General features: G+C 66.2%; 407 protein-coding genes, 4 pseudogenes and 2 riboswitches (1 of these 413 running past the window's edge). Of the genes and pseudogenes, 250 read left to right on the forward strand and 161 right to left on the reverse strand.

Annotated elements, in window-relative coordinates; all coding sequences use genetic code 11:
• The coding region (locus ACTZWT_RS08440) for a calcium-binding protein (protein ID WP_444769238.1) at positions 1 to 925 on the forward strand (925 nt) is incomplete at its 5' end.
• A 512-nt stretch (positions 926 to 1,437) separates the two neighbouring features.
• Here the strand turns inward: ACTZWT_RS08440 and ACTZWT_RS08445 are convergent.
• Entirely contained in the window at positions 1,438 to 7,530 is a 6,093-nt protein-coding gene (locus tag ACTZWT_RS08445) for an apolipoprotein A-IV repeat region-like domain-containing protein (protein ID WP_444769239.1), read from the reverse strand.
• A gap of 422 nt (positions 7,531 to 7,952) precedes the next feature.
• On the opposite strand from ACTZWT_RS08445, the gene ACTZWT_RS08450 reads away from it, so the two are divergent.
• Both ACTZWT_RS08450 and ACTZWT_RS08455 read left to right on the forward strand, forming a co-directional pair.
• The gene (locus ACTZWT_RS08450; RefSeq protein WP_444769878.1) at positions 7,953 to 8,297 is read left to right on the forward strand and encodes an Hpt domain-containing protein; all 345 of its coding nucleotides are present in this window, start codon (positions 7,953 to 7,955) and stop codon (positions 8,295 to 8,297) included.
• Positions 8,298 to 8,453: 156 nt separating this feature from the next.
• On the forward strand, positions 8,454 to 8,774 hold the full coding sequence (locus tag ACTZWT_RS08455) for a 2Fe-2S iron-sulfur cluster-binding protein (protein ID WP_444769240.1): 321 nt from the start codon (positions 8,454 to 8,456) through the stop codon (positions 8,772 to 8,774).
• Between the two features lie 7 nt (positions 8,775 to 8,781).
• Here ACTZWT_RS08455 and ACTZWT_RS08460 read toward each other — a convergent pair whose 3' ends face one another.
• A complete protein-coding gene (locus tag ACTZWT_RS08460) occupies positions 8,782 to 9,237 on the reverse strand; it encodes an acyl-CoA thioesterase (RefSeq protein WP_444769241.1) in 456 nt (151 codons plus the stop codon).
• A gap of 160 nt (positions 9,238 to 9,397) precedes the next feature.
• Between ACTZWT_RS08460 and ACTZWT_RS08465 the strand changes: the two genes are divergently transcribed.
• Together ACTZWT_RS08465 and ACTZWT_RS08470 are read left to right on the forward strand one after the other, a co-directional pair.
• Entirely contained in the window at positions 9,398 to 10,426 is a 1,029-nt protein-coding gene (locus ACTZWT_RS08465) for an NAD(P)/FAD-dependent oxidoreductase (protein ID WP_444769242.1), read from the forward strand.
• A gap of 397 nt (positions 10,427 to 10,823) precedes the next feature.
• Entirely contained in the window at positions 10,824 to 12,089 is a 1,266-nt protein-coding gene (locus ACTZWT_RS08470) for a chloride channel protein (RefSeq protein WP_444769243.1), read from the forward strand.
• Positions 12,090 to 12,151: 62 nt separating this feature from the next.
• Here ACTZWT_RS08470 and ACTZWT_RS08475 read toward each other — a convergent pair whose 3' ends face one another.
• Complete coding sequence (locus ACTZWT_RS08475) at positions 12,152 to 13,195, reverse strand: glycosyltransferase (RefSeq protein ID WP_444769244.1); 1,044 nt, start codon at positions 13,193 to 13,195, stop codon at positions 12,152 to 12,154.
• Between the two features lie 303 nt (positions 13,196 to 13,498).
• Here ACTZWT_RS08475 and ACTZWT_RS08480 point away from each other — a divergent pair, with 303 nt between their 5' ends.
• The 3 genes from ACTZWT_RS08480 (at position 13,499) to ACTZWT_RS08490 (ending at position 16,873) form a co-directional block, all read left to right on the forward strand.
• Positions 13,499 to 14,839: a glycosyltransferase family 4 protein gene (locus tag ACTZWT_RS08480; RefSeq protein ID WP_444769245.1), complete on the forward strand. Its 1,341-nt coding sequence runs from the start codon at positions 13,499 to 13,501 to the stop codon at positions 14,837 to 14,839.
• Between the two features lie 7 nt (positions 14,840 to 14,846).
• Positions 14,847 to 16,154 (forward strand): O-antigen ligase family protein, encoded by a 1,308-nt coding sequence (locus tag ACTZWT_RS08485; protein ID WP_444769246.1) that lies wholly within the window; start codon positions 14,847 to 14,849, stop codon positions 16,152 to 16,154.
• Between the two features lie 68 nt (positions 16,155 to 16,222).
• Entirely contained in the window at positions 16,223 to 16,873 is a 651-nt protein-coding gene (locus tag ACTZWT_RS08490; RefSeq protein WP_444769247.1) for a DUF2147 domain-containing protein, read from the forward strand.
• Between the two features lie 461 nt (positions 16,874 to 17,334).
• Here the strand turns inward: ACTZWT_RS08490 and ACTZWT_RS08495 are convergent, their stop codons facing one another.
• Positions 17,335 to 19,383 (reverse strand): hypothetical protein, encoded by a 2,049-nt coding sequence (locus ACTZWT_RS08495; protein WP_444769248.1) that lies wholly within the window; start codon positions 19,381 to 19,383, stop codon positions 17,335 to 17,337.
• A 136-nt stretch (positions 19,384 to 19,519) separates the two neighbouring features.
• Between ACTZWT_RS08495 and ACTZWT_RS08500 the strand changes: the two genes are divergently transcribed.
• Positions 19,520 to 19,789 (forward strand): ribbon-helix-helix domain-containing protein, encoded by a 270-nt coding sequence (locus ACTZWT_RS08500; RefSeq protein WP_322518117.1) that lies wholly within the window; start codon positions 19,520 to 19,522, stop codon positions 19,787 to 19,789.
• A 9-nt stretch (positions 19,790 to 19,798) separates the two neighbouring features.
• The gene (locus ACTZWT_RS08505) at positions 19,799 to 20,110 is read left to right on the forward strand and encodes a type II toxin-antitoxin system RelE/ParE family toxin (RefSeq protein ID WP_444769249.1); all 312 of its coding nucleotides are present in this window, start codon (positions 19,799 to 19,801) and stop codon (positions 20,108 to 20,110) included.
• A 9-nt stretch (positions 20,111 to 20,119) separates the two neighbouring features.
• Here ACTZWT_RS08505 and ACTZWT_RS08510 read toward each other — a convergent pair whose 3' ends face one another.
• The gene (locus ACTZWT_RS08510) at positions 20,120 to 21,193 is read right to left on the reverse strand and encodes a UPF0104 family protein (RefSeq protein WP_444769250.1); all 1,074 of its coding nucleotides are present in this window, start codon (positions 21,191 to 21,193) and stop codon (positions 20,120 to 20,122) included.
• A gap of 398 nt (positions 21,194 to 21,591) precedes the next feature.
• On the opposite strand from ACTZWT_RS08510, the gene ACTZWT_RS08515 reads away from it, so the two are divergent.
• Complete coding sequence (locus tag ACTZWT_RS08515) at positions 21,592 to 22,098, forward strand: YciE/YciF ferroxidase family protein (protein ID WP_444769251.1); 507 nt, start codon at positions 21,592 to 21,594, stop codon at positions 22,096 to 22,098.
• 256 nt (positions 22,099 to 22,354) lie between these two features.
• Here ACTZWT_RS08515 and ACTZWT_RS08520 read toward each other — a convergent pair whose 3' ends face one another.
• The 3 genes and pseudogenes from ACTZWT_RS08520 to ACTZWT_RS08530 all read right to left on the reverse strand — a co-directional run bounded on the left by ACTZWT_RS08520 (position 22,355) and on the right by ACTZWT_RS08530 (position 23,466).
• A complete protein-coding gene (locus tag ACTZWT_RS08520) occupies positions 22,355 to 22,795 on the reverse strand; it encodes a hypothetical protein (RefSeq protein WP_444769252.1) in 441 nt (146 codons plus the stop codon).
• 83 nt (positions 22,796 to 22,878) lie between these two features.
• Complete coding sequence (locus ACTZWT_RS08525; protein ID WP_444769253.1) at positions 22,879 to 23,274, reverse strand: type II toxin-antitoxin system HicB family antitoxin; 396 nt, start codon at positions 23,272 to 23,274, stop codon at positions 22,879 to 22,881.
• Positions 23,275 to 23,278: 4 nt separating this feature from the next.
• Positions 23,279 to 23,466 (reverse strand): annotated as a pseudogene (locus tag ACTZWT_RS08530) (type II toxin-antitoxin system HicA family toxin).
• Between the two features lie 93 nt (positions 23,467 to 23,559).
• Here ACTZWT_RS08530 and ACTZWT_RS08535 point away from each other — a divergent pair.
• Entirely contained in the window at positions 23,560 to 24,177 is a 618-nt protein-coding gene (locus ACTZWT_RS08535; RefSeq protein ID WP_444769254.1) for a hypothetical protein, read from the forward strand.
• A 149-nt stretch (positions 24,178 to 24,326) separates the two neighbouring features.
• Here the strand turns inward: ACTZWT_RS08535 and ACTZWT_RS08540 are convergent, their stop codons facing one another.
• Both ACTZWT_RS08540 and ACTZWT_RS08545 read right to left on the reverse strand, forming a co-directional pair.
• On the reverse strand, positions 24,327 to 24,758 hold the full coding sequence (locus ACTZWT_RS08540) for a universal stress protein (RefSeq protein ID WP_444769255.1): 432 nt from the start codon (positions 24,756 to 24,758) through the stop codon (positions 24,327 to 24,329).
• Between the two features lie 94 nt (positions 24,759 to 24,852).
• Positions 24,853 to 25,383, reverse strand: a complete 531-nt coding sequence (locus ACTZWT_RS08545; protein WP_444769256.1) for a SixA phosphatase family protein — start codon at positions 25,381 to 25,383, stop codon at positions 24,853 to 24,855.
• Between the two features lie 93 nt (positions 25,384 to 25,476).
• On the opposite strand from ACTZWT_RS08545, the gene ACTZWT_RS08550 reads away from it, so the two are divergent.
• From ACTZWT_RS08550 to ACTZWT_RS08560, 3 genes are all read left to right on the forward strand, one after another.
• Complete coding sequence (locus ACTZWT_RS08550) at positions 25,477 to 26,940, forward strand: NAD(P)/FAD-dependent oxidoreductase (protein ID WP_444769257.1); 1,464 nt, start codon at positions 25,477 to 25,479, stop codon at positions 26,938 to 26,940.
• Between the two features lie 168 nt (positions 26,941 to 27,108).
• Positions 27,109 to 27,606 carry a peptide-methionine (R)-S-oxide reductase MsrB gene (msrB, locus tag ACTZWT_RS08555; RefSeq protein WP_011442699.1) on the forward strand — a complete coding sequence of 166 codons (498 nt, stop codon included), beginning with the start codon at positions 27,109 to 27,111 and terminating at the stop codon, positions 27,604 to 27,606.
• 189 nt (positions 27,607 to 27,795) lie between these two features.
• The gene (locus ACTZWT_RS08560) at positions 27,796 to 29,277 is read left to right on the forward strand and encodes a glycosyltransferase family 39 protein (RefSeq protein WP_444769258.1); all 1,482 of its coding nucleotides are present in this window, start codon (positions 27,796 to 27,798) and stop codon (positions 29,275 to 29,277) included.
• 18 nt (positions 29,278 to 29,295) lie between these two features.
• On the opposite strand, the gene ACTZWT_RS08565 is transcribed toward ACTZWT_RS08560, so the two are convergent.
• Together ACTZWT_RS08565 and ACTZWT_RS08570 are read right to left on the reverse strand one after the other, a co-directional pair.
• Positions 29,296 to 29,568, reverse strand: coding sequence for a hypothetical protein (locus tag ACTZWT_RS08565; protein WP_444769259.1), 273 nt, complete (start codon positions 29,566 to 29,568; stop codon positions 29,296 to 29,298).
• Positions 29,569 to 29,678: 110 nt separating this feature from the next.
• On the reverse strand, positions 29,679 to 33,962 hold the full coding sequence (locus tag ACTZWT_RS08570; protein WP_444769260.1) for an ATP-binding protein: 4,284 nt from the start codon (positions 33,960 to 33,962) through the stop codon (positions 29,679 to 29,681).
• 267 nt (positions 33,963 to 34,229) lie between these two features.
• Between ACTZWT_RS08570 and ACTZWT_RS08575 the strand changes: the two genes are divergently transcribed.
• Genes ACTZWT_RS08575 through ACTZWT_RS08585 form a run of 3 tightly spaced genes read left to right on the forward strand, consistent with a single transcriptional unit; the run spans position 34,230 to position 39,556 of the window.
• Positions 34,230 to 36,026, forward strand: a complete 1,797-nt coding sequence (locus ACTZWT_RS08575; protein WP_444769261.1) for a flagellar hook-basal body complex protein — start codon at positions 34,230 to 34,232, stop codon at positions 36,024 to 36,026.
• Between the two features lie 43 nt (positions 36,027 to 36,069).
• Positions 36,070 to 37,941: a flagellar hook-associated protein FlgK gene (flgK, locus tag ACTZWT_RS08580; protein ID WP_444769262.1), complete on the forward strand. Its 1,872-nt coding sequence runs from the start codon at positions 36,070 to 36,072 to the stop codon at positions 37,939 to 37,941.
• 7 nt (positions 37,942 to 37,948) lie between these two features.
• Positions 37,949 to 39,556: a flagellar biosynthesis protein FlgL gene (locus ACTZWT_RS08585; RefSeq protein ID WP_444769263.1), complete on the forward strand. Its 1,608-nt coding sequence runs from the start codon at positions 37,949 to 37,951 to the stop codon at positions 39,554 to 39,556.
• Positions 39,557 to 40,007: 451 nt separating this feature from the next.
• Here ACTZWT_RS08585 and ACTZWT_RS08590 read toward each other — a convergent pair whose 3' ends face one another.
• Complete coding sequence (locus ACTZWT_RS08590) at positions 40,008 to 40,184, reverse strand: hypothetical protein (protein WP_444769264.1); 177 nt, start codon at positions 40,182 to 40,184, stop codon at positions 40,008 to 40,010.
• A gap of 93 nt (positions 40,185 to 40,277) precedes the next feature.
• On the opposite strand from ACTZWT_RS08590, the gene ACTZWT_RS08595 reads away from it, so the two are divergent.
• The 4 genes from ACTZWT_RS08595 (at position 40,278) to flaF (ending at position 46,973) form a co-directional block, all read left to right on the forward strand.
• On the forward strand, positions 40,278 to 42,947 hold the full coding sequence (locus tag ACTZWT_RS08595; protein ID WP_444769265.1) for a DUF1522 domain-containing protein: 2,670 nt from the start codon (positions 40,278 to 40,280) through the stop codon (positions 42,945 to 42,947).
• 412 nt (positions 42,948 to 43,359) lie between these two features.
• Entirely contained in the window at positions 43,360 to 46,023 is a 2,664-nt protein-coding gene (locus ACTZWT_RS08600; protein ID WP_444769266.1) for a DUF1522 domain-containing protein, read from the forward strand.
• A gap of 198 nt (positions 46,024 to 46,221) precedes the next feature.
• Entirely contained in the window at positions 46,222 to 46,602 is a 381-nt protein-coding gene (gene flbT, locus ACTZWT_RS08605; RefSeq protein ID WP_322518086.1) for a flagellar biosynthesis repressor FlbT, read from the forward strand.
• Positions 46,603 to 46,604: 2 nt separating this feature from the next.
• Entirely contained in the window at positions 46,605 to 46,973 is a 369-nt protein-coding gene (gene flaF, locus ACTZWT_RS08610; protein WP_444769267.1) for a flagellar biosynthesis regulator FlaF, read from the forward strand.
• A gap of 95 nt (positions 46,974 to 47,068) precedes the next feature.
• Here flaF and ACTZWT_RS08615 read toward each other — a convergent pair whose 3' ends face one another.
• The 4 genes from ACTZWT_RS08615 to ACTZWT_RS08630 form a co-directional block, all read right to left on the reverse strand.
• Positions 47,069 to 47,449, reverse strand: coding sequence for a hypothetical protein (locus ACTZWT_RS08615; RefSeq protein ID WP_444769268.1), 381 nt, complete (start codon positions 47,447 to 47,449; stop codon positions 47,069 to 47,071).
• 179 nt (positions 47,450 to 47,628) lie between these two features.
• Positions 47,629 to 48,117: a hypothetical protein gene (locus ACTZWT_RS08620; protein ID WP_444769269.1), complete on the reverse strand. Its 489-nt coding sequence runs from the start codon at positions 48,115 to 48,117 to the stop codon at positions 47,629 to 47,631.
• 17 nt (positions 48,118 to 48,134) lie between these two features.
• Positions 48,135 to 48,473: a flagellar assembly peptidoglycan hydrolase FlgJ gene (gene flgJ, locus ACTZWT_RS08625; RefSeq protein WP_444769270.1), complete on the reverse strand. Its 339-nt coding sequence runs from the start codon at positions 48,471 to 48,473 to the stop codon at positions 48,135 to 48,137.
• Complete coding sequence (locus tag ACTZWT_RS08630) at positions 48,473 to 49,594, reverse strand: flagellar basal body P-ring protein FlgI (protein ID WP_444769271.1); 1,122 nt, start codon at positions 49,592 to 49,594, stop codon at positions 48,473 to 48,475. The genes flgJ and ACTZWT_RS08630 overlap by 1 nt, the downstream gene beginning before the upstream one ends.
• Positions 49,595 to 49,905: 311 nt before the next feature.
• Here ACTZWT_RS08630 and ACTZWT_RS08635 point away from each other — a divergent pair, with 311 nt between their 5' ends.
• A complete protein-coding gene (locus ACTZWT_RS08635) occupies positions 49,906 to 50,322 on the forward strand; it encodes a flagellar assembly protein FliX (RefSeq protein WP_444769272.1) in 417 nt (138 codons plus the stop codon).
• A 206-nt stretch (positions 50,323 to 50,528) separates the two neighbouring features.
• On the forward strand, positions 50,529 to 50,894 hold the full coding sequence (dksA, locus tag ACTZWT_RS08640; RefSeq protein WP_198135187.1) for an RNA polymerase-binding protein DksA: 366 nt from the start codon (positions 50,529 to 50,531) through the stop codon (positions 50,892 to 50,894).
• 107 nt (positions 50,895 to 51,001) lie between these two features.
• On the opposite strand, the gene ACTZWT_RS08645 is transcribed toward dksA, so the two are convergent.
• The 5 genes from ACTZWT_RS08645 to flgF form a co-directional block, all read right to left on the reverse strand.
• The gene (locus ACTZWT_RS08645; RefSeq protein WP_444769273.1) at positions 51,002 to 51,268 is read right to left on the reverse strand and encodes a DUF3551 domain-containing protein; all 267 of its coding nucleotides are present in this window, start codon (positions 51,266 to 51,268) and stop codon (positions 51,002 to 51,004) included.
• A 283-nt stretch (positions 51,269 to 51,551) separates the two neighbouring features.
• Positions 51,552 to 52,310: a flagellar basal body L-ring protein FlgH gene (flgH, locus tag ACTZWT_RS08650; RefSeq protein WP_444769274.1), complete on the reverse strand. Its 759-nt coding sequence runs from the start codon at positions 52,308 to 52,310 to the stop codon at positions 51,552 to 51,554.
• 5 nt (positions 52,311 to 52,315) lie between these two features.
• Positions 52,316 to 53,395 (reverse strand): flagellar basal body P-ring formation chaperone FlgA, encoded by a 1,080-nt coding sequence (gene flgA / locus ACTZWT_RS08655; protein WP_444769275.1) that lies wholly within the window; start codon positions 53,393 to 53,395, stop codon positions 52,316 to 52,318.
• Between the two features lie 12 nt (positions 53,396 to 53,407).
• On the reverse strand, positions 53,408 to 54,196 hold the full coding sequence (gene flgG / locus ACTZWT_RS08660) for a flagellar basal-body rod protein FlgG (RefSeq protein ID WP_444769276.1): 789 nt from the start codon (positions 54,194 to 54,196) through the stop codon (positions 53,408 to 53,410).
• An 11-nt stretch (positions 54,197 to 54,207) separates the two neighbouring features.
• Positions 54,208 to 54,969: a flagellar basal-body rod protein FlgF gene (gene flgF, locus ACTZWT_RS08665; RefSeq protein WP_444769277.1), complete on the reverse strand. Its 762-nt coding sequence runs from the start codon at positions 54,967 to 54,969 to the stop codon at positions 54,208 to 54,210.
• 361 nt (positions 54,970 to 55,330) lie between these two features.
• On the opposite strand from flgF, the gene fliL reads away from it, so the two are divergent.
• Genes fliL through ACTZWT_RS08685 form a run of 4 tightly spaced genes read left to right on the forward strand, consistent with a single transcriptional unit; the run spans position 55,331 to position 58,256 of the window.
• Positions 55,331 to 55,834 carry a flagellar basal body-associated protein FliL gene (fliL, locus tag ACTZWT_RS08670; RefSeq protein ID WP_444769278.1) on the forward strand — a complete coding sequence of 168 codons (504 nt, stop codon included), beginning with the start codon at positions 55,331 to 55,333 and terminating at the stop codon, positions 55,832 to 55,834.
• 6 nt (positions 55,835 to 55,840) lie between these two features.
• Positions 55,841 to 57,046 (forward strand): flagellar motor switch protein FliM, encoded by a 1,206-nt coding sequence (gene fliM / locus ACTZWT_RS08675; protein ID WP_444769279.1) that lies wholly within the window; start codon positions 55,841 to 55,843, stop codon positions 57,044 to 57,046.
• The gene (locus ACTZWT_RS08680) at positions 57,043 to 57,477 is read left to right on the forward strand and encodes a DUF6468 domain-containing protein (protein ID WP_444769280.1); all 435 of its coding nucleotides are present in this window, start codon (positions 57,043 to 57,045) and stop codon (positions 57,475 to 57,477) included. The genes fliM and ACTZWT_RS08680 overlap by 4 nt, the downstream gene beginning before the upstream one ends.
• Positions 57,474 to 58,256, forward strand: coding sequence for a MotE family protein (locus ACTZWT_RS08685; RefSeq protein ID WP_444769281.1), 783 nt, complete (start codon positions 57,474 to 57,476; stop codon positions 58,254 to 58,256). The genes ACTZWT_RS08680 and ACTZWT_RS08685 overlap by 4 nt, the downstream gene beginning before the upstream one ends.
• 29 nt (positions 58,257 to 58,285) lie before the next feature.
• On the opposite strand, the gene ACTZWT_RS08690 is transcribed toward ACTZWT_RS08685, so the two are convergent.
• Positions 58,286 to 58,615: a GrlR family regulatory protein gene (locus tag ACTZWT_RS08690; protein WP_444769282.1), complete on the reverse strand. Its 330-nt coding sequence runs from the start codon at positions 58,613 to 58,615 to the stop codon at positions 58,286 to 58,288.
• Positions 58,616 to 58,965: 350 nt separating this feature from the next.
• On the opposite strand from ACTZWT_RS08690, the gene ACTZWT_RS08695 reads away from it, so the two are divergent.
• Positions 58,966 to 62,712, forward strand: a complete 3,747-nt coding sequence (locus tag ACTZWT_RS08695) for a tetratricopeptide repeat protein (protein WP_444769283.1) — start codon at positions 58,966 to 58,968, stop codon at positions 62,710 to 62,712.
• Between the two features lie 214 nt (positions 62,713 to 62,926).
• On the opposite strand, the gene fliP is transcribed toward ACTZWT_RS08695, so the two are convergent.
• On the reverse strand, positions 62,927 to 63,691 hold the full coding sequence (gene fliP / locus ACTZWT_RS08700; RefSeq protein WP_444769284.1) for a flagellar type III secretion system pore protein FliP: 765 nt from the start codon (positions 63,689 to 63,691) through the stop codon (positions 62,927 to 62,929).
• Positions 63,688 to 64,692, reverse strand: coding sequence for a flagellar biosynthetic protein FliO (locus ACTZWT_RS08705; RefSeq protein ID WP_444769285.1), 1,005 nt, complete (start codon positions 64,690 to 64,692; stop codon positions 63,688 to 63,690). Before ACTZWT_RS08705 ends, fliP begins: the two co-directional genes overlap by 4 nt.
• Positions 64,693 to 65,020: 328 nt before the next feature.
• Between ACTZWT_RS08705 and flgB the strand changes: the two genes are divergently transcribed.
• The 7 genes from flgB to cckA all read left to right on the forward strand — a co-directional run bounded on the left by flgB (position 65,021) and on the right by cckA (position 71,335).
• Entirely contained in the window at positions 65,021 to 65,431 is a 411-nt protein-coding gene (gene flgB / locus ACTZWT_RS08710) for a flagellar basal body rod protein FlgB (RefSeq protein ID WP_444769286.1), read from the forward strand.
• Positions 65,432 to 65,456: 25 nt separating this feature from the next.
• Positions 65,457 to 65,882 carry a flagellar basal body rod protein FlgC gene (gene flgC, locus ACTZWT_RS08715; protein ID WP_444769287.1) on the forward strand — a complete coding sequence of 142 codons (426 nt, stop codon included), beginning with the start codon at positions 65,457 to 65,459 and terminating at the stop codon, positions 65,880 to 65,882.
• A 26-nt stretch (positions 65,883 to 65,908) separates the two neighbouring features.
• Positions 65,909 to 66,214: a flagellar hook-basal body complex protein FliE gene (fliE, locus tag ACTZWT_RS08720; RefSeq protein ID WP_444769288.1), complete on the forward strand. Its 306-nt coding sequence runs from the start codon at positions 65,909 to 65,911 to the stop codon at positions 66,212 to 66,214.
• A 141-nt stretch (positions 66,215 to 66,355) separates the two neighbouring features.
• Positions 66,356 to 66,619: a flagellar biosynthesis protein FliQ gene (gene fliQ, locus ACTZWT_RS08725; RefSeq protein WP_011442652.1), complete on the forward strand. Its 264-nt coding sequence runs from the start codon at positions 66,356 to 66,358 to the stop codon at positions 66,617 to 66,619.
• 112 nt (positions 66,620 to 66,731) lie between these two features.
• Positions 66,732 to 67,499 (forward strand): flagellar biosynthetic protein FliR, encoded by a 768-nt coding sequence (gene fliR / locus ACTZWT_RS08730; protein ID WP_444769289.1) that lies wholly within the window; start codon positions 66,732 to 66,734, stop codon positions 67,497 to 67,499.
• 26 nt (positions 67,500 to 67,525) lie between these two features.
• On the forward strand, positions 67,526 to 68,602 hold the full coding sequence (gene flhB / locus ACTZWT_RS08735; protein ID WP_444769290.1) for a flagellar biosynthesis protein FlhB: 1,077 nt from the start codon (positions 67,526 to 67,528) through the stop codon (positions 68,600 to 68,602).
• Positions 68,603 to 68,791: 189 nt separating this feature from the next.
• Entirely contained in the window at positions 68,792 to 71,335 is a 2,544-nt protein-coding gene (gene cckA / locus ACTZWT_RS08740) for a cell cycle histidine kinase CckA (protein ID WP_444769879.1), read from the forward strand.
• 61 nt (positions 71,336 to 71,396) lie between these two features.
• Here cckA and ACTZWT_RS08745 read toward each other — a convergent pair whose 3' ends face one another.
• Positions 71,397 to 74,552, reverse strand: a complete 3,156-nt coding sequence (locus ACTZWT_RS08745; protein ID WP_444769291.1) for an efflux RND transporter permease subunit — start codon at positions 74,550 to 74,552, stop codon at positions 71,397 to 71,399.
• Positions 74,552 to 75,670, reverse strand: coding sequence for an efflux RND transporter periplasmic adaptor subunit (locus ACTZWT_RS08750; RefSeq protein ID WP_444769880.1), 1,119 nt, complete (start codon positions 75,668 to 75,670; stop codon positions 74,552 to 74,554). Before ACTZWT_RS08750 ends, ACTZWT_RS08745 begins: the two co-directional genes overlap by 1 nt.
• 173 nt (positions 75,671 to 75,843) lie before the next feature.
• Here ACTZWT_RS08750 and ACTZWT_RS08755 point away from each other — a divergent pair, with 173 nt between their 5' ends.
• The 3 genes from ACTZWT_RS08755 (at position 75,844) to ACTZWT_RS08765 (ending at position 78,619) form a co-directional block, all read left to right on the forward strand.
• The gene (locus ACTZWT_RS08755) at positions 75,844 to 76,536 is read left to right on the forward strand and encodes a TetR/AcrR family transcriptional regulator (RefSeq protein WP_444769292.1); all 693 of its coding nucleotides are present in this window, start codon (positions 75,844 to 75,846) and stop codon (positions 76,534 to 76,536) included.
• 221 nt (positions 76,537 to 76,757) lie between these two features.
• Complete coding sequence (locus ACTZWT_RS08760) at positions 76,758 to 77,765, forward strand: Tim44 domain-containing protein (protein WP_444769293.1); 1,008 nt, start codon at positions 76,758 to 76,760, stop codon at positions 77,763 to 77,765.
• A gap of 143 nt (positions 77,766 to 77,908) precedes the next feature.
• Positions 77,909 to 78,619, forward strand: coding sequence for a glutathione S-transferase (locus ACTZWT_RS08765; protein ID WP_444769294.1), 711 nt, complete (start codon positions 77,909 to 77,911; stop codon positions 78,617 to 78,619).
• Between the two features lie 143 nt (positions 78,620 to 78,762).
• Here ACTZWT_RS08765 and ACTZWT_RS08770 read toward each other — a convergent pair whose 3' ends face one another.
• Entirely contained in the window at positions 78,763 to 79,122 is a 360-nt protein-coding gene (locus ACTZWT_RS08770) for a GFA family protein (protein ID WP_444769295.1), read from the reverse strand.
• A gap of 682 nt (positions 79,123 to 79,804) precedes the next feature.
• Here ACTZWT_RS08770 and ACTZWT_RS08775 point away from each other — a divergent pair.
• Complete coding sequence (locus ACTZWT_RS08775) at positions 79,805 to 81,046, forward strand: serine hydrolase domain-containing protein (RefSeq protein ID WP_444769296.1); 1,242 nt, start codon at positions 79,805 to 79,807, stop codon at positions 81,044 to 81,046.
• A 71-nt stretch (positions 81,047 to 81,117) separates the two neighbouring features.
• On the opposite strand, the gene ACTZWT_RS08780 is transcribed toward ACTZWT_RS08775, so the two are convergent.
• Positions 81,118 to 81,606, reverse strand: a complete 489-nt coding sequence (locus ACTZWT_RS08780; RefSeq protein WP_444769881.1) for a hypothetical protein — start codon at positions 81,604 to 81,606, stop codon at positions 81,118 to 81,120.
• Between the two features lie 165 nt (positions 81,607 to 81,771).
• Here ACTZWT_RS08780 and ACTZWT_RS08785 point away from each other — a divergent pair, with 165 nt between their 5' ends.
• From ACTZWT_RS08785 to ACTZWT_RS08795, 3 genes are all read left to right on the forward strand, one after another.
• Positions 81,772 to 81,987: a hypothetical protein gene (locus ACTZWT_RS08785; protein WP_444769297.1), complete on the forward strand. Its 216-nt coding sequence runs from the start codon at positions 81,772 to 81,774 to the stop codon at positions 81,985 to 81,987.
• Entirely contained in the window at positions 81,984 to 82,268 is a 285-nt protein-coding gene (locus ACTZWT_RS08790) for a type II toxin-antitoxin system RelE/ParE family toxin (RefSeq protein WP_444769298.1), read from the forward strand. The genes ACTZWT_RS08785 and ACTZWT_RS08790 overlap by 4 nt, the downstream gene beginning before the upstream one ends.
• Before the next feature lie 229 nt (positions 82,269 to 82,497).
• Positions 82,498 to 84,153, forward strand: a complete 1,656-nt coding sequence (locus tag ACTZWT_RS08795; protein WP_444769299.1) for a fumarate hydratase — start codon at positions 82,498 to 82,500, stop codon at positions 84,151 to 84,153.
• A 153-nt stretch (positions 84,154 to 84,306) separates the two neighbouring features.
• Here ACTZWT_RS08795 and ACTZWT_RS08800 read toward each other — a convergent pair whose 3' ends face one another.
• Complete coding sequence (locus ACTZWT_RS08800) at positions 84,307 to 84,603, reverse strand: hypothetical protein (protein WP_444769300.1); 297 nt, start codon at positions 84,601 to 84,603, stop codon at positions 84,307 to 84,309.
• A 253-nt stretch (positions 84,604 to 84,856) separates the two neighbouring features.
• Between ACTZWT_RS08800 and ACTZWT_RS08805 the strand changes: the two genes are divergently transcribed.
• Complete coding sequence (locus tag ACTZWT_RS08805; protein ID WP_444769301.1) at positions 84,857 to 85,564, forward strand: Ig-like domain-containing protein; 708 nt, start codon at positions 84,857 to 84,859, stop codon at positions 85,562 to 85,564.
• A gap of 20 nt (positions 85,565 to 85,584) precedes the next feature.
• Here the strand turns inward: ACTZWT_RS08805 and ACTZWT_RS08810 are convergent, their stop codons facing one another.
• Positions 85,585 to 86,157, reverse strand: coding sequence for an inner membrane-spanning protein YciB (locus ACTZWT_RS08810; RefSeq protein ID WP_444769302.1), 573 nt, complete (start codon positions 86,155 to 86,157; stop codon positions 85,585 to 85,587).
• Between the two features lie 327 nt (positions 86,158 to 86,484).
• On the opposite strand from ACTZWT_RS08810, the gene ACTZWT_RS08815 reads away from it, so the two are divergent.
• On the forward strand, positions 86,485 to 87,132 hold the full coding sequence (locus ACTZWT_RS08815; RefSeq protein WP_444769303.1) for an SET domain-containing protein: 648 nt from the start codon (positions 86,485 to 86,487) through the stop codon (positions 87,130 to 87,132).
• A gap of 243 nt (positions 87,133 to 87,375) precedes the next feature.
• Here the strand turns inward: ACTZWT_RS08815 and ACTZWT_RS08820 are convergent, their stop codons facing one another.
• On the reverse strand, positions 87,376 to 87,774 hold the full coding sequence (locus ACTZWT_RS08820) for a hypothetical protein (protein WP_444769304.1): 399 nt from the start codon (positions 87,772 to 87,774) through the stop codon (positions 87,376 to 87,378).
• Between the two features lie 113 nt (positions 87,775 to 87,887).
• On the opposite strand from ACTZWT_RS08820, the gene ACTZWT_RS08825 reads away from it, so the two are divergent.
• Both ACTZWT_RS08825 and ACTZWT_RS08830 read left to right on the forward strand, forming a co-directional pair.
• Positions 87,888 to 88,709 (forward strand): helix-turn-helix domain-containing protein, encoded by an 822-nt coding sequence (locus ACTZWT_RS08825; protein ID WP_444769305.1) that lies wholly within the window; start codon positions 87,888 to 87,890, stop codon positions 88,707 to 88,709.
• Between the two features lie 73 nt (positions 88,710 to 88,782).
• Complete coding sequence (locus ACTZWT_RS08830) at positions 88,783 to 89,448, forward strand: DsbA family oxidoreductase (protein WP_444769306.1); 666 nt, start codon at positions 88,783 to 88,785, stop codon at positions 89,446 to 89,448.
• Between the two features lie 82 nt (positions 89,449 to 89,530).
• Here ACTZWT_RS08830 and ACTZWT_RS08835 read toward each other — a convergent pair whose 3' ends face one another.
• Positions 89,531 to 90,691, reverse strand: a complete 1,161-nt coding sequence (locus ACTZWT_RS08835; RefSeq protein WP_444769307.1) for a GNAT family N-acetyltransferase — start codon at positions 90,689 to 90,691, stop codon at positions 89,531 to 89,533.
• A gap of 268 nt (positions 90,692 to 90,959) precedes the next feature.
• On the opposite strand from ACTZWT_RS08835, the gene ACTZWT_RS08840 reads away from it, so the two are divergent.
• A complete protein-coding gene (locus ACTZWT_RS08840; protein WP_444769308.1) occupies positions 90,960 to 92,420 on the forward strand; it encodes a caspase family protein in 1,461 nt (486 codons plus the stop codon).
• Between the two features lie 115 nt (positions 92,421 to 92,535).
• Here ACTZWT_RS08840 and ACTZWT_RS08845 read toward each other — a convergent pair whose 3' ends face one another.
• Both ACTZWT_RS08845 and ACTZWT_RS08850 read right to left on the reverse strand, forming a co-directional pair.
• Positions 92,536 to 92,775 carry a PilZ domain-containing protein gene (locus ACTZWT_RS08845; protein ID WP_444769309.1) on the reverse strand — a complete coding sequence of 80 codons (240 nt, stop codon included), beginning with the start codon at positions 92,773 to 92,775 and terminating at the stop codon, positions 92,536 to 92,538.
• A 193-nt stretch (positions 92,776 to 92,968) separates the two neighbouring features.
• Complete coding sequence (locus ACTZWT_RS08850) at positions 92,969 to 93,433, reverse strand: PaaI family thioesterase (RefSeq protein WP_444769310.1); 465 nt, start codon at positions 93,431 to 93,433, stop codon at positions 92,969 to 92,971.
• 330 nt (positions 93,434 to 93,763) lie between these two features.
• Between ACTZWT_RS08850 and ACTZWT_RS08855 the strand changes: the two genes are divergently transcribed.
• Together ACTZWT_RS08855 and ACTZWT_RS08860 are read left to right on the forward strand one after the other, a co-directional pair.
• Positions 93,764 to 94,045, forward strand: a complete 282-nt coding sequence (locus tag ACTZWT_RS08855) for a hypothetical protein (RefSeq protein WP_444769311.1) — start codon at positions 93,764 to 93,766, stop codon at positions 94,043 to 94,045.
• A 155-nt stretch (positions 94,046 to 94,200) separates the two neighbouring features.
• On the forward strand, positions 94,201 to 94,887 hold the full coding sequence (locus tag ACTZWT_RS08860; RefSeq protein WP_444769312.1) for a Crp/Fnr family transcriptional regulator: 687 nt from the start codon (positions 94,201 to 94,203) through the stop codon (positions 94,885 to 94,887).
• Between the two features lie 60 nt (positions 94,888 to 94,947).
• On the opposite strand, the gene ACTZWT_RS08865 is transcribed toward ACTZWT_RS08860, so the two are convergent.
• The 4 genes from ACTZWT_RS08865 to ACTZWT_RS08880 all read right to left on the reverse strand — a co-directional run bounded on the left by ACTZWT_RS08865 (position 94,948) and on the right by ACTZWT_RS08880 (position 97,013).
• The gene (locus ACTZWT_RS08865) at positions 94,948 to 95,085 is read right to left on the reverse strand and encodes a hypothetical protein (protein WP_444769313.1); all 138 of its coding nucleotides are present in this window, start codon (positions 95,083 to 95,085) and stop codon (positions 94,948 to 94,950) included.
• A 281-nt stretch (positions 95,086 to 95,366) separates the two neighbouring features.
• On the reverse strand, positions 95,367 to 95,726 hold the full coding sequence (locus tag ACTZWT_RS08870) for a hypothetical protein (protein ID WP_444769314.1): 360 nt from the start codon (positions 95,724 to 95,726) through the stop codon (positions 95,367 to 95,369).
• A gap of 499 nt (positions 95,727 to 96,225) precedes the next feature.
• Complete coding sequence (locus ACTZWT_RS08875; RefSeq protein WP_444769315.1) at positions 96,226 to 96,375, reverse strand: hypothetical protein; 150 nt, start codon at positions 96,373 to 96,375, stop codon at positions 96,226 to 96,228.
• 239 nt (positions 96,376 to 96,614) lie between these two features.
• Positions 96,615 to 97,013, reverse strand: a complete 399-nt coding sequence (locus ACTZWT_RS08880; protein ID WP_444769316.1) for a response regulator — start codon at positions 97,011 to 97,013, stop codon at positions 96,615 to 96,617.
• A 196-nt stretch (positions 97,014 to 97,209) separates the two neighbouring features.
• Here ACTZWT_RS08880 and ACTZWT_RS08885 point away from each other — a divergent pair, with 196 nt between their 5' ends.
• Positions 97,210 to 97,395, forward strand: a complete 186-nt coding sequence (locus ACTZWT_RS08885; protein WP_444769317.1) for a hypothetical protein — start codon at positions 97,210 to 97,212, stop codon at positions 97,393 to 97,395.
• Positions 97,396 to 97,479: 84 nt separating this feature from the next.
• Here ACTZWT_RS08885 and ACTZWT_RS08890 read toward each other — a convergent pair whose 3' ends face one another.
• The gene (locus ACTZWT_RS08890) at positions 97,480 to 97,743 is read right to left on the reverse strand and encodes a hypothetical protein (protein WP_444769318.1); all 264 of its coding nucleotides are present in this window, start codon (positions 97,741 to 97,743) and stop codon (positions 97,480 to 97,482) included.
• A gap of 199 nt (positions 97,744 to 97,942) precedes the next feature.
• Between ACTZWT_RS08890 and ACTZWT_RS08895 the strand changes: the two genes are divergently transcribed.
• On the forward strand, positions 97,943 to 98,821 hold the full coding sequence (locus ACTZWT_RS08895; protein ID WP_444769319.1) for an IS1595 family transposase: 879 nt from the start codon (positions 97,943 to 97,945) through the stop codon (positions 98,819 to 98,821).
• 51 nt (positions 98,822 to 98,872) lie between these two features.
• Here the strand turns inward: ACTZWT_RS08895 and ACTZWT_RS08900 are convergent, their stop codons facing one another.
• Positions 98,873 to 100,000 carry a hypothetical protein gene (locus ACTZWT_RS08900; protein ID WP_444769320.1) on the reverse strand — a complete coding sequence of 376 codons (1,128 nt, stop codon included), beginning with the start codon at positions 99,998 to 100,000 and terminating at the stop codon, positions 98,873 to 98,875.
• Positions 100,001 to 100,217: 217 nt separating this feature from the next.
• On the opposite strand from ACTZWT_RS08900, the gene recA reads away from it, so the two are divergent.
• Positions 100,218 to 101,312 carry a recombinase RecA gene (gene recA, locus ACTZWT_RS08905; protein ID WP_011442619.1) on the forward strand — a complete coding sequence of 365 codons (1,095 nt, stop codon included), beginning with the start codon at positions 100,218 to 100,220 and terminating at the stop codon, positions 101,310 to 101,312.
• A 473-nt stretch (positions 101,313 to 101,785) separates the two neighbouring features.
• Here the strand turns inward: recA and gcvP are convergent, their stop codons facing one another.
• The 3 genes from gcvP to gcvT form a co-directional block, all read right to left on the reverse strand.
• Positions 101,786 to 104,680, reverse strand: a complete 2,895-nt coding sequence (gene gcvP / locus ACTZWT_RS08910) for an aminomethyl-transferring glycine dehydrogenase (protein WP_444769321.1) — start codon at positions 104,678 to 104,680, stop codon at positions 101,786 to 101,788.
• A gap of 139 nt (positions 104,681 to 104,819) precedes the next feature.
• A complete protein-coding gene (gene gcvH / locus ACTZWT_RS08915; protein ID WP_444769322.1) occupies positions 104,820 to 105,185 on the reverse strand; it encodes a glycine cleavage system protein GcvH in 366 nt (121 codons plus the stop codon).
• An 8-nt stretch (positions 105,186 to 105,193) separates the two neighbouring features.
• On the reverse strand, positions 105,194 to 106,342 hold the full coding sequence (gcvT, locus tag ACTZWT_RS08920; protein WP_444769323.1) for a glycine cleavage system aminomethyltransferase GcvT: 1,149 nt from the start codon (positions 106,340 to 106,342) through the stop codon (positions 105,194 to 105,196).
• A 44-nt stretch (positions 106,343 to 106,386) separates the two neighbouring features.
• Positions 106,387 to 106,478: riboswitch (glycine riboswitch) on the reverse strand.
• A riboswitch (glycine riboswitch) is annotated at positions 106,479 to 106,584 on the reverse strand.
• A 241-nt stretch (positions 106,585 to 106,825) separates the two neighbouring features.
• Here gcvT and alaS point away from each other — a divergent pair.
• Together alaS and ACTZWT_RS08930 are read left to right on the forward strand one after the other, a co-directional pair.
• A complete protein-coding gene (gene alaS / locus ACTZWT_RS08925) occupies positions 106,826 to 109,501 on the forward strand; it encodes an alanine--tRNA ligase (protein WP_444769324.1) in 2,676 nt (891 codons plus the stop codon).
• A 9-nt stretch (positions 109,502 to 109,510) separates the two neighbouring features.
• Positions 109,511 to 110,266, forward strand: a complete 756-nt coding sequence (locus tag ACTZWT_RS08930) for a GNAT family N-acetyltransferase (RefSeq protein WP_444769325.1) — start codon at positions 109,511 to 109,513, stop codon at positions 110,264 to 110,266.
• Positions 110,267 to 110,424: 158 nt separating this feature from the next.
• On the opposite strand, the gene ACTZWT_RS08935 is transcribed toward ACTZWT_RS08930, so the two are convergent.
• From ACTZWT_RS08935 to ACTZWT_RS08945, 3 genes are all read right to left on the reverse strand, one after another.
• Positions 110,425 to 112,386, reverse strand: a complete 1,962-nt coding sequence (locus tag ACTZWT_RS08935) for an AI-2E family transporter (protein WP_444769326.1) — start codon at positions 112,384 to 112,386, stop codon at positions 110,425 to 110,427.
• Between the two features lie 55 nt (positions 112,387 to 112,441).
• Positions 112,442 to 112,717 carry a GlsB/YeaQ/YmgE family stress response membrane protein gene (locus tag ACTZWT_RS08940; protein ID WP_444769327.1) on the reverse strand — a complete coding sequence of 92 codons (276 nt, stop codon included), beginning with the start codon at positions 112,715 to 112,717 and terminating at the stop codon, positions 112,442 to 112,444.
• A 275-nt stretch (positions 112,718 to 112,992) separates the two neighbouring features.
• Entirely contained in the window at positions 112,993 to 114,768 is a 1,776-nt protein-coding gene (locus ACTZWT_RS08945) for a cation:proton antiporter domain-containing protein (protein WP_444769328.1), read from the reverse strand.
• Positions 114,769 to 114,960: 192 nt separating this feature from the next.
• On the opposite strand from ACTZWT_RS08945, the gene ybaL reads away from it, so the two are divergent.
• A complete protein-coding gene (gene ybaL, locus ACTZWT_RS08950; RefSeq protein WP_444769329.1) occupies positions 114,961 to 116,643 on the forward strand; it encodes a YbaL family putative K(+) efflux transporter in 1,683 nt (560 codons plus the stop codon).
• A 48-nt stretch (positions 116,644 to 116,691) separates the two neighbouring features.
• Here ybaL and ACTZWT_RS08955 read toward each other — a convergent pair whose 3' ends face one another.
• On the reverse strand, positions 116,692 to 118,761 hold the full coding sequence (locus tag ACTZWT_RS08955) for a prolyl oligopeptidase family serine peptidase (RefSeq protein WP_444769330.1): 2,070 nt from the start codon (positions 118,759 to 118,761) through the stop codon (positions 116,692 to 116,694).
• A gap of 92 nt (positions 118,762 to 118,853) precedes the next feature.
• Complete coding sequence (locus ACTZWT_RS08960; protein WP_444769331.1) at positions 118,854 to 120,080, reverse strand: NADP-dependent isocitrate dehydrogenase; 1,227 nt, start codon at positions 120,078 to 120,080, stop codon at positions 118,854 to 118,856.
• A 411-nt stretch (positions 120,081 to 120,491) separates the two neighbouring features.
• On the opposite strand from ACTZWT_RS08960, the gene ACTZWT_RS08965 reads away from it, so the two are divergent.
• Entirely contained in the window at positions 120,492 to 121,688 is a 1,197-nt protein-coding gene (locus ACTZWT_RS08965; protein ID WP_444769332.1) for a TrmJ/YjtD family RNA methyltransferase, read from the forward strand.
• A gap of 48 nt (positions 121,689 to 121,736) precedes the next feature.
• Here the strand turns inward: ACTZWT_RS08965 and ACTZWT_RS08970 are convergent, their stop codons facing one another.
• Positions 121,737 to 122,081, reverse strand: a complete 345-nt coding sequence (locus ACTZWT_RS08970; protein WP_444769333.1) for a type II toxin-antitoxin system RelE/ParE family toxin — start codon at positions 122,079 to 122,081, stop codon at positions 121,737 to 121,739.
• 7 nt (positions 122,082 to 122,088) lie between these two features.
• On the reverse strand, positions 122,089 to 122,376 hold the full coding sequence (locus ACTZWT_RS08975; protein WP_444769334.1) for a type II toxin-antitoxin system ParD family antitoxin: 288 nt from the start codon (positions 122,374 to 122,376) through the stop codon (positions 122,089 to 122,091).
• Between the two features lie 231 nt (positions 122,377 to 122,607).
• Here ACTZWT_RS08975 and ACTZWT_RS08980 point away from each other — a divergent pair, with 231 nt between their 5' ends.
• The 5 genes from ACTZWT_RS08980 (at position 122,608) to ACTZWT_RS09000 (ending at position 126,508) form a co-directional block, all read left to right on the forward strand.
• Positions 122,608 to 122,988 carry a DUF2147 domain-containing protein gene (locus ACTZWT_RS08980; RefSeq protein ID WP_444769882.1) on the forward strand — a complete coding sequence of 127 codons (381 nt, stop codon included), beginning with the start codon at positions 122,608 to 122,610 and terminating at the stop codon, positions 122,986 to 122,988.
• Positions 122,989 to 123,603: 615 nt separating this feature from the next.
• The gene (locus ACTZWT_RS08985; protein ID WP_444769335.1) at positions 123,604 to 123,765 is read left to right on the forward strand and encodes a hypothetical protein; all 162 of its coding nucleotides are present in this window, start codon (positions 123,604 to 123,606) and stop codon (positions 123,763 to 123,765) included.
• A gap of 142 nt (positions 123,766 to 123,907) precedes the next feature.
• Positions 123,908 to 124,390 (forward strand): transcription elongation factor GreA, encoded by a 483-nt coding sequence (gene greA / locus ACTZWT_RS08990; RefSeq protein WP_444769336.1) that lies wholly within the window; start codon positions 123,908 to 123,910, stop codon positions 124,388 to 124,390.
• A gap of 617 nt (positions 124,391 to 125,007) precedes the next feature.
• Positions 125,008 to 125,391 (forward strand): hypothetical protein, encoded by a 384-nt coding sequence (locus tag ACTZWT_RS08995; RefSeq protein WP_444769337.1) that lies wholly within the window; start codon positions 125,008 to 125,010, stop codon positions 125,389 to 125,391.
• Between the two features lie 295 nt (positions 125,392 to 125,686).
• A complete protein-coding gene (locus ACTZWT_RS09000; RefSeq protein WP_444769338.1) occupies positions 125,687 to 126,508 on the forward strand; it encodes an isocitrate lyase/PEP mutase family protein in 822 nt (273 codons plus the stop codon).
• A gap of 122 nt (positions 126,509 to 126,630) precedes the next feature.
• Here the strand turns inward: ACTZWT_RS09000 and ACTZWT_RS09005 are convergent, their stop codons facing one another.
• Positions 126,631 to 126,954 (reverse strand): DUF1476 domain-containing protein, encoded by a 324-nt coding sequence (locus ACTZWT_RS09005; RefSeq protein WP_444769339.1) that lies wholly within the window; start codon positions 126,952 to 126,954, stop codon positions 126,631 to 126,633.
• 301 nt (positions 126,955 to 127,255) lie between these two features.
• Between ACTZWT_RS09005 and purC the strand changes: the two genes are divergently transcribed.
• The 4 genes from purC to purQ all read left to right on the forward strand — a co-directional run bounded on the left by purC (position 127,256) and on the right by purQ (position 129,502).
• On the forward strand, positions 127,256 to 128,023 hold the full coding sequence (gene purC, locus ACTZWT_RS09010) for a phosphoribosylaminoimidazolesuccinocarboxamide synthase (protein WP_011442598.1): 768 nt from the start codon (positions 127,256 to 127,258) through the stop codon (positions 128,021 to 128,023).
• Between the two features lie 215 nt (positions 128,024 to 128,238).
• Positions 128,239 to 128,481 carry a phosphoribosylformylglycinamidine synthase subunit PurS gene (gene purS, locus ACTZWT_RS09015; RefSeq protein ID WP_444769340.1) on the forward strand — a complete coding sequence of 81 codons (243 nt, stop codon included), beginning with the start codon at positions 128,239 to 128,241 and terminating at the stop codon, positions 128,479 to 128,481.
• 23 nt (positions 128,482 to 128,504) lie between these two features.
• Positions 128,505 to 128,744, forward strand: a complete 240-nt coding sequence (locus tag ACTZWT_RS09020; protein ID WP_444769341.1) for a hypothetical protein — start codon at positions 128,505 to 128,507, stop codon at positions 128,742 to 128,744.
• Positions 128,745 to 128,800: 56 nt separating this feature from the next.
• Positions 128,801 to 129,502: a phosphoribosylformylglycinamidine synthase subunit PurQ gene (gene purQ, locus ACTZWT_RS09025; protein ID WP_444769342.1), complete on the forward strand. Its 702-nt coding sequence runs from the start codon at positions 128,801 to 128,803 to the stop codon at positions 129,500 to 129,502.
• A 279-nt stretch (positions 129,503 to 129,781) separates the two neighbouring features.
• Here the strand turns inward: purQ and ACTZWT_RS09030 are convergent, their stop codons facing one another.
• Entirely contained in the window at positions 129,782 to 130,303 is a 522-nt protein-coding gene (locus ACTZWT_RS09030) for a PaaI family thioesterase (RefSeq protein WP_444769883.1), read from the reverse strand.
• A 138-nt stretch (positions 130,304 to 130,441) separates the two neighbouring features.
• Here ACTZWT_RS09030 and ACTZWT_RS09035 point away from each other — a divergent pair, with 138 nt between their 5' ends.
• Positions 130,442 to 131,806, forward strand: coding sequence for a TrpB-like pyridoxal phosphate-dependent enzyme (locus tag ACTZWT_RS09035; RefSeq protein ID WP_444769343.1), 1,365 nt, complete (start codon positions 130,442 to 130,444; stop codon positions 131,804 to 131,806).
• Between the two features lie 359 nt (positions 131,807 to 132,165).
• Complete coding sequence (gene purL, locus ACTZWT_RS09040) at positions 132,166 to 134,376, forward strand: phosphoribosylformylglycinamidine synthase subunit PurL (protein WP_444769344.1); 2,211 nt, start codon at positions 132,166 to 132,168, stop codon at positions 134,374 to 134,376.
• A gap of 548 nt (positions 134,377 to 134,924) precedes the next feature.
• On the opposite strand, the gene ACTZWT_RS09045 is transcribed toward purL, so the two are convergent.
• Positions 134,925 to 135,545: a TetR/AcrR family transcriptional regulator gene (locus ACTZWT_RS09045; protein WP_444769345.1), complete on the reverse strand. Its 621-nt coding sequence runs from the start codon at positions 135,543 to 135,545 to the stop codon at positions 134,925 to 134,927.
• Positions 135,546 to 135,854: 309 nt separating this feature from the next.
• Between ACTZWT_RS09045 and ACTZWT_RS09050 the strand changes: the two genes are divergently transcribed.
• Together ACTZWT_RS09050 and ACTZWT_RS09055 are read left to right on the forward strand one after the other, a co-directional pair.
• Positions 135,855 to 137,084 carry an ABC transporter substrate-binding protein gene (locus ACTZWT_RS09050; protein WP_444769346.1) on the forward strand — a complete coding sequence of 410 codons (1,230 nt, stop codon included), beginning with the start codon at positions 135,855 to 135,857 and terminating at the stop codon, positions 137,082 to 137,084.
• Positions 137,085 to 137,198: 114 nt separating this feature from the next.
• Complete coding sequence (locus ACTZWT_RS09055) at positions 137,199 to 138,437, forward strand: cytochrome P450 (protein ID WP_444769347.1); 1,239 nt, start codon at positions 137,199 to 137,201, stop codon at positions 138,435 to 138,437.
• Between the two features lie 335 nt (positions 138,438 to 138,772).
• Here the strand turns inward: ACTZWT_RS09055 and ACTZWT_RS09060 are convergent, their stop codons facing one another.
• Entirely contained in the window at positions 138,773 to 139,963 is a 1,191-nt protein-coding gene (locus tag ACTZWT_RS09060; protein ID WP_444769348.1) for an acyltransferase family protein, read from the reverse strand.
• A gap of 83 nt (positions 139,964 to 140,046) precedes the next feature.
• Positions 140,047 to 140,409 (reverse strand): DUF427 domain-containing protein, encoded by a 363-nt coding sequence (locus tag ACTZWT_RS09065; protein ID WP_444769349.1) that lies wholly within the window; start codon positions 140,407 to 140,409, stop codon positions 140,047 to 140,049.
• 186 nt (positions 140,410 to 140,595) lie between these two features.
• Here ACTZWT_RS09065 and ACTZWT_RS09070 point away from each other — a divergent pair, with 186 nt between their 5' ends.
• The 3 genes from ACTZWT_RS09070 (at position 140,596) to ACTZWT_RS09080 (ending at position 142,867) form a co-directional block, all read left to right on the forward strand.
• Positions 140,596 to 140,832 (forward strand): BolA family protein, encoded by a 237-nt coding sequence (locus ACTZWT_RS09070; protein WP_444769350.1) that lies wholly within the window; start codon positions 140,596 to 140,598, stop codon positions 140,830 to 140,832.
• Positions 140,833 to 140,887: 55 nt separating this feature from the next.
• A complete protein-coding gene (locus tag ACTZWT_RS09075; protein WP_444769351.1) occupies positions 140,888 to 142,045 on the forward strand; it encodes a low temperature requirement protein A in 1,158 nt (385 codons plus the stop codon).
• A gap of 90 nt (positions 142,046 to 142,135) precedes the next feature.
• Positions 142,136 to 142,867: a hypothetical protein gene (locus ACTZWT_RS09080; RefSeq protein ID WP_444769352.1), complete on the forward strand. Its 732-nt coding sequence runs from the start codon at positions 142,136 to 142,138 to the stop codon at positions 142,865 to 142,867.
• Between the two features lie 54 nt (positions 142,868 to 142,921).
• Here ACTZWT_RS09080 and ACTZWT_RS09085 read toward each other — a convergent pair whose 3' ends face one another.
• The 3 genes from ACTZWT_RS09085 to egtB form a co-directional block, all read right to left on the reverse strand.
• Positions 142,922 to 143,953: a fatty acid desaturase gene (locus ACTZWT_RS09085; RefSeq protein WP_444769353.1), complete on the reverse strand. Its 1,032-nt coding sequence runs from the start codon at positions 143,951 to 143,953 to the stop codon at positions 142,922 to 142,924.
• Positions 143,954 to 144,348: 395 nt separating this feature from the next.
• The gene (egtD, locus tag ACTZWT_RS09090; RefSeq protein WP_444769354.1) at positions 144,349 to 145,329 is read right to left on the reverse strand and encodes an L-histidine N(alpha)-methyltransferase; all 981 of its coding nucleotides are present in this window, start codon (positions 145,327 to 145,329) and stop codon (positions 144,349 to 144,351) included.
• 43 nt (positions 145,330 to 145,372) lie between these two features.
• On the reverse strand, positions 145,373 to 146,572 hold the full coding sequence (gene egtB, locus ACTZWT_RS09095; RefSeq protein WP_444769355.1) for an ergothioneine biosynthesis protein EgtB: 1,200 nt from the start codon (positions 146,570 to 146,572) through the stop codon (positions 145,373 to 145,375).
• A gap of 349 nt (positions 146,573 to 146,921) precedes the next feature.
• Here egtB and grxD point away from each other — a divergent pair, with 349 nt between their 5' ends.
• From grxD to ACTZWT_RS09110, 3 genes are read left to right on the forward strand one after another with little or no spacing between them, the layout of a single operon-like run.
• Positions 146,922 to 147,248, forward strand: coding sequence for a Grx4 family monothiol glutaredoxin (gene grxD, locus ACTZWT_RS09100; RefSeq protein WP_444769356.1), 327 nt, complete (start codon positions 146,922 to 146,924; stop codon positions 147,246 to 147,248).
• Positions 147,245 to 147,787, forward strand: coding sequence for an O-acetyl-ADP-ribose deacetylase (locus ACTZWT_RS09105; protein WP_444769884.1), 543 nt, complete (start codon positions 147,245 to 147,247; stop codon positions 147,785 to 147,787). Before grxD ends, ACTZWT_RS09105 begins: the two co-directional genes overlap by 4 nt.
• A 52-nt stretch (positions 147,788 to 147,839) precedes the next feature.
• Entirely contained in the window at positions 147,840 to 149,135 is a 1,296-nt protein-coding gene (locus ACTZWT_RS09110) for a serine hydrolase domain-containing protein (RefSeq protein WP_444769357.1), read from the forward strand.
• Between the two features lie 642 nt (positions 149,136 to 149,777).
• Here the strand turns inward: ACTZWT_RS09110 and ACTZWT_RS09115 are convergent.
• Positions 149,778 to 150,845 (reverse strand): threonine aldolase family protein, encoded by a 1,068-nt coding sequence (locus ACTZWT_RS09115; protein ID WP_444769358.1) that lies wholly within the window; start codon positions 150,843 to 150,845, stop codon positions 149,778 to 149,780.
• A gap of 62 nt (positions 150,846 to 150,907) precedes the next feature.
• On the reverse strand, positions 150,908 to 151,531 hold the full coding sequence (locus ACTZWT_RS09120; protein ID WP_444769359.1) for a TetR/AcrR family transcriptional regulator: 624 nt from the start codon (positions 151,529 to 151,531) through the stop codon (positions 150,908 to 150,910).
• Between the two features lie 67 nt (positions 151,532 to 151,598).
• Here ACTZWT_RS09120 and ACTZWT_RS09125 point away from each other — a divergent pair, with 67 nt between their 5' ends.
• Entirely contained in the window at positions 151,599 to 152,633 is a 1,035-nt protein-coding gene (locus tag ACTZWT_RS09125; RefSeq protein WP_444769360.1) for an NAD(P)-dependent oxidoreductase, read from the forward strand.
• Between the two features lie 104 nt (positions 152,634 to 152,737).
• Here ACTZWT_RS09125 and rpsD read toward each other — a convergent pair whose 3' ends face one another.
• From rpsD to ACTZWT_RS09155, 6 genes are all read right to left on the reverse strand, one after another.
• Positions 152,738 to 153,355, reverse strand: a complete 618-nt coding sequence (rpsD, locus tag ACTZWT_RS09130; RefSeq protein ID WP_444769361.1) for a 30S ribosomal protein S4 — start codon at positions 153,353 to 153,355, stop codon at positions 152,738 to 152,740.
• A gap of 213 nt (positions 153,356 to 153,568) precedes the next feature.
• Complete coding sequence (locus ACTZWT_RS09135; protein WP_444769362.1) at positions 153,569 to 154,351, reverse strand: acyltransferase; 783 nt, start codon at positions 154,349 to 154,351, stop codon at positions 153,569 to 153,571.
• A 3-nt stretch (positions 154,352 to 154,354) separates the two neighbouring features.
• The gene (locus ACTZWT_RS09140) at positions 154,355 to 154,741 is read right to left on the reverse strand and encodes a cupin domain-containing protein (protein ID WP_444769363.1); all 387 of its coding nucleotides are present in this window, start codon (positions 154,739 to 154,741) and stop codon (positions 154,355 to 154,357) included.
• 54 nt (positions 154,742 to 154,795) lie between these two features.
• Positions 154,796 to 155,590, reverse strand: a complete 795-nt coding sequence (murI, locus tag ACTZWT_RS09145; protein WP_444769364.1) for a glutamate racemase — start codon at positions 155,588 to 155,590, stop codon at positions 154,796 to 154,798.
• Positions 155,591 to 155,840: 250 nt separating this feature from the next.
• Complete coding sequence (gene purB, locus ACTZWT_RS09150) at positions 155,841 to 157,148, reverse strand: adenylosuccinate lyase (RefSeq protein ID WP_444769365.1); 1,308 nt, start codon at positions 157,146 to 157,148, stop codon at positions 155,841 to 155,843.
• A gap of 77 nt (positions 157,149 to 157,225) precedes the next feature.
• Entirely contained in the window at positions 157,226 to 157,801 is a 576-nt protein-coding gene (locus tag ACTZWT_RS09155) for a hypothetical protein (protein WP_444769366.1), read from the reverse strand.
• A 153-nt stretch (positions 157,802 to 157,954) separates the two neighbouring features.
• Between ACTZWT_RS09155 and ACTZWT_RS09160 the strand changes: the two genes are divergently transcribed.
• Positions 157,955 to 158,104: a hypothetical protein gene (locus ACTZWT_RS09160; protein ID WP_322517984.1), complete on the forward strand. Its 150-nt coding sequence runs from the start codon at positions 157,955 to 157,957 to the stop codon at positions 158,102 to 158,104.
• 912 nt (positions 158,105 to 159,016) lie between these two features.
• On the opposite strand, the gene rpe is transcribed toward ACTZWT_RS09160, so the two are convergent.
• Positions 159,017 to 159,715 carry a ribulose-phosphate 3-epimerase gene (gene rpe, locus ACTZWT_RS09165; RefSeq protein ID WP_444769367.1) on the reverse strand — a complete coding sequence of 233 codons (699 nt, stop codon included), beginning with the start codon at positions 159,713 to 159,715 and terminating at the stop codon, positions 159,017 to 159,019.
• A 267-nt stretch (positions 159,716 to 159,982) separates the two neighbouring features.
• On the opposite strand from rpe, the gene ACTZWT_RS09170 reads away from it, so the two are divergent.
• Positions 159,983 to 160,711 (forward strand): EF-hand domain-containing protein, encoded by a 729-nt coding sequence (locus tag ACTZWT_RS09170; RefSeq protein ID WP_444769368.1) that lies wholly within the window; start codon positions 159,983 to 159,985, stop codon positions 160,709 to 160,711.
• On the opposite strand, the gene ACTZWT_RS09175 is transcribed toward ACTZWT_RS09170, so the two are convergent.
• On the reverse strand, positions 160,701 to 161,696 hold the full coding sequence (locus tag ACTZWT_RS09175) for a P1 family peptidase (protein WP_444769369.1): 996 nt from the start codon (positions 161,694 to 161,696) through the stop codon (positions 160,701 to 160,703). The genes ACTZWT_RS09170 and ACTZWT_RS09175 overlap by 11 nt on opposite strands.
• Before the next feature lie 148 nt (positions 161,697 to 161,844).
• On the opposite strand from ACTZWT_RS09175, the gene ACTZWT_RS09180 reads away from it, so the two are divergent.
• Positions 161,845 to 162,579 (forward strand): cytochrome c biogenesis CcdA family protein, encoded by a 735-nt coding sequence (locus ACTZWT_RS09180; RefSeq protein WP_444769370.1) that lies wholly within the window; start codon positions 161,845 to 161,847, stop codon positions 162,577 to 162,579.
• A 265-nt stretch (positions 162,580 to 162,844) separates the two neighbouring features.
• On the opposite strand, the gene ACTZWT_RS09185 is transcribed toward ACTZWT_RS09180, so the two are convergent.
• The 5 genes from ACTZWT_RS09185 to ACTZWT_RS09205 all read right to left on the reverse strand — a co-directional run bounded on the left by ACTZWT_RS09185 (position 162,845) and on the right by ACTZWT_RS09205 (position 168,188).
• On the reverse strand, positions 162,845 to 163,963 hold the full coding sequence (locus ACTZWT_RS09185) for a branched-chain amino acid ABC transporter substrate-binding protein (protein WP_444769371.1): 1,119 nt from the start codon (positions 163,961 to 163,963) through the stop codon (positions 162,845 to 162,847).
• Positions 163,964 to 164,126: 163 nt separating this feature from the next.
• Positions 164,127 to 164,867, reverse strand: a complete 741-nt coding sequence (locus tag ACTZWT_RS09190; RefSeq protein ID WP_444769372.1) for an ABC transporter ATP-binding protein — start codon at positions 164,865 to 164,867, stop codon at positions 164,127 to 164,129.
• A gap of 223 nt (positions 164,868 to 165,090) precedes the next feature.
• Complete coding sequence (locus ACTZWT_RS09195; RefSeq protein WP_444769373.1) at positions 165,091 to 165,930, reverse strand: ABC transporter ATP-binding protein; 840 nt, start codon at positions 165,928 to 165,930, stop codon at positions 165,091 to 165,093.
• Entirely contained in the window at positions 165,927 to 167,261 is a 1,335-nt protein-coding gene (gene livM, locus ACTZWT_RS09200; RefSeq protein WP_444769374.1) for a high-affinity branched-chain amino acid ABC transporter permease LivM, read from the reverse strand. Before livM ends, ACTZWT_RS09195 begins: the two co-directional genes overlap by 4 nt.
• A 9-nt stretch (positions 167,262 to 167,270) precedes the next feature.
• Positions 167,271 to 168,188, reverse strand: coding sequence for an ABC transporter permease subunit (locus ACTZWT_RS09205; RefSeq protein ID WP_444769375.1), 918 nt, complete (start codon positions 168,186 to 168,188; stop codon positions 167,271 to 167,273).
• Between the two features lie 439 nt (positions 168,189 to 168,627).
• Here ACTZWT_RS09205 and ACTZWT_RS09210 point away from each other — a divergent pair, with 439 nt between their 5' ends.
• From ACTZWT_RS09210 to ACTZWT_RS09260, 11 genes are all read left to right on the forward strand, one after another.
• The gene (locus tag ACTZWT_RS09210) at positions 168,628 to 169,152 is read left to right on the forward strand and encodes a hypothetical protein (protein WP_444769376.1); all 525 of its coding nucleotides are present in this window, start codon (positions 168,628 to 168,630) and stop codon (positions 169,150 to 169,152) included.
• Between the two features lie 172 nt (positions 169,153 to 169,324).
• Complete coding sequence (locus ACTZWT_RS09215) at positions 169,325 to 169,786, forward strand: CoxG family protein (protein WP_322517973.1); 462 nt, start codon at positions 169,325 to 169,327, stop codon at positions 169,784 to 169,786.
• Between the two features lie 186 nt (positions 169,787 to 169,972).
• Complete coding sequence (locus ACTZWT_RS09220; RefSeq protein WP_444769377.1) at positions 169,973 to 170,458, forward strand: (2Fe-2S)-binding protein; 486 nt, start codon at positions 169,973 to 169,975, stop codon at positions 170,456 to 170,458.
• A 51-nt stretch (positions 170,459 to 170,509) separates the two neighbouring features.
• Positions 170,510 to 171,316: an FAD binding domain-containing protein gene (locus ACTZWT_RS09225; protein ID WP_444769378.1), complete on the forward strand. Its 807-nt coding sequence runs from the start codon at positions 170,510 to 170,512 to the stop codon at positions 171,314 to 171,316.
• Positions 171,317 to 171,349: 33 nt separating this feature from the next.
• Complete coding sequence (locus ACTZWT_RS09230) at positions 171,350 to 172,258, forward strand: AAA family ATPase (RefSeq protein WP_444769379.1); 909 nt, start codon at positions 171,350 to 171,352, stop codon at positions 172,256 to 172,258.
• A gap of 167 nt (positions 172,259 to 172,425) precedes the next feature.
• Positions 172,426 to 173,643 carry a vWA domain-containing protein gene (locus ACTZWT_RS09235; protein ID WP_444769380.1) on the forward strand — a complete coding sequence of 406 codons (1,218 nt, stop codon included), beginning with the start codon at positions 172,426 to 172,428 and terminating at the stop codon, positions 173,641 to 173,643.
• Between the two features lie 26 nt (positions 173,644 to 173,669).
• Positions 173,670 to 173,993, forward strand: a complete 324-nt coding sequence (locus ACTZWT_RS09240; RefSeq protein WP_322517968.1) for an XdhC family protein — start codon at positions 173,670 to 173,672, stop codon at positions 173,991 to 173,993.
• A gap of 31 nt (positions 173,994 to 174,024) precedes the next feature.
• Positions 174,025 to 174,717 (forward strand): XdhC family protein, encoded by a 693-nt coding sequence (locus tag ACTZWT_RS09245; RefSeq protein WP_444769381.1) that lies wholly within the window; start codon positions 174,025 to 174,027, stop codon positions 174,715 to 174,717.
• Complete coding sequence (locus ACTZWT_RS09250) at positions 174,714 to 176,315, forward strand: NTP transferase domain-containing protein (RefSeq protein ID WP_444769382.1); 1,602 nt, start codon at positions 174,714 to 174,716, stop codon at positions 176,313 to 176,315. Before ACTZWT_RS09245 ends, ACTZWT_RS09250 begins: the two co-directional genes overlap by 4 nt.
• 80 nt (positions 176,316 to 176,395) lie before the next feature.
• Positions 176,396 to 176,779, forward strand: a complete 384-nt coding sequence (locus tag ACTZWT_RS09255) for a DUF4189 domain-containing protein (protein ID WP_444769383.1) — start codon at positions 176,396 to 176,398, stop codon at positions 176,777 to 176,779.
• 42 nt (positions 176,780 to 176,821) lie between these two features.
• Positions 176,822 to 177,232, forward strand: coding sequence for a DUF2000 family protein (locus tag ACTZWT_RS09260; protein ID WP_444769384.1), 411 nt, complete (start codon positions 176,822 to 176,824; stop codon positions 177,230 to 177,232).
• 22 nt (positions 177,233 to 177,254) lie between these two features.
• On the opposite strand, the gene ACTZWT_RS09265 is transcribed toward ACTZWT_RS09260, so the two are convergent.
• Positions 177,255 to 177,458, reverse strand: coding sequence for a hypothetical protein (locus tag ACTZWT_RS09265; protein WP_444769385.1), 204 nt, complete (start codon positions 177,456 to 177,458; stop codon positions 177,255 to 177,257).
• A gap of 147 nt (positions 177,459 to 177,605) precedes the next feature.
• Between ACTZWT_RS09265 and ACTZWT_RS09270 the strand changes: the two genes are divergently transcribed.
• The 6 genes from ACTZWT_RS09270 to ACTZWT_RS09295 all read left to right on the forward strand — a co-directional run bounded on the left by ACTZWT_RS09270 (position 177,606) and on the right by ACTZWT_RS09295 (position 183,417).
• The gene (locus ACTZWT_RS09270) at positions 177,606 to 178,340 is read left to right on the forward strand and encodes a TetR family transcriptional regulator (protein WP_444769386.1); all 735 of its coding nucleotides are present in this window, start codon (positions 177,606 to 177,608) and stop codon (positions 178,338 to 178,340) included.
• A complete protein-coding gene (locus ACTZWT_RS09275; protein WP_444769387.1) occupies positions 178,337 to 179,149 on the forward strand; it encodes an HlyD family secretion protein in 813 nt (270 codons plus the stop codon). The genes ACTZWT_RS09270 and ACTZWT_RS09275 overlap by 4 nt, the downstream gene beginning before the upstream one ends.
• Positions 179,146 to 180,084 carry an ABC transporter ATP-binding protein gene (locus ACTZWT_RS09280; RefSeq protein ID WP_444769388.1) on the forward strand — a complete coding sequence of 313 codons (939 nt, stop codon included), beginning with the start codon at positions 179,146 to 179,148 and terminating at the stop codon, positions 180,082 to 180,084. The genes ACTZWT_RS09275 and ACTZWT_RS09280 overlap by 4 nt, the downstream gene beginning before the upstream one ends.
• Entirely contained in the window at positions 180,081 to 181,253 is a 1,173-nt protein-coding gene (locus ACTZWT_RS09285; protein WP_444769389.1) for an ABC transporter permease, read from the forward strand. Before ACTZWT_RS09280 ends, ACTZWT_RS09285 begins: the two co-directional genes overlap by 4 nt.
• 28 nt (positions 181,254 to 181,281) lie before the next feature.
• On the forward strand, positions 181,282 to 182,604 hold the full coding sequence (locus tag ACTZWT_RS09290; RefSeq protein ID WP_444769390.1) for an adenylate/guanylate cyclase domain-containing protein: 1,323 nt from the start codon (positions 181,282 to 181,284) through the stop codon (positions 182,602 to 182,604).
• Positions 182,605 to 182,808: 204 nt separating this feature from the next.
• The gene (locus ACTZWT_RS09295) at positions 182,809 to 183,417 is read left to right on the forward strand and encodes a hypothetical protein (protein ID WP_444769391.1); all 609 of its coding nucleotides are present in this window, start codon (positions 182,809 to 182,811) and stop codon (positions 183,415 to 183,417) included.
• 14 nt (positions 183,418 to 183,431) lie between these two features.
• On the opposite strand, the gene bcsS is transcribed toward ACTZWT_RS09295, so the two are convergent.
• The 3 genes from bcsS to ACTZWT_RS09310 all read right to left on the reverse strand — a co-directional run bounded on the left by bcsS (position 183,432) and on the right by ACTZWT_RS09310 (position 185,732).
• Positions 183,432 to 184,043 carry a cellulose biosynthesis protein BcsS gene (gene bcsS, locus ACTZWT_RS09300; RefSeq protein WP_444769392.1) on the reverse strand — a complete coding sequence of 204 codons (612 nt, stop codon included), beginning with the start codon at positions 184,041 to 184,043 and terminating at the stop codon, positions 183,432 to 183,434.
• Between the two features lie 473 nt (positions 184,044 to 184,516).
• Positions 184,517 to 184,756, reverse strand: a complete 240-nt coding sequence (locus ACTZWT_RS09305) for a hypothetical protein (protein ID WP_444769393.1) — start codon at positions 184,754 to 184,756, stop codon at positions 184,517 to 184,519.
• Between the two features lie 172 nt (positions 184,757 to 184,928).
• The gene (locus ACTZWT_RS09310; RefSeq protein ID WP_444769394.1) at positions 184,929 to 185,732 is read right to left on the reverse strand and encodes a DUF72 domain-containing protein; all 804 of its coding nucleotides are present in this window, start codon (positions 185,730 to 185,732) and stop codon (positions 184,929 to 184,931) included.
• Positions 185,733 to 186,012: 280 nt separating this feature from the next.
• Between ACTZWT_RS09310 and ACTZWT_RS09315 the strand changes: the two genes are divergently transcribed.
• The 4 genes from ACTZWT_RS09315 to ACTZWT_RS09330 all read left to right on the forward strand — a co-directional run bounded on the left by ACTZWT_RS09315 (position 186,013) and on the right by ACTZWT_RS09330 (position 192,549).
• Positions 186,013 to 187,146: a glycosyltransferase gene (locus ACTZWT_RS09315; RefSeq protein WP_444769395.1), complete on the forward strand. Its 1,134-nt coding sequence runs from the start codon at positions 186,013 to 186,015 to the stop codon at positions 187,144 to 187,146.
• Between the two features lie 7 nt (positions 187,147 to 187,153).
• Entirely contained in the window at positions 187,154 to 188,644 is a 1,491-nt protein-coding gene (locus ACTZWT_RS09320) for a glycosyltransferase family 39 protein (RefSeq protein ID WP_444769396.1), read from the forward strand.
• Positions 188,645 to 188,782: 138 nt separating this feature from the next.
• Complete coding sequence (locus tag ACTZWT_RS09325) at positions 188,783 to 190,000, forward strand: NAD(P)/FAD-dependent oxidoreductase (RefSeq protein ID WP_444769397.1); 1,218 nt, start codon at positions 188,783 to 188,785, stop codon at positions 189,998 to 190,000.
• A 230-nt stretch (positions 190,001 to 190,230) separates the two neighbouring features.
• Positions 190,231 to 192,549 (forward strand): TonB-dependent receptor, encoded by a 2,319-nt coding sequence (locus ACTZWT_RS09330; protein WP_444769398.1) that lies wholly within the window; start codon positions 190,231 to 190,233, stop codon positions 192,547 to 192,549.
• A gap of 432 nt (positions 192,550 to 192,981) precedes the next feature.
• On the opposite strand, the gene ACTZWT_RS09335 is transcribed toward ACTZWT_RS09330, so the two are convergent.
• Positions 192,982 to 193,875, reverse strand: coding sequence for a sugar kinase (locus tag ACTZWT_RS09335; protein WP_444769399.1), 894 nt, complete (start codon positions 193,873 to 193,875; stop codon positions 192,982 to 192,984).
• 349 nt (positions 193,876 to 194,224) lie between these two features.
• On the opposite strand from ACTZWT_RS09335, the gene ACTZWT_RS09340 reads away from it, so the two are divergent.
• Genes ACTZWT_RS09340 through ACTZWT_RS09350 form a run of 3 tightly spaced genes read left to right on the forward strand, consistent with a single transcriptional unit; the run spans position 194,225 to position 196,764 of the window.
• Entirely contained in the window at positions 194,225 to 195,091 is an 867-nt protein-coding gene (locus ACTZWT_RS09340; RefSeq protein WP_444769885.1) for a VOC family protein, read from the forward strand.
• Positions 195,092 to 195,118: 27 nt separating this feature from the next.
• Positions 195,119 to 195,337 (forward strand): hypothetical protein, encoded by a 219-nt coding sequence (locus tag ACTZWT_RS09345; RefSeq protein ID WP_444769400.1) that lies wholly within the window; start codon positions 195,119 to 195,121, stop codon positions 195,335 to 195,337.
• Positions 195,334 to 196,764, forward strand: coding sequence for a DUF1254 domain-containing protein (locus ACTZWT_RS09350; RefSeq protein WP_444769401.1), 1,431 nt, complete (start codon positions 195,334 to 195,336; stop codon positions 196,762 to 196,764). The genes ACTZWT_RS09345 and ACTZWT_RS09350 overlap by 4 nt, the downstream gene beginning before the upstream one ends.
• 107 nt (positions 196,765 to 196,871) lie before the next feature.
• Here the strand turns inward: ACTZWT_RS09350 and ACTZWT_RS09355 are convergent, their stop codons facing one another.
• Positions 196,872 to 198,098: a cytochrome P450 gene (locus ACTZWT_RS09355; protein WP_444769402.1), complete on the reverse strand. Its 1,227-nt coding sequence runs from the start codon at positions 198,096 to 198,098 to the stop codon at positions 196,872 to 196,874.
• Between the two features lie 229 nt (positions 198,099 to 198,327).
• Between ACTZWT_RS09355 and ACTZWT_RS09360 the strand changes: the two genes are divergently transcribed.
• From ACTZWT_RS09360 to ACTZWT_RS09395, 8 genes are all read left to right on the forward strand, one after another.
• The gene (locus ACTZWT_RS09360; protein WP_444769403.1) at positions 198,328 to 199,029 is read left to right on the forward strand and encodes a TetR/AcrR family transcriptional regulator; all 702 of its coding nucleotides are present in this window, start codon (positions 198,328 to 198,330) and stop codon (positions 199,027 to 199,029) included.
• The gene (locus ACTZWT_RS09365; protein WP_444769404.1) at positions 199,030 to 200,223 is read left to right on the forward strand and encodes an efflux RND transporter periplasmic adaptor subunit; all 1,194 of its coding nucleotides are present in this window, start codon (positions 199,030 to 199,032) and stop codon (positions 200,221 to 200,223) included.
• Between the two features lie 144 nt (positions 200,224 to 200,367).
• The gene (locus ACTZWT_RS09370; protein WP_444769405.1) at positions 200,368 to 203,475 is read left to right on the forward strand and encodes a MexW/MexI family multidrug efflux RND transporter permease subunit; all 3,108 of its coding nucleotides are present in this window, start codon (positions 200,368 to 200,370) and stop codon (positions 203,473 to 203,475) included.
• A 138-nt stretch (positions 203,476 to 203,613) separates the two neighbouring features.
• Positions 203,614 to 204,867, forward strand: a complete 1,254-nt coding sequence (locus ACTZWT_RS09375) for an NAD(P)/FAD-dependent oxidoreductase (RefSeq protein WP_444769406.1) — start codon at positions 203,614 to 203,616, stop codon at positions 204,865 to 204,867.
• Positions 204,868 to 205,042: 175 nt separating this feature from the next.
• Entirely contained in the window at positions 205,043 to 205,285 is a 243-nt protein-coding gene (locus tag ACTZWT_RS09380) for a DUF6489 family protein (protein WP_011442526.1), read from the forward strand.
• Between the two features lie 21 nt (positions 205,286 to 205,306).
• A complete protein-coding gene (locus tag ACTZWT_RS09385; RefSeq protein ID WP_444769407.1) occupies positions 205,307 to 206,101 on the forward strand; it encodes an alpha/beta hydrolase in 795 nt (264 codons plus the stop codon).
• Positions 206,102 to 206,290: 189 nt separating this feature from the next.
• Complete coding sequence (locus tag ACTZWT_RS09390; protein WP_444769408.1) at positions 206,291 to 206,623, forward strand: hypothetical protein; 333 nt, start codon at positions 206,291 to 206,293, stop codon at positions 206,621 to 206,623.
• A 236-nt stretch (positions 206,624 to 206,859) separates the two neighbouring features.
• A complete protein-coding gene (locus ACTZWT_RS09395; RefSeq protein ID WP_444769409.1) occupies positions 206,860 to 207,351 on the forward strand; it encodes a phasin in 492 nt (163 codons plus the stop codon).
• 244 nt (positions 207,352 to 207,595) lie between these two features.
• Here ACTZWT_RS09395 and ACTZWT_RS09400 read toward each other — a convergent pair whose 3' ends face one another.
• Complete coding sequence (locus ACTZWT_RS09400) at positions 207,596 to 208,276, reverse strand: TetR/AcrR family transcriptional regulator (RefSeq protein WP_444769410.1); 681 nt, start codon at positions 208,274 to 208,276, stop codon at positions 207,596 to 207,598.
• A gap of 147 nt (positions 208,277 to 208,423) precedes the next feature.
• Between ACTZWT_RS09400 and paaA the strand changes: the two genes are divergently transcribed.
• The 5 genes from paaA to paaE all read left to right on the forward strand — a co-directional run bounded on the left by paaA (position 208,424) and on the right by paaE (position 212,443).
• Positions 208,424 to 209,407: a 1,2-phenylacetyl-CoA epoxidase subunit PaaA gene (paaA, locus tag ACTZWT_RS09405; protein WP_444769411.1), complete on the forward strand. Its 984-nt coding sequence runs from the start codon at positions 208,424 to 208,426 to the stop codon at positions 209,405 to 209,407.
• Between the two features lie 172 nt (positions 209,408 to 209,579).
• A complete protein-coding gene (paaB, locus tag ACTZWT_RS09410) occupies positions 209,580 to 209,867 on the forward strand; it encodes a 1,2-phenylacetyl-CoA epoxidase subunit PaaB (protein ID WP_444769412.1) in 288 nt (95 codons plus the stop codon).
• A 211-nt stretch (positions 209,868 to 210,078) separates the two neighbouring features.
• The gene (gene paaC / locus ACTZWT_RS09415) at positions 210,079 to 210,846 is read left to right on the forward strand and encodes a 1,2-phenylacetyl-CoA epoxidase subunit PaaC (RefSeq protein WP_444769413.1); all 768 of its coding nucleotides are present in this window, start codon (positions 210,079 to 210,081) and stop codon (positions 210,844 to 210,846) included.
• The gene (gene paaD / locus ACTZWT_RS09420; RefSeq protein ID WP_444769414.1) at positions 210,840 to 211,346 is read left to right on the forward strand and encodes a 1,2-phenylacetyl-CoA epoxidase subunit PaaD; all 507 of its coding nucleotides are present in this window, start codon (positions 210,840 to 210,842) and stop codon (positions 211,344 to 211,346) included. Before paaC ends, paaD begins: the two co-directional genes overlap by 7 nt.
• 8 nt (positions 211,347 to 211,354) lie before the next feature.
• The gene (gene paaE, locus ACTZWT_RS09425) at positions 211,355 to 212,443 is read left to right on the forward strand and encodes a 1,2-phenylacetyl-CoA epoxidase subunit PaaE (RefSeq protein WP_444769415.1); all 1,089 of its coding nucleotides are present in this window, start codon (positions 211,355 to 211,357) and stop codon (positions 212,441 to 212,443) included.
• 120 nt (positions 212,444 to 212,563) lie between these two features.
• Here paaE and paaK read toward each other — a convergent pair whose 3' ends face one another.
• Entirely contained in the window at positions 212,564 to 213,898 is a 1,335-nt protein-coding gene (gene paaK / locus ACTZWT_RS09430; RefSeq protein ID WP_444769416.1) for a phenylacetate--CoA ligase PaaK, read from the reverse strand.
• Positions 213,899 to 213,912: 14 nt separating this feature from the next.
• Entirely contained in the window at positions 213,913 to 214,314 is a 402-nt protein-coding gene (gene paaI, locus ACTZWT_RS09435; protein ID WP_444769886.1) for a hydroxyphenylacetyl-CoA thioesterase PaaI, read from the reverse strand.
• Positions 214,315 to 214,625: 311 nt separating this feature from the next.
• On the opposite strand from paaI, the gene paaZ reads away from it, so the two are divergent.
• Complete coding sequence (gene paaZ / locus ACTZWT_RS09440) at positions 214,626 to 216,665, forward strand: phenylacetic acid degradation bifunctional protein PaaZ (protein WP_444769417.1); 2,040 nt, start codon at positions 214,626 to 214,628, stop codon at positions 216,663 to 216,665.
• 1,110 nt (positions 216,666 to 217,775) lie between these two features.
• Here the strand turns inward: paaZ and ACTZWT_RS09445 are convergent.
• The 4 genes from ACTZWT_RS09445 to ACTZWT_RS09460 form a co-directional block, all read right to left on the reverse strand.
• A complete protein-coding gene (locus tag ACTZWT_RS09445; protein ID WP_444769418.1) occupies positions 217,776 to 218,999 on the reverse strand; it encodes a bifunctional alpha/beta hydrolase/OsmC family protein in 1,224 nt (407 codons plus the stop codon).
• A gap of 57 nt (positions 219,000 to 219,056) precedes the next feature.
• A complete protein-coding gene (locus tag ACTZWT_RS09450; RefSeq protein WP_444769419.1) occupies positions 219,057 to 220,265 on the reverse strand; it encodes a cytochrome P450 in 1,209 nt (402 codons plus the stop codon).
• A 63-nt stretch (positions 220,266 to 220,328) separates the two neighbouring features.
• Positions 220,329 to 220,538, reverse strand: a complete 210-nt coding sequence (locus ACTZWT_RS09455; protein WP_011442509.1) for a ferredoxin — start codon at positions 220,536 to 220,538, stop codon at positions 220,329 to 220,331.
• A gap of 101 nt (positions 220,539 to 220,639) precedes the next feature.
• Entirely contained in the window at positions 220,640 to 222,073 is a 1,434-nt protein-coding gene (locus tag ACTZWT_RS09460; protein ID WP_444769420.1) for an amidase, read from the reverse strand.
• Between the two features lie 135 nt (positions 222,074 to 222,208).
• Here ACTZWT_RS09460 and ACTZWT_RS09465 point away from each other — a divergent pair, with 135 nt between their 5' ends.
• Entirely contained in the window at positions 222,209 to 223,315 is a 1,107-nt protein-coding gene (locus ACTZWT_RS09465; RefSeq protein WP_444769421.1) for an SbmA/BacA-like family transporter, read from the forward strand.
• A gap of 10 nt (positions 223,316 to 223,325) precedes the next feature.
• On the opposite strand, the gene ACTZWT_RS09470 is transcribed toward ACTZWT_RS09465, so the two are convergent.
• A complete protein-coding gene (locus tag ACTZWT_RS09470; RefSeq protein ID WP_444769422.1) occupies positions 223,326 to 224,702 on the reverse strand; it encodes a GH1 family beta-glucosidase in 1,377 nt (458 codons plus the stop codon).
• 301 nt (positions 224,703 to 225,003) lie between these two features.
• Here ACTZWT_RS09470 and ACTZWT_RS09475 point away from each other — a divergent pair, with 301 nt between their 5' ends.
• A complete protein-coding gene (locus tag ACTZWT_RS09475) occupies positions 225,004 to 226,080 on the forward strand; it encodes a tartrate dehydrogenase (RefSeq protein WP_444769423.1) in 1,077 nt (358 codons plus the stop codon).
• A gap of 12 nt (positions 226,081 to 226,092) precedes the next feature.
• Here the strand turns inward: ACTZWT_RS09475 and ACTZWT_RS09480 are convergent, their stop codons facing one another.
• The 4 genes from ACTZWT_RS09480 to ACTZWT_RS09495 all read right to left on the reverse strand — a co-directional run bounded on the left by ACTZWT_RS09480 (position 226,093) and on the right by ACTZWT_RS09495 (position 230,248).
• On the reverse strand, positions 226,093 to 226,902 hold the full coding sequence (locus ACTZWT_RS09480; RefSeq protein WP_444769424.1) for a hypothetical protein: 810 nt from the start codon (positions 226,900 to 226,902) through the stop codon (positions 226,093 to 226,095).
• Positions 226,903 to 227,039: 137 nt separating this feature from the next.
• A complete protein-coding gene (locus tag ACTZWT_RS09485) occupies positions 227,040 to 227,954 on the reverse strand; it encodes an NAD(P)-dependent oxidoreductase (protein WP_444769425.1) in 915 nt (304 codons plus the stop codon).
• A gap of 25 nt (positions 227,955 to 227,979) precedes the next feature.
• The gene (locus ACTZWT_RS09490) at positions 227,980 to 229,227 is read right to left on the reverse strand and encodes a Zn-dependent hydrolase (protein ID WP_444769426.1); all 1,248 of its coding nucleotides are present in this window, start codon (positions 229,225 to 229,227) and stop codon (positions 227,980 to 227,982) included.
• Positions 229,228 to 229,297: 70 nt separating this feature from the next.
• Positions 229,298 to 230,248, reverse strand: coding sequence for a LysR family transcriptional regulator (locus tag ACTZWT_RS09495; protein ID WP_444769427.1), 951 nt, complete (start codon positions 230,246 to 230,248; stop codon positions 229,298 to 229,300).
• Between the two features lie 117 nt (positions 230,249 to 230,365).
• On the opposite strand from ACTZWT_RS09495, the gene ACTZWT_RS09500 reads away from it, so the two are divergent.
• The 9 genes from ACTZWT_RS09500 (at position 230,366) to ACTZWT_RS09540 (ending at position 241,616) form a co-directional block, all read left to right on the forward strand.
• A complete protein-coding gene (locus ACTZWT_RS09500) occupies positions 230,366 to 231,184 on the forward strand; it encodes a putative hydro-lyase (RefSeq protein WP_444769428.1) in 819 nt (272 codons plus the stop codon).
• Between the two features lie 54 nt (positions 231,185 to 231,238).
• Positions 231,239 to 232,489 (forward strand): ABC transporter substrate-binding protein, encoded by a 1,251-nt coding sequence (locus ACTZWT_RS09505; protein WP_444769429.1) that lies wholly within the window; start codon positions 231,239 to 231,241, stop codon positions 232,487 to 232,489.
• Between the two features lie 141 nt (positions 232,490 to 232,630).
• Positions 232,631 to 233,509, forward strand: a complete 879-nt coding sequence (locus tag ACTZWT_RS09510) for a branched-chain amino acid ABC transporter permease (RefSeq protein ID WP_444769430.1) — start codon at positions 232,631 to 232,633, stop codon at positions 233,507 to 233,509.
• Positions 233,509 to 234,495 (forward strand): branched-chain amino acid ABC transporter permease, encoded by a 987-nt coding sequence (locus ACTZWT_RS09515; protein WP_444769431.1) that lies wholly within the window; start codon positions 233,509 to 233,511, stop codon positions 234,493 to 234,495. The genes ACTZWT_RS09510 and ACTZWT_RS09515 overlap by 1 nt, the downstream gene beginning before the upstream one ends.
• Positions 234,492 to 235,226 (forward strand): ABC transporter ATP-binding protein, encoded by a 735-nt coding sequence (locus ACTZWT_RS09520; RefSeq protein WP_444769432.1) that lies wholly within the window; start codon positions 234,492 to 234,494, stop codon positions 235,224 to 235,226. The genes ACTZWT_RS09515 and ACTZWT_RS09520 overlap by 4 nt, the downstream gene beginning before the upstream one ends.
• Positions 235,210 to 235,914, forward strand: coding sequence for an ABC transporter ATP-binding protein (locus ACTZWT_RS09525; RefSeq protein WP_444769433.1), 705 nt, complete (start codon positions 235,210 to 235,212; stop codon positions 235,912 to 235,914). Before ACTZWT_RS09520 ends, ACTZWT_RS09525 begins: the two co-directional genes overlap by 17 nt.
• 187 nt (positions 235,915 to 236,101) lie before the next feature.
• Positions 236,102 to 236,875, forward strand: a complete 774-nt coding sequence (otnI, locus tag ACTZWT_RS09530; RefSeq protein WP_444769434.1) for a 2-oxo-tetronate isomerase — start codon at positions 236,102 to 236,104, stop codon at positions 236,873 to 236,875.
• Between the two features lie 351 nt (positions 236,876 to 237,226).
• Complete coding sequence (locus ACTZWT_RS09535) at positions 237,227 to 240,421, forward strand: efflux RND transporter permease subunit (protein ID WP_444769435.1); 3,195 nt, start codon at positions 237,227 to 237,229, stop codon at positions 240,419 to 240,421.
• Positions 240,411 to 241,616: an efflux RND transporter periplasmic adaptor subunit gene (locus tag ACTZWT_RS09540; RefSeq protein ID WP_444769436.1), complete on the forward strand. Its 1,206-nt coding sequence runs from the start codon at positions 240,411 to 240,413 to the stop codon at positions 241,614 to 241,616. Before ACTZWT_RS09535 ends, ACTZWT_RS09540 begins: the two co-directional genes overlap by 11 nt.
• Positions 241,617 to 242,009: 393 nt before the next feature.
• Here ACTZWT_RS09540 and ACTZWT_RS09545 read toward each other — a convergent pair whose 3' ends face one another.
• Both ACTZWT_RS09545 and ACTZWT_RS09550 read right to left on the reverse strand, forming a co-directional pair.
• Positions 242,010 to 243,521: an acetyl-CoA acetyltransferase gene (locus ACTZWT_RS09545; protein WP_444769437.1), complete on the reverse strand. Its 1,512-nt coding sequence runs from the start codon at positions 243,519 to 243,521 to the stop codon at positions 242,010 to 242,012.
• A 35-nt stretch (positions 243,522 to 243,556) separates the two neighbouring features.
• Complete coding sequence (locus tag ACTZWT_RS09550; protein WP_444769438.1) at positions 243,557 to 244,336, reverse strand: SDR family NAD(P)-dependent oxidoreductase; 780 nt, start codon at positions 244,334 to 244,336, stop codon at positions 243,557 to 243,559.
• Positions 244,337 to 244,500: 164 nt separating this feature from the next.
• On the opposite strand from ACTZWT_RS09550, the gene ACTZWT_RS09555 reads away from it, so the two are divergent.
• From ACTZWT_RS09555 to ACTZWT_RS09565, 3 genes are read left to right on the forward strand one after another with little or no spacing between them, the layout of a single operon-like run.
• A complete protein-coding gene (locus ACTZWT_RS09555; RefSeq protein WP_444769439.1) occupies positions 244,501 to 245,301 on the forward strand; it encodes an enoyl-CoA hydratase/isomerase in 801 nt (266 codons plus the stop codon).
• A 7-nt stretch (positions 245,302 to 245,308) separates the two neighbouring features.
• Positions 245,309 to 246,304, forward strand: coding sequence for a phosphotransferase family protein (locus tag ACTZWT_RS09560; RefSeq protein WP_444769440.1), 996 nt, complete (start codon positions 245,309 to 245,311; stop codon positions 246,302 to 246,304).
• An 18-nt stretch (positions 246,305 to 246,322) separates the two neighbouring features.
• Positions 246,323 to 246,730 (forward strand): DUF6285 domain-containing protein, encoded by a 408-nt coding sequence (locus tag ACTZWT_RS09565; RefSeq protein WP_444769441.1) that lies wholly within the window; start codon positions 246,323 to 246,325, stop codon positions 246,728 to 246,730.
• Positions 246,731 to 247,120: 390 nt separating this feature from the next.
• Here ACTZWT_RS09565 and ACTZWT_RS09570 read toward each other — a convergent pair whose 3' ends face one another.
• A complete protein-coding gene (locus tag ACTZWT_RS09570) occupies positions 247,121 to 247,900 on the reverse strand; it encodes an enoyl-CoA hydratase-related protein (RefSeq protein WP_444769442.1) in 780 nt (259 codons plus the stop codon).
• A 126-nt stretch (positions 247,901 to 248,026) separates the two neighbouring features.
• On the opposite strand from ACTZWT_RS09570, the gene ACTZWT_RS09575 reads away from it, so the two are divergent.
• Positions 248,027 to 249,301 carry an acyl-CoA dehydrogenase family protein gene (locus ACTZWT_RS09575; RefSeq protein ID WP_444769443.1) on the forward strand — a complete coding sequence of 425 codons (1,275 nt, stop codon included), beginning with the start codon at positions 248,027 to 248,029 and terminating at the stop codon, positions 249,299 to 249,301.
• Between the two features lie 988 nt (positions 249,302 to 250,289).
• On the opposite strand, the gene ACTZWT_RS09580 is transcribed toward ACTZWT_RS09575, so the two are convergent.
• Both ACTZWT_RS09580 and ACTZWT_RS09585 read right to left on the reverse strand, forming a co-directional pair.
• Entirely contained in the window at positions 250,290 to 251,903 is a 1,614-nt protein-coding gene (locus tag ACTZWT_RS09580; RefSeq protein ID WP_444769444.1) for a fatty acid--CoA ligase, read from the reverse strand.
• Between the two features lie 390 nt (positions 251,904 to 252,293).
• Complete coding sequence (locus tag ACTZWT_RS09585; protein ID WP_444769445.1) at positions 252,294 to 253,166, reverse strand: SDR family oxidoreductase; 873 nt, start codon at positions 253,164 to 253,166, stop codon at positions 252,294 to 252,296.
• 116 nt (positions 253,167 to 253,282) lie between these two features.
• Here ACTZWT_RS09585 and ACTZWT_RS09590 point away from each other — a divergent pair, with 116 nt between their 5' ends.
• Complete coding sequence (locus tag ACTZWT_RS09590) at positions 253,283 to 254,095, forward strand: crotonase/enoyl-CoA hydratase family protein (RefSeq protein ID WP_444769446.1); 813 nt, start codon at positions 253,283 to 253,285, stop codon at positions 254,093 to 254,095.
• Between the two features lie 145 nt (positions 254,096 to 254,240).
• Positions 254,241 to 255,782, forward strand: coding sequence for an acyl-CoA synthetase (locus ACTZWT_RS09595; RefSeq protein WP_444769447.1), 1,542 nt, complete (start codon positions 254,241 to 254,243; stop codon positions 255,780 to 255,782).
• 86 nt (positions 255,783 to 255,868) lie between these two features.
• Here ACTZWT_RS09595 and ACTZWT_RS09600 read toward each other — a convergent pair whose 3' ends face one another.
• Both ACTZWT_RS09600 and ACTZWT_RS09605 read right to left on the reverse strand, forming a co-directional pair.
• Positions 255,869 to 256,750 (reverse strand): LysR family transcriptional regulator, encoded by an 882-nt coding sequence (locus ACTZWT_RS09600; RefSeq protein ID WP_444769448.1) that lies wholly within the window; start codon positions 256,748 to 256,750, stop codon positions 255,869 to 255,871.
• Positions 256,747 to 257,823: a YeiH family protein gene (locus ACTZWT_RS09605; protein ID WP_444769449.1), complete on the reverse strand. Its 1,077-nt coding sequence runs from the start codon at positions 257,821 to 257,823 to the stop codon at positions 256,747 to 256,749. Before ACTZWT_RS09605 ends, ACTZWT_RS09600 begins: the two co-directional genes overlap by 4 nt.
• 227 nt (positions 257,824 to 258,050) lie before the next feature.
• Here ACTZWT_RS09605 and ACTZWT_RS09610 point away from each other — a divergent pair, with 227 nt between their 5' ends.
• The 4 genes from ACTZWT_RS09610 (at position 258,051) to ACTZWT_RS09625 (ending at position 264,680) form a co-directional block, all read left to right on the forward strand.
• On the forward strand, positions 258,051 to 258,911 hold the full coding sequence (locus tag ACTZWT_RS09610; RefSeq protein WP_444769450.1) for a hypothetical protein: 861 nt from the start codon (positions 258,051 to 258,053) through the stop codon (positions 258,909 to 258,911).
• A gap of 110 nt (positions 258,912 to 259,021) precedes the next feature.
• Positions 259,022 to 261,823, forward strand: a complete 2,802-nt coding sequence (ppc, locus tag ACTZWT_RS09615; protein ID WP_444769451.1) for a phosphoenolpyruvate carboxylase — start codon at positions 259,022 to 259,024, stop codon at positions 261,821 to 261,823.
• Between the two features lie 108 nt (positions 261,824 to 261,931).
• Positions 261,932 to 262,798 carry a hypothetical protein gene (locus tag ACTZWT_RS09620; RefSeq protein WP_444769452.1) on the forward strand — a complete coding sequence of 289 codons (867 nt, stop codon included), beginning with the start codon at positions 261,932 to 261,934 and terminating at the stop codon, positions 262,796 to 262,798.
• Positions 262,799 to 263,315: 517 nt separating this feature from the next.
• Positions 263,316 to 264,680 (forward strand): OmpA family protein, encoded by a 1,365-nt coding sequence (locus ACTZWT_RS09625; RefSeq protein WP_444769453.1) that lies wholly within the window; start codon positions 263,316 to 263,318, stop codon positions 264,678 to 264,680.
• Between the two features lie 272 nt (positions 264,681 to 264,952).
• Here the strand turns inward: ACTZWT_RS09625 and ACTZWT_RS09630 are convergent, their stop codons facing one another.
• The 3 genes from ACTZWT_RS09630 to ACTZWT_RS09640 all read right to left on the reverse strand — a co-directional run bounded on the left by ACTZWT_RS09630 (position 264,953) and on the right by ACTZWT_RS09640 (position 267,677).
• On the reverse strand, positions 264,953 to 265,867 hold the full coding sequence (locus ACTZWT_RS09630) for an SDR family NAD(P)-dependent oxidoreductase (protein ID WP_322516337.1): 915 nt from the start codon (positions 265,865 to 265,867) through the stop codon (positions 264,953 to 264,955).
• 251 nt (positions 265,868 to 266,118) lie between these two features.
• Positions 266,119 to 267,258 carry a thiolase C-terminal domain-containing protein gene (locus ACTZWT_RS09635; protein ID WP_444769454.1) on the reverse strand — a complete coding sequence of 380 codons (1,140 nt, stop codon included), beginning with the start codon at positions 267,256 to 267,258 and terminating at the stop codon, positions 266,119 to 266,121.
• A 5-nt stretch (positions 267,259 to 267,263) separates the two neighbouring features.
• Positions 267,264 to 267,677: a Zn-ribbon domain-containing OB-fold protein gene (locus tag ACTZWT_RS09640; protein WP_444769455.1), complete on the reverse strand. Its 414-nt coding sequence runs from the start codon at positions 267,675 to 267,677 to the stop codon at positions 267,264 to 267,266.
• A 263-nt stretch (positions 267,678 to 267,940) separates the two neighbouring features.
• Between ACTZWT_RS09640 and ACTZWT_RS09645 the strand changes: the two genes are divergently transcribed.
• Both ACTZWT_RS09645 and ACTZWT_RS09650 read left to right on the forward strand, forming a co-directional pair.
• Entirely contained in the window at positions 267,941 to 269,290 is a 1,350-nt protein-coding gene (locus tag ACTZWT_RS09645) for an amidase (protein WP_444769456.1), read from the forward strand.
• Positions 269,283 to 269,969: a DUF2848 domain-containing protein gene (locus ACTZWT_RS09650; protein WP_444769457.1), complete on the forward strand. Its 687-nt coding sequence runs from the start codon at positions 269,283 to 269,285 to the stop codon at positions 269,967 to 269,969. Before ACTZWT_RS09645 ends, ACTZWT_RS09650 begins: the two co-directional genes overlap by 8 nt.
• A 184-nt stretch (positions 269,970 to 270,153) precedes the next feature.
• Here the strand turns inward: ACTZWT_RS09650 and ACTZWT_RS09655 are convergent, their stop codons facing one another.
• Positions 270,154 to 270,591: a PaaI family thioesterase gene (locus ACTZWT_RS09655; protein ID WP_444769458.1), complete on the reverse strand. Its 438-nt coding sequence runs from the start codon at positions 270,589 to 270,591 to the stop codon at positions 270,154 to 270,156.
• Positions 270,592 to 270,851: 260 nt separating this feature from the next.
• Complete coding sequence (gene pobA / locus ACTZWT_RS09660) at positions 270,852 to 272,021, reverse strand: 4-hydroxybenzoate 3-monooxygenase (RefSeq protein WP_444769459.1); 1,170 nt, start codon at positions 272,019 to 272,021, stop codon at positions 270,852 to 270,854.
• A 169-nt stretch (positions 272,022 to 272,190) separates the two neighbouring features.
• Between pobA and ACTZWT_RS09665 the strand changes: the two genes are divergently transcribed.
• From ACTZWT_RS09665 to ACTZWT_RS09705, 9 genes are all read left to right on the forward strand, one after another.
• Positions 272,191 to 273,216 carry a TRAP transporter substrate-binding protein gene (locus tag ACTZWT_RS09665; protein ID WP_444769460.1) on the forward strand — a complete coding sequence of 342 codons (1,026 nt, stop codon included), beginning with the start codon at positions 272,191 to 272,193 and terminating at the stop codon, positions 273,214 to 273,216.
• Between the two features lie 227 nt (positions 273,217 to 273,443).
• Positions 273,444 to 273,938, forward strand: a complete 495-nt coding sequence (locus ACTZWT_RS09670) for a TRAP transporter small permease (RefSeq protein WP_444769887.1) — start codon at positions 273,444 to 273,446, stop codon at positions 273,936 to 273,938.
• A gap of 2 nt (positions 273,939 to 273,940) precedes the next feature.
• A complete protein-coding gene (locus tag ACTZWT_RS09675) occupies positions 273,941 to 275,245 on the forward strand; it encodes a TRAP transporter large permease (RefSeq protein ID WP_444769461.1) in 1,305 nt (434 codons plus the stop codon).
• A gap of 4 nt (positions 275,246 to 275,249) precedes the next feature.
• Positions 275,250 to 275,711 (forward strand): DUF3237 domain-containing protein, encoded by a 462-nt coding sequence (locus ACTZWT_RS09680; protein ID WP_444769462.1) that lies wholly within the window; start codon positions 275,250 to 275,252, stop codon positions 275,709 to 275,711.
• Between the two features lie 382 nt (positions 275,712 to 276,093).
• Positions 276,094 to 276,900 (forward strand): crotonase/enoyl-CoA hydratase family protein, encoded by an 807-nt coding sequence (locus tag ACTZWT_RS09685; protein ID WP_444769463.1) that lies wholly within the window; start codon positions 276,094 to 276,096, stop codon positions 276,898 to 276,900.
• 10 nt (positions 276,901 to 276,910) lie between these two features.
• A complete protein-coding gene (locus ACTZWT_RS09690; RefSeq protein ID WP_444769464.1) occupies positions 276,911 to 278,809 on the forward strand; it encodes a feruloyl-CoA synthase in 1,899 nt (632 codons plus the stop codon).
• A 167-nt stretch (positions 278,810 to 278,976) separates the two neighbouring features.
• Positions 278,977 to 279,396, forward strand: a complete 420-nt coding sequence (locus tag ACTZWT_RS09695) for an acyl-CoA thioesterase (protein WP_444769888.1) — start codon at positions 278,977 to 278,979, stop codon at positions 279,394 to 279,396.
• An 82-nt stretch (positions 279,397 to 279,478) separates the two neighbouring features.
• Complete coding sequence (locus tag ACTZWT_RS09700) at positions 279,479 to 280,636, forward strand: ABC transporter substrate-binding protein (RefSeq protein ID WP_444769465.1); 1,158 nt, start codon at positions 279,479 to 279,481, stop codon at positions 280,634 to 280,636.
• Positions 280,637 to 280,987: 351 nt separating this feature from the next.
• Positions 280,988 to 281,773, forward strand: a complete 786-nt coding sequence (locus ACTZWT_RS09705; RefSeq protein ID WP_444769466.1) for a GGDEF domain-containing protein — start codon at positions 280,988 to 280,990, stop codon at positions 281,771 to 281,773.
• 221 nt (positions 281,774 to 281,994) lie between these two features.
• On the opposite strand, the gene ACTZWT_RS09710 is transcribed toward ACTZWT_RS09705, so the two are convergent.
• From ACTZWT_RS09710 to ACTZWT_RS09720, 3 genes are read right to left on the reverse strand one after another with little or no spacing between them, the layout of a single operon-like run.
• Positions 281,995 to 282,714: an ABC transporter ATP-binding protein gene (locus ACTZWT_RS09710; RefSeq protein WP_444769467.1), complete on the reverse strand. Its 720-nt coding sequence runs from the start codon at positions 282,712 to 282,714 to the stop codon at positions 281,995 to 281,997.
• A complete protein-coding gene (locus ACTZWT_RS09715) occupies positions 282,711 to 284,480 on the reverse strand; it encodes a branched-chain amino acid ABC transporter ATP-binding protein/permease (RefSeq protein ID WP_444769468.1) in 1,770 nt (589 codons plus the stop codon). The genes ACTZWT_RS09710 and ACTZWT_RS09715 overlap by 4 nt, the downstream gene beginning before the upstream one ends.
• A 5-nt stretch (positions 284,481 to 284,485) precedes the next feature.
• Positions 284,486 to 285,526 (reverse strand): branched-chain amino acid ABC transporter permease, encoded by a 1,041-nt coding sequence (locus tag ACTZWT_RS09720; protein ID WP_444769469.1) that lies wholly within the window; start codon positions 285,524 to 285,526, stop codon positions 284,486 to 284,488.
• A 165-nt stretch (positions 285,527 to 285,691) separates the two neighbouring features.
• Here ACTZWT_RS09720 and ACTZWT_RS09725 point away from each other — a divergent pair, with 165 nt between their 5' ends.
• Positions 285,692 to 286,207 (forward strand): MarR family winged helix-turn-helix transcriptional regulator, encoded by a 516-nt coding sequence (locus ACTZWT_RS09725; RefSeq protein ID WP_444769470.1) that lies wholly within the window; start codon positions 285,692 to 285,694, stop codon positions 286,205 to 286,207.
• A 120-nt stretch (positions 286,208 to 286,327) separates the two neighbouring features.
• Here the strand turns inward: ACTZWT_RS09725 and ACTZWT_RS09730 are convergent, their stop codons facing one another.
• Positions 286,328 to 286,891 carry a hypothetical protein gene (locus tag ACTZWT_RS09730; RefSeq protein WP_444769471.1) on the reverse strand — a complete coding sequence of 188 codons (564 nt, stop codon included), beginning with the start codon at positions 286,889 to 286,891 and terminating at the stop codon, positions 286,328 to 286,330.
• 143 nt (positions 286,892 to 287,034) lie between these two features.
• Positions 287,035 to 288,759, reverse strand: a complete 1,725-nt coding sequence (locus ACTZWT_RS09735; protein ID WP_444769472.1) for a cation:proton antiporter — start codon at positions 288,757 to 288,759, stop codon at positions 287,035 to 287,037.
• A gap of 144 nt (positions 288,760 to 288,903) precedes the next feature.
• Here ACTZWT_RS09735 and ACTZWT_RS09740 point away from each other — a divergent pair, with 144 nt between their 5' ends.
• Both ACTZWT_RS09740 and ACTZWT_RS09745 read left to right on the forward strand, forming a co-directional pair.
• Complete coding sequence (locus ACTZWT_RS09740) at positions 288,904 to 289,422, forward strand: DUF3124 domain-containing protein (protein WP_444769473.1); 519 nt, start codon at positions 288,904 to 288,906, stop codon at positions 289,420 to 289,422.
• A 137-nt stretch (positions 289,423 to 289,559) separates the two neighbouring features.
• Positions 289,560 to 291,140 carry an adenylate/guanylate cyclase domain-containing protein gene (locus ACTZWT_RS09745; protein WP_444769474.1) on the forward strand — a complete coding sequence of 527 codons (1,581 nt, stop codon included), beginning with the start codon at positions 289,560 to 289,562 and terminating at the stop codon, positions 291,138 to 291,140.
• Between the two features lie 221 nt (positions 291,141 to 291,361).
• Here ACTZWT_RS09745 and ACTZWT_RS09750 read toward each other — a convergent pair whose 3' ends face one another.
• The 4 genes from ACTZWT_RS09750 to ACTZWT_RS09765 all read right to left on the reverse strand — a co-directional run bounded on the left by ACTZWT_RS09750 (position 291,362) and on the right by ACTZWT_RS09765 (position 297,260).
• The gene (locus ACTZWT_RS09750) at positions 291,362 to 292,642 is read right to left on the reverse strand and encodes a glycerate kinase type-2 family protein (RefSeq protein ID WP_444769475.1); all 1,281 of its coding nucleotides are present in this window, start codon (positions 292,640 to 292,642) and stop codon (positions 291,362 to 291,364) included.
• Positions 292,643 to 292,815: 173 nt separating this feature from the next.
• Complete coding sequence (locus tag ACTZWT_RS09755) at positions 292,816 to 294,051, reverse strand: ABC transporter substrate-binding protein (protein WP_444769476.1); 1,236 nt, start codon at positions 294,049 to 294,051, stop codon at positions 292,816 to 292,818.
• A gap of 270 nt (positions 294,052 to 294,321) precedes the next feature.
• The gene (locus tag ACTZWT_RS09760) at positions 294,322 to 295,812 is read right to left on the reverse strand and encodes a UdgX family uracil-DNA binding protein (protein ID WP_444769477.1); all 1,491 of its coding nucleotides are present in this window, start codon (positions 295,810 to 295,812) and stop codon (positions 294,322 to 294,324) included.
• 197 nt (positions 295,813 to 296,009) lie between these two features.
• Complete coding sequence (locus tag ACTZWT_RS09765; RefSeq protein ID WP_444769478.1) at positions 296,010 to 297,260, reverse strand: putative DNA modification/repair radical SAM protein; 1,251 nt, start codon at positions 297,258 to 297,260, stop codon at positions 296,010 to 296,012.
• A gap of 168 nt (positions 297,261 to 297,428) precedes the next feature.
• Between ACTZWT_RS09765 and ACTZWT_RS09770 the strand changes: the two genes are divergently transcribed.
• The 7 genes from ACTZWT_RS09770 to ACTZWT_RS09800 all read left to right on the forward strand — a co-directional run bounded on the left by ACTZWT_RS09770 (position 297,429) and on the right by ACTZWT_RS09800 (position 310,433).
• Positions 297,429 to 298,211 (forward strand): ImuA family protein, encoded by a 783-nt coding sequence (locus tag ACTZWT_RS09770; RefSeq protein WP_444769479.1) that lies wholly within the window; start codon positions 297,429 to 297,431, stop codon positions 298,209 to 298,211.
• On the forward strand, positions 298,102 to 299,697 hold the full coding sequence (locus ACTZWT_RS09775) for a Y-family DNA polymerase (RefSeq protein WP_444769480.1): 1,596 nt from the start codon (positions 298,102 to 298,104) through the stop codon (positions 299,695 to 299,697). Before ACTZWT_RS09770 ends, ACTZWT_RS09775 begins: the two co-directional genes overlap by 110 nt.
• 154 nt (positions 299,698 to 299,851) lie before the next feature.
• Positions 299,852 to 303,370 carry an error-prone DNA polymerase gene (locus tag ACTZWT_RS09780; RefSeq protein ID WP_444769481.1) on the forward strand — a complete coding sequence of 1,173 codons (3,519 nt, stop codon included), beginning with the start codon at positions 299,852 to 299,854 and terminating at the stop codon, positions 303,368 to 303,370.
• A 296-nt stretch (positions 303,371 to 303,666) separates the two neighbouring features.
• A complete protein-coding gene (locus tag ACTZWT_RS09785) occupies positions 303,667 to 305,064 on the forward strand; it encodes a CoA transferase (RefSeq protein ID WP_444769482.1) in 1,398 nt (465 codons plus the stop codon).
• A 295-nt stretch (positions 305,065 to 305,359) separates the two neighbouring features.
• Positions 305,360 to 306,601, forward strand: a complete 1,242-nt coding sequence (locus ACTZWT_RS09790; RefSeq protein ID WP_444769483.1) for an efflux RND transporter periplasmic adaptor subunit — start codon at positions 305,360 to 305,362, stop codon at positions 306,599 to 306,601.
• 209 nt (positions 306,602 to 306,810) lie between these two features.
• Positions 306,811 to 309,933: an efflux RND transporter permease subunit gene (locus tag ACTZWT_RS09795; protein ID WP_444769484.1), complete on the forward strand. Its 3,123-nt coding sequence runs from the start codon at positions 306,811 to 306,813 to the stop codon at positions 309,931 to 309,933.
• Positions 309,934 to 310,160: 227 nt separating this feature from the next.
• On the forward strand, positions 310,161 to 310,433 hold the full coding sequence (locus tag ACTZWT_RS09800; protein ID WP_444769485.1) for a hypothetical protein: 273 nt from the start codon (positions 310,161 to 310,163) through the stop codon (positions 310,431 to 310,433).
• A gap of 193 nt (positions 310,434 to 310,626) precedes the next feature.
• Here the strand turns inward: ACTZWT_RS09800 and ACTZWT_RS09805 are convergent, their stop codons facing one another.
• From ACTZWT_RS09805 to ACTZWT_RS09815, 3 genes are all read right to left on the reverse strand, one after another.
• The gene (locus tag ACTZWT_RS09805; RefSeq protein ID WP_444769486.1) at positions 310,627 to 312,045 is read right to left on the reverse strand and encodes a TolC family outer membrane protein; all 1,419 of its coding nucleotides are present in this window, start codon (positions 312,043 to 312,045) and stop codon (positions 310,627 to 310,629) included.
• A 201-nt stretch (positions 312,046 to 312,246) separates the two neighbouring features.
• On the reverse strand, positions 312,247 to 313,026 hold the full coding sequence (locus ACTZWT_RS09810; protein WP_444769487.1) for an enoyl-CoA hydratase: 780 nt from the start codon (positions 313,024 to 313,026) through the stop codon (positions 312,247 to 312,249).
• Between the two features lie 95 nt (positions 313,027 to 313,121).
• Positions 313,122 to 313,850 carry a hypothetical protein gene (locus ACTZWT_RS09815; RefSeq protein ID WP_444769488.1) on the reverse strand — a complete coding sequence of 243 codons (729 nt, stop codon included), beginning with the start codon at positions 313,848 to 313,850 and terminating at the stop codon, positions 313,122 to 313,124.
• A 279-nt stretch (positions 313,851 to 314,129) separates the two neighbouring features.
• Here ACTZWT_RS09815 and ACTZWT_RS09820 point away from each other — a divergent pair, with 279 nt between their 5' ends.
• The 6 genes from ACTZWT_RS09820 (at position 314,130) to ACTZWT_RS09845 (ending at position 320,516) form a co-directional block, all read left to right on the forward strand.
• Positions 314,130 to 314,675 (forward strand): sigma-70 family RNA polymerase sigma factor, encoded by a 546-nt coding sequence (locus tag ACTZWT_RS09820; protein WP_444769489.1) that lies wholly within the window; start codon positions 314,130 to 314,132, stop codon positions 314,673 to 314,675.
• A gap of 2 nt (positions 314,676 to 314,677) precedes the next feature.
• Positions 314,678 to 315,316: an NrsF family protein gene (locus ACTZWT_RS09825; RefSeq protein ID WP_444769490.1), complete on the forward strand. Its 639-nt coding sequence runs from the start codon at positions 314,678 to 314,680 to the stop codon at positions 315,314 to 315,316.
• Positions 315,317 to 315,439: 123 nt separating this feature from the next.
• Entirely contained in the window at positions 315,440 to 315,787 is a 348-nt protein-coding gene (locus ACTZWT_RS09830; RefSeq protein ID WP_444769491.1) for a DUF2946 family protein, read from the forward strand.
• Between the two features lie 57 nt (positions 315,788 to 315,844).
• Positions 315,845 to 318,067: a TonB-dependent receptor family protein gene (locus ACTZWT_RS09835; protein ID WP_444769492.1), complete on the forward strand. Its 2,223-nt coding sequence runs from the start codon at positions 315,845 to 315,847 to the stop codon at positions 318,065 to 318,067.
• 38 nt (positions 318,068 to 318,105) lie between these two features.
• Positions 318,106 to 320,319 carry a TonB-dependent receptor family protein gene (locus ACTZWT_RS09840; RefSeq protein WP_444769493.1) on the forward strand — a complete coding sequence of 738 codons (2,214 nt, stop codon included), beginning with the start codon at positions 318,106 to 318,108 and terminating at the stop codon, positions 320,317 to 320,319.
• On the forward strand, positions 320,319 to 320,516 hold the full coding sequence (locus ACTZWT_RS09845) for a hypothetical protein (RefSeq protein ID WP_444769494.1): 198 nt from the start codon (positions 320,319 to 320,321) through the stop codon (positions 320,514 to 320,516). The genes ACTZWT_RS09840 and ACTZWT_RS09845 overlap by 1 nt, the downstream gene beginning before the upstream one ends.
• A 7-nt stretch (positions 320,517 to 320,523) precedes the next feature.
• On the opposite strand, the gene ACTZWT_RS09850 is transcribed toward ACTZWT_RS09845, so the two are convergent.
• Both ACTZWT_RS09850 and ACTZWT_RS09855 read right to left on the reverse strand, forming a co-directional pair.
• A complete protein-coding gene (locus tag ACTZWT_RS09850; protein WP_444769495.1) occupies positions 320,524 to 321,639 on the reverse strand; it encodes a DUF2336 domain-containing protein in 1,116 nt (371 codons plus the stop codon).
• Between the two features lie 37 nt (positions 321,640 to 321,676).
• Positions 321,677 to 322,822: a GGDEF domain-containing protein gene (locus tag ACTZWT_RS09855; RefSeq protein ID WP_444769496.1), complete on the reverse strand. Its 1,146-nt coding sequence runs from the start codon at positions 322,820 to 322,822 to the stop codon at positions 321,677 to 321,679.
• Between the two features lie 394 nt (positions 322,823 to 323,216).
• Between ACTZWT_RS09855 and ACTZWT_RS09860 the strand changes: the two genes are divergently transcribed.
• From ACTZWT_RS09860 to ACTZWT_RS09880, 5 genes and pseudogenes are all read left to right on the forward strand, one after another.
• Positions 323,217 to 323,786 (forward strand): sigma-70 family RNA polymerase sigma factor, encoded by a 570-nt coding sequence (locus ACTZWT_RS09860; RefSeq protein WP_444769497.1) that lies wholly within the window; start codon positions 323,217 to 323,219, stop codon positions 323,784 to 323,786.
• Positions 323,783 to 324,583: a hypothetical protein gene (locus ACTZWT_RS09865; protein WP_444769498.1), complete on the forward strand. Its 801-nt coding sequence runs from the start codon at positions 323,783 to 323,785 to the stop codon at positions 324,581 to 324,583. The genes ACTZWT_RS09860 and ACTZWT_RS09865 overlap by 4 nt, the downstream gene beginning before the upstream one ends.
• 22 nt (positions 324,584 to 324,605) lie before the next feature.
• Positions 324,606 to 325,235, forward strand: a pseudogene (locus ACTZWT_RS09870) (peptidase S8); the annotation flags it as partial.
• A gap of 124 nt (positions 325,236 to 325,359) precedes the next feature.
• Complete coding sequence (locus tag ACTZWT_RS09875; protein WP_444769499.1) at positions 325,360 to 326,319, forward strand: S8 family serine peptidase; 960 nt, start codon at positions 325,360 to 325,362, stop codon at positions 326,317 to 326,319.
• A 419-nt stretch (positions 326,320 to 326,738) separates the two neighbouring features.
• Positions 326,739 to 327,284, forward strand: a complete 546-nt coding sequence (locus ACTZWT_RS09880) for a TIGR03809 family protein (protein ID WP_444769500.1) — start codon at positions 326,739 to 326,741, stop codon at positions 327,282 to 327,284.
• A 12-nt stretch (positions 327,285 to 327,296) separates the two neighbouring features.
• Here the strand turns inward: ACTZWT_RS09880 and ACTZWT_RS09885 are convergent, their stop codons facing one another.
• Positions 327,297 to 328,259, reverse strand: a complete 963-nt coding sequence (locus ACTZWT_RS09885) for an alpha/beta fold hydrolase (RefSeq protein WP_444769889.1) — start codon at positions 328,257 to 328,259, stop codon at positions 327,297 to 327,299.
• A 530-nt stretch (positions 328,260 to 328,789) separates the two neighbouring features.
• Between ACTZWT_RS09885 and ACTZWT_RS09890 the strand changes: the two genes are divergently transcribed.
• The 4 genes from ACTZWT_RS09890 to ACTZWT_RS09905 all read left to right on the forward strand — a co-directional run bounded on the left by ACTZWT_RS09890 (position 328,790) and on the right by ACTZWT_RS09905 (position 336,045).
• Positions 328,790 to 330,856 (forward strand): HAMP domain-containing methyl-accepting chemotaxis protein, encoded by a 2,067-nt coding sequence (locus ACTZWT_RS09890; RefSeq protein ID WP_444769501.1) that lies wholly within the window; start codon positions 328,790 to 328,792, stop codon positions 330,854 to 330,856.
• Positions 330,857 to 331,208: 352 nt separating this feature from the next.
• The gene (locus ACTZWT_RS09895) at positions 331,209 to 332,153 is read left to right on the forward strand and encodes an endonuclease domain-containing protein (protein ID WP_444769502.1); all 945 of its coding nucleotides are present in this window, start codon (positions 331,209 to 331,211) and stop codon (positions 332,151 to 332,153) included.
• A 5-nt stretch (positions 332,154 to 332,158) separates the two neighbouring features.
• Positions 332,159 to 332,863 carry a hypothetical protein gene (locus ACTZWT_RS09900; RefSeq protein ID WP_444769503.1) on the forward strand — a complete coding sequence of 235 codons (705 nt, stop codon included), beginning with the start codon at positions 332,159 to 332,161 and terminating at the stop codon, positions 332,861 to 332,863.
• Between the two features lie 50 nt (positions 332,864 to 332,913).
• Positions 332,914 to 336,045 carry a helicase HerA domain-containing protein gene (locus ACTZWT_RS09905; RefSeq protein ID WP_444769504.1) on the forward strand — a complete coding sequence of 1,044 codons (3,132 nt, stop codon included), beginning with the start codon at positions 332,914 to 332,916 and terminating at the stop codon, positions 336,043 to 336,045.
• Between the two features lies 1 nt (position 336,046).
• Here ACTZWT_RS09905 and ACTZWT_RS09910 read toward each other — a convergent pair whose 3' ends face one another.
• The 13 genes from ACTZWT_RS09910 to ACTZWT_RS09970 all read right to left on the reverse strand — a co-directional run bounded on the left by ACTZWT_RS09910 (position 336,047) and on the right by ACTZWT_RS09970 (position 348,542).
• Positions 336,047 to 337,402, reverse strand: a complete 1,356-nt coding sequence (locus ACTZWT_RS09910) for a TIGR03808 family TAT-translocated repetitive protein (RefSeq protein ID WP_444769505.1) — start codon at positions 337,400 to 337,402, stop codon at positions 336,047 to 336,049.
• 113 nt (positions 337,403 to 337,515) lie between these two features.
• Positions 337,516 to 338,163 carry a pyroglutamyl-peptidase I family protein gene (locus tag ACTZWT_RS09915; RefSeq protein WP_444769506.1) on the reverse strand — a complete coding sequence of 216 codons (648 nt, stop codon included), beginning with the start codon at positions 338,161 to 338,163 and terminating at the stop codon, positions 337,516 to 337,518.
• A complete protein-coding gene (gene meaB, locus ACTZWT_RS09920) occupies positions 338,160 to 339,152 on the reverse strand; it encodes a methylmalonyl Co-A mutase-associated GTPase MeaB (protein ID WP_444769507.1) in 993 nt (330 codons plus the stop codon). Before meaB ends, ACTZWT_RS09915 begins: the two co-directional genes overlap by 4 nt.
• Positions 339,136 to 339,921 (reverse strand): PdaC/SigV domain-containing protein, encoded by a 786-nt coding sequence (locus ACTZWT_RS09925; protein WP_444769890.1) that lies wholly within the window; start codon positions 339,919 to 339,921, stop codon positions 339,136 to 339,138. The genes meaB and ACTZWT_RS09925 overlap by 17 nt, the downstream gene beginning before the upstream one ends.
• Before the next feature lie 2 nt (positions 339,922 to 339,923).
• Entirely contained in the window at positions 339,924 to 340,202 is a 279-nt protein-coding gene (locus tag ACTZWT_RS09930; protein ID WP_444769508.1) for a HepT-like ribonuclease domain-containing protein, read from the reverse strand.
• A gap of 67 nt (positions 340,203 to 340,269) precedes the next feature.
• Entirely contained in the window at positions 340,270 to 340,584 is a 315-nt protein-coding gene (locus tag ACTZWT_RS09935; protein WP_444769509.1) for a nucleotidyltransferase family protein, read from the reverse strand.
• A 35-nt stretch (positions 340,585 to 340,619) separates the two neighbouring features.
• Positions 340,620 to 342,779: a methylmalonyl-CoA mutase gene (gene scpA, locus ACTZWT_RS09940; protein ID WP_444769510.1), complete on the reverse strand. Its 2,160-nt coding sequence runs from the start codon at positions 342,777 to 342,779 to the stop codon at positions 340,620 to 340,622.
• Positions 342,780 to 343,014: 235 nt separating this feature from the next.
• Entirely contained in the window at positions 343,015 to 343,479 is a 465-nt protein-coding gene (locus ACTZWT_RS09945; RefSeq protein ID WP_444769511.1) for a GFA family protein, read from the reverse strand.
• The gene (locus ACTZWT_RS09950) at positions 343,476 to 345,344 is read right to left on the reverse strand and encodes a methylmalonyl-CoA mutase family protein (protein ID WP_444769512.1); all 1,869 of its coding nucleotides are present in this window, start codon (positions 345,342 to 345,344) and stop codon (positions 343,476 to 343,478) included. The genes ACTZWT_RS09945 and ACTZWT_RS09950 overlap by 4 nt, the downstream gene beginning before the upstream one ends.
• A 145-nt stretch (positions 345,345 to 345,489) precedes the next feature.
• Entirely contained in the window at positions 345,490 to 345,981 is a 492-nt protein-coding gene (folK, locus tag ACTZWT_RS09955; protein WP_444769513.1) for a 2-amino-4-hydroxy-6-hydroxymethyldihydropteridine diphosphokinase, read from the reverse strand.
• Positions 345,974 to 346,351, reverse strand: coding sequence for a dihydroneopterin aldolase (folB, locus tag ACTZWT_RS09960; protein WP_444769514.1), 378 nt, complete (start codon positions 346,349 to 346,351; stop codon positions 345,974 to 345,976). The genes folK and folB overlap by 8 nt, the downstream gene beginning before the upstream one ends.
• Complete coding sequence (folP, locus tag ACTZWT_RS09965) at positions 346,348 to 347,217, reverse strand: dihydropteroate synthase (protein ID WP_444769515.1); 870 nt, start codon at positions 347,215 to 347,217, stop codon at positions 346,348 to 346,350. Before folP ends, folB begins: the two co-directional genes overlap by 4 nt.
• 251 nt (positions 347,218 to 347,468) lie before the next feature.
• Positions 347,469 to 348,542: a hypothetical protein gene (locus ACTZWT_RS09970; protein ID WP_444769516.1), complete on the reverse strand. Its 1,074-nt coding sequence runs from the start codon at positions 348,540 to 348,542 to the stop codon at positions 347,469 to 347,471.
• Positions 348,543 to 348,764: 222 nt separating this feature from the next.
• Here ACTZWT_RS09970 and ACTZWT_RS09975 point away from each other — a divergent pair.
• A pseudogene (locus ACTZWT_RS09975) lies at positions 348,765 to 349,011 on the forward strand (hypothetical protein).
• Positions 349,012 to 349,038: 27 nt separating this feature from the next.
• Positions 349,039 to 349,635, forward strand: coding sequence for a hypothetical protein (locus ACTZWT_RS09980; RefSeq protein ID WP_444769517.1), 597 nt, complete (start codon positions 349,039 to 349,041; stop codon positions 349,633 to 349,635).
• Between the two features lie 38 nt (positions 349,636 to 349,673).
• Here the strand turns inward: ACTZWT_RS09980 and ACTZWT_RS09985 are convergent, their stop codons facing one another.
• Together ACTZWT_RS09985 and ACTZWT_RS09990 are read right to left on the reverse strand one after the other, a co-directional pair.
• A complete protein-coding gene (locus ACTZWT_RS09985; RefSeq protein ID WP_444769518.1) occupies positions 349,674 to 350,081 on the reverse strand; it encodes a DUF4332 domain-containing protein in 408 nt (135 codons plus the stop codon).
• Between the two features lie 33 nt (positions 350,082 to 350,114).
• Positions 350,115 to 350,498: a DUF2267 domain-containing protein gene (locus ACTZWT_RS09990; RefSeq protein WP_444769891.1), complete on the reverse strand. Its 384-nt coding sequence runs from the start codon at positions 350,496 to 350,498 to the stop codon at positions 350,115 to 350,117.
• A gap of 328 nt (positions 350,499 to 350,826) precedes the next feature.
• Here ACTZWT_RS09990 and ACTZWT_RS09995 point away from each other — a divergent pair, with 328 nt between their 5' ends.
• The 7 genes from ACTZWT_RS09995 to ACTZWT_RS10025 all read left to right on the forward strand — a co-directional run bounded on the left by ACTZWT_RS09995 (position 350,827) and on the right by ACTZWT_RS10025 (position 359,846).
• Positions 350,827 to 352,437 (forward strand): helicase HerA-like domain-containing protein, encoded by a 1,611-nt coding sequence (locus ACTZWT_RS09995; protein WP_444769519.1) that lies wholly within the window; start codon positions 350,827 to 350,829, stop codon positions 352,435 to 352,437.
• A 164-nt stretch (positions 352,438 to 352,601) separates the two neighbouring features.
• On the forward strand, positions 352,602 to 354,008 hold the full coding sequence (locus tag ACTZWT_RS10000) for a M20/M25/M40 family metallo-hydrolase (RefSeq protein ID WP_444769520.1): 1,407 nt from the start codon (positions 352,602 to 352,604) through the stop codon (positions 354,006 to 354,008).
• Between the two features lie 356 nt (positions 354,009 to 354,364).
• Positions 354,365 to 356,650 (forward strand): TonB-dependent siderophore receptor, encoded by a 2,286-nt coding sequence (locus ACTZWT_RS10005; protein WP_444769892.1) that lies wholly within the window; start codon positions 354,365 to 354,367, stop codon positions 356,648 to 356,650.
• 257 nt (positions 356,651 to 356,907) lie between these two features.
• Positions 356,908 to 357,630: a DUF4198 domain-containing protein gene (locus ACTZWT_RS10010; RefSeq protein WP_444769521.1), complete on the forward strand. Its 723-nt coding sequence runs from the start codon at positions 356,908 to 356,910 to the stop codon at positions 357,628 to 357,630.
• Entirely contained in the window at positions 357,627 to 357,908 is a 282-nt protein-coding gene (locus tag ACTZWT_RS10015; RefSeq protein ID WP_444769522.1) for a DUF3649 domain-containing protein, read from the forward strand. Before ACTZWT_RS10010 ends, ACTZWT_RS10015 begins: the two co-directional genes overlap by 4 nt.
• 67 nt (positions 357,909 to 357,975) lie before the next feature.
• Positions 357,976 to 359,553 (forward strand): PepSY-associated TM helix domain-containing protein, encoded by a 1,578-nt coding sequence (locus tag ACTZWT_RS10020; protein ID WP_444769893.1) that lies wholly within the window; start codon positions 357,976 to 357,978, stop codon positions 359,551 to 359,553.
• Positions 359,550 to 359,846: a DUF3325 domain-containing protein gene (locus ACTZWT_RS10025; RefSeq protein WP_444769523.1), complete on the forward strand. Its 297-nt coding sequence runs from the start codon at positions 359,550 to 359,552 to the stop codon at positions 359,844 to 359,846. The genes ACTZWT_RS10020 and ACTZWT_RS10025 overlap by 4 nt, the downstream gene beginning before the upstream one ends.
• A 49-nt stretch (positions 359,847 to 359,895) precedes the next feature.
• Here ACTZWT_RS10025 and ACTZWT_RS10030 read toward each other — a convergent pair whose 3' ends face one another.
• Both ACTZWT_RS10030 and ACTZWT_RS10035 read right to left on the reverse strand, forming a co-directional pair.
• On the reverse strand, positions 359,896 to 361,860 hold the full coding sequence (locus ACTZWT_RS10030) for a methyl-accepting chemotaxis protein (protein WP_444769524.1): 1,965 nt from the start codon (positions 361,858 to 361,860) through the stop codon (positions 359,896 to 359,898).
• Between the two features lie 390 nt (positions 361,861 to 362,250).
• Positions 362,251 to 363,030 (reverse strand): class II aldolase/adducin family protein, encoded by a 780-nt coding sequence (locus ACTZWT_RS10035; protein ID WP_444769525.1) that lies wholly within the window; start codon positions 363,028 to 363,030, stop codon positions 362,251 to 362,253.
• 285 nt (positions 363,031 to 363,315) lie between these two features.
• On the opposite strand from ACTZWT_RS10035, the gene ACTZWT_RS10040 reads away from it, so the two are divergent.
• The 4 genes from ACTZWT_RS10040 to ACTZWT_RS10055 all read left to right on the forward strand — a co-directional run bounded on the left by ACTZWT_RS10040 (position 363,316) and on the right by ACTZWT_RS10055 (position 368,475).
• A complete protein-coding gene (locus tag ACTZWT_RS10040; RefSeq protein ID WP_444769526.1) occupies positions 363,316 to 364,242 on the forward strand; it encodes a hypothetical protein in 927 nt (308 codons plus the stop codon).
• 228 nt (positions 364,243 to 364,470) lie between these two features.
• Positions 364,471 to 364,890: a MucR family transcriptional regulator gene (locus ACTZWT_RS10045; protein WP_444769527.1), complete on the forward strand. Its 420-nt coding sequence runs from the start codon at positions 364,471 to 364,473 to the stop codon at positions 364,888 to 364,890.
• 929 nt (positions 364,891 to 365,819) lie between these two features.
• On the forward strand, positions 365,820 to 367,544 hold the full coding sequence (locus ACTZWT_RS10050) for a hypothetical protein (RefSeq protein WP_444769528.1): 1,725 nt from the start codon (positions 365,820 to 365,822) through the stop codon (positions 367,542 to 367,544).
• Between the two features lie 334 nt (positions 367,545 to 367,878).
• The gene (locus ACTZWT_RS10055) at positions 367,879 to 368,475 is read left to right on the forward strand and encodes a DUF6456 domain-containing protein (protein ID WP_444769529.1); all 597 of its coding nucleotides are present in this window, start codon (positions 367,879 to 367,881) and stop codon (positions 368,473 to 368,475) included.
• Between the two features lie 318 nt (positions 368,476 to 368,793).
• Here ACTZWT_RS10055 and ACTZWT_RS10060 read toward each other — a convergent pair whose 3' ends face one another.
• Both ACTZWT_RS10060 and ACTZWT_RS10065 read right to left on the reverse strand, forming a co-directional pair.
• On the reverse strand, positions 368,794 to 369,222 hold the full coding sequence (locus ACTZWT_RS10060) for a SufE family protein (RefSeq protein ID WP_444769894.1): 429 nt from the start codon (positions 369,220 to 369,222) through the stop codon (positions 368,794 to 368,796).
• A 130-nt stretch (positions 369,223 to 369,352) separates the two neighbouring features.
• A complete protein-coding gene (locus ACTZWT_RS10065) occupies positions 369,353 to 369,757 on the reverse strand; it encodes a DUF5330 domain-containing protein (protein ID WP_444769530.1) in 405 nt (134 codons plus the stop codon).
• 401 nt (positions 369,758 to 370,158) lie between these two features.
• On the opposite strand from ACTZWT_RS10065, the gene ACTZWT_RS10070 reads away from it, so the two are divergent.
• From ACTZWT_RS10070 to ACTZWT_RS10080, 3 genes are read left to right on the forward strand one after another with little or no spacing between them, the layout of a single operon-like run.
• Positions 370,159 to 371,979: a PAS domain-containing sensor histidine kinase gene (locus ACTZWT_RS10070; RefSeq protein ID WP_444769531.1), complete on the forward strand. Its 1,821-nt coding sequence runs from the start codon at positions 370,159 to 370,161 to the stop codon at positions 371,977 to 371,979.
• Positions 371,972 to 372,838 (forward strand): peptidoglycan-binding domain-containing protein, encoded by an 867-nt coding sequence (locus tag ACTZWT_RS10075; protein ID WP_444769532.1) that lies wholly within the window; start codon positions 371,972 to 371,974, stop codon positions 372,836 to 372,838. The genes ACTZWT_RS10070 and ACTZWT_RS10075 overlap by 8 nt, the downstream gene beginning before the upstream one ends.
• 43 nt (positions 372,839 to 372,881) lie before the next feature.
• Positions 372,882 to 373,229, forward strand: coding sequence for a DUF1491 family protein (locus ACTZWT_RS10080; RefSeq protein ID WP_444769533.1), 348 nt, complete (start codon positions 372,882 to 372,884; stop codon positions 373,227 to 373,229).
• 166 nt (positions 373,230 to 373,395) lie between these two features.
• On the opposite strand, the gene ACTZWT_RS10085 is transcribed toward ACTZWT_RS10080, so the two are convergent.
• The 3 genes from ACTZWT_RS10085 to ACTZWT_RS10095 form a co-directional block, all read right to left on the reverse strand.
• On the reverse strand, positions 373,396 to 374,370 hold the full coding sequence (locus tag ACTZWT_RS10085; RefSeq protein WP_444769534.1) for a DUF2336 domain-containing protein: 975 nt from the start codon (positions 374,368 to 374,370) through the stop codon (positions 373,396 to 373,398).
• Between the two features lie 151 nt (positions 374,371 to 374,521).
• Positions 374,522 to 375,565 (reverse strand): polysaccharide deacetylase family protein, encoded by a 1,044-nt coding sequence (locus ACTZWT_RS10090; protein ID WP_444769535.1) that lies wholly within the window; start codon positions 375,563 to 375,565, stop codon positions 374,522 to 374,524.
• A 79-nt stretch (positions 375,566 to 375,644) separates the two neighbouring features.
• Entirely contained in the window at positions 375,645 to 376,169 is a 525-nt protein-coding gene (locus ACTZWT_RS10095; protein WP_444769536.1) for a hypothetical protein, read from the reverse strand.
• A 173-nt stretch (positions 376,170 to 376,342) separates the two neighbouring features.
• Between ACTZWT_RS10095 and ACTZWT_RS10100 the strand changes: the two genes are divergently transcribed.
• Together ACTZWT_RS10100 and ACTZWT_RS10105 are read left to right on the forward strand one after the other, a co-directional pair.
• Positions 376,343 to 376,543, forward strand: a complete 201-nt coding sequence (locus ACTZWT_RS10100) for a hypothetical protein (protein WP_444769537.1) — start codon at positions 376,343 to 376,345, stop codon at positions 376,541 to 376,543.
• Positions 376,544 to 376,557: 14 nt separating this feature from the next.
• A complete protein-coding gene (locus tag ACTZWT_RS10105) occupies positions 376,558 to 377,334 on the forward strand; it encodes a hypothetical protein (RefSeq protein WP_444769538.1) in 777 nt (258 codons plus the stop codon).
• Between the two features lie 239 nt (positions 377,335 to 377,573).
• On the opposite strand, the gene ACTZWT_RS10110 is transcribed toward ACTZWT_RS10105, so the two are convergent.
• Genes ACTZWT_RS10110 through ACTZWT_RS10120 form a run of 3 tightly spaced genes read right to left on the reverse strand, consistent with a single transcriptional unit; the run spans position 377,574 to position 381,008 of the window.
• A complete protein-coding gene (locus ACTZWT_RS10110) occupies positions 377,574 to 378,137 on the reverse strand; it encodes a DUF1254 domain-containing protein (protein ID WP_444769539.1) in 564 nt (187 codons plus the stop codon).
• Positions 378,134 to 378,712, reverse strand: a complete 579-nt coding sequence (locus tag ACTZWT_RS10115) for a DUF1214 domain-containing protein (RefSeq protein ID WP_444769540.1) — start codon at positions 378,710 to 378,712, stop codon at positions 378,134 to 378,136. Before ACTZWT_RS10115 ends, ACTZWT_RS10110 begins: the two co-directional genes overlap by 4 nt.
• A gap of 31 nt (positions 378,713 to 378,743) precedes the next feature.
• A complete protein-coding gene (locus ACTZWT_RS10120) occupies positions 378,744 to 381,008 on the reverse strand; it encodes a transglycosylase domain-containing protein (protein ID WP_444769541.1) in 2,265 nt (754 codons plus the stop codon).
• Positions 381,009 to 381,415: 407 nt separating this feature from the next.
• Between ACTZWT_RS10120 and ACTZWT_RS10125 the strand changes: the two genes are divergently transcribed.
• The 3 genes from ACTZWT_RS10125 to ACTZWT_RS10135 all read left to right on the forward strand — a co-directional run bounded on the left by ACTZWT_RS10125 (position 381,416) and on the right by ACTZWT_RS10135 (position 384,180).
• Positions 381,416 to 381,928 (forward strand): YcgN family cysteine cluster protein, encoded by a 513-nt coding sequence (locus ACTZWT_RS10125; protein WP_444769542.1) that lies wholly within the window; start codon positions 381,416 to 381,418, stop codon positions 381,926 to 381,928.
• Between the two features lie 61 nt (positions 381,929 to 381,989).
• Entirely contained in the window at positions 381,990 to 382,733 is a 744-nt protein-coding gene (locus ACTZWT_RS10130; protein WP_444769543.1) for a sulfite exporter TauE/SafE family protein, read from the forward strand.
• A 91-nt stretch (positions 382,734 to 382,824) separates the two neighbouring features.
• A complete protein-coding gene (locus ACTZWT_RS10135) occupies positions 382,825 to 384,180 on the forward strand; it encodes a caspase family protein (protein WP_444769544.1) in 1,356 nt (451 codons plus the stop codon).
• A gap of 21 nt (positions 384,181 to 384,201) precedes the next feature.
• Here the strand turns inward: ACTZWT_RS10135 and ACTZWT_RS10140 are convergent, their stop codons facing one another.
• The gene (locus tag ACTZWT_RS10140; RefSeq protein WP_444769545.1) at positions 384,202 to 384,729 is read right to left on the reverse strand and encodes a hypothetical protein; all 528 of its coding nucleotides are present in this window, start codon (positions 384,727 to 384,729) and stop codon (positions 384,202 to 384,204) included.
• Between the two features lie 309 nt (positions 384,730 to 385,038).
• Here ACTZWT_RS10140 and ACTZWT_RS10145 point away from each other — a divergent pair, with 309 nt between their 5' ends.
• Positions 385,039 to 386,238, forward strand: a complete 1,200-nt coding sequence (locus tag ACTZWT_RS10145; protein ID WP_444769546.1) for a patatin-like phospholipase family protein — start codon at positions 385,039 to 385,041, stop codon at positions 386,236 to 386,238.
• A 248-nt stretch (positions 386,239 to 386,486) separates the two neighbouring features.
• Here ACTZWT_RS10145 and ACTZWT_RS10150 read toward each other — a convergent pair whose 3' ends face one another.
• Positions 386,487 to 386,708 carry a hypothetical protein gene (locus ACTZWT_RS10150; RefSeq protein WP_444769547.1) on the reverse strand — a complete coding sequence of 74 codons (222 nt, stop codon included), beginning with the start codon at positions 386,706 to 386,708 and terminating at the stop codon, positions 386,487 to 386,489.
• 35 nt (positions 386,709 to 386,743) lie between these two features.
• Here ACTZWT_RS10150 and ACTZWT_RS10155 point away from each other — a divergent pair, with 35 nt between their 5' ends.
• Both ACTZWT_RS10155 and ACTZWT_RS10160 read left to right on the forward strand, forming a co-directional pair.
• Positions 386,744 to 387,043 carry a BrnA antitoxin family protein gene (locus ACTZWT_RS10155; protein ID WP_444769548.1) on the forward strand — a complete coding sequence of 100 codons (300 nt, stop codon included), beginning with the start codon at positions 386,744 to 386,746 and terminating at the stop codon, positions 387,041 to 387,043.
• 40 nt (positions 387,044 to 387,083) lie between these two features.
• Positions 387,084 to 387,377 (forward strand): addiction module antidote protein, encoded by a 294-nt coding sequence (locus ACTZWT_RS10160; RefSeq protein WP_444769549.1) that lies wholly within the window; start codon positions 387,084 to 387,086, stop codon positions 387,375 to 387,377.
• Positions 387,378 to 387,438: 61 nt separating this feature from the next.
• On the opposite strand, the gene ACTZWT_RS10165 is transcribed toward ACTZWT_RS10160, so the two are convergent.
• Positions 387,439 to 388,443 carry a linear amide C-N hydrolase gene (locus ACTZWT_RS10165; protein WP_444769550.1) on the reverse strand — a complete coding sequence of 335 codons (1,005 nt, stop codon included), beginning with the start codon at positions 388,441 to 388,443 and terminating at the stop codon, positions 387,439 to 387,441.
• Between the two features lie 487 nt (positions 388,444 to 388,930).
• On the opposite strand from ACTZWT_RS10165, the gene ACTZWT_RS10170 reads away from it, so the two are divergent.
• The 4 genes from ACTZWT_RS10170 (at position 388,931) to ACTZWT_RS10185 (ending at position 392,710) form a co-directional block, all read left to right on the forward strand.
• Complete coding sequence (locus tag ACTZWT_RS10170) at positions 388,931 to 390,523, forward strand: MDR family MFS transporter (RefSeq protein ID WP_444769551.1); 1,593 nt, start codon at positions 388,931 to 388,933, stop codon at positions 390,521 to 390,523.
• A 182-nt stretch (positions 390,524 to 390,705) separates the two neighbouring features.
• Positions 390,706 to 392,103: a TAXI family TRAP transporter solute-binding subunit gene (locus tag ACTZWT_RS10175; protein WP_444769552.1), complete on the forward strand. Its 1,398-nt coding sequence runs from the start codon at positions 390,706 to 390,708 to the stop codon at positions 392,101 to 392,103.
• 139 nt (positions 392,104 to 392,242) lie between these two features.
• The gene (locus tag ACTZWT_RS10180; protein ID WP_444769553.1) at positions 392,243 to 392,407 is read left to right on the forward strand and encodes a Flp family type IVb pilin; all 165 of its coding nucleotides are present in this window, start codon (positions 392,243 to 392,245) and stop codon (positions 392,405 to 392,407) included.
• 168 nt (positions 392,408 to 392,575) lie between these two features.
• Entirely contained in the window at positions 392,576 to 392,710 is a 135-nt protein-coding gene (locus tag ACTZWT_RS10185) for a twin-arginine translocation pathway signal protein (RefSeq protein WP_444769554.1), read from the forward strand.
• 268 nt (positions 392,711 to 392,978) lie between these two features.
• On the opposite strand, the gene ACTZWT_RS10190 is transcribed toward ACTZWT_RS10185, so the two are convergent.
• Positions 392,979 to 393,926 (reverse strand): hypothetical protein, encoded by a 948-nt coding sequence (locus tag ACTZWT_RS10190; protein WP_444769908.1) that lies wholly within the window; start codon positions 393,924 to 393,926, stop codon positions 392,979 to 392,981.
• A 22-nt stretch (positions 393,927 to 393,948) separates the two neighbouring features.
• Here ACTZWT_RS10190 and ACTZWT_RS10195 point away from each other — a divergent pair, with 22 nt between their 5' ends.
• The 21 genes and pseudogenes from ACTZWT_RS10195 to ACTZWT_RS10295 all read left to right on the forward strand — a co-directional run bounded on the left by ACTZWT_RS10195 (position 393,949) and on the right by ACTZWT_RS10295 (position 410,055).
• Positions 393,949 to 394,254, forward strand: a complete 306-nt coding sequence (locus ACTZWT_RS10195; RefSeq protein WP_444769909.1) for a hypothetical protein — start codon at positions 393,949 to 393,951, stop codon at positions 394,252 to 394,254.
• On the forward strand, positions 394,247 to 395,518 hold the full coding sequence (locus tag ACTZWT_RS10200; RefSeq protein ID WP_444769895.1) for a DNA-packaging protein: 1,272 nt from the start codon (positions 394,247 to 394,249) through the stop codon (positions 395,516 to 395,518). Before ACTZWT_RS10195 ends, ACTZWT_RS10200 begins: the two co-directional genes overlap by 8 nt.
• 65 nt (positions 395,519 to 395,583) lie before the next feature.
• The gene (locus ACTZWT_RS10205) at positions 395,584 to 396,759 is read left to right on the forward strand and encodes a phage portal protein (RefSeq protein WP_444769555.1); all 1,176 of its coding nucleotides are present in this window, start codon (positions 395,584 to 395,586) and stop codon (positions 396,757 to 396,759) included.
• A gap of 1,363 nt (positions 396,760 to 398,122) precedes the next feature.
• On the forward strand, positions 398,123 to 398,767 hold the full coding sequence (locus tag ACTZWT_RS10210; RefSeq protein WP_444769556.1) for a hypothetical protein: 645 nt from the start codon (positions 398,123 to 398,125) through the stop codon (positions 398,765 to 398,767).
• 22 nt (positions 398,768 to 398,789) lie between these two features.
• Positions 398,790 to 398,918: pseudogene (locus tag ACTZWT_RS10215) on the forward strand (phage portal protein); the annotation flags it as partial.
• 25 nt (positions 398,919 to 398,943) lie between these two features.
• On the forward strand, positions 398,944 to 399,165 hold the full coding sequence (locus ACTZWT_RS10220; protein WP_444769557.1) for a hypothetical protein: 222 nt from the start codon (positions 398,944 to 398,946) through the stop codon (positions 399,163 to 399,165).
• A 9-nt stretch (positions 399,166 to 399,174) separates the two neighbouring features.
• The gene (locus ACTZWT_RS10225) at positions 399,175 to 399,357 is read left to right on the forward strand and encodes a hypothetical protein (protein WP_444769558.1); all 183 of its coding nucleotides are present in this window, start codon (positions 399,175 to 399,177) and stop codon (positions 399,355 to 399,357) included.
• A 217-nt stretch (positions 399,358 to 399,574) separates the two neighbouring features.
• Positions 399,575 to 400,231, forward strand: coding sequence for an HK97 family phage prohead protease (locus ACTZWT_RS10230; RefSeq protein WP_444769559.1), 657 nt, complete (start codon positions 399,575 to 399,577; stop codon positions 400,229 to 400,231).
• Positions 400,232 to 400,329: 98 nt separating this feature from the next.
• A complete protein-coding gene (locus ACTZWT_RS10235) occupies positions 400,330 to 400,815 on the forward strand; it encodes a hypothetical protein (protein WP_444769560.1) in 486 nt (161 codons plus the stop codon).
• A 260-nt stretch (positions 400,816 to 401,075) separates the two neighbouring features.
• Positions 401,076 to 401,477 (forward strand): hypothetical protein, encoded by a 402-nt coding sequence (locus ACTZWT_RS10240; RefSeq protein WP_444769561.1) that lies wholly within the window; start codon positions 401,076 to 401,078, stop codon positions 401,475 to 401,477.
• Positions 401,478 to 401,693: 216 nt separating this feature from the next.
• Entirely contained in the window at positions 401,694 to 402,098 is a 405-nt protein-coding gene (locus ACTZWT_RS10245) for a hypothetical protein (RefSeq protein WP_444769562.1), read from the forward strand.
• A gap of 279 nt (positions 402,099 to 402,377) precedes the next feature.
• Positions 402,378 to 403,241: a hypothetical protein gene (locus ACTZWT_RS10250; protein ID WP_444769563.1), complete on the forward strand. Its 864-nt coding sequence runs from the start codon at positions 402,378 to 402,380 to the stop codon at positions 403,239 to 403,241.
• Positions 403,242 to 403,247: 6 nt separating this feature from the next.
• Complete coding sequence (locus ACTZWT_RS10255) at positions 403,248 to 403,616, forward strand: hypothetical protein (protein ID WP_444769564.1); 369 nt, start codon at positions 403,248 to 403,250, stop codon at positions 403,614 to 403,616.
• A 324-nt stretch (positions 403,617 to 403,940) separates the two neighbouring features.
• Positions 403,941 to 404,549, forward strand: a complete 609-nt coding sequence (locus ACTZWT_RS10260) for a hypothetical protein (RefSeq protein WP_444769565.1) — start codon at positions 403,941 to 403,943, stop codon at positions 404,547 to 404,549.
• 166 nt (positions 404,550 to 404,715) lie between these two features.
• Positions 404,716 to 405,096, forward strand: coding sequence for a hypothetical protein (locus ACTZWT_RS10265; RefSeq protein WP_444769566.1), 381 nt, complete (start codon positions 404,716 to 404,718; stop codon positions 405,094 to 405,096).
• Positions 405,097 to 405,260: 164 nt separating this feature from the next.
• Positions 405,261 to 406,517 carry a phage major capsid protein gene (locus ACTZWT_RS10270; protein ID WP_444769567.1) on the forward strand — a complete coding sequence of 419 codons (1,257 nt, stop codon included), beginning with the start codon at positions 405,261 to 405,263 and terminating at the stop codon, positions 406,515 to 406,517.
• Between the two features lie 110 nt (positions 406,518 to 406,627).
• Positions 406,628 to 407,455 carry a hypothetical protein gene (locus ACTZWT_RS10275; protein WP_444769568.1) on the forward strand — a complete coding sequence of 276 codons (828 nt, stop codon included), beginning with the start codon at positions 406,628 to 406,630 and terminating at the stop codon, positions 407,453 to 407,455.
• 74 nt (positions 407,456 to 407,529) lie between these two features.
• The gene (locus ACTZWT_RS10280) at positions 407,530 to 407,901 is read left to right on the forward strand and encodes a DUF2019 domain-containing protein (protein ID WP_444769569.1); all 372 of its coding nucleotides are present in this window, start codon (positions 407,530 to 407,532) and stop codon (positions 407,899 to 407,901) included.
• Positions 407,902 to 408,369: 468 nt separating this feature from the next.
• Positions 408,370 to 408,999 carry a hypothetical protein gene (locus ACTZWT_RS10285; protein ID WP_444769570.1) on the forward strand — a complete coding sequence of 210 codons (630 nt, stop codon included), beginning with the start codon at positions 408,370 to 408,372 and terminating at the stop codon, positions 408,997 to 408,999.
• Positions 408,996 to 409,367 carry a DUF2019 domain-containing protein gene (locus ACTZWT_RS10290; protein WP_444769571.1) on the forward strand — a complete coding sequence of 124 codons (372 nt, stop codon included), beginning with the start codon at positions 408,996 to 408,998 and terminating at the stop codon, positions 409,365 to 409,367. Before ACTZWT_RS10285 ends, ACTZWT_RS10290 begins: the two co-directional genes overlap by 4 nt.
• A 439-nt stretch (positions 409,368 to 409,806) precedes the next feature.
• The gene (locus tag ACTZWT_RS10295; RefSeq protein WP_444769572.1) at positions 409,807 to 410,055 is read left to right on the forward strand and encodes a hypothetical protein; all 249 of its coding nucleotides are present in this window, start codon (positions 409,807 to 409,809) and stop codon (positions 410,053 to 410,055) included.
• A gap of 28 nt (positions 410,056 to 410,083) precedes the next feature.
• On the opposite strand, the gene ACTZWT_RS10300 is transcribed toward ACTZWT_RS10295, so the two are convergent.
• Positions 410,084 to 410,398: a hypothetical protein gene (locus ACTZWT_RS10300; protein WP_444769573.1), complete on the reverse strand. Its 315-nt coding sequence runs from the start codon at positions 410,396 to 410,398 to the stop codon at positions 410,084 to 410,086.
• A gap of 231 nt (positions 410,399 to 410,629) precedes the next feature.
• On the reverse strand, positions 410,630 to 411,400 hold the full coding sequence (locus ACTZWT_RS10305) for a S1 family peptidase (protein ID WP_444769574.1): 771 nt from the start codon (positions 411,398 to 411,400) through the stop codon (positions 410,630 to 410,632).
• Between the two features lie 62 nt (positions 411,401 to 411,462).
• Between ACTZWT_RS10305 and ACTZWT_RS10310 the strand changes: the two genes are divergently transcribed.
• The 10 genes from ACTZWT_RS10310 to ACTZWT_RS10355 all read left to right on the forward strand — a co-directional run bounded on the left by ACTZWT_RS10310 (position 411,463) and on the right by ACTZWT_RS10355 (position 416,886).
• Positions 411,463 to 412,032: a head-tail connector protein gene (locus ACTZWT_RS10310; RefSeq protein WP_444769575.1), complete on the forward strand. Its 570-nt coding sequence runs from the start codon at positions 411,463 to 411,465 to the stop codon at positions 412,030 to 412,032.
• Positions 412,029 to 412,346, forward strand: a complete 318-nt coding sequence (locus ACTZWT_RS10315) for a head-tail adaptor protein (RefSeq protein WP_444769576.1) — start codon at positions 412,029 to 412,031, stop codon at positions 412,344 to 412,346. Before ACTZWT_RS10310 ends, ACTZWT_RS10315 begins: the two co-directional genes overlap by 4 nt.
• A 128-nt stretch (positions 412,347 to 412,474) precedes the next feature.
• Positions 412,475 to 412,885: a DUF3168 domain-containing protein gene (locus ACTZWT_RS10320; RefSeq protein WP_444769577.1), complete on the forward strand. Its 411-nt coding sequence runs from the start codon at positions 412,475 to 412,477 to the stop codon at positions 412,883 to 412,885.
• A gap of 10 nt (positions 412,886 to 412,895) precedes the next feature.
• Positions 412,896 to 413,303, forward strand: coding sequence for a phage major tail protein, TP901-1 family (locus ACTZWT_RS10325; RefSeq protein ID WP_444769578.1), 408 nt, complete (start codon positions 412,896 to 412,898; stop codon positions 413,301 to 413,303).
• A gap of 7 nt (positions 413,304 to 413,310) precedes the next feature.
• Positions 413,311 to 413,625, forward strand: coding sequence for a gene transfer agent family protein (locus ACTZWT_RS10330; protein ID WP_444769579.1), 315 nt, complete (start codon positions 413,311 to 413,313; stop codon positions 413,623 to 413,625).
• Complete coding sequence (locus tag ACTZWT_RS10335; protein ID WP_444769580.1) at positions 413,622 to 413,825, forward strand: rcc01693 family protein; 204 nt, start codon at positions 413,622 to 413,624, stop codon at positions 413,823 to 413,825. The genes ACTZWT_RS10330 and ACTZWT_RS10335 overlap by 4 nt, the downstream gene beginning before the upstream one ends.
• Positions 413,822 to 414,415: a phage tail tape measure protein gene (locus ACTZWT_RS10340; protein WP_444769581.1), complete on the forward strand. Its 594-nt coding sequence runs from the start codon at positions 413,822 to 413,824 to the stop codon at positions 414,413 to 414,415. Before ACTZWT_RS10335 ends, ACTZWT_RS10340 begins: the two co-directional genes overlap by 4 nt.
• Positions 414,416 to 414,688: 273 nt before the next feature.
• Positions 414,689 to 415,324, forward strand: a complete 636-nt coding sequence (locus tag ACTZWT_RS10345; protein ID WP_444769582.1) for a phage distal tail protein, Rcc01695 family — start codon at positions 414,689 to 414,691, stop codon at positions 415,322 to 415,324.
• Between the two features lie 149 nt (positions 415,325 to 415,473).
• Positions 415,474 to 416,403 (forward strand): DUF2163 domain-containing protein, encoded by a 930-nt coding sequence (locus ACTZWT_RS10350; protein ID WP_444769583.1) that lies wholly within the window; start codon positions 415,474 to 415,476, stop codon positions 416,401 to 416,403.
• A gap of 39 nt (positions 416,404 to 416,442) precedes the next feature.
• Positions 416,443 to 416,886, forward strand: coding sequence for a peptidase P60 (locus tag ACTZWT_RS10355; protein ID WP_444769584.1), 444 nt, complete (start codon positions 416,443 to 416,445; stop codon positions 416,884 to 416,886).
• Positions 416,887 to 417,127: 241 nt separating this feature from the next.
• Here the strand turns inward: ACTZWT_RS10355 and ACTZWT_RS10360 are convergent, their stop codons facing one another.
• Positions 417,128 to 417,619 (reverse strand): hypothetical protein, encoded by a 492-nt coding sequence (locus tag ACTZWT_RS10360; protein ID WP_444769585.1) that lies wholly within the window; start codon positions 417,617 to 417,619, stop codon positions 417,128 to 417,130.
• A 333-nt stretch (positions 417,620 to 417,952) separates the two neighbouring features.
• On the opposite strand from ACTZWT_RS10360, the gene ACTZWT_RS10365 reads away from it, so the two are divergent.
• A complete protein-coding gene (locus ACTZWT_RS10365) occupies positions 417,953 to 421,810 on the forward strand; it encodes a baseplate multidomain protein megatron (RefSeq protein WP_444769586.1) in 3,858 nt (1,285 codons plus the stop codon).
• Positions 421,811 to 421,825: 15 nt separating this feature from the next.
• Positions 421,826 to 423,157 carry a DUF2793 domain-containing protein gene (locus ACTZWT_RS10370; protein ID WP_444769587.1) on the forward strand — a complete coding sequence of 444 codons (1,332 nt, stop codon included), beginning with the start codon at positions 421,826 to 421,828 and terminating at the stop codon, positions 423,155 to 423,157.
• A gap of 135 nt (positions 423,158 to 423,292) precedes the next feature.
• Here the strand turns inward: ACTZWT_RS10370 and ACTZWT_RS10375 are convergent, their stop codons facing one another.
• The 7 genes from ACTZWT_RS10375 to ACTZWT_RS10405 all read right to left on the reverse strand — a co-directional run bounded on the left by ACTZWT_RS10375 (position 423,293) and on the right by ACTZWT_RS10405 (position 430,964).
• Positions 423,293 to 424,147, reverse strand: a complete 855-nt coding sequence (locus ACTZWT_RS10375; protein ID WP_444769588.1) for a class I SAM-dependent methyltransferase — start codon at positions 424,145 to 424,147, stop codon at positions 423,293 to 423,295.
• Positions 424,148 to 424,440: 293 nt separating this feature from the next.
• Entirely contained in the window at positions 424,441 to 425,736 is a 1,296-nt protein-coding gene (locus ACTZWT_RS10380; protein WP_444769589.1) for a radical SAM protein, read from the reverse strand.
• The gene (locus tag ACTZWT_RS10385) at positions 425,733 to 426,530 is read right to left on the reverse strand and encodes a hypothetical protein (protein WP_444769590.1); all 798 of its coding nucleotides are present in this window, start codon (positions 426,528 to 426,530) and stop codon (positions 425,733 to 425,735) included. The genes ACTZWT_RS10380 and ACTZWT_RS10385 overlap by 4 nt, the downstream gene beginning before the upstream one ends.
• Before the next feature lie 398 nt (positions 426,531 to 426,928).
• The gene (locus ACTZWT_RS10390) at positions 426,929 to 427,366 is read right to left on the reverse strand and encodes a class I SAM-dependent methyltransferase (protein ID WP_444769591.1); all 438 of its coding nucleotides are present in this window, start codon (positions 427,364 to 427,366) and stop codon (positions 426,929 to 426,931) included.
• 355 nt (positions 427,367 to 427,721) lie between these two features.
• Complete coding sequence (locus ACTZWT_RS10395) at positions 427,722 to 429,287, reverse strand: hypothetical protein (RefSeq protein ID WP_444769592.1); 1,566 nt, start codon at positions 429,285 to 429,287, stop codon at positions 427,722 to 427,724.
• A 7-nt stretch (positions 429,288 to 429,294) separates the two neighbouring features.
• Positions 429,295 to 429,999, reverse strand: coding sequence for a methyltransferase domain-containing protein (locus ACTZWT_RS10400; protein WP_444769593.1), 705 nt, complete (start codon positions 429,997 to 429,999; stop codon positions 429,295 to 429,297).
• Positions 429,999 to 430,964 carry a glycosyltransferase family 2 protein gene (locus ACTZWT_RS10405; RefSeq protein WP_444769594.1) on the reverse strand — a complete coding sequence of 322 codons (966 nt, stop codon included), beginning with the start codon at positions 430,962 to 430,964 and terminating at the stop codon, positions 429,999 to 430,001. The genes ACTZWT_RS10400 and ACTZWT_RS10405 overlap by 1 nt, the downstream gene beginning before the upstream one ends.
• Before the next feature lie 532 nt (positions 430,965 to 431,496).
• On the opposite strand from ACTZWT_RS10405, the gene ACTZWT_RS10410 reads away from it, so the two are divergent.
• The 11 genes from ACTZWT_RS10410 to ACTZWT_RS10460 all read left to right on the forward strand — a co-directional run bounded on the left by ACTZWT_RS10410 (position 431,497) and on the right by ACTZWT_RS10460 (position 443,096).
• Positions 431,497 to 432,609 (forward strand): class I SAM-dependent methyltransferase, encoded by a 1,113-nt coding sequence (locus ACTZWT_RS10410; protein WP_444769595.1) that lies wholly within the window; start codon positions 431,497 to 431,499, stop codon positions 432,607 to 432,609.
• Positions 432,610 to 432,816: 207 nt separating this feature from the next.
• Positions 432,817 to 433,587 (forward strand): glycoside hydrolase family 19 protein, encoded by a 771-nt coding sequence (locus ACTZWT_RS10415; protein ID WP_444769596.1) that lies wholly within the window; start codon positions 432,817 to 432,819, stop codon positions 433,585 to 433,587.
• Positions 433,588 to 433,589: 2 nt separating this feature from the next.
• Positions 433,590 to 434,162 carry a 3TM-type holin gene (locus ACTZWT_RS10420; protein WP_444769597.1) on the forward strand — a complete coding sequence of 191 codons (573 nt, stop codon included), beginning with the start codon at positions 433,590 to 433,592 and terminating at the stop codon, positions 434,160 to 434,162.
• Between the two features lie 106 nt (positions 434,163 to 434,268).
• Complete coding sequence (locus ACTZWT_RS10425; RefSeq protein ID WP_444769598.1) at positions 434,269 to 434,958, forward strand: response regulator transcription factor; 690 nt, start codon at positions 434,269 to 434,271, stop codon at positions 434,956 to 434,958.
• 37 nt (positions 434,959 to 434,995) lie between these two features.
• Positions 434,996 to 436,393 (forward strand): sensor histidine kinase, encoded by a 1,398-nt coding sequence (locus ACTZWT_RS10430; RefSeq protein ID WP_444769599.1) that lies wholly within the window; start codon positions 434,996 to 434,998, stop codon positions 436,391 to 436,393.
• A gap of 104 nt (positions 436,394 to 436,497) precedes the next feature.
• Positions 436,498 to 437,001, forward strand: coding sequence for an RT0821/Lpp0805 family surface protein (locus tag ACTZWT_RS10435; RefSeq protein WP_444769600.1), 504 nt, complete (start codon positions 436,498 to 436,500; stop codon positions 436,999 to 437,001).
• A 213-nt stretch (positions 437,002 to 437,214) separates the two neighbouring features.
• Entirely contained in the window at positions 437,215 to 438,615 is a 1,401-nt protein-coding gene (locus tag ACTZWT_RS10440) for a hypothetical protein (protein WP_444769601.1), read from the forward strand.
• Positions 438,616 to 438,776: 161 nt separating this feature from the next.
• The gene (gene ccmI / locus ACTZWT_RS10445; protein WP_444769602.1) at positions 438,777 to 439,880 is read left to right on the forward strand and encodes a c-type cytochrome biogenesis protein CcmI; all 1,104 of its coding nucleotides are present in this window, start codon (positions 438,777 to 438,779) and stop codon (positions 439,878 to 439,880) included.
• A 129-nt stretch (positions 439,881 to 440,009) separates the two neighbouring features.
• Positions 440,010 to 440,507, forward strand: a complete 498-nt coding sequence (gene ccmE / locus ACTZWT_RS10450; RefSeq protein ID WP_444769603.1) for a cytochrome c maturation protein CcmE — start codon at positions 440,010 to 440,012, stop codon at positions 440,505 to 440,507.
• Entirely contained in the window at positions 440,504 to 442,486 is a 1,983-nt protein-coding gene (locus ACTZWT_RS10455) for a heme lyase CcmF/NrfE family subunit (protein WP_444769604.1), read from the forward strand. The genes ccmE and ACTZWT_RS10455 overlap by 4 nt, the downstream gene beginning before the upstream one ends.
• A 109-nt stretch (positions 442,487 to 442,595) precedes the next feature.
• Positions 442,596 to 443,096: a cytochrome c-type biogenesis protein gene (locus tag ACTZWT_RS10460; protein WP_444769605.1), complete on the forward strand. Its 501-nt coding sequence runs from the start codon at positions 442,596 to 442,598 to the stop codon at positions 443,094 to 443,096.
• 55 nt (positions 443,097 to 443,151) lie between these two features.
• Here the strand turns inward: ACTZWT_RS10460 and ACTZWT_RS10465 are convergent, their stop codons facing one another.
• The 3 genes from ACTZWT_RS10465 to ACTZWT_RS10475 all read right to left on the reverse strand — a co-directional run bounded on the left by ACTZWT_RS10465 (position 443,152) and on the right by ACTZWT_RS10475 (position 446,238).
• Positions 443,152 to 444,378 carry a GTP-binding protein gene (locus tag ACTZWT_RS10465; protein WP_444769896.1) on the reverse strand — a complete coding sequence of 409 codons (1,227 nt, stop codon included), beginning with the start codon at positions 444,376 to 444,378 and terminating at the stop codon, positions 443,152 to 443,154.
• A 397-nt stretch (positions 444,379 to 444,775) separates the two neighbouring features.
• Positions 444,776 to 445,264 carry a ferritin-like domain-containing protein gene (locus tag ACTZWT_RS10470; RefSeq protein ID WP_444769606.1) on the reverse strand — a complete coding sequence of 163 codons (489 nt, stop codon included), beginning with the start codon at positions 445,262 to 445,264 and terminating at the stop codon, positions 444,776 to 444,778.
• Positions 445,265 to 445,332: 68 nt separating this feature from the next.
• On the reverse strand, positions 445,333 to 446,238 hold the full coding sequence (locus ACTZWT_RS10475) for a ferritin family protein (protein ID WP_444769607.1): 906 nt from the start codon (positions 446,236 to 446,238) through the stop codon (positions 445,333 to 445,335).
• A 347-nt stretch (positions 446,239 to 446,585) separates the two neighbouring features.
• On the opposite strand from ACTZWT_RS10475, the gene ACTZWT_RS10480 reads away from it, so the two are divergent.
• From ACTZWT_RS10480 to ACTZWT_RS10490, 3 genes are all read left to right on the forward strand, one after another.
• Entirely contained in the window at positions 446,586 to 448,166 is a 1,581-nt protein-coding gene (locus tag ACTZWT_RS10480) for a Do family serine endopeptidase (RefSeq protein ID WP_444769608.1), read from the forward strand.
• A 274-nt stretch (positions 448,167 to 448,440) separates the two neighbouring features.
• Positions 448,441 to 449,121 carry a winged helix-turn-helix domain-containing protein gene (locus tag ACTZWT_RS10485; RefSeq protein WP_444769609.1) on the forward strand — a complete coding sequence of 227 codons (681 nt, stop codon included), beginning with the start codon at positions 448,441 to 448,443 and terminating at the stop codon, positions 449,119 to 449,121.
• Positions 449,105 to 449,744, forward strand: the start of a protein-coding gene (locus tag ACTZWT_RS10490) for a sensor histidine kinase (RefSeq protein WP_444769610.1). Its footprint extends 830 nt past the window's final position; only the first 640 of its 1,470 coding nucleotides appear in the window; it begins with the start codon at positions 449,105 to 449,107; its stop codon lies beyond the right edge, outside the window. Before ACTZWT_RS10485 ends, ACTZWT_RS10490 begins: the two co-directional genes overlap by 17 nt.

Raw genomic sequence — 449,744 nt, forward strand, 5'->3', positions numbered from 1 at the left:
CGCCAATAACGGCAACGACACGATCGACGGCGGCGCCGGCGACGACGAGATCTACGGCCAGGCCGGCGACGACGTCATCGACGGTGGCGACGGCAACGACACGATCAATGGCGGCGACGGCGACGACGTCCTCAACGGCGGCGCCGGCGACGACATGCTGCGCGGTGGCGCCGGCAACGACACCATCGCGGGCGGAGCGGGCTTCGATACGCTCGATCTGTCCGACGCCACCGGCGCGATCAGTCTCGACGTCGCCGGCGGCACGGTCTCGGGCGCCGGCATCGGCACCGACAGCTTCACCTCGATCGAAGCCTTCATCCTCGGTGCCGGCGACGACGTGCTGACCGGCGGCAACGGTGACGAGATCTTCGACGGCGGCGCCGGCAACGACACGCTGAAGGGCGGCGCCGGCGACGACCGGCTCTCCGGCGGCGACGGCAACGACAATGTCGACGGCGGCTCGGGTGACGACGTGGTCGCCGGCGGCGCCGGTGACGACGTGCTGAAGGGCGGGTCCGGCGACGATCTGGTCGACGGCGGCGACGGCGACGACACCGTCGACGCCGGCTCCGGCGACGACATCGTGGCCGGCGGCGCCGGCAACGACACGCTGAAGGGCGGGTCGGGTGCCGACATCATCACCGGCGGTGCAGGCAACGACATCCTGACCGGCGGCTCCGGCTCGGACGTGTTCGTGTTCGCCGCCGGGTTCGGCAAGGACATCGTCACCGACTTCACCACGACGGGGTCGTCGGCCGACGTGCTGCAGTTCTCCAGCGACGTCTTCGCCGACTTTGCCGACGTGATGTCGCACGCCACCCAGGTCGGCAACGACGTCGTCGTGACGTTCGATGCCGACGCCACCGTGACGCTCGCCAATCTGCAGATCAGCGCGCTCGCGGCAGACGACTTCCGCTTCGTCTGATCCATCGCGACCTGACAGGGCCACGGAGCGCTACGGCGTTCCGTGGCTTTGTTTTGCGTCGACCCCGAGGCCGATGGGCGTGAGTGGTCGATGGTGAGAAGGCGCCCCGGACGTGAAGAGCGTCGACGGTGCAAACCCCTGATTTAGACGAGAGCGCTTCATCGATTGATTGAAGCAATCCGGCCTTTCCAGAGGCACTGAGTCCTCATCCTGAGGAGCCCGGCGAAGCCGGGCGTCTCGAAGGATGGGGGGACGCAGTGCCGGCGGCTCATGGTTCGAGACGGCGCTGCGCGCCTCCTCACCATGAGGAGGTACTTGTGGCTGCGCATCATCAATCCTGATTCCACCTAAAGCAGAACGGCTCTAGCAAGGCCCACCGGGCGACGCACCTCGATGCGCATCCGTCGGTCGCAGTGACTTCGCCTGAACTGGCCCGAAAAAAAGCGGAGGCCGAGGCCCCCGCCATTTTCGTCGTCACGACTGACGTCGGCTACCAGCCGGGTGGGGCGCCGTTACCCCAGCCGCCCCGCCGCGTGGGCCAGCAGCGTGTAGACCAGTCCGGTCTCCGAGCTCAGATGCGTGCGCAGCGCCTGCGGTCCGCGGTCGTCGCGGGCGACCTCGTCGAGCAGGCGCTCGAACTCGGTGATGTAGCGGTCCACCGTCTGCTTGAAGGCGCGGTCGCTGCGATATTTGCGGGCGACCTCGTCGAACGCCTTCTGGCCGGCGGGGGTATACAGCCGCTTGGTGAACGCCTTGGCTTCGCCGCGCTGGTAGCGGTCCCACATCTCCAGCACCAGGTTGCGGTCCATCAGCCGGCCGATGTCGAGCGACAGCGATTCCAGCGGATTGCCGCTCATCGCCTGCTGCGGCGTCCGGGCTCGCGGGGCGGCCTCGCGCTCGGCGCCGGTGTCGGCGCGGTTCAGGAGATCCGACAGCCAGCCGTCGCGGCCCTGATCGGAGCCGGTCGGCGCAACCGGCGGGGCCTCGGTGCGGCGCGGAGCGGGAGCCGGAGCCGGAGCCGGACCAGGCATGCCGAGGTCCGGCGGCGGCAGGGTCGATGCGCTGGCGTCGCGGCGCGGAGCCGGCCGGGACACCGGCTCGACCGGCCGGGACATGGCGGCCTCGCTGCGGCCGCCACCGGCGGTCGCCAGCATCGGCTCTTCCTCACGGACCACGCTGGCGCGGGTCGTGCCGACCACGTCCATGCCGCGGCCATGACGGGCGACGATGCGGTTGAGTTCGGCCAGCGCCTCGATCTGGTCGACGATCACCTTGCGCATCTGCGCGGTGCTCTCGGCGGCCTCCTGCGGGATTTCGAGGACGCCGCGGCGCAACTCCTCGCGGGTGGCTTCGAGTTCGCCGTGCATTTCCGAGGCCATCTGCTTGATGCCCTGGACGATCGACGCGAAGCGGTCGGCCGATTGCTTGAACAGCATATCGGCTTCCTGGGTGCCCTGCTGATAGACCTGGTGCATCGCCTCGGTGGTGAGGCGGCGCTCCTGTTCGGCGGCGGAGCGGACCGCCTCGAACTGCTCGGTGATGCTGGCGGAGCCGGCGCCCGCGGTTTCGGCGACGATCCGGGCGATGTCGCGCGCCCGCTCCTCGGCCGCGGCCAGCGATTCATCGAGCAGGCCGGTGAAGCGGGTGAGCCGCTGGTCGAGATCGGCGGTGCGCAGATCGATGGTGGTGACCAGCGATTCGAGCGACTCCTTGCGCTCGATCACCGAAGTCGACGCGCTGCGGTTGCTCTGCTGCACCAGCTCGGCGGCTTCGGCCAGCGCCCGGCCGTGAACCTCGAACTGCTCCGACAGCGCGCTGAGGTCGGCGAGCGCCTTCGCGGTCTTGCCGTGGAAGCCGGTGAGCTGATCTTCCAGCCCCTGCGTGGCGGCGCCGCTGCGGGCGTTGACGTCGTTCATGGTGGCGACGAAGTCCGCCACGCGGGTGACCAGCGCGCGCTCCAGCGAGTTGAGATTCTCGTGCGCACCGGTGAGCACTTCCTGCAGCAGGATGTTGCCTTCGCGCAGCCGCTCGAACAGAGCGACCGTGTCGGTGCGCAGGATCTTGCTGGTCTCCTGCATCTCGGTGACGGCCGTGACCGAGACCTGGCGCGACTGATCGATCGCGGAACGCGACGCCAGTTCGAGGTCCTTGAGCGACTTGTTGATCGCGCCGGTGGCCAGATCGCCGGCGCCGGTGATCGAGCGCGCGACGTCGTTGCCGTTGGTGAGGATCGAGTTGGAGAACGCCTTGCCGCGCGTCTCGATCGCGTTCAGCGCATCGGTGGTGACGCGGTCGATATCGACGGTGAGCTGATTGGTCTTGCCGGAGAGGGCCTCGACCAGCACGCCGCGTTTGCCGTCGATGATCTGCGACAGGCGGTCGGCCTGCTGCTGCACGTAGCTGACGATTTCGTCGGTCTTGGCGGTGATGGTCGAGCCGAAGCTGCCGCTGGCGGCGAACACCGACCGCTCGATTTCCGCGGAGGTCGACTTGATCTTCGAACTCACCTCGTTCGACACCGCGACCAGCGTGCTCTGGGCCGCGGCCGCACTGACCTGGATGTTGTCGGTGGTGTTGAGGGTGACGCCGGCGAGCGTCCGCTCGATGTCGGCGGAGATCGCCTTGATCTGGCTGGCGGCTTCCGCCGTGCCAACGGTCAGGGTGGACTGAACCTCGCGGGCGCTGCCGAGAATGGTCGTCGCCGCCGCGGCGCTGACCGAGGTCAGCGTGCGCTCGACGTCGATCGCCAGCGACTTGACGTGGTTGGCGGCCTCCTCGGAAGAGGTCATCAGCGAGGTCTGCGCTTCGCGCGCCCCGGCGACGATCGATTCGGCGGAGGTCTTGCCGGCGGTGATCAGGCTGCGTTCGACCTCGGCAGCGAGCGACCGGGCCTGATCGGAGGCCGCGGTCGAGGCGTTGGCGAGCGTGCTCTGGACGTCCCGGGCGCTGGCGATGATCGCGCCGGCGGTGGCGCTGCCCGCCGCGGTCAGGGTGCGCTCGACGTCGCCGGTCAGCGCCTTGACCTGGTTCGACGTCTCGGTGGAGGTCGCGACGAGCGTGTGCTGGGCTTCGCGGGCGCCGGACAGGAGGGTCTCCACGGTGGCGCTGCCTGCCGCCGTCAGCTTGCGCTCGACATCGCTGGCGAGCGAGATCACCTGGTTCGACGCCTCGGCGGAGGCGGCGACCAGCGTGTTCTGGGCTTCGCGCGCGCCGGCGACCATCGCGCTGGCCGTCGAGGACCCGGCTTCGGACAGCGTGCGCTGAACGTCCGCGGTCAGCGACTTGACGCGCTCCGCGGCTTCCTCGGACGCCGCCACCAGCGTGGTCTGTGCCGCGCGGGCGCCGCCGAGCACCGATTCAGCGGTGGCATTGCCGGCCGCATAGAGCGTGCGTTCGATATCCGACGACAGCGACCTGATCTGGCCGGTGACCTCGGTCGAGGCCGAGACCAGGGTCGACTGCGCCTCGCGGGCGCCGGCCAGCACCGAGGCCGAGGTGGCGTCGCCGGCACCGGTCAGGGTGCGCTCGATATCGGCCGACAGCGAGCGGATCTGATTGGCGACGTCGGAGGACGACGACACCAGCGTCGCCTGCGCCTCCCGGGCGCTGTTCAGCACCGAGGTCGAAGCCGTGCCGCCGACGTCGGTCAGCGTGCGCTGAATCTCGGCGGACAGCGTCCTGATCTCGTTGGTGACGTCGGTCGAGGTGGCGACCAGCGTGGTCTGCGCCTCACGCGCGCCGGCCAGCACCGACGCAGCGGTGGAGGTGCCGGTGATCGCGAGGGTGCGTTCGACGTCGGCCGACAACGACTTGATCTGGGCGACGGTGTCGCTCGACGCCGCGATCAGCTTGGCCTGGGCTTCGCTCGCGCTGACCACCACCGAATTCGCGGCGTTGGCGCCGACCGCAGTGAGCGCGCGCTCGATCTCGGACGAGGTGAGCTGCAGTTGTGCGCCGACCTCGGTCGACACCGACAGCATCGCTTCCTTGGCCGAGCGGGTGCCGGTCTGGATCGAGTCGCTGGTGCTGATGACGAGGTTGGTGAGCGAGCGTTCGGCGTCGGAGACGTGCGACTTGATGCCGAGCGAGAGTTCCTCGGCGCGCGCCATCAACAGGTCGCTCGCCTCGCGGCCGGTGTTCTCGAACCGGCCGGCCACAGCATCGATGCGCGATCCGAGCAGGTCTTCGAACTGCGACACGCGCAGGTCGATGTCGGTCAGCACCGTGCCGACGCGGCCTTCGAGACCTTCGTGGATGTCCTGGAAGCGGGCGCTGATGGTCGCCGCCAGACCGGCGCTGCGGCTGTCGATCGTCTCGGTGACGTTGCCGATGCGGTGATCGATCGCGTGGATCGCCTGCGCGGTGCCGTCGGTGAGGGAGGTCGTCAGGTGCGACAGCCGCGAGTCGATCGCCTCGATCGCCTGCACGGCACCTGCGGTCAGCGTGCCGGAGAGCTGGTCGATCCGGGTATCGATCAGTTCGACTGCCTGGCTGGTGCCGGCCGACATCGTGGTCGAAAGCTCGGCGATCCGGCTGTCGATGGCGCCGATCGCCTGGGTCGAGCCGGTGGACAGGGTGTCCGAGAGTTGGGTGATGCGCAGGTCGATCAGATCGACGGCCTTCGTGGTTCCGGTCGACATCGTGGTCGAGAGCTCGGCGATCCGGCTGTCGATGGCATCGATCGCCAGGGTCGACCCCGCCGTCAGGGTGTCGGAAAGCTGTCCGATGCGGGTGTCGATGGACTCGGTCACCGTCTGGGTGCGCGATGCGAAGCCCTCGTCGAGCGATCGCAGGTGTCCGCTCACGGTTTCGTCGAGCGACTTGATCTTGCTGTCGAACGAGCCGTCCAGGCTGCCGAGGCGGGTATCGAACACGTTCTCGAAATGCGACAGGCGCTGATCGAGCGTGGCGCTGATCTCGCCGCCGCGCGCCGTGACGCGCTGATCGAAATTGTCGACGTAGTCTTTCAGCGTGGTCGAAATATCCTGGGTGCGCTGGCCCATGCGCTCGACGATGTCGCCGCCATAGGTCTTCACGGTGCGGTCGAATTCGGAGATGTGGCGGGTGATCAGGGCGCCGAGCGTGCCGCTGTCGCGCGCGAATTTCTCGGCGAGCTCGGAGCCCTGCTGCTTCACCAGATCGTCGAACGCGCTCATCTGCATGCTGAGGGCGTCGTGGGCGTTCTCGGTCTGGCTGACGACCTTGGCGACCAGGGTGTTGACGGTGACGTCGAGCGCTTCGCTGGCCTTGTCGCCGCTGGTGAGGATCTGGTCGGCAAGCCGGTTGCCGGCGTCGTCGATCTTGCTCACCAGGTCGCCGCTGCGCAGCTCGAGTTCGAGCAGCAGCGAATCGCTGGAATTCTTCAGCGAGTCGTGGACCTGCTCGGTGCGCTCGGAGATGCCGTCGACGATGCTGGACGAACGCTGTTCGAATTCGCCGGTGATGCGGTCGAGGCGCTCGTTCAGCATCTCGTGGACGCGGTCGGCGAGTTCGACGAATTCGTCGTGAACGTGCCCGGTCTTGAAATTCAGGCTGGCGGTCAGCCGCTCGCTCGCCTCGAGCACCGCGCGGGTGGTTTCGCCGCTGGCTTCCTCGAGACGGTCGAGCAGATCGCCGCCGCGCTCGCCGAGGGCGAGGATCATGTTGTCGCCGGCATTGCTCAGCGCGCCGGTGATGTGCGCGCCGCGCTCCTCGAGCGCGCTGGTGATGCTCTTCGCCACTTCGTCGACCCGCGAGGCGATCGCGTCCGAGATCAGCGCGATGTCGTGGCGCAGATCGATCTGCACGCCGGAGATGGCGCTGCGAACCTGCTCGGCCTGGCCGACCAGATTGTCGCGCTGATGCGCGATGTCCTGCAGCAGCGCGCGGATCCGGACTTCGTTGTCGGAATAGGCGCGCTCCAGCGCCGAGACTTCGTTGGCGACCAGGGTCTCGAGTTCGCCGGCGCGCGCGATCGCACGCTCGACGCCGTCGCCCATCGCCGCGACTTCGCGACGGATCGCCTGACCGACGGTCACGACGGAATCGCTCGCCGCGATCTCGGGCTCGGAAAACCGCATCGCGACCTGCGCCATCGACTGGGCGATCATCCGCAGTTCCTGGCCGCGCCAGGTCAGGCTCGCGAGGAAATAGAACAGCATCACGGGCGCAAGGAACAGCGCGATCAGGCCGACCAGCGCCATCGTTCCGCCGGCGCCCTGGCCGACCATCGCCTGCAGCGAGGGCAGGAAGCTGATGGTGAGCACGATGCCGCCGAACACCCAGACGCCGGCGAAGATCGAGGCGAGGGTGTAGACGTTGCGGGCCGGGCGGCCCTTCTGCAGCGCCTGCAGCAACTGGCCGATGGTCTCGCGGTCGTCATTGGCCGGGCGCTGGGCAAAGCGCCCGTCGTCGGGCTGTTCGAAACTGGGACGGTCGGCGGCTATCCGTGGCTCCGGTGCGCCGTCGTTGAAAGCGGGCGGCGGCAAGATCGCCGGCGAATTGTCGCTCCGCACCGAGGTCGGATCGTCGGTCGCCGCAGGCGCATCGCTGATGTTCAGGGCTTCCTGAATCGCGGACAGCGCCACTTCGGTCGGATCTTTGATCTTCTTGGGATTGTTCGCCATGTGACCTACGCCCTCGTTCTACGCATCCGGGACACTGCATGAATTTTGATCGCAGTTCGCCAGCTCCGGTCTGGTGCCCAAAGCCGGCGCAGTCGACCCCCTCGACGCCGGACTTTTGTCCACCACTTCCGCAAACATCCTATTGGCTCGGTGCTTCGAATGAAATGCCCGACGTTAAGACAATCTTAATCATCGTTAACGGGAGTTGCCGCTAACTCTTTTCGCTAGCGCGAAAATCCCCTTGAACGCCGGAAAGCGGCGGGAAATTGCGGACGAAATGGCCTCAAACTTGCGGCGCTGTCCCGAAATGATCCGTTAACCAATCCCGTGCTTGGATCGGCAATTCGCCGGCCGATACGTGGAAAACGGCGAATCTGCCGGGAGAGGGGCTGTTGTCGCTGCAACTGGATTGGGTCGAGTGGATGGTTTCGCCGCCGTTGGTTCCGGATTCCGAGCCGATCGACGCGGCGCATCTGGAGCGGATGACGCTTGGGGACAAGTCGCTCGAGCGTGAGGTCCTGACGATCTTCTCGGCGCAGGCGGCGAGCCTGGTGGCGGTGCTGTCGTCATGGCCGGCGGACGCCGCTGCGCTGGCGCATACGTTGAAAGGCTCGGCGCGGGCGATCGGGGCATTCGCCGTGGCGGACGCGGCCGACGAATTCGAGGATGCGCTGCGCCGCGGCAAGGATGCCTCCGACCGGCTGGCCGCGCTGGATGCCGCGGTCGATCACGCAAGGGCCGCGATCGGCGAGCGGCTGGAGCGCTGATCCGCTGCGTCGCGCGGCTTCGAAGGTCGCTGCGGCGACGGCCGTTGCGGTTCCCGATTTTGCCCGCCGCGGCGCTGGCGGAAAGCCGACCGACCCGCTATAGGACAGCCCGTCATCCTTCCCAGTCCGAACGAGCAGAGCGTCCGACGAGCAATCATGGCCAAGATTAACTTTGTTGACCACTCCGGCGAGACCCGCACCGTCGACGTCGAGAACGGCGCGACCGTGATGGAAGCGGCGATCCGCAACGCCATCCCCGGCATCGAGGCCGAATGCGGCGGCGCCTGCGCCTGCGCCACCTGCCACGTCTATGTCGACGAGGCCTGGCGCGAGAAGGTCGGCGGCCCGTCGCCGATGGAAGAGGACATGCTCGACTTCGGCTACGACGTGCGGCCGAACTCGCGGCTGTCGTGCCAGATCAAGGTCTCGGACGAACTCGACGGCCTCGTGGTCTCGACGCCGGATCGCCAGGCGTAATTACGCGCTATGCGTGCTCGACGCCGTGCAGCCACCACGGCGCGAGGTTGGCGATCAGCTGATCGGTGAGCGGCGTCGGCTTGCGGCTCTGCGCATCGACCAGCACGGTGACCGCACGCGCCGAGGCGACGCAGACGCCGTCCGAAAACACCACCTGATCGAAATGCGTCGAGGTGCGGCCGAGCTTGACCAGGCCGATGCCGAGCTCGATGGTTCCCGGCCAGTGCAACTCGCTGCGGAAGTGGATGTCGAGCCGCACCAGCACCCAGGACAGCCCCGCCGGGATCAGCCCGTGCGACGGATGCTTCATCAGCGTCACCCGGCCGGTCTCGAAATAGCTGGCATAGACCGCGTTGTTGACGTGGTTGTTCGGGTCGAGATCGGCAAACCGGACGTTGTCCGAGAGGCGATAGGGGAAGTCCTCGAGCCGAGGCACAGCGTGGTCGCGGGATCGTGCAGACAAGGGCCATTCTCCGGGCTTTTGCCCTCCATTGAGCGCAGTTCTTGAGATAGAACAAGATGCCAGCGCCGTTTTATGGCTTTTCTCCCCCGCCGGGCTTGGCTAGACAAGCCGCGGTCGGACCGCCCGCGTCCGAAAATCATCAACCCGAAAAGAAACACCGATGACCGAAACGATCAAAACCGATGTGCTGATTGTCGGCGCGGGTCCGTGCGGACTGTTCGCCGTGTTCGAACTGGGCCTGCTCGATATCAAGGTTCACCTCGTCGACATCCTCGACAAGGTCGGCGGCCAGTGCGCCGAGCTGTATCCGGAAAAGCCGATCTACGACATTCCCGGCATTCCGATGATCACCGGCCACGGCCTGACTGAATCCCTGATGGAGCAGATCAAGCCGTTCAACCCGACCATCCATCTCAACGAGATGATCGAAAGCGTCGAGAAGATCGGCGATCCGGAATTCCGCGTCACCACCAATGCGGGCACGGTGTTCGAATGCAAGGTGCTGGTCGTCGCCGCGGGCGGCGGTTCGTTCCAGCCGAAGCGGCCGCCGGTGCCGGGCGTCGAAGCCTACGAAGGCAAGTCGGTGCACTACGCGGTGCGCAAGATGGACGAGTTCCGCGGCAAGGACATCGTCATCGTCGGCGGCGGCGATAGCGCGCTGGACTGGACGCTGAACCTCAACCCGATCTGCAAGAGCATGACGCTGGTGCATCGCCGCGACGATTTCCGCGGCGCGCCGCACTCGGTCGAGCAGATGCGCCAGTTGGTGGCCAGCGGCAAGCTCGATCTCAAGATCGGTCAGATCACCGAACTGCAGGGCGAGAACGGCCAGCTTTCGGGCGCGACCATCAAGCTCAACGACAACTCGACGGCGCAGATCAAGTGCGATGCGATGCTGCCGTTCTTCGGGCTGACGATGAAGCTCGGCCCGGTGGCGAACTGGGGTATCAACCTCGAGAACAATCTGATCCCGGTCGACACCGGCACGTTCGAGACCAACGTCCCCGGCATCTTCGCGATCGGTGATATCAACACCTATCCGGGCAAGCTGAAGCTGATCCTGTCGGGCTTCCACGAGGCCGCGCTGATGTCGCAGAAGGCGGTGAAATACGTCTATCCCGACAAGCGCGTCGTGTTCCAGTACACCACCTCGTCGACCAATCTGCAGAAGAAGCTCGGCGTCAACTGAGCGCGCGCGGCGGCGCGATGCCGCCGGGCGACGAGCCATCGAGTTGCCGACAAAGGGCGCGCCGCGAGGTGCGCCCTTTGTGTTTTGGCCGGGACTCGCCGAACCCGTCATTGCGAGGAGCGCAGCGACGAAGCAATCCAGAAGCGCAGTGCTCTGGGCTGCTGGATTGCTTCGCTGCGGTCGCAATGACGCTGAACACGCCGAGGCGTTCCATTTTGCTCGGCGATAGCTACGGCATCGCGATTGCGCGAGTTGGGCGCGTGCAACGCCCGGGCGGCGGCGAGCGCTGCCGCGTTTCACGTCAAGTTGACGCGATCACTTGCTGGACTCGGAGCGACCAGGCGCGGCATGAAGGGGCTCACGCCTTTTCAAGCCTGCGCGAGGGCCGATCCCGCCGATGAAGTTCGCCCTGTCTCGCCGTCACAAGCGGCTCCTGGTCGTGGTGTCGACGCGGTCGCGGCGGCGGGCGATCTTTCTGCTGGGCGGGGTGGCGATCGGGGCGGCGGCGGCGGCGCTGGCGCAGCTCGCCGATCTGGCGCAGTCGGCCTTCGCCGCGATGCTCGGGCATTCGCGCTATCTGCCCTTCGTCGTCACGCCGCTCGGCTTTCTGATCTCGGTGTATCTGACCACGCGGTTCTTCCAGAACGCGCAGGGCAGCGGCATCCCGCAGGCGATCGCGGCGCGGCGGCTGACCGACCAGACCGCGCGCGGCCGGCTGGTATCGCTGCGGGTCGCGGTCGGCAAGTTCGTGCTGACGCTGTTCGGCCTGCTGGTGGGCGCCTCGGTCGGGCGCGAGGGGCCGACGGTGCAGATCGGCGCCTCGATCATGTTCGCGCTCGGGCGGCTGTCGCCGCGGCGGCAGCCGGCGCTGATTCTGGCCGGCGCCTCGGCCGGGGTGGCGGCGGCGTTCAACACGCCGCTCGCCGGCATCATCTTCGGCATCGAGGAAATGAGCCGCTCGTTCGAAACGCGGTCGAGCACGCTGATCATCGCCGCGGTGGTGGCGGCCGGCCTGACCTCGATCGCGTTGCTCGGCAACTACACGTATTTCGGCACCAGCGCGATGGCGCTCCGCGGCGGCGTCGACTGGCTGGCGATCCCGGCCTGCGGCGTCGTCGGCGGGCTCGCCGGCGGCGTGTTCAGCCGCATCGTGGTGGCGGCGGGCGGACTCCCGGCGATCACCCGGCATCCGCTGCTGCTGGCGCTCGGCTGCGGATTGGCGGTGGCGATCTGCGGTTTCGTCTCGGGCGATACGATCTACGGCACCGGCTATGCGGAGGTGAAATCGGCGCTGGAAGGCGGCACGCCGCTGCCGACGGAGTTCGGCGTGCTGAAATGGCTGGCGACGACGCTGTCGTCGGTCAGCGGCCTGCCGGGCGGGATCTTCTCGCCGTCGCTCGCGGTCGGCGCCGGGCTCGGCAGCAACATCGCGGCGCTGTTCGCCGAGACGCCGATCGCCGCGATCATGCTGCTCGGCATGGTGGCCTATTTCTCGGGCGTGGTGCAGGCGCCGATCACCGCCTTCGTCATCGTGATCGAAATGACCGACAACCACGCCATGGTGATTCCGCTGATGGCGACCTCGCTGATCGCCTATGCGTCGTCGCGGCTGGTGTCGAACGAGGGCATCTACCACGCGCTGGCGCGGCGCTTCGTGCCGTAGGCGTTGCGGCGTGGCCCGGAAAGGTGCGCGCGGCGCGCGGCACCGCCACGACGGGGGCGTTGTTAGTTGCGGCGCGTGAGCAATTTGACGGCTCTTGCGGGGCCCAGCCGCAGCAGCAGGGCGACGAGCGATACGCGGGAGACGGGGAGGTCGCGTCGCTCGCGCAGCAGGTTCAGCGCGGCGGCCTGGGCGAATTTGCGCTCGCCGGCGGTCAGCGTCGAGAGTTGCGAACTGATCGTCGCAAGGTCGATCGCCGATGCCGGCACGGTCCGGGCGAGAGCGGGGTCGGCGAGTTCGAGCATCCGGAACAGACGCGAACTGTCGCGTTCGAAATCGCCGGGGGTGTCGTCGTGCCAGTCGGGCGGCGCAGTCAGCGCGTCCGACGGATCGGGACGGCCGCCTCTGCGCGCGGCGCCGGCGAGCTTGGCGAGGCGGGCGGAATAGATCTGGCGCAGTTCGCGCGTCCGCGTCACGCTGCCGCCGTGCTCGCGATAGCGGATCAGCACCTCGGGCAGGATCGCGATCTCGCCGATGTCGGCGAGGCGCAGCCAGAAATCATAATCCTCGCCGGCCTCGAAGGCGGCGCGATAGCCGCCGACGCGACGCGCGGCCTCGGTCCGGAACATCACCGTCGGGTGAATGAACGGGCTCTTCTTCGCCAGCGTTTCGCGCAAGCCAACCGGGCTCGGCCGCATCTGCTTGTTGCGCGATGCGCCGTGCTCGTCGATGATCTCGGCCCAGCCTCCGAGCAGCACCACGTCCGGATGCGCCTGCAGATAATCGCATTGTCGCGCCAGCCGATCCGGCAGCGCGATGTCGTCGGCGTCGAGCCGCGCGATCAGCGGCGCGCGGGCTTGCGCGAGGCCGCGATTGAGCGCCGCGACCAGCCCCTCGCGCTGCTGCCGCAGCACCACGACGCGCGGATCGCGACCACGCGCCTCGTCGAGAATCGCCGGCGTGGCGTCGGTCGAGCCGTCGTCGATCACCAGCAGTTCGAGATCGGTCAATGTCTGCGCCAGCACGCTGTCGACCGCCTCGCGCAGCCAGCGCTGGCCGTCGCGAACCGGCAGGATCACCGACACTTGTGGCGGCCGTTCCGGTGACACTGTCGTCCTCGCTCGATTTGTGCCCGCGGCAGGTGGCCAGAGGCGCTCGGCCCGAAGCACTTGAAGATAGCCGCAGCCCGAAGATAGACCGCGCCGGCCGCCGCTTTGCAAGCGCGGCGCGGCGGAGAGATGTTTGCCGTCGCAGCGGATTTGCGGCCGTCAACACGTCCTTGCCATTGACGCTGCGAAGCCCGAACCGCTAGACCCGAGTCGACCTATTTCCGATGATTGCAGGGCGGGCCTCGTCCCGCATGAATGTTATTCAGCCGGTCACCGATGCCGGCACCACGCGACGGACAGCCCTTGGCGCAGATACCCGACAGGCCGACCCCGCCGCAGCCGCGCTGGCTGTGGATGGACGTGTCGACCAGCGTTCGTGCGCGCTCCGGCCAGATGAACGGCACGCTGCGGGTCGAGCACAGCATCGCCACCGCGCTGTCCGGACAGATCGGATCACAGCTCGGCTTCTGCCGCTTCGATCCGTTGCGGCGGGACTACGTGCCGGTCGCCGCCGCGCCGGATCTCGGCGCCCGGCCGGTTGCCGCCGCGGCGAAGTCGAAGCCTGCGCGTGCGACGATGCTGTCCTCGATCAAGCCGCTCGGCAAGAAACTGGAGCGCGCGATTCGCACCTCGGTCCGCGGCGCCGCGGCGCCGCTGCTGCAGAAGATCGCCGGCGGCGAGGGGCTGCCGCCGGTCGTCTCCGCCGGCCGCGAAGTGCTGCTGCTCGCCGGCGAGAACTGGTCGCGGGTCGACTACGAAGCGGTGGCGCGGATGCGCAGCGAACGGGGAACCAGGGTCGCCGCGGTGTGCCAGGACTTCATCCCGGTGGTGGCGCCACAGTTTTTCGCCGATGGCGAGTTCGTCACGAAATTCGAGTCTTATGCGCAGTTCCTGATTCGCGAATGTGATCTCGTGGTTTCGATCTCCGAATCGACCCGCAACGACGTGCGGGCCTATGCGCAGCGCCATGGCGGCGTCGATGGCGGGCTGCGCGGCGCGATCGAGGTGGTGCATCTCGGCGCCGATCTGGCGACGCCGGCCGCCGCCCGCCGGCCCGCCGCGCTGACCGACGCGCAGGCGCAGCGCTTCGTGCTCAGCGTCTCGACGATCCAGTCGCGCAAGAATTTCGACCTGCTCTATCATCTGTGGCGGCGGCTGACCGAGCAGGGCACGCCGAACCTGCCGACGCTGGTGATCGTCGGCCAACCCGGCTTCGGAAGTTCCGATCTGTTGTGGCAGATCGCGCACGATCCGGTCACCGCGTCATCGATCGTTCATCTGCCGCGCGCCGGCGACGACGAACTGGCGTGGTTGTACCAGCACTGCGCGTTCACGCTGTATCCGTCGTTCTACGAGGGCTGGGGATTGCCGGTATCGGAAAGCCTTGCGTTCGGCAAATACTGTCTCGCATCGAACACCTCGTCACTACCTGAGGCGGGCGCGGGGCTTGCGGGGCACCTCGATCCGCTGGATTTCGCCGCCTGGCGCGACGCGGTGCTTGACCTGATCGGGTCGCCTGAGCAACTTGCCAAGTACGAAGCGGCGATCCGGGCGAACTATCGCCCGGTGACCTGGGCGCAATCCGCCCGCCGCCTGGCGGAAGTGCTGCGCAGCCTGTCGGCCGCGCCCCACTCCAAGGTCTAGGAGTCCAATGGTTTCCGTCGTCGCCCGACCGTCGCGTACCCGGCAGAGGCTGGAGCAGACCCGCGACTGGCTGCTACGCGTTCGGGCCGGCGAGAAGCTGTTCATTCTGTCGATGTGCCTGGTCTATGTGATGCACAGCATCTGGCTGGCGCGCACCGTGCTGTGGTTCCTGGTGCTGCCGGTGATGCTGATCGCGACGGCGCCGTACCGGAACCTGCTGCCGATCGTGAAATCTGGCGTGTTCGTCGCCGCCGCCGCGTTCCTGTTGGTGATCATCGGTACCTCGGCGCTCGGCGGCGAGACGCCGACGCCGATGCTGTTGAAAAACCTGCGCTACTTCGCGGCGGTGCTGGTGTTCGTGGCGATCGTCGCGCATCTGGTGCGCAGCGACGGCGATTTCCTGCGGCTGCTGTTCCTGGTGCTGGCGCCGGTGGCGGCGCTTGCGGCGATCCGCGACGTGGTGTCGTTCAGCGGGCTGTCGCTGGAGACGCTGCTCACCGTCCGGCTGCAGGGCGTCAAGGGCCTGACCGTGTACTACAATTCCAACGTCATCGGCATGATGTTCGCGATGCCCTGCGTCGGCGCGGCGGCGGTGATGGCGTCGCGGACGCTGCGGCGCTGGCAGTTCGCGATGCTGGCGGTCTCGGTGCTGATCCTGCTGTTCGCGATCGTGCTGACCGGCAGCCGCGGCTCGCTGATCGCGGCGACGGTCGGCATCGGCGTGTCGATCCTGTCGGCGAACTGGCGGCTGGCCGCGGCGATCGTGGCGCTGGTGGTGATCGCCGCCGCGCTCACGCTGCTGACGCCGCTGGCCGCCGAGTTGCTGCAGCGGCGCGACAGCCTGCGGCTGACACTGTGGCCGGTCTATCTGGAGATGGTGATGCTGAAGCCCTGGCTCGGCTATGGTCTCGCCTTCGACACCCAGCGCACGCTGCCCGACGGCAGCGTGGTGATGAATGGCCACAACATCCTGCTGTGCGCGGCGGTGCGCGGCGGCGTGGTCGGCGCGCTGGCGCTGGCCGGCATCGTGCTGGCGTCGCTGGTCAGCGCGCTGCGGGCGTGGCTGCGCTGCCGCGAGATTCTGGCGCTGGCGCTGCTCGCGACCTGCCTCACCGCCACCAGCGTCGACTACGAAATCATCCCGAGCGATCTCGGTTATCTGTATATACTGTTCTGGCTGCCGGTCGGGATCTGCCTCGGTGCGGCGCTGAAGACGGCGCAGCGCGAGGTCCCGGGCCATCGCGCAGCCGCGACTGGAACCCCGGCTGCCGGCTCCGCCGCCACGTCACACAATTGCCAGCCGGCCGGTACTTAGCTTTGCCGGCTGGATTGTCATACCGATCCGCCATATTCTCGTCTCATCGCGATGTTTCAGGTGTTGCCATGAATACACATCGACCGATCCGTATCGTCGCGCTGGCGGCCGTCGCCGCCTTCACGTACTTGTTCTCCGCGGCCGCCCCCGTGGCCGCGGCGGAGCCGACCGCCGCCGGACTCTGGCAGCGGACCGAAAACGGCAAGCCCACCGGCAAGCCGGTGGTCTGGGTGCTGATGCTCGACCGTGGCAACAACATGTACGAAGGCGTCGTCGCCAAGACCTTCAGCCAGCCCGGCCAGACCGAGCTGGCGGTCTGCGACGAGTGCGAGGACGACCGCAAGGACCAGCCTGTCCTCGGCATCTCGCTGATCCGCGACATGAAGCGGAAGGGCCGGGTCTACGAGAACGGCAACATCCTCGACCCGCGCAACGGCGACGTCTGGAAGGCGATGCTGACGGTCAGCCCCGACGGCCAGATCCTGACGCTGCGGGGCTATCTGATGACGCCAGCGCTCGGCAAGGACGAGGACTGGTTCCGGCTGCCCGACACCGCGATCGCCCAGCTCGATCCTGCGATCATCGCCAAATTCATGCCCGAGCAGGCGGCGGCGGCCGCCCCGGTCGGCACCAAGCCCGGCACCACCGCCGGCAAGGCGAAAGCCGCCCCGGCCCCGATGCAGAAGGGCGGCATGATGGCGCCGGCGCCTGCGAAGTAAGCGGGCGGCGCAGGAACGCCTCGAACGACGCGCTGCGTCTTTCCAAAGAGCATCCCTCGGCCCGAGGGGTGCTTTTTTGATTCTTGCCTTTGATTGTTGCCTTCCTGATTCTTGCCGCACGTGAAGGCTCGAGCGCTTCATCGTTCGATTGAGCGATGTGGCTTCACCAAATGCACCGACTCCTCATCCTGAGTGTCTGACTCAGAATGAGGGCCGCCAAATCAACGCCCTATCTCCGTCATTGTGAGCGAAGCGAAGCAATCCAGTGCGCCGAGCACAGGAGTCTGGATTGCTTCGTCGCGGAGCCTGTGCTTGGACGGCGCGGAGCGCCGATCCGAGTGCTCCTCGCAAAGACGAACTTAAGCGTCTGATATGGTTGCTCCCATTTTGAGCCGGACTCTGAGGAGCCCGGCGAAGCCGGGCATCCCCGAACGCAGCTCCCGCTGTGCTTCAGCGCAGCCTCACTGTGCCGCCGGCGGCGGCAGTGGCGCGCTGATGACGTCGGGGGCGGATTCCAGTTGCAGCACCGCTTCGGCGGCGGGCACCGCGGCGTCGGCCATGGCGGCGTGGCCTTCGGCGGAGGGGTGGACGGCGCCGCCATAGACGGCGGAGACCACGCCCCAGGTGGCGTCGTGGATGTCGGCCGGCTGGATCGCGGCGGGCAGTCCCTGCGGGAAGGTCATCGCCGCGAAGTAACTGTCATTGGCGTCGCGGATCCAGCGCGCGCGCGGCAGATAGGCGCGGAACTTGCTGGCGCCGGCGCCGCAGGCCATCGGCGAATTCGCCGCCTCGACGATGTCGCTGGTGAAGCTGTCGCCGCGCGGCGAAAAGCAGGCGCGGTCGAATTCCGGATCGGTCTCGGCGCGGGCGCAGAAGCCGTGATTGGCGAAGGTGCGCTGATGCGCGTCGACGAAGGTCATGGCGTCGGCGGAGGGATTGCGGCACAGCACGCCGCCGGTGCATCGCGCCAGATCCTTCAGCCGCGGCAGGAACTCGTTGTCGACGAAGGAGGCGACCGCCGCCAGCCGGTTCGGGTCGGCGTTGAACGACGGGTGGATGTCGAAGCCGCCGCGACCGCCGGGGCAGGGCACGCCGCGGCTCGCCAGCGCCGGATTGGCGTAGGTGACGTAGACCACGCGCGACATGTCGCCGTCGACCAGCCCCTTCAGCGTCTCGCGCATCTTCGAAAAGCTCTGCGGCAGCGTCCGTGCCAGCGCGGTGCGCGACTCCTCGATCGAGCCGATCACCCCAGAGCGGCGGAAGATGCCGCGTTCGGTCGGGCTGTCGACGATGACGTCGGCGACCAGGCCGGAGAAGTTGATGTCGTTGGCGCCGACCGACAGCAGCACCAGATCGAGCGTGCGCTGCGGCTGGCGCTTGCGCGCGGCGGCGAGCGCTTCGCGTAGCTCGGCGATCTGGCCGTTGACGCTGCCGGGGCAGTTGGTGCCGGTTTTGGTGCGATAGCATTCGCGCGGCCGCTGCGAGCCGAACAGCCCGTCGGCGATGGTCGCGCCGGTGCAGGCCAGCGGCAGATAGGTCACCGCGATGTGCGGATGGCGCGCCGCCAGCGCCAGCGCACTACGTGTCTGGTAGCTGTACAGCGAGCGATGGCAGGCGGCGTTGAACCAGGTCGCCGAATAGCGCTGCCAGTTCGCCAGCGTGTCCGGCGCCTCGCAGGCGCGGCCGCCTTTGTAGCCGGCGCGGCTCGGCCGATAGAACTGGCCCGGACCGGCGCCGATGCCGGTCCCGATGCCGAGATAGGAGCGATAGCAGAAGCCCTCGTCCGACAGCCCGATCGGCCGGTCCGGATTGCCTTCGCCGGAGGCGATCGAGTCGCCGAGGCCGGCGATGAAGAAATCGCGCACCATGATCTCGGTCGCCACGCGCAGCGGCGCGTCGGCGCCGCTGGTGACGTCGACCGTTGCCACGGTGGGCTTGCCGTAGCGGGCGCGGAAATTGATCGGCTCTGCGCAGTCCTGCGTGGCGTTGCGCGGGCCGTCGCCGTCGTCGAAGGTCCAGGCGCAGATCGCGCCGACCGGGATCGCGCCGGTCAGCCGCACCGTGACCGGATGCTCGGTCGGCGTCAGATAGCTCTCCTTGACGCCGTCGCGGGTGCAGGGCTCGCTGACCCGGCCGGTGAGGTCGATGCACAGCCGGCCGACGACGTTGCGGGCCCAGCCGCGGCCCTCGCTCTGCAGCCCCAGCGTCTGCTCGGAGGCGAGCACGGTCAGCCCGCGCAGCGCCTCGGCCTGCTCGCGGAAGTCACGTTCCTCGCGAAAAAGCCTGAACCGGTTGCGGACCTCCCAGACGATCTGCATCGAGCCGTCGGTGACCGGGATCGCGGCGACGGGAGGGGCGATCGGCTGCTGCGCGGCGTCCGGCGGGATGGCGTCGGGCTGGACGGCGGATGGCGGCGCGAGCTGCGCCCGGGCTGCGGTGGATGGCAGCACGCCGAGGACGGCGAGCGCGACGAGCAGGGCCGGACGACGGAGAAGGGGGACTGTGATCATGCCGCGTTTGACGCCTTGGTTTGGGCGAAAATATGGGAAAGCCGAGCGGATCCTCGTGACCCCTGACCCGGATGTCTCCTGTGATTGCGCACGGTGTCAAGAAGTAGTAAAATTTCGTACCTCTGAGGATGCTTGCATGGCCAACATCGAGAAGGTCAGCGTCGCGCTGACGGGTGAACAGGTCTCGCAGCTCAAGGCGGCGGTGGAGTCCGGCGAATACGCGACCACCAGCGAGATCGTCCGCGAAGCGCTGCGCGACTGGCAGCTCAAGCGCGAACTGCGCCACGTCGATATCAAGCTGATGCGACAGCTCTGGGACGAAGGCGTCGCCAGCGGTTCGGCCGGCGAGATCGACCTGCCCGCGCTGCGCAAGGAAGCCCGGGCTCGGCTGAAGGCGAAAGGGTGAGTTGCGGCGATGCCGGTCCGGTTGACCTGGACGAAGGCGGCGCGTGACGATCTGCTCGACATTTATGAAGCGATTGCGCGCGACCAACCGGCGATCGCCGAACGCACTTTCGATCGGATCGAGGCGAAGGTCGATCTGCTCGGAACACAACCGCGAATGGGTGTGCGGCGGCGGGATATCCGACCGGCTCTGCGAATGCTGGTGGAGGCGCCGTATCTGATCCTGTATCGCACCGAGCCGGACACCGACGAGGGGCCGCTTCGAGGCGTGGAGATCGTCCGCGTCGTCGATGGGCGACGAAATCTCGCGGCTTTGTTCTGACGCCCTAGCTCAGCCTTGGTTCGAGGAGCGGCGCTGTGCGACCTGCCGGACCGGGGCGGTGGCGGCGATCCGATGGCCGTTGCCGTTGCCGGCGCGTTTCTCCTGCCACGGCTTGACCACGCTCAGCCACAGCTCGCGCATGCCCAGGATCGAGATTGCGACGCCGAACGGCAGCAGGAAGTACAGCACGCGGTAGATCAGCAAGGTGGCGATGATGTCCTCGCGGGCGAACATCGGCAGCGCCACCAGCATCGCCGCGTCGAACACGCCGAGCGAGCCGGGGGCATGGCTGGCGAAGCCGAGCAGCGTGGCGAGAATGAAAACCACCGCCAGCGACACGAAGTCGATATACGGCTCGGACGGCATCAGCATGTACATCGCCATCGCGCAGAAGCCGAGATCGACGACGCCGATCAGCACCTGCACCAGCGTCAGTTTCGCCGACGGCAGCACCACTTTCCAGCCGTTCTGGCCGAGCTGGCGGCGTTTCTTGCCGGTCGCGATCCAGACGAAATAGGCCGCAATGCCGGCGAGGCAGGCGACGCCGATCAACTGATTGATGCTGTCCGGCAAGAGATCCATCGCGCTGGCTGCGGCGGGGTGCCAGATCATGCCGATGCCGAGCACGAACAGATTGCCGAGCCAGAAGGTCAGGCCGGAGATGAAGCAGATCTTGGCGACGTCGATCGCGGTGAGTCCATAGTCGGAATAGATCCGGAACCGGATCGCGCCGCCGGTGAACACCGTGGCGCCGAGATTGTGCCCGATCACATAGGAGGTGAAGCTCGACAGCGCCGCGATCCGGTACGGCACGTGCAGCTTGCCGATGGTCCGCAGGGCGAAGAAATCGTAGAATGTCAGCGTGCAGAACGCGCCGAGTACGAACAGCGCGGCGAGCCCGATCTGGCCGGGGGTCTTCTCCGTCAGTGCGGTCAGGATGACGGCGCTGTCGACCCCCTTCAGGGTGCGGACCAGCGACGTGATCGCAAAGCCGATGATCAGGACGCTCGCCACGATGCCGAGCCGTTTCCAGCCGACATAGGTCTTGAAGCCACGCCCCAGCGCGCTCAGCAGTCGATGCATTCGTCCTCCCGGCGGGGCGGCAACGCGACGGGGGCCGCATGCAAAACGGCCTGGCACCTGGCACCCGACAAACTCATCCGCGCAATTCCTTAGGGCATAATCGGCCCGTCGCGCAATCCGGCCGGCGGCACGAACGACGCATCCATGGGACGGCCGGCGCGGTTGGCCCTTGACGTGGCGCAAACCAGCCGTCCGGCCGCAGCATGGCGGCCCCCTGACCTGGACAGCTCTCACCTTCGGCCTGTTGCATATAGGGCGCTCCGCGTCCGTCCGCCATCGGATAGCGGCGTTTCGCGCCGCGCGCGGAACGGGCATCCCGCGGGCTGGTTAACACCCGACACAAGACGAGCGGAAGCGCGGTTGCGAACCGTCCGTTGCTAACCCCGAGAGGAACCGCGATGGGACTTTTTACCAAAGACATCAAGACTCTGGATGACCTGTTCGTGCACCAGTTGCAGGACATCTATTACGCCGAGAAACAACTCGTGAAGGCGCTGCCGAAGATGGCCGACAAGGCCACCGATCCGATGCTGAAGCAGGGCTTCATGACTCATCTCGAAGAAACCAAAGGCCACGTGAAGCGGCTCGAGCAGGTGTTCGAAATGCACGGCGCGCCGGTCAAGGCGGTCGACTGCCCGGCGATCGACGGCATCATCGAAGAGGCCGACGAGACCGCCGGCGAGGTCGCCGACAAGACCGTGCTGGACGCCGCGCTGATCAACGCCGCGCAGGCCGCGGAGCACTATGAAATCGTGCGCTACGGCAGCCTGGTGGCATGGGCGAAGCGGCTGGGCCGCAACGACTGCGCCGCCGTGCTGCAGAAGACGCTCGACGAGGAAAAGGCCACCGACAAAAAGCTCACCACGCTCGCCGAGAGTTCGATCAACATCCGCGCCGCGGGCTGATCGAATTCCGCTTGCTACAAAGTAAGCTGAGGCTAAACGCCGCGCAGGAAACTGCGCGGCGTTTCAGTTTCGCGCCGCGGGAAACCTGCGCGAACGACTCTGCGGAAGTTGTATCGAGCGCCAAATACGACAATCACATGACGACTGATAGTCGAGACGACCAAAGTCGACGCGGCCGCTGCTAAGCGAAGCGCAGGATCCACTCAGTCGGGTGACCGCCGTGCGGAGCAGTCCTAACGGCCTCCGCGAAATCCCGTCAGCCTTTCCGCAGCGCAAAATGCGCGCCGCAGAACGCCATCACGGCGCCGAGCAGCAGCGTCGCTAGCCCTGAGACCACGCCCGCGGTGGTCGGCCCAGCGGACGGCGCCGAGGCCGCTTGCCCCGCGGCGGCAAGCACCAGCACGCCGATCGCGATCAGGAACTGCCGCATCCGCGGCGGGATCTGGCCGGCGACGGCGTGATCCATCAGCGTCGCGGTGAAGTAGCCGCCGGCGAAGCCCGCGGTGGCCACCAGCCACCACGCCAGCGCCGCGCGCGCCGGCATGAATTCGGCGAGATCGGTCCGCCACAGCCCGCCGAGATCGAGCCCGAACCGCATCCCGAGCATATGCAGCGCCAGCGCCAGCAGCACGCCGCTGACCAGCGCGCCGGCGAAGATCAGATGGCGGGGAAAATAGGCGGACTCGGATTTCGGCATTGGGACTCGGGCGATGGATCGGCCGCGACGTTGTAGAAAACCGGGAGGACGCGGGCAAGCGCGGGGCGGCGCGCCGCTATTAGTCACGCTGCAGTCATCGTCTTCTTCGCCGCCTGGGCCAGGAAGCCGGAGCGGGTGAAGCCCTCGCGCTCGGCATGTTCGTCGATCTGCGCGAGCAGATCGGAGGGCAGCGTGATGTTGATTCGCACCGAACGCACCGCCTGCGGCGTCACCGGGATCAGCACCGCGACGCCGTCGCGATTTTGCGGGGCCTGCATGATCTGCTCCAGCGTCGATGGTTCCGGGATCGCCTCGCCGTCCTCCGCCATGCCTTCGAGATGCAGCGCCAGCGCTTCCGCCGCCATGTCGCGCGCCTCGTCGAGGGTGCGGCCGGCGCTGATCGCGCCCGGCAGATCCGGAAACGACACGCCGTAGTCGCTGTCGGGGTCTTTTTGGATCAGCGCGATGTAATGAACCATGGCGTCACCTCAGTTTCAGGCCGGACTGCTGTTCGATGCTGCGCAGCGTACCGATCGGGACGTCGCGCTTGGGATGCGGCACAGTGGTGGGCCGGGCTTGGTCGGATGCTTAAACTGCAGGTGGCTGCCCTTCTGGGCCACCTCGTACCAGCCATCGGCCTTCAAGGCCGCAATCACGGTCCGCGAGTCCATGGTGTATTTATACACATTCGCGCGGATCGCGAAAGGGCGGCCGCGCTGCCGAGGGCCGCGACGCCGCATTGCATCGCGACCGCCACTGCGGCAATGACGGCCGAGCAGGAGGCGGCGGCAGTGACAGGACCGGATCGGAACGCGGGCGCGGAAGAGCCGGCTTATGCCTTCAGGGCATCGCTGATCGGCGCGGCGTCGCAGTTCGAACTGACCGACGACGGTCTTGTGTGGCGGATCGGCCCGAAATCCGGGCTGTGGCCTTATGCGACCATCGCGAAGGTGAGGCTGAGCTACCGGCCGGTATCGATGCAGTCGCAGCGCTATTGCGCCGACCTCGAGGACGCCGGCGGCGCGCGGCTGCGGATCCTGTCGACGAGCTGGCAGACCGTGGCGCTGATGGCGCCGCAGAGCGATGCCTATCGCGGCTTCATCCTCGACCTGCACCGGCGGATGCGCGACGCCGGCAGCCAGGCCGAACTGATCGGCGGGTTGCGGCCCGGCATCCACACCGCCGCGCTGGTGCTGATCGCGGTGCTGGCCGCGGCGATGACCGGCCTGCTGGCGCGCGCAGTCGCGACCGGCTCGTGGTCGGGGGCGCTGTTCCTGGTCGGCTTCGCCGCGTTGTTCGGCTGGCAGGTCGGCGGCTTCATCCGCCGCAACCGGCCGCGGCGCTACGGCTTCGACGAGGTGCCGAAGGATCTGCTGCCTTAGGAAGGTTGCACACGTCATTCCGGGGCGCGCCGTCAGGCGCGAACCCGGAATCGCGAGGTTGCTGCATTCCGCGCAGAACAGCCCGAGATTCCGGGTTCGCTCGCTGACGCGAGCGCCCCGGAATGACGACAGCTCGGCATGGCGCCTGATTACTTGCTGTCCCGCACCACCAGCACCGAGCACGGCGCGTAGCGGACGACGTGGCCGGCGTTGGAGCCGAGGAAGTAGCTGCGCATCGCCGGGCGGTGCGAGCTCATCACGATCAGGTCGGCCTTGATCGCGGCGACCTCCTCGATGATCTCGTGATAGATGCCGCCCTGGCGCACCGCGGTCGACAGCCGCGCCGGTTCGATGCCGGACTCGCGCGCGACCTCGGCGAGCGCCCCCTCGGCGTCGCTGCGCTGCTGGTCGTCGAAATCCGCCGGCACGTATTCGGCCAGCACCACCGGGGTGATCGAGATGACGTGCAGCAGCCGCACCGTGCCGTCATAGGTGCGCGCCAGCGTCGCCGCGGTCTCGATCGCCGGCCGCGCCAGCGCGGTATCGGCGAGATCGATCGGCACCAGAATCGATTTGAACATCAAAGGCCTCCCGTGACCGGACGGCGACGCACGCAGTCTAGCGCGAAGGCCGGCCAGTTCCAATTGCCGAGAGGGCGTCGGGCGGAGCTGCTTGCTAGCTCGCCTCGCGCAAAATCTTCGGGCTGACGAAGTGCTGCAGCTTGCCGGCGCCGAAACGGGCGTCGGCCCAGTCGGCGATCGGGAAGTCGATCACCGCGACCGCGCTGGTCGGCATGCTGCCGGACAGCAGCTTGCGGTCGCTCTCGCCGGCGCCGCAGGTGAGGCCGAGCGCCAGTTCCTGCAGGCCGGGATTATGACCGACCAGCATCAGCTGGTTGATGCCCGCGGAGACCTCGTGGATCGCCTGCAGCAATTGCGCGGGGCTGGCGCTGTACAGTTCCGGCAGGTGCTCGACCTGCGGTTCGGCGCCGGGCGGGAACAGGTCGGCGAGGATGTCCCAGGTCTGGCGGGTGCGCGTCGCGGATGAGACCAGCACCTGGTCCGGCACCAGCCGGTGCAGGGCGAGCCATTCGGCGATGGTCGCGGCGTCGGTCCGGCCGCGATCGTCGAGCCGGCGGTCGTGATCCTTGCCGCTCGGCGCATCCGTTTCGGTCTTGGCGTGACGCAGCAATATCAGACGGCGCATGGATCCCTTCCGGCGGGCGCGAGCTTGCGGAATAATCGAGAAGTCCGGACAGGACAAGGTGACAAGCGCCCAGGCTGTCCGTAAGGAAACGTCATGACCCCGCCGGCGACAAGTGCGACCAATGGACCGGACCCGCTGCTGCCCGATACGGCGGCGAATCCGCACGCGCGGCTGACCTTCGACCTCGACGTCGACCTTTGTGTGATCGGCGCCGGCCTCGCCGGATTGTCGGTGGCGCTGGAAGCGGCGCAGCATGGACTCAGCGTCGCGGTGCTGGAAGCGGGGCGGGTCGGCTGGGGTGCGTCGGGCGCGACGCTCGGCAGCGTGATTCCGGGATACGGCGTGCAGATCGGCGACCTGATCGACCGGATCGGGCTTGCGCATACTCGCGATCTTTGGGCGCTGTCGCGCGAGGGGATGGCGATCGTCGCCGAGCGCGCGTCCGGCGAGGCGATGCCCGGCATCGCCTTGACAGCCGGCGCGCTCGAAGTCTCCAACGTCGATCTCGGCGACCGGTTGATCGAGCGGCTGCAGACACTCGGCGTCGATTTCGCCACCGGGGTCGAGGGCTGGCAGATCGATCGCGTTCGCGACATGCTGCGGACCAACCGTTACTTCCACGCGATCCATTTTCCCGACGCGTTCCAGCTCGACGGCCGCCGTTACCTCAGTGGCCTCGAGGCGATGGCGCGGCGCGCCGGCGTCCGGATCTTCGAGGATACGCCGGCGCTCGGCATCGACTTCTCCGGCATCCGCAAGCGTATCGCCACGCCGCATGCGCGGCTGCGCGCCTCCGACATCGTGCTGGCCGGCAATGTTCATCTCGGCGCGCCGTCGCCGCGGCTGACCGCAACGCTGCTGCCGATGTGGCGCGCCGCCGCGCTGACTGCGCCGCTCGGCGAGCGGCTGGCCGAGGCGATCGCTTTCGCCGGCTCGATCACCGATACCGACGGCGTCGATCACTACCGCATCGTCGGCGGCGACCGGCTGCTGTGGACCGGCCCGGAGACGACCTTCGCGATCGCGCCGCAGCGGCTCGAGGGCCTGATCCGGCGGCGGATCGCGGCGCTGTATCCGCAGCTCGGCGCCGTGGCGATCGCGCGGAGCTGGAGCGGGGCGATCGGCCAGACCGTGCACGGCATGCCGCAGATCGGCGAACTGCGCCGCGGGCTGTGGGTGGCGAGCGGCTTCGGCCGTCAGGGGCTGGCGACCACCGCGATCGCCGGCCGGCTGATCGCGCAGGGCATCGTCCATGGCGACCAGCGCTGGCGGCTGTTCGATCCGTTCGAACTGGTCTGGGCCGGCGGCCGGATCGGCCGCGTCGTCGGCCAGGGCGTCAGCATCGTCGAACGCCGCGCCGCGATGACCGCGGGCCTGCTGGCGCGCTACCGCGAACGTGCCGCCGCGCGCAGCCGGCTCCGCGAGGAGCGGCTGGAGGCTGCCAACCGTCGCGTGCGGATCAATCGCGGGCAGCGGCCGGCTGACGCAGCGCCGCGGGATCGCGTCGAGCCGGGCGCGCCCGCCGCCCGCCGCAGCGAGCCCGGCACGATCGAGTGAGTTTCGCCCGAGCGAATTGCGCCCGAGTGAGTTCGCCGCAGCGCAAACCCGGCGGCTCGCGACAATGTGAGCGCGCGGGGGCAGGGCTGATGTAACTTCACGCGGTGCGGCTGCGTATCTCGTTCGACAGCAATGGGCCGCTCGCGCCCCGCATCGCAGGGAGACACCATGATCGACCGCCGCATCCTGCTCGCTTCCGCCGCACTCGCCGCGGTGTTCGGCTTCCGCTGGCTGCGGCCCGACGACGCCCGCGCCGCGGAAAAATTCGAGATCGAGAAGACGCCGGAGGAGTGGCGCAAGCAGCTCACACCGATGCAGTACCACATTCTGCGCGAGGAAGGCACCGAGCGGCCGTTCTCCAGCCCGCTGCTGAAGGAACACCGCAAGGGCACCTTCGCCTGCGCCGGCTGCGACCTGCCGCTGTTTTCGTCCGAGACCAAATACGACAGCGGCACCGGCTGGCCGAGTTTCTGGCAGCCGCTGCCGAACGCGGTCGGCGAGCGCAAGGACTCGACGCTCGGCATGGTGCGCACCGAGATTCACTGCCGCCGCTGCGGCGGCCATCTCGGCCACGTGTTCGACGACGGACCGAAGCCGACCGGCCTGCGCTACTGCATGGACGGCTTCGCGCTGACCTTCAAGCCGGAGACGTCGAAGCCGAGCTGACAAGACGATCATCGCGAGACGCTTTGTCGCGGAGCGCGCGGCGATGCGTATTTCCTTGTCGATGCGTCTCACGCGGTCGATTTTTCGGGACGCTTGTCGGACCTCCAATTGACAAGGCTGCAGCACCTCCGCATCTAGCCGCCACGATTTAACATTTGGAAATGTTGCGGCTCGCGGATGAATCGAACGTTGTCCCGGTGGGGTTTCTCCGCCGGTCTGTTGGCGCTGGTCGCGGCCGCGCTCGTGTTGCCCGTGGTGCTCGCTGCGCTGGTGTTCCCGACACCGCTTTACGACACCCGCGAACTCGTCGCCTGGGGTCGGCATTTCCCGATGCTGACGCCGGTGCATCCGCCGATGATGGTGTGGGTCGGCGGCGCTGTCGATCGCGTGTTCGGGCCGTCCGGCACCGCGATCGTGTTCGTCAACCAGATCTGCCTTGCGATCGGATTGGCGTATCTCTACGCCACGCTGCGCCTGCTGGTCGACCGCGCGATGGCCGCCTATGTCGTCGCGCTCGCCGCGGCGTCGTTCTACGTGGTGTTCGCGCCGCTGTCCTGGGCGCTCAACGCCGACATCCTGCAGCTCACCTCGTGGCCGGCGGTGCTGTATCACTTGCTGCGCGGCCGCAGCACCGATCGCTGGCTGCACTGGATCCTGCTCGGCGTCTGGGCGGCGATCGCGGCGCTGACCAAATACAACGCCGCGGTGCTGTTCGCCGCAATGGCGGCCGGCATCGTCGCGGTGCCGTCGTTCCGCGCCTGCCTGCGCCGGCCGGGGCCGTATGGCGCGGTGCTGGTCGGTGCGCTGCTGTTCCTGCCGCATGCGGTGGCTGCGCTGCGCTACGGCACGACGATCGCCTATGGCGAACGGCACTTCACGGGCTTCGGTTCGGTGGCCGACACCGCGCGGCGGCTCGGCCTGCTCGTCGCCGGTTATCTGCCGCTGCTGCTGCCCGGCGCGATCGTGCTGGCGATCGCGGTGGCGCGGCGGATGATCGCGTGGCGCGTGCCACGCTACGGCGAGGCCAGTGACGAACTCAAGTTCATCGTCGTCGTCAATGTCGCGATGTTCGTGCTGCTGGTGGTGCTGATCGCCGGCTGCGGTCTGGAATACATCGCCCGCTACGGCGCGCCGTTCGCCGAACTCGCGGTGCTGGCGCTGGCGCCGCTGTTCACCTGGAACGAGTCGCGGCGCGCCGTGGCGGTGCGCCAGACCGTGCAGTCGCTCGGCGTGCTGTATGCTGTGCTCGCCGCCGGGGCTTCGGTCATCTATCTGTTCTTCGCATCGCATAGCGGGCTGCAGGAGCCGATCGCGCAGGCGGCCCGCGTCATCCTCGCAGACTGGAACAGCAAGTACAAATGCGGTCCCGGTTATTACCTCGGCGACCGGCAGACCGTGTACGGCATCGGCATCGCCGCCGGCCCCGGCGGCGATTCGATGACCATCAACTTCATTCCGAAGGCGCGCTGGTTCGACACGGCCGAGCTCGCGGCGAACGGCGCGGTGCTGGTCTACACGCTGCCGCAGGTCCCCGGCGATTTCGCCAAGGCGTTTCCCGATCTGGCGATGTCCGAGGAAATGCGCATCAGCGTGCCGGTGCTACGCACCCACACCGGCAAGACCAAGGAATACTTCTATCGCTTCGTCGCGCCGAAGGGTTGCGGGGGCTGAGACTGGCGAGCCTTGCGTTCACCGCGCCAGCGCGGACCACTTCGCGGCGGCTGCGATCGCGGCCGGCCGCAATTCGTCGGCGGGCAGGCCGCGGTGCAGGGCCTTGGCGTATTCGCACACGGCCATGAAGGTCGAGGCGCGGGCCTCGTCGACCTCGAAGGAGTGCGGCGTGCCGTCGCCGGTGACCAGCCCGACCAGCCCGTTGAGGATTTCCAGCGCCGCTTTCGAATCCGCGAGTTCGGTCTGCTGCAAACTCTGCAGCACGCGCTGCGCCATCTCACCTTCGCTCATACTGTCCCGCTCCGACGTCGTGTTCGGTCGCCTGATACAAGACGGAATGCCGGATGTCGTGATCTGGCGCAAGCCGGAACCGGGCGGTGGGCATCGTGGCGCGCCTCAGCTCAGCTCACAGCGCGGCCGCTGTCCCTCAGCGCCCGGCGCAGCACCTTGGACAGGTCCTCGACCGAATACGGCTTGTGCAGCAGATCGAAGCCGTGGTGGCCGTCGTCGGCCAGCACGTGGGCATAGCCGGAATTGAGCACGACCGGGAGGTTCGGCAGCCGCTTTTTGATTTCGCGGCCCATGGCGACGCCGTCCATGCCGGGCATCACCACGTCGCTGAGCACGAGGTGGAAGCGGGCGGCATCGCTGTCGAGCAGTTGCAGCGCCTGCTCGGCGCTGGACGCAAGCACGGTCTCGTAGCCGAGGTCGTGCAGCAGCTGCGTCGAGAATTCGCCGACTTCGGCATTGTCTTCCACCACCAGCACGCAACGACGCTCCTGCGATTTGCCGGTGTCGCCGTCGGGCGTGCGATCGCGGGTCTCGATCGGCTTGGCGCTGAGAGGGAGCCGCAGCGTGATGGTGGTGCCACTGCCGACCGCGCTCTCGACGGTGACATTGCCGCCGGATTGCTTGGCGAAGCCGTAGACCTGCGACAGCCCGAGACCGGTGCCGCGGCCGACGTCCTTGGTGGTGTAGAACGGCTCGAAGATGCGGTCGATCTGGTCCTGCGGAATCCCCGCGCCGGTGTCGGCGATCGACACGGCGACGATGTCTGAGACGCCCGCGGCGGTTTCCTGGGCGGTCGGTGCCGCCCGGGCGAGGCGGATTTCGAGCGCGCCCTGGCCGTCCATCGCGTCGCGGGCATTGGCGACGAGATTGACCAGCGCTGCTTCGAACTGATTGGCGTCGGCTTCGACCGCGAGCGGCCGCTCGTCGAGCGTCAGCGTGAAGCTCGCGCGCGAACCGAGCGCGGTCCTCAGCATCTCGGCGATCTGCTCGATCTGATGCGCCGCGTCGAACACCTGACGGTTCTGGGCGTGTCGGCGCGCGAAGGTGAGTAACTGGCCGGTCAGCCTGGCGGCGCGATCGGCGGTGTCGGAGATCGCGTCGACATAGCGGCGCATCCGCTCCGGCGGCAGTTCGCGCCGGCGCAGCAGATCGGCGGAGGAGCGGATCACGGTCAAAAGATTGTTGAAGTCGTGGGCGACGCCGCCGGTGAGCTGGCCGATCGCCTCCATCTTCTGCGCCTGGCGGAAGGCGTCCTCCGCCTTGCGCCGCTCGGTGATCTCGACCGCTTCCGGGACGATCGCGATGATCTGCCCCTGCGCGTCGTGCACCGGGCGCATCTGGAAGTCGAACCAGCGCCCGGCGCCGATCGGCAGGTCGAGCTGGATCTCGCGCCGCACGGTCTGGCCTGCGGCGACCGCGGCGACGTCGTCACGGATCATCTCCCGCATCCCGGGCGTGCCGGCGAACCACGGCGTATCCCACACCGGTCTGCCGACGATGTCATCCAGCGTCGCGCCGATGCCGGACAGCGAGGTGAGGTTGGCGTCGATCACCGCGCCGTCGACGTCGAGCAGCGCCTGGTAGGTGTAGCTCGCGGCGAAGATGGTGCGCAGCCGCGCCTCCTTCTGCCGCAGTTCGGCGGTGCGCTCGGCGACCTGCTCCTCGAGCTGGTCGTTGAGGTCGCGCAATGCGGTCTCGGCCTGCTTGCGTTCGGTGATGTCGCGGAAATACACCGAGACGCTCTCGCCGTTGGTCGGCGCGACGCGCAGGTGAAACCAGCGACCGCTCGGCGGATGTTCGATCTCGAATTCGGAGCCGATCCGCTGGGTCATGGCGCGCTGCAGGCTCGCCTCGATCCGGCTCCCGATCACCGCCGGATAGGCTTCGCGTGCGACCTTTCCGATCAGCTCCAACGCCGGGCGCCGCATCATCCGTTCGGCGGCGGCGTTGACGTAGGTGAAGCGATAGGCGCCGTCGAGCGCGACGAAGCCGTCGCTGATGCTGGCGAGGATGCCCTCGGCGCGGTCGCGCGCCGCCTGCGCCTCCTGCCGCAACGCATGCTCGGTGCGTAGCGCCTCCCGCCGCACCTCGGCGATGTCGAGATTGGAGCGCACCCGCGCAAGCAATTCGCGCGCGCTGAACGGCTTGCTGAGATAGTCGTCGGCGCCCGCCTCGAGGCCTTCGACCCGCGCCTCCTCGCCGGCGCGCGCCGAGAGGAAGATCACCGGCACGTCGGCGAGCGTGGAATCGTTGCGCAGCGCCTTCAGCAGGTTCAGCCCGTCGAGCCGCGGCATCATGATGTCGGAGATCACCAGATCCGGCCGTCGCTTCCACGCCGCCTCCAGCGCGGCGACGCCGTCGCCGACCGTCTCGACGGCGTAGATCTCGCCGAGCAGGCGGGCGACGTAGTCGCGCATGTCGGGATTGTCGTCGGCGAGCAGGATGCGCGGCCGCGCCGCGTCGCTGCGGACCGTGTCGCGGCCGAGATCCTCGGCGGTGGAGGCGTATGGCCGGTCGGTGTCGGCCTCCTGATCACGGTCGCCCTGCAGCCAGCCCATGGCTTCGTCGAGATAGGCCTGGGCGCGGACATTGGTGGAGACCTGCAGCGCATTGTGCTGCGGCCGCTCGGCGGGAAGATGTGCTGAGCCGAACGGCAGCGTGACGCGGAAGGCGCTGCCGCGGCCGAGTTCGCTGTCGACGCCGATGCTGCCGCTGTGCAGCTTGACCAGTTCCTGCACCAGCGCGAGCCCGATGCCGCTGCCCTCGATCGAGCGGCCGCGCGCGCCGTCGATGCGGCGGAAGCGTTCGAACAGATGCGGGATATCGCCGGGCGGAATGCCGGTGCCGGTGTCGCGCACGACGATCTCGGCGGAGCGGCCGTCCGGCGTCGGCCGCACCGCGACCGCGATCTCGCCCTCGAAGGTGAACTTGAACGCGTTGGACAGCAGGTTGAGGACCACCTTCTCCCACATGTCGCGATCGACATAGACCGGCTGCGGCAGCGGCGGCGCATCGATCACCAGACGCAGTCCCGCCTTGTCGATCGCCGAGCGGAAATTGGAGGCCAGTTCCGCCGTGAACGACGACAGATCGACCGGGGTGAAATGCGCGGTGACGCGGCCGGCCTCGATCCGCGCGAAGTCGAGCAGGGTGTTGACGAGCTTCAGTAGCCGCAGGCCGTTGCGATGCGCGATGCCGAGCAGCGACTGCTGATCGTTCGGCAGCGCCGCCTGATTCATGACTTCCTCGAGCGGGCTCAGCATCAGCGTCAGCGGCGTGCGGAATTCATGGCTGACATTGGAGAAGAACGCGGTCTTGGCGCGGTCGATCTCGGCCAGCGCCTCGGCGCGGCGGCGCTCTTCCTGATAGGAATCGCCGTTGGTGATCGCCGCGGCGATCTGCGCCGCCACCAGAGCGAGAAAATCCCGATAGGCGGTGTCGTACAGCCGGAACGGATTGAGGCCGGCGATCAGAAAGCCGGAAGGGCCGGTGTCGCCGCTCGACTGGATCGGCAGGACGATCGCCTGGCTCGGCGGCTGACGCCAGCCGCCGGCCGGGAAGTCGAAGCCGAAACGCCCCGACAGATTCCGGATCAGTTGCGGCTCGTTGAACTGCAAAGCTTCGGCGAGCGGCCAGAGTTCCGCGCCCGCGTCCAGCGACAGCACCGGCTTGACGCCGGGGTGATTGGCATCGATGCCGGCCGAGGCGGCGAGCCGGACGCTCGCGACACCGGGCTCGACCAGATAGATCAGCGCGAACGGCAGGTCGCGGGGGTCGGTCGACAGCGCCCCGGCGGTGATCTCGCAGGCTTGCGCGACGGCGCGGGATTGCGCGGCGCTGTTGGCGAGATCGCGCAGCAGCGACAACTGGCGCTCGCTGATGACGCGCTTTGTATCGTCGGTGTTGGCGCAGAAAATGCCGCCGGGGGAGCCGTCCTCGGTCGGGATCGGGCTGTAGGAAAAGGTGTAGTAGGTTTCCTCGGGAAACCCGTTGCGCTCCATGATCAGGAGCTGGGCCTCGACATAGGTGCCTTCGTGGCCGCTCGTCGCCTTGGCCAGCAGCGGCGCGATGTCGTCCCAGATTTCGTGCCACACCTCCCGGGTCGGTCGGCCCAGCGCCCAGGGATGCTTGCCGCCGATGATCGCCTTGTAGGGATCGTTATAGAGATAAGTGAGTTCGCGTCCCCAGCCGATCCAGATCGGCTGCTGCGAGGTCAGCATGATGCGGACGGCGGTCTTGAGTGCCTGCGGCCATTGCTCTGGAGGACCGAGCGACGTCGCCGCCCAATCGAATTGCCGCAGCAGGGTCGTGAGTTCGCCGCGCCCGAGAAAAAGGTTCTCGTGACCGGCGGATCCCCGCCCGGGCGACGACTCCGCCGATTCGACGTCTGCCAACACTTCCCCCGCACTTTGAACGGGCCAAACGCGCAAAATTGCACAAAGTTCCATTGGAAAAGCCGGCGGGCGTTGTTCCCCGCGACCGGCAAATATTGCCGCGCCCGGCAATTCCGCCACGCCGGAAAAGCCTCTTGTATCGACTCAAGTCTCTGAAAAACAACAGATTTGCTTGTTGGCACGGAGCTTGCGGAGAGAGCGCAGGATCGTGTCGTGAAGACTGACAACAAGCGGCCGCGCGTCGGCTCGAATTGGGAGAAGTGAGTAATGGGTATTTTCGGCGCTCTCACCACCTCGGTCGCGGGCCTGCGCGCGAACTCCTATGCGCTCGAAAACATCTCGGGCAACATCGCCAACTCGCAGACCACCGCCTTCAAGCGCGTCGACACCTCGTTTCTCGATCTGATCCCCCAGACCGGCACCAACCAGCAGCTCGCGGGCTCCGTGACCGCGGAATCGCGGCTGACCAACACGCTGTCCGGCTCGGTGCAGTCGGCGTCGGTGTCGACCTACATGGCGATCAACGGCGAGGGCTTCTTCGCCGTCCAGAAGCCGGGCTCCTTCTCGGACAACAGCCCGGTGTTCACCGGCGTCAACAACTACACCCGCCGCGGCGACTTCTCGCTCGACAAGAACGGCTATCTGGTCAACGGCGCCGGCTACTATCTGCAGGGCGTGGCGATCGATCCGACCACCGGCAACCCGGTCGGCAGCACGCCGACGGTGCTGAAATTCCAGAACGACTTCCTGCCGTCGCAGGAGACGACCAAGATCAACTACCGCGCCAATCTGGCGCGCTATCCGCTCACCACCAAGCACGACAATTCGATCCCGGGCTCGGAGCTGCTGCGCGCCGCCGACTTCTCCAACAACCCGCAGGTCAGCGGCACCACGCCGCCGCCGTTCGGCGACAACTCCAGGACCGGCCTGCAGATCAACAGCAAGGCCGGCACCGCGATCACCGGCGCCACCACGCTGAGCGGCGCCGCCAGCACCGATTCGATCGGCGTCAATTTCGCGGTCGGCGACACCATCGTCGTCAACGGCACCACCATCACCTTCACCGCGTCCGGCGGCACCGACGACGCCACCAATATTCCGGTCGATTCCACGATCGCCAATCTGCTGAGCAAGATCGACGCGATTTCGGGCGGCGGCGCGTCGTCGACGGTGGCGTCGGGCGCGCTGGAACTGCACACCGGCACCGCCAGCGACCTGACCATCACCTCGACCAGCGCCGCCTTCGCCTCGCTCGGCCTGACCAGCCCGTTCAGCGCGATCCGCACCGGCGGCGGCACGGTCGGCACCGGCCAGGTTCTCGGCCTGGACAACCAGACCTTCCTCGACGAGTCGATCTCGGGTGGCGCCACCACCGCCTATGACGGCTCCGGCGCTCCGGTGAACGTGCAGTTCCGCTGGGCCAAGACGGACTCCGCGACGCTCGGCACCGGCCATTCCGATGTCTGGAACCTGTTCTACCAGGTCAATCCCGATGCCACCGGCACCCAGGTCGCGTGGCAGAACGTCAATACCAACTTCACCTTCAATTCCAGCGGCCAGATGAACCCGGTGATCGGCCAGCTCACGCTGGCGAACCTGACGATCTCCGGCGTGTCGCTCGGCGACGTCACGATGTCGTTCGGCACCGGCGGCCTGACGCAATTCTCCGACACCAACGGCAACGTCCAGGTCAACCAGTTGCAACAGGACGGCTACGCCGCCGGTCAATTGACCAGCGTCTCGGTGAGCAACGAGGGCCGCGTCGTCGGCTCCTATTCCAACGGCCGCAACATCGATCTCGCCGAGGTTTCGGTCGCGACCTTCAACGGCGCCAACTTCCTCAAGCGCATCGACGGCGGCGCGTTCGAGGTGACCAACGAATCCGGCGAGGCGCTGTTCGGCAAGGGCGGCAGCATCTCGGGCTCGTCGCTGGAATCGTCGAACACAGACATCGCCGATGAGTTCACCAAGCTGATCGTCACCCAGCAGGCCTATTCGGCCAACACCAAGGTGATCACCACGGCGAACACCATGGTGCAGGACCTGCTCAACGTGATGCGCTGATCGGCGCGTCGCACTTCTTCGTTCGTCCAACCGGTAGTCGGTCATGAGTCTCGGAGACGCACTTTCGATCGCAATGGCAGGCCTGCGCGCCAACCAGGCCTCGATGTCGCTGGTGTCGTCCAACGTCGCCAACGCCGAGACGCCGGGTTACGTCCGCAAGACCGTCAATCAGGTCACGACGCTGTCCGGCCCGTCGGGCAGCGGCGTCCAGATCAACGGCGTCAACCGCGAACTCGACGCCTATCTGCAGGCGCAGCTGCGCACCGAGACCTCGGGCGCGTCCTACGCCTCGCTGCGGTCCGACTTCCTGCAGCAATTGCAGGGACTGTTCGGTGATCCGAACTCGAACGGCACGCTGGAAGACGCCTTCAACTGCCTCACCGCGGCGGCGCAGGCGCTCGCCACCAGCCCCGACAGCACCTCGGCGCGGATCGGCGTGCTCAACGCCGCGCAGGTGGTGTCCGGCGTGCTGAATTCGATGTCGAACGGCATCCAGACGCTGCGCACCGGCGCCGAGACCGGCCTGACCGACGCCGTCAACACGGCGAACAATCTGCTGCAGCAGATCGCCTCGATCAACAACAACATCCGCACCAACCCGGCCGGCGGCACCTCGACCGATGCGGCGACCGCGTCGCTGCTCGACCAGCGCGACGCCGCGATCAACCAGCTCGCGCAGCTGATGGACATCCGCGTCGTCACCGACAGCTCCAACCAGGTCACGGTGTTCACCGGCTCCGGCATGCAGCTCGTCGGCATGCAGGCGGCGCAGCTCAGCTTCGACGCCCAGGGCACCGTCACGCCGAACACCACCTGGAATCCCAACACCTCGGCGAGCGAGCTCGGCTCGGTCCGTATCGTCTATCCCGACGGCAGCTCGACTGACCTGACCAGTTCGCTGAAGTCCGGCAAGATGGCGGCCTATGTCGAGCTGCGCGACAACACGCTGGTGCAGGCCCAGACCCAGCTCGACCAGTTCGCCGCGGCGATGGCCAGCGCGCTGTCGGACAAGACCACCGCCGGCACGCCGGTGACGTCGGGCACGCAGACCGGCTTCGACCTCGACCTGTCGAATATGAAGGCCGGCAACACTATCAACATCAGCTACACCGACACCACCACCGGCGCGAAGCGCACCGTGTCGGTGATGCGCGTCGACGATCCGGCGGCGCTGCCGCTGCCGCAGACGGCGACGCTCAATCCGAACGACTACGTGGTCGGCATCGATTTTTCCGGCGCGTCGGGGTCGGTCACCGCGCAGCTGAATGCCGCGCTGAATGCCAGAAATCTGCAGTTCAGCGGCACCGCGCCGAACATCACCGTTCTCAACAATGCCGGCTTCTCCACGGTGAATTCGGCGTCGGTGACCAGCACGGTGACGTCGCTGACGGGCGGCGGCGCCGAGGTCGCGCTGTTCACGGATGCGGGCTCGCCCTACACCGGCGCGATCGGCGCCAACGGCACGCAGATGACCGGCCTCGCGCAGCGCATCTCGGTCAATCCCGGGCTGATCACCGATCCGTCGCGGCTGGTGGTGTATTCGACCACGCCGCAGACCGCGGCCGGCGACACCACGCGGCCGGATTTCATCACCAAGCAGCTCACCAACAGCAAGTATCTGTATTCGGCGACGACCGGGATCGGATCCAACGCTGCGCCTTTCAGCGGCACGCTGGAGAGCTTCCTGCAGCAATTCGTCAGCCAGCAGGGCTCCAACGCCCAGGCGGCGTCGCAGCTCGCCGACGGACAAAGCGTCGTGCTGAACACGCTGCAGCAGAAATATGCGACCAATTCCGGCGTCAACATGGACGAGGAAATGGCGCATCTGCTTTCGCTGCAGAATGCCTATTCGGCGAACGCGCGGGTGATGTCGACGGTCAACCAGATGTATCAGACGCTGATGCAGGCGATATGAGGCGGCGATGGCGATCGATGGCGTAAGCGGGCGTACGTCCTATATCGGCTCCGGAATTCTCAATCTCCGCAGCCAGATCGAGAATCTGACCGGGCAACTCGCCAACGGGCGGGTCTCGACCAACTATGCGGGCATGGGCACCGGGCGCGGCCTCGCGATCGGACTGCGCGCGCAGGTGGCGAACATCGCCAGCTATTCCGACACCATGACCAACATCAACACCCGCATCAGCGTCGCCAACCTGGCGCTGCAGCGGCTCAACGAAATCGGCAGCGAGGTCAAGGGCGCCGCCGCGAGCGCCGGCTCGACGCTCGACAACACCGGCCAGACGCCGGGGCAGAAGACCGCGTCGCTCGACTTCTTCGATTCCGTCGACATGCTGAACGCGCAGTCCAGCGACCGCTACCTGTTCTCCGGCCGCGCCACCGACACTGCGCCGGTGACCGCCGCCGACCAGATCATGGACGGCAACGGCGCGGCGATCGCCGGGCTGAAGCAGGTCATCAGCGAGCGCCACGATGCCGATGTCGGCACCGACGGCATGGGACGCACCATCGTCTCAGCGGGTGCGACGCCGACCTCGGTGCAGATCGGCGAGGATTTCGCCGCCAATCCGTATGCATTGCCGACGCCGGTCGGCGCTTCGCCGTTCGGGCTGAAGATCGCATCGATCGCCACCACGATCCCCGGCGTTACGGTGACCCAGCCGACCGAGACCCCGCCGACGATCGCGCCGGCCGCACCCAATCCGGTCGCGATGGGCATCGATCTCGGCGGCGTCGTGCCCACCGAGGGCCAGACCGTTTCGTTCACCTTCGACCTGCCGGACGGCACCCAGGAGACCATCAAGCTGACGGCGTCGTCGCAGACGCCGCTGCCGGCCAACAGCTTCGCGATCGATCCGGGCGATCCGCTCGCGGTGCCGCCGGTGCCGGCGTCGCCGCAGGTCACGGCCGCGAATCTGCAGAGCGCGCTCACCGATGCGGTCAAGAAGCTGTCGGGCAGCGCGCTCGCCGCCGCCTCGGCGATCAAGGCCGGCGACGACTTTTTCAGCCAGACGCCGCCGCTGCGCGTCGCCGGCACCGCGCCGTTCGGCAACGCCACCGCGCAGGTCGAAGGCACCAGGGCCGACACCGTGTTCTGGTACAATGGCGAACCGGACTCCACCTCGGACCCGGCGCGCGGCACCGCGGTCGGGCGGGTCGACGACGCCATCACCGTGCAATACGGCATCCGCGCCGACGAGCAGGCGCTGCGCAAGCAATTGCAGACCGTGGCGGTGTTCGCGGCGGTCAGTACCTCGGCCACCGATCCGAACGGCTCGAACAAGATGGCCGCGCTCAACCAGCGGGTGGCGGCGAACCTCGCCACCGAGCCGGGGCAGCAGACGATCCAGAACATCCAGGCCGATCTCGCCGGCGCGCAGGCGGCGATGAAGTCCACCGCCGACCGGCAGACCCAGACCAAGGCGCTGGCGCAGACGATGCTGGACTCGATCGAAGGCATCAACAACGACGAGGTCGCCACCAAGATCCTGGCGCTGCAGACCAGCCTGCAGGCGTCGTATCAGCTGACCTCGCAGCTCTATCAGATGAGCCTGGTCAAGTTTCTGTAGAGCGCTTCATCGATCGATCGAAGCGACATGGCCTTGCCAGATGCACTGACTCCTCATCTGAGAGTCTGACTCAAAATACGATCAAGAAGATCAGCCGCTTGCGTTCGTCATTGCGAGGAGCACTCGGATCGGCGCTCCGCGCCGTCCGAGCACAGGCTCCGCGACGACGCAATCCAGACTCCTGTGCTCGGCGCACTGGATTGCTTCGCTTCGCTCGCAATGACGAACGCAAGCGTTGATTTCTCGGTCAGCCCTGAGGAGCCCGGCCCCAGCCGGGCGTCTCGAAGCATGGGGCGACGCATCGCCGGCGGTTCATGGTTCGCGACGGCGCTTCACGCTTCTTCACCATGAGGCTGTGCCTGGGGTGAGCGTCCCGGAACGCCACTGCTGATTCCATCGGCGACAGAGCTGAGTAGTTAACGATCTCTCAACAGACCGGCGGCCGTTGCAACTATTGCACGGCGGCCTGATTGTTCGATCGCGACCGGGCGCGCCGGCGCAACTCGTCGGATTCCACCACCTTTCGACGAATATTCGCCGCGCCGGGCGGCCCCGCCAGATCCCCGGCGCGTGTAGCAAGTGCAGCAAGGCCCGTGGTTTTGCGCGGATTCCGGTCGGTCAAAGCCACTGCCGCTCCTTTACGCATTCTTAGAACCTGCCGGTCATGGTTCCGCGGTCGATCTAGAAGATCGCGTTTAGTGCACCAGGAAGGTAGCAAAAAATGTCAGGTATCGTTCTCTCGAATGCCGTCCGCCAGAATCTCTCGTCGCTTCAGGCCACGGCAGACTTGCTCGCCACCACCCAGAGCCGCCTCTCGTCCGGCAAGAAGGTGAACTCGGCGCTCGACAATCCGACCAACTTCTTCACCGCCGCCTCGCTCGATTCCCGCGCCAGCGACATCAACAACCTGCTCGACGGCATCGGCAACGGCGTGCAGATCCTGCAGGCCGCCAACACCGGCATCACCTCGCTGACCAAGCTGGTCGACAGCGCCAAGTCGATCGCCAACCAGGCCCTGCAGACCGTCTCGGGCTACGCCACCAAGTCGAACGTCTCGACCACGATCGCCGGCGCCACCGCCGATGACCTGCGCGGCACCCAGAGCTTCACCAGCTCCACCGCGCTCGGCTCGGTGCTGTTCGACGGCAGCCCCGGCGGCACGACTGCTGCGGCGGAAACCGACTCGCTCGGCGCCGCGGCGAATTCGATCGCCAACACCGTTGCCAAGACGACGACCAACTCGGCGACCGACGGTACGGTCAACGGCACCGCTCTGAAGATCGGTACCGGCGGCGCGGACGCCGTGGGTGGTACGCTGATCAGCGAGCTCACCAACGGTGCGACCGCGACGGCCACCGGCCCGGCATCGGGCGATTCGATCACGGTGAACGGCAAGACCATCACATTCACGACCGCCGGCGCGTCGAGCAAGGACAGCTACGGCAACTACACGATCGGCATCGACCAGACGGTCGACGCGCTGCTCGACACCATCGACACCATCAACGGCAACACCGCCAAGACGTCGGCGGTCGCTGCCGGCCTGATCGAACTGCACACCGGCACCAACAGCCCGCTGACGCTCGGAGACAATTCGAACGGCGCCGTGCTGAGCAAGCTCGGTCTGTCGCCCGGAACGGTTGCGTTCGGCGCCGCCGGCGCCGCCGCCAACGTCACCGATGCGACCAAGCTGTTCAATACGCAGGGTGCGCTCAGCACCGCCGCGATCGCCGATGGCACCACCCTGAGCGTCAATGGCAAAACCATTACGTTCAAGGCCGCCGACGCGCCGCTGGCCGACGCCTCGAGCGGGACCGGCGTGCTCGGTCGGATCTCGACCGACGGCAACGGCAACTCGACGATCTATCTGGGCAACCAGACCAACTTCACCAACGCTACCGTCGGTGACGTGCTGACCGCAATCGATCTGGCCAGCGGCGTGAAGTCGGCGAGCATCTCCAACGGTGTTGCCACCATCAGCACCAATGCCGGCCAGACCGCTTCGACCTCCGCCGCCGGTATCACCACGATCAAGGGCTCGAGCGGTGCCGACCTCAGCGTCACCGGCTGGTCCGACCTGTTCAACAACATGGGTCTGACCACCTCGGCCGGTTCCGGTCCGGTGACCCTGACGTCGACGCGCACCACCAGCGCGACGACCATGGGCACGCTGATCGAGGACGGCTCGACCCTGAACGTCAACGGCAAGACCATCACCTTCAAGAACGCCGCCGTTCCGACCGCGTCGTCGACCCACCAGGGCATCACCGGCAACGTCGAAACCGACGGCAACGGCAATTCGACCGTCTACCTGCAGAAGGGTGAGATCAAAGACGTCCTGAAGGCGATCGACCTGGCCACCGGCGTGCAGAAGGCGACGCTGGGCGTCTCCGGCGCCACCGTGGCGACCGCCAGCGGCACCGCCAACTCGTCGATCCTGGCGAGCGGCACGCTGAAGATCTCGACCGGCCTCAACTCCGATCTGAGCATCAACGGCACCGGCAACGCGCTGGCGGCCCTCGGCCTGACCGGCCCGAGCGGCACCTCGACCACCTTCACCGCGGCTCGCGGCACCGGCGAAGGCAACCTCAACGGCAAGAGCCTGACCTTCAGCTCCTTCAAGGGCGGTTCGGCGGTCAACGTCACGCTCGGCGATGGCACCAACGGCACGGTCAAGACTCTGGCCCAGCTCAACGTCGCGCTCGCCGCCAACAACATGACGGCGTCGATCGACAACTCGACCGGCAAGCTGACCATCGCTGCGTCGAACGACTACGCCTCCTACACCCTCGGCGGTGCGGACGGCGGCGCGATCGGTGGCACCCTCGCTTCGACGGCGGTGTTCTCGGTGCCGGCGGCGCCGGTGGCCGATCCCAACGCGCAGACCACCCGCGCGGGCCTGGTCAAGCAGTTCAACGACATCATGGACCAGATCACCACCACGGCCCAGGATGCCTCGTTCAACGGCGTCAACCTGCTGAACGGCGACACCCTCAAGCTGGTGTTCAACGAAACCGGCAAGTCGACGATCTCGATCCAGGGCGTCACCAACAATCCGACCGGCCTCGGCCTGTCGAGCCTGGCGACCGGGACCGACTTCATCGACAACTCGCACACCAATGCGGTGCTGGCGAAGCTGAACACCGCTTCGACCACGCTGCGGTCGCAGGCCTCGGCGTTCGGTTCGAACCTGTCGATCGTGCAGGCCCGTCAGGAGTTCTCGAAGAACCTGATCAACGTGCTGCAGACCGGCTCGGCGAACCTGACGCTGGCCGACACCAACGAGGAAGCGGCCAACAGCCAGGCGCTGTCGACCCGCCAGTCGATCGCGGTGTCCGCGCTGTCGCTGGCCAACCAGTCGCAGCAGGGCGTGCTCCAGCTGCTGCGCTGATCCGAAGCGAACGTCGAACTCACGATCTGGAGACGGCGGGGGAAACCCCGCCGTCTTTTTTTTGATTCGCGTCGGCGATTTGGACTGGCGAGGATGCCGGCGGCGGGGGCGCCCGAGGCGGGTCCGTGTTCTGAGGTGTTGATTTTACTCGCATTTTTTCTGTCCGCGAGGCCTTAAGGGGCTGTTAACCATATTTTAAAGCCCGGTCTCCATAGTCCCGATGCTCAGGAAGAAGGTTGGCCGAGAATCGGCCGCGTTGATCCGGACCGCATTCGCGTATGTGCGTGCCCGAGGTCCCTCTCCAGAACAGGCGTCTAAACACAACCGGCAAGCGTCGCGGCAATGGCCCTCGACGCAAGCAGCAGCGCGCGACTGAAGTCGCCGCCCAGCGCGGATCAGGAAGGTTTGCACCATGTCTGATGTGGTTCTCTCGGCAGCGGTTCGTCAGAACCTGCTTTCGCTGCAATCGACGGCGGATTTGCTCTCGACCACCCAGAACCGGCTTGCCAGCGGCAAGAAGGTCAACACCGCGCTGGACAATCCGACCAACTTCTTCACCGCCGCCGGGCTCGACAGCCGCGCCAGCGACATCAACAACCTGCTCGACGGCATCAGCAACGGCGTCCAGATCCTGCAGGCGGCCAACACCGGCATCACCTCGCTGAACAAGCTGATCGACACCGCCAAGTCGATCGCCAACCAGGCGCTGCAATCCAACGTCGGCTACTCGACGAAATCCAACGTTTCGGCGACCATCGCGGGCGCCACCCCGGACGATCTGCGCGGCACCCAGACCTTCGCCAGCGCCACCGCCACCAGCAACGTGGTCTATGACGGCACTGCCGGCGGCACCAACGGCGTGTCGCTGACCGATACGCTCGGTGGCGGCGTCGGCAGCATCGGCGGCACCAACATCACCAAGGCGATCGCCGCCGACGCCACGTCCACCGGCGGCGTGCTCTACACCGGCACCGCGTCCACTCCGGCGACCGGCGCGGACCTGATCAGTTCGCTGACCAACGGCTCGACCGTGACGCCGACCGGCCCGCAGGCCGGCGACACCATCGTGGTCAACGGCAAGAACATCACCTTCACCACCACGGGCTCGTCGACCGCCGACCCCAACGGCAACTACACGATCGGCATCAACCAGCCGATCAGCGCGCTGCTGGCGACCGTCGACACCATCAACGGCAACACCAGCAACCCGTCGGTGGTCGACGGCACCGGCCACATCGAGCTTCACACCGGCACCAACCGTGCGCTGGCGATCAGCGACACGTCCGGCGGCACGGTGCTGGCCAAGCTCGGCTTCGGCGTCAGCGTCTCGGTGCCGCTCGGCACCGGCGCCGCCACGCCGATCACCGCGACCACCAAGCTGTTCAACACGGTCGGCGGCCTCGGCCCGGCGATCGCCGACGGCACCACGCTGAGCGTGAACGGCAAGTCGGTCACCTTCAAGGCGAGCGACCCGCCGAGCGCCGCGGGGCTGCTCGCCGGCTCTGGCGTGCTCGGCAACATCGTCACCGATACGTCGGGCAATTCGACGATCTATATGGGGACGAGCAACACCTACACCTCGGCCACCGTCGGCGACGTGCTGACCGCGATCGACCTCGCCAGCGGCGTCAAGTCGGCGACGATCGCCAACGGCGTCGCGACTTTCGCCGCCAACGGTACGCCCTCGCAGATCTCCGCCGGCGGCGCGGTGACGCTGCAGACCTCGACCGGCGCCGATCTCAGCATCACCGGTCCGGCCGACTTCCTGAGCTCGCTGAACCTGACCGCTTCGACCGGGCCGGGCCCGGCTACGCTCACCGCCACCCGGTCGACCGGCCCCGGCACCATCGGCAGGCTGATCGAGGACGGCTCGACGCTCAACGTCAACGGCAAGCTCATCACCTTCAAGAATGCGCCGGTCCCGCTGCCCTCGGCCAGCCACACCGGCGTCACCGGCAATATCGAGACCGACGGTCTCGGCAATTCGACCGTGTATCTTCAGGGCGGCACCATGGCCGACGTGCTGAAGGCGATCGACCTCGCCACCGGCGTGCAGTCCGCGACGCTGTCGCAGGCCGGCGCCACGCTGACGACGCAGACCGGCTCCGCCAACTCGTCGCTCTCCAGCGGCTCGCTGAAGGTCTCGACCGGCAGCGCGTCCGACCTCACCATCAGCGGCACCGGCAACGCGATGCTGGCGCTGGGCCTCGCCGGCAACACCGGCACCTCGACCGAGTTCAAGGCGTCGCGCTCGTCCGGCACCGGCGGCGTCAGCGGCAAGACGCTGAGCTTCACCTCGTTCAAGGGCGGCACGCCGGTCAACGTCACTTTCGGCGACGGCACCGGCGGCACCGTCAAGACGCTGTCGCAGCTCAACGTCAAGCTCGCGACCAACAACATGATCGCGCAGATCGACGCCAACGGAAAGCTGACGATTTCGTCGAACAACGACTACGCCTCGGCGACGCTCGGCTCGACCGCGGACGGCGGCACGCTCGGCGGCACCATCACCGCGACGCTGAGCTTCACCACGCCGAACCCGCCGGAGCCGGACGTCACCGCCCAGGTCGCCCGCGCCAAGCTGGTCGAGCAGTACAACAACGTCATCCAGCAGATCACGACGACGTCGCAGGACGCGTCGTTCAACGGCGTCAACCTGCTCAACGGCGACACGCTGAAGCTGGTGTTCAACGAAACCGGCAAGTCGACGCTCAACATCGTCGGCACCGCGCTGAGCCCGGCGGCGCTCGGGCTGCCGACGCTGGTGTCCGGCGTCGACTTCATCGACAACGCCTCGACCAACAAGACGCTCGCCTCGCTCAACACCGCAGCGACCACGCTGCGATCGCAGGCGTCGTCCTACGGCTCGAACCTCTCGATCGTGCAGATCCGGCAGGACTTCGCCAAGAACCTGATCAACGTGCTGCAGACGGGCTCGTCGAACCTGACGCTGGCCGATACCAACGAGGAAGCCGCGAACAGCCAGGCGCTGTCGACACGCCAGTCGATCGCGGTCTCGGCGCTGGCGCTGGCCAACCAGTCGCAGCAGAGCGTGCTGCAGCTGCTGCGACAATAGAGGCATCGAGACGCGGCGAGGGCGCGGAGGTCGTCGCCCTCGCGCCGCGCGGCGATTCGCTCGTCCGCAACGGCGCGCTCGACTTATCCCCTGAAACACGGCATTGGATCGCGGTGCGAAGCCTGCGCATAACAAGCGCATGGGCTGGCGGAACGAGTCGTCCTTGGTCGCAAATGACCGCAATCAAAGGAAAACACGATGCCATTGCGAGTCGAATTGAAACCGTTCGAGCGAATCGTGATCGGGCAGAGCGTGATCACCAACTCGGATTCGCGCACTACGTTTCTGATCGACGGCGACGCGCCGATCCTGCGCGAGAAGGATATCCTCACCGCGGAGACCGCCAACACGCCGGTGAAGCGCGTCTATCTCTGCGTGCAGATGATGTATCTGCAGAACGACATTCCAGCCTATCAGGATCTCTATCTCGGCTTCATCAAGGAATTGCTCGAGGCCGTACCGAGTTTTCGGGAGACGATCGAGGCCACGAGTAATCTAATTTTAAGTGGCCAACTCTATAAGGCGTTGAGGGAAATCCGGCCGCTGATCAAGCGTGAAGAAGAACTCTTACAGAGGTAACGATGTCGAGTGCTGCTCAGGCTTACGCCCGCACCGCGCAAAGAACGGCTTCTCCGAGGGAGATCGAAGCGCAAGCATTGCTGAAGGCGGCCAGGCAGCTTCAGGACGTCGTCACAGCCTGGTCCGAGCGCGGCGCCATCGGCCTTAACGAAGCGCTGATGTTCAATCGCAAGCTGTGGTCGATCTTTGTCAGCGAAGCGATGCGCGACGACAATCCGCAGACTCTCGAGATCAGGCAGAACATCGCCAATATCGGCGTGTTCGTGCTGAGCCAGTCGACCGCATTGCAGATGTCGCCGCAGGTCGAGCCGCTCAACGCGCTGATCGAGATCAACCGCAACATCGCCGCCGGGCTCAGCGGTCGCGCCTGACGCGGACCGTGCTGATCACGACATCGCGGCGGACAAGCGTCATCGCCCGCGCCTGCATCGACAAGCCGGGACGGGGCAACAATATCTGTCTGCGCTCAGACGATGCGATTGGTCGGGATCGGGCCGGTGTGCTGGTGCAGCTTCGACTGATCCTGTTCGCGGAAGTAGGCGCGAGCCCGGAGCTGCCACGATTCCGGATATTGGTTGACCACTTCCGCCGTGCTCTCATCGACCAGTACGTAGACCATCGCGGCCGACGCCTGATCGAAGATCACCTGACGCGAGATGGTGTCGGCGCCGACCTTTGCGGCATTGCTGGCCACGGCATTGCTAGCGGCGCCATTCGCCATCGCGGCGACGCTCTGCGGCGCGGGCAGCTGCGTCGAGACCGCGGTCTGCACTGCCTCAGGCTCCGGCCTGACGACGGGCGGTATCACCAGTTGCCCGACGGGCTTGATGGTGAAGTCGAAACTCATGGCAGCCTCCTGGCTCCATCAAGGTCAATCCACCTCTCCCCACTAATTAGGGTGCACAGAACCCCTAAAGCTCCTCCTGCAAATTCTCCGACGATTTGTTTCAAATTGCCACACGCGCGAAAACCGCCGCCGGCGGGGGCGGCAGCGCGAAGCCGTGATCAGTCGGGCTTCCGGACGGACTACAGCGAGCGGCTGACGGCGATCGGCGTCAGGTTGCGCGGGCCGGGCGCGGCGCGCCTGCCGGCCGCGGTGTAGGTCTGCGGAATGTTACGGCGTTGGATCTCGGCGTTGACGCCGCGCACGATCCCTTCCGACACCGCATGCGCGGTGGCGAGCACGGTGAGGTTGACCTGCAGCATCGCGCGGAACACCTCGTGGTGGCGATGCAGCGCGCCGAGCAGGTCGGGCGTCGCTTTGGACATATAGGGCTGGCTCGCCTTCACCAGCGTGATCGCGGTGATGTAGTTTTTCGTCAATTCGTTCTTCTGGCCCTCGAGCCGCAGCGCATCGGGAATCTTGCCGGCGCGGACCAATTCGGTCTCGCGCTCGATCACCGCCAGCAGCGTGTTCATCACTTCCGTCAGCCCGTTGGCGAGCTTGCGCGCGTCGGCCGGCGAATCGATCGGCTGCACCGGGGCGGGGGCCTGCGGGCGTTGCATCTGCGTCATGGCATCGTCCTTTGCGATCAGGTCGCGCTGGCCTGCTGAAGAATGAGAGTCCTGAACACGTCATTGGCGATGCCGACGCCGCCGGACTTTGCGACGGTCTGCGAATATTGTTCGGTCAGCATCGAACGCCACACCCCGGTTCCGACGGTGTCGCCGAACGGGCCGTCGCCCTTCAGGCCGCTCGTCATCTGCGAGAACATCGAATTCAGGAACATCGCCTCGAACTGCTCGGCGGAGTCGCGCGCCTTGGCCTGCGCCTTCGGCGAGACCTTGGCCAGCGCAGCGTTCAGGTCGATGTCGGGCCGGCCGTCGTGCCTGAGGGCGGTCTTCGCGTAGGTGGTGGGGACGATCGACATCACATCACCTCGATATCGGCTTCGATGGCGCCGGCGGCCTTGATCGCCTGCAGGATGCCGATCAGGTCGCGCGGGCCGATGCCCAGGCCGTTGAGGCCATCGACCAACTGCTGCAGCGACACGCCGTCCTTGACCAGCGCCAGCTTCTTGCCGTCCTCGGTGACGCCGATCCGCGAATTCGGCGTGACCACGGTGCGGCCATTCGACAGCGGATTGGGCTGACTGACCTGCGGGCTTTCGGAAATCGACACGGTGAGATTGCCCTGCGCGACCGCGACGGTGGCGACTCGGACGTCGCGGCCCATCACGATGATGCCGCTGCGCTCGTCGATGATGATCTTGGCGGCCTGGTCCGGCTCGACCTGCAATTGCTCGATCTCGGTGACGAAGGCGACGGCATTGCCCTTGAATTCAGCCGGAATAGAAAGCTGGACGGTCGAAGGGTCGATCGGTTCGGCGCTCTTGGTGCCGAGGAAGTCGTTGACCGCCGCCGCGATCCGCTTGGCGGTGGTGAAATCCGCGTTGCGCAGCGCCAGCCGGACGCTCGGCAGGCGATTCAGCGCGAATTCGATCTCGCGCTCGACGATGGCGCCATTGGCGATGCGGCCGACGGTCGGCACGCCGCGGGTGATCTTGGCGGCTTCGCCCTCGGCCTGGAAGCCGCCGATCGCCAGCGATCCCTGCGCCACCGCGTAGACATTGCCGTCCGCGCCGAGCAGCGGCGTGACCAGCAGGGTTCCGCCCTGCAGATTCTTGGCGTCGCCGAGCGCGGAGACGGTGACGTCCATCCTTGTGCCCTGGGTGGCGAAGGCGGGCAGATTGCCGGTGACCATCACGGCGGCGACGTTACCGGTGCGGATGGTGGCGCCGCGGATGTTGACGCCCATCCGCTCCAGCATCGCCTGCAGCGACTGCTTGGTGAAGGGGATGTTGTTGAGGGTATCGCCGGTGCCGTTGAGGCCGACCACCAGGCCGTAGCCGATCAGCTGGTTCTGCCGCACGCCCTCGATATTCGCGAGGTCCTTGATCCGCGAGGTGGCGCTGGCGGCCACGCCCGACAGCAGCAGCGCAGACAGGGCGGCTGCGGCCAGCTTCAGGATCACGGCGGAAACGCTCGGCATTTTAGTCTCCTCGGCGGCTGACACGGCGGCACGCAGCGCAGTCACGCCAGCTTCCCTTGCGAGCGCCGTGCCAAGCCGTTGCTTCTGTGTAAGTTATTGAAAGTGTGATAAAGTCCGGCCGAAAGCGGCACTCCCGCGGCGATCTCCGTCGCGGCAAAACTGGCGCCGGCGGCAAAATTTGCCGATCGTTTACCGACTGTTAACCATAAACGGCGACGCTGGGTACCAAGGGCCTCAGCGCGGTTCCCGGCTCGGGTGTAAGCTGTTCCCGCGCGCGGCGCCCAGCCAGGACCTGTCCGGCGAGAGAGACCATGCGAATCTACGGCCCAAACGGCACCACCACGTCGACCCCCTCCGGCAACGCCCGGCGAACGGGCTCGAGCACGTTTTCGCTGCCGACCAGCTCCGCCCAGCCAGGGCAGGAGACGCGAACCGCCAGCGCGCCGCTGGCGCCGACCGGGCTCGACGCGCTGCTGGCGATGCAGGGGGTCGAGGACGCCACCGAGCGGCGCAAGCGCTCCGTAGCGCGCGGCCGTACCGCGCTCGACGTGCTCGACGACCTCAAGATCAGCCTGCTGGCCGGCTCGTTCGACACCGCCACGGTGACGCGGCTGCGCGCTGCGGCCGCGGAACTGAAGGCATCTTCGGGCGACCCCGGCCTCGATGCGGTATTGTCGGAGATCGAGCTTCGCGTCGAGGTCGAGCTGGCCAAGGCCGGACAATACTGACCGGCGCTGCGCCTGACCAAAGACGCGGCAGTTGGTGCCGCTCAAACGATGTGCAGCAGATGCGAGACCGGTGGCGGACGATATTGTCTGTCATCTGCGCGCGCTATATAAGCTGCCGCGCAGGCGGGGTTTTTGCCGCCCAACAAGATCATGGATTGCCCTTGGATAAGTTGAAAAGCTATCGACCCTCCGAGAAAGAGCCGTTCATGAATGAACGGCAGCGCGAGTATTTTCGTGCGAAGCTATTGGCCTGGAAGGACGAAATTTTGCGTGAAGCAAAGCTCACGCTCCAGACCCTCCAGGAAGAGAACGTCAATCATCCCGATCTGGCCGACCGCGCCTCGTCGGAAACCGACCGCGCCATCGAACTGCGTGCGCGCGATCGGCAGCGCAAGCTGATCTCCAAGATCGACGCTGCACTGCAGCGCATCGACGACAACACCTACGGTTACTGCGAAGAAACCGGCGAGCCGATTTCGCTGAAACGGCTCGAAGCCCGCCCGATCGCGACGCTGTCGGTCGAAGCGCAGGAGCGCCACGAGAAGCGCGAGAAGGTCTATCGCGACGAGTAGTTCGCGACGAGGCGCAGTCGGCGTTCGCGCGGCTGACCGATGAATTTCGGCGCCGCTCCTGACCGGGAGCGGCGCTATTTCTTTGTCGGCTTCTCAGGCGCGCCGGCTCAGTGGCGGCGATGCCGCACGCGCGGTTGCGGCTGGACGTCTTGCTGCTGCTGCGCCCGGAACGCGAAGACCGGGTTGATGTCGCAACCGGCCCGGGTCCCCGATGCGGTGGTCATGCATTGCTGGTAGCTGTCGAACTGGCAATTGCCGGGATAGCCCCACTCGCCGCCCTGCAGGCAATACGCATAGTCGCGGGCCGAGGCCGGCGCCGCGGCAAGCGTGACGATGGCGGCGGCCGCAAGCAGGACGGCGCTGGTTCGGATCATCTCGATTCTCCAATGGGCCGGCCCGACGGATGCGGGCGCAGGCGTGTCGCCGCGGAACTTAATGTCACCGGCGCGCGATACAACCGGCGCAAGGTGATGCGGCCCATGCGCCGCATCAAATGATCGCGCTGCGAGATCGAGCGGCAAGATGCGGCCGGCGCTGCGCGGGCCGCTCGTCGCCGAAAAGGCCGCGGCCTCCGTCCGGGGGAGAGCCGGAGGAGGCCGCGCTGGTACACCTGACCGCGCCTAGGTTCGCGGCCGGGTGTGGGAGCTCGAATGAAACTCAGAACGGCAGCAGCACGTCCATCACCTGCTGGCCGTAGCGCGGCTGCTGCACGTCGGTGATCTGGCCGCGGCCGCCATAGGCGATGCGGGCCTGCGCGATCTTGCTCGAGTCGATGGTGTTGTCGCTCTGAATGTCTTCCGGCCGGACGATGCCGGCGACGATCAGTTCGCGGACTTCGAAATTGACGCGGATTTCCTGTTTGCCCTCGACCACCAGATTGCCGTTCGGCAGCACCTGCGTCACCACCGCGGCGACGCTGGTCTGCAACGCTTCCTGGCGCTGCACCGAACCCTTGCCGTCGGCGGACGAGGTCGAGTCCGTGGTCAGGATCCGGCCCGGCAGCACCGAGGTCGCGGTGTTGGTGATGGTCTTGCTGCCGATGAAGTCGGTGACGCCGGAATCCTCCGAGCTGGAACGGCTGCGCTGGGTCTGGTTGGCGATGTTGGCCTTGTCGGTGAAGTTCACCGTCACCGTCATGATGTCGCCGACCTTGGCGGCGCGCTGATCGCGGAAGAACGCGCGCGAGCCGTTGCGCCACAGAGAGTTGGCGTTGTACGACGCGACTTCCGGCTTCGGCATCGGCATCTGCACCGGCTTGTAGCCGGGCTGCGTCGTCGGGTTCTCGATCGCGCTCAGCGCCGGCCGTTCGCCGATCGCGGCGAGGCGGTCGATCGAGGAGCAGCCGCCGGCGAGACCTCCCGTCGCAATCAGCGCGGCGATCAGAACGATGCGGTTGGTCGGTACTGGCTTGAACATGAAACTCACTCGGTCCTGGCGGCGGCGGGGGCAAGCGCGGCGGTGGGGACAGCGCCCGGCGCTGCGGCGGGATTGGCGCTGGCGAGGATGCGCGGCACGGCGACGGTCACCATCACCTGTCCGCGTCCGATCACGGTCGCGGCCACGGTGCGCTTCGATTGCAGATTGAGCACGTTGACGACGTCGCCCTCGGTGCCGGTTTCGAGCGCCTTGCCGCGCGACGTCAGGTAGATGCCGGCGGCCTGATAGATCAGCGTGACGCCCTGATCGCGCGTCACCAGATCGGGCTTGGCGAGGTCTGTTGCGCGCACCAGCTGGCCGCTGCGCAAGGTGCGCCGCGCCTGCATGCCGATCGCGGCGTCGCGCGCGATGGCGTCGGACTTGGCCTCGGCCTTGGGGCGGCGTTCGATGGCGACGTCGGAGGCTTTGATGACTTCGTTGCGCTCGATCGAGCGGGTCAGCACCGTGGCCGGAACGGTCTCGACCGCGGCGCCGGTCAGGCGCAGCCGCACCGGCGCGCTGTCGGAGCCCGCGATCTCGAAACTGATGTCGAACCGCCCGCTGCGCCGGTCGAACCGTTCGGAGACGAGTTGCAGCGCGCCGGTGTAGCTGGCCGGCAGCGTCTGGGATTCGATCTCGCGGTCCCAGCTCAGCGCCAGATCCTCGGCCTCGCCGAAGCCGTGGCGGCGCTGCAGCGTCTCGATCACCTGCTGCTCGATCTCCTTCGCCGGCAGAATGCGGGCGAGGCGGGTGACGGTGACTTCGCGAATGTCGCGGGTGTCGACGCCGATCACCTGATGCGCACGCAAGGCGGCGAGCACCGAGGCGGTCGGCAGCGCGCCGGTGGTGCCGAGGTCGGGCGCGCGATAGATCGCGATCTTCGCGGCGACGCCGGCATTGTCGATGACGTCGCCGATCCGCACCAGTTCGTCGGCGACCTCGACATGCGCGCGCAGCACCGGCGAGCGCAGCACCTCGTCGGTGCGTTGGTCGAGAGCCGGCACCGCGGCCGGCGGCATCTTCTCCGCTGCGGTCGCGGCGAGCGGCGCGGCGAGCAGCGCGGTGATCAGGAGCGAGCGGATCATTGGTCAGCTCCCTCAGCGGAACATGTTGGAGGTGGATTGCAGCATCTGGTCGGCGGCGCTGACGACCTTGGCGTTCATCTCGTAAGCGCGCTGTGCGGAGATCAGGTCGGAGATTTCCGTCACCACTTCGACGTTGGCCTGCTCCAGCGTCTTCTGCATCATGTCGCCGAGACCGTCGGCGGTGGCGATGCCGTCCTGCGGCGGGCCGGACGCCTGCGTCTCGATGAACAGATTGTCGCCCTGCGGCTGCAGCCCGGTCTTGTTGATGAAGCGCGTCAGGCCAATCTGGCCGAGCACGGTCGGGTTGGTCTGGCCGCTCAGCGTCACCGAAACCTGACCGTTGGTGGCAACCGTGATGCTGGTGGCGCCGTTCGGAATGGTGATGGTCGGCTGCAGCGGGTTGCCGTTCGCCGTGACGATGCGGCCGGTGTTGTCGGTGGTGAACGAGCCGTCGCGGGTGTAGCTGAAGGTGCCGTCCGGCATCTGGATCTTGAAGAAGCCCTCGCCGCGGACGGCGAGGTCGAGATCGTTGCCGGTGGTCGACAGCGTGCCCTGCGTCATCAGCCGCGGCGTGCCGACGGTCTTGACGCCGCCGCCGATGTCGACGCCGACGGGCAGGATCGTGCCCTGGTCCGACGCCTGCGCGCCGACCCGCCGGACGTGATCGTAGATCAGGTCCTGGAATTGTGCGGTCTGCTTCTTGAAGCCCGTCGTCCGCATGTTGGCGATGTTGTTGGAGATCACCTGGACGTTGAGTTCCTGGGCGGCCATGCCGGTCGCCGCGGTGTAGAGTGCGCGCATCGTCGATCTCCTTACGCCGGGACTTCGGCGAGCCGCTCGATGGCGGTCTTCTGCAGGTCGCCTTCCTGCTGCAGTAACGACGAGACTTTCTGGTAGGAGCGGGTGACGTCGATCATCCGCGTCATTTCGAGCACCGAATTCACGTTCGATTTCTCGACGTAGCCCTGGCGCACGACCGCCTTGGTGTCGGGCGCGCCGGGGTCGGAGGTCGCCGCAAACAGGTTGTCGCCCTGCTTCTCCAGGCTCTGTGGCCGGGCGAACGACACCAGCCGCAACTTGCCGCGCAGCGAGTCGATGGTGGCGGTGCCTTCCAGCACGCTGATGTTGCCGTCCTGTGCGACGTTGATCGCCTTGTCGGTGGGCTGGAACACGATCGGACCGGAGGTGCCGAGCACCGGATAGCCGGAGGCGTTGACGAGCTGGCCGCGCGGATTGATCGACAGCTTGCCGTCGCGGGTGAAGCGCTCGCCGGCCGGGGTCTGCACGACGAGGAACGCCGAGCCGTCGATCGCGACGTCGAGCGGGTTCTTGGTCTCGTCCAACGGGCCGGCGGAGAAATCGTGATACGCGGCGCGGTCCTGCACGAAGCTGACGCGGCGGTCCCGGCCCTGGAAATTGTCCTCATGCGCGCCGGTGTTCAGGAATTCCTGAAACACGGAACGCTCGGCCTTGAAGCCGTTGGTGTTCATGTTGGCCAGATTGTTCGCGACGACATCCATCTGCCGTTCGAGCACGACCTGCCGCGACAAGCCGACCAGAAGCGTATTCTGCATCGGTGGTTCTCCCTTCCAGGATCCGCCTCCGGTCCTCCCAGACCTTCCGCGGATCGCCTCGAACCGACGCTCTCCCAAGCAGCGGCTCGCGATCGTTCTTGCGAGCCCCGTGCCAAGTCGAAAAGATTATTCAGTTCAATGCGTTGCGGTTTTTCAGCGGTCGGGGAGGGCGGCAATTAGGGACTTGTTGACCATGTCACCCGGCAGAATTTTCCCAGTTGGCGGCGTCTGGAAAGGTTCCGTTAACCATTGCGCCATAGCGTCGTCACATCAGGGCCTTGGGCGCTGGCGGCCTTAATCTCGCGTTAACGGTTCGCCAGGGCGGCACAGCGGTTCTTCCTGCAACGCGGAATAGCGCTCGATGGCGGACCCAGACAAACCGGATGATGGCGCAGAGGCCGCCGAAGGCGCCGCGCCGAAGAGCAAGAAGAAGCTCATCATCATTGCCGCTGCGGCCGCGCTGGTGCTGATCGGCGGCGGTGGCGGCGCGTGGTTCTTCATGTCCAAGGGCCACGACGCCGGCAAGGAACACGCCGAAGCGGCCGAGAAGGTGAAGCCCCCGAACTTCATCGAGGTGCCCGAGATCATGGTCAATCTCGCCGGCTCGCCGGGCGAGCGGGTGCAGTATCTCAAGGCCAAGATCGTGCTCGAGGTGAAGGACGAAAAGCTGATCGAACAGATCAAGCCGACACTGCCGCGCATCACCGACCTGTTTCAGACGTATTTGCGCGAACTGCGCTCCGGCGACCTCAACGGCTCGGTCGGGATGTTCCGGATGAAGGAAGAACTGACCCGGCGCGTCAACGTGGCGATCGCGCCGGCGCAGGTGACCGCGGTGCTGTTCAAGGAAGTACTGGTGCAGTGAGCTGACATGGCGGGCCAGGAACAACTCGATCAGGACGCCATCGCCGCCCAATGGGAAGCGTCGATGGCCTCGGAGGACCCCGAGGCCGCAGCGAAGGCGGCTGAGGAGAACGAACTCACCGGGACGATGGCGGAGCAATGGGCCGCCATGGTCGAGGACGGCGGCCGCGATCTCGCCGGCACCGGCAAGAACAGCGGCGAGCGCGTGCTGTCGCAGGAGGAGATCGACAATCTCCTCGGCTTCAGCGTCGGCGAGGTGCATCTCGACGAGAACTCCGGCATCCGCGCGATCATCGACTCGGCGATGGTCTCCTACGAGCGTCTGCCGATGCTCGAAATCGTGTTCGACCGCCTGGTGCGGTTGATGACGACGAGCCTGCGCAATTTCACCTCCGACAACGTCGAGGTCTCGCTCGACCGCATCACTTCGGTGCGGTTCAGCGACTACATGAACTCGATCCCGCTGCCGGCTGTACTATGCGTGTTCAAGGCCGAGGAGTGGCAGAATTTCGGGCTCGCCACGGTCGATTCCAGCCTGATCTATTCGATGATCGACGTTCTGCTCGGCGGCCGTCGCGGTCAGGCCGCGATCCGGATCGAAGGCCGGCCCTACACCACGATCGAGACCAATCTGGTGAAGCGGCTGCTGGAGGTCGTGCTCGCCGATGCCGAGCAGGCGTTCCGGCCGCTGTCGCCGGTGGCGTTCACGATCGACCGACTCGAAACCAATCCGCGCTTCGCCGCGATCAGCCGTCCGGCCAACGCGGCGATCCTGGTCCGTCTGCACATCGACATGGAAGACCGCGGCGGCAACATCGAGCTGCTGCTGCCCTACGCCACGATCGAACCGATCCGCGGCGTGCTGATGCAGATGTTCATGGGCGAGAAATTCGGCCGTGATCAGGTCTGGGAAGGCCACCTCGCCACCGAGATCGGCCAGGCCGACATTTCCGTCGATGCCGTGTTGTACGAGGCGGAGGTGCCGCTGAAGCAGTTGATGGCGCTGCAGGTCGGCGACACCCTGCCGCTGGATCTGCGCGCCGACGCGCTGGTCGCGGTGCGCTGCGGCAGCGTCACGCTGACGGAGGGCCGGATGGGCCGGGTCGGCGATCGCGTCGCCATCCGCGTCACCAAACCATTGCGCAAGCCGGTCACCACCTACGCGATGTTCGAGCGGACCGATGAGCAGAGCAAAATGATGGAGGCACAATGAGCCATACTCTCGGACTGGTCATCGAAAGCCTGGTCGCTGTGCTGCTGATCCTGACGATCGGCTATTGCTGGCTGCTCAACAAGCGCCTGCTGCGGCTCAGGGCCGACGAGCAATCGTTGAAGGCGACGATCGGCGAACTGATCACCGTCACCGAAATCGCCGAACGCGCGATCGGCGGGCTCAAGCTCACGGTGCGCGAGGTCAACGACAATCTCGGCCGCGACATCGCCTCGGCCACCGCGCTGTCCGAACATCTCAAGAAACAGCTCGCCGAAGGCGACAATGTGCTGCGCCGGCTGTCCAAGATCGTCGCCGCGGCGCGGCCGTCGTCGGAGCAGAGCGATGAGCCGGTGATGTCGCCGGCGCGCGCCAATGCGGCGGCGGCGGAAGCCTTCGCCGAGCGACGACGACACAGCGGCCTGGCTGCATGAACGCGTTTCGGGACGTCCGCATCCTTCCGGTGGTGCTGGTCGCGATCCTCGGCCTCGCCGTGCTGAAGATCGCCGGTCTGCTGCTCGATGGCGGCTACGTGTTCGATTACGATCCGAACGCGACCAGGCCGTCATGGGCGCAGTCGAACTTCAACTTCCCGGGCGGCAACGTCAAACCAGCGGATCCCGAGCTCGCGTCCGATATCACCGGCTCGGTGCCGGCGCCGAAGAAAGAAGAGGCCAAGCCGGAGGTGGCCGCCCCGGAGGACATCAAGCTGGTCGATCCGCCGGCGGAACAGCAGCCGGGTATTTCGCCGTCCGAACGTGCGATCCTCGAGCGGCTGCAGGCGCGGCGGCAGGAGCTCGATGCGCGGGCGCGCGAAGTCGAAATCCGCGAGAGCCTGCTCAAGGCCGCTGAGAAGCGGATCGAGGCCCGTGTCGAGGAGATGAAGGCGACCGAGGGCCAGATCGACAAGGCGACCGAGCAGAAGTCCGAGGCCGACGCCGCGCGCTTCAAGGGCATCATCACGATGTACGAGGCGATGAAGCCGAAGGACGCCGCCAAGATCTTCGACCGGCTGGAAATGCCGGTGCTGATCGAAATCGCGTCGCAGATCGCGCCGCGCAAGATGTCCGACATTATGGGGCTGATGACGCCGGAGGCGGCCGAGAAGCTGACGGTCGAGCTGGCGCGCCGCGCCACCGGCAAGAGCGCGGCCACTGCGTCAGCGGCGGCCCTGCCGAAGATCGAAGGCCGGCCCGTTCCGGCCCGGCAGTAGTAGGTCGGCCCGTCCTTTCGACGCACCGATCAATCGCAGATTCGCGTCAACACGGCCTTGAAGCCCAGCGTCGGTGCCTCCGCAGCGACGCCTTCGACTTGCGCGAAATCGCCGATCGACGAGCCGTAGAAATCGAGATGGACCTCGTCGACGCCGAACACGGAGGGAAAGCTCGGATCGCTGGTGTGGCGGCGACTCATGACCTCGCCGCGGATGGAGCCGCCGTCCTGCTCGTAGGATCCGAAAAAGGCGAAAGCCGAACTACCTCCGCGCAGTTTGCCGCCCTCTGCAAACAACACGCCCACCGCCTTCCGGCGTGGTGTTTCGAACTCGACTTTATACAATCCCTTCAATAGCATGATGCAAGCGATCCCTGATGAAGCCGCTGGGACAACGTTTCGAGCAGCACTTAGATACCGCGTCACGATTGGGGCTGCGGCCGCGAACGCTCCTTACTACATAAAGCGTGTTTAGCCGACCGATTTAAATCACAGATTGCAGAATTGATGAGAGATACGGCCGTGCTTCTTTTTCCGGGCGAACCGCGGCCTGCCGCGTGACGGGATGGTTAAGCCAGCGTTAACGGCTTCCATGGTGGAGTGGCGTGCGAATGCCCGCGCCGCGTCGGCGCGCGGCGATACGTCGAGCAATGCGAGAAGGCGGGGTGCGGCCCGCCCGGCAGAACAGGGTCGTTGACCGGAAGATTCGAATGGCGCGGATGGCTGCCGCTGCAGTTTGGTCGCAGGCGCTCTGCTGGCGCCTCGCACGAGTCTGCCTGGCGTTAGGGCTCGTCCTCGGCGTGGCGCTGTCGCCGCGGCCGGCGTCCGCACAGGCGGTGCGCGGCGAAGTCAGTTTCGAGTCGGCCGGCGGCTACGGACGGCTGCTGTTCAAGCTCGCCGAGGATGTCGAATCCGACGTCGTGATGGCCGGCCTGATCGTGGTGATCCGGTTCAAGCGGCCGGTGGATATTCCGATCGACAAGCTCGCGGATTCCGCGCCGAACTATATCGGCTCGGCGCGGCTCGATCCCGACGGCTACGCGGTTCGGCTGGCGCTGCTGCGCAAGTTCGGCGTTAATCCGATGTCCGCGGGCGAGCGGCTGTACATCGATTTCCTGCCCGAAAATTGGGCCGGCGCACCGCCGGGTCTGCCACAGGACGTGGTGAAGGCGCTGGCCGAGCGCGCCCGCGCCGCCGAGCGCGCGCTGCGGGCGCAGCAGGCGAGGGCCGACGTCAAGAAGCGGCCGCCGATCCGCGTCCGCGCGTCGATGCAGCCGACCTTCGTGCGCTACGTGTTCGAGGTGCCGCCCGGGGTGCAGGTGTCGTCGACGCTGACCGACAAGAAGCTGACGGTGCTGTTCAATGCCGGGCTGAATTTCGATCTCGCCGATGCGCAACTCGCCGGCGCGCCGAATGTCGGGTCGATCGGCCAGAAGATCGATGGCGACGGCTCGAGCGTGGACTTCGCCCTGATCGGCGGCGCCGACGTGCGCTCGTTTCGCGAGGACAAGAACTTCATCGTCGACGTCAGTTTTCAGCCGCAGGACGCCGAGCCGTCGAAGACGAATTCGTCGGCGCTGACGTTGCCCGAAATCGCCAGGCTCGAACGCGAAGGCGCGGCCGCGGCGTCGCGCGGCCCGGAGACCGCCAAACCCGAAGCCAGATCCGAAGCCAAGCCGGACGCGATGCCTGCCCCGAAGCCGGTGGTGGACGCAGCGCCGTCGCCGCCGGTCGCGCCGCCGAAAGCCGTGGTGATATCGCCGACGCCCGCCGGCCCGTCGGCGCGGAACGACGAAGCGCCAGCGCCGCCTACTGCACCGGCTGTCGCTGCGCCTGCCGTCGCAGCTCCGGCGACTGCCGCGCCCGCTGCGGCCGCGTCTGGCGTGGTGAGCGAGACGCCCGCTGCGGCCGCGACGACCGTCCGAGCCAGCGTCGCGCCGGCGGTTGCCGAGGCTCCGAAGCCGCCCTCGCTGCCTGCGCCCGAGACGCCTGCGGTTGCCATCAATCCTGCCGCAGCCAATGCAGCCCGTCCGGTCGAGGCGCGCCGCAGCACCGACGGGCTGCATCTCGGATTCGCTTTCGCGGCGCCGACGCCCGCGGCGCTGTTCCGGCGCGGCGATATGATGTGGCTGGTGCTCGACAACACCACCTCGTTCGATCTCGCCGCGATCCGCCGCGAAGGCGGCGGCATCGTCGGCGACGTCAGCCGCGTGGCGCTGCCGAACGGGCAGGCGATCCGGCTGCGTCTCGATCGTCCGCAACTCGCGACGCTGAGCGACGACGACGGATCCGGCAAGAACTGGTCGATCACGCTCGCCGATTCCGGCCGCGGCGCGGCGCGGCCGCTGACCGCGGTGCGCAACATCGCCGATCCCGCGCGCGCCAATGTGTCGGTAGCGCTCGCCGGCCTCGGCCAGATCCATCGCCTGACCGATCCGGAAGCCGGCGACGCGCTCACCGTGATCACCGCGCTGCCGCCGCCACGCGGCTTCATCAAGCGGCAGAATTTCGTCGAGTTCAGTCTGCTGGAGACGCTGCACGGCGTGGTGATCGAACTGAAGTCCGACGATGTCACCGTCGAGACCGCCGCGGATGCGGTGGTGCTGTCGCGGCCCGGCGGGCTGACGCTGTCGTCGGCCGAGCCGGCAGGGCAGGCGGGCTCGTCGGCCGAGCGGCCGTTCTTCGACGTCACGCAATGGGCGAAGGATCAGGAGGGGCGTTTCGCCGATGCGCTCGACGCACGGATCCGAACCGCGTCGGCCGCCACCGGCGACGACCGCCTGCCGGCGCGGCTCGATCTGGCGCGATTCTACATGGCGCGCGGCCTGTATCACGAAGCCAAGGGCGCGCTCGATCTGGCGCTGCTCGGCGTCAAGGCCGGGCAGGAGGACGCCGCGACGATGATCGGCCACGCCGCGGCCAGTGCACTGATGGCGCGGCCGGAGCAGACGCTGAAGGACGTCGCCAATCCGGCGATCGCATCGACCTACGACGCGCAATTGTGGAAGGGCGTCGCACTGGCGCGGCAGGGCAAATGGCCCGAGGCGCGCGAGAAGCTCAAATCGGTGCAGTTCGCCATCACCGCGCTGCCGCTCGACATCCAGCGTGAGGTGCTCGCCACCGCGATGCGTGCCTCGCTGGAAGTACGCGACTATGCCGGCGCCGCCAAGATCAGCAGCGATTTCGATCTGGTCGGGATTCCGCCGGAGATGAAGCCGCAGCTCGCGGTGATGCGCGGCTGGCTCGACGAGGCGCTCGGCCGCGATCAGGAATCGCTGAAGAGATACAAGGAAGCGATGGCGTCGACCGACCGCCAGGCTGCCAGCGAAGCCAAATTCCGCGACGTCGTGCTGCGCAGCAAGCGCGGCGAGATGACGCCGGAGGAAGTACTGCCGGAGCTCGAGCGGTTGTCGATGACCTGGCGCGGCGACGATCTCGAGGTCCGCACCCAGCAATTGCTGTCGAAGATGTACGCCAATGCCGGGCGCTATCGCGACTCGCTGGCGGCGGCGCGAACCGCGACGCAGCTCGCGCCGAATTCCGAACATTCCCGCCAGGCGCAGGACGACAGCCGCGCGCTTTTCTCCCAGCTCTTCAACGGCAACAAGGGCGACGACATTCCGCCGATCGAGGCGCTGGCGACGTTCTACGAATTTCGCGAGCTGACGCCGATCGGCCGCCGCGGCGACGAGATGATCCGCCGGCTCGCCGACCGCCTGGTCGCGGTCGATCTGCTGGATCAAGCCAGCGAGCTGTTGCAGTACCAGGTCGACAAGCGGCTGGAGGGCGCAGCGCGCGCCCAGGTCGCGGCACGGCTGGCGATGGTCTATCTGATGAACCGCAAGCCGGACCGCGCGATCGCCGCACTGCATTCGTCGCGGATCGCCGACCTCGCCGGCGAACTACGTCAGCAGCGGCTGCTGCTCGAAGCGCGCGCGCAGAGCGACATCGGCCGCCACGATCTCGCGCTCGATATCATCACCCATGTCGGCGGCCGCGAGGCGATCCGGCTGCGCTCCGACATCTACTGGGCGTCGCGGCGCTGGCGCGAATCCTCCGAGCAGATCGAACTGTATCTCGGCGACCGCTGGCGCGATTTCACGCCGCTGTCACAGGCCGAAAAGAGCGACGTGATCCGCGCCGTGGTCGGCTACGCGCTGGCCGAGGATGCGCTCGGCCTCGGCCGCTTCCGCGAAAAATTCGCGCCGCTGATGAACGACCCGGCCGACCGCGCCGCCTTCGACATAGCCAGCAGGCCGGCCGCCGGCGACACGGCGGCGTTCGCTGCGATCGCCAAGATGGCGGCGAGCGTCGACACGCTCGAAGGCTTCCTGCGCGAAATGAAGCAGCGCTTCCCCGACGCCAGCGCCCGCGCCACGCCGCCGGGCGCCGACATGACCTCGACCGGCTCGCTGCCGGAGATCCCGCCGATCCGCGTCATCAAGATGACGCGGTAGCAACTCGCTCCATTCGACAATCCTCTCGTTCGTCATTCCGGGGCGCGCGCAGCGCGAACCCGGAATCCATAACCCCCGCGCTCGCGTTCAAGCCCGTCTCACGCCAGCCTGAAATCGTATCGACAGGGATTATGGATTCCGGGTTCGCGAACTGCGTTCGCGCCCCGGAATGACGAACGACGGGATGGTGTACGTCGCCTCGCGCTGCGCCGACCTACCCGCTGCCTGAATAGCTCTGCACCAGCGAGCCTGCGACCAGCGACCAGCCGTCGACCAGCACGAAGAAAATCAGCTTGAACGGCAGCGAGACGACGACCGGCGGCAGCATCATCATGCCCATCGACATCAGCACCGAGGCGACGACGAGGTCGATGATCAGGAACGGCAGGAACAGCAGGAAGCCGATCTCGAAGGCGCGCTTCAGTTCGGAGATCATGAAGGCCGGCATCAGGATGCGCAGCGACAGATCCTCCGGCGTCGCCGGCGGCGGCTCGCCGGACAGGTCGAGGAACAGCTTGAGGTCCTTCTCGCGCACGTTCTTCTGCATGAAGATCCGCAGCGGCCCGGAGGCGCGCACCAGCGCGTCCTCGACGCTCATCTCGTTGGCGATCAGCGGCTTGATGCCGTCGTCGTAGGATTTCTGCAGCGTCGGCCCCATCACGAACGCGGTGAGGAACAGCGCCAGCGCGATGATCACCATGTTGGGCGGCGCGGTGGCGGTGCCGAGCGCGGTGCGCAGCAGCGACAGCACCACCACGATCCGGGTGAACGACGTCATCATGATCAGGATCGACGGCGCGATCGACAGCACCGTCAGCAGCGCGATCAGCTGGATCGCGCGCTCGGTGACGCCGGTACCGCCGCCGCCGAGATTGATGCTGACATCCTGCGCATATGCCGGCGCCGCCAGCGCGGCTGCGGCGGCGATCAGGACGGTGAGAAAAAGAACAACTCTACGCGGTGTGGCCGGGCGGCTCACGAAGGAGACTTCGGACGCCCCAGCAGTGACGCCATCTCGTCTTCGAGGCTCTCGAAGCCGGATTTCGGCGAAGCGGGTGCGGGTGCGGGCGCCGGCGGCTCGGCTCGCGGCGGTTCGGACGCGCGGGGCGCCGGGCGGGCCGGCGGTTCGGGCGCGACAGGCGGTGCGGCTTCCGGCTTGCCGTCGGCGGGACGGCGCAGCGCGGCTTCCAGCCGGTTGGCCATGTCGGCGAGATTCTGGTCGGCCGACGACAGCGCGGCCGGTGACGGCTGCGGGGGGGCGAGCGGAGCCTGGGAAACAGGCGACGGCGCCGGGCGCTCGGCGCGAATCGGCGGCGGCGCCTTCGGCGGCTCGGGCCGTGGCGGGCGCGGCATCGCCGGGTCCGCGCGCGGGCGCGGCGCGGGATCCATCCGCGGCTCGGGCCGCGCTTCGGCGCGCGGCTCGGGTCGAGGTTCCGGGCGCGGCTCCGGCCGGGCGATCGGCGGCAACTCGGGCCGGATCATCGGCTCGGGGACCAGGCCGGCGAACGGGTCGCTGCCGGGAAACTCGCTGGGGCGGCGCGTCGGCATCGTCGGCGGGGCAGGCCGGCGCGCCTCATCGGCGAATGAGGGGCGCGACGGGCGCGGCGGCAGCTCCGGCTCGGGCGCTTCGGCTGCGCCGTCGGCTTCCCAGTCGACCGGGTTCAGCCGCGGCTCCACACCGAGCCCCGCCGGGCGTGACGCGTCGCGCACCGGACTGGCGCGGACGATGTTGGGTTCGACCACGATGTCGCTCGGGCCACCGATCATCAGCAGATGCTCGACATTGTCGCGGCGCACCAGCACCAGCCGCCGCCGGCCGTCGACCGCGGCAGCGTCGATCACCGCCAGCCTCGGCATCCGGCCGCTCTTGGTGTGCGCGCCGAGGCGGTTGCCGGCAAAGCGGCGCACCAGCCAGGCGGCAGCGCCGATCATCGCCAGGACGGCCAGAAACGCAAAAAAGAACAACATTGGCTGCGACATGCTCGATCCCCGGAGAGAAGCGGGTCGGTTTCGGCGTCCCCCGCCGTCCCTGACCCGAATGAAGGTAGATGTCCGGCGACGCTCGGCGCCCCTCGTTCATCCTTCTTAATAAGCAGCGGCAAGAACTGCCATCCGATTTTTCTCATACGCCACGAATCATGGGGACCAAAACGCCTTCCGCACGCGGCAAACGCGATTTCGCGCAGCGTGCCGAAAGAAATCGCAAGCCTTTCGTAACCAATCTTAACCGGCCGTTAACCATAACCCCGGCAAATTCTGCCTACTCCCGCAGTGTCGCAAAGCAGTGGCGGCCGGGACGGAGGCGGCGATGGCGATCAATGATCTTCCGATGCTGGCGGCGCTGCGCACCAAGATGCAATGGCATCAGGAGCGCCAGAAAGTGCTGGCCGAAAACGTCTCGAATTCGGACACGCCGGGGTTCCGGCCGCGCGATCTGGTCGCGCCGAAATTCGACTCGGCCGGCCAGCTGACCGCCAGTTCCGCCGGCGGCGCGCTGCCGATGATGATGACGAGCGCGTCGCATCTGAAGGCGCCCGGCGGCACGGTTTCGTTTGCGGAGGATGGTCGGACCGGGTTCCAGACCCGCCCGGCCGGCAACGCCGTCAATCTCGAGGATCAGATGATGAAGGTCTCGGCCAACCAGATGGACTACGCCGCCGCGACCTCGCTCTACAGCCGCAGTCTCGGCCTGCTGAAAACCGCAATCGGCAAGCGCTGACCCACGCCACCCGGGAGTTTGAACCATGGCAGACGACGCAGGCGATTTTGCAAGGTCGATGGGCATCGCCACCTCCGGGCTGCGGGCGCAGGCCGGGCGGATGCGGGTGATCTCCGAGAACATCGCCAATGCGGATTCCACCGCGCAGAAGCCGGGTGGCGACCCGTACCGGCGCAAGGTGCCGACCTTCACCTCGGCGCTCGATCGCTCGCTCGACGCCCGAACCGTGGCGCTCGGCCGGGTCAAGCCGGACACTTCGGCGTTCCGGCTGAAATACGAGCCGACCAATCCGGCCGCCGACCCCGCCGGCAACGTCAAGTACCCGAACGTCAATTCGATGATCGAGATGACCGACATGCGCGCCGCGCAGCGATCCTACGAAGCCAACCTCAACGTCATCAGCGCGACGCGCCGGATGATCCAGCGCACCCTCGATATCCTCAAGGCCTGAACCGGGCCCGAGCCGGGAGACCACCAATGGCGTCACCGATTTCCGCAGCCAATGCCTATGCGAGCCTCGCCCGGCTCGCCAATCCCGGCGGTGCCGGCAAGCCGACCGACACCGGCCCGTCGTTCGGCGCGCTGGTCAAGGATGCGATGGGCAGCGTGCTCGACGCCGGCCGCAAGTCCGACGCCCAGACCGTGGCGATGGCCAACGGCAAGTCGAACGTCATGGACGTTGTCACCGCGGTCGCCGAGACCGACGTCGCGGTGTCTACGCTGGTGTCGGTGCGCGACCGGGTGATCCAGTCCTACGAGGAAATCCTCCGGATGCAGATCTGATTGCAGTCCTCGTCCTGAGGAGCGGCCGTCAGGCCGCGTCTCGAAGGACGAGCCCCACCATCCTCATGGTTCGAGATGCGCGCGTTGCGCGCTCCTCACCATGAGGCGCTTCGTTTCCAGCCAATGGCAAGGATCTCCGACATGACCGGTGCTGAAACCCTCGATATCGCCCGCGAAGCGGTCTGGACGATCGTGATCGTCTCGGCGCCGCTGATGGTGGTCGGCCTGGTCGTCGGCGTGGCGGTGTCGCTGGTCCAGGCGCTGACCCAGATCCAGGAACAGACGCTGGTGTTCGTGCCGAAGATTCTCGCGATGTTCCTCACGCTGGTGCTGACGTTGCCGTTCATGGCCGACCGGCTGCACGCCGAAATGTTACGGATCTCATCGCGAATCGTCGGCGGTTGACGCATGATCGGGATCCGCGCCACCGGCCGGTGTGTGGCGTTCGCGGCTGGTCTGGCGGCGGACCGCCGCGCTGCCGCCGCGGTTGCCTTTGATCCAGACGCAGATTGCCGCCATGCGCATCGACGTTTCGTTCCTGCCCGCGCTCGGCGCCGCCTTCATGCTGGTGTTTGCCCGCGTCGGCGCGATGGTGATGCTGTTGCCGACGCTCGGCGAAACCAACATCCCGACGCGGATCAAGCTGTCGATCGCGCTCGGCCTGACGCTGATCATCCTGCCGCTGCACCGCAACGCCTACCAGGTCGACATGTCGTCGCTGACGCCGCTGCTGGTGCTGATGATTCAGGAAATCATCATCGGCATCGTGCTCGGCGCGACCGCGCGGGTGACGCTGTCGGCGCTGCAGGTCGCGGGCTCGGTGATCGCGCAGCAGCTCGGGCTCGGCTTCGTCACCGCGGTCGACCCGACCCAGGGGCAGCAGGGGCTGCTGATCGGCAATTTTCTCACGCTTCTCGGCGTGACAATGCTGTTCGCCACGGACTCGCATCATCTGGTGATCGAGGCGCTGAGCGTCAGCTACAAGATCTTCGCGCCCGGCGAATTGCTGAACAGCGGCGACGTCGCCGCGCTGGCGACCAAGGCGTTCGCCGCGGCGTTCAAGATCGGGATGCAGCTCGCGGCGCCGTTCCTGGTGTTCGGCCTGGTATTCAATATCGGCCTCGGCATCCTGGCACGGCTGATGCCGCAGATGCAGGTGTATTTCGTCGGCGTGCCGCTCTCCATCATGATCGGCTTCGTCATCCTCGCGGCCGTGCTCACCACCATGATGGGCACTTTCCTCAACTATTTCGGCGGCGTCATGCAGGAATTGACGCCACGCTGAGCCCGACCGCGCGGGACGCCTGAGCGATGTCGGACGACAGCGACCAGGAGAAGCAACAAGAGCCGACACAGAAGCGCCTCGACGACGCGCTCGAGAAAGGCGACGTCGCCAAGAGCCAGGAGGTCAACACCTGGTTCGTGATCGCCGGCGCGACGCTGCTGCTGTCGTCGTTCTCGGGATCGATCGGCACCGGCATCACCGGGCCGATGCGAACGCTGATCGAGAAGTCGTGGATGCTGCCGGTCGACGGCGCGGGCCTGCTGGCCCTGACCAAGAGCCTGCTGCTGACACTGATCTCGGTGCTCGGCGTGCCGCTGCTGCTGCTGGCGCTGGTCGCGATCGGCAGCAATCTGATCCAGCATCGGCTGGTGTTCTCCACCGAGGGGCTGAAGCCGAAATTCAGCAAGCTGTCGCCGCTCGAGGGCGCCAAGCGGCTGTTCGGCAAGCAGGCGCTGGCGAATTTCCTGAAGGGCCTGTTCAAGGTGATCGCGCTCGGCGTGGTGATGGTCGCGGTATTGTATCCGGAGCGCGACCGGCTCGACGCGCTGCTGCAGATGGACGTCGCGGCCCTGCTCGGCGTCACGGTTTCGCTGACGCTGAAACTGATGGGAACGGTGGCGGCGGTGCTCGCCTTCGTCGCGGCCGGCGACTATTTCTTCCAGTACCACACCTGGCGCGAGCGGCAGAAGATGTCGTTGCAGGAGGTCAAGGAGGAATACAAGCAGTCCGAAGGCGACCCCCACATCAAGGGCCGGATCCGGCAGATCCGCTATCAGCGGATGAAGAAGCGGATGATGGCGGCGGTGCCCGGCGCCTCGGTCGTCATCACCAACCCGACCCACTTCTCGGTGGCGCTGAAATACGAGCGTGGCATGCAGGCGCCGATCTGCGTCGCCAAGGGCGCCGACGCGATCGCGTTCAAGATCCGGGAAGTGGCGAAGGCGAACGACGTGCCGATCGTCGAGAACGTGCCCCTGGCGCGCGCGCTGTTCGCCACCGTCGACGTCGACGAGGAAATCCCGGTCGAGCATTACCACGCCGTCGCCGAGGTGATCGGCTACGTCATGAACCTGCGGCGCAACCTCTCCGGACGGCGGACCTGAAGCAATGGCGATGCGGGGGACGGGCGACCGCAGTGAGCGGATTTTCGGGGATTGCCGCTCCGATCGGACCGTTCGGACCCATCGGGGGAGCGGCCGGGACCGACGATGTACTTGCGCGGGCGGCTCCGATTCAGGCAGGTGGAGCCGTGCCGCTGCTGCGCTGGCGGCCAAGGGATCGGTTCGGTGACCATGACCATCAACGACCATCAGGCTCCGCCGCCTGCCGCGGAGCCGGCGCGCCGCCGCGGCAGCATCGTCCTGGTATTGCTGGTGGCGGGCGCCATCGTCGCCGCCGCCGTCGCGTTCATGACGCTCGGCCGCGCCGAGGCGCAGCCCTATATTCTCGGCCTGCTGGCGCTGCTGGCGATGGTCGGGCTGTTCATGCTGTTCGCCTTCGCCGCCGGCATCGTCGGCTTCGCCGACCGGGCCGCCGACGATCCGGTGCTGCGGGCGATCTCCGAGGGGGCGTTCGACGGCATCGCCGTCACCGATTCGCGCGGCCATGTGGTCTATGCCAACCCGGCCTATCTGGCGCTGACCGGCGCTGCGACGATGCTGGACGTCCGGCCGGTGGAGCGGGTGTTCATCGGCAATCCCGACGTCTCCGAAGCGGTGTTCCGGCTGCTGAAGGCGGCGCGGGAGGGCAAGCGGCTGCAGGAAGAAGTCCGCGTCGCCGGCGCCGACGGCGCGCAGGGCCGCTGGATGCGGATGCGGGTGCGGCCGCTGGGCCCCGGCAAGCGCGAGGCAAAGCAAACGGTGTGGTCGCTGGCCGACATCACCCGCGACCGCGAGCACCAGGAGGATGTGTTCCAGGAGCTGCAGCACGCCATCGAATATCTCGACCACGCGCCCTGCGGTTTCTTCTCGGTCGATGCCGCGGGGAATCTGGTCTACGTCAACGCCACGCTGGCGAACTGGCTCGACCACGACCTCGCCGAGATCGGTTCCGGCGGCCTGAAGCTCGGCGACATCGTCTCCGGCGACGGCGCGGCACTCTTGACCTCGATCGTGCCCGAGCCGGGCGAGGTCAAGACCGAAGTGTTCGACATCGACCTGAAGATGCGCAGCGGCAAGACCATGCCGGTGCGGCTGTATCACAAGCTCGCCTTCGGCGCCGACGGCGCGCCGGGCGCTTCGCGCACGCTGGTGATCAGCCGCGCCCGCGACGAGCGGCTCGACCCGCAACGCGCCGCCGAGATCCGCTTCATGCGGTTCTTCGACCACACCCCGATGGCGATCGCCACGGTGGACAAGTCCGGCGCGGTGGTGCGCGCCAATGCCCGCTTCGCCAAGCTGGCGCAGAGCCTCGATCCGTCGGGTGGCGCGGCGAGATCGATCCTCGCCGCGGTCAGCACCCGCGACCGCGCCACGCTCGGCGCCGCGATCGATCAGGCCGCGCAGGGCCAGGCCGACATCGCGCCGGTCGAGGTGATGCTCGACGGCGCCCGCGAGCGGTGGGGCCAGTTCTTCGTCACCGCGGTCGCCGACGACGGCGATGCCGAGGCGGCGATCGTCTATCTGCTGGAGACCACCGAGCGGCGCGCGCTGGAAAACCAGGTCAACCAGGCGCAGAAGATGGACACGATCGGCCAGCTCGCCGGCGGCATCGCGCACGATTTCAACAACGTGCTCTCGGCCATCATGATGGCCAACGACTTCCTGCTGAACGCGCACAAGCCGACCGACCCGTCGTTCCAGGACATCATGCAGATCAAGCAGAACGCCACCCGCGCCGCGACGCTGGTGCGGCAGTTGCTGGCGTTCTCGCGCAAGCAGACGCTGCGCCCGCAGGTGCTCGATCTCGGCGAGGCGCTGACCGACATCGACCGGCTGCTGAAGCGGCTGATCGGCGAGAAAGTCTCGCTCGAGATGCAGCACGGCCGCGACCTTTGGCGGGTCAAGGCCGACGTCTCGCAGTTCGAGCAGGTGATCGTCAACCTCGCGGTCAATGCCCGTGACGCGATGCCCGACGGCGGCAAGCTCGCCATCCGCACCTGCAACGTCGCCGCCGCCGACGCAGTCCAGCTCGCGCACAAGGGCATGCCGGCGGCGGACTACGTGCGGATCGACGTCAGCGATACCGGCACCGGCATTCCGGCTGATATCGTCGACAAGATCTTCGAGCCGTTCTTCTCGACCAAGGAAGTCGGCAAGGGCACCGGCCTCGGGCTCTCCACCGTTTACGGCATCATCAAGCAGACCGGCGGCTTCGTCTACGTCGACTCCGAGCCCGGCCGCGGCACCACCTTCCACATCTTCCTGCCGCGCCACGATGCGGTGCCCGAGGCGCAGCCGGACACGGCGGCGGTGACCGGCAGCGCGGCGGCGGCGGCCTCCGCCAAGCCGCGGGCCGACATGACCGGGCAGGGCACCATCCTGCTGGTCGAGGACGAGGAGGGGCTGCGCTCGCTCAACGCACGCGGCCTGCGCTCGCGCGGCTACAACGTGATCGAAGCCGGCAACGGCGTCGAGGCGCTGGAGGAGTTCGACGCGCATGGCGGCGAGGTCGATCTCGTGGTGTCCGACGTGGTGATGCCGGAGATGGACGGGCCGACGCTGCTGAAGGCGATGCGCGCGCGCAACTCCCAACTGAAGATCATCTTCGTCTCCGGCTATGCCGAAGACGCGTTCGAGAAGAGCCTGCCGGAGAACGAGCAGTTCGCGTTCCTGGCGAAGCCGTTCGCGCTCAGCGCGCTGGTCGCGAAGGTGAAGGAGACGATGGCTCCGAACTGAGCGGTCGCCGGCCTGCCGGCGGCCCAGCCATCTGGATCGACCTCGATGGCGGCCATGACGATCAACTCTTGGTATCGGATCGTCGCACCGTGACGCCCAACAACAAGTTCCAGAACGATCCGGCGAGGTTCGCGATGTCGCCGACGCGTTGCCGCATCGTGACTGCAGGAGTCGGGGACCGGCAGAACCAAAGCGCGTAGAGCGCCGGCAGGAACAGCAGCGTCAGCACCGTTGCAACCAACAGTCCTCCCATGATCGCGACGGCCATCGGTCCCCAGAAGCTCGATCGCGTCAACGGGATCATGGCGAGCACCGCGCTGAGCGCGGTCAGGATCACCGGCCGCGCGCGGCGGACGGTGGCACCGATGATCGCCTCGTCGCGCGGATGACCGGCGGCGACGTCCTGTTCGATCTGATCGACCAGGATCACGGCGTTGCGGATGATCATGCCGGCCAGCGCGATCAGCCCGAGCAGCGCGACGAAACCGAAAGGCTTGCCGAACAGCAGGAGCGCCGCGCTCGCTCCGATCAAGCCGAGCGGAGCTGTCAGCAGAACCAACGCGAGCTTGGCGAAGCTCTGGAGCTGAACCATCAAAACGGTGAGCATGACGACGAGCATGGCCGGCACCACGGCGAACAGCGCGCCGTTGGCCTTCGCGGAATCTTCGATCGCGCCGCCCAGTTCGATCCTGTAACCGATCGGCAGATGCCGACGCAGATCCGTCAATGCGGTCCACACCGCCGACGACACGAAAGGCGCCTGCACGCCGTCCCGAACGTCGCTGCGAACGGTGATCGCCATGTCGCGATCGCGCCGCCATTGGATCGCTTCCTCGTGACCTTGCTGGATCTCCGCGACCTGGGACAACGGGATCGGGACGCCATTGCGCGACAATACGGTGAGATCGTCGATCGCGCCGAGGTCGGTGCGTTGCGTTGCGATCGCCCGCGCCACCACCGCGACCTTCTCCGTCCGGTCGCGGATGGTGGTGACCGTGGCCCCCGTGGTGAGCATCTGAAGCGTCTGCGAGATCGACTGCGGATCGAGCCCGAGCGCCCGCGCCCGATCCTGATCGACCACCAGTCGAATCGAGGGCATCTGCTCGTTCCAGTCGAACTGCGGCTCGATCACGTTCGGATTGTCGCGCATGATGTCGCGGACCTGATAGGCTATCGAGCGCACCGTGTTCGGATCTTCACCGATCACCCGGAACTGAACCGGGAATTTGATCGGCGGCCCGTAGGCCAGCCGTCTGACCCGGACCCGCGCGCCTGCGATCGCGCCTTCCGCGATGGCTTGCTCGATCTTGCGCTTGACCCGCTCGCGGGCAGCGCTGTCCTTGGTGACAATGACGAGCTCGCCGTAGGAATCGTTCGGTAGTTCCGGGTTGACGTTCAGAATGAAGCGCGGTGGCCCTTTGCCGACATAGGTACTCCAGGTGACGATGTCGTCGTCTCCGGCCACCAGCGCTTCCGCCTGCTTGGCTTTGGCGAGCGTCGCTTCGATCCCGCTTCCCCCCGGCAGCCGTAGTTCGACGAACAATTCGGTTCGGTCGGAGGTCGGGAAGAACTGGCGCTGGATCTTGCCGAAGCCGACGATCGAGATCACGAAGGCGGCGCTCGTCACGCTGATCACGATGATGCGGTGACGGATGCACCAGGACACGATCGTTCGGAGCCGGCGATACAATCCGCTGTCGTAGATCGCATGATCCGCATGGCCGTCGTTCAAACGGCTCGGCAACAGGGCGAAGCCGAGATAGGGCGTGAGGATCACGGCGACGGCCCAGGACGCCAGCAATGCAATTCCAACCACCCAGAAGATGCTGCCGGCGTACTCGCCCGTGCCGCTCGCCGCCATGCCGACGGGCAGAAAACCGGCGGCCGTGACCAAGGTCCCGGTGAGCATCGGAAAGGCCGTCGATTCCCAGGCGAACGAAGCCGCCCGGGCCCGATCAAAACCCTGCTCCATCTTCACCACCATCATCTCGACGGCGATGATGGCGTCGTCCACCAACAGACCGAGCGCGATGATCAGCGCTCCGAGGGAAATCCGATGCAGATCGATGCCGATGATCAGCATCACGGTGAAGACGATCCCGAGTACCAGCGGGACCGAGGTCGCGACCACGATGCCGACACGCCATCCCAACGAGACAAAGCTCACCAGCAGAACGATCGTCAACGCCTCGACGAACGACCGCATGAAGTCGCCGACGGCCTCGCGGACGACAGCGGGCTGATTGGCAATGCGCTCGAAGGTGAGACCGACCGGCGTCGCCCGCTCGACATCGCCCATCGCCGCCTCGACGTTCTCGCCGAGGTCCAGGATGTTGGCGCCCTTCCGCATCACGATTCCGATCGCCAGCGCCGGAACGCCGCGTTGCCGCACGAGAAACTGCGGCGGATCGACATAGCCGCGCGACACCGAGGCGATGTCGCCGAGCCTGATCACCGTGCCGTTGGACGCGATCGGCGTTTCCTCGACCGCCCGGACGCCGTCGAATGCGCCGGAGACGCGCAGCGGAATACGGGTCGACTGAGTCTGCACCATGCCGACCGGTGCGAGGTCGTTCTGCCGGGCCAGGCTGTCGAAGATCGTCCGCGGCGCGATCCCGAGATTGGCGAGTTTGACGTGGTCGAAGTCGACGAAGATGCGCTCGTCCTGCGTGCCGTAGATCGTCACCTTCGAAACGTTCGGCACTTTGAGCAGTCGCTGCCGGACCTGCTCGGCGAGCCGCTTGAGGTCGGCGTAATCGACTCTCTCCGATTTCAGCGTATAGACGATCGAATCGACGTCGCCGTATTCGTCGTTCACCTCCGGTCCTGCCACGCCCTCTGGCAGATCCGGCTTCACGTCCGCCAGCTTCTTGCGGATCAGATAGAACAGCCAGGGGATTTGCGCCGGCGGCGTGGTATCGCGAAATTCCATCTGGGCCGCGGTGAAACCCGGCTTCGAATAGGTCGTGACCTTGTCGAACCACGGCAATTCCTGCAGCTTCTTCTCGATCCGGTCCGCGACCTGGAACTGCATCTCTTCGGCCGTCGCGCCGGCCCACGTCGCCGTCACCACTGCGACCTTGATGGTATAGGACGGGTCCTCGGCACGGCCGAGGCGCTGATAGGACATGATGCCGGCGGCGCCGATCACGATGATCAGGAAGATCATCAATGGCCGGTGAGCCACCGCCCATGCGGAAAGGTTGAACTGCCGCATCACTTGTCCGCCGAACTGAGCGAGAGAGACGAGACCGGACGCACGGTCAGGCGCGGATCGAGATTCTCGACGCCGAGTGCGACCACCGACTCGCCATCCATCACACCGGAGGTGACCAGGGCGCTGCGATCCTCGTAGCGTTCGATCGTCACGAGGCGCTCGCTCAGCCTGCCGCCGTCGCCGACGATCAAAACCGACGCGCCACGTCCATGGTTGAACACCGCTGTCAGCGGGAGACGCGCAAAATGTCGTCCAGCCTGCTCGCGCAGTGTGAGCGTGGCGCTCATCCCGATCCGGATCTTGTCATCCGCACTCGGAATCACGAAGCGGGCCGCGAAGGTGCGCGTCGCCGGATCGGCCGCGAACGACAATTCGCGCAGCCGCGCGTCGTAGGTCTTGCCTGGAAGCGACCACAGCGACAGCGAGGCGGTGGCGCGCTGTACAGGCTCGACGTAGCTCTCCGGCAGCGCGACCACCGCCTCCAGTTCCGATCGACGCGCCAGACGAACCGCGGCTTGCCCCGCGCTGATCACCTGTCCCGGTTCGACCGGGGTCGCGGTGATCACGCCGTCCGCGTCGGCCTCGAGGGTGGCGTAGTCGAGGGAGTGGGTGGCGAGATCGAGCGCGCGCTGCGCGCGAACCAGCCGGCTGCGCGCTTCCTCGGCGGTCGCGCCTGCTTTCTGCAGTGTGGCCTTCGTCGTCCAGCCTTTGCTCTGGAGCGCGGTGGCGCGTGCTTCGTCGGCCTCGGCCTGGACCAGGCTGGACTGCGCCGCCTTCACCTCCGCTTCCGCCTGCTCGCGCTGCAGTCGCAGATCGTTGGTGTCGAGCGTCAAAAGCGCTTGGCCGCTGTGCACGAAGTCGCCGGTCCGCACCAGCCGCCGCGCGACCTTGCCGCTGATGCGGAATCCGAGGTCGCTTTCGATGCTCGGCCGAATGGTGGCCGCGAAGGTCCGAATTCTGCCGCTGTCCTCGAAACGAGCCGTCACGACCATCACCGGTTGCGGCGTCCGGCTGGGATCCTTGCCGCCACGGTCCGGCTTCGGCGCGGCGGAATCACAGGCGGCGGCAAACAGGGCCAGGACGACGATGCTGGATCGGATACAGGCAATCACACTCATCGCCGTCGTCTCTTCTGTTACGTCGCTCCCGCTCGGCCATCGCGTCACGGAAGCCTAAAATATACCGTACGTACGGTTATATTTGTCTTGGTCGTATGTCAATATGACCGTACGTTCAGTATGATTGTTGCGTTGCGAGGCTCGTGGGATGGCTCGCGCCACAGGACGGGATGATGGCCAGGGTCAGAACAGAGGCGAAGAAAGACGCGATACTCAGGATCGCTGCCGAAGTGTTCCAGGAGCGGGGACTCGATGGAGCCTCGATGTCGGAGATCGCGAAGCGGCTCGGCGGCTCGAAGGCGACGCTTTACGGCTATTTCCCCTCGAAGGAGGAGTTGTTCGTCCACGTCGCGTTGAACGTCGCGGGCCAGCAGATTCTGGTGATGCTCGAAGGGCTCTTGCATCGTGCCGCGGAAGACCCGCGAACCGTGCTGTCGGATGTCGGCAAAAAACTCGTCGTGCGGGTATTGTCCGAAGATGCCACGACCGCCTACCGGCTTGCGATCGCGCATGGACGGATCGGAAATCTCGGCCGAATTTTCTACCAGGCCGGCCCGGGACGTGCGATCGAGGCGTTCACGGACTACATCAAAGCCGCGACGCAAGCGGGGCATCTGTCGACCGGAGATGCAACAGCCGCAGCACATCAATTGCTGGCGCTGCTCCAGTCAGAGATCATTTTCCGCCGAAATTTGCAGTTCGGCGATGAGATCACCGCCGAACTCATCGATCAGTCGGTCGGACGGGCGGTGGACGTTTTCCTCGCCGCTTACGGCACCGCTCGGCAATCGACCGATCCGCGGCAGTCATGCCCGCCGAAGCCCGGCGCCGAGCAGCTCGTCGCGAGCAGATCCGGCTCTGATTGAATTAAAATTGTTGCTACCGATTCTCGTTCTCGGCCTTTGTCTCGCCCTCGTCTCGGCGGAGCGAAACCGATCGTTAGGTCTGTGGAGCCGTTTCGATCACGCACTCCCGCGACCGAGGGCCGCAGCCTTGCGACGCCCCTGCGACGTTGAGAAGGCTTCCAATTCGGGCCGCCCTGACCATTTTTAGGGAGCTTCCCCCTGACGGGGATTGAGGGAAACCAATGAACTTTTTGCATCGCACGCGTGGCGTTGTTGCTGCACTGGCCGTGACCCTGTCGCTGGCCATGCCGCTGGCGCTTGCGCTCTCGTCCGCGGCCGACGCGCGCGTTGGCGGCGGCGGCAGCTCTGGCTCGCGCGGCTCGCGCAGCTTTATGGCGCCGAAAGCGACGCCGACGGCGCCGAACGCTGCCCAGCCGTTTAATCGCTCCATGAGCCAGCCGGGCAGCCCGGGAATGGCCGCGCCCGCAGCCGGCGCAGCCGCCAAGGGCGGCTTCTTCAACCGGCCCGGCATGGGTATGCTCGGCGGCCTCGCCGCCGGCTTCCTTGGCGCTGGCCTGCTCGGCATGCTGTTCGGCGGCGGCTTCCTGTCCGGCCTCGGCGGCTTCGCGTCGATCCTCGGCTTGATCATCCAGGTCGTCCTGGTCGTCGTGGTGGCGCGACTGGCGTGGTCTTGGTGGCAGCGGCGCAAGAACCCGCAGCCGGTGCCGGCCTATGCCAATAGCAATGCCAACGCCGGTCCGACCGTCGGCCCTGGTCCCGAGCCCGCGCCCGCCTATCGCACCGGTTTCGGCTTCGGCAGCGGTGGCAGCGCCCCGAACCTGCCGCCTCTCGAGATCAAGCCGGAGGACTACGAGGCGTTCGAGCAGCTGCTCGGCGATATCCAGTCGGCTTGGTCGAACGAGGACACGGAGAAGCTGAACCAGCTCACGACCCCCGAGATGGCGTCGTACTTCGCCAAGGATCTGGCGGAGAACAAGGCGAACAACGACATCAACAAGGTGTCGGACGTCAAGCTGCTGCAGGGCGACCTCGCCGAGGCCTGGCGCGAAGGCGAAACCGATTACGCCACCGTGGCGATGCGGTTCTCGCTGGTCGACAAGACCCTGGAGCGCGGCACCGACCGGCTCGTCGCCGGCAGCGAGACGCCGATCGAGGTCACCGAAGTGTGGACCTTCGCGCGGCGGCCGGGCGCCAGCTGGGAACTGTCGGCGATCCAGCAGACCAACTAACCCTCACGCAGGTGAGGCCGAAGCGCCGCGGAGGTTTCCGCGGCGCTTTTTTGTGTTCGCGGGGCGCCAGCATTGCGCTGGTGAACCGGCGCGACGCTACCGCATTGGGCTATCCTGGACCGGATAACGGAGGAAGGATCGCAATGCGATACGAGCTGTATTACTGGCCGACCATCCAGGGCCGCGGCGAATTCGTCCGCCTCGCGCTGGAAGAGGCCGGCGCCGACTATGTAGACGTCGCCCGCCGCAACAAGGCCGGCGTCGGCGCCATGATGAAGCTGATGCAGGGCAAGCGCGGCACGCCGTCCTTTGCGCCGCCGTTCCTCAGGGCCGGATCGCTGACGATCGGCCAGACCGCCAATATCCTGCTGTATCTCGGCGCGCGGCACGGCCTCGCGCCGAAGACCGAGGCCGGCCGGCTGTGGGTGCATCAGCTCCAGCTCACCATCGCCGACTTCGTCCAGGAGGTGCACGACACCCACCACCCGATCGGCACCTCGCTGTACTACGAGGACCAGCGCGCCGCGGCGAAGAAGCGCAGCGCCGAATTCCGCAAACAGCGCGCGCCGAAATATCTCGGCTATTTCGAGCGGCTGATCGCGGGCAGCGGCGGGCCGTTCGTCGCCGGGCGCAAGCCGACCTACGCGGATCTGTCGCTGTTCCAGATCGTCGCGGGGATGCGCTACGCGTTTCCGCGCGGCATGAAGAAGCTGGAGCGCGAGCTGCCGGGCCTGATCGGCCTGCACGATCGCGTCGCCGCGCGGCCGAACATCGAGGCCTATCTCGCCAGCGCCCGCCGCATCCCGTTCAACGAGGACGGCATCTTCCGCCACTACAAGGCGCTGGACAAGTAATCGCGTCGGTCGTCGCGCATGCCTCTCCGCGAGTCATTCCGGGGCGCGCCATCGGCGCGAACCCGGAATCTCATGCGCCTCAGTTCCGGATTCCAGGTTCGCTCGCTGGCGCGAGCGCCCAGGAATGACAGAGAGAGGGACGACTACCTGCTCCGCCCATCCACCGGCGTCATCTTCAGCGCGGCGAGGTCGATGCCGTCGATGCACGAGACGTTCAGTGCGATCACTTCGCTGCCGTCCGGCTTGGTGCCGCGCGCGAACACGTCGACGCCGCATTCGACGCAGAGCTGGTGGCGGATGGCGCGCTGGTTGAACAGATACTCCTTCAGGCTGTCTTCACCGGCCCGAAGCTGAAAGCTCTGCGGCGGCAGAAACGTGAAGTGCAATCCCTTCTTGGTGCAGATCGAGCAATTGCACGCCGTCACCATCGCAAAATCGGTGGTGCATTCGAACCGCACCTGGCCGCAATGGCACCCGCCGGTGCAGACTTTCCGTCCGGTCATCAATTCGCTCCCGGGTACGCCGCCTGGATCGATCGACGGCCTCGCCCGTTCTATCAGAGCGCAGGCTGCCGGCGATAGCCGCGCACGGTCGCGGTGCGACGAATCCGGCGCCATGCAACCATCCGGCGCCGCCGATTGTTGTCGAGACGGTGCGTTTTCGCGGTGCCGGCAGGCCCTCATCAGCAGAGATCGAACATGGTCGAAAGCCGGGAGGCGGATGTGAAAAGCCCCGCGCGAGGCGGGGCCGGTCACCGGGACGGTTCGCCGGTCAGGCGAGTTGATCGACCCGCGTTCCCTGTCCGGGCGGCAGCGCCGCCTTCGCCGGTGGGGTCTTCGTCGAATCGTCCGTTTCCTTGGCCGGAGGCGGTGGGGGCGGAGGGCTCGCCTGCGTCGGCTTCGAGACCGTCGTCGACGATACGCTCGAAATGCTACTACTCATCATCGATCCTCGTAAACTCGCGAGTGTCACCGACGATCACACGGCGCGACCTGAGCCAAAGAAGCCTCGTTGGACATCGCGCCCGTCGTCGGATCGCAACATCATCCCCCCGGCAGGTGAACTTTGCACGCAACCGCCCGATCGCATTTGGCTAAAATACATCGATCACGACCGACCATGGCGAGGATGCGCGGGGATCGTCGCGGCCTGGCTGCGGCGTGGCGAGCCGTTGCACTGGTTTGCATGCTTGCGGCCTGCGCCGTCACGGCTCCCGCGCCCGCCGCGGGCGAACGCATCGGCCCGCCGCCGCAGGCCGAATTGTCGCGCGACCTGCTGGCGTCGCGGATCGACGGTTTCTTCAACGCCGAAGTCGCAGCCGGCAAGATCCCCGGCGCAATCGTGGAGATCCGCCACCGCGGCGAGACCGTCTACGCGAAGTCTTTCGGCCTGCAGGACGTCGACCACGGCAAGCCGATGCGGGACGATGCGATCTTCGAGCTGCATTCGGTGACCAAGACCATCACCAGCGTCGCCGTGATGATGCTGGTCGACGACGGCAAGCTGAAGCTGATCGACCCCGTCGGCAAATACATCCCGGCTTTCGACCGGATGTTCGTCGGTGTCGAGAGCAAAGCCGACAACGGCAACCGGCAGCTCAATCTGGTCCCGGCGAAGCGGCCGATCACGATCGAGGACCTGCTGCTGCACACCTCCGGCATCACCTATGGCTTCTACGGCGGCGACAGCATGGTGAAGTGGCTGTATTCCGCGATGTATTTCGGCGACTACGACAACGAAGAGTTCGCCGACCGGATCGCCCACGCCGTGCTCGCCGATCAGCCCGGCACGCTGTGGAACTATGGTCACTCCTACGACGTGCTCGGCCGCGTCATCGAGGTCGTGTCTGGCCAGTCGCTCTACGCCTTCGAGAAGCAGCGGCTGCTCGATCCGCTCGGCATGACCGACACCAAATTCTTCCTCACCGATCCGGCCGAGCGCGCGCGCTATGCGCAGCGGCTGCCGAAGGATCGTCGCGAGGAGCGCAACGCGCTGGAGCCGACGCGCTGGCAATCCGGCGGCGGCGGCATGGTCTCGACCCGCCGGGATCTGTCGCGCTTCGTGCAGATGCTGGAAAACGGCGGCGAATTCGAGGGCCGGCGCTATCTCAGCCCGTCGGCGTTCAAGGCCATGACCAGCGATCATATCGGCCCGGAGACCGGCATCAAACGCAACGAGCACTATTATCCGGGCGATGGGTTCGGTTACGGCTACGGCTACGCGGTCCGCACCTCGGCCGGCGACAAGCGGCCGCCGGACCCCGGCTCGCTGGGCGAGATCAAATGGGACGGCGCGAGCGGGGTGTATTTCGTCATCGACCGCGCGCAGCAATTGACCATCCTGCTGATGGAAAACCTCGGACCCGACCACGTCCGCATCCAGCAGGCATTGAAGCGGATCGTCTACGACGCGTTCGAGCAGAAGTAGGCCTCTCGTTCGTCATCTCCGGAATGACGAAATCGAGTGCTGGTGTCCGCAGCGCAAGCCCGGCGCGCCGCTTACTCTGCATTGCTCCGCGACACCGAGATCGAAGATTCGGCCTTGCCGCGGATGCAGCGCATGTCGAGGCGGCGGAAGCGCGTCTTGATATCGTTGCCGCGCAGCAGCCCGACGCGGCTGAAGCAGCGCTTGACGCCGCGTAGCGTGTCCGATTTGGGGATCGTGAACACGATCGCCGCAGCACTCGCGACGACCTCCTGAAACGCCGCCGACGGTTTTCGCGAAGGCGCGATGCCGAACACCTCGTTCTTTATCGTGCGGCTCGGGCAGCCCAGCCGCAGCGACTTCGCCGCCGGATGCGACAGGTAGATCACATTGGCGACGGTCTTGCCGACGGACACGCCGTCGATCTGCGACGTGAGGGCGGCGGCGAGATCGTCACAGCGATCGGCGCGGGCGGGGGAGGCGGCGAAGGTTAACGCGGCCAGCGCCAGGGCGGCGATCGACGCGGCGCGCGGGAGCGACAGGGCGGCTGTAACGACGATCATCATGCAATGCTCCACCAACAATCCGGCCAAGCTTCATAGCGAAGCCGGCGCGGAATGCAAAATGGGGCGGGAGGTAGATATTCGGTAAGGGATCGCCCGGGCGGGATTGAGACGGCTGCACAGGCTGTTGGAAAGTGTTAGGCTCCGACCATGAGCAGAGAACAGGTGAAGGCCATCCTGGATCGCGTGCTGACCTGGTCGCCCGAGCGCCAGGAAGAGGCCGCGGATATCCTGACGGCGATGGAGGCGTCGGATTCGAGCGGATACCTGCTGTCCGATGAACAGGCCGATGACGTTCGGCGGCGACTCGCGGACAGTGATGCCGCAACGATGACGCTCGAACAATTCAACGCTCACTTCAAGCGGCGTCTCGATCCGTGAAAGTCGTGGTCCGGCAGGCCGCGCGTCGCGACCTCGACGACATTCTCGATTGGATTTCCAAGGACAAACCGCGTGCGGCCAGAGCGATTGTCGGGCGGATCTTGTTGCGTGTGAACCGTCTGGCGACGCCGGGCCTTGCCAGCATGGGACGTCCGGGCTTCGTAGACGGCACGCGCGAATTGCTCGAGCCTCCATATATCATCGTCTATCGCGTAGATGCTTCGGCGAATGAAATCGTGGTGCTCAACATCGTCCACGGCGCGAGGAGGCGGGAGGAATGATGGAGTGGGTACCGGGGCGAAGCAGCCTGCCGCTACCCGCAACCAGAATGAGCGAGGCCTCATTCGGGAGCCGTTGTGAACGGCGCTCATGGCAAGCATGGCAGTTGCGGCCCGGTTGAACATGGCTACAAAGGAGCACCAAGCCGGCCCGGAGCACCGATTTTGAACCCTTCAAAACTCCGCCGAAACCGACTAGACAGGGCCGCAAATCCATCCTGAGGCCCCGCCCATGAACGCACCCACGCCCATCCCTTCCGCCGCCACGCCGGTTCCGCCCTACACGCACACGCCGCTGTTTCCGCTCGGCGCCGACACCGCGCCGTATCGCAAGATCACGTCGGAGGGCGTGCGGGTGGAGACGGTGCTGGGCCGGCCGATGCTGGTGGTCGAGCGCGAGGCGCTGCGGGCGTTGAGCGAGGCGGCGTTCGGGGACATCAACCATTATCTGCGGCCGGGCCATCTCGCCCAGCTGCGCAAGATCCTCGACGATCCGGAAGCCAGCCCGAACGACAAGTTCGTGGCGCTGGACTTTCTGAAGAACGCCAACATCTCGGCCGGCGGCGTGCTGCCGATGTGCCAGGACACCGGCACCGCGATCATCATGGGCAAGAAGGGCTGCAACGTCATCACCGCGGGCGACGACGAGGCGGCGCTCTCCGAAGGCGCGCGCGACGCCTATCTGCGCCGCAATCTGCGCTACTCGCAGGTGGCGCCGCTGACGATGTACGAGGAGAAGAACACCGCCAACAACATGCCGGCGCAGTGCGAGATCTACGCCGAGGGCGATGATGCCTACAAGTTCATGTTCATGGCCAAGGGCGGCGGCTCGGCCAACAAGAGCTTTCTGTTCCAGGCGACGCCGTCGGTGCTGACCCGCGACCGGCTGCTGGCGTTCCTGAAAGAGAAGATCATGACGCTCGGCACCGCGGCGTGCCCGCCCTATCATCTGGCGATCGTGATCGGCGGCACCTCGGTGGAGTCGACGATGAAGACGGTCAAGCTCGCCTCGGCGCGCTATCTCGACGCGCTGCCGACGCAGGGCTCGGAATTCGGCAACGCCTTCCGCGACCTCGAGATGGAGCAGGAAATCCTGAAGATGACGCAGAGCCTCGGCGTCGGCGCGCAGTTCGGCGGCAAGTATTTCTGCCACGACGTCCGCGTCATCCGGCTGCCGCGCCACGGCGCCTCGTTGCCGATCGGGCTCGGCGTGTCGTGCTCGGCCGATCGCCAGGTGCTCGGCAAGATCACCCGCGACGGCGTCTTTCTGGAGGAGCTGGAGCACAACCCGGCGCAATATCTGCCGGAGGTCGAGCAGGCGCTCGGCGGCGAGGTCGTGCAGATCGATCTGAACCAGCCGATGCCGCAGATCCTGGCCAAGCTGTCGAACTACCCGATCAAGACCCGGCTGTCGCTGACCGGCACCATGATCGTGGCGCGCGACGCCGCCCACGCCAAGCTCCGCGACCGGCTGGAGAAGGGCGAGAAGCTGCCGGACTACTTCAAGAACCATCCGGTGTACTACGCGGGCCCGGCCAAGACGCCCGACGGCTACGCCTCCGGCGCGTTCGGCCCGACCACCGCGGGGCGGATGGACTCGTTCGTCGATCAGTTCCAGGCGGCCGGCGGCTCGATGGTGATGGTCGCCAAGGGCAACCGCGCGCCGGCGGTGCGCGAGGCGTGCAAGAAGTATGGTGGCTTCTATCTCGGCTCGATCGGCGGCGCCGCGGCGAACCTCGCCGAGCACTGCATCAAGAAGGTCGAAGTGCTGGAATATCCCGAGCTCGGCATGGAGGCGATCTGGAAGATCGACGTCGTCGACTTCCCGGCCTTCATCATCGTCGACGACAAGGGCAACGACTTCTTCAAGGAACTGAATCTGGGCTGAGGCGGCGCTAACAACCTCGCACCGTCATTCCGGGGCGCCGCGCAGCGGCGAACCCGGAATCCAGAGGTTGTTGCAGTCAGGTGCTCAACAACTTCGAGATTCCGGGTTCGCGCGTTTCACGCGCGCCCCGGAATGACTCCCTGGGGCAATCTGTTACGCCCGCGCGCCGGTGAACGGGAACGAGCCCATCGGGCCGATGCCCATTTCGCCGGAAATGCTGTCGCCCGAGACCTTGCCGGTGTAGCTCAGCGTCAGCGGCATCGGGTTGGTGATCGACAGCTTCCAGGCGACGTCGTCGCCGTTCACCGTGCCGTCGAAGATCTCGCCCGCATCGCCGTCGGCGGATTGTGTGCCGGTGAGCGTGGTTCCGTCGGCCTTCAGCGTCAGGTCGGCCTGCCGCTCGCCCATCGGCGTGCTCATGGTGATCTTCCAGTTTCCGTCGACTGCCATCTGTCTCTCCCTTGGGGCCGGCCTCGAAAGATGCCGGGCGGCCCGTCTTAATATGCCGCGGGGCGCGCAAACAAGCCCGATCAGGGACGCCGGCTGCGGCGAGGGGACGCGAGCGCCGACGCGGTGCGGGGGGAGCGGTGTTCTGCTCTACTAGTTGCGCATGCGAGTACCTATGGTACGCCGCAGCAACCGTGATATGGTCCGCCCCGGAGGACGCCTCGAGGTTCGACCGCTCGCCCGGTGGAGGCTCGACATGCGTTGGTTATATTTGCGCGGCCTGGCGCTGGCCGCCTCGCTTCTTCCGGTTGTCGCGACCGGGGCTGCGTTTGCGCAATATGAGATCATCTCCGAGCCGACCACGATCACCGTGTCGGCCTCGGCGGATCCGGCGGCGCTCGGCCGCGCGACATTGAGCGCGGAGCTCAGGACCGAACTCGGGGCCGGCGTCGCCGACGGCCGGATCACCTTCCTCGACTTGACGACGATGCGGGTGCTGGGCTGGACCAGCGTCGCGCAGCCGCGGCTGACGGTCGAGGGCCTCGCGCCGGGCCGGCACGCCCTGCGCGCCGACTACAGCGGCAGCGCCAGCCTTCTGCCGGTGATCGCGCTGCCGAGCCAGTCGGCGGAGGTGGTGCTCGATGTGCCGGCGATCCCGGGCGTCAGTTTGTCGTCGTCGGACGACATCACCGCGCCGGGCGACATCGTGACATTCACCGCGACGGTGACCGGCAGCGGCGGCGCGCCGGGCGGCACTGTCACATTCCGCGACGGCGACAGCGTGATGGCGGCGGATGTGCCGCTCGATCGTGCCGGAACGGCGGCTTTCACCACCTCGGCGCTGCCCGACGGGGCGCGCCGCATCATCGTGGAGTATCAGGGCGACGCCCGTTATGCGAAGGCGACGGCGCAGATCGAGCAACGCGTCACCGCGGCGGTCGCCGCCGCCGAACCGCGAATGTAGGCGAGACCTCCGCAGGCGCGCTATTCTGCCATCGCCGCGGACGCCGCGGCGGCCGAGCGGCGCCGGTTGCGGATCGCCAGGCGGAAGACGAGATACTGCACCACCATGGCCAGGACCTTGGCGGCCGGCGCCACCACCATCACGTAGAAGGTCCAGACCCTGATGTCGCCCGCCATCGCCGCCACAATCACGCCGGCGCCCAGCACGATCATCAGCACCGCCCACAGATAGCCCGCGACCCGGACGTATGCGGGGATCGTGGTCGCCACGATCGGCGGCACGTAGCGCAGCATCCAGTCCCGCCGCAGCATGATCGCGCCGACCGCGATGTGCCCGACGCTGGGCTTGATCAGCACGAAGCGCGGATCGTTGGTGATCAGCGTCGCGCCGCCCAGCACCACCACCAGCGCGACGCTGGCATAGGCCATCACGTCGAGCCGCAGGCCCCTGATCCGTGCGTAGATAAACTGGCCGACCGCGCCCACCACCGCGACGAGCGTCGCGAGCGCGACATTGCCGGTCGAAAAATACAGCACCACGAAGATGATGGTGGAGAAAAAGTCGCTGCCGAGTTTGGCGAACACGGCCTTCATTGCGGTTTCCTCGGGCCATGGGATGCTCGCGGGACGCCGCCGATCGAGGCCGGCGGCTACCCGTCACAGGCGGATATTGTGGGTTGCGCTGCGGGATGTAAACCGGGGCCGATGCACATGGTTGCGCCAGCCGGGCTGTTTCGATCAGGCCGCGAGCGGCAGGGCGTTCGCGGTCCGGTACAGTCGCCGCCCCGGCTGCGGCATCGGCAGGGCTGCAGGCTGGGGACGGCTCGATCGGAGGTCATGAAAGTCCTGCCAATTGCCGCGGAATCGATCTAGAAGACCCGCTCGCGATCCCGTCACCGCACACGATACGATTCAGACATCATGCCCGCTTTGTCGAACAAGCCCTATCGCGTTGGCCGCTCCAAAACCGGACTCGGCCTGTTCGCCACCCAGCCGATCAAGAAGGGCACCAAGATCATCCGCTATTTCGGGCCGATGCTCGACTGCAACAAGAAGAAGGACGACGCGGTCGAGAACAAGTATCTGTTCCAGATCAGCAAGCGCTGGACGGTCGACGGCTCGGTGCGCAAGAACATCGCGCGCTACATCAATCACGCCTGCAAGCCGAATGCGGAGTCGGACGTCAACGTCAAGAAGCGCAAGATCATCATCCGCGCAATCAAGAACATCGAGCCCGGCGAAGAGATCAACTACGACTACGGCACCGATTACTTCAAGGAATATCTGAAGCCGATCGGCTGCAAATGCGAATCCTGCGAGAAGAAGCGCAAGAAGAAGGCCGCCGAGGCGCGTGCCGAAAAGGCCCTGCTGAAACAGAAGGCCGCGCGCAAGGCGCAGAAGCAGGCCGAGAAGGGCGCTGGCAAGAAGGCTGAGAAGGCTGAGAAGGCGAGGGCAGCGAAGCCGAGCAAAGCCGGCGGCAAGACGGCGAAAGCCACGAAGTCCAAGGCGAAGACGACGGGCATGAAGGCCAAGAAGCCCGAGGCCAGGAAGCCCAAGGCCGCCGCGTAGGACACGCTGGAGGCCGCACAAATCGTCTAACATTCGTCATGCCCGGGCTCGTCCCGGGCATCCACGAACTTGCCGCGAAACAGCAAGTAAGGCGTGGATGGCCGGGACGAGCCCGGCCAAGACGTGGTGTGGGATCTCGATCGTTCAGAAGCTCCTCCACGTCATTGCGAGGAGCGAAGCGACGAAGCAATCCAGCGCCGCGCTCGGTGCCTGGATTGCTTCGCTGCGCTCGCAATGACGGTGTCACGCCATCGCGGCCCGCTCGCTGCGCCTGAGCCCCATGAACTGCAACTCGGCGAACACGCCGACGGCGATCGCCTGCATCGCCACGAAGCCGAGGCCGAGCGCGTTCGGCGTCACCGCGCCGCTGATCAGAAGCGCGATGCTGCCGAGCGTCCACAGCGCGTTGCCGACGATCACAAGCAGCACCAGCGGCTTGTTCATTGCAGCGCGGGTGCCGAGCCACCCGACGAACGCCGCATAGGCAATCAGGAACAGTCCGGTCTCGAGCAGCAGCGGCTGCGGCAGCGCGAGCAGCGGCGACAGCGCGCCGGCGCCGAATGCCAGCAGCAGCGCCATCGCGCCGCTGACCAGCGCGTCGGCCTGCAGCGCACGGCGGAGCAGCATGGATGGGCGGATCATGGTGGTCTCCTTCGGTTCGGTTGCGATGCGCCGACCATGACCGCCTCCGCTGTCGAATTCGATTACCTCGCAGGTCATGGAAGCCGCGACAGCTGCGTGCTAGTTTTGCGGCCATGAACACGAGCATCTCATCGGCCGCAGCGGCGGCCGGCGCACAGCCGGTGCGCATCGGCGATTACTTGCGGCAATGGCGGCAGCGCCGTCATCTCAGCCAGCTCGATCTCGCGCTCGACGCTGAGATCTCCGCGCGGCATCTGTCGTTCGTCGAGACCGGGCGATCGGCGCCGTCGCGCGACATGGTGTTGCGCCTCGCCGAGCGGCTCGACGTGCCGCTGCGCGAGCGCAACGTGCTGCTGGTGGCGGCCGGCTTCGCGCCGGCGTTCCCGCAGCGGACGCTCGACGATCCGGCGCTGCATGCAGCGCGCGCCGCGGTCGTTCAGGTGCTGCGCGCGCACGAGCCAAATCCCGCGCTCGCGGTCGACCGGCACTGGAACCTGGTGTCGGCCAATCGCATGGTGACGCCGCTGCTCGAGGGCATCGCGCCGCATCTGCTGGTGCCTCCGCTCAACGTGCTGCGGCTGTCGTTCCATCCCGATGGGCTGGCTTCGCGCACCGCCAATCTCGGCGAATGGTGCGCGCATCTGTTGGAACGGCTGCACCGGCAATGCGAGGCGACCGCCGACCCGAAGCTGATCGAGCTGTATCAGGAACTGAAGACCTATCCGGTGCCGGCCCGCGCCGCGCCGATCGCACCCGATGCGGTGGCGGTGCCGTTCAGGCTGACGCTCGGCGACGCGGTGCTGAGTTTCATCTCGACCACCATGGTGTTCGGCACGCCGGTCGACGTCACGCTGTCGGAGATCGCGATCGAGACGTTTTTTGCCGCGGACGAGGCGACCTCGGCGCGGCTGCGCAGCATGGCATCCGCGTTGTAACGTCTTGCACGGCATTGCCGCAGGCCCATCTGTATGGGACTGTCCGTCGAGGAAACGACGAAAGGAGGCGCCGATGAGCGCGATCAGGCCGTTGAAGATCGATGTCGTGTCCGACGTCGTCTGTCCGTGGTGCTACATCGGCAAGCGCCGCATCGAGCAGGCGCTGGCGCTCGCGCCCGATGTGCCGGTCGAGCTGAATTATCGGCCGTTCTTCCTCAACCCCTGGGTGCCGCGCGAAGGCATTGCGCGCGACGACTACCTCACCAAGAAGTTCGGCTCGCCGGAGCGCTACAAGGAGATCGCCGCCCGCGTCGTCGACGCCGCCGCGCAGGAGGGGCTAGACTATCATCCGGACCGCGTGCAGCGGCAACCCAACACGATCGACTGCCACCGGCTGATCCATTGGGCCGAGGCGACCGGACAGGGGCCGGCGATGAAGCAGCGGCTGATGGAATTGTATTTTCGCGACGGCGGTGATCTCACCGATCCCGAGGTGCTGGTGCAGGCCGCGGCCGATATCGGCCTCGACGCCGGCGAGGTACGCGCCAAGCTCGCCACCGACGAAGACGTCGCGCTGATTTCGGGGCAAGCGGAGGAGGCGGCCGAGAAGGGCATCTCCGGCGTGCCGACATTCGTGTTCGCGCAGAAATACGCGGTGTCCGGCGCGCAGGATCCGGCGCAACTCGCCAAAGCCATCCGCCACCTCTCGGCGGAGATCAACGCCGAGGCGGCGGAGTAATCATAGTCGCAGTGCCTCATCGAGGTTTTGAAGCGAACCGACCTTACCACTCCTCACCATGAGGTCGTGCTCGTTGTGAGTTCTAGCGTTTCAGCAGCCGCTTCGCGGTCTGGCGCAACGCCTCGCGCGCGCGTAGCGCCAGCGTGATCGGTCCGAACAGCGGATCGCGCGGCTGCAGCGGAATCAACAAATCGCCGACGGCGAAGCGTCCGCGCCAGATCGGATCGATCATCGGATGATCCGGGCCGGCGGTGGAATCCGCCATGGTGATCGCCGGATCGGCGCAGAAATGCCGCGTCAGTTCCAGCGTCAGCAGCACGCCGGGCGAATGTCGCGCGAAGCTCTCGGCGATGCCGAGTTTGAAGAAATAGGCGCGCTCCTGATGCCGCAGCACGATGCCCGCGGCGATCGGCTCTTCGCCCGCGTGCAGCAGCGCGATCTCGCAGGCGCCGCGCCCGGCGAGCGTGATCGCGGCCAGGCGCAGCCGCGCCGCCAATTCCGGCAGGTGCAGCAGCGCGGTGCCGCGGCGGCCCTTCCAGCCGCTGGCCTCCAGCGCGAGGAATACGTCATACGCCGCCGCCACCGCGTCCGGCGTCTGCGCCACGCTGAATCGCGCCTCGCCGTGGTCGCCGAGCCGGCGCAGCAGCCGGCGATATTCCTTGAGACGCTTGCCGCCGAGCGCGCCGCGCAGCAACTCGTCGGCATCGCGCGTGGCGTCGAGGCAGGCGCGCGACCAGCCGCGCAGCAGCACCGGCGCGAGGCCATTCCCGGCGGCCGCGCGTGAGAACGTTCGCGCTGCGTCGCCATCGCGGGCGACGTCCCGCAGCAGCAATGCCCGGGCCCCGGTGGCGCGGGCCCGCGCGAGCATCGCCGTGGCCGCATGTTCGGCGGCGTCGCGGTCGAGCAGAGGAGTGTCGAGAGAGCGGAACGGATCGGCGGAGACCAGCACCGGCAGCGGCAGCCGGAATGCGCGCCACGCCGACACCACCGGCAGCAGCCCGGTCAGGGCGCCGGCATCGTCCTGCGCGATCAGCAGGCGCGTCGCTGCGCGAGCCCGCGGATCGCCGTTTGCGGCCATCGCCCATTCCGGCAGGTAGTAGGCATTCGGCTCGAGCACCCGGCCTGCCAGATCGCGCCAGGCGCCGGCATCGATCGCCGCCATCAGCGGCAGCGCGGCACGCGTCGTGGCCGCGTCGGCTTGCGTGGCGCGTGCGATCGGCGATGAATTTGCGATGTCGACCAACGTCAGCTTCCTGCGCGCAGCGGCGCGGCCGCGATCGATCGCGGCGCCCTGCGAGAATGAAAGTAACGGACGGGGCTTGGAAATCAGTGAGTTCCAGCGATCATTTTAGGGAGTAGTGTTAACCGACGCTTGCCCGCGCGAGCACTCGGTTGCGTGGGGCGGAATGAGGGTTCCGGTGGCGGCGTCCAATTGCCACGGGCCCGGCGTGAACCCGGTCGCTGCCGCGGCCGACCAACTGCGGGAAATTGCTTTGGAAGAGGAGAGGCCGATGTTGCGTGCGATGCTGTGGAACGCGGCGGTAGCTGCAACGATGCTGCTGGGGACGGAGGCTGGGCTGGCGGAAAGCCGCGTCGCTCTGGTGGTCGGCCAATCGGCCTATCGCGCCGTGCCGGCGCTGCCGAATCCGGTCAACGACGCCAAGGCGATCGAGAAGATGCTCGGCGATGCCGGCTTCGAGGTCACGGCGGCCAACGATCTCACCCAGACCGAGTTGCGCCAGATGGTCGGCGATTTCGCCGCCAAGGTCGCGGCCAAGGGGCCGGACACCGTGGCGCTGATGTTCTATGCCGGTCACGGCATTCAGGTCGACGGCGAGAACTATCTGGTTCCGGTCGACGTCGATCCCAAGCGCGAGGCCGATATTCCGCTGCAGGCGGTGCGGCTCAACGACGTGCTCAACACCCTGACCTCGGTGCCGACGCGGACCCGCATCATCATGCTCGATGCCTGCCGCAACAATCCGTTCCCCGAGATCAGGAAGACCACCGGACAGGGGCTGGCGCTGGTCGACGCCAAGACCGGCGCGCCCGGCACCTTCCTGTCGTTCTCGACCTCGCCGGGCGCCGAGGCCGAAGATGGCGGCGGCACCAACAGCCCTTACACTGCGGCGCTGCTGAAGGCCGGCCGCGAGAGCGGACTGCAGATTGAGGACACCTTCAAGCGTGTGCGTCTGGCGGTCAATCAGGCCACTTCGGGCCGGCAGACGCCGTGGGAAAGCTCGTCGCTGGTCGACGATTTCCGCTTCTTCGGCTCGGCCGAGGACGGCATCAAGCCGGAGAAGAAGCGCACCGTCGACGAATGGAAGGCCTTCCTGAAGGGCAAGCCGATCGAGCAGGCCAACGAACTGATCGTCTCGGACGGTTCCGGCGACGCCTATGAGGCGTTCGTATCGCTGTATGCCGAGCCGCCGCTCGGCCCCGAGGCGAAGCGCTGGCTCGACCGCTTTCGCCAGATGCAGGCCTGGAACCGGGCGGTGCTCGCCAACAGCGGGCCGGCCTACCGGGCGTTTCTGGATCGATATCCCGACAGCGACCTGACCCCGACCGCGAAGAAGCTCGAGGAGCGTCAGCGCAACAAGCCGGTGCCCGCGGTGGCGATTCCGGCTGCGACGCAAGCCAGCTTGACCCCGCCGGCCGCCGCGGTGGCGCCCGCGTCCGCGGCAGCTTGCCAGTGCAGCACTCCGCCGGCGATCCAGAAGAAGGTCGACAAGTCCAAGCCGAAACGCGTCGAGCGGACGGAGCCGCCGAAACGGACCGCCCAGCCGCCGCGCGGCCGGGTCTACTACGAGGATGATGACGACGTCGTCGTGGTTCGGCGACCGCCGCCGGTCTATTACGGTCCGCCGCGCGGCCCGAGCATTTCGATCGGCGGCGGCATCCGGGGCGGTGGTTACGGCGGCGGCCCGAACAGAGGCGGCGATGGCGGCCGCGTCGGCGGCAGCCGCTACTGACGGGCCGGACCATAGCGTGCGCGCTGAGGCAGTCATCCGTGGCCCCGCCGGCTTCGGCGGGCCACAAGGATGCGAGGGGATGCAGAACGTTGGATGCTGTTGCGCGAAGTCCGCGCTAACGGAACGCGACGCCGATGCGCTGGGCCGCACTCCATACGGGGCGGCAGCGATGCTTCACCTTGTCGGTCTCGATCACCAGCACGAATTCCTCGGGCAGGGCGACAGGCCCTTCGACGTCGATCCGCGCCCCGGTCGCCGACAGATTGCGGACGGTGCAGTCGAATCCCGCTCCGCCGATCGCGATCGTGCCGCGCTTGAAGACGCGATGGCGCGGCGTACCTCGTCTATCCATCATCGCTGTTGTCCGAGTTCACACGACTGCCACCAATATCGCGCGAGCAGCTTGCAAACCCATGAATCCGGTCGCCGCTCCGGGCCGGCTTCGGTTGAGGTTTTGTTCACCAAGGGGGCGGGCCTCGCGGCGCCGACCCAGTGTCGGCCTCGTCACCGCGGCGAAACAAATCCTCGGCGAGTGACCGCCGCAGCGGTCAGAGCATCGCGAAGGCGCTCGACACCATCGCCACCGGCTTGCCGTCGGCGGCGCTGAGCAGTGTGACGCGGCCGAAACTCATGGTGCGGCCGAGCCGCACCACCCGCGCATCCGCCAGCACGTCGGACGAGGCGACCGCCTTGAGAAAATGCGTGGTCTGATCGACCGTGGTCATCGGACGGAAGCCGCGATTGGCGGCGAGGATCGCGAGAACCATTGCGGTGTCGGCCAGCGCCATCAGGGCCTGCCCGCAGACGATGCCGCCGCTGCGGCACAGCCGTTCGGAGAACGCCATCCGCAGCGTCGCGCCGGGCTGCCAGTCGCGACTGGCGCCGGGGGGCGGCGCCGTCTCGATCGCGTCCACCGACAGGTCGAGGTCCTGCACCCAGGGGGCGAACACCTCGACGAGCGTGCGCCGCGCATCCGCGAGGCCGAATTCCGCCATCTGGCCGCTCTCCGTCATTTCGTCTCCCATGCTCTGGCTTGTTTTGGTTTCTGTACGTGTCCGTACCGGATTCTGCGGCCCGGAAGTCCTTGAATTGCCTATATCGGACCCGATTCTTGCCGGCTTGAAAACGCCACGGTCGTTCCCTTATGGTCCCCCGCAGGGCGGTGGGTGGCGTATGGCGAAGCGTTCGGTTCTGATATTCGGCGTGGTTGCCGCGGCAATTCTCCTCAACGGCTGCACCAAGTGCGGCCCGATCTGGGAGGATTGGATGCAGTCGCCGAAATCCTGTCGGTCCGATCGTCTGTAGCGCGGCCGAAGCCGTCAAGCGCGCGAAGGGAGTCTCCAATGAAGTTGTTGCGCGGCGTCGCAGTGAGCGTCCTGCTGGCCGGGCCTGCCTATGCGCAGATGCCGAATGTCAATCTGGTCCCCGAGATTCAGCACAAATCGCCGGAAGAGAAAGCGCAGGACGCGATCAGGGAGAAGGCCTATCGCGAATCGCTGCGCAAGATTCCCGATGCCAAGGGGCCGAGCGATCCGTGGGGCGACGTACGTAGCAACGAGCCTGTATCGGCGAAGCCGAAGACCGCGACGACGAGGTCGAAGAAGACCGGGCAAACCGCGAACTGATTTCGGCCGGGACACGCGTAGTGCGTGTTCAAAACGGCACAGATTTTTTCCGGAAATTGATGTTGATGGACCGACGCGGCGAATGTTTCGCCGCGCGGCTCTTGGGCGCCTGCGATCGATGGCGGAGAGCTTGCTTCGCGATTGCAGGATGAGACGTGAATTCTTACGAAGCGGCGTTCGATCCCACCGCGTTTCTCGGCAGCGCTGGACCCGGCCGGATCGTGCAGCAATTCCGCAAGAACCAGAGCATTTTCGCGCAAGGTGAAAAGGCCGACAGCGTGCTGTTTCTGCAGCACGGGCGCGTCAAGCTGGTGGTGATGTCGGAGCAGGGCAAGGAGGGCGTCGTCGCGATTCTGGACTCGGGCCAGTTTTTCGGCGAGAGCGGGTTGATCGGCCGGCGCCGCCTGTCGACCGCGGTGGCGCTCGAAGATTGCCTCATCACCACGCTGGCGAATGCCATGCTGATCACTACGCTGCAGCGCGAGCCCGGCATGTGCGAGTTCTTCATGACTCACCTGCTCAGGCGCAACTGCCGGGTCGAGGAAGACCTGATCGATCAGTTGTTCAATTCCAGCGAGAAGCGTCTGGCGCGGCTGTTACTTCTCCTCGCTGATATCAACCCGGGCGACACCGCCAAGTCGCTGCCCGTCGATATCAGCCAGCAGACTCTCGCGGAAATGATCGGTACGACGCGGTCGCGCGTCAGCCATTTCATGAACAAATTTCGCAAGCTCGGCTTCATCGACTACAACGGTCACATCGAAGTGTATCCGTCGCTGCGCAGCGCGGTATCGCCCGACAAGGCGCGACTGCCGGAAGGCGACGCGCGGTCTATCGATTGAACGATCGCTGATTGCTGAGCGGAATGAAAGCGGCGGCCGGCGGGCGGCGCGAACAGGCTTTCAGCCCTTTTCGCCGAGCAGCCTGCCCGACGAGCGATTGACGAAATGCACGTGGGTGCAGGCGGGGCAGCGCACCTGTTCGAAGGTCGTCGGGTCGGACGAGGCCACTTCCTCCGCGATCCAGGTCTGAACCTTCATGGCCGTCCGTGGACATTTGTAGATGAGATGCGCCATCAGGTCGGAGCCGGATCTTCCACGAATTTTTCCGACCATTGCCGGTCCCCGCCCGGGCCGTTTGATCTGAATCAATAGTAGTAATATTCTACCATAAATTAACGGCAATGGCCGCTGGCGAGGCGTTCGGGCTCCTTCGCATGGTAGCCGGGTGTAGCGTTCCCCGCAGATCAACCCGTTGACCCGGTTCGCAAAAAAGCCGCCCCACCCGGGGCGGCTTTCGGTCGGTCGAGGCGTGGTCGGCGTTATTGGCGCGCGCAGCTCAGCACGATACTGGTCGAACTCGGTCCGCAGCGGGCGGTCATTACGCCGTTCTCCACGACGATCGTGTCGCTGAATTTGGCAGAGGCGTTGCCGATGCAGAGCGCCGACACCAGCGTCTCGCCGCTTTCGCAGGTCATCGGGCAGCCGTTCGACGAGCAGGTGGTCGAACTGGCGGTGCGGATGCTGCTGGCGGACGCGCCGTCCTTGCCGGGAGGTCCGGGGGGGCCCGCCGGTCCCTGGGCGCCCTGTTCGCCCTTCGGCCCGGGCGTGCCCTGGCCCACCTCACAGCCGGCCAGCGCAATGGCCGCCGTCATCATCACGATCAAAGTCCCGAGACGCATTCCTACACTCCCTGTGACAGACGGCCCGTGCATTGCGCGGCGGGCCTGATGCGAGCGATTGTCGACACCCGTCGATCTTGCTGCATCGCGCGCTCGAGCGCGAGCCCGCAATGCGGCCGCGACCGATCTACTTCAGCACCGATCAGAGAATATTGCGATGGCGGAAGCGACACGAGACGGCTCACGGCAGTCGTCGAGATCGCGCCGCGATGCAGAGCGACCCGTCCGGCGACAACGCGGCGGATACGACCGCGGCGGGACATTCGCGTAGCAGGTGGCGGCATTCTGAATCTAAAGAGCCCCGAACGAGGCCATGTTCGGGGCTCTCCGTCAGCGTCGGAACTCCCCACCTCTAGAAAGTTCGGCATTGACGGAGGCAAGCTATCCGCGAGTGCCTCCGCCGCATTGCGTGAAATCAAATACCGACGCGTCCGCGCGGCGATGCAGCCAGCGCCCATAGGTCGCACCTGCCGCGGCAGTATCGGCGAAGCGCTGACCATCACGTCGCGGTGCGATCGGATCGTTCGCGTTGGGCGAGGGAGAGGCTGGCGATCAGCTGCAACAGGACGCGGCGGCGCTCTTCGTCGTCGGTCTCCGACAGCAGCCGCCGATACAGCTTCAGGTTCTCCTCGCGAACAAAATCGTCCAAGGATCTCCCCGTTGGTTTCGGGCGGACTCAGCCGGCCTCGGGACAGGTACGAACGTGTACGACGACGCGAATGCTGAATGTATATCTCGCTGCTAATCGCTGTCGATCCGAAGTCGCACCGAGCGATGCGGGAAAACGACGGACGCTGTCAGGAGACGGCTGGCAGAATGCTACGTCAGTGCAGGGAACTGGCATCCACAGTGGGATTGGCGCCGGCGGGCAGTGTCACGCGGTCAGAGTCACGCGGTCGGCGGCGCGGCGGGATTGGCGCTGTTGAGAAGTTGCGTCACGGCGGCGACCACCTGCGACGGCGCGAACGGCTTGGTGAGCAGCAGGCTGCCTGGAACGCCGCGGGAGGCCCATTCGGCGGCGCTGTCGCCGGTCATGTAGATCACCGGAAACGCGGGATCAGCCTCGCGGGCGAAGCGGCCGACGTCCCAGCCGTCCATTCGGTCGCGGCCGAGATTGACGTCGGTCAGCAACGCGCGAAAGTGCCGCTGCTCGCCGAGCAGTTTCACGGCTTCCTCACCAGATGAAGTGATCACCACGTCGAAACCGCCTTCTTCGAGGGCCTCCTGCACGACGCTCTGGATCATCGGGTCGTCTTCGACGACCATGACGACGATAGGATTATCCAACACGTTTCCCTGCCTCAGGCGAAATCAGTGATGCGCATCGACAAGTCGCACCGGCTCCCGAAGTTCCGCGGCGCGGAAGACCGCCGGGAAAGCCTCCCGAGAAAGGCGGCCGTAAAGCCACCCATGATTCCAATTGTGGATGGCCGTCCTATGCCGACACGCTAAAGCAATCGTGAACAGCGGAGATCGTTGCAAGATGAGTTGGTACGTCGACGCCATTCTGATCGGAATTGTTCTGCCCTGGATCATCGTCACCTATCGGCTGATCGCGGCGTTTCGTCAAAGCGTGGCGAAGGGTGTGACGACATGGGCGATGTGGGCGGCGCCGTGCGTGCCGGCGATGCTGCTGCTGATGTGGGGCGTCACCAGTCTGCGCCAGTGAACGGGCGTACGATGCCGCACGCAGCGGCGGCGGGACACGACACAACGCGCATCACCACGTGATGCGGCCGCGCAGGGCGCGTCCTCAGCCGGGGTAGCCGTCGTCGTCGCTGCTGCGATGAATCGACAGCATCGTGCCGTTCTTGATCCGGCGGACCTCGGTGAACGCGCGCTGCACGCCGAGATCGGCGGAGTCGGTCGAGAAGGTGATCAGCTTGTTGCAGTTCGGGCACTGCACCTGAACGCCCTCGCGAACGTTCCTGATCTTCTCACGAAACGGCACCCGGCACTTGGTGCACAGCACCCGGATCTTGTCCGGTGATTTGGGCGGGGCGAGCGGCATCGTCATGCTGCCGTTCTGCGCCGGGAGCATTGAGAAACGATGAACGTCGCGCTGGCGCTATCGTGGGAGTCCACCTAGTTCAGCGCGATATCCGATCCCGGCCGAGATGATTAAGGGCAAAGCGTCCCTCAAGGGCATATATACCCTCTAGACATGTAGAACAAACCCCGATAGAGTACATATATTCTCAGGGGAGGCGATCCACATGGCCCAGAAGCCGAACAAAATTCGCGAGTTTCAGAAGCGGTTCCCCACCGAAGATGCCTGCCTTTTGCACCTGATGCGCAACCGGTTCGGCGAGCGGTTCACCTGCTTCAAGTGCCAGAAAGAGGCGACCTATTACCGGGTCAAAAAGCGCCGCTCGTTCGAGTGCGAGCATTGCGGCTATCAGGTCTATCCGACCGCCGGGACACCCTTTGAAAAAACCCGCACCAGCCTGCGGGACTGGTTCTATGTCATGTTCCTGTTTTGCGAGACGCGGAACGGCGTGGCCGCCAAAGAGGTCCAGCGCCAGCTAGGCGTGACCTACAAAACCGCTTGGCGCATGTGCCACCTGATCCGCCTTTATATGGGCTACGTTGACGGCGATGCGCCGGTTGGCGGACCCGGCAAGACGGTAGAAGCGGACGAGACGTTTATCGGCGGCGTCGATAAGCAGGGCGAGGATGACAAGGCAATCGTGCTTGGCATTGTCGAGCGCGGCGGCGACGTTGTTACCCGCGTCGTGCAGGCTCGCACCAAGACCCATATCGTTCCGCATATCGTGCGGTTCGTGAAAGAGGGGTCGCGGGTCCACACGGGCGAAGCGTCAAACTTCAAGCTGCTCAAAGAGCGCTACGGCTACGACCACGAAATGGTTGACCACTCCGCCAAGGAATACGTTCGCGGCGACGTTCACACCAATTCAATCGACTCGTTCTGGTCGCAAGTGAAGCGCGGGATCACCGGGACTTACGTTTGGGTTTCGAAGAAGCACTTGCAGCTTTACCTGCGCGAGTTCGAGTATCGCCATAACCTCCGCCGCCAGCCTGCTTTGATGTTCGAGCTTCTTTTGCAGGCTTTTCCGAAGGTACGGGTTGAGTGACCATTGCTTGCAAAAGCTGGTCGAAACGTCGCGTCGAAGATTTTGGTTTGCTCATGGTGAGGCCTGTCTCCTGATTTCTAACAGATCCCCCTGCGCCCGATTCCTCCATGCGATAAAGTCCTGAAGGCCTTTTTCAAATCCAAGTTCAGGCTCGTTCATCACAAACAACAAAGCTTCCCGCGACGCGTCGGATTTCATCGATGTGCTAGCGTATTGATAGGCCACCAAAAACCTTTCGACTAGCGGAGTTAACTTATTCCAGTAGGTAGGCTGAACAGCAATGGTGATGTCTTGATATTGCGGAAATTTGGCACGCAGTTTTTCTATGCGATCAATGCATGTCTTTATGTTGTCCCGGTAAGCCAACAACTCGTCCCAATATTTAGGGTTGTTGGCTGGGTCCTTTATCGCATTCCACCAGTTGGTTCGAAATCGGGGGCCATCGTCGATGGTCCTCTGCATGTCGTTCTGAAGAACGTCCAGAAAGCTATCGATTACTGGAAGTTTCTTTCCAGCCTCATAATCATTCAGGGGCCGCTGGGAATAGCCCTTCAGCGGCGTTGGCGAATTTCGAAGCTGAGAAATTGTAAACCCGTCCAGCACGGTGGGCCACGGCCCCAAATCACTACCCCAATGCGTGATGTATGGCCCGTTCCCGTCCGATGCATCTCCCATTGTGAAATTACTCGCGGATGGGTCGCCAATTCCCGGATTCGTCTTTTTGCCACTCTTTGCTAGGTAAACATTGATCGAATCTAAAAGAGGATTCCCTGTGGTTGATTGTACGGCAGTGACGGCGGTATCCGGCAGGCCACTCTCGATTTTGGTAATCGCCGTTTGGTTTTGGATCAGATACCAAATCGCGAATCCGGCGAACGTTACCACGCTCAGAAGCATTCCAATCACTGGATAGGACATTCGGACTGACCTCGGCCTAGTCTGCCAATAGATCAGCGCCAGCCCCGCTATGGCAACTAGAAGGGCCGTCCCTGGCGGAGGGTTCAGCGCCATTTGAAGCGCCCCGCCGACCCATGTGGGGTCTCTATTCCTCTCGTAGAAGAAGTCGAAGGTAGTAAGCGCAGCCAAGACTTTGAGAGCGAGCCTCCCGAGTGCCGGCAGTTCCCATAGGATAACAGCAGTAGAGCCGAGGCCAATAATGACTTTGATTGCCCTACGCATCCAGTCGTCTCCCGCCGCCCTAAGCCGACTCTAGGGCTAGTTGTGGCAGACGGACAAATACCGCTACTCATGGGTACATGTCCAGAGGGTATATATCTGCCCTCAAGCTGAAAAGAACATATTGCGAACGGAGAACAAAAAGTGTACATTGCATTCTGTCGGCCATGGGCCGGCGCGGTTTGTCCCACCGGCGAATCCCGTTCATAAGGAGCTTCATATGGCTGCTGCCCCCACCGCTTTGCGTATCGTCGAAGGATCCTCCATGGACAAAACCAAGGCCCTGGCCGCTGCGCTGTCCCAGATCGAGCGCCAGTTCGGTAAGGGCTCGGTGATGAAGCTCGGCAAGAACGACCGGTCGATGGATATCGAAACGATTTCCTCCGGGTCGCTCGGGCTGGACATCGCGCTCGGCGTCGGCGGCCTGCCGAAAGGGCGGGTGGTCGAGATCTACGGGCCGGAATCCTCGGGCAAGACCACGCTGGCGCTGCATTGCGCCGCCGAAGCCCAGAAGAAGGGCGGCATCTGCGCCTTCATCGACGCCGAACACGCGCTCGACCCGGTCTATGCCCGCAAGCTCGGGGTCAATGTCGACGAGCTCCTGATCTCGCAGCCCGACCATGGCGAGCAGGCGCTGGAGATCGCCGACACGCTGGTGCGCTCCGGCGCGATCGACGTCCTGATCGTCGATTCGGTCGCCGCTTTGGTGCCGCGCGCCGAGCTCGAAGGCGATATGGGCGACGCGTTGCCCGGCCTGCAGGCGCGGCTGATGAGCCAGGCGCTGCGCAAGCTCACCGCCTCGATCAACAAGTCCCACACCATGGTGATCTTCATCAACCAGATCCGGATGAAGATCGGCGTGATGTACGGCTCGCCGGAAACCACCACCGGCGGCAACGCGCTGAAGTTCTACGCCTCGGTCCGGCTCGACATCCGCCGCATCGGCCAGATCAAGGAGCGCGACGAAGTCGTCGGCAACCAGACCCGCGTCAAGGTCGTGAAGAACAAGCTGGCGCCGCCGTTCAAGCAGGTCGAGTTCGACATCATGTACGGTGAGGGCGTCTCCAAGATGGGCGAGATCCTCGATCTCGGCGTCAAGGCCGGCATCGTCGAGAAGTCCGGCGCCTGGTTCTCCTACGACAGCCAGCGGCTCGGTCAGGGCCGCGAGAACTCCAAGGCGTTCCTGCGCGCCAATCCGGACATGACCGCCAAGATCGAAGCCTCGATCCGGCAGAATTCCGGCCTGATCGCCGAACAGATTCTCGCGGGCTCGCCGGAGAGCGACGCCGACGGCGAGGAGCCCGGCGACGAGTGAGCGCGACTTCGGAAGTCGCCGTCCCGGCGGCTTCCGACCAATGAGTTCAAGCCGGCGGGCGCCGCGGACCCCTGTTGCCGGGGCCCCCATAGCGCTCGCCGCACGTTTTTTGAGATGTCTTGTTTGCGTCTCGATGAGGCGACGCTGAGCAGCAAACTCAGCCGTCATGCGCGGGCTTGACCCGCGCATCCATCGCGTGCGCAGCGCGCTGAAAGCAAGGCATCTTGTGAAGAGGATGGATTGCCGGGTCGAGCCCGGCAATGACGTGTCTTGTTGAAGCGATGACCCGCAGCGCTCTCAGCCGTCATTGCCCGCGAAAGCGGGGGACCCAGTATTCCAGGGCGCGTGTTGAGCAGTCGTGCGTCGCCCAGATGTTCCGCGATACTGAATCACCCGCTTTCGCGGGTGACGACGACCGGTTACATGGCGTCGCGCGGTGCGGTCTCTTCCGCCGTGCTGATTTCGTCGTCGGGCTACTCCGCCGCGCGCGCGTAGTCGGCGGCGAGCGCGTAGTCCTCGATCGGCGGGCACGCGCACACCAGATTGCGGTCGCCATAGACGTTGTCGACGCGGCCGACCGGGCACCAGTATTTATCGGTGCGCGAATGCGGCGCCGGGAAGCAGCCCTCGGTGCGCGGATAGGGCCGGGTCCATTCAGCGCTGGTGACGTCGTGCACGGTATGCGGCGCAAACCGAAGCGGCGACGCCTCGACCTTGAAGCGGCCGTCCTCGATCTGCGCGATCTCCTGCCGGATCGCGATCATGGCGTCGCAGAACCGGTCGATCTCGGCCTTGGATTCGGATTCAGTCGGTTCGATCATCAGCGTGCCGGGCACCGGGAAGCTCATCGTCGGCGCGTGGAAGCCGTAGTCGATCAGCCGCTTGGCGATGTCGTCCACCGTCACCCCGGTGGTGGTCTTCAGCGGTCGCGGATCGACGATGCATTCATGCGCGACGCGGCCGCGCAAATTGCGGTACAGCACCGGGAAATGCGGTTGCAGCCGGGCCGCGATGTAGTTGGCGTTGAGGATCGCGATCTCGGTGGCGCGCTTGAGCCCGGCGCCGCCCATCATCAGGATGTAGATGTAGGAGATCGTCAGGATCGACGCCGAGCCATAGGGTGCCGCCGACACCGTGCCGCCGCCGTGCAGCACACCATTCACAGGTTCGCCCTCGGCCGGATGGCCGGGCAGGAACGGCGCCAGATGCGCCTTGACGCCGATCGGCCCCATGCCCGGGCCGCCGCCGCCATGCGGGATGCAGAACGTCTTGTGCAGATTGAGGTGGCTGACGTCGGCGCCGTAATCGCCGGGCCGGGCGAGCCCAACCTGGGCATTCAGATTGGCGCCGTCGAGATAGACCTGCCCGCCATGGGCATGGACGATGTCGCAGATGTCGCGGATGTGCTCCTCGAACACGCCGTGGGTCGACGGGTAGGTGATCATCACCGCGGCGAGCTCGGCCGAATGCCTCTCCGCCTTGGCGCGCAGATCGTCGACGTCGACGTCGCCATGGCTGTTGCAGGCGACGACGACGACGTCCATCCCAGTCATCGCCGCCGAGGCCGGATTGGTGCCGTGCGCCGAGGAGGGGATCAGGCAGATCTTGCGATGCGGCTCGCCGCGCGCCTGGTGATAGCCGCGGATCGCCAGCAGGCCGGCATATTCGCCCTGCGCGCCGGAATTCGGCTGCAGCGACACCGCGTCGTAGCCGGTGATCTCGGCGAGCCAGGCCTCCAGCCGGGCGAACATCTCGTGATAGCCTTCCGCCTGCGCGCGCGGCACGAACGGATGCAGGCTGCCGAAGGCCGGCCAGGTCAGCGGCATCATCTCGGTGGTGGCATTGAGCTTCATGGTGCAGGAGCCGAGCGGAATCATCGCGCGGTCGAGCGCCAGATCGCGGTCGCTCAGTTTTCGCATGTAGCGCAGCAGTTCGGTTTCCGAGCGATAGTCCTTGAACACCGCCTGCGTCAAATAATCGCTGCTACGCGTCAGCGCTGCGGGCAGCGTGTCGGCCGCATCGCGCTCCACGCTCGCATAGTCGAGCGATCCGCCGAACGCACGCCACAGCGCCTCGATGGTCGCCTGCGTGGTGGTTTCGTCGAGTGCGATGCCGAGCGAGTTCGCGCCGATGCGTAGATTGATCTTGTCGGCCTCGGCGCGCGCGACGATGGCGTCGCGCTCCTCGCCGACCTCGATCGTCAGCGTATCGAAGTAAGTGTCGTTGAGCGGCGCGAAGCCGAGCTGCTTCAGCCCGGCCGCCAGCGTCGCGGTGCGGCGATGCACCCGGCGCGCGATCGCCTTGAGCCCATCGGGGCCGTGATACACCGCATACATCGAGGCGATCACCGCCAGCAGCACCTGCGCGGTGCAGATGTTGGAGGTCGCCTTCTCGCGGCGGATGTGCTGCTCGCGGGTCTGCAGCGCCAGCCGATACGCCGGCTGGCCGTGCGAATCGATCGACAGGCCGACGATGCGGCCGGGCAGCGAGCGCTTCAGGCTGTCGCGCGCCGCCATGTAGCCGGCATGCGGTCCGCCGTAGCCCATCGGCACGCCGAAGCGCTGCGCCGAGCCGATCGCGATGTCGGCGCCGAGTTCGCCCGGCGAGGCGATCAGCGTCAGCGCCAAGAGATCGGCGGCGACCACCGCCAGCGCGCCCTTGCCGTGCAGCGTCGCGATCGCCGCGCGCGGATCGCTTAAGCGCCCCGACGAGCCGGGATATTGCAGCAGCGCGCCGAACACGTCGGCGGCTTCGAGCTCGGTCTCCGGATCGCCGACGATGATCGACCAGCCGAGCGGCTCGGCGCGGGTGCGCAGCACCGCCAGCGTCTGCGGATGGGTGTCGCGGTCGACGAAGAACGCCTTGGTCTTCTTGGCGGCTGCGCGCTCGACCAGCGCCATCGCTTCGGCCGCCGCGGTCGCTTCGTCGAGCAGCGAGGCGTTGGCGACGTCGAGCCCGGTGAGGTCGCAGATCATGGTCTGGAAATTGAACAGCGCTTCCAGCCGGCCCTGGCTGATCTCCGGCTGATACGGCGTGTAGGCCGTGTACCAGGCGGGATTCTCCAGAATGTTGCGCTGGATCACGGTCGGCAGCACCGTGCCGGAGTAGCCTTGGCCGATCAGCGAGGTGAACACTTGGTTCTTCGCCGCCAGCTCGGTCATATGCGCCAGCGCGTCGGTTTCCGACAGCGGCGTGCCGAGCGACAGCGGCTCCTTGATGCGGATCGCGTAAGGCAGCGTCTCGGCCATCAGCTGGTCGAGGCTGCCGGCGCCGACCGTCGTCAGCATCGCCGCGATGTCCTGCGGCGACGGGCCGATATGGCGTCGCACGAAGTCGTTTGCAGCGTCGATCGGGCGGCGATTCGGCATGTTGTGGTCCTCGTTTCGAGAAATGCTCAACCGCGTCATTGCGAGGAGCGAAGCGACGAAGCAATCCAGAGGCGCAGGGCCTCGGCGCTGGATTGCTTCGCTTCGCTCGCAATGACGAATCATGCGAACGGCCGCGCGACTACGCCGTGTGGGCCTTGTAGGCGGCCTCGTCCATCAGGCCGTCGAGTTCGCTTTTGTCGGCGATCTTCAGCTTGAAGAACCACGCTGCGCCGCCGGCGTCGGAATTGACCAATGCAGGTTCGGTGCCGAGCGTCTCGTTGACTTCCAGCACTTCGCCGGTGATCGGCGCGTAGACGTCGGAGGCGGCCTTGACCGATTCGACGACGGCTGCGGCCTCGGCCTTCTTCACGCTGCGGCCGACCTTCGGCAGCTCGACGAAGACCACGTCGCCGAGCTGTTCCTGCGCGTAGTTGGTGATGCCGATCGTGGCGACGTCGCCCTCGATCTTCAGCCATTCGTGATCGGTCGTGTAGAGCGTGGTCATGAGGGTCCTCAGCGCTTGTAGGTGTTCGGAACGAAGGGCATGGAAGCGACGCGCAGCGGCAATCGCTGGCCGCGCACCTCGGCAAAAATCTGCGTGCCCAGCGTAGCGTGCGATTGCGTCAGATAGCCCATCGCCACCGGCGCGTTCAGGCTCGGGCCGAAGCCGCCGGAGGTGACGGCGCCGATCGCCTCGGTCGCATCCGCGCTGGCATAAAGCGGCGCGCCCTCGCGTACCGGCGCCCGGCCTTCCGGCCGCAGCCCGACGCGCTTGCGCGCCGTGCCGGCGTCGAGTTGCGCCAAAATCCTGTCCGCGCCGCGGAAGCCGCCCGGCCGTGCGCCGCCGGACCGGCGGCTCTTCTGGATCGACCAGCTCAGCCCGCCCTCGACCGGCGTGGTGGTGGTGTCGATGTCATGGCCGTAGAGGCAGAGCCCGGCTTCGAGCCGCAGGCTGTCGCGGGCGCCGAGCCCGATCGGCAGCACGTCGGGATTGCCCAGCAGCGCCTCCGCGAACGCCTCCGCGCCATCGGCCGGCACCGAAATCTCGAAACCGTCCTCGCCGGTGTAGCCGGAGCGCGAGACATTGCAGGGCAGGCCGTTCAGGCTGAGTTCGGCGACGTCCATGAATTTCAGCCCGGCGACGTCTGCACAGAATTGCGCCAGCGCGGCTTCCGCCTTCGGCCCCTGCAGCGCCAGCAGCGCGCGCCCGGTCAGCGCCGTGATCTCGCAGGTTTCCGACAGATGCGCGCGCAGATGCGCCTCGTCCTCGGCCTTGCAGGCGGCGTTGACCACCAGGAACAGCCGGTCGCCGAGATTGGTGACCATCAGATCGTCGAGGATGCCGCCGGCTTCATTGGTGAATTGCGCGTAGCGCTGGCGGCCGGGGGCGAGCGCGGCGATGTCCTGCGGAATCAGGGATTCCAGCGCCCGGGCGGCGTCGTCGAGCCGGCCGGATTTGGCGCGCAGCTCGATCTGGCCCATATGCGAGACGTCGAACAGGCCGACCTTGGCGCGGGTGTGGAGGTGTTCCTTCAGCACGCCCTGCGCGTATTGCACCGGCATGTCGTAGCCCGCGAACGGCACCATCTTTCCGCCGCGCGCCAGATGCAGCGCGTGGAGCGGCGTTCGTTTCAGGGCAGCAGTATCGTCACGGGCAAGCATGTCCAGGCTCCCACGGTTCCCGAGACCTATCTCTCGTCACCATTCGAGCCCCATCTGTCGCTGCGCCTGAGAGCATTATCCCGTCGGCGGACCCCGCATTGGGCTTGCGCCCGACCGGGTCTCTTTCCAGATGTCATTGCGTCGCGCGGTCCGTTTGCCTGAGAGTTTCCGGGGCGGTTGCTCCTTCGGCGCCGGCCCCCCTTCACTGAAGAATTGGGCCGATCTCTCCCGACGCGACTTAGTCCTAACAGCTAAGACACAAACACGGCTTCAACAAGGCTGTCAACGCGGCTCGGGGAGCTATCAACGGTCCTGCAAAGGGGCCTGGTGACCGCCCGGCCGAGAACCGGGGCCGGGTGGCAAACAACTGAATTTGTGCCCACTTTCTGGACAGCGCGCGGCCTCGCGTCTAAAAGGCAGGGCACCCGGACAGAGGTGGACCCCAGCGGGCGTTTCGCGGGCATCCCGGACGATTGGACGAACATGAGCGGCGTTAACGATATCAGGTCTGCGTTTCTGAACTACTTCGCGAAAAACGGTCACGACATCGTGCCGTCGTCGCCGCTGGTGCCGCGCAACGATCCGACATTGATGTTCACCAATGCGGGCATGGTGCAGTTCAAGAACGTCTTCACCGGGCTGGAGAAGCGGCCGTATCAGCGCGCCACCACCTCGCAGAAATGCGTGCGCGCCGGCGGCAAGCACAACGACCTCGACAATGTCGGCTACACCGCGCGGCATCTGACCTTCTTCGAAATGCTCGGCAACTTCTCGTTCGCCGACTACTTCAAGGAGGAGGCGATCGAGCTTGCCTGGAACCTGATCACCCGCGACTTCGGCCTCAACAAGAACCAGTTGCTGGTCACGGTGTATCACACCGACGACGAGGCGGCGTCGTACTGGAAGAAGATCGCCGGCTTCTCCGACGACCGCATCATCCGGATTCCGACCTCGGACAATTTCTGGGCGATGGGCGACACCGGCCCGTGCGGCCCGTGTTCGGAGATCTTCATCGATCGCGGCGAGCACATTTTCGGCGGCCCCCCCGGCTCGCCGGAAGAGGATGGCGACCGCTTCCTCGAATTCTGGAATCTCGTCTTCATGCAGTACGAGCAGGTGACGAAGGACGAGCGCGTGCCGCTGCCGCGTCCGTCGATCGACACCGGCATGGGCCTGGAGCGGATGGCGAGCATCCTGCAGGGCGTCGAGAGCGTGTTCGAGACCGATCTGTTCCGCAGCCTGATCGACGCCACTGCGTCGGCGCTCGGCCGCGGCCCGACCGAGCAGGACGCGGCATCGTTCCGCGTCATCGCCGATCATCTGCGCTCGTCCTCGTTCCTGATCGCCGACGGCGTGCTGCCCTCGAACGAAGGCCGCGGCTACGTGCTGCGCCGGATCATGCGCCGCGCGATGCGCCACGCCCAGCTGCTCGGCGCCAGCGAGCCGCTGATGTGGCGGCTGGTGTGGGCGCTGGTGCGCGAGATGGGCCAGGCCTATCCGGAGCTGGTGCGCGCCGAGGCGATGATCGAGGAAACCATGCGTCTGGAAGAAACCCGCTTCCGCAAGACGCTGGACCGCGGCCTCGCGATTCTCGACGAGAAGAGTGCGTCGCTGAAGAAGGGCGACATGTTCGACGGCGACACCGCGTTCACGCTGTACGACACTTATGGTTTTCCGCTCGATCTGACCCAGGATGCGCTGCGCAACCGCGGCATCGGCGTCGACATCGCCTCGTTCACCGACGCGATGGATCGCCAGCGCGCCAAGGCGCGCGCCTCGTGGACGGGCAGCGGCGAGGCGGCGACGGAAGCGGTGTGGTTCTCGTTGCGCGACAGGCTCGGCGCCACCGAATTCCTCGGCTACGACACCGAGACCGCCGAGGGCGTGGTCACCGCCCTGGTCAGGGACGGCGCCGAAGTCGATGAGCTGAAGGCCGGCGACAGCGGCGCGATCGTGATGAACCAGACGCCGTTCTATGCGGAGTCGGGCGGTCAGGTCGGCGACACCGGCGTGCTGAGCGGCGAGGGCGTGCGCTTCCGCGTCACCGATACGCTGAAGAAGGCCGGCGATCTGTTCGTGCATCTCGGCACGGTCGAACAGGGCACGATCCAGCGCGACATCGCGCTGGCGCTCGACGTCGACCACGCCCGCCGATCGTCGATCCGCGCCAATCACTCGGCGACGCATCTGCTGCACGAGGCGCTTCGGCAAGTGCTCGGCGATCACATCGCGCAGAAGGGCTCGATGGTCGCGCCGGACCGGCTGCGCTTCGACTTCGTGCACCAGAAGCCGATCTCGCCGGATGAACTGCGCCGCGTCGAGGACATCGCCAACGACATCGTGCTCGAGAATGACGAAGTCACCACGCGGCTGATGGCGGTCGACGACGCCCGCGAGGCCGGGGCGCGCGCGCTGTTCGGCGAGAAATACGGCGACGAGGTCCGCGTCGTGTCGATGGGCAAGGCCGCCCGCGATCACGGCTCCAACGCGCTCGGCTGGTCGGTCGAACTGTGCGGCGGCACCCATGTGAAGCGCACCGGCGACATCGGCCTGGTGTCGATCACCGGCGAGAGCGCGGTCGCCTCGGGCGTGCGCCGGATCGAGGCGCTGACCGGGCGCTACGCGCGGCAGAGCGCCAATGCGGCGATCAATACCGCCAAGCAGGCCGCCGCCGAACTGCGTACCACGGTCGACGACATGCCGGCGCGGATCGCGGCGCTGATGGACGAGCGCAAGAAGCTCGAGCGCGAACTCTCCGACGCGCGCAAGAAGCTGGCGATGGGTGGCGGCGGCGGCGGCGGCGCGGCCGATGGCGGCGCGGATGTGCGCGACGTCGGCGGCGTCAAGCTGATGGCGCGCGCGGTCGAAGGCATCGAGATCAAGGATCTCAAGAGTCTGGTCGATCAGGGCAAGAAGCAGCTCGGCTCCGGCGTCATCGCGCTGATCGCCAAGAGCGAGGACGGCAAGGGCTCGATCGTGGTCGGCGTCACGCCGGATCTGGTGGCGCGGTTCTCCGCGGTGGACCTTGTGCGCAAGGCGTCCGAAGTGCTGGGCGGCAAGGGCGGCGGCGGCAAGCCCGACATGGCGCAGGCCGGCGGCCCCGACGGCTCCAAGGCGCAGGCCGCGCTCGACGCCATCGCCGCGGCAATCGGCGGCTGAGCCGGTCCGATGTCGCAGGCGCTGGCGTGGCGGGTCGAGCAGGCCTGCCTCGACGCCTGGCCGGCGCTGCGCAGCGCGATGCATGGCGACTGGTTGCTGCGGTTCGGCGAGGGCGTGTCGCGCCGCGCCAATTCGGTCAACCCGCTGCACGACCGCGTCGACACCATCGCGGACGATCTCGCTTACTTCGCGCGGACCTTTCGCGCGCACGGCCTGCCGCTGATCGTGCGGGTGCCGTCGCTGCTCGCCGGCGCGGGCCGGATCGATCGCGAACTCGATGACCACGGCTTCGGCCGCGAGGGCGAGACCTGCACGCTGTTTCGCGCTTTCGGCGACGATCGCTTCGCGGCCGATCCCGACGTGACGATCGCTGCGGCCGCCGATGCCGGATGGCTCGCCGCGATCGCCCGGCTGCAGCAGCAGACCCCGGCCCATGCGGCGATCTACGCCCGCGTGATCGATGCGATCGCGCTGCCGGCCGGCTTCATGGCGCTCCGCCGCGACGGCGTGATCGTCGCCTCCGCTTACGGCGTGCTGCACGACGATCTGCTGGTCTGCGAATCGGTCGTCGTCGACGCGGCGCTGCGCGGGCAGGGACTGGCGCGGCGGATGATGATGGCCCTGTTCGCCTGGGCGCGTGATCACGGCGCGAAAGGCGTGTGCCTGCAGGTCGTCGCCGACAATGTCGCCGGCCGCGCGCTGTATGCGAGCCTGGGGCTCGAAACCGAGCTGTACCGCTACTGCTATCGGCGGGCGGCGAAGTAGTTAGCTTTCTCCGTCATTCCGGGGCGCTCGCGCAGCGAGCGAACCCGAAATCCCGAGCTTGTCACGAAAAACGTCAAACAACGCGAGATTCCGGATCGCCGCTCCGCGGCGTCCGGAATGACGGTGCCTGGCGTGAATGACGGCGTCGGAGTGATCGCTCAGACGACCGCGCTCGCTGGCATTTCGATCGTCTGCGGCGGCAGTGCGGCGTGCGCTTCATCGACGCAGAACTTCACGGCGTCCCGCAGCGTCAGAACGGTCGCATCGGCCTGCGCCGACTCGTTGGTGTCGGCAACCTTCGGGTCTTCCGCTGACCAAAGTGCGACGATGATCTTCGCATGCGGCGCCTTGCGGCGCAGGCGGCGCACGGCGTAGCGGATATGGGCGGTGTTCGACGCCTCCAGATACGACAGGCAGATCAGCGCGACGTTCGACACGTCGAGGCCGAAAATGTTCTTGGTCGACAGCGCGCTGGACGGCTCGACCCGGGCGCCGATGCCGTGGACGCGGCAGAGGTGGGCCAGCATCAGCGCCGCGGCCTCGTCCAGCTGGCTGCGCCCGCCGATGCACAGCACGGGCGCTTCGCCCTGCCATTCCCGCTTCAGATCGCTCGGCTTCAGCATCGGGATGTCGTCGCCGGCGCTGTCGCCCGACGTCTCCTCCACCGCGGCTGCCGCCTCGGCGTCGGTGGTGGTCTGGTCGCCGTCCGGCTCCTGATCGACCTCGTCGGTGAGGTCGTCAGTAAACTCCTGCACCGTCTCCTTGATCCGGGTCAGCCGCACCAGGTCGAGGGCGTCGCGGTCGAGGTCGGCCTGGGCAAGTTGCAGGCCCTTCAGGGCGACGTCGTCGTAGTAGGACGACAGCGAGCGTTCCTTCAGGAACTGCTCGGCCTTCTCGGCCGCTTCGGTGGGATCTCCCGCCAGCATCCGCTGGTAGAAGATCTCCGGCGGCGACAGCGCAGGCCGATCCCCGAACATCACGTCGAGAAACGCGAGGCGCTCGACGTGCCGCCCCAGCACCACAAGACAGACCGTCAGCGGCGTCGCGAGCACAAGTCCGATCGGTCCCCACAGCGCCGTCCAGAAAGTCGCCGAAATCACCACGGCGACCGGCGACAGCCCGGTGCTGCGGCCATACACCATCGGTTCGATCACATGGGCGATCGCAGGCTCGATCACGAAGAACAGCAGCGCCGTCCACACCAGCATCGACCAGCCGGGATCGACCGCGACCGCCAGGGTCAGCGGGAAGGCCGCGGCGATGATCGATCCGATATACGGCACGAAGCGAAGCACCGCGGCCAGAATGCCCCACAGCGTAGGGCTCGGAACGCCGATGATCCAAAGCCCGATGCCGATCAGGACGCCGAACCCGGAATTGATCAGCAACTGATTGAGAAACAGCCGACTGAGCCGGCTGGCCGCATCGTCGAGCGCCGCGGTGGTGCGCTGCAGATCATGCGCGCCGGCGAGACGGATCAGCCGGTTGCGCAGATCCTCCCGCTGCAGAAGAATGAAGATGACGAAGATCACGATGATGCCGGTGGTGGCGAGTGGCGACACCAGCGGGGCGATCAGGGAGCGCAGATTGGCCAGGGTCCCTGGATCGGGCTGCAGCACTTCGACCGGGACGGGCGTGACGGGCCGCGACGCCAAGGTGTTCGACGGCGGATTGGTCAGCGACGGCGGGGGAGCATTGGTCGGCTTGTTGAGCTCCTTGCTGAGATCCTGCAGCATGCCGCCGGCCCGCTCCAGCGTCGTGGAGCCGCCGGTGACGCCGCGCAGCGAGGTGATCTTGGACTGGATCGTCGACTGATATTGCGGCAGATCGCCGGCCAGCCGCGACAGCTGCGTCGCGATCAGGCTTCCGAGCGCGAAGATCACCGCGAATGCGAGCAGCACGGTGACGATGGCGGCGATCGCGCGCGGCACATGCCACGACTGCAACAGGTTGACCGGGCGGGCCAGCACAAAGCTGAGCAGGATCGCGAGCGCGACCGGGACGAACACCTCGCGGCCGACATACAGCGCCGAAATGATGATGACGGCCAGGATCGTGACGGCGCAGGCGCCGACCAGACCGGCGACGTCTCTGAGGGATTGGGTTTTGCCCAGCTTCATCGGTTCGACGCTTTGGTGAGTTGATGATCGGACCGGCGATGCCGTCGAGGATGACTTAGTACCTGCGGAATCCGCCTCCGCGGACCAGCCGGAGGATGAGCAGCAGAAGGACCGCGCCGATGGTCGCGTTGATGATCGCGCGAACGATGCCGGCTCCGAGCTGGATGCCGAGCTGCGGCAACAGCCAGCTGCCGATCAGGGCGCCGACGACGCCGATCAGGAGGTCGCCGATCAGCCCGAAGCCGGCCCCGCGGACGATCTGGCCGGCCAGCCAACCGGCAATGATGCCGACGAGGAGAATGACGACCAGGCTTTCGCCGGACATGTTCATTAAAGGAAACTCCGTACGGCGGGGCGCCGATCATCGATAAGTGCCGCCGAGGTTGTGAGTTCCGTGCGCCCGGCAAGTCTTGCGTCCGGTCGGACGGCGGCAGATCAAAAGGAAACAGCCATGGCGGCGGGGTCGCGGTCGGCGCGCTTCCGGCGATGCGCCGCGGCGGCGATCAATCGAGGGATTTCCTCCCGATTGAGTTCTTGATCCTGACGCGTGCGCAGGCCCATCCAGATTGCGGGTTCGCGCTGCGCCCCCGCCACGGGGCACACGGATTATTCCGCCGTCACACCCTGTCTCACCTGCTTCTTCCGGGCGTCGCGTTCGTCGTGGATGATGGCGATCACCTTGCCGGCAGGCATGCCGACGGTCTGCAGTACGGTGCTCGCGATTTCGAAGCTCGCCTCCAGCACTTCTCGGACGACGTCGGTGGCGCCGAGCTTGAACAGCCGCACGGCGTGTTCGGCGTCGCGGGCGCGGACGATCACCGGGAGGTCGGGGCGTTCGGCCCGTGCCGCAGCGACGACGTGCTCGGCGGCGCTCGCGTCGTGCATCGTCACCACCAGCGCCGTCGCTTCGTCGAGCCCGCATTTGCGCAGGAAGGCGCGCTGCGTCGCGTCGCCGTAGATGAGATTATGTCCGGCCTTGCGCGCCTTTCGCACCGCCTCGGGGTCGATCTCGATGCCGATGAACGGCTTGTCCTGCTTCTTGAGAATGTCGCCGAGGATGCGGCCGACGCGGCCGTAGCCGACCACGATGATGCGGCCCGCCTCGGTGGGGCCGGGATCGCCGTCGCCATCGGCCAATGCCGTGGCCTTGTGGACGCGTTTGCTGGCTTTGCGGCTCAGCCGCGCCAGATATGGCGTCAGCAGCATGGTGCCGGACGACACCAGCAGCATGAACTGCTCGACCTCACGGGTGACGAGCCCCGATGAACTGGCCAGCCCGAGCACGAGGAAGGCGAATTCGCCGCCGCCGGCGAGCAGCAGGCTCGCTTCCGCCACCACCGGCCACGACAGCCCGAAGCCCCGCGTCAGCGCCGCGATCAGCACCGCCTTCAGCGCCAACATGCCGAACACCGAGGCTGCGACCATCCCCGGATAGCTCGCCACCTCGGCGAGGTCGATCCGCATCCCGACCGAGATGAAGAACAGCCCGAGCAGCATGCCCTTGAACGGCTCGATGTCGACCTCGACCTGGCGGCGGAATTCGGTCTCGGCCAGCACCAGCCCGGCGAGGAAGGCGCCGAGCGCCATCGACAGCCCGGCGACGTGGGTCAGCAGCGAGGTGCCGACCACCACGAACAGGATCGTCGCCATGAACAGTTCGCGGTTGTTGGTGTGCGCCACCAGCCGGAACAGGCGGCGCAAGACCAGCCGCCCGAAACCGATGATCAGCAGGATCGCGGCGGCGGCCTGCAGCATCGCCAGGCCCAGGCCGTACCAGATCGATCCGGCCGCGGCTGCGCCGGCGCCCGCGCCGCCGGCCGACTTGCCCAGCACCACGATCAGGAACAGAATCGGCACCACCGCGAGATCCTGCGCCAGCAGCACCGAGAAGATGCTGCGCCCGGCGACGGTCGCCAGCCGCTTCTGCTCGGCGAGGAGCTGCAGCACGATCGCGGTCGACGACAGCGCCAGACAGGCGCCGATCACCAGGCTGGCTTCGACGGTGTTGCCGAATCCCAGCGCGATGCCGCTGATCGCCGCCGTGGTCAGAATGACCTGCGACATGCCCAGCCCGAACACCAGACGGCGCATCGTCCACAGCCGGTCGAACGACAGCTCCAGCCCGATGGTGAACAGCAGGAAGGCGACGCCGAGCTCGGCCAATCGGTCGACCGCGTCTTGCGAGGTGATGGTAATCGCCTGCAGCCAAGGGATACCTTCGCCGATCCGGCCGAGGCTGTAGGGGCCGAGCACCAGCCCGGCAACCAGGAAACCGAGCACCGGGCTGATGCGCAGCCGCGCCATCAGCGGAATGAGCACACCGGCGGTCCCGAGAAACACCAGGGCCTCCCGGTAGACGCCGATATCGCTTGCTGCTGCCATGATGGTCCATCAATCACGGCGTTGCCGCGTCGGCGAGGGGTTCGATCAAATTGCGTCGAGCTGTGGCAAAAAATCGCAAATTCGTCCTCAATGCCAGCGCAATTTGCGGCCTTCGATCGATTGCGATCGCTGCGGCGATGGGTAGCCGGATCGAAGGTGGCATCTCGCGTCGTCATGCCACACAACGGGTTTATGGAACACAACACCCCTCTCATTTCCACCATCGTGGCCGGCCTGGTGCTGGCTTTCATGTTCGGTGTCGCGGCGCAGCGGCTGCGCGTGTCGCCGCTGGTGGGCTATCTGCTCGCCGGCGTCGTGATCGGTCCGTTCACGCCCGGCTACGTCGCCGACCAGCGCCTTGCCAACGAACTCGCCGAGATCGGCATCATCCTGCTGATGTTCGGCGTCGGCCTGCATTTCTCGCTGAAGGATCTGCTGTCGGTGAGGAGGATCGCGATCCCCGGCGCGGTGGTGCAGATCGGCGTCGCGACGGCGCTCGGCGTCGGCCTCGGTCATACGCTCGGCTGGACGTTCGGGGGTGGGCTGGTGTTCGGCCTGGCGCTGTCGGTGGCGAGCACCGTGGTGCTGCTGCGCGCGTTGCAGGAGCGCCGTCTGATCGACAGCAATCGCGGCCGGATCGCGGTCGGCTGGCTGATCGTCGAGGATCTGGCGATGGTGCTGACGCTGGTGCTGCTGCCGGCGGTGGCGGGCCTGCTCAAGGGCGAGGCCAATGGCGCGAGGTGGGACAGCGTGGCGCTGCCGATCGCGCTGACGCTCGGCAAGGTCGCCGCCTTCGTGGCGTTCATGCTGGTGGTCGGCCGCCGCGTGATCCCGTGGATGCTGCACTATGTGGCGCATACCGGCTCGCGCGAGCTGTTTCGCCTCGCGGTACTGGCGATCTCGCTCGGCGTGGCGTTCGGCGCGGCGATGCTGTTCGACGTGTCGTTCGCGCTCGGCGCGTTCTTCGCCGGCATGATCCTGTCGGAATCCGAGCTCAGCCAGCGCGCCGCCAACGAGACACTGCCGCTGCGCGACGCCTTCGCGGTGCTGTTCTTCGTCTCGGTCGGCATGCTGGTCGATCCCGGCATCCTGATCCGCGAGCCGCTGCCGGTGCTCGCCACCGTGCTGATCATCATTTTCGGCAAATCGCTGGCGGCGTTCCTGATCGTGCGGCTGTTCGGCCACCCGACGATGACGGCGCTGACGATCTCAGCCAGCCTGGCGCAGATCGGCGAATTCTCCTTCATCCTCGCCAGCCTCGGCGTCAGCCTTGCCTTGTTGCCGGAGCGTGGCCGCGATCTGGTGCTGGCCGGTGCGATCATTTCGATCCTGCTCAATCCGCTGATGTTCGCGCTGCTCGATCGCTTCGGCATGCGCGAGTCGCTGTCGAAGGCGAAGGTGAAAGCGCCCGATCCGGACGCCCAGGCGAAGACCGCGCCGGGCGCGGGGGCCCCGCCGGCGCATCACGACGGCCACGTCGTGCTGATCGGCTACGGCCGGGTCGGCTCCACCGTCAGCGCGGCGCTGCGCCAGGACGGCGCGGTCTTCGTGGTGATCGAGAATGACGCCGAACGCGTGGCGCAGCTGCTGCGCGAGGGGATCGCCGCGATCGGCGGCAACGCCGCCGCGCCGGAGATGCTGGAAGCCGCCGGGATCGCCAGCGCGCGCGGCCTGCTGGTGGCGATCCCCGACGCCTTCGAGGGCGGCCAGATCGTCGCCAAGGCGCGTGCGCTGAATGCCGAGCTTCCGATCATCGCCCGCGCGCATTCGGCCGAGGAGGTCGCGCACCTGAAGTCCAACGGCGCCGACGTGGTGATCATGGGCGAGGACGAGATCGCCAAGGCGATGGTGACGAGACTGGGCCACCCGGCCTAGCGGCGAAGTGGTCGATGTTGCAGCCGGTCATGCCGGCGCGCGCAGCGCTCAAGCCGCGCAGATCGTGCTGCGCAAAAACGCAAAGCCGAGCGCCTGACTCTGCGCCTGCTTGGTGTTGTCGACCGCGCCGGAATGGCCGCCCGCGACGGTTTCGTCGAACCACACCGGCTGCCCCAAGGCCTGCAGCCGGGCCGCCATTTTGCGGGCGTGGCCGGGGTGCACTCGATCGTCGGTGCGGTTGGTGGTGATGAAGATCGGCGGGTAGGGTTTCTCGCCACCCGCCAGATGATAAGGCGAGAAGCGGCGGATGAACTGCCACTCCTCGGGATTTTCCGGGTCGCCATATTCGGCGATCCAGCTCTGCCCGGCGAGTAGTTTGGTGTAGCGCGCCATGTCGAGCAGCGGCACGCTGCACCAGATCGCGCCGAACAACTCCGGATAACGCGTCAGCATGTTGCCGACCAGCAATCCGCCATTGCTGCCGCCGTGGCAGGCGAGTTTGGCTGCGGTGGTGACGCCGCTCGCCGCGAGATCGCGTGCGACCGCTGCGAAGTCGTCATGCGCGACGTGCTTCGTCGCCTTGCGGGACGCCAGATGCCAGGACGGGCCGAACTCGCCGCCACCGCGGATATTGGCGAGCGCATAGACATGACCTCGCTCGAGCCACAGCTTGCCGACCACGCTCATGTAAGACGGCGTCAGCGACACCTCGAAGCCGCCATAGCCATAGAGAATCGTCGGCCGCGGCGGGCCGCCGGCGGACAAGTGCCTGCCGATCAGGAAATACGGAATCCGGGTCCCGTCGGCCGCGAGTGCGTGGCGCTGTTCGACCTCGATCCCGGTTGCGTCGAACGAGGCCGGAGCGCGCTTCAGCAATTCCGGGGCGCCTTCGCCGGTCCACAGCGCCGTCGTGGTCGGCTGGTCGAAGCCGGTTGCCGTCAGCACCAGTTCGCGGCCCAGTTCGGGCTCGTCCTCGCCGCCGAAATTCTCCGCATAGATCGAGGCGTTGTCCGGCAGGTCGGGCAGGGCGCGGCTGCTCCAGCCGCCTTCTCCGCGGCTGGCGAGCTCGATGCGGCCGCGGACGTCGTCGAGGATCTGCAACACCACGCCGTGGCGTGTTTCCAGCCAGGACTGCAGCGACCGGGTCGGGGTCGGCGCGAAGACGATCTCGAAATCGCGCGCGCCCGCAAGGAAACGATCGAGCCCGATCACCGCCAACGCTCCGGCGGCGATGGTCCGGTCGCCGACGCGCCAGTCCTCTTTCGGACTGAACAACAGGTCGGCGGCATTGAGCGAGATCGATACCTGCTCCGGCAGGTCGAGCCGAAGCCGCTGGCCGGCGAAAGCGCCATGTTGCGGCTCGACGAAGATCTGCGCGCGGGTGAAATCCAGCGCCCGCCAATAGGCGACCGCCTCGTGGGTCGGCCGGCGATTGACGCTGAACCAGGCAGCGACGTCCTCCTTCTCGACCTCGAACACGATCTCGGCGGCGTCGAGCGGGGTGCCGCGGCGCCATTTGCGCACCAGCCGGCCGTAGCCGGCCGCCGTGCTGTCTTCGGCTCCGAGCGCACTGCCGAACAGGATGGTGTCCTGATCGAGCCAGTCGGCGCGGGTCTTGGCCTGCGGGATTGCAAATCCGCCATCGACGAAGCGCTTGGTTGCGAGATCGAATTCGCGGAGTTCGACTGCGTCGGTGCCGTTGAACGAAAGGCTGACCAGCGCCCGCGTTTTGTCCGGCGAGCGCACCGCGCCGGCGAACGCCCAGGACACGCCCTCGGCGGCATTCAGCGCATCGATGTCGAGCAGCAGTTCCCAATCCGGCGTGACGCTGCGATAGCTCGCGAGGGTGGTGCGGCGCCAGAGCCCGCGCGGATGCGCCTTGTCCTTCCAGAAATTATAGAGGTGGTCGCCGGATTTGTGTACGAACGGGATGCGGTCATCGGCATTCAGGATGTCGAGCACGGCGTCGAAATCGGCGATGTAGGCGGCATCGCAGAATTGCGCTCTGGTAAGCGCATTCTGCGCCTCGACCCAGCCCACGGCCCGGTCGCCTTCGATCTCCTCCAGCCACAGCAGATCGTCGTCGGCGCCGTCGGCCGGATTGCCCGATGAGGTCATTGCACACCTGTCCCAAACAAAAGCCCGGGCGCGGGTCCCGGGCTTTCAGATCATGGAGTTCGATCGCCCACGCCTGTCGCGCGAGCCTGCGCTCAGGCGGCCTTCGGCTCGCTCATCGCCTTGTGGAGGTTCTGCGCGACCTTGTCGAGGAAGCCCTCGGTCGACAGCCAGCGCTGGTCGGCGCCGACCAGCAGCGCGAGGTCCTTGGTCATGGCGCCGGCTTCGACGGTCTCGACGCAGACCTTCTCCAGCGTGTCGGCGAACTTCGCCAGTTCCTCGTTGCTGTCGAGCTTGGCGCGATGGGCGAGGCCGCGGGTCCAGGCGAAGATCGAGGCGATCGAATTGGTCGAGGTCGCCTTGCCCTTCTGGTGCTCGCGATAGTGCCGGGTGACGGTGCCGTGGGCGGCTTCGGCTTCCACCGTCTTGCCGTCCGGGGTCATCAGCACCGAGGTCATCAGGCCGAGCGAACCGTAGCCCTGCGCCACGGTGTCGGACTGCACGTCGCCGTCGTAGTTCTTGCAGGCCCAGACGTAGCCGCCCGACCATTTCAGCGCCGAGGCGACCATGTCGTCGATCAGCCGGTGCTCGTAGGTCAGGCCCTTGGCGTCGTAGTCCTTCTTGAACTCGGCGTCGAAGATCTCCTGGAAGATGTCCTTGAAGCGCCCATCATAGACTTTCATGATGGTGTTCTTGGTCGACAGATACACCGGATAGTTCCGGATCAGGCCGAAATTCAGCGAGGCGCGGGCGAAGTCCCTGATCGACTCGTCGAGGTTGTACATCGACATCGCGACGCCGGCGCCGGGCGCCTTGAACACTTCGCGCTCGATCACCTGGCCGTCGTCGCCGACGAACTTCATCGTCAGCGTGCCGGGGCCGGGGAACTTGATGTCGGTCGCGCGGTACTGGTCGCCATAGGCGTGGCGGCCGATCACGATCGGCTTGGTCCAGCCCGGCACCAGCCGGGGCACGTTCTTGCAGATGATCGGCTCGCGGAAGATCACGCCGCCGAGAATGTTGCGGATGGTGCCGTTCGGCGACTTCCACATGTTCTTGAGGCCGAATTCCTCCACCCGCGCTTCGTCCGGGGTGATGGTGGCGCATTTGACGCCGACGCCGACCTGCTTGATGGCGTTCGCCGCATCGATGGTGACCTGATCGTCGGTCTTGTCGCGGTGCTCCATGCCCAGATCGAAATACATCAGCTCGACATCAAGGAACGGCGTGATCAGCTTGTCCTTGATCATCTGCCAGATGATCCGGGTCATCTCGTCGCCGTCGAGTTCGACGACGGGGTTGGTCACCTTGATTTTCGCCATGCGGGATCGGGCCTTCTTTGAGACAGCGCTTCGTTCTGGGCGGGATTGGGCGTGAGCCGCGCCCGCTATAGCACCGGCCTGCGCACGCCGAAAGGTGAATGGACGGGCAAAATGGCAGGAATTGCAGCGCTCCGGGGTGACGGCCGGACGGCTTACGGGCGCGGGCGCCGGCGGCCGCGCGAAACTCGCCGCTCATGCATCGGATGAACCCGCGCTTCAGGTTCTTAGCGAATCGTCAAAATTCACGGTAAACGCATTATTTCGCTTGAGAAATTCCGCCGGAATTGGCACCCCGGAGATCGCGGAACGGGGCCGCGGCGGCCGCCTTGTTCAAGCTCCGCTATAATCTCAACACGCATGCGCTGCGCGCCCTCGGTCGACCCCGAGGGCTGTTCTCGGAAAGCTCGTTTCATGGCCGGTTCCGGCACCGATAAATCCAAGCCTGCGGCAGACCTGGCCGGCCCCGTTGTGATTCTCGTTGAACCTCAACTGGGCGAGAATATCGGGATGTGCGCCCGCGCCATGGGTAATTTCGGCCTGAAACGTTTACGTCTGGTGAAGCCGCGCGACGGCTGGCCGAATGTCCATGCCCGCCGCTCGGCCTCCGGCGCCGATCACATCCTCGACGCGGTCGAGCTGTTCGACACGGTGCAGGACGCGGTGGCCGACTGCACGCTGCTGTTCGCCACCACCGCGCGCGCACACGATCAGGCCAAGCCGGTGCGCGGGCCGGAGGCGGCGGCGCAGGAGATGATCACCGCGGCCGCGAGCGGCGGCACCGCCGGCATCCTGTTCGGCCGCGAGCGCTACGGCCTGCAGAACGAGGAGGTGGCGCTCGCCAACCGCATCGTCACCTTCCCGGTCAATCCCGCCTTCGCCTCGCTCAACCTCGCCCAGGCCGTGCTGCTGATGGGCTACGAATGGTTCAAGCACGCCACCGGCGGCGCGCTGCCCTATGCGATGCCGGAGCGCTCCGAGCCCGCGTCGCAGCACCAGATGACCGCGTTCTTCGACAACCTCGTCGCCGAGCTCGACCGCGTGGAGTTTCTGCGCCCGCCGGAGAAGCGCGACACCATGCTGGTGAACCTGCGCAACATCTTCACCCGGATGGATCCGACCAGGCAGGACATCCACACGCTGCACGGCGCGGTGATGGCGATCGCGGAAGGGCGCAAGGGCCCCGCCAAGGGCGGCGTGCTCGACGGCGCGCAGGCGACCAAGCTGCGCGCGCTCTTGGCCGAACGCGCCGCCGCGGGCCATGGCGACGACGCCGGCTCGATGCGCGGTCTCGCCCGCATGCTCCGCCGCAATCCGACCGACGCCGAGCGGCTGCTGTGGGAGCATCTGCGCAAGGACCGCCGCTTCGCAGGGACCTTCAAGCGCCAGACCCCGGTCGGCCGCCACATCCCGGATTTCGTCTCGTTCCCCCACCGCATCGCGATCGAACTGGTCAACCCCGACGAGAGCGACGCGATCGCGACCGACCGCGCCGCGCGCAAGGAGTGGCTGGAGGCGCGGGACTACCGTGTGGTGCTGATCGAGGCCGCGGCGGTGGAGCGAGATATCGCCGAAGTGCTGGGCGGGCTGGAGGCGGTGCTGAAGGGGTAGGCGAGCGGATCGCCGGCGGGAGACGCCGTGCTGGGCCGACAGCGCAGGTCAGTCGGGGTCAGATGGAATGTGGCGTTCGAGGTCCATGCGATCATGCAGAATACGCACGATGTCGATCATGCCGTCAGGCGCGGTGCGGTACATCAGAAAATGACGTCCATGCCGGCCCCGTCGCGCAACATGGAGCGTGCGAAGGCCTGACATGATGTCGTCCCGCGCCTTCGAGCCTGCGAGGTGGGGGCCTTCGGCGAGTTCGCCGATCGCCTGAATGAGCGTGTCCCGATAAACGCGCGCTTGTTTTGTGCCGAACGTCTCGGTGGTCCATTTGACGATGTTGGCAAAGTCGACTTCCGCTGGAGCGCCAAGGCGAACGCGCCATCTGCGGCCGGCCATGACAGATCTATTCGGCGGTGCGGGAGATGATCGTCTCGGAGAGATCGTTCAAAAAGCTTTGCAGCTCTTCGATCGTCCTGAACTCTTTGGACTCACCTCGATCCAGTGCGCCGATGCCGGCGCTGGCCGCTTCGCGCAGCGCCTGCAGCTTGCCGGCGTCTTCCACCTCGCGTTGCTCCACCAGCCGCAAGCCATCGCGCAGCACTTCGCTGGCGTTCTGGTAGCGGCCCGACTTGACGAGCGTTTCGACGAGCCTCTCTTGGCGCTCGGTCAGCACGACATTTCTGGTGGGCATCGGACACTCATGTGAAGACGACCGTATGGCATAATATGCCATATTTTCCGGGGTGCCTCAACCAGAGTGGCCACACCTTGTCGATCGGCGCGCGCTGGTCCGTTCCCGATCCGATTGACTTGCGCCCCACCGCGCGATTGGCTGATCGCAAGCGGCGATGCGCCGCGCGAACGACGATCGGGAGGGGACATGCGGACAACATCGACATCATCGCGTCGCGTCGGCTCGGGGATGGTCGCCGGGCTGGCGCTGTTGGCAGTCGCCGCGACGACGGCCGCGACCGCCGGCGCGGCCCGCGCCGACGACGTCGCCGGCACCTGGCTGCGCGACACCGGGCTGTCCAAGGTCAAGTTCGCGCCCTGCGGCGGTGCGGTCTGCGGCACGCTGGTCTGGCTCAAGCCGGGCATCGAGACGCCGGCCAAGGTCGGCCAAAAGGTGTTCTTCGACATGAAGCCGTCCGGACCGAACGCCTGGGCCGGCAGCGCCTTCAATCCGGAGGACGGCAAGACCTATTCGGGCAAGATGACGCTGGCCGGCGGCACGCTGACCACCCAGGGCTGCGCCATGGGCGGCCTGATCTGCAAATCCTCGACCTGGACGCGGTCGAACTGAGCGCAGACCGCGGCCGGCGGCGGGACCGCAGGCCGGCTCGCGACGCCGCGATCCTCGCCCCGGGCGCTCCGGCCCTGGTGGCGCGGCTGTTCGGACAGGGCGGCGCTCAGTTGTCCTCCTCGGATGATCTGCCGCCAGCCGGGCGAAAATAATCCGTCGGCAGCGGTCAAATCTGACCAGCGGGGTTTCCTCATCGGCGACACGCTTGGTGCTACGACGCACTTCATGAAAACCAGCCGTTGAGAGGACGACCGCCGTTCGCGTGCCCGCGATCATTGCCGGACTTCTCGCTGCCCGGGGAGTCGAGGTGGTGACCAGGAGCCTTGGGCAGTCATGCCCGAGACTCCTGACCCGGCGGCCGCGGTGCCGGCCAAGATCCGGCGTGCCGTCCCGATCTCGGCAGCGTGAGGACGAGGAGTTCGATGAATCATTGCAGATGGCCGAGGTCGCCTTCGCGTGGCCCGATGTCGTCCTGGTCGATCGTCCCGGACCGCGTCGTGATCGCGATCGTGTGGCGGCACCCGGGACGCCGTGACATCACCTCGTGCGGGCCGCCGGCTCGTCCGGCGGCTGTCGCTTTCGTCGACCGGGCGGGATCCTCGTCGGTCTCCGTCCATGATTGAGCGCCTGGCCTATCTCCAGTCCGTCGCCGATCGCTGCCGCGTGGTCGCCGCCGCTGCGGCGCCGAATCCGGCCGAAAGACTGATCCTGCTGGCGATCAAGCTCGAAGCGATGAAGCGCGAGCAGAGCGGGCCGCAGCCGCCACCGGGCAAATAATCCCACTTCCATCGCTCCAAGCCGGATCCGCGCGGGATCGTCGACCCGCCGCGGGCGTTCGAACCAACGCGCCAGCGCGGCGTTGCCCGCACTGGCCGAGCCGCGATAGGTTCGGCCGCAATCCCTCGTACGGAGATATCGATTGAGCGTCGCCTTCACCAAGGAAGAGAGTGCCGAAACCGCGTCGGAGACGATGCTGCCGGATCGGCCGATTTCGGAGCACCCGAACCTCGTCACCGCCGCCGGGCTGCAGGCGCTGGAAGCGCAGCTCGCGCAGGCGCGCGCCGGCGTCGAGGCCGCCGCGAAAATCGAGGACGTCAACGAGCGCCGCCGCGCCGAGGCGATCCCGGCGCGCGACCTGCGCTATTTCGACATCCGCGTCCGCAGCGCGCAACTAATGCCCGAGCCGGAGACCAACGACGTCGTCGCGTTCGGCTCCACCGTCACCTTCCGCCGCCCCGACGGCCGCGTCCAGACCTACCGCATCGTCGGCGAAGACGAAGCCGACCCGAAGCAGGGCACGATCTCGTTCGTGGCGCCGGTAGCAAGGCTGATGATGGGCAAGAGCGTCGGCGACGTGGTGGGGAAGGATGCGCAGGAGCTGGAGGTGGTGGGGGTTGGGTAGTTGGGGCCGCCTGGTCTAGTGCGCCCTTACGACCCTCTGTATGGCTGTCTCTGGCATCATACCAATTTCGAGTGCTGATTGATCGAGCTATATAGTTCTCAGTGCCGAATTCACAACAAGTGATCTTTTGCGGCATTTCGCGACGAGTGGTGACGGATAGGCGTTGCGAAAACCGAGCGTCGGGGTTGGGGGCGCAGAATGCGCGAAGTAGTCACTAGTCAGATGCGCCATAGATCGTGGTGCGTTAGGCAAGTCGATTTTGTCTATCGCCTCTGTCCAAAGGCGCTGGTTCTTCCCACGTATAGTAGTCTTCCATCTTGCGGCCCCCTCAGTCGTTCGCCTCTTGGATCAAGAAACCGTGACCATCAATGTTCGTGCTGTTACCCTGCAGCAAGCGTAGCCCGGGTGAGCGCAGCGATACCCGGGGATAGTTGATATTCTTCCTGTATGTCGCCGCGCTGATGCCGGGCGGCCCTGAGAGAGACCCTGTTGTTCTTCGTCCGGCCCATCCGTGGTGAACCCATCCTTCCATGACATCCGCGTCCTTCGCCGAGCCATTTCATCGTGCCTCAATCCGGCGATGATAACCTCGCGCCATTCTTGTCGGAGGATGTGTCATGTTACCATTGAAGTATTGTTTGCTCGCCGCGACCGCTGCTGTGTTGCTGGTCGGTCCTGTCGCCGCGCAGACGGCGCCGGCTGGGGCCGACGGGCAAAGCACGCCGGTCCGGATCCAGACCAATCTCACCTTCTTCCTGCCCGGCGCCGTGTCCGGGGACGAGCTGCCGCAGAAGATCGATCAGGCGCGCAAGATCGTCTATCAGCTGGCGATGCGGGAGTGCGAGACGCTGCGCAGCACGATCGCCAGGGACTGCAAGCTGGAATCCGTCAACAGCAATATCCGGCAGTCCGAATCCCGGCCGCAGCAGTTGCAGCAGCCCCAAGGCTATCACGTCAGCGGATCAATCCAGTCGCTGATCAGTCTGAAGCCGCAGCCTTAGCCATTCCGCCAGCCGGCGCACTCCGGCGTTAATGTTTCGCCGTGAGCCGCAGCTGGCCGGGCGAACATCCGCTCCCAGAGCTTGTGTGCATCGGCGCAGCCGCGCGCCAGATCCGGGCGGTCCGCTCCGGACGTCACGATTCGCGGTGATTCGTCGCCGCTTTGTTCCGCTGGCGTTCCGAACGTTAAGACGGGCGGGACGGGCTGTCGCAAGGTGGGACAGGTCGGCGCGCCGGATCGCTCGACCGACGCGGGCGTCGTGCTAGCCTGGCGCAAAACCAACAGGGAGCCCGCCGATGCCCGTCCCCACCGCCGCCAAGCGCGCCGCGTTCCGCAAGCTGCACGCCTCCGGCTGCTTCGTGCTGCCGAATCCGTGGGATGTCGGCTCGGCGCGGCTGTTGCAGCATCTCGGGTTTCAGGCGCTGGCCTCGACCAGTTCGGGCTATGCGTGGTCGACCGGGCGCGCCGACAATCGCGTCAGCTGCGACGACGTGCTGGCGCATCTGACGACGCTGAGCGCCGCGGTCGATCTGCCGGTCAACGCCGATTTCGAAGGCGGATTCGCCGACGCGCCCGAAGGCGTCGCCGCTAATGTCACCCGCGCGGTGGCGACCGGGATCGCCGGCCTGTCGATCGAGAATTCCACCGGCGACTCATCGCGGCCGCTGTACGACGACGCGCTCGGCGTCGAACGGATCGCGGCTGCGCGCGCCGCGATCGATGCCACTGGCGAGGACGTACTGCTGGTGGCGCGCTGCGAGGGTTTTCTGTGGGGCGAGCGCGATCTCGGCAAGACCACGGCGCGGCTGGTCGCCTTCGCCGAGGCCGGCGCCGATTGCCTGTATGCGCCGGGCGTGTCGACCGAAGCGGAGATCACCGCGCTGGTGAAGGCGATCGCGCCGAAGCCGCTCAACGTGCTGATCGTGCAGCCGACCATGACGGTCGCCGCACTCGCCGACCTCGGCGTCCGCCGCATCAGCGTGGGCGGCGCACTGGCGCGGTCGGCCTGGGCCGGGTTTCTGAACGCGGCGCGCGAGATCGCCGAGGAGGGGACGTTCACGGCATTCGCCGGGGCGGCGAAGGGGGCGGAGTTGAACGGGGTGTTCGGGGGGAAGTAGAATTTTGTCATTCCGGGGCGGCCGAAGCGCAACAAAATGCCCGGGACCAGCCCGGGCATTTCAGCATCGATTCTCCGACAAAGGGATCAGGCGCACGCCGCGGCGCGCCCGCCCGACGCGGCTTATTTGCCGGCCTTGATCTCGATCGCCGCCTGGGCGAGGAATTCGCCCATCTTCAGCCGCAGTTCCTGCTCGGACACCGTGATGCCCTTGTCGGTGAGGTCCTTGGTGACCTTGCGGATCACGTCGGCGTCGCCGGCCTCTTCGAGGTCCGAGATCACCACATCCTTGGCGTAAGCCGCGGCGGCGTCGCCGGACAGGCCGAGCTTTTCGGCCACCCACAGGCCGAGCAGCTTGGAGCGGCGCGCCTCGGCCTTGAATTTCTGCTCTTCGTCGAGCGCGAACTTCCTCTCGAAGCCTTCTTCGCGCTTGTCGAAACTGGTCATGTGCGAATTCCGATCTCTCTGCGGGGGGACGGGGCCCCGCCGGTTTGCGGTGGGCGGTTCGGATGCCTAGATATCCAGCAGGAACCACAATGACAACCGCCCACAACAGCGCAGGCGGCGGGTAAAACTTCGGTGCGACCGGCCGGATCGATTGTGCCGGGGCCCCCAATCAGCTAGGTTGCGGCAAGGCTAGGTTCTTGTTCTGTTTCCTGTTCCGGCCTTCACGGCAGCTCCGCCGTGGGTCCCAATCGTCAGACGGAGCCACCCATCCATGGATTTCAACAAAACACGGTACATCCCCATGAGCCGGCGACGTCGCATTTATGAAGGCAAGGCCAAGGTGCTGTATGAAGGCCCCGAACCTGGAACCCTGATTCAGCACTTCAAGGACGACGCTACCGCGTTCAACGCCAAGAAGCATCAGGTGATCGAGGGCAAGGGCGTCCTCAACAACCGGATCTCGGAGTACCTGTTTCAGCACCTCAACGACATCGGGGTGCCGACGCATTTCATCCGCCGGCTGAACATGCGCGAGCAACTGATCCGCGAAGTCGAGATCGTGCCGCTCGAGGTGGTGGTGCGCAACGTCGCCGCCGGCTCGCTGTCGCAGCGGCTCGGGATCGAGGAAGGCACCCAATTGCCGCGCTCGATCATCGAGTTCTATTACAAGAACGACCAGCTCAACGACCCGATGGTCTCGGAAGAGCACATCACCGCGTTCGGCTGGGCGACCCCGCAGGAGATCGACGACATCATGGCGCTGGCGATCCGCGTCAATGATTTCCTCACCGGGCTGTTTTTGGGCATCGGCATCCGCCTGGTCGACTTCAAGATGGAATGCGGCCGATTGTTCGAAAACGACATGATGCGGATCATCGTCGCCGACGAGATCTCGCCGGATTCGTGCCGGCTGTGGGACATCAAGTCGAACGAGAAGCTCGACAAGGACCGCTTCCGCCGCGACCTCGGCGGCCTCCTGGAGGCCTATACCGAAGTCGCCAAGCGCCTCGGCATCCTGATGGAAAACGAGCGCCCGGCCGGCTCCGGCCCGGTGCTGGTGAAGGGCTGACGCGCGCCGCATCCGCCGCCGTCATCCTGAGGTGCGAGCCGGCTTCGGCTCGCCTCGAAGGATGACAGCCGCTAGCGACGTCATTCCGGGGCGCGCGTAGCGCGAACCCGGAATCCAGAAGTTATTGAACGATCGAGATTCCGGGTTCGCTCGCTGCGCGAGCGCCCCGGAATGACGGATAGGGCAGAGGCTCTATCCGACACGACGAGGGGACCATGAAGGCACGCGTTACAGTCACATTGAAGAACGGGATCCTCGATCCCCAGGGCAAGGCGATCGAGGGCGCGCTGAAGTCGCTCGGCGTCGCCGGCATCGCCAGCGTGCGGCAGGGCAAGGTGTTCGACATCGAACTCGCCGGCGCCGATCCGGCCAAGGCCGAAGCCGCGCTGAAAGACGCCGCCGACAAGCTGCTCGCCAACACCGTGATCGAGAATTATCGCGTCGAGGTGCTGGGCTAAGTTCAAGTTCAGAGGATCAGGTCATGGCTGAAGTGAGCAATGAGTTGATTCTTGAAGTGCTGAAGCAGGTTCAGCAGCGATTGGACAAGGTCGACCATAAGGTCGACGAACTAAAGTCCGAAATGAACGCCATGCGTGGCTATTTGATTTCCATGCAACAGGACGTCCAGAATGTATACGCAATCCTCGGTCGCTTCGATGGTCGGCTCGAACATATTGAGCGCCGTCTCGACCTGAATGACGCGCCGACGATGTCGACCTAACTAATCGCAGTGGACGAGATCATCCCAGGCCCGCTTTACGCGAAATCGGAAATTGCATGAAATCCGCTGTCCTCGTCTTCCCCGGCATCAATCGCGAGCGCGACATGGCGCGCGCGCTCAAGCTCGTCTCCGGCCATGACGCCGCGATGGTGTGGCATGCCGACACCGAACTGCCGAACGGCACCGACCTCGTGGTGGTGCCGGGCGGCTTCTCCTACGGCGATTATCTGCGCTGCGGCGCGATCGCGGCGCGGGCGCCGGTGATGGACGCGGTCCGCAAATTCGCGAGTGGCGGCGGCCTGGTGCTCGGCGTCTGCAACGGCTTCCAGATCCTGTGCGAGTCGGGGCTGCTGCCCGGTGTGTTGATGCGCAACGCGCGGCTGAAATTCATCTGCCGCGACGTGCATCTGCGGGTCGAGCGCAACGACAGCCCGTTCACCCGCGGCTATACGGCCGGTCAGGTGATCAAGGTCCCGGTCGCGCACGGCGAAGGCAATTACGAGGCCGACGAAGACACCGTGAAGCGGCTCGAGAGCGACGGCCGGGTGCTGTATCGCTATTGCTCGCCCGAGGGCGAGATCGGCGAGAGCTCGAACATCAACGGCGCCGCCGCCTCGATCGCCGGCATCGTCAACGAGCGCGGCAATGTGCTGGGCATGATGCCGCATCCGGAAAACCACGTCGAAGACATCATGGGCTGCACCGACGGCCGCGGCCTGTTCGCCGGGCTGGCGGCGCATCTGAAGCGGGCGGCGTAGTTATTAGCTGTCATTGCCGGGCTCGCCCCGGCAATCCATCTTCTTCGTCAGAACGACCTTGTCGTGCTCACCGCGGATGACAAGCCCCTCGTTCGTCATTCCGGGGCGCTCACGCAGTGAGCGAACCCGGAATCCATAACCACTGCATTCTCGATGATGCGCGGCCTCGATGACACGCGGCGTTGCAGCGCTCTTTGATCAGCCATTCGTCCAGGGGCTATGGATTCCGGGTTCGCGCTATGCGCGCCCCGGAATGACGGGGAAAGGCCGTGCTCGCCCTCAGTGACTATCCGCCACTTCGGTCGCCGGCACCTTCCGCCTTACCCGCTTGATCGTCCCTGAAAACGTGAACAGCGGCCGCTCGCCGCTTTTCAGCATGCCGCGGACGAAGATCAGCGACTTGCCGGCGCGGGTCACTTCGCCGGTGGCTTCGATCAGTTCGCCTTCGAATGCCGCGTCGAGGAATTCGGCGCCGAACGCGACCGTCACGCCCGGTCCGTCGAGCTCCCTGGTGGCGATCGCGAACAGGCAGTAGTCGGCGAAGGTCATGAAGCAGCCGCCGTGCACGGCCTTCATGCCGTTGAGATGCTTCTTCTCGACCCGGAAGGCGCAGCGCACGCGGCCGTCGTCGTCGAGGCGGTGCCAGAACGGGCCGTTGTGGGATTCGAAGGTGTCGCGCGTCCAGGTGCGCCAGCCGGCGAATTCGCCCTCGGTCGCGATCGTGAGGTCGGGGCGGTGGGAGTGGGTGGTGTCGGCTGTCTGCTGCACGGCGGAATTATCCTTTGGTCGAGTCCCTTCCATAAAACCGATGATGCGCTGCAATGCAAATCGCAGCCTTGTGCGGCCGGCGTGATTCAATTGACACGGCGCAATTGGCAGGCCGCCGCGCGCTGTATTACCCTCCCGGCCGCACCAAGGGGCCGCCTGAGGGAGAACAGAATGAGCGACCAGATCAAGTACGTCCTGGACGAGGAGAACATCCCGAAGTCCTGGTACAATCTCAATGCCGACTTTCCCAAGCCGGTGCCCGACGTGCTGCATCCGGGCACGCACCAGCCGGTCGGCCCGAGCGATCTGGAGCCGCTGTTTCCGATGGAGTTGATCCTCCAGGAGGTCGCGACCGATCGCTACATCGATATTCCCGCGCCGGTGCGCGACGTGTTCCGGATGTGGCGTCCGTCGCCGCTGGTGCGTGCGCGCCGCCTCGAGCAGGCGCTCGGCACCCCGGCGAAGATCTACTACAAATACGAAGGCGTCTCGCCGGCCGGCTCGCACAAGCCGAACACCGCCGTGCCGCAGGCCTGGTACAACAAAGAGGCCGGCATCAGGAAGCTGTCGACCGAGACCGGCGCCGGGCAGTGGGGCTCGTCGCTGGCGTTCGCGGGTTCGCTGTTCGGGCTCGACGTGCTGGTGTTCCAGGTCCGGATCTCGTTCGACCAGAAACCGTATCGCCGCGCGCTGATGGAAACCTACGGCGCGCGCTGCATCGCCTCGCCCTCGACCGAAACCGAGTCCGGCCGCGCCATCCTGGCACAGAACCCCGACAGCCCCGGCTCGCTCGGCATCGCGATCTCCGAAGCGGTCGAAGTCGCCGCGAAGAATCCGGACATCAAATACGCGCTCGGCTCGGTGCTCAATCACGTCATGCTGCACCAGACCATCATCGGCCAGGAGGCGATCAAGCAGTGTGAGATGGCGGGTGACGATCCCGACGTGATCATCGGCTGCGCCGGCGGCGGCTCGAATTTCGCCGGCCTGGCGTTCCCGTTCCTCGGCCTGCAACTGCGCGGCGGCCGCACGCGGCGGATCATCGCGGTCGAGCCGGCGGCGTGCCCGACGCTGACGCGCGGCACCTACGCCTACGACTTCGGCGACACCGCGCATCTCACGCCCTTGGTGAAGATGCACACGCTCGGCTCGACCTTCATTCCGCCGGGCTTTCACGCCGGCGGCCTGCGCTATCACGGCATGAGCGGGATGGTGTCGCACGCCTATGAGCTCGGCCTGATCGAGGCGCGCGCCTACAAGCAGGTCGGCTGTTTCGAAGCCGGCGTGCAGTTCGCCCGCACCGAGGGCATCGTGCCGGCGCCGGAATCGACCCATGCGGTGCGCTGCGCGATCGACGAGGCGCTGCGCTGCAAGGCAGAAGGCAAGGCGGAGACCATCCTGTTCAACCTTTCCGGCCACGGCCATTTCGACATGCAGGCCTACATCAACTACTTCGAGGGCAAGCTGGTCGACGTCGACTACAACGAAGCCGATCTGGAAACCGCGCTGGCGGCACTGCCGGCGGTGGCGGCCTGAGGCGCTCTTAACCTCTCCCCGCCCTTTTGCGGGGAGAGGTCGGCACGCATCGCAGATGCGTGACGGGTGAGGGGCCGGGCACTGCCGTCAATCCGAACTCGGCCTCTCAGGCCGGCATGGCGCCGGCCGCTCGCGGCATCCCTGCGAGACCCGCTACTGTGGCCGACTCAATGCCACGCCCCTCATCCCACCCTTCTCCCCGCGCAGAGCGGGGAGAAGGAGCCCGCTGCGACCGCGGCCCGGCTGAGGGCCGAACTCGGCTGCCGAATCCACCCAAAAAACCCTTTCCCCATCCACCCGATCTTTCTAAACAACAGCCCACCCCGCCGGCTCGCCGGCGAACGAGGATTTGCGCCGAAATGTCCGCTCCCGAGCCGAAGATCACCCCGGAACTGATCGCCAGCCATGGCCTCAAGCCGGACGAATATCAGCGGATTCTCGACCTGATCGGGCGCGAGCCGACGTTCACCGAGCTCGGCATTTTCTCGGCGATGTGGAACGAGCATTGCTCGTACAAATCGTCGCGGATTCACCTGCGCTCGTTGCCGACCAAGGCGCCGTGGGTGCTGCAGGGGCCGGGCGAGAACGCCGGCGTGATCGACATCGGCGACAATCAGGCGGTGGTCTTCAAGATGGAGAGCCACAACCACCCGAGCTATATCGAGCCGTATCAGGGCGCCACCACCGGCGTCGGCGGCATCCTGCGCGACGTCTTCACCATGGGGGCACGGCCGATCGCCTGCCTCAATGCGCTCTCCTTCGGCGATCCGAGCCATCCCAAGACCCGCCACCTCGTCTCGGGCGTGGTCGCCGGCATCGGCGGCTATGGCAATTCGTTCGGGGTGCCCACAGTCGGCGGTCAGACCCGGTTCCACACCCGCTACGACGGCAACATCCTGGTCAACGCGATGGCGGTCGGCCTCGCGGATTCGGACAAGATCTTCCTCGCCGCGGCGTCGGGCGTCGGCATGCCGATCGTCTATCTCGGCTCGAAGACCGGCCGCGACGGCATGGGCGGCGCCACCATGGCGTCGGCCGAGTTCGACGAGGGCTCCGAGGAAAAGCGCCCGACCGTGCAGGTCGGCGACCCCTTCGCCGAGAAACTGCTGCTGGAGGCCTGTCTGGAGATCATGGCCAAGGATTGCGTGATCGCGATCCAGGACATGGGCGCGGCCGGGCTGACCTGCTCGGCGGTGGAGATGGGCGCCAAGGGCGACCTCGGCGTCGATCTCGATCTCGACGCGGTGCCGACCCGCGAGACCGGCATGACCGCCTATGAGATGATGCTCTCCGAAAGCCAGGAGCGCATGCTCATGGTGCTGAAGCCGGAGAAGGAAAAGGAAGCCGAAGAGATCTTCAAGAAGTGGGGCCTCGACTTCGCGATCGTCGGCTACACCACGCCGACCAAGCGCTTCGTCGTCAAGCATGGCGGCGCGGTGAAGGCCGATCTGCCGATCAAGGAACTCGGCGACGAGGCGCCGCTGTACGACCGCCCGCACGTGCCGTCGCCGAAACTGCCGGTGATCCACGCCCGCGAGGTGAACGCGCCGATGCCGGTGCCCGACGCGCTGGAGAAGCTGCTGGCGACGCCGGATCTGTGCAGCAAGCGCTGGGTCTGGGAGCAATACGACCACGTCATCGGCGGCAATACGCTGCAGCGCCCGGGTGGCGACGCCGCGGTGGTGCGCGTCGAGGACGGCCCGAAGGGGCTGGCGCTCACCGTCGACGTCACGCCGCGTTATTGCGAGGCCGATCCTTACGAAGGCGGCAAGCAGGCCGTGGCCGAAGCCTGGCGCAACATCACCGCGGTCGGCGGCAAGCCGCTGGCGATCACCGACAACCTCAATTTCGGCAATCCGGAGCGGCCCGAGATCATGGGCCAGCTGGTCGGCTGCCTGAAGGGCATCGCCGAGGCCTGCATCGCGCTCGACTCCCCGATCGTGTCCGGCAACGTCTCGCTCTACAATGAGACTTCGGGCCGCGGCATCCTGCCGACGCCCTCGATCGGCGGCGTCGGCCTGCTCGACGACTTCACCAAATCGGCGACGCTCGCCTTCAAGGCCGAGGGCGAGGCGATCCTCTTGATCGGCGAGACCCATGGCTGGCTCGGTCAATCCGTGTACTTGCGCGACGTCTGCGGCCGCGAAGAGGGCGCGCCGCCCCCGGTCGATCTCGCCTGCGAGAAGCGCCACGGCGACGTCGTCCGCGGCATGATCCACGCCGGCACCGCGACCGCGGTGCACGACCTGTCCGACGGCGGGTTGCTGGTGGCGCTCGCCGAAATGGCGATCGCAGGCGCCATCGGCGCTTCGCTCGATGCGGCGCCGGATTCGACCGTCGCGCATGCCTGGTGGTTCGGCGAGGATCAGGCCCGCTATCTCGTCACGGTGAAGGAAGACGATCTGCTGACGGTGCTGTCGAAGCTGAAATCGGTCGGCGTCCCCTGCACCCAGATCGGCACGACCGGCGGCCATCTGCTGAAGATCGAAGGCGAACGCGCCGTCGACCTCAAGGCGCTGCGCCATGCGCACGAGCACTGGCTGCCGGACTATATGGCAGGGAAGCCGTAAGTCGGTTCAGGTCTCCACTTCGTCATTGCGAGGAGCGCAGCGACGAAGCAATCCAGAAGCCGACTGCTCGGCGCTTCTGGATTGCTTCGCTGCGCTCGCAATGACGAATTTTGCTATGGACGCCATTCCGGTGCGCTCGCGCAGCGAGCCTCGCAGCCTGCTCCAACGTCGTCATCCTGAGGTGCGAGCGTAGCGAGCCTCGAAGGATGCGGAGACGGAGCGCCGGCCATCGCGGCCCATCCTTCGAGGCGCGCAACAGCGCGCACCTCAGGATGACGCAGAGTGCGCGGTCGCTCCGCCGCCCCACCTCTCGTTCGTCATTCCGGGACGCTCGCGGAGCGAGCGAACCCGGAATCCCGGCCAATTGTCCCAACCTCTCCATCGTCATTCCGGGATGCGCGCTCTTGCCTGGACCCGCGGCAGGGCACACCGCGGCCAATGCCGTACGCAAGTAACAAGCCTCGGGGGATATGGATTCCGGGTTCGCGCCAAGAGGCGCGCCCCGGAATGACGAAAGAGAGGTCGCGCGGCTGAGGGGGGACGCGCGATTACTCCCGACGCCCCCCGCGCTTCCAGCTCGTCAGGACCGCGTCGATCACCATGCCGATCATCGGCTCGGGCGGGGTCCAGTCCATCGTCCGCGTTGCGTGCGGAAACCAGATCATGCCGTGGACCGCGGCGATCAGGCAGTCCACCGCGGCCTTGGGGTCGATGTCAGAATTCGCCTGCTGCCGAAGAAACGCGCCGACAGCGCGCTCGAACACCGCATAAGCGCGCTCGACCACGGCCGAACGGCCGAATGCGACGCCGTCGCCGCCGCGGACGATCTGCATCGACGGCGCCAGCGCGAACAGGGTCTCGAAATGGTCGAAGTGATCGAGCCAGTAGCGCATCGCGCCGAGCAGCAGTTTTCGCACGCGCCTTTCGGTGTCGGGCTCGGCCTCGGCGATCCGCTCGAGCTCGATCGTCGCTTCCAGCATGTCCTGCTCGCGAATCGCGAACAGCAGATCGCGCTGATCCGAGAAGTACTGATAGATCGTGCCCGGCGAGTAGCCGGCCGCCGCCGCGACGGCGCGCAGCGAGTAGCCTTCCGAATCCTTGTTTGCGAGCAGCCTTCGGCCGGCCGCGACGAACGCCGCGCGGACCTGGGCCTTGGCCTCGGGGGACATGGCCCGGCTGCGAACAGATTTGCGGCCGGCGGGCGAGGGCGTCTTTCTGAGCATGCGCGATCCTAGCGTTTCGGCGCGACGAAATCGCCTTCAAGTGAAACGCACTTGCATAATTGAACGCGTTTAATTATCGTTTGCCCAAGTCCGAAAACGGACAGATGCGATCAGCATCGACATCAGGGAGGCTCGTTCGATGGTGTTCACCTTCGATTTTGCCCGGCGACATTGCGGTCGTCGGGACGCGCGACCGCGCGCGCAATCAGCCGCTGCATCTGCTCACACGGGCGCCTTCATGGGAGGGCGCCAGCGATGAGCCGCAAGCCGACACGCCGCGAATTCAGCGTCACCGCGCTCGCCACCGCACTGACCGCGACCCTGCCGGCGCCGTCCGTATGGGCCGCCACCAAGACCTACGATCCGGGTGCGAGCGACACCGAGATCAAGCTCGGCCAGACCGTGCCGCATTCCGGCCCCGGCTCGCTCTACGGCGTGCTCGGCCGCGTCGGCGAAGCGTATTTCCAGATGCTCAACGAGAAGGGCGGCATCAACGGCCGCAAGATCAAGTTCCTGAGCGTCGACGATTCCTACAGCGCGCCGAAATGCGTCGAGGCGACGCGGCGGCTGGTGGAGCAGGAGGAGGTGCTGGCGCTGTTCGGTTCGCTCGGCACCGCGCCGCAGACCGCCGTGCACAAATATCTGAACTCGAAAGGCGTGCCGCAACTTCTGCTCAACAGCGGCGCGTCGAAATGGAACGACCCGAAGAATTTCAAATGGACCATGGCGGGGCTGCCGCTGTATCCGACCGAAGCGCGGATTCTCGCCAGGCACGTCCTGAAGACCAGGCCGAATGCGAAGATCGGAATCCTCTATCAGAACGACGATTTCGGCCGCGATTTCCTCGGCCCGTTCAAGAAGGTGCTGCAGGAGGCGGGCGGCACCGCGCAGGTGATCATGGAGCAGAGCTACGACCTCACCGAGCCGACGGTGGATTCGCAGCTGATCAATCTGTCCAAATCCGGCGCGGATGTGTTCTTCAACGTCTCGACCGGCAAGGCGGCGTCGCAGTCGATCCGCAAGGTCGCCGAGCTCGGCTGGAAGCCGCTGCATCTGCTGTTCTCGAGTTCGACCGGACGCTCGATCCTGAGCGCCGCGGGCCTCGAAAACGCCACCGGCATCGTCGCCGTACGCTACGCCAAGGAGGTCGGCGGACCGCTGTGGGCGAACGACCCGGACGTGCTGGCGTTCGAGGATCTGCGCAAGACATATCTGCCCAACGTCGATCCCGGCAACACCATCGCCTTTGCCGGCTACGGCCAGGCCGTGACGATGGCGGAAGTGCTGCGCCGCTGCGGCGACGACCTCCGCCGCGCCAATGTGTTGAAGCAGGCGATCGGACTCGCCGGCTTCCGGCCGCCCTATCTGCTCGAAGGCATCAGTCACAGCTTCACGGCGGACGACTACACGCCGATGAAGACGCTGTTCATCTCGCAGTTCGACGGCAAGGACTGGGACGTCTCCGACAAGCCGGTCTCCGAGTAGCGGGCCCTCGCGTTTGTCTTTGCGCGGAACAGCGATCGCTACCGGCTGCGCGCGCGCCGGCCGGCCGTGCCGACTGTTGCACGTGTTTCCAATGAACCGTCTTGGGAGTTTGGGATGACTAGTCCAGCGATCACGATGACCGAGCTGCCGGCGGCATCGGCCGGCATCCTGCCCGGCGACGGTCCGTTCTGGGAGCGCCTGCCGCCGCGCGACGCGCGTGCGATGCGGCTGCCGGACGGCCTGTTGCTGCAGGATCAGGAGGATGTTCGCACCGCCTTCCGCGACAAGCGCCTCGTCAATCTGGCCTTGGCGATGTTGCGATCCGACCCGACGGTCGATCCGGCCTTCATCGAGCGCCGCACCAAACAGTTGCTCAGCATGGAGGGGCCCGATCATCTGCGGCTGCGGCAGTTGACCATGACGGCGATGTCGCCCCGCGCCGTGGAAGGCTACCGCGCGCGGATGCGCGCGATCATGGAAAACCTCGTCGCCCCGGTGCTGCAGCAAGGCCGATGCGAAGCGGTCGAGGCGTTGCTGCGGCCGTATCCGATTCCGGTGGTCTGTGCGCTGATGGGCATCCCGGATCAGGATATCGATTTCTTCTCGCGCGTCTCGGCCGACTGGGTGGCGTTCATGCATATGGGAACGGGCGCCGCGGCCGTGTCCTATGCGGCGCATCTCGACATGGACGCCTATCTTCTGCCGGTGATCGACAAACGCGAGACGCGGCTCGGCGACGATATGCTCAGCCATCTGCTGCGCGCCGAAGAGGACGGCGACCGGCTGTCGCGACACGAAATCGTCAACATGATCGGCGGCTTCCTCGCCGCCGGCACCGACACGACACGCTATGTGCTGGGCAGCGGGCTATATCTGTTCGCGCAAAACCCCGACCAATGGGCGAAGCTGCGCGCGCGACCGGACCTCGTGGGGCGCGCCGTCGACGAGGTGCTGCGCTGCGCGCCGGCCGGCGGCTTCATTTCGCGCTACGCGTCGACCGATGTCGACGTCAACGGCCTCGCCATCCCGAAGGGAACTGCGCTGGCGCTGTCGCTGCTGGCGTTGAATTACGATCCCGACATCTTCGAAGAGCCGCAGCGCTTCGATATCGAACGCCCAATAGTGCGGGCGCCGCATCTGACCTTCGGCTTCGGGCCGCACACCTGCCTCGGCCTGCATCTGGCGAAGGCCGAGCTCGAGGAGGCGCTGCTGGTGCTGTCGCGCGCTTTCGTCACGCTCGACCTCGACGGCCCGTGCGAATGGCGGCCGCCGCACGGCCTGCAGGGCCCGACCTCGCTGCCGATCGCGTTTACGGCTGCGGCCGATGTCGCCGGGGCGCGTGACGTCGCCTGAGAGGAGGACTCAGAAGGCGATCAACAAGATTTGGGTTCGGAGTTCGTCATTGCGAGGAGCACCCGGATCGGCGCTTCGCGCCGTCCGAGTACAGGCTCCGCGACGAAGCAATCCAGCTCGGTGCCCGGCGCCCCTGGATTGCTTCGCTTCGCTCGCAATGACGAGGGCTCGCAGCTTGCTCCAACGCCGTCATCCTGAGGCGCGAGCGCAGCGAGCCTCGAAGGATGCGGAAACGCGTAGCAGCGCCGGCGATCGCGGCCCATCCTTCGAGGCGCACGCCATGGGCGCGCGCACCTTAGGATGACGCGGCGTGCGTCCGGGCGAGCCGTCAGTGCTCACAGCACCCGATACGCCCCCGGAATTTTCCGCAGGCCCGCGGTGGTCGCCCAACTCAGCATCAGCCCCAGCGTGAACACGATCGCCGCCTTGGCGATCGCCGGGAGGTCGACGTTGAACAGCGCGTATTGCAGCCACAGCATCCAGGCGTAGTGCACCAGGAAGATGCCGTAGGCGTCGTGCTGCAGCGGATCGAGGATGCTCCAGCCGGCGCGCTTGAAGCGCAGGAAGAAGGCCAGGATCGCGAAGATCACGGTGACGCTGAAGGCGGTGAAGGCGAGGCCGTAGCCGGCCTCGTACCACGCCGGCAGATCCGGCGGATTGTCGAGGATGCCGCGCTTGATGCCGATGAAGCCCCACATCGCCGCATAGGGAACGAGCGCGAGCAGCGCCCAGACATGCCATTGCTGCGGCAGCTTGCCGCCGGCGCTGAGCACGCCGCGCTCCGGATGACACGCGCCGATTCCCGCGCCGATGAAGAAATATCCGGCATAGAGCAGCACGCGGCTGGCCTGCACCGAGAACGGTCCGAATTCGAACCACAGGTTCGGTCCGAAGTACACCCGCGCCGGCACGTAGAGCACGGCGGTGATCGCGAACACCGCGACGATGTAGAGCCCCGGCCGCGCGAAGCCGAGCGCGGCGAGCCGGTTGAGCGGATCGAGCGTGCGCCGCGAGATCCGGTAGGCGGTGCCGCCGACCACGCTGAAGATCAGCAGCACCCACAGAAACCACAGCGGTCCGCTCGGCCACGGCCCGACCGTGATCATGTTCCACCAGAATTCGGTGAAGCGCGTGTCGGGGTTCTGCTGCAGCGCCAGCGCGTAGTAGGCGATCGGAATCACCGTGACGGCGGCGATCGCGAATGGAATCCCGAGCCGGATCAGCCGGTCACGCGCGAAGGTCCCCATCTTCGGCCGGTGGTCGAGGCTCGGCCACAGGAACAGCCCCGACAGCATGAAGAACATCGCCATGAAGAAGCTGTCGGTGGCGAGCACGACGCAGTCGAAGCCGATCCATGACTTTTCGTCGGTGTGGCCGAAATGGGTGTAGGGGATCACCGAATGGTGAATCAGCACCAGAATGGTGAGGAAGGTGCGCGCGCGGTCGAGCGACAGGTCGCGCACATGCGCGGTGCTCGCGGCTGCGGGCGCGGCGAGGCCGCCTTGCGTCGGATAGGTTGTCGTCACATGGTCTCTCCGTCCATCCGCGGGGACAATGTCCGCGACATGCCGGTCCGGCAAGATTGAAGACGCCGGCGCGAGCCCTCTTGTTACGCCGGTAATTCCTCAATCTTGACCTTGTCCGGATAGAACGCGAGGTAGCCGGCGATCTCGGCCATCGCCGGAAACGGCGCCTCGTAGCTCCAGATCGCATTCGCCAGCGTCCGGCCGTCGGCTTCGATGCTGAAATAGCTGGCGTCGCCCTTGTAGGGGCAGTGGGTGCTGCGGTCGGTCGCGGCCAGCAGCCTCATCTCGGCGTCGGCGCGCGGTATATAGTGCACCGGCGGATAGTTCGCTTCCTGCAGGGTCAGCGCGCGGGTGGTGTCGGCGATCACCGCGTCGCCGGCGGTGACGCGCACCCGCTTCGGATTCGGCGTGATCGTGATCGGATGGTCGGGGCCGGGGATCTTCATGGATGGTCCTCGCGATAGGCGGTCGGCCGCGGCCCTGGAACACACGCGGAGCCGAGCGGCGCTGGGCTAGATGTGCGCAGACTGCGGGCTTTGAAAGGGGCGCACGGCAATATAGTATTGCACAAATCGACGACGGTATGCGGCCGCGACCGGCCGGACCCCGTTCAAAATTCTGGAGGATTCGGAATGCCGATGGATGCCCGCGACATCGAGGCCATGATCAAGGCCGCGATTCCCGACGCGGAGGTGACGATTCGCGACCTCGCCGGCGACGGCGACCATTACGCGGCGACGGTGGTGTCCGAATCGTTCCGCGGCAAGTCGCGCGTGCAGCAGCATCAGATCGTCTATCAGTCGCTGCAGGGGCAGATGGGCGGCGTGCTGCACGCGCTCGCGCTGCAGACCGGGGTGCCGGAAGCCTGACGATGCGGCGAGGCGTCGCGCTGTGACGACGGAGCAGGCGGCTGCCCGAAACCTGTTGCGCGTGCGAAGGCCGCACGAACACAGCCGCGTCACCTATGTCGAACTGTTCTTCGACCTGGTGTTCGTGTTCGCCGTCACCCAGGTGTCGCATTTCCTGCTGGGGCATTTCACGCCGGTCGGCGCGCTGCAGGCGCTGATCCTGATGTCGGCGATCTGGTGGGTGTGGGTCTACACCTCCTGGATCACCAACTGGCTCGATCCCGAACTCACCCGCGTCCGATTGATGCTGTTCGCGCTGATGAGCGCCGGGCTGCTGCTGTCGACCTCGATCCCGCGCGCCTTCGAGAGCCGCGGCCTCGCCTTCGCGCTGGCCTTTGTGGCGATGCAGGTCGGCCGCACCGCGTTCGCCACCTTCACCACGCCACGGTGCGAGCCGCTGCGGCCCAGTTTCGTCCGCATCCTGAGCTGGCTGTGCGTCAGCGGCGTATTCTGGATCGCCGGCGGCCTGCTCGACGGCCCCGCGCGGATCGCGCTGTGGCTGATCGCGCTGGCGATCGAATACACCGGGCCGGTCGCGGGGTTCTACGTGCCGCGGCTCGGCGCCTCGACGACGCGGGACTGGAGCGTCGAGGGCGGCCACATGGCGGAGCGCTGCGCGCTGTTCATCATCATCGCGCTCGGCGAATCGATCGTGGTGACGGGCGCGACCTTCGCCGGCCTCGAATGGACCGCGACCGCGTTCGCCGCCTTCGCCTCGGCGCTGATCGGGGCGATCGCGATGTGGTGGATCTATTTCCACATCGGCGTGCATCTCGGCGCGGACCGGATCTCGCACGCGAACGATCCGGGCCGGCTGGCGCGGCTGGCCTACACCTACATCCATCTGCCGATCGTCGCCGGCATCGTCGTCACCGCGGTCAGCGACGAACTGGTGCTGGCGCATCCCAGCGGCCACGCCGACACCAAGGTGATTCTCGCCACGATCGGCGGCCCGCTGCTGTTTCTGATCGGCGTCCTGCTGTTCAAGCGCGCGGTGCGCGGCCATCTGCAGCCGTCGCACATGTTCGGCATCGCCGCGTTGCTGGCGCTGATCCCGGTGGCACCGCTGATCCCGCCGCTAGTGTTGTCGATGGCGACGACCAGTGCGCTGCTCGCGGTCGGCTATTGGGAAGCCGTCTCGCTCGGCGCCGCCGCGCGCTCGCCGGTGGAGTAGGCCATCGTGCAGCCCTCCTGCGCGGGCCTTCAGCCTTAACCGAAGCTTTACGGCGGCGCTGCACCGTTCGGGCAGGACGGGGGACGACGCGTGTCGAACTGGCGGGACGAGAAGGCGAAGGCCAACGCGCAGGCGCTTGCGCGGCTGACGAAGCGCTTGCCGGAGGCTTTTCCCCCGGCCGTGCTGGTGCGTGCGAAAAGCTGCGCCTACGCGCCGGCGACTCTGCGCGTCGCGATCGACGGCTATTGGCGCGCGCATCCGCTGCGCGCCGATCGGCTGGCGCGGGCGCTGGCGGCTCGCAGCGGTGCGCCCGATGGATGGTCCTGGCGGGTCGGTGATCCGGAGGCCGGGCGGCCGGCGACGTTCCGCACGCCGCCTGCGCCGTACCGTGAACAGGCCTACGCGAAGGGACCGGGTTTCTGCTGCGTCTGCGGCCAGCCGGTCTATCGCTTCGGCTGGCATGCCGATCTGTGGAACGCAGGCGCGAACAGGAATGCGACGTGGCACAGCGCCTGCGTCACGGCGTGGCAATTCTGGAACGCGCCGAGCGGACAGACCAAGCTGCTGCGGCGGCTGCAGGGCCGGCGCTGCCGCGAGACCAACCGGCGCCTGTTCAAGGCCGCCGAGGTCGATCACCGCGTGCCGCTGTTTCAGGTCTGGCGGCAGCATCGCGATGCGCCGTGGCCGGAGCTGCTCGGCTATTGGGGCCTGCCGAACCTGCAGGTGATCAACCGCGAGGTCCACGTCGAAAAATGCGCCAGCGAGGCGCGCGGCCGGCGCGTCGTGCGCGACGTCGCCGCCGAGCCCGCGACATCGACGTAGCCGGCGCACGGGTGCGCCCGCGCTTCGCGCAGACATCGCAGCACGAGCCCTCGCTCAGCGGCTCTTGATCGCGGCGAACGGCACCAGCCGGCGCCTGGTCTCGTCCCACAGCACCAGCGGCACGCAGCGAAAGCTCTGCCACAGCGTGATGCGGCCGATGCCGGCGAGTTCGGGATGGTTGCGCAGCACGCGCGGCAGCCGATAATAGGGAATGCGGCTGCTGAGGTGATGGACGTGGTGAATGCCGATATTGGCGGTCAGCCAGCGCAGCGGCTCCGGCAGGTCGTAATAGGAGCTGCCGTGCAGCGCCGCCTGTTGCAGATTCCAGCGCTCGCTGTGCTCCCAGTTCGTGGTCTCGAACTGATGCTGGACGTAGAACAGCCAGACGCCGGCGGTGGCGGCGAGCAGCATGATCGGCAGATGCACCAGCAGGAACGCCTTGATGCCGATGAACCAGGTCAGCGTCACGATGATCAGGGCGATCGCCAGATTGGTCGCCATCGCGCTGACCCAGGGCCGCCAGCCGTCGCGCATCAGGCCCACCGGCAGCCGCTGTTGCAATAGGAACACGTAGGCCGGGCCGAGCCCGAACATCACCAGCGGGTGGCGATAGAGGCGATATTTCAGGCGACCCCACCACGGCAGGCCGGTGTATTCCTGCACTGTCAGCGTATCGAGATCGCCGGTGCCGCGGCGGTCGAGATTGCCGGTGGTGGCGTGATGGGTGGCGTGCTGGCGACGCCAGCAATCGTACGGCGTCAGCGTGAACACGCCGATGATTCGGCCGACCCAGTCGTTGGCCTGCCGCTGGCGAAAGAACGCGCCGTGGCCGCAATCGTGCTGGATCATGAACAGCCGGAGCAGAAAGCCGGACGCCGGAACGGCGATCAGCAGCGACGCCCAGGCATGGCCGAGCGAATAGGCGAACCACGCCGCGGTCCACAGCGCGATCAGCGGCAAGGCGGTGATCACCAGCTCGGCGATGCTGCGGGCGCGATTGGGGGTGCCGTATTCGGCGAGGATGCGGGTCCACAGCCGAATGTCGGCGGTCGGCGGATCGGCGGCGGGATTGGTGCTCGGGGGCATGGCGGAAGTCCTGCGAACGCACTTTGATGAAAGGCACAGGGTGCGCGTGCGTGCGCCACCCGGACTGAGGTGATTGGAGGCGAAGAGGCGATGACCATCGTGGCGGGGGCGAACGCCGCCCCGGCTTCCCGACCCTGCATCGCGCATCGCGGCGCGGAGGGTCTCATCGCGAATGATGTCGTTTCGCGAATGATGTCGTTGTTATCAGATCACCGACGCCGCCGATGTGCTGATTTGATCGTCTAATCCGGGTCGAGTCTGCGGGCCGGCCGCGGCTGGGCCTCGCATCGCGGCCCTGCGGGCAGGACTACCAACTCGCAGGATATGGGGGTGGCACGCGCCGGCTGCAAGCATCGCCCTGCACAATCGCCCGTCGACGAGACGCCGCGCACGCGTCAGACGGCCGCGCCGTCGGCTTCCAGCGCATGCACCGAGAACAATCCATCTGCATCGGTCCAGCTTCTCTTCAGCGTCCAGCCCGAGTCCTGCGCCAGCGCGCGGAAACGCGCGAGGCTGTATTTGTAGCTGTTCTCGGTGTGGATGGTTTCGCCGGCGCGGAACGCGATCGGCTGGCCGAGAATGCGCACGGTCTGGTCGCGCAGGCTGACCAGATGCATCTCGATCCGGTGCAGATCGCGGTTGTAGATCGCCCGATGCGCGAACGCCGGCACCTCGACGTCGCCGTCGAGCTCGCGGTTGATCCGCTCCAGCACGTTGAGATTGAACTTCGCGGTGACGCCGGCGGCATCGTCATAGGCCGGCACCATGAGCCGCTCGTCCTTCTCCAGATCGACGCCGATGATCAGCCGCGCCCCGTCGCCGAGGATGTCGCGGGCACTATTCAGAAAGCGCGCGGCGTCCTGCGGCTCGAAATTGCCGAGCGTCGAGCCGGGGAAGAAGCCGACCTTCGGCAGATCGCGCACCGCCTCGGGCAGCGCGAACGGCTCGGTGAAGTCGGCCGCGACCGGATACACCGCGAGTTCGGGGAAGTCGCGGCGCAGCTCCGCGGCCTGCGCGGTGATGAAGTCGCCGGAAATGTCGACCGGCACGTAGGCGGCGACCTCGTGGGCCGCGAGCAGCAGGCGGATCTTGGTGGTGGCGCCGGCGCCGAATTCGACGATCGCGGCGTTCGGCGGGATCAGCGCGGCGATCTCGCCGGCGCGGTCGCGCAGGATGCCGAGCTCGGTGCGGGTCGGGTAATATTCCGGCAGCTTGGTGATCTCGACGAACAGCTCGGAGCCGGCGTCGTCGTAGAAGTACTTCGGCGACAGCGATTTCTGCGGCTGCGACAGGCCGTCCAGCACGTCGGCCGCGAAAGTCTGCGTCTGCGGATCGAGCTGGTGCGCTCGCGCGTGCACGGCGACGTGCATATTCATGGGCGGTCTCCCGGATGCGCGCGCGGCGCAGTTATTTGGATAGTCAGACGTCGTAATCGGCGAGCCGGAGTCCGGTGAACTGCCAGCGGTGGTGCGGATAGAAGAAGTTGCGATAGGTGATACGGCTGTGACCGGCCGGTGTTACGCAGGACGAACCGCGCAGCACCAGCTGATTGACCATGAACTTGCCGTTGTACTCGCCGAGCGCGCCTTCGATGGCGCGATAGCCCGGGTAGGGCGCGTAGGCGCTGCGGGTCCACTGCCAGACCAGCCCGAAGGCGTCGTTGAGCTGCCCGGCGCGGGCCGCGACTTCCCATTCCATCTCGGTCGGCAGATGCTTGCCGGCCCAGCGCGCATAGGCGTCGGCCTCGTAATAGCTGATGTGGCAGACCGGCGCGTCGGGATCGATGCGCTGCAGGCCGCCGAGCGTCATGATCTTCCACTCGCCGTCGATCTGCCGCCAGTGGCCCGGCGCTTCCCAGCCCTCGCGTTCGGCGGCGGCGAAGCCGTCCATCAGCCACAGCGTCGGCGTGCGATAGCCGCCGTCGGCCATGAATTCCAGCCATTCGGCATTGGTGACGAGATGGCGCGACAGCCTCACCGGCCCGACCAGCGCGCGATGGACCGGCTTCTCGTTGTCGAAATGGAAGCTGTCGCCGGCATGGCCGATCGCATGGATGCCCTCGGGCAGATCCACCCACGCCGCGCCGCTGCGGTCGGCGGCGCGGAGCTTCCAGGCCGGATCGTAGGCCGGCGGAATCGGGTTCTGCGCGAAGGCGTGCAGGATGTCGGTCAGCAGCAATTCCTGATGCTGCTGTTCGTGGTTCAGCCCGACCTCGACCAGCGGCGCCAGCGCCTGCAGCTTCGCTTCGTCGGCTTCGGCGAACAGCGCCAGCATCGAATCGTCGACCGCGCGCCGATAGGCGGTGACGTCGTCGGCGCCCGGCCTCGTCAGCAGCCCGCGCGCCGCGCGGGTGTGCCGCGGGCCGGCGGAGACGTAATAGGAATTGAACAGATAGGCGTAGTCGGGGTGGAAGACCTGGTAGCCCGGCTTGTGCGGCCCGAGCAGGAACTGCTCGAAAAACCATGTCGTATGCGCGCGGTGCCATTTCGCCGGGCTGGCGTCCGGCATCGACTGCACCACCTGATCCTCGGGGCCGAGCGGCGCCGCGCGGCGCTCGGTCTCGTCGCGCACGGCGCGATAGGCCTCGGCGAGGCGGCCGGCCGGAGCAGGGGCCGTCATGTCGGAAGAAGGGGAAGAAACGACCACAGAGGCTGCGGCAGAGGACATGTTCGGCACGAGCGACTCCGGTTTAAAAGCAAAACGCCGCTGTCCGGCAGCGGTTCCACAGTCTCGGACATAGGCGTTCGTTTCACGGATGTAAGGCCGCAACCGTACGGTCCGCGCCGGGGTGCCGCCGCGGCAGCAGGGCGGATTGCCGCGCCCAAGGCGCTGATTCCTTGAGCCAAATCAGAACCTCAGTCGGCCTGTCGGGCATTTTACTTGGGCTGCAAAGCGTTTTCGGGATACATATATCCCCACTCGACCCGGCCGCTGGTGGTCAGCCGGCCGCGCCGCAAAAGGATCCGTCATGAGCATCGAGCAATTCATCGACAACGAAGTGAAGACCAACGACGTCGTGCTGTTCATGAAGGGCACGCCGCAGTTCCCGCAGTGCGGCTTCTCGGGTCAGGTTGTGCAGATCCTCGATCACGTCGGCGTCGCCTATAAGGGCCACAACGTGCTGGAAAACGCCGAGCTGCGCGACGGCATCAAGCAGTTCTCGAACTGGCCGACGATTCCGCAGCTTTACGTGAAGGGCGAATTCGTCGGCGGCTGCGACATCATCCGCGAAATGTTCCAGGCCGGCGAACTGCAGAAGCTGTTCACCGACAAGGGCATCAAGGCCGCGGCCTGAGCACCTTCGCACGCCGGACCGGCGCGGCGACCTGTGAGGTCGTCGTCGCCGACATCACCACGCTTTCGCTCGACGCGATCGTCAACGCCGCCAACGGCGCGCTGCTCGGTGGCGGCGGCGTCGACGGGGCGATTCATCGCGCCGCGGGGCCGCAATTGCTGGCCGCCTGCCGCACGCTGGGCGGCTGCGCCACCGGCGACGCCAAGATCACCCGCGGCTACGACCTCCCGGCGCGGCATGTGATCCATGCGGTCGGCCCGATCTGGCGCGATGGCGATTCCGGCGAGGACGAAGCGCTCGCGTCCTGCTATCGCCGCGCGCTGGAGTTGTGCCAGCAGCACGGCCTCGCCTCGGTGGCGTTTCCGGCGATCTCCACCGGCATCTACGGCTTTCCTCCCGAACGCGCCGCGCCGATCGCGGTCGCCGCCTGCATCGACGCGCTGCGCAGCGCGCCGTCGGTGACGAGGGTGCTGTTCTGCTGTTTCTCCGCGCCGGGCGCAGATTTGCATCGCGCCGCGCTGGCCGTCCTGGCCTCTTGATTAGCTCGGCGCGACCGCTACCATCCATCGCCGCACCAATCGGGAGAGTCTGATGACGTTACGTCGCGCCGCGCGAGCTTTGTTGGCGACAGCTCTGGTCGCATTCGCTGCGTGCCGGATGTCAGGTTCCGCTTTTGCCGAAGGAACGTTCGACCCGCCGCCCGGCGCGCAGTTCTCGCAGGCCAAACTCGAGCGCATCGACGCGTTCTTCAACCAGATCATCGCCGAGGGCAAGATCCCGGGCGCGGTGGTGTATATCGAGCAGCGCGGCAAGCCGGTGTATCAGAAGTATTTCGGCGTGCGCGACGTCGCCACCAAGGCGCCGATGACCGACGACACCATCTTCCGGCTGGCCTCGCTGACCAAGCCGTTCACCGCCGTCGCGGTGATGATGCTGGTCGACGACGGCAAGCTGAAGCTCGACGATCCGGTGGCGAAGTACATTCCGGCCTTCGCCGAGACCAAGGTCGGCGTCGAGAAGAAGCGCGAGGACGGCGAGAAGTATCTCGATTTCGAGACGCTGAAGCGGCCGATCAAAATCAGCGACCTGCTGCTGCACACCTCGGGCATCACCTACGGCTTCTACGGCGACAATCTGGTGCGCAAGGCGATCGCCGCTGCGAAGATCTACGACGGCGACCCCAGCAACGCCGAATTCGCCGACCGGATCGCGAAAGTGCCGCTGCAGGAGCAGCCCGGCACGCTGTGGGACTACGGCAATTCCTACGAGGTGCTGGGCCGCGTCATCGAGGTGGCGTCGGGCAAGCCGTTCTACGAGTATCAGAAAGAGAAGCTGTTCGACCCGCTCGGCATGAAGGACACGCGCTACTACCTTGCCGAAGACGGGCAGAAAGCGCGGATGGCGCAGCCGATGCCGAACGACGCCGATTTTCGCGTCGGGCGGCCGAGCCGGCCGGATATCGTCAAGAAATGGGAGTCGGGCGGCGGCGGCCTGACCTCGACGCCGTCGGACGTGATCCGCTTCGTGCGGATGCTGCTGCACAAGGGCGAACTCGATGGCAAGCGCTATCTCAGCGAAGCGGCTTTCAAGGAAATGACCACCGATCAGATCGGCCCTGCCTCCGGCATCGCGCGCGATCACTTCTATTTCCCCGGCGACGGCTTCGGCTACGGCTACGGCCTCGCCGTCCGCACCGATCCCGGCAACGCCAAGCCGCCGCCGCCCGGCTCGTTGGGCGAGCTGAAATGGGACGGCGCCAGCGGCTGCTATTTTGTGGTCGATCCGAAGCAGGAGATGTTCTTCGTGCTGATGGAACAGACCCCGTCGCAGCGCCAGCCGGTTCAGCGCGAACTCAAGAAACTGGTCTACGAGGCGCTGGACAACTGAACGCGGGTTCGGCGCCCGGGCGTATCAATTGCTCGATCTCCGCACCGAACTAACCGGGAAATCCCAGGCCGCTTCATTATGACGCAGCCGCGAGGCTCGTGCGATTCACTGCATTTCCGCCGCTGCGACGCTGAATTTGCTCCGCACGCGGCGCGCAGTGTGGCTCCACGCCCGCGCAAACAGCGCTGAACCGAAAGTCCCTTCGGGAATTGACCCTGCGACAATTTGGGCCCACCGTCCCGTCGCCCAAATGGAAAGGATTCTCATGACTTACACCCAACCCGGTCGCAAGAGCCTCGTGTCGCGCGTTCTCGCGGCTGCAATTCTGACCAGTATCTATTGCTTCAGCCTCGTCGGCGCGACGGCGCTGATCACTGGTGCAACCACGACTGAGGCGTCCGCGCAGCGCGGTGATCGTGGTCGGGGCCGTGGTCGCGGTCGCGGTTATAACCGTGGCCGTGGTCGCGGTCGTGGCGATCGTGGTCGCGTTCGCGGCGGCGGCCGATCGGGCGCCTGCGTCGTCAACGCTGCCGGCGTTCGCATCTGCCTGTAAACATCACTGCCGTCTGAACGCGCCGCTTTTCGGGCGCGTTCGCCGACACCCCACCGACGCGCGTCGCTCACCAGCGGCGCGCGTTGCGTTTATGCGCCGCGCAAAATCTCCCGAACCAGCGTCACCGTTTCGTCGATCATCGCGCGGCTGACGTCGAGATGGGTGCAGGCGCGGATCCGGCCGTCCATCATCGCCAGCAGCACGCCGCGCCGGCGTAGTGCCGCAACCATGGCATCACCGGCCACGCCCGCTCCGTCGGGCCGGAAGAACACCAGGTTGGTCTGCGGTTCCTGCACCTCGACGCCGGCGATCTGCGCCAGCGCCGCGGCCAGCGCCCGCGCATTGGCGTGATCCTCGGCCAGCCGATCGACGTGATGATCGAGCGCGTAGTTACAGGCCGCAGCGATGATTCCGGCCTGCCGCATCGAGCCGCCGAGCCGCTGCTTCCAGCGCCACACCTCGTCGATGAAGGCGCGCGAGCCCGCCAGCGATGCGCCGACCGGCGCGCCGAGGCCCTTGCTGAAATCGATCCACGCCGAATCCCAGCCGGCGGTCATGTCCTTCGCCGCGATGCCGGTTGCGACGACTGCATTCATCAGCCGCGCGCCGTCCATATGGGTGGCGAGGCCGGCCGCCTTGCCAGCCGCGGCGACGGCGTCGAGCGTCGCCTGCGGCCAGATCGTGCCGCCGCCGATATTGGCGGTCTGCTCGACGCTGACCATGGTCTGCGGCGGCTCGTAGCGCGAGCGCGGATGCAAGGCCGCGCGGAACGCGGCCAGCGAGAACTGCCCGCCGTCGCCGTCGAGCGGCGTGATCTGGAAGCCGCCGAGCGCCGCATGGGCGCCGCCCTCGCGCGACAGGATATGCGCGGTGCGATGCGCGATGATCTCGTCGCCGGGCCGGCAGGTGGCGAGCGTCGCGGTGACGTTGCACATTGTGCCGGACGGCAGGAACACCGCGGCCTCCTTGCCGAGCAGAGCGGCGACCCGCTCGTTCAGCGCATTGACGGTCGGGTCGTCGCCGGTCTGCTCGTCGCCGACCTCGGCGCGCGCCATCGCATCGCGCATCGCCGGCGTCGGCCGGGTCTGGGTGTCGGACAGCAGGTTGATGTGCACCGGAGGTGCCTGCGGATCGGGGCGGGGAGGGATGTAGGACATGGCGGCAAGCTAGACCAATTCCCGCGCCGACAGAATAGAGCCTCTTCGGCGGGCTGCAGCCGTCACGCCGGCCGTTGCAGCCCGCCGAGGATCAACGCGGCGAAGGCTGCGGCGGCGTCCGCCTCGCGGCATTGGCCACGGATCATCGCGGCCGACAGCGCTTCCCCGGCGCCGATCATGCCGACGCAGCGGCGCATGAGCTCGGCGCGCGGCAAGGTCGTGTGCGGCTTCAGCGCGGTGGCGAACAGCTGAACATAGTTGTCGAGCAGTTGCTGATACACGGCGTCCTTTTCCTGGCTGCCCGCCAGTGCCGCGCCGATCGCCTGCCATTCGCCGCTGGTGTTCGCCGAACAATGCACATAGGCAGACGCCAGCAGCTGTGCGGTGTCCTTCAGGCTGCGGTGCCCGCTCGCCAGCGCCGCGCGTAGCGCGTCGGCGTGTTCGGCATCGATCGATTTGTAGAGCTCGATCAACAGCCCCGATCGCGTGCCGAAGTGATCATAGGCGATCGGCTTGGACACGCCCGCGCGCTCGGCGAGATGCCCGAGCGTCAGCCGGTCGGCGCCTTCGTCGCGGACGATCTGGAGCGCCGTGTCGAGCAACTGCCGCCGCCGTTCCGCCTTCGGCAGCCGGCCGGCGGGTTCCGCAATAGTTGCGCTGCCACGCGATGTTTTCGATTTTGCCATGAAACCTACCATTGGTAAGTTCGTTAACTTACGATTGGTAAGTTAGACACAGCCAGTGAGGTGATCAATGACAAACTCTCCGATTCTCCTGATCGGTGGCGCCGGCCATGTCGGCCGCTGGACCGCGCGATCGTTGCGCTCCGTTCATCCCGCCGTGCCGCTGCTGATCGGCGGCCGGGATAGGGCGCGGGCCGAACAGGCGGCCGCCGAACTTCACGCAGAGAGCGTGGCGATCGACGACACCGCCGCCGATCTCGGCCTCGGCGATCGTCCCGTGAGCGCCATCGCGACGCTGTTCACCGACCAGCGCCTGACCGCGCTGCGCCTTGCTCAGGCGCGCGGTGTGCCGCATCTGTCGATCTCGCCGGGGATCATCGAGCTCGGGCCGGAAGTTGCCGCTTACATGCACCGGCCGCAGGCCGCGCCGGTGGTGCTGGGCACGGAGTGGATGGTCGGCGGCACGACGGTGTCGACGCTCGCCTTCGCCAGAGCATTCAGCCGCATCGACGACATCGCAATCGGCGCACTGCTCGACGAGCAGGATGCGTACGGCCCGGCCGCGGAGGCCGATCTCGAACGACAGACCCGGACCATGCCGGTTGCCCTGGTCCGGCAGGGCGGTGCTTATGTGTGGCGGAGCGGCGACGATCTGACGACCAGTTTCCGCGCCGTCGACGGCACGGAAATGGCGGCCTCGGCGTTTTCCCCGAACGATGTGCTGGGCCTTGCCACCGCAACCGGGGCGCCGAACGTTCGCTTCAGCCTTGCCGTCGGCGTCAGCTCCAGCCGCCGGCGCGGCGAGCCGCTGTCGACCGAGATCATCATCGAACTGACGGGTACGGATCACGCAGGTCGCCCACTGCGCCGCCGTCACGCCATCATCCATCCCGCCGGCCAGATGCCGCTGACCGGCCTCGGCACCGCGCTGCTGCTCGAACGCCTGCTCGGCCTCGACGGCCAGGCCCCGACGCCGCCCGGCCTATACTTTCCGTACCAACTGATCGAGCCGGACACGTACTTCAAGCGGCTAACTCAAGTGGGTGGTCAGGTGATGGAGTTGGATGCGTCTTCACCCTCCCCTGGAGGGGAGGGTGGTCGCTGACAGCGCCCACCATGCAACACAAACAAAAAGGCCCCGGCGAACCGGGGCCTCGATGCATCGGACTGAGCAGCAATCAGTACGAAGAAAGCAGTCTCGCGCAGCGATCAGCGCGAATAGAATTCGACGATCAGATGCGGCTCCATCTGAACCGCGAAGGGCACGTCGGACAGAGCCGGGATGCGCCCGAACTTGGCGGTCATCTTGTTATGATCGACCTCGATGTAGTCCGGCACGTCGCGCTCGGCGAGCTGGCTCGCTTCGAGCACGAAGGCGAGCTGCTTCGAGGATTCCTTGACCTCGATCAGGTCGCCGACCCGAACCTTGTAGCTCGAGATGTTGACGCGCTTGCCGTTGACCTTGATGTGGCCGTGATTGATGAACTGGCGCGCCGCGAACATCGTCGAGACGAATTTCGAGCGGTACACCACTGTGTCGAGCCGGCGCTCGAGCAGGCCGATCAGGTTCTCGCCCGAATCGCCCTTGAGGCGGGTCGCCTCGACATAGATCGAATGGAACTGGCGCTCGGAAATATTGGCGTAGTAGCCCTTGAGCTTCTGCTTGGCGCGCAACTGCACGCCGAAGTCGGAAAGCTTGCCCTTGCGGCGCTGGCCGTGCTGGCCGGGGCCGTATTCGCGGCGGTTGACCGGGCTCTTCGGGCGGCCCCAGATATTCTGGCCCATCCGGCGGTCGATTTTATACTTGGCTTCACTGCGCTTTGTCATCGCGTCCTCGGTTGATCATGGATGAGGAGACGCGCCCTCCTGTGCGGCCGGAAAATTCCCGCCGCCGACAGGTCCGGCCCCAAAGCATAAGAGGGGTGGACCACGGGTCGCGAAACGCAACGCGGGCCGAAAGGCCCGCGTTGTTGGCCGCTTTCTAGGGAGAAACCGGGGGGATGTCAATTCGGCCGGGGGAGCAAGGGCCGCCTTCGGAGCCTACACCCGCACCACCCGGACCGGCGGCTTGGCCGCCTGGGTGCCGTGCATTGCCTGCAATTCGCCGGCGATGGTGGTGTTCAGCACCTGTTCGAGCCGGGTCATGATCCGGGCGATCGGTGCGGCGTCGATCAGGCGGTGGTCGAATCGGATCACCATGTCGAGGCCGCCGTCGTCGTCGAGCCGGCCGAAGCTCAGCATGTAGGGGCCGGGGCTGATCGGGTAGAGGTCGCCGGCGGCGATCGCCGACACCGAGGACAGCCCGAAGCTGCCGAAATAATTCGCCCGCTGCCGGGCCAGCGACAGCCCGCCCCACCAGATGAACCGCCGCAGCGGCAACGGCAGCGCGCAGATCCGCATCAGCTTGCGGAACATCGGCACCTGCTCGACCGGCGCGGACTGCGCCTCGCGGATCAGGCCATCGACGCAGGCCAGCGACAATTCGTCGGGCGCGACCAGCTTTTGCGCCAGAACGCTGTCCTCGCCGTCGATCTGCCGCGCGATCGCGATCACCCCGACGCTGCGCGGCAGCTCGTAGAAATGCGGCCACGGGAAATCCATCACCAGCGTGCGCAGCACCGGCTGCTCCCGCGCCACCAGCGCGAACGCCTTGGCGATGATCGCGGCGAAGCCCGGCGGCGAGGTCAGCCGCGCGCGCGCCTGTGCCATCGGCCGCAGATCGAGCCTGCGCTGATAGGTGATCAGCGGTACGCCCTCGGAGGCCCACATCAGGTCGGCAACCAGCCGCCGACCCAGCGGTATGCGTCGAATGGTTCCGCGCACGGGCTATGGCGCCGGCGTGGCGAGCGGCTTGGTCTTGTCGACCACCCAGACCGCCATCACCTTGGCGCCCTTGTCGCCGTGGACCCTGGCGTCGTGCACGACGCCCGCGGGGATCGAATAGGAATCGCCGGCCTTGAGGTGCTTGTCGGCCTGGCCGTCGATGATCATTACAGCTTCACCTTCCAGCAGATATCCGGTCTCGATTCCCGGATGGGTGTGGCGGCCAATGCTGCCGCCGGGCGGAAGTTCCGCAAGACCGCTGATCGTCACGTAGCCGTCCGGGAACTCGACCTTCTGCAGCGGCGTCCGCTTGATGCCACCTTGCTGCTGGGCGAAGGCGGCGCCCGCGAGCGCGACAAAAGCGAGAGCGATCAGGGTTCTCGTGGTCATTGCGGCTCCTTCCTGCCTTCGAAACTAGCAGCATGGGAGCACGGCGGGAAGCATTCAGGCCGAAATGTGGCCGCCAAAATACGGCGAAATGGTCGCGGCGATGCGGTACGGTCGTCCGGACGTGAATACCATCTGGACTCGGGGATCGTCGCCATGGCCGGAACCCGCGCCGAGCAGCGTGACGACCCGCCGCGCGATCGCCGGCGCAGGATCGATCCAGTCCACCGGCCACGGTGCCAGCCGCACCAGCCGGTCGAGCAGCAGCGGATAATGCGTGCAGGCGAGCACGATGCTGTCGGTGCGGCCGCCTTTGCCGTCGCCGTCGACGAAGCAGGGCGCGATCTCGGCGCGGATCGCCTCGTCCGGGACATCGGCGCCGCCGAGCGCGGCTTCGGCCAGTGAGGCCAGATGCACCGAGCCGACCAGCGTCACGTCGCAGCCGCCGGCGAAATCGCGGATCAGTGCCCGGGTATATTCCAGCCGCACCGTGCCGCTGGTGCCGAGCACCGACACCCGCTTGGTCCTGGACGCCGCGCAGGCCGGCTTGATCGCCGGCACGGTGCCGACGAACGGCACGCGGTAGCGCGCCCGCAGCGGCGCCAGCGCCATGGTCGAGGCCGTGTTGCAGGCGATCACCACGAGATCCGGCGCGTGCGCGGCGATCAGTTCGCCCATCAGCGGCACGACGCGGCCGATCACCGCCTCCTCGCTGCGCTGGCCGTAAGGAAAGAACGCGTCGTCCCCGACATAGACGTAGCGCGCATCCGGCCGCACCTTCACGACCTCGCGCAGCACCGTCAGCCCGCCGAGGCCGGAATCGAAAACCAGAATGTTCGGATGCCCAGACACGGCGCGAGCCTATCGCAGCTTGGTTAGTTTTCGGTTGTTTTTTGCGCGAGGCTGCGTTGCGGCAAGGGAAGGCGTTCCAGCGCGGCGAGGCGCGCTCCCTCGCCCCGCTCTTGCGGGGAGAGGGTTGGGGTGAGGGGCGAGGCGAGTCGCAGCCGCTCGGCCTCGTCGAAACGCCCCCTCACCCGGTGCGCATCTGACGATGCGCGCCGACCTCTCCCCGCGTGCGGGGAGAGGTGAACGCGCGCGTAGCTCAATTCTCCCCGAACACCCGCCGGAAGATCGTGTCGACGTGCTTGAGGTGATAGCCGAGGTCGAACTGCTCCTCGATTTCGGCATCCGACATGTACTTCTTCATGTCCGGGTCGGCTTTCAGCAGCGTCAGGAAGTCGCCTTCGCCGCGCCACACCGGCATCGCGTTGCGCTGCACGAGCTTGTAGCTCTCCTCGCGCGAGCAGCCCTTCTGGGTCAGCGCGGTGAGCAGCCGCTGCGAATGGATCAGGCCGCCGAGGCGGTCGAGATTCTTCGCCATGTTGTCGGGATACACCACCAGCTTCTCGATCACGCCCGCCAGTCGATTCAGCGCGAAGTCGAGCGTCACGGTGGAATCCGGCGCGATCATGCGTTCGGCCGAGGAGTGCGAGATGTCGCGCTCGTGCCACAGCACGACGTTCTCCATCGCCGGCATCGCATAGGCGCGCACCATCCGGGCGAGGCCGGTGAGGTTCTCGGTCAGCACCGGGTTGCGCTTGTGCGGCATCGAGGACGAGCCCTTCTGGCCCTCGGAGAAATACTCCTCGGCCTCGAGCACTTCGGTCCGCTGCAGATGCCGCAGCTCGGTGGCGAGCCGCTCCACCGACGAGGCGATCACGCCCAGCGTGGCGAAGTACATCGCGTGGCGGTCGCGCGGAATCACCTGCGTCGACACCGGCTCGACCGCGAGGCCCATCGCCTTGGCGACGTGTTCTTCGACCCGCGGATCGATATGCGCGAAGGTGCCGACCGAGCCGGAGATCGCGCAGGTCGCGACTTCTTTTCGCGCGGCAACGAGGCGGTCGCGGGCGCGGGAAAATTCCGCGTAGGCATAGGCCATCTTCAGGCCGAACGTCACGGGCTCGGCGTGGATGCCGTGCGAGCGGCCGATCGACGGCGTCATCTTGTGCTCGAACGCGCGGGTCTTCAGCGCCGCGAGAACCTTGTCGAGATCGGCCAGCAGGATGTCGGAGGCGCGCACCAGCTGCACGTTGAAGCAGGTGTCGAGCACGTCCGACGAGGTCATGCCCTGATGCACGAAGCGCGACAAGGGACCTACGAATTCGGCCAGATGCGTCAGGAACGCGATGACATCATGCTTGACCTCGCGCTCGATCTCGTCGATCCGCGCCACGTCGAACGCCGCGTCCTTGCCCTTGGCCCAGATCGTCTCCGCGGCTTCTTTCGGGATCACGCCGAGCGCGGCCTGCGCGTCCGAGGCGTGGGCCTCGATCTCGAACCAGATCTTGAAGCGGGTGAGCGGCTCCCAGATGGCAGCCATTTCCGGACGGGTGTAGCGCGGGATCATCACAGACTCTTCGTGTTGGGGATTACGCCGCGCTTTAGCAGACGGGGGGCGGGGAGGCCACCGAATTGCCGCGGCGTTCAGCGGCGCCTGCGCGCGCCGGCGGCGCCGCGGGCCGCTTCCAGGGCGCCGCGCGCCGCCGCGACGTCGGGCAGGAAGCGGAAGCCGTAGCGCCCGGTGAAGTCGGTGTCGGGCGAGGCCGTGGAGGCGCGGGAGGCGAAGCTGAGATGGCCGCGGCGGCCACGGATGTCGAGCACTTCGAGCTGGTTCATCGCGCCGAAATCGGTGGCCACCGCGCCGTCCCGGCCGAGCCCGGCGCGCAGGATCAGCGCGCGCCGATCGGTGACGACATAGAGCGTGTGCAGGTGGTGCAGCAGGACGACGAACGGCCCCAGCACCAGCGCAACGCCGAGCAGCAGCGGCAAGCCGATCCAGTCGCCGAGCCAGCCGCGCGACAGCGCCATCAGGGTGAGCGCCAGCCAAGGCACGCCGATCCACCACAGCGCCCGCACCATCATCATCGCCGCACAGGCATCGGGCTGCGCCTGCCACAGCACGCGCTCGCCGGGTTGCAGCGCGGCATCGAGCGCGCGCCGCAACGGCGCTTCGAACAGCGTGGAGCGGAACGCGCCGGGGATCGTCGTTTCAGAAGCCATGCCGTTAGGTCATGCGGGCGCGACGGCCGGTTCACCACGTCGCCATTGGCCGCAGCCGGCAACGGGACCTTTTCGGCCGCCGGCGGGTTGGTCACCTCAACCGACGCAAAGGAGATCGTCATGCCGGCAGGACAACGCAGCGGAACGGGCGCCATGTCCGAACTCGAAGACGAGAAGGTGCGCAAGAACGATATCCTCAGCAATCGCGACAAGGCCCAGCGCCCACCCGGCCGCGGCCTCGACGGCAAGGGCACCGAGATCGACGAATACAAGGACATCCCGAGCAATCAGCGGGAGAAGTAATCCGCGGCGCGGGCGGATGCGACAGATCACCCCCTTGACAATAATCCTATTATGATTATAGTCCGCCCTGTCCTGTCCGTAAGGGGCGCTTCGCGAGGCGTCGTAAAAGCGGGACAGATCGACGGGCCGGGTCACCGGTCCGAAACGATGGTTCGATGACGCCGGCATGTTGCCGGTGGGGTCGGACGGACGCGGCGTCCTGCGCGTGTGCCTCGCAAGCACACGTCCGGGAGGCAGAGGTCACCGTCCGCCGCTACTACGAGCGGCTGCCGCTTTCGTGGCTGGACGGGCGCAGCAAGGCCGGGGAGATCCCGCACCGCTGTGTTCCCGGAAGAACGGTCCCGATGCCCAAAACCGCCGCGGTGGGCGCGCCGACGAGGCGTTGCGCGATGGTCCGCAAAGCCATCGCGACACTCACCACCTTTGCGCCTTTCGGCGCGCCCCCACCCCTCGCTGCGAAGCGACGGGTGCAAACCTCGGGCTCAGCAGAGCCGCGAGAAGGAATTCGCGTGGCTGTTTGACAGGTGGCTGTTTGACAGGTCGATCAACATGGACAACCTCATCCTGAGGTGCGAGCGCAGCGAGCCTCGAAGGATGGGCCGCACACCCGTGTCCGCATCCTTCGAGGCTCGCCCTGCGGGCGAGCACCTCAGGATGACGGCGCTCAGGATGACGGCTGCTGAGATGGTAGCAGCGCTCGCTACCCTCACTCACGTCATGCGCGGGCTTGACCCGCGCATCCATCGCGCGCGTGAGCGCGACATGAGGAGACTTTGCGAAGAGGATGGATTGCCGGGTCGAGCCCGGCAATGACGGTGTTATCTACTACGAGTGTTGTCGTAGGGTGGGCAAAGCGAAGCGTGCCCACTGATGTCATCAGTTGCGGAGCTATCTGGTGCCCCTACGGCAGGATTAAACCACTTCCCCCCTCGCCATCGCCGCCGCGTTCCTGATCGCGTCGATATTCGCCTTGTAGCTCTCCACAGTCCCGCCCTTGAACACCGCGCTGCCCGCCACGAACGCATTTGCGCCGGCAGCGGCTAATTGCCCCGACACTTTGTCGCTCACCCCGCCATCGACCTCGATGTCGATCGGCCGGCCCGCGGTCATCGCGCGGATGTCCTGGATCTTGTTGATGGCGCTCGGGATGAAGGCCTGGCCGCCGAAGCCGGGGTTGACCGACATCACCAGCACCAGGTCGATCATGTCGATGACGTATTCCAGCGCGGAGGCCGGCGTCGACGGGTTGAGCGAGACGCCGGCCTTCTTGCCGAGCGCGCGGATCGCCTGCAGCGAGCGGTGCAGATGCGGACCGGCTTCGGCGTGGATGGTGATGTGGTCGCAGCCGGCTTTGGCGAAGGCTTCGAGATAGGGATCGCACGGCGCGATCATCAGATGCGCGTCGAAGATCTTCTTGGTGTGCGGCCGCATCGCCTTGATGACGTCGGGGCCGTAGGAAATGTTCGGCACGAAATGCCCGTCCATCACGTCGAGATGGATCCAGTCGGCGCCCGCCTGATCGACCGCGCGGACCTCTTCGCCGAGCCTGGAGAAATCCGACGCCAGGATCGACGGCGCGATGACGAGGGGGCGAGGCGCGAGCTGGGTCATGGGAGCTTCCGGCGTGAGAGGGGGTCAGCCTCGCTATCACGCGAGCCGGCCCCTCGCAATGCGGCCCGGCAAGCCGCCGCAACGCGGGCGGCGGGCCGGCAGGTTCTGCCGGAGCGGCAGGAATTTCCGCCCGGGCGGCGCCGCGCCGCGACGAAAACCCCTGCAATTCCAAGCCCCGGCGCCCTGGCACGGCGATTGCTGAACGAGGCCACAGGATGCGCGTGCGTAGTTGCGGCCGCCGTCCGCGGCGTTGAACGGAGTCTCGTCATGTTGCCAGCCCTCGGCGCGCTCGGTGCGCTGTCCGGATTGCTCAATTCGCTGAGCTCCACGTCGTCGTCGAGCTCGTCGACGAAGACCACCAGTTTCAGCAACCCGTTCGAAACCTCGAACTCGAAGAGCAGCAGCTCGTCGCTGTCCGAGTCGTCGAGCAGCGGTGCGTCGCCGTCGAGCAGCCTGTCGCCGGAGATGATGCAGGCGCTGCTCGCGGCGCAGCAGCAGAGCCAGACGTCGACCACCGACGCGTCGACCACCGCCACGAAAAGCCGCGACTCCGCGCTGAAGGATCTGTTCTCGCAACTCGACGGCGATGGCGACGGCGCCATCAGCCAGTCCGAATTCCAGGACAAGCTCGGCGCCGGCGGCACCAATGTCGAGAATGCCGACAAGGTGTTCGCCAAGCTCGACGCCGACAACGACGGCTCGGTCAGCCTCGACGAATTGTCCTCGGCGCTGAAGGGCAGGGGCCAGCAGGCTCAGGCGGGCGGCGGCGGGTCGCAGGAGAGCTCGGGCGCGTCGACCACCAGCGTGACCAATGCGGACGGCTCGGTGACGACCTCGATCACTTATGCGGACGGCTCCAAGGTGTCGACGACCTCGGCCGCAAGCGCCAGCAGCGCGCGGGCGTCGTCGTCCTACAATTTCATCGAGCAGATGATCCAGCGCCAGGCAGCGCAATTGCAGTCGGCTGCGACCTCGTCGGTGTCGCTCAGCGCCTGAACCGGTCGCGCCATGCCGGCTGCGCGTCCTTGAACGGCAGCGCGGTCGCTTCATAAACGCCGCGCGCGATCGCCCGCGCCACGGTGTTGGCGGCGATCGCGCCGAGTTCGGTCAGCCCCGCGAGCGGATCGACCGGCTTCTTGCCGGTCGCGGCCGCGAACACCACGTCGCCGTCGAGCGGCGCGTGTACCGGATAGATAGCGCGCGCGAAACCGGTCTGCGCCATCATTGCCAGCCGCTTCACCTGCGTCTTGGTCAGCAGCGCGTCGGTGACGATGGTTACCAGCGTGGTATTCTCCGCGGTCGCGGCGGCGGCGCCCTTGATCTTCACTGCCAGCATCTCTTCGGTGAAATGCTGCGGCATGCCGCAGCCGCCGAACTCGTCGCCGACTTCGTAAGGCGCCGACCAGAACCACGGGCCGTCGCCGATGGTCACGCTGCCGATCGCATTCACCGCCGCGATCGCGCCGACCATGATTCCGGCGGGCGTCGTCGCGGAGGCCGAGCCGAGGCCGCCTTTGTAGTTCGCCGTGGTGGCGCCGAGTCCCGCGCCGACGCTGCCGAGCGCGAAGGTGTCGCTCGCGGCGGCTGCCGCCTGATAGCCGAGCTCGCGATAGGGCGAGAACCGGCCCCACGCCTTGTCGCCGCCATTGAGCATGTCGAAGATCACGCCGCCGGGCACGATCGGGATCGTCGCGGTGCCGATCGGAAAGCCGCGGCCCTGTTCGGCGAGCCAGGCCTGGACGCCGCCGCCGGAATCCAGCCCGAACGCCGAGCCGCCCGACAGCGTGAAGCCGTCGACCTGCTCGACGGTATTGACCGGCTCCAGCAGCACGCCGTCGCGAATGCCCGGCCCGCCGCCGCGGACGTCGATCGAGGCGGTCGCAGGTGTGTCGAACAGAATCGCCGTGACGCCGGAGGCCAGGCGTTCGTCATGGGCGTGGCCGACGCGGACGCCGGCGATGTCGGTGATGAGGTTCTTCAAGGCAGTTCCAGGGGCGAAAATCACGAGGGGAGCGACATTGTCGGCCTAAACACTTCGTCGAAGCAACCCCTCACGCCGCGATCACAAGCTGCGGAAGCTCGCCGCGGCGGGCCTTGCGCGGCTGCGCGGCGCAGGTGCATGTAGCCGCATGATCCACGACGTCTCGATCCCCGCGGCGCTGATCGCCGGCCTGGTCAGCTTCCTGTCGCCCTGCGTGCTGCCGCTGGTGCCGCCATACCTGATCTATCTGACCGGCGCGACCATCGAACACGTCGCGGCAGACGAATCCCAGCGCACCTCGAAGCGCGCGGTGATGATCTCCGCACTGATGTTCGTGCTCGGCTTCTCGACCGTGTTCATCGCGCTCGGCGCCAGCGCCAGCCTGGTCGGCGGCCTGATCCGCGCCTGGTCGGCCGAACTCGCGATCGTCGCCGGCATCGTCATCATTCTGATGGGACTGCATTTCCTCGGCCTGACGCGGCTCAACATCCTGATGCGCGAGGGCCGGTTGCCGATTCCAAAGCCGATGGGCCTGTGGGGCGCCTATGTGATGGGGCTGGCTTTCGCGTTCGGCTGGACGCCCTGCATCGGCCCGATCCTCGCCGCGATCCTGTCGGTCGCCGCCGCCGAAGCCACGGTGGCGAAGGGCGCGGGCCTGCTGGCGATCTACTCGCTCGGCCTCGGCGTGCCGTTCCTGCTCGCGGCGCTGATGGTCGAGCAGTTCTCCGGCCTGTTCGCGCGGATGAAGAAGCATCTGGCGACCGTCGAGCGCGTGATGGGCGGGCTGATGGTGCTGACCGGCATCGCCTTCCTCACCGGCGCCATCACCGATGTCAGCATCTGGCTGCTGAACACGTTCCCGGTGCTGGGGACGATCGGGTGAGGTAGTCGCCGTGGACCAACCGCGGCGCATCGAATTCGCAATGCCCTCATCCTCCGCGAAAGCGGAGGACCCAGTATTCCAGAGCCTTGAGGTGATGAATGCGTGCTCTGGAATACTGGGCCGCCCGGTCGAAGCCGGGCGGTGACGGCTTTGCACCGTTGTTTCAGCGTCATTGCGAGCGTAGCGAAGCAATCCAGAGCAGCAAACACTGTTTGGATTGCTTCGTCGCTTCGCTCCTCGCAATGACGATCGAAAGCTCAGGGCCTCACATCGCCTTGCCGGGATTGATCTCGGCGTAGTTGCCCTTGGCGTCCCATTTGTAGACGACGTAGTCGATCGCCTTGATGTCGCCCTTGGCGTCGAACGCCATCTTGCCGAGCACGGTGTCCCATTCGCCGGCCTTGATGGTGTCGATCACCTTCTTCGGATCGGTGGTCTTGGCCTTGGCGACGGCCTGCGACCAGACCTGGAACGCGGCGTAGGTGTAGAGCGTGTAGCCTTCCGGATCGATGCCCTTGGCCTTGAACTTCTCGACGATCGCCTTCGCGGTCGGCTTGTTGCGCGGGTCGGGGCCGAAGGTGAACAGCGTGCCCTCGGCGAGCGGGCCGGTGATCGAGGCGAATTCCTTGTCGTTCATCGCGTCGCCGGCCATCATCGCCGTTTTCAGGCCCTGGTCGCGCATCTGGCGCAGGATCAGGCCGGCTTCCTGATGATAGCCGCCGATATAGACCAGATCGATGGAGTCGCGCTTCAGCCGCGAGACGATCGAATTGAAGTCCTTGTCGCCCTTGTTGTAGGACTCGAACATCTTCTCCTGGAAGCCCGCCTTGTTCAGCGCTTTCTTGGTCTCGTCGGCGAGGCCCTTGCCGTAGGTGGTCTTGTCGTTGAGGATCGCGACGTTCTTGCCCTTGAAATTCTTGGTGATGTACTCGGCGGCGATCAGGCCCTGCTGATCGTCGCGGCCGCAGACGCGCAGCACGTTCCAAAGCTTGCGCTCGGTGAACAGCGGGTTGGTCGAGGCCGGGGTGATCTGCAGCACGTTGCCGTCGGCATAGGCTTCCGACGCCGGGATCGACGACGACGAGCAGAAGTGTCCGGCGACGAACGGAATGCCGTCGCCCGCCAGCTTCTCGGCGATCGACCGCGCCTGCTTGGGATCGCAGCCGTCGTCGCCGACCTCCAGCGCGAGCTTCTTGCCGAGCACGCCGCCGCCGGCATTGAGATCGGCGACCGCCTGATCGGCGCCGTTCTTCAATTGCCGTCCGAACGCGGATTCGCTGCCGGTCATCGGTCCTGCGACCGCGATCTTGAGGTCCTGCGCAAGCGCCGTTGTCGACAGCGCCAGCGACACGCCGAATGCCAAACCGAGAAGCTTGAGTTTCATGGATCGATCCCTGCGGTAAAGTGCGAACGAACAGCGCGCCCGAGCCGGCCGACGCGCGAAGCTTGGCGGCATTGTTGGCTGATTTTCCGGCCAAGTCATCGACAAAATGCGCGGTTTTCCGCAGCGCTCTGGCACATTCTGCCGCAGCCTGCGGGCGCCGGCGTCACACCTTGCGGCCGCCTTCGAGATACGCGGCGCGGACTTCCGGGCGCGCCAGCAATTCGGCGCCGCTGCCGCTCATGGTGATCAGGCCGTTGACCAGCACGTAGCCGCGATGCGCCAGCCGCAGCGCGTGGTTGGCGTTCTGCTCGACGATCAGCACGGTCAGGCCGTCCTGCTTGTTGAGGGTGCGGATCGCGTCGAAGATCTGGCGGGTGATCAGCGGCGCGAGGCCGAGCGAGGGCTCGTCGAGCAGCAGCAGCCGCGGCCGGCTCATCAGCGCGCGGCCGATCGCCAGCATCTGCTGTTCGCCGCCGCTCAGCGTGCCGCCGCGCTGGCTGGTGCGTTCGCGCAGCCGCGGGAACAGCGTCAGGACGCGTTCCCGTACCTCGGCGCGCTCGGCCTCGGTGCTGTCGCCGGCATCGGCGCCCATCTGCAGATTCTCGGCGACGCTCATCCGTGGAAAGATCCGCCGGCCCTCCGGCGATTGCGCGATGCTCATCCGCGCGATCTGATGCGTCGGCATCTGCGTGATGTCGACGCCGTCGAACACGATGCGGCCGGTCTTCGCGCGCGGCTTGCCGAAGATCGTCATCATCAGCGTCGATTTGCCGGCGCCGTTGGCGCCGATCAGCGCGACGATCTCGCCGGGCCTGATATCGAGGTCGACGCCCTTCAGCGCCTCGATCTTGCCGTAGGCGGCGCGGAGGTTTTCGATACTGAGGAGGGGCGGGGAGTCGGTCATGCCGCGACCTCGCCACGCTTACTTTCGTCATGCCCGGGCTCGACCCGGGCATTCACAGCCGTCATTGCGAGCGAAGCGAAGCAATCCAGGGGCCGCATGCGATGCCCTGGATTGCTTCGTCGCTGCGCTCCTCGCAATGACGAGGGCGATGGTCGGCTCACTTGCTCCAAGACGCGCTTCGCGCTCTTGCCCGGCCATGACGCCGCAGATGGGGAGAGCCAGGTCACAGCCCGAGCTCCTGCTCGACGGCTTCGACCTCTTCGTCCTCGACGCCGAGATAGGCGGCGATGACGCGCTGGTCGTCGCGGATCTGCTGCGGCGTGCCCTCGGCGATCTTGACGCCGTAGTCGAGCACGACGACCTCGTCGGAGATCTCCATCACCACGCTCATGTCGTGCTCGATCAGCAGGATCGAGGTGCCGTGGTCGTCGCGGATCGAGAGCAGCAGTTCGCCGAGCGCCGCGCTCTCGCGCGCGTTGAGGCCGGCGGCCGGTTCGTCGAGGCACAGCAGCACGGGTTCAGTGCACATCGCGCGCGCGATCTCCAGCCGTCGCTGGTCGCCGTAGGGCAGATTGCCGGCGGCCTCGTCGGCGCGGTCCAGGAGGCCGATCTGTTTCAGCCAGAAGGTGGCGCGCTCGATCGCCTGCTTTTCCGCCGCGCGCCAGGACGGCGCGCCGAACAGGCCGAGAAAGGTCAGGCCGGATGCGAGCATCAGCTTGTTGTGTTGCGCCACCATCAGGTTTTCCAGCGCGGTCATGCCGGCGAACAGCCGGATGTTCTGGAAGGTGCGGGCGACCTTGGCGAGCTTGGTGATGCGGAAGTCGTTGAGCTTGTCGAGCCGGTAGCTGTCGCCGCCGGGATGCTGCAGGCCGATCGCGCCGGCGCTCGGCTTGTAGAACCCGGTGATGCAGTTGAACACCGTGGTCTTGCCGGCGCCGTTCGGGCCGATCAGCGCGGTGATCTTGCCGCGTTGTGCCGCGAACGACAGATCATTGACGGCGACGATGCCGCCGAACCGCATGGTCAGGCCATCGACGCGCAGAATCGGGCTGTCGCCGCTCATCCGTGGCCCTCCTTGACGAGGTCGGACGAGATCGCCTGATTGTGCTGCAGATACACGGTCGGCGCGCGATGGCCGATCAGGCCGCGCGGCCGCCACACCATCAACAGCACCATCGACAGGCCGAACACCAGCATCCGGAACTGATCGAGCCCGCGGAACAGCTCGAATCCGCCGATCAGCGCCAGCGCCGCCAGCGCGACGCCGAGCTGCGAGCCCATGCCGCCGAGCACGACGATCGCCAGCACCAGCGCGGATTCCTGGAAGGTGAAGGATTCCGGCGAGATGAAGCCCTGCCGGGTGGCGAAGAACGCGCCGGCGAAGCCGCCGAACATCGCGCCGGTGGCGAACGCCGTCAGCTTGGTCGTGGTGGTGTTGATGCCGAGCGCGCGGCAGGCGACTTCGTCCTCGCGCAGCGCTTCCCAGGCGCGGCCGATCGGCAGCCGCCGCAGCCTGATCGTGGCCCAGTTGGTCAACAGCGCCAGCGCCAGGATGATGTAGAACAGGAAGACGAGCCGATGCGACGGCGAGAACGGAATCCCGAGAAATGCTGCGAGGCCGTTTTCGCCGGGTACCAGAGGGATGCCGAAAAACGTCGGCCGCGGAATGCCGCTGACGCCGTTCGGGCCGCCGGTGAGGCTCTGCCAGTTGATGATCACGAGGCGGATGATTTCGCCGAACGCCAGCGTGACGATGGCGAGATAGTCGCCGCGCAGCCGCAGCACCGGAAAGCCGAGCAGCACGCCCCAGAACCCGGCGAGGATGCCGGCGAGCGGCAGGCAGATCCAGAACGACAGCCCAAAATTGGTCGCGAGCAGCGCGTAGGAATAGGCGCCGACGGCGTAGAATGCGACGTAGCCGAGGTCGAGCAGGCCGGCGAGGCCGACCACGATGTTCAGCCCCCAGCCCAGCATCACATAGGTCAGCACCAAAATGCCGAGGTCGAGGATGTAGCGCTGGTCGTAGAAGATCACCGGCACCAGAATCGTGAAGATCAGCAGCACCGGCGCGACGGCGCGGCCGGCGACAGCGAGTGTCTTGCGCGCGCCTTCGGGCATCAGCCTCGGCGTGTCGACCGGACCCCACCACTGCCGCAACAATTCGACCACGATCGAGCCGACGAACACCGCGGCGACCATGCCGGCGAGTTCCGGGAAGCGGGTCCAGTAGATCAGCTGCCCTTCAGGCCCGGCTTCGGTCCGCACGCCGATCATCAGCGAAAACAGAACCAGCGCCACGAGGGCGCTGATCAGGGCCTTTTTGAGGATGAAGGCGGCGCCTACGCCGGTTTTGGCGGCGGCGGTCGCAGCGGCGGCGGGGGCATGATCGGCCACGCGCGCCGCTCAGACTTTTTCGACTTCCGGCCGGCCCAGCAGGCCGGTCGGCATGAAGATCAGGACGACGATCAGGATCGAGAACGCCGCGACGTCCTTGTACTCGACCGAGAAATAGGCCGACCAGAAGGTCTCGATCAGGCCGATCAGCAGCCCGCCGAGCATCGCGCCGGGCAGCGAGCCGATGCCGCCGAGCACGGCCGCGGTGAACGCCTTGATGCCGGCGACGAAGCCCATGAAGAAGTCCACCAGGCCGTAATACAGCAGGTACATCATGCCCGCGACCGAGGCCAGCGCGGCGCCGATGACGAAGGTCATCGAAATGGTGCGGTCGACGTCGACGCCGAGCAGCGACGCCATGGTCTGGTCCTGCTCGCAGGCGCGCATGTCGCGGCCGAGCCTGGTCTTCGCCACCAGCCAGGTGAAGATCGCGAGCAGCACGATGGTGGTGATCACCACCACGATCTGGACGTTGGAGAGCTGTACGTTGAAGCCGTCGGCGCTCTCGTGCAGCGTGTAGCCGCCGGTGATGATCGGCGGCACCGGCTTCACCCGCGCGCCCTGCGCCACCTGTGCGTAGTTCATCAGCACGAACGACATGCCGATCGCCGACAGCATCGGGGCGAGGCGGAACGAATGCCGCAGCGGCCGGTAGGCGATGCGCTCGACCGTCCAGCCGTAAAGCGCGGTGATCGCCATCGACACCAGCAGCACCACCAGCAGGATCAGCGGCACGAAGGTGAGGCCGAACGACACCAGGATCAGGAAGCTGATCAGGGCGATGAAGCCGCCGATCATGAAAATGTCGCCATGGGCGAAATTGATCATGCCGACGATGCCGTAAACCATCGTGTAGCCGATCGCGATCAGGCCGTAGATCGAGCCGAGGACGAGGCCGTTGATGAGCTGCTGGGCGAAATAGTCCATGCGCTGCCGTGGTCTGAGGTCCGAACGCAACTGAGATTCTGCGCGCCAGCGTGCCCGTCTGGCACCCGCTCGCGCTGGAGACACGATGCGGCGAGGGCCCCGGCAGCCGGAACGTCGCTTCGCTTTAAGGATTTTGTAACAGTTGGAACTGGTTACGGCAACAGCCGTGCCGATACGACCTTCTTCCCTGTGGATGACGCCGGTTCCCGAATAGCGGATCGGCCGCCTCCGATCGCACCAAAGGTCTCGCTGCGACGGTGAAACGAGACGCAAGATTCGTGCCCACGGGGCCTTCATTCGGCATCAGTTCCCCGTCATCCACAGGGTTAACGGGCGTTAAGGTTAACAAAGCCTTTCCGTTGTCCGTCGTCATTAACCGGGTTTAGCTCGTCCGACTCGCCTTCCAGGATCGGGAAGGGCCGGCAGCGGGAAGCCCACGATGAAGACCAACTGGCGGATCAGCTCTGTGAACGGCGTGCTGCTCGCGGCCTATTTCGTCCCGACCTGGCTGATGGTCGCGTTCAAGATCATGGTATCGCCGATCCACGCGCTGTACGACCGGCCGAACATCTCGGTCGCGATTTTCCTGAGCGATCACTTCCATCTCGCTGCGACCGCCACGGTGCGGACCGCCTGGATGCTCGCGCTCGCCAAGCTGACGGTGGCGGCGTTCTTCGTGGTGTTCATCGCACTGCTGACGCGACCGTCGATCCGAAAGGCCGGCGGCTGCGACGAGGCGCTGGCGATCGCGCTGACCATCGGCAGCGTGATCAGCTTCGCCAGCATGATCATGGCGTCTCAGGTCGGTGAACTGGAAGCGATGCGGCTGCACGCGACCGAACTGCTGCTCTTGCTCGGCACGGCGATCGTGATGCTGGTTGAGCGACCGGCGGAAGCCCTCACCACGGTTGCGGAACGGCCTGCGATGATGCCGAACTATCCGCACGCGCCGCAGAATTCGTGATCATTATCTGACGACGGTCTCCCGAACCCACCATATCGCATTGCGCAAAGCGCCTATGCGTGGCCCGTAACGAGTTGCGGTGCCGTGCTACTTTTGCTTTTGCAAATGGCGTGCTTAAGTTGTCCGGCAATGCCGCCGATCAAGGCGGCTGACGATTGCGGGAGGAGAATCCATGGCCATGACGATGAACGGCGAAGTCCAGCTGGGCGCGCCGAAAGATCTGGTGTGGAGCAAACTGAACGATCCAGAAGTGCTGAAGCAGTGCATCCCCGGCTGTGAAGAGCTGGAAAAGACCGAGGACGACAGCGGTTTCCGTGCTGTCGCCAAATTGAAGGTCGGCCCGGTGTCGGCGCGCTTCAAGGGGCGCGTCACGCTCAGCGATCTCGATCCGCCGAACGGCTACAAGATCACCGGCGAGGGCGAAGGCGGGGTCGCCGGCTTCGCCAAGGGCGGCGCAGTCGTCGGCCTGTCCGACAAGGACGGCGGCACGCTTCTTTCCTACGACGTCGAGGCGCATATCGGCGGCAAGCTGGCGCAACTCGGGCAGCGGCTGATCAACGGCTCGGCCAAGAAGCTCGCCGACGAGTTCTTCGCCAATTTCTCCAAGGCCGTCGAAGGCAATGGCGGCGCCTGATTGCGCCGCAGCAGATATCGATCACGCTCCCGTTATCACGCTCGGTCGTGGCGTCTCGCGCGCTTTCGATAACCGGATCGAGGTTGCCGATCCGGGGGATGCCCCTTAAGATATCTTCAAGAAACACAACTAAGACGCGAGCTGACTGCCGTGCAACGCGGTGGTGTGAAAAGAATGAGAGGGCCGATGGCCAAGATTTCCCTGATCGTGAATGGCAATCCCGTGACCGCGAATGTCGATCCGCGCACGCTGCTGGTGCAGTTTCTGCGCGAACATCTGCGGCTCACCGGCACCCATGTCGGTTGCGACACGTCGCAGTGCGGCGCCTGCGTCGTGCACCTCGACGGCAAGGCGGTGAAGTCCTGCACCACGCTCGCGGTGATGGCGGACGGTCATGACGTCAAGACGATCGAGGGGCTGGCCGCCGATGGCGCACCGCTGCATCCGATGCAGGAGGCATTTCGCGAACATCACGGCCTGCAATGCGGCTTCTGCACCCCCGGCATGATCATGACCGCGGTCGATCTGGTGCATCGCAAGGGTCACGAGCTGTCGGACGCCACGATTCGCGAGGAGCTCGAAGGCAATCTGTGCCGCTGCACCGGCTATCAGAACATCGTGCTGTCGATCGCCGCCGGCGCCAAGGCGATGGCGAATTCCGATCTCGCGTAATTCGATTCGGACAACGATCAAAGCGCAGGCCGAGCGGCCCAGGGAAGCTCAATGTACGAATTCAAATACCACCGCCCCGCGACCGTCCGGCAGGCTGCGAATCTGCTGATCAAGAACGAGGACGCCAAGCTGATCGCCGGCGGCCATACGCTGCTGCCGGTGATGAAGCAGCGGCTCGCCGCGCCGCCGCATCTGGTCGATCTGTCCCACATCGAAGGGCTGAGCGGCATCGAGATGAAAGGCCGCTCGCTGGTGATCGGCGCCACCGCCAAACACGCCGAAGTGGCGGCCTCGCCGATCGTCGGCGAGGCGATCCCGGCGCTGGCGGAGCTGGCGTCGCTGATCGGCGATCCCGCGGTGCGCCACAAGGGCACGATCGGCGGCTCGCTCGCCAACAACGATCCGACCGCGGACTATCCGGCGGCGGTGATGGCGCTCGGCGCCACCATCGTCACCAACAAGCGCAAGCTGAAGCCCGAGGAATTCTTCCAGGGCATGTTCACCACCGCGCTGGAGCCGGACGAGATCATCACCAAGGTGCAGTTTCCGCTGCCGAAGAAGGCGGCCTACATCAAATTCCGCAACCAGGCCTCGCGCTACGCCCTGGTCGGCGTGTTCGTCGCGCGGCGTCCGTCGGATGTCGGCGTCGCGGTCACCGGCGCGGGCGCGGACGGCGTATTCCGCGTCACCGCTTTCGAGGAGGCGCTGAAGGCGCGGTTCAATTCGAAGTCGCTCGACGGCATCCACGTCCCGCATGACGGCCTCAACAGCGATCTGCACGGCAGCGCCGAATATCGCGCGCATCTGATCGGGGTGCTGGCCAAGCGCGCGGTCGACGCCGCCAACGGCAAGGCGTGACCTTGCGATCGGCCCGCCCATGAGCGTCGCTCCATGAGCATCACGCCGCCTCCCGCGTCGGTCGACGCGACGCTCGACATGCTGACGCGCCGCGGCTATCTCGCCGAGCGGGCGCTGGCGACCGTGGTGTTTCTCGCGCTGCGGATGAACCGGCCGCTGTTTCTCGAAGGCGAGGCCGGCGTCGGCAAGACCGAGATCGCCAAGGTGCTGTCGGCCGCGCTCGGCCGCCGATTGATTCGGCTGCAATGCTACGAAGGGCTCGACGTCGCGTCCGCGGTCTACGAGTGGAACTCGTCGGCGCAGATGATCGCGATCCGGCTCGCGGAAGCGGCCGGCGACACCGACAGGGCGCAGCTTTCCAGCGACATCTTCTCCGAGCAGTATCTCATCAAACGGCCGCTGCTGCAGGCGCTGGAGCCGGACATCACGGGCGCCCCGGTGCTGCTGATCGACGAGCTCGACCGCGCCGACGAGGCGTTCGAGGCGTATCTGCTCGAGGTGCTGAGCGACTACCAGGTGACGATCCCGGAATTCGGCACCATCAAGGCGCCGCAGCCGCCGATCGTGATCGTCACCTCGAACCGCACCCGCGAAATCCACGACGCGCTGAAGCGGCGCTGCCTGTATCACTGGGTCGATTATCCCTCCGCGAGCCGCGAATTGGCGATCGTCAAGTCGCGGGTGCCGGGGATTTCGGCCAAGCTGTCGCAGCAGGTGGTGAATTTCGTGCAGGCGCTGCGCGCGCAGGACTTCTACAAATCGCCCGGCGTCGCCGAAACGTTGGACTGGGCCACCGCGCTGACCGAACTCGACGCCCGCGCGCTCACCGCCGAAGTGGTCGGCGACACGCTCGGCGCGCTGCTGAAGTATCAGGACGACATCACAAGAATGCAGGGCGACGCGTTGCAGAAGCTGGTGAAGGACGCGACCGACGAGACGTAGGTCGGGCGAAAGCTTAGGTCGGGCATTGCGCACTGAACGTGAGTTCGTCATTCCGGGGCGCGCCTCTTGGCGCGGGCCCGGAATCCATACTCCCGGCGGTGGTTATGGATTCCGGGTTCGCGCCTGTCGGCGCGCCCCGGAATGACCAAATGATGGGGTGTGCCTGAATGCAGCGTAACCCGATGACCGCGATGGATCATCTCAACCCTCCCACCGGGATGATGGCCGACAACATCGTCGGCTTCGCCCGTGCGTTGCGCGCGGCCGGCCTTCCGGTCGGGCCGGGCGCGGTAATCGATGCGCTGGACGCGCTGCAACTGATCGACATCGGCCACCGCGACGATCTCTACGCCACGCTGGAGGCGATCTTCGTCAAGCGCCGCGAGCACGCGCTGATCTTCGCGCAGGCGTTCGCGCTGTTCTTCCGCGCCGCCGAAGAATGGCAGCACATGCTGGATTCGATCCCGCTGCCCGATCACGCCAAGAAGAAACCGCCGCCGGCGTCGCGCCGCGTGCAGGAAGCGATGGCACCGTCCACCACGCGCGACTTCCCCGCCGCCGAGGAGCAGGAGGTGCGGCTCGCCGTCTCCGACAAGGAGATCCTGCAGAAGAAGGATTTCGCGCAGATGAGCGCCGCGGAGATCGCCGAAGTGACGCGGTCGATCGCGCGGATGCGGCTGCCGCAGGCGGAACTGCGCACCCGCCGCGTCCGTCCGGACAAGCGCGGCCTCAAGCTCGATCTGCGCCGCACGCTACGCGCGTCGCTGCGCACCGGCGGCGACATCGTTGACATTCGCCGGCTCGGGCTGATCGACAAGCCCGCGCCGATCGTGGCGCTGCTCGATATTTCCGGCTCGATGAGCGAATACACGCGGCTGTTTCTGCATTTTCTCCACGCTATCACCGACGACCGCAAGCGCGTCTCGACCTTCCTGTTCGGCACGCGGCTGACCAATGTCACCCGGGCGCTGCGGGCGCGCGATCCCGACGAGGCGTTGGCGAGTTGCACGTCCTCTGTGGAGGACTGGGCCGGCGGAACGCGGATCGCGACCTCGCTGCACGCTTTCAACAAGCTGTGGGCGCGCCGCGTGCTGGGGCAGGGGGCGATCGTGCTGCTGATCTCGGACGGGCTGGAGCGCGAGGCGGACAGCAAACTGGCATTCGAGATGGACCGGCTGCATCGCTCCTGCCGGCGGCTGATCTGGCTCAATCCGCTGCTGCGCTTCGGCGGCTTCGAGCCGCGCGCACAGGGCATCAAAATGATGCTGCCGCACGTTGACGAATTCCGCCCGGTGCATAACTTGACCTCGATGCAGGGGCTGATCGAGGCGCTGTCGTCGGCGCCGCCGCCGCATCATTTCAGCGCGATCCGCTCGGCCGCCTGACGCGGCCCGCGCCAAGGAGACCTCCGATGCTCGACCGCGACGAAGACATTCTCAAAGCAGCGGAAGACTGGAAGAAGGCCGGCCACGGCGTGGCGCTCGCCACCGTGGTCGAGACCTGGGGCTCCGCCCCGCGCCCCGCCGGCTCCAGCCTCGTCATCAACAATGACGGCACCTTCCTGGGCTCCGTCTCCGGCGGCTGCGTCGAAGGCGCGGTAGTGACGGAAGCGCTCGACGTGATCGAGAGCGGCGCGCCGAAGCTGCTGGAATTCGGCGTCGCCGACGAGACCGCCTGGAAGGTCGGGCTGTCCTGCGGCGGCACCATCCGGGTGTTCGTCGAGAAGGTCGGTTAGTTCGGCCGGCGCAAGAAGTGGGACGGTTTCCGTGAAGCTCGAAACATTGCAGCAACTCAACGCCGAGCGCGCTGCGCGGCGGCCGGCGATCGTCGTCACCGACACCGCGACCGGAGAGCAGCGCCTCGTCAAGGCCGCCGAGATCGCCGCCGACCCGCTCGCGTCCGAACTCGGCAAGCAATTGCGGATGGGCAAGAGCGCGACGATCGAGGCCGATGGGAAAAAGCTGTTTCTCAACGTCTACGCGCCGACCGCCAAGCTCGTGATCGTCGGCGCGGTGCATATCAGTCAGGCGCTGGCGCCGATGGCGCGGTCGCTCGGCTACGACGTCACCGTGGTCGATCCGCGCACCGCGTTCGCGAGCCCTGAGCGTTTTCCGGACGTCCCGCTGATCGCGGAATGGCCCGACGTGGCGCTGCCGCCGCTGAATATCGATCACTACACGGCGTTTGTCGCGCTGACGCACGATCCCAAGATCGACGATCCGGCGCTGCTGCACGCGTTTGCGCGCGACTGCTTCTACATCGGCGCGCTCGGCTCGAAGAAGACCCATGCGCGGCGGGTCGACCGCCTGAAGGAGCAGCGCGCCAGCGATGCCGACGTCGGGCGGATCCACGCGCCGATCGGGCTCGCGATCGGCGCGGTGTCGCCGGCGGAGATCGCGGTGTCGATCATGGCCGAGATCACCGCGACGCTGCGTCAACCAAAGGCGGCCGCGGCATGAAGTTCGGGCCGCGCCGTCCGGCCGATGCGATCGGCGGCGTTACCGTGCATGCGCTGCGCCGGAATGGCTTGCTGCTGAAGAAGGGCACCGCGATCGGCCCGGCCGAAGTCGAGGCGCTGGAGCGCGCGGGTGTCGCCGAGATCGTCGTCGTTCAGCTCGAACCGGGCGACGTCTCCGAGGACGTCGCCGCCGCCGACGTCGCGAAAGCCGTTGCCGGCGACGGCGTCAGTGTCGAGCGCGCCTTCACCGGCCGCGCCAATCTGTTCGCCCAGCGCCCCGGCGTGCTGGTGGTCGATCGCGCCGTGGTCGATCGCGTCAACGCCGTCGACGAGGCGATCACCTTCGCGACGCTGCCGGCGTTCAAGCCGGTGGTCGAAGGCGAGATGATCGCGACCGTCAAGCTGATCCCGTTCGGCGTCGAAGGCAAACTTCGCGATGCCGCGGTGGCGGCTGCACGAGGCTCCGCGCTGCAGGTCGCGCCCTACGTGGTCAAGCGCGTCGGCGTCGTCTCGACGCAACTGCCGGGCCTGGCGTCCAAGGTGATCGACAAGACCCTGCGCGTCACCGCCGAGCGGCTGGCGCCTGCAGGGGCCGAGATCATTGCCGAGCGCCGCGTCGCCCATGACGAATCTGCGCTCGCAACGGCGCTGCAGGAATTGCTCGGTCTCGGCGCCGAACTGGTGATCGTGTTCGGGGCCTCGGCGATTGCGGACCGGCGCGACGTCATCCCGGCGGCGATCGGCGCCATTGGAGGGCAGGTCGAGCATTTCGGCATGCCGGTCGATCCCGGCAATCTGCTGCTGATCGGCAGCGCGGCCGGCGTGCCGGTGCTCGGCGCGCCGGGCTGTGCGCGCTCACCGGTCGAGAACGGCTTCGACTGGGTGCTGATGCGGCTGCTCGCAGGGCTCAAAGTCACGCGCGCCGATATAACCGGTATGGGCGTCGGGGGACTGCTGATGGAGATTGTGACCCGGCCGCAGCCGCGCGTGCCGGTCGCCGAAGGCGGCCGCAATGTCGCGGCGATCGTGCTCGCCGCCGGCCGCTCGACGCGGATGGGCGGGCCGAACAAGCTGCTCGCCGAGTTGAACGGCGCGCCGCTGGTGCGGATCGTCACCGAGCAGGTGCTGGCGTCGAAGGCTTCGCGCGCGATCGTGGTCACCGGGCATCAGGCCGACAGGGTCGAGGCGGCACTGGCCGGTCTCGACGTTGCCTTCGTACACAATCTCGCCTTCGCCGAAGGCCTCGCATCGTCGGTGAAAGCCGGCATCGCGGCGGTGCCCGACGATGCCGACGGCGCGGTGGTCTGTCTCGGCGACATGCCGCTGATCGACTCGCAATTGATCGACCGGCTGATCGACGCCTTCGATCCGGATCGCGGCGGGCTGATCGTGGTGCCGGTTGCGGATGGCCGCCGCGGCAATCCGGTGCTGTGGTCGCGGCGCTTCTTCGCCGAGTTGATGACGCTCGACGGCGACATCGGTGCGCGGCACCTGATCGCGAAGCATGGCGAGGCGGTGACTGAAGTGCCGGTCGACGGCCACGCGGCATTTCTCGACATCGACACGCCGCAGGCGCTCGAGGATGCCCGCCGCGGCTGAGCGTGGCGCGCGACGGATTATTCACCAAGTTGAAAGTCCTCCCGACCTAAAGTTCCACCGGGTTACTTGGGGAGGGGATCTTGGGGTTGTCTGCTGCTCCGCGCCGCCGCGGCGCGCTTCGTGCTGTCCTGTTGATCGTTTTGTCCGCCGCCTCCGTGCCGGCTCACGCTGCCGGCGCTCTCGCGGTCGGCAAATGCGGGGCCTACGGCAAGGCCTTCGACTATCCGGCCGATGCCGCCGCCGTCGCGGCGGCGCGCAAGCAATGCAACGGCGATTGCACCACCATCACGATGCGGCGCGCCTGCGCGGCGCTGGCGATCGACATGCTGAACCCCTGCGGGGCGCACGGCTATGCGGTCGAGCCGAAGATCTCATCGTCGCTGAACGCCGCAACTCGCAAGTGCTACGAATATGGCGGCAAGGAATGCGTGATCCGGGCCTGGGCCTGCGACGCCAAGGGATGACAAAGGGATGACACTCCCGCCGACTTCGGCTACGGATTTCGCATGCAGTTCGATACCAAGATCGCGTTGGTGATCCGCACCGACCTCGAAGCCTGGCAGAAACTCAACGTCGCGGCCTTTCTGACCTCGGGGGTCGCCGCGGCGTTTCCGGAATGCATCGGCGAACCTTATCAGGACGGCAGCGGCACGACGTATCACGCCTTGATCGGTCAGCCGATCCTGATCTACGGCGCCGACCGGGCGGCGCTGTCCCGCGCGCTGGAGCGGGCGCTCGCGCGCAGCGTGACCCCGGCCGTCTACACCGAGGACATGTTCGCGACCACGCACGACGCCGCGAACCGCGAGGCGGTGAGGGCGGTGGCGCGCGCCGATCTCAATCTGGTCGGGCTCGCAGTGCGGGCCGAGCGCAAGGTGGTGGACAAGATCCTCGACGGACTGAAGTTTCACGCCTGATCGCGACGCCGATCCGGCTCGGCTACGGCATCGGCCGCGGCGCGCGATCCTCGGGCTGCAGCGTGTCGTCCTCCTTACGCTGCTCGGCGCGATAGACGGCCTCGGTCCCGGCTTCTGTCTGCCGCTTCTCCGATCGGGTGCGACCGCGGTTGCGCATCAGCGCGAATGCGATCGCGAGGCCGAGAACGATGATGCCGACGCCCCACATCCATTCGATCGATGCCATGTTTCTCTCCCTTTTGTGATCTCAAGGGACAATCCCGGTTGAGAGCCGTCGTTCCGCAACTTGTCCGGAAGGACCACGACCGGACGGACGCGGCATCCGTAAAGATCCGGTCTTGAATATGACTGACTGGTCAGTCATATTTTCGGAATGACAGATGCCACCCGTCGGCCGACCAAGCGATCCGCAACTTCCGTGACCCCGCAGCCGGCACCGGCCGCGCGCGGCCGGGCCAAGCCGGCCGATGCGACGGGCGATCCGTCCCGCAACGCCGCCGCGTCGTCGACGCGGACGCTGCGCGCGGCGGAGCGCCGCGCCGCGATTGTCGACGCCGCGCTTGACGAGTTCATTGCCCGCGGATTCGCGGCGACGCGGCTCGAAGACGTGGCGAAGCGCGCTGGCGTCGCCAAGGGCACGATCTATCTGTACTTCGCCGACAAGGAGGCGTTGTTCCAGGAACTGCTGCGCTCGGCGATGCTGCCGCTGATCGAGAAGCTCGATGCGCCGCCATTGCCGGGTGTATCGGCGCGGGCGACGTTCGAGATGTTCGCGGAGGTCTTCGTTCGGGAAGTGACGCAGACCCGGCGCGCCGATCTGCTGCGGCTGATGATCACCGAGGGGCCGCGGTTTCCGTCACTCGCCGAATTCCATTATCGCGAAGTCGTCGTGCGTGGTCTCGCGGCGATGCGCCGCGTCATCGCCTACGGGATCGAGCGCGGCGAGATCCGCAATGACGCGCTGCTGCAATTTCCGCAACTGATCATGGCGCCGGCGATGCTGACGGTGATCTGGCAGGGCCTGTTCGGCCGCTACTCGCCGCTGGATTCGCTCGGGTTGCTGCGGACCCATATCGCCCTCATTTTCGACGAAAGGGAAGCGACATGATCGCGCGCCCGATCCACGCCGCTGTTGCCGTCGCCGCGCTGTTGGCGATCGCGGGCTGCACCAACAAAGCCGATCCGGGCTATCAGGGCTGGGTCGAGGCCGACCTGATCTTCGTCAGCCCCGACGAATCCGGCCGCATCACCCGGCTCACGGTCCGCGAGGGCGACGAGGCCCGCAAGGGCGAGCTGATCTACACGCTCGACGACGATTTGCAGCAGGCCGACCTCAACCAGAACAACGCCACGCTGGCCAACGCCAAGCAGATCTTCGACCGAGCCCAGTCGCTGTCGAAGACCGGCTCCGGCACGCAGGCCAATCTCGATTCCGCGATCTCGGCGCTGCGCGTGGCCGAGGCCCGCGTCGAGACTTCGAAGACTCGCCTGATGCGGCGGAAAATCTACGCGCCGGTCACCGGCAATGTGCAGCAGATCTATTTCCGCGAGGGCGAGATGGTGGCGGCGCAGAAGCCGGTGCTGTCGATCCTGCCGCCCGGCAACATGAAGCTGCGGTTCTTCGTGCCCGAGGCGGCGCTGCCGACGCTGGCGATCGGCGATACTATCCGCGTCAGTTGTGACAATTGCGCGCCGGATCTCACCGCGAAGATCTACTTCATCGCCACCACGGCGGAGTACACGCCGCCGGTGATCTACAGCCAGGACGAGCGCAACAAGCTGGTCTATCTGATCCAGGCGCGGCCGGAGCGGCCGGCCAGCCTGCGCGTCGGCCAGCCGGTCAGCGTGTATCCGACGCCGAAGACGCCGGCCCAGACGCCGGCTCAGGCGCCGGCCGCAGCGGGCGGCAAGCCATGACCGCCGCATCGGCCGCTCCCGACATCGCCATCGACGTCAGGGGGCTGAGCAAGTCCTTCAACGGCCGCGAGGTGGTGCACGATCTGTCGATGCAGGTGAAGCGCGGTTCGATCTACGGCTTCCTCGGCCCCAACGGTTCCGGCAAGACCACGACGATCCGGATGCTGTGCGGCCTGCTGACGCCGGACAGCGGCGAGGGCACCTGCCTCGGCTACGACATCCGGCGCGACGCGGACAAGATCAAACGCCAGGTCGGCTACATGACGCAGCGCTTCAGCCTGTATCAGGACCTCTCCGTTCGCGAAAATCTCGAATTCGTCGCGCGGCTCTACGGCGTGCGCGACGCCCGCGCGGCGGCGCGCGAGATGATCCGGCGGCTCGGCCTGTCCGGCCGCGAGAACCAGCTTGCGGGCGAACTCAGCGGCGGCTGGAAACAGCGGCTGGCGCTCGGCGCCTGCACGCTGCCCAATCCGCAATTGCTGCTGCTCGACGAGCCGACCGCCGGCGTCGACCCGAAGGCACGGCGCGATTTCTGGAACGAGATCCACGGCCTCGCGGCGGAGGGGCTCACCGTGCTGGTCTCGACCCACTACATGGACGAGGCCGAGCGCTGTCACGAGATCGCCTACATCGCCTACGGCAATCTGCTGGCGCACGGCACCGTCGACGAGGTGATCGCGCAGTCCGCGCTGGCGACTTACGTCGTGACCGGCGAGGGGCTCGGCGCGCTGGCGCACGAGCTCGCCGGCAAGCCCGGCGTCGACATGGTCGCGCCGTTCGGTACCAGCCTGCACGTTTCCGGCCGCGACCACGCCGCGCTGGAGGCGACGATTGCGCCGTATCGCAAGTCGGGTCAGCACTGGCAGCACGGTGCGCCGTCGCTCGAGGACGTGTTCATCGAACTGATGAGCCGCACCAGGGACAATTTCCAATGAGCGTCGCCGACGACAGCGCCACCGGCCGCATCCAGCCGATCAAGCCCCCGCGTTTCGGCTTCCTGCGGCGCACCTATGCGATGCTGGTGAAGGAACTGATCCAGCTCCGCCGCGACCGTCTCACCTTCGCGATGATCGTGGTGATTCCGGTGATGCAGCTGCTGCTGTTCGGTTACGCCATCAACACCACGCCGCGGCACCTGCCGACCGCGGTGCTGCTGCAGGAGGACTCGGACCTCGGCCGCTCGATCCTGAAGGCGCTGGAGAACACCGCCTATTTCAATTTCGTCCAGGAGGTGCAGAGCGTCGAGCAGTTCGACAATCTGCTGTTGTCCGGCAAGGTGCTGTTCGGCGTCGAAATCCCGCGCGGCTTCGAACGCGCGGTGCGGCGCGGCGAGAAGCCGGCGCTGCTGGTCGCGGCCGACGCCACCGATCCGGTCGCGGCCGGCTCGGCGCTGTCGGCGCTCGGCCGGATCGTGCAGACCGCGCTCGAACACGACCGCGTCGCCGGCGATCCCGGCAATCCGCCGTTCGAGATCCGCGCGCATGCGCGCTACAATCCGGCAGCGTCGTCGCGGCTCAATATCGTGCCCGGCCTGGTCGGCACCATCCTGACGATGACCATGCTGATCTTCACCGCGCTGTCGGTGACGCGCGAAATCGAACGCGGCACCATGGAGAACCTGCTGTCGATGCCGATCACGCCGGTCGAGGTGATGCTCGGCAAGATCCTGCCTTATGTCGGCGTCGGCTTCATCCAGGCGTCGCTGATCCTCGGCATCGGCGTGCTGCTGTTCGGCGTGCCGCTGCGCGGCAGCCTGCTGCTGCTGGCTTTGCTGTCGACGCTGTTCATCACCACCAATCTGGCGATCGGCTACACCTTCTCGACGCTGGTGCAGAACCAGTTGCAGGCGATGCAGGCCTCGATGATGTTCTTCCTGCCGTCGATCCTGCTGTCGGGATTCATGTTTCCGTTCGCGGGCATGCCGGCCTGGGCGCGATATCTCGGCGAGTGCCTCCCGCTGACGCATTATGTGCGGATCGTCCGGTCGATCATGCTGAAAGGATCGACGCTGGAGAATCTGCGCTACGACACGCTGGCGCTGGCGGCCCTGATGCTGATAGCGATGACGATCGCGGTGACCCGGTTTCGGCGGACGCTGGATTGAGCCGATCTCAGGGCTGTAGGAGCGGCCGATGAAAATGCCGTGGCGACGGGCGTCTCAGTTCTCATCGCAGCGCCCGATGCTGACCGATGAGTTCCGCAGCGCGCTGACGCGCGAGATGCTGCGCACCGAGCTGCTGCGGGCGAAGGTGTTGCTGATCACCGTCTCGCTGCTCATCGCGATTATCCTGGTATCTTACTGGATATTTCCATCGGCCATCGACAGAATCTGGCGCGGCCAGTTCTCGCTGGTCCCGCTGCTGCTGTCCTACGCGCCGCTGCTGATGTTCGAGGTCAGCATCATCACGATGCTGCGCCGGCGGCTCGTCCAGGGGCGCGATGTGCCGCATCTCGGGCGCTACCTGGGCGTACTGATCGAGACCAGCCTGCCGACGGTCGGGCTGTATCTGCAGATGAACAGCATGGGCTCCGCGCAGGCGCTCGCTTTCGCCGTGCCGTTCGCGTATTTCATCTTCATCATCCTGTCGACGCTGTGGCTGGACTTCCGGCTGTCGCTGTTCACCGGCTTCGTCGCCGCTGCGGAACTGCTGGCCATCGCAATGTTATACCGTCCGCCTGGCTTTCCCGATGAGCCGCCGCCGGATTTCGCCTTCCATCTGATCCGCAGCGTGGTGTTGCTGACCGCGGGCATTCTGGCGGGCGGCGTCGGCCGGCAGCTCCGCCGGCAGTTTGAAACGTCGATCGTCGCGGGGGGCGCGCGCGACCGCATCACCAGCCTGTTCGGCCAGCACGTCTCGCCGCAAGTGGTCGAGCAACTGCTCGCGGCGGGCACGCAGGTGACCGGCGAGACCCGGACGGTGGTGGTGATGTTCGTCGATTTCCGCAACTTTACCGGGGCCGCTCGGGCACGGTCGCCGGAGGAGGTGGTCGCGCGGCTCGACGACGCCTTCGCCATGCTGGTCGATATCCTGGAGCGTCACGGCGGCATCGTGAACAAATTTCTCGGCGACGGATTTCTCGCGCTGTTCGGCGCGCCGATCGCGGACCCGCGCGCTGCGTCATGTGCGGTGGCTGCGGCGCGCGAGATGCTGGCAGCGATGCAGGACAACAATGCCGGGCAGGACTGGCCGCTGCGGATCGGCATCGGCATCCACATCGGCGATGCGGTCGTCGGCACCGTCGGCTCGCCGCGGCGCAAGGAGTACACGGTGATCGGCGACACCGTTAATTTCGCGTCGCGTCTCGAATCGCTCAATAAGGACTTCGACACTCAGGTCCTGATCTCATCGGCGATTCGCGACGAGGTCGGCACCGACGCCATCGACGCGCAACTGCTCGGAAGCGTGACGATGCGCGGCTATGCCGAGCCGATGGCGGTCTGGCGGCTGGGCTGACAAGTCCCTTCACCGCAAGTGTTTCCGAACCAGTGTGCCGACCGATCGTGCCGTCGCTCGTGTGAACTGAAGTATTTATAAGTATAGAGTTCAATATTTCAGAGGATTTGATTGAATTGTTATCCTTAACCAAGTATTAATCAGATCGTTTACATAGTTAATACGATGTTTACCTTGATCCCCGGAAGAGAACGGGAGTCGGGAATGTCGTTGCTGAATCGCTGGGTCGTCGTCGCAATCCTGGGGGCGCTGGCGGGAGGCGCCGCAGCGCAGGCGCAATCCGCGCTGCCGGGCGTCAGGCCCGAGGCCGAATTGTTGCAGCCGGGACCGGCGCAGGCCTGTCCCCCGAACGATCCATCCGATCCGGCGATCACCTCGTCGCTGGGTGATCGCTTCATCGCCGGGCAGCATTTCCGCGAGACGAATGCGGCGCGCGGCGACGTGGCGATCGCCTGGCTCGGCACGACGTTCCGGCAGCGCTTCGTCTCCAAGACGGAGATCAGCGTCGTGCGCACCACGTTGCAGCCGTTCCGCCTGCGTCGTGCGGCACGTGCCAGCGAGATCGTCGCGTGGCTCGGCGATCGCGGCGAGACGACGCTCGGCGAGTTGTGGTGTCTGCTGACACTGCAGCCGAACGGCGAGGAGGGTGCGCTGCTGACGAGCGCGGTGCCGAACCTGTTCTTCGTACGAGACCGCGACGGAAGGCTGTGGACCGTCGACGTGCTGTGGGGCGGGCCGGGCTGGGAGATCGGCGCCAGCGCGATCGACGGCGATCGCCCATGGGTCGCGGGCGCGCAGGCGTTCTCGCGCTGATCGGCGGTGCGACCTCAGGGGCGCAGTTGCGTCGCCAGCCGGCCGTAGCCGCCGTTCCGCCCGAAACTGTCGCTGACGAGTCCGATCGCCGCCGACCATTCGAAGGCACCGGCCTGCAGCCCGGTGAGGTGGATCCCGAGGCGGGTCTGCCGGCTGAACTCGTCGCGCGATCCGGAGAGTTCGGGGCCGACCCAGAAGGCGTCGATCAGCCGCCAGCCGGCGGCGGCGCGGAAGCCGTAACCGCCGGCGATGGTGGTGGCGTAGAACGCGGTCGCGAGCATCATGTCCGGCGTCGGCTGCGCCCATGTCTCCACGGCGATGCGCAAGCCGGCATGAGGGCCGCGCCATCTGGCCCCGCGTTTGTCGGGCGTGAAATTGTGGTTCTCGAAGTCGGGACCGGCGAACAGCCGTAGTTCGAATTCGCCGCGCTTGAAGCGCCAGCCGGGCATCAGCGCGGCGCGGTAGATGGCCGTGGTGTAGGTCCGGCTGGGAGTCCGGAAGCGCTCCAGCGCATTCGACATCGACAGCCGCAGAATGAAGCCGTCGTCGTTCAGCCCGTTGGCGGCCCAGTGCAGCCCGGCATAGCTGGACGAGCCGTTGCTCCACACATCGTAGCCGCCGAACATCAGGACCTGATCGGCGTTCGAACCGCCGCTGAGCGGATCGGCTGTCGCCAGCTCCGTTATGGCCGGGTCCGTCGTCGCCCGGTCTGTGGTTGGGAAGTCGGTCGTCGGAAGGCGTGCCGCAGACAAGTCTGGCGATGAAAGCAGCGTCGCGAGCTGATCGCTGTCCGATGGACCGAGCGGTCCTTGCTCATCCTGTGACTCGAAATCGTCTTGATCGAATTCGTCCGGCTCGAATGAATGGACGTCAAGAACCCGACTAATCTCGCTGCGGCTGTTATCGCTCGGGCCGAAATCGATCTGCGCAATCGCGCCGAGCGGCCCGGTCATCAGGACCGCGGCCACGCCAAACGCGCGCACCCAGCCAACGCAACGCACAGCCACTCATCCCGAACGCAATGACGCTAAAATATTCGGGGATTTAAGCAGCGTCTGGTTTGGTTGTCCAGAGACCGATGTGCAACCCGACGTCGGCCTCAGCGCTGGCCGGTCGCGATGGCGTGTTCCAGGGCGATCGCGATCTTCTTGTCGATATCGGCGATGCCGTCGACGTAAGCCTCCGACATCGACAGGCCTTCAGGCGAGGTCGGGTCGGAGCGGGCGATGGTCTCGAAATGATGGCGCAGCTTGTCCGGCGCGGGGTGGGCCTTGATAACGGCATTGGCGAAGTTGAGCAGCGCCTTGATCTGGCCGTTCATGAAGTCGAGTTTTTCCATCTGCCACCACCTGTTGTTTCGTTGGCGTGAATCCTATCAGCCGGTTGCCGCGTTGCGATTGATCCGGCGCAAGCGAGAGGCGAAGGCGACAGCATGCCACGGCAGGCGCTCGCTCGGCTGACGCTGCGTTGCTTCGTCGCGTGCGGCGGCGATCGCCACCCCGGCGCGAGCGCTAGCCGATCAGCTTGATCAGTTCCATTGCCGCCGCCGGCGCGCGCACCTTGCCTTCATGGATGACGTAGGCGAACACGTCACGCTTGTCCTTCTTCGCCTTGCCGTCGCCGACCTTCGGCAGATCGTCCGGCTCGCCGCCCGCGGCCCAGGTCTCGAACCGCTTCGCCCAAGCCTGGAGCGCCTTCGGCGGGTAGCCGGTCTTGATGTCGTCCTTGCCCTTCTGCAGCCGCGCGTAGACGAAGTCGCCGACGACGTCGGCGATCTCCGGATAGGTCGCGTGCTCGGAGTACACGACAGGGGTGTTGTGCTTTCGTAACAGGGCGATGAATTGCGGCGTGCAGAAGCTGTCGTGGCGCACCTCGACGACGTGGCGCAACGTTCGGCCGTCGATCTTGCGCGGCAGCAGTTCGAGAAACGCGCCGAAATCGGCTTCGTCGAATTTCTTGGTGGGCGCGAATTGCCACAGCACCGGGCCGAGCTTGTCGCCGAGTTCGAGCACGCCGGAATCGTAGAACCGCTTGACGCTGTCGCCGGCCTCGGCCAGCACCTTGCGGTTGGTCGCGTAGCGCGGCCCCTTCAGCGAGAAGACGAAGTCGTCCGGCACTTCGCTGGCCCATCTGCGGAAACTCTCCGGCTTCTGCGAGCCGTAAAAGGTGCCGTTGATCTCGATCGAGGTCAGCCTGGAGGCGGCGTATTCCAGTTCCTGCCGCTGCGGCAGCTTGTCCGGATAAAACACCCCGCGCCAGGGCTCATAAGTCCAGCCGCCGATGCCGATGCGGATGCTGCCCGCCCTGGTTTTCATGCCGGTCTCCTCTTGCGCGACGACAATGGCGCACCTATCTTGCTTACAACGGCGATGCCGATGCTGTTGGCTCACCAGCTACGCACAGGCCGCCGAACGACCACAGAATAGTAGGGAGCGCCGGATGTACGCGCACCTGTTGTTCGTGGTCGTTAACGTTTGGGTGTGTCCTGTGCGCCTCTCTGCGCGCCCTTTCCCACCCGTTTCCCGTCCTCTGCTACATATTTTGTAACGGAACGCGCCTTGGCAGCGTCCCCGGGCCTCGATATACGCTGGCGCCATGAATCAAGCCAGTCCAGCGGTCGCCGAGACGCGCGCGGAGCCGTCGCCCGCGCTTCAGTTGTCGGTGGTGGTCCCCACCTTCAACGAACGCGACAATGTCGAGCTGCTGTTCCACAAGCTGGAAGCCGCGCTCGCCGGCGTGGCGTGGGAAGTCATCTTCGTCGACGATAATTCACCGGACGGCACCTGGAACGTGGTGCGTGCGCTGGCGCTGCGCGAACCGCGGGTGCGCTGCATCCGGCGGATCGGGCGGCGCGGGCTCTCCGGCGCCTGCATCGAGGGCATCCTCGCCGCCAGCGCGCCGTTCGCGGCGGTGATGGACGCCGACCTGCAGCACGACGAGACCCAGCTCGCCAAGATGCTCGGCCTGCTCGAAAGCGGGTCGGCCGATCTCGTCGTCGGCAGCCGCTACGTCGCGGGCGGCAGCGCCGACAGCTTCGACCGGCAGCGCGCCGGCTTCAGTGCGCTGGCGACCGCGCTCGCGCGCAAGGTCCTCAAGGTCGAGATCGCCGACCCGATGAGCGGCTTCTTCATGATCCGGCGCGACCGCTTCGAGGAGCTTGCGCCGCAGCTCTCCACCCAGGGCTTCAAGATCCTGCTCGACGTCGTCGCCACCGGGCAGGGCCGTCTGCGCACCGTCGAGGTGCCCTTCAGCTTCGGGTCCCGGCTGCACGGCGAGAGCAAGCTCGACTCGATGGTGGCGCTGGATTTCCTCGGGCTGGTGCTGGCGAAATACAGCAACGACATCCTGTCGCTGCGCTTCATCCTGTTCGCGCTGGTCGGCTCGACCGGCGTCGTCGTGCACTTCCTCACGCTGTACGTGGTGCTGGTGGTGTTCGATCAGCCGTTCGCGGAAGCGCAGGCGGCGGCAGCGCTGGTGGCGATGACCAGCAACTTCATCCTCAACAATTTTCTGACCTATCGCGACCAGCGGCTGAGAGGATTTGCCATCCTGCGCGGCCTGCTGCTGTTCTATCTGGTCTGCGGCGTCGGTCTGATCGCCAATGTCGGCGTCGCCTTCGCGGTCTACAACGAGCACATCACCTGGTGGCTGGCGGGCGCCGCGGGCGCGGTGATGGGCGTGGTCTGGAACTACGCGATGTCGGGCCTGTTCGTCTGGCGCAAGCGTTGACGCGGTCATGACGACGGCGCAACGCTACGTTGGCGGCACCGCCCTGGCCGTCGTCGCGCTGGTGCTGCTGCGCCTCGTCGCCGCGGCGCTGACGCCGCTGACTTTCGACGAGGCGTATTACTGGACCTGGTCGCAGCATCTCGCCGCCTCGTATTTCGATCACCCGCCGATGGTGGCGTGGGTGATCCGGCTCGGCACGCTGATCGCCGGCGACACCGAATTCGGCGTACGGCTGATCTCGGTGCTGCTGGCGCTGCCGATGAGCTGGGCGACCTTTCGGTCGGCGGAATTGCTGTTCGGCGGCCAGCGCCTCGCCGCCAACGCGACGCTGCTGCTCAACGCCACCATGATGGTCTCGGTCGGCACCGTGATCGTCACGCCGGACGCGCCGCTGCTGGTGGCATCAAGCTTCGTGCTCTATGCGCTCGCGCAGGTGCTGTCGTCGGGCAAAGGCGTCTGGTGGCTCGCGGTCGGCGTCGCGGTCGGTGCCGGACTGCTGTCGAAATACACCGCCCTGTTCTTCGGCCCGGCGATCGTGATCTGGCTGCTGTGGGTGCCCAAACAGCGGCGCTGGCTGCTGACGCCGTGGCCCTATCTCGGCGCCGTGATCGCGTTCGCGATGTTCACGCCGGTGGTGCTGTGGAACGCCGAGCACCAGTGGATCTCGTTCGTCAAGCAGCTCGGCCGCGCCAGGGTCGACGGTTTCCATCCCGGCTATCTGCTCGAACTGGTCCCGACCCAGTTCCTGCTCGCGACGCCGCTGGTCTATATCCTCGGCCTGATGGGGCTCTACAGGCTGGCGCGGGGCGCCGGCGCGTCGGGCGCGCGCGTGCTGATCAACGCCATCGTCTGGACCATCGCGCTGTATTTCGCCTGGCAGGCGACCCATGACCGCGTCGAGGGTAACTGGCTCGGCGCATTGTATCCCGCCTTCGCGGTCGCCGCTGCGGTGGCCGCCACCCTGGTGGAGTGGGGCCCGCGGGCCCGGCGCGTCGCCGAAATGTGCCGGCGCTGGGCGACGCCGGTCGGCGTCCTGATGTTCGTGCTGCTGGTGGTCCAGGCCAACACCGGCGTGCTGACCGGCTACCGCCGCGATGCCAGCGTGCGCGCGGTCGGCGTCGGCTATCCCGAGATCGCTGCCGAGATCGCGGTGGTCCGCGAGCGCACCGGCGCGACCTGCGTGCTCGCCGACGATTACGGCAATACGGCGTGGCTGGCGTTCTATCTGCCGAAGAGCACCTGCGTCGCGCAGCGCAACGAACGCTATCGCTGGCTCGCGGCGCCGTCGCCGAGCGCGGCGCAGCTCGCGGGCCCGTTGCTGCTGGTCGGCGAGACCAACGCCGCCGCCCACCCGGCGTTGCGGGCGACGTTCAGCCGGATCGAAAAGGTCGGCGAAGTCGAACGCAAGCGGGGCCCGCTATTGATCGACACGCTGGAGCTCGACATTCTCGACGGCGCGAAGGGGCCGGTGCTCGACACCTCGCCGCCGGTCTACTGAAGCCCGGTCCGGCGCCGGCAAATTCGGGCACAACGGCGGCTCGGGCAGGCTGACCGGCCCGCGTCGTTGTGCTAGAGGCTGCAGATCCATCCCGCCAGGCGCGCGCCGCGCCGAATTCAAACGCCACGAGTCATCACGATGAACGAGACGGTCTTGATTGTTGGAGCCGGGCACGCCGGATTTCAGGTCGCCGTCTCGCTGCGCCAGGCCAAGTACACCGGTCGCATCGCGCTGATCAACGACGAGAAGCATCTGCCGTATCAGCGCCCGCCGCTGTCGAAGGCGTATCTCAAGAGCGGTGGCGACCCGAACTCGCTGATGTTTCGCCCCGAGAAGTTCTTCACCGACCAGACCATCGAACTGATCGACGGGCGCGCCGTCGCGATCGACCGCGACGCCAGGACGCTGCTGCTCGCCTCCGGCGACAAGATCGCCTACGGCCATCTGGTGCTCGCCACCGGCGCGCGTAACCGCCAGCTCGACGTGCCGAACGCCACGCTCGACGACGTGCTGTATCTGCGCACGCTCGACGAAAGCGAAGTAGTGCGGCAGCGGATGCCGGAGAAGAAGCAGGTGGTGGTGATCGGCGCCGGCTTCATCGGGCTGGAATTCGCCGCCACCGCGCGGGCCAAGGGCCTCGAAGTCGACGTCGTCGAACTGGCGCCGCGGGTGATGGCGCGCGCGGTGACGCCGGAAATCTCCAGTTATTTCCACGACCGCCACACCGCGTCGGGCATCCGCATCCACTACGGCGTGCGCGCCACCGAGATCGAAGGCGACAACGGCCGCGTCACCGGCGTGGCGCTGAGCGACGGCCGGACCCTGCCGGCCGATCTGATCGTGGTCGGCGTCGGCGTGATCCCGAATGTCGAGCTCGCGGCTGCGGCGGGGCTGCCCACCGCGGCCGGCATCATCGTCAACGAGCAGCTCCTCACCGAGGATCCAAACATCTCGGCGATCGGCGATTGCGCGCTGTTCAACAGCGTGCGGTTCGGCGAGGTGATGCGCGTCGAGTCGGTGCAGAACGCCACCGATCAGGCGCGCTGCGTCGCGGCGCGGCTCACCGGCGACGCCCGGACCTATGACGGCTATCCGTGGTTCTGGTCCGACCAGGGCGACGACAAGCTGCAGATCGCCGGTCTCACCGCCGGCTTCGATCAGGTCGTCGTCCGCGGCAGCGTCGCGGAGCGCTCGTTCTCGGCGTTCTGCTACAAGGACGGCCAACTGATCGGCGTCGAATCCGTCAACCGCGCCGCCGACCACGTGTTCGGCCGCAAGATCCTGCCGCTCGGCAAGTCGATCACGCCGGAGCAGGCGGCGGATGTGACGTTCGACCTGAAGAAGGCGATGGCGTAAGTCGTCCAGGCTCCTTCGACGGCGCGGCTTCTATCGCCGCCGATGCGTGCGACAAGCTCACCGATCGATGCCCGGTCCCACTTAGAACCGTTCGAACAAATAGCCTTTGAAAGAGCGCGCGTCGCTTCCAACGACCCGCTGCTCGGTGGGAGTAGACGCATTCTATTCGGTGCCATATTGCTCCGGTCGCGCCCCTTATCTAGTCATTGACGACGATATCGGGGGACACCATGAGCATCACCAACCATCGACGCTACGCACTTCTCGGCGCAGCGACCACCGTTGCATCACTCTGGTTGTGCGGCGTCCCCTCTTATAGCCAAGCGCAAACGTCGCCATCGACCGCGCTGCCGCCGATTTCGGTCGACCCGCCTCGACAGCGCGAACGCGCGACGACGGTTCGGACGCGGTCGGCGCCAAAGCGGGCCGGCCGCGTCGTGCCACGGCAATCCGCCGAACGGCCTCCGGCGCCCAGGCAGACGGCCACGGTCGGGACCACACGGACGATTGGTGATCCGCCCCCTGCCTACGCCGGCGGGCAGGTGGCGACCGGCGGCAGGGTTGGTATGCTGGGCAATCTCGCATACGCCAATTCCCCGTTCAGCGGCGTCTCGTACACGTCCGAACTGATCAGGAACCAGCAGGCGACCAGCGTCGGCGACGTGCTGCTCAACGATCCGACGGTGCGGGTTGCGCAGGGGTTCGGCAACTTCGCCGAGCTCTACATCATCCGCGGCTTTCCGCTTTACGGCGACGATCTTTCCCTCAACGGCCTGTACGGCATCGTGCCCCGCCAGTTTGTTGCGGCGCCATTGGTCGAACGGGTCGAGATTCTGCGCGGCGTCAGTGCCTTCGTCAACGGAGCCGCCCCCGGCAACAGCGGCGTCGGCGGCTCGGTCAATCTCGTGCCGAAGCGGGCCCCGCTGAACGATCTGAACAGCCTTACCGTGGGATATGAGAGCTCGGGTCAGGTTCTCAGCACCGTCGACGTGGCGCGCCGGTTTGGCGACTTCAAGGAATGGGGCGTCCGTGTCGGTGCGACCGGGCGAACGGGAGAGACGTCGGTCGACGGTCAAGATCGAAAGCTCGGGGCCGCGTCCCTCGACGTCGACTACAACGGCGAGAACGCGCGTTTCAGTGCCGATCTCGGCTATCAGGATCATCGGCTCGACAGCCCGCGGCCGCAGATCGGACTTGCAGGAGCGCCGCCCAGTCCGCCGAAGGCCGACCAGAACTATGCCCAGCCGTGGACATACGCGCAGGATCGCAATCTGTTCTTCGTCACGCGCGGCGAGGTCGACCTGACCGATTCTGTCACGGCATGGGCTTCGGGTGGCTTTCGGTTCGGCGACGAAGACAATGTCCTCGCCAGTCCGACGGCGACGTCGACCGGGGCCCTGAGCGCCTATCGGTTCGACAACGCTCGAAAGGACACGGCCTTCTCGGGCGACGCCGGCGTGCGGGCCACCTTCGATACCGGCCCGGTGGGCCATCGTGTGGTCGTGTCGGGCTCCGGAACCTCGCTCGATTCCAAGAACGCGTATGCGTTCTCCAGTTTTGCGGGCTTCGCCGCGGGCACGCTCTACAATCCCGTCGGTGTCGCGCCTCCCGCGGCGAACTACTTTCTGGGCGGCGTTCTCGCCGATCCTTTGACGACGGAGAAGACGCGCACGTCGAGTTTCGCCGTCGCCGACACGCTGGCGTTTCTGAACGAGAGCGTGCTGTTGACGCTCGGCGGTCGCTATCAGAAAGTCACCCAGGACTCGTTCGACTACAACACCGGAGCGCTCGGATCGGCTGCCGAAGGTTCGGCGGTCACGCCGGTGGTCGGGCTGGTGGTGAAGCCCCTCCGTGGGGTGTCGCTTTTCGCCAACTATGCGGAGGCGCTTCAGCGTGGCGGAATTGCACCGGCGACCAGCGGCGGGCAGGTCATTCTGAATGCGGGGGAGACGCTGAGCCCCTATATCAGCACGCAGTACGAGGTCGGGGCCAAGTTCGACGGCGGCAATTTCGGCGCGACGCTCAGTCTGTTCTCGATCACCCAACAGCAGGCGATCGTCGTAAACCAGATCTACCAGGCAGCCGGCGAGCAACGGAATCGGGGCGTCGAACTGTCCTTCTACGGCGAGCCGGTGAAAGGACTGAGGCTTCTCGGCGGTGTCACCGGCATCGATCCCAAGCTGCAGAACACGCAGGATGGACTCTACAACGGCAACTACGCTGTCGGCGTGCCGCGGTTTCAAGGCAATTTGGGCGCGGAATGGGATCTGCCCTTCATCCCCGGCATGACGGTCGACGGCCGGCTGATCCACACCGGCAAACAATACACCGACACGGCGAACATCTATCAGGTCGACGGCTGGACGCGTTTGGATCTGGGTTTGCGCTACGCCACGGCCTGGGACAAGACGCGCGTCACCTATCGTTTCCGCGTGCTCAATGTGGCCAACGAATCCTATTGGGCCTCGGTGGGCGGGTATCCGGGCGCGAACTACCTGGTCCAGGGGGCTCCTCGAACGTACCTGGCCAATGTGAGCGTGGATTTCTGAGCGGCCTCCACGCGCCGGCCCCGGCTAGAGCCGTTCTGTCTCCGATGGAATCAGCATTGGCGTTCAGGGATACTCGCCGCAGGCATCGCCTCATGATGAGGAGGCGCGAAGCGCAGTCTCGAACCATGCGCCGCCGGCCATCATGCGTCGCCCCATCCTTCGAGACGCCCGGCTTCGCCCGGCTCCTCAGAGCCTGACTCAAAATGAAAGCAACAAGATCAGGCACTAAAGTTCGTCATTGCGAGGAGCGAAGCGACGAAGCAATCCAGAAGCCCCATACTCGGCGCTGGATTGCTTCGCTTCGCTCGCAATGACGGGGATAGGGCGTTGATTTCGCTACCTGCATTTCCAGTCAGGCTCTCAGGATGAGGGGCAGTGCATCTGGCAAGGGCCAATTCGCTTCGATCAATCGATGAAACGCTCTACTCTAGGTCACGCCGTCACCCCGAATTCCCGCTGCACCGCTTCGATGTCGGCGATGGTCGGCAGGCCGGCCTCGTTGCCGAGCCGCTGGATCTTGTAGGTGGAGGCGGCGCGGGCGAATTCGAAGTGCTGCTGCCAGCTCTTCTCCGGGCTGTTGAGATACGAGAACACATAGGCGCCGTGAAACACGTCGCCGGCGCCGTTGGTGTCGAGCACGCGGTCGCGCGGGATCGACAGCGCCGGCAGGGTGCGCACCGTGCCGGTCTCGTCGTACCAGATCAGGCCGCGCTCGCCTTGCGTGACGCCGCCGACCCGGCAGCCGCGCGACTTGAGGTAGTCGAGCATCTTCTCCGGCGTCATGTCCATCTGCTCGCACAGCCGCTCGGCGACGATCGCGACGTCGATGAATTCCAGCAGCTCATGGGTGTTGGTGCGCAGGCCGCCGCCGTCGAGCGAGGTCAGGATGCCGCTCTCGCGGCACAGCCTGGCATAGTGGATCGCCGCGTCGGGCTGATGGCCGTCGACATGCAGCGCGCGGCAATTGCCGAGGTTGAGCAGCGGAAACGGATGGATGTGCTCGTCGTCGCGGCAGCGCACGATCGCGCGCTTGCCGTCCTTCGGCATGATGAAGGACAGCGACGAGGAGGCGACCTTGCGGGGATGGATCTCGATGCCGTATTTCGCGCTCATGTCCTGAAACATCCGCCCGAGCCAGTCGTTGGCGATGGTGGCGATCAGGTCGGGCACGATTCCGAGCTTGGCGCAGCAGAACGCCGCGGTCACCGCGTTGCCGCCGAACGACACCGCGTAGTCGGACGCCACGTGTTTCTCGTCGCCGGTCGGCATGTGGTCGGTGATGAAGGTGACGTCGATATAGGTCTGTCCGATAAAGAGTGCGTGCATGAGCGTCCTGTACTGCGAGCCTGACCCGGCTGGATACAATAGCACTGCTTATCGCAGGGCATTCGCTAAAATAATCCGCAACAATGGAGGGGGTTGGACAGGCTTTTCGCCAAAAATCCGGTCACAATAAGGGGCGCTCTGCCTTGTTCCGGTCAGAGCGCCGCAGGGAGGACGGGCGTGCGTTGCGCCGGCCATGCCGAACGGCCGCAGAATCTGCATTGGGCTTTCGGGCAGAAACCGGGATTGCCCCGCGGCAATACCAGGTTTTCGATCGCGTTTTTGAACATATGATCGGTCGAGGGTCGTTTCCATGAACGTCAAAGAACACAGCGCCGAGGCAACGCCGATCATGACCCATGCAGCGCTGGAGGAACGTTCGGCGATCACCGGCATCGATCACCTGGTCGTTCTGGTCGGTGATCTGCCGGCGGCGATCGCGACGTATCAGACCCTGCTGGCGCGGGCGCCCGCCTGGCACGGCGCCGGCGACGGCTCGGAAAACGTCCTGTTCACGCTGGACAACATGTCGCTCGAGCTGATGGCTCCGGCCGGCTCCGGCGGCAATGCCGATCGCATCCGCACTGTCATCAAGCTGCAGGGTGAAGGGCTGGCGAGCCTCTGCTTTCGCGTCTCCGATATCGGCCGGATGCACCGCCGGCTCGATCGTCTCGCGATGCAGCCGGATCCGGTCGCCTCGGTCGAGGGGCGCGATACGCAGACCGGCGCGACCCTGAGGTGGAAGCGCACCCGCGCCGCCACCAGCCTGACCCGCGGCGTGCGGTTGTTCTTCCTCGAACTCGATGCCGAGCGCCCGCGCTCCGAAGCGTCCGGGCCGGCGCCTGTCAACGGCCTCGACCATCTCGTCGTCTCGACCTCCGACCCCGAGCGCGCGGCGGCGCTGTACGGGTCGAGGCTCGGGCTCGACATGGCGCTCGACCGGACGCGGCAGGAATTGCGCCGGCTGATGTTCTTCCGCTGCGGGGACGTGAATGTCGAAGTCGTGCACCGGCCCGTCGCCGGCTCCGATGCCGAGCACGACAAATTGTGGGGCATCAGCTGGCGCGTCGACGATCTCGACGCCGCCCGCGCGCGCCTGATCGACGCCGGCCTCACCGTGACCGAGCCGCGCGCCGGCCGCCGCCCGGGCACGCGTGTCGTCACGGTGCGCAGCGGCACCTGCCGGATTCCCACGCTGCTGGTCCAGCCGCCGAAGTAATCTCGCCTGACCCTGTCGGGCGACGACATGATCTCGGTCAAGGACGGTCTTGCTCAAGATGGCGGGCCAGCCGGTCGGCTGCCGCAGGGCGCCCCGCGTCGCACAATCGATAAACCGATCGCGACTGAACAATTTGCAACAGACATCTCGGGGTCGAGTCCGCAAGATGCGCACCGCCGAGGACTATCCGATCTGATACTTCTGCATTTCCTGTTTTTGATTTTGGCGTGGAAGGTGTTGATATGAGTTTGTCCAGGAGATTTCTCGCGCTGGCCGGCGGTGTGGCGGCTTGCGTTGCGATGGCACTGCCGGCGAAGGCGCAGTCGATAGCGCCCGCCGAAGCCCGGCAGATCGCGACCGACGCTTACGTCTATGGCTATTCGCTCATCACCACCGAGGTCACTCGTGTTCAGATGAGCAACGTCGCCAAAGTGGAGGGCTTCAACAGCCCGACCGGGCAGTTCGTCAACGTGCCTCGCTATCCTCCCGCCGATTATCGCGGCGTCTCCGCGCCGAATGCCGACACACTGTATTCGGTGACGTGGCTCGATCTCAGCGAACCGCAGGTGTTCAGCCATCCGGATATGGGCAGCCGCTTCTATTTGTTCGAGGTCACCGATCTGTGGATGTCGGACTCCGAATCGTCGCCGAGCAAGCGGACGGCCGATGGAAAGGCCGCCGACTATCTGTTCACCGGCCCGGGCTGGAAAGGCGAAGTGCCGCCGGGCATGACGCGTTTTCCGGTGGCGACGCGTTACATGGTCATCCTTGGCCGCACCTACGCCGATGGAACGGAGGCGGACTACAAGACCGTCAACGCGCTGCAGGCACAGTACAGGATCACGCCGCTCTCCGCCTGGGGCAAGCCCTATACGCCCGTGGCACCCCCGGTGAACCCAAATCCCGGGTTCAGCATGACCGACAAGCCGCAGGCCGTCATCCTTGCGATGGGGACGGAGGGCTACTTCAACCTGATGGCGAAGCTGATGGGCGAAGCTGCCCCGCCGGCATCCGGCGACGCTCCGATCATCGCGCAAATGGCGAAGCTGGGTATCGTTCCCGGCCAGCCGTTCGAGATGGCGAAGCTCGACCCGGCCGTGCAGGCGGCGATCAAGGACATCCCGCAGACCGCCTTGAAGACGATCGAGGCCAACAAGGACCGTATGGGCGAAGTCGTCAACGGCTGGGTGATTTCGAAAGGGCTCGGGACCTACGGTCCGGCGGACTATCTCAAACGCGCCACGGTCGCGGCGTTCGGTTGGCCGGCCAATCAGGAACGTGATGCGATCTATCCCTATACGGAAGTCGACTCGACCGGACAGAAGCTGAGCGGCGCGAACAAATACACATTGACCTTCGCCAAGGACGCGGCGCCGCCGGTCAACGGCTTCTGGTCGATCACAATGTACATGGTCGACGGAGGCTGGTGGTTCGTGCCCAACGCACTCGACAAATTCACGGTCAGCCCGCGCGACAATCCGAGTCCCAATGCGGACGGATCGCTGACGCTCTACTTCCAGCACGAGTCACCCGGAGCGGACAAGGAAGCCAACTGGCTGCCGGCCCCGAAGGGCGACTTCCTGCCGATGATGCGGATGTACTGGCCGAAGGAAACGTCGCCTTCCATCATCGATGGCTCCTGGAAACCTCCGGCGGTCGTCAAGGCGAACTGACGATCCGTCGAGATTCTGATCGGATCGGCGACGCGTTCTGCAGATTGCCGCTGCGCCGCGCGTTCTTCGTCGCGAGCCGGCGTCAGGGCGTGCAGCGCGCGCGCCCGTCAGCCGTCGAGCCGGCAGGGCACGCGCAGATAGCCGCGAAACCGGACCCGTCCGCCGCGCGACGGCGTGCCGTCGAGCATGTAGTTCGGGAAGCGCGCCAGGAATCGCGTCAGCGCGATGACGCCTTCGAGTCGCGCCAGCGCCATGCCGGCGCATTGATGCGGCCCCGTGGCAAAAGCGAGGTGCCGGTTCGGCGTTCGTCCGACATCGAACCGGTCGGGATCGGGAAACTGTGCCGGGTCGCGGTTGGCGGCGCCGATGCACAGCGTCAGCGAGGTGTTGGCCGGCATCGCCACGCCGCCAATTTCGACATCGGCGGTGGTGATGCGGTTGCCGAGCTGGTTCGAGCTCTCGTAGCGCAGGATCTCCTCGACCGCGGTGCGGGCGAGGCCGGGCTGGCCGATCAGCCGCTGCTTCTCCGCAGGGTTGTCAGCGAGCGCCACCAGCCCGTTGCCGATCAGATTGGTGGTGGTCTCGTGTCCGGCGTTGAGCAGGAAGATGCAGTTGTGCAGCAGCTCCTTGGCCGACAGTTTCTCGCCGGTGCCGTCGTCGCCCTGGATCAGCCGGGTCAGGACATCATGCTCCGGATCGCCGGGTTCGGCGCGGCGCCGCGCGATCAGGGTTTCGAGATAAGCGAGGAAGTCGCGAACCGCATCATTACCGCGCGAAAACGTCTCGGGTCCGATCACCGGCTCCAGCGCGCCGAGAATCGCCAGGGACCAGTCGCGCAGCGGGCCGCGCTCGTCGTGCGGAACGCCGAGCAGATTGCCGATCACCTCGATCGGGATCGCGGCGGCGAAATCCTCGATCAGATCGACGCCGGCTTTGGCGGCCATCGCGTCGAGCAGGCGGTCGACCAGCGCGATCAGATCCGGCTGCATGCCGGCGATCGCGCGCGGCGACAGCGCGCCCGTGATCAGCCGCCGGACCCGCGTATGCGCCGGCGGGTCGTTGAACACGAGGCTGGTGGTGTGGTGCTCGAACAGCAGCGAGTCGCCGTATTTCGGCGCGAATTCGCGCTTCTTGTCGGAGCTGAACAGCGTGGTGTTCTTGTAGACCGTCACCAGATCGTCATAGCGCGTCAGGATGTACCCGCCATTGCGCAGCCGCTTGACCGGCTGATGTGCCTGCAGGGCGCGGTAGGTGGGGTAGGGATTGTCGTAGAACTCCGGCGTCAGCCGTTCGAGCTCGAACTCCGCCGCCAGTTCGCGTGAGGGCATTTCCATGTCATTCCCGTTTTTCTTGTTTATAGAGCGTTTCCCGGCGAAGCGTATATCGGCTGGCCGAGGCGGCGGGCACGAGGCTTCGAGGGATACCGCCGGCCGGAATGGCCGACCCGGGCAAATCCCGACCGGGCCTGAAAGACGGGCATCTTAGGCGATTTCCACACTCACGATTCTGTGCGTTGCAGCGAACCCAATTGACAATCCGGCAGGTGAGTGCCTACTCACGAAAATGAACTCATTGCGAATGACGCGTGATTTGCGGCGGGAATTGATTCTTGGCGCAGCAAAGCGATGCTTTGCGCGAAACGGCTTTGCGGGGACCACGACCAAGAGCGTCGCCACGGCGGCGTCGATCTCGGAAGGGTTGCTGTTCAAGCATTTTCCGAGCAAATCAGCGCTGTATGCCGAGATTCTGGCGGAAGAGTGCGAGGCCGACCCCGCGCTGGTCCACCTGCTCGACCTGCCGCCGTCGACCGAAGCGCTGGTCGTCGTCGTTCGCAATATGGTCGCGCATTTCTTGCATGTTTCGGATCAGCCGGACGGCGAGGAGGCGCAGCGTCTACGGCTTCTGGTCACGAGCCAGCTCGACGACGGCGAGTTCGCCAGGCTGGTGTTCGAGAAGATCTCCGGGCTGATCGGACCGAAATTCGCCGCTTCGCTCGATCGGGCGGTAGCGGCGGGAGAGGCGACGCGGATCGGGCAGGAGCCGATGAACCTGTTCTGGTTCGCGTATCATACCTTGGTGATGATGGCGCTCGGGCGACTGCCGGCGGTGCCATGCCTCGCTTACGGCGAGGCCGCCGCTCTCGAGAGGCAGACCTGTGAATACATCTTGCGTGGGATTGGACTGAACGACGACGTAATTGCCGCCCATCTGGATCGCGAGCTATCGCCCGAGCAGACGAGCGCGGAAACGACAGAGAGTGCATAAATGACGCTTGCGACAGAAACCCCGCCCGCTGCGCGGTCGGCCCCTGAAAAGCCGCGCCCCCGTCCGGTGCGGATGATCCGATGGTTCATCATCATCGGGTTGCTGCTGGCGATTCTGGTCGGCGGGCTGGTCGGCTTCAACGCCTTCCGCAGCCACATGATCGCGCAGTTCTTCGCCAACAACAAACCGCCGCCGATCAACGTCTCGATCGCCGAGGCGAAGTCGGAGGTGGTGCCGAACCTGCTGACCGCGGTCGGCGATCTCGCCGCCGTGCATCAGGTCAACGTCACCTCCGACGTCAACGGACGCATCACCGATATTCTGTTCACGCCGGGTTCGGAGGTCAAAGCGGGCGCCAAATTGCTGCAGCTCTACGACGCGCCGGAGCAGGCCGACCTCGCCAATTACAAGGCGCAGGTCAAGGTCGCCGAGCTGTCGCTCGACCGCGCCAAGCAACTCGCCGCGCGGCAGTTCGGACCGCAGGCGACCGTCGACCAGGCCCAGGCGTCGTTCGACCAGGCCAATGCCGGCATCGCGCGGACCGAAGCGGTGATTTCGCAGAAGCTGGTCCGCGCGCCGTTCGACGGCGTGCTCGGCGTCCGCCGCGTCGAGGTCGGTCAATATCTCACGGCCGGCACCCAGATCGTGACGCTGACCGACCTGTCGCGGCTCTACACCAACTTCACCGTGACCGAGAAGGACAGCGGCACGTTGAAGGTCGGGCAAGCGGTGCGCGTCACGGTCGACGCCTATCCGGGCCGCGTGTTCGAAGGCAAGATCACCACGATCGAGCCGCAGATCAGCGCCGAGACCCGCAACATCCGGGTGCAGGGCACGCTGGACAATCCCGAGCACATCCTGAAACCGGGCATGTTCGCGACCACTACGGTGGTGCTGCCGGACAAGCCGGCGGTGATCACCGTGCCGGAAACCGCCGTCGACTACACGCTGTACGGCGACTCCGTGTTCCTGATCAAGGAAGAGAAGGCCGACGACGGCAAGACCGGCCTGACCGCGGTGCGGACCTTCGTGCGCGTCGGCGAGCGTGTCCACGGCCGCGCCGTGATCCAGACCGGTCTCAAAGCCGGCGACCGGGTCGTCGCGGTCGGCCAGCTCAAGCTGCAGTCGGGCGCTGCGGTGGCGATCTCCAAGGATCCGCCGCCGCCGATTCCGGCCACGCCGCCGCGCTACTGAGCGAGGCGCGGGACAGCGCATCGGCGCGTCCCGCCGACATCGAACCTGTCCGGCCGGCGATCGTCGCCGTCCGGTAGCAACTGAACAATTCGCCGCCTCGCGCGCCAGATGCGCGAGACGCCGGCGTCACGGAGCGACCGCATTATGGGTGCCCTCACCGATATCTTCATCAAGCGGCCGGTGCTGTCGCTGGTGGTCAGCCTGCTGATCCTGCTGATCGGCTTCAGGGCCGCGACGACGCTACCGATCCGGCAGTATCCCAAGCTGTCGAACACCGTGATCACCGTCACCACGGTATATCCCGGTGCGTCGCCGGACCTGATGCAGGGCTTCATCACCACCCCGCTCGAGCAGGCCGTCGCCTCGGCCGAGGGTATCGACTACATCACCTCGTCCTCGACCCAGGGCCAGAGCCTGATCACGGTCTACGTCAAGCTCAATTTCGATCCGAACCAGGCGCTCACCGAGGTCCTGGCGAAGGTCAATTCGGTCAAATATCTGATCCCGCGCGAAGCCAACGACCCGGTCATCGTCAAATCGACCGGCGAGACCACGGCGGTGATGTATATCGGCTTCTCCAGCAACGAGCTCTCCGGCTCGGCGATCTCGGACTATCTGACACGCGTGGTGCAGCCGGTGCTGTCCACCGTCGACGGCGTCGCCTCCGCCGACATCCTCGGCGGCCAGACCTTCGCGATGCGGATCTGGCTCGATCCGATACGGATGGCCGGGCGCGGGGTGTCTCCCGACGACGTCGCCGCAGCGATCCGCGCCAACAACTTCCAGGCGGCCGCGGGTCAGACCAAGGGCTATTTCACGGTCTCCAACGTCAGTACCAACGCCGACCTGCAGAACGTCGACCAGTTCAAGCAGATGACGGTGAAGGCCAAGGACGGCGGCTTCATCAGGTTGCAGGACGTCGCCACGGTCGAACTCGCCGCGCAGAGTACCGATTCCAGCGTGGCGTTCTCCGGCGAGCGCGCGATCTTCATCGGCGTGCAGGCGACGCCGCAGGGCAACCCGCTCAACATCGTCTCCGGGGTGCGCGCGCTGTTCCCGGATATCGAGCGCAATCTGCCGCCGTCGCTGAAGATGAAGGTCGCCTATGATTCGACCAAGTTCATCCGCTCGTCGATCGACGAGGTCGAGATGACGCTGATCGAGGCGGTTGGCATCGTCATCGTGGTGATCTTCCTGTTCCTCGCCTCGTTCCGATCGGTGATCATCCCGGTGGTGACGATTCCGCTGTCGCTGATCGGCGTCTGCACGGCGATGCTGGCGATGGGCTTCAGCATCAATCTGCTGACGCTGCTGGCGATGGTGCTGGCGATCGGCCTCGTGGTCGACGATGCCATCGTCGTGGTCGAGAACATTCATCGACATCTCGAGGAGGGCAAGAGTCCGGTCCAGGCCTCGCTGATCGGGGCCCGCGAGATCGTCGGGCCGGTGATCTCGATGACCATCACGCTGGCCGCGGTGTACGCGCCGATCGGCTTCCTCGGCGGCCTCACCGGCGCGCTGTTCCGCGAATTCGCCTTCACGCTCGCGGGCGCGGTGATCGTGTCCGGCATCATCGCGCTGACGCTGTCGCCGATGATGTGCTCGGTGCTGCTGAAGCATCAGGAGAGCCAGGGCTGGTTCGCCCGCAAGGTCGACAACGTGTTCGGCGCCACCACGCGCTGGTACGGACGCCAGCTCGATCGCTCGCTGGACTACCGGCCGATCACCGGGATGTTCGCGCTGGTGATCCTCGGCCTGGTCGGCTTCATGTACATGAATACGGCCAAGGAGCTCGCGCCCGAGGAGGACCAGGGCATCGTGTTCGCGGTCACCAAGGGGCCGAAATACGCCAATATCGACTACTCCAACTACTACGGAGAGAAGCTCGACAAGGCGTTCGCGAGTTTCCCGGAGACCGATTTGCGCTTCATCCTGAACGGCACGTCGGGCCCGAACAACGGCATCGCCGGCATGCTGCTGAAGCCGTGGGACGAGCGCGAGCGTTCGTCGATCAAGCTCAAGCCGCTGGTGCAGAACGAGCTCAGCAAGATCGAGGGCGTCAACGCCTTCGCCTTCAACCTGCCGCCGCTGCCCGGCGGCCCGGGCGGCCTGCCGATCCAGATGGTGATCAACTCCACAACCGGCTTCCGCGCGGTCTACGAGGAGATGGTCAAGCTCAAGGACGCCGCGCGCAAGAGCGGCCTGTTCATCGTCGCCGACAGCGATCTCGACTTCAACCAGCCGGTGGTGCGGGTGAAGATCGACCGCAACAAGGCCAACGATCTCGGTATCACCATGTCGCAGATCGGCGGCACGCTGGCGACGCTGCTCGGCGGCAACTACACCAACCGCTTCAATCTGGAAGGCCGGTCGTATCAGGTGATCCCGCAGGTGCCGCGCGCGGATCGGCTGTCGCCGGATTCGCTCGACGGCTATTATGTGCCGAGCGCCACCGGGCAGCAGGTGCCGCTGTCGACGCTGGTGTCGATCGAAACCGCGACCGACCCGAACGCGCTGACGCATTTCAACCAGCTCAACTCCGCCACCTTCCAGGCGGTGCCGATGCCGGGCGTCACGGTGGGGCAGGCGGTGGACTTCCTCGAGCAGCAGGCGAAGAACCTGCCCTCCGGCTTCAACCACGACTATCTCGCCGACGCGCGGCAATACGTGAAGGAGGGCAATCAGCTCGCCATCACCTTCGGCTTCGCGCTGATCATCATCTTCCTGGTGCTGGCCGCGCAGTTCGAAAGCCTGCGCGATCCGCTGGTGATCATGATTTCGGTGCCGATGGCGATCTCGGGCGCGTTGATCCCGCTGTTCTTCGGCGTGGCGACGATCAACATCTACACCCAGGTCGGGCTGTTGACGCTGGTCGGCCTGATCAGCAAGCACGGCATCCTGATGGTCGAGTTCGCCCGCGAGCTGCAGCTCAAGGAAGGGCTCGACAAGCGCTCGGCGATGGAGATGGCGGCGCGCGTCCGGCTGCGGCCGATCCTGATGACCACCGCCGCGATGGTCACCGGCCTGCTGCCGCTGCTGAGCGCGTCGGGCGCCGGCGCCGCGAGCCGGTTCTCGATCGGCCTTGTGGTGGTGTCCGGCATGCTGATCGGCACGCTGTTCACGCTGTTCGTGCTGCCGGCCGTCTACGTCGCGATCGGCACCGATCACCGCGCGGCGTCGGAATCCGAGCGCGCCAAGCAGATCGAGGATTACGAGATGGAGCAGGCCTCGCCGTCGCTGAAGCCGACCTGAACCTGCTGCGTCTCGATGCGCGTTGAAGCAAGGCGGACCGGCAACGGTCCGCCTTTTTTCGTGGCGTTGCGTTGCGCGCGTGCGTCGATCGCGGCAGCCGGTTTGCGGAATCGCCGCGCGACCCTTACCTGATGGTCCATGAAGCAGGACGAGACGGATGTGCTGGTGCTCGGCGCCGGCATCGTGGGCGCCGGCGCCGCGCTGCATTTGCAGCGACGTGGCCGCGACGTCGTGCTGGTCGATCGCAACGCCGCGGCGGGTGACGAGACCAGCTACGGCAATGCCGGGCTGATCGAGGTCGCCTCGATTCTCCCCTATATGTTCCCGCGGGATCTGCCGCATCTGCTGCGCTACGCCTTCAACGGCTCGGCGGACGTGCACTACCAGTTGTCCGGCCTGCCTGAGTTCCTGCCCTGGCTGCTGCGCTATTTTCAGGCCTCGTCGCCGGAAGGCGCGGCGCGCACCGCGCGCGCGGCGTTGCCGCTGATCCGGCGGAGCCTCGCCGAGCATGAAGCCCTGATCGCCGAGGCCGGCGTGCCCGAGCTGTTGCGCAAGACCGGCTGGATCAAGCTGTTTCGCTCCGAGGCCTCGTTCGGCAACAGCGTGGCCGAGCTCGACCGGGTGAAGCAGTTCGGCGTCACCGCCGATGTGCTCGACGACGCCTCGATCGCGGCACGCGAACCGAACCTGATGGGCAAATTCGCCGGCGCGATCCATTGGCTGGAGCCCGGCTTCGTGCCCGATCCCGGCGCGCTGGTGAAGGCCTATGCGGCGTTGTTCACGCGCAAGGGAGGCCGGTTCGCCCGCGGCGATGCGCGCACGCTGCAGCAGCAAGGCGGCGGCTGGCGGATCACCACAGACGATGGTCCGATCACCGCGCGCGAAGTGGTGGTGGCGCTGGGGCCGTGGTCGGATCTGGTGTTCAGGCCGCTCGGCTATCGCATCCCGCTCGGCGTCAAGCGCGGCTATCACCAGCACTTCGCGGCGCGCGGCAACGCGGTGCTACAGCATCCGGTCCTCGATGCCGATCGCGGTTACTTGCTGGCGCCGATGAATCGCGGCATCCGGCTCACCACCGGTGCCGAGTTCGCCCGCCGCGACGCGCCGCCGTCGTATGTGCAGATCGACCGGACCCGCGCGATGGCGCGTGATCTGTTTCCGCTCGGCGATGCGATCGAGCAGCAGCCCTGGATGGGCGCGCGGCCGTGCCTGCCGGACATGCTGCCGGTGATCGGCCGGGCACAGCGTCACCCCGGGCTGTGGTTCGATTTCGGCCATCAGCATCACGGCCTGACGCTGGGCCCGGTCACCGGGCGGCTGTTGGCCGAGATGATGACCGGGGAGGAGCCGTTCGCGGACCCGGCGCCGTTCGCGGCCGAACGTTTCGGTTGAGGCGCATGGGCCACACCTCAGATCGCTTGCATCATCCCGGGTCTCGCGGCGATACTGCCGGCTGTGTTCAGGATGCTCCGCCGGGCGTCGCTGAGACGTCCCGATCGTGTTGCGGTGTGAAGCCGATAGCGGTTCGCATCGACACGACGCACCACTGCAGAAATCCGGAGCGGCCATGAAAGTCAACGTCGAGATCGATTGCACCCCCGAAGAAGCCCGCGCGTTCTTCGGCCTGCCCAATGTGCAGCCGATGCAGACGGCGGTGATGGACAGGCTGCAGCAGCAGATGCTGTCCAACATCGACAAGGTGTCGCCGGAGGCGTTGATGCAGAGCTGGTTCACCTTCGATCCGAAAATCGCCGAGCGCTTCCAGGATATGTTCGTGACCATGGCGGGGCTGGGCGGAAACAAGAAGTAAACCGCCACGACAGGAGGCAGGATGGCGGCCGTCGACCGCGCGACCCCTCACCATCGTCTGCGTCCGCCGAGCCTCGCGCTGTTGCTGGCGGAGGTGCGCAGCCTGCTGGAATTCAACGCCAGCATCCTGTTGTCGCCGCTGCTGCTGCAGGCGCCGAAAGGCGACGGCCATCCGGTGCTGGTGCTGCCGGGGCTGCTCGCCAGCGATCTGTCGACCGCGCCGCTGCGGCGCTATCTGCGCGCGCTCGGCTATCAGCCGTTCGCCTGGGAGCTCGGCCGCAATTTCGGCGGCGTCTACCGGATGCGCGGCCGCCTGCGCCGGCGCCTGACCGCGATCCATCAGGCATCCGGCCGCAAGGTCAGTGTGGTCGGCTGGAGCCTCGGCGGCGTCTATGCGCGCGACCTCGCGCTGCATGCGCCGGAGACGATCCGCTGCATCGTCACGCTCGGCACCCCGTTTTCCGGCGACATCACCGCCACCAATGCGCGGCGGGTCTATGAGCGGCTCTCGGGCGAGGATCTCGACGAGATCGGGCTCGACGACCTGACAGCGCTCGCGGGCGACATGCCGGTGCCGACGACTTCGATCTATTCGCGCACCGACGGCATCGTGAACTGGCGCACCTCGCGGCTGCGGCCGTCGCCGACCGCCGAGAACATCGAGGTGCTGTTCGCGAGCCATACCGGGCTCACCGTCAACGCCGCGGTGCTGTGGGCGATCGCCGATCGACTGGCGCAGCCGGAGGGCGCATTCGTGCCGTTCGATCGCTCGGGGCCGTTCGCGCTGGCCTATGCGGCGCGATCGCCCGCGGCATGAGGACGACGAGATCGACTCGTGCGGGGCATGACCGCGCCGACGCTCGACACCATCGGGGCGGCTTCGACGATCGCCTCGATTGGTTTTATCGCCAGGCAAAACGAACGGATGTCCGGATTGATCGAGCAGGGCGCGATCGCTATGTGCTCGACGTCTGGGCGAGCGAATAAGTTCGAGGAGGAGAAGGCAATGGCCGACAAGGACACCGACCCGGCCGCGGCGTGGCAGGCGATGTTCGGCGAGATGAGCAAGGGCTTCACTGCGCTCGCCAGTCAGGCGATGGCGACCCCGGAAATCGCCAGGGCGGTCGGCCAGGTCGGCGGCGCCACGGCAGAGGCGCAGAAACAGTTCGGCGAGATGATGGAGAAATATCTCGCCGGTCTCAACCTGCCGACGCGCGCGCAGATGGACGAATACGGCGCACGACTGTCGGCGATCGAGGCGCGGCTGGATCAGCTCACCGCGGCGATCAACCAGGGTGGCAAGACCGCCGCCACGCCGAAGCCGCCGCACGCGAAATAGCGCCGATCGGTGCCGGATCGACGTGCAACCCTGGATCGCCATGGCCGTGAAACGCACGCGTTAATCATGATGAATGCGAAATTTTCAAAAGTGATTTCAGTGACTTAATCGGAATCCAGCTTGTTGCATTGCAACATTTTGTTGCAATGCAACATAGGTTGTGCCATATTGCGGCTGCCCGGGCCGCAACCGGACGGGCAGGACCATAGCTCAACCACCGAGGATGGAGACACCCGATGACCGACCAGAATTATACCGAGACTCACCAGGCTGCGTTCGACAACGTCAAGCAGGCGTTCGCGCCGGTCGGCGACGCGTTCAAGAATTTCCAGAATCTGGAAGTTCCGGAAGCGACCCGCGACTTCGTCAAGCGCGCGGCCGGCACTGCCAAGGAAAAGGCCGCCGACTTCCAGGCGGGTTCGGAGAAGGTCACCTCCGCGATCGAAGAGGCCGTCAGCCATTCGGTCAGCGAAGCCGCCAAGATCAGCCGCAGCATCCAGCAGGCGATCTATGCCGACACCCAGGCGTTCTTCTCCGGCATCGACAAGATGGCGTCGGCGAAGTCGCTGAACGAAGCGGTGCAGATCCAGTCCGATCTGGTTCGCTCGCACGGCGAAGTCCTGATGTCGCGCGCCAAGTCGACCACCGAGTATCTCGGCAAGCTTGTGGCCGACAGCACCAAGTCGGCGCAGGACAACCTGACCAAGACCTTCAGCAAGCCGCTCTGATCGGCGAAAAGCCGGTCTGGCGTAGTCCTGCCGAAGATTGGACCACCGGAATTCTCGGCCCGCGCAAGCGGGCCTTTCTTTTTGGGCGGGACACATCCCGTCGTTCCGGGGCGCGCGCAGCGCGCGCGAACCCGGAACCCCGAGCTGTTCTGTCGAAAACGCGGCGCAGCGACTCGGATGTCGAGGGGGCCTGAACTGCGGGATTCCGGGTTCGCCGCTGCGCGGCGCCCCGGAATGACGGTTGCTAAGCCCGCCGCGCCACTGCCGGGCGCTCGTTCTTCTTGCGCGCCGCTGTGCGCTCGGGCCTGGTGTCGTCGTCCGTGATCGCGTCCATTGCCTGTTCGGCGCCGGCGACCATCAGCGTCGTCACCATCTTCGCATAGGTCTCGCGGCTCAGTCCCTTGCCTTCGCGGAACCACAGATAGTGCCAGTTCAGCATCCCGAACAGCGACATCGTCAGCGGCTTCAGCAGATGCGGCCTTGCGGCGGCGGCCGGGATCGCCGCGCTGATCGCGTCCGACATCAGCGCCACCAGCTTGCGCTCCAGCGCCTTCAATTGCTCCTGCTGTTCGGGCGGCAACAGCTTCAGACTCGAGATCTGCACCTGATGCTCGGCGTCGGCGCCGCGATAGGCTTCCAGCAGCGCCGCCGAAATCGCGAACAGCCGCTCGCCGGCGTCGCCCTCGGACTGCGCCGCGGCTTCGACCACGCCGACGAGATGCTGCAGATGATCCGCGAGCAGATCGAACAGCACCGCGTCCTTGGAGCGGTAGTAGTGATACATCAGCGCCTTGGAGACGCCGCAAGCCTCCGCGATCATGGTGATCGAGGTGCCGGTGTAGCCGTGCTCGGCGAACAGTTTTGCGGAACGGCCGAGGATGCCGCGGCGTTTCTGGTCGTAGTCGTTCGCTCGCGTGCGAGCCATGCGATGCAACATCCTGCTTGGCGCGGCACGCCCGACACGAACCGCGGATGGTTCCGACACTTGCATTGACCGTCCAATTGGTCAATTATATTTCCAACAAGGCCGGGCCGCGTGCCCGAGCCTGCGAGGAAACGCCGAGGCCACGCCATGTACACCCAGGCCCTCAACACCACCGAAGCCGAGGATCGCAACCTCGAAGACGCCGGCCGCGCCGCGCGGTTTCAGGCGCGGATCGACGCCGAGGAGCGGATCGAGCCCAACGACTGGATGCCCGCCGCCTATCGCAAGACGCTGACGCGACAGATCTCCCAGCACGCCCATTCCGAGATCGTCGGCATGCTGCCGGAAGGCAACTGGATCACCCGCGCGCCGACGCTGCGTCGCAAGGCGGCGTTGCTCGCCAAGGTGCAGGACGAATGCGGCCACGGGCTGTATCTCTACGCCGCCGCCGAGACGCTCGGCGCCTCGCGCGAGGAGCTGGTCGATCAGATGCTGAGCGGCAAGGCGAAGTACTCGTCGATCTTCAACTACCCGACGCTGACCTGGGCGGACATCGGTGCGATCGGCTGGCTGGTCGACGGCGCCGCGATCATGAACCAGATCCCGCTGTGCCGCTGCTCCTATGGCCCCTATGCGCGGGCGATGATCCGGGTCTGCAAGGAGGAGTCGTTCCACCAGCGCCAGGGCTACGAGATCATGCTGACGCTGGCGAAGGGCTCGGCCGAGCAGAAGGCGATGGCGCAGGACGCGCTCGATCGCTGGTGGTGGCCGTGCCTGATGATGTTCGGCCCGCCGGACCAGGCGAGCCAGCACAGCGACACCTCGACCAGATGGAAGATCAAGCGCTTCTCCAACGACGAGCTGCGCCAGAAATTCGTCGATGCCACCGTGCCGCAGGCGCATTATCTGGGTCTCGCGATTCCCGATGCCGATCTGAAGAAGAACGACGAAACCGGCCACTGGGACTACGGAACGATCGACTGGGACGAATTCAAGCAGGTGCTGGCCGGCAGCGGCCCGTGCAACCGCGATCGGCTGACGGCGCGCCGCAAGGCCCATGACGACGGCGCCTGGGTGCGTGAAGCGGCCGCGGCCTACGCCGAGAAGCGCAAGAAGAAACTGGCGGCGTAGAACGCCGGACTGAGTTGAAACCTCTCCCCGCGCGCGGGGAGAGGTCGACCGGCGAAGCCGGGCGGGTGAGGGGGCGTCTCAACGCGGCCGAGCAGTCGCGACTCGCGGAGACGGCCCCTCGCACCGACCTCTTCCCAAAGGCGGGGAGAGGGAGAGCAGGAGGGAACGACATATGACCACGCCGAATACGGCGCTGTGGGAAGTCTTCATCCGCAGCCGCAACGGCCTCGCGCACAAACACGTCGGCTCGCTGCACGCCGCCGACGCCACGCTGGCGCTGCAGGCCGCCCGCGACGTCTACACCCGCCGCGGCGAGGGCCTGTCGATCTGGGTCGTGCCGTCGAGCGCGATCACGGCGAGCGATCCCGCCGAGGCCGGCATGCTGTTCGAGCCCGCCGAAAGCAAGATCTATCGGCATCCGACGTTCTACGAGGTGCCGGACGAAGTCGGGCATATGTAGTTAGTGGCCGCCACACATAGCAACGTCATCCTGAGGTGCCGCCGCGCAGCGGCGGCCTCGAAGGATGAGCCAAAAGCCTCTCAACGTCATTGCGAGGAGCGAAGCGACGAAGCAATCCAGAGGCTCAGTGCACGGCACTGGATTGCTTCGCTTCGCTCGCAATGACGGGGATAGGTCGACAGTTCAATTCAACCGATCGAGCTCGGCAGCCATGTCCATCACCCTCACCGACACCCCGCTGTTCACCTACGCCCTTCGCCGCGCCGACGACGCGCTGATCCTCGGGCATCGGCTGTCGGAATGGTGCGGGCACGCGCCGATGCTGGAAGAGGACATGGCGCTGTCCAACGTCGCGCTCGACCTGATCGGGCAGGCGCGCGAGCTCTACAACTATGCGGGAGCCGTCGAGGGCTGCGGACGCGGCGAGGATCAGCTCGCTTATCTGCGCGAGGAGCGCGACTACCAGAACCTCTTGCTCGTCGAGCAGCCGAACGGCGATTTCGCCCGCACCATCGCGCGGCAATTCTACTACTCGGCGTTCGCCGATCCGTATTGGCGGGCGATGATGGGCTCGCGCGATGCTACGCTCGCGGCGATCGCTGCCAAATCCGAGAAGGAAAGCGCCTATCACCTCCGCCACACGTCGGAATGGATGATCCGGCTCGGCGACGGCACCGACGAAAGCCACCGCCGCGCGCAGGACGCGATCGACGCGCTGTGGCCGTTCACGGGTGAGCTGTTCGATGCCGACGCCGGCGAGCGCAGCCTGATCGAGGCCGGCGTCGCGATCGATCCCGCGAGCCTGCGCGACACCTGGCAGGCCACGATCGCCGCCGTGCTGGGCGAAGCGACGCTGACGCTGCCGACCGGCACATGGGTGCAGCGCGGCGGCCGCAGCGGCCGGCACAGCGAGCATCTCGGCCATCTGCTCACCGAGCTGCAATACATGCAGCGGACCTATCCGGGCCAGACATGGTGACGCGCGCCACCAGCGATTCCGAGCTGCGCGCCCGCGCCTGGGCCGCGGCCGCGACCGTGGTCGATCCGGAGATTCCCGTGCTGACCATCGCCGATCTCGGCGTGCTGCGCGACATCAGCGTCAACGACGGCCGAGTCGAGGTCACGATCACGCCGACCTACTCCGGCTGCCCGGCGATGAACATGATCACGCTGGAGATCGAGACCGCGCTGGCGCGCGCCGGCATCGGCGACGCGAGCGTTCGAACCGTGCTGGCGCCGGCCTGGACCACCGAGTGGATGAGCGCGGAGGGCCGCGCCAAGCTGAAAGACTACGGCATTGCGCCGCCGCAGGCCGCGACCGGCCGCCGCGCGCTGTTCGGCGCGCCGTCGGAAGTCGCCTGTCCGCAATGCGGTTCGATCGACACCGAGCAACTGTCCGAATTCGGCTCGACCTCCTGCAAGGCGCTGTGGCGCTGCAGGAGCTGCCGCGAGCCGTTCGATTACTTCAAGTGCCATTGAGCGCCGCCATGAACATCTCCGCCACCATCCCGCGCTTCCATCCGCTGGTGATCCGCGACCTGCGCCGCGAAGGCCGCGACGCGATCTCGCTGAGCTTCACCGTCCCGCCGGATCTGGCCGACGCCTACCAGTTCGCGCCGGGCCAGTATCTGACCCTGCGCACCACGATGGACGGCGAGGAGGTGCGGCGCTCCTATTCGATCTGCTCCGGCCCCGACGACGGCGAGCTGCGCATCGCGGTGAAGAAGGTCGACGGCGGCGCGTTCTCGGTGTGGGCGACCGAGGAACTGAAAGCCGGCGACACGCTCGAGGTGATGACGCCGACCGGCCGCTTCGGTGTCGCGCATGCGGCCGATGAAGTGCGGACCTATGTCGGCTTCGCCGCGGGCTCCGGCATCACGCCGATCCTGTCGCTGATCAAGGCCGTTCTGGCGCGCGACCCCGACAGCCGCTTCTTCCTGTTCTACGGCAACCGCAGCACCGATCAGATCCTGTTTCGCGACACGCTGGAGACGCTGAAGGATCGTTACTTGCAGCGCTTCGCGGTGTTCCACGTGCTGTCTCAGGAGGAGCAGGACGTGCCGGTGATGCAGGGCCGGCTCGATCGCGACAAGGTGCGGTTGCTGCTGACCGCGATGCTGCCGGCGGCGAGCGTCGATCACGTCTTCGTCTGCGGCCCGACCGGGATGAGCGACGACGTCGAGGCCGCCTGCCGCGAACTCGGCATCGCCGAACAGCGCATCCATGTCGAGCGCTTCGTTTCCGGCCTCGGCGGCAAGCCGCGACCCAAGGCGGTGGTCGCGCCGGGCGCGCCGCCGAAGGCGATCGCCGCGTTGATCATCGACGGCAAGCGCCGCGAAGTGCCGGTCGCCGAGGGCGAAGCGATCCTCGACGCGGCGCTGCGCGCCGGCGTCGATCTGCCGTTCGCCTGCAAAGGCGGCATGTGCTCCACCTGCCGCGCCAAGCTGGTCGAAGGCGAGGCGCAGATGGAGCTGAACTACTCGCTGGAGCCGTGGGAGCTCGCGGCGGGGTTCATCCTCACCTGCCAGGCCAAGCCGACGACCGAGCGCGTGGTGGTGGATTACGATCATTTGTAGTTGAGGTCATTCCGGGGCGCGCAGCGAAGCTGCGCGAACCCGGAATCTAGAGATGCCCTGAACCTCTGGATTCCGGGTTCGCTCGCTGCGCGAGCGCCCCGGAATGACGAACTAACCGCCTTACCCCCTCGGCCGCTTGTCGAACACCCGCCTGGCCTTGCCGAGCGAGCGCTCCAGCGTATCCGGCGGCACCACCTTGACGGTGGTCGAGATCCCGATGGTGTTCTTGATGTAGGCCGCGACGCGTTCGGCGTGCGGCACGAGGCCGGCGCCGTCCCAGCTTTCCGGGCGGGCTTCGGCCAGCACGGTCATCTCGTCCATCCGGCCGTCGCGCGTCAGTTCGATGATGAAATGGCCGCCGCACCAGTCGGTGCCGAGCAGCACTTCCTCGATCTGGGTCGGAAACACGTTGACGCCGCGCAGGATGATCATGTCGTCGGAGCGGCCGGTGATCTTCTCCATCCGCCGCATCCCGGGCCGCGCCGTGCCCGGCAGCAGCCGCGTCAGATCGCGGGTGCGATAGCGGATGACGGGGAAGGCTTCCTTGGTCAGCGAGGTGAACACCAGTTCGCCCTTCTCGCCGTCGGGCAGCACCGCGCCGGTCGCGGGGTCGATCACTTCCGGATAGAAGTGATCCTCCCAGACGTGCAGCCCGTCCTTGGTCTCGACGCATTCCTGCGCGACGCCGGGTCCAATCACTTCCGACAGGCCGTAGATGTCGGTGGCGTCCATGTCGAACGCCTGCTCGATCTCGGCGCGCATCGCGTTGGTCCAGGGCTCGGCGCCGAACACGCCGTATTTCAGCGACGACTGCCGCGGGTCGAGGCCCTGCCGCCTGAACTCGTCGAGGATCGCCAGCATGTAGCTCGGCGTCACGGTGATGATGTCGGGCTTGAAATCGTTGATCAGTTGCACCTGCCGCTCGGTCATGCCGCCGGAGACCGGGACCACGGTGCAGCCCAGCTTCTCGCCGCCGTAATGCGCGCCGAGCCCGCCGGTGAACAGGCCGTAGCCATAGGCATTGTGCAGGATCATGCCGCGCCGCGCGCCGGCCGCGCGCAGCGAGCGCGCCATCACGGTGGCCCAGCTGTCGATGTCCTTCAGCGTGTAGCCGACCACGATCGGCTTGCCGGTGGTGCCCGACGAGGCGTGGACGCGGGCCAGTTGTTCGCGCGGCACCGCGAACATGCTGAACGGGTAGTTGTCGCGCAAATCGGTCTTCGACGTCAGCGGAAATTTCGACAGATCGCCGAGCTCGCGGAGGTCCGACGGGTGCACGCCGGCGCGGTCGAACGCGTTCTTGTAATGCGCGACGTTGTCGTAGGCGTGTTTCAGCGTCCAGGCCAGTCGTCTGGTCTGCAATGCCGTGATCTCGTCGCGCGAGGCGCGTTCGGCCTCGTCGAGTTCGGCGCTGTAGCCGGAAGATGCTCGCAACTGATGGATGCTCGCGGCCATCGCTCTGTCCTCTCTCAGCGTTGATCGGGTTGTTGCGGCGGCACCAGCGTTCCGCCGATCGCGCGCGAATGGCCGCGGAATTCGGCGATGACGATGCGGGCCGAACTGACGCGCACGTCGTAGATGCCGGATCGTCCGGCGCGGGTGATTTCGCGCGCGCTCGCGGTCAGCTTCGCGCCGAGCTTGCTCGGCCGGATGAAACTGATCTGGCCTTGCGCCGCCACGGTGTTCTCGTTGCGCGAGTTGCACGCATAGGCGAAGGCGGAGTCGGCGAGCGTGAAGATGAAGCCGCCATGGGCGATGCCGTGGCCGTTCACCATCTCGGTGGTGATGGTCATCGCCAGCGTCGCGAAGCCGGGGCCGATCTCGACGATCTCCATGCCGAGCGCCTTGCTGGCATGATCGTTCGCCCACATCGCGTCGGCGCAGGCGCGCGCGAGGTCGTCGGGCGACAATTCGGCCGGGGCGGGAGAGGGCGCTGCGGTCACCGCGCGACTCCGCTGCAACCGGCCGGCGTCGCGATGCGGCGCGGCCCGCGACCGCCGATCAGGTCGTCCTTCACGTTTCTCTCCCCAATCTTCTCTCACCGTTCACGGGCTTCGAAAGCCTCTTGAATTGAACGATCGGTCAGTCAATTATTAGCCCAAGCCATCATCGTGTCAACGGCCGCCCTGTGCGTCAAACCGCTCGATCGCGCCGGGGACCGAACAACAAATCGGGAGGGATCATGACCATCACGCTGCAAAGCCTCGCGCAGGATCGCTGGGTCACGCCGGACGAAGGCCGGGTCGAGATCGCGAGTGCGATCGACGGCAGCGTGGTGGCGCGCGCCTCCAGCGCAGGGTTGGACTTTGCCGCGATGGTTGCGCATGCGCGCGAAATCGGCGGGCCGGCGCTGCGCAAGCTGAGCTTTCATCGGCGCGCCGACATGTTGAAGGCGCTGGGCGCGTATCTCGGCGAGCGCAAGGAGACGTTGTACGCGCTCGCCGCCGACACCGGCGCCAACCGCCGCGACAACGCGGTCGATATCGACGGCGGGCTGGTCACGCTCGCCGCTTACGCCTCGCGCGGCCGTCGCGAATTGCCGGATACGCCGTTCATCGTCGAGGGTGAGGTCGAGCAACTCGGCAAGCGCGGCAGCTTCGTCGGTCAGCATCTGCTCTCGCCGCTGCACGGCGTCGCGGTGCATATCAACGCCTTCAACTTCCCGTGCTGGGGCCTGCTGGAAAAGCTCGCGCCGGCGCTGCTCGCCGGCGTGCCGGTGATCGCCAAGCCGGCGACGGCGACGGCCTACGTCGCGGAGGCGCTGGTCAAGCTGATCCACGAATCCGGCCTGCTGCCGGCCGGCGCGCTGCAACTGATCTGCGGCGGCACCGGCGATCTGCTCGATCATCTGACCGGCCAGGACGTCATCGCCTTCACCGGCTCGATCGAGACATCGGAGAAGCTGCACGCGCATCGCAATGTCGCGCGCCATGCGATCCGCTTCGTCGCCGAGCGCGATTCGCTCAACGCTGCGATCCTCGGGGCGGATGTCACCCCGGCCGATCCGGAATTCGATCTGTTCGTTCGCGAGGTGGTGCGGGAGATGACCGCGAAGGCCGGGCAGAAATGCACCGCGATCCGCCGCGTGCTGGTGCCGCGCGCGCAGCAGGCCGCGGTGCTCGCGGCGTTGAAGGACAAGCTCGCCGAGGTCAGGCTCGGCGATCCGCGCAAGGACGACAAGGCGATGGGGCCGCTGGTCAGCCGCGCGCAGCGCGAAGCGGTCCGCGCTGCGATCGCGACTCTGCAGACCGAGGCCGAGATCGTGTCGGGCAATCCGGAGCGCTGCGAGGGCGACGGCATCGACGCGACCAAAGGCGCCTACATGGCGCCGATCCTGCTCCGCGCCCGCGATCCGATGGCGGCGCGAAAAGTCCACGACACGGAGGCGTTCGGCCCGGTCGCGACCGTGCTGGCTTATGACGACATCGATCAGGCGATCGAGCTGGTTCGCCGCGGCGAAGGCAGCCTGGTCGCGTCGCTGTTCACTTACGACAATGTCGTGGCGGAGCAGATCGCGCTCGGCATCGCGCCTTGGCACGGGCGGCTGCTGATCGTCGATCGCGATTGCGCCGCGGAGTCGACCGGCCACGGCGCGCCGTTGCCGGCGCTGCTGCACGGCGGGCCGGGACGGGCCGGCGGCGGCGAGGAACTCGGCGGGCTGCGCAGCGTGCATCACTACATGCAGCGCACCGCGATTCAGGCGTCGCCGCGGCGGCTGGCGGCGTTGACCGGCACGTGGAGCCGCGGCGCACCGTCGCCGGCCGCCACGGTGCATCCGTTCAAGCGGAATTACGACGAGCTGGCGATCGGCGACAGCATCGAGACCGCGAGCCGGCCGATCACGCTCGACGATATCGAGCACTTCGCGCATTTCACCGGCGACACCTTCTACGCCCACATGGACGAGGCGGCGGCCAAGGCCAACCCGTTCTTCCCGGGCCGCGTCGCCCACGGCTATCTGATCCTGGCTTTCGCCGCGGGCCTGTTCGTCGATCCGGCGCCGGGCCCGCTGCTCGCCAATTACGGCCTCGACAATCTGCGCTTCCTCAAGCCGGTGTCGCCCGACGACACCATCAAGGTGAAGCTCACGGTGAAGCAGAAATCCTCGGCGCGCCGTCCGGAATACGGCGAAGTGCGCTGGGACGTCGAAGTGGTCAACCAGCACGACGAGCCGGTCGCCCGCTACGATCTGCTGACGATGAGCGCCCGCCCGCCCGCTTAGCCCGCCGATCCGCTGCGCGCCGCTTCACTTCTCGTTCGTCATTCCGGGGCGCGAGCGCAGCTTGTGAACCCGGAATGACGGAGGCGAGAGGCTTTCCGGCCAATCTTCAGTTTCGTGTCCCGCACGCGGTGCAGCGCGCAGCGCTGCGCCGCAGATGCGGGACCCCGGTTTCTTTCCGAGAAGTAGCAAGTGTTTTGATCCCGCGAACCGGGGTCCCGGCTCTGCGCAGCGGCACTCCGTGCCGCAGCGCGTCCGGGACACGGGACAAATCACGTGTTGACAACATTCCTAATATGATTATAGTCCGCATCGTCCTGTCCGTGAGGGGCGCTTCGCGAGGCGTCGGATAGCGGGACAGATCGGGCGGGCTGGGCAACCGGCCCCGATGATAGTTTGGCAATGCCGGCTCGGCCGGCGGAGTCGAACGGACGCGGCGTCCTGCGCGTCGTGGCTCGCAAGCACGCGTCCGGGAGGCAGAGGTCACCGTCCGCCGCTACTACGAGCGGCTGCCGCTTTCGTGGCTGGACGGGCGCAGCAAGGCCGGGGAGATCCCGCTCCGCTGTGCTCCCGGAAGAACGGTCCCGACGCCCAAAACCGCCGCGGTGGGCGCGCCGATCAGGCGTTGCGCGGTCCTTCGCAAGAAGTGATCGCGAGAACCACCACCAACCCGCGCCGACCGGCGCGCCCCCACCCCTCGCTGTGACAGCGACGGGTGCAAACCTCGGACGCTCCGGCGCCGCGAGAAGACATTCGCATGGCTGTTCGGCAGGGCTGTTTGACAGTTGAGTTCATCCCCGCGCGCGGGCGTTGCAACTCGCGCTCCGTCATCCTGAGGCGCGAGCGCAGCAAGCCTCGAAGGATGGGCCGCAAGGCACCGGCCGCGCACGTCTCCGCATCCTTCGAGGCTCGCCCTGTCGGGCGAGCACCTCAGGATGACGGCGTCGAGATAGTGGCAGGCTCAGACTGACGCGCCGGGATGGTGGCAGCGCTCGCACCACGCTCTCTCCCCGTCATCGCCCGACTTGATCGGGCGACCCAGTATTCCAGAGTGTTCGTATTGGATCCGCAGCATCCCGACACAAGCGCATCGCTGCGCATCATGCTCTTCGCTCACTCCGCCGTCCGCGTCACGATCGTTACTTCCGACGTCAGCGTGCGATGCACCGGGCATTTGTCGGCGATCTCGATCAGCCTGGCGCGCTGCTCGGCGTCGAGGTCGCCGTCGATCGCGATCACGCGCTCGATCCTGTCGAGCAGGCCGACCTTGGTCTGGCACTCGGCGCAATCCTCGGCGTGGATCTTGGCATGGTTCAGCGTCACGGTGACGCGATCGAGCGGCAGCTTCTTGCGTTCGGCATAGAGCCGCATCGTCATCGAGGTGCAGGCGCCGAGCGCCGACAGCAGCAGATCATAGGGTCCAAGCCCCGAATCCGCGCCGCCGACCGCGACCGGCTCGTCGGCGAGCAATTGATGCGGGCCGACGCTGATCCGCTGCTGGAATTTGCCTTCGCCGGTTTCCTGCACGATCACGGTGCGCGGCACTTCCGGCGCGCCCGTGGTGGCGGCGGGTGGCCGGGCGTCGAGATAGCGCTCCGCCCAGGCGGCGATCACGTCGGCCGCGTAGTTCGCATCGCGGCGGTTGCTCAGGAGATGATCGGCATGGTCGAGCGAGACGAAGCTCTTGGGATGCCGCGCCGCCAGAAAGATCCGGGTGGCGTTGTCGATATGGACGGTGGCGTCCGTCGGCGCGTGCATCACCAGCAGCGCCTTGCGCAGCTTGGTCACCTGCGCCATCAGATTGTGTTCGCCGGCGTCGTCGAGGAATTCGCGCCTGATGGTGAACGGCCGGCCGGCGAGCGAGACCTCGACGCTGCCCTGTTCGCGGATCGCGTCGACATGCTCGGCGAACAGGCCGGCGACATGCGATGGATCCGACGGCGCGGCGATGGTCGCGATCGCCTTCGCCTCGGGGATCTGCGCCGCGGCCGCCAGCACCGCGGCGCCGCCGAGGCTGTGGCCGATCAGCAGCGACGGCGCCCGATGAACCTCGCGCAGATGATCGGCGGCCAGAACCAGATCGGCGACGTTGGAGGAGAACGTCGCATTGGCGAAGTCGCCCTCGCTGGCGCCGAGCCCGGTGAAGTCGAACCGCAGCACCGCGATGCCGCGCGCCGCAAGTCCCGCCGCGATCCGCCGCGCCGCCAGATTGTCCTTGCCGCAGGTGAAGCAATGCGCAAACAGCGCGAAGGCGAGCGGCGCCGAGCCCGGCAGTTCGAGCGCCGCCGCGAGCCGATGTCCGCCGCTGCCGGGGAATTCAAAGCGTTCGATCGGCATGGCGTGCTCCCGCTTCGATCGCCGGCGCAACTTGCGCCGACGTCACGGTGTTCTATATCACGCCGATCGGCCCGGTCGACCGAACAGCAGCGGGAGTTGCCGGGGCCCCCGCACCGTCCCCTCCGACCACCGCACCGGCTCGGTCGGATCGAGCGTGAATTCCGGAATCCGCTTCAGCCATTCCTCGATCGCGACCGTCATCTCCATTCGCGCCAGGTTGGAGCCGACGCAGCGATGGATGCCGAGCCCGAACGCGACATGCGGGTTTTCCTTGCGATCGATCTTGACCCGATCGGCCTCGGGAAAGACATCGGGATCGCGGTTGGCGGCGGGGAACGACAGCAACACCATGTTGCCGGGCTTGACCGGGCAGCCGGCGATCGTGGTCTCCTTCATCACCTCGCGCGCCATCGTCACCGGCGCATAGGCGCGAAGGAATTCCTCGATCGCGGTCGGCATCAGTTCCGGTTCGGCGATCAGCCGCGCGCGATCCTCGGGATGCGCCGCCAGATGCCACAGCGCTGCGCCGATCGCGCTCCACGTCGTGTCGATGCCGGCGATCAGCAGCAGCCGCAGCGAGCCGAGCACATGGATATCGGACAGCGGCTGGCCGTCGGCGTCGCGCGCATTCATCAGCGTGGTGATCAGATCGTCGCTCGGCTTGTTCTTGCGCGCCGCGATGTGGCCGGCGAAGTACACGCTCATCTCCTGCAGCGCCTTCATCAGTGTCGCGTCGTCGTGGATGCCGAGTTCGAGGACCTCGTGAATCCACTGGATGAACTGGTCGCTGTCGGTCTCCGGAATGCCGAGCATATGGCAGATCGTCTTGACCGGGATGTGCTTGTTGTAGGCCTTCGCGGCGTCGCAGCGGCCGTCCGCGATGAAGCCGTCGATCAGTTCGTTGCAGATCGAGCGAACCCGCGGCTCGAGCCTGGCGACCGCGTCGGGCGTGAACGGCGGCAGCAGCAGGCGCTTGGCCGGCTTGTGTTCCGGCGGGTCGGACGTGATCGGCGGCGACGACTGCACCGGCTCGGGCCGGCTGTTGCGGACGATGATGCGGCGCGACGAGAAATGATCGGTGTCGTAGGAGATCTCCTTCACCGCCGCGAAGGTGGTCGGCATATAGACGCCCAGGAAGCGGTCGGTGTGAACGACCGGGCTCGCAGCACGCAGTTCGTCCCAGATCGGATAGGGGTTCTCGGTCCAGCGCGGGTCGGTGTGGTCGAAGTCGCGGGCCCAATCGGTCACAGGCGCTCGCTCGGTCATTGCGCGTTCTCCCTCCGGTTTTCGTAGGCGTCACGGTCTGCGCCGCGACTTGAATGAACGAGGTCAGTCTTCTGTGATGTCGATCGCGTTTTCCGGGCAGTTGGATTTTGCCAGCCACGCCTTGTCGATCAGGTCGGCCGGCACGACGCCGTCGCCTTTTTCGTGAGCGTTGCCGTAGTCGTCGAGATCGAACAATTCGGGCGCCAGCGCCTTGCAGCGCGCATGGCCCTGGCACTTGTCCTGATCGACATGGATGGTGAGCATTTCGGACATGCGGCGTTTCCTCGTCGTCCGCCTTGGCGGCGGATCTGTGAGTATCGTGACGCGCCGAGACTAGCACAGCGCGTCACGTCCGCCAGTGTCCCGTGAGCGGCTCAGAGGCTCGCGGGAGCAGGCCGCGGATCGATCGGCGTGCTGCCGCGCAGGCCGAGAACGTCTTCGAGCAATGCGGCGCCGGCGAGCAGGCCGGCCTCGTTGCGCGGCCGTGCGATCATCTGCAGTCCGACCGGCAGGCCGGTCGACGTGAAGCCGCAGGGCAGCGACAGCGCCGGGCAGCACACCAGCGTGATCGCGTAGACGATGCCGAGCCATTCGACGTAGTTGTCGAATTTGTGGCCGTTGCATTCGGCGAGGTAGCGCTGCTCGACCGGGAACGGCGCGGTGATCGTCGCCGGGCACAGCAGCAGATCGTAGGTCTCGAAGAACGTGATGGTGCGCGCCGCCATCGCCACGCGCTGGGCTTCGGCCCGGGCGAGATCGTCGACGCTGAGCGCGAGGCCCTGCTCGATGTTCCAGATCACTTCCGGCTTCAGCAGGTCGCGCTTGGTGCGCAGCAACTCGGCCTTGCTGATCGCGAAGTCGAAGGCGCGCAGCACGTGGAAGCACTCGTGCGCCTCGGAGAGATCGGGCTGCGCCTGTTCGACGATCACACCGGCCTCGGCGAAGCGTTCGGCCGCCTTGCGGGTGATCGCGGCGACTTCCGGATCGACCGGCGTGATGCCGAGATCGGGCGAGAAGGCCACGCGCAGCGGCCTGGCGCGCGACCGCGCCGCGGTGAGGAACGACGAGGCGGGCGAGGGCAGCGACAGCGGATCGGCGGCGTGCTCGCCGCTCATCGCGTCGAGCAACAGCGCGACGTCCTCGACATTGCGTGCCATCGGGCCCTGCACGCCGAGATTACGGTCGATCTTCGCCGCCGGCGTGTGCGCGACACGGCCGAAGCTCGGCCGCAGGCCGACCACGCCGCAGAAGCTCGCCGGGTTGCGCAGCGAGCCGCCCATGTCCGAGCCGTGCGCGAGCCACGCGGTGCCGCTCGCGAGCGCAGCGGCGGCACCGCCGGATGAACCCGCGGCCGATCGCGACAGATCCCACGGATTGCGCGTCGCCCCGAACACCTCGTTGAAGGTGTTGGCGCCGGCGCCGAATTCCGGGGTGTTGGATTTGGCGTAGACCACGCCGCCACTGGCTTCGAGGTGCTCGACCATCAGGTCGGAGCGGGTCGGAACGTGGTCCTTGAAGATCGGCGACCCCTGGGTCGTCAGCACGCCTTCGACCGCGGTGAGGTCCTTGATCGGCACCGGCAGGCCGGCGAGCACGCCGCGCTCGGATTGCGGCTTCTTCATCAACTCGGCTGCATGGCGGCGGGCGCGATCGAAGCACAGCGTCGGCAACGCATTGACCGCGCCGTCGACCTCGGAGATCCGCCGCTCCAGCGCGTCGAGCAGATCGAGCGGCGTGACCTCGCCGCTTCGGAGTTGGTCGACGATCCTGCAGGCCGTCGCCTGAATCAGCTCGTGGTGTGCCGCCATCCTGTGGTCTCTCCTGACTTGATCGGCCGGCCATGCGGGTGCAAGGCAGGGCGGGCGCGTGACGCCATCCGACTACGACGCATTGGGTAGCCCGACCTGCTTTTCAAGTCACCGGTTCGGGCCTTATATCGCGCCATGGGTCTCTTCTCACATAACGACTCGAACGGCCACAACCTGTCCGGGTTCTGGCAATTGTCGCACCGGTTCTGGCTCAGCGGCACGCCCCGGGTGACCGGCCTGATCGCCTTGCTGATCACCGTCGTGCTGGCCCAACTGACCGTGCAATTCTATCTCAACCTGTGGAATCGGCACTTCTTCGATGCGCTGGAGCGGCGCGACGGGGCCGAACTCTGGACTCAAACTTTCGTGTTTCTGGCCTTGGCCTGTACCAGCATTTGCCTGGCCGCGACCTCGGTGTGGGCGCGGATGACCGGGCAGCGCCATTGGCGCGAATCCATGACCCGTTCCATCCTGGCAAAATGGTCGCTCAAGCGCCACGACGAGCCGATGGACGGCCATGATCATGGCGCCGAGAATCCCGAATATCGCCTGGCCGAGGATGTCCGCGTCGCCACCGATGCGCCGGTCGACCTGATCCTCGCCTTCCTGTCCTCGGTGCTGACCGCCCTGACGTTCTTCAGCGTGCTGTGGAGCGTCGGCGGCAGCATCGTCGTCAGTCCGTTCGGCTCTCGCATGGAGATTCCGGGTTATCTGGTGCTCGGCGTGATCGGCTATTCGACGCTGATGACCGCGCTGATGCTGTGGTTCGGACGCCGGATGACCAGCATCAGCGAGCAGCGCAATCAGAACGAGGCCGAGTTCCGCGCCGCCGCCGAGGTGCTGCGCGGCTGCCATCCGGCGACCGAGGCGGACGAAGCGGGGTGGATGGCGAGGCTCGAGCGACGCCTCCAGGCGGTGCTGCGATCGTGGCGCGATCTATGCTGGCAACTGGTCGACATGACGCTGGTGTCGCACGGCAACTTCCTGTTCGCGCCTGTGGTGGCGTATTTCCTGTGCTTTCCGAAATATCTCAGCGGCGCGATGTCGCTCGGCGAGGTGACGCAGAGCGCGGCCGCGTTCGTCACGGTGCAGGGCGCGGTGAACTGGCTGGTCGACAACTATCAGCGGCTGGCGGACTGGCGCTCATCGGCCAACCGCGTCGCGGCGCTGCTGGCCGCGATCGACAGAATGCCGGATGATAGCCCCGCGCCGGTGGAAGCAGCCGAGCCGTTGCCGCGCTGAGCGCGGGCGCTTAAGTTGTCGTCCCGCCGCGGGCCTGGCGAATGACGTCGGCGTACCAGCGGAACGACGATTTCGGAATTCGTCGCTGCGTCGCGTAGTCGACATAAATGAGGCCGAAGCGGACCTTGTAGCCCGACTCCCATTCGAAATTGTCGAGCAGCGACCAGACGAAATAGCCGCGCACATCGGCGCCCGCGGCGATCGCCGCATCGAGGCCGGAGATGTAGTCGCGCAGAAAGGCGATGCGGCCGGGATCTATCACCGCGCCGGTATCGTCGGGTTTCTCGATGTTGCTGCCGTAGCCGTTCTCGGTGACGTAGACCGGCTTGCCGTAGCGGCGGCTGACTTCGATCAGCGTGTCGCGGAAGGCGGCGGGCTCGATGGTCCAGTCGATCGGCGTGCGCGGGATGTCGTCGGGCTTGGCGCCCCAGCCGAGACCGATGATCGCGTCGGGGGCGGAGTTGATATAGACCGGGCTGTAATGATTAAGCCCGAACCAGTCGAGCGGGCGATGAATCCGCTCCATGTCGCCCGCCCGGACGTGCGGCGCGATGGCGTCACGGATCAGCGAGGGATACTCGCCGAGATATTGCGGATCGGCGAACGCCCGGTTCCAGTAATCGCCGATCAGCGCGGCTTCCGCGATGTCCTCGGGCTTGTCGGTCGACGGATAGATCGGCTGATAGTTGGTGACCAGCCCGATGTCGGCGTTCGCGACGGTCTGGCGCAGCACATCGACTGCCGCGCCGTGGGCGAGATTGACGTGGTGGATCCAGCGATGCAGCTTGTCGTCGGCGCTGCGGTCACGGGTGCCGAAAGAGCGGGCGAACAGGCTGAAGATGCCGGGTTCGTTGAAGGTGACGAAGCGCTTGACGCGGCGGCCGTAGCGTTGGCCGATCAGCCGGGCGTAGTCGGCGAACCAGTCGACGATGTCGCGATTGAGCCAGCCGCCGCGATCTTCGAGCGCCTGCGGCAGATCCCAGTGATACAGACACAGCCACGGCTGGATTCCGGCGGCCTCGAGCTCGTCGATCAGCCGGTCGTAGAAGGCGAGGCCGGCCTCGTTCACCGCGCCGGTGCCTTGCGGCAGCACGCGCGGCCACGCCACCGAGAAGCGATAGGCCTGCAGGCCGAGCGCCTTCATCAGCGCGACGTCTTCCCTGTAGCGATGATAGTGGTCGCAGGCGACGTCGCCGGTGTCGTTGTTGGCGACGTGTCCGGTGCGGCAATAGGTGTCCCAGACGCTTTGACCGCGTCCATCCTCGTTGGCCGCGCCCTCGATCTGAAAGCTCGCCGTCGACGCGCCCCAGATGAAGTCGGGCCTGACGTGGGTCAGTGATGGAAGACCCGGCATCGGCTCGTTGGCGGGCGGTGCGAGCTTGTCCATGGCCTTCGTCTCCGGATTGGCGGCTTTTGTGTTCTGATACGCCGCGCCTTCGGGCGATGCGCTTGCGCTGGATCAAAACGCGACCTTGTGCCGCCGCGGCGATGGCTCTCGCGGCGAGCCGGGGCCCAGCACGTTACGACGTGGCCATCGATGGCGTCATGGCTGCTCTGCGCAAGCGCCGGGTCCACGCTCGCAGGGTTGGATGTGTGCGGTGCAGCGTTGATCGCCGGCGGCGTTTGGTCCACATGCTTGTGCTCTGCTCGGTTTTCGAGATCGGCGCACTCACGCGATGGACCAGGACATGAAGAAGAAGGACGAATACCGGATCGCGGTCATCCCCGGCGACGGCATCGGCAAGGAGGTGATGCCGGAAGGGCTTCGTGCGCTCGAAGCCGCCGCGAAAAAACATCGCGTCAAGCTGAGATTCGATCATTTCGACTTCGCCAGCTACGACTACTATGAAAAGCACGGCCAGATGATGCCGGACGACTGGAAGGACAAGATCGGCAGCCACGACGCGATCTTCTTCGGCGCGGTCGGCTGGCCGGAGAAGATCCCGGATCACATCTCGCTGTGGGGATCGCTGATCAAGTTCCGCCGCGAGTTCGATCAATACGTCAATCTGCGCCCGGTGCGGCTGATGCCGGGCGTGCCGTCGCCGCTCGCCGGACGCAAGCCGGGCGACATCGATTTCTGGGTGGTGCGCGAGAACACCGAGGGCGAGTATTCATCGGTCGGAGGCCGGATGTTTCCCGACACCGAGCGCGAATTCGTCACCCAGCAGACGGTCATGACGCGAACCGGCGTCGACCGCATCCTGAAATTCGCCTTCGAGCTGGCGCAGTCGCGGCCGAAGCGGCATTTGACGTCGGCGACCAAGTCGAACGGCATTTCGATCACCATGCCGTATTGGGACGAGCGGGTCGAGGCGATGGCCAAGGCCTATCCCGACGTGAAGTGGGACAAGTATCACATCGACATTCTCACCGCGCATTTCGTGCTGCATCCGGACTGGTTCGACGTCGTCGTCGGCTCCAATCTGTTCGGCGACATTCTGTCCGATCTCGGTCCGGCCTGCACCGGCACGATCGGCATCGCGCCGTCGGGCAACATCAATCCGGACGGTGATTTCCCGAGCGTGTTCGAGCCGGTGCACGGTTCGGCGCCGGATATCGCAGGGCAGGGCGTTGCCAATCCGATCGGGATGATCTGGTCCGGCGCGATGATGCTCGAGCACCTCGGCGAGAAGAACGCCGCCGATGCGATCGTCAGGGCGATCGAGCGCACGCTGGCGGAGGGCACGCTGCGCACCCGCGATCTCGGTGGTCAGGCCGACACGACGGCTTGCGGCAAAGCTGTGGCGGAGATGGTGGAGTAGGGACGTGCGCTGCTAACGCCGGATGGCGTTGACCGGTCTCTGGCTACGTCGGCCGACCGGGGTGGACGGCTTGCAGATCGTCCGCCGACGGAGCAGCGGCCTTCGCCGCTGCGGTTTGCGACGGCGGATCGCGATCGGATGGTCCGGCTTGCGGCTCGGCAATTGTGGCTGTGGCTGCTTGGACCTGTCGCGCGCAGGACGCTTCGTCCGCTTCGGGTCGGGGCGCCGGCCGATGGGACGCTGCTTCAGCACCACCGGCTTGCGTAGTTCGCGTGCGCGGACGACGAGCACGCGGCTGGTCGCGGCGGGGATGATCGGCGGCGCAACGATCGCGGAAAGGACCGTGGTCGCCGGCGCGGCGAGCGCCGACGTCGGCGGCGCAATGGCTGGAGCGGTCTCGATCAGCACGCCATGTGCGCCGGCATCGGGAATTCGCACCCCACGGGGTGGTGGCGTCCGGGTTCCGCGCAGGATTTCGGAGACGTAGAACGCGGCGATCAGCAGGGCGACGCCGTAGACGATGTCCGCCCTGAACATCAATCCCGCGCCGGTCACTGCGAGTGCGACCGTCGCCGCCTTCAGCAGCTTGTCGCCGTCTCCGAACAATGTGTCGAGCCACATCCAGTTGCCGCGTCGCCAAATCGGCGGCAGGAGCTTGATGTCCAGCGCGTTGCGAGCTGCCGCGAAGCCGATGTCGCGTGCTGCGAGGAGATACCAGGCGATCCCGAATGCCAGCAGGAAGGCTACCGTTCCGCCCAGTCCGGCGGCCGAGCCGACGATGATCACGAGCCCGACGGCACAAGCCGCAAACCAGTCCTTCATGTGCACCTCCTCTGCTGACGCGGAAGTGTCGCATGCGGATGGTCGATCCGGCCTTGATCCGGATCACGGCCCGTGAGCAGCGCGCCGCGCGAATCCTGGTAGCTAATTGCCGCCCCCGGGTCGCGGGAGCTTGTTAGCTACTCCACTGACGCGATCCGCCGGCAATGGGCGAGCGATGCGGCGATCAGGTTGTCACTCGCCTCCGGCGTGCGGAATGCGGAGTGGGCCGACAGCGTGACGTTGGGCAGCGTCGCCAGCGGATGATCGGCGGGCAACGGTTCGATCTCGAACACGTCGAGCGCGGCGTGGCGCAGATGGCCGGATCGCAGTGCATCGATCATCGCCGCCTCATCGGTGAGGCCGGCGCGCGCGGTGTTGACCAGGATCGCGCCGGGCCGCATCGCGGCGATGCGCTCGCGCGACAGGAAACCGCGGGTTTCGTCGTCGAGCAGCAGGTGTAACGAGACGACGTGGCTGTCGCGCAGCAGCGTTTCGATGTCGACGAAAGTCACGCCGGGCGTCGGCTTCGGCGTGCGATTCCAGGCGATCACCTTCATGCCGGAGCCATGCGCGATCCGCGCGACCTCGGCGCCGATGCCGCCGAATCCGATCAGGCCGAGGGTCTTGCCGGTGAGCTGCATGCCGTCCTCGCGCATCCATTGGCCGGCGCGCATCTCGCGGTCCATCAGCGCGAGGTTTCGCGCGGCCGCCCACATCAGCGCGATGGTCGCCTCGGCAACGGCCGTATCGCCATAGCCGCGGATCAGATGCACCGTGATGCCGAGTTCGGCCAATTCCTCGATGTTCATGTAGCTGCGTGCGCCGGTGCCGAGAAACACCACGTGCTTCAGGCCGGCGCATTGCCGCGCGATCGCGGTCGGCAGGTAAGTGTGATCGATGATCGCGATCTCGGCGCCGGCGAGCACGCCGGGCAATTCCTCCGGCGTCACGTCGGGATCGCGATGGATCACCATTGGCGGATCGTCCGGCAGGGCCTGAGCTTCCATGATCATCGCCAGCGTTTCGCTGGCGTCGACGAACACCGCGTGCATGTGTCTCTCCGATCCGGTCGCCGTGTTACTTCGCGACGCCCGCGAGCGACAGCACCGTGTGCAGCAGCACGTTGGCGCCGGAGGCGCAGTCGGTCTGCGTCGCGTCCTCGAGCTCGTTGTGGCTGACGCCGTCCTTGCACGGCACGAAAATCATCGCCGTCGGCACCTTGGCGTTGAGATTGCAAGCGTCGTGGCCGGCGCCCGAGGTGATGCGGCGGCTGGCGTAGCCGAGCGCGTTCGCCGCGCTCTCGACCGCGCCGACCAGCGTTTTGTCGAAATGCGTCGGCTCCTTGCGCCAGACCAGATCGAGCGCGACCTCGACCTTGCGCTTCGCCGCGATTCCGGCCGCCGCGGCGCGGATGCGCTCGTCGAGCTGCGCGAGGATCGCCGCGTCGGCGCTGCGCGCATCGATGGTGAAGGCGATCTCGCCGGGGATGACGTTGCGCGAGGGCGAGGCGATCACGGCTTCGCCGACGGTGCCCACCGCGTTGCCGAGTTCGACCGCGATGGCTTCGATCGCCAGCACGATTTCCGACAGCGTCGCCAACGCGTCGCGGCGAAGGTTCATCGGCGTCGAGCCGGCGTGGCTCTCGAAGCCGGTGATCTTGCCGTCGTACCACAGCACGCCCTGGCCGTTCTCGACCACGCCGATGGTCTTGCCTTCGGCTTCGAGGATCGGGCCCTGTTCGATGTGCAGTTCGAGGAAGCCGCTGAACGGCTGCGCGCCGACCGGCCGGTCGCCGCGATAGCCGATGCTGTCTAGCGCCTCGGCGACGCTGATGCCGGCGGCATCCTTGCGGCCGAGGATGTCGTCGACCGTGAAGTCGCCGACGAAGGCGGCCGATCCCATCATCGCCGGGGCGTAGCGCGAGCCTTCCTCGTTGGTCCAGTTGGTGACGCAGAGCGGCAGCTCGGTTTCGATGCCGGCGTCGTTCAGGGTGCGGATCACTTCGAGCGCGGCGAGGGTGCCGAGGATGCCGTCGAACTTGCCGCCGGTCGGCTGGGTGTCGAGATGCGAGCCGAGCCCGAGCGGCGGCTTCGACATGTCGCGGCCGCGGCGCAGCGCGAACATGTTGCCGAGCCCGTCGACCTGCACCTCGAGGCCGGCCTTTTCGCAGGCGGTTCGAAACCAGTCGCGGACCTGCTTGTCCTCCGGCCCGAGCGTCAGCCGTCGCACGCCGCCCTTCGGCGTGGCGCCGAATTGCGCGGTGGTGTGGATGGTCTCCCACAGCCGCGAGGAATCGATCTGCAGGTTCGAGGCAGGCTTGGTCATGCGATCTCCGGACGAGCGGCGCGCAACGGCGCGAGAAAGGACCCGAGAGTTCAACGCCGGGCGCCGCGCGTCAACCTGCCACTGGCTCTTCCGCCGGCAGAATGTCTGGGGCCAGATTGGACGCCTCCGGCATGAAGCCGCCGGAGTGAGCGATCTCGGCGGCGAGTTCGGCGACGCGTTCGATCGCTATCGTGTCGGGCGAGGCGAGCCAGCTCGCCGAGAACCGCAGCGGCGAAATCTTCAGATCGGTCTGCAGCAATTGCAGCCGGCCGTCGGCGAGTTCGTCCTCGACGATCGCGGTCGGAATCACAGCCACACCGAGACCCTGGATCGCCATGTGAATGACGGTGCCGAGCGATGCCGAGGCGTGCAGCCGGATCGGCGGCAGTTCCGGCTTGTTGAACAGCGAGCGCACGATCTCATAAGGCTGAGTCTTGCGCGGGAAGGTGATGATCGGAAACCTGGCGAGATCGTTCACATTCAGCGGTCCGGTGCCGAGCCCGAGCGACGGGCTCGCCAGGAAGCCGATCGCGTAGTCGCACAGCACGCGGCTGCGCACCGTCGACGCCGTCATCGGGCCGAGCAGGAACGCCAGTTCGATCTCCTGCGCCAGCAGCCGCGCGCGCAGATTCGGGGTGATGTCGACCTCGATCTCCAGCGACAGGTTCGGATACAGCCGGTTCACCCGCTCGATCAGCCGCGGCAGCCATGTGTGCACGATGGTTTCGGCGACGCCGAGCCGCAACACGCCGCGCATGCTCGATTGATCGCCCACCGCCGCCAGCATCTCGGTGCGGAGCCCGATCAGCTTCTCGGCGTAGAGCATCAGTTGCCGTCCGCTCGGAGTCGGCGACGCCATGCGATGGTCCCGCTGCAGCAGCCGGACGCCGAGCTCGCGTTCGAGTTGAGCGATCCGTTGCGAAATCGCCGGCTGGGTGGTGTTGAGTTTTTGCGCCGCGCCGCGAAAGCTGCCGAGCGTGACGACCCACAGGAAGGTTTCGAGCGCCTTGAAGTCAACCATCCGGCGACTCCTCTTCAAGAGATAACAGGAATTTATCATTTCTGATCAGAAACAAAGATTAGACATTATATTAGGCTTGCGCTCCATTGCTGTCGAGAGACTAGGCAGGGCGAAAGAATGACTGTTTTTACGGCAAATCAGCAGTTCGACGCCGGCGACCGGGCACTCGCCTCGCACCAGGCCCGGCTCGCCTGCCGCGCCGGACAGGCCGACACCACGGCGGGTATCGCGCCGGGTTTCGTCCAGGGCAATCTCGCCATCCTGCCTGAGAAATTCGCCGCCGCCTTTCATCGCTTCTGCCAGCTCAATCCGAAGCCGTGCCCGATCATCGGCATGTCCGATGTCGGCAACCCGATGATCCCCGCGCTCGGCGTCGATCTCGACATCCGCACCGATCTGCCGCGCTACCGGGTGTGGCGCGACGGCGAGGTGATCGAGGAGCCGACCGACGTGATGGCGCATTGGCGCGACGATCTGGTGACTTTCGTGATCGGCTGCTCGTTTTCGTTCGAGGAAGCGCTGCTGGCGGACGACATCGCGATCCGGCACATCGATTGCAAGGTGCGGGTTCCGATGTATCGCACCAACATCCCATGCGCGCCGGCCGGTCCGTTCGCGGGGCCGATGGTGGTGTCGATGCGCCCGATGAAGCCCAAGGACGCGATCCGCGCCGTGCAGATTACTTCGCGCTTTCCGTCGGTCCACGGCGCGCCGGTGCATATCGGCCTGCCGCAGTCGATCGGCATCGCCGACATCGCCAAACCCGACTACGGCGATCCGGTGCCGATCGCGGACGACGAATTGCCGGTGTTCTGGGCCTGCGGCGTCACCCCGCAGGCGGTCATCGCAGCGGCGAAGGTGCCGTTCGCCATCACCCACGCGCCCGGATTGATGCTTGTCACCGACCTGAAGAACAAGCACCTTGCGGTGCTCTGAGGCCCACTGATTTCGATCCCTTGACCATCAGCGCTGGTAGCAAAGGAATAAGCCATGAAGATCAATCGCCGTCATCTCGTGATCGGAGGCGCCGCCAGCGCCGCGGTGCTACCGTTCGGAACGGCCGCGCGCGCGCAGGCCAAGGAAGTCGTGATCGGTGTGATCTATCCGTTGTCCGGCGCCAGCGCCCAGATCGGCGTCGACGCCCAGAAGGCGTTTCAGACTGCAGCCGAACTGATCAACAACAAATATGATTACGACCTGCCGCTGGCGCGCGACGAGGGCCTGCCCGGGCTCGGCGGCGCCAAGGTGCGCCTCGTCTTCGCCGACCACCAGGCCGATCCGCAGAAGGGCCGCGCCGAGGCCGAGCGCCTGATCACGCAGGAAAAGGTCAGCGCCATCGTCGGCACGTATCAGAGCGCGGTCGCCGTCACCGTGAGCCAGATCTGCGAGCGCTATCAGGTGCCGTTCCTGTCGGCCGACAATTCGTCGCCGAGCCTGCATCGCCGCGGCCTCAAATACTATTTCCGCGCCGCGCCGCACGACGAGATGTTCTCGCAGGCGATGTTCGATTTCTTCGATGCGCTGAAGAAGAAGGGCCAGAAGATCGAGACGCTGGCACTGTTCCACGAGGACACCATTTTCGGCACCGATTCGGCGAACGCCCAGCTCAAGCTCGCCAAGGATCGCGGCTACAAGGTCGTCGCCGACATCAAGTACCGCGCCAATTCGCCGTCGCTGACCGCCGAGGTGCAGCAGCTCAAGGCCGCCGACGCCGACGTGCTGATGCCGTCGAGCTACACCACCGACGCTATTCTTCTGATCCGCACCATGGGTGAACTCGGCTACAAGGCCAAGAACATCGTCGCGCAGGACGCCGGCTTCTCCGAGAAGGCGCTGTACGACGCGGTCGGCGACAAGATCCCGGGCGTGATCTCGCGCGGCTCGTTCTCGCTCGATCTCGCCGCCAAGCGGCCGATGGTCGGCAAGATCAACGAGATGTACAAGGCCAACTCCGGCAAGGACTTCAACGACTACTCGTCGCGGCAATTCATGGGCCTGATCGTGATGGCCGACGCCATCAACCGCGCCAAATCGACCGACGGCGAGAAGATCCGCGAGGCGCTGGTCGCGACCGACATGCCGGGCGAAAAGACCATCATGCCGTGGAAGCAGGTGAAGTTCGACGCCGAAGGCCAGAACACCTTCGCCGACCCGGTGCTGCTGCAATATGTCGGCGGCAAGTTCGTCACCATCTTCCCGGAGCAGGCCGCGGTCGCCGAGGCGATCTGGCCGATGCCGTAGGCGACGGCTCGCCGCCGTTCGCCGTCATTGCGAGCGCAGCGAAGCAATCCAGAAGCTCCGAGTACGGCGCCGCTGGATTGCTTCGTCGCTTCGCTCCTCGCAATGACGGCAGCCCGCTTCTTCTTGTTCAGGAGCATTTATTTGACCACCGCAACCATCATCCAGTCCCTGGCCAGCGGCCTGCTGATGGGGCTGCTGTACGGCCTGGTCGCAGTCGGACTCGCGCTGATCTTCGGCCTGATGGACGTCACCAATTTCGCCCACGGCGAATTCCTGATGCTGGCGATGTACATCTCGTTCTTCCTGTTCGCGTTCTTCGCGATCGACCCGTTGCTCTCCGCGCCGCTGGTCGGTGCGGCGATGTTCGTCTTCGGGGCGGTGGCCTACCTGTTTGTCATCCGCTTCGCGATGCGGGCGAAAGCCAATATCGGCATGGTGCAGATCTTCACCACCTTCGGCCTCGCGATCCTGATGCGGGGTCTGGCGCAGTATTTCTTCACGCCGGACTATCGCAGCATCAACGTCTCCTGGCTCGGCGGCAAGACGATCTCGTTCGGCGGCATCTTCCTGCCGGTGCCGCAGCTGGTCGGCGCGCTGGTGTCGCTGGCGGCGTTCGGCGCGCTGTACTTCTTCATCAAGAAGACCGATTTCGGCCGCGCGCTGGAGGCGACCCGCGAGGACGCCGGCGCCGTGGCGCTGGTCGGCATCGACAAGAACCGGGTGTTCGCGCTCGGCTGGGGGCTCGGCTCGGCGCTGGTCGGCCTCGCCGGCGCGGTGATGGCGATGTTCTTCTACATCTATCCCGACGTCGGCGCCTCGTTCGCGCTGATAGCCTATGTCACCGTGGCGCTGGGCGGCTTCGGCAGCGTGTTCGGCGCCTTCGCCGGCGGCATCATCGTCGGCCTCGTCGAGGCCACCACCGCGCTGATCATGCCGCCGTCGCTGAAAGCGGTCGGCATCTACGCCGTCTATTTGCTCGTCGTCTTCATTCGGCCCCGTGGCCTGTTCGGATCGATCTGATGGACCAGGCACACGCCCAACGCCGCCGCCGCGATCTCATCGTCGCCGCCGTGCTCGCCTGTATCGCGGCGCTGGTGCCGCTGTTCGTCAAGGACGTCTACGTCCAGAACATCATGGTGCTCACCCTGATGTATGCGGCGCTGTCGCAGGCCTGGAACATCCTCGGCGGCTATTGCGGCCAGATCTCGCTGGGCCACGCATTGTATTTCGGGCTCGGCGCCTACACCACGGCGCTGCTGTTCACCAAATTCGGCGTGCTGCCGTGGTTCGGGATGCTCGGCGGCGGCCTGATTTCCGCTGTGATCGCGCTGGCACTCGGCTATCCGACGTTCCGCCTGCGCGGCCATTACTTCGTCATCGCCACCATCGTGATCGCCGAAATCGGCTTCCTGCTGTTCCACAATTGGGACTGGGCGGGCGCCGCGCTCGGCATCGACATCCCGGTGCGCGGCGACAGCTGGGCCAAATTCCAGTTCACCCGCAGCAAGCTGCCCTACTACTATTTCGCGCTGGTGTTCTGCTGTGTCGCCTGGCTGGTGACGTGGTGGCTGGAGAACTCGAAATGGGGCTATTGGTGGCGCGCGGTGAAGGACAATCCGGAAGCCGCTGAAAGCCTCGGCGTGGTGGTGTTCAACTCCAAGATGGGCGCCGCCGCGGTGTCCGCCTTCCTCACCGCGATCGGCGGCGCCTTCTACGCGATGTTCGTGTCCTACATCGATCCGGAAAGCGTGATGACGTTCCAGTTCTCGCTGCTGATGGCGTTGCCGGCGGTGCTCGGCGGCATCGGCACGCTGTGGGGCCCGGTGCTCGGCGCGGTGATCCTGATCCCGCTGACCGAACTGACGCGCTCCTTCATCGGCGGCTCCGGACGGGGCGTCGATCTCATTCTCTACGGCACCGTGATCGTGCTGATCTCGCTGGCGCGGCCGGAGGGCCTGATCGGACTGTTCTCGCGGCGGCCCGCCTCGAAGGGAGCGCCGCAATGACCGCGCCTCTGCTGGAAACCCGCGGCGTGTGGCAACGTTTCGGTGGCCTGATCGCCAACAGCGACGTGTCGATCTCGGTCGGCCGCGGCGAGATCGTCGGGCTGATCGGCCCGAACGGCGCCGGCAAGTCGACGCTGTTCAACCTGATCGCCGGCGTGCTGCCGCCGACGCAGGGCTCGATCATCTTCGACGGCGAGGACGTGACGAAGCTTCCGGCCACGGCGCGTTGCGCGCGCGGCATCGCCCGCACCTTCCAGGTGGTGAAGAGTTTCGAGTCGATGACGGTGATTGACAACGTCATCGTCGGCGCCCTGATCCGCACCACGGTGATGCGCGAGGCCCGTCGCAAGGCGCACGAGGTGCTGGCCTTCTGCGGCCTCGACGCGCGCGCCGACATTCTGGCGAACCAGCTGATCCCGTCCGAGAAACGCCGCCTCGAAGTCGCGCGCGCGCTGGCCACCGAGCCGAAGCTGCTGCTGCTCGACGAGGTGCTGACCGGGCTGACGCCGACCGAAGCGCAGACCGGCGTCGAGCTGGTCCGTCGCGTCCGCGACACCGGCGTCACCGTGCTGATGGTCGAACACGTCATGGAAATCGTGATGCCGCTGGTCGATCGCGCCATCGTGCTCGATCTCGGCAAGGTGCTGGTCGAAGGCAAGCCGGCCGACGTCGTGCGCGATCCGAAAGTCATCACTGCCTATCTCGGGGATCGCCATGCTGTCGGTGCGTGAGGTCACCACCGCCTATAAGGGGCTGGTCGCGATTTCGCAGGTTTCGATCGAGGTCGAAAAGGGCGAGATCGTCTGCGTCGCCGGCGCCAACGGCGCGGGCAAGTCGACATTGCTGAAATCGATCGCCGGTGCCGAGCGCCCGCGCTCCGGCCAGGTGTCGTTCGACGGCGAGCGCATCGACGGGACGCCCCAGCATCTCATCACTGCGCGCGGCATCGCTTATGTGCCGGAGAACCGCAGGCTGTTTCCGCGGCTGTCAGTGCACGACAATCTGCGGCTCGGCAGCTATCTGTTCCGCGGCAAGCCGGACCGCGAGCAGCCGCTCGAGTTCGTCTTCAGCCTGTTCCCGCGGCTGCAGGAGCGGCTCGAGCAGCGCGCCGAAACCTTGAGCGGAGGCGAGCAACAGATGCTGGCGATCGGCCGCGCCTTGATGACGCGGCCGCGGCTCTTGATGCTCGACGAGCCGTCGCAGGGCATCATGCCGAAGCTGGTCAGCGAGATCTTCCAGTCGGTGAAGAAGATCCGCGACGCCGGCATGACCGTGCTGATCGTCGAGCAGCGCATGGCCGAATGCCTCGAAATCGCCGACCGCGCCTACATCCTGCAGACGGGCAGGGTGCTGATGCAGGGCAAGTCCGCGGAGTTGATGGACAATCCGGATGTCCGCAAGGCGTATCTGGGCCTTTAGCTGAGTTGCTGCGGGTTTTACCTCCGAGCTGAGTCTCCATCTCTCCGCGTCATTGCGAGGAGCAGAGCGACGAGCAATCCAGAAGTCCCGTGCATCTGGTCCTGGATTGCTTCGCTGCGCTTGCAATGACGGCTGCTGCAATTCATCGTATCTCTTGAGCCTCCAAGGATGCCGAGGGACGCTCAACATGCCGCGCTTTGCTGCCAATCTCAGCCTGATGTTCACCGAGCACGCCTTTCTCGACCGCTTCGATGCGGCGCGGGCGGCGGGTTTCGATGCGGTCGAGTTTCAATTTCCCTACGAGTTCGAGCCTGCCGCCATCGCCGAGCGGCTGCAGCGCAATCACCTCACGCAGGCACTGTTCAATCTGCCGCCCGGTGACTGGGCGGCCGGCGAAAAGGGGATTGCGGCGCGGCCGGAGAAGTTCGCAGAGCTCCAGCAGAGCTTGCACACCGCGCTGCCCTATGCGCTGGCAACCGGCGCGAAACGCGTGCATCTGATGGCCGGGATCGCAGATCGTCACGACGGCGAAGCGGCGCTGGCGTTTCGCAGATCACTCGCGGTGGCGGCGCATTTTTTCGCGCCGCACGGCATCGATGTGCTGATCGAGCCGCTCAACACGCGCGACGTGCCGGGCTATTTTCTCGGCGATTTCGCCCTCGCCCGTGACCTGATCGGCGAATTGCAGATCCCGAACCTGAAGCTGCAGTTCGACATCTATCACTGCCAGATCCTGCACGGCGACGTCACAATGCGGCTGCGCGAGATGATGCCGATCATCGGCCACATCCAGATCGCCAGCGTGCCGTCGCGCAACGAGCCGGACGGCGAGGAACTGAACTATCCCTTCCTGTTCGACGAACTGGACCGGCTCGGCTATGCCGGCTTCGTCGGCGCCGAATATCGGCCGCGCGGGCCGACGCTGGACGGACTCGGCTGGTTCGCGCCCTACGCTGCCTGAACTCGAAGCCGTCGTTGTGTCGCGACGTGGAATTCGAGCCTGATCACGCAAGATCGCCGGTCCGCCGAACTTCACGTTTCGGCGACCCGCCGCCGCGCTGACGCATCCGCGAGTTCCCTCGGTTTCCACGCTCCGCTCTCCTGATCGGCGGGGCGCCGTCCCGGACTCTCTCCGCTTACGATCAATCTGTCGTGACCATCCATCCGCGACCGCCCGAAATACGCTGCTATTCGATCTCTGCAGGGAGCTTGTGCGTTGCAGCAGCTTGGCGATCCCGGGTGTGTTCAGGTAGATCAGAACGTAGCGGCGCGGATCGCCGTCTGCGGCAATAGCATCGGGAACGGCTGACGGATGATATCGCTGGTCCGCATCGCACTGAGCCGGCCCTACACCTTCGTGGTGCTCGCGCTGCTCCTGCTGATCGTCGGCCCGCTCGCCGCATTGCGCACCCCCACCGACATCTTTCCGGAAATCCGCATCCCAGTGATCGGCGTGGTCTGGCAATACACCGGCCTGCCGCCGGACCAGATGGCCGGCCGCATGACCACGCCGTTCCAGCGCGCGCTGACCACCACGGTCAACGACATCGAGCACATCGTCGCCAATTCGTATAACGGCTTCGGCATCGTCAAGATCTTCTTCCAGCCCAACGTCGACATCCGCACCGCCAACGCCCAGGTGACGGCGATCTCGCAGACGATGCTGAGGCAGATGCCGCCCGGCGCGACGCCGCCTCTGATCCTGAACTACTCGGCCTCGACGGTGCCGATCATCCAGTTGGCGCTGTCCGGCGACGGGCTGACCGAGCAGAACCTCGCCGACCTCGCCATCAATCAGCTCCGCACGCCGCTCGTCACTGTGCCGGGCGCGGCGATCCCGTGGCCGTTCGGCGGCAAGCAGCGTCAGGTCCAGATCGATCTCGACCCCGCCGCGCTGCAGGCCCGCGGCCTGTCCGGGCAGGACGTCGCCAACGCGCTCGCTGCACAAAACCTGATCACGCCGGTAGGCACCCAGAAGATCGGCGAGTTCGAATACGTCATTCAGCTCAACAACTCGCCGAAGCAGATGGCCGATCTCGGCAATCTGCCGATCAGGGCCGTCAACGGCGCGATGGTCTATGTGCGCGACGTCGCCTCGGTGCGCGACGGCAACCCGCCGCAGACCAACATCGTTCACGTCGACGGCAACCGCTCTGTGCTGATGATGGTGCTGAAGGCGGGAGCGGTGTCGACGCTCGACATCATTTCGGGCATCAAGCGCAAAGTCGCCGAGGTCAAGGACGCGTTGCCCGAACAACTGAAGATCGCCTTCATCGGCGACCAGTCGGTGTTCGTGCGCGGCGCCATCACCGGCGTCGCGGTCGAGGGCGTGATCGCGGCACTGCTGACCAGCGTGATGATCCTGCTGTTCCTCGGCAGCTGGCGCTCGACCATCATCATCGCGGTGTCGATTCCGCTGTCGGTGCTCGGCGCCATCGTCATGCTGTCGGCGATCGGCGAGACGTTGAACATCATGACGCTCGGCGGCCTCGCACTCGCGGTCGGCATCCTGGTCGATGACGCCACGGTGACGATCGAGAACATCAACTGGCATCTGGAGCAGGGCAAGGAGGTCGAGACCTCGATCATGGACGGCGCCCGGCAGATCGTGACGCCGGCCTTCGTCTCGCTGCTGTGCATCTGCATCGTGTTCGTGCCGATGTTCTTCCTCGAGGGCGTGGCGCGCTTCCTGTTCGTGCCGATGGCCGAAGCGGTGATGTTCGCGATGATCTGGTCGTTTATCCTGTCGCGCACGCTGGTGCCGACGATGGCGAAATATCTGCTGAAGCCGCATGTGCACCACGGCAGCCTCGACGGCAAGCAGCGTTCGCGCAATCCGCTGGTTCGTTTCCAGCAGGGTTTCGAAGGCTTGTTCGCGCGGTTCCGCCACGGCTACGGCGATCTGCTGACGCTGGCGATGGGGCACCGCAGGCTGTTCGTCGCGGGCTTCCTCGGCGTCGTTGCGGTGTCCTTCGCGCTGGTGCCGTATCTCGGGCGCAATTTCTTTCCGTCGGTCGATTCCGGCCAGATCCTGATGCACGTCCGCACCCAGGTCGGCACCCGCGTCGAGGAAACCGCCAATCAGCTCGCCGAGGTGCAGAAGGCGATCCGCAAGATCATCCCGCCGGATCAGATCGAAACCATGACCGACAACATCGGCATGCCGATCTCCGGCATCAATCTGACCTATAACAACACCGGCGTGATCGGCACCCAGGACGGCGATATCCAGATCAAGCTGAAGGGCGAGCACGAGCCGACCGAAACCTACGTCCGTGCTCTGCGTGAGCAACTGCCGAGGCAGTTTCCCGGCATGAGCTTCGCGTTCCTGCCCGCCGACATCGTCAGCCAGATCCTGAATTTCGGTGCGCCGGCGCCGATCGACCTGCAGGTGCGCGGCGCCAACCTGCCGGCGAATTTCGAATACGCCGGCAAGCTGCTGGCGAAGATCAAGCGGATTCCCGGCGTCGCCGATGCGCGGATTCAGCAATCGCCTAACAACCCGATGTTCAACATCGACGTCGACCGCACCCGCGCCCAATATGTCGGGCTGACGACGCGCGACGTCACCAACAGCCTGGTGGTGAATCTCGCCGGCTCGTCGCAGGTGGCGCCGACCTACTATCTCAACCCCGACAATGGCGTGTCGTACTCCATCGTGATGCAGACCCCGCAATACCAGATCGACTCGCTGGGCAAGCTCGAGACGATCCCGATTTCGGCCACCGGGAGCGCCGGCGCCAACGCGCCGATCCTCGGTGGCCTCGCCGATATCAAGCGCTCGGCCGGCAACGCGGTGATCTCACAATACGACATCCAGTCGATGGTGCAGATCTTCGCCACCACGCAGGGCCGCGATCTCGGCGCGGTGTCCGCCGACATCCGCAAGGTGATCGACGACACCAGGGCCGAGGTGCCGAAAGGCTCGTCTGTGGTTCTGCTTGGCCAGGTCGAAACCATGAACAGCGCGTTTTCCGGTTTGCTGTTCGGCCTGCTCGGCGCGATCGTGCTGATCTATCTGCTGATCGTGGTCAATTTTCAGTCCTGGGCCGATCCGTTCGTGATCATCACCGCGCTGCCGGCGGCGCTCGCCGGCATCGTCTGGATGCTGTTTGCCACCGGCACGACGCTGTCGGTGCCGGCGCTGACCGGCGCCATCATGTGCATGGGCGTGGCCACCGCCAACAGCGTGCTGGTGATCTCGTTCGCGCGCGAGCGCTATGCCGCGCTCGGCGATCCGGTGCAGGCGGCGCTGGAATCCGGCTTCGTCCGGTTCCGTCCAGTGCTGATGACGGCACTGGCGATGATCATCGGCATGGCGCCGATGGCGTTCGGACTCGGCGAAGGCGGCGAGCAGAACGCGCCGCTCGGCCGCGCCGTGATCGGCGGCCTGATTTTTGCTACCATCGCGACACTGATGTTCGTGCCAGTGGTGTTCAGCATGGTTCACAAGAAGCAGCCGGCGCAAGACGCCGAGCCTGCCCCGGAGATGTCGCATGTCCACTGACGCCCCGCCGCGAAAATCCCGACGCGGGCTCGGCATCGCCGGCATTCTGCTCGCCTGCGCCGCGGTCGCCGTCGTGGTCACCGGCATCAATGCGCGCGAGAAGAGCGATGCCGATCTGCGCAACTGGACCGACGAGCAGGCGATCTCCAGCGTCGCGGTGACCCGGCCCGACGGCAAGGTGCTGACCAACACGCTGGATCTGCCGGGCCGGCTCGAGGCCTATTCGCGCGCGCCGATCTACGCCCGCGTCTCCGGCTATGTGAAGAGCTGGAGCGCCGACATCGGCGCGAAGGTCAAGGCCGGGCAGGTGATCGCCGAGGTCGAGGCGCCCGACCTCGATCAGCAATTGCTGCAGGCGCGCGCCGATCTCGCCAGCCAGCAGGCCAGCGCGCGATTGTCCGAGGCGACGCTCAACCGCCGCAAGACGCTGCTTGCGTCGAACTTCGTCTCCGCGCAGGAGATCGACGAGCGAACCGCCGACCTCGCCAACAAGAAGGCCGCGGTGAATTCCGGCGAGGCCAATGTCGAGCGGCTGGAAGCGCTGGCCGGCTACAAGAAGATCACCGCGCCGTTCGACGGCGTCGTCACCGAGCGCAACACCGATGTCGGCGCGCTGATCAGCGCCGGCTCCAGCGCCGGGCCGGCGATGTTCGTGGTGTCGGACATTGCGAAGCTACGCGTCTACGTCAACGTGCCGCAGACCTATGTGCCGATGGTCCGGATCGGCGCCAAAGCGGTGATCACGCTGCCGGAATATCCGAACCGCAGCTTCCCGGCGACGGTCGAGGCCTCGTCGCAGGCGGTCGATGTGTCTTCGGGCACCACGCGAATGCAGCTCGCACTGGACAACGCCAAGGGCGAGTTGATGCCGGGCGGCTACGCCAATGTGAAGCTCGGCCTCGTGCGCGACGGCGTGTCGCTGCACATCCCGGCGAGCGCGCTGATGTTCAACCGCAGCGGGCTGCGCGTCGCGGTCGTCGGCCCCGACGATCGCGTGCAGCTCAAGACCGTGACGATCGCGCGCGATCTCGGCCGCGAAATCGAACTCGCCTCGGGGCTGTCGCCCGACGACCGCATCATCGTCGCGCCGCCGGATGGAATCGCCGACGGCGAGAAAGTCCGCGTCGTCGGCAATGATGCAGGCAAGACCGGCAAGCCGACCACCGCGTCGGAAAAGCAGGACGTGAAGGGGTAGCAACGATCGCGCAGCGATCCCGCCCGGCGGCGTCATCCTGAGGTGCGCGCTCTTGCGCGCCTCGAAGGATGCGGCCACGCGGACTTGCGGCACGCAAACCGTCATCCCGAGAGCCTGACCGGAAATGCAGGCCGCAATATCAACGCCCTATCCCCGTCATTGCGAGCGAAGCGAAGCAATCCAGCGTGCCGAGCACAGGAGTCTGGATTGCTTCGTCGCTTCGCTCCTCGCAATGACGAACTTTAGGGCCTGATCTTGTTGCTCTCATTTTGAGTCAGAGGCTGAAGGTGCGCGCGCCCTCTTCCGCGCGCCTCGAAGGACGAGCCGCAGGCACTCGCGTCTATCATCCTTCGAGGCTCGCCGAAGGCGGCGAGCACCTCAGGATGACGGCGGCTAACTTGTTCGCCACTCCAGCACGCCATCGGCCGCCGTCGAGATCGCGCCGCGCGAACCGACCGGGCTGCGGTCCATGTTCGTCAGCACCGCCAGCGTCGCCTGATCCTGCGCCGGCACCCGCGCCAGCGCGCGCGCGCCGTCCGAGTTGCGCAGCATCACGACGCCGTGCTCGATATCGCCGCGGCTGTTGTAGATCACCGTGAAGGTTTCGACCGCGCCGTCGCCCGAGGCCTCCGTCACGAACGGCGGCACATCGCCGTAAGCCGCATCGGCCTGCGCCTGCACGCTGACGCTCTCGCTCAGCGCCTCCTGCTTCGGCGTCCGCGACAGCACCAGCGCGTGGTGCTTGGTGACGAAGCCGCCCTGTCCATACAGCAGGCCGAATTGCGCGCCGCCGCGCAGCTTGCGCACCATCGCGCAGGCGGCGTGGGTCATGTAGGTGTTGAGCGGCGCGCCGAAGAAGGTCAGGCCGCCGGTCACCGTCGGCTCTACGTCGTCGCCGAGCCCCAGCGTGCGCCGCGCCATTTTCGGCACTACCGGGAAGCAGGAATACAATTCGATCGCGTCGAAGGCGCGGCCGTCGCCGCCGACCAGCGTCTTGATCGTCTCCAGCACCGCGTTCTGGGCGTGGCTCTGGTGGAACTGATCGCGGGCGAGATAATCGCGCGGCTCCTCGGCCGAGGCGCCGCCATGAACGTAGATCAGTTTCTCCTCGGCGATGCCGGCCTCGCGCGCTTTCGCCAGCGAGGTCAGCAGCACCGCGGCGCCGAGATTGACGCTGGGATTGGCGACCATCAGCTTCGTGTAGGGCCATGCGATCAGCCGGTTGTCGGGCGATGGCGAGGTGATCTCGCTTGGTGCGAAGGCGCGCTTGATCCAGGCGTTCGGATTGTCGGCGGCCGCCCGCGCGTAGCGTGACCACAGCACGCCGGATTCATCGAGCGCCTGCCGTGGCGTCTGGCCCCAATGCGCCGCGGTGGCTGCCTCGTACAGCGGATACACGGTGATCGGCCGCGCCACGCCGAGCTGCGTGGCGATCGGCTTCTGGAACGCCGCGCCGCGCTTCGGCTCGGGGACGTCGCTCGCGAACGGCGTCCACGGCAGATCGAGCTTCGTGCGCGCCGCCTTGGTGGCGGTCGATTGCGCCTCGGCGCCGCAGACCACGGCGACATTGGCCTCGCCGCGCGCGATCCGCAGCGCCGCCTCGTGGATGAAGCGGATCGGGCTCTCGCCACCGACCGGACCATAGTAACAATGCCGCGGCGCGACACCGAGCCTTGCGGCGAGCTGCTGCTCCGGCGCGTGATAGCGCCAGCTCAGGAAGTTGACGACGTCGAGCGAGTCGATGTCGCCGACGAGGCTCGTGGCGCTGTCGTCGCCGGCGCGCCGCACCGCGGCTTCCAGCAGCGCCAGCGGCTCCAGCCCTTGCGCGAGGTCGATCGGATGGTCGGCGATTTCGCCGACGCCGACGATGACGGGAATGCGCTCGGGCGGAAGTTCGCTGGCCATCTCTTGTTCTTCTTGTTGATGGAGGATCGCGATCGTCAGAACGCCGTGTAGCCACCGTCGATCACGAAGGTGTCGGCGGTGTGATAGGACGACGCCTTGCTCATCAGATACACCGCGATGCCGCCGAAATCCTCCGGCTCGCCGAACCGGCGCACCGGAATCCGCGGCATCACATTGGCGACGAATTTGTCGTTGCCCATGATGCCCGCGGTCATGTCGCTCTTGATCCAGCCGGGCAGGATCGCATTGGCGGTGATGCCGTTGCGCGCCAACTCGACCGCGAGCGCGCGGACCAGCGCGTTGATCGCCGCCTTGGTCGCGGCATAGTGCTCGTTGCGCGCGGTGCCGAAGATCGAGGCGAGGCTCGAGGTCGCGACCAGCCGGCCGAACGGATCGCCGTTCGCGGCGCGGTCGGTCATGTGCCGGGCCGCGGCCTGAAAGGCGTGGAAGACGCCGTCGAGATTGGTGGCGAACATCGTGCGCCATTGCTCTTCGGTACGTTCGATGAACGGCTGTCGTCCGCCGCCGCCGATGCCGGCATTGGCGAAGCAGCCGTCGACCCGGCCGAAGGATTGCAGCGTCGCCTCCATCGCGGCCTTGACCGACGCCGGATCGGTGACGTCACAGACCCGCGCTTCCGCCTTGCCGCGCGCGCCGGCGAGGCTCTCCACCGCCGCCTTGTTCTTCTCGGGATTGCGGCCCCAGATCGAGACGTTGCAGCCGGCGGCGGCCAGCGCCTGCGCCATGCCGAGCCCGATGCCGCCATTGCCACCGGTGATGACCGCAACGCGTCCGCTCAGATCGAAAATGCTCATACAGCGTTTCCATTTTTGTTTGTCGCGCGCTAAACCGTTCACCACGGCTGCGCGCTGTTATCGTCGCCCGACCATGGACAAGCGCGCCGCAAAAATCAAATATGGCTCCAGGTCCGAGAGCCTTCCACACCGCGGAATAACGCGGAGCAAGCGCGAGGAAACAGATGCAGTTCAAACACGTCACGCTCGATTTCGATGGCCCGGTCGCGATCCTGAAGCTCGATCATCAGGAGGTGATGAACGCGGTTTCGATCGACATGCTCGGCGGCCTCGGCGAGGCGCTGGATGCGATCGAGGACAAGCGCGCCGAAGTGCGCTGCCTCGTCATCACCGGCGCCGGCCGCGCGTTCTGCACCGGCGCCAATCTGCAGGGGCGCAGCTCGAGCAACAACATGAGCCAGAGCGGCAAGGGCGCCGGCGCCGCGCTCGAGACCGCCTTCCATCCGTTCCTGCGCCGGCTGCGCAAGCTGCATTGCCCGATCGTCACCTCGGTCAACGGGCCGGCCGCAGGCGCCGGCATGAGCTTCGCGCTGATGGGCGACATGATCCTGTGCGCGAAGTCGTCCTACTTCCTACAGGCGTTCCGTCGCATCGGTCTGGTGCCGGATTGCGGCTCGACCTGGCTGCTGCCGCGCGTGATCGGCAAGGCGCGCTCGGTCGAATTGTCGCTGCTCGGCGAGAAGCTGCCGGCCGAGAAGGCGCTGGAATGGGGTCTCGTCAATCGCGTCTACGACGATTCCGAGCTGTGGGCCGAAACCATGAAGCTCGCGCAGGAACTCGCCAACGGCCCGACCATCGCGCTGTCGCTGATCCGCAAGCTGTATTGGGATTCGCCGGAGAATTCGTTCGAGGAGCAGCTCAACCTCGAATTCGAATCCCAGCGCATCGCAGGCTCGACCGACGACTTCAAGGAAGGCGTCGGCGCGTTTCTCGAAAAGCGCCCCGCGAAGTTCCAGGGCAAATAAGCGCGCGATGGCCGCAACGGCTTTTGTCGAGGCGCTGGCGCGCAGCGTGCGATCGTGGTGCGCCGGCGCGACCGGCGTCCGCGACGTGGCGCAGCTCTCCGGCGGCGCCAGCCAGGAAACCTGGTCGTTCGTGATCGAACGGCCGGACGGCGACGTCGCGGCGATCCTGCGCCGCTCGCCGCCGGGCTATGGCAGCGTGTCGGGCCGCGCCGCCGGTCTCGACGCGGAGGCTGAGCTGATGCGGCTGGCCTACGACGCCGGGGTGCCGTCGCCGCGCGTCCTGCACGTGCTCACCGAGCGCGACGGGCTGGGCGACGGTTTTTTGATGCAGAAGGTGGAGGGCGAAACCATCCCGCGCAAGATCCTGCGCGACGAACTATTCGCCGCCGCACGGCCTAAACTGGCGCGGCAGATCGGCACCATCCTCGCCGGCCTGCACGGCATCGACAGCGCCGCGCTGCCGGGCTTGCGGACAATCAGTTCGACGCAGGAGATCGGGCTGCTGCGCGACGACTATCGCGCCTACGATTGGCCGCGGCCGGTGTTCGAACTGGCGTTGCGCTGGCTCGCCGATCACGACCCCGGCGTCTCCAAGCAGATCACGCTGGTGCACGGTGATTTCCGCCACGGCAATCTGATCGTCGGACCGGACGGCGTGCGCGCCGTGCTGGATTGGGAGCTCGCGCATCTCGGCGATCCGATGGAAGACCTCGGCTGGATCTGCGTCAATTCCTGGCGGTTCGGCGAGATCGACAGACCGGTCGGCGGGCTCGGCTCGCGCGAGGAGATGTTCGCCGGCTACGAAGCCGCGGGCGGGCACGTCGATGCAGCGCGCGTGAAATTCTGGGAAGTGATGGGCACGCTGCGCTGGGGCATCATGTGTTGCGGCATGATGCAGCGGTTCAGGCAAGGTCCCGATCACTCGATGGAGCGCGCGATGATCGGGCGCCGCTCGTCGGAAACCGAGATCGATCTGCTGCGGCTGCTGGCGCCGCGCGGCTAATCATTCAACGAGGCAGCGATGCAGGACGAACCGAGGCCCGACGAACTGATCAAGGCGGTCGCCGACTTCCTGCGCGACCACATCGCGCCGCAGATCTCCGGCCACGCCGCATTCAAGCTCCGCGTCGGCATCAACGCGCTCGATCTGGTGTCGCGGCAACTGGCGCTGTCCGGCGAAAGCGACGCCGCAGAACACGCCAGCCTGAAGGCGCTGCTCGGCCACGACGGCTCGCTGTTCAACCTCAACGCCGAACTCGCCGACCGCGTCGCGTCCGGCGCCGCCAGCCTGTCGACGCCCGGCCTGAAGGATCATCTGTGGCGCACCACGCTCGCCAAGCTCGCGGTCGATCAGCCGAACTACGCGAGCTATCGGCGCGAGATGGAAGGCGGTGAACAAGGCCTTCCAACAAACACTCCGTCATCCTGAGGAGCGCGCTCTTGCGCGCCTCGAAGGATGAGCCGCAGGCAATCGACGTCAGCGGCTCGTCGCCGCATCCTTCGAGGCTCGCTGCGCTCGCGCCTCAGGATGACGACTCAGCAGTTTTCATCCGAGGAATTTCTCAGTTGTCATTCCGGGGCGCGCGTAGCGCGAACCCGAAATCTCGAAGAGTTCATCACCTCAGGATTCCGGGTTCGCGAGCTGCGCTCGCGCCCCGGAATGACCGACGTTGGTTTCCCGTCATTGCGAGGAGCACCCGGATCGGCGCTTTGCGCCGTCCGAGTACAGGCTCCGCGGCGAAGCAATCCAGCGCTGCGCCGCGAGCTTCTGGATTGCTTCGCTTCGCTCGCAATGACGTGGAGAGGTCGTGCTGACGGACTACTTGCCCTGCCAGTTCGGCTTGCGCTTCTCCGCAAACGCCTTCGGACCTTCGACATAGTCCTGCGACGCGACCATTGCTTTCACCGCCGGATAGTCGCGCTGCTCGGCGATAGCTTGCGGCAGTGAGACGTCGAGGCCGCGCGACAGTGTCTGTTTCGAGGCGCGGATCGACATCGGGGAGACGGCGCAGATGGTTTCGGCCCAGCGCTCGGCGGCGGCGAGGGCCTCCCCCGGGGGCACCACCTCGTTGACGAAGCCGAGCTCGTGGCCTTCTTTCGCCGAGACGTGGCGGGCGGTGAGGATCATGCCCATCGCGCGCTTCAGGCCGATCTGGCGGGGCAGGCGGTGCAGGCCGCCGGCGAGCGCGGCGAGGCCGACGCGCGGCTCGGGCAGGGCGAAGGTGGCGTTCTCGGCGGCGATGATCAAGTCGCAGGCGAGCGCGATCTCGAAGCCGCCGCCCATCGCCACGCCGTTGACCGCGGCGATGATCGGCTTGTCGCAATCGAACCGCGACGTGAGCCCGGCGAATCCGGTCTCGCCCCAGCCGCGCTTGCCGCCCGAGGCCTGCCACTTCAGATCGTTGCCTGCGCAGAACGCCTTGTCGCCGGCGCCGGTGACGATCGCGACCCATTGCTCGGGGTCGGCGGAGAAGTCGTTGAACACGCCTTCGAGTTCGAAATGCGCGTCGGTGTGCAGCGCGTTGTAGACCTCCGGCCGCGACAGCGTGACGATGGTGATCGGGCCCTTGCGCGTCACATTGGAGAATTGCAGCGCCATCGACGTTTCCTTTTTTCGTTGGGCAGAATTGGTGCGGCTGAAGCGCGCTTGACTTGTCGTGTGCGGCGCATGTTAATCACTCGCTTAACAAGATCAACAACAACACGAACACCGTGGGAGCACGCCTTGGATTTTTCCCTGCCGCCGGATCTGGTCGCCTATCTCGCCGAGCTCGATCGCTTCATCGACGCCAAGATCAAGCCGCTGGAACAGGCGGACGACAACATCCGCTTCTTCGATCATCGCCGCGAATGGGCGCGTACCGATTTCGAGGGCGGCGGGCTGCCGCGGCACGAATGGGAAGAGCTGCTGCGCAAGGCGAAGAACATCGCCGACGATGCCGGGCATCTGCGCTTCGCGATTCCGAAGCGCTATGGCGGGCAGGACGGCACGAATTTGTGGATGGCGGTGATCCGCGAGCACTTCGCAGCCAAGGGCCTCGGCCTGCACAACGATCTGCAGAACGAGCATTCGATCGTCGGCAATTTTCCGATCGTGAAGATGCTCGATCTGTACGGCCGCGACGATCAGAAGGCGATGATCGACGGCTCGATCACCGGCAAATATCGCATCACGTTTGGTTTGACGGAGCCCGATCACGGCTCCGACGCGACCCATATGGAGACCCGTGCGGTCGAGGCGGTGCGCGACGGCAAGAAGGGTTTTCTGATCAACGGCGAGAAGATGTGGACGACCGGCATGCACGTCGCCACGCATTGCGCGCTGTTCGCCCGCACCTCCGGCCAAGACGGCGACGCGCGCGGCATCACCTGCTTTCTGGTGCCGGCCGATGCGCCGGGCGTGAAGGTCGAAGAGTACTTGTGGACCTTCAACATGCCGACCGACCATCCGCGGGTGAGCTTCACCGACGTGTTCGTCACCGAGGAGGCGTTGTTCGGCGAGGTCGGCCGCGGCCTGTCGCTGGCGCAGTGCTTCGTGCACGAGAACCGCATCCGGCAGGCGGCGAGTTCGCTCGGCGCGGCGGTGTTCTGCATCAATGAAAGCGTCAAATACGCGCGTGAGCGAAAGCCGTTCGGCGAGGAACTGGCGCGCAACCAGGCGATCCAGTTTCCGCTGGTCGAACTCGCGACCCAGGCCGAAATGCTGCGGCTGCTGATCCGCAAGACCGCGTGGGAGATGGACCAGATGACCCAGGCGCAGGTCGAGCACACGCTGTCCGACAAGGTGTCGATGTGCAACTACTGGGCGAACCGGCTGTGCGGCCAGGCGGCGGACCGTGCGATCCAGGTGCATGGCGGCATCGGCTATTCGCGCCACAAACAGTTCGAGCACATCTACCGCCATCACCGCCGCTACCGCATCACCGAAGGCAGCGAGGAAATCCAGATGCGCAAGGTCGCGGGATTCCTGTTCGGCTATATGGGTGTGAACAAGCGGTGAGGAGCATGGTGCAAGCGCTGCTACCATCCCGGCGCCGTCATCCTGAGGTGCTCGCCCGCGAGGGCGAGCCTCGAAGGATGCGGAGACGCGCACAGCCGGTGCCTTGCGGCCCATCCTTCGAGGCTCGCTGCGCTCGCACCCCGGATCAAGTCCGGGGCAGGCTCTCAGGATGACGGAGTGCGAGTTGAGGACCTGCACGCGGCGATAGATTCTAATTCAAACGGCCCTGTCAAACAGCCACGTCCATTCGCTCTCGCGGCGCCGAAGCGTCCGAGGTTTGCACCCGTCGCTTCACAGCGAGGGGCGGGGGCGCGCCGAAAGGCGCAAAAGTGGTGAGTGTCGCGATGGCTTTGCGGACCATCGCGCAACGCCGTTCCGGCGCGCCCACCGCGGCGATTTTGGGCATCGGGACCGTTCTTCCGGGAGCACAGCGGTGCGGGATCTCCCCGGCCTTGCTGCGCCCGTCCAGCCACGAAAGCGGCAGCCGCTCGTAGTAGCGGCGGACGGTGACCTCTGCCTCCCGGACGCGTGCTTGCGAGGCACGACGCGCAGGACGCCGCGTCCGCCCGGCTTCGCCAGCAAAGCTGGCTACGCCGGACTATCACTCCCGCCGGTTGCCCGGCCTTCGCGATCTGTCCCGCTATCCGACGCCTCGCGAAGCGCCCCTCACGGACAGGACGATGCGGACTATAATCATAATAGGATTATTGTCAAGGGGCCGTGGACAGATTTATTCGGCATGAGGAACACACGCCGCGTCACCTCGTCGTCATTCCGGCGCACGCCGACGCGGTCACGCGCGTTGGCGTGAACCCGGAATCCATGACCACCGCGGCCGAGATGAAGTGACCGGCAACGTTACGGCTGAACGAGAGTCCAGGGGCTATGGATTCCGGGTTCGCGAGCTGCGCTCGCGCCTCGGAATGACGAACGCGAGGGACGTGCGCCGCGCCTTGACTGTGCAGCGTCGCGTCCGAGGTGATTGCGCTCAGTTCACCTGGCGGTCTTTCCCGGTCCAATACGGATCGCGCAGATGCCGGCGCAAGATCTTGCCGGAGGCGTTGCGGGGCAGGGCCGGGATGAAGTCGATCGACTTCGGCGTCTTGAAGCCGGCGATGCGGGTGCGGGTGAAGCCGATGATGTCCTGCGCAGTGGCTTCCTTGCCGGGCTTCATCACCACCACGGCTTTCACCGCCTCGCCCCACTGATCGTCCGGCACGCCGACGACGGCGACTTCGGCGACATCCGGATGATCGCAGATCGCGCTCTCGACTTCGGCCGGATAGATGTTCTCGCCGCCGGAGATGATCATGTCCTTGATGCGGTCGTGGATGTAGACGTAGCCGTCCTCGTCCATGTAGCCGGCGTCGCCGGTGCGCAGCCAGTTGTCGGCGTCGATCGTCTTCTTCGTCGCCTCGGGCAGGTTCCAGTAGCCGGCCATGTTCGAACCGGAGCGGGTGGCGATCTCGCCGACGGCGCGCGGCGGCAGGCGGTTGCCGTCATGATCGAGGATCGCGATCTCGACGCCGGGCAGCGCCTTGCCGGCCGAGCGCATCCGCTCCAGCCCCTCGACGTGATCCTCCGGCGGCAGCGCCACGATGGTGCCGGTGGTCTCGGTCATGCCGTACATCTGCACGAAGCCGCATTTGAACACGTCGATGCATTCCTTCAGCAGCGCCGCCGGAATCGGCGAGGCGCCGTACAGCATGTATTTCAGCCGCGAGAAATCGACCTCGCGGGCGCGCGGCTGCCGCACCACGAACTGCATCGCGGCCGGCACCATGAACAGCTTGGTGATGCCGGACTGCTCGAAGAAGTCCAGCACCCTGGTCGGATCGAATTCGCGCGCGATGACGCCCCTGGCGCCGTGATAGACGCTCATCATGCCCCAGCCGGAGCCGCCGATGTGGAACACCGGCATGGCGATCAGCGAGACGTCGTCGGTCGACCAGATGTTCCACTCCGGCGTGTTGTCGCGCCCGGCGCGGACCAGCGACAGGAAATTGGCGTGGCTGAGCATCGCGCCCTTCGGCTTGCCGGTGGTGCCCGACGTGTAGAGCTGGATCGCGATGTCGCTCGGCGCCACCGCGACCTGCGGATCGTCGCCCGGCTGCGCGTCGCGCCAACTTGTGAAGTCCTGCCATTCCGGCGCGCCGCCTTCGGTGGTGATGATGTGGCGGACGCTCGGAATCTGGTCTTTCAGGCCGCGGACCTGATCGATGAATTCCGGGCCGACGAACAGGATCGCGGCCTTGCAGTCCTCGACGATGTAGGCGATCTCCGGTCCGGCCAGTCGCCAGTTCACCGGCGCCATCACCACCTTGGCCTTCATGGCGCCGGCCCACAGCTCGAAATACACGTCGCTGTTCTTGCCGAGATAGGCGATGCGCTCGTTCGGCTTGACGCCGCTGGCCGCCAGCGCGCGGGCGATCTGGTTGGTGTGGGCATCGAACTGCGCGAAGCTGGTGATGCGGCCTTCGAACTCGAACAGGATATCGTCGCCGCGGGTCTTGGCCTGCGCGCGGACGACATCGGCCAGCGTATTCGGCTCGGACGACGCGTTGGGCGCGGCTGTGCGTGTCTGCTCCTGAAGCTCGGACATGATCACTCCCTGGATGATTTTTTAGTTACTTGTGGTTGCGCAAAGTCTGCCGCGCTTCGCAGGCAAACACAAGCGGGAGGGAATGTCGCGGGAGGGAGCGCAAGGCCGTTGCAGAGCACAATCGCCAGAGCGATTGTGATCGCCACCAGCGCTCTGGGATACTGGATCCCGCGCATGCGCGGGGGATGACGTCGTTAGTTGGCTCGTGCGCGCGAGCCGAATTGCTCGGCCCGTCCGCTCGCACGACGTCATCCTGAGGTGCCGTCGCATCTGCGACGGCCTCGAAGGATGGGCCGCAGGCGCTCGCTGCTGTCATCCTTCGAGGCGCGCAAGAGCGCGCACCCCGGATCAAGTCCGGGGCAGGCTCTCAGGATGACGGCCGTGAACGTATCACCCCCGCTGCGCGCGGTCCTTTTCGTTCTGGGCCTTGATCGAGGCCCTGGCCTGTTCCCAGTCGTCGTTGCTCCAGTCGCGGAGCTGGTAGAAATTGCCGCCCATCGCCAGGCCCTGGGCGCCGTCCATGGCGATGGTTTCGCCGTTGATCCAGTCGCAACCGCCGGAGATCAGGAACACCGCGACGTTCTGCAGTTCCTCCATGGTGCCGACCCGGCCCATCGGATTCATCTTCACGGTGCGGGCGCCGGCCTCGTCGCCGGGCTTGATCCGCTTGCTCATGCCTTCGGTCGGAATTTCGCCGGGCGCGATGGTGTTGAGGCGGATGCCGTAGCGGCCCCATTCGGTGGCGAGTGACATCGTCATGGCGTGGATCGCCGATTTGCTCATCGCCGAGGGCACCACATAGGGGCTGCCGTTGCGTACCCAGGTGGTGGTGATCGACACCACATTGCCGCGATGGCCGCCTTCGATCCAGCGCTTGCCGACCGCGTGCGTCACGTAGAACGTGCCGTGCATCACGATGTTGGCGACGGCGTCGAAGCCGCGCGGCGACAGCTCTTCCGTCCGCGAGATGAAATTTCCCGCGGCGTTGTTGATCAGATCGGTGAGCGGGCCATCGGCCCAGATGGTCTCGACCATGTGGTCGACCGCGGCCGAGTCGCGGATGTCGACGCCGTAAGTCATCACCTTGCCGCCGAACTGGTCCATCAGTTCGGTCGCGGTGTCGTCGCAGACGCCCTTGCGGCGGCCGCAGATATGGACCTCGGCGCCGAGCTGCAGGAAGCGCGCGGCCATCGATTTGCCGAGCCCGGTGCCGCCGCCGGTGACGAGGATGCGACGGCCTGCGAGGAGCTGATCGGTGAACATGTCAGGTGCCCGGAAAAGTGGAAGGTGTTCGTTAATTAGGCGATTGACTAAATTCCGACAACGCTTTTCTGTAGCGCCGAAACACAAGCCACAACACATGCAGGGGAAATGGCCCGATGAATGATCGCGTTTCGATATCGGTGACGGACGGCGTGGCCGACGTCAGGCTGGTGCGGGCGGACAAGATGAATGCGCTCGACGCCGCGATGTTCGAGGCGCTGGTGGCCGCCACCGAGCAGCTGGCGCACGAGAAGGGCGTCCGCGTCGTGGTGCTGTCGGGCGAGGGCAAGGCGTTCTGCGCCGGCCTCGACATGGGGCGTTTTGCCGCGATGAAAGAAGGCGGCGGCAATGGAATTCCGGGAGGCGAATTTCGCGATCTCACCAGGCGCACCCACGGCCTCGCCAACGCGCCGCAGCAGGCGGTGTGGGGCTGGCGGATGCTGCCGGTGCCGGTGATCGCCGCGATCCACGGCGTCGCGTTCGGCGGTGGCTTCCAGCTCGCGCTCGGCGCCGATATTCGCCTGATGGCGCCGGACGCGCGGATGTCGATCATGGAAATCAAATGGGGCCTGGTGCCCGACATGGCCGGCACGCCGGTGCTGGCCTCGCTGGTGCGCGACGACATCCTGCGCGAGCTGACCTATACCGGGCGGATCTTCTCGGCGCAGGAGGCGCTGTCTTACGGTCTGGCGACCAGGATCGTCGACGATCCGCGCGCCGCGGCGCTGGAGATGGCGCGCGAGATCGCCGGCAAGAGCCCGGACGCGATCCGCGCCGCCAAGCGGATGCTCAACAACCTCTCGGTCGATCCGGGACCGGCGCTGATGGCCGAAAGCGTCGAGCAGCAGAAGCTGATCGGCTCGCCCAATCAGACCGAAGCGGTCCGCGCCAACATGGAGAAGCGCGCGCCGAATTTCGTCGACGGGTAGTTACACGTTCGACCGTCATCCTGAGGTGCTCGCCCGCAAGGGCGAGCCTCGAAGGATGCGAGACGTTTACTTGCGGCTCATCCTTCGAGGCTCGCTTCGCTCGCACCTCAGGATGACGGTTCCTCCTCACAACAAGAAGAAGACCATGAATCACCAACTCACTTACGGCATCATTAGCGGCGATCGCCATCGCTCGTTCGACGAGGTCGACGCGCGCGTGGCGCTGATCGCGGGCGGGCTGCAGAAGCTCGGCGTCAAGCCGGGCGACTGCGTCTGCGTGCTGATGCGCAACGACATCGCGTTTCTGGAATCCGCCTATGCGGTGATGATGCTGGGCGCCTACATGGTGCCGGTGAACTGGCACTTCAAGCCGGAGGAGGTGGCGTATGTGCTGGGCGATTCCGGCACCCGCGTGCTGATCGGCCACGCCGATCTGCTGCATCAGTCGGCCGGCGTGGTGCCGGCGAGCGTGACGATGCTGAGCGTGCCGACGCCGCCGGAGGTTGGCGCTAACTACAAGATCGATCCCGACCATCGCGCCGCGCCGCAGGGCGCGATCGATTTCGACGGCTGGCTGGCGCAGCAGGAGCCGTATGATGGTCCCGTGCTGCCGCAGCCGCAGAACATGATCTACACCTCGGGCACCACCGGCCATCCGAAGGGCGTCAAGCGCTTCGCGCCGACGCCGGACCAGGCGAAGAACGCCGAGGCGATGCGCGCGCTGATCTATGGGCTGAAGCCGGGGGCGCGCGCGCTGTGCCCCGGACCGCTGTATCACTCGGCGCCGAATTCGTTCGGCATCCGCGCCGGCCGGCTCGGCGGCGTGCTGGTGCTGATGCCGCGGTTCGAGCCGGAGGCGCTGCTGCAACTGATCGAGCGGCACAGGATCGATACCATCTTCATGGTGCCGACGATGTTCATCCGGCTGATGAAGCTACCCGAGGAGGTGCGGAAGACGTACGACGTCTCCTCGCTGCGCCATGTGATCCACGCGGCGGCGCCGTGCCCGGCGGACGTCAAGCGCGCGATGATCGACTGGTGGGGGCCGGTGATCTACGAATTCTACGGCTCGACCGAATCCGGCGCGGTGACCTTCGCGAGCTCCGACGACGCGCTGAACAAGCCCGGCACCGTCGGCAGGATCGCTCCGGGGGCGGAGCTGGTGTTCGTCGACGACGACAACAACGAAGTGCCGCAGGGCGAGATCGGCGAGATCTTCTCGCGGATCCCCGGCAATCCGGATTTCACCTATCACAACAAGCCCGAGAAGCGCGCCGAGATCGACCGGGGCGGTTACATCACCTCCGGCGACGTCGGTTATCTCGACGCCGACGGCTACGTCTTCATCTGCGACCGCAAGCGCGACATGGTGATCTCCGGCGGCGTCAATATCTATCCGGCCGAGATCGAGGCGGCGCTGCACGCGATTCCCGGCGTGCATGATTGCGCGGTGTTCGGGATTCCCGACGCCGAATTCGGCGAGGCGCTGATGGCGATGCTGGAACCGCAGCCCGGCGTGACGCTCGACGAGGGATATCTCCGCGATCAGCTCAAACACGTCCTCGCGGGCTACAAGATTCCCAAGCACATCGAGATCATGGCGCAATTGCCGCGCGAAGATTCCGGCAAGATCTTCAAGCGCCGGCTGCGCGATCCGTATTGGGCCAAAGCGGGGCGGGTGATCTAGCGGGCAGCGCTGGCGCGCGGCGAGACGGCTGCGATCCCGGTCGGGACGTGGACGTTCTGGCCGAGCGTGGCGCGGACCATCGGGTGTTAGTTGTCCCGCAATGCCGCGAGCATCGCCGTTTCGGCCTGGCCGCCGCCGTGCTCTCTGTGACGAAGCACACAGAACGACCGACGCGGCAGTTCGAACTGCACCTGGTGCAGGGCGCCTGCTGCAAGTGACGGCGCAATCACCAGATCGGAGATTGCGGTGGCGTAGTCCGAGCTTTCGACGGCAGCCCGAAGCGCCTCGTTGGACGGGAGTTCGAGCTTCACGTCGAGGCTCGACGGCTCGACGCCGGCGCCGCGCAGCGCGGCCTCGAACATCGATCGCGTCCCCGAGCCGCGCTCGCGCAACACCCAGCCGGTGGTCGTCAGCCCGCTCGCCGAAATCCGCGTTGCACCGGCCCATGGATGCCGCCTGCCGACCACGATCGCGAGGCTGTCGCCGTCGATGCGGTCGCCGGACAGCAGCGGATCGTCGACCTCGCCTTCGACCAGGCCGAGATCGGCGCGGCCTTCGCGCACCGCCAGTGCGACCTGCTCGGTATTGGCGATCGTCACCTGCAGCGCGATCCCCGGATAGGCGCGCTGGAACGCGAGCAGCCGCGGCGGCAGCCAGTAGTTGCCGATGGTCTGACTCGCGGCGAGGTTGAGCGCGCCGCGCCGCAGCCCGGCGATATCGTCGAGCGCCTGCGCGGCGGCACGGGCGCGGGCGACCACGGCGCGGGCTTCGCCGAGGAAATCGCGACCGGCCTGGGTCAACACGATGCCGCGGCCGACTCGATCGAACAGCTTGACGTCGTAACGCGCTTCCAGCGCGGCGATCGCCGCGCTGGTGGCCGACTGGGTGAGGTTCAGTCCGCTCGCGGCGCGGGTCATGTGCTGCTGCTCGGCGACCGCGATGAAGATGCGGAGCTGTTCCAGTGTCATCCATGCCATCCTGTGAGTTTGATCAGGCCCAGCGAGAGGCCCGAGATGAACAGGGCTGCGCACAGGCCGAGCAGCGCCGGGCGCAGGCCGCGCGCGGCCAGCTTGCGCAGATCGGTTTCGAGCCCCATCGCGGCCAGCGCCATCGACAGCAGGAAGCCGGTCGCGGCGACGATCCAGGTTTTGGCCTCGTGCGGGATCGCGATCACCTCGTTGACGCCGATCATCGCGACGAAGCCGAGCACGAACCACGGCATCGGTGGCGCGGCCCTGCCGGTCGCGGAGGGCTGATGCCGGGCGCGGGCGCGCGCCAGCAGTCCGAGACCGATCACCAGCGGCGCCAGCATCATCACCCGCGACAGCTTGGCGATGGTGCCGAACTCGCCGGCATCGTGGCCGGCCTGGAAGCTCGCGGCGACGACCTGGGCGATCTCGTGGATCGAGGCGCCGGTCCACAGTCCGAAGGCGCGGGCGTCGAGGCCGAGCATGTTCTGCAGCAGCGGCGTGCCGAGCATCGCAAGCGAGCCGAATACGGTGACGCAGGCGACCCCGTAGGCGACGTCCTCGTCGTCGGCGCGGGTCACGGTGTTGGTGGCGATGATGGCGGAGGCGCCGCAGATCGAGGTGCCGGCGGCGATCAGCTCGGCGAGCTTGCGGTCGACCCCGAGCATGCGCCCGAACCACACCGTGAAGCCGAAGGTCGCGAGCAGCGTCGCGGCGATGATCGCCACCCCTTCGCCGCCGACCTCGAGCAGTTGCGCGGTGGTGAGCTGCAGCCCGAGCAGGATGATGGCGAAGCGCAGCACCCGGCGCAGGCTGAACTTGACCCCCGGCACCGCCCATTGCGGCGTGCCGACGACATTATGCGCCACGATGCCGATCAGGATCGCCAGCAGCATCGGGCTGGCGCCGCTGATTGCCGGGATCGCGCGCAGCGTCAGCGCCGCCGCGGCGATCGCGGCCGTCAGCAACACGCCCGGCGCGACCGCCGCCAGATGCGGGCCGATCCGGGAGGGGCGGGAGCGCGGGTGCTGCGCTTCGGAGGGCGAGGTCAGGCTGTGCGAGGTCGGACTCATGGGGCGGGGCTCCTTTCGGGCCCATCTCAGGCTCCGCCGATCAATCATTCAAACGGATTATTTTTCTGATATCAATCGATGTAATCGATCGATAGCTCGGTTTTTGTGCCGCCTCGGGGAAGTGCAAAATCGCGGGAACCGGCTTGGCCGGGGTTCGTTGCCCTCCCGCATGGCGTGCTGCCGCGCTGTCTCTGCACGCGCATGCGAGATCCAAGCGGAGCACGCTCATGACCATGCTGGATGACGACACGGTTCAGTCGCGCAAATGGCTTTCCGGATTCGGCGGCTTCCTGCTGCGGGACTGGCCCTATGTGCTGATGCTGCTGCTGTCGCTCGGCGGCATCGCCTACACCAGCTTCACCGAAACCGGATTGTACTGGGTGCTGCTGACGCCGCTGATCGGCCTGGTGTGCGTGATCACGCGCTGGCCGCAGGTCGAGGGGCGCGACGAGCACATCCACCTGGTGGTGTCGCAGGCGCTGCATTGGGCCGCGGTGCTGGTCGCGATGGAGCTGATGTCGCTGCAGGTGCTGCGGCAGGTCACCGGCATCGCATCGCCGCTCAGCGTGCTGACGCTGCTGGCGCTCGGCACCTTCACGGCCGGACTGCATATCCGGTCGTGGAAGGTCTGCGTGGTCGGCGCCATTCTCGGCATCAGCGTGCCGGCGGTGGCGCTGATGCAGCAATCCGCGCTGCTGATTCTGCTGGTCGTCGCGGTGCTGGTCGCGATCGCGGTGCCGTTCTTCTGGGCGCGCATGCGCGAGCCGGCCGCCGCATCGCATCAGCTTCACCACGCACCCGCGACGAAATCCGAGCCGGTCGCGGCGCCGCCGGCCGCGCCGGTGTCGCAGACCCCGCTGTTCGAGCCGCCGGCTGCGACCACGCCGTTCCCGCAGCCGCCGCTGTTCGAGCCGGTGCCGCCGCCGACCCGCGTCGCGCCGGCCTCTGCCGCCGACGAATGCGACCCGGCCAACGCACCGATGAAGATCGAGCCGGGCCAGCCCGACCGCGCCGGGCCCGACGCGACGCCGCCCGACGACGGCGAGCCGCGTCCCGACAACGTCCGCAATATGTTCGCCGGACGCTGACCGGGGCGGGCAGTGGCGGCGTTGAGGCGTCGCCCGTTTCTTGACCTTGCGTGCAGCGCAAAAAATTGCGACGTCTCGGGATGCCGGCAACATCCTGGAGCAGCATCGCGATGTCGTCCATGATCATGCCCACCGAGCCCGAAGCGCTGCCGAACCGCGCAGACGACGGCGCCGCGCTGGAGGCGGAAACCCGGCTGCGCAACGATATCCGGCTGCTCGGCCGGATCCTCGGCGACACCGTCCGCGACCAGGAAGGCGACGCGGTGTTCGATCTGGTCGAGGGCATCCGCCAGACCTCGATCCGGTTTCACCGCGACGACGACAAGACCGCGCGGCGCGAGCTCGAAGCGATTCTCGACGGCATGTCCGCCTCGGACACGGTGAAGATCGTCCGCGCCTTCAGTTATTTCTCGCATCTCGCCAACATCGCCGAAGACCAGAACAACATCCGCCAGATGCGCGCCGGCTCGACTGCCGGCTCGGCGCCGCGCGCGGGCATGCTGGCAAAGACGCTGGCGCATGCGCGCGAAGAGGGGATCGGCGCGCGCGAACTGCGCGACTTCTTCAGGACCGCTCTGGTGAGCCCGGTGCTGACCGCGCATCCGACCGAGGTGCGCCGCAAGAGCACGATGGACCGCGAAATGCAGATCGCGGCGCTGCTCGACGAGCGCGAGCGCGTCCAGCTCACGCCGGAGGAATGGGAGCAGAACGAGGAGCAGCTGCGCCGCGCGGTGGTGACGCTGTGGAAGACCAACCTGCTGCGCCGGACCAAGCTGACGGTGCTCGACGAAGTCACCAACGGGCTGTCGTTCTACGACTATTCGTTTCTGCGCGAGGTGCCGCGGCTGCATTGCTCGGTGGAGGATCAGCTCGGCGGCGGCGAGGGCGGCGGGCCCGAGGACGAACTGGCGAGCTTCCTGCGGATGGGAAGCTGGATCGGCGGCGACCGCGACGGCAATCCGTTCGTGACCGCGGAGGTGCTGCACGGCACGCTGCAGTTGCAGAGCGCGCGGGTGCTGCGGTTCTATCTCGACGAACTTCACGAACTCGGCTCCGAACTGTCGCTGGCCTCGCATCTGGTGTCGATCAGCGACGAGGTGCGGGCGCTGGCCGAGCGCTCTCCCGATCAGTCGCCGCATCGCCGCCACGAGCCTTATCGGCTGGCGGTGTCGGGGATCTATGCGCGGCTGGCCGCGACCGCGGCGAAGCTGAAGATCGACAGCGTCCGCGCCCCGGTCGGCGAGGCCGAGGCTTACGCGAGCGTGCAGGATTTCAAGGCCGATCTCGACGCCATCCACGCTTCGCTCACCAAGTACAATGCCGGCGTGATCGCGCGTGGCCGCCTGCGGCAGCTCCGCCGCGCCGCCGATTGCTTCGGCTTCCATCTCGCCAGCCTCGACATGCGGCAGAACTCGGCGGTGCACGAGCGCACCATGGCCGAACTGATGGAAGCGGCCCGGCCGGCCAGCGCCTATCTGGAAATCGGCGAGGACGCGCGGATCGCGCTGCTGACCGCCGAGCTGCGCAGCGCCCGGCCGCTGACCTCGATCTTCGTGAAATACAGCGACGAGACCGTCGGCGAACTCGCGGTGCTGCACGAGGCGGCGCGCGCGCACGCGATCTACGGCGCAGCCACCATCCCGCAATGCATCATCTCGATGACCAAGGGCGTCTCCGACCTGCTCGAAGTCGCGGTGCTGCTGAAGGAAGTCGGGCTGATCGATCCGTCCGGGCGCAGCGCGATCAACATCGTGCCGCTGTTCGAGACCATCGAGGATCTGCAGGCCTCCTCCGCGATCATGGACCGGCTGCTGTCGATCCCGGAATATCGCCGGCTGGTCGACAGCCGCGGCGGCGTGCAGGAGGTGATGCTCGGCTATTCGGACAGCAACAAGGACGGCGGCTTCGTCACCTCGGGCTGGGAGCTGTACAAGGCCGAGATCGGGCTGATCGAGATCTTCGAACATCACGGCATCAGGCTGCGGCTGTTCCACGGCCGCGGCGGTTCTGTCGGCCGCGGCGGCGGGCCGAGCTACGACGCCATCGTGGCGCAGCCCGGCGGCGCGGTGAACGGCCAGATCCGCATCACCGAGCAGGGCGAGATCATCACCAGCAAATATTCCAACCGCGAGGTCGGCCGCAACAATCTGGAGATCCTCACCGCGGCGACGCTGGAGGCGAGCCTGCTGCAGCCCAAGCGCGTCGCGCCGCAGCACGATTATCTCGAAGCGATGGAGCAGCTCTCGGCGCTGGCGTTCAAGGCCTATCGCGGCCTAGTCTACGAGACCGACGGTTTCGTCGAGTATTTCTGGGCGTCGACGGTGATCAACGAGATCGCCACGCTGAACATCGGCAGCCGCCCGGCGTCGCGCAAGAAGACCCGCGCGATCGAGGATCTGCGGGCGATCCCCTGGGTGTTCTCATGGGCGCAATGCCGCCTGATGCTGCCGGGCTGGTACGGCTTCGGCAGCGCGGTCGAGGCCTGGGTCGCGCAGCATCCCGACAAGGGTGTTTCGTTCCTGAACGCGATGTATCAGGAATGGCCGTTCTTCCGCACGCTGCTGTCGAACATGGACATGGTGCTGTCGAAGAGCTCGCTCGGCATCGCCTCGCGCTACGCCGAGCTGGTGCCGGACGAAAAGCTGCGGCAGGAGATCTTCGGCCGCATCCGCACCGAATGGCACGCCTCGGTCGACAGCCTGCTGGCGATCATGGGCCACGACAAGCTGCTGCAAGGCAACCCGCTGCTCGACCGCTCGATCCGCCACCGCTTCCCGTATCTCGACCCGCTCAACCACGTCCAGGTGCAGCTCCTTCGCGAGCACCGCACGCATGATCCGGACGAGCAGATTCTGCGCGGGATTCAGCTGACGATCAACGGCATCTCGGCGGGGTTGCGGAACAGCGGCTAGGCGATCACGGATCGCTGCGCTTTCCCGATCATCATCGGCTTCTTCCAGGAACCAACACTACGCTTCCACATTCTCCCGACGATAGCTCTTTGGCTCGTGGAGAATTCAATGGAACAATCTTTGGCAACCGGCGCGCGCGGCGACGTGTCAGTGACGCCCGGTGTGTCGTGGGCCGCGGTGGTTGCAGGGGCCGTCGTGTCCTGCGCGCTGACGCTGGTGCTGCTGGCATTTGGTGCCGGCGTGGGGTTCTCGGTGGTTTCGCCGTGGGGCTCGTCCGGCGTATCCGCGACGACTTTCAAGATCGGTACAGGCCTGTATTTCATCGTCATCGCGATGATCTCTTCGGCGGTCGGCGGCTATCTGGCGGGTCGGTTGCGTGCAACATGGGTCGGGGTCGCCTCGACCGAGATCACCTTCCGCGACACCGCCCATGGGCTGCTGGCGTGGGCGCTCGCGACTGTGGTAGGCGCCGCGCTTCTCGCCGCTCCAGCCAGCGCGCTGATCGGCGGGGTCGGCGCTGCGACATCGGCGGCGACATCGAGCGTCGCCTCGGCCGCGCAATCTTCCGGAGCGATGGACGGTTATGTCGATCAGTTGCTGCGGGCCGACTCGTCGGGCCAGGCGCAGGCCAATCCTGCAGACTCGCGTTCTGAATTGACGCGACTGCTGACCTCGTCGGTCGAGAGCGGCGACGGGCTGTCCGCCGCCGATCGCAGCTATGTCGCAAAACTGATCGCGAACAGAACCGGCCTCAGCCAGGCCGATGCCGAGCAGCGCGTCGATCAGGTAGTCGCCAGTCTGAAATCCAGCCTCGAGTCCGCACGCAAGGCCGGCCAGCAGATCTCGATCTGGCTGACATTGTCTCTCTTCATCGGCGCGTTGAGCGCCTGCCTCGCCGCGATGGAAGGCGGCGGAACACGCGACGGCACCTGGGGCAAACAGCCTGTGTTTCGTCGTCGTTCAACTGCAACCTAAGGAGTGAACTCATGCCAATTCTATTGTGGCTCGTCGGAATTCCGATTCCGCTCATCATCCTCATCATTCTGTTGACCTGAGAACGGGGAACGGGAACTGGGCGGCCTTCGGGCCGCCCTTTTTCTTGCGCTGTACCTGCGCCGCCACGCAGCTTCGCAACGGTCGGCTTTTTCAGCGGGCGATCGCCGCTCCACCTGACAGCAAGCCGACTTGCACTCAGATACCGTGAACACAATGATTGCTGCGAATTGGTAGGTGGGTAGTTGGCGCGTGCTGCGATTTTCAGCCGAGTGGCTACTAACTAATCAGGGCTCGGGGGCGATCAAACTTTAGTCAGGATGGTGGCGAGCGCGCCGACGGCGCTATTGAACGAGGGCCGATCCCGGCGACCGCGCGAGCGGTCGCAGTAGCGGCTTCAATTCAAGCGCGCGCGCTCGCCCGGCAGCTGCCGGAGCGACCCTGCCGATCAGTGGGGCACCGAGGTGGCGTCGATCGCGGCGGAGAAGGATGCGCCCCGATGTTGTATCTCCTGACTCATTACTGGATCTGGCTTGCAGCCGCATTCGCTGTCGGCGTTGTCACGCCGTTGCTGGCCGAGAAACTCGGTTGGTCGGCCGATCTGGAAAACTACTGGCTGCAGCGGATCGGTGTGGTGTTCGCGATCGCCGTGGTGCTGATCGTGGCACGGCTCGTGTCGGGCAGGCCCGAATTGATGCTGGAGGCGGGCGTCGGACTGGTCGCGGCCTATATCGTCGGTGGCATTGCCGGCGGCATTGCGCCGGGGCTGCTGCCGGCGCGGTTCGAGGGCTGGTGGGTCGGGCTGTTCGCGACCGGGGTGATTCTGCTGCTGTTCGGCATCACCACGATGCCGAAGATCGAGCCGGATCTGCGCGAGCGCGTCGCCGAGGTGGTGAAGAGCGCCGGCGCCGATCCGCTGAATTTCGACGTCAGCGGCCGCGACGTGTTGCTGCCGGACGATCTCGGCGCGAAGCGCGCGGTGCTGAGCGAGCAGATCGGGCAGGTCAATGGCGTGCGGCTGGTGTCCGAGGTCGAGGAGCTGAGCGGCGCGGCGCTGGCGGCGAAGACGGTGGCGAAGCTGCAGATCGAAGCCGCCGCGCAGGCTGAAGCCAAGGCCGAAGCAAAGGCTAAGGCGGAAGCCGAGGCGCGCGAGGCGGTGGAGAAGGCGGCCGCCGAGGGAGCCGCGCGGGAGGCCGCCGCCAAGGCGATCGCCGCCCGTGATGCGACGGCAAAACAGGCTGCCGCCAAGGCAAAGGCGGACGCCGAGGCGAAGGCCGAAGCCGACGCGATGGAAGCCGCGGCGAAGGCCGCCGCAGAGGTTGCCGCTTTGAAGGAAGCTGCGGCCAAGGAAGCCGCGGCCACGGAAGCCGCTGCCAAGGAAGCGGCTGCCAAGGAAGCGGCCGAGCAATCCGCCAGGCCGGCCGCGGTGGCGCCGCCGGCGACGGTCGCGCCGGCGCCGATCAAGACCGCCGACGCCGCCGGCACCGCATCGATGCCGTCGCTGGAATCCTGCCAGAGCAAATTGTCGACGCTGGCCGCGGCGGAGAAGATCAATTTCGCGCGCGGCAGCGCCGAGATCGCGCAGGCCTCATTGCCGGTGCTGAAGCAACTCGCGGAGGTGATCGCGCATTGCCCGGCGGCGACGATCGAAGTCGGCGGCCACACCGACTCCGCCGGCAAGAAGGCGGCCAACGACGCGCTGTCGAAGCGCCGCGCCGAAGCGGTCGCCGAAAATCTCACCAAGGCCGGGATCGGCTCGGCCAGCCTGATCGCGGTCGGCTACGGCGCGTCGAAGCCGCTCGCGAGCAACGCCTCCGCGGAAGGACGCGCGACCAACCGGCGGATCGAGTTCGTGGTGAAGTAACGACGCCCTTGCTCCCTCTCCCCGCTCTGCGCGGGGAGAGGGGTGGGGTGAGGGGCCGGGCAGGGCCTTTCCACATCTGTCGATGTTGATCGGGAGAGAACAGCGCGACCGGAGAGGGCGCGGGTGTAGCACGTCCGTGCCAGGCCCCTCACCCGACGCGGCCTCGCTTCGCGACGCCGCGTCGACCTCTCCCCGCAAAGGGCGGGGAGAGGTCAGCAGCCGCGCGGCGCGGCGGATTTGCTAGAGCGATCCCTGGTCCAGCCCAAGTCGTACTAGATCGCGTCCCAGTTGAAGATGTCGGCGGAGCGGTCGAGCTTGTAGAACGAGCCCTTCAGCGCCGGCATGCCGTGCTCGGCCAGCGTCTCGCAGGTCCAGCCGCCGTCGCGGTGCACCGAGCGGATCGGGCGCGACTGGCCCATCAGGAAGATCTCGTTCATCCGCACCGCGAAGATCTGGCCGGTGACGTCCTTCGCCGCATCGCCGAGCAGGAACACCGACAGCGGCGCGATCTTCTCGGGGCCCATCTGCTGCATCCGCGCGACGCGGGCCTTTTCGGCCTCGGTCTCGGTCGGAATGGTGCCGATCAGCCGCGACCAGGCGAACGGCGACACGCAGTTGGAGCGGACGTTGAAGCGCTGCATGTCGAGCGCGATCGACTTCGACAGGCCGACGATGCCGAGCTTGGCGGCCGCGTAGTTGGCCTGGCCGAAATTGCCGATCAACCCCGAGGTCGAGGTGAAGTGCACGAACGAGCCGCTCTCCTGCTCGCGGAACAAGCGCGCGGCCGCATGCGACACGTAGAACGAGCCCATCAGATGCACCTTGATGACCTGCTCGAAGGCGTCGATGCTCATGCGGTGGAAGATCGCGTCGCGCAGGATGCCGGCGTTGTTCACCACGCCGTCGAGCTTGCCCCAGGTGTCGACCGCCTGCTTGACGATCTTGCTGGCCGGCACCGCTTCCGCGACGCTCTCGAAATTCGCGACCGCAATGCCGCCTTCCTTCTTGATCTCCTCGACCACCTGCTCGGCCGGCGCGGCGTCGGTGCCCGAGCCGTCGGAGGCGACGCCCGGATCGTTGACGACGACCTTGGCGCCTTCGCGCGCCGCGAGCAGCGCGATCTCGCGCCCGATGCCGCGCCCCGCGCCGGTGACGATGATGACTTTGCCGTCCAGTGCCTTGGCCATGTGATGTGTCTCCTTTTTGTTTGTTGGTTGCGACTTGGCGGTCATTCCGGGGCGCGCGCAGCGCGAACCCGGAATCCCGAAATTGTGACGAAGAGAGATTCCGGGTTCGCTCACTGCGTGAGCGCCCCGGAATGACGCTTCGTTGTTTTGTTGTCGTCATGCGCGGGCTTGACCTGCGCATCCATCTCTTTCGGAAGATGGATTGCCGGGTCGAGCCCGGCAATGACGACAACAACTACGCGACGCCGGTGTTACTTCTCGTTCGTGAAGATGATCGTGCCGGACGCGGCGAACATGCCGCCGACGCCGTGGCAGACCGAGATTTTTGCGCCTTCCACCTGCGCCGGCGCGATGCCGCGCATCTGCCTCACGCTCTCCTGCAGCGCGTACATGCCGTACATGCCGGAGTGCATGTAGCTGAGGCCGCCGCCGTTGGTGTTGAGCGGCAGCTTGCCGCCGGGGCGGGTGTTGCCGTCGGCGATGAACTGGCCGGTCTCCTCATAGGGCATGAAGCCGAGGTCGCCGAGGCCGAACAGCGGCAGATGCGCGAAGGCGTCGTAGATCATCAGATGATCGACGTCGGCATGGCTGATACCAGCCTCGCGGAACGCGGTCGGCCCCGCGACCTTGAAGGCGCGCGACGAGTTGAAGCTCTCCATCTGGCTGACCATCGGCGTCTCGACGCTCTCGCCGGTGCCGAGCACATAGACCGGCTTGTGCGGAAAGTCCTTGGCGCGGTCGGCCGAGGTCATGATCAGCGCGCCGCCGCCGTCGGTGACGAGGCAGCATTGCAGCAGCCGGAACGGGTAGGCGATCATCCGCGAGTTCAGTACGTCCGCGACGGTGATCGGGTCCTTCATCATCGCGCGCGGATTCTTCGCGGCCCATTCGCGCTGCACCACGGCGACCATCGCGAGCTGCTCGTGGGTGATGCCATGGGTCTTCATGAAGCGCAGCACCGGGATCGGGAACTGGCTCGGCGGCCCGTAGATGCCGTAGGGCGCCTCGAACTGGCCCTGCAGGCTGTCGGCGGGGATCGAGCGCGGCAATTTGCCGATCATCGACTTGCCGCTCTCGGCGTGGGTGATCAGCACGGTCTTGCACAGCCCGGCTTCGATCGCCGCGGCGGCGTGGCGGACGTGCAGCATGAACGAGCAGCCGCCGACCGAGGTGCCGTCGACCCATGTCGGTGTGATGCCGAGATAATGCGCGATCTGCTGCGGGCTCTCGACCGCGGTGGCGATGCCGTCGATGTCTGACGGCTTCAGCCCGCAATCCGCCATCGCGTTGAGCGCGGCGTCGGCGTGGAGCTGGATCTGCGACATGTCGGGAATGACGCCGAGCTTGGTGGTCTCGGCGGCGCCGACGATGGCGACCTGATTGCGACGCATGGTGCTTACCCCTTCGCCGGACGGAATTGCGGAAGGGTGAGATTGTCGTCGATTTTCTGGAAGGTGACTTCGAGCTTCATGTCGAGCTCGAGCGCCTCCGGGGTCTGCGGACAATCGAGGATGTTGCTCATCATCCGCGGGCCTTCTTCCAGCTCCACCACCGCGATGGCGTGGGGTTCGGTGAAGCCGGGCGCCAGCGGGCGGTGATTGATGACGTAACTGTATAGCGTGCCCTTGCCGGAGGCCTTGAAAACGCTGACGCCGCGCGAGCCGCATTTCGGGCAGAACGGCCGCGGCGGGAAATACGCATGCTCGCAGGAATCGCAGCGCTGCAGGCGCAGTTCGCCCTGCCTGGCGCCGTCCCAATAATGCTGGGTTTCCGGGGTGATCTTCGGGCGTGCGCGCGCTGGTTCGGCCATCGTCTTTTGTTCTCTCCCTGAGCATTCGGCTTGTGAGCCGATCGGTTCCGGGCCTTGATGCGACATCGACCGGCCAGCGTCAACACGCGCCCGGCGCGTGCCCGTGTGCGCAAAACGTATTCCGGCGCGCGAACAATCAGCGCTGTTGCGCATGGCCAAACCTCGGACTCCGCGCTACAGGAGATGCAAATCAGACCTCAATTCGGCGAAGCCGGCGCGTGCTGACCGACGCGGTCGGCCGGCCTTCCAGCGGAACAGACGCCATGACGAAACTGCCCACGCTCGCAGCCCTCGCCGCCGATCTCGACGCCGGCCGCATCACCGCGCGCAAACTGGTCGAGGACTGCCTGGCGCGGATCGACGACGCGGCCGGGGAGGGCGCGCGCGCCTTCATCCATGTCGATCGCGATGCGGCGTGCGAGGCCGCGGAGGCGATGGACAAGCTGCGCGCGATCAAGGCGGCGCCGTCGCCCTATGCCGGCATTCCGGTTTCGATCAAGGACCTGTTCGATATCAGGGGCCAGGTCACCCGCGCCGGCTCGCGCGCGCTCGACGACAACCCGCCGGCGGAGGCCGACGCGCCGGCAGTGGCGCGGCTGCGGCGCGCCGGCTTCGTGGTGATCGGCCGCACCAACATGACCGAGTTCGCCTATTCCGGCATCGGCATCAATCCGCATTACGGCACGCCGAAAGCGGCCTATGGCCGCGACGTCGGCTTTGTGCCGGGCGGCTCGTCCTCGGGCGCCGCGGTCTCGGTCGCCGACGGCATGGCGCATGCGGGCCTCGGCACCGACACCGGCGGCTCGTGCCGGATTCCGGCGGCGTTCAACGGCATCGTCGGCTACAAGCCGTCGCAGCAACGCGTGCCGCGCGACGGCGCGGTGCCGCTGTCGTTTTCGCTCGACAGCATCGGGCCGCTGGCGCGCAGCGTCGCCTGCTGCGCGGCAATCGACGCCGTGCTCGCCGACGAGCCGATCCTGCCGCTGGTGCCGCGGCCGCTGAAGGGCCTGCGGCTCGCGGTGCCGACCACGGTGGCGCTCGACGAACTCGATGAAGCAGTGAGACTCGCGTTCGAGCGCGCGCTGAAGACGCTCGCGGGCCACGGCGCGATCATCGAGAAGATCGAGGTGCCGGAGTTCAACGACGTGGCGCCGCTCAGCGCCAAGGGCGGCCTCACCGCGGCGGAGAGCTACGCCTGGCATCGCTATCTGATCGTGGCGCAAGGCGACGTCTACGACCCGCGGGTGCGCGAGCGCATTTTGCGCGGCGAAACGCAGTCGGCAGCGGAGTACGTCGACACGATCCTCGCGCGCAAATCGCTGATCGCTCGCGCGACCGCGCGGCTCGCGCCTTACGACGCAATGGTGATGCCGACCACGGCTAATCTCGCGCCGAGCATCGCCGAGCTCGCCGACGACAAGGCGTTCACCAAGGCCAATCTTCTGGCGCTGCGCAACTGCACGCTGATCAACATGATCGACGGCTGCGCGATCTCGCTGCCGTGTCATCAGGGCGACGAGCCGCCGGTCGGACTGATGATCGCCGGCGTCAACGGCGCCGATCGCGACGTGTTCGAAGTGGCGGCGGGCGTCGAGGCGGTGATCAATGGCTGAACTCGCTTTCACGCTCGAAGCTTCGGGCAAGCGCGCGCCGCTGTCGCTGCCGATCACCCAGGCGGTGATCGCCGGCTGGACCGGCCGCGATCCGGTGGCGCGCGACAGGCATATCGTCGAGCTCGAAGCGCTCGGCATCGCGCGGCCGGCCTCGACGCCGATCTATTACCGGGTCGCCGCCGCGCGGCTCACCACCGCGGGCGCGATCGAAGTGTCGGGCAGCGATTCGTCCGGCGAAGTCGAGTTCGTGCTGATCGGCCATGGCGGCCGCATCCTGGTCGGCGTCGGCTCCGACCACACCGACCGCAAGGTCGAGGCCTATGGCGTGACGGTGTCGAAGCAGATGTGCGACAAGCCGGTCGCGCCGGAGCTGTGGGACTTCGCCGAGCTCGAAGCGCATTGGGACCGCATCGTGCTGCGCGCCTTCGCCACCATCGGCGGCGAACGCGTGCTCTATCAGGAAGGCACGCTCGACCACATGCTGCCGGCCCGCGACCTGGTTTCGCGCGGCTTCGGCGACGGCGGCCTGCCGGACGGCACCGCGATGTTCGGCGGCACCTTCGCGGCCAAGGGCGGCATCCGCCCGGCGTCGCGGTTCGAGTTCGAGATCGACGACCCGGTGCTGGGGCGTGTGATCCGGCACGGCTACGACGTCGTCGAGCTGCCGATTCTGGGGTGAGACGCTGAGGCGCGTGCGCGTGGCACGTCCTTCGCCAGTGCACGTCATTCCGGGGCGCCGCGCAGCGGCGAACCCGGAATCCAGAGGTTGGGACGAACGCCAACGGTGCAGAACAGCCTGAGGTTCCGGGTTCGCGCTACGCGCGCCCCGGAACGACAGTGCTAAGCGGGCATCATGCGACGCCTCACACCTTCGCCTTCGCCACGCTGAACGTCGCATTGGCGCGGGCGCAGCGGGCGCCGTCGGCGGTGACGAAACATTGCACGACGCAGAGCGATGCGCCGAGCTTGATCACCTCGGGTTCGAACTGCAGCCATTGCCCTATCTTCGCCGAGCCGAGGAAGTCGATCGCCAGCGATGCGGTGAGCAGCCGCTCGCCGCCGCCGAGCCTGTGGGCGCAGCTGTAGCCCATCGCGGCATCGGCCAGCGCGGCGATCAGCCCGCCATGGGCGAGGCCGCGCGAATTGGTGTGGGCATCGCGGATGCGCAGGCCGAGCATCACCGCGTCAGCCGTGGTCCTCGAGTAGATCGGCTCCCACGGCGCGGTGAGGGGACTCGGCCGGGTGTGGCGGGCGAAGCCCGCGGGGATGTCGGGCGTTTCGGCGTGGTCGGCTTCGGTCATGCAAGCGCTCGCGTTGAACAAGCGCATTTGACCGCACGCGCATCGCCGCTGCAACGCCGACAAAGTTTGAAGCGTGGTTTGAAAGGGTGTTTGAAACTTCGCCGGTCATAGACGTACAACAACAAACGTCATTCCGGGGCGCGCGCGCAGCGCGCGAACCCGGAATCCAGACGTTCATGGCATCTCGGGATTCCGGGTTCGCTCACTTCGTGAGCGCCCCGGAATGACGTGCGTGAGGGGGATGCTTACGTGGTACCTAATCAGTACGGCAGCCCGACGTAGTTCTCGGCCAGCGAGGTGGTCGCGGCCTGCGAGCTGATCAGGTAGTCGAGCTCTGCGGTCTGAATGCGCTGGGAGAAGGCGTCGCTGTCGGGGAAGCGGTGCAGCATCGAGGTCATCCACCACGAGAACCGCTCGGCCTTCCACACCCGCCGCAGCGCGTTGGCCGAATACGCGTCGATCCCGGCTTCGGATTTCTCGCCGTAGAATTCGCGGAAGGCGCGCGACAGATAGTAGACATCGCTGGCTGCGAGGTTGAGGCCCTTGGCGCCGGTCGGCGGCACGATGTGGGCGGCGTCGCCGGCGAGAAACAGCCGGCCGAACCGCATCGGCTCGGCGACGAAGGAGCGCAGCGGCGCGATGCTCTTCTCGATCGACGGCCCGGTGACCAGCCTGCCGGCGGCTTCCGGATCGAGCCTGTGCTTCAGCTCGTCCCAGAACCGCTCGTCGCTCCATTGCGCGACGTCGTCGGAGAGCGGGCACTGCACGTAATAGCGGCTGCGCTGCGTCGAGCGCATCGAGCACAGCGCGAAGCCGCGGTCGTGGTTGACGTAGATCAGCTCGTGCGACACCGGCGGCGTATCCGACAGCACGCCGAGCCAGCCGAACGGATACACCCGCTCGAAGCACTGCACCGCGCCGGCCGCGCTCTGGCGCGACACGCCGTGGAAGCCGTCGCAGCCGGCGATGAAATCGCAGGCGAGTTCGTGGCTGACGCCGTCCTTGACCCAGCGCACCTTCGGCCCGTCGCCGTCGAAATCGTGCAGGCTGACATCGGCGGCGTCGTAGATGGTGGTGAGGCCGGCTGCCTTGCGTGCCGCCATCAGGTCGCGCGTCACCTCGGTCTGGCCGTAGACGGTGACGTGCTTTCCGCCGGTGTTGCCGGCGAGATCGATGCGGTGGCGCTTGCCGGAGAATGCGATCTCGAAGCCGTCGTGCACCAGCCCTTCCTGATGCAGCCGCGCGCCGACCCCGGCTTCGTCGAGCATGCCGACCAGGCCCTGTTCCAGCACCCCGGCGCGGATCCGCGACAGCACATAGTCGGGGTCCTTGCGCTCGAGAATCACGGCGTCGATGCCGTAAGTGTGCAGCAACTGGCCGAGCAGCAGACCCGATGGTCCGGCGCCGATGATGGCGACTTGCGTCCGCATGCGCGTTCCCCGCAGGTTGGTTTGTCGCTTGGTTAAGGGACCGGGGCGGCGGCGTCCAGTTGTCGTCCGCTGTCTACCAGCTATTACAAGGCGGTCACTTGCATTGGGGGTTGTAACCGATAACAATGCAAGGAAATGGCCGATAGAGCCGCCCAAGGGAGAAGACACGATGAGAAAGACTCTGCTCGCGCTGCTGCTCGCAGCGGGCGTGACGCCTGTCCTGGCGCAGGCCGCCTCGGCGCAGGACAAGACCGTCAACTGGAAGGTCTCGTTGTGGGTGCCGCCGGCGCATCCGCTGGTGCCGGCGACCAAGGATTGGGCTGCCGACATCGAGAAGGCCTCGGGCGGCACCATCAAGATGGCGGTGTTCCCCTCCGAGCAGCTCGGCAAGGCGTTCGACCATTACGACATGGCGCGCGACGGCATCGCCGACGTCACCTACGTCAATCCCGGCTACCAGCCCGGCCGCTTCCCGATCGTCTCGGCGGGGCAGCTTCCGTTCGTGTTCAAGGACGGCAAGAAGGGAACGCTGGCGTTCAACGAGTGGTACCAGAAATATGCGCCGACCGAGATGAAGGACACCAAGCTGTGCTTCGCCTTCATTCACGATCCGGGCGCGCTGCACGGCAAGAAGAAGGTGGTGCTGCCGGCCGACATGAAGGGCCTCAAGGTGCGCCCGGCGCAGTCGACCATCGGCGAGATGGTGAAGCTGTTCGGCGGCACCAACGTCCAGGCCTCGGCGCCGGAATCGCGCGACGCGCTGGAGCGCGGCGTCGCCGACGAGATCACCTTCCCGTGGGGATCGGTGTTCCTGTTCGGCATCGACAAGGTGGTCAAGTATCACATGGACGTGCCGCTGTACTCGACGGTGTTCACCTACAATATCGGCCTGAAGGCCTATAACGCGCTGTCGCCGGGCCAGAAGAAGATCATCGACGACCATTGCACGCCGGAATGGGCCTCCAAGGTCACCGACCCGTGGGTCGACTTCGAGGCCAACGGCCGCACCAAGATGAAGGCGCTGGAAGGCCACGAGGTCTATCCGCTGACGCCCGAGCAGCTCGCCGAATGGAAGAAGGCGACCGAGCCCTTGCACCAGAGCTGGGCCGAGGCGGTGAAGAAGGCCGGCGGCGACGCAGCCGCGATCGACGGCGAGCTCAAGGCGGCGCTGAAGAAATACGACGCCGGGCTGTGATACGCCGAACTGTCGTCATTCCGGGGCGCGGGCGCAGCTCGCGAACCCGGAATCCAGACGTTCGGGGCACCTTGAGATTCCGGGTTCGCGCCCGACGGCGCGCCCCGGAATGACTTCCCCTCCGTGACGACCACGCTGGCCATGAACGCCCCATGACCTCCGATTTCGACAGACTGACGAATCGTCTGCCCGGCGCGCTGCCGACGCGGCGGTTTCCGAAGAACGGCATGGATCGCTTCATCGACGTGATCGAATGGATCGCGGCGTTCTTCGTCGGCGTCGTGGCCCTGAACACCTTCCTCGCGGTGTTCATGCGCAAGTTCTTTTCGGTGACGATCCCGGACTACTACAATGTCGGCCAGTTCCTGCTCGGCATTCTGATCTTCTGGGGCATCGCGGCCACCAGCTATCGCGGCACCCACATCACCGTCGACCTGCTGTGGGGCAATGTCGGCGCCCGGGCGCAGCGCTGGATCGACGTGTTCGCGACGCTGGTGCTGCTGTTCGTGGTCACGGTGCAGACCTACACGCTGTTCGACAAGGTGGTGACGACCAGGGCCGACGGCATCGTCACCATGGACCTGCAAATGCCGATCTGGCCGTTCTTCCTCGTCGCCTGGCTCGGCGACGTCGCGGCGGTGGTGCTGATCGCGATCCGCACCTGGCGGCTGATCTTCCATCCGGATGAACTGCACGATCCCAAATTCAAGCCGGTGGAATGACGATGGACAACGATGCGGTGGCGCTGATCGGTTTCGTCAGCCTGTTCGCCCTGATGCTGCTGCGCGTGCCGATCGGCATGGCGATGGGGCTCGTCGGCATCACCGGCTTCGGCTATCTCACCGGCTTCGAGCCGGCGCTGAAGCTGGTCGGCCAGACCACGATGCGCACGGTCACCGATTATTCCTTCGGGGTGATCCCGATGTTCCTGCTGATGGGCGCCTTCGTCTCGGTGTCCGGCATCAGCCGCGAGCTGTTCCGCGCCGGCTACACCTTCGTCGGGCATTGGCGCGGCGGCCTCGGCATCGCCACCATCGCGGCCTGCGGCGGCTTCGCGGCGATTTCCGGTTCGTCGGTGGCGACCGCGGCGACGTTCTCCTCGGTCGCCTATCCGGAGATGCGCCGCTACAACTATCCGCAGTCGTTCTCGACCGGCGTGATCGCGGTCGGCGGCACGCTCGGCGCGATGCTGCCGCCATCGACGGTGCTCGCGGTCTACGGCATCATCACCCAGCAGGACATCGGCAAATTGTTCATGGCCGGCATCGTCCCCGGGCTGCTCGCGATCATGATGCACATGATCACCATCGCGGTGATCGGCCTGGCGCGGCCGGGCTATCTGCCGACCGGCCCGCGCAGTTCGTGGCGCGACCGGTTGCTGGCATTTCGCGACGTCTGGTCGCCGCTGCTACTGTTCATCTTCGTGATCGGCGGGCTGTATGGCGGGTTCTTCATCCCGACTGAAGCCGGCGCGGTCGGCGCCGTCGGCGCCTTCCTGATCGGCATCGCGCGCGGCAAACTGACCCGCGACGGCATCCTGCAATCGCTGTTGCAGGCGACGCGCACCGCGGCCGCGGTGTTCACCGTGCTGATCGGCGCCTTGTGCTTCGGCTATTTCCTCACCATCACCCAGACCCCGCAGGCAATCACCGAATTCCTTACCGGGCTCGGGCTGGGGCCCTACGGCGTGCTGGCGCTGATCCTGGTGATGTATCTGGTGCTCGGCTGCGTGATGGACGCGATGGCGATGGTGATCCTCACCGTGCCGATCGTGTTTCCGGTGGTCACCGCACTCGGCTTCGATCCGATCTGGTTCGGCGTGATCGTGGTGGTGACGGTCGAGCTCGGACTGATCTCGCCGCCGGTCGGGATGAACGTGTTCGTGATCAAGAGCGTGATCAAGGACGTCAGCATGGGCACCGTGTTCAAGGGCGTGGCGCCGTTCGTGGTCACCGACGTGATCCGGCTGATCATTCTGATCATGTTTCCGCTGCTGGCGACCTGGCTGCCGCAACGCATGGTAGGATGACCCGATGAAACCCGTGCTCGAGACCCGTTACGTCTTCACCATCACGGCGCGGATCGGCGAGGTGATCTCGGCCGGCGACACCGGCGCCGGCGTGCGCCGGGTGATTCCGGTGATCGGCGGCGAGGTCAAGGGCGAGGGCATCAGCGGCCGTGTGCTGGCGTCCGGCGCCGACTTCCAGATCATCCGGCCGAACGAGTTGATCGAGCTCGAGGCCAAATACGCGTTCGAGACCGACGACGGCGCCGTGGTCTATGTCGAGAATGTCGGCATCCGTTTCGGGCCGGTCGACTTGCTGCAGAAGCTGAAGCGCGGCGAGCCGGTCGACCCGAAGCTGATCTATTTCCGGACCCGGCCGCGATTCGAGACCGGGCATCCGAACTATCAGTGGCTGACCACGCATCTGTTCATCGGATCCGCCGCCCGCCACGCCGACCGCGTCGTGGTCGACGTGCATCAGGTGCTGTGAAATTCTACAAATAACCCTCTCCCCTCGTGGGAGAGGGTGGCTTCGCGCAGCGAAGCCGGGTGAGGGGGCCGCGGGCACGGCGTTCGCGGCGCCCCCTCATCCGGCGCGGACTGCGTCCGCGCCACCTTCTCCCACGAGGGGAGAAGGAGAGGACGATCGCGGCCACTCTTTGCGCCAACCAACCGTCTCCCACGTGGGGAGAAGGAAGACGCCGCGCCTGTGGCCGCACTCCACCCCGGCGAACTGCGTTCTCCGACCCTCCCCCTCCAGGGGAGGGCGATCAGCATCGGTCGCTGCAAGTTTCATTTGCGATCGCGTCCGACCGCATTGACTCCCGCCGATTTCGTTATAGTCTATAACTATTCTGCACAGGACGTAATAAGTGCTCACAGGAAACGCCCCCGCCGCAACGCTCGCGGACCCCTCGACGCTTGTCGTCGATACCGTCGGCCAGGTGCTGACGATCGGCCTCAACCGCGCCAGGAAACGCAACGCGCTCAACGACGGCCTGATGGCCGCGCTGAAGGATTGCTTCACAGACATTCCCGACGAGATCCGCGCCGTGGTGATTCACGGCATCGGCGATCACTTCTCCGCCGGGCTCGATCTCTCCGAATTGCGCGTGCGCGACGCCACCGAAGGGCTGGTGCATTCGCAGACCTGGCACCGGGTGTTCGACAGGATTCAGTATTGCCGCGTGCCGGTGATCGCGGCGCTGAAGGGCGCGGTGATCGGCGGCGGGCTCGAGCTCGCCTGCGCCGCGCATATCCGCGTCGCCGAGCCGTCGGCCTACTACGCGCTGCCGGAAGGCAGCCGCGGCATCTTCGTCGGCGGCGGCGGATCGGTGCGGCTGCCGCGGCTGATCGGCGTGGCGCGGATGGCCGACATGATGCTGACCGGCCGGGTGTATTCCGCCGCCGAAGGCGTCGTCCACGGCTTCTCGCAATATCTCACCGACGGCGGCTCCGCCTACGACAAGGCGATCGAACTCGCTGATCGCGTCGCCCAGAACGCGCCACTGACCAATTTCGCGGTGCTGCAGGCGCTGCCGATGATCGCCGAGGCCAATCCGCAGACCGGGCTGCTGATGGAATCGCTGATGGCGACGGTGGCGCAGAGCGATCAGGAAGCCAAGAACCGGATTCGCGACTTTCTCGATCACAAGACCGCAAAGGTTAAACCGACCTGAGATGGGCGCCATGAACAACTCGGCCATGACCAACCCGACTGGACGCGCCGGAGAGGTGGGGCACCTCGATCCTCATCCGCTGCGCGACATTTCGTTCGGCGACATCGGGATCGCCACCGATCGCCGCCCCGACGGCACCATCTACGTCCGCTCGACGACGACGCTGTCGGACTATCCGGTGCGGATCACCGACCGCTTGCATCATTTCGCCGAAACCGCGCCCGATCGCGTGTTCATGGCCGAGCGCGACGCCGACGGCGGCTGGCGCAGGATCAGCTACGCCGGGATGCTCAGCGCCGCAAAGAAGATCGCCTCGGCGCTGCTGGCGCGCGGGTTGTCGGCGGAACGGCCGGTGATGATCCTGTCCGGCAATTCGATCGACCACGCGCAGGTGATGTTCGGCGCGCTGTATGCCGGCGTCGCGGTGTGTCCGGTGTCGCCGCCCTATTCGCTGGTGTCGAAGGATTTCGGCAAGCTGCGCTACATCGTCGGATTGCTGACGCCCGGTCTGATCTTCGCCGACGACGTGACGCCGTTCGCGCCGGCGATCCTCGCCACGGTGCCGAGCAATGTCGAGATCGCGGCGACGCGCGGCGAGGTGGAAGGGCGGCGCGTCACCTCGCTCGACGAATTGCTGAACACGCCGGAGCATCCGGGGCTTGCCGCCGCGCATGATGCGATCGGCCACGACACCATCGCCAAATTCCTGCTGACGTCGGGCTCCACCGGCAATCCCAAGGCAGTGATCAACACCCAGCGGATGATCTGCGCCAACCAGGTGATGATCCGCGAGGCGATGGCGTTCCTGAAGGACGAGCCGCCGGTGATCGTCGACTGGCTGCCGTGGAACCACACCTTCGGCGGCAATCACAATATCGGGCTGACGCTGTTCAACGGCGGCTCGATGTATATCGACGACGGCAAGCCGACGCCGGCCGGCATCGCGGCGACGATCCGCAACCTGCGCGAGATCGCGCCCACGGTGTATTTCAACGTCCCCAAAGGTTACGAATCGCTGCTGCCGGTGCTGCGCGAGGACGCGCAGTTGCGGAAGATGTTTTTCAGCAAACTGCATGCGATGTTCTTCTCCGGGGCCAGCCTGGCCGCCCATGTCTGGAAGGGGCTCGACGAGGTCGGCGCGCAGGAGACCGGCGCGCGGGTGCCGATGCTGACCGGCCTCGGCGCCACCGAGACCGCGCCGTTCTTCATGTCGGTGACGCCGCAGACGAGCCGCTCGGGTCACGTCGGCCTGCCGGTGCCCGGCAACGAGGCCAAGCTGGTGCCGAACAACGGCAAGCTGGAAGTCCGCGCCCGCGGCCCGAACATCACGCCCGGCTATTGGCGCGCGCCCGAACTCACCGCCAAGGCGTTCGACGAGGAGGGATTCTACAAGCTCAACGACGCGCTGAAGCCGGTCGACCCCAACGATCTCACCGCGGGCTTCGATTTCGACGGCCGCATATCGGAGGATTTCAAGCTCGCCTCGGGCACCTGGGTCAGCGTCGGTCCGCTGCGCGCGAAGTTCATCGCCGCCTGCGCGCCGCTGGTCCGCGACGTGGTGATCGCCGGGCTCGACCGCGACACGGTGTCGGCGCTGGCGATCCTCGACGCCGACGGCTGCAAGCTGATCAATCCGACGCTGCAGCTCGACGACCTCGCCGGCATGGCGTCGGACGAACTGATCCGCGATGCGTTTCGCGCGCGGCTGCAACGGCTGCTGACGCAGGCGACCGGCTCGTCGACGCGGATCACCCGGGCAATCCTGCTGGACGAGCCGTTGTCGATCGACAAGGGCGAGGTCACCGACAAGGGCTCGGTCAACCAGCGCGCGGTGCTCGAGCATCGCGCCGCGCTGATCGCCGACCTCTACGCCGACCCGCCGCCGGCGCATGTGATCGCGGTGGGGTAGGGCGGGCCGCATGACCTCAGTGGTTGCCATTCCGGGGCGCGCGCAGCGCGAACCCGGAATCCATAACCCCAGCAGGGAGTATGGATTCCGGGCCCGCACCAAGAGGTGCGTCCCGGAATGACGAACGTAAAGTTTGCGTATGAATATTGAGCCGGGTGCCGACAATGATGCTCACCAACCGCCGTGACGTTCAGATCCAGTGGGGCGATTGCGACCCGGCGAACATCGTCTACTACCCGCGCTATTTCGCGATGTTCGACGATTCGACGTCGAGCCTGTTCGAGGCCGCGGGCTGTTCGAAGCGGGACATCATCAACGTCTACGGGCTGGTCGGCATACCGATGGTCGACACCCGCGCCAAGTTCTACGTTCCGTCGAGCTATGGCGACTGGATCACGATCGAGAGCCGGATCGAGAAGTTCAATCGCTCGAGCTTCGAGGTCACCCATAAGGTCACCAAGGGCGAGGCGCTGGCGATCGAGGCGTTCGAGACGCGGGTGTTGGTCGGCCGCGATCCGGCCGATCCGGCCAGGCTGAAGTCCACGGCGGTGCCGGCGGAGATCATCGAGAAATTCATGCGGGGCTGACTCGCGGCCCGGTATGCCGTAAAGAAGACGCGGCAAGATCAGGCCGAAGGGCCGGCTGCACAACAAGAGGGAGGAGAAGCACATGAACAGGTTCAAGCTATCCGCTGCTGCGTTCGCCGTGGCGATCGCGCTGCCGGCGATGTCCGGCGCTGCGCTCGCCGAAACCAATGAAATCACCGTGGGCATCACCGTCACCACGACGGGCCCTGCCGCGGCGCTCGGCATTCCGGAGCGCAACGCGCTGGAATTCGTGGCCAAGGAAATCGGCGGTCACCCGATCAAGATGATCGTGCTCGACGACGGCGGCGATCCGACCGCGGCGACCACCAACGCGCGACGCTTCGTCACGGAATCCAAGGCCGACGTGATCATGGGCTCGTCGGTGACGCCGCCGACCGTGGCGGTCTCCAACGTCGCCAACGAGGCGCAGGTGCCGCATATCGCGCTGGCGCCGCTGCCGGTCACGCCGGAGCGGGCGAAGTGGTCGGTGGTGATGCCGCAGCCGATCCCGATCATGGGCAAGGTGCTCTACGAGCACATGAAGAAGAACAACATCAAGTCCGTCGGCTACATCGGCTATTCCGACAGCTATGGCGATCTGTGGTTCAACGACCTGAAGAAGCAGGGCGAGGCGATGGGCCTCAAGGTCGTCGCCGAGGAGCGCTTCGCGCGACCTGATACTTCGGTCGCGGGCCAGGTGCTGAAACTGGTCGCCGCCAATCCCGACGCGATCCTGGTCGGTGCGTCCGGCACTGCCGCGGCGCTGCCGCAGACGGCGCTGCGCGAGCGCGGCTACAAGGGACTGATCTATCAGACCCACGGCGCGGCCTCGATGGACTTCATCCGGATCGCCGGCAAATCCGCCGAGGGCGTGCTGATGGCGTCGGGTCCGGTGATGGATCCGGAAGGCCAGGACGACAGCGCGCTGACCAAGAAGCCCGGCATGGCGCTGGTGAAGGTCTACGAGGAGAAGTACGGCCCCAACAGCCGCAGCCAGTTCGCCGGCCATTCCTACGACGCCTTCAAGGTGCTGGAGCGCGTGATCCCGGTGGCGCTGAAGACCGCCAAGCCCGGCACGCAGGAATTCCGCGACGCGATCCGCAAGGCGCTGCTCACCGAGAAGGACATCGCGGCGAGCCAGGGCGTCTACAATTTCACCGAAACGGATCGCTATGGTCTCGACGACCGGTCGCGCATCCTGCTGACGGTGAAGAACGGCAAGTACGTCATCGTCAAGTAAGCGCAGGCGGCTGCAGCCGCCCGTGCCACGCTGCGATCGAGCCGGCCTCCCGCGAGGCCGGCTTTTTCGTCACGAGAACTCGCATATGCGAAGAGAAGCCGGCTTCAAGGCGATTTCTCCAACAGCCATTCCGGTGCTCCGGTGTCCCGACGCCGGGAAGTTGCGTTAGCGATGCGTTAAGCCTGACCGATCGAATTGCAGGGATTTAATGTGCTCGCCAAATAGCTGTCTGGTAAGATTACGAGGCACGATGGAGTGCGCGCGGCACACACCGCGTCGATCAATTTGGGTGGGGACGGGGGCCGTGGCGATTGCGCGCGGGCTTGCCGCGTCCGCATTGGCGGTGAAGAGATGCCGAGGCCGATCGTCACGCATCGGGACGCGATCAGCTACACCATCGGGCGAATGGCGCTGGCGGGCGGCCTGACCGCGATCGTGACGCTGACCTTCATTTTTTCCGATCTCGGCACCGATGCGAGCGCGCTGGTGCCGGTCGGCACGGTGGCGCATTCATCCCTGCTGATTGCGGTCGGCGTATCGACCCTGCTGTCCGGGGCGCTGAGCTACCGTTCGGCGATTCTGATGCGGCAGTTGACGCTGACCCGCGCCGAACTGCTGCGGATCTCGTGCACCGACCCGCTGACAGGGCTGCTCAACCGGCGCGGCTTCGACGACGCGGCTGCGCCCTTGCTGGCGCGGGCCGCCACTGCCGGTCAACGCGTGGTCGCGCTGATGTGCGACATCGACCGCTTCAAGGCGATCAACGACCGCTACGGGCACGACGCGGGCGATCGCGTGCTCGCCCGGATCGGCGCCATCCTGCGCGACTTCGCCGAAGCCAACGGTGCGGTGATCGCCCGCCATGGCGGCGAGGAATTCGCCGGCCTGCTGGTCGGCGTCAGCGACGAGGAGGCCACCCGCTACGCGCTGGCCCTGTGCAAGCTGTGCTCGACCGATGTGGCAGGAAACGACGTCGAGGTGCCGGTGACGATGAGCTTCGGGCTCGCCGCGCATCTGCCGGGCGGCGATCTCGCCGCGCTGATGCGCCGGGCGGATCAGGCGCTGTATCGCGCCAAGGATCTCGGCCGCAATTGCGTGGTGCAGATCGACCGGATGGAAGCCGTGGCGGCCTGCTAGAGCAGCTCTGATTTTGATGGAATCACCGCCGTCATCCTGAGGTGCCCGCTGGGCCGCGCCATGCGCGGCCAGCGGGCCTCGAAGGATGAGCCGCAAGTGCCTTGCCGCATCCTTCGAGGCTCGCTGCGCTCGCACCTCAGGATGACGACTCCGCACGCGAGAATGCCGCGTTGCTTCAATCATTCGATGAAAGGCTCTGGTGCCGCCGTCGCGTTGCGGTCTCAGGCCGGGTGCGAGAAGCCGAGATAGCTCGCCACCACCTGTTCGTTCTTCGCGATTTCGGAGGCCGGGCCGTCGAGCACGAATTCGCCGAGCTCCATGACATAGGCGCGGTCGGCGATCTGCAAGGCCGCCTTGGCGTTCTGCTCGACCAGCAGCACCGAGACGCCGGCCTCGCGCAATTCGCCGACGATGCGGAAGATGTCGGCGACGATGATCGGGGCGAGGCCGAGGCTCGGCTCGTCGAGCATCAGCAATTTCGGCGCGCCCATCAGCGCGCGACCCATCGCCAGCATCTGCTGCTCGCCGCCGGAAAGCGTGCCGGCGAGTTGCTTGCGCCGCTCCTTCAGCCGCGGAAACAGATTGTAGACCCGCTCCTGCGAGTTCGCCGCGGTCGCCTTGGCGATGCGGAAGGCGCCGAGTTCGAGATTGTCCTCGACCGTCATGGTGGCGAACAGCTCGCGATGTTCAGGGACCAGCGAGAGGCCGGCGGCGACGCGGTCCTCGATGTCGAGGCGGGCGATGTCGACGCCGTCGAAAACGACGGCGCCCTTGAGCGGGAAAATGCCCATGGTGGCGTTCAGCAGCGTGGTCTTGCCGGCGCCATTGGCGCCGATCACGGTGACGATCTCGCGCGCCCGCACCTCGAGCGTCACCGCGCGCACCGCCTCGACTTTGCCATAAGACACCGAGACGTCGGACACCTGCAGCAGCGCGCTCATGCCAGGGCTCCGAGATAGGCCTTGATGACTTCGGGGTTGGTCTTGATCGCGTCGGGCGTGCCCTCGGCGATCCGCGTGCCGAAATCCAGCACGACGATGCGGTCGGCGAGATCCATCACGAAGCCCATGTCGTGCTCGACCAGCAGCACCGACATGCCGCCGTCGCGCAATTGCCGGAGGAGGGCGGCGAGGCGCTGCTTCTCCATGTGGCGCAGGCCGGCGGCGGGCTCGTCGAGCAGCAGCAGCATCGGATCGGCGCACAGCGCGCGCGCGATCTCGACGATGCGCTGCTGGCCGAGCGACAGCGAGCCCGCGAGCTGATCGATCTCGGCGCCGAGGCCGACGCGCTCGATCTGCCGCGTGGCTTCGGCGAGCAGCCTGGCCTCGTCGGCGCGGTCGAGCCGCAGCATGCTGGTCAGCGCGCCGGCATTGCCGCGCAGATGCGCGCCGATCGCGACGTTCTCCAGCACGGTCATGTCCGGCACCAGCTTGACGTGCTGGAAGGTGCGGGCGATGCCGAGCTGCACCACGTCCTGCGGCGGCGCGTTGTCGATCGGCTTGCCGTGCAGCTCGATCCTGCCGCCGGTGGTGGTGAGGATGCCGGTGATCAGGTTGAAGGTGGTCGACTTGCCGGCGCCGTTCGGCCCGATCAGCGCGACGATCTCGCGGGCATGGACCTCGAACGACACGTCGTTGACCGCAACCACGCCGCCGAACTGTTTTCGCGCGCGTTCGACTTTCAGCAGCGGGCCGGTTTCGTCGCTTGTCCGCTCACGAGGCGCGAGTGCTGCGCTTGCGTCGATGCGCGGCCGGTGGATTTTGATCGGGATCAGATTGCTCAGCCACGGCCAGACTCCGCCGGGCGCGAGCTGCAGCAGCAGCACCAGCAGGATGCCGAACACGATGATCTCGAGCTGGCCCTGGCCGCCGAACAGCATCGGCAGATAGCCCTGCAGCACTTCCTTCAGCACGATCACGATCGCCGCACCCAGCACGCCGCCCCAGACGTAGCCGGCGCCGCCGACCACGGCGATGAACAGATATTCGATGCCGGCCTGCGGGCCGAACGGGGTCGGGTTGACGTTGCGCTGGAAGTGCGCGTAGAGCCAGCCGGACAGGCCGGCCAGCACCGCGGCGTAGATGAAGACGAGAAGCTTCGCCCGCGCGGTCTGCACGCCGAACGCTTCGGCGGCGATATGGCCGCGCCGCAGCGCCCGGATGGCGCGGCCGGTGCGGCTGTCGAGCAGGTTCATGGTCAGCAATGCGCTGATCAGCACCATGCCCCAGATCACGAAGTAGATCGTCTCCGGATCGAACATCTGCAGCGATCCGATCGACAGCGGCGGCACCTGCGAGATGCCGTCATTGCGGCCGAGAAAGTCCAGCTTGCTGAACAGATAGTACAGCGAAATGCCCCAGGCGATGGTGCCGAGCGGCAGATAGTGTCCGCTGAGCCGCACCGTCATCAGGCCGAGCAGCACCGCGGCCGTGCCGGCGACCAGCAGCGAGAGCGGCAGCGTCAGCCACGGCGACACGCCGTAGACCGTGGTGAGATAGGCGGTGGTGTAGGCGCCGAAGCCGCAGAACGCGGCCTGGCCGAACGAGGTGAGGCCGCCGACGCCGGTCAGCAGCACGAGGCCCATCGCCACCAATGCGGCGAGGCCGATATTGTCCAGCAGTACGATCCAGAACGGCGGCATGCCCGGGATCAGCGGCAGCGCCGTCATCACGGCGGCGAACAGGAGAATGGGAAGCCAACGCGGCATCGCGCTCAATCCTTCTCTTCGTCGACCGCGGGCGCCGCGAGCGAACGCAGCACCAGCACCGGCAGGATCAGCGTGAAGACGATGACCTCCTTGTAGTTCGAGGCGTAGAACGAGGAGAATGCCTCGACCACGCCGACCACGATCGCCGCGAAGGCGGTGAGCGGATAGCTGATCAGGCCGCCGATGATCGCGGCGACGAAGCCCTTGAGGCCGATCAGGAAGCCGGTGTCGTAATACAGCGTCGTGATCGGAACGATCAGGATGCCGGAGATCGCGCCGATCACCGAGGCGAGCAGGAAGGCGAGCTGGCCGGACAGCGAGGTGCGGATGCCGACCAGGCGTGCGCCGAGCCGGTTCACCGCGGTGGCGCGCAGCGCCTTGCCATAACGGGTGAAGCCGAAGAACAGCCACAGCGCCACCATCAGCGCGATGGTGATGGCGTAGACGGCGATGCTCTGGCCGGTGAACAGCAACGGCCCGATCGTCACCGCGGCGTCGGACAGAGGCGGACCGCGCAGGCCCTCGGCGCCGAAGAATACCAGGCCGAAGCCCTGCAGCGCGAGGTGCACGCCGACCGAGGCGATCAGCAGCACCAGCACGGAGGTGTGCGCCAGCGGCTGGAATGCGATGCGATACAGAAACAGGCCGATCGCCGCGACGATCGCCAGCGACAGCGCGATGTTGACCGCGACGCCCGGCCTGTAGCCGGGCAGCAGCGTCGCCAGCGCGAACACGATCGCCGGAAACACCAGATAGATCAGAGCGGCGCGAAGCACCCTGGCGGCGCGCAGCGATTTCCGCGTGCTGAACAGTTCGAAGCCGAAGGCGACGATGCCCATCGCCATCGCAAGTCCGGCGGTGCCCGGCACGCCGCCCGCCGACAGCGTCGCGTAGGTCAGCGCGCCGAAAGTGATGAACTCGCCCTGCGGAATCAGGATCACCCGCGTCACCGCGAACACCAGCACCAGCGCCAGCCCGAGCAACGCGTAGATCGCACCGTTGGTGATGCCGTCCTGCAGCAGGAACAGCAGTATTGTCGTGTTCAAGCGGACGCTCCCCTCACCTGCGAGCGGCGGTCTCCGCCGCGCTCGCCAGCCGGCAGTTGAATTCTGCACGGGCTATTTGATATAGTTCATAACAATTATCGATTATAAGCTCAAGGCCCGCGCGTGAGCGGGCGCTGTGAAATCGAAAGAACCGCGAGCCAGGCGATGACCGCTCCGAAATCCGCCGTCGCCAAGCCGGCGCGCGCCGCGCGCAAGGAGGCGCCGGCTGCGCCGGCTACCGATCCCGGCGAACTGATGATGGGCGAACTGTCGGAGCTGCTCGGCTACGCGCTGAAGCGGGCCCAGCTCCGGGTGTTCGAGGACTTCCTGCAATGCGTCGCGCCGGTGCAGCTCACCCCGGCGCAGTTCTCGGTGCTGCTGCTGCTCGACAACAATCCCGGCCGCAACCAGACCGAAATCGCCAACACGCTCGGCATCCTGCGGCCGAATTTCGTGGCGATGCTCGACGCGCTGGAGGGGCGCGGGCTGTGCCAGCGGACGCGGTCGCCGAGCGATCGCCGCTCGCACATTCTGATCCTGACCGACAAGGGGCGCGCCACGCTGGCGCGTGCCAAGAAGCTGGTCGCGACCCGCCACGAGGCGCGGCTCAGCGAACTGCTCGGCGAGGACAATCGCGTCGCGCTGCTGGCGATGCTCGGCAAGATCGCGCACGAGTTCTGAGGGCTGGAGGAACGATCGCTCATTTTGGCGCTGTTGTCTCGAATTTAGACTCCAATCGTCTGATTCTTAGATATGGGAGCTCGTGCTCTCAAGCCGCACTGTCGCGTCAAGAGGGGTACGTCAGGAAGTGGCTCCTCCTGCGACGCAAATAAGTCTCAGATGATATAGCCATGCTATGCTGGCAAATGCAGAGGTTAATAGAGCCATGAAGGAGATGTTGCGAATATCGAGAGTCATCATTTTCCAGAACATCGAGGCCGCGGTCGCGCCAAAGACTGCGAACGTGATTGTCAAGTTGGTTGAGTTTTCAGCTGACGATGCACTCAAAAAATCCGACCCATACAGATACAATACCGCCAGAAGGGGTATCGCCGAGCTAACGGAGGCTGAAAATAGTAGATATCCACCATGAAGCAGAAAGAAGCGATCATTGAAGGTGAGTTTCAATTTATCAAGTAGCGAATCGACTAGTAGGGCGGCGCTGATGAGGCATAGCGCGGCAAAAATCGCCAGGAATTCGTCGACTGTCGTGTTCTGGGACTCCAGATTTGACAAAATGCTCAATGAGAATACTGCCACCGTGAACAGCAGGGGTGGTAGCCTTGTTGCTAGTTCGGTCTCCATTCTTTCGCGATCGCTGGGTTCTTGCGGAGTGCTTTCGCGAGGTCGTGATTGTTCGTTCATTGTTGAGCTCAAAATACAGTAACATACTATAGCGGCCGCCTCGCGGCGACCGAAGGTTAATCTATCAGATGAATCTCACCCGCGCGCTGCTACCTAAGAAGCAAATGCTGTCCGCGACGGGCATATCGTAGAGTGTTGAACTCTTACGGCAGCACTTCTCGCCGCTCGGCGAGCCGGGCGTCGAGTTCGGTGCGCTTGTCATCCAGCAGGCCGCATTCGACCGCCTCGATCACGCCGAACAGTTCCTGCGCGTCGCTGATCCGCGTCACCGTGACGTAGTCGGCGCCGGCCGCATACAGCGCCGCGACATCGGCGAGCAGATCCGCGGTGGCGACGATCTTCGCCGTCGGATTGAGCGCGCGGACGTGGCGCACCAGGCGTTCGTTGTTGGCGCCCTTCAGCAGCGAGTCCGGCACGCTGAGGATGATCATCTCGGCCTTGCCGACGCCGGCGTGCAGCAGCGTGTCGACATTGCTGATGTCGCCGTAGATCACGTGCATGCCGCGATCGACCAGGGTGCGATACACCATCGGGTTGAAGTCGATCACGCTGATCTGCTTCAAAAGCTCCGGGGTCTGCCGCTCGATCTCGCTGATCAGCGCGCTGGCGGCGCGGAAGAAGCCGAGGATCACGATGCGCCGCGCCGCGCCATGGCCGGCCTCGTCATCCGCAGGTTCGGCGCTGTGGTCGAGATCGCGCAGGCCGAGCCCTTTGAGCAGACGAATGGCGCGGCGTGTGATCGGATCGCTGCGCACCATCACGAAGGTCGACAGCACCGCCAGCAGCACGAAGGCGAACGATGCGGCGCTGGCGGTTTCGGTGCGGATGTGGCCGGCGACGATGCCGGTCTGGATCACCACCAGCGAGAACTCGCTGATCTGCGCCAGATTCAGCGCCGGCAGCAGGCTGGCGCGCAGTCCTTGCCGCATCAGATACAGCGGGACGAAGGTTGTCACGACCCGGCTGACCACCGTGAAGGCGGCGATCGCCAGCGCCAGCATGATCACCGACCCGTTCGGGATCGGGATCGTCATGCCGACCGCGACGAAGAACAGCGTGATGAAGAAGTCCCGCAGCGTCGTCACCTTGGCGGTGACGTCGAGCGCATAGGGGAAGGTCGACAGCGACACGCCGGCGACCAGCGAACCCATCTCGCGCGACAGATGCAGCCGCTCGGCGATCTCGCCGATCAGGAAGCACCATGCCAGCGCGCCGAGCAACACCAGTTCGGGAGTTCGCGCGATGCGGTGGAACAGCCAGGGCAGCACGTAGCGGCTGAGCACCAGGGCGGTCGCAACCAGCGCGCCGACGCGGCCGATCGACAGCAGCAGCACGCTGATCTGCAGATCGGCGAGGCTCGGCTGCACCGCGAGGAACAGGATCGCGAAGATGTCCTGCAGCACCAGCACGCCGAGCGTGAGACGGCCGGGCAGGGTGTCGAGCTCGCGTTTTTCGTACAGCACCTTGACGATGATGACGGTGGAGGACAGCGCGCAGGCGACGGTGAGATACACCGCGTCGAACCGGCCGCCGCCGAACGACAGGCCGATGGCGACGAAGAACGCGAAGCCGAGCAGACAGCCGCCGATCAGCTGCCCGCCGGCCGCGACCAGAATCACGCTGCCGGCGCGCGCGACCTTCTTCAGGTCGATCTCCAGCCCGATCATGAACAGCATGAAGATCAGGCCGAGCTCGGAAATCACCGAGATCGAGTCCTGCGACTGCACCAGACCGAGGCCGAATGGACCGATCGCGAAGCCGGCGATAAGGTAGGCGAGGATCAGCGGCTGACGGAAGAAATGCGCCGACAGTCCGAGCATCCAGGCGAACAGGATGCACAGCGTGATGTCGCGAATCAGTTCGTGCATGCCCTCGGCCGCCGTTGAATTGCAGGGCCGCATTCTAAAGGTAATGTCATGCGTCCGAAAGACATAAGTCCGAGCCTCTGGAGTCCAAGCCTCTGGAGTCCAAGCCTCTGGCCGACCGGCCTTTGCATTGGGCGACGGGTCGCCATGGCGGTGGCCGGGGTGATCCTGCTGTCGGCCGGTCCGGGACTGGCTGAGGCGGTCGGCGCCGGGCCGGGCATCGAGCAGACCTTTGCGGCGTCGCTGACCGCGGTGCCGCCGGAGCCCTGGAATGCCGGCGGGTCGTTCTATGTGCCGGCCTATTCGAGCGTGTCGATGAGCCGGGGCAAGGTGCGCGCCGACTTCTCGGTGACGCTCAGCATTCACAATGCGTCGGAGACCAGGCCGCTGGTGATCCGCCGGGTCGCCTATTTCGACGGCTCGGGCAAGATGATCGAGAGCTATCTCAAGGCGCCGGTGGCGCTGAAGCCGTTCGCCACGATCGAGGCGTTCGTCCCCAACATCGACGCCCGCGCCGGCACCGGGGCCAATTTCGTCGTCGACTGGGCGGCCTCCGGCGAGATCGCCGAGCCGGTGATGGAAGCGCTGATGCTCGGCAGCTTCGCCAGCGGGCATTACGCCTTCATTTCCCTGGGGCGCCCGATCCGGGTCATCGGCAAGGACTGACCCGTCGCGCAGGCCGCTCGCGGCGCGTTCGGCGCGCGTTCATGCGCAGAGAAAACTGGTAGCTTTGCACCGTTGACACTTCTCATCCGCCACCGCGCCCTTTAGCTTGCGCCGGTCGCCGAGAGGGTGGGCAGGGCGTGGAAAAAGACCAGAACGACAACGAGAATTTGCGGTCGCGCGCCTTGCTGACCGGCTGCCTGATTGCGCTCTTGCTGGCGGCGCTGCCGGTTGCGGTGTGGCTCGATCTCACTAGCCTGTCCGATGCGGCACTGCGGCGGCAGGCGTCCGATCTCAATTCGGTGATCAAGAGCGTCCGGCACTATTATTCGGCCAATGTCGTCGGCCGCATTCTGGCGCATCCCGGCCAGGTTCAGGTCATCCACGATTATGAGAATGTGCCGGGTGCGATCCCGATTCCGGCGACGCTGTCGCTGGAGCTCGGCAAGGTGATCGGCGAGCAGCAGAGCAACATCACCTATCGGTTCGTCTCCGACTACCCCTTCAAGAACCGTGCGCCGCATCAGCTCGATGCCTTCGAACAGGATGCGCTCGAAGCGCTGCGCAACGACGCCAGCAACAACATCGTCTCCGGCAAGGCCGACCTGTTCAGCGACAGCGTCCGGCTGGTGTCGCCGGTGGTGATGGCGCCGGCCTGCGTCGCCTGCCACAACGTGCATCCCGAGAGTCCGAAGCGCGACTGGAAGGTCGGCGACGTCCGCGGCATTCAGGAAGTCTCGATCACCCAGCCGATCGCCGCCAATCTGTTCTCGTTCAAGTTCCTGCTGGCCTATCTGGTGCTCGCCGCAGTCTCCGGCGTGTCGTTCGTCGCGATGCAGCGTCGGCAGTCGCTGAAGATCGTGGCGATGAACAAGGAACTGGAGACCAACAACGACTTCCTCGCCACGCTGTCGATGAAGATCTCGCGCTACATCCCGCCACAGATCTACAAGAGCATCTTCTCCGGCCAGAAGGACGTCGTGATCCACACCGAGCGCAAGAAGCTGACGATCTTCTTCTCGGACATCCAGAACTTCACGGCGACCACCGAGCGGCTGCAGCCCGAGCTGATCACGCAGTTGCTCAACGAGTATTTCACCGAGATGTCGGAGATCGCGCATCGCCACGGCGGCACGATCGACAAGTTCATCGGCGACGCGATGCTGATCTTCTTCGGCGATCCGGAGAGCAAAGGCGACCGCGCCGACGCGCAGGCCTGTCTGCGGATGGCCTGGGCGATGCAGCGGCGCCTGGCCGAGCTCAACGCCAAATGGCGCGCCGCCGGGATCGAGCAGCCGTTCCGGGCGCGGATCGGGATCAATTCCGGCTATTGCAATGTCGGCAATTTCGGCAGCGCGGACCGGATGGACTACACCATCATCGGCGCGGAAGCGAACCTCGCCGCGCGGTTGCAGGCGATCGCCGAACCGGGCGGCATCGTCATCAGCTATGAGACCTACGCGCTGGTCAGCGACATCATCGCCGCACATACGCTGCCGTCGATCACCATGAAGGGCATCAGCCGCGAGGTCGTGCCCTACGCGGTCGACCATCTGCGCGACGGCAGCGAGGCGTCGAACGTGGTGATCGAGAAGATGCCGGGCCTGGAGTTCTATCTCGACGCCGCGGCGGTGACGCCCGCCGACAGCGACAAGGTTCGCGCCGTGCTGCTGCAGGCGCTGTCGTCGCTGGAGCGGCGGGAGGAGAAGGCGGCGGAGTAGGTGCGTTCTCGTGCTGGTCGTGTCGGGGCGATCTCGACAAGCATCACGTCATCGCCGGACTTGATCCGGCGATCCATCGTCTTCGAAGGATGACGCCGCGTTGCGGTCCTTGGCCCTTCAACCGTCATTGCGAGGAGCGAAGCGACGAAGCAATCCAGGGGATCGGTGCGCGGAGCCTCTGGATTGCTTCGCTTGCGCTCGCAATGACGGGGAGGGGCCGACTACACCAGGATCACCCGGATGTCGTTGACGTTGGTCAGCGTCGGGCCCGTCACGAGCAGGTCGTCGGTCTTTTCGAAGAATGTGGTGGCGTCGTTGTTGGTCAGATAGGCGGCGGGGTCGAGTTGCAGCGGGGCGATCTTCGCGAATGTGGTCGCGTCGATCAGCGCGCCGGCCGGATCGTCGGCGTTGCCGGCGCCGCCGTCGGCGCCGTCGGTATCGGCGGCGAGTGCTGCGATGTCCGGCAGATCGCGCAGGTGCTGCGCCAGCGCCAGCGCGTATTCCTGATTGGGGCCGCCGCGGCCGTTGCCGCGTACGGTGACGGTGAGTTCGCCGCCGGACAGGATCGCGAGCCGCTTGCCGGCGGCGTGCGCCTCACGCGCGAGCCGAGCGTGGGCGGCGGCGACGTCGCGGGCTTCGCCTTCGAGATCGGCGCCGAGATCGGCAATTGCGTAGCCGGCATCCCGCGCGACCTTGATCGCTGCGTCGAGCGACTGCCGCGGCCGTGCGATGATCGCGAAGCGCGCGCGCGTGAACGCCGTGTCGCCCGGCTTGCAGCTTTCATTGTGCGGATCGTCGAGCGCCGTGCGCACGGCGTCGTCGATGTCGAGTTGATAGCGCGCGACCAAGGCGCGGGCGTCGGCCAGCGTGGTCGGATCGGGCACCGTCGGCCCGGAAGCAATCGCGGACGGCTCGTCGCGGGGGACGTCGGAGATCGCCAGCGTCACGATCTCGGCGGCGTTGCTGCCAGCGCCAGCGAGGCGGCCGCCCTTGATCCGCGACAGATGCTTGCGGACGGTATTGACCTCGCCGATCGGCGCGCCGGAGCGCAGCAGCGCGCGCGTGGTCCGCTGCTTCTGCGCGAGCGTGACGCCCGCGGCCGGCAGGATCCAGTTCGCCGAGCCGCCGCCCGACAGCAGCACCAGCAGCAGGTCGTCGGCGGTGGCAGTCGCCGCCAGCTTCAGGCTGGCTTCGGCGCCGCGCAGGCCCTCGGCGTCGGGCATCGGATGGCCGGCCTCGATCACGTCAATGGCGCGGGTCGGCACGCGATGGCCGTGGCGGGTGGTGGCGATGCCGGTCAGGCGTGAGGGCGCGAGGCCCAACGTGTCGAGATAGTGCCGTTCGGCGGCGGCGGCCATCGCGGCGGCGCCCTTGCCGGCGGCGAGGCAGATGATCCGGCCGCGCGGCAGCGACGGCAGATGGGCAGCGAGAATCCTGTCGGGATGCGCCGCCGCGACGGCGGCGTCGAAGATGGCGCGGAGGAGTGCGCGTTTGTCGCTCATGCGCCCGTTGTGGCAGGCGTGCCTCGGGGCGGCAAGTGGCCGGGCGCCGGAGGCAGTCATTCCGGGGTGCGCCCCGCGAGGGGCGCAGACCCGGAATCTCTGTCGCAAATCAGCCCGAGATTCCGGGGTCATGCGTTTGCGCGCGTGCCCCGGAACGACGAGGGAGGCAGCGACTAGCCGCCGGCGGGTGCGGCGACTTCGCCTTCGATCACGTCGCCGAACAGCTTCCAGTTCTCGCCTTCGAACTTCATCAGCTGCAATTGCTCGATCGGCGCGAAATCGGTCGCGCTGGTGTTGAGCTTGATGCCGGGAAGCAGCACGCCGAGCTGGACGTCCTTGAGGCTGGCCGCCTGCTTCATGACGTTGGCGCGGGTGAGGTCGTCGCCGCATTGCTTGATCAGCACCGCGACCGTCTCGGCGATGTTGTAGCCGGTGGTGAAGGAGCTGTCGGCGCGGCTGGCCTGCGGCGCGTATTTCGCCATGAACTCGTAATACGCCTTCATGCCGGGGTCGTTTTCCCACTGCTTGTCGGTGGCATCCTTGGCGTAGGAGGCCGAGATGATGCCCTGGGCGTTTTCGAAGCCGGCGGGCTTCATCACGCTCCCGGTCGAGGCCGAGACGTTCGGCACGATCATCATCGGCTTCCACGCCAGTTCGGCGACCTTCTTGATGGTCTGCGCCGCGAATTTCGGCGTGGCGAAGATCACCAGCACGTCGGGCGCCTTGGCCTTGATGTTGACGATGTGGGAATCGACGGTCGGCTCGGTCAGCTCGTAGCTGTCCTCGATCACGACCTGCGAGGCCTTGTCGCCGAGACCGTCCTTGAGGCCCTTGAGATAGTCCTTGCCGAAATCGTCGCCCTGATACAGCACGGCGATCTTGGCGTCCGGCTTCTCCTTCAGGAGATACTTGGCGTAGATCCGGCCCTCGCTCTGGTAGCTCGGCAGCCAGCCCATCGTCCACGGGAAGTGCTTCGGATCGTTCCACTTGGTCGCGCCCGACGCGAGGAACAGATGCGGCACCTTCTTGGCGTTGAGATATTTCTGGATCGCGGTGTTCGACGGCGTACCGAGCGGGCTGAACATGAACAGCACCTCGTCGCTCTCGACCAGCTTGCGGGTCTGCTCGACCGATTTCGGCGGCGAATAGGCGTCGTCATAGGAGATGTAGACGATCTTGCGGCCGTTGATGCCGCCCTTGTCGTTGATCATCTTGAAATAGGCTTCTTGCGCCTTGCCGACGCTGCCATAGGCCGACGCCGGGCCCGAGTAAGGCACGATATTGCCGATCTTGACTTCGGTGTCGCTGGCGCCGGGGCCGTATTTCTTCTGCGCCATGGCCTGGCCGCTCGCGGCGGACAGCAGGGCGGCGGCCGCCAGGGTGGCGATCGTACGGGAGAGGGCCGACATCTGGATTCCTCGTTGGTTGTTGTTGGTCTTGCTGCAGGCGCTGCTCTGCAGTGCAGCAGTGCGGGAATGGGTTAGCCGGTTCGCGGGCGTTGCTCAACCCGCAGAGGTTGCGACGGTTACCGAAATTCTCGCGCGTTCCGTCGAATGGAAAGTGTCACCGGCGTGTTGCATACGTCCTGAGCAATTGAGCAGGATATGCGCGGCGCGCGCGACGGCGCGGTGGCGTTCACCTCTCCCCGCAAGCGCTGGACGAGGGAGCGCGCCGTGCAGCTACGCCGCGTGCGGCTTCTTCAGATGCGCTGCGACCAGCTTGAGATCGTCGACGAAGCGGGCGTATTCGCGTTGCCTGGCGTCGGCGTCCGGGAGGCGGAGCAGATAGGAGGGATGCACCGTCAGCAGCAGCTGCGGGCCGTCGTCGCGGTCGATCAGATGGCCGCGGTTCTTGTTGATCGGCGTGATCTTGCCGAGCACGCTGTGCGCCGCAGTGGCGCCCATCGCCACCACGAGCTGCGGCTGCACCGACGCCAGTTCGCGCTCGTACCACTGGCGGCAGGCCTTGATTTCCGACGTGTTCGGCTTCTGATGCAGGCGGATCTTGCCGCGCGGCACGAATTTGAAGTGCTTCACCGCATTGGTGACGTAGGTCTCGGCGCGATCGATCCCGGCTTCCGCAAGCGCGCGATCGAGCATCTGCCCGGCGGGGCCGACGAACGGGTGGCCGGCGAGGTCTTCCTTGTCGCCGGGCTGCTCGCCGACCAGCATCACCCGCGCACGCTGCGGGCCTTCGCCGAACACGGTCTGGGTCGCCGGTTTCCACAGGTCGCAGGCGCGGCAGTCGCGCGCTTCGTCACGCAGCCGGGCGATGCTGTCGGCGGCATGATCGGACTTGGTCATGGGCGGCTCCTGCCGTTGTGGCTTCTTCGGCGCGGACGCGTCCGCTGCGATCATCGCCTGCGCGCTGCGCTCGGCGTCGGCGATCAGCGGCTTGATCAGCGCCGCCTCGGGCAGGTTGCGCCAGTATTTCTTCGGCATCTCGGCCCGCATCGCCTTGGTCTTCAGCCGCGCCGGATTGAAGATGCTGGCGTAGTAAGTCAGCCAGGTTTCCTCCAGCCGGTCCTCCGACGGCGCCATCGCTTTGGCCACGCCGGGCGTGATCGCGACGGCGTGGCCGTCCCAATGCGCGCAAGCGTCGGGCGTGAGAATCGACCATTCCATATCGGCGAAACGACGGGCGAAGAACGGCGCGGCGGCCTCGACGATGTGATGCTCCGGCTCGAACCAGGCGACGTAGCGCGATTTCGGCTCGCGGCCGATCTCCCGGAAACGCACGAAGGCGTGCATCTTGTGCTCGTCGCGCCGCACGGCTTTCGCCATCGCCTGCAGCCGCGCGACGTCCGGATCGGTCGCGATCGACATCAGCTCGGGATTGGCGCGCAGCCGCCACAGCAATTGGTACAGCCAGGCGAAACGCTGCGGATCGCGATGCAGGATCGTCGTCCGCGCCAGTTCGACGAAGCGGGCGGGGACGTTGAAGGTTTGCGCCGGGGCGGACGACGCGGGCTGCTTCGACGCGCCCGGTGGTGAGGAGGTCGGCGTCGTCCCGGCTCCAGCTTGCGGCGCCGGCGCGTCGAACAGCTCCGGCTCGTCGCCCACCACCGTCCAGGTCACATCCGCCGGCGCGACGTCCGCCAGCACCAGCTCCCGCGCCGCCTTGCGCCAGCCGTCGAAATCGGTGTCGCTGTCGAGCCGGATGTGATGCATGGTTGTTATTACGTCTCTCCCTTTGCGCCTTCTTGGCCTCGCAACTTATTAGTTCGTCGTCCTGAGGCGCCGTCGCGAAGCGGCGGCCTCGAAGGATGGGCCGCTTGCACTTGACTCTGTCATCCTTCGAGGCTCGCTGCGCTCGCACCCCGGATCAAGTCCGGGGCAGGCTCTCAGGATGACGGTCTGTGCTTGCATCAAAACCCAAATCCCAGTTGCTGCGCCTTTGGCCTAAACCGCTCGGCCAGCCGCGCGCCGTCGAGCAAATGCGGCGGCGGACGGTGGTCGGGGAGAACGATGAACGGTAGCGCCTTGTTCCTTGGGATGTGCAGCTTCGCCAGGTCGGCGGCGCGGATCGCGCTGTGGCGGCGGGTGTCGATGATGCGGTCGACCGCCTTGCGGCCGAAGCCGGGGACGCGCAGCAGATCCTCGCGGCTGGCGCGGTTGACGTCGAGCGGGAAGCGCTCGCGATGCCGCAGCGCCCAGGCCAGCTTCGGGTCCATCTCCAGCGACAGCATGCCGGCGGCGGGGTCGATGATCTCCTGCGCATCGAAGCCGTAGAACCGCATCAGCCAGTCGGCCTGATACAGCCGGTGCTCGCGGATCAGCGGTGGCGCCGCCAGCGGCAGCGCGCGGCTGGAATCCGGGATCGGGCTGAACGCCGAGTAGTACACCCGCTTCAGATTGTAGGAGCCGTAGAGATTGGCGCTGGTGTTCAGGATGGTTTGATCGGTCGCGGCATCCGCACCGACGATCATCTGCGTGCTCTGTCCGGCGGGCGCGAAGCGCGGCGGTTTCGCCCGGGCCGGCGCCTTGCGCGCCTCCGCTTTGGCCTCTTGCGCCTCGTCGAGCTTCAGCCGCAGCCGCCCCATGGTGCGGCGGATGGCGCGGACGTTCTTCTCCGGCGCCAATGCGGCGAGGCTTTGCTCTTCCGGCACCTCGATGTTGATGCTGAGCCGGTCGGCATAGCGGCCGGCTTTGGCGATCAGCGCATCGTCGGCTTCGGGGATGGTCTTGAGGTGGATGTAGCCGCGGAAGTGGTGCTCTTCCCGCAAGCGGCGTGCGACCTCGACGATCTGCTCCATCGTGTAGTCGGCGCTGCGGATGATGCCCGAGGACAGGAACAGCCCCTCGATGTAGTTGCGGCGATAGAAATCGAGCGTGAGCCGCACCACTTCGTCGACGGTGAAGCGGGCGCGCGGCACGTTCGACGAGGCGCGGTTGACACAATACAGGCAGTCGTAGGCGCAAGCATTGGTGAGCAGCACCTTCAAGAGCGAGATGCAGCGGCCGTCCGGCGCATAAGAGTGGCAGATCCCCATGCCGGGCGCGGTCGAGCCCAGCCCACGGCCGTCGCGGCTGTCGCGTTGCTCCGTCCCGCTCGAGGCGCAGGAGGCGTCGTATTTCGCCGCATCGGCCAGAATGGCCAGCTTGCGCTGCACGTCCATGCTTGGAATCTCCTTGATTCAACTCACGAAAAAATTTGGCGCGGGACCTCGCTGCGATCCCGATTGACTCCCTTGGGCGCTGGGGCTTTATTAGAACATATCATGAACAAATGGGCCGGCAACGGGTTCACTGAATCTCGGCACGGCAACACAGAAAAGGAGCAGCGCATGGACGGCGCGCGCCTCGATACGCTTGCGCGCCTGCAGGGCGAGATCGACCGGCTCGAAACCGGGACGACCGAACTCGTCCGGCGCGTTTCACTTGGACATTCCGGTGCCGACGCCGTGCTGCAGGGCGGCCTGGCGCTCGGCGCGCTGCATGAGGTGTTCGCGGAAGGCCGTCACAGCGCGGCAGCGACCGGCTTCGTCGCGGGGCTGGCGCGGCGGCTGGCCGAGCAGCGTTTCCTGCTGTGGATCCGGTCGGATTTTTCCGCGCGCGAAAACGGCGAGCTGGCGATGGAAGGTTTTGCGGAACTCGGACTCGATCCGCGCCGCATCGTGATGGTGCGGGCGCACGACGCCGACAGCGCGCTGCGCGCCGCCGCCGATGCGCTCGCCTGCAACGGGCTCGGCGCGGTGGTGACCGAATTGTGGGGCGAGACCCGCGCCTTCGATCTGGTCGCCTCGCGCAAGCTGACGCTGGCGGCGCAGCAGTCCGGCGTCACCGCACTGATGCTGCGGATTGCAGCACAGCCGCAAGCCTCGACCGCGGAGACGCGCTGGGTGGTGCGCGCGGCGCATTCGCCGCCGATCGAGGGGTGGGGCGCGCCGGTGCTCGAGACCTCGCTCATTCGCAATCGTCACGGCCAGACCGGCCGCTGGATCATGGAATGGAATTGTGATGCGTGCCGCTTCCGTGAACCGCAGACGCATCCTCGGCCTCTGGCTGCCGCGGCTGCCGACCGATCGTATCGAACGGAAATCGCCGCCGGGCGGCGGCTCGCCGGGTGAAGCGTCACGCGCGCCCCGGGTAGTCGCCGCCAAACGCGACAACGCGATGGCGGTGATCGCCTGCGATGCGTACGCGACGCAGGGCGGACTGATGCCGGGGATGCCGCTCGCCACCGCGCGGGCGATGCATCCGGCGCTCGACGTGATCGATCACGATCCTCATGCCGACGCCGCGCTGCTCGCGGCCGTCGCCGACTGGTGCGACCGCTTCACGCCGCTGGTGGCGCTCGACGGCGCCGACGGGCTGCTGCTCGATATCACCGGCTGCGCGCATCTGTTCGGCGACGAGGCCGCGCTGATGCGGCTGCTGACCACGGCATTGACGCGGCAGGGCTTTGCGGTCAGCGCGGCGGTCGCCGGCACGGCCGTCGCGGCGCGGGCGCTGACCCGCGGCGCGCCGGGCAGGATCGTCCCGCCGGGCGAGGAAGCCGCCGCGGTTGCGCCGTTGCCGGTGGCGGCGCTCGGCGTCGACGACGCGATCGTGCGCGGGCTGCGCCGCGCCGGCCTGACGACGATCGGCGATGTGCTGGCGCGGCAGCCGTCCGAACTCGCGGCGCGGTTCGGCGAAGCCTTCGTCGCGGTGCTGCGTCAGGCCACCGGCGATGACGACGCGCCGATTTCGCCGCGCAAGCCGGCGCCCGACTATGTCGTCGACAAGCGTTTTGCCGAGCCGGTCGCGACCACCGAGGTGATCCTGCCGACGCTGCTGGCGCTGGCGCGGCTGCTGATCGCCGCGATGGAGCGGAGCGGCAAGGGCGCGCGGCAGCTCACCGCCTCGTTCTTCCGCAGCGATGGCGCGGTGCGCAGCCTTGTCGTGGAGGCCGGGCAGCCGGTGACGCGTGTCGAGGTGGTGCAGCGGCTGTTTGCGGAACGGCTCGATGCGCTGGCGGACCCGCTCGATCCCGGCTTCGGCTACGACCTGATCCGACTCGCCGCGAGTCAGTGCGTTGCCATCGCCGAGGCGCAGCGCGGCTTCGACACCACTGCGCATCAGGCCGAGGACGTGGTTGCGCTGGCCGATACCTTGTCGGCGCGGCTCGGCGCGCGGCGGGTGGTGCGTTATCTGCCGCAGAATACCCACATCCCCGAGCGCGCGGCGCTCGCGGTGCCGGTGCAGCATTGCCCGCCGGACGGTGACGAGGCGCCGTGGCCGGCGCGCGCCGACGAGCCGCCGCTGCGGCCGCTGCGCCTGCTGCAGCCGCCGGAGCCGATCGAGGTGCTGGCGGGCGTGCCGGACGGCCCGCCGGCGCAATTCACCTGGCGGCGCGTCACCCATCGGGTCGCGCGCGCCGAGGGGCCGGAGCGGATCGCGATGGAGTGGTGGCGCGCGGCAGAGCCCGGGCTGACGCGCGATTATTTCCGGATCGAGGACGAATCCGGATCGCGATTCTGGCTGTATCGCGACGGACTTTACGGCAGCGAGGTGGTGCCGGCGCCGGACGGCAGCGGCCAGCCGCGCTGGTACATGCACGGGCTGTTCGCATGAGGGACAGGCGAGTGTGTGTGCACAGCCTCTCCCCGTCATTGCGAGGAGGCGAAGCCGACGAAGCAATCCAGGGGCTCAGTGCACGGGGCTTCTGGATTGCTTCGCTTCGCTCGCAATGACGGAGCTGTCACTTAATTTCTAAGACGAGACGCCAATGACCGCCCCGCTCTACGCCGAGATCGGCGTCACCACCAATTTCTCGTTCCTCGAAGGCGGCTCGCATCCGCAGGACTACGTGCATCAGGCGAGTCGGCTCGGCCTCGACGCGATCGGCATCGCCGACCGCAACACGCTGGCCGGCGTGGTCCGCGCCTATAGCGAGCTCGACAATGAGGACCTCGCTTATAAGCCGAAACTGCTGATCGGCGCGCGGCTGTGCTTCGCCGACGGCACCCCCGACCTGCTGGCCTATCCGACCGACCGCGCCGCCTATGGCCGGCTGTGCCGGCTGCTCAGCGCCTGCAAGCTGCGCGCCGAGAAGGGCGAGTGCCATCTGACGTTTGCGGATCTGGAGGCTTTCATCCACGAACCTTCAACGTCGTCTTCGTCCTCAATCCACCAACTCCCCACTCCGTCATGGCCGGGCTTGACCCGGCCATCCACGTCTTCAAGCAGGGCCGTGCTGGTGTCCGTGGATGCCCGGGTCAAGCCCGGGCATGACGGTGCAAAACGCAAGGCCGGTAGCTCCGAAATTCTGCTGGTCCTGATGCCGCCGTATCGCTTTCAGGCGAACGCGATTGCGGCCGCTCTGGCGCGGCTGACGGCGCTGAACAGCGGCAGTGTCTGGCTCGGCCTCGCGCCGTATTATCGCGGCGACGACAAGCGCCGGCTCGCCCGGCTACGGCGGATCGCGGCGGCGACCAAAGTGCCCGGCATCGCCACCAACGACGTGCTCTATCACCACCCGTCGCGGCGCGCGCTGCAGGACGTGCTGACCTGCGTGCGCGCCAAGACCACGATCGACAAGATCGGCCGGCGGCTGGAAGGCAATGCCGAGCGGCATCTCAAGCCCGCCGACGAGATGGCGCGGCTGTTCCGCAATGATCCGAACGCGATCGCCGAGACGCTGCGCTTCGCCGATCGCGTCACTTTCACGCTCGACGAATTGAAATATCACTATCCCGACGAGCCGATCCCGCCCGGCAAGACCGCGCAGCAGCATCTGCGGGACCTGACCGAGCAGGGCATCACCGAATATTTCCCGAACGGGATCAGCGACAGACTGCGCGCCACCATCGACAAGGAGCTGACACTTATCGCCCGGCGCGACTACGCGCATTACTTTCTCACCGTGCACGACATTGTCTGCTATGCCCGCTCGCAGCAGATCCTGTGCCAGGGGCGCGGCTCGGCGGCCAACTCCGCGGTGTGCTACGTGCTCGGAATCACCTGTGTCGATCCCACCGAGATCGACCTGCTGTTCGAACGCTTCGTCTCCGAGGAACGCGACGAGCCGCCGGACATCGACGTCGATTTCGAGCATTCGCGCCGCGAAGAGGTGATGCAGTACATCTATCGCCGCTACGGCCGCCACCGCGCCGCGATCGTCGCCACCGTGATCCATTATCGACCGCGCTCGGCGATCCGCGACGTCGGCAAGGCGCTGGGGCTCTCCGAAGACGTCACCGCGGCGCTCGCCGACACGGTGTGGGGTAGCTGGGGCAAGGGCCTGAGCGAGATGCAGGTGCGTCAGGCGGGGCTCGATCCCGCCAATCCGATGATCGTCCGCGCGGTCGAGCTCGCGACCGAACTGATCGGTTTTCCGCGGCATCTGTCGCAACATGTCGGCGGCTATGTGCTGACCCAGGACCGGCTCGACAGCTACGTGCCGATCGGCAACGCCGCGATGGACGACCGTACTTTCATCGAATGGGACAAGGACGACATCGACGCGGTGCAGATGATGAAGGTCGACGTGCTGGCGCTCGGCATGCTGACCTGCATCCGTAAGGGCTTCGATCTGATCGACCGGCACAAGGGCGTGCGGTTTCAGCTCTCCGACATCAAGTCGGAGGACGACAACAATGTCTACCAAATGCTCCAGCGCGGCGAGTCGATCGGCGTGTTCCAGGTCGAAAGCCGGGCGCAGATGAACATGCTGCCGCGGCTGAAGCCGCGCTGCTTCTACGACCTCGTCATCGAGGTCGCGATCGTGCGGCCGGGGCCGATCCAGGGCGACATGGTGCATCCGTATCTGCGCCGGCGCAGCGGCCGGGAGCCGGTGGTGTATCCATCGCCGTCCGGCGAGGCCGGCGACAGGAACGAACTGCAGCAGATCCTCGGCAAGACGCTCGGCGTGCCGCTGTTCCAGGAGCAGGCGATGCGGATCGCGATCGAGGCGGCACATTTCACCCCGGACGAGGCCAATCAGCTGCGCCGCGCGATGGCGACGTTCCGCAATGTCGGCACCATCGGCAAGTTCGAGGCCAAGATGGTCGGCAACCTGATGGCGCGCGGCTACGACGCGACGTTCGCCAAGAACTGCTTCGAGCAGATCAAGGGCTTCGGCTCCTACGGCTTTCCGGAAAGCCACGCGGCGAGCTTCGCCAAGCTGGTCTATGTCTCGGCCTGGATGAAATGCGAACACCCGGACGCGTTCTGTTGTGCGCTGCTGAATTCGCAGCCGATGGGTTTCTACGCGCCGGCGCAGATCGTCGGCGACGCGCGTGCCAACAAGGTCGAGGTGCGGCCGGTCGACGTGTCGTTCAGCGACGGCCAATGCACGCTGGAGGAACGCTGCGGCGCGTATCACGCGGTGCGGCTCGGCTTCCGCCAGATCGACGGCTTCCGCTGGGCCGATCCGGACGAGGAGCGGGTGCGGCTGGAAGCCGGCGAAGCGCCGAGCGACGACTGGGCGGCGCGCATCGTCGCGGCGCGAGCGCGGGGACCGTTCAGTTCGCTCGAACAATTCGCGCGGATCACCGCGCTGCCGAAGCGGGCGCTGATCCTGTTGGCCGATGCCGACGCGTTCCGCTCGCTCGGGCTCGATCGCCGCGCCGCGCTGTGGGCGGTGCGGCGGCTGCCCGACGACGTGCCGCTGCCGCTGTTCGAAGCGGCGCGCGCGCAGGAGCAGCAGGATGAACAGGCTGCGCCGTTGCCGCAGATGCCGATGGCCGAGCACGTGGTCGCCGACTATCAGACGGTGCGGCTGTCGCTGAAGGGCCACCCGATGGAATTTTTGCGGGCCTTGTTCGCGGCGGAGCGCGTCGTCACCTGCCGCAATGTCTCGGAGATGCGCAGCAGCGGCCGGCGGCTGCGCTGCGCCGGCGTGGTGCTGGTGCGGCAGCGGCCGGGCAGCGCCAACGGCGTGATCTTCATGACGATCGAGGACGAGACCGGCATCGCCAACATCGTGGTGTGGCCGGCGGTGATGGAGAAATTTCGGAAAGAAGTGATGGGCGCCCGGCTGGTTCTGGTCGAAGGCAAGGTCCAGGCCAGCCCGGAGGGCGTCGTGCATCTGGTGGCCGACCGTCTGGTCGATCGCAGCGCCGAGATGGCGCGGCTGGCGGATGGCCTAGTTCGCCCGGCGCTGCCGCCCGGTGCCGAACTTTACGAGCCGCTCACTTACGAACCGCTCAACGGCGACCGCCGCGACCATCCCGACGCGCCCGCCCAGCGCCTGCGCCACCCCCGCGACGTCCGCATCCTGCCGCCGTCGCGGGATTTCCATTGAGGACTCGCAACGCGAGCGCAGCGCGCCCCGAAGGATGCTGACGACCACCAGGCGGCCCATCCTTCGAGGCCGCCGCTGCGCGGCGGCGCCTCGGGATGACGCTCAGGATGACGCTCAGGATGACGCTGCGAGATGGGGCTATGTGTTGCTTGGCTGTCCTTCGTCATTGCCGGGCTTGACCGGCAATCCATCATTCCGAAGACGATGGATACGCGGGTCAAGCCCGCGTATGACGCTGCCCGTGTGGAGAGCGATCGTTTCAGCGTCGCTCTCAGTAAGCCGGAGGAAATCACACGATGCAATCTCCCCGCGATCTGCTCGCCGAACTGTGGACCTCCGTCGGCGGCGATGCTGCCGCGCTCGACGCCGTCACGCTCACCGGCGACGAGCCGCAATTGCCGTCGTCATTTCGGGTCGGCGCGGCGGCGCAGGTGTCGATCGCCGCGAGCGGGCTTGCTGCGGCGGAGATCTGGCGGATGCGCAGCGGACAATCACAGAGTGTCAGCGTCGAAATGCGCCACGCCGCGATCGAGTGCCGCTCCGAACGCTATCTGCGCCGCGACGGCGAACCGCCGCCGCCGATGTGGGATCCGATCGCCGGCGTGTACCAGGTGAAGAACGGCCGCTTCGTCCGGCTGCACACCAATTTTCCGCATCATCGCGATGCCGTCTGCAAGGTGCTCGCCTGCGCGCCGGAGCGCGCGGCGGTGCAGGCGGCGCTGCTGCAATGGGACGGCGAGACGTTCGAGACTGCGGCCTACCAGGCCGGCGGCGTCGTCGCGCTGATGCGGTCGCGCGACGAATGGCAGGCGCTGCCGCAGGCCGCGGCGGTCGATGCGCTGCCGCTCGTGGACATCATGCGGATCGGCGACGCCGCCCCAAAACCATGGCCGGCGGGCGAGCGGCCGCTCGCGGGCCTGCGCGTGCTCGATCTCTCGCGGGTGATCGCCGGCCCGGTCGCAGGCCGCACGCTGGCGGCGCACGGCGCAGACGTGATGCTGGTGTCGAGTCCCGAGCTGCCGTCGATCCCCTGGCTGGTGATCGACACCGGCCGCGGCAAGCTGTCGAGCTACGCCGAACTGACGACGGCGGAGGGGCACGCCGCGCTGCGCGGTCTGCTGGCCGAGGCGGATATCTTCTCGCAGGGCTATCGCCCGCAATCGCTGGCGGCGCTCGGCTTCTCGCCGGAGGATGCCGCTGCGATCAATCCGGGCATCGTCTACGTCTCGCTGTCGGCCTACGGCCGCAACGGACCTTGGGCGACGCGGCGCGGCTTCGACTCGCTGGTGCAATGCACGACCGGCTTCAACCATGCCGAAGGGCAGGCGGCCGGGGTTGCGGGACCGAAGGAATTGCCGATGCAGATCCTCGATCACGCCACCGGCTATCTGATGGCGCTCGGCGCGATGATCGCCAAGGCGCGGCAGGCGCGCGACGGCGGGAGCTGGCACGTTCAGGTGTCGCTCGCCCGCACCGGCGAATGGTTGTGGGACATGGGGCGTCTCGCGCAAGGCCTCGCCGCGCCGGACATCACGCCGGATCTGGCGGCTGCGGTACTCGAGGACGTTCCTTCTGGATTTGGGACGCTGACGGCCGTGCGTCACGCCGCGATCCTGTCCGCGACGCCGGCGTATTGGGCGCGACCTGCGGTGCCGCTCGGCAGCGATCCTCCGCGCTGGCCCGCCCGGGGATGATCAAGATATGGAAACCATCCACCAGCCTGTCTCCGGAGTTGAGCAGGAGTAATCGATCAACCGCAACTCGGCTACCTCACTCACCAAGGATATCGCCCTCGGCAAGTCGGTCATTAATGCTGCGTTCAGGTTCTGGCCTCTAACCAACCGGATATCCTGACCGTCCGCCGCCAACGGCCGCTAACGGAATGTTGCGCTACGGAACTCATCTGCCCTTACGTCGATCCACCTTTGTGGTAAGCGTGTCATAGTTCGGCACTATCAGTCGCCGGGAGGCAACGCGGTGATCAGGCCCATGTTGAAGCACGTTACGCGAAGACTGCGACGTGTGACGCGGAAGCGGCTGGTGCTGACCGGCTGCCTGGTCGTCGGTGTCGCCGTGGCCGGCTCCATCGTCGCGGACCGCTACGCAGCCACCGAGGTCCATTCGGAGATCTCCAGCCAGTCGCGCCGCAGCGCCGATCGCTACACGCCGAGCGCATCTGAGTGGGCGAGCCTGACGATCGAGAAGGTAAGCGATTTCAGCTTCCGCGCCGAACATATCACCGAGGGAAAGATCGCGATCGACGAGGACCGTTCGACGCCGGTGTTCTCGCCCTATGCGGGGCGGGTGACGAAACTGCTGGCGCGCCCCGGCGACCACGTCGTGCAGGGTCAGCCGCTGTTCACGATCGAGGCGCCGGACACGGTGCAGGCGCAGAACGATTTCATCGTCGCCGCCACCGCGCTGAACAAGGCGAAGTCGCAGCTCGAACTGGCGCAGTTTCAGGACAAGCGCGCGCGCGATCTGTTCGACGGCAAGGCGGTGCCGCTGAAGGATTATCAGCAGGCGCAGGCGACGCTGACCAGTGCGCAGAACGACATGCAGTCGGCGACCACGGCGCTCGAAGCCGCGCGCAACCGGCTGCGCATCCTCGGCCTCAGCGAGAGCGCCATCACCGCCTTCCAGGACAAGGGCAGGATCAACCCCGAGACCACCATCCATGCGCCGATCGCCGGCACCGTGGTGCAGCGCAAGATCGGACCCGGGCAATACGTCAATGCCGGCGCCAGCGACCCGGTGTTCGTGATCGGCGACCTGTCGACGGTGTGGCTCACCGCTTTCGTCCGCGAATCCGAGGCCGCCGACGTCGAGGTCGGCCAGGACATCAGCTTCCAGGTGCTGGCGTTGCCCGGCCGCACGCTGACCGGGCGTGTCAACTACGTCGCCGCCGCGATCGATCCGGCCACGCGCCGGCTGATGGTTCGCGCCACCATGGACAATCCCGACGGCGCGCTGAAGCCCGAAATGTTCGCCAATGTCACGATCTACTCGGCGTCCGACCATCCCGCGGTCGGCGTGCCGCGCACCGCGCTGATCTACGAGGGCGACCAGGTCCGGGTCTGGGTCGCGCGCGACGACCGCTCGATCGAACTGCGCACGATCAAGCCGGGACTCACCGCCGGAGGTCTCGTCGAAGTGATCGGCAATCTGCAGCCGGGCGAAAAGATCGTCACCAAGGGCGCCCTGTTCATCGACCGCGCCGCCACCGGTTGAGGTTCGCGGGTGCTACTCGCGCGACGATACGACGACTGCTTCTCTCCGTTCCCTTCCTTGCTCGATCCTTCGTCTTCCCGGCCCGAGAACAATCTTCTGCGCCACCTGTCACAGAGTTCATTTGAACGGCGCGTGACGATGGGGGAGAGGAAGGTCGCACGACCCGCCGCGCTTCGCGCTCGCCTGCCTGCCTGAAAGGTCCGATCCGGATGGGTCGCCTCGTTGCCCTTGCTGTCAACCGCCGTTTTCTGATGGTCGCGATGTTCCTGCTGGTGATCGCCGGCGGCACGGTCGCCTTCAGGCAGCTCAACATCGAGGCCTATCCCGATCCGACGCCGCCGATGGTCGACATCGTCACGCAGAGCGCCGGGCTGTCGGCAGAGGAGGTCGAGCGCTACATCACGATTCCGATCGAGGCCCAGGTCGCCGGCATCAAGAACCTGAAGACCATCCGCACCATTTCACTGTACGGCCTGTCCGACGTGAAACTGCAGTTCTCGTTCGACTACACCTATGACGAAGCTCTGCAGCAGGTCCTGAACCGGCTGTCGCAACTGGCGCCATTGCCGGGCAACGCGCAGCCGGGAATCTCGCCGCTGAGCCCGATCGGCGAGGTTTTCCGCTACCGGCTGGTCGGCCCGCCCGGCTACAGCGTGCTCGATCTCAAGACGCTGCAGGACTGGGTGCTGCAGCGTCGCTTCCGCGCCGTGCCGGGCGTGATCGACGTCACCGGCTGGGGCGGCAAGACCAAGACCTATGAAGTTCAGGTCGACTTCAACAAGCTGGTCGCCAACGGCCTGACCCTGCCGCAGGTGCTGCAGGCGGTGTCCAATTCCAACATCAATGTCGGCGGCAACACCGTCGATATCGGCGCGCAGTCCGCGGTGGTGCGCGGCGTCGGCCTGATCCGCTCGATCGACGATCTCGGCAGCACCATGGTGGCCTCGAGCGGCGGCAATCCGGTGCTGATCAGGGACATCGCCAAGGTCAGCGTCGGCGAGAAGCCGCGGCTCGGCATCGCCGGCATGAACCAGGACGACGACATCGTCCAGGGCATCGTGCTGATGCGGCGTGGCGAAAAGAGTTCGCCGACGATCGCGCGGGTCGAGCAGACGGTGAAGGCGATCAACGCCTCCGGCGTGCTGCCGCCGGGCGTGCGAATCGAGCGGATCTACGACCGCAAGGACCTGATCGACACCACCACCCACACGGTGCTGCACAACATGGTGGTCGGCATCCTGCTGATCGTGTTCCTGCAATGGGTGTTTCTCGGCGATCTGCGCAGCGCGCTGATCGTCGGCGCGACGATTCCGTTCGCGCTGTTCTTCGCGGTGATCATTCTGGTGCTGCGCGGCGAATCCGCCAATCTGCTGTCGGTCGGCGCGATCGATTTCGGCCTGATCGTCGACGCCACGGTGATCATGGTCGAGGCGATCTTCCGGCGGCTGTCGCATACGACCGTATTGTCGCCGGAGGAGCTCAGCCAGATCTCCGCCGAGACGGTGATGGGCATGAAGAGCCACGCCATCCTGTCGGCGGCGGCCGACGTGTCGCGTTCGATCTTCTTCGCCGCGGCGATCATCATCGCGGCGTTCCTGCCGCTGTTCACGCTGTCCGGCGTCGAGGGCAACATCTTCAGCCCGATGGCGCGGACCTATGCCTACGCGCTGGCCGGCGGCCTGCTCGCCACCTTCACCGTGACGCCGGCGCTGTCCGCGATCATCCTGCCGGCGCATGTGAAGGAGACCGAGACCTTGCTGATGCGCTGGCTGCATCGCTTCTACACGCCCTTGCTCGCCTGGGCGGTGGCGAACCGGCGGCTGGTGATGGCCGGCGCCGTCGGCCTGGTGCTGCTGACGGCGATCGCGACGCGCTTCCTCGGCCTCGAATTCCTGCCCAAGCTGGAGGAGGGCAATCTGTGGGTGCGGGCGACCCTGCCGCCGACGATCTCGCTCGCCGAGGGCCACGGCTACGTCAACCAGATGCGCAAGCTGATCGCGACCTTCCCCGAGGTCGAATCGGTGGTGTCGCAGCACGGCCGTCCTGACGACGGCACCGACGCCGCCGGCCTGTTCAACGCCGAATTCTTCGCGCCGCTCAAGCCGGCGTCGCAATGGCCGGGGTCGAAGGACAAGGACGATCTCACCGCGCGGATGCTGAAGCAGCTCCAGGAGAGATTCCCCGGCGTCGAGTTCAATTTCTCGCAGTATCTGCAGGACAACGTCTCGGAAGCGGTGTCCGGCGTGAAGGGCGAGAATTCGATCAAGCTTTACGGCAACGACCTGCAGGCGCTCACAGACACCGCCAACAAGATCAAGTCGGTGCTGGCGACGGTGCAGGGCGTCACCGATCTGGCGGTGTTCACCTCGCTCGGCCAGCCGACCATCCAGATCGACGTCGACCGCGCCCGCGCCGCGCGCTACGGGCTGACGCCGGGCGACATCAATGCCACCATCCGCGTCGCGATCGGTGGCGACAGCGCCGGCGATCTCTACGAGCCTGGCAGCGACCGGCATTTCCCGATCATCGTCCGTCTGGCGCCGGAGTATCGCAAGAGCGCCGAGGCGATCCACAATCTGCGGATCGGCGTGCAGGGCCCGAACGGCATCACGCAGATTCCGCTCAGCGAGGTCGCCTCGATCCAGCTCGTCTCCGGCGCGGCCTACATCTATCGCGAGAATCAGGAGCGTTATCTGCCGATCAAGTTCTCGGTGCGCGAGCGCGATCTCGGCAGCGCCATCAAGGAGGCGCAGGACAAGGTCGCGGCGCAGGTCCAGTTGCCGCCGGGCGCGCGCGCCGAATGGGTCGGCGAGTTCGGCAATCTGCAGGACGCGATCAAGCGGCTGTCGATCGTCGTGCCGATCAGTCTGGTGCTGATCGGCGTGCTGCTGTTCTTCAATTTCGGATCGTTCACCGATACCTTGCTGGCGATGAGCGTAATCCCGATGGCGATCTTCGGCGGCGTGCTCGGGCTGCTGGTGACCGGCATCCCGTTCAGCGTGTCGGCCGCGATCGGCTTCATCGCGCTGTTCGGCATCGCGGTGATGGACGGCATCATCATTCTGTCCCAATACAACCAGCTGATCGATCAGGGCCTCGACCGGGTCCGGGCGATCCTCCGCACCGGCGAGCTGCAGTTACGGCCGGTGCTGATGACCTGCGTGGTGGCCGGCGTCGGGCTGTTGCCCGCCGCGGTGTCGAGCGGCATCGGCTCGCAGGTTCAGAAGCCGCTGGCGATCGTGGTCGTCACCGGGATGATGCTCGCCCCGGTAGTGATCCTCGTCACATTGCCGGTGCTGATTTCCTACTTCTCGCGCCGCCGCCTCGGATGATTACTTAGCCGGCCTCGTAGTTGTGCGAGCGTCCGCGTCCGCAGCCTTCGCAACAGCAGCAAAATCAGCAGGATGTTTGTTGCATTGCGATGACACGGCGCTCGCCGAGCGTCGCGTCATTTAAACGCATCCGCCGATTGACTTGGGTCAAGCTGCGAGCGTGCACGGCGTGACACGATGCAACCATGGCTAGACTATTGGTATACCGATGTCCGCAAAACGGTCTGATGACTCAGACCTGGCTCGCCGATGAAGTGGCGGGCAGAGATCGGCTGACCTACGAGCCGGTCTTTTGTCTCGCCTGCTCGCAGCAGCATTTCATCTGCGTCGAGACCGGCCGTGCGCTCGGCGACCGCGTCGAGGCGGTGACTGCGACCCATGGCCCGACGTTTCCGCCGGGGCAGGCCAAGGCGCGCCTCGGCAGCCCGCGTGAGACGGCAGATGCGTTCAGCGCGCGGGCGATTCCCGCACCGGTCGCGGATCACGCCAAGGCGCACTGAGCAGCCGAGGCGCACTGAACAAGCCAAGTCGCCGATGAAAACCAAGCCAAGTCGCCAATGAAATAATGGCGCGCTGAACAAAAACCGCGCGCCGTGTTGGTGGATCCTGCAGGAGGCTGCTCCGGACGTGTGGGGCAATACCCGGCACATCCACGGATCTTGCGGCCGCGTTCGGCCGGCGACGCGGTCGGCGCTACTGACCGGACGGCGTACGCAGGCCGTGCCAGGCGTCGCGCACCTGATGATAGTGAACGTCCGGCAGATAGTCCGGCGTGTTGAGCTTCAGCGTCTTGACGTCGAGCCGGCCGATGGCGCTGAGCAGCGTGTAGGACGCGATCACCCGATCGCGCTGCGCGCCGATCAGGCGCGCGCGGGCGAGCGTGAGATCCTGCTGCGAATTCAGCACATCGACGGTGGTGCGCTGGCCGCCTTGCGCTTCGCGGCCGACGCCTTTCAGCGCGATCTCGGCGGCCCGCACTTCGGCTTCCGACGCGCTGACGGCGATTTTGGCGCCCTCGTTGCTGACCCACGCGCCGACCGCCGCCGTGCGGGACTGATTGCGGATCTGGTCGAGCACCAGCCGGCTCTGCGCGGCGATTTCCTTGGATTGCCGGGTCTCCGCGGCGGCGAGTCCGCCGTCGTAGATCGGCGCGGAGATCTGGCCGAGGATCGAGGCTTGGTCGGTGCCTTTGGTGCCGAGCGTCGAATCGGTGTCCCGGCTGCGACTGGCGTTGCCCTGCAGCGTCACGCTCGGCAGCAGGCTGCCTTCGGCCACCTTGATCGTTGTGGTGGCGACGTCGACGTCGTAGCTCGCCGCCAGCACTGCCGGGTTGCCTTGCATCGCCAGCGAAATCGCATCCTCGCGGCTCCGCGGCAGCAGCCGGTCGACCGGAGAGGCGGGGCTGAGCCGCGACGGCGGATTGCCGATCACCTGCGCGTAGGTCGCCTCGCTGACGGCGAGGTTCACTTCGGCAGCGTTGAGGTCGGCGCGGCCGCGGCTGAGCCGCGCTTCGGCCTGCGCCGTATCCGTCGGCGTCACATCGCCGGCGTTCAAGCGCTTGTTGGTGATATCCAGTGTCTGGCTGAGAAAGTCGACGTTGGCTTTCTGGGCTGCGACCAGCGCCTGGTTGGCGAGCACGTTGGTGTAGGCGGTGACCGCGTCGAGCAGCACGCCCTGTCCGACATTGCGCAATGCTTCGCGACCGGACTTCACCTGAAACTCGGCGACGCGCACGCTGTTTGCAGTCCTGAACCCGTTGAACAGGTTCTGCGTCACGGTGACGCCGATCGTCCACGGCTTCAGCGTTGCGGTCTGGATGGTATTGTCGGGCAGCAGGTTCCGGACCGCCTGCATGCCGACGCCGAGACTGGCGATGATTTGCGGCCGGTAACCAGACAGCGCCGCCGGCACATTCTCGTCGGTCGCGCGCTGCCGGGCGCGTTCGGCATTGAGCTGCGGATTGGTCCGATAGGCTTTGGCGAGTGCTTCGGGCAGTCCCTCGGCGGATACGGGAAACGTCATCGCGACACTGAACGCGGCTGCGCAAGCGCCCGCGAGCGAACGACGTGCTGTCTTTGCGACGCTGCTATTCAATCCTGTCCACCAAGCCATCTGTCCCGCAACAACCCTTCGACATCCGCCCCCGCCGACGCCACCGCATGTTTAGAACGCGCTGCAGCGTGACGCAAATCATCGGGGCGCGCGGACGGCGGTTGCCGCCGCGACTGTGGTCATGGGGCAACGCTGCGGCGATCGGGCGCGCGGCATGATGCGGCTTCCAGCCGCCCCGGGCGCGCGTCCGTCAGCTCGCTGTCAGCGATGCTTGTTGTTCGGCTTGCGCTTTTCGATGAAGGCCGCCATCCCCTCGGAGCGGTCCTCCAGCGCGAAACTCGAGCGAAACAGATCGCGCTCGACAGCGAGGCCTTCAGCCAGCGTGGTTTCCAGCGCACGGTTCACCGCGCTTTTCGCCATTGCGGCCGCAGGACGCGACATCGACGCGATCTTCTCGGCGGCGGCGAGCGCCTCTTCCATCAGCTTGTCGGCGGGCACGAGGCGGCTGACGAGGCCGGCGCGTTCGGCCTCCTGCGCGTCCATCATCCGTCCGGTCAAGCACAGATCCATCGCCTTCGACTTGCCGATGGCGCGCGTCAGACGCTGCGTACCACCAATTCCCGGAATGGTGCCCAGGGTGATCTCCGGCTGGCCGAACTTCGCAGTGTCGGCGGCAATGATGATGTCGCACATCATTGCCAACTCGCACCCGCCGCCGAGCGCGTAGCCGGCGACCGCCGCGATGGTCGGCTTGCGGCAGCGCGCGAGGCGGTCGCCGCCGATCGAGGTGAAGTCCTCGTTGAACATGTCGATGAAGCCCTTCGGCTGCATCTCCCTGATGTCGGCGCCGGCGGCGAACGCCTTGTCGCTGCCGGTGATCAGAATGCACCCGATCGCGTCGTCGGCTTCGAGGTCCTCGACCGCCGCGCCGATCTCGCCGAACACGCCGAAGGACAGCGCGTTCAGCAGCTTCGGACGGTTGAGCCTGATGATGCCGACGGCGTTCTGGCGTTCGACGATGATGAATTCGAAAGTGCTCATAATGGATTCCCGCTCGAGGGCCGGTCGCGGCCGCGGGCAATCTGCCCGCTGGCGGCTCCGGCTTCAAGGGGAGGCGTTCAGGCCATGAACATCCGTCAGGCCATGAACATCCGTGCGGCCGAGGCGAGCGTCAGGAGCCCGCCGGCAGCGATGAAGATCTTGCCGATCAGCGACGCCTTGTCCCATGCGCCGTCGTTACTGGTCGCCGACGACATCTGCGCCGCGCCGAGGGTGACTGGATCCGAGGTCCCCGCGACGGGAATGGCCCCCGTCGAAGCGGGAATCGTTGCCGCCATCACAGCCGGGGGGGTGTCCGCTGCGGCACGGTCGAGTTCGTTGACCTCTTCGGGTGGCACCACCTCGGCGTTCGTCGCGCCATCGGGCGCGGCCGGCGTCTGCTGCGGGGCGACGGTGGACCCCGCCGTCGCGCCGGCTGCGCCTGCGACTGGCGGAAGCTGTGCATTGGCATTGGCGACCGAAGGCGGCAGCGCCTCCGATGGCGCCGTGCCACCGGCTTGCGGGCCGGTCCGGGCGGTGCCGTCCGGCTTCGCGTCGGTCGACGCGGTGGCGCGTTCGTTGTTGTCCGTTTCGTTTTCGGCGGTCGGCTTTGCGGCCTTGGCCGGGGGCGACTTCTTCTTCACCTGTCGGGTGGAACGCGTCGGCTTCTTTTTCTTCACGGCAGCCGGCGTGCTCTGCTGAGCGGCGCTATCCTGCGAGGCGGCCGGCGCCGCGGCTGCCGGCCGGGGCTGCAGCGGTCCCCAAAGACACGCACACAAGCCGGCGGCGATGATCAATCCCGAGCGCCCGATGGCCTTGCTTTTCATGGCAATCTCCCCAGTTTCCAGCCCCGGGCGGCAGAATGCCCCTGCGGCAATGGCGCCACCGGGGCCAAAACATGGGAAATCGGCGCGGAGCCGCGGCAATAATTTGGCAACACTTGTGGCGGACGCCTTAAATGGCATCGTCACCGGCAATGGTGATAAGGAGTTTCGCGATCGAGGTGCGAAGCGGCAGGCCAACCCGTGACGTTCACGACGCCGTGAATGCGCATTTTCGCCCGTAACAAACTGAGTTTGAATTCGAATTGTCTTTTGGGAGCGCGTGTGCGCGGACGTGACGACGAATGGACCGACCTGATGCGGTCGGCCAATGCCGGCGATAGCGTCGCGTATCAGCGGCTGCTCAAGGCCGTCACGCCGGTGTTGCGGGCCGGCGCGCGCCGGGGTCTGGCGCGGGCAGGGCAGCCGATCGATCAATCCGAGGACATCGTGCAGGATATTCTGTTGGCCGTGCATCTGAAGCGACACACCTGGGACCCGGACGCGCCGTTCGCGCCCTGGCTGTTTGCGATCGCGCGCAACAAGCTGATCGACACGCTGCGCCGCCGCGGCCGGCGGGTGTTCGTCAATATCGACGATTTCGCCGAGACGATCCCCAGCGAAGCCGCAGCCGAGACGCTGCCGGCCGGCGAGGTGGCGCGTCATCTCGAGGCGCTGCCACAGCGACAGCGGGACGTGCTGCAAGCGATCGCGGTCGACAGCGCCTCGATCAGGGATACTGCGCAGAAGCTGTCGATGAGCGAGGGCGCAGTGCGCGTTGCGCTGCATCGCGGTTTGTCGGCGCTCGCCGCCAAAATGAGATCGGTCTGACGATGGATACGGATCAGTTCATCAACACGCTCGCCGCCGATTCCGCCCAGCGCGAGCGGCCGGTGGGACAGGTGCTGGCCGCGGCGCTGCTGGTGGCGCTGCCGGTGTCGGCCGCGATGTTGCTGTCGACGCTCGGGCTACGCTCGGATATCGCGACCGCGTTCGGCAATCCGTTCTTCAATCTGAAATTCGTGGTGACGCTGGCGCTGGTGCTGTCGGCGATCACGGTTGCGCTGCACCTGTCGCGGCCGGAGGCAACGGCACGAAGCTGGCGTTTGTTGCTGCTGGCGCCGCTCGCGATCCTCGGTCTTGCGATCGGCGGCGAGGCGATGCTGCCGCACCGCACGTCGATGATGACGCGGCTGGTCGGCCACAATGCGATGCAGTGCCTGACCGCCATTCCGGTGGTGTCGCTGCCGTTGCTGATCGCGGCGCTGATCGGCTTGCGCCGCGGTGCGCCTGCCAATCCGACGCTGGCAGGTGCGCTGGCCGGCATGATCGCGGCGGGCCTCGCCGCGACGTTGTACGCGGCGCATTGCGTCGACGATTCGCCGCTGTTCGTCGCGACCTGGTACACGCTGGCGACAGGGATCGTCGCCGCGATCGGCGCGGTCGCGGGCAGCCGAGTGCTGCGGTACTGAGGTAAATCAGTCACACTGCGGAAGTTTCTAGTTGCGAGCGAGTGTGACTCGCTTTTCGGCTGTGCTAGCAAAACAGCCGGGGAGCTTCTGTTGGGCAAAATTTCAAAAATGCGGGCAACTGCGTTGGGGGCCATTTGGGCCGCCGCCTACGCGCTCGTGCTCAACGTCATCCTCGCCAGCGCTTTGCTCGCGGCGCAATCGCCGGTTCTGTTGCTGGCTGGCGATCAGTTCTGCAACGCGACCACCGACCACCAGGCCGCGCCGGTCGAACCCGGCAAGGCGAAACCCGCGGCGATCCATTGCCCGCTGTGCATCGGGCAGCACGTCGCTGCCGCACCGCCGCCGGTGGCGCCGTCGATCGCGATCCGGCTGGCATTCGGCATCGCCTATGACCTGCCGCGCGTCACGCCGTTCGTCGCGCTGACGCAGAGCCGCGATCACCAGCCACGCGGACCCCCGGCCCTGAGCTGACGACCTGCGCCTTTCGGCGCTCATTGTTCTCGTCACCTCAGTTTCCGGAGTCTATCCATGTCGTCCGCTCGTCCGCGGTCGCGCGGCCTCGTGCTGCTGCAGGCCACTGCGCTGGTTTCCACTTGTCTTGTTTCAATGCCGGCGATGGCACAGAGCCCTCGCGACAGCACATTGCCGCCGGTGACGGTGCAGGCGCCCGATCAGATGCGCCCGGCCACGCCGCGCGCCCGGCAGCGCAGCACCGCGCGCGCGACGCGTGCGGTGCGTAGCGCGCCCCCGGCGCCGCTGCCGGCCGCCGCGCCGGTCGACAGCGCGGCCGCGCGCGGGCCGGCTTTGACCGTGCTCACAGTGCAGCAGGCGCTTACCGACATCCAGCAGACGCCGGGCGGCGTCGCGCTGGTGCCGGCCAACGCCTATCGCAACTCGACGGTCGCCAACACGATCAAGGACATTCTCGACTACGTGCCCGGCGTGTTCGCGCAGCCGAAATGGGGCGACGACACCAGGCTGTCGATCCGCGGCTCCGGGCTGTCGCGCAATTTCCACCTCCGCGGCGTGCAGCTCTATATGGACGGCATCCCGATCAACACCGCCGACGGCTACGGCGATTTTCAGGAGATCGACCCCACCGCGTACAAATACGTCGCGGTCTACAAGGGCGCCAACGCGCTGCAGTTCGGCGCCAATTCGCTCGGCGGCGCGATCAATTTCGTCACCGCGACCGGCCGTGATCCGTTCCCGAACGGTGTCAGCGTCGATGCCGGGGCGTTCGGCTATCGCCGGCTGCAGGCCAATGCCGGTGGCGTCAACGGTCCGTGGGACGGCTACGTCACCGCCTCGACCCAGGCGGCGGAGGGTTTCCGCAATCACAGCGACGGCGAGGCGCACCGGCTCAGCGCCAATATCGGCTACCAGATCACGCCGGACATCGAGACCCGGTTCTATCTCAACGCCAATCACGTCCGGCAGCGGATCCCCGGCAGCGTCACCAAGACCTCGGCGCTGACGTCGCCGGAGACGGCGGCGGCCAACAACGTCGCGCTCGACCAGCAGCGCAACATCGACACGGTGCGGCTCGCCAACAAGACCACGATCCGGTTCGACAACACGGTGGTCGATTTCGGCGCGTTCGGCGTCGATCGCCACCTGATGCACCCGATCTTCCAGTGGCTCGACTATCGCTATCAGGATTACGGCGGCTTCGCCAAGGTCACGGATGATCGCTTCATCGGTGGCTACCGCAACCGGCTGGTCGCCGGCGTCAATCTGCTCAACGGCCGGCTCGACAACAAGCAGTACGTCAATTTCGCCGGGCAGAAGGGCGCGCTGGCGTCGTCCTCGCTCGACAAGTCGACCAACACCACGTTCTACATCGAGAATTCGTTCTACTTCCTGCGCAACGTCGCGCTGGTCGCCGGCACGCAGTATTTGCACGCGACCCGCGACCGGAAAGATCGATTTCTGAGCGACGGCGACGGCTCCGGATCGACCAAATTCGATCTGTGGAGCCCGAAGGCGGGCCTGTTGTGGGACATCGATCCGACCTGGCAGGCGTTCGGCAACATCTCGCGCAGCGCCGAGGTGCCGAGCTTCGGCGAAAGCGCGTCTGGCATGGGGATTCCCACGATCCCGTTCACCAGCATCCGGCCGCAGCGCGCCACGACCTTTGAACTCGGCACCCGCGGCCGCCGGCCTGATCTGGTCTGGGAACTGACCGGCTATCGCGCCGAGATCAAGGACGAACTGCTCTGCATCTACAGCGCATTCGGCAATTGCAACGTCACCAACGCCGATCGCAGCGTGCATCAGGGCATCGAGGCCGGACTTGGCGTCGCGTTCCTCCACAACCTGTTCGAGCGTGGGCCGATACCTGATCGGCTGTGGCTGAACATGGCCTACACGCTGAACGACTTCCGTTTCGACAACGACGCCAGGTTCGGCAACAATCTGCTGCCCGGCGCGCCGCGGCACTATCTGCGCGCCGAACTGCTCTACAAGAACCCGAACGGCTTCTATCTCGGCCCGAATGTGGAGTGGGTGCCGCAGGCCTACTACGTCGACAGCGCCAATACGCTGACGACCGAACCCTACGCGCTGCTCGGCCTCAAGGCCGGCATCGACAATGGCGGGCCGTACTCGATCTACATCGAAGGCCGCAACCTCACCAACAAGGCCTACATCGCCTCGGCCAGCATCATCGACAAGGCCACCGCCTCGTCGCCGCTGTTCGAACCCGGCGCCGGCCGCGCCGTCTATGCCGGCTTCAAGGCGCGCTGGTGATGTGCGGTCCTTCATGCTCTTGTTCGATCGAGTCCGTGATGTCTCGGGTGTTCCCGGGGTCGCGCAGCATCCTGCTGGCGTCCGCCGCCGCGCTGGTTTTGTCCACGCCGCCCGCGATCGCTCAGCGCGGGGCCGACGCACCGTTGCCTCCGGTGACGGTGCAGGCGCCCGATCAGGCGGCGCGTTCCGCGGCGCGGCCCAGGCCGCGTCGCGCGGGGAGCGGGACCCGCGCGGTTCGCGCATCAAATCGCGGCGTTGCGGCGGCAACGCCGGTCGCCGGCGGGCCGGCGACGCCCCAAGGGGCGAGTGGTCCTCCGAGCCTCACCGTGCCGACCACCGCGCAGGCGCGGCAGGAGATCCAGCGCACGCCCGGCGCGGTCGCGCTCGTTGCCGATACCGAGTTCAAGAACTCGCCGGCGAACACCATCAAGGACGCGCTCGGCTGGGTGCCGGGCGTGTTGATCCAGACGCGTTGGGGCCCGGACGGCCGGGTATCGATCCGCGGCTCTGGATTGTCGCGCGCCTACGGCAATCGCGGCATCAACCCCTATATGGACGGCATTCCGATCAGCACCGCGGACGGGCTGTTCGATCTGTTCGAGATCGACCCGACCGCATATCGCTATATTGAAGTCTACAAGGGCGCCAACGCGCTGCGGTTCGGCGCCAATTCGCTCGGCGGCGCGATCAACTTCGTGATGCCGACCGGGCGCGATGCGCCCGAATTCGAAGCACGCGTCGACGGCGGCAGCTTCGGCTATCTGAAATCCGCGACCAGCACCGGCGGCGCCGTCGGCCCGTTCGACTGGTACATGACCATGTCGGCGCAGCGCGAGGACGGTTATCGCGAGCACAGCAAGACGGATTCGGAACGTCTCAACGCCAATTTCGGCTATCAGTTCTCGCCGGATGCCGAGACGCGGTTCTATTTGAATGCCGGTCGATGGCGCTCGGAAATTCCCGGCGAGGTCACCAAGGACGCGGCACTGACTTCGCCGCGCGCCGCGAACCCGATCTGGGTGCAGCAGGACCAGCAGCGCAACATCGATTCGGTGCGCGTCGCCAACAAGACGACGTTGCGATTCGGCGAGACGACGGTCGATTTCGGCGCCTTCGTGCTCGAGCGCCACGTCATGCATCCGATCTATCAGTGGCTCGATTTCCATGTCCACGACTACGGCGGCTTCGCCCGCGCCACCGACGACCGGTTGGTCGACGGCTTCCGCAATCGCCTGGTCACCGGCGTCAACATCCAGAACGGCACCATCGACATCAATCAGTACTGGAACGTCGGCGCGGCCGTGAAGGGACCGCTCGCGGCGTCGTACTTGTGGAAATCGCAGAACGTCTCCGCCTATGGCGAGAACTCGTTCTATGTCCTGCCGAACGTCGCGCTAGTGACGGGCGCACAGTTCCTGCATGCGGTCCGCGACCAGCAGGACAGGTTTCTCTCCAACGGCGACCAATCCGGGCGCCGCAGCTACAATCCGCTCAGTCCGAAGATCGGGCTGTTGTGGGACGTCGATCCGACCTGGCAGGTTTTCGGCAATATCTCGCGCAGCGCCGAGGTGCCGACCTACGACGTCACGACGTTCGCGTCGCCGGCGAGCACCGACATCAACGCCCAGACAGCGACCACCTACGAGATCGGCACCCGCGGCCGGCGGCCCGACCTCACCTGGGACGTCGCGCTGTACCGCGCCGACATCCGCAACGAGCTGCAATGCCTGACGAGTCCCGCGACGCCCGGCGCCTGCACGATCCGCAATGCGGATCGCACCGTGCATCAGGGCGTCGAGGCCGGGCTCGGGGTCGCATTCCTGAAGTCGAGTTTCGCGCAGGACGACCGGTTCTGGTTCAACGTCGCCTACACCTACAGCGACTTCCGCTTCGACGGCGACGCGACCTGGGGCAACAATCGCCTGCCGGCGGTGCCGGCGCACTATCTTCGCGCCGAAGTGCTCTACAAACATCTCAGCGGGTTCTACGCGGGACCGAACGTCGAATGGATGCCGCAGGCGTTCTTCGCCGACAATGCCAACACGCTGACGGTCGACCCTTACGCGCTGCTGAACTTCAAGCTCGGCTACGACCGCGGCACCGGTTGGTCCGGCTATATCGAAGGTCGCAACCTGCTCGACAAACGCTACATCTCGACCGCGATCGCCGTCGAGACGGCGTCGGCCGCGTCGGCACTGTTCAATCCGGGCATGGGCCGGGCGATCTATGTCGGCATGAGGACGCGATGGTGATGCACCGCCGTCTGCGATGGTCGCTCGCTGCGGCAGCGCTGCTGCCGATCGCCGGCACTCGAGCGGAATTCGGCGAGGCTGCGGCGAGCACCGCGAGACTGCATGCGATGTTCGATAGGCCCGGCGTGACTCTCGAGGTCGCGCCGGTGGTCGTCTCCGGCGGGCATGCGATCGCCGGCGCAATGGCGGCTTGGTAGCGCTCGCTCAGGCGGCCGGCGACTTGGTCGCGGCGCTCGATTGCTGCATGTGGTGGAAGCGGAGCACCTGCTGCGCGGTTGCGATGCGCAGCCGCTCGTAGGTGAAGCGACATTCGTCGAGATCGGTGGACATGGCGCCGGTCGCCTCGTCGCGCATCCTGATGATGGCCTTGACGGTCGGCCACGACAGTTTGCAGACCTTGGCGAGGATCAGCAGACCCTCGTCGCGGGATTCGATCATCATCGCCTCGGCGGTCTCGACCGACGTGCCGGCGAGGCAGGCGAGCGCCTGGTTGATCTCGTCGAATTTGCGCTCGTGAGCGAAGGTGTGGACCTGCTCTTCGGTGATGCGGCCGTCTTCGAACAGCGACCTCACCAGCCCGTGGGCAATGCTGGTCTGATGGGTGATCGCCGCCGGCGCGGAGCGCGCCAGCCGCGTCGCCTGCTTCACGGCGGTCGTGACCTCCGAGGCCGCGTTCGGGTTCGCGGCCTTGAGCTTCGCCCGCACCGAGGCCGACGCGATGGCGATCAGCTTCAAATATTGCGCGCGCGGGATCGCCCGTCGGCCGAGCTCGGTGGCGAGGTCGTCGTCCACCTCGGCGCGCTTGACCAGCACCGAATAGCCGTTGTCCGAGAATTCGGCGCCGGGATTCTTGAGGGTGCTCTGCACCACCTGCTGATTGCCGAGTTCGACCAGCACATCGGTCACCGCGCCGCTGAGCGATTTGCGGGTCGAGATCGCCATCATGTGGCTCTGCCCTTTGGTGCGGGCATTGGCGATCAGCGTGGCATCGTCGAGCTGATCCGACTGCGACAGCACCGGCGCCGCGATCTCGATCATGTCCTCGAAGGCGAGATGATGAATGATTCGCGGTGGCGCCTTGACGGGCGCCAGGCGTTTGGCCAGCAGCACCTTTGCATTCGTCTCGATGCTTTTGACCAGACAATTGAAGACGTCGTCGAACACCGCGATCTGGTTGTCGTTGTAGTCGACCTCGCTGTCGAGATAGAGGTCGGTGACGCGGCGCAACGTCTCGACGCGGCGCGCAACGGTGCCGTGCGCCAGCGTGGATTGCAGTTCATCGAGAAGGGTGGCGGCGGAAAGGGCCGATTTCGAGCTCATTACTCTGTCCTGGAGTGACGGGAAGAACCTGAGTTCCTCAGGTCGTGGCAATTCTGTCGCGTCCCTCTTCCTTGGCGGCATAGAGCGCACTGTCGGCGCGGGCCAGTACGGCTTCGGCGGTTTCGTCCGGGGACATCGTCGTGACGCCGGCCGACAGCGTCACCCGCATCCCCGACGAGAATGCCGACCAGTCGAGCTCTCCGACGATTTTGCGCAGGCGGTCCAGCAGCGCGTGGGCCTCCTCGCGCGGCGTGTTCGGCAGCAGCAGCAGAAATTCCTCGCCGCCGTAGCGGCCGAACCGGTCGAAGCTTCGGATGTTGGCGAAGATGGTGATCGCGAAGGTCCGCAGCACCTCGTCGCCGGTGGGGTGGCCGAAGCTGTCGTTGATCCGCTTGAACCAGTCGAGGTCGATCAGAGCGAGCGACAGCGGCGTCGCGCTGCGTTCGGCGCGGGCGATCTCCTCGTCGAGCATCCGCATGATGCAGCGGCGATTGAACGTGCCGGTGAGTTCGTCGAGCTCTGCGAGTTCCTCGATCCGTCGATACGCCTCGCGCAGCTGGACGCCGCGCTTGTAGAGTGACTGCCGCATTGCGCTGGAATACATCCCGACAAACATGCAGCGGCCGATGGTCAGCACCAGCACCAGCATGGTCGCGGTCCGCTCGAGCAGCGTTCCGTTCGGCATCGCGATCGGCGTGTCGGTGAAGACGAACAGCACCACTAGCGCGCCGGTCATCGCCGCCCAGCAGATCAAGCTCTGACTGGTGCTGGCGCGCAGCGACGCAAAGCTGAAGATGATGAACAGCGAGCACAGGAACAGGAACGCGACTTGCGGCACCCAGAAGCAGAAGCCCATCACCAGCGCCACGTTGAGCGCAGCGGTCGGCAGAACCAGATAATGGTCCTTGAAACGGTCGTGGAAGCCGAGTTCGGACAATGCGATGCTGCCGACGATGATGCCGAAGCCGCAGGCGATGTAGGCCGGAACGACGATGTCGGGAATCGTGCCCGTGGAGCTGTAGATCAGCAGCAGGGCGGCGTCGGTGAGGTAGCTCGCCGCGATCAGATCGAACATCTGCCGGCGTTGCTTCATTCTCCGCGCACGGACAGCGAACGTCCGGGCCCGTTCGGCCCCGTCCGCATTGCCCGCTGGCATGCCCGAAATGACGGCAGTTGATCCCATCGCCTGCTTCAACGCGTGTGAGTTGCCGGAATCTACGGGCAAAGCCTTTAGGTTTCGTATCCGCCGGGAACTCGCCGGCCGGCCCGATTAAATGTTTGATGTCTAGACATTTTTTAGAATGGTATTGGGTAACGGCTCGCCTCCTGGTCGTCGACCGGGCCGTCGACAAGTTGCGCAATTCGGTCGGCGGCTTGGTAAGACGTTTCGGGCAGGCTTCGGGCTGCCGAGTCGAGATGAAGCAAGCCGGGATTGCCGGTTTGGAAGAGTTGGACAGGCTTTTGCACTTCTGTGCTCGACCTCACAGACGTGGTGTGGCACCTAGCTACGGTGATAAATTTGCCTTTGACTGTCGAACCTTCCGCGGGTTTCAGCCGACCTATCTGCGAGACGGACAGTGAGTAATAAGCAGGCGACTGCGGACGAAATTCTGATCGCCCGGATTGCTCAAGGCGACCGTTCAGCGATGCAGGTCCTCTATGGCAGGCATCATGTACGGGTGTTTCGCTTCGGGCTCAGGCTGGTGCGGAACGAACAGATCGCGGAGGACCTTATTAGCGAGGTCTTCCTCGACGTCTGGCGCCAGGCGGGGAAGTTCGAAGGTCGGTCATCTGTTTCCACCTGGCTGTTGGCGATCACGCGGTTCAAGGCGCTGTCCGCGCTTCGACGCCGCAAGGATGCCGAATTGGACGACGAGGCTGCCGCCGCGATCGAGGATCCGTCCGACAATCCGGAAGTGGCGGTCCAGAAAAAGGACACGAGCGATGTGCTGCGAAAGTGCCTCGGGGGGCTTTCGACGGACCATCGGGAAATCATCGATCTCGTCTACTACCATGAGAAATCGTTGGAAGAGGTCGCTCATATTGTCGGAATTCCGGAGAATACCGTGAAGACCCGACTGTTCTATGCGCGCAAGAAACTGGCCGATCTGCTGCAGGCAGCCGGCGTGCAGCGAGGCTGGCCATGATGGCGATGAGCAAATCGATGCTGGAGCATCAGGAGCCGGGTGACATCGAGGCGCTGCTGCCTTGGTATGCCGCGGGCACGCTGCCCCCCCGCGACAGCCGACGCGTCGCCGAAGCGCTGGATCGCGATCCTGAGCTTGCCAAGCAATATGCTGCAGTGCTCGAGGAATATGCCTCGACGATCGAACTGAACGAAAGTCTCGGCGCGCCTTCGGCCAAAGCGATGCAGAAACTGTTCGCCGCGATCGACGCCGAGCCGGTGCGTTCTGCCCGCAGCGCATCGCCGCAAATGCAGCAAGGATTCGGCGCTCGGTTCGCCGGATACGTCGCCGGTCTGTCGCCGAAGGTGCTGGCGTGGTCGGCGTCGGTCGCAGGCGTCGCGCTGGTGCTGCAGGCCGGGCTGATCGGTGCGATGGTGGCGTGGAGCCCGGGCAGCGTGTTCGAGACCGCGTCGTACCAGCCGCAGGCCGATGTTGCTCCGGCGCCGCGCGCCGAAACGGCGCGACCGGCCGCGCCCGCTGCGCCGCCCGCCGCGACCGAGCAACGCGTTGCGCCGCTGACCCGTAGCCTGGGCGCCGACAGCGGCCCACGCGTATTCGTGCGTTTCGCGCCGGACGCCCGCGCGTCCGAGATCACGGCGCTGCTCGACGCGTATCAGGCCTCGGTGATCGACAGCAGCAAGGGCGGCATATTTCGGCTGAAAGTCGGGGCCGGCGCAATGTCGAAACAGGATCAGGACAGGCTGATCGCGCGCCTGCAGAACGAGGCGATCGTCACGATGGTGCTGCCCGCGCCTTAGCAGATATGAACCGGAGGCTGCGATGAGCGATCGAGCATGGCAAAGGCCGGCATGGATTGCGATAGTCGCGGCGACGGCGCTGGTGGTGACGGCCGGCTTCGCGCTTGCACAATCGCTGGCGCCTCCAACTTCGACCAACCTTCCACCGGTCGTCACGGCGCCGATCACGCCTCCGGTCAGCACGCCTCCGGTCAGCACGGCACCGATCGTCACGCCGTCGGTCGGCGCCGTCATTCCCGCGCTCCGCCCGCCGGGGCCGGACGTGCTGCCCTCGGTCGAGCGCGAATACCGGCGACTGCGCGATGCGCGGCTGCCGCCGTCGAACTGCAACTATCTCGACAATGGCCGGACCTGCGCCAAGCTATGGGTGATCGACGATTGGCGGACCGTGAGCAAGCACAAGCGCGGCAAGGCCCGGGCCGAACGCGCCCGCGGGGCTCCGTCGCGAAACGTTGCGGCGAAAAGCCAGCGCCCGGCCGTCGCTGATCGCGACCATGTCCCGGGCGAAGTGCTGATCGAATTCGACGGCAGCCTGTCCGAAGTGCAGCTCCGCGCGCTGGCGCGCCGGCACCGGCTTACGCGAATCGGCCGCGATGACATCGCGCTGGTCGGGAGCAGCATCGGCCTGTTCCGGATCAACGACCGCCGTTCGCCGCAAGCGGTGGCGCGCGCGGTCGCCGGCGACAATCGGGTGCGCGGGGCTCAGGCTAATTTCATCTACACGCTGCAGAACGATGCCGCGCCGGCTGCCGCGGACAATGCGATGCTGTATCCGCATGCCCGGCTTCGGTTGCCCGAGGCGCATGCGCTGGCGCGCGGCCGCGGCAGCGGTGATCGATTCCGGCGTCGATATCGACCACCCCGAGCTTTCCGGCGCAATCGCCGGCTCGTTCGACCCGCTCGGTCGCAAGGAAACGCCGCATCAGCACGGCACCGGCATCGCCGGGGCGATCGTCGCGCGCGCCAAACTCACCGGCGGCGCGCCGGCAGCGCAGATCCTGGCGATCCGGGCGTTCGGGGAAAGCAAAGCCGGACGCCAGAACAGCACATCGTTTCTGATCCTGAAGAGCCTTGATTACGCCGCCGGCCATGGCGCGCGAATCGTCAATATGAGCTTTGCCGGGCCGCGGGACCCGCTGATCGCCCGCGGCGTTGCGTCTGCTGCAGCGCGGGGGATCGTGATGGTCGCGGCCGCCGGCAACGCCGGCCCGAAGTCGCCGCCGCTCCACCCTGCGGCCTTGCCGGGGGTGATCGCCGTCAGCGCGACGAGCCCGGGCGATACGCTGTTTTCGGCGTCGAGCCGCGGCCCGCAGATCGCCTTGGCTGCACCGGGCGTGGATATCCTGCTGCCGGCACCGGGCGGCAAATACGAGATGATGACGGGGACCTCGTTCGCTGCGGCGTTCGTGAGCGGCATCGTCGCGCTGATGATCGAGCGCAATCCCACGCTCGCGCCCGATCAGGTGCGCGCCATTCTGACGCAGACCGCGCGTGATCGCGGTCCGCCTGGTCGCGACGATCTGTTCGGCGCAGGCGAGGCGGATGCGTTCGCCGCCGTGTCGCGGGTGGAGCGCATTGCAGCTCCCCTTGCTGCTCCGCCCGTGGCCGAACCTGCAGTTGAGCCGCCCGCCGTCGCGACAGCGCAACCGGCCATACCCGGCGATGCGATCGAGATGCCGTCCGACGTCGACGAGAAGGTCGTCGCTCCGGCGCAGGCCGAACTGCCGGGCCGATAGATCGGCCGGCTCACGTTCGAAAAAAAAGCGGCAGCCGCTTTGAACGTTCGGCGGTGTCTCGATGACCAATCGGTGTGGGAGCGGAAAGCCCCTCCCCAAAAGGCTGTATTCGGCGCGAGCGCCCATCCACCCCAGCGCCAATATGGCTTGACCCGCCCGGTTGTCCCCCCGGGCGGGTCATTTCGTTCCAGCCCGACGCGACGCCTCCGCCCCCGCGTGCGACATCACGCTCCCGCGGGTCTCTGACCGGGGCGCGGCGCATTGGCGAACGAGTCAACCGACCGTTTTCGACTTCATGTCATTACGGGGGCACCACCGCGGCTGGACATGGTAAATTTTTGTTAACAAACTGACTCTTATGCTTGCGTTGATTCGTAAGTTGCGTCGCGTCCGTTTCCCCCTTTTCCGGCGGATTGATCATGGAACCAACCGACGCAGCGCGTGGCCGCGCGATCATCGAGCGCTGGTGTGTGCTCGCGGAACAGCGGCTGGAATACCTGACCGAACTGTTCGAAAGCGGCCGCTGGCGGCGTTTCTTCAGCGAAACCGCGTTTTTGGAAAATATTCAGGAAGCCAAGGCCGCGGTCGAAACCTGGCGCGATCTGCTCTATCGCGAAGCCACGATCGACAACCAGCCGATCGACCTGTCCTGGCTGGGGCACAACAAGAACCTGCCGCCGCGCCCGATCTTCTATCTCAGCGACGAGACGGCCTCCGATTCGGTTCAGACGCTCCGCTTCGCATCGACTCCCGTGACGCCGGCTCTCGAACAGGCGCCGGCCGCGACCGGTGATGAACTGTCGAGCGTGCCGCGATTGAGCATCGTGCCGTCGCCCGAGCCCGAGGGTGACCTCCCGCCGGACATGGTCGAACCGATCGAGAGCGCGGAGCCGCCCGCCTGGCAGCATGCGCTTGATCTCGGCCAACTCGCGCAGCGTTACTCGCTGCTACGCAAAGCAGGTTAGACACCAGACGGCTCAATTCGCCAGGAAATCCAGCACGAGCTGTTTGTAGCGCTCGGGTGCCTCCAGGAACACCAGGTGTCCGGTGCCGGCGATCACCTCCGCCCGACCGTTCGGCATTTCGGCGGCGAGCTGTTCGGCAAGCTGCGCATTCTTCCCCATCTTCGCGCGCAGCGCCTCGGGTGCATTCGGCTTGCCCGGTGCATTGTGATCGTCCGCGCCCATGACGAACAACGTCGGCCGGTCGATCAGCGGGATTTCGTGGGCCACCGGCTCGCGGTAGATCATCTGCGCGGAGGCGACGAAGGCGCGCAGCCAGCGAGGATAGTCCGGGCTGCCCTTGATGTTGAATCGCGCGTCGATGAAAGGGGTGATCTGTTCGGCTGGCAGCTTCAGAGCGTAGTTGGTCTCGAGCTGCTTGCGATAGGCCTCCGGCGTCAGACGGTCCTCGTTCTGGATGATCTTCTCCGTCGGCGTCGGCGGTACGTAGAGCCGGTAATCCTCCAGTCCGATCGGGGCGGTGAGGACGAGATGGTCGACGCGCTCGGGATAGGCGCGGGCGATCCGCACACCGAGCATGCCGCCCAGCGAATGGGCGACGACATCGGCCTTGGCGATGCCGAGCTCGTCGAGCAGCGCGATGGTGTTGCGCGCCAGGTCGTCGAAATGCAGGTCGCCGGCGGGCTTGGACGATTTGCCGAAGCCGATCTGGTCGGGCACCACCACGCGGTAGCCAGCCTCGCTCAGCATCCGGATGACCGGCGCCCAGTAGCTGGACGGAAAATTCCGACCATGAAGCAGTACCACGGTGCGGCCGTTCGCCTGCGCGGGCGCGATGTCCATATACGCCATGGAAAGCTGCTCACGACCCGCGGCGACACCGAAGGCGTGGACCGGATACGGATAGGCGAAGCCTTCGAGATTGATTCCATAAGGCTCGCGCGGCGCAGGCTCCGCGACCGCAGCGGGGAGCGGCATCAGCACGGCAGCGGCGACGAACAGGGGTTTCAGCACGCGAAAATACCTCCGACCGCAGGGAGCTCGGAGATGACGCATCGACGTCCAAGTCGTTCCAATCGACGCCTGTTTCTGTTGGGAGCAGGCGGCCGTCGCTAGACCTTCGGTGAAAGGAAACACCCCTTGAACCGAACTGGACAGCACGACTGCGATCGATCGGGGAAGGCGTGTCATGCGACTTTCATGATTGAAATAGGGGGGTTGTATTGTCCGTTTGATCTCGATCAATTCGTCGGCCGAAGCGTTTGTTTCAAAGCGCAGCTAACTGATCCTTGTATTTGAGCGGCTGTGCGTTTTTCCTCTTTAAACTTTTCAAATGATTTCGGCGCATTCCTCGCTGCGGGACGTCGTCGTCCGTTTCAAACAATCACGCCAGGGGATCCGCTGCTACGACTGTGTTGCGTAGCGTTGCTGCGGATCCGAGCCTGATGTGGCCCCGCATAGGTTGCAGCCGAGCCGCCGAATTCGCGCTCGAGAATGAAAGTCAGATCATGACCCGCACCGCTCCCTCGATTGACGCACCAAAATCCTCCGGTCCCCTCGCGATGTTCACCAACCGCAAGATCGGCACCAAGATCGCCATCGGCTTCGCCGCCATTCAGGTGCTGATGGCCGTGCTCGCGGTGATGAACTATTCGAGCTTCGGTACGATCGGCGCGGCGTTCACCTCGTTCGGGCAACGCGTCGAGGTGGTCGGCATCGCCCAGGAGATCGACCGCAGCTTCACCGCCTTTCGCGGCATCGTGCGCGAATACGGCATGACCGGCGACGACGGGTTGCTCGGCGAAGCCGATCAGCGCAAGCAGAAACTCGCGGACAACATCGCGCAGGGCTCGCGGCAGCTTCAGAATCCCGAGACGAAGGACGTGATGGCCGACATCAATCGCCAGTTCGACGTCTATGGCAAGGGGTTCGGCGAGGTCGTCAAGCTCCGCCAGGAGCAGAATCAACTGACGCTCGAGGTGCTCGGACCGGTCGGGCAGCGCGTGATGAGCCGGCTGGAACAGTTGCAGAGTTCGGCGATGACCGGCGACGGTCGTAGCGACGACGCGCTGCTGATCGGACAGGCCATGAAGCAGCTTCTGACGCTGCGGCTCGCCGCCAGCAAGGTGCTGGGGATTCACCTGGAGCGTGAAGCCTCGACCGCGGCCGAGAAGGCGATTGCTGAACTCAAGACCACGTTGTCGGCCCTGAAGATTTCGCTCGACACGGCCGGCGAGCAGAGCCAGCTCGTCGCGATCGGCGCCGACCTCGCCAGCTACACCGAGGCCTTCCGCAAGGCATTGGCCGACGTCAACGCGGTCGAGACGAAGATCGGTGAGATGGCCAAGGTGGCGGATGCTTTGGCTGCAGCGGCCGCGCGGATCAACCAGATCGGCGGCGCCGAGCAGAAGCAGATCGGCCAAGAGACCCAGGCATTGGTCTCCGATACCAGGAGCCAGACCCTGATCATCACCATCACGGCGCAACTGATCGGCGTGGTTCTGGCCTGGCTGATCGGCCGCGCGGTGTCGCGCCCGATCATTGCGATCTCAGAAACGATGCGTGAACTCGCCGCCGGCAAGCTCGACGTCGCCGTCGCCGGCTCGGGCCGCATGGACGAGATCGGTCTGATGGCCTGCACCGTCGAAGTGTTCAAGTCGCATGCGATCGACGTGCAGCGGCTGAAGCAGGAGCAGGAGGAAGCCGAGCGTCGCGTCGCCGAGGAGCACAGGGCCGAGATGCGGCGGCTGGCCGACGATTTCGAAGGCGCGGTCGGCGAGATCATCCAGACCGTGACCTCGGCCTCGACCGAACTCGAAGCGTCCGCCGGCACGCTGACTTCGACCGCTGATCGCTCGCAGGAGCTTGCGACCTCTGTCGCGGCGGCGTCCGAGCAGGCCTCGGCGAATGTGCAGTCAGTGGCGTCCGCGACCGAGCAGATGTCGTCGTCGATCTCCGAGATCAGCCGTCAGGTGCAGCAGTCGGCGCGGATCGCCGGCGACGCCGTCGATCAGGCGCGCAAGACCAACGGCCGGATCGGCGAACTCGCCGAAGCGGCGAGCCGGATCGGCGCGGTCGTCGACCTGATCACCACCATTGCCGGCCAGACCAATCTGCTGGCGCTCAACGCCACGATCGAGGCGGCGCGCGCCGGCGACGCCGGCCGCGGCTTCGCTGTGGTGGCGCAGGAGGTCAAGGCGCTGGCAGAACAGACCTCGAAGGCGACCGGCGAGATCAGCCAGCAGATCAGCGGCATGCAGACGGCGACGCAGGAGTCGGTCGGCGCCATCCGCGAGATCGGCGGCACCATCGAGCGGATGTCGGAAATTGCTTCGACCATCGCCTCCGCGGTGGAAGAGCAGGGTGCTGCGACCCAGGAGATCGCCCGCAACGTGCAGCAGGCGGCGCAGGGCACGCAGCAGGTCTCGGCCAACATCACCGACGTGCAGCGCGGCGCCACCGAAACCGGCGCGGCATCGTCGCAGGTGCTGGCCGCCGCGCAGTCGCTGTCGCGCGACAGCAATCGCCTGCGCGACGAAGTCAGCCGCTTCGTCGAAACCGTGCGGGCGGCATAGACCCGGGTCGCGGCGCTGCCGACAGCGCCGCCCCCTTCGCCATCCTTCACAGCGCGCCCCGGTCGGTCCGGGGCGCAGGCGTTTGGATCGTCACCGACCGGATCGGCCATTCTGTCCGGGCGGCGCAAAACCGTCACCGCGTGCAGCCTGCCGCCGCCGGCGTAGTTCGTCGCGTCGACACTTGGTCAGTCCCGGACTCGAACTGCCGGAGCAGGCGACAGCGCGTGCATCGCTCCGCGGCAACGTCACTGTTGCGCGGCGCCGGCCAGTTTGTCATTCTCGCAGTTGCATGAAGACAGGGGTGCAATCTCGGTCGTCGACCCTCACTGGTGTGCGGGAGTTGGGAGAGCGGGTGGTGCGGCTTGCGCGTGGCGAGCGGCTGACGGTCACCGGTCTTGGCATCGACGAGGTTCGACAAGCGCTCACGACGGTCGAGGCGCAACGCCCCGCGCTGATTCTGCCGCAGGGAGGCGGCAGTACCGAAGCGATCCTGCAGGAATTGATCGACGATCTGGCCGAGCTGGCTCTCACCTGCTGGCCGCGTTGGTATGGCCGCGATTGCTCGACGGCGGATGGGCTGCATATCCTGCCCCAAGACCAGCCGGACGTCTCTGCGCCGTGGTTTCGTGCAGCTGCCAGGCGCGCCGCAACAGGCTACCGGCCACGATTCCGCCGGACAGCGAGATCGATCGAGTTCACTCAATTGATGCAGGCGATCGGTCCGCCCGACCTGGTATTGCTCGCGCCTGCCGATCCAGTCGACGCACGCCGTGCCGCGCCGGTCATCCAGGTGCTGGAATGGTGCGCAGGACAGGGCGCGTCAGTTGTGGCGCTGTTCCCGAGCAGGCCGGCCCCGGTCCCGCCGTTCGAGCGCCTGCTGTATGACGCCGTCGAGGCGGTGCCGACAGCCGAGCCGCTGCAACTACGCTTCATTGCCCCGAGCGGTCGCGCACATCACGCAAGCCTCGTCGAGCAGCGGGTCGAGGCGGCATTGCGCCACGACTGCGAGCTTGCGCCGCTGTTCGCCTGTAACCAAACGGTCGCAATCGACGGCTATGGCAACCCGCGTGTCGATCTGCTGTGGCGCGAAGGGCGTGTCGTCGTCGAACTCGACGGTCCCGAGCACCAGGGCGACCCGAATTTCGCCAACGACCGTCACCGCGACTACGAGCTCCTGATGGCCGGCTATCTGGTGCTGCGTATCACCAACCATCAGGTCACGACCGACCTGCAGGCCGCCGTGGAGAAGATCCGCGCGGTGGTCCGCTTCCGACAATCAACGACCAGCATGCGGTGACGACGATGACTCCGAAACAGACCTTGATCATGTGGTGCCTGCTCGGCCGCAAGGGGCAGGCGATGCAGAGCGAGATCGTCCCGAAATTCGAGAAGCAGGACCGCGAGGCGCTGATTGCCGAAGGGCTGATCTCGAGCGCCAAGATCGGCCGCGCGATCGGAATCGAGCTGGAGGACAAGGGGTGGAACTGGGCCGGCCAGCATCTCGGCGACGAATTGCCGAAGAATTATCAGGTGCTGCAGCAATGGCTGGCGATGTTGCAGCGGCATCTCGAGAAGAGCGGCGAGACGCTGGCCGATTTCATCGGTCCGGCCCCCGAATGGCCGCCGGCCGCGCCCGCCAAAGAGCCGAAACCGAAGCGCAGGAAAGCGCCAGCCGGACCGAAGAAGAGAAAAGGAAAGAAGGGCAAACCGGACGATCCGGCTTCGACGCCGCCGTCGCCGGAGCAACTACGCGCACGGATCGAGCAAGCCTATCTGACGATTACCAATGGACGAAAAGGCGAGCCTGTCGCCTTGAGCAAACTCCGCGCGCAACTGTCAGACCTCGATCGGGCGACGGTGGATGGCGGGCTGCTGCGGATCCACAAGACTGAAATCAAGGCCGGGTTCGGACGTAACGACGATCCCAAAGACATCTCGGCCGAAGAGTCCGAAGCTGCCTTCAGCTCCGGCGGCGATCCTTATCATTTCATCTGGTTTCAATCATGAGTCAGGCTCTTCAGGCGCTTCGCGTCGTCGATTTCAACTGGGTTCGTTCTTTGGATAGCATTTGGTTCGATGAAAGCGCGACCAAGAGCGCCGGGCCGAACGCGGACATTGTCGCTCACGTCTCGCAGGAATTCCTCCGGGAAACGCTGGGGCCCGTATCGCGTGCGCCGGGCATCGCGCTGACCGGGCACGCAGGCATCGGCAAGACTCACTTCGTCAGCCAGCTCCGCCGGCAGGTCTGGGAGGATGGCGGCTGGTTCGTGTTGCTCGAAGTGATGGGCTTGACCGATTTCTGGCGCAACGCCGCATTGAGCTACATCACCTCCTTGCTGCAGCCGATGTCCGATGGCCGCCGCCAGCTCGAAGCCGTTTTGGCCGGCGTCGCTCGGCGCTTCAAGGTCGAGAAGGAGGTGGAAACCGCCTTCAACATTCCGAACATCGAGGCACGCAAGATCGTGGACGTGCTGGTCAAGGGGCTGATGCGCCACGACATGCAGAACACGCTCCGGCATCAGGACGTGTTTCGCGCGATGTGTCTGCTGCGATCCAACGACATCAACAGCGCCGGGCTCGCCCATGCCTGGCTGCAGGGCTACGACGCCGATGAACAGGCGCGCGCCGCGCTCGGCTTCCTGAAGCCCCCGCCGCCGCCGGTCGATCTGGTGAAGGGAATGTCCTGGATCATGAGCCTCGCCGGGCCGACGATGGTCGCGATCGACCAGATCGACGGCGTCGTCAATCCGAGCATCGTCAGCGCGCATATCAACGACGATGCGCCAAACCAGGGCCTGGGCGAAGCGCTGGCGGCCGGACTACTCGAGCTCTACGACGTCGGCCATCGCAGCATGACGGTCGTTACTTGCCTGTTCAACTCCTGGCAGGCTCTTCAGAAGCGAGGCCTGACCCCTTTCAGCCAGCGCTTTCGCGAGCCGCTGATCCTTCGCGAGATGAAAGACTCCGCCGATATTCGCAATCTGATCGTCAGCCGGCTTGCACCGGCCTACCAGTCGGTGAACTTCAAGCCGCCTTACGAAAGCTGGCCGTTCAGCGACGATGCGATCGCCGGTGCCGCCGGTGTAATCACAACTCCGCGCACTATCCTGATGCGCTGCGATGCCTTTCGTCGCCGCTGCATCGAGGCGGGCGAGGTCACCGAATGCGATCGGCTGACCGACGCCGTCACTACGCCCGAAACGCCGCTCGCGCGCAATGGTTTTGCGCAAGCGTTTCAGCAGTTGAGCGCGACGGCCGAGGTCGGCGGCCTCGTCGTCCCGGACGACGACGGCGAACTCGCCGCGCTGCTTCGCGAGGTGTTCGATCTCTACGCCCGTGAATTCGCCGCCGATGAAGCCGTCGATCTGGAGAGCCGCGGCGACCCGGCGCAGAGAACGCCGCCGCTGCATGGCCGGCTGACGTTCACATACCATGCCCAGAACGACCGCGAACGGCACTTCTGCTTTCGCGCGCTCGAACACACCCATGCGATCTCGTTTCAGGCCCGGCTGCGCGCGGCGCTGACCGCATCCGGCATCAATGCCAGGATCGCCGACCGGCATCTCATTCTGGTGCGGCGTAGTCCAGTTCCGGGCGGCGCCAAGACGCGGCAATTGTTCGAGTTGTTCGAGAAGGCCGGCGGCATCGTCGTCGATCCGCTGGAGGCGGATTTGCGGGTGTTCGTCGCGCTGCGGCAGATGAACAGGCAGGCAGCCGCGGGCGGCAGAGCCGCCGAGTTCGAATCCTGGCTGCGCGCCGACAAGCCGCTGTTTGCGACGCAGTTCTTCAAGCGGGCCGGCCTCAGCCCGCCGCCGGCCGCGCCGACGCCGACGGATGGTGCGCAGGCGCCGGAGACCGGACCGGGTGGCTCGGACGCTCGGACGGATGCGCCAGAGCCTCCAGCGCCGGAGCCCGCGCCACCGCTCAACGCCTCACCATCACCCGCAGCGCCGGCTGCGGAGATCCAGCACTCCATCCCGGTCGGACGGCGCATCGGAGTGGGCGATGAACCCATTAGTCTGCCGCTCCGGCTGCTGCCGCGCCACACCGCGATCATCGCCGGCTCGGGCTCGGGCAAGACCGTGCTGTTGCGGCGGATCGTGGAGGAGGCGGCGCTTGCCGGGATTCCGGCGATCGTGATCGATCCGAACAACGATCTGTCCCGACTCGGCGATCAGTGGCCGGTCCGGCCGGAGACGTTCACCGGCGCGGACGACGACAAGGCCCGCCGCTATTCCAGCAAGGTCGAGGTGGTGGTGTGGACGCCGGGTGTGCACGGCGGCAATCCGCTGTTCCTGCCGGTGATGCCGGATTTCGCCGGGCTCGGCGACGACAAGGACGAGCGCCAGCAGGCGACCGAGATGGCGGCCGAAACGCTCGGTCCTCTCGCCGGCGCGAAAAGCGCGTTGCAGAAAGGTGTCCTCGTCGAGGCGCTGCGTCACTTCGCGGCCGGCGGAGGCGGCGATCTGAAACGCTTCATCGAACTACTGACAGAGCTGCCCGACGGCCTCAGTCCGATCGGCAACGCCGCCAAATTGGCGGCTGGCATGGCCGACCAGCTCCATGCCGCCGTCGCGACCAATCCGCTGCTGCGCGCCGACGGGCCGGTGCTCGATCCGAGGCTGCTGTTCTTCGGCCCGGATCCGGCCCGCGTGCGGCTGTCGGTGATCAACCTGTCGGGCCTGGCGACGGAGGCGGCGCGGGAGGATTTCGTCAACCGGCTGCAGATGACGCTGTTCAGCTGGATCAAGCGACATCCGTCGAAGACAGGTCTGCTCTACGTTATCGACGAGGCGCAGACGTTCCTTCCGTCGCAGAAGCCGGCGCTCAGTCTCGGCAGCGGGGTCAAACTGGTCGCCCAGGCGCGCAAATACGGGCTCGGCATGATCGTGGCGACGCAGGTGCCGCGCGGCGTGCACAATCAGGTCGTGTCGAACTGCACGACGCAGTTCATCGGCAAGCAGAGCGCGCCGGCGACCATCGCCGCAGCCCAGGGCATCATCGCCGCCAGCGGCGGGCGGGCCGACGACATCGGCAAGCTGAAAGCCGGTGAATTCTACTTCGCCACCGAAGGGTCGGGCAAACCCGGCAAGGTGCGGACGCCGCTGTGCCTGAGCTATCATCCGGCCAATCCGCCGACTCCGGGCGAGGTGGTGGCGCTGGCCAAACGATCCGGCAGGATCGCGTAGGTCACCGCACCGAGTTGCTGCCGAGCGCGATCTGCGCGAACCTGGCCGCGCCCGGCGCGGTGAGATCCGGCGTCACCGGCCGGGCGTGGTCGAGCCCGACCACCGCGCCGCGCGGCGCTTCGGCGATGACGTTGCCGTTGATCGCGGCGGTGCCGGCGCCCTCCATCACCGACACGCCGATGCCGATGAACGCCTTGCGCACGACATTGCCGGTGATGGCGACATCGCGCAGGTACTTGCCCCATCCGGCGACGATGCCGAACGACGGCGCGTTCTCGATCACATTACCGGTCACCGCGGTGTCGGCCTCGACATAGATGCCGATGCCGGCGTCGTCATCCGGCGCGGTGCCGATCGGCCGCTTCGGCCTGAGGTTGCGGATGATGTTGCCCTGCACGACCGAGAGCCTGCCGCCCTCGTTGAAATTGCAAACCGAGACGCCGAGCGCCGCGCCGTCGACGGTGTTGCCGGAGATGATCGCGCCCTCGAATGCGAACTCCGAATACAGCGCAACCTCGCGGACATCGCTGACGCTGTTGTCGGCGATGTGGATGTTCGACGCCGAATTGCCGCGCACCGCGGAGTAATCGCAATTCCTGATGCGGTTGCCGCTGACGATGACGTTGCCGGCGCGGAACGCGTTGATGGCGTTGCCGTACTGCCCCGAGCCGCCGGGGCCGGCCGTGATGTTCTCGATCCGGTTGCCGGTGACCAGCGTGCCGTCGTCGCCGACCGACGTGCGCAGGATCTCGACGCCGTTGGAATTTGCGCCGATGATGGTGTTGCGCGAGACGTTCAGGCCCTTGGCGTCGAACGACACCACGCCGGTGACCGCGATCGCCGTCAGCGTGTTGTCGCTGATCATGCCGGAGGTGGTTTCCAGCCAGATGCCGCAGCCGCCGCTGGCGGTGATCTCGCAATCGGTGATGCGCAAATCGCGGGCGCCGACGCAATGCACCAGGCCGCGCCGCGCCGGCAGCGGGATCGCGCCGCCGTCGAGCACCAGGCCGGAGAGCGTCGGCGTCTCGGCGCCGGCGCTGTCGAACAGCGAGACGCCGCCGGTGAAGATCAGCCGGGTCGCGCCGCGCACGCCGCTGAGCTGCGCGCCCGACGGCAGCCGCAACGGGCCGGTGCGATAATGTCCCGGCGGCAGCGCCAGCGGGACGCGGGCGCGGGCGGCATTGTCGATCGCGCGCTGCAGCGCCGCGGTCTGGTCGTCGGAACTGTCGGGGCGGATGCCGGACTGCGTTGCGTCGCGGCCGCGCTTCGAGGTGAGCGGCTGCGCGGCGAGTGGCGCCGCCGACAGCGCCAGCGCGCCGGCTGTGAGTCCGATCAAACGACGCCGGTCGAGAGTCATGGGCGCATCCCTCGCTGAGCGAATTCGCTGTTTGAAGTAACGCAGAATTCGCCGCAGCAGCGCCCGCGGTGGTGTCGAAGGGCGACGATGTTTGGCGGTAGGGTTAACCCGGATCAGGCCGAACGCGGCTCGGTCTGCCGCGCCAGCTTCGTCAGTTCGAACAGGACCGCCTCGCCGGCATCGACCAGATGGTCGGCGGTGATTGCGCTGCCCGGCCAGGCGCGCCCGTCGCGCGCCGTCAGCGGCACGTGGACGAAGGCGGCGAGGCGGGGCCCATGCGGCGCGGTCGTGGCTTCGATCGCGCGCCAGCCGAGATAGTTGCAGAGATAGCGGCCGGCATCGCGCGAGGCCCGCGCGTCGATCCCGGTGTTGCGTGCGGCGCGCAGGAGCTTGCCGCAATGCGGCCCGAACGACCGCGCGTCTGCGCCGGGCGCGATCGAGCCCGTCCGCAGCTTGATGCGGTCGGCGTCGGGCCACAGCGTGGTGACCGCGTTGCGGGCGCGGGTCTCGATCCGCAAATGCCGCGTGCGCGCGGCGAGCCCGAACATCAGCAGCGCGTCGGGGCGATGCATCGTCAGGAGCTCGGGCAACTCGGCATCCACCGCGCGATAACTCACCGGAAACACGTGACCGATGCGCTCGATGCCGTCGAAGGCGGGGCGGCGCAATCTGACGAGGCGCTCGACCAGCGCCGGCGTCGGATTGAACGGCGCGCCTGGAAACGGGCCGAAGCCGGTGATCAGGATGCGCAGCGCGCTCATGCCAGCAACTCCGCGATCTGGTCGGCGCCGATCGCCGGCGTAACGCGGCCTTCGGCGACGGCGGCTTCGGTGGACTTCACCTTGGCGCGGATCGCGGGGTCGCTCTTCAGGCGCGACTTCCAGCGGTCCTCGAGCATGGTCCACATCCACTTCACCTGCTGCTCGCGCCGCCGCGCGTCGAATTCGCCGGGCGCAGTCGTGGCCGTGCGGTGGTCCAGCACGCTCTGCCACAGCTCGGCAATGCCCTTGCCGGTGATCGCCGAATAGGTCTGCACCGGCGGCTGCCAATGCGTCGAGCGCGGGGTGAGGATGTGCAGCGCGGCGCGATACTCGCCGGCGGCGAGATTGGCGCGGGCGATGTTGTCGCCGTCGGCCTTGTTGATCGCGATCATGTCGGCGAGTTCGACCAGACCCTTCTTGATACCCTGCAACTCGTCGCCGGCGCCGGGCAGCATCAGCGCCAGAAAGAAATCGGTCATGTCGCAGACGGCGGTCTCGGACTGGCCGATGCCGACGGTCTCGACCAGAACCACGTCGAAACCCGCCGCCTCGCACAGCAGCATCGCCTCGCGCGTCTTCGCCGCGACGCCGCCGAGCGTGCCGGATGACGGCGAGGGGCGGATGAAGGCGTTGGGCTCGGCCGAGAGCCGCGCCATCCGCGTCTTGTCGCCGAGGATCGAGCCGCCGGTGCGCGCGGACGAGGGATCGACGGCGAGCACCGCGACCTTGTGGCCCTGCGCGATCAGATACATCCCGAGTTCGTCGATCGTGGTCGACTTGCCGACGCCGGGCGAGCCGGTGATGCCGACCCGGATCGCGCGGCCGGTCTGCGGCAGCAGCTCCTGCACCAGCGCGCGCGCGGCGGCCTGATGATCGGCGCGGCGGCTCTCGACCAGCGTGATCGCGCGGGCCAGCGCTGCGCGATTGCCGGCGCGGACGTCGCTCGCCAGCGACGGCAGGTCGAGCGGCTTCTTACCTGGCGCGGTCATCGTCGCCCTTCGGCCGCTCGCCGCTGAAGATCGCCGCGCCCTCGGCCGACAGATGCGGCGTCAGCGTCTGCCACGGCACGTAAGCGTTGTATGCGCCCTCCGCATAGGCGCCGACCGCATAGGGCGGATAATGGAAGGTGAGCCCGGCGCTCTTGCCGGCTTCGGTCGACGGCGTCAGGGTCACCGCACCGATCTTCAGCAGGTTCGGCGCGATGCTCTTGACGTAGTCGGTGTCGCTGTCGTCGGCGCCGCGCGCCTTCTTCTCGGTCTTCAGCGACGCCAGCACGCCCGTCACCATCGCCTTCATCGCCGGCCCGCCATCGGCGGTCTCGGTGAAGAACGGCCGGATGCTGATGCGCTTGCCCTGCGCCTTGTCCCACAGGATGGTGTTGATGTCCGTATTGGGGTGAGCGCCGCCGGTGTAGCTGTAATCCGTCCGCACGATGCTGACATAACGGTCGGCGACCAGCGACGAGACCGTGTAGCTGCGCTCATAGGTCCAGGCGCCGTTGCGGAACAGCTCCGGATCGCTCTTGAATTCCTGCTCGGCCTCGGTGCGGTTCTCGGCGATCCACTTCTTTCCTTCGGCGAGGCAATTCTCCGCGAGCTTCGGATCGGCCCTGATCGGCGCATCGAGCAGGACTTGGCCGTCGATCGCCTTGGTCTTGACCGCGAAGTCGGGCTTGGGTTTCGCCGGCTCGGCGAGGGCCGGGGAGAGGAGGAGCAGGGCCAATAGACAAGCCAGTGCATGTCGCCAAAGGTTGATCATGTTCAACGGTCGGTTTCCTTGCTGACGCGTGTAACGAACTGCTGCAGCGGCTCGAGGTCGCGCTGGACCATCTCCCACAACAAGCCAGCGTCGGTTGCGTGATAGCCGTGGCGAAGCCAATTGCCGAGATCGGCAAGGCGCCGCCAGTTGATGGTCGGTTCGCCGCGTTTGAAGTCCTCGGGAATGTGCCGCGATGCTTCGCTGATCCTTTCGAGGAATCGCTCGACCGCTGCAAGTAACACAGGATTGGACTGCAGATCGGAGAAGTTGCGGTCGGACAACGCGTCCCGGATGTTCTGAATCGCTGTCGCGATGTGAGTTAGTCTATCTCCGAGGTTTGGAGGCACGTCAAAAGACCTCGACGAGATTATCGCCGATTCGCTCAGCGAAAGCCGGCGGGATAGAGCGGCGCATCGTGGCCTGCACCTTGAGTCCGGTGGCGTCTTCGATGATGTGCCCGACGCCAATCAAATCAAGCAGCGAGAGGCGAGCATCTGGCGACACCTCCACCAGCACGTCGAGGTCGCTGTCCGGTCGCGCGTCGCCGCGGGCGCGCGAGCCGAACACGAACAACTTCGAGACGCCTTCGCGCCTCAGCGCATCGGAGTGCTCGCGCAGCTTCGCGAGGATCGTGTCCAGCGGCATGTCGACGACGGTGGTCATGCCGCTATCCTAGCACATCGCCGCCGCGCCTGCAGCTACTCCGCCGCCTGGCTCGCGTGACCGAGCCGTGCGTTGAGCTTGTGGATCAGTTCCTCGGCGGCGTCGGCGATCACGGTGCCGGGCGGGAAAATCGCCTCGGCGCCGGATTTGATCAGCGCGTCGTAGTCCTGCGGCGGCACCACGCCGCCGATGATGATCATGATGTCCTCGCGGCCCTGCTTCTTCAGCGCGGCCTTCAGCTCCGGCACCGCGGTGAGATGCGCGGCTGCGAGCGACGACACGCCGAGAATGTGGACGTCGTTCTCGACCGCCTGCCGTGCGGCCTCGTCGGCGGTGGCGAACAGCGGTCCGATGTCGACGTCGAAGCCGATGTCGGCGAACGCCGAGGCGATCACCTTCTGGCCGCGGTCGTGGCCGTCCTGGCCGATCTTGGCGACGAGGATGCGCGGCCGGCGGCCCTCGGCGTCCTCGAACGCGTCGATCAGCGCCTGCACCTTCTCCATCCGGTTCGGCATGCTCGCGACCTCCCGCTTGTAGACGCCGGTGATCGACCGGATCTCGGCGCGATGCCGGCCATAGACCTTCTCCAGCGCGTCGGAGATTTCGCCGACGGTGGCCTTGGCCCGCGCCGCGTCGATCGCCAGCGCCAACAGATTGCCGTTGCCGTCCGCGGCCGAGCGCGTCAGCGCCGCGAGTGCTGCGTCGACGTCGGCCTGATTGCGGTCGCTGCGCAGCCGCTTCAGCTTGTCGATCTGCAGCCGGCGCACGGTCGAGTTCTCGACCTTCAGCACGTCGAGTGGCGCTTCGTCGACCGGCTTGTACTTGTTGACGCCGATCACCGATTGCCGGCCGGTGTCGATCCGCGCCTGGGTCTTGGCGGAGGCCTCCTCGATGCGCAGCTTCGGCACGCCGGCCTCGATCGCCTTGGCCATGCCGCCGAGCGCCTCGACTTCCTGGATGTGTCCCCACGCCTTGACCGCGAGATCGTGGGTCAGCCGCTCGACGTAGTACGAGCCGCCCCACGGATCGATGATCCGATTGGTGCCGCTTTCCTGCTGCAGGAACAACTGCGTGTTGCGCGCGATCCGTGCGGAGAAATCGGTCGGCAGCGCCAGCGCTTCGTCGAGCGCGTTGGTGTGCAGCGACTGGGTGTGGCCCTGCGTCGCCGCCATCGCCTCGATCGTGGTGCGCATCACGTTGTTGTAGACGTCCTGCGCGGTCAGCGACCAGCCGGAGGTCTGGCAATGCGTGCGCAGGCTGAGCGACTTCGGGTCCTTCGGGTTGAACTGAGTCAACAGCTTGGCCCACAGCAACCGCGCCGCGCGCATCTTGGCGACTTCCATGAAGAAGTTCATGCCGATCGCCCAGAAGAACGACAGCCGCGGCGCGAACTTGTCGACATCGAGGCCGGCGGCGATGCCGGCGCGCAGATATTCGACGCCGTCGGCCAGCGTATAAGCGAGTTCGAGATCCTGCGTCGCGCCGGCCTCCTGCATGTGATAGCCGGAGATCGAGATGGAGTTGTACTTCGGCATCTTCTGCGAGGTGTAGGCGAAGATGTCGGAGATCACCCGCATCGACGGCGTCGGCGGATAGATGTAGGTGTTGCGCACCATGAATTCTTTCAGAATGTCGTTCTGAATGGTGCCCGACAGCTTCTCCGGCGGCACGCCCTGTTCCTCGGCGGCGGCGACGAACAGCGCCAGGATCGGCAGCACCGCGCCGTTCATGGTCATCGACACGCTCATCTGGTCGAGCGGGATGCCGGCGAACAGCGTGCGCATGTCGTAGATACTGTCGATCGCCACGCCCGCCATGCCGACGTCGCCGGCGACGCGGGGATGGTCCGAGTCGTAGCCGCGATGGGTGGCGAGATCGAACGCCACCGACAGGCCCTTTTGCCCCGCGGCGAGGTTGCGGCGATAGAAAGCGTTGGAATCTTCCGCGGTCGAGAAGCCGGCATATTGCCGGATCGTCCAGGGCTGGTTGACATACATGGTCGGGTAGGGGCCGCGCAGGAACGGCGCGAGGCCGGGCCAGGTCTCGAGGAAATCGATGCCGTCGAGATCGGCCTCGGTGTAGCCCGGCTTGACCAGAATGCCCTCGGGCGTCAGCCACGGCTGGGCCTCGCCTGCGGGCGCAGGAGCGGCGGTGGGCTGGAACGCGATCTCGGCGAAGTTCGGAATCTTGCTCATTTTGTCTTCTCAAATTCCCGATGTCGTTCGATCAAGTCCCGAACATTCTTTTTGTAGGTGGGATCGTCTCGATGATCCTTCGACAGGCTCGCGGTCCACTTGTCCCAAAACCACCAAGTGATCAGATCCCAGAGCACGCCTATCATGATGACCTCGGATAGATCGCAATCTACTCAATTCGATCGGCCGCTGAGGCGTTCTTATAGCACGGCCCGCCATGCGCGTCATTCGAGGCTCAATCGTGATCCGGCTGCTGATAGCTGAACACCTGCGACAGCTTCTCTTGGCCGTAGATCTGCAACGTCGTCTTGCTTGGCAGGTTCGCGATCGCGCCGACCCAGCCGAGCCGGGATTCGGCGCCGAGTTGCACGGTCGGAACCACGCGGTCGGGGCGGTCGAAGGTTCCGGTCATGATCTCGATGCTGGCGCCCTCGTTCTGGCGATAGCTCAGCGGCGTGCCGCAGGCCTTGCAGAAATCGCGCTCCGCCAGCGACGACGAGCGGAACGACGCCGGCCTGCCGCGGGTCCAGGCGAAATGCTCGCGCGCCACTTCGGCCATCGATGCGAACGGCGCGCCGGTGGCCTTCTGGCACATCCGGCAGTGGCACAGCGTAATCCGCAGCGGCGGGGCCGACAGCGCGTAGCGGATCGCGCCGCATTGGCAGCCGCCGGTGAGCGTCGTTTTCCCGGTCGCGGTCATGCCGCCTCGATGCGTTGCCAGGCGTCGTTCAGCAGCGCCAGCGCGTCGCTGCCCGCGAAGATGAACTCCTGCACGCCGGACTCGCGCAGGCTCGCTTCCAACTGGGCCGGCCGGCCAGCCAGATAGATCCGCGCGCAGCCGGCGTCGCGCAGCGCCTGCGCGGCCGCGGCGGCGTGGGCCGCATAGGCCTTGTCCGACGAGCACAGGCAGGCGAACGCCGCGCCCGAGGCCTTGAACGCCGACGCCAGCGCCGCGGCATCGGTGAAGCCCTCGGTGTCGATCGCCTCGATGCCGCCGGTCTCGAAGAAGCTCTTCGCGAACGTCGCGCGCGCGGTGAAATCCGCCGCGCTGCCGAGGTTGGCGAGGAACACCTTGGGCCGCGCCGCCTTGCGCGCCAGCACGGCGTCGGACTTGTCGCGCAGCGTTTCGAACGGCGTCGCGATCCGCATCGGCGCGAGCGGCGCGAAGCTGATTTTGGCTTCGTGAGCGGGGATCGCGACCGGCTCGGCGTCGAGCACGGCGGCGCGGGCCTCGTGCAGATTGGGGAATTCGCTGGCGCCGGTCAGCACGTCGCGGCGCTTGGCGATGGCCTTGTCGCGCGCGGCGCGGGTCGCCGCGACCTTGGGCTGGATCGCGTTGGCGCCGAGCGCGGCGAACACGCCGCCGGCCTGTTCGATCTCCTGAAATTGCGTCCACGCGGCTTCGCAGAGTTCGTGAGTCAGCGCCTCGATGCCGCCCGATCCTGCGGCGGGATCGGCGACCTTTTCGAGATTGGACTCTTCGAGCAGCACCAATTGGGTGTTGCGGGCGATGCGGCGCGCCAATGCGTCGGGCAGGCCGAGCGCCAGCGTGTGCGGCAGCACCGCGAGCGAATTGGCGCCGCCGAGCGCGGCCGAGAAGGTCGCGACCGTGGCGCGCAGCATGTTCACCGAGGGATCGCGCTGGGTCAGCATCCGCCACGCGGTTTCGGCCGCGACGAACAGCGGCTTCGGCGCGAGGCTGCAGCTCTGTTCGATGCGCGCCCACAGCACGCGCAGCGCGCGGAATTTCGCCAGCGTCAGGAACTGGTCGGCGTCGGCGCTGAGTCGCGCATAGATCATGCCGCGCGCCTGGTCGAGCGGTACGCCGGCGGCTTCCAGCGCGCGCAGATACGCGATTGCGCAGGCGAGGACGAACGCCAGTTCCTGCGCTTCCGAGCCGCCGGCGTCGTGGATCACGCGGCCGTCGGCGGCGAGGAACGGGCCTTTGAAGCCTGCGGCACAGAGGTTTCTTGCAACTTCGGCGATGCCGCGCGCGATCTCGCTCCAGTCGGTGGCGCTCGATCCCTGCACGGCGCGGGCGCCGAGCGGGTCGATGCCGAAGCGGATGTCGCAGGCGGCCGGGTCGGTGCCGCGGCGCGCGATCAGTTCGACGAGGTGGCGAACGACGTCGCAGGACTGCGGCGCGAACTGCAGTTCGATGCCGATACCGGCGTCCAAATGCACGTCCTGCAGCGCTTTTTCGATCGCGTCCTTCGTCGGCGGCAGGCCGAAGCCGCGCGCGCCGAGGCTGCCGGCGAACACCAGCGCGAGGCCGGTGGCGCCGTTTTCGAGATCGTGCAGCGCCTGCCTGTTGGCCTCGGCAGCGTCCGGATGGTCGACCCGCTGGATGATCTGCCAGGGCGCGCCGAGGGCGCGGCCGGCGATGGGTAAGGCATTGATCGCGCGCGGATAAATCGGACCGAGGGGGATCCCGTCGGCGGTCTTGCCGACCAGTTTCTCGAACGGCGCGCCCTTCAGCACGCCGAGGGCCAGCTTGCGCCAGTCGTCATAGCCGGCCGGAGCGAAATCGGCGGCGAGCGGCAGGTCCTTGATTGCAGACGACATTTTGGAAATCCGGCTCCCGGTACAAATTTGATTTGGCCGGAAAATGCCACGCCCGGCCCGTCCTGCCAAACGGTTGTTTCGGGCCAAAGGAACGAGAAAACGCTTGCGGCAAACCGGTGACAAACCCGCGGCAGCGCAAAACCGCTCAGACGCGGTCCGGCAGCCGCTCGATCCCGGCCGTGGAGAGGCCGGCGAGGGCGTCTTGCAGCGAGCGTCCGCCGATCACTCCGTCCGGCCGGATCTCGAGCAGCGGCACCAGCACGAAGGCGCGCTCGAACAGCCGCGGATGCGGCAGCGTCAGGCCGGGCTGATTGATCACCGCATCGTCGTAGCTCAGCAGGTCGAGGTCGAGCGTGCGCGGACCCCAGCGTCGTTCGCTGGCGCGGTCGCGGCCGAAGCGCTTCTCGATCTTGTGCAGCGTAAATAACAGCGCGTGCGGATCGAGCGCGGTGTCGATCGCCACGCAGGAATTGACGAAGCGCTCTTGCTGCTCGTCGCCCCAGGGCGGCGTCGCGTAGTCCGACGAGCGCGCGAGGAGTTCGCCCTGCGTCATGCCGCAGATATTGGCGATCGCCTTGTCGAACGTCGCGCGGACGTCGCCGACATTGCCGCCGAGCGCGATCAGTGCCTCAGCCATGCGAGGGCTGCCGCTGCCGCGTGATGATCACGCCGACGTCGTCGAAGATCGCGGCGATCGGCGCATGCGGCTTGTGCACGGTGATCTTCACCGCGGTGATCTTGTCGAACGCGGTGAGGATCGCATCGGCGACCGCGCCGGCGGCGCGTTCGAGCAGTTTGTAGTTGGCGTCCTTGAAGGCGGCGGTGGCGCAGGCCACCACGTTGGAATAGGACACGGTGTCGGACAGGCGGTCGGTGCGCGAGGATTCGGTGAGGTCGGCGGCGAGTTCGAGGTCGATGACGAAGCGCTGGCCGACTTCGGTCTCGTGATCCATCACGCCGTGCCGCGCATGCAGCACCAGGCCGGTGATGAAGATGGTGTCGGTCATGGCAAGTCCTTGCTGCTGGTCGTGATGGCGTGGGCGACTCGCAGCGCCTGCGCGGTTTCGGCGACGTCGTGGGCGCGGATGATGCGCGCGCCGTTGTGCACGGCGATCAGATGCGCGGCGATCGAACCGCCGAGCCGCTGCTTCGGTTCCGACGGCGACACCGTGCTGATGAAGCGCTTGCGCGAGGCGCCGACCAGCACGGGCAGGCCGAAATGCGCGAAGGCGTCGAGCCGCGCCAGCGTGATCATGCTCTGCTGCGGCGTCTTGCCGAAGCCGATGCCGGGATCGAGCACGATGTTTGCACGCGCGATGCCGGCGCGGGCGGCGATGTCGAGCGAGCGCGCGAAGAAGGCGTTGATATCATCGACGATGTCGATCGCGGGATCAGCGGCGTCGCGATTATGCATCACGATCACCGGCGCGCCGCGCGCGGCGACGACGCGAGCCATCTGCGGATCGCGCTGCAGCCCCCAGACGTCGTTGGCGATGCTAGCGCCATGGTCGAGCGCCCACGCCACCACCTCGGCCTTCATGCTGTCGATCGACACCGGCGCGCCGAGTGCTGCGACCGCCGCCAGCACCGGCGCCAGCCGCCGCCGCTCCTCGTCGGCCGAGACCGGCGTCGACCCGTAGGGGCGGGTGCTCTCGGCGCCGATGTCGATGATGTCGGCGCCCTGTTCGATCATCGCCGCGGCGTGCGCGCGGGCGCGCTCCGGGCTGAGAAAGTCGCCGCCGTCGGAGAAGGAATCGGGGGTGACGTTGAGAATGCCCATCACCGCGGGCACCGGGCGCGCGAGCAGCGCGCGCAACGCGGCGGCGCCGGTGGGTTCGGCCTGTGTCGTTGGGGTTTGCGGCACTGCGCTCATGCCAGCGCTTTGCGCGGGAAGCGGCGGGGAGTCAAGCGGGGGATGCTGTCCGGTTTGCTAACCCTGCAGCGGTTCGATCGAGCGCGATCTTTTCCGAAGATCGGATCAGGCTCTTTGAGGATTCTACCGCGCCGATCTTCCGAAAGATATCGGGACCATTTCTGTAGTCTCCCCAGACCCAGCAGCGGCTATCGAAGCGGAGTTGAGACTGGCTAAGCGCTAGAAGTGCCCAAGCCGTCTTGCATGCACAACTACGGAATTTTGCCCGAGAGAATGTCGATGAGTTCTTTGGGTAGGCCGGAATAGGCGGTCGCACGTTCTTCCATGGTTAGATCGCGTGAATCCAACTGTCGGAGGTCGATACCGCGGTGATTGATCTCTTCTACAGCGTCTCCGAAATCTCTCATATGGTCCATAGCCTCTTCTTGCGGTGGTTTGGCCCAGGCACCTATTAGAAGCGTGAGCGAATTTCGGCCGATACATCGATGAAAGTGGACTTTGAGTTGCTGGTTCGTCTTGCTACGCAAGTAAGGATTACGTCGGTAGTCTAGCTTCCACGCTTCATGACGCTTCATGGTGGGTGGAACGTCCTCGATGCTGACGAATTGATCGGGGTTGCCAATTACTGCGGTACTGCCCGTTCGAAATTCGGACCAGCGCTGCATTAGGTGCTCGATCACCTCCCTTTTCCAGCGCTGCCTTTCGGCAGGAACGCCGACAACTTGCACAATGGCAAAAGCGAGGCGTCCGTCAGGAAGCCGTTGGACATGCTTTTCAGAGAAGTAGAGGATTGCGTCGATATGCGGAAATCGGATTCCTGACTCATTTGGCTGCATCTTGCGATGCACGGCATACATTACAACGTCCGGGCTGAATTCATCGATCTTTGAATTGAGGAGTATGCAAATGGAAAGCGAGTTCTTACGAGGATTGCGCTTTCGATAATCTTCGAATTGCTGATTGGCTTTTCGGAGATGTGTCTCGATGGTTCTCGCAAGCTTGCTGAGAATGACTGATGCGATCTCTTTCCCATTGTTGAACGCGCTCAAGTCGATGCGCCTAGTCCCGAAGTGCATCGGTTTTTCGTCGGCAGGAACGCGGCTCTTGTAAGCTTCGTTGATCCTTTCGTTCTGCTCGTCCTCGAGGTGTTTCATCTCGATGAGCACGAGATCGCGATAGCAGGCAAAGTCTGGGAATTTTCCGAGTTTGGCTTCTTCCTCTTTCTGGTCGTCAAGCGATCGTCCGCCAAGGTAGTGGACCACGAAACGCGACAATGAGCTTGGCAGATCAGGAGGGCCGCCCGTTCGCTCAACATGAATGGACATTATGCAGATACCATAAGAGTTGGCGCTCTCTACGAAAGGGCTTCTCTAGTTTGATCACGATTTGCTGGCGTTTATGCGTTCCTTCAAAGTCATTGCGAATTACTAACTCCGACTTCGCAGTTGAGTCTCCTCACAGGAAGCCCGAATCTGAAGCCGCGCTTGACTCTAGAAGAACATAATGAGAACGTTTGCGATTGAAGGTCAAGCCCGGAGAGCACCTCAATGGCCGATGTCACCTACTACGTCGCGCTGCCGTTTTGGGCGTCGGACGACGGCGTCGTGGCGGGGGAGCTGGCGGAGTGGAGGGTGCGAGCGGGGCGATCCGCAGGGCGAAGGCGCTTTCGCGGTTGGATGAGAATGACGGCGCGGTGGCGTCAGCCGGACGGGTGATCCGTCGATCGGCGAGTTTCAGGGTGCGGTGCTGATCAAGGCATTTGGGGAGGTGCCGAGTGATCTGTCGGCGCTTTAAGAAATGCCCATTTGGAAGAGTGCGATATTGAGTGATCTATCTGTTCTCTTAACCCATATTGGATTGACGGGCGGCCAAGCAGTAGGGTTCGTCGTCACGATTGCCACCAGTCTATGGGCCGCCAATGCCGCTAAATCCACCTCACGTGAGAGTAGGAGGCAGCACACTTCTGGGATTCGACAAGACCAGTTGCTTGCAGCTGGATTGTTGATTGATTGTCTTAGTAGGTTTGAACAATCACTTGAGGAAATTTTCTATGACAACATCAATTGCAACCAGATGTTTGATCATCACATCTCAATCGATACTGCGCAATTGCGGCCCGATGTTCTTCAGCTTGCTGCAAAGCTTGGCCCTGACATTCTCACGAAGTTCATTTCTCTCGAAGCTAGCCGTTCGAAAGCGGAGCGGACGATCAAGTCTATCGGCACCATCCTTGGGAGAGACGACGCCGAAGATGAAACGACTGCGCATTCTGCGCTTCTAATCTTACAGTCGGCCGATTTGGCGGGTGAAGTCAGCGAGAAAGTGGGAATTGCAGTCAGCCTTACTCCCTCGGTTGAGCGCGAGCGCCTGGTCGAGGCGGCAAAACCCGTAACTGATCGCAATAGCCAGCGCGACTAGACGTTGCGATTGCTTCAAGGGCAGTCCGTGCAACCCCCTCAATAACTAATCTTCAGCGGCAGCTTCCGCGCCTCCTCGATCAACTGCCCGACCTCTTTCTCCGACGGCAGCGCGCGGACGAGTTTGCGTTTGAGGTTGGCTTCTTTCATGTTCTGCGCCAGCCGTGCCGGGTTGCGGTGGGTGAATTCGCGCAGGGTGTTGACGCCGGCGGCGCGCAGCAGTTCGGCTTTGGCTTTGCCCATGCCGGGGATGCGCATGCAGTCGGCGATGTTGGCCCATTCCAGCAATTGCTGTTCGCTGATTCCTGTTTTTGCGGCGAGCGCCTTGCGGCCGCGCATGGTGCGGGCGGCTTCGAGCAGCGCTTCGGTGGTGCGGATGCCGGCGGATTTCAGCTTGCCGGCGGCGGCGACTGTGATGCCGTCAATCTGGGTGATGGGATATGTCATGATACTCGGGACTACGCGTGCGAAATGCGATGTTCAGGTGAATTGGCGAAGGCCCGGCGTCTCGGCAATGATGGTCTTCATCCGATCGGCTCCGATCTTTTCGCGGCCGATGTGAAACAGCTCGTGCGCCAGCTTCTTGATGTCGCCGATGCCGAGGCCGAGGCCCATCAGCCGCGCGCCCATCGCCATCACGCCGCCGCCCATAAGATTCGCGCCCATCAGCCGGCCGAGGCCGCCGCGCGATTCATTGGCGGTGGCGATCGCGTCTTCGGCGCCGGGGATGGTGTCGATCAGGGCCTGGACGGGCTCTTGCGGACCCTCGCTGCGGAGAAAGCCGAGGATGATGCCGACGCTCTTTCCGGCAACAGCTTTCTCGAGGCCGGCCTTGTCGGCCAGCCGTTCAATCAACTCGTCCATTACGCCCCCGCCGCCGGTTGTCCGCCGGATTGTACTTGTCGTGTCATCCTGATCTTCCACGTTCCGAAAAACAAGCAACGCCCGCGCGAGAAGCCGCTGTTCCGCCGGATTCGATTCGCGAGTGTTGCAACATTGCACGGGGTGTTGCCCGAGCGGCCCCTTACAACAGATTAAGGTCGGAGCGATTTGCGCGCCGCATCGCCACGCGCGACGTTGCGGCCGCCGGTCGGCAATGATTGGTCGTTGAACAGTTCTCATCGATATGCAGGATATGCAGCGCAATGAGCCGCCGACGGCTCTCTTGATCTGCGCGCGGGGAAACGGCACGATGACGGCGAGCGAGACCGGTAGCGACGATACCGATGGCAGGATCTTCATCGGCAAGGGCGAGCAGCCGGCCTGGCTGACGCTCGGCCTCGCCAATCGCCACGGCCTCGTCACTGGCGCCACCGGCACCGGCAAGACGGTGTCGCTGCAGGTGATGGCCGAGGGCTTCGCGCGCGCCGGCGTGCCGGTGTTCGCCGCCGACATCAAGGGCGATCTGTCCGGCATCGCCGAAGTGGGCGAGGCCAAGGACTTTATTTTGAAGCGCGCCAAGGCGATGGGACTCGCCTTCCAGCCGGATCAATTCAGCACGGTGTTCTGGGACGTGTTCGGCGAGCAGGGCCATCCGGTGCGCGCCACCGTCTCGGAGATGGGGCCGCTGCTGCTGTCGCGGATGCTCGATCTCAACGACGTGCAGGAGGGCGTGCTCAACGTCGCGTTCCGCGTCGCCGACGACATGGGCCTGCCGCTGGTCGACATGAAGGACCTGCGCGCGATGCTCGATGCGATCGCGCCGATCACCGCCAAGGTCGCCGAGAACGGCGACGTCAATGCCGACATCCGCCAGGCCGCGGCGTCGCTCGGCAACGTCACCAAGCAGACCGTCGGCACCATCCAGCGGCAATTGCTGGTGCTGGAAAATCAGGGCGGCGCCAGCTTCTTCGGCGAGCCCGCGCTGCAGCTCAAGGATTTCATCCGCACCGACAATCATGGCCGCGGCCTGGTCAACATCCTGGTCGCCGACAAGCTCATGACCAATCCGCGGTTGTATGCGACGTTCCTGCTGTGGATGCTGTCCGAGCTGTTCGAGGAACTGCCCGAACTCGGCGATCCCGACAAGCCGAAGCTGGTGTTCTTCTTCGACGAGGCGCATTTGTTGTTTAACGACGCGCCGAAATCACTGATGGATAAAATTGAACAGGTCGTGCGACTAATCCGCTCCAAGGGCGTCGGCGTCTACTTCGTGACGCAGAATCCGGTCGACGTGCCGGACCGCGTGCTGGCGCAGCTCGGCAATCGCGTGCAGCACGCGCTGCGCGCGTTCACGCCGCGCGACCAGAAGGCGGTGGCGGCGGCGGCGGAAACGTTCCGGCCCAATCCGAAGCTCGATACGACGAAGGCGATCACCGAGCTCGGCAAGGGCGAGGCGCTGGTGTCGTTCCTCGAAGGCAACGGCACGCCGGCGATGGTCGAGCGGGTGATGATCCGCCCGCCGTCGGCGCGGATCGGCACGATCACGCCGGAGGAGCGCGCCGCGATCATCAAGGCGAGCCCGATGAAGGGCCGCTACGACACCGCGATCGATTCCGAATCCGCCTACGAGAAGCTGCGCGACCGGTTGGACGGCACGGCCGCCGGCGCCGAGGCCGCGCCGGCGGAAGGCGGGCTGTTCGGCCAGCTCGGCAGCCTGGTCTCCACCGTGTTCGGCACCAATACGCCGCGCGGCAAGCTCACGACGGGTCAAGTCGTGGCGCGCAACGTCGCCCGCACCGTCGCCACCACGGTGGTCGGCGGCATCGCCGCGCAGCTCGGCAAGAAGGTCGGCGGCGCGATGGGCGGCTCGGTCGGCCGCTCGATCGTGCGCGGCACGCTCGGCGGCATGCTGCGGCGGTGAGGCCACCTGCTTGACTGCAGGCGTGTGCTGCAGTCAGACGGCTTCATAAGCCGGGCAATTGCCCTATGATCCGCCGTGCCCGGGACCAGCCCGGGCACGAGTCGTTGATACCACGTGCCCGATGTCGCTCGCCTGTCGCGCGAGACACGCAAGGAAAAGCCACCATGTCCGTCGCTTCGCAGACCCAGGCCGCGCTCGCGCGCGCCGATGCCGATTTCGAGGCCGCGCTGGCGCGGCTGTTCGCGCTGCTGCGGATCAAGTCGATCTCGGCCGATCCGGCTTACGCCGCGGACTGCAAGGCGGCGGCCGAGCATCTGTGCGCCGACATCGCCTCGCTCGGCTTCGACGCCGAGGTGCGGCCGACCGCGGGGCATCCGGCGATCGTCGCCAAGGCTAAAGGCAACACCGGCGCGCGGCCGCACGCGCTGTTCTACGGGCACTACGACGTGCAGCCGGTCGACCCGCTGGAGCTGTGGCACCGGCCGCCGTTCGAGCCGGCGATCGCCGAACATGCCGACGGCCGCAAGATCATCGTGGCGCGCGGCGCGCAGGACGACAAGGGCCAGCTCTCGACCTTCGTCGAGGCCTGCCGCGCCTGGAAGGCCGCGACCGGCGAATTGCCGATCGACCTCACCATCGTGATCGAAGGTGAAGAAGAAGTCGGCTCGAAGAATTTCGTGGCGTTCCTCGAGGCCAACAAGAACGATCTCGCCGCCGATTTCGCGCTGGTCTGCGACACCGGGATGTGGGACCCGAATACGCCGGCGATCACCACCGCGCTGCGCGGCCTCGTCTACGAAGAGGTGAAGATCAAGGCCGCCAACCGCGACCTGCATTCCGGCATCTATGGCGGCGGCGCGCAGAATCCGATCCGAGTGCTGACGCGGATTCTCGGCGGGCTGCACGACGAGCACGGCCGCATCACCATTCCGGGCTTCTACGACGGCGTGAAGGATCTGCCGCCGGAGATCCTCGAACAGTGGAAGGGGCTGGGGCTGACGGCCGAGACGTTCCTCAAGCCGATCGGGCTGTCGCTGCCGGCCGGCGAGGACGACAGGCTGCTGATCGAACAGATCTCGTCGCGGCCGACCTGCGACATCAACGGCATCGTCGGCGGCTACACCGGCGAGGGCTCCAAGACGGTGATCGCCGCGGAGGCCTCGGCGAAGGTCTCGTTCCGGATCGTCGAAGGGCAGGACCCGGCGAAGATCCGCGATGCGTTCCGCGCCTACGTCACCGCGCGGCTGCCGGCGGATTGCAGCGCCGAGTTCCTCGATCACTCCAACGCGCCGGCGATCGCGCTCGACTGGACCATGAAGCCGCTGGCGGCGGCGAAGCAGGCGCTGACGCAGGAATGGGGCAAGGACGCGCTGCTGATCGGCTCCGGCGCGTCGATTCCCATCGTGGCGGATTTCAAGCGCACGCTCGGCGTCGACACGCTGCTGGTCGGCTTCGGACTCGACGACGACAACATCCATTCGCCCAACGAGAAGTACGATCTGCGCAGCTTCCAGAAGGGCATCCGCTCCTGGGTGCGGATTCTCGGCGCGCTCGCCGAGGCGCCGAAATAAAACCCCTCCCGCGTCACAACGTCACCTCGCTTTACGCGAGTTACCGTTCGTCCCGTGTCGGCAAGCGCGCAATGCTGGACATTTTCTAATCTCGTGGACAGTGAGTTCCCGGATTCGTCCGGCCTGTGCAAACGGCGATGACGCCTCGCCGACCCACGCATTTGCTAACATTTCGTTGAAGCGATCCGTCGCGGCCGCGACGTCCGCGCGTCGCCGAGACTCGACTGGATTCGTTCTAAGTTCTGCGGTTCACGGCGCAGCAGCGCGCAAGCGTAAAGTCATTCTAAATCGCATCGATTGTCTCACCATCCTCATTCCCCTAGTCACGGATCGACTACGTGAACTGGGGGCGTCAGGTGAGTTACTTCAAGAACAGCAAGAATCGTTGGTGTGTCGGCGTGGCGACGAGCGTCGTGTCGATGTGCCTGACTGGTGCGGGGATCTCGGAAGGCCGCGCACAGAGCACGGAACCGCGGGTGCTGCCGCCGGTGTCGGTCGATGCGCCGCAACAGCGCGCACGCGCCACTCGCGTTACGCCGCAGCGCGCCGCTGCGCCGCGCGCTGCGCGGGTGACGCCGCGACAGACCGCCGAGCGGCCGCCGGCCCCGGTGGCGCCGCCGACCATGGGCACCACGCGCGCGATCGGCGCGCCGGCGCCGGCCTATGCGGGCGGGCAGGTGGCGCAGGGCGGCACGCTCGGCCTGCTCGGCTCCACCAGCGCGATGAACACGCCGTTCTCGGTGGTGAACTTCACCTCGCAACTGATCGAGAACCAACAGGCGCGCACCGCCGCCGACACGCTGATCAACGATTCCTCGGTGCGCACCACGACCGGTGCAAACGGCTTCGACGACACCTTCCAGATCCGCGGCTTCCCCGTCGCCGCCACCGACGTCGGTCTCAACGGGTTGTATGGCCTCGCTTCGTCGCAGCGCGTGCCGGCGCAGATCATCGAGCGGATCGAGCTGCTCAAGGGGCCCGGTGCATTGATCAACGGCATCGCGCCCGGCAACAGCATCGGCGGCGGCATCAACGTCGTCACCAAGCGCGCCACGGAGACCGATTTTGCGCGGCTGACGCCGTTCTTCATGAGCGCGGCCAGTTACGGCCTGCATCTGGAGACCAGCCGGCGCTTCGGCGCCAACAAGGAGTGGGGCGTCCGTTTCAACGGCGTCGGCCGCAATGGCGAGGCCTCGATCGACGACGGCAATTTCCGCAGCGGTCTCGGCGCGCTGGCGATCGACTATCGCGGTGAGCGCTTCCGCTGGACGCTCGACGCGTTCTCGCAGAACGACGACACCGACAATTTCCGTCCGCAGGTCAGCCTGTCGTCGATCGGCAACGTCATTCCGGCGGCGCCGGACGCGCGCAGCAACTGGTACCCCGGCACGAAGCTGCGGCAGAAGGACAACACCGTCGCCACCGCGGCGGAATACGACCTGACCGACTGGCTGACCGCCTATGCCGGCGTCGGTTATCGCGAGGGCTCGAACTACCAGACCTTCCCGTCCTCGGCGACGGCGGTCGACGCGCTCGGCAACTTCACGGTGCAGAACAACTATTACGATTCCTACAGCAAGACGGTGAGCGGCAATGTCGGCTTCCGCTCGCAGTTCGACACCGGCTTCATCGGCCACAAGCTGAACTTCGTCTACTCCGGCTATCAGCAGGAATACGGCTACGCCTATATCATCGGCAACAGGGCGGCGTCGAACATCTACAATCCGTCGCCGCTGCCGAGCATCACCGCGGCCCGGACCGCGCCGCAGCACTCGGCCGACACCACGCTGCAGAGCGTGGCGGTGGTCGACACGATGTCGTTCCTGAACGAGTCCGTGCTGCTGACCGCCGGCGTCCGCCAGCAGAACGTCAAGCAGGACAGCTTCAGCATCACCACGGGCGCGCTCACCAGCGGCTACGACGCCAGCGCGACGTCGCCGCTCGCCGGCATCGTCGTCAAGCCGTGGCACAACGTGTCGCTGTACGCCAACTACGCCGAAGGTCTCAGCCAGGGCACGATCGTCACCGGCACCTTTGCTAACACCGGCACGGTGCTGGCGCCGTACAAGTCGAAGCAGCAGGAAGCCGGCATCAAGGTCGACTGGGGACTGATCACCACCACCGCAGCGGTGTTCGAGATCACCCGTCCGAGCCTGATCACCACGGCGTCTAACGAGCGGCTGTACGACGGCGAGCAGCGCAATCGCGGCGTCGAGCTGAACGCCTATGGCCTAATCCTGCCGAACCTGCGCGGCATGGTCAGTGCGACCTTCGTCAAGCCCGAGCTGACCAATCCGAGCATCGCCTCGCAACGCGGCAACGACGCTGCCGGCGTGCCGGACAAGACGTTCTCGGCGAGCCTCGACTGGGATACGCCGTGGGTGCAGGGTCTCGCGCTCAACGGCCGCGTGATCTACACCGGCAGCTCCTATCTCACGACCGCCAACACGGTGAAGTTCCCGGACTGGACCCGGCTCGACATCGGCGCGCGCTACACCACGACGGCGCTCACCGGCAAGCCCGTCACGTTCCGCGCCAATATCGAGAACGTCACCGGCGAGAACTACTGGCTGACCACCGGCACCTACGTCACCGTCGGCGCGCCGCGCACCTACATCCTCTCCGCCGCGTTCGATTTCTGAGCGGAGGCAACAACGCGTCGTCCCCGCGCAGGCGGGGACCCATACCCCCTGGCTTCTCGACCGAAGGAAGGTCTCTGCTGCCGGAGTTCAACCGAGAGGCTGCGGCGTATGGGTCCCCGCCTGCGCGGGGACGACATGCGGACAAGCGGTGCCCAAGTCGCTCACCGGCGCCGCGCCGAGCGATGTGCATTTCCGCCGAGAGGCGAGGATGCGTTGGATTTGGTCGAGCGATGCAATGAAACCCGAAGGTATCTGACATGAACAAGCTCTCTTTCGCGATGCTGGCCCTGCTCGGCGCGATGAATTCCGCGCAGGCGCACCAGATCTGGATCGAGCAGGCCGACGGGCAGAATGCGATCGTCCGCTTCGGCGAGTTCGGCGACAATCTGCGCGAAGCCTCGCCCGGATTGCTCGACAAGTTCAGCAAGCCGACCGCGACGCTGGTCTCCGCCAAGGGCGAGCAGACCGTCGACGCCGCCAAGACCGCGACCGGCTTCACGCTGCCGTTCGCCGCCAAGGCGGGCGAGGGCATCGTCGCCGAGGATGCGAACTACCCGCTCTACACCTGGAAGCAGCAGGACAAGGAGGTCCGCAACTGGTTTCACCCGGCCGCGCGGCTGATCACCGGCTTCGCCGCGCTCGAGCCGAAGCTCGCGCTCGACCTGGTGCCGACCGGCAAGACCGGGGAATTCAAACTCGTCTTCAAGGGGCAGCCGAAGCCGAAGGCCAAGGTGACGCTGACGACGCAATCCGGCTGGTCCAAGGAAGCCCACACCGACGCGCAGGGCCTCGTCAATTTCGAGATGCCGTGGCAGGGCGTCTATGTCGCCGAGGTCAGCTACGCCGATCGCACGCCGGGCGAGCGGGCGGGTGAGAAATACGACGCCGTCAGCTACGCTACCACGCTGACCTATGTGAAGGCCGACGGCCTGCCGCCGATCCCCGCGGGCCCGGCGGCGACGCCGGCCGCGCCGAAATGACAGCGCTGCTGCGGCGGGCGCGGACCACCGGCCCGATCGTCTCGCGGATCGTCGCAGCCTTGCTCGGCGGCTACGCGCTGGCGGCGCTGTTCAGCGTCGCCGTGCTGGCGCTGCCGATCAGCAGGCCGCAGGCGGTGCTCACCGGCCAGCTCGCCAGCTTCGCGATCTACACCGGCGCGGTGATCTGGGTGTTCGCGGTGCGCAGCGCGCTGAAAGCCTGGATCGGGCTTCTCATCGTCGCCGCGACGCTGGCGCCGCTGGCGTGGTCTGTCTCCTGACGAACAAGGACCGCGCGTGAAGCCGGACAACGATCAGCGCGTGGCGGGCCGGGGCATCCGGCAGAGCATGTCGGGCCTGCACACCTGGGCCGGGCTGCTGCTCGGCTGGGTGCTGTATGCGATGTTCCTCACCGGCACGGTGTCGTACTTCAAGGACGAGCTGTCGCAATGGATGCGGCCCGAGGCGCCGCGCCTGGTGCAGCTTCCGGATCAGGCGGCGGTCGCCAAGCGCGTCGCCGACGAAATCGGCGTGATCGCGCCCGGCACCACGCAATGGAGCCTGCAGCTCCCCGACGCGCGCCACAACAGCGTCTATGCGTTCTGGCGCACGTCGGCGCGTGGCCCGGGTCAGCGCGGCTTCGACGACGGCCATTTCGATCCGGCCACCGGGCACAAGATCGCGGCGCGCGGCACGCTCGGCGGCGACTTCTTCTATCGCTTCCACTTCCAGTTCTACTACATGCCGCCGCTGTGGGGCCGGTGGCTCGCCGGCATCGCCGCGATGTTCATGCTGGTCGCGATCATCGCCGGCGTCATCACCCACAAGAAGATCTTCACCGACTTCTTCACCTTCCGCTGGGGCAAGGGACAGCGCTCGTGGCTCGACGCGCACAATGCGCTGTCGGTGTTCGGGCTGCCGTTCCATCTGATGATCACCTATACCGGGCTGGTGACGCTGATGGCGCTGTACATGCCGTGGGGCGACCGTGCGGCGTTCAAGACCCCGGCCGAGCGCCAGCAATTGACGGCGCAACTCAGTGCGTTCCTCCCGCCCGGCAAGCCGAGCGGCGAGAAGGCGCCGCTGGCCTCGATCGAGGACATGGTGCGGCAGGCGCAGCAGCGCTGGGGCAGCGACCATGTCGGGCGCGTCAACGCCACCCATGCGGGCGACGCGGCGGCGCGCGTGGCGGTGACGCGCGGCGACGTCGGTCGCGTGTCGATGAGTCCGCAGTATATGGAATTCGACGGCGTCACCGGCAAATTGCTGGCGGTGCACGACAGCTTCGGCGCGGCGGCGGAGACGCGCGGCGTGCTCTATGCGCTGCATCTCGGCCGCTTCAGCGACATCGAAACGCGCTGGCTGTACTTCATCGTCAGCCTGATGGGCACCGCGATGGTCGGCACCGGGCTGGTGATGTGGATCGTCAAGCGGCGCGCCAGGCTGCCCGATCCGGAGCGGCCGTATTTCGGCTTCCGCCTCGTCGAGCGGCTCAACATCGCCAGCATCGCCGGGCTGTCGATCGCGATGACGGCGTATCTGTGGGGCAACAGGCTGCTGCCGCATCCGCTGGAGGCGCGGGCGCAGCTCGAGGTCCATCTGTTCTTCGCGGTGTGGGCGCTGACGCTGCTGCACGCCCTGCTGCGGCCGGCAAAGGCGGCCTGGATCGAGCAATTGTGGGCGGCCACGGCGCTGCTGGCGCTGCTGCCGGTGCTCAACGCGCTGACCACGCAGCGGCCGCTGTGGCGCAGCCTGGCCGAGGGCGACTGGGTGTTCGCCGGCGTCGAGCTGATGTGCTGGGCGCTGGCGGCTTTGCACGCCGTGCTGGCGATGCGCGCGGCGCGGCAACCCGCGGGCGTTCAAACCGGGCGCAAGGCCGGCCGGCGCGCGCCGGTCGCGGTGGCGTCCGGCGAGGCCGCGGAATGATGCACGCGCTCGCCTTCGCTCTGTGCCTCGCCGGCTTCGTTGCGCTGGCGCTGGCCACGCGCCGCCAGCAGCACGAGGTGATCGGCCGCTCGCTGCCGCGCGGCCCGGTGCGCGGGCTGCGCATCGCCGGCGCTGCCGCGCTGATGCTCGCGCTCGGCGTTCTCGTCGGCTGGCAGGGCTGGGGACTTGGGCTGGTGATGTTCAGCGGCCATACCACGCTGGCGGCGGCGATCGTGTATTGCGCGCTGATCGGGCGTGTGCGGATGGCGGCGCGGAAGGCGGGGCAGCGGTGACCGACGCGTAGTGCCCGGGCGGACGCTGTCCGCTCGGCGCGAATACGCGCTACGCCGAGCGAACCGAGACGAGGAATTCGGCGACCTGGCGCCGCAGCGCGTTGCTGTCGCTGGACAGCGATGTCGCCGCAGCGAACACCTCGCGGGATGCGATCCCGACGATTTCGGCGCCGCGCTGAACGCCTTCGATGCTGGTCCCGACCTGGGTGGTTTCGTCGGCGGCCTTCTTGACGTTGCCGGAGATCGCCCGGGTCTCGTGGCCCTGCCGTTCGATCGCCGCGGCGATCGTCGCGATGGTTTCGGAGATGCGCCCGATCGTGCCGACGATCTGTTCGATCGAGCCGGCCGATGATCTGGTCGCCTGCTGGATGTCCGCCACCTGCCGCTGGATATCCTGGGTCGCCTTCGCGGTCTGCTCGGCGAGGGCTTTGACTTCGAACGCGACGACGGCGAAGCCGCGACCGGCGTCGCCGGCGCGGGCGGCTTCGATGGTGGCGTTCAGGGCCAGAAGATTGGTCTGCCTGGCGATCGATTCGATGATGCCGACGATGTCGCCGATGCGATCGCCGGCGCGCGCGAGTTGCAGCACGTGCGCGTTGGTCTGCCGGGTCTGCTGCACCGCCTCGTCGGTGATCCTGGTGGACTCGACGATCCGCTGGCCGATGTCGTCGACCGAGACCAGCAGATGCTCGGCCGAAGCCGCGACCGTGCGCACATAGGCACTGACGTCGGACGAGACGGCCGCGGTCGCGATGGTGAGCTGCCGGGAGGATTCGGCGGTCTCGGTCAACGAGCCGGCCGAGGTTTCGAGCGAGGAGGACGCCTGGAACACCGTCTCGATCACCTTGCCGACGGCGACCTCGAATTCGTCGGCGAGCGTGTTCATCTCGGTCTTGCGCCGCTCCGCTTCGATCTGCTGTCGCGCCAGCGTCGCATCGGCCTCCGCGAGGGCGGCCTGTTTCGAGCCGACCTTGAAGGTTTCCACGGCGCGCGCCATGGCGCCGATTTCATCGTTGCGATGCAGCCCCGGCAGCACCGCGTCGAAGTCTCCGGCGGCGAGCCGCTGCATCGCGGCGGTGGTCCGCGCGATCGAGCCGGCGATGCGCTGCCCGACCAGCAGGGCGACCAGCCCCATCGCCAGGGTGACCCCGCCGACGATCCATTCCAGCAGCGCCTTGACGCGCACCGCGCTCGCCTGCGACGCCTGATAGCGCTGCTCCGCCGTCCTGATCAGCGCGTCCAGCGTCGGACGGTTGCGGGCGAAGACGGAGGCGAAATCCTCGATCTCCTCGTTCAGGCTCTGCTGGCTGACCATGAAGGCGAGGAAACTGGATTTGTAGGCCGCGATCAACGTGGCGAGCTCTTTCTTCCGGTCCGCCGGAAGCGCGCCGGCCTTCAGCGTGTCGGCGAAGTCCGACGCCCGCTCGATCAGATCGTCGCCGTATTTCTCGCTGCCCTTCTGGATGAAGTCCTTCTCGAGCCGCCGCATGGTCAGCATCAGCACCGACAGCCGGGGATCGTCGACCTCGGCGAGCGCGGCTTCGATGTTTCGGGTCGCGTCGCGCAGTCTGCCTTGCAGCCCCTCGGCCTCGGTCAGCCCCAGCACCCGTTTCGCCGACATCAGATTCTGAAAGCGGGTGAGATACAGGTTCAGCCCGGTGAGCAATGCGGCCGACTGCTTGGCGGCCTCGTCGCCGGCGGCCTCGCTGAGACTGCGTTCGATCTCCTGCAGCCGCTGCCTGGCAGCCCCGGCGACGACGTCGTGCTGCGCGATCAGCTTTTCGTCCGATCTGCGAAGGAAATCGTTGGCGATCAAGCCGGCCTGCAGATAGTCGGATGACAACTGCATGACATTGAAGCGTAGCATGACGCTCGCCTCGGATTGTTGCTCGGATTGCGCTGCGTAGCGCAGCCCGACGAGGCAGGCCGTGCCGACCAGCGCGACGCCGGTCAATCCCAGCAATGCGATCTGAATTCTGAGGCCGATCCTGATGCGACCGAACAGCGACTTCAATTGAATTTTCAAGACGGAAAACGACAGACGCATCAAGTGACCGGGAATTGTTGACGAATTCTGCGAACGCTGTGGTTTCGCGCGATCGTCACTCGTTAGTTCGAGTGGCGGCGCCACCAATGGTCGGCAGAAAACAAAATTCGGTAAACACACAATGCTGACTTGTCGGAAACAGGATCGATATGATGCGAACTGATGAGTGCCGCGCGGTGCATCGTCTGCACGCACGAGGCGGTGATGAAACAAGCGGCGAAATAATTACGTCATCGTCCTGTCATCTATCTCGACGCGACGCCGCCCAACGCAAAAACGCCGCCCGGAATTGGGCGGCGTTTGTCTTCAATCGCGTAGAGGGGTGTGACCAAAGTCTACATCAGATGCGCTGCGATTTCAATTGCGGTAGCTCGGGTCCATGCGGTCGAGCTTGCGTAGCAGCGGCGGCCAGACCAGCTTGGTGGAGCGCAGCTCCATCGCGTCCTGATTGGCGATCAGCGTGTGGTTCTTGTCGATCACGACGTTCTCGACCGGATAGGCGGTCGGGCCCAGCATCCTTGTGCGGACCTGCATCGTGCAGGCGCGCTCGAGGTGATACATCCGCTCGAACGCCGAGGCGACCGAGCGGCCGACGGTGAGGGTGCCGTGATTGCGCAGCAGCATGTGGTTCTTCTTGCCGAGGTCGCGCTGCAGCCGTGGGCGCTCGTCGTGATCGAGCGCGACGCCTTCGTAGTCGTGATAGGCGAGGTCGCCGGTGACGAAATGCGCGGTCTGGTTCAAGGGCAGCAGGCCCTCCATGCAGCTCGCCACCGCGGTGCCGTCCGCGGTGTGCAGATGCATCACGCAGCCGGCGTCCTCGCGGACCTCGTGGACCGCCGAATGGATGGTGAAGCCGGCCGGGTTGATCTTGTACTGGCTCTGGGTGAGCTGGTTGCCGTCGAGGTCGACCTTGACCAGGCTGGAGGCGGTGATCTCGTCGAACATCAGGCCGTAGGGATTGATCAGGAAGTGATGCTCCGGCCCCGGAACCCGCGCCGAGATGTGGGTGTCGACCAGATCGTCCCAGCCGTAATAGGCGACCAGGCGATAGCAGGCGGCGAGATTGACCCGCTGCTCCCACTCGGCCTCCGTCATATCCGACGGGACTTCTCTCAGGCGTGCTTCCGCTGGCGACATGGCGTTCCCTCTGGTTGCTCGACGATCTTGTTGCCGGCGAGGTTAGTCGTGCGAATGCTTCGCAGCAAGTCGCGGCACGCGCAGCAGTCATGATTTGGCGGCGCCGGCGAACCCGGACGGGCAGGGCCTGGAACGGCCCTCGGCCCGCTCGCGGGCGGCGAAATCGTCCGAAACCACACCCAACAAGTTGTTTGCAAGCCGGAACGGCGATTGCCGTTGCGGTTCATATGACGTTATCGTGCCACAGGCGACCGCCGCGCGAGCTGCGGCGGACGGGAGTTTGGGATGATTTTTCTGCTGGTGGCCGGAATTGGCTTCCTGTTGGCCGGCCTGGTGTCGATCGTGTTCGGCGTGCCGGTCAAGGAATTCAGCTTCGGCAATACCCTGATCATGTCGGGCGTCATCGGTGGCTGCACCGGCGCGATTCTGCTCGGCCTGTATGCCGTCTTGCGCGAAATGCGGGCGCTGGGAGCCGGGGACGAGGCTGCGGCGGAGCGGATTCCGGGCGAGCGCGCGCCGGCGAAGCTGCGGCCATTGTTCCCGCCGCCGCCGGCGTCGTCCAGTCCGGCCGACGGCCAGGACGGCCCGCTGTTTGCCGGCGATCGTTCCGGGCCCGAACTGGAGACGCCACCGGCCCCGCCGCCGGAAGCGGGCCGGGCCGCCTCGATGCCGTGGCAGGACGAAGCGTCGACGCGGGACCGACTCCGCCCGCGCCTGCGCGAGCCGGTCGCGGCACCGCCGCCGCCCGAGGACGAATCGACGCCCAAGAAGCGGAACCTGCTGTTCTCGAGTTCGCGGAAAGAGCGCGAGCGCGCCGCCGCCCGGTCGGGCGGCACGGCCGAGGCCGACGGCGCTTCGGCCGGGCCCGCGGCCGCACCGCCGGCTTTCCCGCCGCGGACCTTCGAGGAGGCCTGGCCGGAATCCGAGCGGCCGCGCGGCGACGCCGGTGTGCGCCGGAGCCGGCCGCCGGTCGGCGACGACGACGGGCAGGAGCCGCCGATCGGCGTGCCGGAACGCCCGGCCTTGCCGGAACGTTCGCCGCCGCCGCGCAGCGAGGAGATGACCGAGGTGACGGTGCTCAAATCGGGCGTCGTCGATGGCATGGCCTATTCGCTGTATTCCGACGGCTCGATCGAGGCGCAGATGCCCGAAGGCATGATGAGGTTCGCCTCGATCGACGAACTGCGCGAGCATCTCGACCAGCGCGCGTAAGCTGTTGGTCTACCTTGCGTCGGCTGAACGGCGCGAAATAAAGTCCTGGCCAGCCAAGTCTCTGGGCAATTCTTCTCCCGGCAATTGTTCTCCCGGCAATTCTTCTCCCGGCAAGTCTTCGTTGCGTTTCGAACGCAGCGTTCCGATCATCGTCGAGCAAACCGACAAGATTCGACTGGCGAGGCGCGGAGCACCCGCGGCCGGCCATCAGCAATTGGACAAACCTTGATGAGCGACGCCGCGGGCAAGAGCTTGATCGAACTGACCGCGACCATCGTGTCGGCCTATGTCAGCAACAATCCGACGCCGGCGGGCGATGTTCCGGGCCTGCTCGGGCAGGTGCACGCCGCCCTGCAGCGGCTGTCGAGCGGCCGCGCGGAAGCGCCGGCGCTGGAGCCGGCCAAGCCCGCGGTTCCGCTGAAGAAGTCGATGACGCCGGAATATCTGATCTGTCTCGAGGACGGCAAACGCTTCAAGTCGCTGAAGCGGCACCTGCGCACGCAGTACAAGATGACCCCCGAGCAGTACCGCGAGAAATGGGGCCTGCCGGCCGACTACCCGATGGTCGCGCCGAACTACGCGGTCGAGCGCTCGCAACTCGCCAAGAAGATGGGCCTCGGACAACAGCGGCGTCGGCGCAGCAAGTAAGCGGGAGTAGGGACCGCGACGAATGTCGTCGACGCGGGTCCGCTCGAACTCCTGCCGACCGGTGAAATGCCACCGCGGCCTCTCCGTCAGCGGCACGTAATCCCGTTGCAGCACCGGACGAACGTTGCGACGTCGCCCGACCGATAGTTGATGATCCGGCCTTCGGCGCCAGAGACGCGATCATCGTGTTGGCTAACTCTTGGCCAATTGCTTCTTGACGATGCTTCCGCGGTGCAAGGTCGCAGGTGACGCGTCGGCTGATGCAAACGTCACCTTCGCCAACCCGCACAACTCAGTGCCAAACGTTAGATCTCAGGTCATGGGATCCGGGGCAACTTCTGTGATCTCTTCCGCTGGTATTGGCAATGTCACCGCGACCGGCTTCGCTCCCGGTTCCCGGTTCTCCAATGGCTTTGTCGGTCGCGCCGCAGAATATACCTTCTGGCAGACGTCGGGTCGGTCGATTTACCCCGTGGCGGCTGGCAATACCGTTCCGCAAAAGCCTGCCTTCGAGAATGGGGTCATGTAGCCCAGTTCAGCGGGGTGCAAGTGTGGAGTGCGAAGCCCCTGATAGCCGTTCGGCTTTGATCCACTCGGCATCCGCGATCTCGCGCCAGTCGATGTCGTAGTCCATCTTTCTCCAAAATTTCCGCATCAACGGTACTCAGTTGGGTTGTCCATGCGTTGCGGGAATGCAACGCACAGTATATGCAACGCCGAGAGATTTTGGATATTTTTTGGGAATGATTTTTATGCAGGGTGTTACTTCGATCTCCTTGATCGCGCCGGCTTCGTCACGATGAAAAGCCAAAACCGCGCAGCGCGCACAGTACGGTGTATTACACTCGCGTTAGGTAGTTAGCGACCTCGGGCCACTTTCGCGCTCGTGTTGTGGCATGCGACATCATTCACGTAGTTTGGAATGCACTATGTCAACGTTTGCTGCTGAGGTCGATTTTGGCCGACGAAGTTTCGCGCTGTTCTTTTCTCTCGTTTTGATCTGCGCGGCCGTCCTGCTCTCGCCGTTTCAAGCCCTCACCGGCGATGAGCCTCGCTATCTGATGTACGCGACGGCAGCTCTCGACGGCAGATTCACAATGGCACTTCCAGAGTGGAGCGATCTGCATATGCGCGCGACTGGCGTCGCGGCCAACTGGTTGCCTGTTCCGCCCGGAACGCCCCTGTTCAATTCCGTTTACGTGCCCGCCGTCCTGTCCCCGGTCGCGAGTGTTTTCGGACTTGCAGGCCTGCGCGCTTGTTCGTTGCTGGTGGGGTTATTCGGACTGCTGTGCCTGTTTCGTATTTGCGCCCGCGCTGCCGAGGATCGGGCGGCACTGATTGCGGTGGCTTTGGCGGGACTGTCCATTCCGCTGCTGCCCTACTTGCATCTCTTCTACATGGAGTCGTTCCTTTTCGCGGCGGTGTGCTGCGCGTGGGATCGGCTGCAGACTCCTTCGAGGACGACTGGCGGTCACGCGCTCACGGCTGCGATCCTGATGGCGATCCCGTTCATTCAGATGCGCGGGTGCGTCGTGGCCGCCGCTCTGTTCCTCTGGCTGCTTTGGCAGCTTTACCAGCAGGGCAAGCGGTCACTTGTCGTGTATATGCTTTTGGCGGCGTCGCTAGCCGGCGCAATTTTCTTTGCACTGAATATCGCCATCTATGGCGGGATCTTCGGACCCGTTCTTACGGTGCGGCCGATGCCGCCCTCGGCGTGGTACTCCGTGATCTCGATGCAGCTTTTCAACGTCAGGCACGGCCTGATCGTTTACGCTCCAGTTTGGCTGCTCGGTTATGTCGGGCTGATCGTGGGTGCGTGGAAGGGCATCAACGGATCGAGGCAAGGGCTGGCGCTGGCGGTGATTGCGGCGATTACTGGAATGGGTATCAACCCCGGCGAATGCTGGCCGGCGCGGTTCTGGATACTCTCGATCCCGATGCTGACGGTGGGATTGACGATCGTGATCGAGTGTGGCCGATCAGTCCTGCAGCGGGTGGTTCTCGTCGCGCTGACAGTGGCGACGCTGGCGAATACGGTCGTGTTCATCGCGGCTCCGAACGCGATGCTCAATAACCGGCAGGCCCCCATCACTTGGCAGGCGATGTTCGACGCTGTCGGCCATTTCCATCCCGGCCTGCTCATCCCGGTGGAAGTGACCGACGCAACGACGAGCCGCGCGATTGCATTTTGGATGATCGGCTCCGCCGGACTTATTCTTCTGATGGCTATTTCGTTGCTGAAGAACAATCGAATCTCCGCGGCCCTGGCTGGCTTGATCCTGGTCGCGTTTGTGGACCTCACGCGGGTCGAAGCCGTGGCCCCCAAAGACTACGTCATGACCACCCGGCCGGATGGGTTCACGCTGAATTTTGAAGGCGTCAGCGACGTTCGCTACGTGCAGTTTGGCAATCTGATCGAAACCTGGTGGGTTCCGCCGTGGCCTTTGTTAACAGTCGAAACGTCTGCACCGGGCGTCATCCAACGTGAAGCAATCGCTGCCAACCAGACGCTCCGGACACGCTACGTCGGAGACGTCAACTCGATGTCTGTGACGAGTGATGGAGGTCTCGACGTCATCGCGAAGGTGCGGGACAGGTTGGTGGTTTACCGCTCGACATCCCTGATCCGCTGGATCGCCAACCATTTCGCCTAGGCACACCTAGCGCCGCAGCCTTCCGGAAGGGGTGACATTTGAAGTTGCCACGCTGCCCATTTGAAATGGCCAATTGCATGTTCGCGCTTCGCCCGCCCCGGAATGACGAATCTGGGGGCTTGCCCGGCGAGGAAAAAAGTCCGATAATTTGTGGGCGGGGGATTGCGGCGCCGGTCTAATGAGAATATATTCCTTTCATGGATATTCTCGAAGAGGTCGGCACCATGTTGATTGCGATTCTGCGGCGGAACTCCGCCTCCGCCTCCCCCCCCGCTCCCACTTCTGTTCCGTGCGCCAGCGCTCCGGCGGTTTCCCGACGCAAGGGAGCCGCACGATGAAGCGCCGCAGCCGCCATGCGAGTACGCGCGACGCCGGCAAGGCGGAGATCGATGCGTTCCGCGCCCAGCATCTGACGCTGGCGGAGCGCGCCATCATGACCGACGACGGCCTGGCCTGCGTCACCATCGACGACGGCGAAAGCCCGCTGGCGTGGCTGGCGCGGCGCAAGGGCCGCGACGGCCGCAGCCTGATCAGCAATCACCAGTTCGTCGCCGGCGAGCGGCTGCGCGCCGATTTCACCCGCGGCCAGCTGACGCCGCGGGTGACCTCGAGCTGGGCCGCGCCGACCGGTGGCGGCGGCGGGGCCGGCGAGATGACCGATCTGGTGGTGGCGTCGCGCCAGCGCGTGCAGCACGCGGTGGAGGCCTGCGGGCCGGAATTTGCCGGCATCCTGCTCGACGTCTGCTGCTTCCTGCGCGGGCTCGAGGACGTCGAGCGCGAACGCGGCTGGCCGGCGCGCTCGGCCAAGGTGGTGCTGCAGCTCGCGCTCGATCGCCTGGCGCGGCACTACGGCCTCGCGCCGCCGTCCGGGACGGCGCGGCCGAAGCTGCGGAGCTGGCTGGCCGAGGGGGCGGAGTTCGTGGTTGGGTAGCGCGCCCCCGAGCAAATACGGCCTATGAAATCAGGCACTTTCGCTTCAACTCGTCATGCCCGGCGTTGTGCCGGACATCCACGTTCTGCAGCGGAAGCTGCAAGCAAGGCGTGGATGGCCGGGACAAGCCCGGCCATGACGGCGTGAATTGCGAATTAAGCGACCGATTCTGCTGCCTGCATTTTCGGTCCGTGCATATGGATTCCGGGTTCGCGCGGAGCCTGTCATCGGGCCGGCCGAAGGCCGGACCCGGTGGCGCGCCCCGGAATGACGAACGCGGGTTCACTGCGACACGTCGAAACCAAGCCGCTTTGCGGATCAGCTCGACGCCGCCAGTGTCGCGTGGGCGTCGGCCTTGATGCGTTCGATCATCGCGCGCAGCCCGTTGGAGCGCTGCGGCGTCAAATGCTCGCGGAAGCCGAGTTCGTCGAACACCGCGATCGGCTCGGCCGCCAGAATCTGTTTCGGCGTGCGGCCCGACACCATCGACAGCAGGATCGCGATCAGCCCGCGCACGATGTGGGCGTCGCTGTCGCCGAGATAGTTCAGCACCGGCTCGTTGTCGGCGTTGTGTGTCAGCCGGCGCGACAGCCAGACCTGGCTGGCGCAGCCATTGACCTTGTTGGCCGTGGAGTGCTCGTCCTCGGGCATCGGATCGAGCATCCGGCCGAGTTCGATCACGTAGCGATAACGATCGTCCCAATCGTCCAGCAGCGCGAAATTGTCCCGGATTTCGTCGATCGTCATCATGACCCGTATCTGTTCGTCGCGGCCCGCAGCGGACCTCGTCGTACAGATATATGGTATTGCGACCGCTCGAAAGCGATATCGGCGGCGGCCGTCTGAAAGGCCGTCGTCTGAAAGTCGGAACGCGGCGTCAGTTCGTGGTGGTGTCCGCGCCGGGCGGGCGCCATTCGACCTGCAGGTCGCCGGGGGTCAGCGTATCGCGCGGCGCAATGCCGGTCGCGATATCGTCGCCGCCTTCGACGTCGTCGATCGATCCGGTCTCGTCGCTCGAGCGCTTGTCGATGATGATCCGGTAGATCTTGCGCGCGCCCTCCTGCGCGCGATGGCCGATCACGCTGGCGGCGTGTTCGCCGATCTCGCAGGCGGCCGGCTGGCGCTTGCAGAATTGACTGAAATCCGACACCGCCGCGCTCGCGGCCGACACCGCTTCGGACGCGCCGACCTGCGGCAGGTTTTCGGACTCCGGCGTCTGCTCCCGCGGCAGCAGCACCAGAACGAGCCCGAGCCAGAACGTCAATCGAAGCAGAAAAAACATCTCGCGACCCCGTCGTCCAATTCCCGTTGCGATTGTCCTCGCAATCGAATCCTTCCCTAGCTTTCGCCGATGAATCCGGAGTGTTTTGGTTACTTACAATTCGAGGAAAATCGGTAAAGACCAAGCGGCGAAGCGATTCGGCGTAAATATTCGATTGATGGAACTCGGGTTTCGGGATCACACGATTTGCGCGTCCACCAATTCGAAACCATATCGCCGCCGGTTTCGAAACGATGCATTCACCATCCGTGCCGAATGCGGCGACGAACGCCGCGCAAATCCGGCGACGCCGCGCGGTGTTGGTTTGCCTTAGCGTTCGTTTAAGGTCGCTCTGACACGTTGAGCCAACCAGAAGCGGGAGAACTACCTCCCGCCATGAGGCGATAGCGAGCGCGGCCGGCGTGGCAATATCTAAAATCATCAGCGACAGTCTCGATGCATTGCTGCATCCGTCGGCGCGATTCGACGCGCTGGCAAGCGCGCGGCATCGCGCCTTCATCGCGCCGCGCCTGCTCGGCAGCCTCGCTGCATTCGCCGCGTTTCCGATCTACCTCGCGATGCGCGGCGCGCCGACCGCGCTCGAGGCGCTCGCCTTCGCCTGGCTGATCGCGCCGATTCTGCTGTCGTGGTTCCTGTCGCGCACCGGCCGCTACGAAAGCGCGCATGTGCTGTCGTCGCTGTCGCTGACGAGCCTGATCCTGGTGATCGCCTCGCTCACCGGCGGGATCGCGTCGTTCGCCGCGATCTGGTTGATCCTGGTGCCGCTCGAATCGGCATTGTCGGCGTCGCGCCGCGTCGTCACCTTTGCGGCGATGCTGGCGCTCGGCGCCGCGGCGGCGCTGATCGCGATGGGCCAGTTCGGCTGGCTGCCCGCGGCGCCGGCCGGCGACCTGTCGCACGCCGCGCTGATGGCGGTCAGCGTCGCGTCGGCGACGCTCTACGCGGCCGGCCTCGCATTCGGATCCGAATCCCTGACGCGTACCAGCGACACGCTGCTCAGCGTCGAGGAGGAGCGCTACCGGCTGCTCGCCCGGCATATGAGCGACGTCATCTCGCGCCACGGCCGCAACGGCGCGGTGCAGTTCATTTCGCCGGCGGTGGAAGCGCTGATCGGCGTGCCGGCGTCGTCTCTGTCCGGGCACGGGCTGTTCGATCGCGTCCATGTCGCCGACCGTCCGGCCTATCTGAAGGCGCTGTCGGACGCCGGCCGCGGCGGCGAGGCGCGCAGCGTCGAGTTCCGCGTTCGCCGCGAGGTGGCGCGCGACGATCGCGGCCGGCCGAGCGCGCCGGAATTCATCTGGCTGGAGATGCGGTGCCGGCCGTTCGAGGCGGGGGCCGTGCGCGCGGCGGGCGAGGCCGACGTGGTCGCGGTGATGCGCGACGTCACGGACCGCAAGCAGCAGGAGCAGGCGCTGGAGGAGGCGCGCGCCGAGGCCGGCCGCGCCGACGCCACCAAGAGCCGCTTCCTCGCCACCATGAGTCACGAATTGCGTACGCCGCTGAACGCGGTGATCGGCTTCTCCGACATGATCCTGCACGAGGACGAGCTGATGCTCGCGCCCGAGCGACGCAAGGAATATGCGCAGCTCATCAACGATTCCGGCCAGCATCTGCTGTCGGTGGTCAACGGCATCCTCGACATGTCGAAGATCGAGTCCGGCAATTTCGAGATCGCGCCGGAGCCGTTCGCGCCGCGACCGGCGCTGCTGAATTGCTGCAACCTGCTGGCGCTGAAAGCGCGCGAGAACGGCATCGACCTGGTGACGCGCGCGCCGGAAAACCTGCCGGAGATCGTCGGCGATCCGCGCGCGTTCAAGCAGATCCTGCTCAACCTGGTGTCGAACGCGATCAAGTTCACCGAGCGCGGCGGCACCGTGTCGGTCGACGCCGCGGTGGAAGGCGCGCGGCTGGTGCTGCGCGTCAGCGACACCGGCGTCGGAATCGCGGCGGAGGATCTGAAGCGGATCGGCGATCCGTTCTTTCAGGCCGGCAAGACCTATCAGCGCCGTCACGAAGGCACCGGCCTCGGCCTGTCGATCGTCAAGAGCCTGGTCGGATTGCACGGCGGCGACATCGAGGTGAAGAGCGAGGTTGATCTCGGCACGACCGTCACGGTATCGCTGCCGCTGGCGCAGCCGGTGCCCAACAACGTCACGCCGCTCGCGCCGCCGCAGCCGCCCGAGCCGAAACTGCCAGACTATCAGGTGAAGAAGAGTGCCTAAGACCCGGAAGGACGACGACGCGCCGCGGCGACGCCGTGGCGCCGCTGCGGCCGTCGTCGCGGACAGCGACGAGCGGAGCTTTGCGATGCGCCTGTTGACGCGCAGCCCGAAGGACGTCGTCGCCGCGATGTTCGCGACCGCCGCGGTGATCGCCATCGTCTCCAATGCGATGTTCATGCAGGCCGGCCATCACCCGTCGCCGATGTTCGGGCGCAGCGTGGCCGCGTCGTCCTCGGTGTCGGTGGTGACGCTGCCGCGTCCGCGCCCGGTCGATACGCGCGCCGAGAGCAAGGCGTTCGACGCCGCACTGCTGGAGCCGACCGCCACCGGCGTGAAGGCCGCCGAGCCGAAGCCGGCCGAATCCAGAGCGGCCGAGCCGAAACACATCGAGATCAGGCCCGCCGAGACTCGCCCCGCCGAGTCTCGTCCCGCGGAGACCCGCCCCGCGGAGGCCAAGCGCGCCGATCCGCATCCGCGCGTTCGCGCCGCCGATGCCGATCCGAACGATCCGCTCGGCCATCTCGTGCGCACCACCGCGCCGTCCCGCACTGCCTCGGCGCCGGCAACGGCTGCTGCGCCGTCCGCGGCGCCCGGCGTGCCGCGTCCGCCGGCGGGAATTCCGACCGCGTCGCGCGATCCGCTCGGCGACATGATCACATCGTCGCGGCGCGTCGCGTCGGTGCAGCGCGCGCTGACCCAATACGGCTACGGCCAGCTCAAGCCGACCGGCACCGTCGGCTCCGACACCCAGGCCGCGATCCAGCGCTTCGAGCGCGCGCGCCGCCTGCCGGTCACGGGGCAGATCTCGGAGCGGCTGATCCGCGAGCTCGGCGTGGTGACCGGTCGCCCGATCGAGTAGCTTGCTCTGGCTTTGCGGCGGCCGGCGGCCTACACCTCACGCCATGAGACTCAAGAGTGCAATCTGGGTGTCGGCCTATCTGCGCCGCTGCCAGTCCGAGGGCGTGTTCGGCGCGGTGAGCCGGCGCGGCGCCGAGGAGGCGGGCGCGGTGTTCGTCAAGGTGGTGCTGCCGGACCGCACCGCGATGCTGTACGCGCCGGCGCCGCAGACCGCCTATGACGACGACCGGCCGTTCGAGCGCGTGTTCATGCCGGTGTCGACGGAGCCGCAGCCCGAAGCCGCGGTCGACGAGCGGCTCGCCAGGGAAATCCGGTTCGATCCCGACGTCTGGATCATCGAGACCGAAGACCGCGCCGGGCGGCACTTTCTCGATCTCGTCAAATCGGGCTGATCCGTCAGACTTGGTAAGCGTCATCCTGAGGTGCTGCAAAGGTCCGTGTACGGACCTTTGCAGCCTCGAAGGATCGGCCGCACGGACTCGTGCTCATCCTTCGAGGCTCGCTGCGCTCGCACCTCAGGATGACGCCCCGGAAGCAGGTCGCGCTATATGCCCGCTGCTACGAGCGATCGGTGCCGGTGCGGGACGGCAGGGCCGAGCCGGGCTGCACCGCCGGGCGGCCGCTCTGCGGGGTGGCGGCGCGGGCGCGGTGGCGTTCGTCGTCGTACAGCGTCGCGCGATATTTGGCGCGCGCCGACGCCACGGTCGCGCCGCGCCAGGCCGCCAGCATGATCAGCGCGGTGCGCTCCTCGAGACGATCATACAGCCGCGACAGGCGATAGACCCGGTCGACCGACGCGCCGAGCTCGGGATCGAGAAACATCAGCACCTGCTCGAACACCGGCCCGGGCATCCCCAGCGCCTTCATCGCGCAGGCCAGCGGCTCGCCGCCCTGGTCGGACACCACGCGCTCGGCGGCGCTGCCCGACAGGATCAGCGCATCGCCGAGTTCGCGGGTGAAATTCTCGGCGTCCGACGCATAGGCCGCCATGTGCAGCGTCGCGATCGCGCGCGCCGCCCGCGGCGGAGCGATGCGGGCGGCCGGGCGCAGCGGCGCGTCGGCGAGATTGTGCAGGATCAGAGCGCGCTCGCGCGTGGTGGCGGCGAAGAACATCTCGTCGAGCTTGGCGGCGTCGTCGGGCTGCATCGGCAGGCTCGACGCGCGCTGCTCGGCCTCGGTCGGCGGTCGCTGCGGCCGGGCCGGGGACGCGGGCGGATCAGCCGCGATCGTTGCGGCCTGCGGCGCGCGCGGCGCGGGCGAAGGGCGCAGCGCCAGCCGCATCGCAACCGCCGGCGGCGTATGCGGATAGATCGACAGCCGCGCGCGCACCGCCGCGCGGGTCGCGTCGTCGACCTGGTCGATCAGCCGCGACGTCAGCTCGACGAACTGCTGCTCTTCCTCGCGGGTGTGCGAGGCGCTCTGCACATACAGATCGGTCAGCACCCGCAGCAGCGTCGGACGGATGTCGACGCCCTCGCGATGCGAGAGAGCCATCAGTCCGTCGAAACCGGGAAAGGGTGCTTGTTGGGTCATGGCGTCGCAAAGCTGGACAACTCCGCCGAACCTAGCGGGGCGGGTTTAATGGCGCGTTAAGTAAAAGGCTTCCTTAACACCGATGAAGCTGGCCCAAACGCAAAGGCGCAGCGGTGTCGCCGCTGCGCCCGGCATTGCCTCGCCGCGGCGATTACTTGACGGTGCGGATCACACTCGCGATCGGCCGCGCATTGCTCGCGGTCGGCTGCGCGGGAGCGACCTGCGCGTCGTATTCCGGCAGCGTCGCGAGCTTGTCCCTGGCGGTGATGAACACGATCCTGTAGCCGCCGGCCTTGAGCTCGGCGAGCAGTTGCGGCAGCGCTTCGGCGGTGCTCTTCTGGAAGTCGTGCATCAGCAGGATGCCCTTGCCGGTCTTCTTCAGCTTGGTCATCACCGCGGTGATCAGTTGCTCCGGCTTGTGGATGCGGAAGTCCTCGCTGTCGACGTCGATCGAAAACGTCGCGACGTTGCGCTCGCCGAGATAGGCCTTGAGCTCGGCGGTCTGCCGCAACTGCGGAAAGCGGAAGAACGGCGAGATCGGCTGACCGGCCGCGAGCGTCACGCCGCTGATGCCTTTTTCGATCTCGGTCCTCGCCTCGGCGAACGGCTTGCCGGCGAGATTGACGTGCGACCAGGTGTGCGAGCCGACGGTGTGGCCGGCGGCGATCACCTGCCTGAGGATCGCCGGATGCCAGCTCGCATGCTTGCCGATCGGGAAGAACACCGCCTTGACGCACTCCGCCGCCAGCGCGTTCAGCACGGCGGGCGTGTTCACCGGCCACGGGCCGTCGTCGAAGGTCAGTGCGACCTCGCCGGGCTGCAGGAAGTCGTAGTCGCGATATTGCGACATGCCGAGGCCCGGCCCGCCGGTGCTGTCGATCTCGACGGTGCGCGAGATGCCGAGCGCGTTGGGATTGCTGCAGGCCTGCTGCATCGGAGCCGGGGCGGGCGCCGGAGCCGGCGCGGGCATCGCCGCGGGCTCGCGGGCGACGACGGGTTGAACCGTCGGGGCCGGAGCCTTCGAGGTCTCGGCTGTCGGGGTCGGCCAGCGCGACGCGATCGCGCCGGTGGTGAGTTCCGAGGAGGCCGAAGCCGCCGGAGCGGTCGGAGCCGTGAAGTAAGCGCGCCCGGCGCCGAGGCCGACCAGCACCGCCAGGGCGCTGCACCCTGCCGTCAACATTGCAACTCTACGCATCCCGCAACTCCCGAGCCGATCACCGCCAACCGCGATCAACTTGCTCGGAAAATGGTTAAGCCGGGGTTCGTGCCGCCGACTAGCGACGCGTTTTCGTTCGCTTGCGGAGGGGTTTGTTCGCCTTGGCGCGGCTGCTGCTCCGCACCGCCGGCGGCTTGGAACGGACGGCGGGCCGCTCCGAAGCGTCGCCGGGCTGGGTGGAGGCGAACGACTGCCGCAGCCCGTCGATATTGTTGCCGATCTCGCCGACCTGTTCGGACAGTTTCCTGGTTTCGGCGCGCTGCGCGGAGACCAGCTGCTGGATCGTGTGCAACTGATCCTGGACCGCCTGCAACTGGTCGATCGACTCCTGCTGCGACATCGCCAGGCCCTTGGTCTTCTCCATGATCTGTTCGGAGGTCTGCACCACGCGGGCCTGGACCTGACGGCCGACCACGGCGGCGCGTTCGGTCTCCGGCGTCATGCCGGTCGCCACCCGCCACAGGAAGATGGCGCCGATGCCGGAAACGATCAGCACCAGGGCTGCCGCCGCAAACGCAATCGGCTGTGCGCCGATCGTCGCCATCGCGCGCGATCGGAAGTCTGACGGAGGAATCACGGTCATGGACGTTCAAAGCCTCGCGTCCGTGTGAAGTTCCCCACCCACAGGGATGAAATAGCACTTCGCCAGCGAGGGTTGCAACCGCTGATCGCCGCGCCATTAAGAGTGCGTTAACCATAACCCGACTTAATCACATCGCATCATGCCAAATCAGGAAGGGCTCCGAGAGGTCGAGAATGGGCACCATCATTGAATTTCCGACGGACGCGGCGTCGCGGAGGTCGGGCTCAACCATGGTCCTTCCGCCGGACCGTCCGGCGACGATCGTGATCCTGCCGGCGATCCGGATCGAGCGCCACGCCGAGACGCGTGACGACGACGGCCCGGAGCAGGGCGATGCGCCGCGCCGCCGCCGCCGTCGCCGCGCCCGTTCCTGAAGCCGGCCATTGCCATGCATGCGATCAGCCCTCCGGCCCCGATCCGGGGTGATCGCGCCCCGCTGCTCGGTCTGTTATCCGCGCTTGTCGCGCTGTCGCTGGGCGGCTGCGCCGGCGGCGATTTCGGCCGGACCCGCGGCGATTTCGTCAACGACGACATGCATCGCTGGATCGGCATCGAGGCCACCGGCAGCGTCGGCGCGCGGCCGTCCGACTTCCAGCTCACCGACGAAGAGCGCACGCTGCGCGACATGGCCTATCCGCTGATCGAGCCGCCGCGGCAGCGGCCGGCGTGGAAGACCGTGTTCGGCGACTATCAGCCGATCGCCGCACCCTGGCGGCAGGCGCCGCCGTTCGACCGCACCGCCTATGGCCGGATGCTGGTCGACGAGCCGCACCGCTCGCACACCTCGCGCTACTCCGCGCTCAGCGAAGACGTCCGCAACGATCTGACCCGGTTCGAGCCGTTCAAATTCACCGCGATGCGCGTGGTCGAACTCGACCGCAAGCGCAACGCGGCGCTGAAATACATCTCCGACCTGTCGCCGCGCGAGCGCGCCGACGCGATCGGCCGGATGGAGGAGAACGCGCTGATCGTGCAGTGGGTGCAGCAGAGCCTGCTGCGCCGCGTCTCGTCCTATCGCTGGGCGCTGGAGCGGCTGGTGATCATGGCCCCCGACACGCTCGCCGCCGACGCCGACCGCCTGATCGCCGAACTCGAAGCGCAGGCCGCCAATTTGTCGATTTCGGGCGGGCCGGCGAGAGGGCATGTGGTGGTGACGAAGGGGTGAGGACGGTGCTCGACGAGCTGTTTCGTCATTGCGAGCGCAGCGAAGCAATCCAGCGCCGAGTGTCGAAGCCCGGATTGCTTCGCTGCGCTCCTCGCAATGACGACGTGAGCCACCGTTGGGTGGGCAAGAGGCGCGCAGCGCAGTGCCCACGCGGAGTTCGCAACGGTTTATTCTTCGGAAATTGGTGGGCACGCTGCGCTTTGCCCACCCTACGGATAGGTCGCTACGAAGATAACTAACTACGACTTCGCCCCCGGCTCCGGCTGCAGCTTGCAGCTCGCCGAGCCCAGCGCGGCTCTCGCTTGCGGCATCATGCCGGGTTCGGAGGCGAGCGCTTTCATCACGATCAGGCCGGTGGTCGTCGGGGAGTCGATGATCAGGCGGTCGGCGGCGGTGACGTCTTCGTCTTCGGGCAGGTTGCCGTGCTGCTCGGCGGTCATCAGGTCGAGTTCGATCACCTTGCGGCCGGCGGAGCGATCGTTGATCGCGTAGTAGGCGACCTCGTTGCGGGTGTAGAACGACACCGCGGTGTAGGCCTGGCTGACCGGCACGGTCAGCTTCAGCGGGCCGTTGGTCAGATCGTAGCGGCAGATCGCGACGGCGAAGGCCGGGTCGAGGAACGGCAGCGGCGCCTGGTCGGGCAGCGCCTGCGGCAATTGCGAGACCTCGTTGACCCTGGTCAGCGGCGCCAGCCGCGCATAGGCGTCCTGGCTGGCGATCCGCGGCAGCGCCAGCACGCTGACGAGGTGGACGATGCCGCCGAGCACGATGCCGGCGATGACGGTGGCGATGAAGCGGATCATGGGCAGCCCACGGTGGCGATCGACGGCATCGGCGCGTCGCGCTGGGTGCGGGTGGCGACGCCGACCGGCGTATCGTACAGCCGCAGCACCAGCATGTAGCGCTCGACGCCGCCGGTCGGCAGCCAGTTGCCGGCGCGCGACCGCGCCGCGACGCGGATCCTGAACGCGCCGTCGGCGGCGCGCAGGATCTCCTGGCTGGTGAAGCCGTAGCGCTCGAGATTGTTGGCGACCAGATGGCCGCGCGGATCGTACAGCGTCAGCGTCCAGAACCGCGCCGGCGGGGTGACGCCGCTGACTTCGATGTCGCAGCGGCCGTCGAGCGGGCGCTTGGCGTCGTCGGCGGTGGCGGTGAAGGCGATGCCGTCGCCGGCGCCGATCGGCAGTTCGCCGCTGCGCGCGATCGCGGCGCGGGCGTAGGGGTCGACCTCGGCAGTGCCGGCGCGCGGCCGCGCGGTCCAGGCGCCGATCGTCAGCGTGCCGAAATCGGTGCCGCGCGTCGCCGTCATCCAGGTGGCGCCGACGCCGACGCCCGCTGCGATGATCAGCGCCAGGAGAGTGAAGAAGATCAGGCGCACGTTGCAACCGTCCTTGCGCTACAAGCGGCCGTCAGTTTTTGCGCGGCGCCGTCGCCGGCGCCCCGTTCGGCGTCGCCGCGGCGAAACTGTCCGGGAATCCGGCATCGGTCGACGACACCGGCTTGGCCGGCGGGGTCTTGTCCATCGCCTTGTCCATCGCCTTGGTCGCGTCGTCGAGCATCTTTTCGACTCGCACCAGAATATCGGCGCCGCGCCGCGTCAGCACCGGCGGCGGCGCCGGCTTGGCGACCTCGTCGGCGGCGCGCGCCGCGGCCTGCGCCGGCGATGCCGGCAGCCTTGTGCCCATGCCGACGCCGGCGAGTTCCTTGATCTCCACGCCCTGATGCGCCGCGATCATGATGTCGCGCCAGGTCTGCGCCGGCAGCGAGCCGCCGGTCATGCGGTTGGTCGGCGAGTAGTCGTCGTTGCCGTACCACACCGCGCAACTGAAGTTGCCGGTGTAGCCGACGAACCAGGCGTCGCGATAGGCGTTGGTGGTGCCGGTCTTGCCCGCGGTCGGAATGCCGTCGAGCGCTGCGCGGCGCGCGGTGCCCTCAGAGACGACGTGGCTCATCATGCCGGCCATGTCGGCGGCGACCGAGGCCGGGATCGCCTGCTTCTGCTTCGGCCCGTCGCGGTCGAACCGCCACACCAGATCGCCGGCGCCGGTGCGCACTTCGAGCACCGCATGCGGCGTCGGCGCCTTGCCCTTGTTCGGGAAGGTCGCATAGGCCACCGCGTGTTCGAGCACGGTGACTTCGGTCGAGCCGATCGGCAGCGACGGGGTGTCGATCAGCGGCGCCTTGATGCCGAAGCGGCGCGCGACCTCGATGATCTTGGCGCGGCCGGCCTTCGGCCCGGCCTTGCCGCCGAGCGTGATCGACAGCTTCACCGGGACGACGTTGATCGAGCGGGTGATCGCCTGCGTCAGCGTCACCGAACCCGAATAGGAGTGGCCGTAATTCTGCGGGCACCAGTTGCCGATGCAGACCGGGCCGTCGACGACGATCGAGGTCGGCTTGAAGCCGTTGAGCAGCGCGGTCGTATAGACATACGGCTTGAACGACGAGCCGGGCTGGCGATAGGCGTCGACCGCGCGGTTGAACTGGCTGGAGCCGTAGTCGCGGCCGCCGACCATGGCGCGGACGCCGCCGTCGAGATCGGACAGCACCGCCGCGGCCTGCGTCGCATGATAGTCGCGGCCGAACTGGCGGAGCTGGTTCTCGACCGCGGCCTCGGCGGCGCGCTGCACGTTCATGTCGATCGTGGTGCGCACCACGAAGACGCGCTCGGTGTAGGATTTCGGAAACGTCTCGACGATCTTGCGGACTTCCTCGAACGCCCAGTCGAGATAGTAGTTCGGCGAATTCTCGTCGCGGCGATCGACCACCGAGGCCGGATTGCGCCTTGCGCCGAACACCTGGCCCTCGGTCATGAAGCCGGCGTCGACCAGATTGTCGAGCACGACGTTGGCGCGGGCGCGCGCCGCCGGCAGGTTGATGTGCGGGGCGAATTTGGTCGGCGCCTTGAACAGCCCGGCCAGCATCGCGGCCTCGGCGAGGTTCACGTCGCGCACCGATTTGTTGAAGTAGAAATGCGCCGCACCGTCGGCGCCGAAGGTGCCGCCGCCCATATAGGCGCGATCGAGATAGAGCTTGAGGATCTCGTTCTTGGTCAGCCGGGTTTCCAGCCAGATCGCCAGAAACGCCTCGTTGACCTTGCGCTCCAGCGTGCGCTCGTTCGACAGGAACAGGTTCTTGGCGAGTTGCTGGGTGATCGAGGAGCCGCCCTGGCGCACGCCGCCGGCCTGCGCATTGGTGACCAGCGCGCGCGCGGTGCCGGCGACGTCGATGCCGAAATGATCGTAGAAGCGGCGGTCCTCGGTGGCGAGCGTCGCCTTGATCAGATTGTCGGGGAAGTCTTCGAGCGGGATCGAGTCGTTGTGCTTGATGCCGCGGTTGCCGATCGGATTGCCGTAGCGATCCAGAAAGCTGACGGCGAGATCGGATTTCTTCAGCCAGTCCTCGTCGCCGGTCTCGCGGAACGCCGGCTGCGCCAGCGCCAGCAGAATCACCAGGCCGCCGGCGCCCATCGTGGCGGCTTCCGACAGCGGCTCGATGAACACCCAGCGCTTCCAGTGACCGACATAGAAGCGGTCCATGAAGGTGGCGAAGCGCTCCCACAATTCGCGGATACCGGCGCCGGACGAGAACAGCGTCGAGTCGAGCCGCGCGTCGAGGTCCAGAAACCAGTTCCGGATCCGCTGCGTCCAATTGTCTGGCAGAATCTTCGGCACCGGTTTCGACCAATCGCCTCAACGGCGCCGGGCAGGCGCCTCAATCCGTCTTGCGGTAGTGTTACGGCAAACCCAAGGCGCGCGCCGCGGTCCTCGCGCGATCCCGGAGAATCCGCATTCTTGTAGCCGACCGTCGCCCATAAACCAATGGCCGCGCAGGGATTTTTCAATGAGACCGGGGCCCCTGCGGCGGTGTCTGTCGTGCCTATTGGGCGAAGCGCTTGCGCCGGCGGCGCAACTCCCCCTAGAGATTTTCCGGTTCTGACAGAATCGGGACCGGGCGCCGGATTCCTGTTTTGACGCGTTTTCTTCACGCGAAGCAGAGTCCACTTCGCGCGAAAACGCTGTAGAACGGCCTCCTATCCGCATCGATGCACCGCACCACGGCTGAAAGGCTCAACCACGGCATGACCGCAGTTCCCAAGAAGACCTCCCCCCAGGACGGTTTCTTCTGGAAAACCAAAACCCTGGAAGAGATGTCCGGGGCCGAATGGGAAAGCCTGTGTGACGGCTGCGCGCGGTGCTGCCTGGAGAAGCTCGAGGACGAGGATTCCGGGCGGATCTATTTCACCCATGTCGGCTGCCGGCTGCTCGATGGCGACGCCTGTGCGTGCCGGGACTATGCGAATCGCTCGGACCGGGTGCCGGACTGCGTCCGGCTGACGCCGGAGAACGTGCGGGCGCTGAGCTGGCTGCCGCCGAGCTGCGGCTACCGGCTGGTCGCCGAGGGGCGCGATCTGTACTGGTGGCATCCGCTGATCTCGGGCGATCCGCAGACGGTGCACGACGCCGGCGTCTCGGTGCGCGGGCGGGTCGAGGCGATGGAGACCGAAGTCCCGGTCGAGGACCTCGAGGACCACATCGTGTCCTGGCCGGCGCTGCTGCCGCGGCGGGCCAAGCTGAAAACGCGGCCGGCGTGAGACGGGTCGCCGCGCCGGGTGGCCGCCCGGCGCTGCAGCGACCGGATCCGAAAGACAATCCATGACCGCACTGATCATCCTCGCCTTCGCCGGCCTGTGGGCCGGCATGCAGAACACGCTCGCCGGCGGCGGCTCGTTCGTCACGCTGCCGGCGCTGCTGCTGGCGGGGCTGTCGCCGCTGTCGGCCAACATCACCTCGACGGTGGCGCTGTTTCCCGGGCAGATGGCCTCGGGCTTCGCGGGCCGCGGCATGGTGCGCGGCGTCGGCCGGCTGTCGTTTCGCTGGCTGGTGATCATCAGCCTGATCGGCGGCGTGTTCGGTGCGCTGCTGCTGCTGATCACGCCGCCGACGCTGTTCGCCCGGATGATGCCGTGGCTGGTGCTGTTCGCGACGCTGGTGTTCGCCTGGGGCAGCTTCCTGCGCAGGCCGGCCGCGGAGGGGCGGCAGATCAGCCTGCCGCTGCTGGTCGCCGCGCAGTTCCTGATCTCGGTCTATGGCGGCTATTTCGGCGGCGGCATCGGCTTTCTGATGATGGCGGCCTTGTCGATCGCCGGCCAGAGCGCGCGCAACGCCGGCGCCACCAAGAACGCGCTCGCGGCGGCGATGAACGCCTCCGCGGTGGCGATGTTCGCGCTGTCGAGCGAGGTGAAATGGCTGGCGGTCGCGGTGCTGGCGGCGTCGTCCACCGTCGGCTATCTGCTCGGCGTCTGGGTTCTGCGCCGCGTCAACGAGAAATGGCTGCGGATCGGCGTCGTGGTGCTGGGCGTGGCGCTGACGGTCGGGCTGTTTCTGCGGCAAGTGTGAGACTCGCCACTTCCCTGGCCGGCCAAACCGGGTAGACTCCGGGGAGCGGGTGTCCGCGACGGATCTGGCTCCAGCCTGAGCGAAAATCGGGATGAGGCGTTTCGGAATCAGCCTTGCGATCGCGGCGATGGTGGTGGCGTTTCTCCATGCCCCTGCGCGCGCCGAAAAGCGCGTCGCGCTGGTGATCGGCAATTCCGGCTATCAGAACGTGTCGCGGCTCGACAACCCGCAGAACGACGCGGTGCTGATGGCCGAGACGCTCAGTGCCATCGGCTTCAAGCTGGTCGGCGGCCGCGCCCAGCTCGATCTCGACAAGCCGTCGCTCGATGCCGCCGTGCAGAATTTCGGCCGGCAGATCCAGGGCGCCGACGTCGCGCTGTTCTACTACGCCGGCCACGGCGTGCAGATCAGCGGCGCCAACTATCTGGTTCCGGTCAACGCCAATCCGACCCGCGAGGCCGATGTCGATTTCCAGATGGTCGACGTCAACGTCGTGCTGCGCCAGATGCAGGCGGCGGGAACGCGGCTGAAGATCGTGATCCTCGACGCCTGTCGCAACAACCCGTTTGGTACGCGCGGACTGCGATCCTCCGAAGGCGGCCTCGCGCAGATGCGCGCGCCCGACGGCACGCTGATTTCCTACGCGACGCAGCCCGGCAGCGTCGCGCTCGACGGCGGCGACGGCCACAGCCCGTATACGCGCGCGCTGGCCGCGACCGTGCGGCGCGCCGGGCTCGATCTGTTCCAGACCTTCAATCAGGTCGGCCTCGCGGTGATGCGCGCGACCGCCGGCGCGCAGCAGCCCTGGGTGGCGTCGTCGCCGATCGACGGCACGTTCTATTTCGTCGCGCCCGGTCCGGCCGCGCTGCAGCCTCAGCCGCCGGCTCCGACCCAGGAGGCGCGACTGACCGCGCCCGCGCCCGCGCCCGCGCGCCGCGATCCCGACCGTGCCCCGCTGACCGACGCCGACGAGCTTCGCGAACTCCGCGAGCGGCTGTACGAACGCAATTTCGATCCGGAGGTGCCGGACGGCAAGGCCGGCCTGCGCACGGCGATCGCCAAGTTCCAGGAGAAGGCGGCGATGCCGCAGACCGGGGAGGCGACCGAGGGCGTGCTCGCGCGGTTGCGCCAGACCGACGATCTGAAGCCATGGGGATCGATCGTGTACGATCCGGACAACGAGAAGTGGGGCATCTCCTGGAACCACGCGTCGCGCAAGGCGGCGGTGTCCGACGCCGATGCCAAGTGCGGCGACGCGAATTGCAAGGTCGAGCTGAGCTTCTACGGCAAGCGCTGCGGCGCTTTCGCGGTGTCGGCGATGTCGTGGTCGCTGGTCGATCGCGACACCGTCCAGGCGGCCAAGGATGCCGCATTGCAGGCGTGCGGCAAGTCCGGCAAGCCATGCCGGATCATCGGCGCGGTCTGCGCCGACGGCTCCGGCCGCTGAGGCGGGCGGCGCGGCTTATCGCTACTGCTTCGACGCGGTCCAGCGGCCGACGCAGCCGTCGGAGCGCCGGAACGAACCGGAGCCGCTGCGGGCCGAGAAACGGCCGGAGCTGGTCCAACTGATGCCATTGGCCGAGCCGGCGCCGGTGGTTGATCCGTTCGGCGCGACCCGGCCCGACGTGTACTGCCCGATGATCCGGCCGCTGGTGATGACGATCGCCTCGGTGGCGCCGCCGCAAGGCGTGCCGACGCTCGACACCGACCAGGCGCCATCGAAATTGCCGCCGCCTCCGCCGCCGCTGCCACCACCGCCGCTCTTGCGTGCGGCCGGGCGCGCAGGTGCGGCGGCCGGCTTGCTCCGCCGTGCCGGCCTGGCCGCCGGCTCGACGGTCCGCGGCGTCGCGCGCGAACCGGACAGCGACTTCTCGGTGTTGCCGATGCTGCCGCCGGCGCTGCCCGATTGCGCGGCCGCCGATCCGGGAAGACAGACGATGGTCAATGCGGCTGATAGCAGGGCGGCTCTCGTGACAGATCGAACGACGTCTTGCATGGTGCGCTGGCTTCCAGGTGATGCGGGCGTTCGCGGGCGGCTCGTCGGCAAGGTTCGCCGCTGCCGCTCCACGCGTCAAGGCCCCCATCCTTGCTCGGGACGCGCCAGGAGGCCGCATCCGAGCGTGCCCCGATCCCGGAAGAACGCGCCGATGTCATCGCGATCGTGAAGTGTGCGGCGCTACGAACAAAGCTGCGTTCCTTTTCCGGCCGCCGCAGCAGTGTTATGCTGCCCCGTATTGACGTTGTTAGTGATTGATCGGCGATTGTTTGATCACGCCTGGTCGGCGGCTCAATCGCGGAGGGCAGCATGACCGATGCTTCCGACATTTCGAACGCAGCCAGCCCGTCGGGCGAAACCGATCAGCCCGCTGCGCTGGTTTCTCCCGTCGAGCGACTGCCGACCGATCCCGCGGTCGATCGGCTCGATGACGGCATCGCGCTGTGCCTGTCGGGCGGCGGCTATCGCGCGATGGTGTTTCATCTCGGCGTACTGTGGCGGCTGCACGAGACCGGCTATCTGCAGAAGCTGACGCAGATCTCCAGCGTGTCGGGCGGCTCGATCACCGCCGGTGTCCTCGGCCTGAAATGGCGCATGCTGAGTTTCGCGCCCGGCTCGACCGTGGCGGATTTCGTGCCCAAAGTCGTCGCGCCGCTGCGCGCCTTCGCGCGCGACACCATCGACGAGGAATCGATCCTGATCGGACTGCTGCCGGGCTTCAGCGCCGCCGAACAGCTGGCGCATGCCTACGACAAGGACCTGTTCCACGGCGCCACGCTGCAGGATCTGCCCGATGCGCCGCGCTTCGTCATCAACGCCACCAATGTGCAGTCCGGCGCGCTGTGGCGATTCGCCAGGCCGTATATGCGCGACTGGCGGGTCGGCGAGGTGAAGTCGCCGACGGTGTCGCTGGCGCTCGCGGTGGCGGCATCGTCGGCCTATCCGCCGGTGCTGTCGCCGCTGCAACTCGAACTCGACCCCGCGCAGTTCACGCCGGATTCCGGCGAAGATCTGCAGCGGGTGCCCTACACCAGCCGGGTGTATCTCACCGACGGCGGCGTCTACGACAATCTCGGGCTGGAAACGGCGTGGAAGCGTTTCACCACAATCCTGGTCAGCGACGCCGGCGGCAAGTTGCAGCCCGAAGAGGAGCCGAAGACCGACTGGCCGCGCCACGCCTATCGGGTGCTCGGACTGATCGACAATCAGGTGCGCTCGCTGCGCAAGCGGCAGACCATCGCCTCGTTCAAGGCGAAGGCGCGCAAGGGCGCGTATTGGGGCATCCGCAGCGACATCGCGGACTATCATCTCGCCGAAGCGCTGCCGTGTCCGCACGACAGGACGATGCGGCTCGCCGATATCGCCACGCGGCTGAGCCGGCTCGACGACACGACGCAGGAGCGGCTGATCAACTGGGGCTACGCGATCTGCGACGCGGCGCTGCGCAAGCACGTCGACCCGACGCTGAAACCGCCGCTGCAGTTCCCGTATCCGCAGGCCGGGGTGTGACGCAGAGTACGGTTGTCAGGGGGGCACCCTCCGTAAAACTACGGCTCGGGACTATCCCAGATAGTAGACGCGCGCAGACTGTGCGACAAACAGCCCATCCGCGGCGCGCTGCGTCGCGGTCCCCTTCCTTGGGGCGTTTCCTCCCTAGACTTGGCCCGGGTGCCGATATCGGCGACCGGGCCTTTTTATTTTTGATTATGACGCGCGTCAGCCCATGGCGCCGTCCGGCCTCGAGCCGATCCGCGCGGTTACGCGCCCATCGGGACGGCCAGGGGGTCTTCAACCAGCGCTTCGTCAATCAGGATCGCGTCGTGCCCGACCGGGCGCGCGCCGGAAAGGTGCCGGGCTGATGTTGGCGGCCGCACCAAGGCGGGCATGGGGCGATTGATTGCGGTGGGACGGTTGCGAAGCGGCGTCATCGTCGTCGTTTTCGTCGAGCTCGGCACTGAAGCCGTCAGTGTGATCAGCATGCGCCCCGCAAGCCGGAAGGAAAGGAGAGGGATCGATGGCTAAGAAGACGTTGAAAACCTTCCAGCCTGGCCGGGGTTACACCAAGCAGGATTGGGACGACGCCGACAGTCCCGAACTGACCGACGAGCAGATTGCAGCGTTGCGTCCGTTGGCCGAAGTCCTGCCCGAACTCGCGGCCTCGATCCGGCGCGGGCGCGGGCCGAACAAGGCGCCGACCAAGAAGCTGGTGTCGCTGCGGCTGTCGCGCGAAGTGATCGACAAATACAAGGCCGGCGGCGACGGCTGGCAATCGCGCATCGACGCGGACCTGCGGCGGATCAACAAGATCAAGTAGCTTTCAATGGAGTATCCGCTCGCAGGAAAGGAACCAACTAGTGAAAGTCTCCAAATTCGATGCGGCTGACTATCTGAAGACGCCGGAAGCCATCGCCGCTTATCTGACGGAAGCATTCGAGACCGACGATGCGGCCTATATCTGCTCGGCGCTAGACACGGCTGCGCGCGCCAAAGGGATCGGCAGCATCGCCAAGGCCACCGGCCTGTCGCGCGAGAGCCTCTACAGGACATTCAAGGATACGGCGAAGCCGGAGTTCGAAACAGTGCGCAAGGTGATGGGATCGCTCGGCGTCAAGCTGGTCGCCGAGCCGATCGAACCTGCCGGGGCTTAGTTCGCGGCGACGATGCGTGGCGGCGGCTCGCGCCGCCGCTTTCGTGATCGTCCCACCCGCCTCACAGCCCGAGAAACTTGAACGGTTCGCTCGGTTTGAAGCGGTCGTGGACTTCGCCGGAGAAGGTGTTGCTCTGGCCGGGGCCGAGGTCGAGCTTCTGCACCGTGCCCTTGTCGGCGGAGAAGTCGATTTTGGTCAGGTCGACCCAGAACACGTTCGGGGTCAGCGCGGACTCGAAGAAGTAGAGTTTGCGCTTGTGGTCGACCACGGTGCGCCAGCGCGTCGAGGAGATGTTCGGCTGGTCGGGCGTGGTGATGCCGTAGGGCACCGAGGCGTTGCGGATCACGCCGAACACGCTGGCGATGGCTTCGACCGGATTCTCTGCTTTCGGAATCGCATCGACATAGAACGCGGCGCGGGCGAAGCGGTCGGCGGCGCGGTTGGTGCCGGGCAGCATCACGGTGCCGCCGATCTGCTTCCAGTAGGCGTTGAGCGCGAGCTGCTGATCGAAGGTCGGCGAATTGGTCATCACCTGATATTGCCGGCCGTGATGGATCACCTGCTTGCCGTCGATATATTCGATGATGGCGCTGTCGCCGCTTTTGTCCGACAGCGACAGGTGCACGGTCGCCAGCCGGTTTTCGTCGGGGAGCTGCGCGGTGACCACGGTGAACGGCTCCTTCGCCAGCGCCGCGACCGCCTCCTGCACGGTCGCGAAATTGTCGAGCACGTATTGCGGCCACAGCGACAGCGCGAGACCGGGCTTGCCGCCGTCGAGCTTCGGATAGGTCGATTCCGCCAGCCACAGCACGTTGGCCACCAGGCCGGCCTCGTTGACGCCGTCCGAGGTGGCGATGTCGTAGGCCGAGGCGATCACGCTGCCGTAGCGCGCGGTCCATTGCGTCGAATTCGGCCCGGCCTCGCCGGAGCGCTTGATGCCGCGCGGGAAGATCCACAGATTGGTGCCGATGTCGCGCGCCCAGTCCATCGAGCGCGCGGTGATCACCTGATCGCCGGCGCCGAGATAGACGAGGCGGGTGCAGGCTTCCGCGGCAGGCACGAGCATGGCGCCCGCGGCCACGAGCGCGACGACGGATGCGGGGAGGAAACGACGTCTTGACTGGAGCATGGCTGTAACTCCGATGACGGTTGAAGCGGTCTGATCGCCGCGGCGGTCGAGCCGGATAGCGTGGACGCGGTCCATGCGTCGCCCATTCGCCGAGCGTGACATGTCGGCGGAACAAATCAATTCAGCAGATGCCTCGGAGTTGAGACAACATCGACGGGCGCGATCACGCGGCGCGGCAGCCAGTCCGGCCGGGCGAGCTATCCGATACGTCCCGATCGATCGCGCCGGGCGCAGAACGGTTCGAGTGGCCGCGGGCAGGCATTGATTTCGCAGTGCGGAAAGTGCCGGTCGGCGGCGCCAGAGCGCCTTCTTCGTACGCGAACCACCCATGCGCCGAAGCCGCTGCCTCGGGCGGAGTTGATACGCTATTGAACTTCAATAGCGATTTCCCCCGATGTCAGCACCGACGAGATTCCGCGCCCGCATGAGCATGTCCGAACACCAGCGCCGCGAGCCGGTCGGCCATCTGTTGTCCGACGAAGCGGCGGCGGAACTCTCGCACATTCCCACCGAAGTGATCGAGCTCGGCGACGCGCCGCCGCTGGCGCCGGCGAATGCGCTGTCGCAGGGCGAAGTGCGCGCCATCCTGATGAGCCTGCTGCTGGCGATGTTCCTCGCCGCGCTCGACCAGACCATCGTCGCCACCGCGCTGCCGACGATCGGGCGGCAGTTCGGCGACGTCGAGAATCTGTCCTGGGTGATCACCGCCTATCTGTTGTCGTCGACCGCGGTGGCGCCGGTGTTCGGTAGCCTCGCCGACATCTATGGCCGCCGCGCCACGATCATTGCGTCGATCAGCCTGTTCATCGCCGGTTCAGTGATGTGCGCGCTGGCGCCGAACCTGCTGGTGCTGATTCTCGGCCGCGCGCTGCAGGGGCTGGGCGGCGGCGGCATCATGCCGATCGTGCAGACGGTGATTTCCGACGTGGTGACGCCGCGCGAACGTGGCCAGTATCAGGCGTACTTCTCCGCCGTCTGGGTCTCCGCCGGGATCGGCGGGCCGATCCTCGGCGGCGCCTTCGCCGAGCATCTGCACTGGTCGATGATCTTCTGGATCAACGTGCCGCTGGCGATCGGCGCGCTGGCGATGCTGCTGCCGAAGATGGCGAAGATTCCGACGTATCACCGCCGCCGCAAGGTCGACTGGCTGGGCGGCGTGTTGCTGATGGCGTCGGCGCTGGCGGTGATGCTGGTGCTGACCTGGGGCGGCACGCGGTTCTCATGGCTGTCGCCGACGATCCTGGCGCTGACCGGCGGCGCGGTGCTGCTGGCGGTGAGTTTCATCTGGCACGCGCTGCGCGCGCCCGAGCCGTTCCTGCCGCTGCAACTCATGGGCGGCACGGTGGTGCCGTGGGCGATGGCGGCCGGCGGCTTCGCGATGGGCGCGATGATCGGGCTGACGGTGCACATGCCGCTGTACTACGAGGCAGTGTATCATCTGACCGCGAGCCAGTCCGGCCTGGCGCTGATCCCGATCGCGGCGGTGTCGGTGCTGGGCGCGGCGTTCACCGGCCGGGCGATGGTGAAGGTCGAGCGCTACAAGCGGATCGCGATTCTCGGCACCGGCTTCTCGGCGCTGATGGCGGCGGCGATCGCGGTGATGACGCCGCTGCCGCTGTGGCTGTTCCTGTCGCTGCTGTCGCTGTTCTCGATCGGGCTCGGCACGGTGTTTCCGGTCACCGTGGTGTCGATCCAGAACGCGGTGGCGCGGCCGCAGATCGGCACCGCCACCGGCGCGATGAACTTCTTCCGCGCGCTGATGGCGTCGTTCACGGTGGCGGCGTTCACCGCGGTGCTGCTGATCGCGTTCGGCGGCGAGATCCAGCTCGGCGGCGCCGAGCATCGCCACGCGATCGGCGCGGTCGCTTCCGCCGACATGGTGGCGGCGTTCCGCTGGGTGTTCGCCGCGGCCGCCGCGATGCTGGCCGCCTCGGCGATCTGCGTCGCCATCATGGAAGAGCGCACGCTCGCCGGGCCGGAGCAGACCTCGCCGCCGCCGCTGGAGATGGCGGAGTAGGGACGGCCGGGCGCAGCCACCGCCCTCGGCTCCGCTCAGCGGAATTCCGATACCCGTGTTCGAAAAGCGAGTAGTCTGCCGCAGAACCGCCTTGCGGGCGCCGCAGGGCGCTCGACAATGGCGCGAGGCGCAGCCAAGCTGGACGAACGGCGTGGACGGAATGACGACGAGAGGCGGCGGTGATGGCCTCGGCTGACGGCAGCGGCGAGTCGCTGCGCAAGCGGCGGCAGCGCAATCGCACGCGGCTGCGGCTGGCGACGGTGCTGACCGTCGTTCTGCTCGGCGTCGGCGCGCTCGGCGTGGTGGCCTATCAGTTGCGGCCGGAGACGCTGCGGATCGCGGTGGGGCCGCAGGGCAGCGACGATCTCAAGCTGATCCAGGCGCTGGCGCAGAGCTTCGTGCGCGACCGCAGCGCGGTGCGGCTGACGCCGGTGGTGACCGACGGCGCGACACCCAGCATCGAGGCATGGCGGCAGGGTCGCGCCGATCTCGCCGTCACCCGCGGCGATCTCGATCTGCCGGCCGACGCCCAGGCGGTCGCGATCCTGCGCAAGAACGTGGTGACGCTGTGGTCGGCGCCAGGCAAGGGCAAGAAGGCCGGCACGGTGAAGAGCATCGCCGATCTCGCCGGCCGCAAGGTCGGCGTGATCGGGCGGACGCCGGCCAACGTCAAGCTGCTGCACGTCATCCTCGCCGAATCCGGCGTCGCGCCCGACAGGGTGCAGACCGAACAATTCGCCACCACCGCGATCGCCGACATGGCGCGCGACGAATCGCTCGCCGCTTATTTCGCGCTGGGGCCGCTCGACAGCAAGACCACCGCTGAGGCGATCGCCGCCACCGCCAAGGCGCGCGGCGAGCCGCGCTTCCTGCCGGTCGATGTGGCGGATTCGATCTCGAAGAAGTATCCGATCTACGATTCCGAAGAGATCCCCGGCAGCACCTTCTCGGCCGCGCCGGCGCGGCCCGAGGACAAGGTCGACACCGTCAGCGTCAACCATCTGATCATCGCCAAGAGCGCCTTGTCGAGCCTCGACATCGCGCAGCTCACCCGGCAGATCTTCGCCGCGCGGCAGCAGCTCGCGCGCGAGCTGCCGATCGCCGGCAAGATCGAGGCGCCCGACACCGACAAGGCCGCCGCGCTGCCGGCGCACAGCGGCGCCGCCGCGTTCATCGACGGCACCGAGCGCACCTTCATGGAGCGCAACAGCGACTACATCTGGGGTCTCGTCGTGCTGCTGTCCGGGCTCGGCTCGGCCGGCGCGTGGTTTCGCTCCTACGTCACCCGCGACGAACGCGCCGCCGGCGCAAGGATGCGCGACCGCGCGCTCGCGCTGGTCGCCAAGGCCCGCAAGGCGCATTCGCTCGACGAACTCGACGCCATGCAGCACGAGATCGATCGCATCCTGCGCGACATGCTGGAGTGCTACGACGACGGTGCGATCGATGATCTGGCGCCGTTCGACCTGGTGCTCGAGCAGTTTCACCACGCCGTCGCCGACCGGCGCAAGACGCTGACGATGCCGAGCGGCGGGATCGCGCCGGCGCATCCGGATGCCTTCGGCGTCCCGGGCGCATAGCCGCGGGTGATTCCGATCGCTGGTGGGCGTCCGGCATGGAACCGGTCAATGCTCCGGTAATCATTGCGCTCTAGTTTGGGCGCACCCCGCGCGGAAGAAACCGCGAAGCCCGAGCCTGGGCGCATGGCAGGAGACGACGGTGCGACGCCTGATTTCCCGATTCATTTCCGACACCTCCGGCGCCACCGCCATCGAATATGCGCTGATTGCGGCCGGACTCAGCATCGTGATCGCCGTCACGGTCAACGGACTCGGCGCCAAACTCAACAACAACTACACCGCGGTGAATTCCGCCCTCAAATAGGCTCGCGCGGCGCGGGGCTTCCCTGCGCGTCCGCGAACCCGCGGGGCCACCGGCCGGATGGTTAAACAGCGCTGACGATCGGGCCCGCAATTCCCGGCATTTCGCGACGTCAATTTTCAGACCCGCCGGTTATCACCGCCCCCATTCAAACAGGAATGCGGGATCACCATGCAGCAAATCGAACTCCATACCGGCCCGTTCGGCCGGCTCACCAGACGCGACATCATGGTGGCGCTGGCGATCGCCGCGATCACGCTGCTGCTGGCGCCGGTGATCGGACTGATGCTGCTGCTGGTCGGCTGACGCGCACCTCGCGCGGCGGCGGCTTCGGCTCGGAATCGATCGCAGGAAAATAGTCCTTGACAGCGTGACGCTGCTGCAGTAGGGTTCGGGCATACTCCACAATTGGGTTCGCGGGACGAAGCGCCGACCGGCGCGACTCCGGTCCGTTGCCTGACCTCAACTTCATCTCGACTTTCCTGACCGAACTGATTCGCCGACGGCTCCGGAACGGCGCTGTGCCGGCAGGAACATCGCAGATTGTCGCGCGTTGGCGGTCGGAGATGCCAATTCAGGGCAGCGGATGATTCAGCAGGAGGCGTTTGATGGCAGGCAAGGATCCGAGGCACGTCGAAACAACGACTGCGACCGAAGCAAGGCAGGGCGAACGCGGCCCCTCGATGCTGCTGCTGCTGATGGTCAGCACCGGCCTGGCCATCCTGATTCTCGGTGTGATCTGGTTCGTCTGGTTCCGCGTCTGATCGATTTCCAGGTCGAGGCCCGGCGCGCGGCGAACGCCGTCGTGGTCTCGCGCCGTTCGGCCGGCTGATAGAGCCGCGCATTCGACTTCTGCGATCGTGCCGGTCTCGGCCGATTGCGGCCCCCACGAGCACCTGAGCCGATCGCCGCTTCCGGCGATCCTTAAGCGAGGGCCTCTCAACATGCCCGTCACCCGTAACCGCGCGCCGGCGACCAAGCCGGCGGCGCGCTCCGTCGTGCGCGCGCCAGGCAACGCACCTGCGAAACGACTCGCCACGATCAAGACGACATCGCGAAAGGTCGATGCGACCGTCCGGCTCGATCCGTCCGATGAGGACGGCCGGGCCCGGGTCGACCGGATCCTGACCCGATCCGAGCGAACAGCGGCGGCGAAGCCGCTTGCGCCGAAGACGCCCGCGCCGAAGAGGTCTGCGCCGGAGACGGTGACAAAGCGCAGGACGCCGGCGAGCAAATCCGTCGATCCGGCTGCAGCCAAGCCTGCGACGGCGAAGACGACGGGTCGGGCAACCGCCACGACGAAGACCACGATCGCCGGCAAGGCCGCCGCCTCGACCGATGTCGCAGGGCAGGGCGCCGCGAAGAAGCGCGCCGCCCGGAAGACTGCTGCAAAGACCCCTGTCGAGACGGCGAGCGCCGGGGCGACGGCGCCGATCGCCGAATCGGTCGATCGCGATGCGGCACCGCCGCCGCGCCGCCGCGGGCCGAGCGGCGTGACCCGGACCGCGGTCGATTGCTGCAACGACCCGCCGCCTTTGAGCGGCGTGCCGCTGATCGATCGCGTCGGACGCGCCGCCGAGCGCGAGATCGAGCGGATCGAAGTGATCGTCGGCGGCAACCACATCAAGCCCGGGCAGCGTACCGAAGCGGAGCGTCGCGCCCGCACGCTGGCGTCGCTCGCCCGCACGCTCGCCGCGCTACGCACGCTGCGCAACGACGAGCAGCGCAGGAGTTCGCGCGATGACGACGCCGTTCCCCGAGACCTCGACGAGCTGCGGCGCGCGCTTTCGCGACGACTGGAACAGTTGGTCGCAGGCGCAGCGCGACTACCTGCTCCAGGGGATGAGTGAGGCGGAGCTCGCTTTTCTCGACGCCCAGTGGGACGTGTTCGCGCATGATCACCAGCGCCCGCCGGAGCTGGCGCCGAACGGCGCGCCGTGGCTGACCTGGCTGCTGATCGGCGGCCGCGGCGCCGGCAAGACCCGCGGCGGCGCCGAATGGATCCGCTGCCAGGCGCTCGGGCTCGCTCCGTTCGCGCGTGAGCCGGTGGCGCGGATCGCGCTGGTCGGCGAGACCGAGCACGACGTCCGCGAAGTGATGATCGAGGGCGTGTCCGGCCTGCTGGCGGTGCATCCGCCGGATCAGCGCCCGAGCTGGCAGCCGTCGCGGAAGCGATTGGAATGGAGTAACGGCGCGGTGGCGCAGGCGTTCTCCGCCGACGACCCCGAAAGCCTGCGCGGGCCGCAATTCTCCTGCGCCTGGTCGGACGAGATGGCGAAATGGCGCTACGCGCAGGACGCGTTCGACATGCTGCAATTCGGGCTGCGGCTGGGCTCCCAGCCGCGGCAACTGATCACCACGACGCCGCGGCCGACCGCGCTGCTGAAACGATTACTTAGCGATCGATCGGCGGTGACGACGCACGCGCCGACCCGCGCCAACGCGCTGAATCTGGCGCCGACGTTCCTCGAGGGCGTGATGGCGCGCTACGCCGGCACAAGGCTCGGGCGGCAGGAGCTCGACGGCGAACTGATCGAGGACCGACCCGACGCGCTGTGGTCGCGCGCGCTGATCGAAGCGTGCCGTGTTGCTGAAGCGCCTTCGCTGGCGCGGATCGTCGTCGCGGTCGATCCGCCGGTGTCGTCGGGCAGGCGCGCGGATTCCTGCGGCATCGTCGCCGCAGGCATCGCCGAGAACGGCATCGTCTATGTGCTCGCCGACGACAGCGTCGCGGCGGCGACGCCGACGCTGTGGGCCAGCAAGGCGATCGCGCTGTGGCGACGGCTCGACGCCGACGCGCTGGTGGTCGAGATCAACCAGGGCGGCGACATGGTGAAAGCGGTGATCCACGAGATCGACGCCGGCGCGCCGGTGACGCCGGTGCGCGCCTTCCGCGGCAAATGGCTGCGCGCCGAGCCGGTCGCGACGCTGTACGCGCAGGGCCGCGTCAAGCACGCCGGCTGTTTCGCCGCGCTCGAAGACGAGATGGCCGATTTCGGCACCTCGGGCCTCTCCAACGGCCGCTCGCCGGACCGCCTCGACGCGCTGGTCTGGGCCGTAAGCCACCTCGCGCTCGCCCCGCGCGCGCCCGAGCCGCGGGTGCGGATGCTGTGAAGACGCGCCCGGGGCAAGGGGTTGAACTGAAACGTAGTTCGGAAAATCGGAAGCGGAAATCCAACATGCTCGATCGTCTCAAGGCCTTTCTGGCGCCGCCTGAAGTCAAAGCCTCGCGCACCGCAAAATTGCTGGCGTTCGAAACCGGGGGCGTTGCGCGATGGACGCCACGCGACTACGCCGCGCTGGCACGCCAGGGATACGTGTCCAACGCGGTGGTGCATCGCTGCGTGCGGCTGATCGCCGAGAACGCGGCGGCGTGTACGTTTCTGGTGTTCGACGGCGCGCAGGAGAAGGAGGCGCATCCGCTGGCGCAACTGATCGCGCGGCCGAATCCGCGGCAGGACGGCGCGGCGCTGTTCGAGACGGTGGTGGCGCATCTGCTGCTCGCCGGCAACGCCTATGTCGAAGCCGTCACGCTCGGCGACGCGGTGCACGAACTCTACGCGCTGCGGCCGGACCGGATGAAGGTGGTGCCCGGGCCGGACGGCTGGGCCGCGGCCTACGACTACGCGGTCGGCGGCCGCAGCGTGCGGTTCGATCAGCACGCGTCGCCGCTGCCGCCGATCCTGCATCTGACGTTCTTTCATCCGCTCGACGATCACTACGGCCTCGCGCCGCTCGAAGCCGCCGCGGTCGCGGTCGACACCCACAACGCCGCGGCGCGCTGGAACAAGGCGCTCTTGGACAATTCGGCACGGCCCTCCGGCGCGCTGATGTATGCCGGGCCGGAGGGCGCGGTGCTCTCCGACGAGCAGTTCGGCCGGCTGAAGCGCGAACTGGAGACGACCTATGAGGGCGCCGCCAATGCCGGGCGGCCGCTGCTGCTGGAGGGCGGGCTCGACTGGAAGCCGATGGCGCTGTCGCCCAAGGACATGGATTTCCTCGAAGCCAAGCACGCCGCCGCGCGCGAGATTGCGCTCGCCTTCGGCGTGCCGCCGATGCTGCTCGGCATCCCCGGCGACAACACCTTTGCCAACTATCAGGAAGCCAATCGCAGCTTCGTCCGCCAGAGCGTGCTGCCGCTGGCGACCCGGATCGGCAATGCGCTGGCGCAATGGCTGGCGCCGCAATTCGGCGACGGCATCCGCCTCGTGATCGACACCGACCGCATCGACGCGCTGGCGAGCGACCGCGTCGCGCTGTGGGAGCGCGTCAGCGCCGCGCCGTTCCTGACGCTGAACGAAAAACGCGAAGCCGTCGGCTACGCGCCGCTGGAGGGCGGCGACCGGCTGGGGTGAGGGCGGGGCAGGAAGGCTGAGACTGCCGTGATGCAAACGCCGGTCGCGCAGCCCTGACGCGATCGCGCCGCTCTGTTGTCATCCCAAACAAGCGGGTGATCCCCATGATCGACCAATGAGCAGCGTGGCTCGCGCATCAGCGCGACCGCTGGATGCGATCCGATGCGCAGCGCTTCATGCGGCCCGACGCCGCCCGCTGGATCAGGCCCGACATCGCCCGCTATCTCCTGCCGGGGACTGATCCGTCGGACGTCTTTCCCGCGCTCGACCGCAAATTCAATCCGAACCAGCCGCGTATTCCGGCAGGGCAAACCGGCGGTGGGCGATGGACGGATGGTGGTGCAAACGGCAGCAGCATTATCTCGGGGCGCAACGATCCTCGGGTGATTTCGGATGCCGACCCCGCAGTTGTCGCAGCGGGTCAGCAATTCGCTCAGGCCGGTGGCAGACGAAGTGGGACGCTCGTTCGGATAAACGGGCGAACATTCGAACTCACTCCGGGTCAAGAGGCAGAACTACAGGCTGTGCAGGCGAGGGCGGATAGCGCACTTGCTCGTGTTCGCCAACTCGATCCGGCCTGGAAGCCGACGCCAAACACTTATGACACTGTCGAGGGTAGGATCGAAGCTTATCGCATTGAGGCGAGACAGGCTCGGGATCGAATCGACGAATTGAGCCGCATGGGCATCGGAACGGGTCCTTTCGCCGCAGAGTCGCTTCCTGCACGGGGACCAGATCGAAACTTCACGGCGGATGAGCATAGGGGAATCAACCGTATCGGGTTGGAGACGGGTTGCCAGACGTGCGGTACCCGCGATCCAGGGACGCCACGTGGAAATTTTGTCATCGACCATCAGCCGCCGACTGCCCTAAATTCCATCGGTCTTGCTCAGCGCCTATACCCGCAGTGTCTATCGTGCAGCTTGAAGCAAGGCGGATATGTCTCCTATCTGAAAGGACGTCGCTAGAATGCCCGTCTCATGCGACATAGCCCCGTTGAATTCGCTTGTCCTCATTCACGGCGCGCGTGGGTGGACGCCTCCGTTGCCTGTCGATGGTCAATTGATTTGGTCGACGCCGAGCTGCGTCGCAACTGCCTGCTTTCCGGAGGTCGAGGGGCCGACAAAGATCGTCATGGGAGCTGCGCCGGAGGTGAACCCTGGCACGGACCCGGTTTTCACCGGGCTACTCGAAACGCCGGACCGGCTTGTCACCATCAGCACCGTTTCCGATGATAGCCCTATCCTGTCGTACGAGACACCCGATGTCGTCACAACAGTCAGAATTTGGCACAGTCATCCTCGGTGGCCGGAGATTGTCACGGTTGGGCTTGGCTGAGTGAGCTTAACCGCGCCGGCCTACGATGTCTTCGCTGACCAAGATATTCTCGCAAGTGGATTTGGAAGGGAGCGTGGCTGCGCTGGCAAGTGAAATGAGGAAGAGAACGAGTTCCGACAGATTTCCCTGGGATGGCTGGCCTTCACTAACCGAGTTGGAGCCGCTGTTTCTCGCCCCGGACGATCAGAGGTGGCCCTATTGGAAGGGCTACGATGAGTGGGCGTTGTATATCGAAGGGTTGGACGGCACCGATGGCTTGCCCGATGTCGATCAGGGCAAGGTGTATCTGACGATGACTGGCACGCCCGATTTTGGCGTCATGCTCTCCTACGAAAAGTGGGACGGGCGAACAATGCAGTCGCAGGATTGTTTCTCCAAGGGCGACATGAGCCGCATCCGGGAATGGCTGCGGACGCTGCATGACGATCTGCGCCCAATCGGTCTGTTCATTCCCTACGCGCAAGCCTGGCCCGCCGTGAAGGAGTTCATGGAGCGCGACGGCGAGCTGCCGACCAGCATCGAGTGGGTCGACGCCGAAGCTTTGCCGCCGAATACGTTTCGCTTTCCGGGATTCTTTCGGCCGGGCCCGGAGCCGCGGGTGCTGCGCGAGGAAGACATCAACGACGAATCGCCGGACGGCAGTGATCCGTTCAAATCCTTGCGCGGCTGAGCGGCGGGCGAACGGTTCTCCCATCGCCCCGCTGGCGAGCGACCGCGTCGCGTTGTGGGAACGCGTCAGCGCCGCGCGGTTCCTGACGCTCAACGAAAAACGCGAAGCCGTCGGCTACGCGCCGCTGGAGGGCGGCGACCGGCTGGGGTGAGGGCGCTCGGACGAGGTACGCGAACATGTCCGACCTGATCAGGACGTTCACCGAGCGCGGCGATCTCGCGCATCTCGCATTGCTGCTGTGGGCCTTTGCGGCGTCGGCGGGGCTGTGGTTCGCGCTGCGCGAGCTGGCGGCGGCGTCGCGGCGGTTCGACGATTTCGTCCACGCGCTGGAATTGTTCAACCGCCGGGCTCGGCGGCGCCGCGCGCCGGTGGCGCACGACGATGATCCCACCGACTAGGAGGCTGCGATGGAGCGACTGCACCAGGTGCTGAGCGCGATCCGCGTCGAGACCAAATCCGCCAGGGATCATCACCACGTGTTCCGCGAATTCCTCGACCACCTCGACCAGGCGCAGCGCAAACCGCTGGCCAAGCGCCCGCGGCTCAAGGCCACAGCGACGCGCCGCCGCGCGGCGAAGCGGGCGAAGTAACAACGCGGCCCCGTGTCCCGCACGCGGTGCAACGCGAAGCGTTGCGCCGCAGATGCGGGACCCCGGTTTCCGCGATCGCGGCGTGTCGCGAAACCGGGACCCCGGATCTGCGACGCGGCACTGCGCGCCGCATCGCGTCCGGGGCACGGCTGCAAATCCTTCCGTCGCCTTCAATCGCTCGAACTCGTCATCACTCCGCTCATTTGCGAGGCCGCTGATGCTTGCCCCGTTGTCCGATGCCGGGCTCGCGCCGGCGCGTCTGATGCTGGCTGCCGACGGCAGCATCGAAGGCTATGCCAGCCTGTTCGGCGAGATCGACCAGGCGCGCGACATGGTGATGCCGGGCGCGTTCACGCAGACGCTGAAGCACCGCGGTGTGCGAAAAATCCCGATGCTGTTCCAGCACGACCCGAGCGAGCCGGTCGGAATCTGGCTCGACCTCGTCGAGGATTTTCGCGGCCTCCGCGCGCGCGGCCGGCTGATCCCCGACGTCGCGCGCGGACGTGAACTCCTTGCATTGCTGCGCGAGGGCGCGATCGACGGGCTGTCGATCGGCTATCGCACCGTGCGCGGCCAGATCGACCCGAAGACGCGGGTGCGGCGGCTGTATCAGGTCGACCTCTGGGAAATCTCGATCGTCACCTTTCCGCTGCTGAACGGCGCGCGCGTCGGCACCGTCAAGCAGACGCCGCGCCTGTCGCTGCAACGCCGCGTCGCGGAAGCGGCATGGCGCAGCATGCAGAGCGCGCCATCGCAATCGGCCAGCGCCGCGGATGCACCGGCGTTGCCCGCGCGGCGCGGGCGGACGGCCCTGACGCTGTCCTCCCGCGCCGATCGCAAGCGCGCCTTCGCAGGGATCAGCCGGAGCCGGTGAGACGCGCTGACCTCGCCGGACCGGCGGGGCTAGGCCGTCCAGCAACTGCGCCCAGGATCAGATCCCTTCACTCACTTCCCGATCGACAGAGCCAACACATGTGGCGCGCGACCGAGAGCACCGCGGCGCATCAGCGCGCGCGCTTCATGCAGCCGAATGCGACGCTCTGGATGCGCCCGGACGCCGAGCGTTGGATCAGGCCCGACGTCGCGCGTTTTCTCGCGCCGGGTGCCCTGCCGGAAGATGTCTTCCCTGCACTGGATCGCAAGTACAACCCAAACCAACCGCGGGTGCCGAAGGGCAATCCGGACGGCGGCGAGTGGACGCTTGGCGGGCTTGGAGCGCGCTGGTCCATCGATCTGACGGGTGTCCCGTCCGATCTTTCAGGCCGACCCCCGGCTCGAGTTCGCCTCGCCCAAATAGGCAAGCTGATCACTGATATCTTTGGATTGCCGTATTACGAACCAGGCGGTCATCACGAGGCCGCCAGGGCCATGTACACCAAGTGGGACCTTCGACCGGAAACGCGAAAGGTCTTTGACAATTCGACGACGGGTAAGTTACCGAGCGGTAAGTGGGTGTAGTCGTTGGATGGTGGTCTCCTCCGTGAGCACTATTGGGATAAGCGTCACGCGGCGTACAATAAGGCTGTCGAAGAACTAAGCGAACGCTTTCTTGAAGAGAAGAAAATTACGCCTAAGATGATGACGCCACACCAAGCGGAAGAATTGTGCGCGCGGATCAGACTGTCGGAAGTGCCCGAAATCAAAGACTACAACCGCGCGATCCGAATGTTGAGGCAGGTGTATCGACTTAGATACGGTCGAGAGTAGCGGAGGTCAATTTGACGAACTCCAGGATCCGTTTCAGTCGCGAAGAATTCGTGCCGCTTTGGACCGCGCTGCGCGAGCGTATCATCGCTTGTTTCGAAAGCACGGGTAAGATCATCGATCCTTTCGGTCGAAGGGACTTCTGGGTGGTCGACGAGGACCTCGGCGTCGCGCTGGTGGAAGTCGAGATCATGACACTCGACCTGCTCGATCCGCCGGTGATCTACGCCCTGCGCGACCTGCTGCAAGAGTATCCGGGCTTCGCCATCACCGTGTCGGTGGTGCCGCCTGGTGGCGCCAAGTGGCCCGGAATGGGCATCTCGCTGTTTCAAGGCGAGATCATCGACGGGTTGAAGCGCTCCTTTCTGCCGCCGCCCTATCGAAATCTGCACTACCTGGGATCTCGTCCAGAATAGCCGTGTCCGTGCGGCGTCGCGGGACCTGACTGCGTTCTTCGACGGTGACCAGCGAAGATAACCAGCAGCTCGAGTGGCCGGTCCTGAATGCTCGGATCGACCGTATCCGAGATTTCAACCGCGCGATGCGGATGTTAAGGGTCATCGCGAAAATGTGGCTCGGGCGGGAATGAGAGGAGCGGCGACGCGGCTGGCCACAAACGGGAATGGCGGCTGTTGCACCATGCCATCGTGCAGGTGATCGACAGTTATGTCTGCGAGCGCGCGAAAGCTGGTCGCGCGGTCTGGGTGTCTTCGAAACGTAGTCCGGGCTGTTATTCTCAGTTCATCACCTTGTACGACATCCAGTTGTTGCAGCCGGAGATGCTGGCTGCGTTGCAGACGTTGCTCGCCGGGTATCGCGACTGGTCGATTGAAATCCAGGTTGCTGCCCCGGACGGGGAGCGCACATGGGATTGGCGCGACATGACGATCGATATTTCGCACGATCGTATCATCGACCGGCTTCAGCATGATCTGTTGCCACCGCATCTGCGGCAGGTGCGGTTCGGGACGACGATCGATGAGTACAACGAGGAGCTCGCCGCGACGGTGCGGCGGCTGATGCGCAAGCCCGTCTAAGAAGCGCCTCCCGGCGCCCACCCGCCATAGTACAGACAGATCGATACGAAGACACGGGTGCGACGGCTGTATCAGGTCGATCTCTGGGCGATCTCGATCGTCACGCTTCCGCTGCTCGCCGGCGCGCGCGTGCCACCGTCAAACACACGCCGCTGCAATCGCCGCAGTTCGCGTCATCGCGATCGGCCAGCGCCGCGGATGGACCGGCGCGAGATCGTAAGGCAGCCACGCGTTCCATCGGGTCTTTCGCTCCACTCACCAATCAATCGAGGTCGACACATGTGGCGCTCCAGCGACAGCACCGCCGCGCATCAGCGCGCGCGCTTCATGCAACCAGATGCGGCACGCTGGATGCGGCCGGATGCCGAGCGATGGATCCGGCCCGATGTCGCGCGCTTTCTCGCGCCCGGCACCGACCCCGCGACGATCTTCCCGGCGCTCGACCGCAAGTACAGCCCGAACCAGCCGCGGGTACCGGCCGGAAACCCGGATGGCGGGCAGTGGACGAATGGCGAACTGGGAGGAGGGGCTTCGTCTGCCCGCCCGGGGCGCAATGATCCGCGCGTGATTTCCGACGCTGACCTCGAGCCCGTCAAGCCTGGGCAGCAACACGCTCAAGCGCGCGGGCGGCGCGGTGGCGGGACGGTCATCATCAACGGCCAGCGGTTCGAATTGACGCCGGGGCAAGGAGCACGGCTGACAGCGGTGCAAGCTCGCGCTGACGCTGCGATCGCTCGGGTGCGGGAAGCCGAACCCTCGTGGAAGCCGCCCCCCAATGACTACCAGACGCCGGAGGGGATGATCCGGGCCTATGAGGCCGACGCTGCGGTCGCCCAGGCGAGAATCAATCAATTGGCAGCGGGAGGAGCCCTGCCGGGCCCGTACGCCGGCGAATCAATTTCGGCAAGAGGGCCGAATCGGGATTTTCGAGCTTCGGAACGACGCGAGATCAATCGAATTGGCGCCGACACCGGCTGCCACACTTGTGGAAAGTTGGAACCCGGGACCAGCCTTGGTAACTTCGTCGCAGACCACCAACTCCCGACCAATATCAATCCGATCAGCCGTGCACAGCGTCTCTATCCGCAATGTCTTTCGTGTAGTCGGAAGCAAGGACCGTTTGTCCGCGACCTGAAGAAGTAGTCCGCCATGAATCAGACCACGAGATGCGCGCCGCCGAATTCGATCGTCTTCCTGGAAGACCCGGCGGGCGGCAAGTCGCCGAAGATCGACGATCGCCCGGTGAGCATATGGGCGACACCATCGTGTATCATCGTCGGCACGCTCTGTTCGATGGATGGTGAGACCGAACTGATCGTGTCGGACCAACCGAATGATGTGCCGCCGACACGGCCGACGTTCGACAGTTTTCTCCAAACGCCGAGCCGCGTCATCGAGGTGTCGACCTCCGAGCGCGAAATACTCCTGCGCTGTCCGGTGGAAACACACTTCACCCATGTTCGCGTCTGGACCAACCATCTCAGCGAACCGGACCGGGTTTTGGTCGTGCTCGGGTGATGGGAGTCGCCGCGGCCGGTGAGGGGGCGCGGCGAGGGTGCTCGCCCTGACCGCCCCCGCACACGAACGGGGTGGTGCTCTCCGCTTCTGCAACATCGACTAGAGCACTTCATCGACTGATAGGATCAACGCGGCATTCTCGAGTGCGGAGTCGTCATCCTGAGGCGCGCGCGTAGCGCGCCTTGAAGGATGCGGCGAAGACGCTTGTGGCTCATCCTTCGAGGCCCGCAGCGCCGCGCATCGCGCGGCCCAGCGTGAACCTCAGGATGACGACAGTGATTCCATCAAACCAGAGTTGATCCAACAACGTTCGAGGCCCGACCGATGTGGAGCTCATCCGCGAGCACCGCCGCGCATCAGCGCGCGCGCTTCATGCAGCCCGATGCGGCGCGGTGGATGCGGCCAGACGCGGATCGCTGGATCCGGCCCGATGTCGCGCGCTTCCTTGCGCCGGGCACTGATCCGGCGACGATCTTCCCCGCGCTCGACCGCAAGTACAGCCCTAACCAGCCGCGGGTACCGGCCGGAAACCCGGATGGCGGGCAGTGGACAAATGGTGGCATCAGCGCTCGCTGGGCCGTCGACGATGTCCTCCTCAGCGATCCACAGGATGATCAGCTCCTCGATGGCGTTCAACTGACTCAGGTCGGGAGCTCAGTCACTGACGCCGATGGACTTCCCTACTATGCAACCGGCGGCCATCACGAAATGCCGAGGGGTGTCTACAGGAAATGGAACTTGCAGCCCGAGACCGAACGGGTATTCAATCGATCGACGACTGGCTCGCTTCCACAGGGAAGCCATATCGAAACGGATCAAGGTTTGCTCCGAGGACACTACTGGGATGGACCGGATGGTGCTCATGCCAAGTACAACAACGCCGTGTCTGACTTGAGTGAGCGCTTCATGAGAGAACAACGGATCACGCCTTGAGTGATGACGCCCGATCAAGCCGAAGAGCTTCTGACGCGTATCAGGGAGTCGGACGTGCCGGAAATACGTGACTACAACCGGGCAATTCGGATGCTGAGGAGGGTGTTCCGATGGCGCATGGGCAGAGAGTAGGCCGTTGGCTCGGTGATCGCCGGAGCATCGTCCGATGACGCGGGAGAAATTCCTGCAGACCTGGAGCGAGTTGCGAGATCGCGCCATTGCCTATCTCGAAGGCTTTGGAAAGGAGATCGATCCGCTCGGCCACAAGGACTTCTGGGTCGTCGACGATGATTATGACCTCTATCTTCTCCAGGTCGAGATCATGAGTCTCGATCTGCTGCAGCCGGCGGTGATCTACGGACTGCGCGATCTGCTCCGTGACTATCCCGATTTCGCGATGACCGTTGCCGTTGTGGCGCCCCACGGCATCACGTGGCCGCGGATGGGTATCACGCTGTTCGAAGGCCAGATCATCGACGGGCTGAAGCGCGGATCGCTGCCGCTCCCCTATCAGGAGATTCAATATAAGGGCTCTCGGCCGGATTGATGAAGCGCTGCTTCCAGGAGGCCGACCCGCATCCCTGAACGCATTGCTGGCCGCCCGCTAGCCGCCGACCAACCGATCCCCTCGACTGAACGCTCCCCCGCCGTGGCCTCCCGCCGCGGCGTTTTCGTTCGTGCCTATCCCGAAACGCCCACCAGGAGAACCCGATGGACTACGACATCACCACCACCGCGCCGGAGACCAAGGCCGGCTTCGCTTCGTCCGAGCGCGATGCGCAGGACGAGCTGCTGCGCGTCCACGAGGAATTCAAGGCGGCCAATGACGAGCGCCTGGCCGCGCGCGAGCGGCGGCGCGGCGACGTGTTGCTGGAAGAGAAGGTCGACCGGATTTCGGATGCGATCGACACCCGGCTGAAGCGGATCGAGGATTTCGCGCTGAAGCAGGCGCGGCCGCGGCTCGACGGCCGCCGCGCCGAGAGCTTCGCCGGCAGCCGCGAGCACAAGAGTGCGTTCGAGGCCTACGTCCGCAGCGGCGACGCCGCGCCGCTGCGCGCGATCGAGACCAAGGCGCTGTCGGTCGGCTCCAATCCGGACGGCGGTTACCTCGTGCCGGTCGAGCTCGAACACGCGATCGCCTCGCGGCTTTCGTCGATCTCGCCGATCCGGAGCCTCGCCTCGGTGCGCGAGATTTCCGGCAGCGTCTACAAGAAGCCGTTCATGACCACGGGGCCCGCCACCGGCTGGGTCGGCGAGACCGACGTGCGGACGCAGACGGCCTCGCCGGTGCTCGACGCGCTGTCGTTCCCGGCGATGGAGCTGTACGCGATGCCGGCCGCGACCGCGACGCTGCTCGACGACTCGGCGGTGAATATCGACGAGTGGATCGCCGCCGAGGTCGAACTCACCTTCGCGGTGCAGGAGGGCGCGGCGTTCGTCAACGGCGACGGCGTCAACAAGCCGAAGGGCTTTCTCGCCGCGCCCACGGTGGCGAACGCGTCGTGGAGCTGGGGCAGTCTCGGTACTATCGCCACCGGCGCCGCCGGCGCGTTTCCCGAGGACGATCCGTCCGACGTGCTGGTCGATCTGATCTACGCGCTGAAGGCCGGCTATCGCCAGAACGGCGCCTTCGTGATGAACCGCAAGACCCAGGCCACGATCCGCAAGTTCAAGGATGCGTCCGGCAGCTATCTGTGGCAGCCGCCGGCGCAGGCGGGCGGCCGCGCCTCGCTGATGACGTTCCCGCTGATCGAGGCCGAGGACATGCCCGACGTCGCGGCGAATTCGCTCAGCGTCGCGTTCGGCGACTTCCGCCGCGGCTATCTGGTGGTCGACCGGCTCGGCGTCCGCGTGCTGCGCGACCCGTATTCCGCCAAGCCCTACGTGCTGTTCTACACCACGAAGCGGGTCGGCGGCGGCGTGCAGGACTTCGACGCGATCAAGCTGCTGAAGTTCGCGGCGAGCTGAACGAGCATCCGAACGCACGATCCAGACTCACGATCCAAGCGGCGCGCCCGATCGGCGCGCCGTTTTCGATTCCAGCCCCTGTTTTGGATCCTCGGTGAGGACAACGTCGCATGCCGCACCAGGACGATGCCTGGCTGCGCCATCAGCAGACGCGATGGTTGCGGCCCGACGGCGACCGCTGGGTGCGCCCGGACGCCGCGCGGTTTCTGAAGCCAGGTAGCAACCTGGTCGAGGTCTTCCCGGCGCTGGCGTTCAAATACAGCCCAAACCAGCCGCGCGTGCCGGCCGGCCATCCGGACGGCGGGCAGTGGACGAGCGGGGGAGGGGGTGAGGTCTCGGACTTTGCGGACCCCATCGGCAGTACGCAGCCGAGCTATGCGCTGCCCATGGGCGACGTTGCGATCGGTGACGTTGCCGTTGGAAGCGACGATCTGTTTTCCATCGTGTCGAAACAGCCCGAGCGCACTGGTGTCAGGCTTGCGGGCGATCTACCGGAAGGCAGCGATCCGGCTCCGGAGGTGCCGACGGAGCCTCCGCCGGAAATTCCAGCCAAGAAACCCAGAACCAGTGCAGAGCGGACGGCCATTCTTCGAGCTGTCGAAAATTGGGCAGTGCGACATGCTGGTCTACCAGCTAAGATGTTGTTCGGTGCGATCGAGAATATTGAATGGCTCAAGGATCGGACAGATCTCATCCGAGCAGCAACCGATCCGCCGAAGAGCCTCCTGGAGTTGCAGAATGAAGTCGGCAGGAAGCGCGCGGGCTACGACGTTCATCACATTGTTGAAAGAACCTGGGCGGAGTATTTTGGCTTTTCGCGATCGCAGGTCAATGATCGGTCGAATTTGGTGAGTATTCCGCGACTTAAGCATTGGCAGATCACCGGATGGTACATGACGCGGACCGATGAGTTCGGTGGTTTGTCGCCGCGGGATTAACTTGCAGGTCGGGACTGGAACGAGCGTAAGCGGGTGGGGCTATACGCTCTTCGGCGATTTGGAGTGCTCGAGCCGTGAAAGCGATCGATCTTGAAGCCATGTCGACGGACGAACTGGTGCAGCGCTTCTCCGCTATAGGAGTCGCACAAGATCAGGCGCTGCTCGGATTCAGGCTCAAGGAGTTCAATCGGCTTTTCGAGAAAATGGCCGATGTGTCCGAGGCGCTGAAACGACGTGACGGCGATCAGCGGCGCGCGCTGCTGGTGCTGTTCAGCTATCCGAATATGCAAGTGCGATTGAAGGCTGCCAAACATACGCTCGCAGTCGCGCCGCTCGAAGCGCGCCAGCAGCTCGAAGCAATTGTGGCTAGCAGGTGGTTCCCGCAAGCGGGTGACGCCGGCATGTGCTTGTCGTTGCTGGACGACGGGACTTTCAAACCGAAATGACACAGAGAGACGATGTCGAGGCCCACGCGGCGCCCGCCCGCGGACCGACGCGATGATCATGCTGCTGAAATTTTCGGCGAGCTGATCGGCCCGGTCCGCCCGGAACGGCCTGATCTCGACATCCAAACGGCGCGCCCGATCGGCGCGCCGTGTTCGTTTGCGGCCTTCGGTTCATCCGCAACGAGGATGCTGCCGTATGCCGCATCACGACCAGGCCTGGCTGCGCCATCAGTAGATGCGATGGCTGCGGCCCGATGGCGACCGCTGGGTGCGCCCGGACGCCGCGCGCTTTCTGAAGCCAAGTAGCAACCCGTCGAGGCCTTTCCGGCGCCGGCGTTCAAATTCAGCCCGAACCAGCCGCGCGTGCCGGCCGGCCATTCGGACGGCGGGCAGTGGACGAGTGGCGGGGGTGGGGCCGCCGAGTCTGCAGATCCCAGTGGGAGCGGGCCCGCGAGCGCGGCGCAGCCGATGGGCGACGTTGCGATCGGCGACGCCGCGGCCCAAAGCAATGATCTGTTTTCAATCGTGTCGAAAGAGCCAGACCGCTCCGGCGTGCGGTTGGCGGGCGATCTGCCGGAGGGCAGCGATCCGGCGCCTGGAGTGCCCGGCAACGAGCCGCCGGAAATTCCGCAAAAGAAACCTGCCTATAGTGCAGATCGAACGAGATATTTTCGGGCTGCTGCCGACTGGCTTGCACGAAGCTCGGGTCTTCCCGGACTGCTTTACGAAGGCTCTATGAGATCCGTGGAGTGGCTGCGAGATTGGCATGATGTTATTTCGGCTGCGCGAGACGGTCCCAAGCCGTTGAGGGAGTTCATGGACGGTGTTGGTCAAGCTCGCCCGGGCTACGATGTCCATCACATCAACGAGGTAAAGGCGGCAAAGCTGGATGGTTATAGCCTGTTGGTGATCAACGATCCTTCGAATCTTGTCAGCATTCCGCGCCTGAAGAACTATCAGATCACGGTATGGTATTCAGCACCAAGCGTCGAATTTGATGGTTTGTCTCCGGGAGAATTCCTGCGTGGCAAGAGCTGGGAGACGCGCCGCGAAGTCGGGTTGAGGGCGCTGCGAAAATTTGGAGTGTTGGAGCCATGAGCAAACAGGATCTTCGCCAAATGGCGACGCCGGAGCTCGTGGCTCTATTTGCGAAAGTCGTGGTCGGACAGGACGAGGCCTTGCTCGGACATCAGCGAGCGAAATTCAAACGCTTGTTCGACATGATGCGAGATATTGCGAACGAATTGAAGGGACGCGAAAGTGATCAGCGGGTCGCGCTGTTGAGCCTCTTCGAATACCCGAATATGCAGGTGCGGCTTCAGGCGGCCAAGCTGACGCTCGCGGTCGCTCCCCTGGAGGCGCGCAAACAGCTCGAAGCTATCGCGTCCACAAAGTGGTATCCGCAGGCCGGCGACGCCGGTATGTGCCTATCCTTTCTGGACGATGGAACATTCAAGCCGAAATGATACATCAGGATGATGTCGGATGCGGTGCAGCAACATGCTTCCGTGGCAAGCGCAGGCTCAGCGCGCGGGACGCCGCGGCTCGCCGAGATTCGTGCTGGAAGGTCGAAGAAATGCGATTTCGGCGCTTGATAATCGAAGCCGGGTCCCGATGATCGACCGCGGCGAGAACACGCACCATGACTTCCCTCAGGCGTGCAGCTCGTTCAAGGTGTTGGCTCCATGAGGGCAGATCAATTGAAGAGCGCAAGCACTCATGAGCTGGTCGCCCATTTTGCCAAGGTCGTTGATCGAGATCCATCGGACCGTGCGCGGTGAGGCGAGTCGGTGGGTGACGCGCTTGCGCGCTCACCCACCCTACGGGGGGAGCCGGTGCAAGGCGCCTTGCCGCGGAGTGGAACAATTGCTTGCGGCGGGATTTGCCGCTGCGAGGGAAAACCGGATGAAGCGAACGATCACACTGTCCGCCGCCTGTGCCGCGCTCGCGTTGGTCGCGATCGACATCGGCCCGGCCTTCGCCCGCGGCGGGGCGGCGAACATCATGGATTCGCCGGGCTATCAGCTCCGGCTGAAGGAATCGCGCGAGCAGTTGCAGCGGCGCTATACGACGCCGCCGGCGGTGTATCCGCGGCAGAGGGTCGACACGCCGCGCAAGGCCAGGCCGAACAGCACGCGCAAGCTGCGGCGCTGAGCGCGCGGGCGACCCGGTCGCCGGCGGCTCAGCAGTAGCCGTACCAGCCGCAGGCGTAGGGCAGGCGGCTGAAGATCGCATCCGACGGCGTGCCGTAATAGTTGAAGTAGTGATAGGAATTCGGCTTGCCGTAATAGCCCTGGACGATGGGGCGGACGTCGATCTCCGGTGCATAGACCGGCGATGCGCTGATGACGTCGCGCGGCGGCGGCACCATTGCGACGATGCGGCCGCGCGGCTCGGGCTCGGCGAAGATGCGGCCGATCCTGCTGTGCGCGGGCAGATCCGCGGCCACCGCCGGTGCGGCGGTGGCAAGAGCGATCAGCAGGACGGCAAGGCGCATCGACGGGCTCCGGGTGAGCCGGCAGGGTGGGCCAACATGGTTAACGAAATCTGAAGGGCGACGGTGGGCGTGGCGGGTGTCTCCGCAAGCGCCGTCATCCTGAGGTGCGCGCTGTTGCGCGCCTCGAAGGATGCGGAGGCGGGCACGGCGTTCGCGGCGCATCCTTCGAGGCCGCCGCTGCGCGGCGGCGCCTCAGGATGACGGCGGCAGATGGTGCGGCTTCGCGCCGGCCTACTTCGCCAGCGTCGCGCCCCAGCTCCGCGCCGTGGTCTCGATCCAGTCGCGATACAGCGTCAAGGGCGTGATGCCGGTGAGGCCGCCGCAGCCGCTCGCGTTGGCGGCGCCGGTCGACCACGACACCACGCCGATCACCACCGCGCGGCCGTTCTGCTGTTGCAGCGCCGGGCCGCCGGAATCGCCGGTGCAGGCGCCCTGGCCCTCGCGGGCGTTGTTGGTCGCCGGATCGACCAGGCGGATCTGCAGCCGGCCGGGGCGGCCGGTGGCGATCAGTTCGGCGGCGCGCACCACGCCGCCGCTCTTGCCATCGCCGCGCTGCGCCACGCCGATGCCGGCGACGGTGAAGCTCTGCCCCGCGGAGAGCGGATCGCCCGGCGCGGCGATCGCGACCGGGCTCCTGCCGGGCAGGGGAGCCGCGAGCTGCAGCAGCGCGATGTCGGCGGTGGCGCGGTTGGCCTTGATCGCGCGCAGATCGAATTGCGGATGCGCAGCGAGGCGGCGGATGTCGCGGAGCTGCGGCTGGCCCTGCGCGTCGCGCTGCACGATCTTGTAGTCCGCGCCGGGCGCGACGCAATGCGCGGCGCTCAGCACCAGATCGGGCGCGATCAGCGCGCCGGAGCAGAAATTGCCGCGCGAGCCGACGATGGTGACGATGGCGCGGCCGAGGCCGTCGCTGCGCTCGCGTGCGCCGCCGACCATCGCGACGCAAGGCGTGGCCGCGAGCGCGGCTGTGAACAGCAGTGCGAGTTTCAACGAGCGGATCATGGCGAGCTTCAAGAGCCTCGCCGCCGCCGCGCTGTCAACCGGATGATCTCGGAGGGAAGAACATGTCGGCGATTTTGCTGGCGGGGCCGGCTGTGGAGCCGTGGACGCTCGCCGAACTGAAGACCTTTCTGCGCGTCGACCACGACGACGACGATCCGGTGATCGCGTCGCTGCTCGCCGCGGCGCGTAGCCAGATCGAGGCGATGACGCGGCGCGCGCTGCTGGCGCAGAGCTGGCGGATCACGCGCGACGCCTGGCCGCGCGACGGCCGCATTGCGCTGCGGATCGGGCCGCTGCAGGCGCTGAGCGCGGCGCGTGTGTTCGATGCCGACGGCACTGCGCATGAGGTCGACCTCGCGCGGTTCGTGATCGACGCCGCAAGCGGGACGATCGCCGCGCCGTTTGGGTCGCTGCCGCAGCCGGGGCGCAGCGTCGCAGGCATCGCGCTCGACGTCGAGCTCGGTTACGGCACGCAAGCCTCGGACGTGCCCGAGCTGCTGCGCCACGCGGTGCGCACGTTGGTCGCGCACTGGTACGACAACCGCGGCATGGCGGCGATCGGCGGCAGCGTCGCGATACTGCCGGGCAGCGTGGCGGCGATGATCGCGAGCTTCCGGGTGGCGGCGCTATGATCGATCCGGGCAGGCTGAGCACGCGGCTGACGCTGGAGGCGCCGGTCGAGAGCGGTGACGGGCAGGGCGGCGTGGTGCGCAGCTACGCGGCGCAGGCCGTGGTGTGGGCGCTGGTCGTGCCGCACGCGGCGCGCGAGGGCGTCGATGCCGATGCCGATCGGGCGATGTTGCGCGTGACCATCACGCTGCGCGGCGGCGTTCAGCTCACCCGGGCGCATCGGCTGATCGATGGCGCGCGGATCTATCGCATCGTGTCGTGGCGCCCGCGCGAAGGCGGCGCGCTGATCGAGATCGACGCGGAGACGCGGCTCTGAGCGTCATCCTGAGGAGCCCGGCTTAGCCGGGCGTCTCGAGGATGGCGGCAGGCACCCGTGGGCATCCTTCGAGGCTCGCTGCGCTCGCACCTCAGGATGACGGCTTCGCTGCAACAAGGATGTTCCCCATGCCCACCGCACCTGCGGCGCTGCGCGCTGCGATTCATCAGGCGCTGACTTCCGACAGCGGACTTCTCGCCGCGCTCGGCGGGGCGCGCATCTACGACGAGCCGCCGCGCGACGCGGCGCTGCCCTACGTCACGCTCGGCGAGGCGCGGATCAGCGACGCCTCCGCCGACGACGCGCCGATGCAGGAGCATCAGCTGACGCTGCACGCCTGGTCGCGGCAGGGCGGGCACAAGGAGGCGCATGTCATCACCGGCGCGCTGCTGCAGGCGCTCGACGACGCGCCGCTGCAGCCGGCCGGCCACCGCCTGGTCAATCTGCGCTTCGCGCTCGCCGATATCCGCCGCGAGGCCGACGGCCGCACCTATCACGCATTGGTGCGGTTCCGCGCCGTCACCGAACCTGTCAGTTAGGAGAAGACGCATGGGCGCACAGAAGGGCAAGGATCTGCTGGTCAAGATCAGCGACGGCGGCAACTACGTCACCGTCGCGGGGTTGCGCAGCCGCAGGATCGCGTTCAACGCCGAGTTGGTGGACATCACTCACGCCGAATCCGCCGAGCGCTGGCGCGAGCTGCTGGCCGGCGCCGGCGTGCGCCGCGCCTCGATCTCCGGCCGCGGCCTGTTCAAGGATGCCGCCTCCGACGCTTTGGTGCGAAGTGCGTTCTTCAACGGGCTGATCAGCGACTGCCAGCTGATCGTGCCGGATTTCGGCGCGATCTCCGGGCCGTTCCAGATCGCGGCGCTCGAATTCGCCGGCGAGCACAATGGCGAGGTGACGTTCGACGTCACGCTGGAGAGCGCCGGCGCGCTGAGCTTCGCAACCTTGTGAGGGGATCATGGCCAACAGACATCGCGGTGAGATCGAGGCGGAGATCGGCGGCCGGCGGCGCACGCTGGTGCTGACGCTGGGGGCGCTCGCCGAACTGGAGAGCGCGTTCGCGGCGTCCGATCTGGTGGCGCTGGCGCAGCGCTTCGGCAGCGGGCATCTGTCGGCGCGCGATCTGTTGCGGATCATCGCGGCGGGCCTGCGCGGCGCAGGAGAGGCAGTGAGCGACGACGAGGTCGCGGCGATGACGGTCGCGGGCGGCGCGACGGGCTATGCGATGATCGCGGCCGAACTGATCGCCGCGACCTTCGGCGAAGCGGCGTGACGCCGTTTCCCTGGGCCGAGGCGATGCAATTCGGCTTCGGCGTGCTGCGGCTGTCGTCCGATCAGTTCTGGCGGATGACGCCGCGCGAACTCGCCAGCGCGCTGACCGGCGCGCGCGGCGCGATCGCGGCGCCGCTCGATCGCGGTGGTCTCGACGACCTGATGCGACGTTTTCCCGATCACGAGGAGCAAGCGCGATGACGGGCGATGACGATTGCGAGCGGTGCGACTGCGACTGCGTCGACGAGACGTCGCAGAAGGTCGACCAGCTCACCACCAAGACCCAGGCGCTCAGCAGCGAGGCCAAGGGTTTTGCCCGCGCGATGACCAGCGCGTTCTCGCAGTCGGTCACCGGCGGCAAGCAGTTCGAGGACGTGCTGAAGTCGCTGGTGCTGAGGGTCTCCGATCTAGCGCTGAAGGCGGCGCTGAAGCCGCTGACGAGCGGCCTCGCCACCGGCTTCGACGGCCTGTTCTCGGGCCTGTTCGGCGGCGCCACCAAGGCGGCCGACGGCGCGATCAAGCCGTTCGCGGCCGGCGGGGTGATCGGCACGCCGACCTACTTCCCGATGCTCGGCGGCGGTGTCGGGCTCGCCGGCGAAGCGGGGCCGGAAGCGATCATGCCGCTGCAGCGCGGGCCGGATGGCCGGCTTGGCGTCGCGAACAACGGCGGCGGCAGCAGCGTGGTCAACATCCAGATCGCCACGCCCGACGCCGACAGCTTCCGCCGCTCGGAGAGCTACGTCACCGGGCAGATCGCGCGCGCCGTCTCGCGCGGCCAGCGGGGATTGTAACCCTCCCCCTTGCGGGGAGGGTCGCTCGCGCAGCGAGCGGGGTGGGGGGCCGCGGGCACTGCGCGCGTGGCCACCCCCACCCGGCCCGACGCCGCTGCGCGTCGCCGGTCCACCCTCCCCGCAAGGGGGAGGGTGAAGAGAGCACGACCGTCATCCTGAGGAGCGCGCTCTTGCGCGCCTCGAAGGATGGCAACGCACACCGCGGCCCTGCTTCGAGGCTCGCCCTGCGGGCGAGCACCTCAGCATGACGGTTCCTTTGTTGCGAGCAAGATCATGACCGCATTCCACGAAATCCTGTTTCCGCTCGACATCGCGCTGAAGAGCGCGGGCGGGCCGGAGCGGCGCACCGAGATCGTTTCGTTCGGCTCCGGCCGCGAGCAGCGCAATGCGCGCTGGGCGGAGTCACGGCGGCGGTTCGACGCCGGCTACGGCGTCAAGACGCTGGAGGCGCTGCAGGCGGTGGTGGCGTTCTTCGAGGAACGGCGCGGGCAGCTCTATGGTTTCCGCTGGCGCGACCGGCTCGATCATGCGTCGGCCGCGCCGGGGCAACCGCTGTCGCCGCTCGACCAGGGCATCGGCATCGGCGACGGCGTGGTCGCGAACTACCAACTGGTGAAGAGCTATGGCGCCGGTTTTGCGCCCTATGCGCGGCGGATCGCCAAGCCGGTCGCGGGTTCGGTGCGGGTCGCGGTCGGCGGCGTCGAGGCGATGGGCGGATTCGTCGTCGATACCACGACCGGCGTGGTGACGTTCCTCGCCGGCCACATCCCGCCGCCGGGCGCGGCGGTGACGGCGGGCTATCAGTTCGACGTGCCGGTGCGGTTCGACACCGATTATCTCGAAGTCGACCTGTCGGCGTTCTCCGCCGGCGCGATCCCGAAGATCCCGGTGATCGAGATCAGGGTGTGAGGACTGACCCTCTCCCCTTGTGGGAGAGGGTGGCTTCGCGAAGCGAAGCCGGGTGAGGGGCCGCGGGCACGGCGCCCCCTCATCCGTCGCGGACTTCGTCCGCGCCACCTTCTCCCACGAGGGGAGAAGGAAAAAACAGGTGATCGTCGATGCGCTCCATTTCCCCAGCCCTGCAGGCGAGACTCGACTCCGGCGCCACCACCCTCGCTCAGTGCTGGATTGTGCGGCGGCGTGACGGCGGTGTGCTCGGCTTCACCGATCATGATCGCGATCTGCCGATCGAAGGCGTCACCTGTCGTGCCGGCACCGGATTTGCGGCGTCGGAGGCGGCGCAGCGGTTCGATCTGTCGGTCGACGGCGCGGAGATCTCCGGCGCTCTGTCCGACGATCTGCTGCGCGAGGCCGATCTCGCCGCCGGTCGCTATGACGCGGCGACGATCGAGAGCTGGCTGGTCGACTGGAGCGATCCGTCGTTGCGGATGCTGACCGCGCGCGGTTCGCTGGGCGAGGTGCGGCGCGAGGGGCAGGCATTCACGGCGGAGCTGCGCGGGCTCGCCGATCTGCTGTCGCAGGAAAGCGGGCGGCTCTACACAGCGGGTTGCGGCGCCGATCTCGGCGACGGCCGCTGCCGCGTCGATATCAACCATCCGACGCTGCGCGGCGCCGGCCACGTCACCGCCGCGCTCGGAACCTCGACGCTGGCGGTGGCCGGGCTCGAGGCCTATGCGGCGGGGCTGTTCAGCGCCGGCCGGCTGAGCTGGACCAGCGGCGCCAATGCGGGCGCCGCGATCGAGGTCAAGCAGCACCGCATCGTCGGAGGTGGGGTCCGGCTGTCGCTGTGGCAGGCGATGGCCGAGCCGATTGCGATCGGCGACGGCTTCGTGGTCACGGCGGGGTGCGACAAGCAGTTCGCCACCTGCCGCGACCGCTTCGGCAATGGCGTCAATTTCCGCGGCTTCCCGCAGATCCCCGGCAATGATTTCGTCGTCGGCTATCCGGTGCCCGGCGCGCCTGGCCATGGCGGCGGCTCGATCGGCGGTGGATATGGCGGCGGCGGTGCCGGCGGCGGCATCGGTTAGCAGACAGGCCGCGATCCTTCTGTCACGCGAGAGGCGACAATGAGCAGATCTGTTACCCGCGATGCGCTGGTGGCCGAGGCGCGGAGCTGGATCGGCACGCGCTATCGGCATCAGGCGTCGGTGAAGGGCGTCGGCTGCGATTGCCTGGGGTTGGTGCGCGGCGTCTGGCGGGGCTGCATCGGCGACGAGCCGGAAGCGCCACCTCCTTACGCGCCGGACTGGGCCGAGGCGCAGGGCGCAGAGACGCTGGCGGAGGCGGCGCTGCGGCACCTGGTGCCGATCGCGCGCGAAGACTTCCGCGCCGGCGACGTGCTGCTGTTCCGCTGGCGCGAGCTCTGCGTCGCCAAGCACGTCGCGCTCGCGAGTTCGGCTACGACGATGATCCACGCCCATGACGGCGCGTCGGTCTGCGAGATCGCGATCGCGCCGTGGTGGCGGCGACGGCTGGCCTATGCGTTCTGCTTTCCGGGGGTGCGGGATTGAGAGAGTGCGTGCGTCGTCACCTCTACCCGCGCGCGGGGAGAGGTCGACCGGCGAAGCGCAGCGAAGCCGGTCGGGTGAGGGGGCGTCTCGCCGCGGTCGAGCGGACGTGAATCACTTGTCGTTCTCGCCGTGTCGCGGACTCAGCAGCCCCTCACCCCAACCCTCTCCCCGCAAGTGCGGGGCGAGGGAGCCTGCCGCGGCTGTTGCGGCGTCGGGGTCTCCACGACGACGGCGTGCGAACTCAGGACGGCGTGACATCGGCGCGGGCGGGGGCGCTTGGCGCGGACCGGCTCTGGACGATCATCTGTTTGATCGCCGCGACGGTTTCGGGCGCAAGATGCTTGTGCGCACCGAGCGCGACGTAGATGGCATTCAGCGTGTTCTTGCGGACGTCCGGAGGAAACAGCACGGTGCCGCGCGCACTCTCGGCGAGTCCGAACATCGCCTGGGCGGCGAGGCCCAGATCGTATCCCCACACCCAGCACCACAGCCGCACGGCGGTCGACCATCCGCGCTGATAGGCGCGCAGCGTGGTGCCAGTCTCGAACAGCGCCTTCTCGGCGGCGTCGCGGACCTCGTCGCTCGCCCCGCCGTCGACGGTGTAGTAGCGCTCGGCGGTCTGCAGCGCCGCGATCCGCTCCTCTTGCAGGGCGACCACCGGCTTGCCGACGAAGTTGACGACAAACCACGCCGCGATCGCGACCGCTGCACTCGCCACGAGTTCCTGAATCATCTCATCCTGCTCCGGCCGTCGCCGCGAAGGATCTACGATGCAAATGCCGTGGCCTGCGTCAATGCCACGGGGATTCGACTTACGTCGCGCTGCGCGTCGATGGGCGCGCTTTCTCACCTCTCCCCGCGCGCGGGGAGAGGTCGGCGCGCATCGTCAGATGCGTGCCGGGTGAGGGGGCGTTTCGACGGGACGAGAGTCAGCGACTCGTGGCGCCCTCACCCCAACCCTCTCCCGCAAGCGGGAGAGGGGGCGCGCAGCGGGTGGGGCGAGGTCGTGTCCAACACTCGCGCGGCTAACGATTGTCCTCACCGATCTCCAACGAAGTAACAAGCCATGGCAGCTCTGGTTCTTTCGGTCGCCGGTGCGGCGGCTGGTGCGGTGTTCGGGCCGGTTGGCGCGATTGCGGGGCGGATTGCGGGTGCGGTGATCGGCAATGCGCTCGATCAGTCGCTGTTCGGCTCCGGGTCGAAATCGGTCGAGGGGCCGCGACTGGCGGATCTCGAGGTGATGGCCTCGACCGAAGGCGCGCCGATTCCGCGGGTCTACGGCCGGGCGCGGCTCGCGGGGCAGGTGATCTGGGCGACCGAACTCGAAGAAGTGATCACCACGGAAGAGAGTTCGTCGGGCGGCGGCAAGGGCTCCGGCGGCGGCGCGAGCACGACGACCACGACGTATACGTACTTCGCCAATCTCGCGGTCGGGCTGTGCGAGGGGCCGATCGGCCGGGTGGCGCGGATCTGGGCCGACGGAAAGCCGCTCGATCTGTCGGGCCTCGATCTGCGCGTCCATGGCGGCGACGAGGACCAGGCGCCGGACGATCTGATCGTGGCCAAGGAGGGCGCGGCGAACGCGCCGGCCTATCGCGGGCTGGCCTATGTGGTGTTCGAGCGGCTGCCGCTGGCCGACTACGGCAACCGGATTCCGCAATTGTCGTTCGAGATCGTGCGGCCGATCGGCGGGCTCGAAGCGATGGTGCGCGCGGTGACGCTGATCCCCGGCACGACGGAATACGGCTACGAGCCGGCGACCCGGGTGCAGATCGTCGACAAGGGCAGCGTCGCGCCGGAGAACCGCCACGTCGCCCACGCGGTCTCCGACGTGGTCGCGTCGCTCGACGAATTGCAGGGCGTGTGCCCGCGGCTGGAGCGCGTCGCGATCGTGGTGGCGTGGTTCGGCTCCGATCTGCGCGCCGGGCACTGCAGCGTGCGGCCGGGCGTCGAAAGCCGCGACAAATGGGTCGACGGCGCGACCTGGTCGGTCGACGGCGCGCGCCGCGGCGATGCCTGGCTGGTGTCGCAGGTCGACGGAAGGCCGGCTTACGGCGGCACGCCGTCGGACGACAGCGTCAGTCATCTGATCGGCGAGCTGAAGGCGCGCGGGCTGAAGGTGACGTTCTATCCGTTCGTGATGATGGACGTGCCGGCCGGCAACGGCCTGCCGAATCCGTGGACCGGCACTGCGCCGCAGCCGCCTCATCCGTGGCGCGGACGGATCAGTTGCGATCCGGCGCCGGGCGTGGCCGGCTCGCCGCAGGGCACGGCGGCGGCGGCGGCGCAGGTCGAGAGCTTCTTCGCCGGCGGCGGCTGGAATTATCGCCGGATGATTTTGCACTACGCGCGGCTTTGCGCGGAGGCGGGCGGCGTCGATGCGTTCCTGATCGGCTCGGAGTTGCGCGGGTTGACGCGGGTCCGTTCCGGTGCGGGCGTGTATCCGGCGGTGCAGCAGCTGGTGGCGCTGGCGAACGACGTGAAAGCGATCGTCGGCGGCGGCACGCTCGTCACCTATGGCGCGGACTGGACCGAATACGGCGCCGATGTCGTGACGCCGGACGCCTCCGAGGTGCGGTTTCCGCTCGATCATTTGTGGGCACAGCCTTCGATCGGCGCGATCGGGATCGACTACTACGCGCCGCTCGCCGACTGGCGCGACGACGCCGGACATCTCGATGCGGCGATCGCCGCTTCGACTTACGATCGGGCCTATCTCGGCGGCAACCTGTTCGGCGGCGAGGCGTTCGACTGGTACTACCCGGACGAGGCCGCGCGCGCGGCGCAGCACCGGGTGCCGATCACCGACGGGCTCGGCAAGCCGTGGACCTTCCGCGTCAAGGACATCCGGAGCTTCTGGTCGCAGCCGCATTACGAACGCGTCGGCGGCGTCGAGCTTGCCGCGCCGACCGCATGGGCGCCGATGAGCAAGCCGGTGTGGCTGACGGAGATCGGCTGTCCCGCGGTCGACAAGGGCGCCAACCAGCCGAGCGTGTTTCCCGATCCGAAATCCAGCGAGAACTATGCGCCGTATTTCTCCAGCGGCGATCGCGACGACCTGATCCAGCGCCGCATGCTCGAAGCCATCCTCGCCGCGTTCGATCCGGCGTTCGGCGCCAGCGACGCGCGCAATCCCGTGTCGCCGGCCTATGGCGGGCGGATGATCGATCCGTCGGCGATCCATCTGTGGACCTGGGATGCGCGGCCTTATCCGGTGTTTCCGGCGGCCGAGGATGTCTGGAGCGACGCGCCGAACTGGCAGAGCGGGCACTGGCTGACCGGACGGCTCGGCGGTGCGCCGCTGGATGCGCTGGTGGCGCGGCTCTGCGCCGACAGCGGCGTCGGCGGCGTCGATACCAGTGCATTGCGCGAGACCTGCGACGGCTATGTGGTCGACCGGCCGATGACGCCGCGGGCGATGATCGAGCCGCTGGCGATGGCGTATGCGTTCGACGCCGCCGCGGCCGACGGGAGCTTGCGCTTCGTGCAGAGCGGCGGCGCGCCGGTGGCGGAACTGGGCGAGGACGATCTGGTGCTGCCCGACAAAGGCGCGCCGTCGCGGCTGACCCGGGCGCAGGAGACCGAGCTGCCGCTCGAAGTGGCGTTCGGCTTCACGGACGCGCTCGCCGATTATCGCCGCGCGGCGGCGGCTTCGCGCCGGCTGGTCGGCGGCGCCAACCGCATGGTGCAGACCGATCTCGCGGTGGTGACCAGCGACGCCGCGGCGGCGCGGCGCGCCGAGATCTTCCTGCAGGACCTGTGGGCCGGGCGCGAGACCGCGAGCTTCGCGCTCGGACCGCAGCAGTTGGCGCTGGGGCCGGGCGACGTGGTGGCGCTGACGCTGAACGGCCGGCGGCGGCTGTTCGAGATCAGCGAGATCGTCGACACGCAGTCGCGCGCGGTCAAGGCGCGCAGCATCGACCCGGAAGTGTTCGCGCTGCCGCTGCGCGCGCCGCGCCGGATCGCGCCGGCGATCCCGGCTGCATTGGGGCCGGCGCATGTCGTGGCGCTCGACCTGCCGGTGATCGACGCCGCCGCGCCGGACGTGCTGACGCGGCTCGCGGTGTTCGCCAATCCGTGGCCGGGATCGGAAGTGATCTACGCCTCCGCCGACGGCGCGAGCTATCAGCCGCTGGCGAGCGCGCTGGTACGCGCGATCATCGGCGAGACGCAGGATCCGCTGCCGCGCGGGCCGCTGGCGCGCTGGGACAATGCCACGCGCCTGCGGGTGCGGATTCTCGGCGGCGCGCTGTCGGCGCTGTCGGAGGCGCGGGTGCTCGCCGGCGGCAACGCCGCGGCGGTGCAGAACCCCGACGGCGGCTGGGAGATCCTGCAATTCGCCGGGGCCGAACTCGTCGACGGCAACACTTACTTGCTGTCGCGGCTGCTGCGCGGCCAGGCCGGGAGCGAGCAGGCGATGCGCGACCCGTTGCCGGCGGGCGCGCTGTTCGTGCTGCTGGACCGGCATCTGGTGCCGCTGGCGCGCGGGCTCGATGCGCTCGGGCGTGCGAAGCTGCTGCGCGTGGTCGCGGCCGGGCGCAGCCACGACGATGCCAGCGCGGTGGCGCTCGGCGCGACGCCGGGGCCGACGGCGCTGCGGCCGCTGGCGCCGGTGCATCTGAAAGCGTCGCGCGATGCGGACGGCGTGCATCTGTCGTGGATCAGGCGGACCCGGATCGACGGCGACGGCTGGGGCCTCGAGGTGCCGCTCGGCGAGGCGACCGAGGCCTATGCGATCGACATCCTCGCGCCGGACGGCGCATCGGTTCGCACGCTCATCAGCGCCGCGCCGCAGGCGCTGTATGCCGCCGCCTTCGAACTCGCCGATTTCGGCGCGCCGCAACCGGGCCTGCGCGTCCGCATCGCCCAGCTCTCCGCCGCCGTCGGCCGCGGCTTCGCCACGGACGCGACCCTCGCGCTGTAGACCAAAGGAAACGCTATGACCGCCACCGCCAATCTCGGGCTGCCTTTCATCGAGGCGAGCCAGGCGCAGAAGCACGTCACGCACAACGAGGCGCTGCGGATTCTCGACGCCGCGATCCAGATCGCGGTCGCCGACCGCACCCGCACCTCGCCGCCGCCGGGCCCGGCCGAGGGCGCGCGCCACATCGTCGCCGAGGGCGCCACCGGCGCCTGGAGCGGGCAGGCGCATGCGATCGCGACCTGGCAGGACGGGGCGTGGGCGTTCCTCGCGCCCAGACAAGGCTGGTGCGTGTGGTCGGTCGCCGACGACGTGCTGCTGGTGTTCGACGGCGGCAACTGGCGCGACCTGCGCGACCTGCGGGTGTCGCTCGACAACGCGCCGCGGCTCGGCGTCGGCACCACGGCGGATGCGCCCAACCTGCTCAGCGTCAAATCCGACGCCGCTTTGTTCGCCGCGATCGACCCGGCCGCCGGCGGCAGCGGTGATATTCGCGTCCAGCTCTCGAAGGCGGCAGTGGCCGACACCGCCTCGGTGGTGTTCTCCGACGCCTATTCGGGCCGCGCGGAATTCGGCCTGGTCGGCTCGGATGCGTTCAAGCTCAAGGTTTCGGCCGACGGCGCCGGCTGGGCGGAGGCGCTGGTGATCGATCAGGTCAGCGGCAATTGCGCGCTGCCGCGCGGGCTGTCGCTGACCGGAATCGTCGCGCCGCCGCCGCTCGCCGCCGATCAGCACGACTACGCGCCGGCCGGGCTCGGCGCCGCGTCGGTGCTGCAGATCTCGGCGACCGCGGCGCGCAGCATCACCGGGCTGGCCGGCGGCGCCGAGGGGCGCGTCCTGACGTTGATCAATGTCGGCGGCCATCCGGTGACGCTGCGCGACGACAGCGCGGCGTCGGCCGCCGCCAACCGCTTCGCGCTGGGCGGCAACATCGCGATCCCCGGCAAGCAGGCGGCGCTGCTGCGCTACGACGGCAGCGCCGCGCGCTGGCTCGCGATCGCAGCCGGCCCGCGGCCGGTGACGGGCACCTGGTCACCGACGCTGGCCGCGCTCTCCGGCACGCTCGGCGCCGCGTCGGCGACCGGCACCTACACCATCACCGGTAACAAGGTCGACTGGAGCGCGACGATCAGCATCGCCAACATCGGCACCGCCGCCCTCGCCATCACCTTCTCCCTTCCGGCCACGCCGAACGGCTCGTATTCGGGGTACGGGCGGGAAGCAGCGGTGACGGGGCATGGGGCGTGCGTGTCAGTGGCCACGAACGGAGGTTTGGTGCAGCGATTTGACGGGGCGTTTCTGGGAGGGAATGGGTATGTAATTTGCGTGGGCGGAGCGTTCTATCTCTAGGCAGTAGCGGCAATAGTCTGCGGATATCGATCGTCATCCCAGCAATGCCGGAACAGCGAGCATTGCCGCCTGCGGCAATTCCATCGCCGCAGGCGTCAGTCGTACGAATGGACCAGTCAACGCGCGCCGAAGCTTCTAGACGGAAAACTTCACCACAGCGCGGAATGGATTTTCCCGTTCATATTGTGATCCGCGGCCGACATGTTCGAATTTGAATCCGTAACAATCTGCCAAATTGCGTAGAGCTGGAATATTGGGAAAGAGAAAATTCGATACGCCAAGCTCTCCGAGGTTCGATTTGAACGCTGGTGCCGAAGTCGGGAAAATATCGCTCGCATATTCAAATATGGGAAGGTCAGATTGTGACCTTGCCATATGAGTCTCAATCAAGGCGTATCCGCCCGGGTTGAGAAGCGACCGCAGCTTCTTCGCTGCAGCGAAAACATTTTCAACATGATAAAGTACACCTAAGAACAAGACGACATCGAAGGTCCTGCCAAACTCGTACGCAAAGAAATCATGGGTTATCAGCTCTGGGCTTACGCCCCATGCCGAGGTTAGATATTCTATGTTTGTCGGGTACGAAGGATAGTCGGTCGAATTGATTGAGACAATTTCCCCAGCTCCGGCGAGCCCAGCAGCAACAGTGAAGAAGCCATCGTTTGCTCCCACGTCGAGTACGCTTTTCCCGGCTAGCGAACCATTCTCGATCCCAAGAGCCCGCCACATTTTGTTAGTCAGCATGAAATCGGCGTTATGCCCCTTCACCCGCCGACCGTCAGGGAAAGTCACGCTTTGAAACCAGTTAGTCTCATTCGGGCTCGCGATTTCCTGCACATCTGTCGACAGAAATGAGGACAGAGCATCTCCCGGCTGGCCGGCCTCTTTGATTCCAAGCATATGGCGCCGAATACCTCTTTTTGCGGCCTCAGGAACGAATGGCCAGACTGTTGATCGGACGATTTCCTTGGCCCCTTCGAATGCGCTCACGGCAACTCCCCCCCGCGGTTCAGCTGGAAGATTACTTTCCAACGTTTCGATTGTCCACCACCGACGCAGACATCGAGTATCCCGATACATGAATCGATTTGAAGGCTAACTAACGCAGATGACGGCAACTACAGGGTCAGAAAGATCGAAGTGAGCTGGATGGCCAGATCTTGGGGTCAAACAAATCATCTATTTGAAATCGAGTATCAATGTTCCTTCACGGAAATGGAAATCGCATTTAGTTATTGAAGTTTGGCATCCTTCGAGTGGCGTTCTCGACCGAGGCGGAAGTATCAAAGTTCAACCAAAACGTATTGGAAGAAAAGACCCAATTCTCGAGGATCGGTTGAAGTTCCGGCCTCTGCCGGGCTGTGCGGGCGATCAATTGTGAATTTGAGCTGAAGAGGTTTGGCGCATCGAGCGATTTCATTGGGAACGAATAGCGCGTGCATTGTGGTGTTGCCGAAGAAAGCCTTTGGGGACTTTGGTGGCACAGACCAAAATTCCTTCCATTCTGTCCCGAGAATTTCGACTGTAACTTTCATATCCGGAACGAGAGCGGTGAGGTGAGGAGTCGCCATAAAAATAAAGGTTACGTAAGGAGATCGCGAGCGCCCCTCGGGAAGATCAGCAAAGCTCATGACAGCTTCGGAGCCGACCGTCCAAACCCCTCCCGGCTCCGGCCGCGAAAATCCGCTGGACAGCATGCTGAGATTTTCGTCCCCGGAAAACGTGAACTGCTTACCGATAACCGAGAGGCTTCGCAGAGGATAGTAGGGCGTCTCGTGATGCGCGGTGCAGTATGCGCATGCGTCTGGCAATGGCGATCTGAGCCAGTCCTTCAAGGATAGTCCTTCGTCGGCGTCAATGCGATACTCGAGTTCGTCCACGCGATCCAGGAATGCTTTTGTAACGCGGGGGCTGAAGCGTGAAGCTGGCGCGACGCAACAGCGGTGGACCTCGCCTGTGTCCGCGAGGCTGACATTGTCGGCGAGTTCGCAATCCAGAGGAAATCCGTACATCGGTTCCTCCGTAAACTGCCACTCGCGAAAATGAAAGGCGTCGTTCGTGTCGATGTTTTCGGGGCGAGTCCGCTTCAGTTTTTCGATCAGTGAGTTGTATCGATCGACGCCGCCGACGTCGTGGATTACGTCCGCATAGCGCGAGAATGTAATTCCATCGCCGGCTTCCAGGCCTGACGGATAATCGTCCATCTCTCCGAGCCAAAACCCGTTTGTTGTAATGACGAATCGGGCGCGGTAAGCCATGCCGGCCCTGAGACGATGGACAAAATCGGCGAGGTTTTTGTGTAGGAAGGGCTCGCCGCCGAGAATATTTACAGCGTCGAACTTTACGTGCCTGTCGTGCATCTTGTTGATGTACTTAACGAAGGCATCAACATCGCCTTGGTGTGCTTTGCGATGTGGGGAGGAGGTCGTACAGAACTGGCATCGTTGTGTGCAATGATCCGCAGCGTAGATCTGTAACGAAGGAATGACGAGATATCCGTTTTCGTCTCGGAATTTCTCCACCGATTTCGGAGCGCGGTGGCTGTAGTTCTTGAATCGGTGGGCGAACGATTCATTCATTTGGAGAGCTCCGAGCGCGTTGCAATAAAGGATTTCCAGCCGTGCAATGCGCGTTTATTGAATTCCCAAACGGTAAGGGGCGGTTTTCCGCAAATATATTCCGCGCAGCTAAAAACGTAGCGTCCAGATCGACGGAGTAGATCGTACAGGCAAAATTCGTCGTGTCGGTGAACCGCCGGCAAGTAACGCTGATCCATTACAAACAGAATGTGACTGTCGCTATCTAGGAGCGTATGCGCACCCAGCAATGCTTCGCAGATGTGGCAGCCTGAAATTTTGACCAGATCAACGGCAGGTTCGTCGCCCAAGACATCGTCGTAGGTAGTTGATTCGATGTCCGCAAACGACGGAGGGGCTGGCGCGTAAACAGGGGCGTCGCCGATCATTCTCACTTCGGTTTTGTTGGTGATCGCGTAGTGCCTGTGGCTGTCGGCAAGTAGCGCCGGAACAATTGTGCAGCGTCGCCCGATTCGTTTGTGCAGCTCTTCGATGGCGGATGGGAAGCCTTCGACAGCTGTAGTGGTCGCGCCAGCCTGGATGAATTTTTTCGCGTAGACGCCTGAAAACGCACCGATATCGACGCAGGTCTTCCCCGGGCCCACCAGTCGATTCAGGACATCGTCCAAGTGGATATACTCCATGCTGGGATCCGACCCTGAAAGATCGGGATCGGGCGCGATCAGCGGCGCGAGCCTTCGGAGTGGAGATGGGAGGCGGTTGCGCATCCGAAGCCGGAATCTGAGCGCCTTGATGTTAATGTTGCGGCCGGCGGGCGGATTGGGCAATGCGCGCACGATAATACCTCCAATTACGCGAACATCTAAAGCGTAACACGTGGCGGAATCAACCTTAACTTGCTTGTTCCAGTCGCGGGGTCCCCATCGAAGCACCCCAAAGTTGGTCTGGACCGCAAGCAAAACCGATAGTTGTCTGGATCACCGACGATGGGCACAATCCCTTTATCCCGGGAAATTTTGTCGCGGCCTGTATGGATGAATCCGCGCAGCGCCAACTGCCTATGACCCAGTGGCGATCAGAATCGTTTTCGGCTCACTAAGCTGGAAGAGTTCTTATGGCGCGCACGGCGGTCCGGCGATGCGCGAGAGCTTGGATTGTTCTTCCGTTACGTTCTCGTCGAGATATAGCTGCGATCTGCACGCGAGAATGTCGGGCCGGCGGAATGAGGCTCGCTTCAACGATAGAACCTTCGACGCCCGCGGATGGATCGCAGGAAGGCGTAGCCATTGCTGACGTTGGCGACGTCGAACATCGTCGACCATTCTTCGAAGATGTAGTTGCGATCGAGGTCGGTCGCGATGATGGCGATCCCGTCCTTTTCGAGGATGCGGTCGATTTCGATCAGCCACTTGTTGCGCTCGCGATGCCCAGGTGCAGTGGAGAAACGCGGCGAGGTCGAAAACACGAAATCCGCAGTTTCCGAAGCGATCGATAGTGGAGGGTACGCGTCGGTTGTGGTGAAAACCACGCGATCGGCAGGAACGGTCGTGGCGTGAACAACGTCAATCCCCAGAACGTCGGCATTGGGAAAGATCGATGCCAGAGTGTTTGTGCGGTCCCCGGTCCCACAAAACAGGTCGACGACGTCCTCGAAATCGAGCGTCGTTCGCACGTCGAATTCGCAAATCAACGAACTAATCACAGAGATCATATCGGCTGATGCGTTAACCCGGCACTGTCGACCGGGCAGATGGCAAAGGGCTCTGGCGACTCTTAGACCGATTTGCCGGAAGCCGCGAGCGGTCGACCGGCGGCATTCCATTGAAATCGGCCGGGGCGGCTGATCCGGGTCGGCGGAACGGGTAACATAACAGATCTTTCCATCGCAGGACGAGAGGGCACCCAGCGACATGGGTCATGTGTGAGGCGCCAAGCTTTCCTGGCGAGTGTTCGCCCCGATCAGCGTGGATATCGCAAGCCGATATCGGCCGAAGCCCGGCGGAGACGAGGTCGGGAGGGATGGCAGGTCATTGCAGCCATCTGGGGAATCCGAGTGCGAACCGATAGGTCCCGACGCTGATCTGAGAGTTGTCGGTCGGTTGCAGTCGCTGCAGCTTCATCGTCAGTTGTTCGCCGCGTTTCGGGCGAATGAACAGGATGCGGGCAGTCGAGCGCGGTCCGCCATCGAGCGGCTCCAGGAACGGCGTCGCAGGCATCGTCTTCATTTCGCGGCTGTATTTCAGCGGGGTGCCGTCGATCGCGACGCTGTCTCCGAAATGGTAGTTCTGGAGCCAGTCGCCGCGCGTGTGCGTGATGTCGACAAAGTCGATCGACCCCGCCCGCGACAGATCGAGCTTGATCTCGCCGCCGTTGCGCACGGCTGCCACGGGGATGTTGTCGATCTCGAGCCGGAGGCAGGCGACCACGGCGACCGTCATGAAAATGGCGACGGTCGCAACCCGGCTCCAGGTCGATGCCGTCCGGATGAATGCGACAAACGGAAGCGTCAGCATTCCGCCGAGCACCAGCGCCCACTTCAGATAATGATAATTGCCGAAGTGAAGCAGGCCCGATGGAAAAAGGTCGTCAAAGGACAGGTAGATTGCGAACATCAGCAGGATCAGAACAGCCGTGGCCCGAGCCCAGCGTTTTCCGAACACGACCAAGCTGACGATGATCGCCAGCGACACGACGAACCAGGGGAACGCGTTCAGAATGGTCTGTCCGCTGTCGAAATAGAGCGATCCGCTGTCGAGGAAAAGCGATACGAACTTTTCCGGAATATCGGTCAATCTGAGGCGGTCGTTTGTTTCGACCATGTAGGGTGAGATCGGAGACCGGAAGATCAACAGGTTGTTCGCGAAGAACAGAACGGGGCCGATCAGGCCGCCGGCCGCCAGGCAGGCAGCGTGACGCACCGCCTGCCGCAGCGAGTTGCGGAATGGCCAGCACCAGAACGGAAGCAGCGCAGCGCCCAGAATGACGCCGTCGAGCGGTCTGGCCAGAAACGCCAGTCCGATCAGAAGCGCGAACAGGAACGATGTGGCGTAAGTCGGCTGCCGCTCCTCCGCTCTCTGAAGCAGATAGATGCAGCCGATGACCAGCGGACTGACGACGGTCGAGGTCCACGGCACCACGTAGGATGTCGCGATCAGCGGTTCGACCATCAGCAGCAGGATCGCGAGCGCCGCCGCAACCACCGGATGGGCGACCTTCGAGAAGATCCGGACGAGCAGGTAGGCCGACACGGCCACGCAGGCAATATTGACGAAAAGGAACGGGTCTGTCGGGTAGATCCCGAGAAACGGAACGGCGAGCGCGGAATACAGCGGCGGATATCGGTGTTCAGCGGGATTGAACGCCAGATGCGCGAAATCGATGGTGCTCTTGAGATACGATCCCTGATCGGCCCAGCCGCGCCAGCCAGCAATGCCGCTACGTGGCGCCGACTTGCAGAGGGCGTACTGGATCAGAAACAGAATCGAGCAGATTGCGCTCGCTGCGACTGCGGAATGACGCGCAATGAAACTGCGGGGCGAAAGATCCGAGGCATCGATCGGAGGTTTGGAGATCAGAGATGCGTCGGTCGACATTGGCCGCTCAGGTCAAACTCAAGGACAGATTCGAGGAGAACGGCCCGAGGCGTAGACCGGTGTAACCCACCGAGGTCGATCGATCGATGCCCTCGGCCAACCGCCTCAGGAGCGATCGCGACATCAAGATCAGATTCTCCTGCTCGGTCCATGACTGCTTGCCGAGAATCGAGCAGGCGATCTTGAATGTCCCGTCGCCGAAATGCAGCAGCGGAATCGCCGTATGGTGCTCGACCGGGAAATAGCGGTTAGGTACGGTGATGAAGGCCTTCTTCCCGACTCGCGACAGCTCTCTGACGAAGGCCCGCTGATTGTCGGCGCTGCCGACGTGCTCCAGAACCGCGTTGGACGTGACGATATCGAACGCGCCGTCCGCGAACGGCAGGCGGGCATTCGGTTCGATCCTGACGTAGGGGATGGCTGGAAATTCAGCCTGAAACTCGATTGCTTCGCCGATCCCGCAGGCCGTCAGATTGGCCTGCTGAGGATATTTTCGTTCCAGCACATTGGCGCCATCGGATATCACATCCGACACGCCGACATCGAGGATCGTGCACGACGGCGTGGGCCGCATCGCCGTCAGAAAGTCGGAATAGATCCGGTCACGAGCGACGATCAGAAGGCGCTCGGCGATACTCGCTGGTTTGGCGACCTCGTAGTATTTGCCGTCGACAACCGTGTTCGTCGAGGCTTCCGGCCTGACCTGATCCACTAGGCTGCCTTTCGATCGGACAATGACAGCGTCGGGAGATCAAAAGCGGGTATGGCCAGATACGCCAATCGCTTGGCTTCGACGCGTGTCCTGGCGACCATGTCGAGCAGCAGCCCCATGCACATGCTCAGGACGCCGATGATGACGATGCCGACGCTCAGAAGCGCGGTCGGAAGCCGGGGGACGATGCCGAATTCGGCGAAATCGATGATCACCGGAATTCCCAGGAGCAGGCCGAAGGCAAGCAGAACGAGACCTGCGCCACCAAAGAACATCAAGGGGCGCTCATCTTTCACCAATCGGGCAATGAAAAGGAGTATTTTGAATCCGTCGCGGTAGGTATTCAACTTGCTTTGCGATCCCTCGGGGCGTTCGCGGTATTGGGTCGGCAATTCTGCCGAGGGCATGCGCAGCCGTAGTGAGTGGATGGCCAGCTCCGTTTCGGTCTCGAACCCGCTCGACATCGCGGGGAAGGTTTTTACGAAGCGGCGCGACAGCACCTTGTAGCCGGACAGCATGTCGGCGAACTGCCGCCCGAAAAATGCCTGCACCAGACTGCTCAGGGCCCAATTTCCGAAACGGTGACCTCTTCGATAGGCCTCGATCGCATCAGACTGGCGCAAGCCGTTCACGAAATCGAGCCGATGCTCGATCATATGAGCGACGAGCCGGGGTGCGGCGCTTGCGTCATAAGTGTTGTCGCCATCGACCATCACGTAGATGTCTGCATCGATGTCCGAGAACATCCGCGAGACAACGTAGCCCTTGCCTTGGCGGGTCTCGGATCGAACGATCGCGCCCGCGGCCCGGGCAATCACTGCCGTTCCATCGGTAGAGTTGTTGTCGTAGACGTAAATGGTTGCGGTTGGCAGCGAGCTGGAAAATGCCGAGATGACATCGGCGACGGTGGCCGCTTCATTGAAGCAGGGCACCAGGACTGCAATTCGAGGGCTCAGTATGTCCATTGTCCTGCTCATCCCGACGCCGCGTCAGGCAAGTAGTAGGCGGGCAACCTCCGCGGGTAAAGCGACATTTCTGCAACAGACGGCAATTATTTCCGAGTATTTCGCGGGCGATGCGCGAGGCTGCGACGAACCGTTAGAGTAATCTAAGGCGATACTGCTGGTCGGGCGCGGGCGACCTGTTGTCGGCGTCGGTGCAGGTCGGTTGAGCGCGATAGCATAGGTCTGCGGAGGCACCTCAGGCGCTGCCGCCGGTTCAAGTGCAGCGCGTGACAGAGGTCCGTTGCCTGAGCCCGGACATGCCGGGTGGCACGGCAAGGTCGTAGCGCGATCCCGTGCGCTGTTTGCTGCGGGCGGGGTGGGCGCCGGCCGTCATGCTCGTCTTGATCTCCCCGGCGCTTGATCGATGCTTTCTGCAACCGCCCCGACAACATTCATTTGAAGCCAGCCCGGTGAACGGCATTGCTCGGCAACGAGTGAACGTCTAGCATCGAAGAAAATGAGATTGATTTTTATTGGCGATTTCGGAGCCTGAATGACGGCGATTGCGTGGGCGGAGCGGATTGTTCGCCGGACGATCTGGCCGATCGTGCCTGAAGGGCTCAAGCGCGCGGTGCGGCCGACGATCATGCGAATTCGCGGCGACGTGGTAGTCGCGCCGACTGTGGCTGATGCAGAGCTGCAGCAGGTCTGTAACGAGCCGCCAGAGGTCGCTCTGATTGAGCGCCGGTATGCTGAAGTTATCGAGGGGGCGCCGCGCCGTCCGGGCGATGGCGGCACCAATGCAGGCGACGCGTTGACCTCGCCGGCTTCGATCGATGCGCTGGTGGGGTATGCACACCATGCCGCGGTGAAGTCCCACGATGCGATGCTGAGGCTGATCCACAGCTTCCATTATCGCTTTCCCGAGCCTCCCGCGGATCCGCATTCGGCTGCCTACAAGGACTTCTGGGCCGAACAATATCGACAGGTGGCGCAGCGCGACTACGCGTTCAGGAATGAGCTGCATCATTTCGATGACGGCGCCGACGTCGCGATCTATCCCTACAACACCCGCGACCCGAAGATCGTGGCATTGCACCTGATCGCCGCCGGAACGATTCTCGATTCGATCACCAAGCCACCGCCGGCGCGTGTACTCGAAATGGGCGTGGGCTGGGGAAACACCGCGCTGCAGATCGGCCTGTGCGGTTACGACGTGACGGTACTCGACATCGAGCAGAAGTATCTCGACATCGTCAAGCGCCGGTTCGGCCGCGAGGGTCTCGACGTCAACTGCATCAATGGCGAATTCTTTTCGGCAGAGCAGATCGACGGAAAATTCGACATCATCCTGTTCTACGAGTGCTTCCATCACTGCATCGAGCATGTCGCGCTGCTCGCCATGCTGAAGCGGAAGCTCAATCCAGGTGGCATCATCCTGTTCGCCGGCGAAACCATCGACAACACGCTTCCGTTCGCCTGGGGGCTGAATCCATCAGGGCAGGGCGTGTGGTCGATCCGTCACCACGGCTGGATGGAACTGACATTCACCGAGCGCTACTTCCTCGATCTGCTGCATCGCGCCGGATTCGAGGTGACGAAGAACCAGAGCCCGCACAGCGCCCACAGCGTGGTCTATACGGCGACGGTCAGCGCCGCCGTTTGATCCCGGGTCCGATCCGGCTTTCGGATCGACGTCTGCGCTGAACCGGCATTGCCGACGCTGCTGCGCCCGCTCATGCCGCCTCCCGGGCGGCATTGTCGATCCGCGCCCGATCAAGACCCAGCCGGCAGGAGCACGGCTAAGTCCAGCAGCAGACGGCTTGTCCGGCATCGGATCGTACTCCTCGTCAACATCATCGGAGCATTCATCATGCAGTCTTTCGACGACGCTTTGACGCGCCTGTGGCCCAGCGGTGACCAGAAGATTCCCGGCCTGCGGGCCGGGATGATCGCCTCGGCCGGCGAGGTTTTTGACAGGCACGGCATCGATACACCGCTGCTGGTCGCGCATGTGATGGCGCAGATCAGCCACGAATGCGGTGCGGGGCGCGACGTGGTCGAGAACCTGAACTACACGGCGGCGCGGATGATGCAGGTGTGGCCGTCCCGCTTCCGCACGCTGGAGAGTGCCGCGCCCTACGCGCACAATCCGCCGGCGCTCGCCGCCAAGGTCTATAACGGCCGGATGGGCAACGCGCCGGGCTCCGCCGACGGCTGGAATTTCCGCGGCCGAGGTGCGGTGCAGACCACCGGGCGCGACGGCTATGCGCGGCTGGCGAAGGCGACCGGGCTCGACCTGGTGCGACGGCCCGACCTCGTCAACGACCCGCGGCATTTCCTCGCCTGCGGCGTCGCCGATTTCATTGCCTGCGGCTGCCTGCCATACGCCAAAGCCGACGACATCACCGGCGTCACGCGGCGGCTGAACGGCGGCACCATCGGGCTGTCGCAGCGCAAGGCGTGGCTGGCGACATGGAAGGCGGCGCTGGGGCAGGGGCCTGTCGTCGTCGTCGCATCGCCGCCGCTGGCGCCGGAGCTGCCGGAGCCGGAGCCGGAACCGGCGCAGGCGCCCGCGACGGCGCGGCCGTCACTGGTCCGGAATTTCATCGCCGCGCTGGCCGCGGCCTTCAGGAGGAGCTGACCATGGAGTGGAGCGATCTCGCCAAACAGGTGATCACGCTCGGCGCGCCGCTGCTCGGCAGTGCGCTGGGCGGCCCGCTCGGCGGCGCGGCCGGGCAGATCCTGTCCGAGGTGCTGGGCGTACCCCAGCCGACGCCGGCCGCGGTGCAGGCCGCGCTGCCCGCCGCCGGCACGGACCGGATCGCCGAGGCCGAAGCGCGCTGGGCCGAGGCGGTCCGCGCCGAGGCCGAGACCCAGCGCATCGCGATCAGCGAGACCCAGGCCACAATCCGCGCCGAGATTGCCTCGAATGATCCGATCCAGCGCTGGTGGCGGCCGGCTTATGCCTGGGAGCTGACGCTGGAATGCGCCGCACTTTGGGCCGTGCTGGTGCACGAATTCTGGACCGGCGACATCCAGACCATCAACGCCCTGATCGGCGCCACCGCGCTCCTGGCGACCTATTGGGCTTTCCGGTTCGGCGTGCTAGGCGTCTATGTCAGCGGCCGGACCCGCGAAAAGGTCTGCGCCGCCACCGGGCAGAACAGCCCCGGCGTCATCGAGACGCTGGTCAAGGCCGTCGTGAAGAAAAAGTAATGCGCAAGGCGGCCGCGAGGCGGCGTCGTTCATCGGTCATTCACGCCGCCGCCGCTCATCTTCCCGCAGGTAACAACGCCGGTGCATCGAAACAGCGGAGTTCAAGGTGCGGCTGCTCGTCGTCGAAGATGATCCCGATCTCAACCGCCAGCTCACCACCGCGCTGACCGACGCCGGCTATGTGGTGGACCGCGCCTTCGACGGCGAGGAGGGGCATTTCCTCGGCGACACCGAACCCTACGACGCGGTGGTGCTGGACATCGGCCTGCCGAAGATGGACGGCATCTCGGTGCTGGAAGCCTGGCGGCGCAACGGCCGCGCGATGCCGGTGCTGATCCTCACCGCGCGCGACCGCTGGAGCGACAAGGTGCAGGGTTTCGACGCCGGCGCCGACGACTACGTCGCCAAGCCGTTCCACCTCGAGGAAGTGCTGGCGCGGATCCGCGCGCTGCTGCGCCGCAGCGCCGGCCACGCCCAGTCCGAGCTGACCTGCGGCCCGGTCGTGCTCGACACCCGCATCGGCCGCGTCAGCGTCCGCGGCAATCCGGTCAAGCTGACCTCGCACGAGTACCGGCTGCTGGCCTATCTGATGCACCATTCCGGCCGGGTGGTGTCCCGCACCGAGCTGGTCGAGCACCTCTACGACCAGGATTTCGACCGCGACAGCAACACCATCGAAGTGTTCGTCGGCCGCATCCGTAAGAAGCTCGACGTCGACATCATCCAGACCGTGCGCGGCCTCGGCTATCTGCTGACGCCGCCGCCGGTCGAAGCCCCGCTGGCGAACCGCTCGTGAGCGACCGGGCGAGGGCGTCGCTGCAGAAGCCGGGCTGATGCCGGGCTCGGCCGCACCCGTCGCAAAGCCGCGCCGCCGCACCAGCTCCCTGGCCACCCGCCTGTTCCTGTCCGCGACCGCCTGGGTCGTGGTGATCCTGGCGATCACCGGCATCGTGCTGTCCTCGGTGTACCGCCAGGCCTCCGAGCGCGCGTTCGACCGGCGGCTCAATCTCTATCTGCGCACCATCATCGCCGAAGTCGCGACGCCCGACGCCGCGCCGGATCAGTTCCAGTCGATCGGCGAGCCGCTGTTCGATCTGCCGCTGTCCGGCTGGTACTGGCAGATCATCCGCACCGACACCGACAAGGTCGAGCCGCGCGCCTCGCGCTCGCTGTGGGACCGCAAGCTGCCGAAGCTCGAAGAGCACGGCATCGAGCTCGGCCCCTCCGGCGTCCGCCAGGGCTATGTCGAGGGGCCCGAAGGCCAGACGCTGCGTATGGTCGAGCGCCCGGTCGATCTCGGCGCCGACGGCAAATTCGTCGTGACGGTGGCCGGCGACGCCACTGAAATCTTCGAGGAAACAAGGACCTTCGACTACTACCTCGCAGGCACCTTCATCGCGTTGTCGATCGGGCTGGTGCTGACCACGATCTTCCAGGTGCGGTTCGGCCTCGCCCCGCTGAACCGGATCTCGCATTCGATCGCCGACATCCGCTCCGGCCGTGCCGAGCGGCTCGAGGGCAAGTTCCCGGTCGAGATCGCGCCGCTGGCGCGCGAGACCAACGCGCTGATCGAGGCCAATCGCGAGATCGTCGAACGCGCCCGCACCCATGTCGGCAACCTCGCGCACGCGATCAAGACGCCGCTGTCGGTGCTGGTCAACGAGGCCGCGGCGCGCCAGGGCGACCCGTTCGCCGCCAAGGTGATGGAGCAGGCCGAGATCATGCGCAGCCAGGTCGCGCATCATCTGGAACGGGCGCGGATCGCCGCGCGGCTGACGGTGATCGGCACCGTCACCGAGGTCGCGCCGGTGATCGAGGCGTTGCGGAGGACGATGGAGAAGATCCATCGCGACCGCGCCATCGAGGTCCGCGCCGAAACCGCCAGCGGCCTCAAGTTCCGCGGCGAGCGGCAGGATCTGGAGGAGATGGTCGGCAACCTGGTCGACAACGCCTGCAAATGGGCGGTCGGCCAGGTGATGATCGCCGCCACCGCCGAGCGCGGCCCGACGCCGCTGCTGCGGATCATCGTCGACGATGACGGCCGCGGCCTGTCGGAGGCGGAGCAGGCGCAGGTCGCCCGCCGCGGCCAGCGGCTCGACGAGAGCAAGCCGGGCTCCGGCCTCGGCCTCGCCATTGTGGTCGATCTGGCAGCGCTCTACGGCGGCGAACTGAAACTGGGCCACGCCCCGACCGGCGGCCTGCGCGCGGAACTGGTGCTGCCTGCGGCATAACGGACCGCCCGTTGCCACAGCGTCGCCCGATTTTTTCGCTCCGTTGCCTTGAGCGTTAGGGATTTCGGGGTAAGACATTGTCGGGGAACGGATTGGGGACTGGAATGACGCCTCCGCGTGAGATCGGCTGCGGCGCGAGAAACTCGGCGCGGTCGGCGAAGTCTTCGGCTGCGCTGCTGGTGCTCGCCGCGCTGGCGCTGGCGGGCTGCGACCGCACCACCAACCTCGCCGCGCGGGTCGACTCTTTCACCAGCAATGTCACGCCCGATCTCGGCCGGACCGCAGACGGCGCCGCCGCGGCGGTCGACGACGCCGCGATGGGGGGGCTGATCGGGCCGAAGATCGGCGCGCTGCTGAACGCGGAAGATCGCCGGCTGGCCTATACGGCCGAACTCGAAGCGCTCGATCACGGCGAGTCCGGTGCGCCGGTGCCGTGGAAGAACCCGTCCTCCGGCCGCTATGGCAACATCGTGCCGGGCCCGGCCTACGCCAGGCAGGGGGCGACCTGCCGCGGCTTCTCCCACAGCGTCACGGTCGGCCGCCAGCTCGAGATCGCCCGCGGCACCGCCTGCCGGACCAATGACGGGCCATGGACGGCGGCGGGCTAACGTTCGGTCGCCCGTCTCCGCGCCTGCAGGCGATTATTCAGCTTTCCCAATCTCTTGCAACGCTCGCTTGCGATTGATGCGGAACTTCAAGCCGCTCGATAGCGATCTCCCCTCAACTCCTTCTTAACACCGCCGCTGTTAACTCTGGAGACAGTGTCCCGGCGCGCATGTCGTGCGGCCGGCGCGACCGCAAGCGTGCAGATTTCCGGGCGCATGAGCCAGACACCGACCGAACGGTTGAGGGACTACCTCGCGCAACTGCCGCCGCAGTCGCAGGCGCTGCTGATGCGCGAGTTCGAGCGTGCGCTGGAGCGCGGCGAGGACGTGGCGGTGGCCAGCTTCGTGCTCGAGGAACTGCGCAAGATCGTCCGCGGCACCGATGAAAACGATGCGCCGCGTACCGATGATCCGGCGCGGCTGATGTTCCGCGTGCTGGAACCGTTCCTGATCGACAACAATCAGCAGCCGAGGCCGGGCCAGGTCCGCCGCGCGTCGCTGACCTCGATCTGGCAGTGGCTGTCGCGTGAGGCGATCCCCGCGCAGGTCCGCGAATTCGAGGGCGGGCTGATCAGCCTGCGCGGCGGCACCGCGGCGCAGGTCGACGACCTCGTCCGCAAGCTGCAGCTCGCGGCGGCCGAGGCGATCGACAAGGTGATCAACCCGGAGCAGGGCGTCGACCGGCAGCGCGCGATGTCGCGGGTCGGCCCGCCGTCGACGGTCGAGGATCTGCCGGGCGTCGGCGCCGTGCTCGCCAACCGCGAGGCGCTGGAAACCTTCGACAGCAAGCTCTCGTCCAATCTGCGAAGCTTCGGCGACTCGCAGGTGCATTCGATGATCGCGGCGCTCAACGTCCCGGCGCTGCAGACCCCGATCATGCTGCCGTTCGCACTGACGATGATCCTGCAGCATCTCACCCAACCGTGGCAGATCGTCCGGCTCGCGCTCAAGGTGGCGGGTTCCGACGATGAGATCAGGGTCGCCGCGACCCCTTACGGCGTCGCCGTCACCATGGCGATTCACGACATCGCCCAGCTCACCGCCGATCTGCGCGACGAGCTCAAGCGCGGCCATTACAGCAACGTCGCCGAGAAGCTGAAGCTGGTCCATGACGGCGTCCGCGGGCTGCGCACCGAGCTCGACATCCGCAGCGACTCGGCCTGGGGCAAGCGGCTGGCCGCGATCCGCGTCGACATCTCCAATGCGCTGAAATCCGAGATCGAGAGCGTGCCGGGCCGGGTGCGAAGGCTGCTGCGGCAGCGCCCCGACAAGGAGATCTCGGCCAACAGCCGGATCGACCAGCTCGAGGTCGACGAGTCGGCGGCGCTGATCGATTTCGTCGCGGTGTGCCGCAACTACGCCAGCGAGCTCGCGATCAACGAAATGACGCTGCGGACCTATTCCGAGCTGCAGCAATATGTCGAGAAGTCCACCGAATCTCTGGTGCAGTCGCTGCGCGGCTGCGAACCGCGGGTGAAGCCGTTCCGGCACATGCAGGCGCTCGCCGCGATCCAGTTCTGCGAAGTGCTGTTCGGCCACGACTATGCGCAACTGATGCGACGCGCGGTCGAGAGCGCGATGGTCGTGGTGGAGCGCAAGCCGGCGCGGGCAAGCTGACCGCGAGGCCTTGATTCATATCAAGATTTGAACGTGGCGGTGCCGTACTCCGGTGTCGCAAATGTCAATTGCGCCAGCGGTCCGGCCATGGTGTAACCCGGCCGGATTTCGACCGCGTCGCAGCCGGCGTTTGCGCTTTCTTACCCCGGAACCCTCCTCGCATGGCCTTGTGGTTTGTGTTGGCGATCATGACGGCCGTCGCGGTGTTCGCCGTGCTGTGGCCGCTCGGCCGAGGCGTCCGCACCGAGCGCCAGGGCAGCGAAGCCAATGTCTACAAGGACCAGCTCGCCGAGGTCGACCGTGACGCCGACATCGGGCTGATCGGCCCTGCTGAAGCCTCCGCCGCCCGGGTCGAAATCGGCCGCCGGCTGCTTGCCAGCGCCGAGGCCGAAAGCGTGGCTCCGGTGACGACGCGCCGCGGGTTGCGACGAGGGGTGGCGGTGTTTGCGCTGGTCGGCCTGCCGGCGCTGGCGCTGGCGGTGTATCTGCCGCTCGGCTCGCCGACGCAGGGCGACGATCCGCTGGCGAGCCGCACCAAGACCGCGGCGGCCTCGCAGCCGCTCGAAAACCTGGTGGCGCAGGTCGAGGCGCATCTGGAGAAGAATCCGACCGACGGCCGCGGCTGGACCGTGCTGGCGCCGGTGCTGACCAAGCTAGGCCGGTTCGACGACGCCGCGCGCGCCTATCGCAATTCGCTGACCTATGCGGGCGAAACCGCAGACCGCCACGCCGATCTCGGCGAGGTGCTGGTGGCGGCTTCGGGCGGTGTGGTGACCGACGACGCCAAATCGGAATTCGAGCGGGCGGTCAAGCTGAACGCCGACGACCCGAAGGCGCGCTATTTCCTGGGCCTTGCCGCCGAACAGGACGGACGGCCGAAGGACGCCGCGGCGATGTGGCGCGCGATGCTGGCGAAGGCGCCGGCGGATGCGCCGTGGAAGCCGATGCTGCAGGCGCAGATCGCCCGCATCGAGGGCACGCCATTGCCGGCGCTGCCCGACGAGACGATCGCCTCGGCGCAGAACATGAGCGAGGCCGACCGCAGCGCGATGATCCGCGGCATGGTCGACAAGCTCGCCGCCCGGCTGCAGCAGAACGGCGACGACGTCGAGGGATGGCTGCGGCTGGTGCGTGCCTATATGGTGCTGGGCGACGGCGACAAGGTGAAGCAGGCGCAGGCGCAGGCGCGGCAGGCGGTCGCCGGCAATGCCGAGCGGCTGAAGCAGCTCAATGACGGCCTGAAGACTCTGGGGCTCGATGGATGACGACGAGGCCGGAGTTCATGCGGTTTTCCGACAAAATCGTCCGGCAAATGTCGCGCAAGAGCGAAACGCAACGATCAGGCGCCGACCATCACGGCGGCGCTCGGGATGCCGAAACAAGCAAGGCTCACCATGACTCGTAAGCAGCGGCGGTTGATGATGATCGGGGGCGCGGGCGTGGTGCTCGTCGTCGCGGTGGGGCTGGTGCTGAACGCGATGCGCGGCTCGATCGTGTTCTTTTCGACGCCGCAGATGGTGCACGAGCAGCATATCGAGGCCGGCAAGCGCTTCCGCCTCGGCGGCGTGGTCGAGCCCGGCTCGCTGACGCGCGGCGACCAACTCGCGGTGGCCTTCAAGGTGTCCGACGGCGCTGCGACCGTGCCGGTGGCGTTCAAGGGCATTCTTCCGGATCTGTTCCGCGAGGGGCAGGGCGTGATCGCCGAGGGCGCGCTCGACACTGCCGGCGTGTTCAAGGCCGATACCGTGCTCGCCAAGCACGACGAAACCTACATGCCGAAGGAAGTCGCCGACGCGCTGAAGAAGCAGGGCCACTGGAAGGACGACTACGAGAAGAAGCCGCCCGGGCCCGGTGCGGCGGCCTCTGCCGACGCCGCAGGGCCGGCGCGATGATCGCCGAGGCCGGTCACTACGCGCTGGTGCTGGCGCTGGCGCTGGCGCTGATCCAGTCGACGGTGCCGATCCTCGGCGCACGGCTGGGTGACGGCGGCCTGATGAACGTCGCGCGCTCGACGGCGCTGGCGCAATTCGCTTTCGTCGCCGTCTCGTTCGGCGCGCTGGTCTGGCTCAACGTCACCTCCGACTTCTCGGTCGTCAACGTCTACGAGAACTCGCATTCGGCCAAGCCGCTGCTCTACAAGATCACCGGCGTGTGGGGAAACCACGAAGGCTCGATGCTGCTGTGGGTGGCGATCCTGGCGCTGTTCGGCGGCATGGTCGCGGCCTTCGGCAACAATCTGCCGCTGTCGCTGCGCGCCCATGTGCTGGCGGTGCAGGCCTGGGTGGCGAGTGCGTTCTATCTGTTCATCCTGATGACTTCGAACCCGTTTCTGCGGATTCCAAACCCGCCGATCGAGGGGCGCGATCTCAATCCGGTGCTGCAGGACATCGGCCTCGCGGTGCATCCGCCGCTGCTGTATCTCGGCTATGTCGGGTTCTCGATCTCGTTCTCGTTCGCCGCCGCGGCGCTGATCGAAGGCCGGCTAGATGCCGCCTGGGCGCGCTGGGTGCGGCCGTGGACGCTGATGGCGTGGATCTTCCTCACGCTTGGCATCGCGATGGGCTCATACTGGGCCTATTACGAACTCGGCTGGGGCGGCTGGTGGTTCTGGGACCCGGTCGAAAACGCCTCGCTGATGCCGTGGCTCGCCGGCACCGCGCTGCTGCATTCCGCGCTGGTGATGGAGAAGCGCAACGCGCTGAAGGTCTGGACCATCCTGTTGTCGATCCTGACCTTCTCGCTGTCGCTGCTCGGCACCTTCCTGGTGCGCTCCGGCGTGCTGACCTCGGTGCATGCTTTCGCCACCGATCCGTCGCGCGGCGTGTTCATCCTGATGATCCTGTGCGTGTTCATCGGCGGCAGCCTGTCGCTGTTTGCCTGGCGCGCCTCGTCGCTGAAGCAGGGCGGGCTGTTCGCGCCGATCTCGCGCGAGGGCGCGCTGGTGCTGAACAATCTGTTCCTCACCACCGCCTGCGCCACGGTGTTCGTCGGCACGCTGTATCCGCTGGCGCTGGAAGTTCTCACCGGCGACAAGATCTCGGTCGGCGCGCCGTTCTTCAATCTCAGTTTCGGGCCGCTGATGGTGCCGCTGATGCTGGCGATGCCGTTCGGCCCAATGCTGGCGTGGAAGCGCGGCGATCTGCTCGGCGCAGCGCAGCGGCTTGTCGCGGCCGGCGGCGTGGCGCTGCTCGCGGTCGCTTTGGTCTGGGCCTGGACCACCGGCGGCCCGGTGCTGGCGCCGCTGGCGATCGGGCTCGCGGTGTTCGTGATCGCCGGCGCGCTCGCCGACATCGTCGAGCGCATCGGTCTGTTCCGCACGCCGCTGTCGATCTCGTCGCGCCGCGCGCGCGGACTGCCGCGCTCGGCGTGGGGCACGCTGTTCGCGCATGCGGGCGTCGGTGTGGCGCTGATCGGAATCGTCTGCGAGACCACCTGGAACAGCGAGCACATCGCCGCGATGAAGGAAGGCGACACCGCCAGGCTCGCCGGCTACGAACTGAAATTCGACGGCGCGATGCAGCGCCAGGGGCCGAATTATCGCGAGTTGCAGACGCATTTTTCGATCAGCGAAGGCGGGCGGCCGATCGGCGTGATGACGCCGTCGAAACGCAGCTTCTCGACCCGCGGAACCTCGACGACCGAGGCGGCGCTGCTGACCCGCGGCGTCAGCCAGCTCTACATCTCGCTCGGCGAGATCGACGCGGCCGGCGCGGTGACGGTGCGGATCTATCACAAGCCCTTCGTGCTGCTGATCTGGATCGGTCCGCTGCTGATGGCGTTCGGCGGCCTGCTGTCGCTGTCCGACCGACGGCTGCGCGTCGGCGCGCCGAAGCCGGCCAAGCCGCAGCGCGCGCTGCAACCGGCGGAGTGAAGCAAGCCTCATCCTGAGCAGCCGCGAAGCGGCGTCTCGAAGGATGTAGCAGAACAATCATCCTTCGAGACGCATCCTGCGGATGCTGCTCAGGATGAGGGAGAGCACGGTGCGGAAGTTCGCGACGATAATAGTTCTCGCCCTGACGATGCTGGCCTCCGCCGTGCCATTGGCCCACGCCGTGCAGCCGGACGAGGTGATGGCCGATCCGGCGCAGGAGGCGCGGGCGCGTGAGTTGTCGCGCGAGCTGCGCTGCATGGTGTGCCAGAACCAGTCGATCGACGATTCCGATGCGACGCTGGCCAAGGATCTGCGGCTCCTGGTGCGCGAGCGGATCGCGGCCGGCGACAGCAACAATCAGGTGCTGGACTATCTGGTGGCGCGCTACGGCGAGTTCGTGCTGCTGAAGCCGCGCTTCGAAACCCACACGCTGGTGCTGTGGCTGGTGACGCCGCTGGTGCTGTTCGGCGGCGGGCTGGGGCTGTGGCTGCACGTGCGCAGGCGCGCCCGCAACGCGCCGCGCGCGCTGGAGACGGCGCCGCCGCTCAGCGCGGACGAGCAGGCGAGGCTGGAGAAATTGATGGCGGAGGGGTCGGATCGGCCGGCCTGATCAATCGGGATCCGGTCTCCGCATCGTCCATCTCCGCGTCGAGATGACCGACCGCTCAAGCCGCTTCGGTGCGGCGCCACCCCGGGAACGGATCGGGCAGGCCCTGATAGGTCCGCGGGTCGAACGATCTGGAACCGGCGTCGTCGATCAGGCAGCGCTCCAGCGCCGCGGTGATGCGGGCGCGGTTCATCGTTCCCAGCATCCCTATGAAGACGATCTCCTGGCGTCGGTCGCCGTAAACGGGATCGAACTTCGCGGTGATCTGGTTGCGGAGGTCGGTGTCGGTCGGCCAGCGTGACGGCGGCACGGCCGCCCACCAGAAGCCCAGTGGTTTGGTCGTGGCCAGCGCGCCCGCCAGGCTGAACTCGCCGACCCATTCGGACCGCGTCGCCAGCCAGAAGTGCCCCTTGGCACGGATGACGCCGGGCAGCGGCGTCTGCAAGAACGCGTTGAAGCGTTCCGGGATCAGCGGGCGGCGGGCGTGCCAGACGAAGCTGGTGACGCCGTATTCGGCATCCTCGGGGACATGGTCGGCGAAGCCGTATAGTTCCTTGTACCACATCGGATGCTGGTGAGCGCGGTCGAAGTCGAACAGGCCGGTGTCGAACAATTCGTTCGGCGGCACGCGGCCGTAGTCGGTCTCGATCAGGCGCGCGTCCGGATTGAGCGCGCGAATGATCGCCCGGGCGGCCGCGCGCTGTTCGGGTGTCGCATCGGTCACCTTGTTCATCACCACGATGTCGGCGAATTCGATCTGCTCGACCAGCAGATCGACCAGCGAGCGTTGGTCGCCTTCGCCGGCGGTTTCGCCGCGGTCGGCGAGGAAGTCGGTGGACGCGTAGTCCTTGAGCAGATGGATGGTGTCGACGACCGTGACCATCGCGTCCAGACGGGCGACGTCCGACAGGCTCTCTCCGGATTCCTGACGAAACTCGAAGGTCGCGGCGACCGGCAGCGGCTCGGAGACGCCGGTGCTTTCGATCAGCAGGTAGTCGAACCGCCCCTCCTCGGCGAGGCGGCCGACCTCCTTCAGCAGATCGTCGCGCAGCGTGCAGCAGATGCAGCCATTGGTGAGCTCGACCAGCTTCTCCTCGGACCGGCTCAGCGCCGTCTCTTCCCGCACCAGATCGGCGTCGATGTTGACTTCGCTCATGTCGTTGACGATCACCGCGACCCGCCGTCCCTCCCGATTGTTGAGGACGTGGTTCAGCAGGGTGGTTTTTCCGGACCCGAGGAATCCCGACAAGACCGTGACTGGAAGGCGATTGTCGGCTGTCTGCAAGCGTGCCACGTCGTCACCGAATGTGATGTTATAACATTACATCAACTTACATGACGCTGTTTCGAGGTGTCAAGTTCGGGATGGGGGCGTGCTGAAACGGGAGCTTCACGCCGATCGCGGGTCGCGATCTCTTCGGCCGCCTTTGGGAAGGCAACCGGCGTTGCCCGGCGATCGCCCATCGGTGGACTTCCCGGCCGGCGGTCGCTCGAGACGTTGAAGGCGATCAAGCTTCTTCAACGTCTCGCGTATCGGGTGCCGAGACGCCGACGCGGGTCACGGCGCGCACCATCGCCGCCGATCACGGCCGCCGGCGTCGGCGATCGTCTCCGGCGGGCCGAAATCTCGAGCCGGTGATCGGTGGCGAAGTGGATGGAGGCGCCGGCAGCCGATCGCGGACTCAGAACGGCACGATTTCCATCGGCAGCGGCTTGCCGGCCTTGTGCAAAGCGATCCAGCGGTGCAGCTCGGCGACGTGGCCGCTTTCCTCGGCGACGAACTCTTTCGCCAGCGCCCTGATCTCCGGATTGTCGGTGGTGTCGAGCACGTTCTTGTACCACTCGTAGGCGCCGGTCTCGGCTTCCAGCGCGATTTCGAGAGCGAGGTCGCGGCCGATGAACGGATCAGTACCCCAGATCGCCGCGGTCTCCGGGCTCTCGTCGCCCGGCCATTTGAAATCGCCGATTTCCATCTCCGGCATGTCGCGGAAGCCGGCGCGCGCCTGGGCGTCGGCCTGATGCATCCGCGAGTAGTCCGCGAGCTGCCGGAACAGCTTCGAGACTTCCTTGTTGCCGCACGAATCCATCGCGTCGGCAAGCTGACCGAACCGCAGCGCCGCTTCCTGTTCGAGGCGGATGGAGTGCGCCAGAAACTCTTCGACCGTGTCCATGTGATGATCCTTCGCTGTTCGGCCGCCGCCGGGTCGACGGCGGCCGTCTCTGATGTCGGACTCTGTCGTCAGGCGTTTTCAGCCGTCTTGGCGTGCTTCAGCGCCCATTCCTCCTGGGTGATCCAGGCTTCGAGAATGCGGACGTGCTCGGCTTCCTCGCCGACGAATTCCTTCGCCGCCGCGGCGACTTCGGGCGATTTGGTGGTCGCTTCGATCGCACGGTAGAATTCGAAGCCGCGACGCTCGCCCTGCAGCGCAGCCTTCAATCCGCCGAGCCGCGTCATCGAGGTGTCCGAGGCCCACACCGCCGCGCGCTCCGGGGTGGCGTGATCGGGCCACGCGTAGTCCGGCGGCACCGATTTGCTCACATCGATGCTGCCGGCGCGCGCCTTCACTTCGGCGAGATGCATCCGCGAGAATTCGGCGAGCTGCCCGAACAGCTTCGCGACCGACTCGTTGCCGGCATCGGCCATCGCCTTGGCGAGTTCGTCGTAGTGCAGGGCGGCGTCTTCCTCGAGCTTGGCGGCGTAGCTGAAGAACTCCGGCAGCGTCGAGATCTCGAGGCCGCCCTTGAAGCGCGCCGCGGCGTGGGTCACCGCGAGCTTCTGCGGCACCGTCTTGTCGCCGTCGAACCGCACCATGATGTCCTCGTTGCGCACGAAGCACTGGCAGGCGAGGCGGTAGCGCGGCGGAATGTCGTTGACCTCGGCGTTGGCGATCTCGTCCTTGGTGATCTTGCCGAGCTGGCGCAGAACTTCCTTTTCCTTCTCGGTCAGCGCCACTGCGGACTTGGCCTTCGGATTGAAGTGCTCGACCTGAACCAGGCAGGAGCCGCATTCGCCGTCCTGACAATCGAACGGGATCGGGATCTTGTGCGCCTTGGCCACGGCGAGAATGGTGCCGCGATCGCCGGCAACGGCGTAAACGGTGACGTCCTTCGCCATCACGGGCGAAGAGAAGGTAATATTAGCCAAGGCGCTCTCCTGTTAGCTGGGTTGGGACCGACGCCGTACGGGCGTCCTTGGTGCCGCCTTGGCAAGAAGCAGGCCACTGGAGATGAGCTGATATTTCAGTTAGTTGCGCAAATGCGCGCACCGGCTCGCGCAGCGGGCGCAGATCGGATTCCCGACACAAATGTACGAGTATTGACAAACCGTGAGCTGATCGTGGGCCCGTCGCGACCAACCGTCGCGCCGGAATACCGCTAAGTTACAAAAGTTTAATGCCGTATCCAGCGCGCTGTAAGGCGCGAGCCCCCATCTTCAGACCATCCGGTGCGATCGTCCGCACCCCCGACATTCGATGGTTCTGGAGACCCTGTATGACCGACCGCTCTTCCGATCTCACCTCGCAGCCGTCCAGCCGGCCGGTTCGCCGATCGCTGTTCTCGGCGCGGAAATTCGCGCTGATGGCGTCGGTGGTTGCCGGCCTCGGCGCGGGCGCGTTCGGGCTGTCGCAATACCCGGCGTCCGGCGATCTGTTCAGCACGCCGGCGCAGGCGCAGGTCGGCAACGAGGTCCACAAGGCACAGCAGCCGGTGGGCTTCGCCGACATCGTCGAGAAGGTGAAGCCGTCGGTGATCTCGGTGAAGGTCAACATCGCCGAGAAGATGGCGAAGACCGACGAGCGCAGCGAGGATTCGCCGTTCCAGCCCGGCTCGCCGATGGAGCGCTTTTTCCGCCGCTTCGGCGGTGAAATGCCGCCCGGCCTGCGCGGCCATCGCGGCGGCGGGATGATGACCGGGCAGGGCTCGGGCTTCTTCATCACCGCTGACGGCTATGCCGTGACCAACAATCACGTCGTCGACGGCGCCGACAAGGTCGAAGTCACCACCGACGACGGCAAGACCTACAAGGCCAAGGTGATCGGCACCGATCAGCGCACCGATCTGGCGCTGATCAAGGCCGAAGGCCGCACCGACTTCCCGTTCGCCAAGCTGTCCGAAGGCAAGCCACGCATCGGTGACTGGGTGCTCGCGGTCGGCAATCCGTTCGGCCTCGGCGGCACCGTCACCGCCGGCATCGTCTCGGCCTCCGGCCGCGACCTCGGCAACGGTCCGTACGACGATTTCATCCAGATCGACGCTCCGGTGAACAAGGGCAATTCCGGCGGCCCGGCGTTCGACGTCAATGGCGAGGTGATGGGCGTCAACACCGCGATCTACTCGCCCTCGGGCGGCAGCGTCGGCATCGCGTTCTCGATCCCGGCCTCGACCGTCAAGGCGGTGGTGCAGCAGCTCAAGGACAAGGGTTCGGTCAGCCGTGGCTGGATCGGCGTTCAGATCCAGCCGGTCACGCCGGAGATCGCCGACAGCCTCGGGCTGAAGAAGGCGGACGGCGCACTGGTTGCGGAGCCGCAGCCCAACGGCCCTGCGGCCAAGGCCGGCATCGAATCCGGCGACGTCATCACGGCCGTCAACGGCACGCCGGTGAAGGACGCGCGCGAGCTTGCCCGCACCATCGGCGGCTTCGCGCCGGGCAACACGGTGAAGCTCACCGTGTTCCACAAGGGCGCCGACCGCGAGCTCAGCCTGACGCTCGGCCAGTTGCCGAACCAGGTCGAAGCCAAGGCCAATGATGACGGCGACGGCGGCCGCCACTCCAGCCGCGGCGCCGAAGTGCCGCGGCTCGGCCTGACGGTCGCGCCGGCCAGTTCGGTCGCAGGTGCCGGCAAGGATGGCGTGGTGGTCACCGATGTCGATCCGAAGAGTGCCGCAGCCGATCGCGGCTTCAAGGAAGGCGATGTGATCCTCGAGGTCGCGGGCAAGAATGTCGCGAGCCCGGGTGATGTCCGCGACGCCATCAACACCGCCAAGAACGACAACAAGAACAGCGTGCTGATCCGGGTCCGCTCGGGTGGTTCGTCACGCTTCGTCGCGGTGCCGATCTCGGCCAAGGGCTGATCGGCCACCTGACGCAGAGTTGGAGAGTGTCGCCGGCAATGTCGCCCCCGCTGACGGCGCTTTCCGGGGGACGGGTGAACAGCTCGTCCCCACCTTCTACCTTCCGGCCGGAGTAAGCCCCCCTCCATCGGAAGGACCAGGCGGGCGGTGGAGTTCCCCCAGCTCCATCGCCCGCTTCCATGTCCGGCGGGCGTGTCGTGCCGCCTTGCATGGAGGCTGAAGTCCCGCCATGGTGCCAGAAACCGTGAAGCCCGCGAGCGAATCCGATTCCCACATGCGCCTCCTGATCATCGAGGATGACCGCGAATCCGCCGATTATCTGGTCAAGGCGTTTCGTGAAGTCGGCCACGTCGCCGATCTCGCCAGCGACGGCGAGGAGGGGCTCGCGCTCGCCGACAGCGGCGATTACGACGTGCTGGTGATCGACCGCATGCTGCCCAAGCGCGACGGCCTGTCGGTGATCGGCACGCTGCGCGACAAGGGCAACCGAACCCCGGCTTTGATCCTGTCGGCGCTCGGCCAGGTGGACGACCGCATCAAGGGCCTGCGCGCCGGCGGCGACGACTATCTGCCGAAGCCCTACGCCTTCGCCGAACTGCTGGCGCGCGTCGAGGTGCTGTCGCGCCGCCATGGCGGCCCGGCGGAGGAGACCAGCTACCGCGTCGGCGATCTCGAGCTCGACCGGCTGTCGCACCGTGTCACCCGCGGCACCGAGGAACTGACGCTGCAGCCGCGCGAATTCCGGCTACTCGAATATCTGATGAAGCACGCCGGCCAGGTGGTGACCCGCACCATGCTGCTGGAGAACGTCTGGGACTATCACTTCGATCCGCAGACCAACGTCATCGACGTCCACATCTCCCGCCTGCGTTCCAAGATCGACAAGGGCTTCGACCGGCCGCTGCTGCACACCATCCGCGGCGCGGGGTATATGATCCGTGACGGCATTCGGTAAACTGATCCGAACCACCGCGTTTCGGCTGACGCTGGTCTATCTGTTCCTGTTCGGGCTGTTCGCGGCGTCGCTGCTGGGGTATTTCGCGTGGAATACGCGGCGGCTGATCACCGATCAGATCACCACCACGGTGGATGCCGAGATCGGCGAGGTCGACGACGTCTACACGCGGCGGGGCCTGCGCGGGCTGGTGTTGACGATCGAGAATCGGGCGCTGCGGCCGGGCGCCAATCTGTATCTCGTCACCACGCCGGCGGGGCAGGCGGTCGCCGGCAATGTCGGCGCGCTGGCGCCGGGCGTGATGAGCAAGATCGGCTGGACCGAAACCTTCTATCGCCGGCTCGACGATCAGGACCGCGGCGAGCACCGCGCGCTGGTGCGCGTCACCGAACTGTCGAGCGGCTTCCGGTTGCTGATCGGCCGCGACCTCGAGGAGCGCCGGCGGCTGTTCAACGTGGTGCGCTCGGCGGCGCAATGGTCGGTGCTTATCGTCGTCGTGCTCGGCCTCGGCGGCGGCGTGTTCGTCGCGCGGCGCGTGCTGCGCCGGATCGACGCGATGACCGGTACCACGCAGCGGATCATGGCCGGCGATCTGTCCGGCCGGCTGCCGGTCGGCCGCAGCG

Origin of the sequence: Rhodopseudomonas sp. NSM, from assembly GCF_052445935.1 — a bacterium.
Classification (GTDB): Bacteria; Pseudomonadota; Alphaproteobacteria; order Rhizobiales; family Xanthobacteraceae; genus Rhodopseudomonas.

What these genes read in the sequence shown, in the direction of transcription:
- ACTZWT_RS08760 (WP_444769293.1), top strand. Translation starts at nt 76,758, where the DNA reads ATGAACTTTTTGCATCGCACGCGTGGCGTTGTTGCTGCACTGGCCGTG.
- ybaL (WP_444769329.1), top strand. Translation starts at nt 114,961, where the DNA reads ATGGAACACAACACCCCTCTCATTTCCACCATCGTGGCCGGCCTGGTG.
- flgB (WP_444769286.1), top strand. Translation starts at nt 65,021, where the DNA reads ATGGCGATCAATGATCTTCCGATGCTGGCGGCGCTGCGCACCAAGATG.
- ACTZWT_RS09185 (WP_444769371.1), bottom strand. Translation starts at nt 163,963, where the DNA reads ATGAAACTCAAGCTTCTCGGTTTGGCATTCGGCGTGTCGCTGGCGCTG.
- ACTZWT_RS09635 (WP_444769454.1), bottom strand. Translation starts at nt 267,258, where the DNA reads ATGCGTCGCAATCAGGTCGCCATCGTCGGCGCCGCCGAGACCACCAAG.
- ACTZWT_RS09290 (WP_444769390.1), top strand. Translation starts at nt 181,282, where the DNA reads ATGAAAATGCCGTGGCGACGGGCGTCTCAGTTCTCATCGCAGCGCCCG.
- egtD (WP_444769354.1), bottom strand. Translation starts at nt 145,329, where the DNA reads ATGAATATGCACGTCGCCGTGCACGCGCGAGCGCACCAGCTCGATCCG.
- ACTZWT_RS09695 (WP_444769888.1), top strand. Translation starts at nt 278,977, where the DNA reads ATGCTCACCAACCGCCGTGACGTTCAGATCCAGTGGGGCGATTGCGAC.
- ACTZWT_RS09655 (WP_444769458.1), bottom strand. Translation starts at nt 270,591, where the DNA reads ATGACCGAAGCCGACCACGCCGAAACGCCCGACATCCCCGCGGGCTTC.
- ACTZWT_RS08825 (WP_444769305.1), top strand. Translation starts at nt 87,888, where the DNA reads ATGAACACGAGCATCTCATCGGCCGCAGCGGCGGCCGGCGCACAGCCG.
- ACTZWT_RS09450 (WP_444769419.1), bottom strand. Translation starts at nt 220,265, where the DNA reads ATGACCGAGCGAGCGCCTGTGACCGATTGGGCCCGCGACTTCGACCAC.
- ACTZWT_RS08450 (WP_444769878.1), top strand. Translation starts at nt 7,953, where the DNA reads ATGGTTTCGCCGCCGTTGGTTCCGGATTCCGAGCCGATCGACGCGGCG.
- ACTZWT_RS10275 (WP_444769568.1), top strand. Translation starts at nt 406,628, where the DNA reads ATGCCGCACCAGGACGATGCCTGGCTGCGCCATCAGCAGACGCGATGG.
- ACTZWT_RS08960 (WP_444769331.1), bottom strand. Translation starts at nt 120,080, where the DNA reads ATGGCGAAAATCAAGGTGACCAACCCCGTCGTCGAACTCGACGGCGAC.
- ACTZWT_RS10365 (WP_444769586.1), top strand. Translation starts at nt 417,953, where the DNA reads ATGGCAGCTCTGGTTCTTTCGGTCGCCGGTGCGGCGGCTGGTGCGGTG.
- ACTZWT_RS08765 (WP_444769294.1), top strand. Translation starts at nt 77,909, where the DNA reads ATGCGATACGAGCTGTATTACTGGCCGACCATCCAGGGCCGCGGCGAA.
- ACTZWT_RS09460 (WP_444769420.1), bottom strand. Translation starts at nt 222,073, where the DNA reads ATGGCGGCACACCACGAGCTGATTCAGGCGACGGCCTGCAGGATCGTC.
- ACTZWT_RS08455 (WP_444769240.1), top strand. Translation starts at nt 8,454, where the DNA reads ATGGCCAAGATTAACTTTGTTGACCACTCCGGCGAGACCCGCACCGTC.
- ACTZWT_RS09495 (WP_444769427.1), bottom strand. Translation starts at nt 230,248, where the DNA reads ATGGTTGACTTCAAGGCGCTCGAAACCTTCCTGTGGGTCGTCACGCTC.
- ACTZWT_RS09790 (WP_444769483.1), top strand. Translation starts at nt 305,360, where the DNA reads ATGTTGAAGCACGTTACGCGAAGACTGCGACGTGTGACGCGGAAGCGG.
- ACTZWT_RS08645 (WP_444769273.1), bottom strand. Translation starts at nt 51,268, where the DNA reads ATGATCCGAACCAGCGCCGTCCTGCTTGCGGCCGCCGCCATCGTCACG.
- ACTZWT_RS10235 (WP_444769560.1), top strand. Translation starts at nt 400,330, where the DNA reads ATGTGGCGCGCGACCGAGAGCACCGCGGCGCATCAGCGCGCGCGCTTC.
- ACTZWT_RS09260 (WP_444769384.1), top strand. Translation starts at nt 176,822, where the DNA reads ATGCAGTTCGATACCAAGATCGCGTTGGTGATCCGCACCGACCTCGAA.
- ACTZWT_RS09750 (WP_444769475.1), bottom strand. Translation starts at nt 292,642, where the DNA reads ATGAGCGACAAACGCGCACTCCTCCGCGCCATCTTCGACGCCGCCGTC.
- ACTZWT_RS08465 (WP_444769242.1), top strand. Translation starts at nt 9,398, where the DNA reads ATGACCGAAACGATCAAAACCGATGTGCTGATTGTCGGCGCGGGTCCG.
- ACTZWT_RS09540 (WP_444769436.1), top strand. Translation starts at nt 240,411, where the DNA reads ATGTCCACTGACGCCCCGCCGCGAAAATCCCGACGCGGGCTCGGCATC.
- ACTZWT_RS08615 (WP_444769268.1), bottom strand. Translation starts at nt 47,449, where the DNA reads ATGAGTTTCGACTTCACCATCAAGCCCGTCGGGCAACTGGTGATACCG.
- flgF (WP_444769277.1), bottom strand. Translation starts at nt 54,969, where the DNA reads ATGCAGAATACGCTTCTGGTCGGCTTGTCGCGGCAGGTCGTGCTCGAA.
- ACTZWT_RS10485 (WP_444769609.1), top strand. Translation starts at nt 448,441, where the DNA reads ATGCGCCTCCTGATCATCGAGGATGACCGCGAATCCGCCGATTATCTG.
- ACTZWT_RS10085 (WP_444769534.1), bottom strand. Translation starts at nt 374,370, where the DNA reads ATGACCCAACAAGCACCCTTTCCCGGTTTCGACGGACTGATGGCTCTC.
- dksA (WP_198135187.1), top strand. Translation starts at nt 50,529, where the DNA reads ATGAATGAACGGCAGCGCGAGTATTTTCGTGCGAAGCTATTGGCCTGG.
- ACTZWT_RS10155 (WP_444769548.1), top strand. Translation starts at nt 386,744, where the DNA reads ATGGCTAAGAAGACGTTGAAAACCTTCCAGCCTGGCCGGGGTTACACC.
- ACTZWT_RS09365 (WP_444769404.1), top strand. Translation starts at nt 199,030, where the DNA reads ATGACGCTTGCGACAGAAACCCCGCCCGCTGCGCGGTCGGCCCCTGAA.
- ACTZWT_RS09285 (WP_444769389.1), top strand. Translation starts at nt 180,081, where the DNA reads ATGAGCGTCGCCGACGACAGCGCCACCGGCCGCATCCAGCCGATCAAG.
- ACTZWT_RS09140 (WP_444769363.1), bottom strand. Translation starts at nt 154,741, where the DNA reads ATGACCACGAGAACCCTGATCGCTCTCGCTTTTGTCGCGCTCGCGGGC.
- ACTZWT_RS09490 (WP_444769426.1), bottom strand. Translation starts at nt 229,227, where the DNA reads ATGACCAAGCCTGCCTCGAACCTGCAGATCGATTCCTCGCGGCTGTGG.
- ACTZWT_RS09355 (WP_444769402.1), bottom strand. Translation starts at nt 198,098, where the DNA reads ATGGAAATGCCCTCACGCGAACTGGCGGCGGAGTTCGAGCTCGAACGG.
- ACTZWT_RS09925 (WP_444769890.1), bottom strand. Translation starts at nt 339,921, where the DNA reads ATGATCAACCTTTGGCGACATGCACTGGCTTGTCTATTGGCCCTGCTC.
- flgH (WP_444769274.1), bottom strand. Translation starts at nt 52,310, where the DNA reads ATGTTCAAGCCAGTACCGACCAACCGCATCGTTCTGATCGCCGCGCTG.
- ACTZWT_RS09170 (WP_444769368.1), top strand. Translation starts at nt 159,983, where the DNA reads ATGTTGCCAGCCCTCGGCGCGCTCGGTGCGCTGTCCGGATTGCTCAAT.
- ACTZWT_RS09665 (WP_444769460.1), top strand. Translation starts at nt 272,191, where the DNA reads ATGAGAAAGACTCTGCTCGCGCTGCTGCTCGCAGCGGGCGTGACGCCT.
- ACTZWT_RS09000 (WP_444769338.1), top strand. Translation starts at nt 125,687, where the DNA reads ATGCCCGTCCCCACCGCCGCCAAGCGCGCCGCGTTCCGCAAGCTGCAC.
- ACTZWT_RS09345 (WP_444769400.1), top strand. Translation starts at nt 195,119, where the DNA reads ATGATCTCGGTCAAGGACGGTCTTGCTCAAGATGGCGGGCCAGCCGGT.
- ACTZWT_RS09310 (WP_444769394.1), bottom strand. Translation starts at nt 185,732, where the DNA reads ATGAAAACCAGGGCGGGCAGCATCCGCATCGGCATCGGCGGCTGGACT.
- ACTZWT_RS08500 (WP_322518117.1), top strand. Translation starts at nt 19,520, where the DNA reads ATGGCCAACATCGAGAAGGTCAGCGTCGCGCTGACGGGTGAACAGGTC.
- ACTZWT_RS10130 (WP_444769543.1), top strand. Translation starts at nt 381,990, where the DNA reads ATGACCGCACTGATCATCCTCGCCTTCGCCGGCCTGTGGGCCGGCATG.
- ACTZWT_RS10305 (WP_444769574.1), bottom strand. Translation starts at nt 411,400, where the DNA reads ATGATCCGCTCGTTGAAACTCGCACTGCTGTTCACAGCCGCGCTCGCG.
- ACTZWT_RS08630 (WP_444769271.1), bottom strand. Translation starts at nt 49,594, where the DNA reads ATGCCGAGCGTTTCCGCCGTGATCCTGAAGCTGGCCGCAGCCGCCCTG.
- cckA (WP_444769879.1), top strand. Translation starts at nt 68,792, where the DNA reads ATGACCATCAACGACCATCAGGCTCCGCCGCCTGCCGCGGAGCCGGCG.
- ACTZWT_RS09725 (WP_444769470.1), top strand. Translation starts at nt 285,692, where the DNA reads ATGACCGCTCCGAAATCCGCCGTCGCCAAGCCGGCGCGCGCCGCGCGC.
- ACTZWT_RS09690 (WP_444769464.1), top strand. Translation starts at nt 276,911, where the DNA reads ATGAACAACTCGGCCATGACCAACCCGACTGGACGCGCCGGAGAGGTG.
- ACTZWT_RS08515 (WP_444769251.1), top strand. Translation starts at nt 21,592, where the DNA reads ATGGGACTTTTTACCAAAGACATCAAGACTCTGGATGACCTGTTCGTG.
- ACTZWT_RS09070 (WP_444769350.1), top strand. Translation starts at nt 140,596, where the DNA reads ATGCCGATGGATGCCCGCGACATCGAGGCCATGATCAAGGCCGCGATT.
- ACTZWT_RS09555 (WP_444769439.1), top strand. Translation starts at nt 244,501, where the DNA reads ATGCAGTTCAAACACGTCACGCTCGATTTCGATGGCCCGGTCGCGATC.
- ACTZWT_RS09810 (WP_444769487.1), bottom strand. Translation starts at nt 313,026, where the DNA reads ATGAGCACTTTCGAATTCATCATCGTCGAACGCCAGAACGCCGTCGGC.
- ACTZWT_RS09395 (WP_444769409.1), top strand. Translation starts at nt 206,860, where the DNA reads ATGACCGACCAGAATTATACCGAGACTCACCAGGCTGCGTTCGACAAC.
- ACTZWT_RS10295 (WP_444769572.1), top strand. Translation starts at nt 409,807, where the DNA reads ATGAAGCGAACGATCACACTGTCCGCCGCCTGTGCCGCGCTCGCGTTG.
- folP (WP_444769515.1), bottom strand. Translation starts at nt 347,217, where the DNA reads ATGAGCGCAGTGCCGCAAACCCCAACGACACAGGCCGAACCCACCGGC.
- flbT (WP_322518086.1), top strand. Translation starts at nt 46,222, where the DNA reads ATGCCATTGCGAGTCGAATTGAAACCGTTCGAGCGAATCGTGATCGGG.
- ACTZWT_RS09390 (WP_444769408.1), top strand. Translation starts at nt 206,291, where the DNA reads ATGGCCGACAAGGACACCGACCCGGCCGCGGCGTGGCAGGCGATGTTC.
- ACTZWT_RS08830 (WP_444769306.1), top strand. Translation starts at nt 88,783, where the DNA reads ATGAGCGCGATCAGGCCGTTGAAGATCGATGTCGTGTCCGACGTCGTC.
- ACTZWT_RS09505 (WP_444769429.1), top strand. Translation starts at nt 231,239, where the DNA reads ATGAAGATCAATCGCCGTCATCTCGTGATCGGAGGCGCCGCCAGCGCC.
- ACTZWT_RS10175 (WP_444769552.1), top strand. Translation starts at nt 390,706, where the DNA reads ATGGCCTCGGCTGACGGCAGCGGCGAGTCGCTGCGCAAGCGGCGGCAG.
- ACTZWT_RS08535 (WP_444769254.1), top strand. Translation starts at nt 23,560, where the DNA reads ATGACGGCCGAGCAGGAGGCGGCGGCAGTGACAGGACCGGATCGGAAC.
- ACTZWT_RS10020 (WP_444769893.1), top strand. Translation starts at nt 357,976, where the DNA reads ATGTCGGGCCTGCACACCTGGGCCGGGCTGCTGCTCGGCTGGGTGCTG.
- pobA (WP_444769459.1), bottom strand. Translation starts at nt 272,021, where the DNA reads ATGCGGACGCAAGTCGCCATCATCGGCGCCGGACCATCGGGTCTGCTG.
- ACTZWT_RS10060 (WP_444769894.1), bottom strand. Translation starts at nt 369,222, where the DNA reads ATGACGATCGACGAAATCCGGGACAATTTCGCGCTGCTGGACGATTGG.
- ACTZWT_RS09235 (WP_444769380.1), top strand. Translation starts at nt 172,426, where the DNA reads ATGCAGCGTAACCCGATGACCGCGATGGATCATCTCAACCCTCCCACC.
- ACTZWT_RS09760 (WP_444769477.1), bottom strand. Translation starts at nt 295,812, where the DNA reads ATGCATCACATCCGGCTCGACAGCGACACCGATTTCGACGGCTGGCGC.
- ACTZWT_RS09840 (WP_444769493.1), top strand. Translation starts at nt 318,106, where the DNA reads ATGTCTCGGGTGTTCCCGGGGTCGCGCAGCATCCTGCTGGCGTCCGCC.
- ACTZWT_RS09950 (WP_444769512.1), bottom strand. Translation starts at nt 345,344, where the DNA reads ATGTCGTCTGCAATCAAGGACCTGCCGCTCGCCGCCGATTTCGCTCCG.
- ACTZWT_RS10370 (WP_444769587.1), top strand. Translation starts at nt 421,826, where the DNA reads ATGACCGCCACCGCCAATCTCGGGCTGCCTTTCATCGAGGCGAGCCAG.
- ACTZWT_RS08870 (WP_444769314.1), bottom strand. Translation starts at nt 95,726, where the DNA reads ATGCGTCTCGGGACTTTGATCGTGATGATGACGGCGGCCATTGCGCTG.
- paaZ (WP_444769417.1), top strand. Translation starts at nt 214,626, where the DNA reads ATGACCATCACGCTGCAAAGCCTCGCGCAGGATCGCTGGGTCACGCCG.
- ACTZWT_RS09315 (WP_444769395.1), top strand. Translation starts at nt 186,013, where the DNA reads ATGAATCAAGCCAGTCCAGCGGTCGCCGAGACGCGCGCGGAGCCGTCG.
- ACTZWT_RS10055 (WP_444769529.1), top strand. Translation starts at nt 367,879, where the DNA reads ATGAAGCGCCGCAGCCGCCATGCGAGTACGCGCGACGCCGGCAAGGCG.
- ACTZWT_RS09560 (WP_444769440.1), top strand. Translation starts at nt 245,309, where the DNA reads ATGGCCGCAACGGCTTTTGTCGAGGCGCTGGCGCGCAGCGTGCGATCG.
- ACTZWT_RS10205 (WP_444769555.1), top strand. Translation starts at nt 395,584, where the DNA reads ATGCTCGATCGTCTCAAGGCCTTTCTGGCGCCGCCTGAAGTCAAAGCC.
- ACTZWT_RS08550 (WP_444769257.1), top strand. Translation starts at nt 25,477, where the DNA reads ATGACCCCGCCGGCGACAAGTGCGACCAATGGACCGGACCCGCTGCTG.
- ACTZWT_RS10110 (WP_444769539.1), bottom strand. Translation starts at nt 378,137, where the DNA reads ATGATCCGCTTCATCGCCACCGTCATCGCCGGCATCGTGCTCGGCGGC.
- ACTZWT_RS09515 (WP_444769431.1), top strand. Translation starts at nt 233,509, where the DNA reads ATGGACCAGGCACACGCCCAACGCCGCCGCCGCGATCTCATCGTCGCC.
- paaK (WP_444769416.1), bottom strand. Translation starts at nt 213,898, where the DNA reads ATGGCCGCGAGCATCCATCAGTTGCGAGCATCTTCCGGCTACAGCGCC.
- ACTZWT_RS10260 (WP_444769565.1), top strand. Translation starts at nt 403,941, where the DNA reads ATGTGGAGCTCATCCGCGAGCACCGCCGCGCATCAGCGCGCGCGCTTC.
- msrB (WP_011442699.1), top strand. Translation starts at nt 27,109, where the DNA reads ATGATCGACCGCCGCATCCTGCTCGCTTCCGCCGCACTCGCCGCGGTG.
- folB (WP_444769514.1), bottom strand. Translation starts at nt 346,351, where the DNA reads ATGACCGACACCATCTTCATCACCGGCCTGGTGCTGCATGCGCGGCAC.
- ACTZWT_RS09880 (WP_444769500.1), top strand. Translation starts at nt 326,739, where the DNA reads ATGGAACCAACCGACGCAGCGCGTGGCCGCGCGATCATCGAGCGCTGG.
- fliL (WP_444769278.1), top strand. Translation starts at nt 55,331, where the DNA reads ATGGCGGACCCAGACAAACCGGATGATGGCGCAGAGGCCGCCGAAGGC.
- ACTZWT_RS10135 (WP_444769544.1), top strand. Translation starts at nt 382,825, where the DNA reads ATGAGGCGTTTCGGAATCAGCCTTGCGATCGCGGCGATGGTGGTGGCG.
- ACTZWT_RS09065 (WP_444769349.1), bottom strand. Translation starts at nt 140,409, where the DNA reads ATGAAGATCCCCGGCCCCGACCATCCGATCACGATCACGCCGAATCCG.
- ACTZWT_RS08685 (WP_444769281.1), top strand. Translation starts at nt 57,474, where the DNA reads ATGAACGCGTTTCGGGACGTCCGCATCCTTCCGGTGGTGCTGGTCGCG.
- ACTZWT_RS08820 (WP_444769304.1), bottom strand. Translation starts at nt 87,774, where the DNA reads ATGATCCGCCCATCCATGCTGCTCCGCCGTGCGCTGCAGGCCGACGCG.
- ACTZWT_RS09375 (WP_444769406.1), top strand. Translation starts at nt 203,614, where the DNA reads ATGAAGCAGGACGAGACGGATGTGCTGGTGCTCGGCGCCGGCATCGTG.
- purQ (WP_444769342.1), top strand. Translation starts at nt 128,801, where the DNA reads ATGAAATCCGCTGTCCTCGTCTTCCCCGGCATCAATCGCGAGCGCGAC.
- ACTZWT_RS09265 (WP_444769385.1), bottom strand. Translation starts at nt 177,458, where the DNA reads ATGGCATCGATCGAATGGATGTGGGGCGTCGGCATCATCGTTCTCGGC.
- ACTZWT_RS09030 (WP_444769883.1), bottom strand. Translation starts at nt 130,303, where the DNA reads ATGGAAGGGACTCGACCAAAGGATAATTCCGCCGTGCAGCAGACAGCC.
- ACTZWT_RS10350 (WP_444769583.1), top strand. Translation starts at nt 415,474, where the DNA reads ATGCGCTCCATTTCCCCAGCCCTGCAGGCGAGACTCGACTCCGGCGCC.
- ACTZWT_RS10150 (WP_444769547.1), bottom strand. Translation starts at nt 386,708, where the DNA reads ATGCTGATCACACTGACGGCTTCAGTGCCGAGCTCGACGAAAACGACG.
- ACTZWT_RS10415 (WP_444769596.1), top strand. Translation starts at nt 432,817, where the DNA reads ATGCAGTCTTTCGACGACGCTTTGACGCGCCTGTGGCCCAGCGGTGAC.
- ccmI (WP_444769602.1), top strand. Translation starts at nt 438,777, where the DNA reads ATGGCCTTGTGGTTTGTGTTGGCGATCATGACGGCCGTCGCGGTGTTC.
- ACTZWT_RS08855 (WP_444769311.1), top strand. Translation starts at nt 93,764, where the DNA reads ATGAAGTTGTTGCGCGGCGTCGCAGTGAGCGTCCTGCTGGCCGGGCCT.
- gcvT (WP_444769323.1), bottom strand. Translation starts at nt 106,342, where the DNA reads ATGCTTGCCCGTGACGATACTGCTGCCCTGAAACGAACGCCGCTCCAC.
- ACTZWT_RS08495 (WP_444769248.1), bottom strand. Translation starts at nt 19,383, where the DNA reads ATGATCACAGTCCCCCTTCTCCGTCGTCCGGCCCTGCTCGTCGCGCTC.
- ACTZWT_RS10410 (WP_444769595.1), top strand. Translation starts at nt 431,497, where the DNA reads ATGACGGCGATTGCGTGGGCGGAGCGGATTGTTCGCCGGACGATCTGG.
- scpA (WP_444769510.1), bottom strand. Translation starts at nt 342,779, where the DNA reads ATGAGCAAGATTCCGAACTTCGCCGAGATCGCGTTCCAGCCCACCGCC.
- ACTZWT_RS09295 (WP_444769391.1), top strand. Translation starts at nt 182,809, where the DNA reads ATGTCGTTGCTGAATCGCTGGGTCGTCGTCGCAATCCTGGGGGCGCTG.
- ACTZWT_RS09280 (WP_444769388.1), top strand. Translation starts at nt 179,146, where the DNA reads ATGACCGCCGCATCGGCCGCTCCCGACATCGCCATCGACGTCAGGGGG.
- ACTZWT_RS10025 (WP_444769523.1), top strand. Translation starts at nt 359,550, where the DNA reads ATGATGCACGCGCTCGCCTTCGCTCTGTGCCTCGCCGGCTTCGTTGCG.
- ACTZWT_RS09795 (WP_444769484.1), top strand. Translation starts at nt 306,811, where the DNA reads ATGGGTCGCCTCGTTGCCCTTGCTGTCAACCGCCGTTTTCTGATGGTC.
- purB (WP_444769365.1), bottom strand. Translation starts at nt 157,148, where the DNA reads ATGATCCCGCGCTACACCCGTCCGGAAATGGCTGCCATCTGGGAGCCG.
- bcsS (WP_444769392.1), bottom strand. Translation starts at nt 184,043, where the DNA reads ATGTTCGGCGGCTACGATGTGTGGAGCAACGGCTCGTCCAGCTATGCC.
- ACTZWT_RS08865 (WP_444769313.1), bottom strand. Translation starts at nt 95,085, where the DNA reads ATGAAGGTTCAGACCTGGATCGCGGAGGAAGTGGCCTCGTCCGACCCG.
- ACTZWT_RS09035 (WP_444769343.1), top strand. Translation starts at nt 130,442, where the DNA reads ATGAGCGACCAGATCAAGTACGTCCTGGACGAGGAGAACATCCCGAAG.
- ACTZWT_RS08485 (WP_444769246.1), top strand. Translation starts at nt 14,847, where the DNA reads ATGGTTTCCGTCGTCGCCCGACCGTCGCGTACCCGGCAGAGGCTGGAG.
- ACTZWT_RS10225 (WP_444769558.1), top strand. Translation starts at nt 399,175, where the DNA reads ATGGAGCGACTGCACCAGGTGCTGAGCGCGATCCGCGTCGAGACCAAA.
- ACTZWT_RS08620 (WP_444769269.1), bottom strand. Translation starts at nt 48,117, where the DNA reads ATGACGCAGATGCAACGCCCGCAGGCCCCCGCCCCGGTGCAGCCGATC.
- ACTZWT_RS10170 (WP_444769551.1), top strand. Translation starts at nt 388,931, where the DNA reads ATGAGCATGTCCGAACACCAGCGCCGCGAGCCGGTCGGCCATCTGTTG.
- grxD (WP_444769356.1), top strand. Translation starts at nt 146,922, where the DNA reads ATGAGCATCGAGCAATTCATCGACAACGAAGTGAAGACCAACGACGTC.
- ACTZWT_RS09550 (WP_444769438.1), bottom strand. Translation starts at nt 244,336, where the DNA reads ATGAGCATTTTCGATCTGAGCGGACGCGTTGCGGTCATCACCGGTGGC.
- paaC (WP_444769413.1), top strand. Translation starts at nt 210,079, where the DNA reads ATGTCCATCACCCTCACCGACACCCCGCTGTTCACCTACGCCCTTCGC.
- ACTZWT_RS09935 (WP_444769509.1), bottom strand. Translation starts at nt 340,584, where the DNA reads ATGACCACCGTCGTCGACATGCCGCTGGACACGATCCTCGCGAAGCTG.
- ACTZWT_RS09865 (WP_444769498.1), top strand. Translation starts at nt 323,783, where the DNA reads ATGATGGCGATGAGCAAATCGATGCTGGAGCATCAGGAGCCGGGTGAC.
- ACTZWT_RS09370 (WP_444769405.1), top strand. Translation starts at nt 200,368, where the DNA reads ATGGGTGCCCTCACCGATATCTTCATCAAGCGGCCGGTGCTGTCGCTG.
- ACTZWT_RS09995 (WP_444769519.1), top strand. Translation starts at nt 350,827, where the DNA reads ATGACGGCGAGCGAGACCGGTAGCGACGATACCGATGGCAGGATCTTC.
- flgG (WP_444769276.1), bottom strand. Translation starts at nt 54,196, where the DNA reads ATGCGCGCACTCTACACCGCGGCGACCGGCATGGCCGCCCAGGAACTC.
- ACTZWT_RS09640 (WP_444769455.1), bottom strand. Translation starts at nt 267,677, where the DNA reads ATGGCCGAACCAGCGCGCGCACGCCCGAAGATCACCCCGGAAACCCAG.
- ACTZWT_RS10230 (WP_444769559.1), top strand. Translation starts at nt 399,575, where the DNA reads ATGCTTGCCCCGTTGTCCGATGCCGGGCTCGCGCCGGCGCGTCTGATG.
- paaA (WP_444769411.1), top strand. Translation starts at nt 208,424, where the DNA reads ATGTACACCCAGGCCCTCAACACCACCGAAGCCGAGGATCGCAACCTC.
- ACTZWT_RS10185 (WP_444769554.1), top strand. Translation starts at nt 392,576, where the DNA reads ATGCAGCAAATCGAACTCCATACCGGCCCGTTCGGCCGGCTCACCAGA.
- ACTZWT_RS09590 (WP_444769446.1), top strand. Translation starts at nt 253,283, where the DNA reads ATGAATGATCGCGTTTCGATATCGGTGACGGACGGCGTGGCCGACGTC.
- ACTZWT_RS08885 (WP_444769317.1), top strand. Translation starts at nt 97,210, where the DNA reads ATGAGTTGGTACGTCGACGCCATTCTGATCGGAATTGTTCTGCCCTGG.
- paaE (WP_444769415.1), top strand. Translation starts at nt 211,355, where the DNA reads ATGAACATCTCCGCCACCATCCCGCGCTTCCATCCGCTGGTGATCCGC.
- ACTZWT_RS10300 (WP_444769573.1), bottom strand. Translation starts at nt 410,398, where the DNA reads ATGCGCCTTGCCGTCCTGCTGATCGCTCTTGCCACCGCCGCACCGGCG.
- ACTZWT_RS10200 (WP_444769895.1), top strand. Translation starts at nt 394,247, where the DNA reads ATGAGTGAGGCGGAGCTCGCTTTTCTCGACGCCCAGTGGGACGTGTTC.
- ACTZWT_RS08955 (WP_444769330.1), bottom strand. Translation starts at nt 118,761, where the DNA reads ATGACCTCATCGGGCAATCCGGCCGACGGCGCCGACGACGATCTGCTG.
- ACTZWT_RS08595 (WP_444769265.1), top strand. Translation starts at nt 40,278, where the DNA reads ATGTCAGGTATCGTTCTCTCGAATGCCGTCCGCCAGAATCTCTCGTCG.
- ACTZWT_RS10125 (WP_444769542.1), top strand. Translation starts at nt 381,416, where the DNA reads ATGACCGCAGTTCCCAAGAAGACCTCCCCCCAGGACGGTTTCTTCTGG.
- ACTZWT_RS10440 (WP_444769601.1), top strand. Translation starts at nt 437,215, where the DNA reads ATGAGCCAGACACCGACCGAACGGTTGAGGGACTACCTCGCGCAACTG.
- ACTZWT_RS09400 (WP_444769410.1), bottom strand. Translation starts at nt 208,276, where the DNA reads ATGGCTCGCACGCGAGCGAACGACTACGACCAGAAACGCCGCGGCATC.
- ACTZWT_RS09445 (WP_444769418.1), bottom strand. Translation starts at nt 218,999, where the DNA reads ATGCCGATCGAACGCTTTGAATTCCCCGGCAGCGGCGGACATCGGCTC.
- ACTZWT_RS09670 (WP_444769887.1), top strand. Translation starts at nt 273,444, where the DNA reads ATGGATCGCTTCATCGACGTGATCGAATGGATCGCGGCGTTCTTCGTC.
- ACTZWT_RS09600 (WP_444769448.1), bottom strand. Translation starts at nt 256,750, where the DNA reads ATGACACTGGAACAGCTCCGCATCTTCATCGCGGTCGCCGAGCAGCAG.
- gcvP (WP_444769321.1), bottom strand. Translation starts at nt 104,680, where the DNA reads ATGCCGAATCGCCGCCCGATCGACGCTGCAAACGACTTCGTGCGACGC.
- rpe (WP_444769367.1), bottom strand. Translation starts at nt 159,715, where the DNA reads ATGACCCAGCTCGCGCCTCGCCCCCTCGTCATCGCGCCGTCGATCCTG.
- ACTZWT_RS08770 (WP_444769295.1), bottom strand. Translation starts at nt 79,122, where the DNA reads ATGACCGGACGGAAAGTCTGCACCGGCGGGTGCCATTGCGGCCAGGTG.
- ACTZWT_RS09835 (WP_444769492.1), top strand. Translation starts at nt 315,845, where the DNA reads ATGTCGTCCGCTCGTCCGCGGTCGCGCGGCCTCGTGCTGCTGCAGGCC.
- ACTZWT_RS10250 (WP_444769563.1), top strand. Translation starts at nt 402,378, where the DNA reads ATGTGGCGCTCCAGCGACAGCACCGCCGCGCATCAGCGCGCGCGCTTC.
- ACTZWT_RS10065 (WP_444769530.1), bottom strand. Translation starts at nt 369,757, where the DNA reads ATGTTTTTTCTGCTTCGATTGACGTTCTGGCTCGGGCTCGTTCTGGTG.
- ppc (WP_444769451.1), top strand. Translation starts at nt 259,022, where the DNA reads ATGTCGTCCATGATCATGCCCACCGAGCCCGAAGCGCTGCCGAACCGC.
- ACTZWT_RS10080 (WP_444769533.1), top strand. Translation starts at nt 372,882, where the DNA reads ATGAGACTCAAGAGTGCAATCTGGGTGTCGGCCTATCTGCGCCGCTGC.
- flaF (WP_444769267.1), top strand. Translation starts at nt 46,605, where the DNA reads ATGTCGAGTGCTGCTCAGGCTTACGCCCGCACCGCGCAAAGAACGGCT.
- ACTZWT_RS10430 (WP_444769599.1), top strand. Translation starts at nt 434,996, where the DNA reads ATGCCGGGCTCGGCCGCACCCGTCGCAAAGCCGCGCCGCCGCACCAGC.
- ACTZWT_RS08705 (WP_444769285.1), bottom strand. Translation starts at nt 64,692, where the DNA reads ATGTCGCAGCCAATGTTGTTCTTTTTTGCGTTTCTGGCCGTCCTGGCG.
- ACTZWT_RS10045 (WP_444769527.1), top strand. Translation starts at nt 364,471, where the DNA reads ATGAGCGACGCCGCGGGCAAGAGCTTGATCGAACTGACCGCGACCATC.
- ACTZWT_RS08930 (WP_444769325.1), top strand. Translation starts at nt 109,511, where the DNA reads ATGTCGCAGGCGCTGGCGTGGCGGGTCGAGCAGGCCTGCCTCGACGCC.
- meaB (WP_444769507.1), bottom strand. Translation starts at nt 339,152, where the DNA reads ATGACCGCGCCAGGTAAGAAGCCGCTCGACCTGCCGTCGCTGGCGAGC.
- ACTZWT_RS08540 (WP_444769255.1), bottom strand. Translation starts at nt 24,758, where the DNA reads ATGTTCAAATCGATTCTGGTGCCGATCGATCTCGCCGATACCGCGCTG.
- ACTZWT_RS10345 (WP_444769582.1), top strand. Translation starts at nt 414,689, where the DNA reads ATGACCGCATTCCACGAAATCCTGTTTCCGCTCGACATCGCGCTGAAG.
- ACTZWT_RS09945 (WP_444769511.1), bottom strand. Translation starts at nt 343,479, where the DNA reads ATGACCGCGACCGGGAAAACGACGCTCACCGGCGGCTGCCAATGCGGC.
- ACTZWT_RS09885 (WP_444769889.1), bottom strand. Translation starts at nt 328,259, where the DNA reads ATGCCGCTCCCCGCTGCGGTCGCGGAGCCTGCGCCGCGCGAGCCTTAT.
- ACTZWT_RS09475 (WP_444769423.1), top strand. Translation starts at nt 225,004, where the DNA reads ATGAAGAAGAAGGACGAATACCGGATCGCGGTCATCCCCGGCGACGGC.
- ACTZWT_RS09195 (WP_444769373.1), bottom strand. Translation starts at nt 165,930, where the DNA reads ATGAGCGGCGACAGCCCGATTCTGCGCGTCGATGGCCTGACCATGCGG.
- ACTZWT_RS09755 (WP_444769476.1), bottom strand. Translation starts at nt 294,051, where the DNA reads ATGTCGGCCCTCTCCCGTACGATCGCCACCCTGGCGGCCGCCGCCCTG.
- ACTZWT_RS10210 (WP_444769556.1), top strand. Translation starts at nt 398,123, where the DNA reads ATGTCTTCGCTGACCAAGATATTCTCGCAAGTGGATTTGGAAGGGAGC.
- ACTZWT_RS09785 (WP_444769482.1), top strand. Translation starts at nt 303,667, where the DNA reads ATGCAATCTCCCCGCGATCTGCTCGCCGAACTGTGGACCTCCGTCGGC.
- ACTZWT_RS09055 (WP_444769347.1), top strand. Translation starts at nt 137,199, where the DNA reads ATGACTAGTCCAGCGATCACGATGACCGAGCTGCCGGCGGCATCGGCC.
- ACTZWT_RS10145 (WP_444769546.1), top strand. Translation starts at nt 385,039, where the DNA reads ATGACCGATGCTTCCGACATTTCGAACGCAGCCAGCCCGTCGGGCGAA.
- egtB (WP_444769355.1), bottom strand. Translation starts at nt 146,572, where the DNA reads ATGACGGCCCCTGCTCCGGCCGGCCGCCTCGCCGAGGCCTATCGCGCC.
- ACTZWT_RS09330 (WP_444769398.1), top strand. Translation starts at nt 190,231, where the DNA reads ATGAGCATCACCAACCATCGACGCTACGCACTTCTCGGCGCAGCGACC.
- ACTZWT_RS08970 (WP_444769333.1), bottom strand. Translation starts at nt 122,081, where the DNA reads ATGGCCGGCCGCAGATGGCGCGTTCGCCTTGGCGCTCCAGCGGAAGTC.
- ACTZWT_RS09220 (WP_444769377.1), top strand. Translation starts at nt 169,973, where the DNA reads ATGGCCAAGATTTCCCTGATCGTGAATGGCAATCCCGTGACCGCGAAT.
- ACTZWT_RS09570 (WP_444769442.1), bottom strand. Translation starts at nt 247,900, where the DNA reads ATGGCGCTGCAATTCTCCAATGTGACGCGCAAGGGCCCGATCACCATC.
- ACTZWT_RS09230 (WP_444769379.1), top strand. Translation starts at nt 171,350, where the DNA reads ATGAGCATCACGCCGCCTCCCGCGTCGGTCGACGCGACGCTCGACATG.
- ACTZWT_RS08445 (WP_444769239.1), bottom strand. Translation starts at nt 7,530, where the DNA reads ATGGCGAACAATCCCAAGAAGATCAAAGATCCGACCGAAGTGGCGCTG.
- ACTZWT_RS09480 (WP_444769424.1), bottom strand. Translation starts at nt 226,902, where the DNA reads ATGAAGGACTGGTTTGCGGCTTGTGCCGTCGGGCTCGTGATCATCGTC.
- ACTZWT_RS10340 (WP_444769581.1), top strand. Translation starts at nt 413,822, where the DNA reads ATGACGGGCGATGACGATTGCGAGCGGTGCGACTGCGACTGCGTCGAC.
- fliQ (WP_011442652.1), top strand. Translation starts at nt 66,356, where the DNA reads ATGACCGGTGCTGAAACCCTCGATATCGCCCGCGAAGCGGTCTGGACG.
- ccmE (WP_444769603.1), top strand. Translation starts at nt 440,010, where the DNA reads ATGACTCGTAAGCAGCGGCGGTTGATGATGATCGGGGGCGCGGGCGTG.
- ACTZWT_RS10360 (WP_444769585.1), bottom strand. Translation starts at nt 417,619, where the DNA reads ATGATTCAGGAACTCGTGGCGAGTGCAGCGGTCGCGATCGCGGCGTGG.
- ACTZWT_RS09680 (WP_444769462.1), top strand. Translation starts at nt 275,250, where the DNA reads ATGAAACCCGTGCTCGAGACCCGTTACGTCTTCACCATCACGGCGCGG.
- ACTZWT_RS09770 (WP_444769479.1), top strand. Translation starts at nt 297,429, where the DNA reads ATGGACGGCGCGCGCCTCGATACGCTTGCGCGCCTGCAGGGCGAGATC.
- ACTZWT_RS09180 (WP_444769370.1), top strand. Translation starts at nt 161,845, where the DNA reads ATGATCCACGACGTCTCGATCCCCGCGGCGCTGATCGCCGGCCTGGTC.
- ACTZWT_RS09735 (WP_444769472.1), bottom strand. Translation starts at nt 288,759, where the DNA reads ATGCACGAACTGATTCGCGACATCACGCTGTGCATCCTGTTCGCCTGG.
- ACTZWT_RS09645 (WP_444769456.1), top strand. Translation starts at nt 267,941, where the DNA reads ATGACGAAACTGCCCACGCTCGCAGCCCTCGCCGCCGATCTCGACGCC.
- ACTZWT_RS09970 (WP_444769516.1), bottom strand. Translation starts at nt 348,542, where the DNA reads ATGTCCATTCATGTTGAGCGAACGGGCGGCCCTCCTGATCTGCCAAGC.
- fliM (WP_444769279.1), top strand. Translation starts at nt 55,841, where the DNA reads ATGGCGGGCCAGGAACAACTCGATCAGGACGCCATCGCCGCCCAATGG.
- ACTZWT_RS09800 (WP_444769485.1), top strand. Translation starts at nt 310,161, where the DNA reads ATGACTCAGACCTGGCTCGCCGATGAAGTGGCGGGCAGAGATCGGCTG.
- purL (WP_444769344.1), top strand. Translation starts at nt 132,166, where the DNA reads ATGTCCGCTCCCGAGCCGAAGATCACCCCGGAACTGATCGCCAGCCAT.
- ACTZWT_RS09085 (WP_444769353.1), bottom strand. Translation starts at nt 143,953, where the DNA reads ATGCCCCCGAGCACCAATCCCGCCGCCGATCCGCCGACCGCCGACATT.
- ACTZWT_RS08505 (WP_444769249.1), top strand. Translation starts at nt 19,799, where the DNA reads ATGCCGGTCCGGTTGACCTGGACGAAGGCGGCGCGTGACGATCTGCTC.
- ACTZWT_RS10420 (WP_444769597.1), top strand. Translation starts at nt 433,590, where the DNA reads ATGGAGTGGAGCGATCTCGCCAAACAGGTGATCACGCTCGGCGCGCCG.
- ACTZWT_RS09115 (WP_444769358.1), bottom strand. Translation starts at nt 150,845, where the DNA reads ATGTCCTACATCCCTCCCCGCCCCGATCCGCAGGCACCTCCGGTGCAC.
- ACTZWT_RS10140 (WP_444769545.1), bottom strand. Translation starts at nt 384,729, where the DNA reads ATGCAAGACGTCGTTCGATCTGTCACGAGAGCCGCCCTGCTATCAGCC.
- ACTZWT_RS09705 (WP_444769466.1), top strand. Translation starts at nt 280,988, where the DNA reads ATGCCGAGGCCGATCGTCACGCATCGGGACGCGATCAGCTACACCATC.
- ACTZWT_RS10315 (WP_444769576.1), top strand. Translation starts at nt 412,029, where the DNA reads ATGATCGATCCGGGCAGGCTGAGCACGCGGCTGACGCTGGAGGCGCCG.
- ACTZWT_RS08795 (WP_444769299.1), top strand. Translation starts at nt 82,498, where the DNA reads ATGAACGCACCCACGCCCATCCCTTCCGCCGCCACGCCGGTTCCGCCC.
- fliE (WP_444769288.1), top strand. Translation starts at nt 65,909, where the DNA reads ATGGCGTCACCGATTTCCGCAGCCAATGCCTATGCGAGCCTCGCCCGG.
- ACTZWT_RS09710 (WP_444769467.1), bottom strand. Translation starts at nt 282,714, where the DNA reads ATGAGCGCGCTGCTGCAGGTGTCCGACGTCTCGGTGTCTTATGGCAAA.
- ACTZWT_RS08750 (WP_444769880.1), bottom strand. Translation starts at nt 75,670, where the DNA reads ATGAGTGTGATTGCCTGTATCCGATCCAGCATCGTCGTCCTGGCCCTG.
- ACTZWT_RS08935 (WP_444769326.1), bottom strand. Translation starts at nt 112,386, where the DNA reads ATGAAGCTGGGCAAAACCCAATCCCTCAGAGACGTCGCCGGTCTGGTC.
- ACTZWT_RS09740 (WP_444769473.1), top strand. Translation starts at nt 288,904, where the DNA reads ATGGCGGTGGCCGGGGTGATCCTGCTGTCGGCCGGTCCGGGACTGGCT.
- ACTZWT_RS09730 (WP_444769471.1), bottom strand. Translation starts at nt 286,891, where the DNA reads ATGAACGAACAATCACGACCTCGCGAAAGCACTCCGCAAGAACCCAGC.
- ACTZWT_RS08780 (WP_444769881.1), bottom strand. Translation starts at nt 81,606, where the DNA reads ATGATCGTCGTTACAGCCGCCCTGTCGCTCCCGCGCGCCGCGTCGATC.
- ACTZWT_RS09250 (WP_444769382.1), top strand. Translation starts at nt 174,714, where the DNA reads ATGAAGTTCGGGCCGCGCCGTCCGGCCGATGCGATCGGCGGCGTTACC.
- ACTZWT_RS10050 (WP_444769528.1), top strand. Translation starts at nt 365,820, where the DNA reads ATGTCAACGTTTGCTGCTGAGGTCGATTTTGGCCGACGAAGTTTCGCG.
- ACTZWT_RS10310 (WP_444769575.1), top strand. Translation starts at nt 411,463, where the DNA reads ATGTCGGCGATTTTGCTGGCGGGGCCGGCTGTGGAGCCGTGGACGCTC.
- ACTZWT_RS08635 (WP_444769272.1), top strand. Translation starts at nt 49,906, where the DNA reads ATGCGAATCTACGGCCCAAACGGCACCACCACGTCGACCCCCTCCGGC.
- ACTZWT_RS09585 (WP_444769445.1), bottom strand. Translation starts at nt 253,166, where the DNA reads ATGTTCACCGATCAGCTCCTCGCAGGCCGTCGCATCCTCGTCACCGGC.
- ACTZWT_RS08745 (WP_444769291.1), bottom strand. Translation starts at nt 74,552, where the DNA reads ATGCGGCAGTTCAACCTTTCCGCATGGGCGGTGGCTCACCGGCCATTG.
- ACTZWT_RS09625 (WP_444769453.1), top strand. Translation starts at nt 263,316, where the DNA reads ATGTTGTATCTCCTGACTCATTACTGGATCTGGCTTGCAGCCGCATTC.
- alaS (WP_444769324.1), top strand. Translation starts at nt 106,826, where the DNA reads ATGAGCGGCGTTAACGATATCAGGTCTGCGTTTCTGAACTACTTCGCG.
- ACTZWT_RS09605 (WP_444769449.1), bottom strand. Translation starts at nt 257,823, where the DNA reads ATGAGTCCGACCTCGCACAGCCTGACCTCGCCCTCCGAAGCGCAGCAC.
- ACTZWT_RS09875 (WP_444769499.1), top strand. Translation starts at nt 325,360, where the DNA reads ATGCCCGGCTTCGGTTGCCCGAGGCGCATGCGCTGGCGCGCGGCCGCG.
- ACTZWT_RS08490 (WP_444769247.1), top strand. Translation starts at nt 16,223, where the DNA reads ATGAATACACATCGACCGATCCGTATCGTCGCGCTGGCGGCCGTCGCC.
- ACTZWT_RS10325 (WP_444769578.1), top strand. Translation starts at nt 412,896, where the DNA reads ATGGGCGCACAGAAGGGCAAGGATCTGCTGGTCAAGATCAGCGACGGC.
- ACTZWT_RS09335 (WP_444769399.1), bottom strand. Translation starts at nt 193,875, where the DNA reads ATGCACGCACTCTTTATCGGACAGACCTATATCGACGTCACCTTCATC.
- ACTZWT_RS10090 (WP_444769535.1), bottom strand. Translation starts at nt 375,565, where the DNA reads ATGCGTAGAGTTGCAATGTTGACGGCAGGGTGCAGCGCCCTGGCGGTG.
- ACTZWT_RS08600 (WP_444769266.1), top strand. Translation starts at nt 43,360, where the DNA reads ATGTCTGATGTGGTTCTCTCGGCAGCGGTTCGTCAGAACCTGCTTTCG.
- ACTZWT_RS09825 (WP_444769490.1), top strand. Translation starts at nt 314,678, where the DNA reads ATGGATACGGATCAGTTCATCAACACGCTCGCCGCCGATTCCGCCCAG.
- fliR (WP_444769289.1), top strand. Translation starts at nt 66,732, where the DNA reads ATGCGCATCGACGTTTCGTTCCTGCCCGCGCTCGGCGCCGCCTTCATG.
- ACTZWT_RS09890 (WP_444769501.1), top strand. Translation starts at nt 328,790, where the DNA reads ATGACCCGCACCGCTCCCTCGATTGACGCACCAAAATCCTCCGGTCCC.
- ACTZWT_RS10320 (WP_444769577.1), top strand. Translation starts at nt 412,475, where the DNA reads ATGCCCACCGCACCTGCGGCGCTGCGCGCTGCGATTCATCAGGCGCTG.
- ACTZWT_RS09340 (WP_444769885.1), top strand. Translation starts at nt 194,225, where the DNA reads ATGACCCATGCAGCGCTGGAGGAACGTTCGGCGATCACCGGCATCGAT.
- ACTZWT_RS09305 (WP_444769393.1), bottom strand. Translation starts at nt 184,756, where the DNA reads ATGGAAAAACTCGACTTCATGAACGGCCAGATCAAGGCGCTGCTCAAC.
- ACTZWT_RS08895 (WP_444769319.1), top strand. Translation starts at nt 97,943, where the DNA reads ATGGCCCAGAAGCCGAACAAAATTCGCGAGTTTCAGAAGCGGTTCCCC.
- ACTZWT_RS09700 (WP_444769465.1), top strand. Translation starts at nt 279,479, where the DNA reads ATGAACAGGTTCAAGCTATCCGCTGCTGCGTTCGCCGTGGCGATCGCG.
- ACTZWT_RS09775 (WP_444769480.1), top strand. Translation starts at nt 298,102, where the DNA reads ATGCGTGCCGCTTCCGTGAACCGCAGACGCATCCTCGGCCTCTGGCTG.
- folK (WP_444769513.1), bottom strand. Translation starts at nt 345,981, where the DNA reads ATGGCTGAGGCACTGATCGCGCTCGGCGGCAATGTCGGCGACGTCCGC.
- ACTZWT_RS10290 (WP_444769571.1), top strand. Translation starts at nt 408,996, where the DNA reads ATGAGCAAACAGGATCTTCGCCAAATGGCGACGCCGGAGCTCGTGGCT.
- ACTZWT_RS09850 (WP_444769495.1), bottom strand. Translation starts at nt 321,639, where the DNA reads ATGAGCTCGAAATCGGCCCTTTCCGCCGCCACCCTTCTCGATGAACTG.
- ACTZWT_RS10380 (WP_444769589.1), bottom strand. Translation starts at nt 425,736, where the DNA reads ATGAATGAATCGTTCGCCCACCGATTCAAGAACTACAGCCACCGCGCT.
- ACTZWT_RS08840 (WP_444769308.1), top strand. Translation starts at nt 90,960, where the DNA reads ATGTTGCGTGCGATGCTGTGGAACGCGGCGGTAGCTGCAACGATGCTG.
- ACTZWT_RS10010 (WP_444769521.1), top strand. Translation starts at nt 356,908, where the DNA reads ATGAACAAGCTCTCTTTCGCGATGCTGGCCCTGCTCGGCGCGATGAAT.
- ACTZWT_RS09225 (WP_444769378.1), top strand. Translation starts at nt 170,510, where the DNA reads ATGTACGAATTCAAATACCACCGCCCCGCGACCGTCCGGCAGGCTGCG.
- flgJ (WP_444769270.1), bottom strand. Translation starts at nt 48,473, where the DNA reads ATGTCGATCGTCCCCACCACCTACGCGAAGACCGCCCTCAGGCACGAC.
- flgC (WP_444769287.1), top strand. Translation starts at nt 65,457, where the DNA reads ATGGCAGACGACGCAGGCGATTTTGCAAGGTCGATGGGCATCGCCACC.
- ACTZWT_RS10095 (WP_444769536.1), bottom strand. Translation starts at nt 376,169, where the DNA reads ATGACCGTGATTCCTCCGTCAGACTTCCGATCGCGCGCGATGGCGACG.
- ACTZWT_RS09855 (WP_444769496.1), bottom strand. Translation starts at nt 322,822, where the DNA reads ATGGGATCAACTGCCGTCATTTCGGGCATGCCAGCGGGCAATGCGGAC.
- ACTZWT_RS10395 (WP_444769592.1), bottom strand. Translation starts at nt 429,287, where the DNA reads ATGTCGACCGACGCATCTCTGATCTCCAAACCTCCGATCGATGCCTCG.
- paaB (WP_444769412.1), top strand. Translation starts at nt 209,580, where the DNA reads ATGACCACGCCGAATACGGCGCTGTGGGAAGTCTTCATCCGCAGCCGC.
- ACTZWT_RS09215 (WP_322517973.1), top strand. Translation starts at nt 169,325, where the DNA reads ATGGCCATGACGATGAACGGCGAAGTCCAGCTGGGCGCGCCGAAAGAT.
- ACTZWT_RS10435 (WP_444769600.1), top strand. Translation starts at nt 436,498, where the DNA reads ATGACGCCTCCGCGTGAGATCGGCTGCGGCGCGAGAAACTCGGCGCGG.
- purC (WP_011442598.1), top strand. Translation starts at nt 127,256, where the DNA reads ATGAGCCGGCGACGTCGCATTTATGAAGGCAAGGCCAAGGTGCTGTAT.
- ACTZWT_RS09110 (WP_444769357.1), top strand. Translation starts at nt 147,840, where the DNA reads ATGACGTTACGTCGCGCCGCGCGAGCTTTGTTGGCGACAGCTCTGGTC.
- ACTZWT_RS10480 (WP_444769608.1), top strand. Translation starts at nt 446,586, where the DNA reads ATGACCGACCGCTCTTCCGATCTCACCTCGCAGCCGTCCAGCCGGCCG.
- ACTZWT_RS08980 (WP_444769882.1), top strand. Translation starts at nt 122,608, where the DNA reads ATGGTCGCCGGGCTGGCGCTGTTGGCAGTCGCCGCGACGACGGCCGCG.
- ACTZWT_RS08965 (WP_444769332.1), top strand. Translation starts at nt 120,492, where the DNA reads ATGGCCGGTTCCGGCACCGATAAATCCAAGCCTGCGGCAGACCTGGCC.
- ACTZWT_RS10015 (WP_444769522.1), top strand. Translation starts at nt 357,627, where the DNA reads ATGACAGCGCTGCTGCGGCGGGCGCGGACCACCGGCCCGATCGTCTCG.
- ACTZWT_RS08585 (WP_444769263.1), top strand. Translation starts at nt 37,949, where the DNA reads ATGGCGATCGATGGCGTAAGCGGGCGTACGTCCTATATCGGCTCCGGA.
- ACTZWT_RS09650 (WP_444769457.1), top strand. Translation starts at nt 269,283, where the DNA reads ATGGCTGAACTCGCTTTCACGCTCGAAGCTTCGGGCAAGCGCGCGCCG.
- ACTZWT_RS09500 (WP_444769428.1), top strand. Translation starts at nt 230,366, where the DNA reads ATGACTGTTTTTACGGCAAATCAGCAGTTCGACGCCGGCGACCGGGCA.
- ACTZWT_RS09610 (WP_444769450.1), top strand. Translation starts at nt 258,051, where the DNA reads ATGACCATGCTGGATGACGACACGGTTCAGTCGCGCAAATGGCTTTCC.
- ACTZWT_RS08695 (WP_444769283.1), top strand. Translation starts at nt 58,966, where the DNA reads ATGGCGCGGATGGCTGCCGCTGCAGTTTGGTCGCAGGCGCTCTGCTGG.
- ACTZWT_RS09270 (WP_444769386.1), top strand. Translation starts at nt 177,606, where the DNA reads ATGACAGATGCCACCCGTCGGCCGACCAAGCGATCCGCAACTTCCGTG.
- ACTZWT_RS10105 (WP_444769538.1), top strand. Translation starts at nt 376,558, where the DNA reads ATGCATGCGATCAGCCCTCCGGCCCCGATCCGGGGTGATCGCGCCCCG.
- ACTZWT_RS09715 (WP_444769468.1), bottom strand. Translation starts at nt 284,480, where the DNA reads ATGCCGCGTTGGCTTCCCATTCTCCTGTTCGCCGCCGTGATGACGGCG.
- ACTZWT_RS09160 (WP_322517984.1), top strand. Translation starts at nt 157,955, where the DNA reads ATGTCCGAACTCGAAGACGAGAAGGTGCGCAAGAACGATATCCTCAGC.
- ACTZWT_RS10270 (WP_444769567.1), top strand. Translation starts at nt 405,261, where the DNA reads ATGGACTACGACATCACCACCACCGCGCCGGAGACCAAGGCCGGCTTC.
- ACTZWT_RS09380 (WP_011442526.1), top strand. Translation starts at nt 205,043, where the DNA reads ATGAAAGTCAACGTCGAGATCGATTGCACCCCCGAAGAAGCCCGCGCG.
- ACTZWT_RS10035 (WP_444769525.1), bottom strand. Translation starts at nt 363,030, where the DNA reads ATGTCGCCAGCGGAAGCACGCCTGAGAGAAGTCCCGTCGGATATGACG.
- ACTZWT_RS09765 (WP_444769478.1), bottom strand. Translation starts at nt 297,260, where the DNA reads ATGGACGTGCAGCGCAAGCTGGCCATTCTGGCCGATGCGGCGAAATAC.
- ACTZWT_RS10405 (WP_444769594.1), bottom strand. Translation starts at nt 430,964, where the DNA reads ATGGACATACTGAGCCCTCGAATTGCAGTCCTGGTGCCCTGCTTCAAT.
- ACTZWT_RS09350 (WP_444769401.1), top strand. Translation starts at nt 195,334, where the DNA reads ATGAGTTTGTCCAGGAGATTTCTCGCGCTGGCCGGCGGTGTGGCGGCT.
- ACTZWT_RS08995 (WP_444769337.1), top strand. Translation starts at nt 125,008, where the DNA reads ATGTTACCATTGAAGTATTGTTTGCTCGCCGCGACCGCTGCTGTGTTG.
- ACTZWT_RS09455 (WP_011442509.1), bottom strand. Translation starts at nt 220,538, where the DNA reads ATGTCCGAAATGCTCACCATCCATGTCGATCAGGACAAGTGCCAGGGC.
- ACTZWT_RS08690 (WP_444769282.1), bottom strand. Translation starts at nt 58,615, where the DNA reads ATGCTATTGAAGGGATTGTATAAAGTCGAGTTCGAAACACCACGCCGG.
- ACTZWT_RS09360 (WP_444769403.1), top strand. Translation starts at nt 198,328, where the DNA reads ATGAACTCATTGCGAATGACGCGTGATTTGCGGCGGGAATTGATTCTT.
- ACTZWT_RS08680 (WP_444769280.1), top strand. Translation starts at nt 57,043, where the DNA reads ATGAGCCATACTCTCGGACTGGTCATCGAAAGCCTGGTCGCTGTGCTG.
- paaI (WP_444769886.1), bottom strand. Translation starts at nt 214,314, where the DNA reads ATGTGGGCGAACGATCATGCCAGCAAGGCGCTCGGCATGGAGATCGTC.
- ACTZWT_RS08470 (WP_444769243.1), top strand. Translation starts at nt 10,824, where the DNA reads ATGAAGTTCGCCCTGTCTCGCCGTCACAAGCGGCTCCTGGTCGTGGTG.
- ACTZWT_RS09620 (WP_444769452.1), top strand. Translation starts at nt 261,932, where the DNA reads ATGGAACAATCTTTGGCAACCGGCGCGCGCGGCGACGTGTCAGTGACG.
- ACTZWT_RS10470 (WP_444769606.1), bottom strand. Translation starts at nt 445,264, where the DNA reads ATGGACACGGTCGAAGAGTTTCTGGCGCACTCCATCCGCCTCGAACAG.
- ACTZWT_RS09910 (WP_444769505.1), bottom strand. Translation starts at nt 337,402, where the DNA reads ATGACTCTCGACCGGCGTCGTTTGATCGGACTCACAGCCGGCGCGCTG.
- ACTZWT_RS10040 (WP_444769526.1), top strand. Translation starts at nt 363,316, where the DNA reads ATGATTTTTCTGCTGGTGGCCGGAATTGGCTTCCTGTTGGCCGGCCTG.
- ACTZWT_RS09535 (WP_444769435.1), top strand. Translation starts at nt 237,227, where the DNA reads ATGATATCGCTGGTCCGCATCGCACTGAGCCGGCCCTACACCTTCGTG.
- ACTZWT_RS08850 (WP_444769310.1), bottom strand. Translation starts at nt 93,433, where the DNA reads ATGACGGAGAGCGGCCAGATGGCGGAATTCGGCCTCGCGGATGCGCGG.
- ACTZWT_RS09580 (WP_444769444.1), bottom strand. Translation starts at nt 251,903, where the DNA reads ATGTCCGAGCTTCAGGAGCAGACACGCACAGCCGCGCCCAACGCGTCG.
- purS (WP_444769340.1), top strand. Translation starts at nt 128,239, where the DNA reads ATGAAGGCACGCGTTACAGTCACATTGAAGAACGGGATCCTCGATCCC.
- ACTZWT_RS08565 (WP_444769259.1), bottom strand. Translation starts at nt 29,568, where the DNA reads ATGAGCGAAGGTGAGATGGCGCAGCGCGTGCTGCAGAGTTTGCAGCAG.
- ACTZWT_RS09190 (WP_444769372.1), bottom strand. Translation starts at nt 164,867, where the DNA reads ATGACCGACTCCCCGCCCCTCCTCAGTATCGAAAACCTCCGCGCCGCC.
- ACTZWT_RS08805 (WP_444769301.1), top strand. Translation starts at nt 84,857, where the DNA reads ATGCGTTGGTTATATTTGCGCGGCCTGGCGCTGGCCGCCTCGCTTCTT.
- rpsD (WP_444769361.1), bottom strand. Translation starts at nt 153,355, where the DNA reads ATGACAAAGCGCAGTGAAGCCAAGTATAAAATCGACCGCCGGATGGGC.
- ACTZWT_RS08775 (WP_444769296.1), top strand. Translation starts at nt 79,805, where the DNA reads ATGCTTGCGGCCTGCGCCGTCACGGCTCCCGCGCCCGCCGCGGGCGAA.
- ACTZWT_RS10265 (WP_444769566.1), top strand. Translation starts at nt 404,716, where the DNA reads ATGACGCGGGAGAAATTCCTGCAGACCTGGAGCGAGTTGCGAGATCGC.
- ACTZWT_RS10285 (WP_444769570.1), top strand. Translation starts at nt 408,370, where the DNA reads ATGGGCGACGTTGCGATCGGCGACGCCGCGGCCCAAAGCAATGATCTG.
- ACTZWT_RS09210 (WP_444769376.1), top strand. Translation starts at nt 168,628, where the DNA reads ATGAAGACCAACTGGCGGATCAGCTCTGTGAACGGCGTGCTGCTCGCG.
- ACTZWT_RS09325 (WP_444769397.1), top strand. Translation starts at nt 188,783, where the DNA reads ATGAACGAGACGGTCTTGATTGTTGGAGCCGGGCACGCCGGATTTCAG.
- ACTZWT_RS08755 (WP_444769292.1), top strand. Translation starts at nt 75,844, where the DNA reads ATGGCCAGGGTCAGAACAGAGGCGAAGAAAGACGCGATACTCAGGATC.
- ACTZWT_RS09845 (WP_444769494.1), top strand. Translation starts at nt 320,319, where the DNA reads ATGCACCGCCGTCTGCGATGGTCGCTCGCTGCGGCAGCGCTGCTGCCG.
- ACTZWT_RS09465 (WP_444769421.1), top strand. Translation starts at nt 222,209, where the DNA reads ATGGGTCTCTTCTCACATAACGACTCGAACGGCCACAACCTGTCCGGG.
- ACTZWT_RS10165 (WP_444769550.1), bottom strand. Translation starts at nt 388,443, where the DNA reads ATGCTCGTGCCTGCCGCGGAAGCCTGCACCCGCCTCGTCTATCTCGGC.
- ACTZWT_RS09900 (WP_444769503.1), top strand. Translation starts at nt 332,159, where the DNA reads ATGACTCCGAAACAGACCTTGATCATGTGGTGCCTGCTCGGCCGCAAG.
- ACTZWT_RS09990 (WP_444769891.1), bottom strand. Translation starts at nt 350,498, where the DNA reads ATGGACGAGTTGATTGAACGGCTGGCCGACAAGGCCGGCCTCGAGAAA.
- ACTZWT_RS08940 (WP_444769327.1), bottom strand. Translation starts at nt 112,717, where the DNA reads ATGAACATGTCCGGCGAAAGCCTGGTCGTCATTCTCCTCGTCGGCATC.
- ACTZWT_RS08985 (WP_444769335.1), top strand. Translation starts at nt 123,604, where the DNA reads ATGATTGAGCGCCTGGCCTATCTCCAGTCCGTCGCCGATCGCTGCCGC.
- recA (WP_011442619.1), top strand. Translation starts at nt 100,218, where the DNA reads ATGGCTGCTGCCCCCACCGCTTTGCGTATCGTCGAAGGATCCTCCATG.
- ACTZWT_RS09155 (WP_444769366.1), bottom strand. Translation starts at nt 157,801, where the DNA reads ATGGCTTCTGAAACGACGATCCCCGGCGCGTTCCGCTCCACGCTGTTC.
- ACTZWT_RS08900 (WP_444769320.1), bottom strand. Translation starts at nt 100,000, where the DNA reads ATGCGTAGGGCAATCAAAGTCATTATTGGCCTCGGCTCTACTGCTGTT.
- ACTZWT_RS10000 (WP_444769520.1), top strand. Translation starts at nt 352,602, where the DNA reads ATGTCCGTCGCTTCGCAGACCCAGGCCGCGCTCGCGCGCGCCGATGCC.
- ACTZWT_RS09565 (WP_444769441.1), top strand. Translation starts at nt 246,323, where the DNA reads ATGCAGGACGAACCGAGGCCCGACGAACTGATCAAGGCGGTCGCCGAC.
- ACTZWT_RS09915 (WP_444769506.1), bottom strand. Translation starts at nt 338,163, where the DNA reads ATGAGCGCGCTGCGCATCCTGATCACCGGCTTCGGCCCGTTTCCAGGC.
- ACTZWT_RS10455 (WP_444769604.1), top strand. Translation starts at nt 440,504, where the DNA reads ATGATCGCCGAGGCCGGTCACTACGCGCTGGTGCTGGCGCTGGCGCTG.
- ACTZWT_RS09780 (WP_444769481.1), top strand. Translation starts at nt 299,852, where the DNA reads ATGACCGCCCCGCTCTACGCCGAGATCGGCGTCACCACCAATTTCTCG.
- ACTZWT_RS08520 (WP_444769252.1), bottom strand. Translation starts at nt 22,795, where the DNA reads ATGCCGAAATCCGAGTCCGCCTATTTTCCCCGCCATCTGATCTTCGCC.
- ACTZWT_RS09050 (WP_444769346.1), top strand. Translation starts at nt 135,855, where the DNA reads ATGAGCCGCAAGCCGACACGCCGCGAATTCAGCGTCACCGCGCTCGCC.
- ACTZWT_RS09020 (WP_444769341.1), top strand. Translation starts at nt 128,505, where the DNA reads ATGGCTGAAGTGAGCAATGAGTTGATTCTTGAAGTGCTGAAGCAGGTT.
- flgA (WP_444769275.1), bottom strand. Translation starts at nt 53,395, where the DNA reads ATGATCCGCTCGCTCCTGATCACCGCGCTGCTCGCCGCGCCGCTCGCC.
- ACTZWT_RS09525 (WP_444769433.1), top strand. Translation starts at nt 235,210, where the DNA reads ATGCTGTCGGTGCGTGAGGTCACCACCGCCTATAAGGGGCTGGTCGCG.
- gcvH (WP_444769322.1), bottom strand. Translation starts at nt 105,185, where the DNA reads ATGACCACGCTCTACACGACCGATCACGAATGGCTGAAGATCGAGGGC.
- ACTZWT_RS09485 (WP_444769425.1), bottom strand. Translation starts at nt 227,954, where the DNA reads ATGCACGCGGTGTTCGTCGACGCCAGCGAAACGCTGGCGATGATCATG.
- ACTZWT_RS09320 (WP_444769396.1), top strand. Translation starts at nt 187,154, where the DNA reads ATGACGACGGCGCAACGCTACGTTGGCGGCACCGCCCTGGCCGTCGTC.
- ACTZWT_RS09275 (WP_444769387.1), top strand. Translation starts at nt 178,337, where the DNA reads ATGATCGCGCGCCCGATCCACGCCGCTGTTGCCGTCGCCGCGCTGTTG.
- ACTZWT_RS09240 (WP_322517968.1), top strand. Translation starts at nt 173,670, where the DNA reads ATGCTCGACCGCGACGAAGACATTCTCAAAGCAGCGGAAGACTGGAAG.
- ACTZWT_RS08525 (WP_444769253.1), bottom strand. Translation starts at nt 23,274, where the DNA reads ATGGTTCATTACATCGCGCTGATCCAAAAAGACCCCGACAGCGACTAC.
- ACTZWT_RS09205 (WP_444769375.1), bottom strand. Translation starts at nt 168,188, where the DNA reads ATGGACTATTTCGCCCAGCAGCTCATCAACGGCCTCGTCCTCGGCTCG.
- ACTZWT_RS09125 (WP_444769360.1), top strand. Translation starts at nt 151,599, where the DNA reads ATGACAAACTCTCCGATTCTCCTGATCGGTGGCGCCGGCCATGTCGGC.
- ACTZWT_RS10220 (WP_444769557.1), top strand. Translation starts at nt 398,944, where the DNA reads ATGTCCGACCTGATCAGGACGTTCACCGAGCGCGGCGATCTCGCGCAT.
- ACTZWT_RS08975 (WP_444769334.1), bottom strand. Translation starts at nt 122,376, where the DNA reads ATGCCCACCAGAAATGTCGTGCTGACCGAGCGCCAAGAGAGGCTCGTC.
- flgK (WP_444769262.1), top strand. Translation starts at nt 36,070, where the DNA reads ATGAGTCTCGGAGACGCACTTTCGATCGCAATGGCAGGCCTGCGCGCC.
- ACTZWT_RS09545 (WP_444769437.1), bottom strand. Translation starts at nt 243,521, where the DNA reads ATGGCCAGCGAACTTCCGCCCGAGCGCATTCCCGTCATCGTCGGCGTC.
- ACTZWT_RS09045 (WP_444769345.1), bottom strand. Translation starts at nt 135,545, where the DNA reads ATGTCCCCCGAGGCCAAGGCCCAGGTCCGCGCGGCGTTCGTCGCGGCC.
- ACTZWT_RS09520 (WP_444769432.1), top strand. Translation starts at nt 234,492, where the DNA reads ATGACCGCGCCTCTGCTGGAAACCCGCGGCGTGTGGCAACGTTTCGGT.
- ACTZWT_RS10100 (WP_444769537.1), top strand. Translation starts at nt 376,343, where the DNA reads ATGGGCACCATCATTGAATTTCCGACGGACGCGGCGTCGCGGAGGTCG.
- flhB (WP_444769290.1), top strand. Translation starts at nt 67,526, where the DNA reads ATGTCGGACGACAGCGACCAGGAGAAGCAACAAGAGCCGACACAGAAG.
- ACTZWT_RS08800 (WP_444769300.1), bottom strand. Translation starts at nt 84,603, where the DNA reads ATGGCAGTCGACGGAAACTGGAAGATCACCATGAGCACGCCGATGGGC.
- ACTZWT_RS09805 (WP_444769486.1), bottom strand. Translation starts at nt 312,045, where the DNA reads ATGGCTTGGTGGACAGGATTGAATAGCAGCGTCGCAAAGACAGCACGT.
- ACTZWT_RS08510 (WP_444769250.1), bottom strand. Translation starts at nt 21,193, where the DNA reads ATGCATCGACTGCTGAGCGCGCTGGGGCGTGGCTTCAAGACCTATGTC.
- ACTZWT_RS08815 (WP_444769303.1), top strand. Translation starts at nt 86,485, where the DNA reads ATGCCCGCTTTGTCGAACAAGCCCTATCGCGTTGGCCGCTCCAAAACC.
- ACTZWT_RS09470 (WP_444769422.1), bottom strand. Translation starts at nt 224,702, where the DNA reads ATGGACAAGCTCGCACCGCCCGCCAACGAGCCGATGCCGGGTCTTCCA.
- ACTZWT_RS09630 (WP_322516337.1), bottom strand. Translation starts at nt 265,867, where the DNA reads ATGGCCAAGGCACTGGACGGCAAAGTCATCATCGTCACCGGCGCGGGG.
- ACTZWT_RS08890 (WP_444769318.1), bottom strand. Translation starts at nt 97,743, where the DNA reads ATGACGATGCCGCTCGCCCCGCCCAAATCACCGGACAAGATCCGGGTG.
- ACTZWT_RS08945 (WP_444769328.1), bottom strand. Translation starts at nt 114,768, where the DNA reads ATGGCAGCAGCAAGCGATATCGGCGTCTACCGGGAGGCCCTGGTGTTT.
- ACTZWT_RS08545 (WP_444769256.1), bottom strand. Translation starts at nt 25,383, where the DNA reads ATGCGCCGTCTGATATTGCTGCGTCACGCCAAGACCGAAACGGATGCG.
- ACTZWT_RS08845 (WP_444769309.1), bottom strand. Translation starts at nt 92,775, where the DNA reads ATGATGGATAGACGAGGTACGCCGCGCCATCGCGTCTTCAAGCGCGGC.
- ACTZWT_RS09120 (WP_444769359.1), bottom strand. Translation starts at nt 151,531, where the DNA reads ATGGCAAAATCGAAAACATCGCGTGGCAGCGCAACTATTGCGGAACCC.
- ACTZWT_RS08575 (WP_444769261.1), top strand. Translation starts at nt 34,230, where the DNA reads ATGGGTATTTTCGGCGCTCTCACCACCTCGGTCGCGGGCCTGCGCGCG.
- ACTZWT_RS09595 (WP_444769447.1), top strand. Translation starts at nt 254,241, where the DNA reads ATGAATCACCAACTCACTTACGGCATCATTAGCGGCGATCGCCATCGC.
- ACTZWT_RS08810 (WP_444769302.1), bottom strand. Translation starts at nt 86,157, where the DNA reads ATGAAGGCCGTGTTCGCCAAACTCGGCAGCGACTTTTTCTCCACCATC.
- ACTZWT_RS09985 (WP_444769518.1), bottom strand. Translation starts at nt 350,081, where the DNA reads ATGACATATCCCATCACCCAGATTGACGGCATCACAGTCGCCGCCGCC.
- ACTZWT_RS09675 (WP_444769461.1), top strand. Translation starts at nt 273,941, where the DNA reads ATGGACAACGATGCGGTGGCGCTGATCGGTTTCGTCAGCCTGTTCGCC.
- paaD (WP_444769414.1), top strand. Translation starts at nt 210,840, where the DNA reads ATGGTGACGCGCGCCACCAGCGATTCCGAGCTGCGCGCCCGCGCCTGG.
- otnI (WP_444769434.1), top strand. Translation starts at nt 236,102, where the DNA reads ATGCCGCGCTTTGCTGCCAATCTCAGCCTGATGTTCACCGAGCACGCC.
- ACTZWT_RS09815 (WP_444769488.1), bottom strand. Translation starts at nt 313,850, where the DNA reads ATGAAAAGCAAGGCCATCGGGCGCTCGGGATTGATCATCGCCGCCGGC.
- ACTZWT_RS09005 (WP_444769339.1), bottom strand. Translation starts at nt 126,954, where the DNA reads ATGACCAGTTTCGACAAGCGCGAAGAAGGCTTCGAGAGGAAGTTCGCG.
- ACTZWT_RS10255 (WP_444769564.1), top strand. Translation starts at nt 403,248, where the DNA reads ATGAATCAGACCACGAGATGCGCGCCGCCGAATTCGATCGTCTTCCTG.
- ACTZWT_RS10330 (WP_444769579.1), top strand. Translation starts at nt 413,311, where the DNA reads ATGGCCAACAGACATCGCGGTGAGATCGAGGCGGAGATCGGCGGCCGG.
- ACTZWT_RS09385 (WP_444769407.1), top strand. Translation starts at nt 205,307, where the DNA reads ATGGCGGCCGTCGACCGCGCGACCCCTCACCATCGTCTGCGTCCGCCG.
- ACTZWT_RS10355 (WP_444769584.1), top strand. Translation starts at nt 416,443, where the DNA reads ATGAGCAGATCTGTTACCCGCGATGCGCTGGTGGCCGAGGCGCGGAGC.